Here is a 461,373-nt window from a genome sequence, read left to right as displayed (position 1 = left end):
GGCGGTACGGACGTCAGCGCAGCCGCTCGTACGCGGGCAGCGTCAGGAAGTCCGCGTAGTCCTGGTCCAGGGAGACCTGGAGGAGCAGGTCGTGGGCCTCCTGCCACTGGCCGGCGGCGAACGCCTCGTCGCCGATCTCCGCGCGGATCGCGGCCAGTTCCTCGGCGGCGACCTTGCGGGCCAGGTCCGCGGTGGCGTGCTCGCCGTTCTCGAAGACCACGTCCGCGTTGATCCACTGCCAGATCTGCGAGCGCGAGATCTCGGCGGTGGCCGCGTCCTCCATCAGGTTGAAGATGGCGACCGCGCCCATGCCGCGCAGCCACGCCTCGATGTACCGGATGCCGACGGCGACCGCGTTGCGCAGGCCCTCGTACGTGGGCTTGGCGTGCAGGGTGTCGATGGCGATCAGGTCGCCGGCCGCCACCGAGACGTCCTCGCGCAGGCGCTCCTTCTGGTTCGGCTTCTCGCCGAGGACCGCGTCGAAGGAGGCCATGGCGATCGGGACGAGGTCGGGGTGGGCGACCCAGGAGCCGTCGAAGCCGTCGTTCGCCTCGCGGTCCTTGTCGGCCTTGACCTTCTCGAACGCGACCTTGTTGACCTCGGCGTCGCGGCGGGACGGGATGAAGGCCGCCATGCCGCCGATCGCGTGGGCGCCGCGCTTGTGGCAGGTGCGCACCAGGAGTTCGGTGTACGCCCGCATGAACGGGGCGGTCATCGTCACCGCGTTGCGGTCCGGCAGGACGAACTTGGCGCCGCCGTCACGGAAGTTCTTGACGATGGAGAAGAGGTAGTCCCAGCGGCCCGCGTTCAGCCCGGAGGCGTGGTCGCGCAGCTCGTACAGGATCTCCTCCATCTCGTACGCGGCGGTGATCGTCTCGATCAGGACCGTGGCGCGGACGGTGCCCTGCGGGATGCCCAGCTCGTCCTGCGCGAAGACGAAGATGTCGTTCCAGAGGCGGGCCTCCAGGTGCGACTCCGTCTTCGGCAGGTAGAAGTACGGGCCCTTGCCGAGGTCGATCAGGCGCTGGGCGTTGTGGAAGAAGTACAGGCCGAAGTCGACCAGCGCGCCGGGCACGGGGGTGCCGTCGAGCTGGAGGTGGCGCTCGTCCAGGTGCCAGCCGCGCGGGCGGGTGACGACGGTCGCCAGCTCGTCGGCCGGCTTCAGCGCGTACGACTTGCCGGACCTCGGGTCGGTGAAGTCGATGGAGCGGTTGTACGCGTCCATCAGGTTGAGCTGGCCGAGGACCACGTTCTCCCAGGTGGGGGCGGAGGCGTCCTCGAAGTCGGCGAGCCAGACCCTCGCGCCCGAGTTCAGGGCGTTGATGGTCATCTTGCGGTCGGTCGGACCGGTGATCTCCACCCGGCGGTCGTTCAGCGCGGCCGGGGCCGGCGCGACCTTCCAGGAGTCGTCCGCCCGGATCGCCGCGGTCTCCGGCAGGAAGTCAAGCGTGGAGGTGCGGGCGATCTCGGCACGGCGCTCACCGCGGCGGGCGAGCAGCTCGTCGCGCCGGGGCGTGAACCGGCGGTGCAGCTCGGCCACGAACGCGAGGGCCGCGGGGGTGAGGACCTCGTCCTGCCGGGGCAGGGGCTCGGCATCGACGATGGCCAGCGAGGACGGCGCTGGTGCGGACATGAGCTGTCACTCCTTCAGCGGGCGGTGCGGACGGCGGCACGGCCGCCGGGCCGCCCGATTCGGCACGGCGTGCCAGGGCTCCGGGATACGGCTGTGGCCGCCGTCTGAGGTGCAGAGGGCTTCTGATCAGTGGATAGTAGTTTCCTCATGGTGGAAGTTCAATGGTTTGTTGATGTCGAGATTCTTCGGGTCGACAGAACCGCCCATGCGCTGGCGCAGCGTGCCAGGGCGTTCACTCCAGGTGGGAGAGGTCCGCCGGAGTGTCGATGTCGTACGCCTGTGCCACGTCACCGCACTCCACTAGCGTCAGCGCCTCCCGGTGCGCCCGCAGATACCCTCGTGCCCCCTGGTCGCCCACCGCACCCGCCGCGATGTCCGCCCACCGGTCCGCCCCGAACAGCACCGGATGCCCGCGTTCCCCCGCGTACGAGGCCGCCGCCAGGCTCGTCCGGTCCCGGTACGCCGCGGCCACCCGGGCCACCGCCTCCGCCCCGATCCCCGGCTGGTCGACCAGCAGCACGAGCGCCGCGTCCGCGCCCGTCCCCGCGAGCGCGTCCAGCCCCGTCCGCAGCGAGGAGCCCATGCCCTCGGTCCACTCCGGGTTGACGCTCACCCCGCAGCCGTCCAGCCCGGCCCGGTCCCGCACCTCGTCGGCCGAGGCGCCGAGCACCACACGGACCGGGCCGCAGCCGCCCGCGCGCAGCGTGCGCACCGCGTGCTCGACGAGCAGTCCGCCACGGTGTTCCAGCAGGGCTTTCGGGCGTCCGCCGAGCCGGCGGCCGCCGCCCGCGGCGAGCAGGAGTCCGGCGATCTGTGCGTGTGTCATGCGGCCTGGATACCCCACGGCGGCCGCTCCCGCCCACCGTCTCGTACCTCTAAGGCGTGTGTTACGCACGCGGAGTGGCGCCCGGGACCTTTTATGGCGTTAACTTGCCCGCATCCCCGGACACTTGACCACCGTCCGGGGCGGGTCGGAACAACACTGGCACGAGGACGTGCGAGGGGGAGCTTTGTTGAAGAGCGTCGGGCAGGAGCGGGTGACCGGCAGCGGTGAGGACCCCGGGTGGCGGAGCTGCGTACCGCCGTCTCCCGGCTCCGGCGGGCCCTGGCCGGCCACCCCGGGCAGTTCCCCGACCGGGCCATCGCCGAGGACGAACTCGCGGCGCTGGACGCGATGGCGCTCAGCGGGGCGCCCGAGATCCCCCGGCTGCGCCGCTCGCTGCTGCTGGTCGCGGGGGCGATCGGCTCGGTCAGCGCACTGGCCGCCGCCCTGCGCGACGTCCGGATCGCCGTGGACCTCTTCGGCGAGCCGCCTCAGCGCTGACCGGGCGGGGGAGTCGGGTGCCTTCGGCCTCGCGCCTGGTGAGCGCCTGGGGGGCGCGGATACGGTCCCTCGGTCGGTGCGCCACGGCCGGGGCCGCCGCCGAACGCCCGGCCGCCGCCGCAAGCTCCTCGAACGCCCGGCCGCCCGATCTGCTCGACGCGGTCGGCCACGACGCCCGACGGGCGCCTCGCGGTCCCGGCGCCGGCCTGGGACGCGGGCGGACTCTCAGCCCGCCGTCCCGCTGCTCGCCAGCGCGTCCGACAGCTCCTTGGCCGCCTGCTGGAGGATCGGCACGATCCGCTCCGTGGCCGCCTCGGTGACCCGGCCCGCCGGGCCGGAGATCGAGATGGCGGCGGAGGTGGGGGAGTTGGGGACCGAGACCGCCAGGCAGCGGACCCCTATCTCCTGCTCGTTGTCGTCCACCGCGTAGCCCACCCGGCGCACCTGGTCCAGCGCCTCCAGGAAGCCGTCCGGGGTGGTGATCGTCTTCTCGGTGGCGGCGGGCATCCCGGTCCGGGCGAGGAGGGCGCGCACCTCGTCCGGCGGGGTGTGCGCGAGCAGCGCCTTGCCGACGCCCGTGGAGTGCGGCAGCACCCGGCGGCCCACCTCGGTGAACATCCGCATCGAGTGCTTGGACGGCACCTGCGCCACGTACACGATCTCGTCGCCGTCGAGCAGCGCCATGTTGGCCGTCTCGCCCGTCTCCTCGACCAGCCGGGCCAGATAGGGGCGCGCCCAGGTGCCGAGCAGCCGCGCGGCGGACTCGCCGAGGCGGATCAGCCGGGGGCCGAGCGCGTAACGCCGGTTGGGCTGCTGGCGTACGTAACCGCACAGGACCAGCGTGCGCATCAGGCGGTGGATCGTCGGCAGCGGGAGTCCGCTGCTCGCGGAGAGCTCGCTCAGGCCGACCTCGCCCCCCGCGTCGGCCATCCGCTCCAGCAGGTCGAAGGCGCGCTCAAGGGACTGCACACCACCGCTGGAGCCGGCGGGCTTGGAGTCGGAAGTGCTGGCGTGGGACGGCGGCACGTCAACGGTCCTTTCGAGGCGGAGGAGCAAGGCAGCAGCCTACCGGGCCCTTTCCGATCGGCCCACTGCCGACGGGGGCCGTCCTGGCCGGTCAGCGCCCGTTTGTCCGGGTGTCCGCAGGTGGTGCGGTGGCCCGGCCGCGCGCCACCTGGCCCATTCTACGTTCCGCACTCCGAAATTCACCTTTTACTTTGTGGAAACCTCCAGCGCGGCTCCGGAAGCGGCCCGGGTGCGAGGGTGAGGTCTTGACGGGTCGCGCTCCCGAGTGAAGACTCCTTCAACAGTTCGTTGAAAGTGCGAAGTGAGGAGCACCGGTGTCCGGTCCGGACGTGAAGCTGCTACTGCGCTCGACGCGCGTCGTCACCCCCGAGGGGACCCGGCCCGCATCGGTCGCCGTCACCGGCGGGACCATCGACGCCGTTCTCCCGTACGACACCGAGGCGCCGGCCGGTGCCCGCGTCGAGGACTTCGGGGACGACGTCGTGCTGCCCGGGCTCGTGGACACCCACGTCCATGTGAACGACCCCGGCCGCACCGAGTGGGAGGGCTTCTGGACCGCCACCCGCGCGGCGGCGGCCGGCGGCATCACCACCCTGCTCGACATGCCCCTCAACTCGCTGCCGCCCACCACCACGGTCGAGAACCTGCGGGTCAAGCAGGGCGTCGCCGAGCCCAAGGTGCACGTCGACACCGGCTTCTGGGGCGGTGCGATCCCCACCAACGTCAAGGACCTGCGCCCGCTGTACGAGGCCGGGGTGTTCGGCTTCAAGTGCTTCCTGTCGCCGTCCGGCGTCGAGGAGTTCCCCGAGCTGGACCAGGAGCAGCTGGCCCGGTCCATGGCCGAGATCGCCGGCTTCGGCGGACTGCTCATCGTGCACGCCGAGGACCCGCACCACCTGGCGGCCGCGCCGCAGCAGGGCGGACCGGCCTACGCGAACTTCCTGGCGTCCCGGCCGCGCGACGCCGAGAACACCGCGATCGAGGGCCTGATCGCCCACGCCCGGCGGCTGAACGCCCGCGTCCACGTCCTGCACCTCTCGTCCAGCGACGCGCTGCCGCTGATCGCCGCCGCCCGGCGCGAGGGCGTCCGGCTCACCGTCGAGACCTGCCCGCACTTCCTCACCCTCACCGCCGAGGAGGTCCCCGACGGGGCCACCGAGTTCAAGTGCTGCCCGCCGATCCGGGAGGCCGCCAACCAGGACGCGCTGTGGCAGGGGCTGGCCGACGGCACCATCGACTGCATCGTCTCCGACCACTCGCCGTGCACCACCGACCTGAAGACCCCGGACTTCGCCTCCGCCTGGGGCGGGATCTCCTCCCTCCAGCTCGGGCTGCCCGCGATCTGGACCGAGGCCCGCCGGCGCGGCCACAGCCTCGACGACGTCGCCCGCTGGATGTCCGCCGCCCCCGCCGCCCTGGCCGGGCTGCACCACAAGGGCGCCATCGAGGCGGGCCGCGACGCCGACTTCGCGGTCCTCGCGCCCGACGCCACCTTCACCGTCGACCCGGCCGAGCTGTTCCACCGCAACCAGGTCACCGCGTACGCGGGGCGCACCCTGTCCGGCGTCGTGCGCTCCACCTGGCTGCGCGGTGTACGCATCGCCGCCGACGGCGTGCTCTCCGAACCGACCGGCCGCCTCCAGACAAGGGACCCCAGGGCATGACGGCGACAGCGCACTTCACCGGCGACGCGAACCCGTACGGCGGCGGCGACCCGTACGCCGACTACCGCACCGCCGACCACCCCTTCACCCACCTCGTGGACCTCGCCGACCGGCGGCTCGGCGCGGGCGTGATCGCGGCCAACGACGAGTTCTTCGCCGAGCGCGAGAACCTGCTCAAGCCGGAGCCCGCCCATTTCGACCCGGAGCGCTTCGGGCACAAGGGCAAGATCATGGACGGCTGGGAGACCCGCCGCCGACGCGGTGCGAGCGCCGAGCGGCCGCACCCGGTGGACCAGGACCACGACTGGGCGCTGATCCGGCTCGGCGCCCCCGGCATCGTGCGCGGCCTGGTCGTGGACACCGCCCACTTCCGGGGCAATTACCCGCAGGCGGTCTCCGTCGAAGCCGTCTCGCTGCCCGGCTCGCCCTCGCCGGAGGAACTGCTCGCCCCGGACGTGAAGTGGACGACGCTCGTCCCCCGTACCGCCGTCGGCGGCCACGCGGCCAACGGGTTCGCCGTCGACGTGGAGCGCCGCTTCACGCACCTGCGGCTCAACCAGCACCCGGACGGCGGCATCGCCCGCCTGAGGGTCTACGGCGAGGTCGCCCCCGACCCCGCCTGGCTGACCGCGCTCGGCACGTTCGACGTGGTCGCCCTGGAGAACGGCGGCCGGGTCGAGGACGCCTCCGACCGCTTCTACTCGCCGGCGACCAACACCATCCAGCCCGGCCGCTCCCACAAGATGGACGACGGCTGGGAGACCCGGCGCCGCCGCGACCGGGGCAACGACTGGATCCACTACCACCTGGTGGAAGAGGCGGACATCCGCGCCGTCGAGATCGACACTGCCTACCTCAAGGGCAACGCGGCCGGCTGGGCCCGGCTCACCGCCCGGGACGCGGAGACCGGCGACTGGACCGAACTCCTGCCCCGGACCCGGCTCCAGCCCGACACCGACCACCGCTTCGTGCTGCCCGACGCGGTCCGCGCCGACCAGGTCCGGATCGACATCTTCCCGGACGGCGGCATCTCCCGGCTCCGCCTCTTCGGCTCCCTCACCGAACGCGGCACGGCCCGGCTGGCCGCCCGCCACGCCGAACTCGGCGGCTGAGGCGCCGGGGCCCCGGGGGCAGAACGGGGGAGCGTCAGAACTCCTCGTGCTCCTCGGGGTCCCCGCCGAACCGCTCCCGCCGCCCGTTCGAGATCCGCCCCAGCTCCTCGGGCGTCAGCTCGAAGCCGAACAGGTCCAGGTTCTCCCGCTGCCGCCCCGGATCGGCCGACTTCGGGATGGGTACGGCCCCGAGCTGGGTGTGCCAGCGCAGCACCGCCTGGCCCGGGGTGACGCCGTGCGCCTCGGCGACCGCCACCACGTCCGGGTCGGCCAGCAGGTCCCGGCCGCGCCCCAGCGGGCTCCAGCTCTGCGTGACGATCCCCATCGCCGCGTGCACCGCGCGCAGCTCCTCCTGCGGCAGCCGGGGGTGCAGCTCGATCTGGTTGACCGCGGGCACCACACCCGTCTCCTCCTCCAGCCGCCTCAGGTGCTCGGCGGTGAAGTTGGAGACCCCGATCGACCGGACGAGCCCGTCCTCGCGCAGCTTGATCAGCGCCCGCCAGGTGTCGACGTAGAGGCCCACCTTGGGCAGCGGCCAGTGGATGAGATAGAGGTCCACGTAGTCCAGGCCGAGGTTGCTCCGGGACTCCTCGAACGAGGCGAGCGTCTTCTCGTAGCCGTGGTGCCGGCCGGGCACCTTGGTCGTGACGAAGACCTCCTCGCGCGGCACTCCGCTGCGGGCGACGCCGCGCCCCGTACCGGTCTCGTTGCCGTAGTTCAGCGCGGTGTCCACGAGCCGGTACCCGAGGTCCAGGGCGCCGGAGACGGCCTTCTCCGCCGCGTCGTCGTCCAGCGGATAGGTGCCGAGCCCGACCGCCGGGATCGTACGGCCGTCGTTCAGGGTGTGCGCCGGGATACCGGACATGATCGTCCCTTCTCGTCGTCTGCCGTTACGGGCATGCCTCCCCGCCCAGCGTAGGCGGGGCGGGGAGGAGCGGCAGCGCGACGTCAGGCGGCGTGGCCGCCGTCCACGACCAGCTCGGCCCCGGTGACGAACGCGGCCTCCGCGCCCGCGAGGTACGAGATCAGCGCGGCGATCTCCTCCGCCGTGCCGAACCGGTCCAGCGCGTTGGCCGCGCGCTGGCCCTCGGCGAAGGGGCCGTCGGCCGGGTTCATGTCGGTGTCCACGGCGCCCGGCTGCACCAGGTTGACCGTGATGCCGCGCGGGCCCAGCTCGCGGGCCAGCGGCTTGGTCAGGCCGGAGAGCGCGGACTTGCTCATCGCGTACAGCGTGGAGCCGGGCCCGCCCGCGTACCGGCTCAGGGCCGTACCGAGGGAGATGATCCTGCCCCCGCGCTCCATCACCTCGGCCGCCGCCCGGCAGGCCAGGAACACGGCCCGGACGTTCACGGCGAGGACCCGGTCCACATCGGCGGGTGTGAGAGTGCCGATGGGGCCGAGGACGCCGATGCCCGCGTTGTTCACCAGGATGTCCAGCCGCCCCAGCTCCGCCGCCGCCCGGTGCACCGCCGAGGCGGCGGCCTCCGGGTCGGCCGAGTCGGCGCGCAGCGCGACCGCCCGGCGGCCGGTCGCCTCGATCGCGGCGACGACCTCCTTCGCGGCGCGCTCGTCGCGTACGTAGGTCAGCGCCACGTCGGCGCCGTCCCGGGCGAGCCGCAGCGCGGTCGCGGCCCCGATGCCCCGGCTGCCGCCGGTGACGAGCGCGGTGCGGGTGGTGGTAAGGGTGCTGTTCATCGTCATTCCTGTCCGTTGCGTCCGTTGCCGGTCGTGCCGGCAGGAACCAGGAAAGTCGTCCGGCGGCCCGGAGACCGGCGGGAAATGGACGCCGAGTCCGGGGCCCTCCAGGGCTCGTCATGACGGGCGCGCGCCCGGTAGCGTGATCGCTCCCCAGTGCGAGCCGGTGCCGTCTCCACGTCGTCCCTGTGGAGAGAGCAGGAGTCCAGGTGTCCTCCGCCGCCGTCCCCGCCCCCGTACTCGCCCCGCCGCGCCGGGCCTGGCTCACCGATCTGCCCGTGCTGCTCGTCGCGGTGGTCTGGGGGTCGAGCTATCTCGCCGCCAAGGGCATCACCACCCCGCAGACCGTCGTCGCCGTGCTCGTGCTGCGGTTCGCCGTCGTGCTGCCCGTCCTCGCGGTCGCCGGACGGCGCCGGCTGCGCGCGCTGAGCGCCGCGCAGTGGCGGGGCGCCGGGCTGCTCGGCCTGGTGCTCAGCGGGATCTTCCTGGTGGAGACGTACGGCATCGTGCACACCTCGGCGACCAACGCCGGGCTCATCATCAGCCTCACCATGATCTTCACCCCGCTCGCCGAGGCCGCCGTCACCCGCACCCGGCCGACCGGGGCCTTCCTCGCCGCCGCCGGGCTCTCCGTGGCCGGGGTGGTGCTGCTCACCCAGGGCGGCGGATTCACCAGCCCCTCCGCCGGTGACCTGCTCATGCTCGTCGCCGCCCTCGCCCGGACCCTGCACGTCCTGCTCATGGCCCGCATCAAGTCCGTCCAGGACGCGGACCCGCTGTCCCTGACGACCGTGCAGCTCGGCAGCTCCGTCGCCGTCTTCGCCCTGCTGGCCGCCGCACCGGGGACGGGCGCGGCGCCCTGGACGGTCGCCGCCGGATTCGGAGCCCGGGAGTGGGCCGGGCTGTTCTTCCTGTCGGTGTTCTGCACGCTCTTCGCGTTCTTCGTGCAGATGTGGTCCGTACGCCGCACCTCCCCGTCCCGCGTCAGCCTGCTGCTCGGTACGGAACCGCTGTGGGCCGCCGCCGTCGGCATCGCGATCGGCGGCGAGCGCCTGGGCCTCGCCGGGGCGGCGGGCGCCGTGCTGGTCCTGGCCGGGACCGCCTGGGGGCGGCGGAGCGCGGACCCGAGCGCGCCCTGACCGGCTCACTCCTTGATCGCGTCCGCCGCGATCATGACGGCCGCGCCCGCCACCACCAGCACGATCGACACGTAGACCGGGTACTCGTCGGCGAACGGCAGCCGCCGCCACAGGTTGAAGAAGCGGAACCAGTCCAGCCAGACGTGGAGCAGCCCGGCGACCCCCTGGACGAAGACCAGGAAGCCGACCGTCTCGCAGAGTTTCTTCATGGCCCCGAGCCTGGCCGCCCGGGCCGTCCGACCGCGTCGGCCGGCGGGCTGCCCCGCCGGGTCCGAAAGTCTCCGTCTCCGCGACTTTGGTCGCTCCCGCGCCCCGGACACCCGGAACCCGCCGCCCGCGTGCGTAGCTTTGTCGACATGACGCGTACGGAGTACCCCTGGCTGCTGCCCTCGGCGATGGCCGGACCCGAGCTGCCCGGCGACCGCGGCCGGTCCCGCCGCACCGTGCGGGACTGGGTGGTCGACCTCACCGCGTTCCTCTGCGCGGCGGGCATCGGCCTGGCGACGCTCGCCACGATCGAGGCCGACCCCACCACATCGGACACCTTCGTGCTGGTGGACTCCCTCGTCGGCGCCGCCGCCTGCTGCGCCCTGTGGTTCCGGCGCCGCTGGCCGGTCGGGCTCGCCGTCGCCCTGACCCTGCTGTCCACCGTGGAACCGGTCGCGGCGGGCGCCCTGCTCGTCGCGCTGTTCAGCGTGGCCGTCCACCGGCCGTTCCGCCCGGTCGTCCTCGTCGGCGCCCTGGCCCTGGCCGTCGTCCCCGTACAGCCGTATCTGCGCCCCGACCCGAACACGTCGTTCCTGGCGTCCACCATCATCGGGCTGCTGCTGATCCTGCTCGTCCTCAGCTGGGGCATGGTCGTGCGCTCCCGGCGCCAGCTCGTCGTCTCCCTCCGGGAACGCGCCGTCCGCGCCGAGACCGAGGCCGCCCTCCGCGCCGAACAGGCCCAGCGGCTCGCCCGCGAGGAGATCGCCCGCGAGATGCACGACGTGCTCGCCCACCGGCTGACCCTGCTCAGCGTCCACGCCGGCGCCCTGGAGTTCCGCCCCGACGCGCCCCCGGCCGAGGTGGCCCGCGCCGCCGGGGTCATCCGGGACAGCGCGCACGAGGCGCTCCAGGACCTCCGCGAGATCATCGGCGTCCTGCGCGGTCCCCGCGACAGCGACGGCAACCGCCCGCAGCCCACCCTCGCCACGCTCGACGCCCTCGTCGCCGAATCCCGGGAGGCGGGCATGAAGGTCACCCTCGACAACCGCCTCGCCGACCCCGGCGCCGTGCCCGCCGCCCCCGGGCGCACCGTCTACCGCATCGCCCAGGAGGCGCTGACCAACGCCCGCAAGCATGCCCCCGGCACCGAGGTCACCGTCGCCGTCACCGGCGGACCCGGCCAGGGCATCACCGTGGAGGTCCGCAACCCGGCGCCCACCGAGCCCTTCACCCCGGTCCCCGGCTCCGGCCAGGGGCTCATCGGCCTCACCGAACGGGCCACCCTGGCCGGCGGCCGCCTCGACCACGGGCCCGCCCCCGACGGCGGGTTCGAGGTGCGGGCCTGGCTACCGTGGGCGTCATGACCCACGCGCCCGTCCGGCTCCTGATCATCGACGACGACCCGCTCGTCCGGGCCGGGCTGACCCTGATGCTGGGCGGCGCCGACGACATCGCCATCGTGGGCGAGGGCGCCGACGGCAGCGAGGCCGCGGAGCTGGTCGACCGGCTGCGGCCCGACGTGGTCCTGATGGACATCCGGATGCCGGTCATGGACGGCCTGACCGCCACCGAAGCGCTGCGCGCCCGGCCCGACGCGCCGGAGATCGTCGTCCTGACCACCTTCCACGCCGACGAGCAGGTCCTCCGCGCCATCCGCGCCGGGGCCGCCGGCTTCGTCCTCAAGGACACCCCGCCCGCGCAGATCGTGGAGTCGGTGCGCCGGGTCGCGGCCGGCGACCCGGTCCTCTCGCCCGCCGTCACCCGGCAGCTCATGGCCCGGGCGGCCGGTGCCGGGCAGGAGGAACGCGTGGACCGGGCCGCCCGGGCGCGCGAGCGGATCGCGCTGCTCGCGGACCGGGAGCGCGAGGTGGCCGTCGCGGTGGGGCGGGGCCGGTCCAACGCGGAGATCGCCGCGACGCTCTACCTCAGCGTCGCCACGGTGAAGACCCAGGTCTCCCGCATCCTCGCCAAGTTCGGCTTCAACAACCGCGTCCAGATCGCCCTGCTCGTCCACGACGCCGGTCTGCTGGACGACGAGAGCGGATCGAATCCGGCCTGAACCGGCTCGATCACCGGAGGCATCCCGGCATACGCTGCACGGGCCGGTCCTCGGAGCGGGGACGACACGACCGGGAGGGCGGGCCCATGTCCGAAGTCGTTGTGGATCTGCGCGGGTTGGCCGACTTCACCGCGCATCCGTACCCCTACTACGAGCGGATGCGCGCGGCCGGACCCGTGCACCTCGTCCGCACCGACGAGTTCGACCGCATCTGGCTCGTCGTCGGCTACGACGAGGGCCGGGCCGTCCTGGCCGACCAGCGCTTCGGCAAGGACTGGCGGGCGCTCCCCGGCGAGACCGGCGGCGACCCGATCAACGCCAACATGCTGGAGACCGACGCCCCCGACCACACCCGGCTGCGCAAGCTCGTCGCCCGCGAGTTCACCCCGCGCCGGATCGAGGCGCTGCGCCCCCGGGTCGAGGAGATCACCGGCGAACTCCTCGACCTGATGGTCCCCGAAGGCCGCGCCGACCTCGTGGACGCGCTGGCCTTCCCGCTCCCCATGACCGTGATCTGCGAGCTGCTCGGCGTCCCCGACCTGGACCGGTCCGCCTTCCGCAAGCTGTCCAACGGCATCGTCGCCCCCGTGGACGCGGAGGAGGAGGGCGAGGCGGTCCGCGCCATGGGCGGCTACCTCACGGAGCTGATCGAGGACAAGCGCCGCTCACCCGGCGACGACCTGCTCAGCGCCCTGATCGCCACCCGCCACGAGGACGACGACGCGCTCTCGCCCGACGAGCTGGTCGGCATGGCCTTCCTGCTGCTCGTCGCCGGCCACGAGACGACGGTCAACCTCATCTCCAACGGGGTACGCGCCCTGCTCGCCCACCCCGACCAGCTCGCCGCGCTCCGCGCCGACCTCTCGCTGCTCGACGGCGCCGTCGAGGAGATGCTGCGCTACGACGGACCCGTCGAGACGGCCACCCTCCGCTTCGCCCGGGAACCGGTCGAGGTCGGCTCCCGGACCATCGCGACCGGCGACGCGATCCTGGTCTCCCTGGCCGGCTCGGACCGCGACCCGGCCCGCTACCCCGAGCCCGACCGCTTCGACATCCGCCGCGACACCCGCGGCCACCTCGCCTTCGGACACGGCATCCACTTCTGCCTGGGCGCCCCGCTGGCCCGGATGGAGGGCCGCATCGCGATCCGCGCGCTCCTGGAACGCTGCCCCGGCCTGGAGGCCGACCCGGAGGCCGCCCCGTTCGACTGGCTGCCCGGCACGCTGATCCGGGGGGTGCGCCGGCTGCCGGTGCGCTGGTGAGCGACGCGCCGCCGTGCTCTTCGAGCCCCTCCGGGTCGCGGCGGCACGCGCTCGGGGATACTTGCCCAGCCGGGCCGGGACCACAGGGCCCCGGCTCCACCGGCAGCAGCACAGCGAGCAGCACAAGAAGGGCACGGCGTCGTGGCAAGGGTTCGGACAGGGGTACGTGCGATGGGCGCCGTGCTTGCGGCGGTGCTGGGGGTGTCCCTCATGGGATGCAGCAGCACCGGCGGCAAGCGGGCGGAGGAGCGTGCGGCCAAGGCCGCGGCCGAAGGCCGGGCCGCGGTGAACACGCCCCGCTGGACCTTCGCCATGGTCACCCACTCGGGCGACGGCGACACCTTCTGGGACATCGTCCAGAAGGGCGCCGACATGGCGGCCAAGAAGGACAACATCAACTTCCTGTACTCGCACAACGACGAGGGCCAGCAGCAGGCCCAGCTGGTGCAGGCGGCCATCGACAAGAAGGTCGACGGGCTGATCGTCACGCTCGCCAAGCCCGACGCCATGAAGGACGTCGTCGCCAAGGCCGTCCGCGCCGGCATCCCCGTGATCACCGTGAACTCCGGCTCCGCCGAGTCCAAGGCGTACGGGGCGCTCACCCACATCGGCCAGGACGAGTCCATCGCCGGTGAGGCCGTCGGCGACGAGCTGAACAAGCGCGGCCGCAAGAAGGCCCTCTGCATCCTGCACGAGCAGGGCAACGTGGGCCACGAGCAGCGCTGCGCCGGCGCGAAGAAGACCTTCGACGGCCAGATGCAGAACCTGTACGTGGAGGGCACCAACATGCCCGACGTCCAGGCGTCCATCGAGGCGAAGCTCCAGTCCGACAAGGACATCGACGCGGTCGTCACGCTCGGCGCGCCCTTCGCGGACGCCGCCGTCAAGGCGAAGAAGACCGCGGGCAGCAAGGCCGAGATCGACACCTTCGACCTGAACGCCACCGTCGCCGCGGGGCTGAAGTCCAAGACCCTCGGCTTCGCCGTCGACCAGCAGCCCTACCTCCAGGGCTACGAGGCCATCGACCTGCTCTGGCTCTACCGCTACAACCGCAACGTCCTCGGCGGCGGCCGCCCGGTCCTCACCGGCCCGCAGATCATCACCTCGAAGGACGCGGACCAGCTCGCCGAGTACGCCGACCGGGGCACCCGATGACCGCCGGGCCCGGATCGTCCGCCGTCGTCGACGAACGGCTGCTGCGCACCTCACCGCTGCGCAAGCTGCTCGGCCGCCCGGAGCTGGGCTCGGTCGTCGGCGCGCTCGCCGTCTTCCTGTTCTTCGCGGTCGTCGCCGACAGCTTCCTGCGCGCCACCAGCTTCGGCACCGTGCTGTACGCGGCCTCCACCATCGGGATCATGGCGGCGCCGGTCGCGCTCCTGATGATCGGCGGCGAGTTCGACCTGTCCGCCGGTGTGATGGTCACCAGCTCCGCGCTGGTCTCCTCGATGTTCAGCTACCAGATGACGGCCAACGTCTGGGTCGGCGTCCTCGTGTCGTTGCTGGTCACGCTCGCCATCGGCGCGTTCAACGGCTTCATGCTGACCCGTACGAAACTGCCCAGCTTCATCATCACGCTGGGCACGTTCCTGATGCTGACCGGTCTCAATCTGGGCTTCACCAAGCTGATCAGCGGGACCGTCTCCACGAAGACCATCGGCAACATGGAGGGCTTCCCCTCCGCCCGCAAGCTCTTCGCCTCGTACTGGACCGTCGGCGGCGTCGAGCTCAAGGTGACCCTGCTGTGGTGGGCCGGTCTGGTGGCCGTCGCCACCTGGATCCTGCTCCGTACCCGCTTCGGCAACTGGATCTTCGCCGTCGGCGGCGGCGCGGACGCCGCCCGCGCGGTCGGCGTCCCGGTGGTCCGGACCAAGATCGGGCTCTACCTCGGCGTCGCCTTCGCCGCCTGGGTCTCCGGGCAGCACCTGCTGTTCAGCTACGACGTCGTGCAGTCCGGCGAGGGCGTCGGCAACGAGCTGATCTACATCATCGCGGCCGTCATCGGCGGCTGCCTGATCACCGGCGGCTACGGCTCCGCGATCGGCTCGGCGGTCGGTGCCTTCATCTTCGGCATGACCAGCAAGGGCATCGTGTACGCGGAGTGGAACCCGGACTGGTTCAAGTTCTTCCTGGGAGCGATGCTGCTCCTGGCCACCCTGCTCAACGCATGGGTACGCAAGCGCGCGGAGGCGACGAAATGACGGCCCCCACGGCCCAGGACGGGCCCCAGGACACCGGCCGGCAGGCCCTCGTCGAGCTGGACGACGTGGCCAAGTACTACGGCAACATCAAGGCGCTCGAAGGGGTCTCCCTCGAAGTCCACGCGGGCGAGATCTCCTGCGTGCTCGGTGACAACGGCGCCGGCAAGTCCACCCTCATCAAGATCATCGCCGGGCTGCACCGGCACGACGCCGGGCGGTTCCTGATCGACGGCGAGGAGACCACCCTCGCCAACCCGCGCGACGCCCTCGACCGGGGCATCGCCACCGTCTACCAGGACCTCGCGGTCGTCCCCCTCATGCCGGTCTGGCGCAACTTCTTCCTGGGCTCCGAGCCGACCACCGGCGCCGGCCCCTTCAAGCGCCTCGACGTCAAGCTGATGCGCGAGACCACCCGCTCGGCGCTGCTCCGCATGGGCATCGACCTGCGCGACGTGGACCAGCCCATCGGCACCCTGTCCGGCGGCGAGCGGCAGTGCGTGGCCATCGCGCGCGCCGTCCACTTCGGCGCGAAGGTCCTCGTCCTGGACGAGCCGACGGCCGCCCTCGGCGTCAAGCAGTCCGGGGTCGTCCTGAAGTACATCGCGGCCGCCCGGGACGCCGGCCTCGGCGTGGTCCTCATCACGCACAACCCGCACCACGCGTACCTCGTCGGCGACCGGTTCGTCCTCCTGAAGCGGGGCGCCATGGCCGGCAGCCACACCAAGGACGGCGTCACGCTGGACGAGCTGACCCGGCAGATGGCGGGCGGCAGCGAGCTGGAGGAGCTGAGCCACGAGCTGGAGCGCACCTCGGGACCGGGGACCGGCGACAGCCTGTAGCGGAGGCGCCCGGCGCCCCCGCCGCTTCCGGGGTGGCAGAATCGGGACGGACGGGCGCCGTCCGCCACCGGGATCACTCCTGACCCGGTCACCCCACACCTTTCAGGGACGATGAGCACGTACCGCGACTTCGCACACCGCGGCTCCGCCCGCGCGACCGTCCTGCGGACCGTGGGCACCCGGGAAAGGCGCTCGCACCTCACGGCGCCCCGGGTCCCCACCGTCGGCATCGACATCGGCGGCACCAAGGTCATGGCCGGTGTCGTGGACGCCGACGGCACGATCCTGGAGACCGTGCGCACCGAGACCCCGGACAAGTCCAAGAGCCCGAAGGTCGTCGAGGACACCATCGTGGAGCTGGTCCTCGACCTCTCCGACCGGCACGACGTGCACGCGGTGGGCATCGGCGCGGCCGGCTGGGTCGACGCGGACCGCTCCAAGGTCCTCTTCGCCCCGCACCTCGCCTGGCGCGACGAGCCCCTGCGCGACGCCCTCGCCTCCCGGCTCGTCGTCCCCGTCATGGTGGACAACGACGCCAACACCGCCGCCTGGGCCGAGTGGCGCTTCGGCGCCGGGCGCGGCGAGGACCACCTCGTCATGATCACCCTCGGCACCGGCATCGGCGGCGCGATCCTGGAGGACGGCCAGGTCAAGCGCGGCAAGTACGGCGTCGCCGGTGAGTTCGGCCACATGCAGGTCGTGCCCGGCGGCCACCGCTGCCCCTGCGGCAACCGGGGCTGCTGGGAGCAGTACAGCTCCGGCAACGCGCTGGTCCGCGAGGCCCGCGAGCTGGCCGCCGCGGACTCGCCGGTGGCCCACGGGATCATCGAACGCGTCAAGGGCAACGTCCCGGACATCACCGGGCCGCTCATCACCGAACTGGCCCGCGAGGGCGACGCGATGTGCGTCGAACTCCTCCAGGACATCGGCCAGTGGCTCGGCGTCGGCATCGCCAATCTGGCCGCCGCGCTCGACCCCTCCTGCTTCGTCATCGGCGGCGGGGTCAGCGCCGCCGACGACCTGCTGATCGGCCCCGCCCGGGACGCCTTCAAACGCCACCTCACCGGGCGCGGCTACCGCCCCGAGGCCACGATCCGCAAGGCGCAGCTCGGCCCGGAGGCCGGTATGGTCGGCGCGGCGGACCTCGCCCGGCTGGTCGCGCGGCGCTTCCGCCGAACCAACCGCCGCCGCGTCGAGCGGTACGAGCGGTACGCGCAGATCTACGACCAGGCGGCGAGCACCCTCCGCAGCAACCGCAACACCCGCACTTCCTAGGGGCCCCACACCCATGACCGCAGCCGAGCACCCCGTCGTGCCGCGCCAGTCCCCGCCCCCGCCGGACGAGGGCGACGGGAGGCCCGCCGAGACCCGCCGCCATCTGATCCGCCGGCGCCTGATCACGGCGACGATCATCGTGCTGCTCATCGGCGTCCCCGCCGGCTACCTGCTGATCTCGGCGGGCCAGAGCCGCCGCTCCGGCCAGGACAAGGCCGCCGAGGCCGCCGCGCAGGGGCTGCGCCCCGGCTGGCCGTCCAAGATGCTGCGCCGCATCTTCGAGGTCCCGATCCCCGGGTACGCCACCGGCGTGCAGTACTACGAGACGAACAACTGGAAGGCCAGCCGGATGTACGTGCAGTTCCGCACGACGTCCAACGGCCTGGACGCCTTCCTGACCGACATCGGCACCGGCCGCGCCGCCCTGGAACCCGGCAAGGTGACCATCGGCAAGCGCGACACGAAGATCGCCGGCTGGTACTTCGGCGACGGCGTCTCCTGGGCGGGCACCACCCACACCAACAAGGACCCGCGCCCCACCCAGGACATCACCGTCGACATGACGGACCCGATGTCACCCGTCGTCTACGTCGTCTCCGCCGCGACGCCTTGAGCCGTCGCCCGGCGCCAGCGCCTGCACGTCGGCGTACGGGAGTGCCGCGCCCCGCACCGGACCGCCGTCCCGGATCGCGGCGGCCGTGGTCACGGCTCCGGCCAGCGCCTCCCGGTACAGCAGCGAACCCAGGCTGACCCGGCGCACCCCCAGGGCGCCCAGCTCCGCGATGCCGGGTCCGGCCGGGCTGTACAGCACGTTCAGCGGGGTGACCAGGGCGGCCGTCAGCGCGGCGATCCCCGCCCGGTCCGAGAGCCCCGGCACGAACACCCCGTCCGCACCGGCCCGCTCGTACACCGCGAGCCGGTCGGCGGTCCGCTCCCGGTCGCGCCCCAGCCAGTACGTGTCCGTGCGGGCATTGACGAACAGCCCGGGCACGGCCTCCTTCACGGCGGCGATCTTCGCGGCGTGCAGCTCCACCGGCGCCAGGGTGCCGTCGGCCCGCCCGTCCTCCAGATTGATCCCCGCCGCCCCCGCCTCGTACAGCCGCCGCGCCAGTACGGCGACCTCCGCCGGGTCGTCGCTGAACCCCCCTTCCGCGTCCACGCTGAAGACGAACGGCCCCCGGCCGAGCCGCCGGGCCAGGCCCACGGTCGCCTCCTTCGTCGCCGCCGCCCCGTCCGGCAGTCCGAGCCCCGCCGCCACGCCGAGGCTGGTGGTCCCCACCGCCTCGAACCCCCCGGCGGCCAGCGCGGCGGCCGAGGCGTAGTCCCAGGCGTTGGGCAGCAGCAGGGCCTTCCCCTGGTGGTGGAGGCGGGCGAACGGGGTCATCGGCCGCCCGAGCAGCCCCTCGGCCAGCGCGAGGGCGTGCGCCCTGCCGGGGCAGACCCGGGGCGGGGCGCCGAAGGTGAGCGGGGCGGCGTGGCCCCGCTGGGCGGCCACCAGGTCGAGGGCCACCTCGTCGCCCTCGGCGATCTCCCGCCCGGCGACCCGGGTGGCCCGCGCGGCGGTCCGGCGCATGACCCGTACCGGCGGGTCGTCCCGCAGCACCCGGGCGGTCGGCACCCCGTCGTCCCCGGCCGCCTCGACCAGTGCTGCCGTCGCGGCGCACGCCTGGACCAGGAGGCCGATGCGGCTGGCGACGGCCTCCAGCCCGGCGTCGTCCAGCGGGCCCGGCGCGAGCAGCGCCACAAGCCGGGCGACGGCCAGGTCGGCGTCGGGCCCGCCGTCCTCGCCGAAGTACGCGTCCGCGACCGCCCCCACCTCCCGGGCGACCCGCTCCGGCTCCGGCAGGCCCAGGGCGGCGGCGAGGCCGAACACCACGCGGGTCCGCAGATCGCCACGGGTGTCGGCCTTCGAGGCCGCCCGGTGCACATCCGCCGGGGTCAGCCGGGCGAGTTCGGCCTCCACGAGGGCCCGGCGCCGCCGGTGCGGCTCACCGGAGGCGAATCTCGCGACCGTGGCCCGCAGCCACGCGACACTCGCGCCGGGCGGGCCGTCGACCGGGCCGGGCGGCGGCGGGACGAGCGCGGGGTCGGAGAGGGCCGCCAGGACCTCCGCGTACTGACTGAACTCATGGGTCGTCGGGTGGCTCATGGCCCCGACCGTAGGCCCGGAACACTTCGGCGCCCGCCGAACCGTCCCTGCGCCACCATGGAGGCATGTCCTCACTCGCCGACACCGCCGCCCTCTTCGCCGACCGCACCCGCGCCGCCTTCTGCGAGGCGCTGCTCGACGGGCGGGCCTGGACGTCCGGCGAGCTGGCCCGGCACGCGGGCGTGAGCGCGTCCACCGCCAGCGAGCAGATCTCCCGCCTCGTCGCCGGCGGGCTGCTGGCCGAGGAGCGCCAGGGCCGGCACCGCTATGTCCGGCTCGCGGGCCCGGAGGCGGCCGCGCTCACCGAGGCGCTTGCCGCGTACGCCCCCGGCACGCCCCGCCCGCGCACCCTGCGCGCCTCGGTCCGGCAGGACGCCGAGGCCCGGGCGCGCACCTGCTACGACCATCTGGCGGGGCGGCTCGGGGTCGACCTGGCGGACGCGATGGCCGCGCGCGGCCTGGTCGACACCGGCTCCGGGATCGCCGTCACCCCGGCGGGCCGCGCCTGGCTGGCCGAAACCCTGGACTTCCGGCAGCCCGCCGGGGCCCGGCGCCCCCTCGTCCGTACCTGCCTGGACTGGACCGAGCGCCGCTCCCACCTCGCCGGAGCGCTGGGCGCGGCGCTGTGCACGGCGGCCCTGGAGCGCGGCTGGGTCCGGCGCGTCGGCTCGGGGCGCGCGGTGAAGGTGACTCCGGCGGGGAGCACGGCGTTCGGGGAACTGCTCGGGGTGGAGGCGTGAGGGGCGCCCCTCAGCGCCAGTCCACCTCCGTGGAGGCGAGGTAGGGCAGGCCCCGGTCGGCCCAGACGCGGCCGTGGTGGGCCAGGCGCTCGCGGTATTCGGCCCACTCCGGCGCGCGCCCGCACCACGCGGCCTCCGCGACCGAGGCCAACCGGGGCAGCAGGAGCACGGAGACGTCCTCGAAGCCCTTGAACTTCTCCGCGAAGACCGTGGCCTCCACACCCGCGATGTTCGCGTCCGGGATCGCGTAGGCGCCCGGGTCCCAGGCCGCCGTGTGCCGGACGCCCAGCGGCCGGTATCCGTCGAAGCCGAGCCGGGCTGCCTCGGCGGCCTGCTCGGGCGGGGCGCATTCGGCCGCGTACGGGCGGTCCAGGTACAGGTGGGACTGCGGCGAGAGCAGCACGCGTCCGCCGCCCTCGACGGTGCGGCGGAGGTCGTCGTCGGTGGGCGCGAAGAACGTCTTCAGCGCCGCGATGAGCTCCACGCTCCGCCCGGCGGCCACGAGTTCGGGCCGGGCGGCCAGCCCCTCCGCCGTGTCCGGGAGGTCCATCATCTCCACGTCCACCCAGTACTGCGCTATGTCCTCGGGCCCGATCCCGGCGCGTGAGGACTCCTGCCAGGCCACCGGGCGCTTGCCCGACTCACGTACGAGCGCGCGCAGTTCGCGCACGGAGGCGTCGAAGCTCTCCGGGGTCGCGCCGAACGCCTCGTCGGCGCCGATGTGCACATAGGGGCCGGTCGTCGACGCGCAGACCTCGGTGAGGACGCGGGCGACGGCGGCGCGGGTCGCCCCGTCGGTCAGGTCGAGCGGGGGCACGAACGGGAAGCGGTCCGCCAGCCCGGCCGGGGCGGGGGCCGGGGGGAGGCCGGGCACGGCGGCCCGGAGCGTCGCGCAGTGGCCCGGCAGGTCGACCTCGGGCACGACGGTGACGAACCGGCGGGCCGCGTACTCCTGGAGCGCCTGATACTCGGCGGCCGTGTAGAAGTCCGTGCCCGGTGCGGTCAGCGCGGGGGTGCCGGGCAGTTCGATGCGCCAGCCCTCGTTGTCGGTGAGGTGGAGGTGCAGGACGTTGAGCTTGTAGAGCGCGGCGAGGTCGATGATCCGGCGCACCTCGTCCGGCGTGAGGAAGCTGCGGGCGGGGTCGACCATGAGGCCGCGCCAGGCGTAGCGCGGGGCGTCCGTCAGTTCCTGGTAGGGGAGTTGGCCGGTGGCGATGAGCTGGAGGGCCGTGGTCGCGCCCCGGAACACCCCGGCCGGGGTGCGGCCGTGGCAGGTGATGCCGTCGGCGTCCACGCGGAGCCGGTAGCCCTCGTCCACCGGCTGCGCGGCCCCGTCGGGGGAGACGCCGAGGGGCGGCGCGGACGCCGACTCGTCCAGGGCGAGGACCAGTTCCAGCGGCGATCCGCCGGGCGCCTCCGGCAGGTGCGGGGCGAGCAGCGCCCGTACGGTCTCCGCCACCTCCGCCAGTGCCGGGTCGGCCGCCCGTACGTGCCAGGGGCCGGCGGCGGGCAGGGCGCCGGCGGGCGAGGACGGTCGGGCGTCGGCGTGCGGAATGACGGCGTTCACAGGCATCTCCCTGAGGTGTACGCGGTGGGGGCCGGAGCGGCGGCGTCAGGTTCCGGCGGTCCGGCCCCCAGGGCATTCGGCGCGGGCGCCGGGGTGAGACCGAACCGGCCGCCTCTTCTCCCGTACCGCTGCCACCTGTACGCTAACACGAAAACCGATCAATGAACGCTTTTTGCGGAGTGGGCGAACGGCCCGCCTCCGGGCGAAAGGAGAACCCGATGGTGCACGAGGCCGGACCCGGTTTCGCCCTGCCGGAAGGCTTCCTCATGGGGGCGTCGACCTCGGCCCACCAAGTCGAGGGCAACAACGTCTCCAGCGACTGGTGGACCCTGGAGAACCACCCCGAGAGCTTCGTCCAGGAGCCCAGCGGGGATGCGGCGGACAGCTTCCACCGGTGGCCCGAGGACATGGACCTGCTGCGCGAACTCGGCTTCGACGCCTACCGGTTCAGCATCGAGTGGGCGCGCGTCGAGCCGGAGCGCGGCCGGATCTCGCGGGCCGCCGTCGAGCACTACCGGGCCATGGTGCGCGGCGCGCTGGAACGCGGGCTGACCCCGGTCGTGACCCTCCACCACTTCACCTCGCCCCGCTGGTTCAGCGATTTCGGCGGCTGGACGGCCCCCGGCGCGGACGAACTGTTCGCGGCCTACGCGCGCACCTGCGCCGGCATCCTGCGCGAGGGCGTCCGCCATGTCGCCACCATCAATGAGCCCAACATCATGGCCCTGATGTACGCCCTCAAGCGGCATGCGGCCGAGCACGGCTGGGAGAGCGTCGCGCACGGGGCGAACGCGGCCCGTGAGGCCGGGGCCGCCGCCGTCGACCCGGCCTCCTTCGCCCCCGACCCCGAGGTGATCCGGGCCCTGATCCGCGCCCACCGGGCCGCCACGGCCGCGCTGAAGGAGACCGTGCCGGGCGTCCGGGTCGGCTGGACCGTGGCCAACCAGGTCTACCAGCCCGAGCCGGGCTGCGAGTCGGCCGCCACCGCCTACGCCTGGCCCCGAGAGGACGTCTTCCTGGAGGCCGCCCGCGAGGACGACTGGATCGGCGTCCAGGCGTACACCCGCCACCGCATCGGCCCCGACGGCACCCTGCCCCCGCCCCCGGGCGCCGAACTGACCCTCACCGGCTGGGAGTTCTACCCCGAAGCGCTCGGCGATGCGGTGCGGCACACGGCGGAGGTGGTCGGCCCGCACGTACCGGTCCTGGTCACCGAGAACGGCATCGCCACGGACGACGACGAGCGCCGCGTCGCCTACACCGCCCGCGCCCTGGCGAGCCTCGCCGAGGTGATGGCCGAGGGCGTCGACGTACGCGGCTATCTGCACTGGAGCGCCCTCGACAACTACGAGTGGGGGAGCTACCGGCCGACGTTCGGGCTGATCGCGGTCGACCGCGACACCTTCGCCCGGACGCCCAAGGAGTCGGCGCGCTGGCTGGGCGGCCTGTCCCGGGACCGCCGGCTGCCCGCCGGGGCCCCGCTCGGGTCGGTGACCTCGCCCTCCTCGCGTTAGGGTGACCGGCATGGCGAAACGGGGCCCGTACGAGAAGGGCGAGGCCAAGCGCAGCGAGATCCTGCACGCGGCCCTGGAGATCTTTGCCGCCGAGGGGTACCGGGGTACCTCCCTGCGGAAGGTGGCGGCGAAGTGCAGCCTCAGCCTGCCCGGCCTGATGCACTACTTCGACTCCAAGGAGGACCTGCTCACCCAGGTCCTGCGGATGCGTGACGAGACCGCGCGGGCCCGGCAGGCCGAGCGCGCCGATCCCTATGGCTACCGCGAGATCATCCGGGAGGGCGCCAAGACGCCCGGCCTGGTCGAGCTGTTCGTCTCGATGGCCGCCGCCGCCAGCGACCCGGCCCACCCCGCCCACGCCCACTTCGCCGAGCGCTACCCGGTGGTGCGCGAGCGCGTCGCGGACTTCGTCCGGGAAGGGGTCGCGGAGGGGCGGATCAGCTCCGCGATCCCCCCGGAGCGGCTGGCCGTGCTCCTGGTCGCCGTGGCCGACGGCATCCAGCTGCAATGGCTGATCGACCGCTCCACGGACATGGAACAGCCCATCGAGGACCTGCTCTCGATTCTGGATCCGCGCCCCGCCCCGAAGGCGCCTGAACAGCGGAACGAGGAGGGGCGGCGCGCCACGGCGCCGTCCCTCCTCCTCGCGTGTCCCGTACGGTCAGAGCGCCGCCGTGCGCGCCTCCACCTCGTCCGCCAGGGCGGGCAGGCTCTCGGGGGACAGCGGGCTCTGCGGGAACTCGCAGATCACGTCGAGCGGCACCCCGGCGAGGAACCGCAGCATCGTGGGATCGGCGAGCGCGCTCGCGGACTCGTCCGTACGGGCCTTGGCGAACGCCTCCATCAGCAGCGGGCCGCCCACCGGGTGCTCGAACCACTCCGCGAGGGTGTTCCGGCCGGTCAGCCGCAGCCCCGAGGGGTCGCCCGCCACGTCGATCTCCGCCTGGGCGCGGAGGTCGCGCGAGGAGGCACCGGCCTCGAAGCGGTAGCGGCCGTCCTCCACCTTCCAGCCGCCCTCGCGCTCGCTGTAGTACGCCAGGTCGTGCCGCGCCACCCGCACGGCCACCTCGGCGCTCGCGCCGGGCTCCAGGAAGACCGAGGCGAAGCCCCGCAGTTCGCGCACCGGCCGCAGGACGCGTGAACCGTCCGGCCCTCCCACGTACAGCTGCACGATCTCCCGCCCGGCGACCATGCCGGTGTTGGTGACGGTCAGCGTGACGTCGAAGCCCTCCCCGTCCTCCCGCACCGCCAGGTCCTCGTAGCCGAACGTCGTGTACGACAGGCCGTGGCCGAACGGGAAGGCGACCTCGCGCCGCTGCGCGTCGTACCCCCGGTACCCGACGAAGATCCCCTCGCCGTAGCGGGCCCTGCCCTCCTCGCCGGGGAAGGAGAGGTGGCTCGGGGAGTCCTCGAGGCGCAGTGGGACCGTTTCCGTCAGCTTCCCGGACGGGTTGACCGCGCCGAACAGGACGCGGGCGAGCGCGCCGCCGCCCGCCTGGCCGAGCAGCCACCCCTCCACGAGCGCCGGCACCCGGTCCTGCCAGGGCGAGGTGCGGACGACCCCGCCGTTGGACAGCACCACGACCACGCGCGGGTTGACGTCCAGGACCCGCCGCAGCAGTTCGGTCTGGGCGGCGGGCAGCTCCAGGTGGTCGCGGTCGAAGCCCTCGGACTCGTCCTGCGCGGGCAGCCCGAGGAACAGCACCGCCGTGTCCGACGACTCCGCGACCCGCACCGCCTCGTCGGCCAGTCCGGCGTCCGACGGCCCGTCCTCCGCGCCCGGCAGCGTGTACCCGGCGGCGAACCGCACCTCCGCGCCCGCCGCCAGCTCGCGCAGGCAGTCCAGCGGGACGTCGAGCCGGGTGGGGGTGACCTGCGAGCTGCCCGCGCCCTGGAAGCGGGGCGTCCGGGCAAACTCGCCGATGACCGCCAGGCTGCCGCGCGCCGGGTCCAGCGGCAGCAGCGCGTCGTCGTTCTTCAGGAGCACCACGCACTGGTCGGCGGCGCGCCCGGCGATGCGGTGCGAGGTTTCCGCGTCGAACGGCGCGGGCGTCCCGGTCCCGCCGGTCGCGCGGTCCGCGAAGAGGGCGAGGCGTTCGACGGTCCGGTCGAGCACCGCCTCGTCCAGCGCGCCGGACTCCACGGCGGCGACCACCTCGCGGTCCGTGTGCCCGCCCGGACCCGGCATCTGGAGGTCCAGGCCGGCGCGGAGGGCGGCGACCCGGTCGCGTACCGCGCCCCAGTCGGAGACGACGATCCCGTCGAAGTCCCACTCGTCGCGCAGGATTTCGGTCAGCAGGCGGGTGTGCTGCGCCACGGGCACGCCGTTGACCCCGTTGTAGGAGGCCATGACGGACCAGGGGTTGTCGCGGCGGACGACGCGTTCGAAGGCGCGGAGGTAGATCTCGCGCAGCGGGCGCTCGTCGATGTCGGCGCTGACCCGCATCCGGTCGGTCTCCTGGTTGTTGGCCGCGTAGTGCTTGAGCGAGGCCCCGACCCCGGCCTGCTGGAGCCCGCGCACCATCGCGCCGCCCAGCTCCGACGAGACCAGCGGGTCCTCGGAGAAGTACTCGAAGTTCCGGCCGCACAGCGGTGACCGCTTGATGTTGATGCCGGGCCCCAGCACGACGTGGACGCCGTGCGCCACGGCCTCGGCGGCGATGGCGGCGGCGACCTCCTCGGCCAGTTCCGGATTCCAGCTGCTGCCGAGGGCGACGGCGGGCGGGAAGCAGGTGGCGGGCGCCGCGCTGTGCAGGTCGAGCTGGCCGCCGTCGCCGGTCTCGCGGGGCAGCCGCAGCCCGTGCGGGCCGTCGGACATCCGGACGACGGGCACCCCCGCCGCCTCGGACCCCTCACTGACGAAGTCCCCGGAACCGCTGGTCAGGGCCGCCTTCTCGGTGAGCGGGAGGGCGGTGGCGGGGGAGGGGCGGGGGGTGGATCGCTGAGTCATACGAGTACCTGTCGGGCTTCCGTGAAGGGGATGGGGCGCCGGCGCGAGGGGTGGGCCGCGACCGTCCGGCGGGCGAATCGGGGCAAGACGGCATGCGACCCAAAAACGTATGGTGATCGGTTTTCGGTGTCAAGGGTCCCCGCGTGCGGCGTACGGGACCCCCTCGATCGGCCGGATTTCATTTCGGACGCGGCTCTTGACGGCCAGAAACCGATCACCGTACGGTTTTCGAGCTCGGGCGGTCCGCTCCGATGAGCTTCCTGCTGCTGCCGTCCGTCCCGTCGGCTCCGCTCTCCCATGAATCGAGGAACGGTCATGTCGGTATCCGGTCGGTCGACCATCCCCGCGCGCCAGGAGGCGGGCCACCCGGCCCGCGCCCCGCGCCTCGCCCTCGCGGCGGCGGCAGCCGTCGCCCTGCTGGCGGCCGCCGCCTCCCCCGGCGTCGCCGCCCCGGCGTCCGGCGAGCCCGTCCGGTACGTGGCGCTCGGCGACTCGTACAGCTCCGGACTCGGCATCCCGCAGCAGACCGACACCGTCTGCGGGCGCTCCGACCGCAACTACCCGTCGCTCGTGGCGGCCGCGGTGGGCGCCGCGTCGTTCACCGACGTCACCTGCGCCGGGGCCGACACCACACACATGGCGGGACCTCAGGACACCGCCGCGCCCCAGCTCGACGCGCTGCGCCCCGACACGACCCTGGTCACCCTCGGCATCGGCGGCAACGACCTGGACCTCGCCGGGGTCATCACCCGGTGCGTCCTCGTCGGCTACCTCGCGCCGCACGGCTCGCCCTGCAAGAGCAGCTTCACCCTCTTCGGCACCGACGAGATCGGCTCCCGCATCAACGCCACCGCGCCGAAGCTCGACGCGGTGCTCGACGCGATCCACGCCCGCTCGCCGCAGGCCCGGGTCCTCGTCGTCGGCTACCCCTCGCTGCTCCCCGACGACGGCAGCGCCTGCCGCGCCACGATCCCGCTCGCCGAGGGCGACTTCGGCTGGGTCCGGGACAAGGAGAAGCAGCTCGACGCGATGATGGCGCAGCGGGCCGGGACGCGTGGCGCGGATTACGTCGACACCTACGGTCCGTCCGTCGGGCACGACGCCTGCCGGGCCGCGGGGGTGCGCTGGATCGAACCGGCCGACTCCGCCGAGGGCGCCGGCTTCCACCCGAACGCCGCCGGACACAGGAGCACGGCCGATGCCGTCCTCGCCGCCCTCGGCCACTGACGCCTCAGCCCCGCCCCTCCGCCGCGACACCGTGGCGGCGGAGGAAGGCGCGGACCTGATCCGCCATGTCGACCGCTTCCGGTTCCAGCAGCCACTGCGTCTGGAGCCCGTCCATCAGGGCCAGCAGCTGCTGAGCCGCGGCGGCCGGGTCCTCCCGGACGTCCGCCGCCGCGAACAGCTCCGCCAGCAGGCCGGTCACCTCGCGGCGCAGGATCTGGTAGCGCCGTACGAAGTAGAGGTGGGCCGGGTGGTCCGGATCGGACGCCTCCGCCGACAGCTTCGCGTACAGCGCGACCAGGCCCGGCGTCCGGGCGTTGCGGTCGACCACGCCGAGCAGCCGGCGCAGCCGCTCGGGGGCCTCCGGCTCAGGGTCGCCCGGGTCGAGCACGCCGGGGAAGAGGCGGCGCGCGTCCAGCTCGTCCCGGCGGCTCAGCACGTCCAGGAGCAGGGCCTCCTTGCCGGGGAAGTGGTGCAGCACCCCGGCGTGGGTGAGCCCGGCATGCGCGGCGATGTCCCGCAGCGAGACCGCGAGGAAACCGGAGCGGGCGAACAGCTCGGCCGCGGAGTCCAGGATGCGCGCGCGGGTGCGCTCACCCTTCGACAGCCGCCGGGGCGCCTCGGGCGCAAGGTCGGTCACTTCGGTCTCCTGCCGCGATCGGTCCTCGTCCAGCAGAACTTACCGGCTGGTTAATTCCACCGAGAAAAAAACCTACCAAGTGGTTAATTCCGTGTGTAGGCTCACCGGCAATCTTCGCCGGGGCGGTGCCCCCGGCTCTCCAGACGGAGCGAAAGACATGAGCAGAACTGCCCGAACCGCGACGGTCGCCGCCTGCGTCGCGGCCTCGCTCGCCCTCGCCGGATGCGCCGGCGACAACGGCGGCACCGCGGGCGCCGGATCGTCCACGCTGAACATCGCGACGATGACCCTCCCGCAGAGCCTGGACCCCGCCGTCGCCACCGGCAGCGCCCTGCCGTACTTCCAGGCGGTGTACGACACCCTCATCAAACGCGAACCCGACGGCACCTTCAGCCCGATGCTCGCCACGGAGTGGACGTACAACAAGGAGCACACCGCGCTCGCGCTGACCCTGCGCAAGGACGTGAAGTTCGCCGACGGCACCGCCTTCGACGGCGCGGCGGTCAAGGCGAACCTGGAGCGCTTCCAGAAGGGCGGCGGCGCCTCCGCGAAGTGGCTCAACGACCTGGAGGCCGTCGACGTCACCGACGCCGCCCACGTCACGCTGAAGCTCAAGCAGCCCAACCCGGCGATGGAGTTCTACCTCAGCGACGCGCCCGGACTGATGGCCAACCCCCAGCAGTTCGCGAAGGGCGACAGCCTCAAGACCACCCCGGACGGCACCGGCCCCTACCGCCTCGACAAGACGCGCACCACCGTCGGCACCAAGTGGTCCTACACCCGCAACGCCGACTACTGGGGCAAGGAACTCCCGTACAAGAACATCGACATCAGCTTCTTCGACAACGAGACCGCCATCACCAACGGCCTCAAGACCGGGCAGATCAACGCGGCGCTCCTCCAGACCGCCGACCAGCAGATCGCCATCGAGTCCGACCCGAAGGTGAAGACGGAGAAGCAGGAGTTCGACTTCCAGGGGCTGCTGCTCTTCGACCGCGACGGCAAGATCACCCCCGCCCTGCGCGACCCGCGCGTGCGCCAGGCGCTCAACTACGCCGTCGACCGCGACACCATGCTCGACCGCATCCGCCAGAACCGCGGCCGGACCACCTCGCAGGTCTTCGGCCCCGAGACCCAGGCGTACGACAAGAAGCTGGACGGCTACTACGCGCACGACCCCGCCAAGGCCAAGTCCCTGCTCCGGCAGGCCGGTTACGGAGGCGGCTTCACGTTGAAGCTGCCGCGCGTCACGGCGATCGTCAACGACGCGCTCGCCGCCTCGCTCCAGTCCGACTTCAAGGCCATCGGTGTGAAGCTCGTCTGGGACACGCTCGACGGCGCCTCGGCCATCCAGAAGGTGTTCAAGGACCGCCTCTACTCCGGCATGGTCATGAACATGGGCCAGTCCGCCTCGGACTGGGCGGCGGCCGACGAGCTGGTCACCCCGGGCGCCTTCAACATGTTCGGCACCACGGACAAGGTGACGCGGAAGCTGCTGCCCGTCCTCAAGGCCGGCAGCGAGGCCGAGGCGAAGTCGGCCGCCCGCGCACTCAACCAACACCTCGTCGAGGAAGCCTGGTTCGTCCCCTTCTACCGGATGAGCTACCTGCACGTCTCGGACGGCACCGTGAAGATCGCGCCGCAGTCCGGCATGGCCGTCCCCTCGATCTACAACTACGCGCCCGCCAAGTAGCGCCCCGCGCCGACGGATACCGAGTGTCATGCTGAACTTCATCGCCCGCAGGATCGCCTCCGGAGCCCTGCTCCTGGTCGTGATCTCCTTCCTCACCTATCTGCTGCTGTCCGTCCCGCACATCGACGTGGGCCGGCAACTGCTCGGCGAGAGCGCGTCCCAGAGCGCCATCGACGCCAAGAACGCGTCGCTGGGCCTGGACGACCCGGTGCTCCAGCAGTACGGGAGCTGGCTCGCCCACGCCGTCCGGGGCGACCTCGGCACCTCCTGGTTCACGAGTGAGGACGTGGGCCGGGCCGTCGGCAACCGCCTCCCCGTCACGGCCAGCCTGATGCTCGGCGTCACCGCCGTCACCACGGTCCTCGCCTTCCTGCTGGGCGTGTGGGCCGGGGTGCGGCGCGGCGCCGCCGACCGCTTCGTACAGGTGCTGGGCGTGGTCGGGTACGCCCTGCCGGGCTTCCTGCTCACCCTGGTCCTGGTGCTGGTCTTCGCGGTACGGCTCCGCTGGTTCCCGGCCATCGGCTACACCGGGTTCACCGACTCGCCCAGCGGCTGGCTCTCCACCATCACCCTGCCGGTGCTCTCCCTGTCCGTGGCCTCCGTCGCGGGCGTCTCGCAGCAGGTGCGCGGCGCCGTCATCGACGCCCTGCGGCAGGACTACGTACGCACCCTGCGCGCCCGCGGACTGCCCGCGTCCCGCATCGTGTTCAAGCACGTCCTGCGCAACGCGTCGGCGCCCGCGCTCTCCGTGCTCGGCATGCAGTTCGTCGGGCTGCTCGGCGGCGCCGTCCTCGTGGAGCAGATCTTCGGGCTCCCCGGCATCGGCTCCATGACCGTCACCTACACCACCCGCGGCGACATCCCCGTGATCATGGCGCTCGTCATGCTCACCGTCGTCGGCGTCGTCCTGATCAACCTCCTGGTCGACATCCTGATCGGCTGGCTCAACCCCAAGGCGAGGGTCGCATGAGTACCGGCCGCACCCTGCGCAGGGTCCTGCGCAACCCCCTCGGCGCGCTCTCCGCCGCCCTGCTCCTGATCGTCGTCGCGGCCGTGCTCCTCGCGCCCGTGATCGCCTCGCAGGACCCCGGCGCCTCCTCGCTGAGCCAGGCGTTCGCCGGGCCGAGCGGCGGGCACCCCCTCGGCATGGACTCGGCGGGGCGCGACATCCTCGCCCGGGTGCTGTACGGCGGACGCAACACGCTGGGCGGCGCGCTGCTCGCCCTCGCCATCGCGCTGGTGCTCGGGGTGCCGTCCGGGCTCTTCGCCGGATACCGGGGCGGCTGGTTCGACTCGGCCGCCACCTGGACGGTCAACCTCGTCATGGCCCTGCCCGCCATGGTCGTGCTGCTCGCCTCCCGCGCCATCCTCGGCCCGGACGTCCACGTCCTGATGATCGTGCTCGGCGTCCTGGTGGCGCCCAGCTTCTTCCGCCTGGTGCGCGGCATCGTCGCCAACGTCCGGAACGAGCTGTACGTGGACGCCGCGAAGGTCTCCGGACTCTCCGACGCGCGCATCGTCGCCCGGCACGTCCTGACCGTCGTGCGCGGCCCCATCATCATCCAGACCGCCCTGGTCGCCGGAATCGCGATCGCCCTCCAGGCCGGCCTCGAATTCCTCGGCGTCGGCAGCGGATCGTCCGCCACCTGGGGCGCCATGCTCAACGAGGCGTTCCAGAACATCCAGCGCGCGCCCCGGCTCATCCTCTGGCCCGGACTCGCCCTCGGCCTCACCAACTGCGCGCTCGTCCTGCTCGCCGGAGCCGTACGCGACGCCCTGGAGGAGCAGGCACCCCGTCCCGCCCGCCGCCGACGCACCGGGCCCGCCGAGGCCCCGGCCCCGGTCACCGAGTCCGCCGCCCCGCGCGCCGGACTGCTCTCCGTGCGCGGCCTCACCGTCGCCTACGCCCGGCCCGACGGCACCGACAAGGAGGTCGTGCACGGCATCGACCTCGATGTGCGCCCCGGCGAAATCGTGGGCCTGGTCGGCGAGTCCGGCTCCGGGAAGACCCAGACGGCCTTCTCCGTCCTCGGCCTGCTGCCCGAGGGCGGACGCGTCACGCGCGGCAGCATCACCGTCAACGGCCGGGAGACGGCGGGCCTCCGGGAACGCGACCACCGCGCGCTGCGCGGCCGCACCCTCGCGTACGTACCGCAGGAACCCATGAGCAATCTCGACCCCGCCTTCACCATCGGCAGCCAGCTCATGGAGCCCGTACGCCACCACCTCGGACTCGGCCGCAAGGAAGCGGCCGAGAAGGCACGGGAGTTGCTGCGCCTGGTCGAGATCCCCGACCCGGACCGCACCCTGCGCCTCTACCCGCACGAGATCTCCGGCGGCATGGCCCAGCGCGTCCTCATCGCCGGTGCCATGTCCTGCGACCCCGACCTCCTCATCGCCGACGAGCCCACCACCGCCCTCGACGTCCGCGTCCAGGCCGAAGTGCTCGCCCTGCTGCGCCGCCTGCGGGACGAACGCGGCCTCGGCGTCCTCCTGGTGACCCACAACCTCGGGGTCGTCGCCGACCTCTGCGACCGGGTGGCCGTGATGAACGGCGGGCGCATCGTGGAGACCGGCAGCACCGAACAGATCCTCGGAGCACCCCAGGACCCGTACACCCGGACCCTCCTGGACGCCGTCCTGGACGACGCACCCGCCCGCGCCCCCTGGCAGCCCCGAGAAGCAAGGACCGTCACCGCATGAAGACCCCCGACGCCGCCGCGCCCGACGCCGCCGCCGACGCGGACGCCCTGCTCACCGTGCGGGACCTGCGGGTCTCCTTCCCCGGCAAGGGGAGGCGCGCCCCGGAGACCGAGGTCCTCAAGGGCGTCGGGCTCTCCGTCAGGGCCGGGGAGACCCTGGGGCTGGTCGGCGAGTCCGGCTCCGGCAAGTCCACCATCGGGCGTGCCGTCCTCGGGCTCGTCCCGGTGCGCTCCGGCACGATCACCTTCGACGGCGAACGCATCGAGCACGCCACCGCCCGCCGCCGCAGGGCCCTCAGCCGCGACCTCCAGGTGATCTTCCAGGACCCGTACACCTCCCTGAACCCCTCGCGCACCATCGGGGACACCCTCGCCGAGCCGCTGATCGGGCAGGGCACGGGGGCACGGGAGGCCCGGGGGAGGGTCGCCGGGCTGCTGGAGCGGGTCCATCTGCCGTCCGACGCGGCGGACCGGCTGCCCCGGGAGTTCTCCGGAGGGCAGCGGCAGCGGGTCGCGATCGCCCGGGCGCTGGCCCTGCGCCCCCGGCTGGTCATCTGCGACGAGCCGGTGTCCGCACTGGACCTGACGACCCAGCGGACGGTGCTCGACCTGCTCCTGGAGATCCAGGAGGAGACGGGGGTCGCGTACCTCTTCGTCTCGCACGACTTGGCCGTCGTCCGCTTCATGAGCCACCGCGTGTCGGTCATCCACCGGGGCGAGATCGTGGAGACGGGCGACGCCGCCACGGTCACCTCCGAGCCGCGCCACGCCTACACGCGCACCCTGCTGCTCGCCTCGCCGGTGGCGGACGTGGCCGAGCAGCGCAGGCGGCGCGCGGCGGCCGAGGCCGGGGTCGGCCCGGGCTGACCTGCGGAGACACCAGCGGGAACGGGGCGCTCACCGGGCGCCCCGTTCGCGCGTCCGGGGGCCCTTCGGGTCGGTCCGCTATCGGCTACTCAGGGTACTTGTCCCACTTTTCAGAGTGTTACGCGGCATTTATCCCGTGCGTCATGGCATCTCTTAGGTCGATCGATTGATCAGTACGACAATCATCCCGGCTCGAAGGAGTTCAGCATGCGTATTTCCGCTTCCGTCCGTGCCCGCAGCGTTCGCGCGGGCACCGTCGCGGCCGCCGTGGTCGCGGCCGCCGCCGCCACGCTGGGCGGGGCGTCGGCCGCCTTCGCCGCCCCCGGCGACAGCGGTGACATCGACATCCGCCCCGGCGGCTGGGCAGCGCGTGGCGGCGACGGCAACGAGGTCTGCAAGTTCGTCCTCCAGGCCAGCAACTTCGGCGACATGCCGGCCGTGCCGTGGACCATCACCGCGCAGCCCCCGACCGTCCCCCCGGGGGACACCCTCGCCAGCACCCTCCCCCTGGTGAACGGCTCGGCGCGCAGCCAGGAGTACCTGCTCCCCGAGGGCACGTACCAGCTGGTGTGGATCGTTCCGGCCGGCCCGAAGAACAAGGCGTTCAAGGTCGACTGCACCAAGCCGGCCGGTCACAACGGCTCCGGCAACAACGCCGAGCGCGGCTCCGCCGAGTCGGGCTCCGAGTCGGGCTACGAGCAGCCGTCCGGCGGCGTCCCCGCCGGTGGCGGCGGCGTCCCGGACATGGAGGGCGTCAGCTCCGAGAGCGACTCGAACGTCGGGACCACCGCCGCGCTGGCGGCCGGCGCCGTCGGAGCCGCCGGGCTGATCATGGTCCGCCGAGCCGCACGCCGCCGTGCCCGCAACGAGGCATAACCCGCGCAGAAGACGCCGACGGGGCCCGAGCCGGGCGTGTCGTCTCACGATGACATTGAGCGTGACCTCCTCGCTGGTGGCCGGCATCGTCTGGGCGAGTTCCGACTCGCCCGACGATCCGGTCGCCGCCGCCCACGGCAACGACGCCGCGGGCGGCGGCGACCGGCCGGTCTCGCACGCTCCCCTCTCCCCGTCGCGGCCGGTGAAGGTCGCGGTGCCCGCGATCTTCATCGAGGCGCCGGTCACCGGCCTCGGACTCGACAGGAAGGGGCACCTCGGCGCCCCGCCCATGAGCAAGCCCCGGGAGGTGGGCTGGTACCGCGACGGGCCCTCGCCCGGCGAGAAGGGCACCTCGCTGATCGTCGGCCACCGCGACACGGAGACCGGACCGGCGATCTTCCTCAACCTCAACGCCCTGCACAAGGGCGACAAGGTCACCGTCACCCGGGCCGACAAGCAGAAAGCGGTCTTCACGGTCGACGCCGTGGAGACGTACACCAAGGACAAGTTCCCCGACGACAAGGTGTACGGCAGCACCGGCCGTGCGGAGCTGCGCCTCATGACGTGCGGCGGACGCTTCAACAAGAAGGACGGCTACGCGGCCAACGTCGTCGTCTTCGCCCACCTCACGTCATTGAAGAAGGTGTGACGCCCCCTCACCCCGCCTCTTCCGGCTCCCGTACGGCGAAGGCGTTCAGGGTCAGGGACAGGCTCGCGGTGAGGCGCCGCGCGTACGGGACGTGCAGCGACTCGTTCGGGCCGTGGGCGTTCGCCCCCGGGCCCAGCACTCCGCAGGCCAGGAACTGGGCCCCGGGGAACTGCCGGGACAGCTTCCCCATCAGCGGGATCGTGCCGCCCTGTCCGATCCGGGCGACGTCCGCCCCGTCGAAGCAGGCCCGGCTCGCCCCGGAGAGCGCGGCGCTCAGCCACGGCTCCTCGGCGGGCGCGTGCCAGCCGTCCGCGAGGACCCGGTCGGGGGTGAAGCGGACCGCCGCGCCGTACGGCGGGTCCGCCTCCAGGAGCCTGCCCAGCTCCGCGACGGCCGCCGCGGCGTCCACCGTCGGCGGCAGCCGCAGCGCCAGCTTCACCCGGGTGTGCGGGCGCAGCACGTTGCCGGCCGAGGCGACCGGGGGCAGCCCGTCCGCCCCGGTGACCTCCAGGCTGGGGCGCCACGCCCGGTTGAGCAGCAGCTCCCCGGGGTCGTCGGCCACCGCCGAGGTGTCCCCGTACCAGTCGAAGCGCTCCCGCACCCCGTCGCCGAGCAGGGCCGCCGCCTCGCGGGTCTGCTCCCGGCGCTCCGGGGGCACCTCGCCATGCAGGACGGCGGGGCGCAGCAGGCCCGTCGCCCCGTCCTCGACGCGGTCGAGCAGCTGCCGCAGCACCCGGAACGACGACGGCACCACGCCCCCGGCGTCCCCGGAGTGCGCGCCGTCGCCGAGGACCCGCACGTCGAGCGTGCCGCCGCAGGCCCCGCGCAACGACGTGACCAGCCACAGCCGTTCGTAGTCGCCCGCGCCGGAGTCCAGGCAGACCACCAGGCCCACCTCGCCGATCCGGTCCGCCAGTACCTCGAACCAGTGGTCCAGGTCCGGGCTGCCGGACTCCTCCCCGGCCTCGAACACCCCGACGCACCGGGGCCGGGCCGCGCCCTGCTCCGCCAGCGCCCGGATCGCGGTCACCGACGCGGGCAGCGCGTAACCGTCGTCGGCGCCGCCGCGCCCGTACAGCCGGGTGCCGTCGAAGGACGGCTCCCAGGCGGTGCGGCCCCCGGTCCAGCCCTCGCCCTCGGGCTGCTTGTCGAGGTGGCCGTAGAAGAGGACGGTCTCCTCGGACCGGGCGCCCGCGCCGGGGACCTCGAAGAAGACCAGGGGCGTACGGCCGGGGGCGCGCAGAACTTCGGTGCGCAGGCCCGGCAGCGGCACCCCGCGCAGCCAGGCCGCCGCCGCGTCGACGGCCCGGTCCAGGTGGCCCCGGGCCTCCCACTCGGGGTCGTACGCGGGGCTGACCGCCGGGACGCGGATGTGGTCCCGGACCAGCGGAAGGATCTCGGCCTCCCACCGCGCGTCGCAGAACTCCCGTACCGGGCCCGGATCGGCGAGGAACGGCTCAGACATGGGCGAACGCCTTCTCGGCGGGCGCGAACTCGATGCCGAGCAGCGCCTCGACGGGGGCGTACACCTCGGGCATGTACATCGTCGGGGACAGCAGCAGGTTCTCCGCCGGGGCGACCAGGACCTCGATCCGCTGCCCGACCGCGACATCGGCGGAGGCGAGCGGCTGCCCCGCCTCGTCGAACGTCGTGATCAGGTCCGGGAACGCGGCGCGGCGGCCGTCCGCCAGGTCCAGCGCCATGTACTCGTTGACGAAGTGCAGCGTGGTGCCCTGGGCGTCGTCGAGCACGGCGACGCCCACGTCCAGGCCCTCGCGCTGCTCGCAGCGGTACGCGCGTACGGTCCCCGCCGCGGCGATCTCGCCGCCCAGCCGCGCGGCCGCGCCGGCCGGTCCCTCGGCCAGGAAGCGGTGCCCCAGCTCGATCGCGAAGCCGATGGCGCCCGGGGCGCCGTTGCGGACGGCGTAGCCGACCTCGACCGGGTTGCGGGCGACGCCCACCCAGCCGCCCGCCTCCACGGACGCGCGGCGGACCACGTTCGACGTCGCGTCCAGGCGGCCGGAGACGGCCCCCTCGACATAGGCGTGCGGCTTGCCGCCCGCGTAACCCTGGCTGGACCGGTAGCCGTCGCGGCGGTGCAGGCCCATCGCGCCCATCTGGCTGGAGGGGTGGGCGCGGCCGTTGCACGCCAGGTCGATGACGGGCAGGCCGGTGAGCGCGGAGTGGAACCAGCCGTTGATCGTGGTCTCGGCGCCGTTCTCGTTGGTGTGCAGCGCGACGAGGTCGCCCGGCAGCTCGCGGCGCAGCAGCTCCAGCGCGCGCACCAGGTGCGTCGGCAGCACCTGCGGGTCGGGCGCCGCGGGGGCGCCGACCAGGGCCACCGTCGCGGTCAGGTCGCCGTCCGCGAACTCGTCGGCGCTCCACAGCTCGGGCGTGCCGACCTGGAGGGCCAGCTCGGCGGTGCGCAGCCCCCGCTCCACGAAGCCGCCGCCGCCTCCGCCGAGTACGGCACCGCCGTACACGGCCGCGCGGATGTCGTCATGGGTCAGCTGTCGCTTCACGGGGTTCTCCCAGGGTGGTGCTGTACGGGTGTGCGAGAGGGGTTCCGGGTTACTTGGCGGCCTTGAACACGCCGTTGCCGAAGGAGTAGAGGGCGTCGCCGGCGATCGCACCGCCGGCGAAGACCTCCAGGTCGCCCTTGACGTCCCGGCCGAGCAGGCGCGGGGCGAGGACGCGGGCGGCGATGCCGGCGGCGACCATCCAGCCGGCCATCGGGGTCGTGATGAGCAGCCCGGTCGCGAGCAGGATCCCGAGCTGCCGCTTCGACCCGCCGACGAGCTGCACGATCGCCCCGGGGACCGCCCACAGCGCGAGGTGCTTCGCGGTCTCGACGGACGGGCCCGCCTTGATCGCGGCGACGTACGCGGCGTCGATCGGGGCGGTCTGCCCGTTGTCGAAGAACATCCGGTACGAGACGAGGACGACGGCGATCGCGACGCCGAAGCCGATCATCGCGGCGATCAGCTGCTGGCGGCGGCCCTCCAGCTCGAACGCCGGGTCCGCGTTCTCGCCGCGCAGCAGGTAGCCGGTCTTCAGGTCGTACCCCATGTCCGCGAAGGCGGGGCCGGTCGCGGCCGTGAAGCCGGAGAGCACGACCAGCGCCTCGGGCGGGAAGCCGATGAGGATGCCGAGCAGCAGGGTGATCAGGGCGATCGCGAAGGCCGGGAACCAGCCGGAGTGCATGGACGCGATGCCGACCAGCAGCTCGTGCAGGAACGCCGCGACGGACGCGTACACCAGGAAGCCGATCAGCATGCCCGGGCTCATGTGCGTGGCCGCGCCGGTCCCGAAGGCCAGCAGGACCGAGATCGCGAGGTAGGCGCCGAGGCCGAGACGCATCGAGCGCCCCAGCCGCCGCGCGCCCTCCCCCGCGCCCTCCGGGGCACCGGCCGCCGAGCGGGCCTGCGCCGCGTTCGCCCGCCGGGCGCCGAGGATGGTCCGGGCGACCTGGACGAGGGCGACGAGACCGGCGCCGATCATCATCCCGTGCGGCAGGTACATCGCGTTCAGGTCGAGCCCGAACAGCGGGTCCGCGTACTGCGTGAACAGCAGGCCCACACCGAACGCGGCCATCGCGCCGAAGCCGCCGATCAGGGCCACGCCGAACGCCGACATCGGCAGCGAGAACACCGCGCCCACCAGCCCGGTCACCAGCCCGAGCCCGAGCACCTTGGCGCGTCGGCCGCCCTCGTCGCCGGCCCGGATCGCCTCGGCGGCGGCGAGCCCGAGGGGCCACGGGTTCTTCGCGGGGAAAGCCGGGGTGTCGTACATCCGGTACAGCAGCCAGGCGTCGACCAGCATCGCGACCGAGACGCCGACCAGCATCGGGACGATCATGTCGTCCATCCCGAACAGGAACGGGATGCCGATCGGCAGGAACAGGCTGTTCGCGGCGCCGAAGGTGGCCGACGAGATGCTCGTCTGCGCCAGGTTCTGGGCGTGGACCGAGCGGAAGCCGCGGAAGGCGACGAGCGGCACACGGGCCAGCGTCATCGCGGCCAGCGCGCCGATCAGCGAGGTGCTGGGCGTGACGCCGAGGGTGGCGAGCAGCTGCACACCGACGACCGCGCCGAACACGCTGAGCACCACGGTCAGGATCAGGTTGCCGGGCGCGAGGGCGCGCGGATGGCGTCCTCCGGCGGGTGCGGTGGCCGGGGCGTCGGTGACGGCCCGGTGCGTCGCGTCGGTGCTCATGGATCTCCGGTGTTTCCGTGCGGGGCGGCGTGTCCGCCGCTCCAGGAGTTCCAAAATATGGAACCATGTGTGAATATCTGGATATGCTGGATCATCTCCGCGGCGCGCCCGCCCGTCAAGGGGGTGGGCGGCGGTCTCGGTATGTGGGCGCCCCTTACGATCGGACGCACGGGCCCGGGGTCCGGGGGAGGCAGGAGAACGGTGAGCACACTCGCCAACGCGCGGGACGTCCTGCGGCTGCTGGCGCGCCTTCAGCGCGACCTGACCGTGACGGACGTGGCGGGCGCCCTCGACCTGCCGAAGAGCTCCGTGTCACGGACGCTGAGCATGATGGCCGAATACGGCTTCCTGGACCGCGACCCGGTGAGCCGCGCCTACCGGCCCGGCGAACTCGTCATGGAAGCCTCGTACCACTTCCGCGCCTCCCGCTCCACGGCCTCCCTCCTGGAGGAGGAGCTGGCCAAGCTGGTGGCCGACATCGGCTACACCGGTTACGTGGACGTGCTCGACGGCGCCGAATCGCTGGTGCTGCACATGCGGATCGGCACCGTCGGCGCCCTCCAGGCGTACACCCCGGCCGGCACCCGCGCCCCCGCCTACGCCAGCTCCATGGGGCGCGCCCTGCTGGCCCGCCTGGACGACGCGCAGGTGCTGCGGCTGGTCGACGCCCGCCTCGAACAGGCCACCGGATCGGCTCCCCGCACCCCCGGTGAGCTGGTCTCCTCGCTGGCCCGGGTGCGCGCGGACGGCTGGGAGTCCTCACGCGGCGAGTTCGTGCCGAACGTCGCGGGCATCTCCGCCGCCGTCGTGGACGGCGAGACGGGGCAGGTCTTCGGCATAGGTATCGCCCTGCCCGCCCCGGAGCTGCGCCACGAGAACGAGGCCCGCTTCGGACGCGCGGTGCGGGACGCCGCACGACGCGTCGGGAAGCGGATCGGCGACCCGTACTGGCTGCGGTACGTGGCCGAGTAGGCCGCCAGGCCGAGCCGGACACCCGCCCCCTTCGCGCGCCCCTTGCTTCGACGGTTGTTCCGGATATTGGAATCAGGTTCCGGATACCCGCAGTTCGCCGCTCGCCCGGCCCAGGGCCGCCGCGCGGTAGTCGCGCGGAGCCATCCCGTACGCCGCCCGGAAGGCCCGGCTGAAGACGGTCGCGTCGGGGAAGCCCCACCGGGCGGCGACGACCCCGATGGGCTGCCGGCGCAGCTCCGGGCGGGCCAGGTCCGTGCGGCAGCCGTCGAGCCGGCGGCGGCGGATGGTCGCGGCGACGCTCTCCGGCTGGTCGCGGAAGAGCGCGTGCAGGCTCCGCAGCGACAGGTGGTGGCGGGCGGCGATGAGGCCCGGGGACAGTCCGGGGTCGCCGATGTGATGGTCGATGAAGGCGTTGACGCGTCGCAGCAGGACGTGCGTCCGTAGCTCGGCGGGCGCCCGCACCGGGGAGGCGCCGATCCGGTCGGCCAGGCAGGACGCGGCCATGTCCACGGCCATCTCGCCCAGCACGCCGAGCTGTTCGGGCGAGCAGTCGGCCCCCGTGGCGGCGAGGTTCGTCAGGAAACCGGCCAGGATCGCGCCCATCCCCGCGTCGCCCGGGACGCTCCGCGCGAGGACCCGGTTCATCCGCTGCGACGGCAACGGCATCCGGTCCTTCGGTATCTGGAGGACGATCACCTCGACGTCCCGCCCGTCCGTGCCCGAGCCGGACTCGTACGGACGCGAGGTGTCCCACAACGCCATGCCGCCGACGCCCAGTTCGGCCTCGCCGCCCTGCTGAGCGAACCACGCCGAGCCCCGCGTCACCAGCGCCAGCTGGTACTGCTCCGGATCCCCCCTCCGGATCAGCTCCGGGGTCCTGCGCGAGCGCAGCGGCCCGTAGCTGAAGCGGGCCAACTGCACGGTCCCGAGAGCGAGCATCCCGCCCTGCGCGTCGAAGGCGCCCGGGTCCGCGGCGCGGAACTCCGTGGGAAGCAGGACGTCGGACACCACCTGCTCGAACCACTCGAAGCGGTTGTCCGGCGCCATCTCGGCCGCCGCCATCTCCTGCCACACCGTCGGCACCCCCGTCACGCCCGCTCGGCCGCCGGAGGAAGTCGGTCTCCGGCCGTGTGCAGTCTGCTGGATCGGCCGAGATCGCGCCAAGCGGCGCCACGACCGGCCCCGCGGGTCAGGACGCGGCGGTGCCGGCCGCTCCGTCCGGTGCGCGCAGCACCAGGAGGGTGATCTCGCTGGGCGCGAAGACGCGGAACGGCGGGCCCCAGAACCCGGTGCCCCGGCTGGTGTACAGCTGCGTGCGGTCGCCGTGGCGGCTCAGCCCGGCGACGGCCGGCTGGTCGAGCCGGACCAGGTAGTGGAAGGGCCAGATCTGGCCGCCGTGGGTGTGGCCCGACAGCTGGAGGTCGACGCCGCCCTCGGCGGCCCGGTCGATGAACTTCGGCTGATGGGCGAGCAGCAGGACCGGCAGCTCCGGATCGGCGCCGTCCAGCGCCCCGGCGAGGTGCGCCCGGTGACCGGCCAGCCCGGAGGACTCGGCGGTGACGTCGTCCACACCGGCGACCACGAGGGTGTCGCCGCCGCGTTCGACCAGGACGTGCCGGTTGCGCAGCGGCTGCCAGCCCAGCTCGTCCATCAGGTCCACCCAGCCCTGCGCCTCGCTGTAGTACTCGTGGTTCCCGGTGACGTAGACGCGGGCGTGGGCCGCGCGCACCGTGCCGAGCGGGGCGGCCTGGGCGCGGCGGCGATCGGCGGTGCCGTCCGCGATGTCACCGGTGTGGCAGACCACGTCCGCCTCCAGCGCGTTGACCTCCGCGCACACCCGCTCCGACCAGCGGGCCCGGTCCAGCGGCCCGTAGTGCGTATCGGTGATGAGGACGACCCGCGTCCCGTCCAGGCCCCGCCCGAGGCGCGGCAGTCGTACGTCGACCCGGCGCACCCTCGGCACCCGGCGCGCCTCGGCGTAACCCCAGCCGAGCAGGGCGGCGGCGGCCCCGAGCACCGACCAGGTGACGATCCTCGCCCGGTCCTGCCCGTCACCGGCCCCGGCCAGGGCCAGGACGAGCCGCAGCACGGTGCCCAGCAGCACGGACCAGGTGAACAGCACCCAGATGGAGCCGAGCATGCTGTCCCCGACGATCGCCGCCCGGTCCTGCTGCCGCTTGCCGTGGCCCCGCATCATCGCGACCGGCATGGTGACGAGGCCGAGCGCGAAGAGACAGGTGCCGGCCACGGTGACGGGCAGCGGCCAGTGCTGTCCGGTGTACAGCAGCACCCAGCACGGCACGGCCCACAGCAGGACCGGGGCGACCAGGGGTATGTAACGCATCAGGCGCCGGACCGGGCTCGGCGGCGCCGCTGCCGCCCCGCCGTCCGCGGACCGGGCCTCGCTGGTGTCGGTCACGTCTTCCTCCTCGGGCGGCCGGAATGCCGCCGGGCACTGTACCCGGGTTGCTCCGGCCCCCTAGACCCGGGCGAGGGCCGGGCGGGAGGCCGGGGCGGTCAGGCGGAGGCCGACCTCGATCAGGGTCCACCCGAGGACGGTGCGCAGGGGGCGGGGGGCCCGGGCGGACCGGGCGAGGCGGTACTCCTCGGCTTCGGCGTGGAGTTCGGCGGCGCGGAGGTGGTGCAGGGCGAGGTGGGCCTGGGCATGCATCGGTGGTTCTCCTTTACTCGGTGGTGAGGGGGAACGCATGGGTGTGGACGCGTACGCGGGAGCTGTCGCCCTCGTCCTCGTCGGTGATCCGGTCGCGGTACTCGTCGATGAGCGCGTGCATCTTCTCGATGAGCTCCAGGGCGAGCCCGGGCGTCAGCCGCAGGGTCGCGCTGCTCATGTCCCAGGCGCGGCTCCACTCATCGGGCCAGGTGCTGCGGTCGCCGAGCCAGGTCGTCAGGTCCCGCGCCTGGGTGTGCGCGACCTCGTGCAGATACATCTCGGCGGCGCCGCGCACCTCCGGGCTGGAGTGGTTGAGCAGGGACTCGTCAAAGGTCAGCCCCTGGCTCGCCGCCTGCCACCAGCGCTCCCGCCCCTTGCCGTGCTCGGGCGCGTCCTTGATGAACCCGTGCGCCGCGAGCTGCCGCAGGTGGTAGCTGGTGGCCCCGCTCGACTCGCCCAGTTTCGCGGCGAGTTGGGATGCGGTGGCCGGCCCGTCGAAGCGGAGCGCGTCCAGCAGCCGCATGCGCAGCGGATGGGCGAGCCCGCGCAGCGAGCGGGCGTCGAGATTGCGGACCAGTCCGTCGGGCTGTTCTTCCATGGCCTCAACGATAGCCATGCAAAGACTCGGTTGCAAGGGTTCTTTTGCAACTGGTCCTTTGCATCAACTTCTTTGCGCTGCGCCGAGAACCCGCCCAAGGGCACGGTCCCGCTACGTGAGAGGGTCGAGGGCGTGAGTGAGACACCACCGAACACCCTGCAATACCGCTTTGACGGGCCGGAAGACGCCCCGGTCCTGGTCATCGGCCCCTCACTGGGTACCACATGGCACATGTGGGACCGTCAGATACCCGAGCTGACCCGGCTCTGGAGAGTCTTCCGGTACGACCTCCCCGGTCACGGCGGCGCCCCCGCCCGGCCCGCGACTGCCGTGGCCGAGCTGGGGGACCGGCTTCTCGCGACGCTCGACGGGGTCGGGGTCCAGCGGTTCGGGTACGTGGGGTGTTCCATCGGCGGGGCGATCGGCGCGGACCTGGCGCTGCGGCATCCGCACCGGGTGGCCGCGCTCGCACTGGTGGCGTCCTCGGCCCGGTTCGGCAGCGCCGACGAGTTCCGGCAGCGCGGCGTCATCGTCCGTACGAACGGCCTGGAGCCCATGGCGCGCACCGCGCCCGAGCGCTGGTTCACGCCCGCCTTCGCCGCCGCGCAGCCCGCCATCGTGGAGTGGGCCGTCCAGATGGTGCGGACCACCGACCCGGGGTGCTACATCGCCGCCTGCGAGGCCCTGGCAGCCTTCGACGTCCGTACGGAACTGAGCCGCATCCCCGTCCCCACCCTCGTCGTGGTCGGGGCGGAGGACCGGGTGACCGGGCCCGGCGACGCCCGCACCCTGGTCGCCGGGATACCCGACGCCCGGCTCGCCCTGGTCCCCGGGGCCTCGCACCTCGCGCCCGTCGAGCAGCCCGGGGCGGTCACCGATCTCCTGCTCACCCACTTCTCCACCGCCTGGCAGGACACCCAGGCGGCCATCCCGATGCCGGACTCCGTGCCCCGGCTCTCCGCCCCCGTCCAGCCCGTCGCGGAGATCGCCCCCGCCGGACCGGCCCCCGAGGCGGCGGCCGGTGGGCGCCCCGACCCGTACGCGCCGGGCATGCGGCTGCGGCGCGAGGTGCTGGGCGACGCCCAGGTCGACGGGGTCATGGCCGCCGCCGACGACTTCACCGAGGACTTCCAGGAGCTGGTCACCCGGTACGCCTGGGGCGAGGTGTGGAACCGGGAGGGCCTCGACCGGCGCACCCGCTCCACGGTCACCCTCACCGCCCTCGTCGCCTCCGGGCGGATGGAGAGCCTGGCCGCGCACACCCGGGCCGCCCTGCGCAACGGACTCACGCCCACCGAGATCCGCGAGGTGCTGATGCAGACGGCCGTGTACTGCGGGGTTCCGGCCGCGAGCGCCGCCTTCACGATCGCCCAGTCGGTGATTCGGGCGGAAACGACACCGCCCGCGTAGCAGGATGGATGTATGAACAGCCATGCCGGAAACACCGCGCCGACCCTGACCAAGCAGTCGCACTCCTGCATCCGCCTGGAGAAGGACGGGCGCACGCTCGTCATCGACCCGGGCGGCTTCTCGGAGGGCGACGCGGCGCTCGGCGCCGAGGCGATCCTCGTGACGCACGAGCACCCCGACCACTTCGACGAGGGGCGGATCCGGGCCGGTCTCGAAGCCGACCCGGAGGCCCGGGTCTGGACCCTGCGCAGCGTCGCGGAGCGGCTGAGCGCGGCCTTCCCGGGGCGCGTCCACACAGTCGGCCACGGCGACACCTTCTCGGCCGCCGGGTTCGACATCGAGGTGCACGGCGAGCTGCACGCGGTGATCCACCCGGACATCCCGCGCGTCACCAACATCGGCTTCCTCGTCGACGGCCAGGTCTTCCACCCCGGCGACGCCCTGACGGTGCCCGGCCGGGCCGTCGACACCCTCCTGCTCCCGGTGATGGCCCCGTGGAACAAGATCTCCGAGGTCATCGACTACGTGCGCGAGGTGAAGCCGCGCCGCGCGATCGACATCCACGACGCGCTCCTCACCGACCTGGCCCGGCCGATCTACGACCGGCAGATCGGTGAGCTGGGCGGCTCCGACCACGGCCGCATGGCACCGGGCGACTCGACGGCCCTGTGACGGCCGCCGCCCCGGCGGCTGTCAGTGGCAGGCGTTAGGTTTACGTACATGCGCATCGCCACCTGGAACGTCAACTCGATCACCGCCCGCCTGCCGAGGCTGCTGGCCTGGCTGGAGAGCAGCGGCACCGACGTGCTGTGCCTCCAGGAGACCAAGTGCACCGCCGAGCAGTTCCCCGCCGACGCGCTCCGCGAGGCGGGCTACGAGTCCGCGGTCAACGCCAACGGGCGGTGGAACGGGGTCGCGCTGATCTCCCGCGCCGGCCTCTCCGACGTCGTGCTCGGCCTGCCCGACGGGCCGGTCTACGAGACCGCGCAGGAGCCGCGCGCGATCAGCGCGACCTGCGGCCCGGTGCGCCTCTGGTCGGTGTACGTGCCCAACGGCCGCGAGGTCGCCCACGAGCACTACGCGTACAAGCTGCGCTGGCTGGAGGCGCTGCGCAAGGCCGTGGCCGCCGACGCCGCGGGTGCGGCCCCGTTCGCCGTGCTCGGCGACTTCAACGTGGCCCCGACCGACGAGGACGTCTGGGACCCGGCCCTCTTCGAGGGGCCACGCATGTCACCCCCGCCGAGCGCGAGGCCCTGGCCGCGCTGCGCGCCGAGGGCCTGTCCGACGTGATGCCCCGCCCCCTGAAGTACGACCGCCCCTACACCTTCTGGGACTACCGCGAGCTGCGCTTCCCCAAGAACAAGGGCATGCGCATCGACCTCGTCTACGGCAACGCCCCCTTCACCGAAGCGGTCAAGGACAGCTACGTGGACCGCGAGGAGCGCAAGGGCAAGGGTGCCTCCGACCACGCCCCGGTGGTCGTCGACCTCGACCTCTGAGCGCCCTCCCCGGCGCCCCGCGCTCCGTGAACACGCGGTGACCGTGTGGTGTTCGGCGCTCGAACGACAGGCCGCGCGCCCTGTGGTGCGCGGGCGCGCCGGGATGCGATTCTGGGCGATATGAACATCCCTTTCTTGGACAACTGGCGTAAGCGTCACGACGGGACGCGGAAGACGGGCCTCGCGGGTGCCGTCGACGCCGATCCGGAGGGCGTGGCCGAACTGCTCGGCGAATGCGAGCTGCTCCGGGTCCGGGTGGGGGAGCGCGGCATCGAACTGGACGACAGCCCGGCCTCGTTGTCGGCCCTCGACCAGCTGGTGCCGCGCTGGCGCGACGACCTGGAGGAGCTGCCCTGGCTGGGCAACGACGCCGGGCTCTACCTCGGCACGGTCCTGGTGCGCAATGTCGCCGGGGCGCACTGGCACATCTGGCCGAGCGGCCAGCCCGTCGTGCGGCTCGCCTCGGGCCGCGAGATCGACGTGGTCGAGGCGGGCCTCGACTGGGCGATGTCCGGCAGTCCCGAACTGTCCCAGGTGTACGCGGAGTCCGCCGAGGGCTGACCCGCCGCACGCGGCGGACCGCGCGAAGCGATAAGAATCCTTTTGCCCCATTGGTGCGTGTCGGTCGAGAAGTCCCTTGCCGGGCTGGTTAGTTTGCGCTGACCTCGACCGAGCGACAAGTGGGTAGGGCAGCGTATGGCCGTCGATCCGTTGATCGAGCTGCGAGACGTCAACAAGCACTACGGAAAGTTGCACGTACTGCAGGACATCAATCTCACCGTCGGCCGCGGGGAGGTGGTGGTGGTCATCGGCCCGTCCGGCTCCGGGAAGTCGACGCTCTGCCGGGCGGTCAACCGGCTGGAGACCATCGAGTCGGGCCACATCACCATCGACGGCAAACCCCTCCCCGAGGAGGGCCGGGGGCTGGCCCAGCTGAGGGCCGAAGTCGGCATGGTCTTCCAGTCGTTCAACCTCTTCGCGCACAAGACCGTCCTCGCCAACGTCTCCCTGGCCCAGGTCAAGGTGCGCAAGCGGAAGAAGGACGAGGCGGACCAGCGCTCCCGCGAACTCCTCGACCGGGTCGGGCTCGCCGCGCACGCCGACAAGTTCCCCGCCCAGCTCTCCGGCGGGCAGCAGCAGCGCGTCGCCATCGCCCGCGCCCTCGCCATGGACCCCAAGGCCCTCCTGTTCGACGAGCCGACATCGGCGCTCGACCCGGAGATGATCAACGAAGTCCTCGAAGTGATGCGGCAGCTCGCCCGCGAGGGCATGACCATGGTCGTCGTCACCCACGAGATGGGCTTCGCCCGCTCCGCCGCCAACCGGGTCGTCTTCATGGCCGACGGCTGCATCGTGGAGGACCGCACCCCGGAGGACTTCTTCACCGCCCCGGAGAGCGACCGGGCCAAGGACTTCCTGTCCAAGATCCTCAAGCACTGACGGGAGGCCCTGAGTTGCGTACGAGGAAACTGCTGGCCGCCTGTGCCGGCCTCCTGCTCGCCCTCTCCGCCGCCGCCTGCGGCAAGGAGGGCAGCCCGCCGGTCAAGGGGCCGAAGGCCGACCAACTGCCCGTCTACCAGGTCGACAAGGACTTCCGGCTGCCGGACTCCCGGACCTGGCGGAACGCGAAGAAGCGGGGCTACCTCCGGGTCGGCGCCAAGGAGGACCAGCCCTACCTGGGCGAGAAGGACCCGGCCACCGGCGTCTACTCCGGCTTCGACATCGAGATCGCCCGCATGATGTCCGCCTCGCTGGGCTTCGACCCGAAGACGATCCGCTTCAAGACGATCGCCTCCGCCAACCGCGAGACCGCCCTCCAGAACGGGCAGATCGACTACTACGTCGGCACCTACACCATCAACGACATGCGCAAGAAGCTCGTCGGCTTCGCCGGTCCCTACTACATGGCGGGCCAGGGGCTCCTGGTGCGCACCGACGAGGACGACATCCACGGCCCGCAGGACCTGGCCGGCAAGACGGTCTGCTCCGCCGCGGGCTCGACCCCGTACCAGCGGATCGCCGCCGACTATCCGAAGGCGAAGCTGGTCGCGTACGACACCTACTCGATCTGTGTCGACAACCTGCTGACGTTCCAGGTCGACGTCGTCACCACCGACGACGCGATCCTGCTGGGCTTCGCCGCCAAGGCGCCCGACGAGATGAAGGTCGTCGGCAAGCCCTTCTCCGAGGAGCCGTACGGCATCGGGGTCCCGCGCAGCGACAACGCGCTGCGCTTCGCGCTCGACGACGCGCTGGAGGCGAACGAGAAGAACGGCAACTGGAAGAAGGCGTTCGAGGCGACCCTCGGGCTGTCCGGCGCACCCGCGCCCAAGCCGCCGCCCATCGACCGCTACCCGGCGAACTGAGAGGACGGCCCACCCCCATGGACGTACTCACCGACAACTTCTCGCTCTACGGCAAGGGCTTCCTCGGCACCCTCGAACTCACCGTCTACGCCTCGATCCTGGCCCTGGTCCTCGGCTTCGTCATGGCCTCCTTCCGGGTGGCGCCCGTCGGCTCGCTCCGGGTGTTCGGCACCGTGTGGGTGACGGTCCTGCGCAACACCCCGCTCACCCTGCTCTTCTTCGCCGTGCTCCTCGGCCTGCCGCGCTTCGGGCTCGTCCTGCCGTTCAACGTGTTCGCGATCATCGCGCTCGGCTGCTACACCTCCGCGTTCATCTGCGAGGTGCTGCGCTCCGGCATCAACACCGTGCCCACCGGGCAGGGCGAGGCGGCCCGGAGCCTCGGGATGACCTTCGGGCAGAGCCTCGGCTCCATCGTGCTGCCGCAGGCGTTCCGCTCGGTGATCCCGCCGATCGGCTCGACGCTCATCGCGCTCGCCAAGAACTCGGCGATCGCCGGGGCGTTCAGCGTCACCGAACTCCTCGGCACCTACAAGACCCTCAACGAGCTGGGATACAGCATCATCTGGACCTTCGTGTGGATCGCCGTGGGATATCTGATCATCACCCTCGCCATCAGCGCGCTCTTCCACGTCATGGAAAAGCGCTGGGGAGTCGCCCGATGACCGCCCACTCCGCCCCCACCGCCAACGCCCTGTACGACATCCCGGGACCGCACACCCGTAAACGGCACCGCCTCTACGGAGTCCTGTCCACGGTCCTCATCCTCGCCCTGATCGGCTGGGTGATCTATCTCCTCTTCGACACCGACCAGTTCACCAGCGCCAAGTGGACGCCCTTCGAGTACAAGGGCATCCAGGAACTCCTGCTGCGCGGACTCGGCAACACCCTCAAGGCGTTCGCGTACGCCGCCGTCCTCTCGCTGGCGCTCGGGGCCGTCCTCGCGGTGGGGCGGCTGTCCGAACACCGCCCGGTGCGCTGGGTGGCGACGGTCCTCGTCGAGTTCTTCCGCGCCATGCCCGTGCTGGTGATGATCTTCTTCATCTTCGTGGCGCTGAAGGTGCAGCCGCTGCCCGCGCTGGTCGCCGGGCTGACGCTCTACAACGGCTCGGTGCTCGCCGAGGTGTTCCGTACCGGCATCAACTCCGTGGAGCGCGGCCAGCGCGAGGCGGCGTACGCGCTGGGCATGCGGAAGACGCAGGTCACCACCTTCGTCCTGGCGCCGCAGGCGATCCGCGCGATGCTGCCCACCATCATCAGCCAGCTGGTGGTGGCCCTGAAGGACACCTCGCTCGGCTACCTCATCACGTACGAGGAATTCCTCCACGCGGGCAAGCTCATCGCCTCCAATTTGGACTACGATCTGCCTTTCATCCCCGTGGTGATGGTGATCTCACCGATCTACATCGGGATGTGCATGCTGCTCTCCTGGTTCGCCACCTGGGTGGCGAGGCGGCAACGGCGCAATCCGAAGACGGAGGCGGTGGGCGTCGGACCGGCACAGCCCGGCACGCTGATGCCGGGAGGGCGGTAGACGGACGGGAGCGGGGTCCGCCCGGCAGCAGCCGGTGATCACTTCTCGCACGCGGGAAGAAGGTCAGCTGCGCGCCGGCGGACCGGTCAGCCGAGGGCGCTCCTCGTCTGCCACTCGTCCCACGAGACGTTCCACGCCCCGTAGCCGTTGCCCTCCGCGACCGTGCCCTTGGTCTCCGCACCCGTGATCTCGAACGGGTCGCCGACATGGGCTTGCCGGTAGAGGGCGGCGGCGTCCGCGTCGCTCATCCCGACACATCCCGAACTGTGGTTGGCCCGCCCGAAGTACGCCGCGTTCCACGGCGCCGCGTGCGCGTACATGCCCGACCAGGTCAGCCGCATCGAGTAGTCGACCATCTTGTCGTACGTGTGGCCCAGGCCCACCGTCTCGGAGCGCATGTTGATCGTGCCCTCCTTCGCCATCAGCACGGCCGTCCCCCGCCACGACCGCTTGTCGCCGCCCGGGGTACCGCCCGACACCGGCACGTCCATGACCGTGCGCCCGTCCCGCTGGAGCGCCAGCCGGTGCCGGTCCAGGTCCACCTTCACCACCTGGCTCGCGCCCACCGTGAAGGTCGTCGCGTAGTCCCGTACGAAGAAGCCGCCGCCCTGGCCCGAGTCGACGCCGTTCAGCTCGGCGTCGAGCGTGATGCGCGTCCCGGACTTCCAGTACTCCTTCGGGCGCCAGTCGACGCGGTCGCGGCCCGAGTAGTCGCGCAGCCAGCCCCAGGAGCCCTCGGTGTGGTTCGAGGTGGACACCTTGAGGGCCTTCTCGACGGCCGCCTTGTCCTTGACCGGGTTGTCGAACACGATCGACAGCGGCTGCGCGATGCCCACCGTCGTGTTCTTGCCCGGCGCCAGCGTCAGCTTGTTCACCTTGTCGGCCGCCTTCGTCGTGAACGAGGCCGTGTCGCTGCCGCCCGAGGAGTCGCGCGCCTCCACCCGGTACGCGGTGCCCGGCGCCGCCGCCCGGTCGGACGTCCAGGTCCGCCCGTCGGCGGATATCCGGCCGCTGAGCATGCCGTCCTTCCCGGCCGAGACGGTCACCTCACTCAGCTTCCCGGCCGCCAGGGTCACCGTGACCGGCTTCCCCGCGGCGGCCGATGTGCCGTGCAGGTTGACCGAGATGGAGGCCGCCGCCGCCTTCGAGGGAGCCGCGTCTCCGTTCTTGCCGGCATCGCGGTCCGAAGCGGAGGCCCCGCCGGAACAGGCCGTGAGGGTGACGCCGAGCACCGCGCAGCCGGCGATCAGCGCGAGCCGGGCGCGGCGCTGCGGGCGCGCCGGTATCAGGAATGCGGGAATCAACGGAAAGCCTCCAGAGCCGTGTTCGGTCATCGGTGAAGAGGAACGCACCGGAGCCTAAGTTCCGTGAATCCGCGGAAAAGCAGGAATTCTTTTGTGTGACGGGAAGCGCAGCGCAACGGTCATCGTCCGGTCACATTCGGCGCGCGGACCCGTCACGGACCGCTGTGAGCATCCTGTGCAGCCCCGCAGAGCAGACGGCGGGGCCCACGAGGGGGAGGGCCACCGACATGTCAGCGCTGCTCGCGACCGGAGAACGCAGCAGGGAACGGGACCTGCGCATACACGGCCTCACCGTGGACGAGCACCGCGCCCACCTGGCCACGCGGGCCGACGCCAGCTTCCTCCAGTACCCCTCCTGGGCCGGGGTGAAAGAGGGCTGGTCCTCGGAAGGGCTCGGCTGGCACGACGACGACGGCACCCTGAAGGGCAGCGCGCTCGTCCTCTACCGGCAATTCCCGGGCACCCGGAAATACTTCGCCTATCTCCCGGAGGGCCCGGCCGCCGACTGGGCCGACCCCGGAATGGACCGGTGGCTGCGCCCCCTTCTCGCGCACCTGCGCGCGGCCGGGGCCTTCGCCGTCCGCATCGGACCAAGCCCCGCCTACCGCCGCTGGACCGGCGCCCGCCTCAAGGCCGCCGCCGGCCCCGGGCGCTCCGTCGGCGACGTCCTGGCGAGCGAGGTCGACCCGCTCGGCGCCGCCGTGGCCGACCGGCTGCGGGCCCGCGGCTGGCGGCGCTGCGGCGGGGACGGCGACGACGCGGACGCCCAGCCCCGGTACGTGTTCCGGGTGCCGCTCGCCGGACGCACCACCGAGGACCTGTGGTCCGGGCTCAACCAGGAGTGGCGCCGCAACGTCCGCCGCGCGCAGAAGGCCGGGGTGCGGATCGTGACCGGGAGCGCTGCCGAACTGCCCGATTTCCACCGGCTGCTGAGGATCACCGAGGAGCGCGACGGCTTCCGGCTCGGCCGCTCCCTCGGCTACTACCAGCGCCAGTACGCCGCGCTCAACGCCGAGGAGCCCGGCCGGATGAAGCTCTGCCTCGCCGTGCACGACGGCGAGATCCTGGCCGCCCACACCATGATCAGCACCGGACGGCGGGTCTGGTACCAGACGGGCGCCTCCGCCGACCACCGCCGCGAGGTCCGCCCCAGCAACGCCCTCCAGTGGCAGATGATGTGCGACGCCCTCGCCGGCGGCGCGGAGGTCTACGACATGCGCGGGGTATCCTCCACCCTCGATCCCCACGACCGGCCCTTCGGGCTGCTGCGCTGGAAGCTGGGCACCGGCGGGGAGGTCGTGGAGACCCTCGGAGAGTGGGAGACATCGGTGGGCGGAGCCGCCAACAACACGTTGTACCGGGCGTTCCAGGCGTACCTGGCACGCCGGTGACGGCCGCCGGGACCGCCTCGGAGGCGGCGGCCGCCCCCGAGGAGAGCGGCGCGCGCGGCTCCGGCTCGGTGCTGCGCAGCGGCGCCGTGATGGCCGCCGGGTCGATCGTCTCGCGGGCCACGGGGTTCATACGCTCGGCGGTCGTCGTCGCCGCGCTCGGCACCGGACTGCGGGCCGACGGCTACTCGGTCGCCAACACCGTGCCCAACATCCTCTACATCCTGCTCATCGGCGGCGCCCTCAACGCGGTCTTCGTGCCCGAGCTGGTCCGCGCAGCCAGGGAACACGGCGACGGCGGGGCCGCGTACACCGACCGCCTGCTCACCCTGTGCACGGTGGGCCTCCTCGCCCTCACCGCGCTCGCCGTCCTCGGCGCACCGCTGATCATCCAGGTGTACGCCCCCACCTACGACGGCGAGCAGGCCGAACTCACCATCGCCCTGGCCCGCTACTGCCTGCCGCAGATCCTCTTCTACGGCCTCTTCACGCTCCTGGGCCAAGTCCTCAACGCCCGCGACCGGTTCGGCGCGATGATGTGGACGCCGGTCCTCAACAACCTCGTGATCATCGCCGTGTTCGGGCTCTACCTCTGGACGGCGGCGGACTCCGGCGGGACCCTCAGCTCCGCGCAGGCGCAGTGGCTGGGCTGGGGCACGACGGCGGGCATCGCCGTGCAGAGCCTCGCCCTGGTGCCCTCGCTGCGCGCCGCGAAGTTCCGCTGGCGGCCCCGGTTCGACTGGCGCGGCAGCGGACTGACCCGGCCGCTGCGGGCCGCCGGCTGGCTCGTCATGCTCGTCCTCACCAACCAGGTCGCCTACTGGGTGATCACCCGCCTCTCCACCGCGAGCGGCCAGCACGCCGTGGACCAGCACCTCGCGGGCGGCGCCGGCTACACCGCGTACAGCTACGCCTATCAGCTGTGGGTCGTCCCGCAGGGCATCGTGACCGTCAGCCTCGTCACCGCGCTGATGCCGCGCATGAGCCGGGCGGCGGCCGGCGGCGACCTCGCCGGGGTGCGGCGGGACCTCTCGTACGCGCTGCGCACCTCCGCGGCCGTGGTGGTCCCGGCCGCCGCCCTGCTGCTGGCGCTCGCGCCCTGGGTGATGGGCTCGGTCTTCGGCTACGGGCGCACCGGCCCGGCGGACATCACGGTGATGGCGGGCATGATGGCCGCGTTCGCCCCCGGGCTCATCGCCTTCTCCGGGCAGTACGTGCTCTCGCGCGGGTTCTACGCGATGAGCGACACCCGCACCCCGTTCCTGCTGAACCTGGTCATCGCCGCCCTCAACGCCGGGCTCTCGGTCGTCGCCTATCTGACGCTGCCCGCGCGCTGGGCGGTGACCGGCATGGCGGGCGCGTACTCCGTGGCCCTGCTCACCGGCTTCGCCGTCACCGCGTACGTGCTGCACCGCAGGCTCTCCCCGCGCGGCACGCCGCGCCCCTCGCTCGGCCGCTCGCCCGGGGTATGGGCGCATGTGCGGCTGGTCGTCGCGTGTGTGCCGGCCGGGGCGCTGGCGTACGGGGCGGCCCGCGCCGTCGACACGGAGGGCTCGGGCCTCGGGGACTTCGCCGCGCTGGGCGCCGGGACGGCCGTCCTCGCGCTGGTCGTGGCGGGGCTGGCCCGACCGCTGCGGCTGACCGAGGTGAGCGCTGCGCTGAACGCCTTCCGGGGCCGGCTGCGGCGCGGCTGAACCGGCCCGTACCCGCCCGCCCGTTCGAATCCATTCCTTGATCGCTGGGATACTGACGCCATGCCTCGCGTGCTCCTGATAGAAGACGACCCCTCGGTACGCGAAGGGGTCGAGCTGGGCCTGCGCAGGCGCGGCCACGAGATACGGGCCGTCGCCACCGGCGAGGCCGGGCTCGCCGCACTCGGCGACTTCCGGCCGGACCTGGTCCTCCTCGACCTGATGCTGCCCGGAATGAACGGCGTCCAGGTCTGCCGCCGCATCCGCGAGACCAGCCAGCTCCCGGTGATCATGCTGACCGCGCGCGGCGACGACTTCGACGTCGTCGTGGGCCTGGAGGCCGGGGCCGACGACTACATCGTCAAGCCCGCCCGTACCGAGGTCATCGAGGCCCGCATCCGGGCCGTGCTGCGCCGCCTCGCCGTTCCCGCCGGGCGCGGCGGCATCGAGTCGCACGGCGCACTGGCCGTCGACCGCGCGGGCCTCGCCGTCGCCAAGGCCGGTGAACGGCTGCTCCTCGCCCCCTCCGAACTGAAGCTGCTGCTCCACCTCTCGGCCTCGCCCGAACAGGTCTTCAGCCGCCAGCAGCTCCTGGAACACGTATGGGAGCACAGCTACCACGGCGACGCCCGCCTGGTCGACGCCTGCGTCCGCCGCCTCCGCCAGAAGATCGAGGACGTCCCGGGCAGCCCCCGCTACATCCAGACCGTCCGAGGCTTCGGCTACCGCTTCGGGCCCCTTACGTGAAACCGCTCGCCGCCCGCCTCGGCCTCCGCACCCGGCTGATCGCGGCGTTCCTGTTCGTCGCGGCCGTGAGTGCGGGCACCACCGCCGCCCTCACCTATCGCGAGGCCCGCTCCGCGATCCTCCAGCAGGCTCAGGACTCCGCCGTCGCCCAGTTCCGGGACCGGATCAACGCCCAGTCCGTCAGCCTCCCCGTCGACGGCGAGCAGCTGCGCCACATCTGCCTGGAGCTCGCCCGGGCGGGCGGCGGGCGCGGCTGGACCGTGTTCGCCGAGTACGGGAAGCTGCGGGCCTCCTCGTCGGACCGGTCCTCGTCCGGGGTGATCACCGCCGGGCTGCGCGCGGCCACCCGCGACGACACCCACGGCTCGTTCCAGCGCGTCGTCAAGGACGGCAAGCCCTGGCTGACCGTCGGCATGCCCGCCCTCTTCAACCGGGGCGACGGCAGACAGCCCACCGGCCTCGTCCTCTACGCCGTGATGCCGCTGTCCAACGAGGAAGCCAACGTGGCCGCCATGGTCACCGCCGCCCGCGACGGCGCCCTGCCCGCCCTGCTCGTCGCCCTGGTGCCCGCGCTGCTCGCCGCCCGCAGCGTGCTGCGCCCGGTCCGCGATCTGCGCCGGGCGGCGGCGGGCATCGGCCGGGGCGAACTCGACACCCGGATCACGGTGCGCGGCTCCGACGAACTCGCCGAACTCGCCTGGACGTTCAACGAGTCGTCCACGAAACTCCAGGAGTCCGTCGAGGAGCTGCGCCGGGCCGAGGAGCGGGCCCGGCGCTTCGCCTCCGACGTCTCCCACGAACTGCGCACCCCGCTCGCCGGTATGCTCGCCGTCACCGAGGTCCTGGACGAGGACGCCGGTGAACTGCGCCCCGACACCGCCGCCGCCGTCCGCCTGATCAGCACGGAGACCGGCAAACTGGCCACCCTGGTCGAGGACCTGATGGAGATATCCCGCTTCGACGCCCGCGCCGCCGAGCTGCATCTGGACGAGGTGGACGTCGCCGAGACCGTACGCAAGACGCTCCAGGCCCGCCGCTGGGAGGACCGGGTCACCACCGAACTGCCCGACGACGTGCGGGCGGTGCTCGATCCGCGCCGCTTCGACGTGGTCGTCGCCAACCTGGTCGGCAACGCCCTGCGGCACGGCGCCGAGCCCGTCACCGTACGCGTACGCGGGGGCGACCGGCTCGTCGTGGAGGTGGAGGACAGCGGGCCGGGCATCGACGCGGCGGTGCTCCCGCACATCTTCGACCGGTTCTACAAGGCCGACGCGGCCCGGACCCGGTCCGCGGGGAGCGGCCTCGGTCTCGCGATCGCCCAGGAGAACGTACGGCTGCACGGGGGCACGGTGGGTGCGGCGAACCGTCCCGGGGGCGGCGCGGTGTTCACCGTGGAGCTGCCGATGGGGGAGCGGTGAGGGGCGGGCGTCTGCTCGGCGCGCTGCTGCCCGTGCTGCTGCTCGCCACCGGGTGCGGGATCCGCGCGACGGACGTCGTGGAAGCGGGTGAACCGGCGACCGTGGAGGTGGCCTCGGGGGGCCGGCGCAGCGCCCTGGTGTACTTCGTGTCCTCGTCATCGGCCTCCCGGTTGATGCCGGTCGTCCGGACCATGAGCCCTCCGGAGAGCGTCGACGGCGGGGCCTGGACGGACAACGGGCTCAGCGGGGCGTCCGCCGCGCTGTATCTGCTCTTCCAGGGGCCCACCCGGGCGGAGCGCGACTCCGGACTGCGCTCCGAGCTGCCCACCGGCGGCGGGTTGAGCGCGGCCATCGAGCTGAGCTCGGTGGGGGTGAAGGTCACCATCGGCATGCCGGTCACCGGCCTTTCCGAAGCCGCCCGCCAGCAGCTCGTCTGCACCGCGGCAGCCGCCAGTACCGCCGACCGTACGGAGGTGGTCACGGTGATCGGCACCGAGGGAGTCATCGGCCCGACGCACTGCGCGGTCTGACCGCGCGCCGGCCGCTCAGCCGGCCTTGCGGGCGACCGCTCCGTAGATGCCGATCGTGGCCGGTCGCGCCGCGACGGGTGCGTCCGGCCGCCAGGACGGGACGGGCACGAGGCCCGGCGTCAGCAGCTCGAAGCCGTCGAAGAACTTCTCGATCTCCGTGTGGGAGCGCGGGGTGAGGGGCGTGGTCGCGTGGGCGTAGACGGCTTGTGCCGCGCGGCAGTCGGCGAAGTCGTCGGTGGCGTGCGAGAGCACCAGGCAGCTGCCGGCCGGGAGTGCGTCGCGGAGGACGGCGACGGCCTGCTCGGGTTCCTGCGCGTCGGTGAGGAAGTGCAGTACCGAGGTGAGGACCAGGGCGACGGGCCGGTCGAAGTCGATGACCTCACGGACCTGGGGGTGCTCCACGACGCCCCGCGGGTCGCGGAGGTCGGCGAGCGCGACGCCGACCAGGTCGGAGCTGCGCAGCAGGGCGTCCGCGTGCGCGGTGACGATCGGGTCGTTGTCGACGTAGGCGACGCGCACATCGGGCGCCGCTTGGAGGGCGACCTCGTGCACGTTGGGGGAGTGGGGCAGCCCGGTGCCGATGTCGAGGATCTGCCGCAGGCCCGCGCCGACGACGTGGCGGACGGCGCGTTCCAGGAAGGCACGGTTGGCCCGGGCGCCGGCTCGCTCCTGGGCCGCGGTGGCGACGAGCTCGTCACCGGCCTGCTGGTCCACGCGGTAGTAGTCCTTGCCGCCGAGCAGGTAGTCGTAGATCCTTGCGGAGTGCGGCCGACCGGTGTCGATCACCGGGACGGGTAAGCCGTGCTGCCTCAACTGGCGCTCCTCTCGGCGGCCGCCGCGGCCGGATTCCAGAGTCTGCCGATGCTGCGATCCTGCCCTTGCGTCCGATGGCGTGTCAACTAAAGTACACAAGAGCAAGATCGATGATGGCGAGAGAGATCACCAGGTGAGTGCGAGCCGTGACGAGGCGGAGCCCGGCAGGGGCACTGCCGCCGAGGGGCCGCAGCCACCATCGCACTCCCTCGCGCACAAGCTGAAGTCGCTCATGGCCCAGCGCAAGGACGCGCGCGGCAGGGCATACGTCTCCCGCACCCTGTCGCAGGCCGTCGAGGACCTGCCCGACCCGCCCGCGACGACGTCGTTCGCGCTCATCGCCAAACTCGCCGGCGGCCAGCAGGACAACCCGACGATCAAGACCGTCATGGCTCTGTGCCAGGCGCTCGGCGACGTGCCGCCGGCACACCTGCTGCCGCACCCCGGCTACGACGACCTCGCGGCACTCGAAGCCTTCGAGGACCCGCTGGCCCGTCGCCTGCTCGTCCTGCTGGGCGGTCTGCCGGAGAGCGAAGTCCGCGCGGTGATCGCGCATCTGGAGGACCGGCGCAGGACTCTCGGCCTCCCCGCCGTGCCCGACGACGGTTCCGTGAAGCCGAAGAGGCCCCGACGGCGACGGACCGAAACCGAAGCCGCCCAGTACGCGGCCGACGCATTGGAAGGTCTCTGATGGACGGCATGATATTCGGCGCCTGCACGGTCGCCGGAGTGATCGTCACTGTGCTCTGCGCCCGGAGAGCCCTTCATCACCCGCGCGTGTTCACCTGGTTGATCGCCGTGGCGTTCGGCGTGTGCACCGTGGGCGTCTTCTTCGCGGTCCCCGCGGTGGCCGGGGCGGCCGAGGAGGCCAGCGGCCTGGACAACGCGGGGAAGCTGGTGGCGCACATCTGCGCGATCCTCTGGTGCGCGGCGCTGCAGATGACCATGGTGGACCTGGCCTACCGACCGGAGTACCTGCGAGCCGCCCTGTACCAGCGCATCTGCCTGGCAGTCGTCGTCCTGGCCGTCATGGTCCCGCTCTTCCTCGCCACGAACGGCGAGGACGTCGAGTTCACCACGGCGTACGCGGACCACTCCTCGGTGACCGCCTACCTGCTGGTCTACCTCTTCTACGTCCTCGTCACCTGCGCCGAACTCGCCTTCATGTGCGGCCGCACCGCCCGCCGCTCCCGGACCACCCGCCCCTGGACCGGCGCCGGCTTCACCCTGTGCGCCCTCGCGGCCGTCCTGGGCGTCGGCTACACCATGTCCAAGGGGTCGTACCTCGTCTGCCACGCACTCGGCAGCCCCTGGTCCCTCGATGTCGAGGAGGCGGTGAGCCCGGCACTGAGCGGGCTCGCCGTCCTCTTCCTCTTCGCCGGCCTGACCATGCCGATGCTCGGCGGAGTGCGCCGGCGGCTGCGCGGAGGCGAGCGGACCGCCCCGGGCCCCGGTCAGTAGCCGGGTACCGGCCCGCGCCGCGCGGCTCAGGCCCCCGCGCGGTGCGAGGTCCGCGGGGCGGGGACGGGGGCCTGGGCCGCACGGGTGACGTCGGCGACGAGCTCGACCACGTCGGGGCCGTATGCCTGGGAGTTGACCACCTTCAGGAGCAGGCAGAAGGTGTTGTTGCCGTGCTTGCGGGCCAGGCGTTCGTGGTTGCGGGCCAGGTAGCGGGTGGCGGCCTGGTTGGTGATGGCCTGCTGGCCGCAGAAGAGGAAGACCGGTCTGGCGTCCTGACTCGTCGTCAGCCGGGCCAGCAGGACGTATTCGCTGACGCCCTTCTCGACCCGGTAGCGCTCCGAGCCGATCTGGAAGGCGCCCCGGTCGGGTCCGGGCTCCGGTTCGGTGTTGATCCGCACCCCGGGGAGCAGGGAATGGAGGTGCGCGGCCATCCGGCGGTTCGACACCGGGCCGCCCACGCAGAACTCCGTGCGCTCCCCGATGCCCTGCTGCGCGATGTCGTGGGACAGGATCTGGGCGTGTGCCTCGCAGTCCTTGATCAGCGCGGAGAGTTCCAGCAGGGCGAAGACGTCGTGGCGGTGCACCGAACCGTCGCCGCCCGCGTCGCGGTTGACGACGAGCAGGCACTCGGAGTTCCCCGGCAGCCCGAAGAACGCCTGCTTGCGGCGGAGCTTGCGGCGCCACAGGTAGGTGCGCGTGAGCCAGCCGAGGGCGGCGCTGATACCGGCGGCTATCACGCCCAGCACGATGTTGCGTACGTCGTCAGTCATGGGCGGGCATGTTAGCGGGCATTCGGTCTCACGTCCGAGGCGGTCCTGACGGGGTGGCCGGAGCGGCGTTACCCTGCGCGGACGATCCTTCACCGGAGGTTGCGCATGCGACGTTCCAGCAGGCGAAATGTGTCGTTGGCGGCGGTCCTGGCCGCCGTCGTGTCGGTCGGGGCCGCCGCCCCGGCCTCGTCGGCCCACCCCGCACACTCCCCGGCGCCACCGCCCAAGTCGCCCGTCGCGGTGGGATACGGCGGAGCGGTCTCCAGCGTCGACGCGGACGCCACGGCCGCCGGTATCGAGGTGCTGCGCGAGGGCGGCAACGCGGTCGACGCCGCCGTGGCCACGGCCGCCGCGCTCGGCGTCACCGAGCCGTACTCGGCAGGGCTCGGCGGCGGTGGCTACTTCGTCTACTACGACGCCCGCAGCCACACCGTCCGCACCATCGACGGCCGTGAGACCGCACCCCGCAGCGCCGACTCCTCCCTCTTCCTGGAGAACGGCAAGCCGCTCGACTTCGCCGACGCCGTGACCAGCGGGCTGAGCGTCGGCACTCCCGGCACCCCCGCCACCTGGGACACCGCCCTGCACACCTGGGGCCGCAAGTCGCTCCGTCAGGTCCTGAAGCCCGCCGAGCGGATCGCCCGGGACGGCTTCGTCGTGGACGAAACGTTCCGCTCGCAGACGGCCGGCAACGAGGAGCGGTTCCGGGACTTCCCGGCCACCCGCAAGCTGTTCCTGCCCGGCGGGAAGCTCCCCGAGGTCGGCTCGGTCCTCAGGAACCCGGATCTGGCGCGCACCTACGAGGAGGTCGGCCGCAAGGGCGTGGACGAGCTCTACCGGGGCGAACTCGCCGAGGACGTCGTACGGACCGTACGCAACCCGCCCGTCGACCCGGCGTCCGACCGGGTCGTCCGCCCCGGCGACCTGACCGCGAAGGACCTCCGCTCCTACCGCGCGCTGCGGCGCGAGCCCACCAAGGTGGACTACCGGGGGCTCGACGTGTACGGCATGGCGCCGTCCTCCTCCGGCGGTACGACGGTGGGCGAGGCCCTCAACATCCTGGAGTCCACGGACCTCTCGCGGGCGAGCGAGGCCCAGTACCTGCACCGCTACATCGAGGCCAGCCGCATCGCGTTCGCCGACCGGGGGCGCTGGGTCGGTGATCCCGCGTTCGAGGACGTGCCGACGAAGCAGCTGCTCGGCCAGCGGTTCGCGGACGCGCGGGAGTGCCTGATCAGGGACGACGCGGTACTGACCAGCCCGCTCGCCCCGGGCGACCCGCGCCACCCGGGGGCCTGCCGGTCCACGGGGAAGGCCGCGCCGACCACGTACGAGGGTGAGAACACCACGCACCTGACGACCGCCGACAGGTGGGGCAACGTCGTCGCGTACACGCTGACCATCGAGCAGACCGGCGGCAGCGGGATCACCGTGCCGGGGCGCGGCTTCCTGCTCAACAACGAGCTGACCGACTTCTCCTTCGCACCGGCCGACCCGGCCGTCCACGACCCGAACCTGCCCGGCCCCGGCAAGCGCCCGCGCTCCTCGATCTCGCCGACCATCGTGCTCCGGCACGGCGAGCCGGTCCTCGCCCTCGGCTCGCCCGGCGGCGCGACCATCATCACCACCGTGCTCCAGACGCTGACCGGCAAGCTGGACCGGGGGCTCCCGCTGGTCGACGCCATCGCCGCGCCCCGCGCCAGCCAGCGCAACGCCGCGGCCACCGAGCTGGAACCGGCGCTCTGGAACAGCCCGTTGCGGGCGAAGCTGGAATCACTCGGCCACGTCTTCAAGCTCAACCCGGAGATCGGCGCGGCGACCGGCGTACAGCGGCTGCCCGACGGGCGGTGGCTCGCCGCGGCCGAGAAGGAGCGGCGCGGCGGCGGCTCGGCGATGGTGGTGAGGCCGAGCGGGCGGCCCTGACCCGCACACCGGACAAGTACCGGACACGGACCGGACCAGGGGGTACGGCACGACCATCTCCTCGCCGGAAGGGCGGCCCCCCCAGTGCGTATGCGAACGTTTGCCCTCGTCACGGCCTCCGGGGCCGCGCTGCTCACCGCCGGTACCCCGGCCCCCGTCACCCTCGCGGTGGCGGGGGACCCGGACCCGGTCGTCGCCGCGCCCGCGCCCCGGCCCGTACTGCCCGCCGTACCGCTCGCCCTGGTGGCGCGGGTCCACCAGGCGCCCGCCCGGGCCCACCGGTCCGGACCCCCGCCCGCCCGGGCCCGGGACGGGAAGGGCACGGAGGTCGGGGCGGCCGACCTGCTGGCCAAGGTGTCGGCCTGCGAGCAGGTGTCGAAGGGCAGGTACCGGACGGACGAGGCGGCTCCGCCGACCGTTCCGGTGTGCGGCGCGGGCGGTGCGGTGTTCTGGAAGGCCGACCTGGACATCGACTGCGACGGCCGGGCGACCGCAGCCTGCAACGCCGCCACCGACCCCTCCTTCCACGGCGACACCGCCTTCCACGCCTCGGACGGCCGGCCGCTGAACGCGGCGGAGCTGCCGTACGTGGTCGTGCCGGCGCCCTCCGGCACCTGGGACTACGCCAAGTCCGGCATCCGGGGCGGCGGGGTCGTCGCCGTCGTCCACGGCGGGAAGGTGGAGTACGCCGTCGTCGGCGACGTGGGCCCGGAGCGCATCATCGGCGAAGCCTCGTACGCCACGGCGAAGTCGCTCGGCATCGATCCGGACCCGAGCAGCGGCGGCGCGCCCTCCGGGGTCACGTACATCCTGTTCAAGGACTCCCGGGTCTCACCGATCGAGGACCACGAGGCCGCCGTGCGCACGGGGCGGGCCCTCGCGGGGGAGTTCGTACGGGACTCTCGAAGCACGTCCTAGAGCGCGGTCAGGATGCGCGGGCCCTCGTCCGTGATCGCCACGGTGTGCTCGGCGTGTGCGGCCCGGCTGCCGTCCGTCGTACGCAGGGTCCAGCCGTCGCGGTCCGCGCGGTACGTGTCCACGCCGCCCCCGATGAGCATCGGCTCGATGGCCAGCACCATGCCGTGGCGCAGCGGCATCCCGCGCCCCGGACGGCCCTCGTTGGGCACGCCCGGGTCCTCGTGCATCTCGCGGCCCACGCCGTGCCCGCCGAACCCCTCGGGGATGCCGTAGCCGGCGGTGCGGCAGACCGTGCCGATGGCGTGCGCGATGTCACCGATCCGGTTGCCCACGGTGGCCGCCGCGATGCCCGCTTCCAGGGCCTTGTACGCGGTGTCGACGAGCCGGGTGTCGGCGGGGCGGGCGCGGCCCACGGTGAAGCTGATCGCGGAGTCGCCGGCCCAGCCGTCCAGCTTCGCGCCCGCGTCGATGCTGACCAGGTCGCCGTCGCGCAGCCGGTAGTCCGTCGGGATGCCGTGCACGATCGCGTCGTTGACCGACGCGCAGATGACCGCGGGGAAGGGGACCGGGGCGAAGTGCGGCCGGTAGCCCAGGAACGGCGAGCCGGCGCCCGCCTCGCGCAGCACCCCGCGCGCCACCTCGTCCAGTTCGCGCAGCGAGACGCCGACCTCGGCGGCCTCCCGGGCGGCGGTCAGCATGCGGGCGACGACGCGGCCGGTCGCACGCATGGCTTCGATGGATGTGTCCGTCTTGAGTTGCACCATGCCAATTACAATACCGCAATTACTATACCGGTCCGAACGGGCCGGGGGGTCGGGCGGTATTAGAATGACGGCATGGTCCGTACCCCCTGACCCCCGAAGAGCGCCTGCGCGGCGAACGGCTCGGCCTGCTGCTGCGCGAGGCGCGCGGCGCCCGCTCCATGACCGAGATCGCCGCCCGGGCCGGTATCTCCGCCGAGACCCTGCGGAAGATCGAGACCGGCCGCGCCCCCACCCCCGCCTTCTTCACCGTCGCCGCCCTGGCCGGCGCGCTCGGCCTCTCCATGGACGAACTCCTGCTGCGCTGCGCCCCGGAGCCGGCGCCGGTACCGCTCGCCGGATAGCGCCGGAGACGCCTGGCCCTCGCGCCCCGCTTGCGCCCGCGCGCATAGTCTGGGGCCATGAGCCTCCAGGACTTCGCGCGCAGCGAGTACGTCAGCCTGACCACGTACCGCAAGGACGGCACGCCCGTCGCCACCCCCGTCTGGGCGGTGGCCGAGGGCGGGGAACTGCTCGTCTGGACCAAGACCGACTCCTGGAAGGTCAAGCGGCTGCGCAACGACAGCCGGGTCCGGGTCACCGTCTGCGATGTGCGCGGCCGGACCACGGAGGGCGCACCGACCGCCGAGGGCACCGCCAGGCTGCTCGACGAGCGGGAGACGGCCGCCGTGCGCCGCGCCATAGGGCGCAAGTACACCTGGAAGTACTGGCTGCTCGACTACCCGGCGATGATCGTCCGCCTCGGCAAGCGCCCGCACACCGGGATCGCCATCACTCTCTGAGCCCCCCGAGCCCCCCGAGCCCCCCGAGCCCCGCCCCGCCCGCCTCGCACCCGCAAAGCGCGCGTAGCCGTCCCGTAACACGCCTGCGGTCGAATGCCCCGGACCGGAGGGTTCCGGACGACGGCGGCCGAAGGCGACGGTGACGGTGCATCAAGAGGCGGTATCTGTAGAGGACTTCGCGCACCACCTGCGGGAGCTGGTGGCGCTGCTCGATCGCGGACGCGGCTGGTACGCGGTCTTCCGCCGACGCGACCCGGCGGGCATGGACGCCTGCCTGGACGGGTCGGAGCTGCCGCCCTGGGACGTGATGGAAGCGCTCTTCTCGGACCTGGCAGAGGTGCGGGGGACCGCGTACGCGGAAGAGGCGGCGGCGCGTGCCGCCCGGCTGCACGCGGACTGCGCCCTCAGCCTCGACCGCCGTCCCGGCGGCCGCGCCCGGCTGGTGGAACGCCTCGGCCTGATGCTCCGCGAGCAGGCGTACGCCGCCGAGCGGCTGCGGGCGGCCCGGGAGAGCGGCGCCGGGGACGAGGCCGCCGGGACGCTCGCCTGGGCCCGCGACGACCACGCCCGCGCCACGGCCCGCTGCGCCGAACTCCGCCGCCGCCTCTCGGCCCTCTCCCGCACCCCGGACCGGCCCGGAACGCGCGCGGCGGCCCCCGCGAGGCCCGCCGCCCCGGAACCGGCACCGGAGCCCGCGCCCCGCGCATCCCCGCCCGCCCGGAAGCGGAAGCCGACCGGGGCCCGGTTCGCCGGGCTCGACGCGGAGGACGGCGGCGCGGACAAGGTGCCCGTGCCGCCCGCCGCACCGGCCGCCTCGCCACGCGGCGCCCGCTTCGGCGGGGCGCCCGCCGCACCGGGCACCGAGCGGCCCGCGCCCTCGCCGGACCCGGCCGCCCTCCGGTCCGCGCAGGCAGTGGTGGGCGCGCTGCTCCGGTTGCGGGCCGAGGGCCGCAGCGGCGAGGCGCACGCGGTGCTCTGCGAGGCGGCGGCCCTCCCCGCGCACCGGCTGCCGCTCCTCGCCGTCGAGCTGCACCGGGCCGGGCTCGACGCGGACTGGGCGACCCTGCTCTGGGAGGTCGCCTCGCTGCCCCCGGACGGGCTCGCGGCCGCCGTGGACGCGCTGGCGGCGGCGGGGCGCGCCGAGGACTGCGGGCGGCTGCTGCGGCAGGGCGTCGCGCGTCCGGCTGCCGAGGTGGCCGAGGCCGCGACCGCCCTCGACCGGGCGGGCCGGGGGCCGCTGGCCCAGACGCTGCTCGGCGCCTTCGTCCGGACGCGGTCGCCGCAGGAGGCGGCCGGGATCGCTTCGATCGACCCGCCCCGGCTCGTACCGCAACTGCTGGCCGCCGCGCGGGCGGTGTCCGAGGCGCGCGAGCGCGGCGTCGAGCACGCCCTGCGCGCGGCGGGACTGGGCTGACGCCCGCGGGGCACTGGCCCGCACGGGTGTGAAACATGATCGACTCCGCTGGTTCACGGCGATGGTCTTGCCCCGCGGTGTGACGGGGCTTACGTTCTCCCGTACGCCCGTGTCTACGGGCGTAGAAGAAGCACGAAGAGGCTCTCTGACGCCGCGTCGAAGGAGCAGCTCATGTCCCACGTCGTACGCGCCGCACTCGTCCAGGCGACCTGGACCGGCGACACCGAATCCATGATCGCCAAGCACGAGGAGCACGCCCGCGAGGCCGCCCGGCAGGGGGCGAAGATCATCGGCTTCCAGGAGGTGTTCAACGCCCCCTACTTCTGCCAGGTGCAGGAGCCCGAGCACTATCGCTGGGCCGAGGCGGTGCCGGACGGCCCGACCGTACGGCGCATGCGGGACCTGGCCCGCGAGACCGGCATGGTGATCGTCGTCCCGGTCTTCGAGCTGGAGCAGTCCGGCTTCTACTACAACACCGCCGCCGTGATCGACGCCGACGGCTCCTACCTCGGCAAGTACCGCAAGCACCACATCCCGCAGGTCAAGGGATTCTGGGAGAAGTACTACTTCAAACCCGGGAACGCGGGCTGGCCGGTCTTCGACACCGCCGTCGGCAAGGTCGGCGTCTACATCTGCTACGACCGGCACTTCCCCGAGGGCTGGCGCCAACTGGGACTCAACGGAGCCCAGTTGGTCTACAACCCGTCCGCCACCTCACGCGGCCTCTCCGCCCACCTCTGGCAGCTGGAACAGCCCGCGTCCGCCGTCGCCAACGAGTACTTCATCGCCGCGATCAACCGCGTCGGCCAGGAGGAGTACGGCGACAACGACTTCTACGGCACCAGCTACTTCGTGGACCCGCGCGGCCAGTTCGTCGGCGACGTCGCCAGTGACAAGGAGGAGGAACTCCTCGTCCGCGACCTGGACTTCGGGCTCATCGAAGAGGTCAGGCAGCAGTGGGCGTTCTACCGGGACCGACGGCCCGACGCGTACGAGGGGCTGGTCGAGCCGTGAGCAGCCTCCACCACCGCCACCTCGCCGTCAGCCCCGACTGGCTGGCCCTCTACTACCGCCACCCGCTGGAGATCACGCACGGCGAGGGCCGCCACGTCTGGGACGCCGACGGCAACCGCTACCTCGACTTCTTCGGCGGCATCCTCACCACCATGACCGCCCACGCCCTGCCCGAGGTCACCAAGGCCGTCAGCGAGCAGGCCGGCCGGATCATCCACTCCTCGACGCTCTACCTCAACCGCCCGATGATCGAGCTGGCCGAACGCGTCGCCTCGCTCTCCGGCATCCCGGACGCCCGGGTCTTCTTCACCACCTCCGGCACCGAGGCCAACGACACGGCGCTGCTCCTGGCCACCACGTACCGCAGGTCGAACCAGATCCTGGCGATGCGCAACAGCTACCACGGCCGGTCCTTCTCCGCGGTCTCCATCACCGGCAACAACGCCTGGTCGCCCACCAGCCTGTCGCCCCTCCAGACCCTGTACGTGCACGGCGGTGTCCGCACCCGGGGCCCCTACGCGCACCTGAGCGACGAGGAGTTCACCGCCGCCTGCGTCGCGGACCTGGAGGACCTGCTCGGCCACACCCGCACCCCGGCCGCCCTGATCGCCGAACCCATCCAGGGCGTCGGCGGCTTCACCTCACCCCGGACGGGCTGTACGGCGCGTTCCGCGAGGTCCTGAACCGGCACGGCGTGCTGTGGATCTCCGACGAGGTGCAGACGGGGTGGGGGCGCTCCGGCGAACACTTCTGGGGGTGGCAGGCCCACGCCCAGAACGGGCCGCCGGACATCCTCACCTTTGCCAAGGGCATCGGCAACGGCATGTCCATCGGCGGGGTGGTCGCCCGCGCCGAGGTCATGAACTGCCTGGACGCCAACTCGATCTCGACGTTCGGCGGTTCACCGGTCACCATGGCGGCCGGCCTCGCCAACCTCGCGTACCTCCTGGAGCACGACCTCCAGGGCAACGCCCGCCGCGTCGGCGGCCTGCTCATCGAGCGGCTGCGCGCGATCGGCGCCGCCTCGGACCGGGTGCGCGAGGTGCGCGGCCGGGGCCTCATGATCGGCGTCGAACTCGTGAAGCCCGGCACCGACGAGGCCGACCCGGAAGCGGCAGCGGCCGTCCTGGAGGCGGCGCGCGAGGGCGGCCTGCTCATCGGCAAGGGCGGCGGCCACAACACCAGCGTCCTGCGCCTCGCCCCGCCGCTCTCGCTCGCCATCCCCGAGGCGGAGGAGGGCGCGGACATCCTCGCCGACGCGCTGCGCTCGGTGGGCTGAGCGCCGGCGACCACGCGGGTGCGGGGCAGGACCCCGCACCCGCGTTCCACCCGTACAACGAGGAGGGGTACCCATGAGCCGTACCGTCATCCGCGGCGGCCTGGTCGTCACCGCGTCGGACGAGATGCACGCGGACGTCCTCGTCGACGGCGGCCGGATCGCCGCGCTCGCCGCCCACGACAGCGACGAGGCGGCCGGCTGGACCGCGGCCCGGACCATCGACGCGACCGGCAAGTACGTCATCCCGGGCGGTGTCGACGCGCACACCCATATGGAGATGCCGTTCGGCGGCACCTACGCGGCCGACACCTTCGAGACCGGCACCCGCGCCGCCGCCTGGGGCGGCACCACCACTATCGTGGACTTCGCCATCCAGTCCGTCGGCCGCTCCCTGCGCGAGGGCCTGGACGCCTGGTACGCCAAGGCGGACGGCAACTGCGCCATCGACTACGCCTTCCACATGATCCTCGCGGACGTCAACGAGTCCTCGCTCAAGGAGATGGACCTCCTGGTGGGGGAGGGCATCACCTCGTTCAAGCTGTTCATGGCCTACCCCGGTGTCTTCTACAGCGACGACGGGCAGATCCTGCGCGCCATGCAGCGGGCCGAGTCCAACGGCGGCCTGATCATGATGCACGCGGAGAACGGCATCGCCATCGACGTCCTGGTGGAGCAGGCCCTCGCCGCCGGCCGCACCGACCCCCGCTACCACGGCGACGTACGCAAGGTGGCGCTGGAGGCGGAGGCCACGCACCGCGCGATCCAGCTCGCCCGGGTCGCCGGATCGCCGCTGTACGTCGTGCACGTCTCCGCCGACGAGGCCGTCGCGGAGATCGCCGCCGCCCGCCACAAGGGGCAGCCGGTCTTCGGCGAGACCTGCCCGCAGTACCTCTTCCTCTCCACCGACAACCTCGCGGAACCGGACTTCGAGGGCGCCAAGTACGTCTGCTCCACCCCGCTGCGGCCCCGGGAGCACCAGGAGGTCCTGTGGCGCGGGCTGCGCAACAACGAACTCCAGGTCGTCTCCACCGACCACTGCCCCTTCTGCTTCTCCGGGCAGAAGGAGAGGGGCCGGGGCGACTTCTCGAAGATCCCCAACGGCATGCCGGGCGTCGAGAACCGCATGGACCTGCTGCACCAGGCGGTCGTCGACGGCCACATCTCGCGCCGCCGCTGGATCGAGATCGCCTGTGCGTCCCCGGCGAGGATGTTCGGCCTCTACCCAAAGAAGGGCACGATCGCGCCCGGCGCGGACGCGGACATCGTCGTCTACGACCCGGCGGCCCGGCAGACCGTGTCCGCCGAGACCCACCACATGAACGTCGACTACTCCGCGTACGAGGGGAAGCAGCTCACCGGCCAGGTCGAGACGGTGCTCTCGCGCGGCGAGGTGGTCGTCGACAACCGCACGTACACCGGCCGCGCCGGACACGGCATCTACACCCCACGCGCCACCTGTCAGTACCTGAACTAGGAGCAACGGGCATGGACTTCGGACTCGTCCTCCAGACGGACCCGCCCGCATCGGCCGTGATCAGCCTGATGCGCCGCGCCGAACGCAACGGGTTCCGCTACGGCTGGACCTTCGACTCGGCGGTGCTCTGGCAGGAGCCCTTCGTCATCTACAGCAGCATCCTGGAACACACCGACCGGCTCACCGTCGGCCCCATGGTCACCAACCCGGGCACCCGCACCTGGGAGGTCACCGCCTCCACTTTCGCCACCCTCAACGACATGTACGGCAACCGGACCGTGTGCGGGATCGGCCGGGGCGACTCCGCGATGCGCGTCGCCGGGCGCGCCCCCAACACCCTGGCCCGGCTCGGCGAGGCCATCGACGTCATCCGGGACCTGGCCGAGGGCCGCGAGGCGGACATCGGCGGGCAGCCGGTGCGGATCCCCTGGATCAAGGACGGCAAGCTTCCCGTCTGGATGGCCGCCTACGGCCCCAAGGCCCTCGCGCTCGCCGGGCAGAAGGCCGACGGCTTCATCCTCCAGCTCGCGGACCCCTATCTCACCGAGTGGATGATCAAGGCGGTACGGGACGCGGCGGCCGGGGCCGGACGGGACCCGGACTCCGTCACCATCTGCGTCGCCGCCCCCGCCTATGTCACCGAGGACGACTCGCCCGAGGCCCTGGCCCACGCCCGGGACCAGTGCCGCTGGTTCGGCGGGATGGTCGGCAACCACGTCGCCGACCTCGTCGCCCGGTACGGCGAGCACTCGGGCCTCGTCCCCGACGAGCTGACCGCGTACATCAAGGACCGGCAGGGCTACGACTACAGCCACCACGGACGCGCCGGAAACCCCGACACCGCGTTCGTCCCCGACACCATTGTGGACCGCTTCTGCCTGCTCGGCCCGGCCGCCGCGCATGTCGAGAAGCTGAGGCACCTCAAGGGTCTGGGCGTCGACCAGTTCGCGGTGTACAACATGCACGACGCCCGCGAAGCCACCATCGACGCCTACGGCTCCGCCGTCATCCCCGCCCTCACCGACTGACCGCCCGAACCCCCCCACGGTCGTACGCGAAACCCCCCGCGCCCCGCCCCGCACGGCACCGCCCCGAGCGAAGGGTCCAGCCGCCATGACATCGACCGCACCTCCGTCCCCGTCCCCCTCGCCGGAACCCATACCGGCCGACCCCTCCGACCCCTCCGACCGCGTCGAGCTCGCCGCCGGCGCCGTCCCCGACGACAACCGCTTCGTCAACGCGGACCTGCTGCCCGTCCCGCTCGCTCGGCGCGTCTGGACCACGTACAACTTCACCGCGCTGTGGGTCGGCATGGCCCACAACATCCCGTCCTGGCTGCTCGCCTCCGGCCTCGTCGCCCTCGGCATGGACTGGAAGCAGGCCGTCCTCACCATCGCGCTCGCCAACCTGATCGTGCTCGGGCCCATGCTGCTCACCGGCCACGCCGGGCCCAAATACGGCATCCCCTTCCCGGTGCTGGCCCGGGCGTCGTTCGGGCTGCGCGGGGCCAACCTCCCCGCACTCATCCGGGCGGCGGTCGCCTGCGCCTGGTTCGGCATCCAGACCTGGATCGGCGGCGTCGGCATCTTCACGCTGCTGGGCAAGGTGTTCGGCGGCTGGGCCGAGGCGTCCGAGATCGGCGGGCAGCCCTGGACGCTCTGGCTGTGCTTCGTCCTCTTCTGGGCGCTCGAACTCGCCATCATCTACCGGGGGATGGACGCGCTGCGCCGCTTCGAGAACTGGGCGGCGCCGTTCGTCATCGTCGGCGCGCTGGTGCTCCTGGTGTGGATCGCGGTGAAGGCCGGCGGCTTCGGGCCGCTGCTCGACCAGCCGTCGGAGCTGGGCTGGGGCAAGGACTTCTGGCCCGTCTTCTTCCCGTCCCTGATGGGCATGATCGCCTTCTGGGCCACGCTCTCCCTGAACATCCCCGACTTCACCCGCTTCGGTGCCGGCCAACGGGCCCAGATCCGGGGCCAATCGCTCGGACTGCCCACCACGATGACCCTGTTCGCGCTGCTCTCGGTGCTCGTCACCTCCGGCTCGCAGGCAGTGTACGGCAAGGCCGTCTGGGACCCGGTCGAGCTCGTCGCCCACACCGACAACGTCTTCGGACTCCTCTACGCCCTGATCACCGTCCTGGTCGCGACGATCTCCGTCAACATCGCGGCGAACGTCGTCTCACCCGCGTACGACCTGGCGAACCTCGCGCCGAAGTTCATCAACTTCCGTACGGGGGCGCTGATCACCGGGGTCGTCGGCGTCGTCATCATGCCGTGGAAGCTCACCGAGACGCCCGAGCTGTACATCTTCACCTGGCTCGGCCTGGTCGGCGGGCTGCTCGGTACGGTCGCGGGCATCCTGATCGCCGACTACTGGATCGTCCGCCGCACCGAGCTCGACCTCGCGGACCTCTACCGGCCCGGCGGGCGCTACTGGTACACGGGCGGCTGGAACTGGCGGGCCGTCGCCGCGTTCGCGGTCGGCGGTGTCCTCGCGGTCGGCGGCTCCCACTCGAAGCCGGGGGAGGGCCCGTTCCCCTCGGACGGGGTCATCCCGTTCCTGAAGCCGCTCGCGGATTACGGCTGGGCGGTGGGCCTCGCCGCCTCGCTCCTGGTGTACGTGGCACTGATGGCGGGCGTCACGACGGAGCGGAGGTCCGGCTCAGCAGCGCGCTGACATCGTACGAATCGGCGGGCGACGGCGTGTTCCTCGGCACCGGTTGGTCGAAGTCCGAGAGGTTCACCACCGCGTCCGTGCCGTCCCCGCCGTGCAACGAGAGCCGCAGCGGATAGGGCTTGCCGGTCGCCGCCACGTCCACCGTCAGCGTCATGTCACCGCGCATCCGGGTCAGCGGCACCACGGACGTGCCGTCGATGGTGGTCTTCGGGCCCTTGTTGAGGGTGCCGGTGTCGTCGTTCGCGTTGTCGCTGACGAGCTTCTGGAAGGTGTTGAGGTCGCACGCCTTCGTCAGGGCGCGCAGCCGGGGGCTGTCGGCGGGGGCCTTCAGATAGCGGTCGCCGACGATCGCCGCGAAGGCCGAACCGCCGTTCGGCACCTGGTTCTTCCAGAAGTCCGCGTCCGGTTTCAGCCACACGTCGTCACCGCGCTTCACGATCAGCACCGAGCCGTGGCTCCGGCCCAGGTCCACCGAGCCGTTGCAGTTGCCGGACCGGTCCACGGCCAAGTCCAGGGACATGGACGGGGTGCCCTTGCCCAGGTCGCCGCGCGTGGACACATGCAGCGATTCCGCGCCGAGCAGCGCGTCCCTGGAGCGGTCGGCGATCTGCTGGGCGGTGAGATGGTCGATGTCCTCCGCATGGGCCACGCCGCCGAGGGCGCCGGTACCGCCGGCGCCGATCAGGAACGCGGCGGCCCACGCGGCCGGGCGGGTGCCGAGTAGTGAACCGGTCACGTCGCCTCCTCGGTGCGAAGGGTCGTCGTGGGGCTTCCGGACGGCTGCGGTCCGGACCAGTCGAGCGTACGCCGGGGGAGTGAACGCCGCCCGTTCGGCGCAAGGCACCCCGGCGGCATCTACACAGCGTGACGTTTCCCGGCGTTCCCGGGTTAGGCAGGCCGCGGGCGGCCCGCTCCGGAGTCCGCCCGCGCCAGAGTCGTACGCGACCGCGCGCGTGCCGTCCCGGCGGTCACGGGCGGTCACCACCGAAAGGGAGCCATGAAGAAGATCCTGGGCAGCCTGTCCCGCCGAGCCGCCGTCACCGGCCTGGCCACGGCCCTCGCCGTGGCGGGCGGCCTCGCCGTCGCGGCCCCGGCCTCAGCCACCCCGCCCGGCCTGTCCTGCGACACCGGCAAGCACGCCGTGGACGACTACACCGGCTACGCGCTGTGCCGGAACAACGGCTCCACCACCCAGACCTTCTGGGTGCACCTGGTCTGCGGCTGGTCGCCCGACGTGGACGGCGAGCACGTCACCCTCGCCCCGGGCCAGTCCGGCCAGTCCACCGCGCACTGTGCGGGACTCGGCACGGGCATCGGCGAGATCAGCGTGCAGCCGTAAGGACCTTCGTCCCGCACGGTTGAGGGCGGCGCGCCCACTCGTTACCCTCCAGTAAGTCCGTTCGCGCGGGAGGTGCACGCACGCACCCGACGGTACGAGGAGGCGAGCCGCCCATGTCCTCAGCTCCGACCACCCGAACGGCCGAGGACCCCGTACCGGACCGGGAAGCCCCGGACCCCGCCCCGCGCGGCCTCGCCGACAGCGTGCGGGCCCTCGCGGACGGCCGGACCACCTCCACCGCACTCGTCACCGCCGCGCTGGCCCGGATCGAGGCGAGCCAGGGCACCCTCAACGCCTTCCGCCACCTGCGCGCCGAGCCCGCGCTCACCGAGGCCGCCGAGGCCGACCGCCGGCTCGCGGCGGGGGAGCGGCTGCCGCTGCTCGGGGTGCCCGTCGCGGTGAAGGACGACACGGACGTCGCCGGGATGCCCACCTACTTCGGCTGCGCCGGGGAGCGGGCGGCGGCGCCCGCCGACAGCGAGGCCGTACGCAGGCTGCGCGCGGCCGGGGCCGTGATCGTCGGCAAGACCAACTCCTGCGAGCTCGGCCAGTGGCCGTTCACCGAGGGCGCCGCGTTCGGCGCCACCCGCAACCCCTGGCACACCGACCACACTCCGGGCGGCTCCTCCGGCGGTTCGGCCGCCGCCGTCGCCGCCGGACTGGTGCCCGCCGCCCTCGGCTCCGACGGCGCCGGGTCCGTCCGCATCCCCGCCGCCTGGACCCACCTGGTCGGCATCAAACCGCAGCGCGGCCGGATCTCGGTGCACCCGCACAGCGACGCCTTCCAGGGCCTCACCGTCAACGGCCCGCTGGCCAGGACCGTCGAGGACGCGGCTCTCCTGCTCGACGCCGTCGCCGGGCCGCACCCCGAGGACCCGCACCGCCCGCCGCCCGTCGACGCGTCGGCCGCCGCCCGCCGCGACCCGGGCCGGCTGCGCATCGCGCTCGCCTGGCGGCCCCCGCTCACCCTCACCGGCACGGCACCCCACCCCGACGTGCGCCGCGCGGTCACCGCGCTCGCGGAGGCGCTGGCCCGGCTCGGCCACGACGTGGTGGAGGCCCGGCCGCGCTACGGGCTGATCGGCCTCGGCTTCGTGCCCCGCGCCACCGCGGGCATCGCCGAACTCGCCGCCCTGCACCCCGAACCGGCGCTCCTGGACGCGCGCACCCGCTCCGCCCTGCGCACCGGCACCCGGCTGGGCGGCAGGGTGGTGCGGGCGGCCCGGGCTCGCGAGGTGCACCAGCACCGGCGGATCGGGGCGCTGTTCCACCACGGACGCGGCGGCGCCGGGTTCGATGTGCTGCTGACCCCGACGACCGCGATGCCGCCGCCCCGGATCGGCCGGTTCGACGGGCTGAGCGCCTGGCGCACCGATGTGGCGATGACCGAGGCATGCCCGTACGCCTGGCCGTGGAACGTGCTGGGCTGGCCCGGCGTCAACGTCCCGGCGGGCTTCACCCCGGACGGCCTGCCGGTCGGCGCCCAGCTCCTCGGCCCGTCGCGCAGCGAGGAACGGCTCGTCTCGCTGGCGGCCCAGCTGGAGGCGGAGCTGCGCTGGCAGGACCACCGGCCGGTCCTCCGGAACACAAACCCTTAAGGCACCCGGGCGGTCCACTCGTCGTTCGCGAACTTCGTGCGGACCAGTTCCTCTGCCCGGGCCAGCTCCTCCGGGGTCACCTCGCCCCGGGTCAGGCCGTGCCGGTTGCGGAAGGACTCGATCATCCGCTCGATGACGGCCTGGCGCGGCAGGCCGGTCTGCCGGCGGAGCGGGTCCACGCGCTTCTTGGCGCTCTTCGTGCCTTTGTCCGACATCTTCTCCTTGCCGATGCGCAGCACCTCCAGCATCTTGTCGGCGTCGATGTCGTACGACATGGTCACATGGTGCAGCACCGCGCCGGGGCCGCCGTCCGGGCCGACCACGCGCTTCTGCGCGGCGCCGGCGATCTTGCCGACCTCGGTGGCGATGTCGTTGAGCGGCTGGTACCACGCCTTGATGCCCATGTCCCCGAGCGCTTCGAGCACCCAGTCGTCCAGATACGCGTAACTGTCCGCGAAGGAGAGCCCGGAGACCAGGGACTGCGGCACGGCGAGGGAGTACGTGATGGTGCTGCTGGGCTCCGCGAACATCGCGCCGCCGCCGGAGATCCGCCGGACCACCGTGACACCGTGGCGCTGGACGCCCTCGGCGTCCACCTCGTTGCGCAGTGACTGGAAGCTCCCGATGATCACCGCCGGGGCGTCCCACTCCCACACCCGCAGCGTCGGCGGCCGCCTGCCCGCCGCCACCTCCGCCGTGATGACCTCGTCCAGGGCCATGTGTAGGGCCGGGGACTGCGGGGCGTCGTGGATGAGCTGCCAGTCGTAGTCGCTCCACTCCGTGGCCTGCGCCAGCGCCCGGCGTACGGCGACGGCGACACCCTCCGACGTGAGGCCGAGCATCACCGTCGACTCCGGCAGCGCCGCGTCGATCCGGGCCGCGAGGGCCACCGTGTCGGTGTTCGCCGGGGCGCCCTCCAGGGCCGCGTCGATCGCGAGGATCGCCTCGTCCGGCTCCAGGAAGAAGTCACCGGCCACCCGGACGTCGCGCAGGGCGCCGCCCTCGACCTCCAGGTCCACCACGACCAGCTTGCCGCCGGGGATCTTGTACTCACCGTGCACGTCCTGCCTCCACTTCCGCCTACGAACAGAAAACTCCCGCTCACGTACAAAACATGATCTGTCCGGCCCGTTTGCTACGGGGGTATTGCGAGGTCGTGGCGGGAGGGCTCCGGGTCTGGTGCCGGCGCCGCAGCCCGCACCAGACTGACGCTCGCACGTCTGTGCAACGTTTTCCCGACCCCCAGAAAGCACCACCGCGCATGCATACGCCCCCCAGACCCTGCGCCCCCATGGCGCGTCCCCTGTGCGCGAGGAGGTGCCACCCGTGCTGCGCCATGTGACGCGCAAGGCGGCGGGCTGGCTCCTGATGATCGTGGTGGCGACCAACGCCACCTATTTCCTGGCCAGTTGGTTCCTGGACCCCCGGTCGAACTTCAAGGAACTGCGGCCCGTCCGCACCGAGGCCCAGATCGACCGGGCGCTCGCGCCGTACCACCTGGACCCGTCGGTGCCGCTCGTGCAGCGGTGGTGGGACTGGCTCACCGGCGTCGTCACCCGCTTCGACTGGGGCATGTCGCCCACCGGTGTCTCCGTCAACGGCGAGATCGGCTACCGCTCGCTCGTCAGCGCCGAACTGGTCGTCATGGCGACGCTCCTCTCCGTCCTGATCGGAGTCGCCCTGGGTGTCTACACGGCGTCCCGGCAGTACGGCTGGGCGGACAGGGTCTCGCAGGCCATCTCCATCGCCGTGTTCAACGTGCCCACCTCGGTCGCCGCGCTCGCCGTCGTCTTCGTCGCGATCTGGCTCAACCAGCACGCCGGGCTGCACTTCCTCTACGTCGCCGGCGAGAACTCGCCGAACGTCGAAGGGCTGCTCCCCACCATCGGCGACCGCGTGCTCCACCTGATCCTGCCCACCCTCACCCTGACCCTGATGGGTTACGTGGGCTACCACCTGACCCAGCGTTCGCTGCTGCTCGACACCCTCAACGCCGACTACGTCCGCACCGCCCGGGCCACCGGGCTCACCCGCGCCCAGGCGATCCGCCGGCACGCCCTGCGCACCGCGCTCATCCCCACGGCGACCTCCGTGGCGTTCAGCATCCCGGCGATCTTCACCGGCGCCGTCATCACCGAGACGATCTTCGGCTGGAACGGCATGGGCCGCTACTTCATCCAGACCATCAGCAAGAACGACATCCACGGCACCGTCGCCACGGCCGCCTTCGCCGCCGCCCTGACCGCGATCGGCGCGATCCTCGCGGACATCGCCACCGTGTTCCTCGACCCCCGGGTGAGGGTGAGCTGACATGGGCGTACAACGGCTCTACGCGCGGCGATTCCTGCGCAACCGGCTCGCCGTCGCCGGTGTGGCGATCTTCGTACTCCTCGTGCTCTTCAGCGTGTTCGGCGGACTCCTCACCCCGTACGCGTACTCGGACGCCGACTTCGCCGCGCTCACCCAACCGCCGAGCGGTACGCACTGGTTCGGCACCAACCAGGGCGGCAACGACATCTACGCCTCCGCCGTGCACGGTCTGCGGCGCTCCCTGGTCATCGCGGTCAGCGTCTCCGTCCTGACCATCGTCGTCGCCGCGGTCATCGGCTCCAGCGCCGCGTACTTCGGCGGCCGGGTGGAGAAGGCGACCCTCGCAGTCATCCACTTCCTGCTGGTCGTCCCCTCCTTCCTCATCCTCGCCCTGGTCTCCCACCGGCTCGCCGGTGACTGGCGGGTGCTCATCGTCGTCCTGACGGTGTTCGGCTGGATGTCCACCGCACGGGTCATCTGGTCCGTCTCGACCTCGCTGCGGGAGCGGGACTTCATCACGGCCGCCGAGTTCATGGGGGTGAGCCCGGCCCGCATCATCCTGCGCCACATCATCCCCAACCTCGGCTCGCTGCTCATCGTCAACCTGACGCTGGGCGTCGTGGCGACCGTCCTCAGCGAGACCGCGCTGTCGTTCCTCGGCTTCGGCGTCCAGACCCCGGACGTCTCGCTCGGCACGATGCTCGCCGACGGAGCGAACACCGTCACCAGCGCGCCCTGGCTCTTCGCCTTCCCCGCGGGCCTGGTCGTCCTGCTCACCGTCTCGATGACCTTCGTCGGCGACGGGCTGCGCGACGCCCTCGACCCCACATCCACGACCGGCGCGGCAGGAGGCCGACGATGACCCTCGCGACGACCCTGCCCACCGCCCCGCCGCCCGGAGACGCCGTCACCCCGGCCCTCTCGGTGCGCGACCTGCACATCACCTTCCCGTCCGAGGCGGGCCCCGTGGAGGCGGTGCGCGGCATCGGCTTCGACCTGCTGCCCGGCCGCACCCTGGGCATCGTCGGCGAGTCCGGCTCCGGCAAGTCCGCCACCGCCATGGGCATCATGGGCCTCCTCCCGCCCACCGCCGCGACCAGCGGCCAGGTGCTGCTGGGCGGCCGGGACCTGGTCGGCCTCACCGACAAGGAGCTGTCCGCGATCCGCGGCAACTCCATCGGCATGGTCTTCCAGGACCCGCTCTCCGCGCTCACCCCGATCTTCACCGTGGGCCGGCTGCTCTCCGACGCCCTGCGCGTCCACCAGGACCTGACGAAGCGGGCCGCCCGGGAACAGGCCGTCGAACTCCTCGACCTGGTCGGCATCCCGGACCCGCGCGCCCGCGCCGCCTCCTTCCCGCACGAGTTCTCCGGCGGCATGCGCCAGCGCGTCGTCATCGCGATGGCCATCGCCAACAAACCGTCCGTCCTGGTCGCCGACGAACCGACCACCGCACTCGACGTCACCGTGCAGGCCCAGATCCTGGACGTGCTCCGCCTCGCGCAGAAGGAGACCGGCGCCGGGCTCGTCCTCATCACCCACGACCTCGGAGTCGTCGCGGGCCACGCGGACGACGTGGCCGTCATGTACGCGGGCCGGTTCGTGGAGCGGGCGGGCGTGGACGAGCTGTTCGCGCGCCCCGTGATGCCGTACACCGCGCGCCTGCTCGCCGCCGTGCCCACCGTGGACAGCGGGGTACGCCGCCCCCTCGTCCCGATCGGCGGTGAACCGCCCGCCCTGGTGGACCTCCCGGCCGGCTGCCCCTTCGCGAGCCGGTGCGCCGTCGCGCTCGACGCCTGCCGCACGGACGAGCCCGCCCTGCGCGCGGTCACCGGGCACGGCGACGTGGCCTGCCTGCGCGCGGACGAGATCGCCGCCGGGGAGCTGGATCCGACGGGCGGGGCGTCGCCGGACGAGGGCGCTGAAGCCGAGCGCGACGCGCCCGCCGGGGATGTGGTGCTCCGGGTCGAGGACCTGGTGAAGACCTTCCCGGTCACCAAGGGCGCCGTCCTCAAACGCCGCGTCGGGACGCTGCGCGCGGTCAACGGGGTCGGCTTCGAGCTGCGGTCCGGGGAGACCCTGGGCCTGGTGGGGGAGTCCGGCAGCGGCAAGACCACCACCCTGCTGGAGATCCTGCGGCTGAGGCGGCCCGAGGGCGGCCGGATCGAGATCGCCGGCACCGAGGTGGGCACCGCCGCATCCGGCTCCCGGCTGCGGGAGTTGCGCCGCGATGTCCAGATCGTGATGCAGGACCCGATGGGCGCCCTCGACCCGCGGCTGCCCGTCTCCGAACTGCTCGCCGAACCCCTGCGCGCGATCGGCCGGGACCGCGCCTCCACCCGGGACCGGGTCCGCGAACTCCTGGCGCTGGTCGGCCTGGACGAGGCGGTGAGCGACCGCTTCCCGGCCGCGCTCTCCGGCGGGCAGCGCCAGCGGATCGGGATCGCCCGGGCCCTTGCGACCGAGCCCAGGCTCCTCGTGCTGGACGAACCGCTCTCCGCCCTGGACGTCTCCGTGCAGGCGGGCGTGATCAACCTGCTGGCCCGGCTCAAGCGCGAACTCGGCCTGGCCTACCTGGTGGTGGCCCACGATCTCGCCGTCGTCCGGTACGTCTCCGACCGGATCGCGGTGATGTACCTCGGGCACATCGTGGAGACCGGGGACACCGAGTCGCTGTTCGCCGACCCCAAACACCCGTACACCAAGGCCCTGTTGTCCGCGATCCCGGTCCCGGACCCGGAGCGCGAGCGCACCCGCGAACGCGTGGTCCTCGAGGGCGAACAGCCGAGCGCCGCCCGGCTGCCCTCCGGCTGCGTCTTCGTGGACCGCTGCCCGCTGTACCGGCTGGCCGGCGAGGAGGTGCGCGAGCGCTGTCGTACGGAACGGCCCGCGGCCTCCCCGGTGGCCGGGCGGCCCGGCCACACGTACGCCTGTCACGCCGTCTGAGGCACTCGCCCCATCCGCTTCCCCGCCCCTCGAACCAGAAGGAACACTCCGCCATGCGCGCAAGACTGGCCATGTCCGTCGCCCTGATCGCCGCCGTCTCCGTCGCCGCCACCGCGTGCCAGTCCTCCGGCGGGAGCGACGGCTCCGACGGCGGCGGCAAGAACGCGCCCAAGGCCGCGTCTGCCGCCGTCGACTACAACCCGCAGCCGTACGAGAACATCAAGGACGGCGGCACGTACACCACCGTCGGCACCTTCGACGACCAGGGCAATCCCTTCAACGTCAACGCCACACTGACCGCCTCCCGGGTCTGGGGCTGGTACAACGCCGACGCGATCACGTACTCGCCGACCGGCGACGTGCAGTACAACAAGGACTACTACAGCGATGTGAAGGTGACCGTCGACGGCGGAAACCAGAAGGTCGTCCTGACGATCAACCCGAAGGCGGCCTTCAACGACGGCACGCCCATCGACTGGCGTGCCATCGAGGCCACCTGGAAGGCCAACAACGGCTCGGACAAGGAGTTCGCGGCCTCCTCCACGGACGGCTACGACCAGATCACCTCCGTCGCGAAGGGGAGGGACGCCAAGGAGGCCGTCATCACCTTCAAGGGCGTCAACGCCTCCTGGTCCACCCTGTTCACGACCTTCCTGCACCCCGAGGCGGCGACGGTCGGGAACTTCAACAAGGCGTACGTGAAGAAGGCCCACCCCGAGTGGGGCGCGGGCCCGTACACGGTCGGGAAGTGGGACACCCACTCGGGCAACATCACCTTCGTCCGCAACCCCAAGTGGTGGGGAGGAAGGGCAAGCTGGACAAGCGGGTGTACGTCAACCTGGAGTCCACGGCGGGCGTCAACGCCTTCAAGAACGGCCAGCTGGACTACACCTCCGCCGTCGACGCGGAGAGCCTGAAGCAGGTCAAGGGCCTCAAGGGCACCGAGATCCGCAGCGGCGGCAGCCCCTTCGAGTACTCGCTGTACTTCAACACCAAGTCGGCGGTCCTCTCCGAGAAGGCCGTCCGCAAGGCGATCCAGCAGAGCGTCGACCGCGCCCAGATCGCGAAGATCCAGTTCCAGGGGCTCGACTACAAGGAGCCGCTGCCCGGCTCGGCCGTGCTCTACAGCTTCCAGAAGGGGTACGAGGACAACCTGTCGGCCGTCCTGACGTACGACCCGGCCGAGGCGAAGAAGACGCTCGACGCGGCAGGCTGGAAGCCCGGCTCCGACGGGGTCCGCGTCAAGAACGGCAAGAAGCTGGACGTGGGCTACACCCTCCTGGGCGACGACCCGCTGGGCAAGGCCACCGCCGGGGCCCTCGCCGCGATGCTGAAGCCGGCCGGTATCCACCTCGACATCCGGAAGGGCGACGACGCGGACTTCGCCAAGACCATCAGCGAGCGCAGGTTCGACCTGTTCCTGTCGGGCAACCGCTCCATGGACCCGTTCGGCGCCCGCTACCTGTGCGACTTCTACTGCTCGGACCGCGACTCCAACATCACCGGCTCCGGCAACCCGGCCCTGGACAAGGAGATCCGCGCCACCACGGAGATCGCCGACCTGGACGAGCAGACGGCGGCGGTGAACAAGGTCGAGAAGAAGGCGCTCCAGGAGTACGCCTTCCTGCCCCTGTTCAGCGGGCCCTCCACGTACGGCGTGAAGAAGGGCCTCGCCAACGTCGGCGCGACGATCTTCTACACCCCGCTGCCGGAGACGGTCGGCTGGCAGAAGTGACGTCCGGCCCCTCGGGGCGCTGAACCGACGGCCCTCGGACATGTTCCCCGTGTCCGAGGGCCGTCGGTGCGCGCGGGCCCTTTCCTCGCTTCGACTCCTGTGGTCCGTACCAAAGTCTTGACACCGCCTTTCTTCACTTCTTAAATCACGTAGCGAACCAAGTGCCCCATGCCTGCTCCACCGTGTCCGCTCCACTGTGTGTGCTCGACCTGTCATGCGCATGCCCTATGTGCACGGCGGGGTTCCCCTTCCCTCCCCATACACACCGGAAGGGAGAGTCATGGACTCCCCACGCCTTTCGCGGCGCCTGCTGCGCTCCGTACTCCCGGCACTCGCTCTCGCCCTGGCCACCGCAGGGCTGGCCGGCACCGGCGGGCCCTCCTCGGCGGGTGCCGCGCCCATGTCGAAGGCCGCGGCGACCGCCACGACGACGTTCTCCGACGAGTTCGACGGTGCGGCCGGTTCGGCCGTGGACGGCAGCAAGTGGCAGATCGAGACCGGCGACAACGTCAACAACCACGAGCGGCAGTACTACACCTCCGGCAACAAGAACGCGGCGCTGGACGGACAGGGCCACCTGGTTATCACCGCCCGCAAGGAGAACCCCTCCAACTACCAGTGCTGGTACGGGACCTGTCAGTACACGTCCGCGCGGCTGAACACGTCCGGCAAGTTCACGCAGGCGTACGGGCATGTCGAGGCGCGCATGAAGATCCCGCGCGGACAGGGCATGTGGCCCGCCTTCTGGATGCTCGGCAGCGACATCGGGCAGGTCGGCTGGCCCAACTCGGGTGAGATCGACATCATGGAGAACGTCGGCTTCGAGCCCTCCACCGTGCACGGCACCCTGCACGGGCCGGGCTACTCCGGCTCCGGCGGCATCGGCGCGGGCTACACCCTGCCGAACGGCCAGGCGTTCGCGGACGCGTTCCACACCTTCGCGGTGGACTGGGCGCCCAACTCCATCACCTGGTCCGTGGACGGAAACGTCTACCAGCGCCGCACCCCCGCCGACACCAACGGCAACGCCTGGGCGTTCAACAAGCCCTTCTTCCTGATCCTGAACCTGGCGGTCGGCGGCTACTGGCCCGGCGACCCCGACGGCAGCACCGCCTTCCCCAACCAGCTCGTGGTCGACCACGTCCGCGTCACGACCAACGACAGCCAGCCCCCGGCCACGGGCGGCCGGATCACCGGACTCGCCGGCAAGTGCGTGGACGTCGCCGCCGCCGCCACCGCGAACGGCACCCCGGTCCAGCTCTACGACTGCAACGGCACCGACGCGCAGAAGTGGACCGTGGGCTCCGACGGCACGATCCGGGCACTCGGCAAGTGCCTCGACGTGGCCTCCGGCGGCACGGCGGACGGCACCAAGGTCCAGCTCTGGGACTGCAACGGATCGGCCGCGCAGAAGTGGGCGGTCAGCGGGGCCCGCGACATCGTGAACCCCCAGGCCAACAAGTGCCTGGACGTCACGGGCAACAACTCGGCCAACGGCACCCGGCTGCAGATCTGGACCTGCGCGGGCACGGCCAACCAGAAGTGGACGGTCAACGGCTGACCGGCCCGGCCCTCCGGCACCCCGGAGGGCCATGATTGGCTGGGGGCATGATCGATGCCTTCCTCGCCGGTGACCTGACCGACATCGAGGCGGCGGTCCGCGCAGCGGCCGCCGCCGAGATCATGCCCCGCTACCGGCAGCTCGCCGCCCACGAGGTGGTCGAGAAGAACGGCCCGCACGACCTCGTCACCGTCGCGGACCGGCGCGCCGAGGAACACCTCACCGCCTCCCTCGGCCGGCTCCTGCCCGGCTCGGTCGTCGTCGGCGAGGAGGCCGTCCACGCCGACCCGAAGGTGTACGAGGCGCTGGGCGGCGACGCACCCGTATGGATAGTGGACCCGGTCGACGGCACCCGCCAGTTCGTGCGCGGCGAGCCCGGCTTCTGCACCCTGGTCGCCCTCGCCCACCGGGGCGAGCTGCTGGCCTCCTGGACCTACGCCCCCGCCCTGGACGAGATGGCCGTCGCCGTACGCGGCCGGGGCGCCCGGGTCGACGGCACCCCGATCCACGCCGGATCGCCCGCGCCCGACGCCGTGCTGCGGGTGGCGATGTCCCACCCCGACTACACCACCGACGAGCAGAAGGCGGCCCTGCTCGGCCTGCGCGCCGAGGGCTTCGCCGCCCGCCCCTGCGGCTCGGCGGGCCTCGAATACCTCGCCGTGGCCCGGGGCGAGCTGGACGCCGTCGCGTTCAGCTGGGAGTACGCGTGGGACCACGCGGCGGGGCTCCTGCTGGTCGCCGAGGCGGGCGGCACGCAGTCCACGCTGTCCGGCGAGCCGTTCCGTATCGCCGGGGGCAACGCCCTGCCCTTCACCGCCGCCCGCGACCGCGCGACCGCCGACCGCGTCCTGGCGGCGCTGCGGGAAGGCCGCTCAGAGGCCCAGTAGTTCCCGGGTCAGCGCGGTGAGCCGCTTGCGGGCCTCGGTGTCGTACGCCTGGTCGTGCGCCCGGGCGTCCGTGAACCGGTCGAAGTAGCGGCCGGTGACACCGGTGAGCGCCGGGTCGGCGATCAGCCGCACCGTCGGGCGCACCCCCTCCTCGATGGAGACGGCCGGCGTCAGCCCGTAGGCGCGCACGCCCTCGGTGTCCATCAGATGGGCCGGGTGCAGCGCGTTGATGGTGACGCCGGTGCGGGCCGTCTCCTCCTCGGCCAGGTCGAACGTCGACATGATCATCGCGAGCTTGCTTCGGAGGTACGCCTCGAGCCCCTCGTAACCGCGCTCCATCATGACGTCGTCCAGATCGACGGGAGCCTGGCCCATCGAGGCCACCTGGACCACCCGCGCGGGCGCCGAGGCCGAGAGCAGCGGCAGCAGCTCCTTGGTGAGCAGATACGGCGTCAGATAGTTCACGGTGAACCGGAGTTCGTGGCCCTGCGCGCCGAATTCGCGGCGCAGCGGTTCGCTGCCGCCGCCCGCCACCGCGTTGTTGACGAGCACATCGAGCCGGGGTTCGGCCGCGCGGACGGCGGCGGCCATGGCCCGGACCTGGTCGAGGTCGGAGAGGTCCGCGAGATACGTGCGGACCTCGGCCCGGCCGGCCGAGAGCTCCCGCGCCTCGGCGGCGGCCCGGTCGAGCCGGGCGCGGTCGCGGCCGTGCAGGAGCAGTGTCGCGCCGCGCCCGGCCAGGTCGCGGGCGAGGTGGAGGCCGAGGCCCTGGGTGGCGCCGGTGATGAGGACGGTTCCGTGGAAGGTGTCGGGTGCCGTGTAGGTATCCATGGGTTGAGTTATATCAGGAACTTGATACACATTCCATGCTTGCTTTGAGTTCGGATCCTGCTGTATATCCGGCCCCTGTACGCTCGCGACCATGGGAATGACCGCCGGTGAACGCCTCGGCCTGGACATCAAGCGCGCCGAGCAGGCCCTCATGGCAGCCAAGAGCGCCGCGCTCAAGGACGCCGACCTCACGGTCGCGCAGTACGCGGCGCTGCTCGCGCTCTCCGCCAGCCCCGGAATCTCCGGCGCGGCCCTCGCACGGGAGTGCCTGGTCACGCCCCAGGCGATGGCCGGGGTGCTCAAGCATCTGGAGGAGCGCGGCCTGATCGCCAGGTCCGCCCACCCCTACCACCAGAAGATGCTGGAGACCCGCCTGACCGAGGCCGGCACGGAGACCCTGCGCCGGGCCGACGAACGAGCGGTCCGCATCGAACGCCGCATCGCGGACGCGCTCACCCCCGGGGAACGCGACACGCTGCGCGACCTGCTGGCCCGCTGCGTCACCGCGATCCGCGCGGACTGAGCCCGGTCAGGGAGCGGCGGCCAGCACCTCGCGCACCTCGCGCACCAGCTCCGCCGCCGTCTCCACCGCCGCCGGGTCCAGGCCCCGCAGCGCCGCGTCCGCTCGGTCCGCGAAGCCGGGCGGGGTGTCGGGGAGGGCGGCGGTCGCCGCGAGGGCGCCCTTCTCGTTGAGGCACCAGGTGCGGTGGTGGGCGTGGAGCGACTGGGCGAGGATGCCGAAGGCGCGGGACAGGCAGAGCGAGACGTGCAGCCGGTCGCCCGCCGGGGCCGACTTGCGGGCGCCCACGACGGAGAACTCCGCCTCCCAGGCCGCGTCGGCCAGCGCCTCGCGCAGCGGCTCCGGATAGACCGAGGTCTCCCGCTTCAGGGCGGTCAACTCCCCGCCGGGATCGGCCAGTACACGCCCGAGGGCGACCTCGCCCGGATACGCGGGCGACCAGAAGCCCAGCGGATGGCCCGGCTGGACACCCACCTCGTAGCGGCCCTCCCGGCAGTCGGCCCAGACCGCCTCGACGCGGTCCAGGTCGCGCAGGATCCAGTCGACCTGGACGCCGTCCACCGTCAGCCAGCCGCCCGCGTTCACCCAGGGCCCCCAGCCGCCGGGGCCGGTCACCTCGACCGGGGAGCCCTGGAAGGCGGCGGCCAGTGCGGACAGGGCGGCGGTGTCCGGCGTACCGCGGTAGTACACGCCCAGGTCCCAGTCGGAGTCCGGGCGGTGGGCGCCCCGGGCCCGGCTGCCGCCGAGCAGGACGGCCCGGATGCCGGGCACTCGGGTGAGCCGGGCGGCCATCTCGGCGACCCGGGCGGTCATTCCGGAATCGGCGGGGCCCGCGAAGTTGTCTGAGGTCATCGGGCGAGGACACTACCCGCCCCCGGCTGTCGGTGCCTGCGAATATCCTGGGTGCTCCGACCGTCGGCTGACAAAGGAGTCCGAAGGTGCCGTCGATGCTCGATGCGGTCGTGGTGGGCGCGGGCCCCAACGGACTGACCGCCGCAGTCGAACTGGCCCGCCGGGGCTTCGCCGTCCAGGTCTTCGAGGCCGCGCCGGCGGTCGGCGGCGGCGCGCGTACGGAGGAGCTGACGCTCCCCGGCTTCCGGCATGACCCCTGCTCGGCGGTGCACCCCCTGGCCATAGGCTCCCCGGCCTTCGACGCGATGCCCCTCGACCGGCACGGCCTGGAATGGATCCAGCCCGACCTGGCCCTCGCCCACCCCTTCCCCGACGGCACCGCCGCCGTGCTCGCCGCCTCGGTGGGGGAGACCGCGATGTCCCTCGGCCCCCGGGACGCGGGCGCCTACCGCCGGCTCCTCGCCCCCTACCTCGGCCACTGGGACTCCCTCGCCCGGGACTTCCTGCGCACCCCGTGGGACGGGCTGCCCCGCGACCCGTACCGCTGGGCGCGGTTCGGGCTCGACGCGATCCAGCCCGCCACCCTGCTCTCCCGCCGCTTCCGGGGCGAGAAGGCGCGCGGCCTGCTCGCCGGCCTCGCCGCGCACGCCATCGCGCCCGCGGACGGCATCGCCACCGGCGGCATCGCCCTGCTCTTCGCGCTCGCCGCCCATGAGCGGGGCTGGCCCATTCCGCGCGGCGGCTCCCAGGCCATCTCCGACGCCCTCGCCTCGTACCTCCGAGAGCTGGGCGGCACGATCACCACCGGTACGGAGGTCAAGCGCCTGGACGAACTGCCGCCCGCCCGCGCCTATGTCTTCGACACCTCGCCGGCCGCCCTCGCCCGGATCGCCGGCCTCGGCCGCGCCTACCAGGGGTACCGCTACGGCGCCTCCTGCTTCAAGATCGACTACGCGCTGTCCGGACCGGTGCCCTGGACCGCCGAGGAGCCCCGCCGGGCCGGCACCGTGCACATCGGCCCCACCGCCGGCGAGATCGACGACGCCCTGCACCGGGCGGTCGACGGCCGCGACCCCCGCGCCCCCTTCCTGATCACCGCGCAGTCCAGCCTGGTGGACCCCTCCCGCGCCCCCGAGGGCAAGCACGTCTTCTGGGTGTACGGGCATGTCCCGGCGGGCTGGCAGGGCGACGCGACCGAGGTCATCGAACGCCAGCTGGAGCGGTTCGCCCCCGGATTCCGCGACCTGGTCCTCGCCCGCGCGGTCGCCGGTCCGCCCGGCATCGCGCAGCGCAACGCCAACTACGTGGACGGGGACATCGCCTGCGGCGCCTTCGCCGGCCTCCAGACCGTCATCCGCCCCAAACTGGCCCGCGTCCCGTACGCCACCGCGCACCCGGCGGTCTTCCTCTGCTCCTCGGCGACCCCGCCCGGCCCCGGCGTGCACGGCATGTCCGGCCACCACGCGGCCAAGGCGGTCTGGCGGCGGCTGCGCGCGTCGGGGGAGCCGGGCCGCCGCCGCTGAGGGGGCGTGTCGGACCGCCGCGTCGCGGGCGGGGGGCCGAACGGACACGTCCGCGCGTAACGCGAGCCGTGCGCGGAATTGGCTGAGAATTGTCTATGAACCTCTTTGACCTGCGGAAACGCTGGCGCGGGCTGGCTTGTAATGCCCGAGTAACGCCGCCCTCCTAGCGTGCGGGCTCCCCCGTACCGTTCCTGGAGGAGCATCTTGATGCACCTGTCCCGATCGCCCCGGCGGAGAACCGCTGCTTGGGCGGCAGCAGCGCTCACCGTCACGGGCCTGCTGATCGGCCCCCCGTCCGCGGCCGCCGCCGACGGCCCGACCGCCCAGGTCGACTCCGCCCTGCTCAAGGCCGTGGACAAGGGCGGCGAGACGTCGTTCTTCGTCGTCCTCAAGGACAAGGCCGACCTCACGACCGCCCAGCGCAAGCACGGCCACGCCGCGCGGGCGAAGTCGGCGTTCGACGAGCTGAAGGCGAAGGCCCACAAGAGCCAGCAGTCCCTCAACACCTTCCTCGACAAGGAGAAGGTGGGCCACCAGGACTTCTGGATCGCCAACGCGGTCAAGGTCACGGGGGACCAGGACCTCGTGGAGCGGCTCGCGAAGCGCTCGGACGTCGAGCGCATCGTCAAGGAGCAGCACTACAAGCTGGACGACAGCGGGTCGAAGCCCACCGCGGCCGAGACGAAGGCCGCGCTGAAGGCCGCCACCGAGGCCGCGACGGCCGAGGAAGCCACCCCCGAGTGGGGCGTCAAGGACATCAAGGCCGACCGGGTCTGGGACGACTACCGGGACCGCGGCGAGGGCATCGTCATCGCCAACGTCGACTCCGGCGTCCAGTACGACCACCCGGACCTGGTCGGCAACTACCGGGGCAACAACGGGGACGGCTCCTTCACGCACGACTACAACTGGTACGACGCCAGCGGTCAGTGCCCCACGAGCGCCCCCTGCGACAACAACGGCCACGGCACCCACACCATGGGCACCATGGTCGGCAAGGGCGGCGTCGGCGTCGCCCCGAACGCGACGTGGATCGCGGCCAAGGGCTGCCAGTCGGACCTGTGCGACGACTCCACCCTGCTGCTGGCCGGCCAGTGGATTCTCGCGCCGACCGACCACAACGGGCAGAACCCGCGCCCGGACCTCGCGCCGAACATCGTCAACAACTCGTGGGGCTCCGACGACACCACGACGACCTTCTACCAGGACGTCGTCAAGGCATGGAACTCCGCCGGCATCTTCGAGGCGTTCGCCGCCGGCAACGACGGTGACGGTGTCACCTGCTCCACGACCCACCCGCCGGGCTCGCAGGTCACGTCCTACGGCGTAGGGGCCTACGACTCCAAGGGCAAGATCGCGAACTTCTCCGGATTCGGCCCCTCGCTCGTCGACGGTTCGCAGAAGCCGAACATCTCGGCGCCCGGCGTCGACGTCCGCTCCACCTGGCCGGGCAGCTCGTACAACACCATCTCCGGTACGTCGATGGCGACCCCGCACGTCGCCGGCGCCGTGGCCCTGCTCTGGTCCGCCGCCCCCTCGCTGATCGGTGACATCGACGGCACCCGCGCGCTGCTCGACGAGGGCGCGATCGACGTGGACGACACGCACTGCGGCGGCACCGCCGGAGCCAACAACGTCTGGGGCGAGGGCAAGCTCGACATCCTCGCCTCCGTCGACAAGGCCCCGCACACCGCGGCCACCGTCACCGGCACGGTCACCGACGCCGCCACCGGCAAGGCGCTGACCGGCCTGAACATCAAGGCCACCGACGCCGCCGGCACCTCCCGCATCGTCAACACCGTCGCGGGCGGCGCCTACCGCCTCACGCTGGCCGAGGGCACGTACTCCTTCGCCCTGAGCGGCTACGGCTACGCGCCGAAGACCGTCACCGGCATCCAGGTCACCAAGGGCCAGGCCCTGACCCAGGACTTCACGCTCGACGCGGTCGACTCGCACAAGGTCTCCGGCACCGTCTACGACGTCCAGGGCCGGCCGCTCGCCAAGGCCACGGTCGCCGTCGACGGCTCCCCGGTCGCGCCCGTGAAGACCGACACCAGCGGCGCCTTCACGCTGCCCGAGGTCTCCAACGGCAGCTACACCCTGAGCGTCACGCCGAGCGCCCCGGTCCTCTGCAACGGCGCCTACCACGGCGCGCTCACCGTGGACGGCGACGAGACCGCCAAGATCAAGCTGCCGGCGCTGTCCGACGCCCACGGCAACACCTGCACCCCGGCCACGTACTCCTGGATCAAGGGCACCACCGAGGTGGCGCTCACCGGTGACGAGGACGCCAAGACGATCGCGCTGCCCTTCCCGGTCAAGCACTACGGCGTCGCGTACACCAGCGCGTCCGTGACCACGAACGGCCTGGTCGACTTCCTGGAGCCGCGGATCGGCGACTACGCCAACACCGCGCTCCCCTCGGCGGCCCGCCCCAACGGCACCGTCGCCGCCCTCTGGGACGACCTGGTCCTGGACAAGAAGTCCACCGTGCAGACGGCGGTCACCGGCTCGAAGGGCAAGCGCTCCTTCGCCATCGTGTGGAACAAGGCCGCCTACGCCGACGGCACCGCCGGCCGCGCCACCTTCGAGGCGGTCTTCGACGAGGCCACCGGCTCGGTGACCGTCCAGTTCAAGACCGTCCCCGACCGCGGCACGAGCGCGACCGTCGGCATCGAGAACCAGACCGGCGACGACGCCCTCCAGTACTCCTTCGACCAGTCGGTCATCACCGCCGGCTCGGCCGTTCACTTCACGCAGGAAGACAAGTGATGAGAGCCCACAACTCGCGACGGGCCCTGCGGCTCGCCTCCGGACTGGCCGCCGCGGGCCTCGCCCTGACCGCCGCCCCGCACGCGCTCGCCGCCGACTCCGCTTCCGGCAAGGCCCTGCGCCTGACGAACGCCCAGGCCGAGAAGCTGGCCGACCGCATGCGGGTGGACCCGCAGGCCGACGCCGCGACGTCGGACGCGGAGAAGACGGGTGACGGGACCGGAGCGGGCCCGAAGACCTCCACCGACGCGGCCGCCGACATCACGGTCAAGAACACGTCGCAGATCGAGAACGTGACCGGCCTGGCGGCCACGGTGCCGGTCGGCAACAAGAAGGGTGACTACTTCACCCTGCACAGCAACGGCCACGCCGCCCGCACCACCGCCGACGGCACCGAGCAGTGGACCCGCTCCGTCGACTCGCTGTACGCGGGCTGGGGCGTCAAGCCGCTGCGGGTGTGGGAGAGCGAGATCTACCCCCCGCACGTGCAGATGAGCTACAACGCCGTCGGCACCTTCACGCCCAACGCCGACCAGGGCTACGACTCCGGCGACCTGACCGGCGACGGCGTGCCCGACCTGGTCTTCACCGCCGACCTGGGCATGAACCCGCCGGTCGGGGTGAGCATCCCGGGCACCACGCTGACCTCCGGCACCTTCGTCACGATCCTCGACGGCACGACCGGGAACACGGTCTGGTCGAAGTTCTACACGTACGCGAGCCAGGTCAAGATAGTGGACGGGGCGCTGCTCGTCGCCGACTCGCCCGCGTACAACTCGTCCGCCCCCGCGGGCAGCACGGCGAAGCTGACCAGCACCCGGTTCAGCTACGCCGACGGCAAGCTCGCCGAGTCCAGCACCTGGACGTACGACACCGGCGAAACGGGTCCGGCGACCTGGGCCGCCCTCCAGGACCTCGGTGGCGGCAAGGCCGCCGTGGCGTGGAACGTCCGCAAGACCGCCACCACCACCGCGAGCGGGCGCACCCTCGTCCTCGACATGAACGACGGCACGGTGCGGTGGCAGACCGACAGCCCGCTGTACGTGCGTCAGCTGCGGGTGGACGACGGCCGCGGCCGGCTCGTCGCCGTGGAGCAGTCCGACTACACCGACGGGGTCCGCTACGAGATCGTCTCGTACGACCTCTCGGACGGCCGCCGCACCACGCTCGACTCCCGCGTCAACGTGCTGCCCACCGCCTTCACGGTCGGCGACCTCACGGGCAACGGCGGCGCCGAGTACGCGGTCAGCGAGTCCTCGCTGACGGACTCGCTGTTCGTCAACTCCAGCACGATCCGCGTCCTCGACGGCGACGACCCGGAGACCGCGCTGTGGCAGCACACCACCAAGCGCGACCCCGCCAACAGCCACGACGGGCCCAGCACCTGGAAGCTCGACGTGGTCGGGAAGAAGCTGGTCGCCGCCGCTTCGGACGACGCGAAGGCCGGAACCGCCGTCAACCCCGGCAGCCGCTTCGCCTCCCTGACGGTCTTCTCCGGCAAGGGCAAGGTCAGCTGGCAGACGAAGGGCGCCACCGCGTCGCCCACCTTCCAGGACGTGTTCAAGGACAAGAGCGGCCGGCACATCCGGGTCGTCGACGCCGACCAGAACGTCCGCACCTACGCCTTCACCGACGGCACCCAGGAGCAGCTGACGCCGCTTCAGGGCGCCATGGCCTACGGCAAGACCGTGGACGTCGACGGGGACAAGAAGGACGACCTCGTCGAGGGCGGTACCTCCAACGGCCTCTGGGCCTACTCGGGCACCTCGCTGCTCGCGGGCAAGCCGAAGATGCTGTGGCGGGCGACGCTGCCCGGCGCGGTCCACCGCATCGAGACCGCCGACGTCACCGGGGACAAGACCCCCGAGATCGTCGTGGCCGCGGACAGCGCGGTCGTGGTCATCGACTCGCGGACCGGTGCCGTCCTCAAGACCATCGACGGCGGCGGCCAGTTCGTCCGCTCCGTGGCGCTCGCGGACGTCGACGGCGACAAGAAGTCCGACATCCTCGTCCCGACCGACGCCCTGCGCGTCTACAAGGGCAACGGCAAGGCGCTGTGGACCTACGCGGCGCCCGAGAGCGCCGGGGACGTCCAGTTCTCCGACCCGTCGACGAATGACGGCAAGGTGTACGTGCAGTACACCAGCGAGGACTCGTTCGACCTGGCCGCCCCCGCCATGCGGGCCGTCCAGCTGAACGCGGAGAACGGTGCGCTCGGCTGGGACGGCGCCCCGAAGGCCCCGGCCACCGCACAGGACGGCAAGGTGCGCGGCGGCCTGCTCACGAACGCGGTGTACGCCTCGCCCGCGATCCCGTACGCGGACGGCCACGCCGTCGTCTACACCTGGGTCGTCTGGGCGCCTTCCGGACTCGGCGGCACCGACGCGTTCAGCCCGTTCAACGTCGCGGAGATCCGCGACGGCCGCACCGGTGAGGTGCTGAACACCAAGGTCACCGGCGGTCTGTGGACCCACAGCAACTACCTCGACGGTGACGGCGCCCTGCTGGCGTCCGGCACCGCGGCCCTCTACTCCTTCAAGGCCGGGGGCGCGGAGGACCTCGTCTTCCTGACGCCGCCGGCGCAGTTCGCCACCTGGGTGACGGCCCCGAACGGCGAGAAGGTGCTCGCCACCGGCGGCAGCGGCGGCGTCTACCTCTGGGACCCCGCCATCCTCCCCGGCGAGGTGCAGTACCCCAGCAGCTCGGCAAGGCGCACGCCGGTGCCGCCCGCAACTACGTCACGGGCGACCTCGACGGTGACGGCAAGGACGAGGTCGTCATGCTCAACTTCGACGACCGAGGTGTCAACCAGACCGCGGAGCTGATCGGCGGCGGCTACTCGGTGCCCAACGGCAGCACCCCCTACACGATCGCCCTCAAGCTCTCCTGAGCCCAGGCGGTCACCCCGTCCCGCCGCCCCCTCCGGCACTCGCCGGAGGGGGCGGCGGCGCGCCCGGTTAAAGTGGGCGCCTCATGAGCGAGCGGCACACACACAGCACGGACCAGGCCCCGCCCCTGGTGCACATACGCCTTTTCGGTGGATTCCGGGTGACCCGCGACGGCGGTCCGGCCCTGGCCGAGCGCTGGCCGAGGCAGACCGCGCAGTCCCTGGTGAAGCTGCTCGCCGTCGTACCCGGACACCGGCTCCACCGCGAGCAGGTCATCGACGTCTGCTGGCCCGACACCGACCCGCAGGCCGCCCAGGGCAGCCTGCGCGTCGCCCTGCACGCCGCCCGCCGGGCCTTGGAGCCGGAACTCGCCTCCCGCGCCACCTCCTCGTACCTCCTCTCGGAAGGCGGGCTGCTCCACCTCGACCCCGCCCGCGTCCGCATCGACGCCGACCGCGCCGAGGAGGAGGCCAGGACCGCGCTCGCCGCCGGCGGTGCGGACGGTCTCCGCGAGGCCCTGGACCGCTTCTCCGGCGAACTCCTCCCCGAGGACCGCTACGCCGACTGGGCCGAGGGCCGCCGCTCCCAGCTCACCGACCTCAAGGAGCGCCTGCTCCTCGCCCTCGCCGACGCCCACCTCCGGGCCGGCGAGCCGAAGGAAGCGGTCACCCTCGCGGAACGGCTCCTGGACGACAACCCCGCCGAGGAGCTGGCCCACCGCGTCCTCATCGACGCCTTCACCCGGCTCGGGCTGCGCCGCCGCGCGGTGCGCCAGTACCACGTCTGCCGGGCGGCCCTCGACGCCGAACTGGGCGTACGGCCGGGCCCGGAGACCGAGCGCCTGCACCGCGCCGCACTCGCGGCGGAGCCCGCCGGACCGCCGTCCGCGCCCTCCCTGCCCGCCTCGCTCCGGGTCCCCGCCGCCGGTCCGCTGCGCGGGCGCGAGGCCGTGCTCGGGCGGCTGCTCGCGGCGGACGGGCCCGCCGTCGTCACCGTGCTCACCGGCGAGGCGGGCGTCGGCAAGACCCGGCTGGTCGGCGAGGTGGCCCGGCAGGCCGCCGCCTCCGGCACCGCCGTCCTCTGGGGCGGCGGACACGACGCGGAGGGGCACACCCCGTACGGCGCCTTCGCCGAGGCCCTGGACGGCTGGCTCGCCGAACGCGACGAGGCGGAACGCGCCCGCGTCGGCGGCGAGTACCCGGAACTGGCCGCGTTCCTGCCGGCGCTCGGCCGGGTCCGCGCCGACTCCGAACGCAGCCCCGAGGAGGAGCGCGACCGCCTCTTCCGCGCCACGGCCGCGCTGCTCGGCGAACTGGCCGCCGTGCAGCCGGTGCTGATCGTGCTGGACGACCTGCACGCCGCAGACCTGGGCTCCTTCCAGCTGCTGAGCCACCTGGCCCGGCGCGCCGCGCAGACGGACGGCTGGCGGTTCCTCGTGACGTGCCGGGAGGAGGAGATACCCGACGGCGACCCGCGTTCCGCCGGCCTGTCCTCGCTGACCCGCCAGGGCCTCGCCGTCCGCGAGGACGTGCCGCGCCTGGACCAGGAGGCATGCCTCGCCGTCGTACGCGATACGGTCGGGCCGGCCGCAGCCCCCGCCACCGGCACCCCGGACCGGATCTGGGAACTCTCCCTCGGCAACCCGCTGTTCGCCGTCGAGCTGGCCCACGGCATGGCCGACGGCGCCGGGACCGTCGCCCCGGACGGCGTCCGGCAGCTCGTCGCGGACCGGCTGGCGCGGCTCGACCCCCACGCCCGGAGAATCGTCGAGGCGCTCTCCGTGGCCGGACCGGAGACATCGTTGTCGGAGCTGCTCGACGTCGCGGCCCACGGGCTCGACCCCGCCGTCACCGGAGGCGCCGCGACCGACGCGCTGGAACGTGCCATGGCCGCCTCGCTCATCGAGGAGCGGGACATCCTGGTCGGCGGCCGGCACGAGGCGGGGCTGACCTTCCGCCACCCGCTGGTCCGGCTCACCTGCTACGAGAAGCTCTCCGCCATCCGCCGCCGGCAGCTGCACGGCGCCTTCGCGCAGGCCGTGCTCCGCCGCCGCCCCGACGCCGTGGACACCCTGGCCTCGCACTTCACCCGCGCCGACGACCCGCGCGCCGCCGAGTACCTGCGCCGCGCCGCCGCCCGGGCCGCCGCCCTCTTCGCCAACGACACCGCCGACCGCTACTACCGCGACCTGGTCGCCCGGCTCGACGTGGACGCCGCCCGGGCCCGCCTCGCCCACAGCCAGGTGCTGCGCCGCATGGGCAACTTCGCCCAGGCCGCCGAGGTGCTGCGCCTCGCCCTGGACGAGTTCGTCCGGCGCGGCGACCACGAGGACATCGTGCTCGCGGCGGCCTGGCTCGCCGACACCCTGGGGCGCACCGGCCTCCCCGACGCCGGCCGACAGGTGCTGGCCGCGCACCCGGTCACCCCCGACACCGCGCCGGAGCCCGCCGCCGGGCACTACCTGGCCCAGGCCGTGCTGTGCCGCATCCAGGGCCGCTACGAGGACGCCTACCCGGCCGCCCAGCAGGCGGTGGCCGCCGGGCGGCGGGTGGCCGGCCGGGCGGGGGAGGGGCTGATGGCCCGGGCGCACTCGCTGCGGGCCAGCATCCTGGGCCTCAGCGGCCGGCTGGACGAGGCCCGCGAGGCGGCCGACCTCGCCCTGCCCCCGGCCGAGGCGTACGGCGACCCGACCCTGCTCGGCTCGGTGCTCTCGACGCTGCGGGAGAACGAGCGGCGGGGCGGCCAGCTCCGCGAGGCCGTCGCCACCGGGCAGCGGGCCCTCGACCTCGCGGAGCAGTCCGGCGACCCGGCGAGCGCCGCCTTCGAACGGGCCAACCTCGCCGAACTCTGGCTGCTCCTGGAGGACTTCGGCACCGCGCGCACCCTCGCCGAGGCGGCGGTCGCGGGCGCCGAGGAGGACGACGCCTGGTGCCTTCCGTACACCCTGGCGGCCCTCGCCCTGGTCCGGATGCGCACCGGGGAAGCGCCCGGCGCCGCCGCGCTGCTGGGCCGCGCGCAGTCGTCACCGGGGCTCGTGGACCGGCAGGCGGGCCACGAGGTGCGGGCGGCCCGCGCCGAACTCGCCCTGCGCGACGGGCTTCCGGGCCATGCCCGCCGTGCCGTGGAGGGCCATGAGCGGGACGTGCCGGTGTTCGCCGCCTGGGCCGAGCTGCACTGCGGCCGGCCCGAGGCCGCACGGCGCCTCGCGGGCGACGAGGTGGCCCGGGCCGGGCGCACCGGCGAACGGCTCGCCGAGGCCGACGCCCGGACGGTCCTCGCCCTGGCCCTGCACCGGCTCGGCGACGGCGCGGCGGCGCGGGAGGCGTTGAGACGCGCCGAAGAGATGGTGCGCGCCCTGCCCTACCCGGCGGGCGCGACCCATGCGGCCGAGGTGCGGGCGCTCATGGAAACGGAGCCGGACGCCCGGTAGCGGGGCGGTCCGGAGCCGCCGACGTCAGCGGGCCGCCGCGGGCACCTGGAGCACCACCGGTACTTCCTCGCCCGGCCGGACGACCACGGTCTCGTTGCGGCGCTGGACGACCTTGTCGTCGGCGTACGTGCTCCCGGTGACGGTGAACGTGAGGGGAGCCTTGCCCGCACGCAGGGTCGCCAGCGGGGCGTCGACCTCGTCCAGCCAGCGGATCAGTTTCGTGCCCAGGTCCGTGACGACCGCCGGCTGTTCGGCGGCCAGGTCGTGGGCCTCGCCGATGTCGTTCGCCAGGTCGTACAGCTGCCAGGAGCGGTCCTCGTAGGAGTAGACGAGCTTCCACTTGCCGGACCGGATCACCGACTGCGGGCGCTGGTCGCGGCCGCCTTCGATCAGGTAGCCGGGCAGATGCCAGTACAGGGCGTCGCGGTCCAGCGGAGCCGAGCCGTTGAGCCGTCCGCTCAGGTCGGCACCGTCGAGCTGTCCGCGGTCGGCCGCCGGAACCCCGGCGAGCGCGGCGATCGTCGCCGTGTGGTCGGCAACGTACACGGGGGTGTGGTCGACCCGGTTTCCGCGTACCAGCTGGGGGTTGGTGCTCCAGGCGATCTGCGGGACCCGGATGCCGCCCTCCCGCAGCTCACCCTTCTGGCCGCGCAGCGGCCCGTTGTCGGTGAACTGTTCCACACCGCCGTTGTCCCCGCTGAAGAGCAGGACGGTGTTGTCGGCGAGGACGTGTCCGGGGTTGCGCGGGTCGGAGGTGGTCCGCAGATGGTCGACGAGGCGGGCCACGTTCTGATCCAGTCCCTCGATCAGGGCACCGTACGACGGATTCGAGGTGCTGTGGCCCCGTGCCTTCGCACGGTACTTGGCCAGCAGGTCGGCACGGGCCTGCTTCTCGCCGACCGGGGTGTGGACGGCGTAGGAACCGACGAACGCGAAGAAGCGGTCCGACTTGTTGCGGTCGACGAAGTCCAGCGTGGCGTCGGCCAGCGCGTCGGTGACGTGCTTGTCCGTGCCGACCAGCGCGTCCAGGGCGGCGGAGCCCACACCCTGGCTGTACGGCTTGATGTTCCGGTCGACGTACTCCTGTGTGTAGTCGCCGGCATAGGCGTCCAGCGCGGGGCCGATCTTGGTGTGGAAGTGTCCGTCCACGGCGTGATAGGCGCCGGGGTCGCCCGCGTTGGTCCCGCCGAAGTTCTCGTCGAAGCCGTGCTGCGTGACGATGTCCGCACCCGACCGGCTGACGTGGAACTTGCCGAAGTACCCGGTGTGGTAGCCGACGTCCTGCAAGCGCTCGCCGATGGTACGCGCGTCGTTCGGCAGGGCGGTCGCTCCGTCCGCGCGCCCCTGGGCGGGCCCCTTCAACAGGGTGTCGTCGCCGCCCCGGTTGAGATCGCCGACCAGGTAGATGTTGTTCTGGGGCCTCGGGGCGTACAGCCCGGTGAGCAGCGCGGCGCGGGTCGGTGTGCAGTTCACCGAGGTGTAGCCGTTGTCGAAGGCGACACCCTCGCGCGCGATCCGGTCCAGGGCGGGCGTCTCGTAGTAGTCACTGGGGTGGCCGGCGTTGGTCCGGCCCGTGCTGACGTCCGTCCAGCCGAAGTCGTCGGCGAGGACGTACACGATGTTCGGCGCGGGCGTGGGCGCGGCAGCTGGGCCGGTCCTGGGCTGCTGTCGGGCCGGTGCGGCCGAGGCGGGGGCGACGAGGGTGGGCAGGGTGAGTATCAGCGGAAGGCTGAGCAGGCCGATCAGCCGCGCGTTTCTCCTGGGCATGAGATCTCTCCTCGAAGGGGGCTGGTAAGGGACAGTGAGGGGGCGGAGCGTGGGCGGACGTGCTGTCACGCGGCGTCGTTGGCGCAGCGGAAGCCGACGTTCGCAGCCGCCGACCGGGCGGTGTTGCCCGAGCGGGCGGCGACCCGGTAGCGGTAGCAGTACGAGTTATGGCAGAGGAAGGAGCCGCCCCGCATGACCCGGCGGGCGTCCGGGTCCGGGTCGTGGGAGGGGCCGCGCGGGTCGTGTACGGGCAGGTCGCCGGCGCGTGCGGCGTAGGTGTCGGCGGCGAAGGTGTCCGCACACCACTCCCAGACGTTGCCGACCGTGTTCCACAGGCCGTAGCCGTTGGGCCGGTACGACTTCGCGGGAGCGGTGTTCTCGTGCCCGTCCTCGGCGGTGTTCCGGGTCGGGAAGGTGCCCTGCCAGATGTTGCAGTTCCACCTTCCGCGCGGCTTGAGCTCGTCGCCCCAGGGAAACCGCCGGCCCGCCAGGCCGCCGCGTGCCGCGAACTCCCACTCGGCCTCGGTGGGCAGGCGTTTGCCCGCCCAGGCGCAGTAGGCCTGCGCGTCGTTCCAGCTCACCTGGACCACCGGGTGGTTCCGCAGTGCGCCGACCGACGAGAGCGGTCCGGCCGGGTGGCGCCACGATGCGCCTCGTACCACGAGCCACCAGGGTGTACCGGCCGCCTCCCCGACGATGTCGGAGGGCTCCGCCCGCACGGCCAGGTGGAACACGGCGGAAACGCCCAGCCGTTCGGCTTCCGTCTCATAGCCGGTGTCCTTGACGAAGGCGGCGAACGCGGCGTTGGTCACCGTGGTGGCGTCGATCAGATACGGGTCGAGCCTCACCGGGTGCACCGGCCCCTCGCCGTCGGCCGCATATCCCTCGCCGAAGCCGTCGCCCATCGCGAACGTCCCTCCGGGCAACAGGACTTGACCGCGGGTTTCACGTCGCGCGGGCGTGGGGCGATACGGACCGGGCGGCGGCCCGATGGTGAGGAGGCCGGGGGCGGATGACGGATGGCAAAGGCCGCGGCCATCGGAGGCCGGGGTGCAGCAGGACATCGCTGAGCTCCTGTCGGGGCTGGGAGCAGCACGGCACGGCCGCGGGCCGCCGACGGACGTCAGCGCGGACGCGGCAGAAGAGCGTGCGAGGGGAACGTCACGCATCCCTCGGGACGCGCGTACTCAGGCAAGGCAGCTCAGGAACGGTCCCGTTCGGACATCGGGACGGCGGCTGCGAGGGGGGAGTGCTCAGCGACAGAACTGGTCGAAGTGGTCGACGCGACGGCTGGGCCAGAACGCGTCCAGCAGTACCGTGCGGGCTGAACGGGCACTCCTCATAAGGCAGATGACACCACGGAGCGGCCGGACGTTCAATGCCGCGTCCGGCTGATGAGACCGCTTGCGGGGCACGGGGCCCCGGGCACGTCGAAGCACCCGAATCACCTTCGGGCGTCGGGTGGTGGGTGGCCGATCGGCCGGGACGCGGTGAAGCACGCTCACCGCGTCCCGGCGGGCGTCCTACGCGGGCAGCCGCTCCAGCAGCCCCGCGAAGTCGGTGTCCGGAGCCAGGGTGCCGAAGGCGAGCCCCCGGTCACCGGCCAGCCGCGAGGCGCAGAACGCGTCGGCGACCGCCGTCGGCGCGTGCCGGACGAGCAGCGAGCCCTGGAGGACCAGCGCCGCGCGCTCGATGAGCCGCCGGGCCCGCAGCGGGGCGTCCTCGGTGAGGACCAGCTCGCCGCGCAGCTCCCGCCAGGCCGCGTCCAGCCGGCGGTCCGCCCCCGAGGCGGCCTCGACCTCGGCGCGGAAGGCGTCCAGCGACTCCGGCTCCCGGGCCAGCGCGCGCAGCAGGTCCAGCGCGTTCACATTGCCCGAGCCCTCCCAGATGCCGTTGAGCGGGGCCTCCCGGTACATACGCGGCATGCCCGAATCCTCGACGTAGCCGTTGCCGCCGAGGCATTCCAGCGCCTCCGCGACCGCGACCGGCTGGCGCTTGCACACCCAGTACTTGGACACCGCCGTGGCCAGCCGCAGGAACGCCCGCTCCTGCGCGTCGCCCCGCTGGGCGCGGTCGGCGGCCCCGGCGAGCCGCAGCCCGAGCGTGGTCGCCGCCTCGGACTCCACCGCGAGGTCGCCGATCACATTGCGCATCAGCGGCTGGTCGATCAGCTTGGCGCCGAACACCGAGCGGTGGCGCACATGGTGAGCGGCCTGGGCGAGCGCGGCGCGGATGCCGGCCGCCGAACCGATGACGCAGTCCAGGCGGGTCATCGTCACCATGTCGATGATGGTGCGCACGCCCTTGCCCTCCGGGCCGACGAGCCAGGCGACCGTGTCGTCGAACTCGGGTTCGCTGCTGGCGTTCGACCGGTTGCCGAGCTTGTCCTTGAGCCGCTGGACGCGGAAGGTGTTGCGGCTGCCGTCCGGCAGGACGCGCGGCACCAGGAAGCAGGAGAGGCCGCCCGGCGCCTGGGCGAGGACCAGGAAGAGGTCGTTCATCGGGGCGCTGGTGAACCACTTGTGCCCGCGCAGCCGCCAGGTCCCGTCGCCCGCCTCGGTGGCCGTGGTGGTGTTGGCGCGCACATCGGTGCCGCCCTGCTTCTCCGTCATGCCCATCCCGGCGAGCAGCCCCGGCTTCTCGGCGGGGGTGCGCAGCCCGGCCTCGTACACCCGGCTGGTCAGCAGCGGTTCGTACGTCTTCGCCAGGTCGGGGGCGTGCCGCAGCGCCGGGACGACGGCGTACGTCATGGAGACCGGGCAGAGGTGGCCCGCCTCCAGCGTCGACATCACCATGAAGCCGGCCGCGCGCGCCACATGGGCGCCGGGGCGCTCGTCGGCCCAGGCGGCACCGGCCAGGCCCGCGCCCACCGAGGCGTTCATCAGGTGGTGGTAGGCGGGGTGGAAGTCGACCTCGTCCACGCGGTGGCCGTAGCGGTCGTGGGTGCGCAGCACGGGCTCGTTGACGTTGGCCTGCTCGGCCCACTCCTGGGCCTGCGCGCTGCCGACGTAGCGGCCGAGCCGGTGCAGCTCCTCGGTGTGCCACTCGGCGCCCTCGCGGCGCAGGCCCTCCAGGAGGACCGCGTCGTCGGCCACGTCGTGACCGGTCAGCGGCGGTGCCTGGTTGGTTACTTCGTGGGTCGCGGCGGTGGGGTTGCTGCGGGGCGGGACGGTCGTGGACACGGGGGCCTCCAGGGGAAGGGGTACGCGGAATGGTCAGGGGCGCGGCGCGCCCGCGCAGCGCAGGGCCATGGCGACGAGTTCGGTGAGCAGCGCCTCGGTGGTCTCCCCGTCGCCGGCGCCGAGCGGATCGACCAGGACCTCGCCGACCGCGCCGGTGAGCGCGGCGGCGGTGATCTCGCCGTTCTGCGCGGGCAGCAGGCCCTCCTCGATCCCCTCGTGGACGACCTCGGCGAACAGCGCGCGGTAGCGGCGGCGGTAGTCGAGGCGTTCGGCGCCGACCGCCGGATCGGCCGGGGCGGCGAGCAGCGCGTAGGCCAGGCCCCGGTTCTCCAGGGCGCGGCGGGCGAAGACCTCGACGCCCCGCGCCAGCCGCTCGACCGGTGTCCCGGGCTCGCGCAGCACCGTGCCCAGCACCTCGACCTCGCGCCCGGCGGCGCGCCGGAAGACCTCGACGGCCAGCGCCGCCTTGGACGAGAAGTGCTGGTAGACGGAGCCGGCCGCGATACCGGCCGAGTCGGCGACGGCGGTGACCGACGCCTGGGACCAGCCGACCTCCGTGACCACCGAGGTGGCGGCGGCGATCAGATGCTCCCTGGCTGCTTCGAGGCGACTGATTTCGGCTGGGGTCTTGCGGTAGGCCATGAAAGAAGTGAACCATCATTCAGAGTTTCCCGCCATGGTCCGTTGGCACGGTCCGGCTCGTCAGGAGAACGTGATGCACCTCAGTACCCTGCTGGACAGCGCCGTCCGCTCGGCCGGCGACCACGAAGCGGTCGTCTACCGTGGGCAGCGGTGGTCCTACCGGGAATTCGCCGACGCGGCCCGACGCGCCGCGACCGTGCTGCGGGAGGCCGGGCTCCGCCCCGGCGACCGGCTGGCCGTGATGACGTACAACACCCCGGCCTTCCTGTTCGCCGCGTTCGGCGCCTGGTACGCGGGCGCCACCCTGGTCCCGGTCAACCACAAGCTCCGGACGGGCGAGGTGGCACGGCAGCTGAGCCACTGCGGGGCCAGGGTCGCCGTGGTGGACGCGGAGATCGGGGAGCGCGCCACCGCCGCCGACGCCGGGACGACCTGGCTGGTCAGCCACCCCGACGCCGAGGCGCCTGAACGGCCCGCCGACGCGTTCGAGGCCCGGATCGCGGCCGCCGAGCCGTTCGCCGGGGAGCCGGGCACGGACGGCGACATCGCCCAGATCCTGTACACCTCGGGCACCTCCGGCACCCCCAAGGGCTGCGTCCACACCCACCGGACGATCACCCTGACGGCCGCCTACACCGCCGCCGCGATCCCGCTCCGCCGCGACGAGCGGTTCCTGATCTGCATGCCCGTCTGGCACGCCTCCCCGCTCAACAACTGGGTGATGGGCACGCTGCTGACACGCGGCACGGTGGTGCTCCAGCGCGAGTACGAACCCCGGGGCATGCTGGAGGCCATCCAGCGCGAACGCGTCACCGCGATGTTCGCCGCCCCGATCGCCCTGATCGCACCCACCCAGGCGGTGGCCGACTTCGCCTCGTACGACCTCTCGTCCGTGCGGGCCTGGATCTACGGCGCGGGACCGCTCGACGCGGACACCGCGCGCCGCCTGATGAAGGCGTACGGCTCCGAGGACTTCCACCAGGTGTACGGGATGAGCGAGACGGGCCCCGTGGGCGCCTCGCTCCCGCCCGCCGAGCAGGTCGCCAAGGCCGGCGCGATCGGCCGGGGCGGCATGCCCGGGGTCGAGCTGCGGGTGGTGCGCCAGGACGGCGCGGACGCGGGGGCGGGGGAGACCGGCGAGATCTGGCTGCGCTCCGACACCCGCATGGTGGGCTACCTGGACGACGAGGAGGCCACCGCCGAGGTGTTCGCGGGTGACTGGTACCGCAGCGGTGACCTGGGCCGGGTGGACGAGGACGGGTTCGTCACGGTCGTGGACCGGATGAAGGATGTGATCATCACCGGCGGTGAGAACGTGGCCTCGCAGGAGGTGGAGGGCGCCCTGCGCGGCCACCCCGACATCCTGGACGTCGCCGTGGTCGGCCGGCCCCACCCCCAGTGGGGCGAGACCGTCGTCGCCGTGGTCGTCCCGCGCGAGGGCGCCGCGCTCGACCTGGACGGCGTCCGCGCCTGGCTGGAACCCCTGATCGCCCGCTACAAGGTGCCCCGCGAGCTGGTCCTGCGCCCCGACCTGCCCCGCACGCCGTCCGGGAAGATCACCAAGCACGTCCTGCGCGACGAGCTGACCCGGTGAGCCCGGGGCCGCACCCCTGCGGGAGGGAATGGGCCCGGCCCGCGTAGGGTCGGGGCATGGCCGACGAACAGGTGACCAAGGCGCGGCGCGGCCCCGGCAGACCCCGCGAGGAGCGCGTCACCCGGGCCGTGCTCGACGCGGTCGTGGAGCTGGTGACGGAGCACGGCATGGGCGCGCTGACCATGGACGCGGTGGCCGCCCGAGCGGGCGTCAGCAAGCCTGCCATGTACCGGCGTTGGGCCACCAAGCAGGAGCTGATCCTCGCCGCGGCCGAGACCCGGATCGGCCCGCTCACCGTCCCCGACATGGGCGACTTCCGGGCCGAGCTGCGCGCCGTGCTGACGGCGCGCATGGAGGCGTACCGGCAGCCGGGCGTCTCGCGGCTGCTCGCCGGTGTGATCGGCTCCGCGTCGGAGGCGGGCGCCGAGCCGGGCGCGTACCGCGACTACACGGCCCGGGTGATGAGCGAGACCCGCCACCTCCTGGCGCGCGGAGTCGCGCGCGGCGACGTCCGGGCCGATGTCGACATCGCCGCCGCCGCCACGCTCGTCGCCGCCTCGCTGGTCTTCCGCATGGTCGGCGAACAGCGCCTGCCGGACCAGGAGTTGGTGGATTCCGTGGTGGACCTGATCGGCCGCGCGGTCGCCGCTCCCGCGTAACGCCCTTCGTCCCTGACCCGGCCCGCCGCCGGGCGCTTCCGCATGCCCGGAACCGGGGCGGACCGTCACGGAACCCACCCCCGGACGGTCACCGAATCCACCGGTAAATCACCTCGCCACACCCCTTGCCCCGCCGCCCGGCTATATCGATACTGCTCGTTACGTAATTAGCGCACCGCCGGGAGGAATACCCATGCAGACCGCTGTCACGAACCCCAAGCCGGTCCTGGACAAGCCGCTCATGCACTACGGGAGCCGGACCCTCGAACGGCTCGCGCCCGGCGCCGAGCCGGCCACGTACCGGCAGGTCGGGATCAGCCCGCTCACCCCGCACTTCGGCGCCGTGCTCGACGGGGTCGACCTGACCCGCCCGATCACCGAGGAGCTGGCCGAGGAGCTGCGCCAGGCGCTGCTGGAGTGGAAGGTGATCTTCTTCCGCAAGCAGACCGGCTTCACCGCCGAGCACCAGCTCGCCCTGTCCGGCGTCTGGGGCCCGCCGGAGCCCAACCCGTTCTTCCCGAAGACCGGGACGGCCGGCGTCTCGCGCCTCGCCAAGGACGCCAAGGCCGCCGGCAACAAGAACATCTGGCACAGCGACCACTCGTTCATGGCCAACCCGGCGCTCGGCTCCGTCCTGCGCGCCGTGGAGGTGCCCGCGGCGGGCGGCGACACCATGTGGGCGGACATGGCCGCCGCCTACGACAACCTGCCCGACGACCTGAAGGCCCGCATCGCCGCGCTCACCGCCGTGCACGACTGGGCACCCAGCTGGGGCGCCCTCATGAACGACGAGCAGAAGGCCGAGTTCCGCAAGTCCTGGCCCCAGGTCGAGCACCCGGTCGTCGTCCGCCACCCGCGCAGCGGCCGCAAGACCCTCTACGTCAACGAGCCCTTCAGCACCCGCATCAACGGCCTCTCCGACGCCGAGAGCCGCGAACTGCTCGACATCCTGGTCCTCCAGGCCCGCATCCCCGAGTACCAGGTCCGCTTCCACTGGGAGGCCGACTCGATCGCCATCTGGGACAACATCGCCACCCAGCACTACGCGATCAACGACTACTTCCCGCAGCGCCGGATCATGGAGCGCATTGCCATCGCCGGCGTGCCGCTCTCCTGACCCCTCCGCACCCCCTTCCCAGGAGATCCCATGACCGCGGCACCGATCGAACGGCCCCAGCACCCCACCGAAACGGTGGCACCCGCCGGCACCCGCACCCGGGCCTGGACGGTGACCGTGCTCCTCGTGGTCTTCATGATGGTCAACTTCGCCGACAAGTCCGTCCTCGGCCTCGCCGCCGACGAGATCCGCGCGGACCTGCACCTGAGTGCCACTCAGTTCGGCCTCGTCAACGGCGCGTTCTTCCTGCTCTTCTCCGTCGCGGCCGTCCTGGTCGGGCTCGCCGCCGACCGGGTCTCGCCGAAGATCCTGCTGCTGATCATGGCGCTGCTCTGGTCCGTGGCCCAGGTGCCCGCGGCGATCGGCGGCGGCCTCGCCGTCCTCGTCGCCTCCCGGGTCTTCCTCGGCGCGGCCGAGGGCCCGGCCTTCCCCGTGGCCCAGCAGGCCACCCTCGCCTGGTTCCCGAACGACCGGCGCAACCTGCCGGGCGCCCTGATCACCCTCGGCGTCACGCTCGGCGTGATCACCTCCGCGCCCGGCCTCTCCTGGGTCATCCAGCACCACGGCTGGCGCACGGCGCTGTGGGTCCTGGCGGGCGTGGGCCTCGTCTGGGCCGCCGTCTGGAAGGTGCTCGGCGCCGACGGCGGACACCGCGTGGACACCGCCCCGGCGCCGGTACCCGAGGAGGTGCCCGCCGCCCCGGTCCCGTACCGCGCGATCCTCACCAGCCGCACCTGGATCGGCGCCACCTTCGCCTACTTCACCAGCTACTGGACCGTCGCCCTCATGCTGGTCTGGCTGCCGTCCTACCTCCGCAACGCCCTCGGCTACACGGCCGGCGAGGCGGGCATCGTCGTCGTCGCCCCCTGGACCATCGGCGCCGTCGTCCTGCTCGCCCAGGCCGGGGCCACCGGACGGCTGATGCGGCGCGGCGTCGGCAGCCGCCGCGCCCGGGGCTGGGTCGGCGGCACGCTGCTCGGGCTCGGCGCCCTGTGCTGCCTGGCCGTCCCGCTCGCGGACGGCACCACGGCCAAGACGGTGCTGATCGCCCTCGGCTTCGGGTTCGGCGGTTCGTACGCGGCCGTCGCGGCGACCACCGTCAGCGAACTGGCCCCGCCCACCAGGGCGGGCGGCGCGCTGGGCGTCATGAACGCCCTGGTCACCCTGGCCGGACTGGCCGCCCCGGCCGTCGTCGGCGCCCTCGTCGACGCCCACGGGACCGGCGGCTACCAGAACGCCGTCGTGCTCTCCGGTCTTCTCCTCGTACTGGGGGCTGCGGCATCCTTCTGGCTCATCGACCCGGCCCGCGACGCGGCCCGCCCGACCCCCTGACCCGTCCCCCCACCGGACCCACCCAAGGAGCCCGCCCGTGAGCGCCGCCCCCGCACTCGACTCCAGCTCGCTCGACCTCGCCGTCGCCGGCCTCCGCGACCGGGCCGGCGCCTGGACCGCCACCCCGCTCCCCGAACGCGTCGCCCTCCTGGAGCGCATGCTCCCGCGCATCGCCGAGACCGCGCCCGCCATGGTCGCCGACGCCGCCGCCGCGAAGGGGTACGCCGCCGACTCGGCCTGGGCCGCCGAGGACTGGGTCACCGCCCCCTGGGCCCTGGCCCAGACGGTGAGCGCCTACCTCCACGTACTGCGCAGGCTCGCCGCCGGACAGGACCCGGTCGACCGCACGGCCGTCCGCGAACGCGGGGGCCGCGTCCTGGTCGACGTCTTCCCCGCCACCGGGACGGACCGCCTCCTGCTCAACGGGTTCACCGCCGAGGTGTGGACCCTGCCCGGGACCACCCGGGCGCAGGCGCTGGCCGACGCGGCGGGGGAGTTCCGGGGCCGCCAGGGCCGCCCGGCCGTCGCCCTGGTCCTGGGCGCGGGCAACGTCCCCGCGATCACCCCGCTCGACATCCTGCACAAGCTGTACGCGGAGGGCGAGGTCGTCCTCGCCAAGATGAACCCCGTGAACGCCTATCTGCGCCCGCACTTCGAGGAGGTGTTCGCCGAGTTCATCGAGAAGGGCTGGGTGCGCTTCGTGGACGGCGGGGCCGAGACCGGCGCCTACCTCACCACCCACGACGGCGTCGACACCATCCACGTCACCGGCAGCGAACGCACCCACGACGCGATCGTCTGGGGCACCGACGAGCAGGCCGAGCGGCGCAGGAGCGAGGACACCCCGCTCAACGACAAGCCGTTCACCAGCGAACTCGGCGGCGTCAGCCCCTGCATCGTGACCCCGGGACCGTGGAGTGCGGCGGACTTCCGCTTCCAGGCCGAGCACATCGTCACCAGCAAGATGAACAACTCCGGCCACAACTGCGTCGCCAGCCAGATCCTCGTCGTCCCCCGCGCGTGGGACGGCACCGAACGGCTGCTCGCCGAGATCCGCCGGGTGCTGCGCGAACTCCCGCCCCGCGCCGACTACTACCCCGGCGCCGCCGACCGCCTCGAAGCGGTCGTCCGCGCGCACCCGGACGCCGAGACCCACGGCGAGGCCGCCTGCCGCCTGCTGGTGCCCGACATCACGGACATGGGCGACCCGATGCTCGACATCGAGGTGTTCGCCAGCGCCCTCGGAGTCGTACGGCTGCCGGGTGCCGACGCCCCCGCATTCCTGCGCGCGGCGACGGAGTTCGCGAACGACCGGCTCCCCGGCACCCTCGGCGCGACCCTGCTGGTCCACCCCCGCACCGAACGCGCCCACCGCAGCGCGGTCGAGGAGGCGATCGCGGGGCTCCGCTACGGCACCCTCGGCGTCAACTGCTGGTCGGCGTTCGGCTTCCTGCTCGGCTACACCCCCTGGGGCGCCTTCCCCGGGCACAGCCGCCAGGACATCGGCAGCGGGGTCGGCTTCGTGCACAACGCGTTCATGCTGGAGCACGTCGAGAAGACCGTCGTACGCGCCCCCTTCGCACCCGCCCCGCGCGGCCTGTTCACCGGCTCCCCGTCCCTGTCCCCGCGCCCGCCGTACTACGTCACCAACCGCACCGGCCGCACAACCATGGAACGCCTCACCGCCTACACCGCGGACCCGAAGGCGACCCGGCTCCCGGGGATCTTCGCCTCGGCCCTGCGCGGCTGAACCAGGAGACACGGGCGTCGGGCAGCCCCAGGCAGCCCGACGCCCATGTCGGATTTCCGCCAGCCACCCGCCCCACCGGTGGCCCATCCTTGAACCATGCACACCGACACCGAGCGCTGCGTCCGGGCGGTCCGGTCCAAGGACGCCCGCTTCGACGGCTGGTTCTTCACCGCCGTCCTGACCACCCGGATCTACTGCCGCCCGAGCTGCCCCGTCGTGCCGCCCAAGGCCGAGAACATGACGTTCTACCCCAGCGCGGCCGCCTGCCAGCAGGCCGGGTTCCGGGCCTGCAAGCGGTGCCGCCCCGACACCAGCCCCGGGTCCCCGGAGTGGAACGCCCGCGCCGACTCGGTGGCCCGCGCGATACGGCTCATCCGGGACGGCGTCGTGGACCGCGAAGGCGTCCCCGGCCTCGCCGCCCGCCTCGGCTACTCGCCCCGCCAGATCGAACGCCAGCTGCTCGCCGAGCTGGGCGCCGGACCGCTCGCCCTGGCCCGCGCCCAGCGCGCCCAGACCGCCCGCGTGCTCATCGAGACCACCGGGCTGCCCATGGCCGAGATCGCCTTCGCCGCCGGGTTCTCCTCCGTGCGGACCTTCAACGACACCGTCCGCGAGGTCTTCGCCCTCGCCCCCGGCGAACTGCGCACCCGGGCCGCCCGCACCGCACCCGCGCCCGCCACCCCGGGCGTCATCACGCTGCGCCTGCCGTACCGCGCCCCGCTCAACCCCAGCAACCTCTTCGGCCACCTCGCCGCGACCGCCGTCCCCGGCGTCGAGGAGTGGCGCGACGGCGCGTACCGCCGCACCCTCGCCCTGCCGCACGGCCACGGCATCGTCGCGCTCACCCCGCGCCCCGACCACATCGCCTGCCGGCTCTCCCTCACCGACCCGCGCGACCTGACCCTCGCCATCAGCCGCTGCCGCTGGCTCCTCGACCTGGACGCCGACCCGGTCGCCGTGGACGAGCAGCTGCGCACCGACCCGCTGCTCGCCCCGCTGGTCGACGCGGCACCGGGCCGCCGGGTGCCGAGGACCGTCGACGGCGCCGAGTTCGCCGTCCGCGCCGTGCTCGGCCAGCAGGTGTCCACCGCCGCCGCCCGCACCCACGCCGCCCGGCTGGTCACCGCGCACGGCACCCCGGTGGACGACCCCGAGGGCGGACTCACCCACCTCTTCCCGGACCCGGAGGCGCTGGCCGGACTCGACCCCGAGCAGCTGGCCCTCCCGCGCAGCCGCCGCCGCACGCTCACCACCCTCGTCCAGGCCCTCGCGGACGGCTCGCTGCGCCTGGGCCCCGACTCCGACTGGGACCGGGCCCGCGCCGACCTGGCCGCGCTGCCCGGCTTCGGCCCCTGGACCGTGGAAGTCATCGCGATGCGCGCCCTCGGCGACCCGGACGCCTTCCTCCCCACCGACCTCGGCATCCGCAGGTCAGCCCAGCACCTCGGCCTGCCCGCCACCCCGGCCGCGCTCACCGCCCGCGCTGCCGGCTGGCGCCCCTGGCGGGCGTACGCCGTCCAGTACCTCTGGACCGTGGACGACCACCCCATCAACCACCTCCCGGACGCGGAAGGGAGTGCCCCGTGACCCGGCAGCACACCGTCACCGACAGCCCCTACGGCCCGCTGACCCTCGTCGCCACCGACGGGGTCCTCGCCGGCCTCTACATGACCGGCCAGCGCCACCGGCCCCCGGAGGAGACCTTCGGCGTACCCGATCCACGCCCCTTCGCCGAGGCGATCCGCCAGCTCGACGCCTACTTCGCCGGCGCACTGCGCGACTTCGACCTGCCGTTGCACCTGGACGGCACCCCGTTCCAGCGCAGCGTCTGGGAGCAGCTGCGGCTCATCCCGTACGGCGAGACCCGCTCGTACGGGGAACTCGCCGAGAACCTGGGCAAGCCCGGGGCCTCCCGGGCGGTGGGCCTGGCCAACGGCAAGAACCCGGTCGGCATCATCGTGCCCTGCCACCGGGTGATCGGAGCCTCGGGCGGCCTCACCGGCTACGGGGGCGGCCTGGACCGCAAGCAGCGCCTGCTGGCGTTCGAGAACGGTACGGAGGCGAGCACCCCGGCGCTGTTCTGACCGCGCGTACGGCGAAGGGCCCCGCACACGCTCGTGCGGGGCCCTTCGCCGTACGGCACATACGCAACTCAGCCGGTGAAGATCTCGATCACCGTCCAGATCGCCAGGCCCAGCATGCACAGCCCGCCGACCCGCTGCACGGTCTTCAGCGGTACGCGCTTCGCGATGAACCGGCCCGCGAGCAGCGCCAGCGCGGACACGGACATCAGGGCGGCGGCGGAACCGATCGCGGTGGACCAAGTCCCGTTGCTCGCCGCCAGGTTGGCAGTTGTGATCTGCGTGAGGTCGCCCCACTCGCTGATGAACACGGCCATGAAGGCCGTCGAGTACACCGGCCAGAACCCGGTCACCGTCTTCGGGCCTGCCTCGTCGTCCTCGTCGTCCCCGCCCCCGCGCAGCAGCATGAACGCGCCGAACGCGAAGAGCGAGGCGGACACCAGCTTGACGATCCAGTCGGGCAGCAGACCGAGCAGCCCGCCCGCGCCCACCGCGATGGCGACATGCACGATGAACGCGGACGAGGTGCCGAACCAGACGTAGAGCGGGCGCATGCGCGTGCCCATGGCGAGCGACGCGAACATCGTCTTGTCCGGGAGTTCGGCGAGGAAGATCAGCCCGAAAGCGGTGATGATCGCCAGGGGGTCGAGATGCATTCCGGGTGGCTTTCTGTACGAGCCGGGCCCCGGATCTCCGCGAAGTGCCGGTCGGCGTTTCGGAGGACCACTCGGCCCGGCATGACGGCACGGCCCACGGGGCGTGGGCGTGTCATACCTGACCGAAGGTCTCGCCCACCCGTGATGATCCACGAGCCCGGCCACCGGGAACCGGGGTTCCAGTGTGTCGACGACCGGTTTGCGGGGCTACTCCCCTTCGCAGCCGTCCACACTACCTGACCCGATCGGACGCCGCGCGATCAGGAACGCCTGCGGAGTGCGCTCCTCCGGGTCGGCCGCCCGCACGAGGCGCGCCCGCACCTCGAACCCGGCCCCCTCCAGCAGCCCCGCCACCCGGTCCGGGTCGAAGCGGTAGACGTCCAGGTCCACGGGGTGCCCGTACGCGTGCTCAAGCCGCACGCCCTCGTCCTCGCCCGCCTTGAAGGCGAGGAGCAGATGGCCGCCGGGGGCCAGGACCCGGTGGAATTCGGCCGTGTACGGCCCCAGCTCCTCCGGCGGCGTATGCACGAGCGAGTACCAGGCGACGGCCCCGCCCAGCGAGCCGTCGGGCAGGTCCAGCGCGCTCATCGTGCCCACCTCGAACCGCAGCTCCGGGTAGCGCCGCCGGGCCTCGGCGACCATGCCGGGGGAGAGGTCCGTGCCGGAGGCGTCGAGGCCGAGGTCCCGCAGATACGCGGTGACCCGCCCCGGCCCGCAGCCGAGATCGGCGACCGGGCCGCCCCCGCCCGCCTCCACATACGCGGCGAAGGCGCCGAGCATCGCCCGGTCCAGGTGCTTCGCCGCCAGCTCGTCCGCGAGGAGCGCGGCGTAGTCGGCGGCGACGGTGTCGTACGAGGCCCGGGTGGCGCGGAGAGTCATGCCCGGGACCGTACCGGGGCGCGGTGCTACCGTCGCGCCATGGCGAAGGTAGCGATCAGCCTCGACGCGGAACTCGTGGTCGAGGTCATGGTGCTCGCGGGGGTCGGCAACCCGCAGGACGCGGTCGAGCTCGTCGTACGCGACTACATCGCGCGCGGCCACCGCACGGAGGCCCGCGTCGCGGCACGCGAGGAGACCGCGCGCGACGACGAGACCAGGCCGCCGGAGACCCAGGGCTGACCGGGCGCCCCGCCTCAGCCGACGGGGCGCCCGTCCTCCAGCTCCACGGCGCCCGTGCCGGACTCCAGCGCCTTCAGCGCCGCGAGCGTCCGCCAGGCGCGCGCACCCTTCAGGTACTGGTCGATCTCCGCCGGCTCGACCAGCTTCCAGGACAGCAGCTCCGACTCCTGGAGCCGGATCGCCTTCAGCCGCTCCTCGTCCAGCACCCCGCCGTCGTACACGTACGCGACAATCGGCGGCCGGTCGCTGCCGCGCGCCCAGTCCACGACGAGGAGCCGGCCCGGCTCGATGTCGAGCCCGATCTCCTCCAGCGACTCACGGCGCGCGCCCTGGCGCGGCCCCTCCCCGTCGGCCGACTCGACCGTCCCGCCGGGCAGCGTCCACCCCTCCCGGTAGTTCGGCTCGACCAGCAGCACCCGGCCGCCCGCGTCCCGGAAGAGGCAGGCCGCGCCGACGAGCACCTTGGGAAGACCGGCGATATACGTGGCGTAGTCAGTAGTGGTCACACGGTCAGCCTAGGGGCACTTTGATCGATCGGACCATGGGCAGGGAGGGGGTGCGGCGGATAGGGTCGGGGCGGCGCGACTGCCTGTTCGAATGCAAAGGGAATCATGGTGACGGACGGAGCAGTGATGGAGACCGCACGCGTGCTCGTCGCGGCGGACAAGTTCAAGGGCTCGCTCACGGCCGTGCAGGTCGCGGAGCGGGTGACGGCCGGGCTGCGGCGCGTCGTTCCCGGTGTACGGGTGGAGACCCTGCCGGTCGCCGACGGCGGCGACGGCACGGTGGCGGCGGCGGTGGCCGCCGGCTTCGAGCGCCGCGAGGCGCGGGTGACCGGGCCCCTGGGCGACCCCGTCACCGCCGCCTACGCGGTGCGGGGGACCACCGCGGTGGTCGAGATGGCCGAGGCGTCCGGCCTCCAGCACCTGCCCGACGGCGTCTTCGCACCCCTCACGGCCACCACGTACGGCTCCGGGGAGCTGCTGCGCGCCGCGGTCGACGCGGGGGCCCGGACCATCGTGTTCGGCGTCGGCGGCAGCGCCACCACGGACGGCGGCGCGGGCATGCTCGTCGCGCTGGGCGCACGTCTCCTCGACGCGGACGGCAAGCCGGTCGGGCCGGGCGGCGGCGGTCTCGCGGACCTCGCCGAGGCGGACCTGTCCGGGCTCGATCCCCGGTTCGCCGACATCGACCTGGTCCTCGCCAGCGACGTCGACAACCCGTTGACGGGCCCGAAGGGCGCGCCGGAGGTCTACGGCCGGCAGAAGGGCGCGACCGAGGCGGACATCGCGACGCTCGACGCGGCCCTCGCGCACTACGCCTCGCTCCTCGGCCCCGAGCAGGCCGACCTCCCCGGCGCCGGAGCGGCCGGCGGCATCGGCTACGGGGCGCTCGTCGCCCTCGGCGCGCGCTTCCGCCCCGGCATCGAGGTCATGCTCGACGTCCTGGGCTTCGCGCCCGCGCTGGACCGGGCGACGTTCGTCATCACCGGCGAGGGCTCCCTCGACACCCAGACCCTCCACGGCAAGGCCCCGGCGGGCGTCGCGGCGGCGGCGCGGGCCGCCGGGGTCGACGTGGTGGCGGTGTGCGGCCGCCTGGCGCTGTCGCCGGAGGCGCTGGAGGGGGCGGGGATCCGGCGGGCGTACGCGCTGCTGGACCTGGAGCCGGATCCTGCGGTGTGCATGGCCGAGGCGGGGGCGCTCCTCGAGCGCGCGGCGGAGTCGATCGCCCGCGACTTCCTGGCCTGAACCGGGGGCTCTGCCCCCGGACCCCCGCTCCTCAATCGCCGGAGGGGCTTGACTGTGGCGCGGCGCTTTCCAGCCTCGCCGGCGTTTGAGGCGCGGGGTCCGGGGGCAGAGCCCCCGCCCTGTGCGCCCGCACAACCCCGCCCCGCCCCACCGGGGCACCCGCACCGCATCCCCCCACCCCCATGGACGCCCCCCTCCTCCCCCTGCTGACCTGTGGCAACACAGGAACCGCGGAAGGAGGAGGACACCCCCATGCCCACCCTGGAGATCCGCGCACTCTCCGCCGCCTACGGCCCCGTACGCTCACTGCGCGGCATCGACCTCGACGTCCCGCCCGGCACGATCACCGCCGTACTCGGCGGAAACGGCGCCGGGAAGACCACCCTGCTGCGCGCCGTCTCGCGGACCCTCGGCTTCCACGGCGGCACCGCCACCGGCACCGTCCGGTTCGACAGGCTCCCCCTGGAGCGGCTGCGGCCCGACCGGATCGTCGCCGCCGGGATCGTCCAAGTGCCCGAGGGCCGCCAGGTGTTCGCCCGAATGACGGTGGCGGACAACCTGCGCGCCGGAGCACTCGGCGCGCCGCGAGGCCGCAGGGCGGCGGCCCAGGCGCTGGGCCGCGTGCACGAGCTGTTCCCCGTACTCGCCCGCCGCGCCCACCAGAGCGCCGGGCTGCTGTCCGGCGGCGAGCAGCAGATGCTGGCCATGGGCCGCGCCCTGATGGCCGACCCCAGGCTGCTCCTCCTGGACGAACCCTCGCTCGGCCTCGCCCCGTTGATGGCGCAGCGCATCGCCGACACGGTCCGCGAGATCAACGCATCCGGCACCTCCGTCCTGCTCGTGGAGCAGAACGCCTCGATCGCCCTGCGCCTCGCCGCCACGGCGTACGTCCTGGAGGTCGGCGAGGTCACCCTGCACGGGCCCGCCGACGAACTGGCCGCCTCGGACGAGGTGCGCCGCCGCTATCTGGGCGTCGTGGACGAGGCGGCCGCCGCCGACGCGGACCGGGCGGCGGACACCCCCGTCCGCACCCTCGGCAGGTGGTCCGCGTGACCGCCCCCGCACAGCTCACCGTCAGGGACGTCACCGTCCGCTTCGCCGGGCTCACCGCCCTCGACGGCGTCTCGTTCACCGTCGAGCCGGGCAGCGTGCACGCCGTCATCGGGCCCAACGGCGCCGGCAAGTCGACCACCTTCAACGTGCTGTCGGGGGTCTGCCGGGCCGCCTCCGGGAGCGTCCGGCTCGGCGGGACCGAGCTGACCGGGCTCGCCCCGCACCGGATCGCCGCGCTGGGGGTGGCCCGCACCTTCCAGAACCTCGCGCTACCCCCGTACGCCACCGTCGCCGACACCCTCATGCTCGGCCGGCACCGGCTCACCCGGGCCGGATTCCTGGCCGCCGGGCTGCGGCTGCCGTCCGCTGCCCGGGAGGCCCGCGCGCACCGCGAACGGGTCCGCGAGATCGCGGAATTCATCGGCCTGGAAGGGGAATTGGACCGGCCCGCGAGCGCGCTTCCGTACGGGCAGCAGAAGCTGGTCGAGCTGGGCCGGGCGCTGTGCACGGAGCCGCAGGTGCTCCTCCTGGACGAACCCGTCGCCGGTATGACCGCCGACGAGCGCCGGCGTACGGCCGCCGTCGTGGCCGGGGTCCGCGACGGCCTCGGCATCTCGATCGTGCTGGTCGAGCACGACATGGGGGTGGTGATGCGGCTCGCGGACGCCGTGACCGTACTCGACTTCGGCCGCGGGATCGCCGACGGCAGCCCCGCCGAGGTCCAGAACGATCCCGCCGTCGTCCAGGCATATCTGGGAGCACCGCAATGACCACCTTCATCGAACTCCTCCTCGGCGGCCTGTCCATCGGCTCGGTCTACGCCCTGATCGCGCTCGGCTTCGTCGTCATCTTCAAGGCCACCGAGGTCGTCAACTTCGCCCACGCCTCCCTGCTGCTGGCGGGCGGTTACGTCACCGCCGTGCTCCACGACGACATCGGCTTCTGGCCCGCCCTCGCGGCCGGCATCGCGGGCGCGGCCGTCGTCGGCGCCGCCGTCGACTTCCTGGTGATGCGCCGCTACCGGGGCAGCGACCACAGCGTCCTCGCCATCGTCACCATCGGCGTCGACATCCTCCTGACCACCGAACTCACCCGGCGCATGGGCACGGAGGTGCTCGCGCTCGGTGACCCCTGGGGCAACCGGGTCCTCACCATCGGCGGGATCACCCTCGCCCAGACCCGGGTCGCCGCGTTCGTCGCCGCCGCCCTCCTCATCACCGTCTTCCTGCTCGCCTTCCGCTTCACCTCCTGGGGCGTCTCGATGCGCGCCGCCGCCGAGAACCCGCGCACCGCCGCGCTGATGGGCATCAGACTCGGCCGGGTCTCGCTCGCCGCGTGGGCGGTCGCCGGCGCGCTCGCCGCCGTCGCCGCGCTGTTCCTCACCGTCTTCCCGACGCCCGGCCTGGAACGGGCGACCTCGCTCGCCGCGCTCAAGGCGTTCCCCGCCGCCATCCTCGGCGGCCTCGACTCCACGACCGGGGCCCTCGCCGGGGGCCTGATCGTCGGGATCACCGAATCGCTCGCGACCGGCTACCAGAGCGATCTGTCGTTCCTCGGCCGGGGCATCGGCGACCTGGCCCCCTACCTGGTGATGGTGATCGTGCTGCTCGTACGCCCCGCCGGACTCCTCGGCACGAAGGAGCCGGCCCGTGTCTGAGACCGCCACCCCGTTCGCGTACACCGTCACCGCGCGGCTGCGCCGCCCCCGCACCTGGGCCTGGGCGGCGGGATCGGTGCTGCTGCTCGCCCTCCCCTTCTACCTGGACCGCTTCTGGCTCCAGGCCGGTCTGTTCGCGATGGCCGCCGCGATCGGCGCGATCGGGCTCAACCTGCTGACCGGGGCGACCGGCCAGCTGTCCATGGGCCACGCCTTCTTCCTCGCCGTGGGCGCGTACGGCTACTGCGTGCTGGCGGGGGAGGGCGGTACGGAGAACGGGCACACGCTGTCCGGGCTCGGCCTGCCCAGCTGGCTCGCCGCCGTGCTCGCCGTCCTGCTCGCCGGGGCCGCCGGGGGACTGTTCAGCCCGATCGCGGGGCGGCTGCGGGGCGCCTACCTCGGGATCGCCACCCTGGCGCTGATCTTCATCGGCCAGCATGTGCTGTTCAACGCCTCGTCCCTCACCGGCGGTTACAACGGCCGCCCGGTGCCGCCGCTGTCGCTCTTCGGCCTCACCTTCGACGACACCGAGACGGTGGTGGCCGCGGTGCCGTTCCAGTCCTCGGAGAAACTCTGGTACGCGGCGCTGCTCGCCCTGCTCCTCAGCGGCCTGTTCGCGCGGGGGGTGCTGCGCGGGCGGCCGGGCCGGGCGCTGAACGCCATCCGCGACCACCGCATCGCGGCCGGTGTGATGGGCGTCCCGGTGGCCCGTTACCGGGCCGGGGTCTTCGTCCTGTCCTCCATGTACGCCGGACTGGCCGGGGTGCTCCTGGCCCTGGTCTTCCAGCGGACGGTGCCCGAGTACTTCGGCATGGTCCTGTCCCTCGAATACCTCGCCATGATCGTGATCGGCGGGCTCGGCACCGTCGCGGGGGCGGTCGTCGGCGCGGCCTTCGTCTCGCTGCTGCCCCAGCTCCTCACCCACTACAGCGACGCCCTGCCGCTGGTCGCGGCCCCCGGCACGGGCGGCCTGGCACCGGGCGAGGCATCGCGCTACCTGTACGGCGCCGCGGTCGTCGCGGCGGTCCTGTTCCTGCCCGGCGGCCTGACACGCCCGAGGAAGAATCCAGGGGAGAAGAAATGAAACTGCGTGTGCTCGGGGCCGTGTGCGCGGCCCTCGCCCTCACCCTCACGGGATGCAGCGAGAAGGCCAAGTCATCCGACGGGGGAGAGGGCGCCGAGGGCGGGGTGAAGGCCGGCAAGGGCGTCACCGACTCGGTGATCGCGCTCGGCGCGCTCACCGACATGACCGGCGTCTACGCCTCGCTCGGCAAGAGCGTCACCCAGGCCCAGCGGCTCTGGGTGAAGCAGACCAACGCCGAGGGCGGCATCTGCGACCGAAAGATCGAGCTGACCGTGCGCGACCACGGCTACGACCCCCAGAAGGCGGTCGCCGGATACACCGAGCTGGAACCGAAGGTGCTGGGCTTCGTCCAGTTCATCGGCTCCCCGTTCGTCGGGGCGGTGGAACAGCGCGTCGACGGCCTGGACAAGGGCCTCGTCCTGCCGCAGGCGTGGTCCGCGAACCTGCTCGGTAGTAAGTACGTACGCATCATCGGCGCCACGTACGACGTCGAGACGATCAACGCGATCGACTACCTCCTCACGGAGAAGCGCATCGCCAAGGGCGACAAGATCGGCCATGTGTACTTCGAGGGCGACTACGGCGAGAACGCGCTCGCCGGATCGGAGTACGCGGCGAAGCAGGCGGGTCTCACCGTGGTGCAGCAGATGATCAAGCCCTCCGACGACGACATGACCGCCCAGGTCGCCGCCCTGAAGCAGGCGGGGGTCAAGGCCGTCGTCATCAGCGCGGGCCCCCGCCAGGCGGCCTCGTTCGTCGGGGTCGCCGCCGCCACCGGCCTCAAGGTCCCGGTCGTCGGCAACAACTCCGCGTACGCACCGCAGCTGCTGAAGACCCAGGCCGGCCCGGCCCTGATGCGGGACTACTACGTCGCCGCGTCCACCCTGCCCATCGGCGACCCGGGCAGCGGCCCGGCGAAGCTCGCGAAGGAGTACGCCGCCGCCTACCCGAAGGACGGCCTCGACAACGGCGTCATCGCCGGATACACGGCCGCCGACCTGTACGGCGAGGCCCTGAAGAAGGCGTGCGCCGCCAAGGACCTCACCCGCGAGGGCGTTGACAAGGCGCTGCTGACCATCTCCGGCTTCGGCACCGACTTCGGGGTCTCGCACGACTTCACCGACCCGGCGGCGCCCTCCACCAGGGAGAGCGTCATCATGAAGCCGGACGACAAGGTCCCCGGCGGCCTGAAGGTGGTCAGGCCCGCCGAGGCCGCGGCGGCCGCCAAGAGCTACGCCCTCAAGTAACGCTCCCCGCAAGGGAAATGCCCGGCGGGCGGCACGCGTCGCGCGTGCCGCCCGCCGGTGTCCCGAGTGTCGCCGGGTCAGCTGGTGTATGCCTCCAGTTCCGAGAGCTGCGCGGCCGGCCAGCCGGTGTTGGCGGTGAACGTCAGCCGCAGATAGCGGGCCGACGTGCCCGGCAGGGTGACCGTCGCCTGGTTGCCGCTCGACGGGTTGAAGGTGTAACCCGCCGAACTCTTGAGGGAGTTGTACGAGTTGTTGTCGGTGCTGCCCGACACGCTCAGGGTCTGGGTGCGGGTCGCCCAGGCGGACGCCGGGGGCAGCTTCAGGACGAGCCGCTTGACGGACTTGGCCGCCCCGAGGTCCACGGTGATCGTCTGCGGGAAGGCGTTGTTCCTGCTCTCCCAGTACGTGTTCGCGTTGCCGTCGACCGCGTTGGACGCGCCGTACACATCGGCGTGACCGGACTCGGTGACCGGGCGGCCCTGGGCGAGGTTGCCGGTCTCCTCGGGCGGATCGGTCGGGTCCGTCGGATCGGTCGGCGGGTCCGTGGGGTCGGTCGGGCCGGTGCCGCCGCCCGGGACACCGCCGTTGGTCCACACCGGGTCCGGCCAGACGCCGGTGCAGGCCGGAGGATCGGCGTACCAGCCGGAGTTCCCGGAGCCCCGGGTGATCTGGAAGCCGCTGCCGACGCAGTTGTGGATCGGGTTCGACTGCGCGATGTGCGTCGCCGTGACGTTGTCGAAGGTGGCCGTGCCGGGCGACTGGATCTGGAGCGCGTAGGTGCCGGCGCCGTCGATCTTGATGTTCTTGAAGTGCAGCCCGTTGGTCGCGCCCTCGATGAGGTGGATCGCGGCGTAGGAGCTGTCCAGGACCTCGCTGTCGGTGATGTTGATGTTGCCGTTGATCGGTTCGTTGAGCCCGCTGAACCAGATCGCGCCGACCCCGAAGTGCCAGTTGTAGTCGCTGTTCCCGGTCCGGATGAGGGTGTTGCGGGCGGCCGTGGTGGTGCCCGAAACAGCCGTCCCTTGGCCGGAGTTGACGCCGGGGTAGCGGTTGGCGATGTGCAGCCCGCCGCCGTTGCTGATGGTGTCCGCCATGACGTTGTCGGACAGGGTGATGTCCTTGCCGCCGTAGGTGACGATGTTGTTGGCGAGGATCGGCAGGATCACCGTGTTGAACGTGAACTTGTTCTTCACGTTCGGGACGTTCTCCGCCCACATCGCGAGCCCGTCGTCACCGGTGTTGCGGACGAAGGTGTTGGTGACCGTCGAGTTGGTGACGCCGTAGTGGAAGTTCACCCCGTCGGCGGTCTGGTCCAGGATGCGGCTGTTCTTGATGGTGAAGTTGTCCATCGGGCCGTCCATCCAGGCGCCGCACTTGGTGTGCTGCATCCAGACGTTGTCCACGGTCGAGTTGGACAGGGCGCCGCCGATGGCGTTGACCTGGTCGTTGTCGACGCGCTCCCGGATGTCACCGATGATGGCGAAGTCCTTGAGCGTGACGTTGCTGCTGCCGCCCTGACCGGCGTACTTGCCGTAGACGCCGACGGCCTTGCTCCGGTTCGAGGGGTCGCGCCCGGTCAGCACGGAGTACCAGGGCCCGGCGCCGCGCAGGGTCACCTTGTCCACGATGATGTGGTCGCGGACCTGGAACGTGCCCTGCGGGATGTACACCTCCTTGCCCTGCGCCCTGCCCGCGTCCACGGCCGCCTGGATCTTGGCGGTCGAGTCGGCGGCCCCCGTCGGGTCGGCCCCGAAGTCGGAGACGACGTCCAGCGCGCCCGAGGGCTTGGCGATGGGCGCGCCCACCTGCTCGAAGTCCGCGAGGTCGATGGTGAACGACGGTGAGGCGGCGGTGGAGGACACCTGGAGCCGGACCTTCGTACCGGTCGGCAGCGTCGACCCGAACATGGTCCGGGCCTCGTCGTAGAAGTGGTGCGGGTTGGTGTCGCCCGGGTTGTTGTTGAACGGGTAACCCCCGTAGTACCAGCCGTACTTGGAGGTCACCGGCACTGCCTTGGGCGAGGCCCCGTTCACGCGTACGTCGATCGAGGCGTCCCGGCCCGTCCCGGCGGAGTTGTCCGGCAGCGAGTACCGGAAGGACATCGCGTTGGCGGGGGCGGTGAGCGTGAACTCCACGTACTCGCCGACCGCGTCCAGGGTCACCGCCTGCCGGCCCGACGCCTCGGACGGCAGCGTGCCGTAGAGCCGGTTCGGACCGATCAGGGTGCCGTTGGTGGCCGCGTACTCGGCCTCCTGTTCCTTGAACGGGACGGTCGCGCCGCGCCCGGGTACGGAGAGCGGCGAGGGGGCGGGGACACCGGCGGCCTGGGCGGCCGGTGCGCCGGTCAGCACCACGGCGGCGGCGGTGCCGACCGCGGCGAGTGCCAGCGAGAGTGAAGCGGATATCGACCGCTTGAGCAGCGGTCGTCGGGGTGGGGAAGTCACGTCGAAGTCGTCCTTGCGGCTCGTGGGGGCTCTTCGGACGTCCCACAGGCTAGGAGCACCGCCGCAAGGAAGTCCACGACGGTGCGCAAGATTCTGCTTCGAGAACTAAAATTTGTGACTCAAACCTGAGAAGAATGCGTTGAGTGCGCCGGTTGGCGAGCATTCGGCGCACCCAACGCCTGTACTGCGCAAGCCACTTGCGAGTGCGACCGGGCTACTCCGTGCGCAGCGCCAGCCAGTCGAGTTCGGCGTAGCCCTCGCCCTTGGTCAGCCGGATGTGGTTCACCCCCTCGCGCAGCGTGAGCCGGACGGTGGCGGTGCCCTCGTCGGCGTCCTGCCGGGGGCCGCTGAGCCAGCCGCCCGTGGCGGGGTACGCGATGGTCCCGGCGGAGGCCCCGTTCACGGTCACGGTGTGCCCTGCGGTCCCGGACAGCCCGTTCGCGTAGCCGACGTCCACCAGGTACGACCCCGCCCGGGGCGCGTCCACCGCGAAGTCGACGGAGCTGGTGGCGCCGTCGATGCCGCCCACGTAGTCCGGGAACTCGTTCCACTGGAAGTGCCGGATGCCCGCCCCGCTCACCGCGGCCAGCTCCGCCTCGTACCGGTGGGTGTCCGGGCGTACGTCGATGAAGTCGAGTTCGGCGAAGCCGTCGCCCTTGGCCAGGGTGACCGTGTTGCGGCCCGCCTTGAGCGCGATCCGTTTCACCGCCGTGCCCATCGTGGCGTTCGCCCAGCCCCCGGTGGCCGGGTAGCTCACCGCGCCCTGTGCCTCGGAGTTGACCCGTACCTGGTGGGTGGAGGTCGCGGCGGTGCCGTTGGCGTAGCGCACCCGCAGCAGGTGGACACCGGCCTTCGCGGCGTCGACGGTGAAGGTGACCGAGCTGCCGGCGCCGTCGATCCCGCCGATGTACCCCCGCCCCGAGGCGAGGTTGGTGTCGCTGCCGGTGTGCGGGACGGTCCCGGACTGCACCGCGTCCTCCGCCTCGTACTTGCCCGGGTACGACGCCGCCTGACCCGCCGGCTCCACGACGATCCGGTAGCCGTCGAGGTGCTCCATCCCCCGGATGGGCACGGTGAGGTTGCCGCCCGAGTCGAGCGCGAGCACTTTGTCGTAGACGTTGTACGGGCCCGACTGCGGGTCGCCCGCGCGTTCGGCCCTGCGGTCGGTGGCCAGCGGGTCCGTGGTCCAGTCCGTCGTGTCGATCCGGACCCGCACCTGCGGGCCGAGGCCGCGCGCCGCGAGGCCCAGCACCCGCACGTCGATGTCGCCGTCGTCACCGCCCGCGAGGACCGTGACGGACCGGGACGCGGAGTCCCAGGACGCGACCGCGTCGGAGCCCTGGTAGTGCCGGGTGTCCCAGCGGCTGACGAAGAGCTGGTTGCCGCGCAGCTCGCGGAACCAGTTCATGAAGTACCAGCCGCCGTTGGGCTTCAAGCCGCCCGTGGTGCGGCGCAGGGTGTTCCCGAGCAGCCCGGGGTTGGTGTAGATCCCCATGGCCGCCGAGTCCACGCCGTACCGGGCGAACTCCGCCCAGTGCTTGACCATGGTCCCGGGCACACCCTCGAACTCGCCGTTCCCCGGCCCGTACTCCTCGATCATCACCGGGCGCGGGGAGATCCCCAACTCCCGCTCCAGCGGCCGGTAGTAGCGGGTCAGGGACTCGGGCACATCGCCCGGGCTCGGGCCCAGACTGTGCCAGCCGATGATGTCGGGCAGCGTGCCGGTGTTCTCCGCGTTGACCAGGAAGTCCCGCATGCGCGGCTGCCGGTCCGGCGACTCCCACGGGTTGTAGTGCTCGTAGTTGGGCCCCATGATCCTCACCGAGCCGTCGATGGCCCGGATGCGCCGGACGGTCTGCGTCCAGAGCCAGTTGACCTTGGCGTCGTAGGTGGCGCCGGGGACGCGCGGGTCGGTCATGAAGGGGCTGTCCGGCTGGGTGCCCAGCTTGTTGTCGGGCTCGTTCAGCGGGGCCACCGCGCTCAGCACGTCCTTGTACTTCTGGATCGACCGGGTGGCGCTGTCCACCTTGCCGTTCCAGTCGTCGATCCCCTTCCAGACGTACGGCCAGCCGCCCATCAGGTCGTTGTAGCGGCCGACCATCTTCACCCCGGTGCCCCGGAGCTTCGCCGCCACCGACTCCGTGGAGCTGGGGTAGGAGGTGTCACCGTCCATGCTCTGGTGCTGGGCGAGCAGCACCTGCGTGCCGTCGGCGAGCGCGGCCGGGGTGTTCGGTGTGGTCGTCACCCCGAACAGCGTGCCGAGTCCGGCCTTGGTGAGCGGCCCGGACTGCCGGCCGGTGTCCACGGTGATCACCTCGGGGGCCGCCGCGGCGGCCTGACCGGCAGCCGCGCTGTCCTGGCCGCCCGCCGAGATCAGCGAACCGGCCAGGACCGCGGTGACCACAAGGGCCGACGCGGCGGGCCGCCGGGCCGCGGATGCGGGGCGGCGCATCACCGGCACCGCGCGGTGAAGCCGTTGTCGGCGAGGCCCCGGCAGAAGGACGCCCTGGCGGCCGCGTAGTGGGACAGCCGGCCGTCCACGAACCAGGTGGTGTCGGGCGCGAAGTCGAAGCTGCCGTCGTCGATGCCGTCCCAGCCGTAACGGAAGTCCAGGTTGATGTAGACGACCGAGCGGATCACCCCGCGCAGGTCGTACTCGCCCGGCAGATTGGGGATCGGGCCCCGGTAGTTCATCAGCGAGAACAGCCGCTGTACCCAGCGGTCGCCCTGCACCTGCTCCATGCCGTCCGTGGCGCCGTTGTCGGCGGTGAAGTTCATCATGCCGGCCTCGGAGAGCACGACCGGTTTGCCGTGGTCCTTGGCGAACTTGACCAGTTTCAGGACGTTGGCGTCATGGTCGAAGTTCCGCCAGACCGCCGCCGGGTTGCCGTTCTGGTCGGTCCCGATGTACGCGTTGCGGCACTGGTTGGCGCCGACGTCGTAGTTCTGCGGCGGGGTGCCGTTGTACAGGTAGCCCCGGTCGTAGATCGGCAGGCACAGCTCGTGCGCGAAGATCGAGACCCCGACCCAGTCCACCGCCGCGTCCCCCGGATACAGCTGCTCGAACTCACCGCGCACAGGGTGGTAGACGAACGACAGGTTGTGCGCGGTGGAGTGCCCGTCCAGGTACGCGGCGAGCGTGTTGAAGGCGTTCTTGTACGAGGAGCAACTGGCGTCGGTGCAGTGGTAGAAGCTGCTCACCTCGTAGTCGAGCCGCAGCTTGAACGAGGCCGAGGGATGGGCGTTGGTGAACGCGAGCAGGCGGTCCAGCTGTGCGGTGTGCCCGCCGGCCGCGATCTCGGCGGTGACCGCCCGGGACCTGGCGGCCTTGGCGTTCTCGTCGCCGCCCTCGAAGCCGGGCGGGTTGTCCTTCCAGCTGATGCCGACCTGCACGGTCTTGCCCTGCGAGGCCAGCTCCTCCGCGAAGGCGCGGTGTTCGGCGTTGACCCAGTCACCGCTGCGCAGCTCGTAGTAGACCGAGCCGCCGTCGGCGCCCTGGGCGAAGGAGTTGAAGTCGTTCAGCGCGCCCCGGGTGGACTGGCCGAGCAGCAGCTCCGGCGCGGCCGGGTCCGTGGTGGAGGCGGTGGCGGTGGCGGTCTGGGCGGTGAGCAGGAGCAGCACGGCGGCCGTCCCGGCGGCGAGGGCGCGCCGGACGCGGCGGAGGCGTGGGGTGGTGTGCGGCATGGGTCTCCTCGGTGCGGGGTGGGGGAGAGGGGGTGCCGTGCGCGGCGGGACCGGCACGGCACCCCGGAGGAGGATCAGGGAGCGGTCCAGGTCATGACCGGGGTCGTGATCTGGCTGGTCTGCGTCGTGGGCTGGTAGTTGAAGGAGTACGTGAGCGTGGCGCCGTGCGGGACGGTGACGGGGATTTCCCAGCGGCCGGACGCCTGGTCGTAGGTGAGGAAGTAGTTCTGCGGGGCGCCGCCGTCGATGCGGTACTGCACGGTGACGAAGCTCGCCTCGAAGTTCTTCGTGGTGAACCGGATGGCGGTGGCCGGGCTGGTCACCACGGACTGCGTGTACGTGGGCTCCGTACCGCTCCCGCCGTCACCGGGGTCGGTGGGGTCCGTCGGGTCGGTCGGGTCGGTCGGGTCCGTGGGATCGGTGGGGTTCGTGGTGCCGGAGGACCCGGTCGACCACAGGGGCTTCTTGATCTCGGCGACGAAGTTGTTCAGCACCGTCGCGTTGGCCTGGACGCGTGAGTCGCCCCAGTTGCCGTTGGCGCAACCCGGACCGCCGGCCTGGGCGCCGGGGGAGCACTGCCACTGCGTCTGGGAGTCCCAATTGGTGTTGATGTACGCCGCCGCGCGGATGACGTCCTTGTTGGTGTTCACCCAGTCGAAGTAGCCGGCGTGCCAGCCGTCCCAGATGGCCTGGCCGCTCGCCGGGGCCGGGCTGTTGGTGAAGATGCAGCTGGTGCTGCCCGCCCCGGTCCTGGCACCCTGCGGCGCGGCCTCGGCGACCATGGCGGGCTTGCCGTGCGAGCGGGCGAAGTCCAGCACCCGGTTCTGCAAACCCACCGGATCGGTGTCGTGTGAGCCGCAGCCCCACTGGGTCCGCACGGAACGGGAGTTGTAGAAGGCCGAGAGGCCCACCCAGTCCACGTAGGCGTCACCGGGGTACCAGTTGTCGAAGTGCTTCGGGTCGGTGACGACGTAACCCCACTCCGGGTGGTCGGTGCTGGTGTTCACCGGCCATGCGGCGCTCTGCCAGACCGTCGCGACCCGCGAGGCGCCGAGCGCGTCGATGCGGCCCTTGATGTACCGGAAGGCGTCCTTGTAGAAGTCGGCGCTGTAGCAGTTCCACGGCCCGTCGAACTCGTAGCCGATGCGGAGCAGGATGTCCCGGTCGTAGCTCTTGAACCGGTTGATCATCTCGTCGACCTTGGCGCGGTACTGGGTGATCAGGTTCGGGCTGCCCGCCGTCACGTCGTCGTCGTTGCGGCCGATGATGGCGCGCAACGGCTGGTTGTTGCAGCCGGAGGTGGCGTCGGAGAGGTACAGCCCGACCGCCACGGCCGCACCCGGGTACTCGTTCATCGTCCGGGCGAAGTCGACCGTGCCCGCGCCCCAGTTCACCGGCCCGTTCATGCCGGCCAGCGGGGCGGGCGAGCCGCCGAGCACCAGGTTGGTGTACAGGGTGACGCCGCCCGGGGCCGGGGCGCCCAGCTCCTGGCGGCCGAGGACGTCGGTGCGGTAGTCGGACAGCGTGTCGCTGTCCTGGCCCATCACCATCATGACCTTGCCGTCGGCCGGCACACCGCGGCCCGACGGCGTGGACGCGGTGGCGGCCGATGCGGGGGCGCCGAGCCCGGCGAACGAGAGCAGGGCGGCGAGGGCCACGGCCCCTGTCCCTACTGCCCGCAGCAGTGGTCGGCGGTGCGTCGGGTGTCTCATGGCGGCTCCAGAGAAGGGGTGGGGTGTGCGGTGAGCGCTCGAATGATGGGGCCCCCGAGCGGGCGGAGCAAGGGCGTACGAAATTTTCGTTGACTGGTGCAGGTCAGCGCTGCCCCGCTACGAAACTTTGCCAAGTGGCCAGGATCCGCACGCCCGGTGTGCCCGAGTAGTGCACCTTCTGGGCCGACTTGGACGGCCGAAAAGCGCTTTACCGAAAAGGTATCCCGTAGATTTTCGCGAAACTCTTGACAGATGTTTCGCATCGCGGCGACCTTGGTGCGACTTCATCCCGCACCTGTCCCGGAGGACCGCCATGGGCCGTACGCGTGCCCGCAGAACCGCCGCCGCGCTCGCCGCCGCCATCTCCCTCGTCGCCCTGTCCGCCTGCGGCGCGGACAGCGGGGACGCCGACGGAAAGATCACCCTGACCGTCGCCACCTTCAGCGACTTCGGCTACAAGCCGCTGATCAAGGAGTACGAGAAGGCGCACCCCGACGTCGTCATCAAGGAGCGCATCTCCCAGTTCGACCAGCACCACAACCAGCTGTCCACCCAGATCGCCTCCGGCAGCGGCGCGGCCGACGTCGTCGCCATCGAGGAGGGCTACCTCCCCAAGTTCCGTGCGGTGAAGGACAAGTTCACCAACCTCGCCGACTACGGCGCCGACAAGCGCAAGAGCGAGTACCTGGACTGGAAGTGGGACCAGGGCACCCTCGGCGGCACCGACTTCGTGATGGGCTACGGCACCGACGTCGGGTCCCTCGCCATCTGCTACCGCAAGGACCTGTTCGCCCAGGCCGGGCTGCCCACGGACCGCGCGGAGGTGGCCAAGCTCTGGCCCACCTGGGACGCCTACTTCGCCACCGGCGAGACCTTCCGCGAGAAGGTCAAGGACAAGGCGTGGTTCGACAGTTCGGGCAACATCTTCACGGCGATGATGAACCAGACCCAGTACGGGTTCTTCGACGCCGAGGACAAGTACATCGGCGACACCAACCCCAAGGTGCACGAGTTCTTCGAGGCCACGGCGAAGGCGACCGCCGACCACCAGTCGGCCAACCTCCAGCCCTTCAGCCAGCAGTGGAACGCCGGCATCAAGCAGGGCCGCATGGCCACCATGACCTGCCCGGCCTGGATGACCGGCCAGATCAAGACCGCCGCCGGTGACGCCAACGCCGGCAAGTGGGACATCGCGGCCGTGCCCGGCGGCGGTGGCAACTGGGGCGGCTCCTTCCTCACCGTCCCCAAGCAGAGCAAGCATGTGAAGGAGGCCGCTGCCCTGGCCGACTTCCTGACCTCGGCCGCCTCCCAGAAGAAGATCTTCACCGGCCCCGTCGGCGCGCTGCCCTCCCTCGTGACGGTCCTGGACGACCCCGAGATCAAGGGCACCAAGCAGCCCTACTTCAGCGACGCGCCCACCGGCGAGATCTTCGTGTCCTCGGCGAAGAGCCTCGAGCCGAACTACCGCGGCACCAAGGACCAGCAGGTCCGCATCCCCTTCGGCAACGCCCTCCAGCTCGTGGAGCAGGGCAAGGCCGACCCGGACAAGGCATGGAACAAGGCGCTCGAAGAGGCGAAGAAGAACCTCCGCTGACCTGACGCGAGCGGCGGTGCCGGACCGAGTACCGGCACCGCCGCCGGGCTCCTCCACCCCAACCCCGACACACCACACGGAGTACGCGCATGGCGCTCCAGGCACGCATCCGCCCGGGCACCGGAAGGAGCGGACGCCGAGCCGGCCGGCTGCGGCCGGAGCGGCATCTGCTGCCCTACCTCTTCATCGCCCCCTTCTTCGTCGTCTTCGGCATCTTCGGGCTCTACCCGCTCCTCCAGACCTTCTGGGTCTCGCTCCACGACTGGGACCGCCTGGCCGGCCCCGGCCAGTGGACCGGCCTCGACAACTTCACCCGCCTCCTCGGCGACTCCGACTTCTACACCGCCACCTACAACACCTTCAGCATCTTCGTGCTCTCCACCGCCCCGCAGCTGGTGGCCGCCGTCGCGCTGGCCTGGCTGCTGGACCGCAAGCTCCGCGCGAGCAGCGTGTGGCGGGCCCTCGTCCTCGTCCCGCAGTACGTCTCCGTCGTCGCCGTCGCCCTCGTCTTCTCGCAGCTCTTCGGCCGCGACTTCGGCATCGTCAACTGGGCCCTCGAAGGACTCGGCATCATCAGCTCGCCCGTCGACTGGACCGCCGACACCTGGAGCTCGCACCTCGCGATCAGCTTCATGGTCATGTGGCGCTGGACCGGCTACAACGCCCTGATCTACCTCGCCGCGATGCAGGCCGTGCCGCGCGAGCTGTACGAGTCCGCGCAGATCGACGGCGCGGGGCGGCTGCGCACCTTCCTCAAGGTCACCCTCCCCGCCATCCGTCCGACCGTCGTGTTCACGGTGGTCATCTCTACCATCGGCGGACTCCAGCTCTTCGCCGAACCCTTCCTCTTCGACCAGCAGGGCAACGCCGAGGGCGGCGCCGAGCACCAGTTCCAGACCCTGACGCTGATGCTCTACAAGTACGGCTTCATCAACAACGACGCCGGATACGCCTCCGCCATCTCCTGGGTGCTCTTCCTCGTCATCGCGGTCGTCGCCGCGATCAACTTCCTGCTCGTACGCCGTTCCGACCGCGGCTGACCCGGTATCAGGAGAAACCCATGGCCGTCACCACACCCACCCGGGTCCCCGCACCCCGCAGCACCGAAGGACACGGCCGCCGCCGCAACCGGCCGCCCCGCACCGGCCCCCGCCGCCCGGACCGCCCCGGCGCCCTCGCGTACGGCGTGCTCGCCGCGATCACCGCCGCCTCGGTCTTCCCGCTCTACTGGAGCTTCGTCGTCGCCTCGCACGACGACAACTCGGTCCTCGCGGGCTCGACCCCGCCCCTGGTCCCCGGCGGACACCTCTTCGAGAACATCCAGCGCGTCTTCGAGCTCTCCGCCTTCTGGCAGGCCCTCGGCAACTCACTGATCGTCGCCTCGACCACCGCCGTCAGCAACGTACTGCTGTCCTCGCTGGCCGGCTTCGCCTTCGCCAAACTGCGCTTCCCGGGCCGCGGCTTCCTGCTGGTCTGCGTCGTCGTCACCGTCATGGTCCCGACCCAGCTCGGCATCATCCCGCTCTACATGCTCGTCACCGACATGGGTCTGTACGGGAAGCTCTCCGCGCTGATCGTCCCCGCCCTGGTCTCCGCGATCGGCGTGTTCTGGATGCGGCAGGCCGTCGAGGAGAACATCCCCGACGAGCTGATCGAGGCCGCCCGGATGGACGGCGCCGGCCTGCTGCGCACCTACTGGCACGTCGTGGTGCCCGGTGTACGCACCACCGCGACCGTGCTCGGGATGTTCACCTTCATGTTCGCCTGGAACGACTACTTCTGGCCGCTCATCGCGCTGCCGCCGGAGAACGGCACCGTGCAGATCGCGCTCAACCAACTCGCGGCCGGCTACTACACCGACTACACGCTCATGCTCGCGGGCGTCGTGGTGTCCGTCCTCCCGGTGCTGGTCGTCTTCACCGTCCTGGCCCGCCGCATCGTCTCGGGGGTGATGGCCGGCGCCGTCAAGGGCTGACCCGTGGCACACCCCCCTCCGCACCCACGTCTCAGGAGACACATGACCGCCGCGCCGAGCGTCCGCGCACCCGGCCCCACCGGCGACAGCGCCGGGGCCATCAACAACCCCGTGCTGCCCGGATTCCACCCCGACCCCTCGATCCTGCGGGTCGGCACCGACTACTACCTCGCCACCTCCACCTTCGAATGGCTCCCCGGAGTCACCCTCCACCACTCCCGCGACCTCGTGCACTGGCGGTCCCTCGGCGGTGTGCTGGACCAGGACCGGCTGGTCGAACTGACCGGCAGACCCGACTCCGGCGGAGTCTGGGCGCCCTGCCTCTCGTACACCGACGGGGAGTTCCACCTCGTCTACAGCGACGTCACCAACCTCTCCGGCGCGTTCAAGGACGTGCGCAACCAGGTGATCACCGCCCCCACCCCGCAGGGTCCCTGGTCCGACCCGGTGCCGTTCCCCTCGCACGGCTTCGACCCCTCGCTCTTCCACGACGACGGGCCCGGCGGCGACGGGCGCAGCTGGGCCCTGTGGATGGAATGGGACCACCGGCCGGGCCGCCACCCCTTCGGCGGGATCCTGCTCCAGGAATGGGACCGCGCCGCCCGCCGCGTCACCGGCCCGGTCCACCGCATCTTCACCGGCACCGGACTCGCCCACACCGAGGGCCCCCACCTCTACCACCGCGACGGCCGGTACTACCTGGTCACCGCCGAGGGCGGCACCGGCTGGAACCACGCCGTCACCGTCGCCCGCGCCCCCCGCCCCGAAGGCCCCTACGAGACCGACCCGGCCGGGCCCCTGCTCACCTCCGCCGGAGACGCGGACCACCCGCTCCAGAAGGCGGGGCACGGCAGCCTGGTCGCCACGCCCGCCGGGGAGTGGTTCCTCGCCCACCTCGTCGCCCGGCCGCTCACCCCGCGCGGCGCCTGCGTCATGGGCCGGGAGACCGCGATCCAGCGCATCGAGTGGACGCCCGACGGCTGGCCCCGGCTGGCCGACGCCCCCGGCGAGGACCCCGCCGCACCCCGGACCACCGTGCCCGGCCCCGCCCTGCCCCCGGCGCCCTTCCCGGACCCGCCCGCCCGCGACGACTTCGACGCACCGGACCTCGGCCCCCTCTGGTCCACCCTGCGCCGGCACCCCGCCCCGGACTGGCTGAGCCTCACCGAGCGCCCGGGCCACCTCCGGCTGCGCGGCGCCCAGTCGCTCGGCTCCACCCACCACCAGTCCCTGGTCGCCCGCCGCCAGCAGTCACCCGGGCTCACCTTCACCACCGCGATGAGCGCCGAGCCCCGCTCACCGCTCCAGATGTCGGGGCTCGTCCACTACTACAACTCGACGCTCTGGCACTACCTCCACCTCACCTGGGACGAGGAGCTGGGCCGCGTCCTCCGCCTCGGCGTCTGCGACCACGGGGCGTACCGCGAACCCTGCGCGCCCCTGCCCGTCGGCGACGGCCCCCTGGAGCTGCGCCTCACCGTACGGGGCGAGCGCGCCCTGTTCTCCGTACGACAGGAAGGCCAGGACGGCTGGCAGCCGGTCGGGCCCGAGCTGGACACCAGCCCGCTCTCCGACGAGAACGCCACCCAGGGCGACCCGGACACCGGTCACTTCCGCACCTGGGGTTTCACCGGCGCGTTCATCGGCCTGTGCGCCCAGGACCTCACCGGCGCGGCGGCACCCGCCGACTTCGACTGGACCGAATACCGGGCCGATACCCTTCCCGGAGCGGCAGCACAGTGACCACACGCAGAAACGGATGGCAAGGATGACGACGGAGACCACCGGCACCCCGGGCAAGGTCACCCTGAACACGATCGCCTCGGTGGCCGGTGTCTCCGTCTCCACGGTCTCCAAGGTGCTCAACGACCGCTCCGACGTCTCCGCCGAGACCAAGGAGCGCGTCGAGTCCGTCATGGACGACCTCGGCTACGAGCGGCGCCCCGCCCGCCGCCGGGGCAGCGTGGTCGACCTGGTCCTCAACGAGCTCGACAGCCTCTGGTCCGTCGAGATCATCCGGGGCGTGGACGAGGTCCTGGCCGAGGCGGGCGCCAGCATGGTGCTCTCCGCGGTCCACGGCCGCAGCGCCGACACCCGGGAGTGGCTGGACCAGCTCGCCGCGCGCCGCAGCAGCGGGGCGATCCTCGTCGTCTCCGACCTCACCTCGCAGCAGCGCAGACGGCTCACCGCGATGGATATCCCCTTCGTCCTGGTCGACCCGGTGGGCAACGTCGACGCGCTGGTCCCCACCGTCGGCGCCACCAACTGGGCCGGCGCCGTCAGCGCCACCGAGCACCTGATCGAGCTGGGCCACACCCGGATCGCCCACCTCGCCGGGCCCCGGCAGCTGCTGTGCAGCCGGGCCCGCGCCGACGGCTTCCGGGCGGCCATGGAACGCGCCGAGCTGCCCGTACCGGAGGGCTGGGTCTCGCACGGCGAGTTCAACGACCGCTCGGGCCGGCAGGAGATGGCCCGGCTGCTCGACGGGGCCGCGGAGCGCGGTGAGGAGCCGCCCACCGCGGTCTTCGCCGCCAGCGACCTCCAGGCCCTCGGCGCCTTCGAGGTGCTGCGCGCCCGGGGTCTGGAGATCCCGGCGGACATGAGCGTGGTCGGCTTCGACGACCTGCCCGTGGCGCGCTGGACCCACCCCGCCCTGACGACCGTGCGCCAGCCCCTGCTGGACATGGCCTCCATGGCGGCGACCACGCTGCTCCGGATCATCGACGGCGAACAGGTCGACACCCTGCGCCTGGAACTCTCGACCCGCCTGGAGGTACGCGGCTCCACCGCCGCGCCCCGTACCGCCTGAGGGACCACGCAGAAGGGCCCGGATGCCTTGCCGGCATCCGGGCCCTCGTGTCGTTCGTACCAGCCGCTACGGCAGCTGCGCCGCGCGTGCCTCGCGGCGGTTGTCGCGGAAGGTGTTCACCCGGCGGGCGGTCGCGAAGAGCGGGATGACCGCACCCAGGACCACCTGGAGCGCGCAGCCGGTCTGGAGGAGCAGCTGACCGCCGGGCGCGTCCAGCGCCCAGGCCGCCAGCAGCCCCATCGCGGCCACGATCCAGCCGAGCATCGCCACCGCGAGGACACCCCGCGGCTTCGGGTACTCGACCCGGCTGACCATCAGCCACGCCACACCGATGATCGCGAGCAGCGTCGGGACGAAGGGCAGCTCGAGCAGCACGATCGAGATGACCGTGAGCGCTCCGAAGGGGCTCGGCATGCCCTGGAACATGCCGTCCTTCAAGGTCACGCAGGAGAACCGCGCGAGTCTGAGCACCACGGCGAGCAGCACCACGATCGCCGCGAGCGCCGAGACCCGCTGGTGTGCGTCGTCCGCGACCATGCCGTACACGAGGACGAAGTACGCCGGGGCGAGCCCGAAGCTGATGAGGTCCGAGAGGTTGTCCAGCTCGGCGCCCATCGGCGAGGAACGCAGCTTGCGGGCCACGAGCCCGTCGAACAGGTCGAAGATCGCCGCCATGAGCATGAGGATCACGGCGGTGGCGGCGGAGTGCCGCGCCATGCCGCTCTCGTCGCTGCCCGTGAGGTGCGGGATCAGGATGCCCGTGGTGGTGAAGTACACCGCCATGAACCCGCACGTCGCGTTACCGAGGGTGAGGGTGTCCGCTATCGACAGCCGCAGCGAGAGCGGCATGTCGTCGGCGTCGTCCTCCGCCTCGGCCTCCGGGACCCAGCCGGCCTGTGTGTCGGGATCAATCACGGTCAATGCGAGTCACCCCCGCGGTGGTGGCCTGGCCGACCTCGACCGCGACGTCCACACCTTCCGGGAGGTAGATGTCGACGCGGGAGCCGAAGCGGATCAGCCCGATGCGCTCACCCTGCTCCACCTTCGTGCCCTGCGGGATGTAGGGCACGATGCGCCGGGCCACCGCGCCGGCGATCTGCACCATCTCGATGTCACCCAGCTCGGTGTCGAAGTGCCAGACGACGCGCTCGTTGTTCTCGCTCTCCTTGTTGAAGGCGGGAACGAAGCCACCGGGTACGTGCTCCACCGACGTCACCGTGCCGGCCAGCGGGGCGCGGTTCACATGGACGTTCAGCGGGCTCATGAAGATCGCGACGCGGGTGCGCCCGTCCTTCCACGGCATGATGCTCTGCACCACGCCGTCGGCCGGTGAGATGACGCGCCCCCGGGTGATCTCGCGCTCCGGGTCCCGGAAGAACCAGAGCATGCCCGCCGCGAGCGCGGTGGTGGGCACGGCCACGGCCGCCCAGCGCCCGGACCGGCGGGCGCGGGTCAGGCTGAGGGCGGCGGTGGCGACGGTCGGCAGGAGCCACGGCGAAGCTCCGCGTGCGATGCGGACCCGGCCGCGTGAGGCAGAGGTATGGCTGTCGGGCATGGATGACCTTCGTAGCGGATTGAGCCGCGCTGGCAACGGGGGACGGCGGCTTTTACCGGCGATGTTATCGGTTGCTGGCCGCAACTGGGCAAGCCAGCAGCCGAGTCGGACGTCTGGAAGGCACCGGTTGAGGATGACAGGGTGTGATCTTCTTCGCGGTCAAATCGCCGCGAAAGGGACAATCAACCCTGGAAACGGTACTCCTCGAGGAGCCGGCGCCCGATGATCATTTTCTGGATCTCGGCGGTACCTTCACCGATCAGCAGCATCGGGGCCTCGCGGTAGAGGCGCTCGATCTCGTACTCCTTGGAGAAGCCGTAACCGCCGTGGATACGGAAGGCGTCCTCGACGACTTCCTTGCAGTACTCGGAGGCGAGGTACTTCGCCATCCCTGCCTCCAGGTCGTTTCGCTCCCCGGAGTCCTTTTTGCGAGCTGCGTTTACCATCATCGCATGGGCGGCCTCGACCTTGGTGGCCATTTCGGCCAGCTTGAACTGGATCGCCTGGTGCTGCGCGATGGGCTTTCCGAAGGTCTGGCGCTGCTGTGCGTAGGAAACGCCCAGTTCGAAAGCACGCTGTGCGACACCGCAGCCACGGGCCGCCACATTGACCCGGCCGACCTCGACTCCGTCCATCATTTGGTAAAACCCTCGGCCGGTGACACCCCCCAGCACGCGATTGGCCGGAATTCGCAGTCCGTCCATGATGAGCTCGGTGGTATCGACCCCCTTGTAGCCCATCTTGTCGATCTTGCCGGGAATGGTGAGCCCGGGGCGGACCTCGCCGAAGCCCGGTTCCTTCTCGACCAGGAACGTCGTCATCGACTTGTGCGGCGCGGTGCCCTCGGGGTGTCCTTCGTCACTCCGGCACAGGACGGCGACGAGAGACGACGTGCCGCCGTTCGTCAGCCACATCTTCTGGCCGTTCAGGACGTACTCCTCGCCGTCCCTGACGCCCTTGGAGCTGATCGCCGACACGTCGGAGCCGAGCGCCGGCTCCGACATCGAGAACGCGCCCCGCACCTCGCCCAGCGCCATGCGCGGCAGGAAGGTGTCCTTCTGCTCCTGCGTGCCGTGCTGCTTGAGCATGTACGCCACGATGAAGTGCGTGTTGATGATGCCCGACACGCTCATCCAGCCCCGGGCGATCTCCTCCACGCACAGCGCGTACGTGAGCAGTGACTCGCCCAGACCGCCGTACTCCTCGGGGATCATCAGGCCGAACAGGCCGAGTTCCTTCAGCCCCTCGACGATCTCGGTGGGGTACTCGTCGCGGTGCTCCAGCTGCGTCGCGACCGGAATGATCTCCTTGTCGACAAAGTCCCTGACCGTCGAAAGGATCTCCCGCTGGACCTCGGTGAGCCCGGCCGTCTGGGCGAGTCGCGTCATGACTGCTTCTCCACGTTCTTCTGCGAAGGCTGGCTGAGCTCCGGGCGGCCGGGCTGCTCCCCGCCCCGCTCCTTGATGTACGTCTCCGTGGGGACCATGACCTTGCGGCGGAACACGCAGACGAGCGTGCCGTCCTGCTTGTAGCCTTTGGTCTCGACGTAGACGATTCCGCGGTCGTTCTTGGACCGCGACGGCGTCTTGTCCAGGACCGTCGTCTCGCCGTAGAGCGTGTCGCCGTGGAAGGTCGGCGCCACGTGCTTCAGCGACTCGATCTCCAGGTTGGCGATGGCCTTTCCGGAGACGTCCGGCACCGACATCCCGAGCAGCAGCGAGTAGATGTAGTTGCCCACGACGACGTTCTTGCCGAAATCGGTCGTGCTCTCCGCGTAGTTGCTGTCCATGTGCAGCGGGTGATGATTCATGGTCAGCAGGCAGAAGAGGTGGTCGTCGTATTCGGTGACGGTCTTTCCGGGCCAGTGCTTGTAAACCGCACCGACCTCGAATTCCTCGTAAGTGCGTCCGAACTGCATATCAGGCCTCCGGCGCTTCGAACTTGGAGGTGCGCTGCATGCCGGCGGCCCGGCCCTTGCCCGCGATGACCAGGGCCATCTTGCGGCTGGCCTCGTCGATCATCTCGTCGCCGAGCATCGCCGAGCCCTTCTTGCCGCCCTCCTCGGAGGTGCACCAGTCGTAGGCGTCGAGAATCAGCTCGGCGTGGTCGTAGTCCTCCTGCGAGGGCGAGAACACCTCGTTGGCCGCGTCGACCTGGCCGGGGTGCAGCACCCACTTGCCGTCGAAGCCGAGCGCCGCGGCGCGGCCCGCGACCTCGCGGTAGGCGTCCACGTCTCGGATCTGGAGGAAGGGGCCGTCGATCGCCTGGAGGTCGTGCGTGCGGGCGGCCATCAGGATGCGCATCAGGATGTAGTGGTAGGCGTCCGCCGGGTAGCCGGGCGGCTGCTGCCCGACGACCAGGGTCTTCATGTTGATCGACGCCATGAAGTCGGCCGGGCCGAAGATCAGGGTCTCCAGACGGGGCGAGGCGGCGCCGATCTCGTCGATGTTGACGAGTCCCTTGGCGTTCTCGATCTGCGCCTCGATGCCGATGCGGCCGACCTCGAAGCCCATCGTCTTCTCGATCTGGGTCAGCAGCAGGTCCAGCGCGACGACCTGCTGGGCGTCCTGCACCTTCGGCAGCATGATGCAGTCGAGGTTCGGCCCCGCGCCCTCGACCACCGTGATGACGTCGCGGTACGTCCAGTGCGTCGTCCAGTCGTTGACCCGGACCACCCGGGTCTTGCCCGTCCAGTCACCGTTGTTCAGGGCGTCCACGATGTGGTGGCGGGCGCCCTCCTTGGCGAGCGGCGCGCAGGCGTCCTCCAGGTCCAGGAAGACCTGGTCGGCCGGGAGGCCCTGGGCCTTCTCCAGGAACCGCGGGTTCGAGCCGGGCACGGCCAGGCACGAGCGGCGCGGGCGCAGTCGGTTGACGGGGGTGGTCATGCGGGGACCTCCAGAGGGTCGAGCTTGTTCGCTTTCCGGATCTCGTCGACGATACGGCCGATGATCTCCGTGATGCCGAAGTCCTTCGGGGTGAACACGGCGGCGACACCCGCCCCGATCAGGGCCTCGGCGTCGGCCGGGGGAATGATGCCGCCGGCGATGACCGGGATGTCGCCGGCCCCGGTGCGGCGCAGCCGGACCAGCACGTCCGGCACCAGCTCGGCGTGCGAGCCGGACAGGATGGACAGGCCGACGCAGTGCACGTCCTCGGCGACGGCCGCCGAGACGATCTGTTCGGGCGTCAGCCGGATGCCCTGGTAGACCACCTCGAAGCCGGCGTCCCTGGCCCGCACCGCGATCTGCTCGGCGCCGTTGGAGTGCCCGTCCAGGCCCGGCTTGCCGACCAGCAGCCGCAGTCGCCCGACGCCCAGGTCCTCGGCGGTCCGCGCGGTCTTCTCGCGTACGAGGGCCAGCGGCGAGCCCTCCTCGGCGGTGACCGCGACCGGGGCCGACGACACCCCCGTCGGTGCCCGGAACTCGCCGAACACATCGCGCAGCGCCCAGGACCACTCGCCGGTGGTCACCCCGGCGCGGGCGCACTCGACGGTCGCCTCCATCAGGTTCTCGGTGCCGGCGGCGGCCTTCTTCAGCGCGGCCAGCGCCTCGGTGGCCCGGGGCTCGTCGCGGTTGTCGCGCCACTCGTGGAGCGCGGCGACGACCTTCGCCTCATTCGCCGGGTCGACCGTCATGATCGCCCCGTCGAGGTCGGCGGTGAGCGGGTTGGGCTCGGTCGTCTCGTAGACGTTGACGCCGACGATCTTCTCGTCGCCGGCCTCGATCCGGGCCCGCCGCTCGGCGTGCGAGGAGACCAGCTCGGACTTGAGGTAGCCGGACTCGACGGCCGCCATCGCGCCGCCCATCTGCTCGATCCGGTCCATCTCGGCCAGCGAGTCGGCGACCAGCTCGTCCACCTTGGCCTCGATGACGTGCGAACCGGCGAAGATGTCCTCGTACTCCAGCAGGTCGCTCTCGTGCGCCAGGACCTGCTGGATGCGCAGCGACCACTGCTGGTCCCAGGGCCGGGGGAGTCCCAGCGCCTCGTTCCAGGCGGGCAGCTGGACCGCGCGGGCCCGGGCGTCCTTGGAGAGGGTCACGGCCAGCATTTCGAGCACGATGCGCTGGACGTTGTTCTCCGGCTGCGCCTCGGTCAGGCCGAGCGAGTTGACCTGGACGCCGTAGCGGAACCGGCGCTGCTTGGCGTCGGTGATGCCGTAGCGCTCGCGGGTGACCCGGTCCCAGATGCGGCCGAACGCCCGCATCTTGCACATCTCCTCGATGAAGCGGACGCCCGCGTTCACGAAGAACGAGATCCGCGCGACGACGGCCCCGAACTTCTCCTCGGGCACCTGCCCGGAGTCGCGTACGGCATCGAGGACGGCGATGGCCGTCGACATCGCGTACGCGATCTCCTGGACCGGGGTCGCCCCCGCCTCCTGGAGGTGGTAGCTGCAGATGTTGATCGGGTTCCACTTGGGGATGCGGTTGACCGTGTACGTGATCATGTCGGTGGTCAGCCGCAGCGAGGGGCCGGGCGGGAAGACGTGCGTCCCGCGCGACAGGTACTCCTTGACGATGTCGTTCTGCGTGGTGCCCTGGAGCTTGCCCGGGTCGGCGCCCTGCTCCTCCGCGACGACCTGGTAGAGCGCCAGCAGCCACATGGCGGTGGCGTTGATCGTCATGGAGGTGTTCATCTGCTCCAGGGGGATGTCCTGGAACAGCCGGCGCATGTCGCCGAGGTGCGACACCGGCACACCGACCCGCCCGACCTCGCCGCGCGCCAGGACGTGGTCGGGGTCGTATCCGGTCTGGGTCGGCAGGTCGAAGGCGACCGACAGACCCGTCTGGCCCTTGGCGAGGTTGCGCCGGTAGAGCTCGTTGGACGCCTCGGCCGTGGAGTGGCCCGCGTACGTCCGCATGAGCCAGGGGCGGTCCTTCTGACGTTCCGTCATCTCTGAACCTCAGACGTTCCGGCTGTGGCTGATGGTCCGCTCCGCTGGCGCGTCACGGAACAGGTTGATGGCGTCCAGGTGCTTCTCGCGCATCTCGTGGTCGCGGACGCCCATGCCCTCGCGCGGGGCCAGCGCCAGGACGCCGACCTTGCCCTGGTGGGCGTTGCGGTGCACGTCGTGGGCGGCCTGGCCGGTCTCCTCCAGCGAGTAGACCTTGGAGAGCGTCGGGTGGATCTTGCCCTTGGCGATCAGGCGGTTGGCCTCCCACGCCTCGCGGTAGTTGGCGAAGTGGGAGCCGATGATGCGCTTGAGCGACATCCACAGGTAGCGGTTGTCGTACTCGTGGTTGTAGCCCGAGGTCGAGGCGCAGGTGACGATGGTGCCGCCCTTGCGGGTCACGTAGACACTGGCACCGAAGGTCTCGCGGCCGGGGTGCTCGAAGACGATGTCCACGTCCTCGCCGCCGGTCAGTTCACGGATGCGCTTGCCGAACCGCTTCCACTCGCGCGGGTCCTGGTTCTGCTCGTCCTGCCAGAACTTGTAGCCCTCGGCGTTGCGGTCGATGATCGCCTCGGCGCCCATCCTCCGGCAGATCTCCGCCTTCTGCTCGCTGGAGACGACACAGATCGGGTTGGCGCCGCCGGCCAGCGCGAACTGCGTGGCGTAGGAGCCGAGTCCGCCGCTGGCGCCCCAGATCAGCACGTTGTCGCCCTGCTTCATGCCGGCGCCGTTGCGCGAGACGAGCTGGCGGTACGCGGTCGAGTTGACGAGCCCGGGAGCCGCGGCCTCCTCCCAGCTGAGGTGATCGGGCTTCGGCATCAGCTGGTTGGACTTGACGAGTGCGATCTCCGCCAGGCCGCCGAAGTTCGTCTCGAATCCCCAGATCCGCTGCTCCGGGTCGAGCATCGTGTCGTTGTGGCCGTCCGAGGACTCCAGCTCGACCGAGAGGCAGTGTGCGACGACCTCGTCACCGGGCTTCCAGGCGTTGACGCCCGGGCCGGTGCGCAGGACGACGCCCGCCAGGTCGGAGCCGATGATGTGGTACGGCAGGTCGTGGCGCTTGGTCAGCTCGCTGACCCGTCCGTACCGCTCCAGGAAGCCGAAGGTGGAGACCGGCTCGAAGATCGAGGTCCAGACGGAGTTGTAGTTCACCGAGCTGGCCATGACCGCGACCAGGGCCTCGCCCGGGCCGAGTTCCGGCACCGGCACGTCCTCCACATGGAGGGACTTGCGCGGGTCCTTGTCGCGGCTGTCGAGGCCCGCGAACATCTCGGCCTCGTCCTTGTGGACGGTGACCGCGCGGTACGACTCGGGCACGGGCAGCGCCGCGAAGTCGGCGGCGGTGGGCGCGGCGGAGCCGCCCTTCGCTTCGGTCTGCGACTGGATCGCGTCCAGGATTTCCTTCACGGGTGCCTCCGGCGGTGCGGCGTTGAGGGAACGCTGAGGGTCCCTGCGGACAGGGCGATGGGTCTGGAGGTGTGCCGTCGGTTCGGCGGGGTGGTGCTCGGCTGCTTGCTCGGTGGAGCAGAAGGGTTGCCTGGTGACGCAGGCGCCCGGGCGCGCAAACGCGGTGGTTTGCGGGGACAGCCGGCGTACGTGAGATCCCAGCACGCCGGCCGCCCGGATGCCTTCAACGTATGGCACTGCGTGACAGCTGACAAGGCACTCGGTGCCAGTAATTTCCCTCAATTGTCAGCCGGTCGCCACGCATGAGCAACACGGGCGGCGGTATGGGCGCAATCGCCCGCGTATGTGCGGTCAGGAGGGGGTGGGGCGGTAGATGTACGGGGTCGTGGTGGTCAGTGCCGTGAAGCCGAGGCGCTCCAGGATCGGGCGGCTGTCCTCGGTGGCGTCGACCTGGAGGTAGTCGTAGCCCCGCTCCGCCGCCACGCCCGCCCGGAAGGCCACCAGCGCCCGGTAGACGCCCCGCCCGCGCCACGCGGGGTCCGTGCCGCCACCCCACAGCCCCGCGAACCCCGTGCCCGCATACAGCTCCATCCGGGCCGAGCTGACCGGCTCGTCGCCCGCCATGGCCACCAGCGCCACGAAATGCTCCGGGTCCTCCCGCAGCCGCTCCAGGACCAGCCGGCGCAGCCAGGACCCGTCCCGGCCGAAGGCCCGCTCATTGGCGCGTGCCATCAGCTCCGCGCCCGCCTCGTCCCGCACCTCCTCCAGCCGGACGCCCTCCGGCATCCGCACCGCCGTCGCCAGCTCCGCCACCCGCGCCACGAGCAGCGTCTCCGGCTCCTCCGCCTTGAAGCCCGCCGCCAGCAGCCGCGCCCCCAGGTCGGCGGGCCGGTCGTGCCCGTAGAGCTTCCACTCGAACGCGTCGCAGCCCGCCCGCTCGCAGTACGCCACCTGCTCCGCGACCGCCGCGTCCGCCCGGGCGGCGTCCAGGTCCGGAGCCGACCACACCACCCCGTTCCAGCCGTGCGCGGCGCCCACCTGCCGTACGACGTCACCGGCGCGTTCGACGCGGAGGCCGGGGGCCTCGGGGCGGGCCTCTTCGCGCATCACCCGGTCGAAAAGGGCGAGCAGGCGGGCCGGGTCGGATGTCACATGATCGTTCATGCGCCACACCACAGCACCGGGGGGCCGCCCCGGCAACAGGGTTTCCGGGGCGGCTCAGCGCTCCTTGAGGGCCTGCTGGATCGTCCGCATCACTTCGTCCAGCGGCGCGTCCGTGCGCGCCACCGCGACCAGCACCTCGCCCTGGGTCTCCACCGAGGCGGCCGGCGGCTTCGCGGGCTCGGCGCCCGCCGTGCGGCCCGCGCCGATGCCCGTGCCGAAGGTGTCGCGCACGATGGCGAACGCCTGGTCGAGCTGGGCCTCCACATCGCCCTGCCCGTCCGCCCGCAGCCAGCGGCGCAGCACATGGTTGTGCGCGGTGACGACGGCGGACGCGGCGACCTCGGCCAGCAACGGGTCGTCGTTGCCGGGCTGGTGGTCGCGCTCGTCGAAGTGGCCCAGCAGATAGCGTGTGAACAGCCGCTCGTAGCGGGCCACCGAGGCGATCTCCGCCTGGCGCAGGGTCGGCACCTCGCGGGTCAGCTTGTAACGGGCCACGGAGACCGCGGGCTTGGCCGCGTACATCCGCATGACTTCCTTGATGCCCCGGCACACCGTGTCGAGCGGGTGCTCGTGCGCGGGGGCGGCGTTGAGGACCGCCTCGGCCCGTACGAGGGTGTCGTCGTGGTCCGGGAAGATCGCCTCTTCCTTGGAGCGGAAGTGGCGGAAGAAGGTCCGCCGGGCCACGCCCGCCGCCCCGGCGATCTCGTCGACCGTGGTCGCTTCGTACCCCTTCGTCGCGAAGAGTTCCATCGCCGCGGCGGCCAGTTCGCGGCGCATTTTGAGCCGCTGGGCGGCGGCCCGGGTGCCCGCGGCACTCTCCGGGACGTCGGGCGCGGCGGACACACGGGAGGACTTGGCGGGCTGGGACATGGTGTGAACGTACTGCATGGGGGCGGGAGAGCGCGCCTGCGGGGGCGGGCCGCCCGGAGGCCCGAGCAGCCCGCCCCAGCCGGCGCCCGCGTCAGCGCCGGGCATATTCGCGGAATCCGCGCCCCGTCTTGCGGCCCAGGCAGCCCGCGGCCACCAGGTGCTCCAGGAGCGGGGCGGGCGCCAGGCCCGGGTCGCGGAACTCGTTGTGGAGCACCTTCTCGATGGCCAGCGAGACATCGAGCCCGACCACGTCCAGCAGCTCGAACGGGCCCATCGGGTAGCCGCCGCCCAGCTTCATCGCGGCGTCGATGTCGTCGAGGGACGCGTAGTGCTCCTCGACCATCTTGATGGCGTTGTTGAGGTACGGGAACAGCAGCGCGTTCACGATGAATCCGGCCCGGTCCCCGCAGTCCACCGGGTGCTTGCGGACCGCGTGGCACACCTCGTGGACCGTGGCGCGCACGTCGTCGGCGGTGAGCACCGTACGCACGACCTCGACCAGCTTCATCGCGGGCGCCGGGTTGAAGAAGTGCATCCCGACGACGTCCTCGGGCCGTCCGGTGGCCCGGGCGATCGCGACGACCGGCAGCGAGGAGGTCGTCGTGGCCAGCACCGCGCCCGGCCGGCACACCTTGTCCAGCGTGGCGAACAGCTCCTGCTTCACCACCAGGTCCTCGGCGACCGCCTCGACCGCGAGGTCCACCTCCGCGAAGGCGTCCAGCGAGGCCGCCGCGGCGATTCTGCCCAGCGCCTCGTCCCGGGCCCGCTCGCTCAGCCGCCCCTTGGCGACCGAGCGATCCAGCGACTTGGCGATCCGGGCCTTGGCGAGGTCCGCCTTCTCCTGGCCGCGCGCGGCGAGCACCACGTCGTAACCGGCCTTGGCGAAGACCTCCGCGATCCCCGAGGCCATCGTCCCCGAGCCCGCGACGCCCACCGAGCGCACGGGGCGCCCCGCCGCCTCCGCGCCGCGCGGCGCGGGCGTCAGCGCGTCCGGCACCACCGACTGGCTGCCCGGCTCGGCGTAGGTGTAGAAGCCGCGGCCCGCCTTGCGGCCGGTGAGACCGGCGGAGGCGAGCTGGCCCAGGATGGGCGCGGGGGCGTGCAGGCGGTCGTGCGAGGAGGAGTACATCGCCTCCAGGACCGTGCGGGCCGTGTCGATGCCGATCAGGTCCAGCAGGGCCAGCGGGCCCATCGGCAGACCGCAGCCCAGCTTCATCGCGGCGTCGATGTCCTCGCGGGTCGCGTAGTTCGCCTCGTACATCGCGGCGGCCTGGTTGAGATAGCCGAACAGCAGCCCGTCCGCGACGAACCCGGGCCGGTCGCCGATGGCCACCGGCTCCTTGCCCAGCAGGCGCGCCAGCTCGGTGACCGCCTGGACGGCGGGCGGGGCGGTCAGCACCGAGGAGACCACCTCGACCAGCTTCATCGCCGGCGCCGGGTTGAAGAAGTGCAGACCGAGCACCCGCTCGGGGCGCTGCGACTCGGCCGCGAGACGGGTCACCGACAGGGCGTTGGTGCCGGTCGCGAGGATCGTGGCGGGGGAGACGATCGCGTCGAGCTCCCGGAAGACCTGCTGCTTGATCTCGTACGACTCCGGCACGACCTCGATGACCAGCTCCGCGTCGGCGGCCGCCTGGAGGTCGGAGAACGTACGGAAGCGGGAGAGCGCGTCGCGCCGCTCCTCCTCGGTGATCCGCCCGCGCTCCACGGCGCGTGCGGTGGACGCCGCCAGCGAGGCGACGGCCCGGCGGGCGGCGGCCTCGTCGGTGTCGATGCCGATGACCTCACGGCCGGAGCGGGCCAGGACCTCGGCGATTCCGGTGCCCATCGTGCCGAGGCCGACGACGGCAATGGTGGAGAGAGGGGTGTCCATCACGGGACTCCAGGGATGAGTGACGACTGAGGGGACGCACGGGGGGCGCGAGCGGCGCACGGCGTGCGGGAGGTGCCTGTCGTGGTGTTCGACCACCGGGCGTGATCCACGCGCGGGACCGGAAAGGAGCGACGGACCCTGTCCCGGGGCCACGTCTCGTACAGCTGCCGAACCGACAACACTCCGGGGCTGCGTCACCAGGCCATCGGAGCGACGGGATCAGATCCCGCTCAACTGAGCTTAACCAGTGAGTAACGAGCGCGCCAGCCCTGGCCAGTTGTGGCCCGCACCACATTCCCGGTCCCCGCCGGTACGCACCGTGTCCGCCGATACGCTGACGGTCATGGACGACGAGGAGTTCCGGTCACTGGCGCACCGGCTGGCCGACGAGGCGGGGGAGTCGGCGGCCTACCGCGCCCTGCTCGCCACCGAGGACGACGAGGAACTGGCCCGGGTCCTCGTCGAGCGCGAACGCCCGCTGTGGGCACGGGAGATCGCCGCGTTCCGCCTCGGCTGCGCCGGGGACCGCCGCGCCTTCGAGCCCCTGGTGCTCCTCCTCAACCACCGCGACCCGGAACGCTGCGTCAGCGCCGCCCACGCCCTGACCCGCCTCGCCGACCCCCGCACCCCGCGCGCCGCCGCCGCCCTCGCCACCAACCCTCTGCGCACCGCCTACGCCCTCCACCCGGTCCGCCTGCTCACCGCGCTCCGCGCCCCGGAATCCGCCCCCGCCCTGATCGAGACCCTGTCCGGCCTGCTGACCCCGGACGAACCGCACTGGCGCATCGCCCTGGCGTGCGTGGAGGGCCTGGGCTCCCTGGGGGACCCCGCCGCCCGCCCGGTCCTGGAGGCGGCCCTGCCCCGGCCCCGGCTGGCGGAGGCGGCGCGGGAGGCGCTGGGCCGGCTGCCGGGCGCATGAGCGAAGGGGCGCACGCGGTCGTTCCGTGCGCGCCCCTCGGCACCCTGGTTCAGCCCCGTCGCCCCGTCGTTCAGCCCCGGAACCCCAGCAGCCCGTGCAGCGTGCCGCCCGGGTCCGGGCGGGCCGCCGGGCGGGCCGACTTCGCGTTCTCCGGCTTCGGGTCCGGGGTCTTCGCGCAGACCGCGTCCGCGTCGCCCCGGCCGGTCCGGGGGACCGTGCCCTTCGCCAGGTAGTCCGTCAGATAGCGGTCCAGGCAGGCGTTGCCGCTCAGGGTGACCCCGTGGTTGCCGCCGCCCTGCTCGACCACCAGGCGGGATCCGCGCAGCTTGCGGTGCAGGGTGACTCCGCCCTCGTACGGGGTGGCCGCGTCCTCCGTCGCCTGGAAGAGGAGCGCCGGGGGCAGCGCGTGGTTGGAGACCCGGACCGGGTTCAGCGGCTCCACCGGCCAGTCGGCGCACGGGGCGTTGTACCAGGTGTTGCCCCAGGCCATGAACGGGGCCTTCGCGTGCACCCGCCAGGTGTCGTTGCGCCAGGTGTTCCAGTCGCGCGGCCAGTCGGCGTCCCGGCACTGCACGGCCGTGTAGACCGAGTAGCCGTTGTCGCCGTCCGCGTCCACCGCGCCGAACCGTTCGAACGCGGCGACGAGCGGCTTCTCGTCCTTGTCGTTGGCGTACGCGGCGAACGCCTCCGCCAGCACCGGCCAGTAGCCGTTGTAGTAGCCGCCGGGCAGGAAGGTGTCGTCCAGCTCGCCCGCGCCGACCTTCTTGCCCGCCGGACTCTTCTTCACCGCGTCCCGCATCCGGTACCAGGCGGCCTCGACCTTCGCCGGGTCGCCGCCGAGGTGATAGGTGGCGTCGTACTTCGCGACCCAGGCGGCGAACGCCTTGTGCCGGGTGTCGAACGCGTAGTCCTGGGTAAGGTTGTCCTCGTACCAGACGCCCTCGGGGTCCACGTTCGAGTCGAGGACCAGGCGCCGGACGCGGTCCGGGAAGAGCTTGGCGTACACCGCGCCGAGATAGGTGCCGTAGGAGTAGCCGAAGTAGTTGAGCTGCCGCGATCCGGTCGCGCGGCGGATCACGTCCAGGTCCTTGGCCGCGCTCACCGTGTCCATGTACGGGAGCAGGTCCGGGTACTTCTCGCCGCAGGCCGCCGCGAAGTCCCGGGCGCGGTTGCGGTTGACCCGCTCGCCGCCGAGGGACTGCGGTACGGGGTCGGGCCGGACCGGGTCGAAGTACCCGGGCAGGCAGTCCAGGGCCGGGCGGCTCTTCCCCACGCCGCGCGGGTCAAAACCGATCACGTCGTACTGCGAGGCGACCGCCTTCGGCAGCGAGGCGGCGACGAACGGGGCCATCGACAGGCCGCTGCCGCCGGGGCCGCCCGGGTTCACCAGCAGCGGCCCCTGGAAGGTCTTCGAGGTGTGCGGCACGCGCGTCAGGGCCAGGGTGACCTGGCGGCCCGCCGGGTCGTCGTGGTCGAGCGGCGAGCGCACCGTCGCGCACTGGAGCGTCGGCGACGCCTTCGTACCGCAGTCCTTCCAGGCGAGCGCTGCGGCCCGCGGTGTCGCGGTGTCCGCCGCGGCCGGGGTGGCGGTCACCAGACCGGCGACCGTCGCCCCGAGGGCGCACAGCAGTACTGAACGGTTCGTCATATGGCCTCCCGGGATGGGGGAACGCGGCTGCGCGGTACGCAGCCCCCGCCGCATGTTCCCCGCAATCTGCGCCGGAAGGACCCGTTGTGATGAGAGATGACCCGTTTGCGCGACCGCTCAGAGCAGGGTCAGCTGGGTGGGCTCCGAGCCGTCGAGCGGCGGACGCGGCTCGCGCCGGGGGAGCTTGCGGGCCGCACCCCGGTGCGTGGGCCCGATGCCGTACTCGGCCGCCAGCTCGTGCACGTAACGGGTGATGCGCCGCTGGTACCAGGTGGGCGCGTAGGCGCCGTCCGCGTACAGCCGCTCGTAACGCCGTACGAGATGCGGGTGGTGGTGGCCCAGCCACCGCATGAACCACTCGCGGGCGCCGGGGCGCAGATGCAGGACGAGCGGGGTCACCGACGTCGCGCCGGCGGCGGCGATCGCGCGGACGGTGGCCCGCAGCTGCTCGGGGCTGTCGCCGAGGTGCGGGACGACCGGTGCCATCAGCACTCCGCAGCCGATGCCCACCTCGCTCAGCCTGCGTACGACGTCGAGCCGGCGTTCCGGCGAGGGCGTGCCGGGCTCCACGGTCCGCCACAGCTCCGGGTCGGTGAAGCCGACCGAGACCGAGACGCCGACCTCGGTGACCTCGGCGGCCTGCCGCAGCAGCTCCAGGTCGCGGAGGATCAGGGTGCCCTTCGTCAGGATCGAGAACGGGTTCGCGTGGTCGCGCAGGGCGGTCAGGATGCCGGGCATCAGCCGGTAGCGGCCCTCCGCGCGCTGGTAGCAGTCGACGTTGGTGCCCATCGCGATGTGGGCGCCGTGCCAGCGCGGCGAGGCGATCTCGCGGCGGACCAGCTCCGGGGCGTTGACCTTGACCACGATCTGGGAGTCGAAACCGAGCCCGGTGTCGAGGTCGAGATAGCTGTGGGTCTTGCGGGCGAAGCAGTAGACGCAGGCGTGCGTGCAGCCCCGGTACGGATTCACGGTCCATTCGAACGGCATCCGGGAGGCGCCGGGCACCCGGTTCACGATCGAACGGGCCCGGATCTCGTGGAAGGTGATGCCCCGGAATTCCGGGGTGTCGAAGGTGCGGGTGGTCACCGCGTCGGCGGCGAAGAGCGCACCCGTACCGCTCGTGGGGTGGTTGGCGTTGTCTTCAGCCAGATTGTCCCAGCGCATGGCCGCCTCCTCGGTAGTTCTGGACCGAGAATAGAACACTTGTTCCCATGATCGTTTTTTCCCCTTCGTCCCGGCCCGGATTTTGAGCCGGACACACAAGGTGGTTGGCTCAGCACACCCGGAAGAACCGAGTGCTGGAGGAGCAGGCATGGCGCAGGTCGAAGCCACGACGGAGCGGATCATCGCGGCGGACGCGGAGGCGGTGTTCGACGCGCTGGCCGACTACAAGGACGTCCGCGGCAAGGTGCTCCCCGCCCACTACAGCGAGTACGAGGTGCGCGAGGGCGGCGACGGCGAGGGCACCCTCGTCCACTGGAAGCTCCAGGCCACCAGCAAGCGGGTGCGGGACTGCCTGTTGGAGGTCACCGAGCCCACCGACGGACAGCTCGTGGAGACGGACCGGAACTCCTCGATGGTCACCACCTGGACCGTCACCCCGGCCGGCGAGGGCAGGTCGAAGGCCGTCGTCACGACCGTGTGGAACGGTGCCGGTGGCATCGGCGGCTTCTTCGAGAAGACCTTCGCCCCCAAGGGCCTCGCCCGCATCTACGACGAGCTGCTGGCGAACCTCGCCGCCGAGGTCGAGAACTGACCCCGAGTCGTCACCGCCCGGCCTCACCGGTTCGGGTGGTCTTTGCGGCGGGGCGGTTGTGCGCCGTAGTGCCTCCGACCGGGGGTTACGCCCCCTGAGTGCGCCGTCAGCGCCCCCCGTCGCGTTTGCCCTCACTTGTCGCGCGATGCGAGAAATGTGCGGCAGCGCGACGAGGGGAGCGGGACGTGGTGGGTGGCATCACACTGTTGGAGGACGAGCCCGGCGGCCCGGGGGACGCCGAGGAGACGCCCGCGCCCGCGACCGTCCCGCCCCCGCCGCCGCCCGCCGCGAAGGAGACCGCCGTCGGCGGACCGGACGGCGCGCCCGCGACGGACCCCCGCCGCATCCGGCTGGTCTTCGTCGGGCTGATGCTCACGCTGCTGCTCGCGGCGCTCGACCAGATGATCGTCGCCACCGCGCTCCCGAAGATCGTCGGTGAGCTGCACGGCCTGGAGAAGATGTCCTGGGCGGTCACCGCCTATCTGCTCGCCTCCACGATCGGCCTGCCGGTCTACGGGAAGCTGGGCGACCTCTTCGGCCGCAAGGGCGTCTTCCAGTTCGCCATCGTCGTCTTCGTCGTCGGCTCCGCGCTGGCCGGCTGGTCCCGCACCATGGACCAGCTCATCGCCTTCCGGGCGCTCCAGGGCATCGGCGGCGGCGGGCTGATGATCGGTGTGCAGGCGATCATCGCGGACGTGGTCCCGCCCCGCGAGCGGGGCCGGTTCATGGGCCTCATCGGTGCCGCCTTCGGCCTCGCGTCGGTGGCCGGCCCGCTGCTCGGCGGCTTCTTCACGGACCACGCCTCCTGGCGCTGGTGCTTCTACATCAACGTGCCGTTCGGCCTGGTCACCCTCGCCGTGATCACCGTCGTCCTCAAGCTCCCGCGGCCCACCGTCCGCCCCCGGCTCGACATCCTCGGCGCCGCCCTCCTCGCCGCCGCCTCCACCTGCCTGGTGCTGCTGACCAGTTGGGGCGGCACGGAGTACGCCTGGGGCTCTGGCACCATCCTCGGGCTGGGCGCCGGGGCTGCCGGAACGACTCTGCTGTTCGTCCTCGTGGAGCGCCGCGCCCCCGAGCCGATCATCCCGCTCCGGCTCTTCCGCGACTCGATCTTCAACGTGACCGCCCTGGTCGGCGCGGTCGTCGGCGTGGCGCTGTTCGGCGCGGCCAGCTATCTGCCGAGCTTCCTGCAGATGGTCGACGGGGCCACCGCCACCGAGTCCGGTCTGCTGATGCTCCCCATGATGGGCGGCGTCGTCGGCGCCTCCGTGATCTCGGGCCAGCTCATCTCCCGCACCGGCCGCTACCGCGTCTACCCGATCGCGGGCAGTGCGATCTCGGCGGTGGGCATGTGGCTGCTGTCCCGCCTGGAGACCGACACCCCGCGCCTCGAATACAGCATCGCGCAGGCGGTCCTCGGCCTCGGGATCGGGATGATCATGCCGGTCCTGGTCCTCGCCGTGCAGAACTCCGTGCGCCCCGCCGACCTGGGCACCGCCACCAGCGCCAACAACTACTTCCGGCAGATCGGCGGCAGCGTCGGCGCCGCCGTCTTCGGCACCCTGTTCGCCGGGCGGCTCGCCGACGCGCTCGCCGTCCGGCTGCCCTCCGGGGCGGACCTCCCCGACCCGGAGTCGATCAGCCCGCAGCTGGTCCACACGATGGAGCCCGCGCTGCGGGACGCCTATGTCCAGGCGTACGCCGACGCGATGCCCCGGATCTTCCTCTACCTCGTGCCGGTCCTCGTGCTCGGCCTGTTCTTCGCCTTCTTCCTCAAGGAGAAACCGCTGGTGTCCCACAGCCCCGAAACCACCGCAGGCCCCGAAGCCGCCACCGAGTACACCCCGATCCCCTCCGCCCGCACCGACGCCGCCGTGCCGTCCGCCGGCTACCTCTCCGGCGTCCCGGTCTCCGGCAGCGTCCAGCACTCCGACGGTACGAAGGTGCCGCGTGCCGCCCTCACCCTCATCGACGTCCAGGGCCAGCAGGTCGGCCGGGGCGCCAGCGGCGACGAGGGGCGGTACGCGCTCAGCGTGCCGGGCGCCGGTTCGTACGTCCTGATCGCCGCCGCCGGGGGCCACCAGCCGCAGGCCGTCAGCGTCACCGTCGGCGAACGCCCCGTCGAGCTGGACGTGGTGCTCGGCGGCGCCGGCCGCCTCGCCGGCACCGTCGTCACGGCGGACGGGGCGCCCGTACGGGACGCGGCCGTCACCCTGACCGACGTACGCGGCGAGGTCGTCGCCTCCACGCGCAGCGGGCGCGAGGGCGGCTACGTGATCACCGAGCTGGTCGCCGGCGAGTACACCCTCGCGGCCTCCGCCCCGGCCTTCCGGCCCGCCGCGCTCCCGGTCAGCGTGCAGGCGGCCCGGGAGACCCGGCAGGACATCGAACTGGCCGGCGGCGCCGTGCTGCGCGGGATCGTCCGGGCCACCGCCGGGCGGCCCGTCGAGGACGCCCGGGTCACGCTCCTGGACGCGGCGGGCAACGTCGTGGACACCGTGACGACCGGCCCGGACGGCGCCTTCCGCTTCGTGGACCTGTCCACCGGCGAGTACACCGTGATCGCGGCCGGATACCCGCCCGTCGCCACGGTCCTCCAGGTCGCGGGCGGCGGGCGCACCGAGCGCGACCTCCAGCTGGGGCACGAGGACTGAAACGGCGCGCCCCCGGGCACGCGGGGCGCACCACCCCCGCGGGGGATTCCGCCGATGACCCGCGGACGCCGGTCGCATCCCCGTACCGTGGAGTCACGCGCCGCGGAATGCCGCGGTGAGGAAGGAGCCCTCCTCTCATGGACCTCGGTGTGCCGCCGCAGAGGACACCACTGCCGGGTGACGGCGCGGCGGGCCGTATGCCGCTCGCCGTGGCCGTGGTCGATACGGAGGGGCTCGTCTCGCACTGGTCGTCCGGGGCGAGAAGGCTCTTCGGCGTCGCCCGCGAGGAGGCGGTCGGGCTCCCCGCCGGTGAACTCCTGCCGGTATCGGGCGTGTTGGACGGCTCCGAGGGCATGTACGCCGAGGAGGGCCCCGCGCTCGACAGCTCGCTCAGCGGGGACTTCCCCTACCCGGCGTCGGGCCGGGCCCGCCTGGACGAGCCCGGGCGCGGCCGGATCGACGTGCTGTGGTGGGCCTATCCGCTCGCCGGCCCCGGACCGGCCCGGCTGCTCGTGCTCGCCGCCGACTGCGCCCAACTGCGCGGCGTGGAGCAGGGCGAGGGCGGACCGGCCCGCACGGTCGCCCCCGGCTTCGCCCTGCACACCGATTTCCCCGGCCACCCCGAGCTGTCCGCGCGGCTGCCCGAGATCCTGCCGAACATGAGCGTCCAGGAAGCGACCCGAATCGTCGCCCAGGTGCTCGAACTGGGCTACCCGGTGCTGGAGTTCAGCCACCACGAACGCATCCCCGTCACCCCGGACTGGGGCGTGCCCAAGCACGCCGGAGCGCTGTCGGTGCGGGAGGAGCGGTACGGCGATGAGCCGACGGTGGTCCCGCAGCGCGCCGCGCCCCGCCCCCAGCTGGACCTCGAATACGCGGCGGTCCGCGAACGGCTGGAATTCCTCAACGAGGTGAGCGGCCGCATCGGCACCTCCCTCGACCTGGAACGCACCATCCGGGAGGTCACCAGCGCCGCCGTCCCCCGCTTCACCGACTTCGCCGGCACACATCTGCGCGCCGCCGTCCTCGCCGGTGAGGGCTTCCCCGACGGACCGCCCGACGTCACCACCATCTGGCACCGCGTCTGGGTCGAGCACAACGACGAACCGGGCCGGTGGGACGACACCGTGCCCGTCGGCGAGGCCATCGCCTTCCCCGAACACACCCCGTTCTTCCAGTGCATGGTCACCGGCGAGCCGGTCATCGTGCCCCATGTGAGCGAGGAGCTGAGCAACCGGATCTCCGGCGAGTTCGAGAAGCGCGACCTGCGCCCCCTCATCACCCACCGCTCGCTGCTCATCGTGCCGCTCAAGGCCCGCGACGTGGTCCTCGGCTTCATGGTCCTGATGCGCCGCCCCGGCCGCGAGCCCTTCGACGACATGGACCGCACCACGGGTGCCGAGCTGGCCGCGCGCGCCGGGCTCGTCCTGGACAACGCCCGCATGTACACGTACCAGGAGAACGTCGCGGAGACGCTCCAGGACAGCATGCTGCCCAAGGTCGAACCCCGCATGGCCGGTTGCGACATCGCGACCCGCTATCTGCCGGGCACCCGGCTCGGGCGGATCGGCGGCGACTGGTTCGACTCGGTGAAGCTCCCCGGCTCGCGCACCGCGCTGGTCGTCGGGGACGTGATGGGCCACGGACTCAACTCGGCCGCGATGATGGGCCAGTTGCGGACCGCCGTGCTGACCATGGCCACCATGGAGATGCCGCCCGCCCAGCTCCTGCGCCATCTGGACGACCTCGCCCAGCGCCTCGGCGAGCAGTACCTAGCGACCTGCCTGTACGCGGTCTACGACCCGATCGCGGGCGAGCTCCAGATCGCCAACGCCGGTCACATCCCGCCCGTGCTCGTCCGCGCCGAGGATGGCCGGGCCGCACTGCTCGACCTGCCGACCGGGGCGCCCATCGGGGTCGGCGGTGTCGCCTTCGAGACCGCCACCGTGCGGGTGCGCCCCGGCGACCGCCTGGTCCTGTGCACCGACGGGCTCGTGGAGGTGCGCGGCCAGGACATCGGGGCCGGGCTCGCCGCGCTCTGCGCCTCCGCCGCCCACCCCGCCGCCTCCATGAACGACGCCTGCGACACCATCATCCGCGCCCTGAACACCGGCGGCGGCCGCAAGGACGACGTCGCCCTGCTGATGGCCCGGCTCAACGGCATCGCGGACGAGGATGTCGCCGAGTGGCAGCTCGCCCTGGACCCCCGCGAGGTGTCCCGGGCCCGCCGCCTGGTGCGCGGCCAACTCCTCGACTGGGAGCTGCCCGACGCCGTCGAGGCGGCCGAGCTGATGGTCAGCGAGCTGGTCACCAACGCCTTCAAGCACAGCCGCACCCACCACATCGGGCTCCGCCTCGTCCGCACCGACGCGCTGCTGTGCGAGGTCAGCGACGACGAACCGGCCCCCGCCTCGCTCCTCGGCGTCACCGACAGCGACGAATTCGGCCGGGGCCTCATGGTGGTGAGCAGCCTCGCCAAGGAGTGGGGCACCAGCGGCACCGGGCGCGGCAAGACCGTCTGGTTCGAGCTGGCCCTGTCCCGGGTGCCCCGTCCGCGTACCAACAGCCGCAGATCGTAAGGAGGTTGTGTCCACACCCTTGCCCCGGGGCCCCTCTGGGCAGTAGTTCCTGGCTGAGCAGGATGAGCCTGTACGACGGGACTGGGGAGTACGCATGGGTGTGTCACAGCAATACCGCGAGGCGTGGGAAGGCTACTGGGCCGCCACCTCCCACGAGCCCGGCGAGGCGATCTGGGACTCCGGCCCGGACTTGAGCGCCGTACCGCACAGCCGGCTGCTCCTGCCGCACGCCGACGCCACCCTGCCCGTGGTGGATCTCGGCTGCGGCAACGGCACCCAGACCCGCTACCTCGCCTCCCTCTTCCCCCGCGCCCTCGGCGTGGACCTCTCGGAGGCGGCGATCGAGCACGCCCGGAAGGCGGACCCGGGGGAGACCGCCGCGTACGAAAGGCTCGACCTCACCGACGCCGACGCCGTGCGCGCCCTGCACGAGCGCATCGGTGACACGAACGTGTACATGCGGGCGGTGATCCACCAGAGCGACCCCGAGGCCCGCCCCGCCGTCGCCGCGGCCGTCGCCACGCTCCTCGGCGCACGCGGCCGGGCCTTCGTCGCCGAGCTGACCCCCGCCTCCAAGGACGTCCTGCAACGCGCCGCCCAGGGCCCGGACGGGCCGGGCCCGAAGCTGCGCCGGGTCTTCGCACACGGGCTGAAACCGGCGAGCGCCACCGACGAGGAGGTCCCCCAGCTGCTCGCCGCCGCCGGGCTGACCGTCCTGGACAGCGGCGACACGGTCCTGCCGCAGACCGAGCACCTGCCCGACGGCACCCGGATCGACCTGCCGGCGAGGTGGTTCGTGCTGGCCACCGGCTGAGACCGGGCCCCGGGGCCCCCGCGGCCCCCGGCCTCAGCTCCCCGTCTCGTCCCGCAGCAGCGCCATCAGGGCCCGCGCCCCCGGGCTCAGCGCCCGCGCCTCGGGGAGCACCACGGCACTCTCGTAATACGCCTCACCGGCACCCTCGGGCCGCACCGCGACGAGTCCGCGCGCCTCCGGCTTGCGGGAGAAGTGGTGCGGCACGAGCGCGATGCCCAGCTGCTCGTGGACCAGCTCCAGCAGGCTGTGTACGTCGGTGACCTCCAGCGCCACCGTGCGCCGCACTCCGGCCGCCGAGAACGCCGCGTCGGCCGCCCGGCGCGGACCGAAGTCCGGGTGGAAGTCGATGAACGGCTCACCGGACAGCTCCCCCCAGGCCGCCCGGTCCGCCGCCGCCAGCCGGTGGCCCGGCGCGCACAGCAGCACCATGGGCTCCCGGGCCAGCGGGACCAGCTTCCCGCGCCAGCCCACCGGGTCCACCGTCGCGGCGAACGCGATGTCGAGCCGGCCGCCCGCCACCCCCTCCACCAGCCGCGCCGTGCCCTCCTGGCGCAGCCGGATCTCCATGTGCGGGTGGGCGTGGTGGAAGGCGGCGAGCAGCCGGGGCAGCCGCAGCCCGGCCACACACTGCTCCACGCCCACCGACAGGGTCCCGCGCAGCAGCCCCCGTACCGCGTCGACGGCCTCCTTCGCGGCCCGCACCCCGGCCAGGGTGCGTTCCGCCTCGACCAGCAGGGCGCGCCCCGCCTCGGTCAGCCGTACGCTGCGCGTGGTCCGGCTGAACAGCGGCGTCCGCAGCTCCTGCTCCAGCGCCCGTACGGAGGCGGAGAGCCCGGACTGCGAGACGGCGACCCGCTCCGCCGCGCGGGTGAAATGCCGTTCCTCGGCGACGGCCACGAAATGTTCCAGCTGGCGCAACTCCATGATTGAGAACTCTAGGCCCTGAATCCAAGCGGAATCTCCTGTTGGACTACTGGATCGAAGTGGGACAGCCTGGGGGTGTCCTGCCGGTCATGGCCGGCACACCTCTCCCATGGAGCCCGCATGTACATCCCGTCCGCCGACCGCTACGCGAACATGCCCTACCGGCGCACCGGGCGCAGCGGCCTGAAGCTGCCCGCCCTCTCGCTCGGCCTGTGGCACAACTTCGGCGGGGACCGGACACCGGAGACCCAGGGCGAGATCCTGCGCCGGGCCTTCGACCTCGGCATCACCCACTTCGACCTGGCCAACAACTACGGTCCGCCGCCCGGCTCGGCCGAGAGCGCGATGGGCAAGGCGCTCGCCACCGACTTCGCCGCCCACCGGGACGAGATCATCGTCTCCACCAAGGCCGGCTATCTGATGTGGGACGGCCCGTACGGCGAGTGGGGCTCGCGCAAGAACCTGCTCGCCTCGCTGGACCAGAGCCTCACCCGGCTCGGCCTGGACTACGTGGACATCTTCTACTCGCACCGGCCCGACCCCGAGACCCCGCTCGAAGAGACCATGGGCGCGCTCGACGCGGCGGTGCGCCAGGGCAAGGCGCTCTACGTCGGCGTCTCCAACTACTCACCCGAGCAGACCCGCGAGGCCGCCCGCATCCTGAAGGACCTCGGCACCCCGCTCCTGATCCACCAGCCGCGCTACTCGATGCTCGACCGCCGCCCCGAGGACGGGCTGCTCACCGCCCTGGACGAGCTGGGCGTCGGCTCCATCGCGTACTCCCCGCTGGAACAGGGCATCCTCTCCGACCGCTACCTCAACGGCATCCCGGAGGGCTCCCGCGCCGCCGGCAGCAGCCCCTTCCTGTCGGCCGAGGCGGTCACCCCGGACCTGGTCTCCCGGCTGCGCGAACTCAACGAACTCGCCGCGGCACGCGGCCAGTCGCTCGCCCAGCTCGCCCTGGCCTGGGTGCTGCGCGGCGGGCGCGTCACCTCCGCGGTGGTCGGCGCGAGCAGCGTCGCCCAGCTGGAGAACAACGTCGCGACGGTCCGGAACCTGGACTTCACCGACAAGGAACTCAGCCGGATCGAGAAGCTGCTGAAGGGCGCCAAGCGCGGCTGACGCCCCCGGCCCCCCGGCGGCCCGCACCGGCCGCCGGGGCGCCATTGGATTGGACCTGTGGCGTGCTCGGCACCCCTGGCCTGCGCGTTCATCGACGCGTACCGTGTGGCCGCATGAAGATCCTCGTCAGCGCCGACATGGAAGGCGCCACCGGCGTGACCTGGCCGGCCGACGTGCTGCCCGGCACGCCGCAGTGGGAGCGCTGCCGCTCCCTGTTCACCTCCGACGTCAACGCCGCCGCCCTCGGCTTCTATGACGGGGGAGCGGACGAGGTGCTGATCAACGAGGCCCACTGGACCATGCGCAACCTGCTCCTGGAGAGACTGGACGACCGCGTCCAGATGCTCACCGGCAAGCACAAGTCGCTCAGCATGGTCGAGGGCATCCAGCACGGGGACGTCGACGCGGTCGCCTTCGTCGGCTACCACACGGGCGCCGGCACGGAGGGCGTCCTCGCCCACACCTACCTCGCCAACTCCATCACCGGGGTCTGGCTGAACGGCGTCCGGGCCAGCGAGGGCCTGCTCAACGCGCACGTCGCCGCCGAGTACGGCGTGCCCGTCGTCCTCGTCACCGGCGACGACCTGACCTGCGTGGACGCCGAGGGGTACGCCCCCGAGGCGGCGAAGGTGGCCGTCAAGGACTACGTGTCGCGGTACGCCGCCGTCTGCCGCACCCCCGCCCGTACCGCCGCCGACATCCGGACGGCCGCCGCCCGGGCCGTGTCCCTGGCCGGGCGGTACACACCGGTGGAGGGCGGCCCGTTCACCGTGGAGCTGGAATTCGACGCCGAGCACCTGGCCGCGGCGGCCACCGTCGTCCCCGGGGTGGCGCCGAGCGGCGAGAGGCGGGTCTCCTACACCAGCGCGACGATGTACGAAGGTATCCGCACGTTCAAGGCGGTGACGACGATCGTCTCGTCCGCCGTGGAGGAGCAGTATGGCTGAGGCGACCGCCCCCCAGGACTCCGTCGACGCCCTGGCGCTCGACGAATCGGTGACGTTCACCTCCGAACTGATCCGCATCGACACCACCAACCGGGGCGACGGCGACTGCCGCGAACGCCCCGCCGCCGAGTACGTCGCCGAGCGCCTGGCCGCCACCGGCCTGGAACCCACGCTCCTGGAACGCACCCCCGGCCGCACCAACGTCGTCGCCCGGATCCCCGGCACCGACCCGTCCGCCCCCGCCCTCCTGGTCCACGGCCACCTCGACGTGGTCCCGGCCGAGGCCGCCGACTGGACCGTGCACCCCTTCTCCGGCGAGGTCCGCGACGGGACCGTGTGGGGGCGCGGCGCCATCGACATGAAGAACATGGACGCGATGGTCCTGGCCGTCGTCCGGTTCTGGGCCCGGGCCGGCATCCGCCCGCGCCGCGACATCGTCATCGCGTACACCGCCGACGAGGAGGCCAGCGCCGCCGACGGGGCCGGCTTCCTCGCAGACCGGCACGCCGCCCTCTTCGAGGGGTGCACGGAGGGCATCAGCGAGTCCGGCGCCTTCACCTTCCACGCCGGGCCGAACATGCCGCTGTACCCCATCGGTGCCGGTGAACGCGGCACCGGGTGGCTGAAGCTCACCGCCCACGGCAAGGCCGGCCACGGCTCCAAGGTCAACCGGGCCAACGCCGTCACCGCGCTCGCCGCCGCCGTCACCCGCATCGGTGAGCACGAGTGGCCCGTCCGGCTCACCCCCACGGTCCGGGCCGCGCTCACCGAGATCGCCGCGCTGCACGGCATCCACCCGGACCTGGACGCGCCCGGCTTCGACGTGGACGAACTCCTCGGCAAGATCGGACCGGCCGCGGCCCTCGTCGCCCCGACCGTCCGCAACAGCTCCAACCCGACGATGCTGGACGCCGGTTACAAGGTCAACGTCATCCCGGGCCACGCCACCGCCCACATCGACGGCCGGACCGTCCCCGGCGGCGACGAGGAGTTCCACGCCACGATGGACCGGCTCACCGGCCCCTCGGTCGACTGGGAGTTCGCCCACCGCGAGATCGCGCTCCAGGCCCCGGTCGACTCACCCACGTACGGCAAACTCCGGGCCGCCATCGAGCGGTTCGACCCGGACGGGCACGTCGTGCCGTACTGCATGTCCGGTGGCACCGACGCCAAGCAGTTCTCCCGGCTCGGCATCACCGGCTACGGCTTCTCACCGCTGAAGCTGCCCGTCGGCTTCGACTACCAGGCCCTCTTCCACGGCGTGGACGAACGCGTCCCCGTCGACGCGCTGCACTTCGGCGTCCGGGTCCTGGACCACTACCTGCGCACCGCCTGAACCACTCGGGGGAGACCGACACCCATGCCCACCGCACAGCCCCACGGCAGCTGGACCTCACCGATCGACGCCGCACTCGCCGCCTCCCACGACGGGCGGCCCGAATACACCGGCCCGGTCGGCGACGAGCTGTGGTGCACCGAACCGCGCCCCGCCGAGGCCGGCCGGCGCGCCCTGGTCCGCCGCACCGCCGACGGCACCACCACCGAACTGCCCGCCCCCTGGGACGTCCGCAGCCGGGTCATCGAGTACGGCGGACAGCCCTGGGCCGGCACCGAGCGGGCGGAGGGCGGCCCGCTGGTCGTCTTCGTCCACTTCGCCGACCAGCGGCTGTACGCCTACGAGCCCGACGGCGACCGCGAACCGTGGCCGCTCACCCCGGTCTCCGCCGTCGGCGGCGGACTGCGCTGGACCGACCCGCGCCTCCACCCGGACCGGGGCGCGGCCGGTGAGGTGTGGTGCGTCCTGGAGGAGTTCACCGGCGAGGCGCCCACCGCGCTGCGCCGGGTCCTGGCCGCCGTGCCCCTGGACGGATCGGCGGCCGAGGACCGGTCCGCCGTACGCGAACTGAGCGACGGGCGGCACCGGTTCGTCACCGGCCCCGAGGTGTCGCCCGACGGGCGGCGCGCCGCCTGGATCGGCTGGGACCACCCGCGCATGCCCTGGGACGGCACCGAGGTGCTGGTCGCGGAGATCGGCGACGACGGCACCTTCCACGGCGCCCGCGCCGTCGCCGGCGGCCCCGAGGAGTCCGTGCCCCAGGTCCAGTGGACCGCCGACGGGCAGCTGCTCCTGGCGAGCGACCGCAGCGGCTGGTGGAACCTGTGCCGGCTCGACCCGGACACCGGCGACACAACGGAACTCTGCCCGCGCGAGGAGGAGTTCGCCGGGCCGCTGTGGAAGATCGGGCTCGTCTGGTTCCGCCCCCTGGACAACGGGCTGATCGCCGTCCTGCACGGCAAGGGCACCACCACCCTCGGCATACTCGACCCGGAGAGCTGCGAACTGGTCGACATCGCGGGCCCCTGGACCGAGTGGGTGCCGACGCTCACCGTGCGCGGCTCCCGGGTCACCGGCGTCGCCGCGAGCCCGCACAGCGGCTACGAGATCGTGGAGCTGGACACCGCCACCGGACACACCCGGATCATCGGCGCCCCGCACGAGGACGCGGTCGACCCCGCGTACTACCCGGAACCGGTCCTGCGCACCTTCACCGGTCCCGGCGGACGCGAGATCCACGCCCAGATCTACCCGCCGCGCAACCCGGAACACAGCGGGCCCGAGGGCGAGTTGCCACCGTACGTGGTGTGGGCCCACGGCGGCCCCACCGGGCACGCCGCCCTCGTCCTCGACCTGGAGATCGCCTACTTCACCTCGCGCGGCATCGGCGTCGCCGAGGTCAACTACGGGGGCTCCGCCGGATACGGCCGCGCATACCGCGACCGGCTGCGCGAGCAGTGGGGCGTCGTGGACGTGGAGGACTGCGCCGCCGTCGCCGGGACGCTCGCCGCCGAGGGCACCGCCGACCCGGACCGGCTCGCCATCCGGGGCGGCAGCGCCGGCGGCTGGACCAGCGCCGCCTCGCTGACCGGCACCGACGTCTACGCCTGCGGCACCATCATCTACCCCATCCTCGACCTCGCGGGCTGGGGCACCGACGAGACCCACGACTTCGAGTCCCAGTACCTGGAATCACTGGTCGGCCCCCTCGCCGAGGTCCCCGAGCGCTACCGGGAACGCTCCCCGGTCGGCCGCACCGACCGGCTCACCGTGCCCTTCCTGCTCCTCCAGGGCGAGGACGACCCCATCTGCCCGCCCGTGCAGTGCGAGCGCTTCCTCGCCGCCGTCGAGGGGCGGGGCATCCCGCACGCGTACCGCACCTACCCGGGCGAGGGCCACGGCTTCCGCCGCGCCACCACGATGATCGACGCGCTGGAGTCCGAACTCTCCCTGTACGCCCAGGTGTTCGGCTTCGACCGGCCCGACGTGGCCACCCTGGAGCTGAAGCGGTGACCCTTCTCCCGCTGACCCGCCCCGCCCGGCTGCGCCCCGGGGCCCGGGTCGCCGTCGTCTCGCCGAGCGGGCCCGTCCCCGCCGACCGGCTGGACCCCGGCCTGGACATCCTGCGCGGCTGGGGGCTCGACCCCGTGCCGATGCCCCATGTGCTGGACGTGCACCGGGACCTGGACTACCTCGCCGGTGCCGACGAGGCCCGGGCCCGGGACCTCCAGGACGCGTGGTGCGACCCTTCCGTGGACGCGGTGATCTGCGCGCGCGGCGGGTACGGGGCGCACCGCATGGTGGACCTGGTGGACTGGGCGGCGGTCCGGGAGGCCGGGCCCAAGGCGTTCGTCGGCTACAGCGATGTCACCGTGCTCCACGAGGCGTTCGCGCTGCGGACCGGCTTCGCCACGCTGCACGGCCCCATGGCGGGGACCGAGACGTTCCTCAAGGACCCCCGCACCCAGGAGTCCCTGCGGGCCACGCTCTTCGAACCGGAGACCCAGCTGACCCTGGGCCTGGAGGACGCCAGGGCGCTGGTCCCGGGCCGGGCGCGCGGCATCACCTACGGCGGCTGTGTGAGCCTGCTCGCCGCCGACCTCGGCACCCCGCACGCCCGCCGCTCGGCCCGGGGCGGGCTGCTCGTCATCGAGGACACCACCGAGGACCCGTACAGCCTGGACCGCATCCTCACGCAGCTGCTGCGGGCCGGGGCGCTCGACGGAGTCGCCGGGGTGGCCTGCGGGTCCTGGGCGGGGTGCGGGCCGTACGAGCGGGTGCGGGCGGTGCTCGCGGACCGGCTGGGCGCGCTGGGCGTCCCGGTCGTGGAGGAGCTGGGCTTCGGGCACGGGCCCACCGGGCTCACGATCCCGCTCGGGGTGCCCGCGGTGCTCGATGCCCCGGCGGACGGCCCGGCCAGGGTCACCGTCGAGGCGCCCGCACTGCTCTGACCTGCGGAAGGCCCCGCCCCCGTCACCCGAACGGCCGAACATCTCCGCCGGTGGGGGCGGGGGCGGAGCCATGCTGGAGCCCCGGGGCTACGGCCGTACCAGGGCCGGGAAAGGGGCTGCTCATGAGCCCGAAGGACGTGTCGAGCAGCGGGAAGAGCGGCAGCGGGGCCTTCACCCCCGCCCGCATCCTGGTCCTCGTCATCGCGGTCCTCTCGATCGTGTTCATCGCCGAGAACACCAAGGACGTCGAGGTCCGCCTCATCGTCCCGCTGGTGACGGCGCCGCTCTACGTATGGCTGGTCGTGATGTTCGTGGCCGGCATGGCGTGCGGCGCGTACGTCTTCCGCAGGCGGCCCAAGTAGCGGCGCGGGCAACGGCCGTATGGGGCAGGGCTCACCGAGCCCGCCCCGTACGGCCGTTCTAAGCTGGGACGATGTCCGACGACACCCGCAGTCTCGCCGAGGGGCCGCGCACGGCGATCCGCCCCTTCACCCTCGACGACGCCGAAGAGTTCACCGCCCGTGTTCGGGAGAGCGCCGCCCTGCACCGGCCCTGGCTGTTCCCGCCGGCCACCCCGGAGAAGTACACAGCCTACGCGGGCGCGCTCATCGAGGACCCGACGAAGGCCGGATTCCTCGTGTGCGAGCGGGACGCGGCGGACGGCGCCGGGGCGATCGCCGGGTTCATCAACATCAACAACATCGTCGCCGGAGCCTTCCGCTGCGGCGCCCTCGGCTACGGCGCCTTCGCGCACGCGGCCGGGCGCGGCCTCATGGGCGAGGGGCTGGAACTCGTCCTGGACCACGCCTTCGGGCCGCTCGCCCTGCACCGCCTGGAGGCCAACGTCCAGCCGGACAACGCGGGGTCGATCGGGCTGGTGCGCCGGGCCGGCTTCCGGCTCGAAGGCTTCTCACCGGACTTCCTCTACATCGACGGCGCCTGGCGCGACCACGAACGGTGGGCGATCACCGCCGACATGCGCTGACCGCCCGACGCCGGCTACTTGACCAGGCTGCGCGCCGCGTCCGCGATGTGCGTGCGCGAGATCCCCGCCGCGTCGAGCAGCTCCGCCGTGGTGCCGGACCCCGGGAGGTTGCTCCCGGCGAGGTGCACGAAGCCCGGGTGGCTGCCGGACTCCGCGAGCGACGACAGCACCGCCTCGCCGATGCCGCCCTCGGGGTGGTGGTCCTCCACGACGACCAGCGCGCCGGTCTCCCGGGCCGCCAGGGCCAGCGCCTCGGAGTCGAGCGGCTTGATGGAGTAGAGGTCGATGACCCGGGCCCGTACGCCCTGCTTGGCCAGCAGATCGGCGGCGGCCAGGCACTCGTGCAGCGTGACACCGGCGCTGACCAGGGTGACCTGGTCGTCGTCGCCGCGGCGCAGGGTCTTGGACCCGCCCACGGGGAACGTCTCCTCGCTCCCGTACAGCACCGGGTAGGCGCCGCGTGTGGTGCGCAGGTACGAGATGCCGTCGATGTCCGCCATGGCCACGGTGAGGGCCGCGGCCGAGGTCGCGTCGCTCGGGTAGAGCACGGTCGAACCGCGCACCGCCCGCATCATCGCCAGGTCCTCGACGCCCATCTGGGACGGCCCGTCCGCGCCGATCTCCACCCCGCTGTGCGTACCGCAGAGGGCCATCGTGATGTCCGAGACGGCCGCCATGCGGATGAAGTCGTGCGCCCGGGTGAGGAACGCCGCGAACGTCGTCGCGTACGGGCGGAAGCCGCGCACGGCCATGCCGACGGCCTCGGCGACCATCTGCTGCTCCGCGATGTACGTCTGGAAGAAGCGGTCCGGGTACGCCTTCTTGAAGTCCTCGGAGTGGGTGGAGTTCCCGACCTCGGCGTCCAGGGCGACGATGTCGGGCCGTACGCCGAGTGCGACGAGCGCCTTGCCGAAGGCGACCCGGGTGGCGATCTCGTCGCCCTTCTCGAAGCGCGGCAGCTCCACGCCGGCGTTGGTCCGCGCCGGGGCGGGGGCGGCCTTCGGCGGCCGGGGGCCTTCCACCCGCAGGTCGCGGACGCCGCCCAGCTCCTCGATCGCGCGCTCGGCCAGGTCCTCGGGCAGCGGCTTGCCGTGCCAGCCCTCCTTGTCGGCGACCTCGCTCACCCCGCGACCCTTGACCGTCTTCGCGACGATCACGGTGGGGGCGCTGCCGTCCGCCGCCGTCTTCAGGGCCCGGTCGACCTCGGTCAGGTCGTGGCCGTCCACCACGAGGGCGCGGCAGCCGAACGCCTCGACGCGGCGCGCGTAGGTGTCGGTGTCCCATTGCAGCTCGGTGGGGCCCGACTGGCCGAGGCGGTTGACGTCGATGATCGCGGTGAAGTTGCCCAGCTTGTGCTGGCCGGCCTTGTCCAGGGCCTCCCAGACGGACCCCTCGGCCATCTCGCTGTCCCCGCACAGCACCCACACCCGGTACGGCTGGTCCTCCAGGTCCCGCCCGGCGAGCGCGATGCCCACCCCGTAGGCGATGCCCTGGCCCAGCGAGCCGGTCGCCACGTCCACCCAGGGCAGCTCCGGTGTGGGGTGGCCCTGGAGGCGGTGGCCGAAGCGGCGGTACGTCGTCATCAGCTCCTCGTCGCTGACGGCACCGGCCGCCTTGAACATGGCGTAGAGGAGCGGCGAGGCGTGGCCCTTGGAGAAGACCAGGTGGTCGCCGGCCGGGTTCTCGGGCGCGTTCCAGTCGTACCGCAGATGGCGGGTCATGAGGACCGCCATCAGATCGGCCGCCGACAGGCTGGACGTGGGGTGCCCGGACCCCGCCGAGGTGCTGGCGCGCACCGAGTCCACCCGCAGCTGCTGGGCGAGCTCGAAGACCTCGGTGAGATCGCTGTCGGGGCCGAGCGTGCTGGTCTGTTCGCTGGTCATGGGGCCGGACCTTTCGCGTGAGGGCGGGACGACGGAACGGGTTCCCGAATCCGCGCGGTCCATCACCTTCCGGGGGCAGGTTGCCCTCCATCGGGCGCCCGGCCCGGTGTCACCGCCGCTTGTAGTTGATCTTCATCGTGTCCATGTCCGTCGCCGTGGACCGAAGCTCGCCGTGCCCGTACCCCGCCTCGCGCAGCGCCGTCTGCGCCCGGTCCTCGGCGATGGCACCGGCCATCTCCTCGCCGTCCTCGGCGTCCGAGACGACCACATAGCGGAAGCTGAAGTGCTTGAGGACCCGGTCGTAGGTGAGCGACCCCTCCTCGGTGAACTGCATCGCCGCGAGACCGTGCTCCTCGACCTCGGCCAGCAGCCGCTGCCGCGCCGCGTCCGTCAGATCCTCGAACGTGCCGCGCACGATCACCCGGTAGGTGTGCTGCGTACTCATCTGTCGCGCTGTCCCTCTCGCCCGCCGTGTCCGGTGTCCGCAGCGAGCGTACGGGGGAGGTGAGCGGGACGGAAACGGAATTCCGGGCGCCGAGACACCCCTTGTCGGGGCGGCGACCGGCGTGTTCCATGGTCATCGGGGGGCGCCCGGACCTGTGGCGGCCCGCGCGAGGGAGCGAGGTTGCCTTGGCCACCACCGTACGACGTGCCGTCCTGACCCTGCCCGCGGCGGCGACCGGGCCGGAGAACCCGCTGCCCGCGCTGCGGCCACTGGACGAGACGCACGTCATCGACGACCGGGACCGGGCCGGGCTCCCGCGCGACATGGCCCGCCAGCTCGGCCACGCCCCGCTGACCACCGTCCTGCCCGTCCGCCTCCTCGACGGCTACGGTCGCGAGCGCACCCCCACGGACCTCGACGCGATCGTCATCGAGAACGACCACCTGCGCGCCACCGTGCTGCCCGGACTCGGCGGCCGTATCCACTCCCTCGTCCACAAGCCGGCCGGCCGCGACCTCGTCTACACCAACCCGGTCCTCCAGCCCGCCGACTTCGCGCTCAACGGCGCGTGGTTCTCCGGCGGCATCGAGTGGAACATCGGCGCGACCGGGCACACCACGCTCTCGTGCGCCCCGGTGCACGCGGCGCTCGTCCCGGCGCCCGACGGCGGCGAGATGGTCCGGCTCTGGGAGTGGGAGCGGCTGCGCGACCTGCCGTTCCAGGTGGACCTGTGGCTCCCGGACGACTCCGCGTTCCTGCACGTCGGCGTACGGATACGCAACCCGCACGAGCAGCCCGCGCCCGTCTACTGGTGGTCCAACATCGCCGTCCCCGAGGACGCGCGCACCCGGGTGCTCGCCCCGGCCGACGAGGCGTGGCACTTCGGGTACGAGCGCGCCCTGACCCGGGTCCCGGTCCCCGAGAGCGGCGGCACCGACCGCACGTACCCGACGCGCAGCGAATACCCCGCCGACTACTTCTACGAGGTGCCCGACGGCGCCCGCCGCTGGATCGCCTCCCTGGACGAGGAGGGCCGCGGCCTCGTCCAGACCTCCACCGACCTGCTGCGGGGCCGCAAGCTGTTCCTCTGGGGCAGCGGGCGCGGCGGGCGGCGCTGGCAGGAATGGCTCACCGAGCCCGGCACCGGCGGCTACGCGGAGATCCAGGCCGGACTGGCCCGCACCCAGCTGGAGCACGTCCCGCTGGAACCCGGCGGCGAGTTCAGCTGGCTGGAGTCGTACGGGCCGCTCGCCGCCGACCCCGCCGCCGTGCACGGCGCCGACTGGGCGGCCGCCCGCGCCGAGACGGAGCAGCGGCTCGCGGACGCCCTGCCGCGCGCCGACGTGGACGCCGCCTACGACGCCTGGCGGGCCCACGCCGACGTCGAACCGGGCGAACGCCTCGCCACCGGCTCCGGCTGGGGCGCCCTGGAGGTCCGGCGCGGCCGGTACAAGCTGCCCGGCACCCCGTTCACCGACGACACGCTGGGCGAGGAGCAGGCCCCCTGGCTCGCACTGCTGGACCAGGGCACCTTCCCCGGCCCCCGGGGGGCGGTCCCCGGGCCCGCCCTGGTCTCCTGGCACTGGCGGGACATGCTGGAGACGGCCCCCGCCGAACCGCACACCGAATACCACCTCGGCATCGCGCAGTGGCACGCCGGCGACCGCGCGCAGGCGGTCCGCAGCTGGGAACGCGGTCTGGCCACGGCCGGCTCGCGCTGGCCGCTGCTGCGCTGCCTGGCCGTCGCCGCCCTGGTGAGCGGCCAGCGCGAACTGGCCGCCGAGTACTACGCGGAGGCGTTCGACGGGCTGTGCGCCGAGCGCACCGACGGCGACGGGGCATGGACCACCGCCACCGCCGCGCTGGGCCGGGAGGCGATCGAGGCGCTGCTCACGGCGGGGCGCGCCGAGGCCGCCCGCACGGCGTGGCAGGGGCTGCCCCCGGAGGTCCGGGCGCGCGGCCGGTTCCGGCTGCTGGAGGCCCAGTTGCTGATCGCGGAGGGCCGGAAGGACGCCGCGAAGGCGGTGTTCGACGCGGGCTTCGAGGTCGCGGACCTCCGCGAGGGCGCGGAGATCCTGGAGGAGGTGTGGCACCGGCTCACGGACGAACCGCTGCCGGACGCGTACAACTACCGGATGCGCCCGCGTACCTGACAGGAGAAGCACGACATGATCATCTGGATCAACGGAGCCTTCGGCAGCGGCAAGACCACGCTGGTCACCGAAGTGCACCGCAGACTGCCGGAGGCGCTGGTCTTCGACCCGGAGAACGTCGGCTTCCTGCTGCGCGAGATCGTGGAGGTGCCGGGCGGCGACTTCCAGAACATCCCGCTGTGGCGCAGGCAGGTGGCCTCGCTGGCCCAGGGGCTGGTGGAGGAGTACGGCCGGCCGGTCCTCGCGCCGATGACCGTGGTCCGCAGGCAGTACGCCGACGAGATCTTCGGGGCCCTGGAGAAGGCGGGCGTCCCGGTCCACCACTTCTTCCTGAACGTCTCCGCCCCCGTACTCGAACAGCGGCTGCACGACCGGGTGTTGCTGCCGGACGATCCGGAGCGCGACGAGGCGGCGCGGCGCTGGGGGAAGGCGCGGATCGCCGAGTGCGTGGCGGCGGTGGGCAGCCTGCGCGAGGACACCGTGGTGCTGGACGGCGAGCTGCCCACCGCCGAACTGGCCGGCCTGGTGCTGGAGCGGGCAAGGCCCTAGACCGGCAGGTTGCGGTCGACGTACTCGAAGACCGAGCCGTCCGGGTGCACCGCGATCAGGTTGCGGCCGACCGGGGTCGGGACCGGGCCCGCGATGACCCGGGCACCGACCCGGGTCAGGGACTCGTGGGCCTCGTCCACGTTCTTCACGGCGATGGTCGCGGTGACCTTGCGCAGGATCTCCAGCTCCGATTCGGGGCCGCTCATCAGCAGGAAGCAGCTGATCGCGGCGACGGACACCCCGCCGCGCTCGAAGCGGAGCGCCCGAGCGCCGGTCAGCCGCTCGTAGAAGGCGACCGCGGCCTCCAGGTCGTCGACGCAGATACGCAGCGTGGTTCCCAGGATCTCCATGGCGGCTAGGTTAGTTGGCGGCCCGCCGCCATGTGATCCATTCGGTCCCGGCCGTGCGCTCAGGCCCGGCAGAGCACCTCGCCGTGCGGCACCATGAACCAGCCGTCGTCCTGCTCGCCCCACTCGCGCCACGCCTCGGCGATCTCCGCCAGCTCCTCGGACGTGGCGTGCCCGCCGTCCACCGCGAGCTTCGCGTACGCCGAGCCGACGGTGCGGTCGGCCCACAGCCCGCTCCACCAGACCCGGTTCTCCGGAGTGGCGTAACACCAGGAGCCCGCCGTGGGTGTGATGTCGGTGAACCCGGCCTGCCGCGCCCAGGACAGCATCCGGCGCCCGGCGTCCGGCTCGCCGCCGTTGCCGCGCGCCACCCGGCCGTACAGGTCCGCCCAGCGGTCCATGCCCGGCGACTCGGGATACCAGGTCATCGCCGCGTAGTCGCTGTCGCGCGCCGCGACGACGCCCCCGGGGCGGCACACCCGGCGCATCTCGCGCAGCGCCTGCACCGGGTCGCCGACGTGCTGGAGGACCTGATGGGCGTGGACCACGTCGAACGAGTCGTCGGGGTAGTCCAGGGCGTGGACGTCCGCCACGGCGAACTCCACGTTGTCCACGCCGCGTTCGGCGGCCACCTCGGCGGCCTGGGCCAGGATCTCGTCGGTGGTGTCGACGGCGGTCACCCGGCCCGGGGCGACCAGCGCGGCCAGGTCCGCGGTGATGGTGCCGGGGCCGCAGCCGACGTCCAGCACGTCCAGGCCCGGACGCAGTTCACCGACGAGATAGGCGGCGGAGTTGGCGGCGGTGCGCCACCGGTGCGAGCGCAGCACCGACTCGTGGTGGCCGTGGGTGTAGACGGCGGTCTCCTTCGGCATGGCCGTGCATCCTCTCTCGAAACGCGAACCGCGAAAGCGCTGATCGGTAGGTCCACCGTAGGGCCTGTTGCCGAATAATGAGATGGGTATCTTGCGATGTGGACAGCGTCCGGGTGTGCGAAAGGGGCGGCCGACTCCGCGTCGACCGCCCCCTGCCGTGCTTCCCGCCCGGTACCGCTACCTCGGCCTCGGGCAGTACACCGTCAGCGCCTCCGGCAGCTTGTCGATCAGCAACTCCGATTCGCTGTGCGCCACTTCACCGTCGTACGCGTACGGAGTCCCCGGCTTCAGGCCGGAGATCCGCACCCGCTGCCGGCGGACCGCCGCGTGCATGGGGGAGCGGGTCAGCGGCCCCGCGACCGCCGCCGCGAGCAGCCTCAGCCCCGGCGTCCGGCCGCCGTGCACCACGCGGACGTCCAGCAGCCCGTCCGCGAGGTTGTGCCGCCGCCCCGGCGCCGGGCCCACCCGCTGGAACAGGCCGTTGCCGACGAACAGCAGCCACAACGGGCGGCACCGGCCCTGGAGTTCGGCCTCCAGGGGGCGTTCGCCGCGCAGGACGTGCAGGGCCGCGAGCACCCCCGCGGGCCACCCGCCGATCCGGGGCGACCAGCGCTCCCGCATCCGCACCAGCTCCGGATACACGCCCAGGCTGAAGGCGTTCAGGAAGTAGCCGTCGGCGCCCTCGGGCCCGGGCCGGAACCGGCCCACGTCCGTCCGCACCGCGGTGCCGGTGGTGAGCGCGGAGCAGGCGTCGGCGACGGTCTCGATGCCCAGGTCGTACGCGAAGTGGTTGAGGGTCCCCCGGGGAACACCGCGAGCGGCACCTCGTGCTCCACCGCCACGGACGCCGCCAGGTTGACCGTGCCGTCCCCGCCGCACACCCCCAGCGCCGTGCACCGGTCCGCCGCCTGCGCCAGCTCCGAGGCGAGCCGGCCGGGCGCGCACTCCACGATCTCCGCCTCCGGCAGCGCGTTACGGATCAGCGCGGCCGTCGCGGTCGCCGTCCCCGACTCCTGGTTGGCGACCACCACCAGGCCCCGGCCCTCGGGCAGGGCGGGCGCGTCGGCCGGCGGTCTGCCCGGCGCGGGCAGCTGCCCCCTCGTCGGTATCACCCCGCGCAGGGCGAACGCCGCCCCCACGCCCAGCGCCGCCCCGGCCAGCACATCGCTCGGGTAGTGCACCCCGGTGTACACACGGGACGCGGCCACGGACAGCGCGACGGGCGCCACGACCGCCCCCAGCCCCGCGACTCGAGGGCGACCCCGGTCGCGAAGGCGGCGGCCGACGCCGCGTGCCCGGACGGGAACGACGTGGTCACCGGCTGCCGCTTCAGCTGCCGTATCACCGGCACGGCGTCCAGGATCGGCCGCTGCCTGCGGACCGCGCCCTTGCCCACCGTGTTGATCGCGGCCGACGCCACCGCGAGCGAGGCGATGCCCCGCAGCGCGGCCCGCCGGGCCCGGGCACTGCCCCGAAGGCGGCCATGCCGGCCGCCGCCCCGAACCACAGCAGCCCGTGATTGGCGCTGCGGCTCAGGCGGGGCAGCACCGGCCCCGCAGCCGGCCAGTTCCGCTGGGCCAGATTCTGGAACACGGCGAGATCGCGCCGGTGGAACCGGTCGCGCAGCCCGGAGACCCGGGACGGGACGGAAGCATTGCTCGCTGACGACATGCGACAGCGGATACCCCGTATCCCCGCCCCGAACCAGCAGCCGCGCCGAAGGCGGGGCGTACGCACCCACCAGCGGGGCAGCCGGTACGCCGAACAGCCCGGCCGCGACCGGTCGTCGCCGCGCGCTCCCGTCTCGGCCCCGGCCGGAGCACGGGGTGAGCCCGGTCAGCGAAGGCGCCCCGCCCCGTTCCCTCGTATAAAGGTCCGGAGGGCGGACGGCGAAGGAGGCCCGATGGGCCGGGAGCGGAACGGGCCGCACGAACGCGGCACGGACACGGTCCGGGAGGACCGGGGCCCCGTACGGTACGGGCCGCCGGCCCCCTGGCCGGGACTGCCCGTCCTCCCCGAGCTGGCCGAGGTGCTGGCCGCCGCCGCGCGCGACGCCGCGCCCCAGCCCGCCGGCGGATCGGCCGCGCTCCGCGAGGCCGCCTGCGCCTACTGGGACCGGCGCGGACTGCACGGCGGCCCCGAGCGCGTCGCCGCCGCCCCCGGCACCGCACCGCTGCTGCTCGCCCTGATCGCCGCGCACGGCGGGGACGTCCTGCTGCCGCGCCCCTGCCCCGCCTCCTGGATCCCGCAGGCCAGGCTGCTCGGCCGCCCCGCCTACCAGGTCCCCACGCCCGCCGAGTGCGGCGGAGTGCCCGACCCGTACGCCCTCCTCGAAACCGTGCGGCGGGTCCGCGCCGAGGGCGGCCGGCCCCGGCTGCTGCTGCTCTCGGCGGCCGACGACCCCACCGCCACGGTCGCCGCGCCGGAACTCGTGCGCGAGGCGTGCGAGGCCGCCGTGGACGAGGGGCTGCACATCGTCAGCGACGAGACCTGGCGCGACACCCTGCACCGCCCGCACGACACGGTCCTGGTCAGCCCGGCCGAGATGTGCCCCGACGACGTCACGGTGGTCTCCGGCCTCTACGGCGCGCTGACCCCGGCCGCCTGGCCGGTCGCCGTCGCCCGGTTCCCGGACACCGCGCGCGCCGCCGCCCGCCACGCCCGTACGCTCGACGTCCTCACCGCGCTCGGCGCCTCCGTCGCCGGACCGGTCGCGACGGCCGCCGCCCACGCGCTGCGCGAACCGGACGCCGTCACCGAACGCGCCCGCCGCGCCGCCGCCCTGCACGCCCGGCTCGCCGCCGAGGCCCACCGCGCCGTCCTCGGCTGGGGCGCCCTCGCCCGGCCCCCGCAGGCCGGCCGCCACCTCTACGCGGACCTCGGCCCGCTCCGCTCCCGGCTCGCCGCCCGGGGCGTCACCGACTCCCTCGAACTGGAGGAGTTCCTGTCCGCCCGGCTCGGCACCCCGGCCCCCGGCGGCCACCGCTTCGGCGACGAACTCGGCGCGCTCCGGGTCCGCCTGGGCACCGGCTCGCTCCTCGGCACGGACCCGGAGCGCCAGGCCGAGGCGCTCACCGCCCCGGACCCGCTCGAATTGCCGCACATCGCGGCAGCGCTGAGCATTTTCCGAGCAGCCCTCGACGCACCGCGCTGACCCACCGCGCCGGCGCCCTCCTGGACGGGAGCCCCGATGACGGACCAGACCGAGACCCCGGTCGCACCCCCTGTGGTCTGCGGCGACGTCGTCACCCCGCGCCCGCTCGGCGAGGTGCGCACCTGGCCCCGCAGCTTCGCGGACCGGCTCACCGCCCCGCTCCCCGGCGTCCGGGGCATGTCCCGGCTGGCCCGCGAGCACGCCATCCGGCCCAACGCGGAGGGCCTGCGCCACATCCGCCGCCTGCCGTACGCCCCCGAGCCCCTGCCGCCCCTCCCGGCCGGAGCGAGCTGCGTCACCTGGGCCGGGCACGCCAGCTGGATCATCCGCACCGGCGGCCTCACCGTCCTCGCCGACCCCGTCTGGTCCCGCCGCATCCTCGGCACCCCGGCGCGCATCACGCCCGTCGGGGTCCGCTGGGAGGACCTGCCGCCCGTCGACGCGGTCGTCATCAGCCACAACCACTACGACCACCTGGACGCCCCCACCCTGCGCCGGCTGCCCCGGCACACCCCGCTGTTCGTCCCCGCCGGACTCGGCCAGTGGTGCCGCCGCCGGGGCTTCGCACGCGTCACGGAACTCGACTGGTGGGAGTCCGCCCAGCTGGACGGCGTCCGCTTCGACTTCGTGCCCGCCCACCACTGGTCCCGGCGCACCCTCACCGACACCTGCCGCTCGCTGTGGGGCGGCTGGGTCGTCCAGGACACCAAGGGGCCGGGGGACGGCGGCCGGATCTACTTCGCCGGGGACACCGGATACGGCCACTGGTTCGCCGAGATCGGCCGCCGCCACCCGGGCATCGACCTCGCCCTGCTGCCGATCGGCGCGTACGAGCCCCGCTGGTGGCTCGGCGACGTCCACACGGACCCGGAGGAGGCCGTGCAGGCGTACGAAGACCTCGGCGCCCACGCCATGGCGCCCATGCACTGGGCGACCTTCCTGCTCTCCGCCGAACCGGTCCTCGAACCGCTCACCCGGCTGCGGACCGCCTGGCAGCGCGCCGGACACCCGCGCGACCGGCTCTGGGACCTGCCCATCGGCGGCTCCCGCCTGCTGGGGCCCGGCGTCAGCGCGCCCACCACGCCCGCGTCCGGCGCCACACCGCGGGCGCCCCGCTGATCAGCAGCGTCAGGCCCACCGCCGCGACCACCCCCTGCCAGGGCTCCGGGAACAGCGAACCGCCCAGGATGCCGATCAGCTGGTACGTCGCCGCCCACGCCAGACAGGCCGGCACATCGCCCCGGGCGAACTGCCGCAGCCCCATCCGGCCCAGCAGGCACGCCAGCATCACCGGGATCCGCCCGGCCGGCACCAGCCGGGACAGCACCAGGACCGTCGCCCCGTGCTCGTCCAGCTTCCGCTGCGCCTGCTCCAGGCGTTCCGGCGCCGCCCGGTCCCGGATCGTCCGCAGCCACCGCGAGCCGTTCTTCGACCGCACCCCCCGCTGCCCCAGCCAGTACAGGGATATGTCCCCGAGGAACGCCGCCGCCGACGCCACCGCGAACACCACGAGCAGCGAGAACGGCGACGACTGGTGGAACGCCACCACGGCCGCCGAACTCACCAGCGCGCCCGTCGGCACCACCGGCACCAGCGCTCCCAGCGCCACCAGCAGGAACAACGACGGATAACCGACCGCCTGCTGCGTCGACTCGGCGGGCAGCTGCGCCGTCTGGCGCAGGAACTCGATCACGCGCAGCCCTCCGGCCGCACTCGCTCGCCGTGCGCCAGCCGGTGCACCACGACCTCCGGAGCCACCATCGCCGCCTTCCGCACGAACTCCTCGCCCGGCGCGTGGAACTCGTGCGGCCGGACCCCGTCCATCCCGATCGGCCAGTACGTGCCGTAGTGCACCGGCACCGCCGCGCGCGGCCGCAGCCGGGTCAGCGCCTGGGCCGCCCGCCCCGCGTCCAGGTGCCCGTGGCCCAGATGGGGCCCCCAGCCGCCGACCGGCAGCAGCGCCACGTCCACCGGGCCGACCGCCCGCGCCATGTCGTCGAAGAGGCCGGTGTCCCCGGCGAAGTACGTACGCGCCGCGCCCTCGACCACGTAACCCAGCGCGGGGGAGCGGTGCGGGCCCAGCGGCAGCCGCCGGCCGTCGTGCAGCGCCGGTACCGCCCGGACCCGGACCCCGCCCACGCGCACCTCGTCACCCGCGACCACCTCGGTGATCCGCAGTCCGCGCGCCCGGCGCAGCAGCCGCAGCCCCGGCACCGACCGCACCGAACCGCGCGGCACCAGCACCCGCGCCCCCGGCGCGACGCGCGCCAGCGACGGCAGGTGCAGGTGGTCGGAGTGCAGATGCGAGATGAGGACCGCATCGGCCACGGCCGCGTCCGGACCGGGCAGCTCGCCCCGGCGCCGCCGCAGATGCGCGAAGCGCCGTACGAACAACGGATCGGTGAGGAAACGGACCCCGGAGTCCTCGATCGTGCATGTGGCATGCCCCCACCAAGTGATCTCCACCGGCACGCGCCGCCTCCTCCTGCTCGCCGGACCCTTCGGACCCCACCACACCTGCCCCGACGAGCCTACGGCCAGTCACGCCCGGGCGGTCGGCGCACCCCGGAGCACCCGTGGATCACCGGTCCGGGCCCGTGCCCCCGTGCGCCCCCTCGCCGCCCCGGAACGCTCCCTCGGCCCTCGCGCACGGGCGCATAGGGTCGGGGAAGGACGAGCACGGGGAGAAAGACGGCCATGGGGGACGTACGCGTGGCGGCCATCGCCAGCCTGACGCCGCTGGAGGAACTGGACAGCGATCCGTTCCTCGTGGACACCCGGGGCCAGCACGCCATGTGCGCCCGCTGGGCCGCCGACCAGGGCTACGTCGTCACCCGGCAGCTGCGCCTCTACGCGCTGCGCCCCGACCACCCCGCCCTCTGGGACGGCATCGACAGCGGCGAGATCGAGCTGTTCGTCGCGCCTTGCGACCGGGTCCTCGCCCGCGCCCTGGCCTCGGTGCCGGAGTTCACCGCGGAGTGCGAGCGGCGCGGCGTACGCCTGGAGATCGCCGGGCTCGCCGAGCCGTCCTACACCGCAGACGGCAAGGCCGGAGTGCACCGCCGCCTCTCCATGCCGACCGCCGGATACGACGGCTGCTGACCGGCCGCGGGACCGCCCGGCCCGCTGTGAAAAGCTGGGAAGGGGTCCGGAACGGCAGGGCCCCGGACATGAGGTGAAGGCGGCGTGGGCGACAGACGATGGCGGCGGGCCGGCGCCGCGCTGATGCGGGTGGTCGCGGTCTGGGCCGTCTCGACGCTCACCATGCTCGCGCTCGCGGGCATCCTGCCCGACTTCCGGCTCCAGTCCCCCGACGGCGACAGCATCACCAGGACCGCCTTCGCCGCGGCCTGGGGCGCGGGCGCCTTCGGACTGCTCTCCGCGCTCGTCTGGCCCGTCCTGGTACGCGCCCTGCTCATCGTCCCGGCCCTCGTCCTCGGCGCGCTCGTCTTCTTCCTCAACGGCTCGCTGCTGCTGATCGCGCTGCGGCTCATCCCGGACGGCCGGGGCACCGTGGCCCCGGAGACCGCCGTCGCCGTCGCGGCCGTGATGTCCGCCGTCGCCTCCGCGACCTCCACCGCCCTCGCCGTGCGCGACGACAACGCCTACCGCCGCCGCCTCTCCCGCCTGGCCGACCGGCGCCGCCGGCGCACCGGCACGGGCGACGCGCGCGGCGGCCCGCCGGGCACCGTCTTCATCCAGCTCGACGGGGTCGGCCACGACGCCCTCGTCGCGGCGGCCGCCGGGGGAGTCATGCCGACCGTCGCCCACTGGCTGGCGGAGTCCGGAGGACACCGGCTCATGCCCTGGCGCACCGACTGGTCCAGCCAGACCGGCGCCAGCCAGCTCGGCATCCTGCACGGCAGCAACCACGACGTGCCCGCCTTCCGCTGGTACGAGAAGGAGACCGGCCTCGTCATGGTCTCCAGCAAGCCCGCGAGCGCCCTGGAACTCCAGCGCCGGGCCATCGCCCGCACCCGGGACGGCGGACTGCTCACCCTCGACGGCGCCAGCCGGGGCAACCTCTTCAGCGGCGGCGCCGCCCAGCTCGCGCTCGTCCTCTCGATGGCCGCCAGACTCGGCAAGGGCCGCCGCTCCCGGGCCGGGTACTTCGCCTACTTCTCCGACCCGGCCAACGCCGTCCGCACCGCCGGCTCCTTCGTCGCGGAGGTCTGCCGGGAGATCGCCCAGTCCACCCGCTCCCGCCTCCGCAAGGAGAAGCCCCGCATCAAGCGCGGCGGCCTCTACCCCTTCATCCGCGCCTTCGCGACCGTCGTGGAACGCGATGTGGTGGTCGCCGCCGTCATCGGCGACATGTTCGCCGGCCGGACCGCCGTCTACGCCGACCTCGTCGCGTACGACGAGGTGGCGCACCACTCCGGACCGCGCAGCCGCGACGCGGAGAAGGTGCTCGCCCGCCTCGACCGGGCGCTCGCCCTGATCACCGAGGTCGCTCAGCAGGCCCCCCGCACCTACCGGATCGTGCTCCTGTCCGACCACGGCCAGAGCCCGGGGGACACCTTCGCCGGGGTGTACGGGCTGACCCTCAAGGACCTCGTGCGGGCCGGCAGCGGACTGCCCGTGCCCCGGCGCGCGCAGCGCACCCGCAGCGCCTCCGAGGCGCGCGACGCGGTCCGGATCGCCCTGCACCGGCCGGTCGCCGGGGGCCAGGAGGAGCACGTCGCGAAAGCCTCCGACCCGATAGTCCTCGCCTCCGGCAACCTCGGGCTGATCTCCTTCCCGGACATCGAGGGCCGCGCCTCCCAGGAGCAGCTGGAGCGCCGCCACCCCGCGCTGCTCTCCACGCTCGCCAACCACCCGGGCATCGGCTTCCTGCTCGTCCGCAGCGAGCGCCACGGCTCGGTGGTGCTGGCCCGCGACGGCGTACGGGTGCCCGTGGCGGAGCTGGCCGACGGACAGGGGCCGCTGGCCGTGTACGGTCCCGGCGCGGCGGAGGCGATCCGGCGGACGGACACCTTCCCGCACGTCGCCGACGTGATGGTCAACTCCATGTACGACCCCGCGACCGGCACCGTGCACGCCTTCGAGGAGCAGATCGGCTCGCACGGGGGCCTGGGCGGCGACCAGTCCCGGCCGTTCCTGCTGTGGCCGCGCACCCTGACCGACCCGCTGGACGCCGTCAACGGCGAGGACGGGGAGCGCCCGGACGAACTCGTCGGGGCCGAGGCCGTGCACCGGGTCCTCAGGCACTGGCTCCAGGAGGCGTCCGGACCCCAGGTGCCGGTGCTGTCCGACGAAGCGCCCGGACGCCGTTGATCAGGCCGACTGCCGGCGTACGAGCGTCGGGTGGAAGATCACCGAAGGCGGCGGTTCCACCGGCTTGCCGATCTGCTTGAGCAGCAGCCGGGCCATCTCCGCCGACATCTCCTCCACCGGCTGCCGGACCGTCGTCAGCGGCGGATCACAGGCCAGCGCCGCGCTGCTGTCGTCGAAGCCGACGAGCGCGACGTCGTCCGGGACCTCCTTCCCGGCCCGCAGCAGCACCGGAACGGCCCCGAGCGCCATCAGGTCCGACGCGATGAACACCGCGTCCAGGTCCGGCCGCTCCGCCAGCAGCCGCCGCATCGCCGCCGCGCCCCCGGCATGGGTGAAGTCGCCCTCGGCGGTCACCACGTCCCGGATGCCGTGCGCCGCGGCCGCGTCCAGGAACCCGGAGAGCCGCGCCTGACCGGCCGGCATGTCCTGCGGGCCCGACACCGTGCCGATGCGGCGGCGGCCCAGCGCGGCGAGATGGTCGGCGGCCAGCCGCGCCCCGGCCCGCTGGTCCGCCTCCACATAGGTGAGCGGGGTCGGCCTGCGCGGCTGCCCGGCGAGTACGGCGGGCAGCCGGGTCCCGTGCAGCAGCCCGGGCAGCGGGTCGTCCGCGTGCGACGAGATGAGGACCACCCCGTCGACATGCCCGTGGCGCAGGTACGAGAGGAGCTGGTCGCGGGACTCCTGGTCGTCGGCCAGCATCAGGACCAGCTGGATGCCCGCCGGGCGCAGCACCTCCAGGAGCCCGGCGACCACCCGGCCGAAGTACGGGTCGGAGAACATCCGGCCGACGAACGGCTCGGGCACGGTGCGCCGCTCCCGCTCCGAGACGACCAGGGCGATCGAGTCGGTCCGCCGGGTCACCAGCGACCGGGCCGCGCGGTTGGGGACGTAACCGGTGGCGTCCACCGCCGCCTCCACCGTCCGCCGCAGCGCCGGGTCCACCGTGGTCGCCCCGTTGATCACCCGGGACACCGTCGCCCGTGACACCCCGGCCACTCCGGCTACGTCCTCCAAGGTCACGGGACGGGCGGGCGGCGGCGCGTCGGCAGGCATGCAGTCTTTATACCGGGTGGTACGACCGGCGGGGCAACAGCCCTGGGGGCCTTGGGATTACGTTGACCCGGCCGTCAGCCGGGAGCTCCGGGCAGGGCGGGCAGCCGGGCGATCTCGGTCCTGCGGGCGGCGACCAGGGCGGCCGCGAGCCGCTTGGCGTCCGGCCGGGTGCCCGCCCCGGTCTCGGAGCGCGACACCTGGGCGGTCTGGCGCAGATGCCCGCCGATCCGGTCCACCAGGAACCGGTCGAAGGCCGCGCCCTCCAGCGTGCGGGCCCGTGCGAGGTCGTCGGCCGTCACCATGCCCGGCATGTGGTGGCCCTCGTGCACATTGGTGTCCGGGAGCCCCATCCGGGCCAGCAGTGGGCGCAGCCGGGCCAGTTCACCGTTCTGCGAGGCGCGCAGCCCGGCCGCCCAGCGCCGTACGGCGGCGTCGTCGGCCCGGTCGGCGGCGAGCGACAGGAGAGCGACGGCGGACTCGTTCATGGGCGTCATGAGCTGAGCCCAGGCGGCGTCCGTGGGGTCGGCCGGGGCGCCGGTGGCGGACGGCGTGGGCGGGGGAGTGCTCACCGGCTCGGCCGCCGGGGTGCCGCAGCCGGCCAGGAGGAGAAGCAGGGCGAGCGTCGCCGCGCGGCGGACCGCCTTCATCGCGGGCTCCCTCGGGGGGAAGGCCCGTCCGGGGCGCGGGGCCCCGGACGGGCGGGTGGGGACGGGGTGTGCGTCAGGGGGTTCCGTCGGCCCCGCACTTGATGATGGCGTTGATGCAGTCGCGTACGCGCTGCGCCAGTTCGGCCTCGGGCCACACGTTGAAGAAGTCGCCGTGCATCGTGTAGCCGGGACCGGACGCCAGCCGGAACCTGGACGGGTCACCGTTGACCGGGTACCGCAGCACCTGGCGGAGCTTGGGCACCGGCACCGGGTGGGTGGCCGGGCACCCGCCGTTGACCGGGTACGACATGTGGCTCTTGTGGTCGGGCGAGTCGAGGTCCTTGCCGTTCCAGCACTGCGGGAAGTCGAGGTACGACTCCAGCATCGCGCCGGACGGGCAGTTGACGAAGTCGTGCGAGGGGTTGACCTCGCCGTGGTGCAGACACGACCAGCGCGAGATCGTGTTGTCGTTCGGCCCGGTCGCCTTGGCGTTGCCCGCGACGATCCGCAGGCCCCGGGGAAGGGCTTGATCTGCCGGATGACGTCGTCCCGGACGCCCTCGCCCAGGTAGTAGAACGTGGTGCCGGTGGGCTCCACCTCCTTGTTCCCGTCGTACAGGGTCGGCACCCAGTACGACGAGAGGTCGATGTCGGGGGAGCAGGTGCTCCTGGCCTTCTCCAGCGAGGCCAGGTCGGAGTGGCCGTTCGTGGAGTCGTTGCCGAAGAAGCTGTGCATGTGCGAGGCGCCGGGCAGGCCCGGGAAGACGATCGGGTCGTCGGGTGCCCGGTGGGTGTACGGGCACTCGGCGAGGAATTCGGCCACCCGGACCACGTCGGCGGCCGCCTTCGGGCGGGGGCCGCCTGGCCGGCGGACGCGCTGCCGGTGGTGGCCTGAAGGAGGGTCAGGGCGAGCGCCGCGGCGGCGAGCGCCGCCGTGCGGTACCGCCGGGGCGGTGGGGTTCTGCGGTGGCTGTCCTCGCCGCTGCGTCGTTGACGGAAGAAGAGCACGGCACTCCTGTTCGGGGAAGTGGTGGGGGGATGTGCCCTGATCATGGGCGGCCTGATCAGGTGAGAGAGCGCTCTCTGTCACGGAACGTAGAAGCGTGTTCGGGGCATGTCAATACACCTGACGCGCCTTCGATTCCGGGCGTCGCGGCGGCAGTTCGGGCCGTGAGGGGCGGGAGAGCGCTCTCTCTGCCATGTGGTGGACGAAACCCCTGGGGCGAACCCCGAGAGAGCGCTCTCCAGGTCCTTCGGCCGGGGGCGTTGTCAGTGGTGGGCGGCAGGATGGAGGGCATGACGAACTCAGCTGTCGTGCTCGCCGACCATGCCTCCTACGCCGCCGCCGTCGAGGAGGCCGCGCAGGCCGCCGCCGCGTACTACGCCACGGGCGAGAGCACGCTCGACGACGACTCCTACGACCGCCTGGCGCGCGGCATCGCCGCGTACGAGCGGGAGCACCCGCAGGAGGTGCTGCCCGCCTCGCCGACCGGCAAGGTGGCGGGCGGCGCGGCCGTCGGGGACGTACCGCACACGGTGCCGATGCTCTCCCTCGACAACGTCTTCTCGGCCGAGCAGTTCGCCACCTGGACCGCGTCGCTGGAGCGCCGGATCGGACGGCCCGTCACCGCGTGGAGCGTCGAGCCGAAGCTCGACGGGCTCGCGGTCGCCGCGCGGTATCACGAGGGCCGGCTCGAACGGCTGATCACCCGGGGCGACGGGACCGCAGGTGAGGACGTCTCCCACGCGAGCGGGACCGTCGTCGGCCTTCCGGCGCGGCTCGCGGAGCCGGTCACGATCGAGATACGCGGCGAGATCCTGATGACCACCGAGCAGTTCGAGCAGGCCAACACCGTCCGCACCGAGCACGGCGGCGCCCCCTTCGCCAACGCGCGCAACGGCGCCGCCGGCACCCTGCGCGCCAAGGACCGCGCGTACACGGTGGAGATGACGTTCTTCGCTTACGGCGCTCTGCCGCTGCCCGAATCCGGTGCACTGGCCGCCGAGCTGACCGAGCTGCCGCACAGCCAGGTGCTCGCCCGGGTCGCGAAGCTCGGCGTGCACACCGCCGCCGACACGGAGGTCGCGCCGCGCACCGCCGCCACCGTCGAGGAGGTCCAGGCCCGGATCGAGGAAGTCGCCGCGCTGCGGGCCGCGTTGCCGTTCGGGATCGACGGCATCGTCATCAAGGCGGACCTGGCGGCCGACCAGCGTGACGCGGGCTCCGGCTCCCGGGCCCCGCGCTGGGCCATCGCCTACAAGCTGCCCGCCGTCGAGAAGGTCACCCGCCTCCTCGGCGTCGAGTGGAACGTGGGCCGCACCGGCATCATCGCGCCGCGCGCCGTGCTGGAGCCCGTCGAGATCGACGGCTCGACCGTCAGCTACGCGACCTTGCACAACCCGGCCGACATCACCCGCCGGGACCTGCGCGTCGGCGACCATGTGATGGTCTACAAGGCGGGCGACATCATCCCCCGCATCGAGGCGCCCGTCGCCCATCTGCGCACCGGCGACGAACAGCCCATCGCCTTCCCCGAGGCATGCCCCCAGTGCGGTTCGGAGATCGACAGCAGCGAGCAGCGCTGGCGCTGTGTGCGGGGCCGCGACTGCCGCATCGTCGCCTCCGTCTCGTACGCCGCCGGGCGCGACCAGCTCGACATCGAGGGGCTCGGCACCACCCGGGTCGTCCAGCTGGTCGACGCCGGTCTCGTCACCGACTTCGCCGACCTGTTCATGCTGGAACGCGAACAGCTGCTGACGCTCGACCGGATGGGGGAGACCAGCACCGACAATCTGCTGGCCGCGATCGACACGGCCCGCTCGCAGCCGCTCTCCCGGGTCTTCTGCGCCCTCGGCGTGCGCGGCACCGGGCGCTCCATGTCCCGCCGGATCGCCCGCTACTTCGCGGAGATGGACCGCATCCGGGCCGCCGGTGAGGAGGAGTTGCAGCGGGTCGACGGCATCGGCAAGGAGAAGGCGGCCGGCGTGGTCGCGGAGCTGGCCGAGCTGGCCCCGCTCATCGACAAGCTCGTCGCCGCCGGGGTGAACATGACCGAACCGGGCGCGACCCCGCCGCCCCCGCCGGGCGAGGAGGCCGAGGGGGAGACGGCGGCCGGCACCGAAGGCGCTCCGCTGGCGGGGATGACCGTGGTGGTCACCGGGGCCATGACGGGCGCCTTGGAGAAGCTGTCCCGCAACCAGATGAACGAGCTGGTCGAACGGGCCGGCGGCAAGTCCTCCTCCAGCGTCTCCAAGCGCACGACGCTGCTCGTGGCCGGTGAGAAGGCGGGCTCCAAGCGGACCAAGGCGGAGGAGCTGGGGGTGCGGATCGCGACGCCGGAGGAGTTCGCGGAGATGGTGGGGGACTTCCTGCCCGTCGACGCGTAGCGCGGGCGCGGGGTGGGCAGTCGAATCCTTCGATTTTGCCGGGGAGTGGCTTTCTTTGCCTCCCTATTGCATAGTGAGGGCTCGGCCATGCCTCGCGATCAGCGGGTCACTGGGTGTGTGTACGGCCGCGGCTGCGTGCCGGGGGTGAGGGGCGATGCGTTCTTTGCGCGAGGCACGGCGGCACGACCGCTCCGTCCACCGGCACGGCCGGGGCGCCACCCGGGGCCTCGCCCTCGACCTCGGCAGCTCCCGCACCCGGGCCTGGGTCCCCGGCCGGGGCATCGTCGCGGACACCGTCCACGGGACCGGTGAGTACGGACCCGGCCGGCCCGTGCGGCGCGGCCGCATCGTGGACCCGGAATCCTGCGGCCGGATGCTGGCCCGCATCGCCGACGGGGCCCTGGGGGAGCGCCGCGAGGACGCGGTCGTCGTCCTCAGCCACCCCGTGCTCGCCGGGCCCGGACACCGGGCCGCCGCCCGCGACCTGCTCCGCGCGCTCGGCCCCTCGGACGTCATCGTCCTGGACAGCGCCCGCGCCGCCGCCGCGTGCGCCGGGCCGGGGGACGGCGGTCCCCTCCTCGTCCTCGACATCGGGGCCGAGCTGACCGAGGCGACCCTGCTCGTGGACGGCCTGGTGCGCGACGCGCGCCTCGCCGAGACCGGGCTCAGCGACCTGGACCCGGGCGAACCGCCCACCGCCGCCGTCCGCGCCGTCCTGGACATGGTCATGGCCATGTGGCGGCAGGACCCGCACGGCGCGCTGCTCGGCGCCCTGCGCAGGGGCCCGTTGCTCGCCGGAGGCGGTGCGCTGCGGCCGGACGTCACCAACCGGATAGCGGTCCGCCTCGGCGTCCCGGTCCGGCGCACGGACGACCCGGCGACCACGGTCGTGCGCGGGGCCGGACGGGTCCTCAGCTCCGTCCTCCGCCACGCCACGGCGCCCGCCCTGCCCGGCCGCCCCCGGTGAGCCCGCTCCCGGGGCCGCCCCCGGGGAAGGCGCACCCGGGGCGCCCGTCCGCCGCGCGCCACTGCCTGCTGGCGCTGCTCCTCGCCGTGGCCGCCCTCCTCGGCGGGGCGCCTGCGGCGGGCGCGACGGCCCTGCCCGGACGCGCGACGGCGGCGCTGTCCGCGACGGCGGCGCCCGCGACGCCCGCGATGACCGCGACGCCCGCGCTTCCCGCGACGCCCGCGACGGCGGCGACACCCGCGACGCCCGCGACGACCGCGCTTCCCGCGACCCCCGCAGCCACCGCAACGACCGCCCGCAGCATCCCCGTACGCCCGGCGACCGCCGAGCGGTCCGCCACGCCGGATGGCGCCGACGCGCGCCGTGCCGCCCCGCCAGGTCCGCCCGTCCCGCCCCCCGCCACCGTCGAGCGGGGCCCGGGCGCCACCCCGTGGGTCGCCGCCGAGCACCCCCGTACCGCACACCAGTTGCCCCCGCCCGGCCCCGGCGGGCTCGTCCCGTGTCCCGCGCGGGCCCCGCTTCCGCGCTCCGTGCCGTGGTCCGTCCGTACCGCCCCCGCCTCCGCCGTCCAGCGCCCGCGCGTGGGGCTGCCCGGGGTGCGCGGGCCTCCGAGTGCCGGTGTCCACCGGCCCGGGGGCCGCTTGCCGGTCCCGCGATCCATCAACGCCGTGCCGCTCCCGCCGTCCTGACCGGGTGAGGGGCGTGTCCGGCGCCCCTCGGAGGAAACCCGCAATGACGCGCGCCACCACGGTGCGGGCGGTTCTGGCTGCGGCCGTGCTGCTCGTCTCCGTGCTCATCACGCTGACCATGTCGCCCAGACTCGGCCTGGATCTCCAGGGCGGCACCCGCATGGTGCTCCAGGCCCAGGACTCCGACACCGCGAAGGCCGACCGCGAGAGCACCGACCGCACCCTGGAGGTGCTGCGGCGGCGCATCGACTCGCTCGGGGTGACCGAGCCGGTCCTCACCCGGTCCGGCGAGGACCGGATCATCGTGGAGCTGCCGGACGTCCAGGACCCCCGCAAGGCCGCCGCGGTCATCGGCAAGACCGCCCAGCTGACCTTCCACGCCGTCCGGGGCGTGGGCGAACCCGCCGGGGACGGCAAGGGGCTGACCCTCCCCGACGAGCAGGGCCGCGAACTGGCCCTCGGGCCCGTCGCGCTCTCCGGCGCCGGGGTCAAGGAGGCGACCGCCTCGTTCGACGCCCAGCAGGGCGCGGGCTGGACCGTGTCCCTCGACTTCCACAAGGACGCCGGCCGGGACTGGACCCGGCTGACCGGCGAGGCGGCCTGCCACCCGGTGCAGGACGAGCGGCGCCGGGTCGCCATCGTGCTCGACAAGCGGGTGATCTCCTCGCCCCAGGTCTCGCCGACCGTCTCCTGCGGTTCGGGCCTGCCCTCCGGCTCCACCCAGATCACCGGCTCGTTCAGCGCGGACGAGGCCCGCGAACTCGCCCTGCTGATCGAGGGCGGCGCCCTGCCCGTGCCCGTCGAGATCGTGGAGCAGCGGACGGTCGGGCCGACGCTCGGCGCCGCCGCGATCGACGCCAGCGCGCGGGCTGCCCTGATCGGCGCCGCGGCCACCGCCCTGTTCATCATCGTGATCTACCGCCTGTTCGGCGCCCTCGCCGCCGTGGCGCTGGCGGCGTACGGAGTCATCTCGTACGCCGCCCTCGTCGCCCTCGGCGTCACGCTGACCCTGCCCGGGCTCGCCGGTTTCGTGCTGGCGATCGGCATGGCCGTCGACGCGAACGTGCTGGTATTCGAACGGGCCCGGGAGGAGTACGCCGGGCGGCCCGGAAAGAGCCTGCGGGCCTCGCTCGCCGCCGGGTTCAAGGGCGCCTGGACGGCCGTCGCCGACTCCAACGTGACGACGCTCATCGCGGCCGGGCTGCTGTTCTTCCTCGGCTCCGGACCGGTCAAGGGGTTCGGGGTCACGCTCGCCATCGGCGTCCTCGCCTCGATGTTCTCCGCGCTGGTCGTCGCCCGCGCCCTCACCGAGATCGCGGCGCACTCGCGGTTCGTCGCGGACTACCGGGGCGTCAACGGCATCGCGATCCCGGGCCGGGTGCGGACCTGGCTCACCCGGCGCGACCCGCAGCCGATGCGCTCCCCGCGCCGCTGGCTGACGGTCTCCGCCGTCCTCGTCGCGGTGGCCGTCGCGGGCATCCTGGTGCGCGGGGTCAATCTGGGCGTCGAGTTCACCGGCGGCCGGCTGGTCGAGTACTCCACCAGCCGCCCCGTGGACGTCGAGACCGCGCGTACCGCACTCGCGGGCGCCGGGTTCGAGGACGCCGAGGTCACCACGGCCGGGGCGGGCGACATCTCCGTGCGCACCGGGGAACTCGACAACGACGGCGAACACGCGCTGCGGGCCGCCCTGGCCGCCGAGGGCGGCGAGACCACCAAGGTCCGCGACGAACTGATCGGCCCCAGCCTCGGCGACGAACTGCGGCGCAACGCGCTGATCGCCCTGGCCATCGCCGTATGCGTGCAACTGGCCTATCTGGCGATCCGGTTCCGCTGGACGTTCGCCGTCGCCTCGGTCGGGGCGCTCGTGCACGATGTGATCATCCTGATCGGGGTCTTCGCCTGGCTGGGACGCACCGTGGACGGCATCTTCCTGGCGGCGCTCCTCACCGTCATCGGGTACTCCGTCAACGACTCGGTCGTCGTCTTCGACCGGGTGCGGGAGCTGTGGGCGAGAGCCCGCCGCACCCCCCTCGCGGAGGTGGCCAACCGGGCGGTGCTGCAAACCGTGCCCCGGACGGTGAACACCGGGATGGGCGCGCTGTTCATCCTCACCGCCCTCGCCGTCCTCGGCGGCGACTCGCTGGAGGACTTCGCGCTCGCCCTGCTGATCGGCATCGTCGTCGGGACGTACTCCTCGGTGATGACCGCCGTACCGGCCGCGCTGCTGCTGGAACGGGCCGGCAAGGTCCCGCCGCCCACCCGCACCCGGACCCCGCGCGCCCGGCAGCGCGCCGGGCGCCGCGACCCGTACGACAACGGGGCGCGGGTGTAACGCGTACGGGCCCGTGTCACCGGAACCGGCGGACACGGGCCCGGTCCGCCCTCAGGGCACCAGCGAGCGCAGATAGGCGGAGGTGTCCGCGTCGGCCGGGAGCAGCGTCTCGATGGCCAGCTCGGCCACCGTCACGTCCATCGGCGTGTTGAACGTGGCGATCGAGGCGACGAACGACAGCACCTGCCCCGCGTGCTCGATGACCAGCGGCAGGGCGAACGGCACCGACGACGAGGGCGGCTGCCAGTCCTGGTCCCCGCCGGGCCCCACCGGCAGCGGATAGCCCGCCACCTCCTCGTACAGCGCGCGCAGCTCCGGCGAACGGACCAGCGCGATCCGGCGCTCCATCTGCGCGAGGAGGTCCGCCCGCCACGCGCGGAGGTTCCGGATGCGCGGGGCCAGGCCCTCCGGGTGCAGGGTGAGCCGCATCGCGTTCAGCGGCGGGGCCAGGAGGTGTTCCGGGACGCCGTCCAGCAGCCGGGTCATCCCCTGATTGGCCGCCACCACGGTGTACGTCCCGTCCACGACGAACGCCGGATACGGGTCGTAGCCCCGCAGCAGCCGGTCGAGGCCGTCCCGGAGCGCCCCCAGCGCCGGGTCGTCGAGCGCGGTCTCCGCGTACTGCGGGGCGTAACCCGCCATCACCAGCAGGGCGTTGCGCTCCCGTACCGGTACGTCCAGGTGCTCGGCGAGCCTCAGCACCATCTCCTCGCTGGGGCGCGAGCGGCCCGTTTCGATGAACGAGATGTGCCGCGCCGAGGAGCCGGCCCGCAGTGCGAGCTCCAGCTGACTGACCCGGCGCCGCTCCCGCCAGCTGCGCAGCAGCGGCCCTACCCCCGTGTCGGGCGCGACAGTTGTCATACGGAGACCGTAACGTCACCGGCACCGCCGACCGGCATCGACCACCAGTGAGGGAGCCGCCCCATGCCCGCCGCACCGCTGCCGCGGAACGAGATCGAGGACCGGCTGCGCGAGCTGCCCGGCTGGTCGCTGGAGGGGGACCGGATCGGCCGCACCTACCGGCTGCCCTCGCACTTCGCCGCCGCCGCGCTCGCGATGCACGTCGCCGCGATCCAGGACGAGCTGAACCACCACAGCGATCTGACGCTCGGCTACAACACCGTCGCCCTGTGGGTGAACTCGCACGACGCGGGCGGCAAGGTCACCGAGAAGGATCTCGGCCTCGCCGCCCGGGTCGCGGCGGTGGCACCCGGCCACGGGGCGGAGTAGCCCCTCACACCGGGGCACCGAACCCGGGGTGGGTGGCGAGCCAGCGCGTGTAGCTCTCGCTGCGCTCCACCGCCTGGGCGTACGCCGCCCGGGTGTGCCCGCTCACCGCACCGGCCGCCGCCGACGCGGCGGCCGAGCGGGGATGCCAGCCCAGCAGATGGCGCCAGCTGAGCGGCGCCCCGGCGACCGGCAGCGTCACCACCCCCGGCGTCGGCGGGAACGTCGCCCGGCAGAGCCCCACCGCGCGCCCCACCTGGACGAGATGGACGACCGACGAGGTGTCCGTCTCGTACACCGACACCGGGCGGAAGCCGGCCCGCGCGCACGCCGCCACGAAGCAGTCCGCGAAACAGCCGTCGCCCGGCACGTCCGCCCAGCACTCCTCCGCCAGCTCGGACAGCTCCAACTCGCCCCGGCCGGACAGCGGATGGGTCTCCGGCAGCATCACGAAGACCGGATCGACGCCGACGACCTGCCACTCCAGCCGGTCCGCGTCCGGCGGGGCGCTCTCGCCGCAGGTCCCGATGAGCGCGAAGTCGAGCCGTCCGTCCACCAGTTGGGATGCGATCTCGGCCACCGACCAGGAGGTGTACGTGGACACCGGCGCCGCCGGGTGGGCGGTGGCCAGCCGGTCCACCAGGCCGCCGAGCAGCGGGCCGTGCGTGCCGCCCAGCCGGAACCGCTCCATGGACCCCATCGCGTTGGCGAACCGGACGGCCTCCTCCTGGAGTTCGCTGACGGCGGGCAGCACGATCCGGGCCCGCTCCAGGACCAGTTCGCCCAGCGGCGTCACCCGCGCGCCCGTGTGGTCGCGGTCGAACAGCGGGCCGCCGAGCGCCTTCTCGATCCGCCGCAGCTGTGCGCTGAGCGCGGGCTGCGCGAGGCCCAGCGCGGTGGCGGCCTTGGTCAGGCTGCCCGTGTCGGCGATGGCACGTACGGTTCGCAGATGGCGCAACTCCAGCTCCATCAGCGCACGTTATGGCCCCCGTAGCCGCACGGCAATACGTCGGTGGTTCAGACCTCTGGATCGCGCCCGCGGTCGGCGGTCATGGCCTAGAGTCGCCTTCCGATGCTGGATTACAACGAAGAGGCCAAGGTCTACGACGCCACGCGCGGCGGGCTGCCGCGCGCCGAGGCGGCGGCCACCGCCGTGCTGGGCCTGGTACCGGACACGGCGCGCACCCTGCTCGACATCGGCTGCGGTACGGGGCTGGTCACCGGCCGCATCGCCGCCGGCCGCCCCGGGCTGCGGGTGACCGGGTCCGACGCCGCGCACGGCATGGCCGTCGTCGCCCGGCAGCGCGTCGGCGCCGTCGTGCTCGCCGACGCCCGCCGACTGCCGCTGCCCGACGCGGCGGTGGACGCGGTCAGCGCCGTCTGGCTGCTGCATCTGCTGCGCGAACCGGGCACGGTCCCGGCGGTGGTGGCCGAGGCGGCGCGTGTGCTGCGGCCGGGCGGGGTGTTCGTCACCACCGTCGACAAGGACGCCGCGCACGACGTGGGCAGCGACATCGACGAGGCGTTCGCCCCGTATCTGGCGCCGACCCCGGCCGACGGTACGGACCTGGTCGTCGCCCATGCGGCGGCGGGCGGCCTCGAAGTGGTGGGGGACGCGTTCTTCACCGGACACGGGCAGGGCCGGTCACCGGTGAGCGCGGCACGCGCGGTCCGCCGGGGCTACTACGCCTCCCGCCTGGTCCTGCCGGGAGACGCCGCCGAACAGCTCGTCCGGGTCCTGGCCGCCCTGCCGGACCAGGAGCGCGGGCGCGCCGACCCGGAGTACCGGCTGCTGGCCTTCCGGCGCGGGTAGCCCGACCCGGGCGGCTTGCCGGAACGGCAAGGAAGTTTGCCCATGCGGCGGGGTGCGGTGACCCTGGTGCCATGAGCAACCACTCCGGCCACGGCCACCACCACGACGGCCACCAGGGCCTGCACCACGAGCCCTCCGCGCACGGGCACCACCACGGCGGGTCCGAACCCGACTGGGACGTCATGGCCCCGCTCCTGGAGCGCAACGCCGAGCTGAGCAGCGCGCAGTACACCGAGGCGGCCCGCTGGATCGCCGCCCTGCCCACCGCCCCGAAGGTCCGCCGGGTCCTCGACGTCGGCGCCGGACCCGGGGTGGTCGCCTGCCTGCTCGCCGAGGTCTTCCCGGACGCCGAGGTCGTCGCCGTCGACGGCACCCCCGCCCTCCTCGACCGCACCCGGGACCGGGCGCGCCGGCTCGGGCTCGACGGCCGCGTCACCACCCTGCACGCCACCCTCCCCGACGAGCTGTCCGCCCTGGGCGAGGCCGACCTGATCTGGGCCGGGAACACCCTGCACCACATGGGCGACCAGCGCGCCGTGCTCGCCGGATTCGGCGGGCTGCTGCGCCCCGGCGGCACCGTCGCCCTGGTCGAGGGCGGGCTCCAGGCCCGGCAGCTGCCGCGCGACCTGGGCTTCGGCAGGCCCGGGATCGAGGCCCGGATGGAGGCCGCCGAGGCGGAACTCTTCCAGGAGATGCGCGCGGAGCTGCCCGACGCCCGGCGCGAGGTCGAGAACTGGGCCGCCCTCTTCGACGCGGCCGGCCTCACCCCGCAGGGCACCCGCAGCTTCCTGCTCGACCTGCCCGCGCCCCTCGGCGACGCGGCCCGCGAACAGGTGGTCGCCGACTTCACCCGCCGCAGCGGCGGGCTGCGCGACCGCCTGGACGCCGAGGACCTCGCCGTGCTCGACCGGCTCCTGGACCCCGAGGACCCGGCGTCCCTCTACCGCCGCCCGGACGTCTTCCTGCTCCTGGCCCGCACCCTCCACCTGGGCCGGCGCGACGCCTGAGCCGTCCCCGTAACGACGAAACCGCCGCCCCGGCTCGCGTACGAGCGGGGCGGCGGTTCCGTAGGACCGCGGCGATCAGGCGCCGACGTTGAACTCGCCCGGGTTCGGGCCGAGCCGCTTGCCCTCGTCCAGCGCCGCGAAGGCGGCCAGGTCGTCGGCGTCCAGCTCGAAGTCGAACACGTCGATGTTCTCCGCGATCCGCGACGGCGTCACGGACTTCGGGATCACCACGTTGCCCGTCTGGAGATGCCAGCGCAGCACCGCCTGGGCGGGCGTGCGGTTGTGCTTGCGGGCGACCGCGAGAACCGTCGGGACCTCAAGGAGGCCCTTGCCGGAACCGAGCGGCGACCACGCCTCGGTGAGGATGCCGTGCTTGGCGTGCAGGGCGCGGGACTCGGCCTGCTGGAGCTGCGGGTGCAGCTCGATCTGGTTGAGCACCGGCACCACGGAGGTCTCACCGAGCAGCCGCTCCAGGTGCTCCGGGAGGAAGTTCGACACACCGATGGCCTTCGCGCGGCCGTCGGCGTAGATCTTCTCGAACGCCCGGTAGGTGTCGACGTACGCGTCCTTGGCGGGCACCGGCCAGTGGATCAGATACAGGTCGACGTAGTCGAGGCCCAGCTTCTCCAGCGAGGCGTCGAAGGCGCGCAGCGTCGAGTCGTAGCCCTGCTCGCTGTTCCACAGCTTGGTGGTCACGAACAGCTCGTCGCGGGCGACGCCGGAGGCGGCGATGGCCTTGCCCGTACCCGTCTCGTTCTGGTAGATCGCGGCGGTGTCGATGCTGCGGTACCCGGACTCGATGGCGGTGGCGACCGCCTTCGTCGCCTCGTCGTCCGGCACCTGCCAGACTCCGAACCCGAGCTGGGGCATCTCGACGCCGTTGTTGAGGGTGAGGGAGGGGACCTGGCTCACGAGCTGAGGATCCTAACGTTGAGGGGTGGGACTCCCAGGGTCAACGATCAAGAACGCCCACGCATTCCCGAGGGTCCGTCCCGATGTCCGCTCAGCGGTACAGCGCGTCCACCTCGGTCTCGTACGCCGCCTCGATCGCCTTGCGCTTCAGCTTCAGCGACGGGGTGAGCAGCCCGTGCTGCTCGCTGAACTGGTGCGCCAGGATGCGGAACGTACGGATGGACTCCGCCTGCGAGACCGCGGTGTTCGCCGCCACCACGGCCCGGCGCACCTCCATCTCCAGGTCCGGGTCGCGGACCAGCTCGCCCGGGGCCAGCTGCTGCCGCCCCTGCATCGTCAGCCAGTGCTCCACGGCCTCCTGGTCGACGGTGACCAGCGCCGCCACATAGGGCCGGTCGTTGCCGACGACGATGCACTGGGCCACCAGCGGATGGGCCCGCACCCGTTCCTCCAGGGCGGCCGGCGACACGCTCTTGCCGCCGGACGTCACCAGGATCTCCTTCTTCCGGCCGGTGATCGTCAGATAGCCGTCCTCGTCCAGCGAGCCCAGGTCCCCGGTGGCCAGCCAGCCGTCGTTGAGCACCGCGTCGGTCGCCTTCGGGTCGCCGAGGTACCCGCCGAAGACATGGCTCCCGTGCACCCACACCTCCCCGTCCTCCGCGATGTGCACCGTGCTGCCGGGGATCGGCTGCCCGACCGTGCCGTACCGGGTGCGCTCCGGCGGATTCGCGGTGGCCGCCGCCGTCGTCTCGGTCAGCCCGTACCCCTCGTACACGGTGACCCCGGCGCCCGCGAAGAACAGGCCGAGGCTGCGCTCCATGCCCGAGCCGCCGGACATGGCGTGCCGGATGCGGCCGCCCATCGCCTCGCGGACCTTCTTGTACACGACCTTGTCGAAGAACTGGTGCTGCATCCGCAGCCCGGCCGACGGTCCCGGGCCGGTGCCGAAGGCCCGGGCCTCCATCGCCTCCGCGTACTTCACGGCGATGTCCACGGCCTTGTCGAACGGCCCCGCCCTGCCCTCGGCCTCCGCCTTGCGCCGGGCCGCGTTGAAGACCTTCTCGAAGATGTACGGCACCGCCAGGATGAACGTCGGCCGGAACGAGACGAGGTCCGGCATCAGGGCCTTCGCGGACAGCTCGGGCTGGTGCCCCAGCTTGACCCGGCCCCGGATCGCGGTGACCTCCACCATCCGCCCGAAGACGTGCGCCAGCGGCAGGAAGAGCAGCGTCACCGCCTCGTCGCCCGGTCTGGAGTGGAAGACCGACTCCCAGCGCGAGGCCATGGTGTCGGCCTCGAACATGAAGTTGGCGTGCGTGAGGACACAGCCCTTGGGGCGGCCCGTGGTGCCCGAGGTGTAGATGACGGTCGCCACCGACTCCGGGGTCACCGCCCGCCGGTGCCGGTGCACCACCTCGTCCTCGACGTGCGCACCCGCCTCGACCAGCTCCGCCACCGCGCCGGCGTCCAGCTGCCAGAGCCGCTTCAGCTGCGGCAGGCGGTCGATGACCGAGGCCACCGTCATCGCGTGGTCCTCGTGCTCCACCATCACCGCCGACACCTCGGCGTCGTGCAGCATCCACAGCACCTGCTCGGCGGACGACGTCGGGTAGACCGGCACCGACTGGGCGCCCACCGCCCACAGCGCGAAGTCGAACAGCGTCCACTCGTAGCGCGTACGCGACATCAGGGCGACCCGGTCACCGAACCGCACCCCGTGCGCGATCAGCCCCTTGGCCAGGGCGAGCACCTCGTCGCGGAACGCGGCCGACGTCACGTCCTGCCACTTGCCGTCCGCGTCCTTCCGGCCGAGCGCGACCCGGTGCGGCTCCTCGTCGGCATGGTCGAACACGACGTCGGCGAGGCCGCCCACGAGGGGCGCGGCCGCCATGGGTGGGACAGTGAATTCGCGCAATGACCTGCTCCTTGGGGTGCTCCGCACAGCGCCGCGACGCTACCCCACCGGGCGTCGGCGCGGGAGGGTCCGGAACGGCCCGTACCCCTTGGTATATGCACAGGTCAGGGGCCGAAATCCGGCCAAGTGGGCAAGGCTCGGGCGCGCTTCTGACCGTGGAGTAAGCAGCTCGGGCGGGAATCTCCACCGAATCTGTACGCCGCGATCACTGCCGGTGGGGGGCGGCCGCGTCCCGGTTCGGCGGACCTGCCGCGTCCCCGCCATTCTCCCCCGCGCGGAGCCGAGTCATGCCGGTTCCCGCCCACGAACCCCGCCCGCCGGCCGGATCAGCCGGTCGCCGCCCGCCAGGATCGCCGTCGCCAACGCGTCCGCCGCCTGCTGGGCCCCGCCCCGGCGCCTGCCGTGCAGCAGGACGAAGTCCACCGCGCCCAGCTCCGGCAGCCCCGCGCGGGCGGGCACCGGCTCCAGGCCGGGCGGCACCAGGCCCCGGGTGTGCGCCATCACGCCGAGCCCCGCGTGGGCCGCCGCCACCAGACCGCTGAGGCTGCCGCTCGTGCACGCGATCCGCCAGGAGCGGCCCTGCTCCTCCAGCACCTCCAGGGCCCGCGCCCGGGTGATGCCCGGCGGCGGGAAGACGACCAGCGGCACCGGACGGTCCGGGTCGAGCCGGAGCCCCGGGGCGCCGATCCAGACCAGGGCGTCCTGCCACACCAGCTGCCCGTGGGTGTCCCCGGCCCGCCGCTTGGCCAGCACCAGGTCCAGACGGCCCGCCTCCAGCTGCCGGTGCAGGGTCCCCGACAGCTCCACGGTCAGCTCCAGCTCGACCTCCGGATGGTCGCGCCGGAACGTCTGGAGGATCTCCGGCAGCCGGGTCTGCACGAAGTCCTCCGAGGCGCCGAACCGCAGCCGCCCGCGCAGCCGCGTCCCGGTGAAGTACGCCGACGCCCGCTCGTGCGCCTCCAGGATCGTCCGGGCGAAGCCGAGCATCGCCTCCCCGTCCGCCGTGAGATCGACGCGGTGGGTGTCCCGGGCGAAGAGCTGCCGCCCGGTCGCGTCCTCCAGCCGCCGCACATGCTGGCTCACCGTGGACTGCCGCACCCCGAGGCGGCGGGCGGCGGCGGTGAAGGACAAGGTCTGGGCGACGGCCAGGAAGGTGCGCAGCTGCGCGGGGTCGTACATGCCGGGCAGGCTATCGCGGATCGTGATGACAGTCAGAGCGGTGTACGGGTTTCCCGATCGGAGGGCGTCCGAGCAGGATGGTTCCCGGGCACGCCCCGACCCCGATCGAGAGAAACGTGGAGCACATGAGCCGCCGCCGCATCCCGCAGCCGCCGTCCTGGCTGCCGGTCGACCCGTACATAGCGGCGCTGATCGGCACCGTCCTCCTCGCGGCGCTGCTGCCGGCCTCCGGTGGCGCCGCCGAGGTGGCCGGCGGTGCCTCCACCGGCGCGGTCGCGCTCCTCTTCTTCCTCTACGGGGCGCGCCTGTCCACGGCCGAGGCGCTGGACGGGCTGCGCCACTGGCGGCTCCACCTCACGGTCCTGGCCTGCACCTTCGTCGTCTTCCCGCTGCTGGGTCTGGCGAGCGCGGGCCTCGTGCCGTACGTCCTGTCGCCGCAGTTGCAGAGCGGCTTCCTCTTCCTGTGCCTCGTCCCCTCGACCATCCAGTCCTCGATCGCGTTCACCTCGATCGCCCGGGGCAATGTCCCCGCCGCGATCTGCGCGGGGTCCTTCTCCTCGATCGCCGGGATCTTCCTCACCCCGGTCCTCGCCGCCGCGCTGCTCGGCGGCGACGGGGGCGGGTTCTCCGGCGACGCCCTGCTCAAGATCGGCGCCCAGCTGCTGCTGCCGTTCGCCCTGGGCCAGCTGCTGCGCCGCCGCGTCGGGGGATTCGTCGCCCGCCACCGCAAGGTCGTCGGACTGGTCGACCGGGGCTCGATCCTGCTCGTCGTCTACACCGCGTTCAGCGAGGGCATGGTCGCCGGCATCTGGGGCCAGGTGACCCCGGCCCGGCTCGGCGCGCTCCTCGCCGCCGAGGCGGTGCTGCTCGCGCTGATGCTCACGGTGACCTGGTACGGCGCGAAGCGCCTCGGCTTCGGCCGCGCCGACCGCGTCGCGATCCAGTTCGCCGGCTCCAAGAAGAGCCTGGCCTCCGGGCTGCCCATGGCCAGCGTCCTCTTCGGCGCGCAGGCGAGCCTGGCGGTGCTGCCGCTGATGCTCTTCCACCAGATGCAGCTCATGGTCTGCGCGGTGATCGCCAAGCGGCGCTCCCGCGACGCTCAGGACACGGCGTCGCCGGAGGCCGTACCGGTGGGCTGACCCGCGTCCAGCGCGATGCGGTGCTCTCCCGCGTACACGTTCATCGAGGGACCCCGCAGGAAGCCGACCAGGGTCAGGCCCGTCTCGGCCGCCAGGTCCACGGCGAGGGACGAGGGCGCCGAGACGGCCGCCAGCACCGGTATCCCGGCCATCACCGCCTTCTGCGCCAGCTCGAACGAGGCCCGCCCCGACACCAGCAGGACCGACCGGGACAGCGGCAGCCGCCCGTCCGTCAGCGCCCGGCCCACCAGCTTGTCGACCGCGTTGTGCCGCCCGACGTCCTCCCGTACGTCCATCAGCTCGCCGGTCTCCGAGAACAGCGCCGCCGCGTGCAGGCCCCCGGTCCGGTCGAAGACCCGCTGGGCGGCCCGCAGCCGGTCCGGCAGCCCGGCCAGCAGCGAGGGGGCCAGCAGCAGCGGGGGAGCGTCGGCGACCGGATGCCGCGTCGTGGTGCGGACGGCGTCCAGACTGGCCTTGCCGCACAGCCCGCAGGACGACGTGGTGTAGACGTTGCGCTCCAGCGTGATGTCGGGGACCTCGACGCCCGGTGCGAGCCCCACGTCCACCACGTTGTACGTGTTGGCCCCGTCGGCGGTCGCGCCCGCGCAGTACACGATCGACCGCACATCGCCCTGGCCGCCGATGACGCCCTCGCTCACCAGGAAACCCGCCGCCAGCGCGAAGTCGTCGCCCGGGGTGCGCATGGTGATGGCCAGCGGCTTCCCGTTCAGCCGGATCTCCAGGGGCTCCTCGGCGACGAGGGTGTCGGGGCGGGTGGAGACGGCCCCGTCCCGGATGCGGATGGTGCGGCGGCGCTCGGTGACCCGTCCCATGACCGTTGGACCTGATTTCTGTAGGTGAGGGGGCCTCGGTGCGCCCCGCCGCCGCCATTCTCCCGCACCGGCTCCACGGCGTCGCAACCGGAGGGCCGGGTCCCGGATCACCGGGGGCTGCTGACGAGCCCTCCAAGCCGGGGCCGGGAATCCTGTGGGATCACCTGCCCCCGTACCGGGCGGTAGCGACCAAGACTGGTTGGTTCCTGACAGATGGAGCGAGGGGACCCTGCTTTATGACCGGCTCACGCGTCGTGGCGCTCGGCCACTACCAGCCCGCCAAGGTGCTCACCAACCACGATCTGGCGGCCATGGTCGACACCAGTGACGAGTGGATCACCAGCCGCGTCGGCATCAGGACCCGCCACATCGGCGGCCCCGACGAGCCGGTGGACGAACTGGCCGCGCACGCGGCGGCCAAGGCCCTCGCCTCGGCCGGGCTCCAGCCGTCCGACATCGACCTCGTGCTGGTCGCCACCTCCACCGCCATCGACCGCTCCCCGAGCATGTCGGCCCGGGTCGCCGCCCGCCTCGGCATGACGGCGCCCGCGGTCATGGACATCAACGTGGTGTGCTCCGGATTCACCCACGCTCTCGCCACCGCCGACCACGCGCTGCGGGCCGGAGCCGCCACCCGCGCCCTGGTCATCGGCGCCGACAAGATGGGCGACATCGTCGACTGGACCGACCGTTCCAGCTGTGTGCTGATGGGGGACGGGGCCGGTGCGGCCGTCGTCGTCGCCGACCCGCCGGGTGCGGAGCGTCCCGGGATCGGACCGGTGCTGTGGGGGTCGGTCCCCGGCATGGGGGACGCCGTCCGCATCGAGGGGACGCCGCCGCGCTTCGCGCAGGAGGGCCAGTCCGTGTACCGCTGGGCCACCACCCAGCTGCCCCCCATCGCCCGCAAGGTGTGCGAGAAGGCGGGCCTCACCCCGGAGGACCTGGCCGCGGTCGTCCTCCACCAGGCCAACCTGCGGATCATCGAGCCGGTCGCCCGGAAGATCGGCGCGGTCAACGCCGTCGTCGCGCGCGACGTGGTCGACTCCGGCAACACCTCCGCCGCCTCCATCCCCATGGCCCTGTCCAAGCTGGTCGAACGCGGCGAGATCCCCAGCGGCGCCCCGGTCCTCCTCTTCGGCTTCGGCGGCAACCTCAGCTACGCGGGACAGGTGATCAGCTGCCCGTAGCGGCGCTCTTTGTCCTCGGAGTGGAGAAAGTTCGCCGGATTCCTGCGCGACTTCTTCCCACTCCCGGCAACCGCTGCTACGTTCCCCTCCCAAGCCCGACGGACAGGCCGACGAGGCGGGAGGGGCGCGTGAGACGTATGACGGCACGACCCGCGAACGCCCACCAGGCGCGACTGCTCAAGCTGTTGCGCGACGGTGGGCCCAACTCCCGGGCGAAGCTGGGCGATCAGGTCGACCTCTCGCGGTCCAAACTGGCCGTCGAGGTCGACCGGCTGCTGGAGACCGGACTCGTCGTCGCCGACGGGCTCGCCGCATCCCGGGGCGGACGCCGCTCGCACAACATCAGGCTCGCCCCGCACCTGCGCTTCCTCGGCGTCGACATCGGCGCCACCTCCGTCGACGTGGCGGTCACCAACGCGGAGCTGGAGGTCCTGGGCCACCTCAACCACCCCATGGACGTACGCGAAGGACCCGTCGCGGTCTTCGAACAGGTGCTGTCCCTGGCGGCGAAGCTCCGGGACTCCGGCCTCGCCGACAGCTTCGACGGCGCCGGGATCGGCGTCCCCGGACCGGTCCGCTTCCCCGAGGGCGTCCCCGTCGCACCCCCGATCATGCCCGGCTGGGACGGCTTCCCGGTCCGCGAGGCACTCAGCCAGGAGCTGGGCTGCCCGGTCATGGTCGACAACGACGTGAACCTGATGGCCCTGGGGGAGCAGCAGGCGGGCGTCGCCCGTTCCGTGGGCGACTTCCTCTGCGTCAAGATCGGTACGGGCATCGGCTGCGGCATCGTCGTCGGGGGCACCGTCCACCGGGGCGCGACGGGCAGCGCCGGCGACATCGGGCACATCCAGGTCGAACCCGGCGGCCGGCTCTGCGCCTGCGGCAACAAGGGCTGCCTGGAAGCCCACTTCAGCGGCGCCGCGCTCGCCCGGGACGCCGAGGACGCGGCCCGCGCCGGACGGTCCGAGGAACTCGCGGCCCGCCTGGAGGCGTCCGGCCGGCTCACCGCCGCGGACGTGGCCGCCGCCGCGGCCGCCGGGGACGCCGCCTCGCTCCTCCTGATCCGCGAGGGCGGCAATCGCGTCGGCCAGGTCATCGCGGGCCTCGTCAGCTTCTTCAACCCCGCCCTGGTGGTGATCGGCGGCGGGGTGACCGGACTCGGCCACACCCTGCTGGCCGCCGTCCGGGCCCAGGTCTACCGGCGCTCCCTGCCGCTGGCCACCGGCAACCTACCCATCGTCCTGGGCGAGCTGGGACCCGCCGCCGGAGTCACCGGCGCGGCCAGGCTCATCAGCGACCACCTCTTCTCACCCGCCTGACCCGCCCGCCGCCCCGAGCGGCCGGCCCCACACACCCACACCTCGTCCGCCGAGGGGATTCGTCATGGCTCCGCAACCACCGCTGCTCACCATGTCCGGCATCACCAAGTCCTTCCCCGGTGTCCGCGCCCTGGACGGCGTCGACCTGGAGGTCCAGGCCGGCGAAGTGCACTGCCTCCTCGGCCAGAACGGGGCCGGCAAGTCCACCCTCATCAAGGTCCTGGCCGGCGCCCACCAGCCCGACGACGGCGAGATCAGCTGGCGCGGCGCACCCGCCGAACTCAAGTCGCCCATGGCCGCCATGCGCCTCGGCATCGCCACCATCTACCAGGAACTCGACCTGGTCCGGGGCCTGTCGGTGGCCGAGAACATCTTCCTGGGCCACGAGTTCACCAGCGCCGGCTTCGTCGTCCGCTCCCGCCGCGCCCGCACCGAGGCGGCGGCCCTGCTGGTCCGGCTCGGTCACCCGGAGATCGACCCGGCCCGGCCGGTCGGCGAACTCTCCGCCGCCCAGCAGCAGATCGTGTCCATGGCCCGGGCGCTCTCGCACGACGTACGCCTCATCGTGATGGACGAGCCGTCCGCCGCGCTCGACCCCGACGAGGTCGGCAACCTCTTCCGGATCATCGCCTCGCTCACCGCCGAGGGCGTCGCCGTCGTCTACATCTCGCACCGGCTGGAGGAGATCCGCCGCATCGGGGACCGGGTGACGGTGCTCAAGGACGGCCGGGCCGTCGCCGCCGGGCTGCCCGCCGAGACCACCCCGACGCACGACATCGTGGCCCTGATGACGGGCCGCAAGGTGGAGTACGTCTTCCCGCCCCGCACCCCGCCGCCCGCCGGACGCGCCGAGGCCGCCCCCGTCCTCACCGTCGAAGGGCTCGCCAGGGAAGGGGAGTTCGCCCCGGTCGACCTGGAGGTCCGGCCCGGGGAGATCGTCGGCCTCGCCGGGCTCGTCGGCTCCGGGCGCTCCGAGATCCTGGAGACGGTCTACGGCGCCCGCCGGGCCACCGCGGGGCGGGTCACCGTCGACGGGAAGGCGCTGCGGCCCGGGAGCGTGCGCTCCGCCGTCGCCGCCGGCATCGGCCTCGCCCCCGAGGAGCGCAAGGCCCAGGCCCTGCTGATGCTCGAATCCGTCACCCGCAACGTCTCCCTGTCCACCATGTCCCGTTACTCCAGGGCCGGTTGGCTGGACCGCATCGCGGAGCGCAGGGCGGCGGGCGAGGCCACCCGGACCCTGTCGCTGCACCCCGACAACCCGGACACCCCCGTCCGCAACCTCTCCGGCGGCAACCAGCAGAAGGCGGTCCTGGCCCGCTGGCTGCTGCGCGGCTGCCGGGTGCTGCTGCTGGACGAACCGACCCGCGGCGTCGACGTCGGCGCCCGGGCCGAGCTCTACGCCGTGATCCGCCGGCTGGCCGACGAAGGGCTGGCCGTGCTGCTCGTCTCCAGCGAAGTGCCCGAAGTCCTGGGCCTCGCCGACCGGGTGCTCGTCCTGCGCGAAGGGCGCGTGGTGCACAGCGCCGACGCCACGGAGCTGGACGAGCACCGCGTACTCGACCTCGTGATGGAAGGGAGCCCGACGTCATGACCCACCCCGTTCCCACGGCGCGGCAGAGCGGGCCGGACCAGGCCCCCGCCCCCGTGGCCCTGAAGAAGCCAGGACCCCCGCGCGCCCTCGGACTGCGCCTGGACCTGCACACCCTGTCCCTGCTCGGCATCCTCGCCGTGCTGGTGGCGGTCGGCGGATTCACCGAACCCGACGCCTTCCTGGACACCGGCAACCTCCAACTCGTCCTGACCCAGGCGTCGGTGATCGGAGTCGTCACCGTCGGCGTAACCTTCGTCATCACCTCGGGCGGCATCGACCTCTCGGTCGGCGCGATGGTCGCCCTGGCCTCCGTCTGGGCGAGCACGGTCGCCACCCAGGAGTACGGGCTCGCGGGCATCCTGTTCACCGCCGTGCTCGTCGGCCTCGGCGCCGGACTGGTCAACGGGGTGCTCATCGCGTACGGGAGGGTGGTGCCGTTCATCGCGACGCTGGCCATGCTCGCCTCGGCGCGCGGGGTCGCGCTCATGATCACCGACGGCAAGACGCAGATCGTCACCGTCGACGCGGTCCTGGACCTGGGGCTGCCCGACTCCTACGTCCTCGGCATCCCGCCGCTCGTCCTGATCTTCGCCGCGGTCACCGTCGCCGGCTGGCTGCTGCTGAACCGTACGACCTTCGGCCGCCGCACCGTCGCCATCGGCGGCAACGCCGAAGCGGCCCGGCTCGCCGGCATCGACGTCCGCAGGCAGCGGCTCTACCTCTACCTGCTGTCCGGGCTGTGCTGCGGCATCGCGGCCTTCATGCTGATCGTCCTCTCCGGCTCCGGCCAGAACACCGCGGGCAACCTCTACGAACTCGACGCCATCGCCGCCGCGATCATCGGCGGCACCCTCCTCAGCGGCGGACGCGGCACCATCACCGGCTCCGTACTCGGCGTCCTGATCTTCACCACGATCACCAACATCTTCGCGCTCAACAACCTCCAGAGCGACGTCCAGCAGATCGCCAAGGGCGCGATCATCGTCGCCGCCGTCCTCGTGCAGAGCCGCACCGCCCGCACCGAGACCTGAACCACCCGGCCCGTCCACCCCCCGCCGCACACCCACCCACCGGATGAAGGGTTCCACAGCCATGCCGCAAACCAGTCGCAGAGGGCTCCTGTTCGGCACCGCAGCCGTCTCCGCCGGCGCCCTCCTCACCGCCTGCACCAGCAACGACCCCAAGGAGAAGGACGCACCCGCGCAGAGCGGGGCGCCCGCCGCCGACGACAAGCCGGGCAAGCCCGTCACCATCGGCTTCGCCGGACCCCAGGCCGACCACGGCTGGCTCAACGCCATCAACGAGCAGGCCAGGTCCCGCGCGAAGAAGTACTCCGAGGTCACCCTGGAGACCACCGAGGGCTCCAACGACACCGCCGCCCAGATCGGCCAGGTCAAGACCCTCATCAACAAGAAGGTCGACGTCCTGGTCGTCCTGCCCGCCGACGGCAAGGCCCTCACCCAGGTCGGCCTGGAGGCCATGCGCGCGGGCATCCCCGTCATCAACCTGGACCGCGTCTTCGCCTCCCCGCAGGCGTACCGCTGCTGGGTCGGCGGCGACAACTACGGCATGGGCCTCAACGCCGGCACCTACATCGGCGAACAGCTCAAGGACAGGAAGAGCGCCAAGGTCGTCGAGCTGGCCGGGATCGACAACCTGGAACTCACCAAACAGCGCAGCAAGGGCTTCGCCGACGCACTGAAGAACTACCCCAACATCGAACTGGTGGCCCGTCAGGCGGCGGAATTCACCGTGGAGTCGGGCCAGGCGAAGATGGCGCAGCTCCTCCAGGCGCAGAAGAAGTTCGACGCCCTCTGGAACCACGACGACGACCAGGGCGTGGGCGCCCTGCGTGCGATCCAGCAGGCCGGGCGCGACGAGTTCCTGATGGTCGGCGGCGCCGGGGCCAAGTCCGCCATGGACGCCATCAAGGCCGACAACAGCGTCCTCAAGGCCACCGTCCTCTACCCGCCGACCATGGCCGCCTCCGCCATCGACCTGGCCCGCGCCCTCGGTCAGTCCAAGGGGGTGTCCGGCCTCTCCGAGCTGGAGATCCCCACCAGCCTCACCCTGTACTCCGCCGTCGTCACCAAGGACAACGTCGACCAGTACCTGCCGACGGGCTTCAACTGACCCGCCCCGCGACCGTACGTGCCGCACCACCGACGAGGAGGAAGCCCCGGATGGCCCAGAGGGATCAGACGCAGCAGGAGACGGCAGCGCCGCCGACGCTCGGGATCGGCATGGTCGGATACGCGTTCATGGGCGCCGCCCACTCCCAGGGGTGGCGCACCGCCGGACACGTCTTCGACCTGCCGATGCGGCCCGCCCTCGCCGCGGTCTGCGGACGCGACCGCGCCGCGGTCGAGGCCGCGGCCGGCCGGCACGGCTGGGCCGCAGCCGAGACCGACTGGCGCGCCCTGATCGCCCGCGACGACGTGCACCTGGTCGACATCTGCACCCCCGGCGACAGCCACGCGGAGATCGCCGTCGCCGCCCTGGAGGCCGGCAAGCACGTCCTCTGCGAGAAGCCGCTCGCCAACACCGTGGCCGAGGCGGAGGCCATGGCGGCGGCGGCCCGGCGCGCCGCCGCCCGGGGCCGGTCGGCTTTCGTCGGCTTCAACTACCGCCGGGTGCCCGCCCTCGCCCACGCCCGCCGGCTCATCGGGGACGGCCGCCTCGGCGCCCTGCGCCATGTGCGCGCCGTCTACCTCCAGGACTGGCTGACCGACCCCGCGTCGCCGCTCACCTGGCGCCTGGACAAGGACCGCGCGGGCTCCGGCGCGCTCGGCGACCTCGGTGCGCACGTCGTGGACCTCGCGCAGTACCTCGCGGGCGAGCCGCTGGTCGCGGTGTCGGCGCTGACCGAGACCTTTGTACGCGAACGCCCCCGGCCCGCCGGACCGTCCGGGGGCCTCGGCGGCGGGGCGGCGGCCGGTGGCACCGGCCCGGTCACCGTGGACGACGCCGCCGCCTTCACCGGCCGGCTCGCCTCCGGCGCCCTGGCGTCCTTCGAGGTGACCCGGATGGCGGCCGGCCGCAAGAACGCCCTGCGCCTGGAGATCAACGGGGAGCGCGGCTCGCTCGCATTCGACCTGGAGCGCCTCAACGAACTGTCCTTCCACGACCACACCGAACCCGCCGCCACGGCCGGATTCCGGCGCGTCCTCGTCACCGAGCCCGAGCACCCGTACCTGGAGGCGTGGTGGCCGCCGGGCCACACCCTCGGCTACGAGCACACCTTCGTCCACCAGGCCCGGGACGTGGTGTGCGCCATCGCCGGAGGCACCCCGGACGTACCGACGTTCGCGGACGGCCTCCAGGTGCAGCGGGTGCTGGCCGCGGTGGAGGAGAGCGCCGCGAAGAACTCCGTCCTCACCCCCGTGACCCTCTAGGAGGTCCCGTCCCCATGCCCCGTCCCTTCACCCTCTTCACCGGCCAGTGGGCCGACCTCCCCCTGGAGGAGGTCTGCCGGTACGCCCGCGACTTCGGGTACGACGGCCTCGAACTCGCCTGCTGGGGCGACCACTTCGAGGTGGACAAGGCCCTCGCCGACCCGGCCTACCTGGACGGCCGACGCCAACTCCTCGACAAGTACGGCCTGAAGTGCTGGGCGGTCTCCAACCACCTGGTGGGCCAGGCCGTCTGCGACCACCCCATCGACGAACGCCACCAGGGCATCCTGCCCGCCCGCATCTGGGGCGACGGCGAGCCGGAAGGGGTGCGCCGGCGGGCCGCCGCCGAGATGGCGGACACCGCGCGGGCGGCCGCCGCCTTCGGCGTGGACACCGTCATCGGCTTCACCGGCTCCTCGATCTGGCACCTGGTCGCGATGTTCCCGCCGGTCCCGCCGCACATGATCGAGCGCGGCTACGAGGACTTCGCGGAGCGCTGGAACCCGGTCCTGGACGTCTTCGACGCGGAGGGCGTCCGCTTCGCCCACGAGGTGCACCCCAGCGAGATCGCGTACGACTACTGGACCACGCACCGCGCGCTCGAAGCGGTGGACCACCGCCCGGCCTTCGGCCTCAATTTCGACCCGAGCCACTTCGTCTGGCAGGACCTGGACCCGGTCGGCTTCCTGTACGACTTCCGGGACCGCATTTACCACGTCGACTGCAAGGAGGCCCGCAAGCGCCTGGACGGCCGCAACGGCCGCCTCGGCTCCCATCTGCCCTGGGGCGACCCGCGCAGGGGCTGGGACTTCGTCTCGGCCGGACACGGGGACGTGCCCTGGGAGGACGTCTTCCGCATGCTGCGGTCCATCGGCTACGAGGGCCCGGTCTCGGTGGAGTGGGAGGACGCCGGAATGGACCGCCTGGCGGGCGCCCCGGAAGCGCTGGCATCGCTGAAGCGGTACGACTTCGACCCGCCGAGCGCGTCCTTCGACGCGGCGTTCGGCGGCAAGGACTGAGGGACCGGCCCCTCAGCCGATCCCCTGCCGGTCGGGCAGCAGCGAGAACCCCCGCTCGTCCGCGTCCGGCACCGCGTGCTCCACCGCCTGGACGAGGAGCGTGCGGTGCCGGACGAGCGGCCCCCGCCGGTCGGGGCCGGCCAGCGGCAGCAGGTCGTCGATCCCGGCGAGCAGTCGGCGCGACACCTGCGGGACGTCCGCCGCGCACCGGCGCACCTCCTCGAAACCCAGGTCCACCAGGTCCTCCCACGACGGCACCTCCTGCACGAGGCGGACCGCGCCGGAACGGTCGCGGTGGTGCACCGTGCCCAGCGGCAGCCGCACCGCCGCCGCCAGGAACTGCACGATCCGGTCCAGGCACTGCACGGCCGTCGTCGGGTCGTTCGTCGCGGCGGACAGCGCCCGCAGCGCGATGTCCGACAGCTGGCGCAGCCCGAACGCCAGGTCCTGGTGCAGGGTGCGCTCCACGCCCACCGACACCGTGTACCGCAGGGCGTGCCGGCCCGGCGCCGCCCCGCCGTGCACGGCGAGCACCGGCGTCCCCGGCACCACGAAGTCCCCGAGCCGGGGGACCAGCCGGAGCACCACACCCTGGCGCCGGGCGGCCCGGACCAGCCGGGCGACGTTGACATCGCGGAGCACCCCGGCCCGTCCCTCGTACAGGATCCGCCCGGTCTCGTCGGGCAGCGGCTCCCCGCCCGGGCGGCCTGCGGGCATCCGGCCCAGCACCCGGAAGGTGTCCCGGGTGATGTGGTCGAGGACGGGCCCGATCTGCATCAGGCGCAGCGTGGAACTCACGTACGCGATGAAAAGGAGCAGGCTCAGCCCCACGAGCAGCGCGGTCAGCACGCTCTGCACGAACGGCAGCGAGGTGACCCGGCGCGGGTCGGTCTCGCTCTCGTACGAGCTGAGGACCAGCAGCGAGAACACGAACGTCGCCAGGAACACCGACAGGGTCAGCTTGCTGATCCGGCTCCGTACGAAGATCCGCACCACCCGGGGCGTGAGCTGGCCGCTCGCCATCTGCACCGCGACCAGCGAGATGCTGAAGACCACACCGATGAAGGTCATCATCGCCGAACTGACCGTGACCACGATCTGCTTGGTGTCCTCGGCGACCTTCACCAGGTCCTGGATCTCCTCGTACGCCTGCTCCTCGCGCAGGTACGAGACGATCTGCTCGTCCACCGCCGAGGCGGCGAACCAGAGCACGCACGCGACGACGAGCGTCATGGCCGGGGCGAACCAGAAGGTCTCGCGCAGATGTTCGCGCAGCGGCGACAGCGCGCGGGGAGGACGGGAGCCGCGATCACTCATGGTGGTGAACGTAACCCGCCCCGCCCGGCCACCGGCGGATCCCGCCGCCGACCCTCCGACGGCACGGTCCGTACGCACGGATATGCAGGTGAGAGGCGCCCCGAACCCCTGGTATTGTCTTCTATGTCGCCGCGGGAGACCGGGGCGGTTCACCTGGTCCGGGTGGCGGAATGGCAGACGCGCTAGCTTGAGGTGCTAGTGCCCTTTATCGGGCGTGGGGGTTCAAGTCCCCCCTCGGACACTCATCCAGTTCCCACGGTTCATCGCGAACCGTGGGAATTTCTGGTTTCCGGGGCGGCCCAGTGCCGCCGACGGAGGAGCCGATCACCCCTTGGAGGATTTCCGGTGGCTGTGCAGCGGATCACCACCCGCAACGCCCGCTTTCAGCAGTTCCAGACGCTGCTCACCAACCGGACCAAGCGCGGCCGCGCCCGCGAGTTCATCGTCCAGGGCGTCCGGCCGATCACCATGGCCGTCGAGCACGGCTGGACGATCCGCTCCCTCCTGTACGACGCGAGCCGCCCGCTCTCCCGCTGGGCGGAGGAGCTGGTGCGCGGCATCGGCACGGAACGCATCGCCATGGCCCCCGACCTGCTCGCGGAGCTGAGCGAGAAGGCCGAGGGCGCCCCGGAGGTCCTGGCCGTGGTCGAGATGGAGCCGGACGACCTGACCCGCATCCGGGTCGACGAGGACTTCCTCGGCCTCGTCTTCGACCGCCCGACGCAGCCCGGCAACATCGGCAGCATCGTCCGCTCCGCCGACGCCTTCGGCGCCCGCGGCCTCATCGTGACGGGGCACGCGGCCGACCCGTACGACCCGAAGGCGGTCCGCGCGACGACGGGCTCCTTCTTCGCCCTCCCCGTCGTCCGCACCCCCTCGCACCGCGAGGTCGGCGACTGGCTGGACGCGGAGCGCGACCGGGGCCGCCCGGTCCTCGTCGTCGGCACCGACGAGGACGGCGAGTGCGACGCCTCGGAATTCGACCTGACCCAGCCCGTCCTGCTGCTCATCGGCAACGAGACGGCGGGCCTGAGCAGCGCCTGGCGGGACCGCTGCGACCACATCGTCAGCATCCCGATGACGGGCTCGGCCAGCTCGCTGAACGCGTCGAATGCCGCGTCGATCGTGCTGTACGAGGCGCGGCGCCAGCGGCTGGCGAAGCGCAAGGGCTGAGAGCGCCCGGCTACGTCCGCTTCGCGTAGACGATCAGGTTGTCCACCGGGTGGCCGGCCGTGTCGAAGGCGCCGTCGCAGGTGATCAGGCGCAGGGCGCGTTCCGTGGTGCGGCCGTAGACGCGGGCCGTCGGGAAGGCGTGCTTGCTCACCGTCTCCAGGGCCGTGACCTCGAAGCGGACGTCCTTGCCCCGGGTGTCCCGGACCACGATCTCCGCGCCCTTGGCGATCTTCTTCAGGTCGTGGAAGATGGCCCGGCCGAAGCGGGTGTCGTTGTGGCCGATGAGCACCGCCGCGCCGGGTTCGCCGGGCACGGCGCTGCCCGTGTACCAGCCGGTCGTCATGCCCTTGTCGGCCGGCGGCACCTCGACCGAGCGGTCCGGGTTGAGGCCGAGCCGCATGACGTCGCTGTCCACGCCCAGGGACGGGATGGAGACGTGGGAGGGCGGTTCGGCGGTGGGGGCGGGGTCTGGGGGCCGCCGCCGACGCGGGGGCCTCGGCCTCGGAGGGCTGCGGCGCGGGGTCGCCGGAGCAGCCGGTCAGAGCGGCGAGCGCGGCGAGGGCCAGGGCGGCGGCGAGCGGACGGGCGGTGCGGGGCATGGACAGGGCTCCAGGGGTCGTACGTACGGCAGTGGCGCCGCCCGGGTCGGTAGGGCGGCGCCACTGCGGCTCATCGGCTGGGGACGGGTCAGCCGTCGCGGCGGGCGGTGCGGCGGCGCACGACGAACGTCCCGGCGCCGCCGAGCAGCAGCGCGGCGGCCGCGGAGCCCGCGAGGGCGGTCGTGCCGCCGCCCGAGGCTCCGGCGGGCTGCTCACCGGCTGCGACGCCGCCGCGCGGGGCCTCGGACGGGACCGCCGAGGGCGGCTCCGTCGCGGCGGCCGACGGCACGGCGGACGGTTCGGCGGACTGCTCCGCCGGGGGACGGGTCGGCTCGGCGGACGGCTTGGCCGACGGCCTGGCCGAGGAGTCGGCGAAGGCCGCGGTGGCCGGTACGCAGACCGCACCGGCCGCGACGGCGGCGAGGAGGGCGGTACGCAGGGTGGTGCGCAGGGGCATGGGCAGGGCTCCGTTCCGGATCGGCCTCAGGGGCGGCCGCGGTGCGGGTGCGCACCGCGGCGCGAGGCGTGCGGACAGGCTCGCGCCAAGTTGTGAGGAAGCTGTCAGATCGTTGTGTTCATCGCATCAGGGTCGTCCGGAGTGCCGGGGGACGTGGTGCCGGCCGGGAAGCGGAGCGTGAACACCGAGCCCTCGCCCGGGGTGCTCGACGCCGTGGCCGTACCGCCGTGCGCCTCCGCCAGCTTCCGCACGATCGCCAGCCCCAGCCCGCTGCCGCCCGTCCGCCGCGACCGGGACTTCTCGCCGCGCCAGAACCGGTCGAAGACGCGGGCCAGGTCGTCCGCCGGGATGCCGCTGCCCGTGTCGGCGACGTCCACGAGCACCGCGTCCCCGTCCTCGGAGCCGTAAGCCCGCAGCGTGACCTTCCCGCCCTCCGGGGTGTGGCGCACCGCGTTCGACACCAGGTTGCCCACCGCCTGCCGCAGCCGGACCGGGTCGGCGCTCAGCGCCGGCAGCGGGCGGTCCGGCGGCCGGACGCCCAGCGCCACGCCCGCCGCGTCGGCCCGGGCCTGGTGCGCGGCGGCGACCTGCCCCAGCAACTCCGCCACCTCCACCGGTTCCGGGTGCAGCCGCAGCGCGCCGGCGTCCGCCTGCGCCAGGTCCTGGAGGTCGTCGATGATGTGCTGGAGCTGGACCGCCTCCGTGTGCAGGAAGGCGATGAACTCCGGGTCCGGGTCGGCCACCCCGTCCTGCGCCGCCTCCAGCCAGCCCCGGATGTTGCTGAGCGGGGTGCGCAGTTCGTGGGCGACGTCGCTGACCATGGCCTTGCGCTGCGCCTCCAGGCGGGCGCGGTGGGCGGACATGTCGTTGAACGTGGCGGCGAGCCGCCCGATCTCGTTGTCCGCGGCCACCACCACCGGCGCGGTGTCCTCCCCGTCCCGCATCCGCTGGGCGGCCCCCGTCAGCGCCCGCAGCGGGCGTACGAGGCGGGCGCCGACGAGCACCGAAGCGCCCACGGTCAGGGCCAGCACCAGGGCAGCCGCGCCCGCGATCCGCGCGGTGTTCGCCGGGGAGAGGTCGAAGCCGGGCACGGTCGCGCCGCCCGGGTCGCCGATGAACAGCAGGGCGGGCGAAGCCACGTACGAACTCAGCTGCTCCCGGCGGGCGGTGCCCACACAGGAGGCGACGGCCCGGTCGTTCTCGCCGGTGGCGGCCGCCTGCTGGTCGCCGGGGCCCGGCACCGCGCCGGGCACATCGCGCGGCTCCGCGCGGGGCGCCTCGGTCGGGACCGCGCTCGGCTCGGCGGTCGGCGGCATCGTGGCCATCGGCGCGGCCGGCACCGGCACCGCCTCCGCCGGAACGGGCTCGGCGGCCTGACCCCAGGACAGGCCCAGGCTGAGGTGGACGCCGTCGCGGCCCTGGCGCTCCAGACAGGCGTCGGCCAGCTGATTGAGCGCCTTCAGCGCCTTCCGCTCCGTCGCCGTCGGGGTGTCCAGCGCGTCCACGGCGCAGCCGGTGCCCCGGATGCGCTCCGGGTCGTTGCCGCCCACCACCTGGATCAGCGGGCGCCCGCTCGCACCCGCCACCACATCCGCGGCGATCCCGAAGTCACCCAGGCAGGCCACGCCCCGGTCGGCGGTCTTCCGCAGCCGGGTCCGCTCCGCCTCGGGCAGCCGGAACGGCCCCACCGCCCGCGGGTCGACCCGGTCCGTGGTGGTGCTGCCCGTCGCCCCGGCGCCCGTCGACAGCGCGGTGTCCACGGACAGCGGATCGACCACCGCCGACGCCTGGGCCGGGAGCGCCGCCGCGTCCCGGGCCGCCGAGTCGGCCAGCGGGGCGCGGGCCTGGGTGGTCAGCGCGATCCGCCGCCCGGACTGCTCGGCCAGCTCGCGCACCGTGGCCCCGACGCCGTCCCAGGTCGGATGAGCCGCCGCGTAACCGAGCAGCCGGTGGTAGATCCGGGCGTCGGCGGCCAGGTTCTGGCCCTGCTCCTGCCGGATTGCGCCCGAGGTCGTCTGCACGGCGAGCCAGGCGGTGGCCGCCACCGAACAGGCCGCGACCAGGGCGGAGACCGCGAGCAGCCGGGCGAACAGGCTCTTGCGCAACGGCACGGTCCGCCGCGCACCCGGGCCGGGCGAGCGGCGCACGCTACGAAGTCGCCGCACGGGCCGCCGCCTTCGCCGGGTCCGTCAGCTTGTAGCCGACGCCGAAGACGGTGAGCAGCCGCACGGGCCGGCGCGGGGCCGGTTCGATCTTCTTGCGCAGGTTCATCACATGCACATCTACGGTCCGGTCGCTGATGTACCGGTCGAATCCGTGCAGTTCGCCCAGGAGCTGCTGCCGGGAGAACACCCGGTCCGGCTCGGCGGCCAGCGCGGCCAGGATGCGGAACTCGCCCGGGGTGCACTCCACGGCCCGCCCCTCCACCGACACGACGTGCCGGACCGGGTCGACCACCAACGCCCCCACCCGCAGCACCCCGGCATCCTCCGGTTCGCCGCCCGCGCCCCGCCGGCTGCGGCGCAGCAGCGTACGCACCCGGGCCATCAGCTCGCGCGGGCTGTACGGCTTCGTCATGTAGTCGTCGGCGCCCAGATCGAGGCCGAGCAGCAGATCGTCCTCCGTGGTGCGGGCGGTGAGCATCAGCACCGGCAGCTCCCGGTGTTCCGCGCGCAGCACGCGTACGACGTCGAGGCCGTCCGCCCGGGGCATCATCACATCGAGGACCAGCAGATCCGGTTCCCGGTGCCGGACCGCGTCGAGCGCCGCGAGGCCGTCGGGCGCGAGGGTCACCCGGTGGCCCTCGCGTTCGAGATAGCGGCGGAGCAGCTCGGCCTGATTCTCGTCGTCTTCGGCAACGATCACATGTGCGCACACGCGATCGATCGTAGACAGGCGTTACGCCGTGCCCACGTCCCGGTGCGACTCCATCAGCTCGTCGTGCGCGGCGACGAGGTCCCAGGCGAGGATCGTGACCATCTCCTCGCGGGTCGGTGTGGAGTCGGCGTGCGCGGAGAACAGCCGCAGGTCGCGCTGCGCCGACGCCTTCGCGCACAGCTCCCGGGCGAACCGGGCGTTGCCCACCAGATCGGCCTTGCCGCCGTCCACGATCGCCGCGCACAGCGAGTTCAGGACGTCGAGCGCGCCCGCGTCCGGCTCGTCGCCCTGCGAGGCCAGCACGGACCGGGCGATCAGCACCAGTTCCTCGGCGGAGTACGAGGGGAAGTCGACCCGGGTGTTGAACCGGGAGACCAGTCCGGGGTTGGTGGCGAGCAGCTCCGACATCTCGTCCCGGTATCCGGCGAGTACGACGACGAGCCGGTCCCGGTCGTCCTCCGCCCGCTTCAGCAGGACCTGGATCGCCTCCTTCCCGAAGGCGTCACCGCCGTTGAGCCCGGTGATGTTGAGCGAGTACGCCTCGTCGATGAACAGCACCCCGTTCAGCGCCGAGTCGATGACCTCGTTGGTCTTGAGGGCCGTCGACCCCAGGTGCTGTCCGACCAGGTCGGCGCGCTGGGCCTCCACCACATGCCCCGAACTCAGCAGCCCGAGCCCGGCGAAGACCTGGCCGATGATGCGGGCCACGGTCGTCTTGCCGGTGCCGGGCGGCCCCGCGAAGACGAAGTGCCGGGGCCGGGCCCCGCCGGGCAGGCCCTGCTCCTCGCGCAGCGCGGACATCCGCAACTGCGCGAGCAGCGTGCGCACCTGGCGCTTCACCGGCTGGAGCCCGATCATGGCGTCGAGCGCCCGCTGCGCCTCGGCGAGCACCCTGGCCCGCTCGTCGGCGGACAGCTCGCCCTCGCCGTCCCCACCGGAACCGGACCGCGCCGGAGCCCCGCCCGCCGTGGCCGCGACCGGAGCGGCGGGCGCCGGGGCGGGCTTGCTCACCGGGCGGGCCTGGGCGCGCGACTCCACGTCGAGCAGGTCGGGCGCGCACCGGAACGCGTACTGGTACCGCTTCAGCGCCTCCTCCTCGCGGCCCAGCGCCTCCAGCGACCGCCCCATGAAGTACTTCACCTCGGCGTCGAACCTGCTGCCCGCGTCCAGCCTTCCCGGCAGCGCGGAGAGCACGTTCAGCGACTCGTGGCAGACCCCCTGGGCGAACAGCGCCCCGCCCACGTACAACTGCGCCTCGTCGCGCAGGAACGCGTCACCGATCCCGGGCGCGAACTTCAGGACGAGCGGCCAGTCCTCCTTCAGGAACGCGTACCGGGTGCAGACGAACCGGGTCTCGTCGCAGTCCAGCAGCGCCGTGGAGAGCCCCTTCCACGCCTCGTCGAGCCGCCGGTCGTCGAGGAAAGCCGACATGGCCGCCAGCCACAGATCGCGGGAGGTCTCCAGCCGGAAGGTGACGTAATGGCCGATCTGGAAGGTCGACCGGAAGGGCGACTGGTACTTCGAGCGCAGCGCCCCGAACCGCGCGGAGCTGCGCAGCATGCCGTCCAGTGCCGCCTTCTGGTCGGTGCCGGTCACATGCAGTCCCAGCCAGGCGTCGGCGGCGCTCGGGTCGTGCTGCGTGGCCAGCGCGAACTGCGCGGCGGCCCCCGGGTTGTCCCCCTGCCGCATGAGGACCATCCCCTGGTTCCACGCCTGCTCGGCCTTCCTCGCCGACCCCCGGCTCGCGGCACCCTGCACGTGACTCTCCCCTCGCCGGGCACCGTCCGCGCCCGTGGCCCCCGGCCGCCGTGATCACATCCGCAACGGTCGTTCAGGATAGCCAACGCCCGGCGAACGGCCTCCCGGACGCCGACCGCCTCGGATACGATTTCGCTCCCCGTCTCCGCTCCGCACCGTCACCGCCGGGAAGTCCGCCTGATGTCCGCCCTCCCCAGCAGCCGGACCCCGGACCGGCTCCGCAAGGGGGTGCGCGCCGCGCTCACCACCCTCGGCACCGGCTTCCTGCGCCACCCCGCCAACACCGCCCTGCGCGCCGACGCGGACGCCGGCGCCCTGCACAACGCCCTCCTTCGCCTCGTCTTCCGGCTCCTCTTCCTCTTCGTCACCGAGGACCGCGACGCCCTGCTGTCCCCGGCCGCGACCACCCCGGCCAGGACGCGGTACGCGGCGCACTTCTCCACCGCCCGCCTCCGCGCCCGCGCGCGCGGCTCCGTCGAGGACAGTGACCTTTACGCGGCGCTGCGCGCCGTACTCGACGCCCTCGGCGGCGCGGACGGGGAACCGGGCCTCGGACTGCCCGGTCTCGGCGGGATCTTCACCGCTACGGAGGCCGATGCCCCGCTGCACGGCCTGGCCCTGTCCGACGCCGACCTGCTGACGGCGGTGCGCCAGCTGTCCGAGGCCCCGGACCCGGCCACACGCCGCGCCCGCCCGGTCGACTTCGGCCGCCTCGACGCGGCGGAACTGGGCTCCGTCCACGAATCGCTCCTCCAGCTCGTCCCCCGGATCGACGCGGCGGACGGCGCCTTCACGCTGGTCGGGCTGCCCGGCAACGCCCGTAAGACGACGGGCTCCTACTACACCCCGGCCGCCCTCGTGGAATGCCTGCTCGACGCCGCGCTCGACCCCGTCCTCGACGCCGCCGTGGCACACGGCGAGGCAACGGACGCCGCCGACCCTGCCGGGGGAGCGGCCCGGGCGCTGCTCGCCCTCACCGTCTGCGACCCGGCCTGCGGCTCCGGCCACTTCCTGGTGGCGGCGGCCCGCCGCATCGCCCGGCGCCTCGCGGCGGTGCGCGGCGGCGGCACGGAGGCGTCCCGCGACGCCCTCCGCGAGGTCGTCGCCCGCTGCGTGCACGGCGTGGACCTGGACCCGATGGCCGTCGAACTGGCCAGGATGGCGCTGTGGCTGGAGGCCCCGGAACCCGGCCGGCCGCTCACCTTCCTCGACGCGCGCGTCAAGCACGGCAACGCCCTGATCGGCGCGGCGCCGGACCTGCTGCGGCGCGGCGTCCCGGACGCGGCGTTCACCCCGCTCGCGGGCGACGACCGCGCGCACGCCAGGGCCCTGAGGAGGCGGAACAGGGCCGAGCGGAAGGACGTGTGCGACCGGCCCGTCGAACCGCCGCGCGAGGCCGCCGACGCCTGGTGCGCCGCGTTCCTGTGGCGCAGGACGGCGGACGCGCCGCCGGGGGTGACCGAGGCGGTCCTCCGCGACCTGCCGGGCGCGCCCCGGGCCACCCACGAGGAGATCGCCCGGCTGCGGGACCGGTACCGCTTCTTCCACTGGCACCTGGAATACCCCGAGGTCTTCGGACCGGACGGGCCCGGCGGCTTCGACTGCGTCCTCGGCAACCCGCCCTGGGAGCGCATCAAGCTCCAGGAGCAGGAGTTCTTCGCCCAGCACGACGCGGAGATCGCCGCCGCGAAGACGGCCGCCGCCCGCAAACGCCTGATCGCCGCGTTGAAGGAGGACCCGGACCGTACCGCCCTGCACACGGCGTTCGAGGCGGCCAAGCGCACGGCGGAGGGGACGAGCCACTTCCTGCGCTCCGGCGGACGGTATCCGCTCACCGGGCGCGGCGACATCAACACGTACGCCGTCTTCGCCGAGGCGGGCCGTGCGCTGACCGGCCCGCGCGGCCGGATGGGCATGATCGTGCCGACGGGCATCGCCACGGACGCGACGACCCGCTTCTACTTCAAGGACCTGGTCGACAGCGGCACGCTCGCCGCCCTGTACGACTTCGAGAACGCCGCGCCGGTCTTCCCCGACGTCCACCGCTCGTTCAAGTTCAGCATCCTGTCCCTGACCGGCCGGGCCCTGCGCGAACCCGCCGCCCGGTTCGCCTTCTTCCTCCGCGACCCTGCCGAACTCGCCGACGAGGGGAGGGTGTTCGCGCTCACGCCCGAGGAGATCACGCTCCTCAACCCCAACACGGGCACCTGCCCGGTCTTCCGGACCCGCCGCGACGCCGAGATCACCCTCGGCATCTACGCGCGGCTCCCCGTCCTGATCAAGGAGGGCGACCCGGACGGCAACCCGTGGGGCGTCACCTTCGGCACGATGTTCCACATGGCCAACGACTCGCACCGGTTCCGCACCCGCGAGGAGCTGACGGCCACCGGCTGGCAGGCGGCCGGAAACCACTACGTCAACGGCGACCGCGTCATGCTCCCGCTGTACGAGGCCAAGATGGTCGACGCCTACAACCACCGCGCGGCCGACGTGGTCAAGAGCGCCACCGCCGTGAAGCGCCAGAACCAGCCCGCCTATCTCACGGCCGACGCCTGGGCCTCCGCGTCCCGCCTGGCCGTCCCCGGCAACTGGGTGGACCGCGCCGAGACACCGCCCGGCACCCCGCCCGGCCGGCTCGCCTTCCTCCGGATCAGCAGCCCCACCAACCAGCGCACCATGATCTCCGCGATCCTGCCCCCGGCGGCCATCGGCGACTCCGTCTTCCTGCTGCACACCAGGAACTCACGCGACAGCGCCGCCCTGGTGGCCCACTTCAACTCCTTCGTCTACGACTACGTCACCCGCCAGAAGGCGGCGGGGCTCAACCTCAACTTCTTCCACATCCGCCAACTCCCCGTCCTGCCGCCGGATACCGTCCACCGCCACACGGACTTCCTGACCCCGCGCGTCCTCGAACTCACCTGCACCGCCCATGACATGGGCCGCTTCGCCGCCGACCTGGGCGACACCGGCGGCCCGTTCCACTGGGACGAGGACCGCCGCGGCCGGATCCGCGCGGAACTCGACGCGTTCTTCTTCCACCTGTACGGGATCGGCCGCGCCGACACCGCGTACATCCTGGACACCTTCCCCATCGTCCGGCGCAAGGACGAGGCACGGTACGGCGGCTACCGCACCAAGGACCTCATCCTGACCGCGTACGACCACATGGCCGCCTCGGGGCTCGCGGCGGGGGCGCGTACACCTCGCCGCTCAGCCCGCCACCGGGCGACGGGCCCCGGCACCGGTGCTCCGCGGGGAATGATCCCGGCCCCCCGTGGGTAGGTTCGCCGACTGTTCGGTCTTCCATCCCCCACTGCGAAGGTTCCCCTCCATGGCAGAACTCGACCGCCGCCGGCTCCTGAAGCTCGCCGGGGGCTCCGTCGCCCTCACCGCCCTGTCGAGCAGCATCGCCCGCGCCGCCACCCTCCCCGCGCGAGGGCGGACGGGCACCATCAAGGACGTCGAGCACATCGTCGTCCTGATGCAGGAGAACCGTTCCTTCGACCACTACTTCGGGACGATGAAGGGCGTACGGGGCTACGGCGACCCGCGCCCCGTCACGCTGCCCAGCGGCAAACCGGTGTGGCACCAGGCGGACGCGGCGGGCAAGGAGGTGCTGCCGTTCCGGCCGCCGGCCGACAAGCTCGGGATGCAGTTCCTCCAGGACCTGAACCACGACTGGGCGGGCGGCCACCGGGCGTTCAACAAGGGCGCCTACGACCAGTGGGTGCCCGCCAAGACGGCGACCACCATGGCCCACCTCACCCGGGACGACATCCCGTTCCACTACGCGCTCGCCGACGCGTTCACCGTCTGCGACGCGTACCACTGCTCGTTCATCGGCTCGACCGACCCCAACCGCTACTACCTGTGGAGCGGCTACACCGGCAACGACGGCGCCGGCGGCGGGCCCGAGCTGGGCAACGACGAGCGCGGATACGGCTGGACGACCTACCCGGAGCGCCTGGAAGAGGCCGGGGTGTCGTGGAAGGTGTACCAGGACATCGGCGACGGGCTCGACGCCGCCGGGTCCTGGGGGTGGATCGGTGACGCCTACCGGGGCACCTACGGCGACAACTCGCTGCTGTACTTCAACTCCTACCGCGACGCCCGGCCCGGCGACGCCCTGTACGACAAGGCCCGCACCGGCAGCGACCTGAGGAACGGGGGCGGTCTGCTGGACGACCTGAAGGCCGACATCGAGGCCGGGACGCTCCCCTCGGTGTCCTGGATCGTGGCGCCCGAGGCGTACAGCGAACACCCCAACTGGCCCGCGAACTACGGCGCCTGGTACATCGCGCAGGTGCTGGACGCGCTCACCTCGGACCCGGAGGTGTGGGGCCGTACCGCCCTGTTCATCACCTACGACGAGAACGACGGGTTCTTCGACCACGTCGTGCCGCCGTACGTCCCGTCCGGTCCCGCGCAGGGACTGTCCACCGTGGACACCGCCGCCGACTACTTCCCGGGCGACCTGCGCTACGCGGCGGGCCCCTACGGCCTCGGCCAGCGGGTGCCGATGACCGTGGTGTCGCCGTGGAGCACCGGCGGCTACGCCTGCTCCGAGGTCTTCGACCACACCTCCGTCATCCGGTTCATGGAGCGGCGTTTCGGGGTGCACGAGCCGAACATCTCGCCCTGGCGGCGGGCCGTCTGCGGCGACCTCACCTCCGCCTTCGACTTCGGGCGTACGGACCCCGCCGCGCCCGAACTGCCGTCCACCGCCGCCTACGAGCCCCCGGACGGCGACCGGCACCCCGACTACCGGCCCGTCCCGCCCGCCACCGGAGCCGTGCCGAAGCAGGAGCCCGGCTCGCGGCCCACCCGCCCGCTGCCCTACGTGCCGCTGGTGGACGGGGCCGCCGACCCGGCCGCCGGCACCTTCCGGCTCACCTTCGGCGGGGGACCGGCGGCCGGCGCGCAGTTCCTCGTGACGTCCGGCAACCGTACGGACGGCCCCTGGACCTACACCACGCACGCGGGCGCCACGGTCGGGGACACCTGGAACACCGCGTACTCCCAGGGCGTCACCGACCTCACCGTCCACGGCCCGAACGGCTTCCTGCGCTCCTTCCGCAACCCCGGCAAGGCCGCGGGCCCCGAGGTGACGGCCCGCCACAACACCGCGACCGGCCATCTCGACCTCACGCTCACCCACACCGGCACCGGCTCCGTCCGGCTGACCCTGCGCGGCGCCGCCGCCTACGGGGGAGAGGTGCGGGCGGTCACCGTGCGACCCGGGCAGACCGTGAGGCAGACGCTCGACCTGCGCCGCAGCAAGCGCTGGTACGACGTCACCGTCACGAGCGACGCGGACGCCACCTTCCTGCGGCGCTTCGCCGGGCACGTCGAGACCGGGGCGCCCGGGGTGAGCGATCCGGGGCTGCGCACCGGCTGAGGCTCCGCGCGGACCGGCCGGGCGACCGCCCAGGGTTCGGGATTGAACGCGAATGACCATCCTGCTGCTCATAAAATCCTTATAGTGAGCGGGAGTTGACCGCGTGATCGTGGCGCGTGCCGTCGTTCGCCACAGGAGTCAGGATTCATGACGCGCCCCTCCCCGGCCGAGTCCGCGCCGGTGTCCACGGACGCCCCTTCCGGCTGCCCGGCACACGCCGGCGCCGTCCCGCTCTGGGGACCCGGCTTCCAGACCGAGCCCCGGAGCGTCTACCGCGCGATGCGCCGCGACCACGGGCCGGTCGTCCCCGTCGAACTCCTCGGCGGCTTCCCGGCCTGGCTGGTCATCGGCTACCGGGAGCTCCACCGGGTCACCAGCGACGGTGAGCTGTTCCCGCGCGACGTCGGCCTCTGGAACCAGTGGCCGAACGTCCCCGACGACTGGCCGCTGCTGCCGATGGTCGGGCGCCCCCTGCCGTCCCTCTACTTCAGCGCGGGCAAGGAGCACCAGCGGCACGCCCGCATGGTGACCCCCGCCCTCGAAGCCGCCGACCCGTTCCGCATCCGGCAGCACTGCGAGCAGCTGGCCGACCGGCTGATCGACGCGGTGTGCGCCCGGGGCACCGCCGACCTCGTCGCGGAGTTCTGCGAACCGCTGCCCGTGCTCGTCCTGGCCCGGCTCGTCGGCTTCCCCGACGAGGAGGGCGCCGCCATCGCGCGCGTCCTGAAGGACCTCGCGGACGGCGGACCGGAGGCGCAGAGCGCCCACCAGCGGTTCGGGGAGCACATGGCCCGGCTGCTCGCCGCGAAGCGGGCCGAGCCGGGCGACGACGTGGCCTCCCGGATGCTCGCGTACCCCGAGGAGTTCACCGACGAGGAGTACACGCTCGACCTGATGGCGATCACGGCCGCCGGGCACCTCCCGACCGCCGACTGGATCAGCAACTCGGTCCGGCTGATGCTCACCGAGGACGAGTTCGCCGACTCCATGGCCGGCGGCCGGCGCAGCATCGGCGAGGCCATGAACGAGGTGCTGTGGGAGGACACCCCCACCCAGATCCTGGCCGGCCGCTGGGCCGCCCGCGACACCCAGCTGGGCGGGCAGCGCATCCGGGCCGGCGACATGCTGCTCCTCGGGCTCGGCGCCGCCAACACCGACCCGCTGATCCGCCAGGGGCTCTCCGGCGGCGCGGGCCCCGCCCACGGCGGCAACGGCGCCCACCTGGCCTTCAGTCACGGCGAGTACCGGTGCCCGTTCCCCGCCCAGGAGATCGCCGAGATCATCGCCAGGACCGGCATCGAGGTGCTGCTCGACCGGCTGCCCGACCTCCGGCTCGACGTCGCCGTCGAGGACCTGGTCCGGCGGCCCTCCCCCTTCCTGCGCGGCAACACCACGCTCCCCGTCCGGTTCACCCCCGTACGCACGACAGGAGACCTCTCGTGACCTGCCCCCATGCCGCCCAGGCCGCGGCCCGGCCGGGTGCCGCCGTCGTCATCGACCCGATGGTCCAGGACCTCGACGGCGAGACCGCCCGGCTGCGCGACGCCGGAGCGCTGGCCCGGATCGAACTCCTCGGCGTCCCGGCGTGGACCCTCACCCGGCACGCGGACGCCCGGCGGCTCCTGGTCGACCCGCGCCTGGTCAAGGACATCGACGCCTGGGGCTCTGGCAGAGCGGCGAGGTGACGCACGCCTGGCCGCTCATCGGCATGATCGACGCCGGGCGGTCCATGTTCACCGTCGACGGCGCCGAGCACCGCAGGCTGCGCACCAAGACCTCCCAGGCACTCACGCCCCGCCGCCTGGAGGCGATACGCCCCGCCATCGAGAAGTTCACCGCCGAGCTGCTGGACGCGCTGGAGGAGGGCGGCCGGGACGGGGCCGTGGTGGACCTCAAGTCGGTGTTCGCCCAGCCGCTGCCCATGCGGGTCGTCGGCATGCTGATGGGGGTCGACCCGGCCGAGAACGCCATGCTGACCCGTCAGTACAAGAAGTTCTTCTCCATGCTCACCCCGCAGGACGAGCGGCTGGCGCTCCTCGCCGACCTGGACGTCTTCTACGCCGGACTCGTACGCGAGAAGACCGCGCGCCCCACGGACGACCTGACGTCCGCGCTGATCCTGGCCGAGGAGGGCGGCGAGCCGCTGACCGAGGAGGAGGTCGTCGGCAACCTCAAGGCCATGGTCGCCGCCGGGCACGAGACCACGATCGGGCTCATCCTCAACGCCGTACGCGCCCTGCTCGCCCATCCCGACCAGCTCCGGATGGTCCTCGACGGCGAGGTGCCCTGGGACACCGTCATCGAGGAGACCCTGCGCTGGGACACCCCGACCACCCATCTGCTCATGCGGTTCGCCACCGAGGACATCCAGGTCGGTGACGCCGTCATCGCCAAGGGCGAGGGCGTGGTCATCTCGTACCGGGTGATCGGCCGCGACCCCGAGCAGCACGGCCCCGACGCCGACTCCTTCGACATCACGCGCCCCACCCCGATCCGGCACATCACCTTCGGGCACGGCCCGCACATCTGCCCCGGCGCCGGGCTCTCCCGGGTCGAGGCGGGCATCGCCCTCCCGGCGCTCTTCGCGCGCTTCCCGGACCTGCGGCTCGCGATCCCCGACGCCGAGCTGCGCAAGCTCCCGGTGATGACGCAGAACGACATGGAGTCCTTCCCCGTCCTGCTCGGCGGCTGAGCCGGTGTGACGGGGAAGCGGCCGACGGGCCTATCGTTGCGGTAGACGGCAGCCTCCCCGCGTGTCGAAGCGCTTCGACAGTGGTCTGGACATGCTGTCACGGCAGGGCTAGGCTCGCGCTGTCTCTCCACGTCACGACTGGAGGGAGCGGAGTCGAAGCGCTTCGCCGAATTCGACCGTGAGGGAGTTCCGTGGTCACCCTGGCCGAGGTCGCGCAGCACGCCGGAGTCTCCGCGAGCACGGTGAGCTACGTCCTCAGCGGGAAGCGCTCCATCTCCGTCGCCACCCGCGAGCGCGTCGAGCAGAGCATCCAGCAGCTCGGCTACCACCCCAACGCCGGGGCCCGGGCGCTCGCCAGCAGCCGGTCCAACATCATCGCGCTGATGGTGCCGCTGCGCACCGACATGTACGTGCCCGTGATGATGGAGATCGCCATCGCGGTCGCCACCACCGCCCGCACCCACGGCTACGACGTCCTCCTCCTCACCGGTGAGGAGGGACCGGCCGCCGTGCGGCGGATCGCGGGCAGCTCGCTGGCCGACGCGATGATCCTGATGGACGTGGAGCTGCACGACGAGCGGCTGCCGCTGCTGCGCGAGGCGGACCGGGCCGCCGTCCTGATCGGCCTGCCCGCCGACACCACCGGACTGACCTGCGTGGACCTCGACTTCGAGGCGACCGGGGCGCTCTGCGTGGAGCATCTGGCCGGCCTCGGCCACCGCGAGATCGCCGTCATCGGCGAGGCCGCGGCGGTCTACGAGCGCCACACCGGTTTCGCCGAGCGGACCGTCGACGGTGTACGCGCCAAGGCGCAGGAGACCGGCGTGCGCGTCCTGCACCGCCCCTGCGAGGGCGGGTACGCGGCGATGGCCCAGACCCTGTCCCGGATATTCGACGAGCGCCCCGGCACGACCGGCTTCATCGTGCAGAACGAGGCGGCCGTGGAGCCGCTGCTCAACCTGCTGCGCCAGCAGGGCAAGGCCGTCCCCGAGGACGTGTCGGTGGTGGCGATCTGCCCCGAGCAGGTGGCCACCCAGGCGTCGGTGCGGCTGACCTCCGTCGCCATACCGGCGCAGGAGATGGGCCGCCGCTCCGTCGAGCACGTCGTCGCCAAGCTGTCGGGCCGGGGCACGGACGAAGTCGAGCTGCTGGCACCGGAACTGACGGTGCGTGAGAGCACCGGGCGCGCCCCGGCGTGACGCGTGAGCCGGCCCCCGCGCGGGGGCCGGCTCCTCAGCTGCGCGGGTCAGCGCGCGGAGACGCCGAATCCGTTCGTACGGAAGTCGAGCCCGCCGGCCGACGAGGTGATCTCGTAGCCGAACTGGACGTCACCGATGGTCTCGTTGCCCCACCAGCCCTTGGTGTCCTTGATCCACTTCAGGATCGGCAGGATGTCGACCGTCCCCGAGGTGGAGTCCGAGGTCCGCAGGAACGAGAACACCTGGTTGGCGCCGTTGTCGCCCTTGTAGACGGTCCAGGTGTGCCCGCCCAGCGTCACATTGCCCTGTGAGGTGCCCAACGGGCCCACCGCGCCGTTGTAGTTGACCCAGAGCATGACCTCGTAGTCGTAGTCGCTGTCCCAGATGTCGTACGAGGTGTTGTACGCGCCGGACGACGGGACGGTGACGTTGTACGTGCTGGTGAGCGACGACAGCGAGCCGATCGGCTTGTTCACCACCTTCTTGGCGTTCGGATACGACTTGATGCCACCGGTGTTCGGGTGGTCCGCCCATACGCCCCAGTCCGACGAGGAGTTGGCCCAGATGGACTGGGTGCCCGCGCCGGAGCCCCAGATGTTGTTGTACAGGGTGTAGTTGTCGGAGGTGGTGTACGTGCCCCACTGGTCCGACGAGGACCAGACGGCCGCCTGGGCGGGGGCGGCGGCGAAGCCGATGAGCGCCGCCAGCGCCACCGCCGGGGTCAGGGCCAGCCTGTTGAGGGTGCGTGGTGCCATGGTCGTCCTTCCATGGTGGGTGGGGGGAGGTGCTACCGCGGCCGGAGTTCCAGGACGCGGTCCACACCGGCCGTCAGCTCCAGGGGAGCCGAGGGGGAGCCGGCGGAGGCTTCGGTGAGGGTGTGGCCGTCGCCCGTGCGGACGTCGACGCGGGCGTCGCGCGCCGGGCGGAGGACCGCCGTCGCGGTGCCGTCGGCCGACCAGCTCAGGTCCAGGGTCGCGCCGAACCGCGTACGCACACCGCGCAGTTCACCGCCCGGACAGCCCGCGAGCGGCGCGGGCAGCAGGACCAGCCGGTGCGGGGTCGACTGCACCAGCGACTCGATCACGGCGGCGGGCAGGGCGTGCGCCGCGTCCGCGTTGTACACATCGCGGCCCGGGTAGTGGGCGCTCATCAGCGAGTCGTGGAAGAAGTCGCCCGCGAGGACCGCCCGGACCGCCGCCGAGGCCCGGGCCCTGTCCCGCAGCCGGGCCGCGATCAGCGCGTGGTGGAGATGGCCGTGGGCCGAGTCGTTCTCCGCGCCCCGCAGTGCGAGCGCCCGGTGCGCGGCGGCGGAGAGCCCGGGTGTGTCGTACGGGTTGATCGCGTCCAGCGGCCACACCGGGTAGAGGTGGCTGAGGTGGCGGTGGTCGTACGTCTCCGCGAGCCCCGGCCACGCCCACTCGGCGAGCGCGCCGTCCTCGTTGACCCGGTAGTCGGCGAGCCGGTCCGCCAGCGCGCGGCGGCGGGCGGCGACCGGGGCGCCGGGGGAGCGGTCGGCCGACGCGGTGAGCGCGTGGCGGGCCGCCGCCAGGTCCATCGTCGCGTCGACCGTGACCCAGCTCGCGTTGGCCGGACGGTTCTCCGGCGAGTACGAGGGCACGACGGCCACCCGCCCGTCCGGGCCGGTCCGGGTCAGGAAGTCCTCGTAGAACAGGGCGGTCTCGTGCAGGGCGGCGGTCAGCCGGGGGTCCTCGGCCCCCGTCGTCTCCGCGTGCTCGATCAGCGGCTCCAGGAGCCAGTCCGCGCCGGCCGTCCACAGGTGCAGCGGGTAGGCGCGCTGGTAGTGGCGGGTGTGCCCGGACTCGCCGTCCGTGTGCGACGGGGCCACGATGCCGCGCGCCCCGAAGATGGCCCGCGCGTTGTCCCGCCAGTCCGCGAGCTGCCCGTACACCAGCGCCGCGTGGGCCTCCGACACCTCCGGCAGCGCGGCCGCGGCGGCCGAGGCGATCTGGAGGTTCAGGTTGGCGTTCGTCGTGAAGGCCCCCGACCACGCGGTGTCCCAGTCGCCCGTCCAGAGCCCCGTCAGCCGGGGCGGCAGGGCCCCGGACGCCGACAGCAGGTGGTAGCGGCCCGCCGCGCACAGCCGCTCCAGCAGCGCCGGGCTGTCCGGCCACCGCAGCAACTCGGAGCCGGGGAGCGCCCGCTCCGCCGGGTCCGCGTCCAGCGTGAGCGCCGCCCGCTCGAAGGCGGGCCGGTGCAGCGCCACATGCCGGGCCAGCAGCGCGGCATACCCGTCACCGGGCAGCGCCGCGCACTCCGCCGCCAGGTCCAGGTGGCCCGCGTGCCGGCGCACCCGGGTCAGCAGCAACAGGCCCCGCGCGCCCTCGACCCGGACGCCGTCGCCCGCCACCGCGACCCGCCCGCCCTCCGTGCGGAGCACCGTCGCGCCGGTGTAGGCGAGGTCGCTGTCGGGATAGCCCGCGCGCAGCGTCAGCCGGGCCCCGTCCGGGGTGAGCACCGTGCTCCGGCCGACCGCAAGGCGCGCCGGGGCGCCGGGCAGGGCGTGGTCGAGCGTCACGTCCACGGCGAGCCCCGGCCCGGTGATGTGCTGGACGATCACGTCGTCGGCGCGCGAGACGAAGACGCGGCTGCGCCACGACTCGCAGACGGCGGTGATCTCACCGGTGGCGAAGTCGACCGCCCTGCGGTACCCGGTGGCCGGGTCGGCGGCGTTCCCGGGCACCGGCCGGACGCGCGTCCGGAAGGCCGGGTGGAAGGGCTGCACCCACACCAGCGGCCGGCCCGCGCCGAAGTGCTCCGCGGCCAGGGTGTCCCCGGCGAGCAGCGCGCTCTGGAGCCGGCCCAGCCGGTCCGCAAGCTCGGGCGGCCGGACATGCTCGCTGCCGTTGGGCCGGACCAGGCTGTGATGGTTGACGATCACCCGGTCGTCGGCCGGGTCGCCGTACACCATGGCACCGTGCCGGCCGTTGCCGCCGAGGAAGGCGTCCTCCCAGCGGGCGGCGGGGCGCGGCTCCCAGGTGGAGTCGATGTCGGTGCGCCCGGTCACGGCGCGGATCTCCGCAGCACCGCGACGCCGTAGCGGCCGAGCGCGATCCGGTCCGTGACCACGCGCCCGGTGAGCAGGTCCTCGTACACGCCGGGCACGGCCACGGTGACCATCTCGCGGCGGTGGTGCAGCAGGAACAGCAGCTCGCCCCGGCGCACCGCCTCCACCCCCTCGGGCAGCCCGGCGAGGACCGGCTCGATTCCGGCCTCCCGGACCACGTCGGCCAGCAGGGCCCGCAGCGCCGGGGGCTCGGGGAGCGTCGACACGTACACCGCGCGGCCCCGGCGCAGCACGGCGGGCAGCCCGGCCAGCTCGCCGTCGCGGTAGGCGGCCAGGATCTCGGTGCCCTCGGCCGCCTCCAGCTCCTCGGACCAGAGGGTGCCCCGGAAGCCGTCGCACTCCACGGTCTCGTCCGCGTCCAGCGGCCACCACTCGTGCAGGGTGGCGATCCCGAACAGCTCGCGCAGGCGGGCGTCCATCCCGCCGGGCCGGACGCGGTCGTCCACGTCCGCGACGCCGCTGAAGAAGCCGCAGACCAGACGGCCGCCGCCCGCCGCGTACGCCACGAGGTTGTCGATCGCCGCGTCGTCGAGGAGGTAGAGGTGCGGGACGAGGACCGCCTTGTACCGGCCGAGGTCGGCGTCGGGGCGGGCGAAGTCCGTGGGCGTGCCGTTCTCCCACAGCGCCCGGTGCCAGCGCCGGATCACCTCCGCGTAGTCGAGCAGCGCGGACGGGGCGCCCTCCTGGGCGCCCGCCCACCAGGCGTCCCAGTCGTGCAGGACGGCGACCTCGGCGGTCACGCCCGTACCGGAGACGGCGGCGCCGATCGCGGCCAGCTCGCCGCCCAGCTGCCGGGTCTCGCGGAAGGCGCGGCCCCGCTCACCGGCGTGGCCGAGCATCCCCGAGTGGAACTTCTCCGAGCCCTGCCGGGACTGCCGCCACTGGAAGTAGCAGATCGCGTCGGCGCCGCGCGCCACGGACTGGAGCGACCAGAGGCGGTTCAGCCCCTCCGGCTTCGGGTGGTTGACGCCCCGCCAGTTCACCGCGCCCGCCGCCTGCTCCATCAGCATCCACGGGCCGGCCGCCTGCGAGCGCGTCATGTCGGCGAGCATCGCGTTGTACTGCCCGCCCCACGGGTCGCGCGGGTCCGGGTAGACGTCGACCGAGACGATGTCCTCCTCGGCCGACCAGGCCCAGGCGTCCTGCCCGGACCACAGCGGCATGAAGTTGGTCGTCACCGGGATGTGCGGGGTGTGCCGGGCGACGATGTCCCGCTCGGCGGTGAAGCACTCCATGAGGGCGTCGGACGTGAAGCGCTTGAAGTCCAGCACCTGGGTGGGGTTCCTCATGTACTGCGCCTTGCGCGGCGGCAGGATCTCCGTCCACGCGTCGTAGCGCTGGCTCCAGAATGCGGTGCCCCACGCCTCGTTGAGGGCGTCGAGCGTCCCGTACCGGGCGCGCAGCCAGCGGCGGAAGTGGCCCGCCGTCTCGTCGCACCAGCAGTGCGTGCAGTACTCGTTGTTGATGTGCCACACGGTGAGCGCCGGATGCCGTGCGTACCGCGCGGCCAGGTCCTCGGTGAGCGCGGCGGCGTAACGGCGGTAGACCGGCGAGCTGGGGCAGAACTGCTGGCGCGAGCCGTACCAGACGATCGACCCGTCCTCGGCGCGCGGCAGCGTCTCCGGGTGCCGCGCCCCCATCCAGGGCGGCGGGGACGCGGTCGGGGTGGCGAGCACGACGCCGATGCCGTGCGCGTGCATCAGGTCCATCAGCCGGTCGAGCCAGTCGAACTCGCGGGCGCCCGGCCGGGGTTCGATCTTCGCCCAGGAGAAGACGCCGAGGGTGACGGAGTTGACCCCGGCCTCCTTCATCAGCCGGACGTCGTCCTCCCACACCTCCTCGGGCCACTGCTCGGGGTTGTAGTCGCCTCCGAAGAGGATGCGGCCACGGGCCGCGTCGCGCAGGGACGGCATGGCGTCTCCGGTTCTACTGGGTGGGGTTCAGGGGGCGTCTTGTCGATCAGCCCTTCACGGCGCCGGTGAGCATGCCCTTCTGGAAGTGCTTCTGGACGAACGGCGACAGCACCGCGACCGGGATCAGCGCGAGGATCATCACCGCCATCTGCACGGCGAGGCTGTTGATCTGGCCGTTGCTGACGGCCGCGCCCATCGCGCCCGGCGGCACCTGGTGCTGGAGGACCAGCTGGCGCAGGATCATCTGCAAGGGGTACTTGTCGCTGTCCTGGATGTAGAGCATCGCGTTGAACCATTGGCTCCAGTAGCCCACCGCGTAGAACAGCGAGATCACGGCGATCACCGCACGCGACAGCGGCATGATGATCTGGAGCAGGATGCGCCACTCGCCGGCCCCGTCGATGCGGGCCGCGTCGATGAGTTCGGGCGCGGTGTCCATGAAGAAGCCGCGCAGCACCAGCACGTTGAACACGCTGATCGCGCTCGGCAGGATCATCGACCAGTAGCTGTCGCTCAGCCCGATCCCGGTGACCAGCAGATACGTCGGGATGAGCCCGGCGCCGAAGAACATGGTCGCCATCAGCGTCATCAGCAGCGGGCGGTGTGCGTACGAGTCGCGGCGGCTGAGCCCGTACGCGCAGAGGATCGAGACGACCATGCTGACGGCCGTACCGACGACGGTCAGACCGACGCTGACGGCGGCGGCCCGGGTCACTGCGCCCCCGCTCAGCAACTCCTTGTACGCGACGAACGTGAGGTGCTGGGGCCAGACGACCAGGCCGCCCGCGTCGTTGATCGTCCTCGTGTCGGAGAGGCTGGTCACCAGCACGACCCAGATCGGGACGATGATGACCGCGCAGATCGCGACGAGCCCGAAGCCCTTGAAGGCGAGGCCGGCCTTCGTCGGCTCCTCCTCCCACACGGGGCGCGGCTCGATGCGCAGGGCGCGCCGGAGGCGTGTCTCGGTGGGGGGCGCCGGGTCCGCCCTGTGGTCCAGGAGAGTTGTCATTTCTTGGAGTACACCCCCTGCTCGCCCAGCATGTGGGCGACCTTGTTGGCACCCAGCACCATGGCGACGCTGAACAGCCCCTTGAAGATCCCGGCGGCGGCCGCGTAGCCGAAGTCGCCGGTCTTGATGCCCGTCCACCAGATGTAGGTGTCCAGGATTTCCGAGGCCCCCGCGCCCACCTGGTCGCGCTGGAGCAGGATCTGCTCGAAGTCCAGATTGAGCGCGCTGCCCACCCGCAGGACGAGCAGCAGGGCGATGACCGGGCGCAGCGCGGGCAGCGTGACGTGCCACATGCGGCGCCAGCGGCCCGCCCCGTCGACGGCGGCGGCCTCGTACAGATCGGTGTTGACGGCGGCGAGCGCGGCCAGGAAGACGATGACGCCCCAGCCGGCGTCCTTCCACACGGCCTGCGCGCTGACCAGGAACTTGAAGAAGCCCGGGTCGGTCATCAGGTCGAAGCCCTCGTGGCCGTGCTCGCGCAGCCACTGGGCGACCAGTCCGGCGCCGCCGAACATCTGCTGGAAGACGGTGACGACGAGCACCCAGGAGAAGAAGTGCGGCAGGTAGACGACCGCCTGCACCCAGGCCCTGACCCGGGTGCTCATGATCGTGTTGAGCAGCAGCGCGATGGCGATCGGGATCGGGAAGAACAGGACCAGCTGGGTCACGAAGATGACCAGCGTGTTCACGAGGACTTCCCAGAAGCGGTAGTCCTCGAAGATCCGGGTGAAGTTGTCGAACCCGACGAACGGGCTGCCCGTGATGCCCAGGTCGTACACGTCGTAGTCCTGGAAGGCCACGATGTTCCCGAGCAGCGGGATGTAGTTGAAGATCAGCAGCAGCGCGATGGCCGGCATCGTCATCAGGATCAGCGTGCGGTCGCGCCGCAGCCGCTGCCGCCAGGTGATCCCGCCCTGTTCCCGGCGGGGCTCGGGCACGCCCCCGGCCCGCGTCCTGCCCGCGCTCCTCGTCTGCCCGCCGTCGCCGTCCCCGGCGCCGCTCCTGCCGGCCGGGACGCTCGCCCCGTCGGCGGTGCGGTCCGGGCCGGCCGCGACCGTGGCCCGTGCCTTCACCCTGTGCTCCCCATGTCGTGCTCCTGACCCCGGCCGCCGGGCTCCGTGTGCCCGGCGGCCCCCTTGCCTCTCGTACGTACGCGTCAGTTGCCGGAGCCGTTCTTGTCGAGGATGTCCTGGTACCAGTCGCGCAGCTTGTCGCCGCCGCTCTTCTTCCAGGTGTTCACCGCGTCCTCGACGTCGGCGACCTTCTTGCGGCCCCGGCGGATGTCCTTCTGGAGGTCGTCGAAGGGGGTGTACAGGGAGGCGTAACGCTGCGGTTCGACCACCTGCATGCCGAAGAAGAGGGGCTTCTTGATGTGCGGCGCCTGGCGCGCCATCCAGCCGGCGTAGTCCTTGGCCAGCTGCGGCTGGTCCGGGTAGGCGATCGAGGTGGGCGGCGAGGCCACGAACAGGAACGTGGAGGGCTGCGCCTCCTCGACCCCCTGCGGGGTGTACGTCGGGGTGCCGTCCTTGATCGTGTAATGCGTGCCCTTCACGCCGTAGTTGGTGAGCATGAACTCCTCGGTGCCGAACGGCGCCGCCGCGTAGTCGGCGATGGCGAGGAACTCCTCGATCTTCTCCTTGGACAGGTTCTTGCTGAGGAAGGTGAAGATGCCCGCCGGGTCGTCCTGCCACAGCACCGGCTCGCCGCCGTCGTGGTGGAAGAAGTCCAGCGCCTGCATGTCGAACTTCGGGTTGGCGGAGGCCTGTTCGGTGACCATGCCCTTCCAGCCGCCGGTGCCGTCGTTGTACATGACGACGTGCCCGCTGGTGAAGCGGATCTTGGCGTCGGCGTCCTTGTTGGCCTCGGCGTCCGGGTGGACGTAACCGCCGTCGTGGAGCTTGCGGGCGAAGGCCAGCGCCTCCCGGTACGCCTGCGTCTCGATCTTGTGGACCAGCTTGCCGTTCTCCAGCTGCCAGTAGTGCGGTGCGTCCGGGAGCAGCCCGTATATCTTCTGGATGCAGGTCCACAGGTCGTCGAAGGCCCACACCTTCTTCTTGGGGGCCGTGTACTCCTTGCCGAAGGCCAGCAGGTCGTCGGCGCTCGCCGGGACGGCGCCGGAGCCGGTCAGGTCCTTGCGGTAGAAGATCGCGTTGCCGATGACCGGCGTCGGCATGGGCAGGCCGCGCAGCTTCCCGCCGAAGACCGAGTACTGCCAGGCGCCGGTGGGGATGTTGGCCAGGTTGGGGTACTTCTTGACGGCGTCACCCGCGAGATACGGGGAGAGGTCGGCGAACTTCGCGGTGATGGCGTTGCGGATCTGCCCCTGCATGTTCCAGCCGGGGATCGTCATGACGTCCGGGATGTCCGAGCCGGCGAGGACCGCGCCGATCTTGTCCTGGTACGTGTTGCCGTCCTGCGGGTCGAAGTTCAGCGTCGCCCCGACCGCCTTGTTCACGGCCGTGTAGTACGGGTTGTTCTTCTTCGGGACCGTGCCCCACAGCGGCGTCATCACCCGGAACGCCGAACCCTTGCCCGGCACCGACTTGACCGAGACCACCAGCGGGTCGGGGAGCTTGGTGAAGCCCGGGCTCGAACCGTTGACGCCGGGGACGTCGGGCTGGACCAGATTCAGCGGGACGTAGCTCGGCACGACCTTCTTCAGGGCCTTGCCCGTGGTCGTGCCCTCCTTGCTCCCGGCACCGGAGCCGGAACCGCCGCACGCGGCGAGCAGCGGCACCCCGCCGACCACGGCGACGGCCGCCACCGCGCCCGTGGCGAGGAAGCTTCTCCGGCTCGGGGCGGAGGCGGAGGGGGAGGAATTCGGCGTCATTGCGTCAACCCTTCGAGGCGCACCAGGTGCGGCGGTTCAACAGGGAGGCGCCCAACGGTGTCGCCGTCCCGGGGATCAGGGGCGAGGGCGCCCCGTCGCAAGTCCGTCGAAGCTCTGTCGAAGCGCTTCGATGTTGCAGCGAGGTTAAGTGAAGGGTCCCGGCCGCACAAGAGTCCGTTTACAGATTCCTCCGACCTGTCTCTCTCTCGTCTCGGGTGCAATGAAGGCGCGCGGGCGGGAGAAGGGGAGAGCGGGGCCTTGACATGCGCGGGGTCGGCCGTTGAGCATCGAAGCGCTTCGAAAGATCGTCCGAGGCTGTTCAGTGGCCCGCACGACGCGCCGGCACCGCCATACCTCCCACCTTTGACGAAGGACCCGTACGTGACGGAACAACCGCAGCCCTTCCGCGATCCGCGACTGCCCTTCGCGGAGCGCGTCGACGACCTGCTCGGGCGGCTGACCCCCGACGAGCGCGTCGCGATGCTGCACCAGTTCGCCCCGGCGGTCGACCGGCTCGGCCTCGCCGCCTTCCGCACCGGCCAGGAGGCCCTGCACGGCGTCGCCTGGATGGGGGAGGCCACGGTGTTCCCGCAGGCCGTCGGGCTCGGCGCCACCTGGAACGACGACCTGGTCCGCCGCATCGGCGAGGCCGTCGGCGACGAGGTCCGCACCAAGCGCGCCCACGACGACCGGGTCGGGCTCAACGTCTGGGCCCCCACCGTCAATCTCCTGCGCCACCCGCTCTGGGGGCGCGGCGAGGAGGGGTACAGCGAGGACGCCGGGCTCACCTCCGCCCTCGCGGTCGCGTACACCCGGGGACTGCGCGGCGACCACCCGCACTACTGGCGCACCGCCCCCGTCCTCAAGCACTGGCTCGCCCACAACAACGAGACCGACCGCGACACCTCGTCCTCCTCGGTCCGCCCGAGGGTGCTGCACGAATACGACCTGAGGGCCTTCCGCGACGCGGTCCGTTCCGGCGCGGTGGCCGGGGTGATGCCCGCGTACAACCTGGTCAACGGGCGCCCCAACCATGTGTCGCCGCTGCTCTCCCGGCACCTGCGCGGCTGGACCGAACAGCCCCTGGCCGTCTGCTCCGACGCCGGCGCACCCACCAACCTGGTGGACTCCGAGCACTACTTCGACACCCACGAGGAGGCGACCGCCGCCGCCCTGCGCGCCGGCGTCGACAGCTTCACCGACCACGGCCAGGACTCCTCCGTCATGACCGGCCGCATCCAGGGCGCCCTGAAGCGCGGCCTCATCGACGAGCACGACATCGACACCGCCGTCCGCCGCCTCCTCCATATGCGCTTCGCCCTCGGTGAGTTCGACCCCGGACTGGACCCGTACGCGGACACCGACGCGCTCGACACCGAGGCGCACCGGGCGCTCGCCCTGGAGGCCGCCGAGCAGGCCGTCGTGCTCCTGGAGAACGACGGCCTGCTGCCGCTCGACCCGGACACCGGCCGCACCGTCGCCGTCGTCGGGCTCCTCGCGGACGCCTGCAAGCTCGACTGGTACAGCGGCACCCTGATCCACCGCTCCACCCCGCTCGACGGACTCCGCGCACGCTTCGGCGCCGACCACGTCATTTACGCCGAGGGCGCCGACCTGGTCCACCTGAAGTGCGCGGACGGCTGGCTGCACATCCCCGAGGCGGACCCGGCCGGGGACGCGGCGCGCGGCGCGGAAGGCGCCCTCGATCCGGCGCTGCTCGCGGGCCGCACCGACCTGCCCCCGCTGACCTGCGCCGACACCCCGTCCGAGCTGGCGCTCGTGGACTGGGGCGGCGGTGTGATCACCCTGCGCGAGCCGGAAGGCCGCTACCTCTCGGTCGCCGAGGACGGTTGCGTACGCGCCTCCGCGGACGAGCCGGGCGGCTGGATCGTCCAGGAGACCTTCCGCTGGGAGGCGGTGGAAGGGCATGCCGGCGGTCACCGCCTTCTGCACATCGGAACGGGTGGGTATGTCTCAGTCGCCGCCGACGGCGTAAAGGTTGCCGCCCCGGACGAGGAGAATTCCGCCACCCCCGGCACCGTCTTCGAGATCGAGGTGACCGAGCGCGGCGAGGACGCCGTCGCCCGCGCCGCCGCGGCCGCCGACACCGTGATCGTGGTCGTCGGCAACGACCCGCACATCAACGGCCGGGAGACCGAGGACCGTGCCACCCTCGACCTGCCCGCCCAGCAGGAATGCCTCTGGCGCGCCGCCCACGCCGCCAACCCGCGCACCGTCCTGGCGGTCACCTCCGCCTACCCGTACGCCCTCGCCGACGCCGCCGCCACACTGCCCGCGCTGCTGTGGACCGCGCACGGCGGCCAGGCGGCCGGCACCGCGCTGGCCCGCGTCCTCGCCGGCGACGTCTCCCCGGCCGGGCGGCTCCCGCAGACCTGGTACGCCTCCGACGCGGAGCTGCCGGACCTCCTGGACTACGACATCATCGGCTCGCGGCAGACCTACCTCTACTACAAGGGCACCCCGCTCTACCCGTTCGGCCACGGGCTCACCTACACCGACTTCACCTACAGCGACCTGACCGCCGTCCGTGACGGGGACCTGCTCCACGTCTCGCTGAACGTCACCAACACCGGCGCCGTCGCCTCCGACGAGGTCGCCCAGCTGTACGTACGGGCCGTGGCCCCGTCCGTGCCCCGGCCGCTGCGCCAGCTCGCCGGGCACCGCAGGCTGCACCTGGCACCCGGGGCGGCGGAGCGCGTCGCGTTCACCGTGCCGGTCGAGGAGCTGGGCCACTGGGACGTGGCGCACGGCCGCTGGACCGTCGAGCCCGGGGCGTACGAGATCCAGGCGGGCGCGTCCAGCACGGACATCCGTTGCGTCACGGTCGTCACCGTCGACGGCGAACCGGCCGGGCCGCGTCCGGTCCTGGCCCGTGGCCTGGAGGCGGCCGACTACGACGAGCAGCTGGGCACCGCGATCGTGGACCGGGCGAAGACGGACGGCGACGCGGTCACCGCCACCGACGAGGCCAACGAACTCCTCTACCGTCGCTGCGACTTCGGCTCCGGTACGAGCGGCGTCGAGGTCCTTGCCTCCGGCGAGGGGGCCGTCCTGATCACCGTCGGCGGCGCCACCGTCACCGTCCCGGTGCCCGCCACGGACGGACCGTACGACCACCGCACCGTCCACGCCGCTCTGGCCGCCTCCGGCACCGGCGACCTGCGCGTCGTGCTGCGCGGCACGGTCCGGCTGGCCCGGCTCGACTTCACCGGGGCCGGCGCGTGAGATCCCGCAGCCTCCCCGTTCCCCCTTCCGATGCCCCCGGCAAGGAGTCCGCATGAAGTTCACCGACGGCTTCTGGCTCATGCGTGAGGGCGTACGCGCCTCCTACGCGACCGAGATCCGCGATCTGCGCGTCGACGCCGACCGGTTCACCGCGTACGCCGCGGTGAAACGGGTGGCCGCGCGCGGCGACACCCTCAACACCCCGCTCATCACCGTCGACTGCTTCTCCCCGGCCGAGGGGATCATCGGCGTCCGCACCACGCACCACGCCGGAAAGGCCCCCCGGGGCCCGGACTTCGCCCTGCCCGGCCTCGACCCGGCCGGCTCCGGCGCCCGCACCCGGCAGGACGGCTCCAGTACCGAACTCACCAGCGGCCCGCTGACGTTGCGCATGGACGCCGACGGGCCCTGGGGCCTCACCTTCCTCGACGCCGAAGGGCGCCGCCTGACCGGGATCGACGCCAAGGGCACCGCCTTCGCGACCACCCCCGACGGCGCCCACCACATGATCGCCCAACTCGCCCTGGACGTCGGCGAGAACGTCTACGGGCTCGGCGAGCGCTTCACCCCGTACGTCAAGAACGGCCAGAGTGTCGACATCTGGCAGGCGGACGGCGGCACCAGCAGCGAACTCGCCTACAAGAACATCCCGTTCTACCTCTCCTCGCGCGGCTACGGGGTCTTCGTCAACCACCCCGGCAAGGTCTCCTTCGAGGTCGGCTCGGAGTCCGTGGGGCAGGTGCAGTTCAGCGTCGAGGACCAGTCGCTGGAGTACTACATCGTCGCCGGTCCGACGCCCAAGGAGGTGCTGGCCCGCTACACCGCGCTCACCGGCCGCCCGGCGCTCCCTCCGGCCTGGTCGTTCGGCCTGTGGCTGACGACGTCCTTCTGCACCTCGTACGACGAGGAGACCGTCACCTCGTTCGTCGACGGCATGGCCGAACGCGACATCCCGCTCTCCGTGTTCCACTTCGACTGCTTCTGGATGCGCGAGTACCAGTGGTCGGACTTCCTCTGGGACCCGGACGTCTTCCCCGACCCGGAGGGCATGCTCGCCCGGCTCAAGGAGCGCGGGCTGCGGATCAGCATGTGGATCAACCCGTACATCGCCCAGAAGTCGGCGCTGTTCGCGGAGGGTGCCGCGCTCGGCCATCTCGTCCGCCGCCCCAACGGTGACGTCTGGCAGTGGGACCTCTGGCAGCCCGGGATGGCGCTGGTCGACTTCACCAGCCCCGCCGCGCGGGAGTGGTACACCGGCAAGCTGCGGCTGCTGCTCGACCAGGGCGTCGACTGCTTCAAGACGGACTTCGGCGAGCGCGTCCCGACCGATGTCGTCTGGCACGACGGTTCGGACCCCGAGCGGATGCACAACTACTACGCGCAGATCTACAACCGGACGGTCTTCGAACTCCTGGAGAAGGAGCGCGGCCACGGCGAGGCCGTCCTCTTCGCCCGCTCCGCCACGGCCGGGGGCCAGCAGTTCCCCGTCCACTGGGGCGGCGACTGCTTCGCCTCGTTCACGGCGATGGCCGAGTCCCTGCGCGGCGGCCTGTCCCTCTCGCTCTCCGGGTTCGGCTTCTGGAGCCACGACATCGGCGGCTTCGAGGGCACCCCGGACCCGGCGGTCTTCAAGCGCTGGCTCGCCTTCGGGCTGCTCTCCTCGCACAGCCGGCTGCACGGCAACGTGTCCTACCGGGTGCCGTGGGAGTTCGGCGAGGAAGCGGTGGACGTCGCCCGGAAGTTCACCCTGCTCAAGCACCGGCTGATGCCGTACCTCTACGGTGCCGCCGCCACCGCCCACCGCACCGGCATCCCCGTGATGCGGCCGATGCTCCTCGAATTCCCGGACGACCCGACCACCCGCACGCTCGACCGGCAGTACATGCTCGGCCCCGACCTCCTGGTCGCCCCGGTCTTCACGGAGGACGGGCAGGTCGAGTACTACGTCCCCGAGGGCACCTGGACCCACCTGCTCACCGGCGAGACGGTCACCGGCCCCGCCTGGCGCCACGAGACCCACGGCTTCGACAGCCTCCCGGTCCTCGTCCGCCCCGGCGCGGTCCTGCCCTGGGGCGGCGACGACCGGCGCCCGGACGGCGACTGGCTCGACGGGCTCACCCTCCGGGTGTTCGGCGAGGGGGACGCTACGACCGTCACCGTGCCGGACCACGCGGGCGCCACGGCCGCCACCTTCCGGCTGACGCGCGACGGCGACACCCTCACGGTCACCTCCGAACGCATCGACCGCCCGTACCGCGTGGTCGACGAGGCGACGGGCACGACGGGGGAGGGGAGGGGGACGGTGACGGTACCGGTGCGAGGGGCGTAACCGTTCCTTGAGCCCTCTCATATTTGCCTAAAGGTCTTAGGTACGCGCATGATGGTCGCCTGGACGAGGAGGCGACCATGGTGCGCGCGGGGCTGACCGCCGAACGCCTGACCGGGGCGGGCGCCGAACTGGCCGACGAGGTCGGCTTCGAGCAGGTGACCGTTTCGGCGCTGGCGCGGCGGTTCGACGTCAAGGTCGCGAGCCTCTACTCGCACCTGAAGAACTCCCACGACCTGAAGACCCGGATCGCCCTGCTCGCCCTGGAGGAGATGGCCGACCGGGGCGCCGCCGCCCTCGTCGGACGGGCCGGGAAGGACGCGCTGAGCGCTCTCGGCGACATGTACCGGGACTACGCCCGCGAGCACCCCGGCCGTTACGCGGCGGCCCAGCTGAAGCTGGACCCCGAAGCGGCGGCCGCCGGCGCCGGCCTGCGGCACTCGCGGATGACCCGCGCCATCCTGCGCGGCTACGACCTGACCGAGCCGGACCAGACGCATGCCGTACGGCTCCTGGGCAGCGTGTTCCACGGATTCGTCAGCCTGGAGGCCCAGGGCGGGTTCAGCCACAGCGCCCCCGACTCGCAGGAGTCCTGGACCCGCACCCTGGACGCGCTGGACGCCCTCCTGCGCAACTGGCCCGCGTAACTCCGCAACCCCAGGTGGAGCCATGAGCACCGAAACGCCCGCACCCCTCCCGTACACCACCCCCGTCACCCCCGGCCTCCTGCGCGGCGCGCTCGACGTGGAGCGCACCGAGGTCGGGCTGCTCCCGCACCGCCTGCCGCCCGCCGCCCGCGCCCAGGCCCCGGACGGCCAGATCGCCCTGGCCGAGGCCCAGCCCTCCGGCGTGCGGCTCGCCTTCCGGACCCGGGCCACGGTGGTCGAGCTGGAGGCGCGGCGCACCCGCACCGTCTACCAGGGCGTCCCGCCGAGGCCCGGCGGGGTGTACGACCTGCTGGTCGACGGCGTCCTCGCGGCGCGGTCCTCGGCGACCGGCGGCAACGTCCTCGACGTCGACATGACGACCGGGTCGACCCGGTTCCGCGACGGCCCGGTCGGGTCCGTACGGTTCGACGGTCTCCCGGACCGCGAGAAGGACGTCGAGGTCTGGTTGCCGTACAACGAACGGACCGAGGTCGTCGCCCTGCACACCGACGCGCCCGTCACCCCCGCCCCGGCCTCCGGCCGCAAGGTGTGGCTGCACCACGGGAGTTCGATCAGCCACGGCTCCGACGCCGCGAGCCCCACCGCCACCTGGCCCGCGCGTGCGGCGCTGCTCGGCGGCGTCGAGCTGGTCAACCTGGGCCTCGGCGGCAGCGCCCTGCTCGACCCGTTCACGGCCCGCGCGATGCGGGACACCCCGGCGGACCTGATCAGCGTCAAGATCGGCATCAACCTCGTCAACGCCGACGTGATGCGCCTGCGCGCCTTCGCCCCGGCGGTGCACGGCTTCCTCGACACCATCCGCGAGGGCCACCCGGGCGCCCCGCTCCTGGTGGTCTCGCCCGTGCTGTGCCCCATCCACGAGGACACCCCGGGCCCCAGCGTCCCCGACCTCAGCCGCCTCGGCGAGGGCAGGGTCCGCTTCGCGGCGATGGGCGACCCCGGGGACCGGGACACCGGCAAGCTGACGCTGCGCGTCATCCGCGATGAACTGGCCCGCCTGGTGGAGCAACGCTCCGGCGACGACCCGCAGTTGCACTACCTGGACGGCCGCGAACTCTACGGCGAGGCGGACGCGGAAGAACTCCCCCTCCCCGACGCCCTCCACCCGGACGCCGCCACCCACCTCCGCATGGGCGACCGCTTCGCGGCCCTGGCCTTCGGGGCGGACGGGGCGTTCGCAGGGCAGGGCGCGTAACGCCGCCGGACCGGCCCCCGAAGCAGGGACCGGTCCGGCGTACGGCACGGCGTCAGGCGCCCGGCGGAACGTGGGACGGGCGGCCCCGGCCCCGGGTCACCGAGTAGCCGAAGACGCCCGCCAGCGCGGCGAGCACACCGCCGCCGGCCGTCCACAGCCAGCGGCTGGTCCACCAGCCGGAGGACCAGCCGTCCTCGGGCTCACCGGCGAGCGCGACCGGGGCGGGGGAGGCGTCGGAGCCGTCCGCGTCGTCCGAAGCCCGCTCGGCCGAGGAGACCCCCGGGACCAGCGGCTTCGACAGGCTGCCGTCCACATCGACGGACCCGCCCTGGTCCTTCGAGTTCACCTCGACCTCGGTGCGCACCGGCAGACCGAGGTCGGCCTGGGCCAGGTCCAGGACCGTGAGGCGCACGTAGTAGCTGCCCGGCAGCGGGTCGTTGGCCCACGGCTCGGCGTTGGCCCGGACGGTACGCAGCACACAGGTCAGCTCGACCGCGGCGGCCTCGGCGGCCGCGGTGCCGGTCTGCTTCCCGTACACACACGGCTGGCGGCGGCGCAGCCCGTCGTACACGTCGACCTGCCAGGTCTGCGCCCCGTGCCGGGTGGCGCTCTCGGGCAGCGTCACCTTCGCGGTCACCGTGGCGCGCTGCCCGGCGTCGGCCGGGAAGACCCAGTACAGGTAGTCGCCGGTCGACGCCCCGGCGGTGGCGGTCTCGCCCTGCTGGAGCGCCGTGGCGGTACGGAAGGTGGTGCCGGCCTCCGTGGGACCCGAGGCGTCACCGGAAGCGCTCGGGCTCGGCGAGGCGTCGTCGGCCACGGCGGCCGACGCCCCGGTCAGCACGGCCAGGCCGGTCAGCAGCGCGCCCGCGAGCACACGTCTCGTACGGGACATCAGCGGGTCCTCCAGACAGCGATGCGCCAGCGTGAGATCCAGCCGAAGAGCAGGCCCACGATCAATCCGGTCAGGGTGAGCAGGCCCAGCAGCCACCAGCCGTGGCCCAGACCGAACGCGGCGACGTCCGCCGCCTCGTCGGGCGCGTCCACCACGTCGACGGTCAGTTCCAGCGGCATGCCGGGGGCGGTCTTCACCGAGGCCGGCGCCGAGAACGAGTTGCTGACCTGGAGGCACACGGTCTCCGGGGTCTGCTCGTCCTCGTCCTGCTCGGGCTTCGGGTAGCGCAGCCCGGACGAGATGGCGTCGGTGCGCCCGGTCCCGGACTCGGAGCCCCGGACGATCTCGCGGCCGTGCGTGGTCACCGCGCGCAGCAGCATCCCGTAGTCGTTGTTGACCGCGCGGTCGGCGAACACGCTGACCGAGGCGCGCAGTTCCTGCCCCGGCTTCACCTCGACCCTGTACCAGCGGTGCTCGGCGAACTTCTCGCGGTCGGTGTAGAGGCCCGGCTTCAGCTCGGGCGCGTCCGTGCAGCTGTCGGCGCCCTTGGTGGCGACCGGGGTGACCACGGGCTCCGCCGCCCGGTCCACCAACTGCTTGACACGGCCCGAGAGTTCATCGGTGTGCTGCACGGCCGTGTACGTGCCGCCGGTGGCCTCCGCGATGCAGGTCAGCTGCTGGCGGATCTTCGCGTTGGGCACCAGGCCCAGGGTGTCGATGACCAGGTGGATGCCGCGCGCCGCGATGTCGCGGGCGACCTCGCACGGGTCGAGCGGGCCGCAGGTGTCCTCGCCGTCGCTGATCAGTACGATCCGGCGGGTGGAGTCGCCGCCCTCCAGATCGTCGGCGGCGCCCAGCAGTGCGGGGCCGATCGGGGTCCAGCCGGTGGGGGCGAGCGTGGCCACGGCGGTCTTCGCCTCGGTGCGGTCCAGCGGGCCGACCGGGTACAGCTGCTTGGTGTCCTTGCAGCCCACCTTGCGGTCGTCGCCCGGATAGTCGGCGCCGAGGGTGCGGATGCCGAGCTGCACCTGCTCCGGCACCGCGTCCAGCACCTCGTTGAACGCCTGCTTCGCCGCGCTCATCCGGGACTGGCCGTCGATGTCGCGGGTCCGCATGGAGCCGCTGACGTCGAGGACCAGTTCGACCTTGGGGGAGGCTTGCGTGGGGGTTTCGCCGGCCGATGCGGGCAGCGCCGAGCCGAGCCCGGTGGCCAGGGTGGCGAGCAGGATGCCCACCCCGGCCATCAGCCTTCTTCTTATGATCATCGCCGGATACTAGTGAACATCAGTTCGCTAGCCAAAACGGCTGGTTGCCGCTGCGCGCGACGCACAGCGGCAAGGTGATGGCCGGTCAGGCGGGGCGGTCTCCACCGAGCAGCGGACCCGCCGCCCGCTCCAGTACGGAGTTGACCCGGTCCCACGCCGTCAGATCCCGCTCCACCGCCTCCAGGAGCAGGTCGTCGCCGGTCTCCCAGCCGGCCGCGACCGCCACCGGGTCCGCCCCGTCGCCGCCGAAGCGGCGAGCGCCGCCGCCCCGAGCGCCACCAGCTCCCCGGACCCCGGCACGATCACCGGCCGCCCGGACAGCCGTCGTACGGTCTCCACCCAGACGCGCCCCTGCGCCCCGCCGCCGATCAGCCGCAGCGGACGGGCCGCCACCTCGGGGTCCGCCGGGTCCAGACCGCAGGCCCGCGACAGCTCGTCGAGCGCCCGCAGCACGGTCACCACCGCGCCCTCGTAGGCGGCGCCGAGCAGCTGCCGCGGGGTCGTGTCGTGCCGCAGTCCGGTGAGGAGCCCGGCCGCCGTCGGCAGGTCCGGGGTGCGCTCGCCGTCCAGATACGGCAGGAGCACCGCCTCGCCGCCGGGCTCGGCGTCATTGCGGTCCAGGCCCAGCAGGGCGGCCACCTTGTCCACGGCGAGCGTGCAGTTGAGGGTGCAGGCCAGCGGCAGATACGTACCGTCCGCCGCCGCGAACCCGGAGAGCGCGGCCGACGCCGGCCGGGTCCGGGACGCCGCGAAGACCGTGCCCGATGTGCCGAGGCTCAGCACCGGGTGGTCGAGGAGCCCGCCGCCGCCCAGACCGAGACCGACGGCGGCGCTCATGTTGTCCCCGGTGCCCGCCGCGACGGCGATCCCGGCGGGCAGCCCCAGCGCCTCGGCGGCCGCCTCCGTCAGCGAACCGATCCGCGCCCCGCCGCTCGGCGCCACCTCGGGGAGCAGCGCCGCGTCGAGGCCGATGAGCTCCAGCAGCTCCGGGTCGTAGGCGCCGGTCGCGGTGGAGTACCAGCAGGTGCCCGAGGCGTCGCCCGGGTCGGTGACCGCCCGGCCCGACAGCCGCTCGGTCAGGAAGTCGTGCGGGAGGCGCACCGCGGCGGCCGCCTCGGCGGTCTCCGGCTCGTTCTCGCGCAGCCACTGCCACTTCGACGCGGTCATCGCGGCCACCGGGACGGAACCGGTGCGCGCGGTCCAGGCGTCGGGGCCGCCGAGCGCGGCGGTGAGGGCGGCGGCCTGGGGGCGGACCGGGTGTCGTTCCACAGCAGGGCCGGGCGCAGCGGACGGCCCTCGGCGTCCAGGACGACCAGGCCGTGCTGCTGGCCGGCGACCGCGATGCCCACGACGTCGGCCGGCGCGATCCCGGACTCCTTCAGCCCGGCGGCGACCGCGTCGCGCAGGGCCTGCCACCAGACCTCGGGGTCGCTCTCGCGCGCACCGCCCTCGCCGGTGACCGCGTGCGGGGCGCGGCCGACGGCGAGCAGCCGGCCGGTGGCGGTGTCGGTGAACGCCGCCTTGGTGGACTGGGTGGAGCTGTCCACACCGATGACGACGGTATGCGGCGGCATGGCTGACCTCATTCGCTGGTATTTGATCGTACGCAAAACAAATTACGTGATCGAACCCGTCCGGAACAGGCCCCGTTCCGGGTTCGCGACAGCGGCGCGCGGATGTCTCCGCTCCGGGGCTTTACGTCGCACGGGCTGCCCGTGCATGATTAGTCATGACAGTGAACAAATTGAGGTTCGGCCGCCCGACCGGCTGCGGACCCACGGCCCCGAAGGCGGCACCACCATGACGGAACGCTTCGCACCGACCCCCGAGGACAAGTTCACCTTCGGCCTCTGGACCGTGGGCTGGCAGGGCCGCGACCCCTTCGGTGACGCGACGCGCGCCGCGATCGACCCGGTCGACTCCGTGCAGCGCCTCGCCGAGCTGGGCGCGTACGGCGTGACCTTCCACGACGACGACCTGATCCCCTTCGGCTCCTCGGACACCGAGCGCGAGGGCATCGTCAAGCGCTTCCGCCAGGCGCTCGACGCGGCCGGCCTCGTCGTCCCCATGGCCACGACGAACCTCTTCACGCACCCCGTCTTCAAGGACGGCGCGTTCACCGCCAACGACCGCGACGTCCGCCGCTACGCCCTGCGCAAGACCATGCGCAACATCGACCTGGCCGTCGAGCTGGGCGCCACCACCTACGTCGCCTGGGGCGGCCGGGAGGGCTCCGAGTCCGGCGCCGCCAAGGACATCCGCGTCGCGCTCGACCGCATGAAGGAAGCCTTCGACCTCCTGGGCGACTACGTCACCGAGCAGGGCTACGACCTGAAGTTCGCCATCGAGCCCAAGCCCAACGAGCCCCGCGGCGACATCCTCCTCCCCACCATCGGCCACGCCCTCGCCTTCATCGAGCGCCTGGAGCGCCCCGAGCTGGTCGGCGTCAACCCGGAGACCGGCCACGAGCAGATGGCCGGGCTGAACTTCCCGCACGGCATCGCCCAGGCCCTGTGGGCGGGCAAGCTCTTCCACATCGACCTCAACGGCCAGTCCGGCATCAAGTACGACCAGGACCTCCGCTTCGGCGCCGGTGACCTGCGCCAGGCGTTCTGGCTGGTCGACCTCCTGGAGAACTCCGACTACGCGGGCCCGCGCCACTTCGACTTCAAGCCGCCGCGCACCGAGGACTACGACGGCGTCTGGGCCTCCGCCGCCGGCTGCATGCGCAACTACCTCATCCTCAAGGAGCGCGCCGCCGCCTTCCGCGCCGACCCGGCCGTCCAGGACGCGCTGCGCGCCTCCCGCCTGGACGAGCTGGCCCAGCGCACCGCCGAGGACGGCGTGGCCGGCCTGCTCGCCGACCGCTCCGCGTTCGAGGAGTTCGACGTCGACGCGGCGGCCGAGCGCGGCATGGCCTTCGAGGCCCTGGACCAGCTGGCGATGGACCACCTGCTCAACGTCCGCTGACACCAAGGGCAAAGGGGGGAGGGGCGGACGCCCCTCCCCCCTTTTCTTTCTACGTCTCAGACCGTCGCCGGGCGCGCGTACGCCACCGGGTCGGCCAGCACATCCGTCATCACCAGCGCCGCCGCGCCCCGCGCCGCGTCCCCCGCGACCGACGACGCGCGCAGCCGGCCCCCGCCGGGCGCCCAGAGCCCGGACACCACCCGGCCCGTCAGCTCCTCGTCGGCCGGCGCGGCCAGCCACGGCATCAGGTTCCGGTAGATCCCGCCGAGCACCACCGCGTCCGGGTCCAGCAGATTGACCGCCCCCGACAGCACCCGCCCCAGCATCCGCCCGGCCTCCGCGACCGCGCCGACCGCCCGCGCGTCGCCCGCCCGCACCCGCTTCTCCAGCTCCGCGACGCCGAGGCCGCCGCCCCCGTCGACCCCGGCCGCCCGCAGCAGCGCCGCCTGTCCCGCGTACTGCTCCAGGCAGCCGCGCGAACCGCACCGGCACTGCGGGCCGTCCGGGTCCACCACCACATGGCCGATCTCCCCGGCGAAGCCGTGCGCCCCGCGCAGCAGCTCGCCGTCGATGACCAGGGCACCGCCCACGCCGATCTCGCCGGTCAGATAGAGGAAGCTGCGGATGCGCTCCAGGCCGCCGAACCACAGCTCGGCCAGGGCCGCCAGATTCGCCTCGTTCTCCGAACGGACCGGCAGCTCCTGGTGGCCCGGGTGCTCGGCGGTCAGCGCGGCGGCGAACAGCTCCTCGGCCGGGACCTGGTTCCAGCCCAGGTTCGGCGCCTGGCGCACCGCGCCGCCCGAGACCAGGCCCGGGAGCGCCAGGGCCACGCCGACCGGATACAGCTCCTGCTCCCGCGCCGAGTCCAGGGTGCGCGCGGCGATCCCGGCCGCCCGCGCCAGCACCTCGGCGGGCGGGGTGCCCCGGTTGTCCAGGTGCTCGGTGAGGCGGACCCGGCCGGTGCCGGCCAGGTCGACCACGCACACCGACACGTAGTCGATGTTGACCTCGACCCCGAGCCCGGCCGGCCCGGTGCGCGCCGTCTTCAGCGCGGTCCCGGGGCGCCCGGCCTGCCCGCTGAACGTCTTCCCGGACTCGGTCAGGAAGCCGGTTTCGAGCAGCTGCTCGACCAGCGAGGACACGGCGGCCCGGGTCAGCCCCACGCGCGCGGCGACCCCGGCCCGGGTCGCCTCGCCCTCGCCCTCGTCGCGGACGGCCCGCAGCACGAGGCTCAGATTGCTGCGCCGGACGGTGTCCTTGTCGGCCTTGGGCCCCAGCGGTGTGAGGTTGCTCTTCATATCGGACCCGAGCCTATGCGATTCCGTACGTCAGTACGGTCCTGGCGGGCCGGGGCCACCCGGCCCCGGCCCGCGCCTCAGGACGCGGACGCCCCGCGCTCCTTGAGCATGTCCGCCATGAGCGCGATCTCCGACTTCTGGGCCAGGGCCATGCCCGACGCCAGGTTCCTGACCTCCTCGGTCCTCGCCGCCGAGGCCGCCGCCTGCGCCATCTCGGCGCCGGACCTGTGGTGCGCGGTCATCAGCTTCAGGAAGAGGATCTCGGCGTCCCTGCCCTTGGCCGCCCGCAGCTTGTCGAGTTCGGCATCGGTCGCCATGCCGGGCATCAGGGCGCCGTCACCGCGCGGGGTGAAGGTGTGCCCCATCCACGCCATGGGCGGCCCGGGGGAGCTCTTCGCCCGGCCCCACATCTCCAGCCAGCCCAGCAGCATGCCGCGCTGGTTGGCCTGGGTGTTGATGATGTCGAACGCGAGCCGTCGCACCGCCTCGTCCGAGGTGCGGTCCCGGACGATGAACGCCATCTCGACCGCCTGCTGATGGTGGACCGCCATGTCACGCGCGAACCCCACATCGGCCGAGGACTCGGCCGGGGCGGACGCGGACGCCGCCGCCGCGGGCGCCGACGTCGAAGGGCGTACGAAGGTGAGCGCGATCAGCGCGAGCGCCAGGAGCAGCACCGCCCCGCCGGCCAGCACCAGGGGCCGCGAGGTGCGCGGCGCGGCCGTCACTTGGCGATCCCGCCGGTGCAGGCGGCACCCGGCTCGGGGGTCTGCGGGCCCTGCACGTACTTCGTGAAGAACTGCGCGACGCGCGCGTCCGTGGCGCTCTTCACCGTGAGCTGCTTCCCCCAGGCGCTGAGCATCAGCGGCGCCGCCTGGTCCTCCACCGGGCTCATCAGCGAGTACGGCGTGGACGACACCCGCTCCTCCAGCTTCTTGAGGTCGGCGGGCTCGGCCTTACTGGTGTACGTGACCCACACCGCGCCGTGCTCCAGCGAGTGGACGGCGTTCTCCTTCGGTATGGACGCGGTGTAGACGTCGCCGTCGCAGTTCATCCACACCGGGTTGTGGTCGCCGCCGACCGGCGGGTTCATCGGGTAGTCGACCGTCTTCTCCACATGGTTCTGCGTGAGCTTGTCCCAGCTCTTCTCACCGGTGACGGGCGAGGTCTTCGCCTGGGCCTCGGCCTTGTCCTGCTCATCGGCCGCGTTCATCAGATAACCGCCCCCGACGACGAGCCCGGCGACCACCAGCACGCCCACGGAGAGCGTGATGATCCGGGAACGGCGCTCACGGGCCCGCTCCTGACGGCGGGCCTCCTCCAGCTTGGCGCGACGGGCGGCGGCGGGGTTGTTCTGCTTCCCGGGGTTCTGCTTGCCGGGGTTCTGCTTGTTGGTGTTCTGCTTGTCGGCGGAAGCCATGACGGGTCCTTCGGTTCATAGGATCGTGAGACGGACTGCGTACGGCAGGGGGAGCCGCCGCACCCGGGAACGGGCACGGGGCGTTTCCCGGCCGTCCTAGGTCCGCTGAACCTGAAGGCGCAGGGGGTCGACCTCGCCGACCGCGTCGTTGGAGGGACCCCGGATGGACCCGCCGCCGGTCAGGGGGCGGTGCGGGAGGAGCGCCACGGCCGCCGAGGGGACCGCCGCCGGGCCCGGCTGGGCGGGCAGCACGACGGGCGGCGAGTGCTCCGAGGCGTCGTGGCAGGAATCGCCCACGCCCCGGTCGCGGGGGCTGTCGGCCACCACGACCCGGACCACCGTGAGGTCGGTCAGCGTCGCGAGGGCCGAGGCGGGAGCGTACTCGGGGGAGGAGTGGGGGCGTACGGACTGGGGCGCGCAGCACGAGACGAGCGCGACCAGGACGAACAGCCAGGCGAGCACGACCGGCGCACCGGTGCCGCGCAGCCGCTCCGCCCCTCGCTCACCCTGTTCATCCCGCACATCGTACGCGGCGCGTTGAAGATTCAAGCAGTGCGCGGAAGAAGCGGTGAACCTGTGGATCAACAGGCGAGAGGATCGATTTTGGCCATGGCGGGATAGTGTGCCCCGGTGACCACGCACTCGAACGTATCTGCGGGCTGGTATCCGGATCCGCACGGCGCCCCTCAGCTGCTGCGCTACTGGGACGGTTCCCAGTGGACGGAGCACACCCACCCTGCGGGCGACCAGGCCCAGGCCCCCGCGCAGCCGCAGGCCCAGGTGGCGCAGCCGCAGCCCGTGGCCGTCCCCAGCAGGGCGCCCCGCAGCAGCCGCAGGGCGGCGCCCCCGGCGGCTCGCTCTTCCAGCAGCAGGTCCTGGTCGTGAACCAGAAGGCCAAGCTGATCGAGCTGACGAACGAGTACAGCGTCTTCGACCAGCACGGCAACACCGTCGGCTCGGTCGTCCAGGTCGGCCAGGGCGCCCTGCGCAAGGTGCTCCGCTTCCTGACCAGCATCGACCAGTACCTGACCCACCGGCTGGAGATCCGCGACGCGTACGGTCAGCCGCAGCTCCTGCTGACCCGCCCCGCGAAGTTCATCAAGTCCCGGGTCGTCGTGGAGCGCCCCGACGGTCAGCCGGTCGGCGAGATCGTCCAGCAGAACGCCATCGGCAAGATCAACTTCGCGATCATGGCCGGCGGGCAGCAGATCGGCGCGATCAAGGCCGAGAACTGGCGCGCCTGGAACTTCGCGATCGTGGACCACAACGACCAGGAGGTCGCCCGGATCACCAAGACCTGGGAAGGGCTGGCGAAGACGCTGTTCACGACGGCGGACAACTACGTCCTCCAGATCCACTACCAGCTGCCCGAGCCGCTGCTGAGCCTCGTGGTGGCGACGGCCCTCACCGTGGACACCGCCCTCAAGCAGGACGCCCGCGGCCTCGGCTGAGCCCGCTCCCGCACACCCGACCGCCCGCGCCCCTCGTCCGAGGGGCGCGGGCGGTGGCGTGTCCGGGGGTCCGGGGATCGGTTTCGATCCAGGTGTTTTACTTGTGTAATACCTGTTAAAGTAAATGAGTGAGCGATACAACCATCAGGTCCTCCAGGCCCGCCGTCCGCAGGCTCCCGCTGACCGGCCCGCTGCGCCTGAACCGGCCGTCCGACATGTGGTTCAAGCCCGCCACCAGCGTCGTCGTGGCCACCGCGATACCCAACCTGGTGCTGCTCGCCCTCGGCCGGCTCGACCTGGTGATGTACACGATGGCCGGCTCGCTCTGCGCGTTGTACGGCCACCACCTCCCGTACGCCCGCCGCGCCGGAACCGTCGCCGGGGTCGTCCTCGGCATGATCGCGGGGCTCGGCACCGCCCTCGTCGTCGCCTCGCTCACCACGTCCACCGCCGTGCTCATCGCCGTCGGCGCGCTCCTGGCCGCCGGGCAGAAGCTGCTCTGCGACGCGACCCGGATCGGCCCGCCCGGACCGGTGATCTTCACCTTCGTCAGCTCCGCCGCGCTCTTCGTCCCGCAGACCCTCGCCCAGGTCCCCGGTCACCTCGCCCTCACCCTCGGCGCGGGCGCCGTCGCCTGGCTCGTCGCCGTCGTCGCCCCCGCGCTCGTCCGCCGCGACGGCCCCGAGCGCCGCGCCACTGCCCGCGCCCTGAACGCCGCCGCCGCGCACGCCGCCGACCCCGGTCACGCCACCCGCCGCGCCGCCGTCACCGCCGTGCACGCCGCCTGGCAGACCCTCCTCGCCGCCGGCCGTCCCCGCCGCGCCCTGGAACGTCTCGTCGTCCACGCCGAGACCTCGGTCCTCGCGGGCGCCCCCGACCCCGCCGACGCCGGCCGGCTCCGCGAGTGGGCCCGGCTCACCCGCGCCCGGGGCCCGGTGCCCACCCCGCCGCCCGCCCCGGGCAGCGGCGCCGAACTCTTCGGGCTCGACGCCGAACGCGCCGCCCGCCGCGGTGCGTTCCGTACGCTGCTGCGCGGCCTCGCCCCCGGCTCCCCGCTCCTCCCGGTCGCCGCCCGCACGCTCGTCGGCTGCGCCCTGGCCGGGTACGCCTGCTCGGCGGTGGGCGTCGGCCGCCCGTACTGGGCGCTCGTCACCGCCGCCTCGCTCTACCAGGCCAACGTCACGCTCTCCTGGAACCGCACGCTCCAGCGCACCCTCGGCAACCTCATCGGCGTCCTGGTCTTCGCCGCCGTCCTGCCGGTCGCCCGGACCGCGCCGCTCGCCCTCATCGGCTTCTGCCTCCTCTTCGCCTTCTCGGCCGAGGCGCTGATCACCCGCAACTACTGGCTCGGCTCGGTCGCCGTGACCCCGATGGCCCTCCTCGTCCTGGAGTACGCGGGCAGCCACCCGGCTGGCGAGCTGATCGGCGACCGGGTCCTGGACACCGTGATCGGCGCCGCGGTCGGCTTCCTCGCCGCCGTCCTGGTCACCAACCGCCGCGCCACCGGCCGCGTCGAGCGCGCGCTGGCCGACGCCGAACGCGCCCGCGCCCACGCCGTGCGGGCCCTCGCCGCGCCGGAAGCCGCGCCCGCCGCCCTGGACGCCGCCCGCCGCCGGCTCACCGGCACCCTGGTGGAGCTGCGCGAGGCGGACGACACCGCGGCCGGCGAGTGGTGGCAGCCCGCCCTGCCCCGAGAGGCGGTGCTCGCCGCCGAGCAGGCCGGACACCGTACGCTCGCGGCGACAGCGAAACGGCAGGGACTGTTCGTCCCCGCCCAGGAGAACGGAGCGGTGTGACCGACGACATCGTCGCCTCGGTGGTCCGGCAGTGGCAGGCCGTCAACCCGGAACTGGACACCGGGCCCATGGAGCTGATCGGCCGGATCAACCGCTGCTCCGCGCTGCTCCAGCAGGCCGAGGACGCCCCGCTGCGGGCGGCCGGGCTGACCCGCGCGGAGTTCGACCTCCTCGGAGCCGTACGCCGTACCGACCGCGAACTGACCCCCGGCGAACTGGCCCGGGAGACCTTCTCCTCCGGCGCCGCCGTCACCAAGCGGCTGCGGGTCCTCCAGGAGCGCGGCCTGATCACCCGGCGCGGCGACGAGCGCGACCGCAGGGTCGCTTACGTCCGCCTCACCGACGAGGGCCGCGACCTGGTCGACGGACTGCTGCCCCGGCAGCTCGCGTACGAACGCACGGTGCTCTCCGGCCTCGACGCCGAGTCCCGCGACCGGCTCAGCGCACAGCTCAGCGAGTTGCTGGTGCAACTGGAGGGCCGCATCGGCGGCGCCCGCCGCTAGGGCCTGTCCTGCATCACTCGTACGAGCGTCTTCGCTCGTATGTGCCCCTGCATGGTCTCGCGGGGCGATTCTTCCTCATTCCTCCGCCCCGTCACTCCCCGCACACGCCTGAAGGCGGTGCGTGCAAAAACTCGTGAGCGTACTACTGCGGGAGCGCTCGCGCAGGGGGTTGGAGGAATGTGCGAAAGCGCTGATTCGATCTGACTAAGCTCACGCGCAGTGAAGCCGAGTTGAGATGAATTCGCGCGCTTGTTCTCTATGTTCATACAGGCGCCGAATCTCCGGAATACATCCCGAATCAACCGCCAGAGGTTCAGATGGCCCGTGTTGAATCACCGCCGGCCGGCCGGGAAGCCCCCGTCGCCCGCGCCCTGTTGCTGCCCGTCGTCGTGATGGCGGGCGCGACCGCCGCCGCGGCGGCGCTGGTTGCCGAGCCCGCGCGGATACCAGTCGTCTGGTGCGGAGCATTCGCCACCGTCGTGGTCGCCGCGCTCGCCGTGGAGATCGCCCGGCGCGGCCGGACGATCCGCCGCCGCAACGCCGAGTACCAACAGCGCGTCTCCGTCCTGGAACGGCGCATCGCCGACCACGACGAAGAGACTGTACGCATCAGCAAGGAGCTGCTGCCGTCCGCCATCCACCGTCTGCGCGTGGGCAATTCGCCCGACGAGGTGCTGCGCGACGTGGTGGACTCCGACCCGGTCTACCGCCACCTGCCCGACTCCCAGCGCTCCCTCGTCTACACGGTGCTCGACATCATCGACAACGAGGAGGCGACCAGGGACTCCGCGCAGCGCGCCTTCGTCAACGTCGCCCGCCGCGTCCAGGCGATCGTCCACCGACAGGCCAGCGAGCTGCGGGAGATGGAGGAGCACCACGGGCGCAACCCCGACGTCTTCGACGACCTGCTCCGCATCGACCACGGCACCGCCCTGATCGGCCGCCTCGCCGACTCCATCGCGGTCCTCGGCGGCGCCCGCCCCAGCCGCCAGTGGCCCAAGCCCGTACCGCTGTTCAGCGTGTTGCGCGGCGCCATGTCGCGCATCCTGGAGTACCCGCGCGTCGACCTGCACTCGATCGCCAAGGTCGCCATCATCGGCACCGCGGTGGAGCCGCTCATCCACGCCTGCGCCGAACTCCTCGACAACGCCACCCGCTACTCGCCCCCGCAGACCCGGGTGCACGTCACCGCGGTCGAGGTGCAGACCGGCATCGCCATCGAGATCGAGGACGGCGGCGTCAGCCTCAGCGAGGAGGCCCGCGCCCGCGCCGAGAACATGCTCGCCAGGGCCCAGGCCGGATCCAGCATGAACGACCTCGGCGAGTCCCCGCGCCTCGGCATGGCCGTCGTCGGCCGCCTCGCCCGGATGTACGACCTCCAGGTCTCGCTGCGCCAGTCCGCGTACGGCGGCGTGCGCGCCGTGCTCATCGTGCCCCGCGCCATGATCACCACAGGACCGGCCCCCGGCATCGCCCACGGCATCGGCGCCACCTCGCGGCCCACCAGCGATATCGACCTCGCCGACATGAAGCACGTCGTGCCGCCGCGCGGCAAGCGCCGCAAGCCGAGCCCCGTCGCCGCGCGCCCCGCGACCGGCCCGGTGGTCTCCGAGCCCCGCCCGGCCGCCCCGGTCACCCCGGCCGTCGCCATGCAGGACGACGTGCCCGTGGTGACCGAGTGGACCGCCGGCGGACTCCCGCAGCGCCGCAGCCGGGGCCGCGCCCCGCTCGGCTCGCACAACCTTCCCGCACAGGCCGCCGACCCCACCGCCGGCCGCACCAACGGCCACGGCCACGGCTACGGCCAGGACAACAGCAAGGAACCGCCCCCCGGCATCTGGCTGGAGGCGTTCACCAAGGCCGCCAACGGTGTGCCCCAGGAGCCCAGGGCGGACGAAGACTCTGACGACGCGTGGGACAAGGGAGATCAGCGGTGATCCAGCAGCGGGGCAACATGGACTGGATGCTCAAGGAGCTCGCCGACGACGTCCCGGACGTCCACCAGATCGTCGTGCTCTCCGCCGACGGACTGCGCATCGCCCAGCACGGCGGCGACCCCGACGTCGCCGACCGGCTCGCGGCGGCCTGCGCCGGCCTCCAGAGCCTGGCGGCGGCCGTCGCCTCCGAGATCCCGTACAGCGACGGCCGGATGAGGCTCGTCGTCATCGAGGTCACCGGCGGCTTCTTCTATCTGATGGCCGCGGGCGCCGGTGCCTACCTCGCGGTGCTCGCCGGCGAGACGGTGGACGCCGGGCACGTCGGGGCGCGGATGCGCGACATGGTCGTACGCATCGGCGGCCACCTCACGAGCCCGCCCCGCCACGACGGGCAGGCCGGATGAACTCTCCCCGACGAGAACGCCGCAAGACCGACCCGGCGCTGAGCGATCCGGAGAGGCTCTACGTCATCACCGGCGATCCCGACGGCAGCGAGCGGGCAGCGCTCGACCTGGTCACGATGATTGTCTCGAAGTCGGAACCGTCACCGACGGTCCAGCCCGAGCAGGCCGTGATCCTCCGGCTCTGCCAGGCCCCGTTATCCGTCGCGGAACTCTCCGCCTACCTCAGCCTGCCGTTCAGCGTGGTGACTTCGCTCCTCACCGAACTCCTCGCCACCGGTCTGATCGAATCGCGCGCGCCGATCGTCCGCGCGACCCTCCCGGACCGTTCCCTCCTCGAAGCGGTGATGCATGGACTTCAGAAACTCTGACACGATCACGGGCCCCCGCAGCGAGGACGTCCTGCCCACCACGGCCACCGCCGCGGTGAAGGTCGTGATCGTCGGAGGGTTCGGGGTCGGCAAGACGACCATGGTCGGTTCGGTCAGCGAGATCCGGCCGCTGACCACCGAAGAGACGATGACGCAGGCCGGCGTCGGCGTGGACGACAACTTCGGTGTGGAGAGCAAGACCGCCACCACCGTCGCCATGGACTTCGGCCGGATCAGCATCAGCGAGGAGCTGATCCTCTACCTCTTCGGCACCCCCGGCCAGGAACGCTTCTGGTTCCTCTGGAACGGCCTGTTCGAGGGCGCGCTCGGCGCCGTCGTCCTCGTCGACACCCGCCGGCTCGAAACCAGCTTCGACGTCATCGGGCGCCTGGAGGAGCGCGGAGTGCCGTTCGTCGTCGCCATCAACACCTTCCCCGAGGCCCCGACCCACCCCGTCGAGGCGCTGCGCGCGGCCCTGGACCTCCCGGCCGAGGTCCCGATAGTCGACTGCGACGCCCGGCTGCGCGGCTCCAGCCGCGATGTGCTGATGACCCTGATGCGCTACCTGCACGGCATCAGCCGCCCGGTCGGCTGATCCGCCGGCGCCCCCTTCCCGAATCCGTTCCGCGCGTCCCCACCGCGCCCCCGACCGTCAGGCCCTCGCGGCCCGACCCCTGGAGCGATCGTGACAAGCCCCTTCCCCTACGAGCACGGCCCGGTCCCGCCCCCGAGTGCCCGGCCCACGGCCTGGGCGTCGGGCCCGGCGGCCTGCGCCGGCTCTACGGCCCCGAGGCCGAGCAGGACCCGCACGGCCTGTACGAGAAACTGCGCGCCGAACACGGCACGGTGGCCCCCGTCCTGCTGCACGGCGACGTGCCCGCCTGGCTGGTCCTCGGCCACAGCGAGAACCTGCACATGACGCGTACGCCCTCGCAGTTCTCCCGCGACTCGCGCCGCTGGCGGGCCCTTCAGGACGGCAGCGTCGCCCCCGACCACCCGCTGGCCCCGATCTTCACCTGGCAGCCGATCTGCGTCTTCGCCGACGGCGCCACCCACGAACGCCAGCGCGGCGCCGTCACCGACTCCATGGCCCGCATCGACACGCGCGGCGTGCGGCGCCACGTCAACCGGTACAGCAACCGGCTCGTCAACGACTTCTGCCGGGAGGGCCGCACCGACCTCGTCGCCGAGTTCGCCGAACGGCTGCCCATGATGGTCATGTGCGCCATCCTCGGCATGCCGGAGGAGTACAACGACCGGATGGTCGAGGCGGCCCGCGACATGATCAAGGGCACCGCCACCGCCGTCCAGAGCAACGCCTATGTGGTGGGAGCGCTCACCCGCCTCGTCGAGCGCCGCCGCCGCGAACCGGCCGACGACTTCGCGACCTGGCTGGTCGAGCACCCCGCGAACATGAACGACCAGGAGGTCGCCGAGCACCTGCGGCTCATCCTGATCGCGTCCTACGAGGCCACCGCCAACCTGATCGCCAACGTCCTGCGCATGGTCCTCACCGACCCGCGCTTCCGGGCCCGGCTCAGCGGCGGCCACATGACCGTCCCCGAGGCGGTCGAGCAGACCCTGTGGGACGAGCCGCCGTTCACCGCCGTCTTCGGCCGCTGGGCCGTCGGCGACACCGAGCTGGGCGGGAAGCACATCAAGGCCGGCGACGCCCTGATCGTCGGCATCGCACCGGCCAACACCGACCCCGTGGTCCGCCCCGACCTGACCGCCAACATGGAGGGCAACCGCTCGCACCTCGCGTTCAGCGGCGGCCCCCACGAGTGCCCCGGTCAGGACATCGGCCGCGCCATCGCGGACGTCGGCGTGGACGCCCTCCTGATGCGGCTGCCCGACCTCGAACTCGCGGTGGACGAGAAGGAACTCCAGTGGGTCGGCAACTTCATGAGCCGTCACCTGGTGGAGCTGCCCGCCGAATTCGCCCCGCGCTCCCCGCAGGACGACCGTGAGCCGCCCTCCATGGGCCGGCCCAACGCGGCCCGCCAGGACTGGGAGGTCCAGTCCGCCGTACGGCACACCGCCCCGACCCCGGTCCGCGCCCCCCTGGACGGGGCCCACGCGCCGTCGACCGGCGCCCCGGCCGGGGCGACCGCGACGGTCGACGGATCGGCGGACGCGCTGTCCGGCGCGACGGGCGACGACACGGCCGCCGGCCGCGTCCCGCGCCAGCGCAAGCCCGGCGGGCCCGCCCGGCTCTGGCGCGTCGTGACCCGCTGGTGGAACGGCGACTGAGGTCTCATGGGTACGGGGCGCCCCCGGGGGCGCCCCGTACCATGCGGAAGCGTGAAGCTGACAATTCTGGGCGGCGGCGGATTCCGGGTTCCACTGGTGTACGGGGCGCTGCTCGCCGACCACGCCGAGGGCCGGGTCACGGCCGTCACCCTCTACGACACGGACCCCGACCGGCTCACCGCCGTCGCCCGGGTCCTCGCCGAACAGGCCGACGGCATCCCGGACGCGCCCGCCGTCCGCGCCACGACCGACCTGGACGAGGCCCTGCGCGGCGCCGACTTCGTCTTCTCGGCGATCCGGGTCGGCGGGCTCGCGGGCCGGGCCGCCGACGAACGCGTCGCACTCGACGAGGGCGTCCTCGGCCAGGAGACCGTCGGCGCCGGCGGCATCGCGTACGGGCTGCGCACCGTCCCGGTCGCCGTCGACCTGGCACGGCGCATCGCCCGGCTCGCCCCGGACGCCTGGGTCATCAACTTCACCAACCCGGCCGGGCTCGTCACCGAGGCGATGTCCCGGCACCTGGGGGACCGCGTCATCGGCATCTGCGACTCCCCGGTCGGCCTCGGCCGCCGCATCGCCCGGGTCCTCGGCGCCGACCCGGACCTGGCCCGCGTCGACTACGTCGGCCTCAACCACCTCGGCTGGGTGCGCGGGCTGTACGTCGGCGGCCGCGACGAACTCCCGCGCCTGCTGGCCGACCCCGGACTGCTCGGCTCCTTCGAGGAGGGCCGGCTGTTCGGCGCCGACTGGCTGCGCTCGCTGGGCGCGATCCCCAACGAATACCTGCACTACTACTACTTCAACCGCGAGGCCGTCCGCGCCTACCAGGACGCCGCGCAGACCCGGGGCGCCTTCCTCCGCGAGCAGCAGGAGGGCTTCTACGGCCGGATGAAGGACCCGGCGACCCCCGCCCTGGCCACCTGGGACCGCACCCGGGCGGAGCGCGAGGCGACCTACATGTCGGAGAACCGGGACGTCGCCGGGGCCGGTGAGCGCGAGGAGAGCGACCTGGAGTCCGGCGGCTACGAACAGGTCGCCCTCGCCCTCATGCGCGCGATCGCCCGCGACGAGCGGACCACCCTGATCCTCAACGTCCGCAACCGGTCCACCCTTTCGGTCCTGGACGCGGACGCCGTGATCGAGGTCCCCTGCCTGGTCGACGCCAACGGCGCCCGCCCCGTCTCCGTCGACCCGCTGCCGTATCACGCGGTGGGCCTGGTCACCTCGGTGAAGGCCGTGGAGCGCGCGGTGCTGGACGCGGCGGCGAGCGGATCGCGCGCGGACGCGGTCCGGGCCTTCGCCCTGCACCCCCTGGTCGACTCGGTCTCCGTCGCCCACCGCCTGGTGGACGGCTATGTGAAGGCGCATCCGGGGCTGGCGTATCTGGGGGCCGTACGGTCATGACGCGGCGTCCTCGGTGAGCGCGGTCAGGTCGGCCAGCAGCTCGGACGCGGTCACCGCGTCCAGGCCGTCGAACCGCAGCTCGTGGGGGCGGCCGGGCCAGTAGTCGGACGGTTCGGCGTCGAGCCAGACGGTCTCCAGGGTCTGCTCCGGGTAGACGTCGACCGCGCCGACCGCGATGCCCTCGGCGAGGGCGATCACCAGGTGGCGGTCGTCGCCCAGCGGCTTGGAGATCCAGCGCTCCACGCCGTTGTCCTCGGGATTGCCCCGCCGCCAGCCGTACCGTTCCAGGCCGAGGACCTTGCCCGTGGGCACCTTGATCCCCTCGAACCGCGTGAGGCGGTGACCGGCGGCCTCCTGCTCGGTCAGCGCGCACACCCGGCGCCCGAGCTGGGGGAACGGCTGCACGATCGCGTACTCCGCGAACACCTCCGCCCAGGCGGCCACCGCCTCGCCCAGCCGCAGCGGGTGCGGCAGCCGCACGGTCGCCCCCTCGGGCAGGGCGAACGCCTCGCCCCCGACACCGGCGAAACCGCGGTCGTCCGCCACCCGGAACGCCGTGGTCACCCCGTCCGCCTCGCTCAGCCACACCAGCCGGCGCGCCAGGTGCCGCACCAGCGGGTGGCCGACGAACAGCTCGGTGAACTCCCGTGCCGTCCAGGAGCGGTCCGCCAGCATGGCGGCCTCCAGTCGGCGCACCTGGTCGGAGGCGATCGCCCGCACCTCCTTCTTCAGGGCCGAGAACCGCTTGCGCTCGGCCGGGGCCAGCTCCGCGTCGTCCCGCGCCCCCGGCTTCGGCAGGTCCTTGCGGAGCTTGCCGTCGCCGTCCCGGACGTAGGGCCGCAACTGCTCGTCGAAGCCCACGGTGAACGTCCGGCTGCCGAAGTCCACGACGGTGGAGCCGTCCGCGTCCAGGCCGAGGTCCGGGACCAGCCGGTCCGACAGCTGCTCGCCCGTCAGGCCGAGGCCCGCCGCCACCTCGTCGATCTTCTCGGCGGCCCGCACCTTCAGCGCCTTGAACCTCACGCGCTGCGCGAGGGTGTGCAGCTGGAGCAGGGCCGCGTCGCTGCCGATCTCCGCCAGGACGTCGAGCCCCTCCACCGCGCGGTGATGGGCGTTCTCGCCGGGCCAGGCGCGGATCACCGGGGCCAGCCGGTGCACGGTCCCGTCGTCGCCCAGCACACCCAGGGCACGCAGCGTCCACGCCCCCTCGGCGGGCAGGAGGGCGGCGCGCCACTGCTCGAACAGCGCCCAGGCGAAGTCGGCGGCCGATGCCGGGTCCACCACCCGGAGCGCCTCGGCGAGCCCCGGATACGGCTCGCCGGGCCGGGACAGGGCGAGCATGGTCAGCAGATGGCGGACGGACTCCGTCGGCAGCGCCCCGCCCGACGCCACCGCGATCTGCGGCAGCAGCACCGGGTCGGCCCACTGCTGCAGCTCCGGCATCTCGGCGGGCAGGGCCCGCTCCAGCGGATCCGCGACCAGCAGCCCGGCCACCGCGTCCGCCGCCTTCCCGCCGTACCCCTCGGCGGCCTCGCGCACCACCGCGTCGCCGTGCAGTCCGGCGATCAGCAGCAACGCCTGCTCGGCGGCGCGCCGTGGAGCCCCGGCCTTCCCGACCGCGTCCGGCACGAGCAGCGGCGCCGCCCGCACCCCGTGCCGCTCGAACCACGAACGGGCGACGGAGGCCGTGGACTTGAGGCGCACCGCCCAGTCGGCCATGAGCCGGGCGACCCGGGCGTCGACGTACGGCATCAGCAGTGGGGCGAGCGAGCTGGGGCGGCGCGGTGCGACGCGGAGCAGCAGGGGCAGGGCGCCGAGGCCGAAGCGGGCGGCCACCGGCTTCAGCGTGTCGGCGGCCTCCCACACATCGGTCGGGTCCCAGGCGTCGAGCAGGGGTGCGACCCGCTCCTCGGGCCCGTGGACGTAGACCCAGGCGGGGCGCAGGTCCGCCGCGTCGAGCCCGTAGCGGAGCGAGTCGAGCGTCTGCTCCCAGTCGTCCACCGCCTCGCACCGGGTGTACCAGCTGCTGGTGGCCGCCCACTCCTCCCGCTCACCGGCCTGCCACAGCACGGCCTTCCCCTCGTCCGGCGTCAGGCCGGTGACGGTGACGGGACGCGTCGCGGTCCGCTGCCGGGTCCACGGCGGCGCGGTGAGTACGGCGGGAAGGGCGTCGGCGGGCGCGTCCGCGATGCGGCCGGCCGGGTTCAGCAAAGGCTCCACGACGGCCGCGAGACCGTCGTCCAGCGTCGGCAGCACCCGCTCCACGAGGGGGCGGTGCCGGGCGATGTGCGTGCGGAGCAGGCCGGATGCCGAGGCAGCCGGGAGGTCCGCCCGGTCGCGGGTGTCCGCGGCGAGCAGCCGCAGCGCACGGGCCGGGAAGCGGTCCATCGCCTCCAGGAGGACCGGGCGCACCTGCTTGTTGTCCGCGAGGGCGAGCAGCGCGCCGAAGGCGTCGTCCGTGGGGAACTCGACCAGCGCCCGGGCGAGCTTCCGCCGCTCCTCCCCGTAGAAGTACCCCGTCCTCAGCGACTCGGCGAGCAGCGGGGCCAGCGAGTTGCCGATGCCCTCGGCGGCCGTGGCGATCGATTTCGGGCTCCGGTCGAAACCGGTGATCCGGGGGAAGAGGGCCGCCTGGTCCGGTGAGCCGAGCGTGCAGAGGATCAGGGAGCCGAGCGCGACGTCCTGTTCGCCGGTCGCTTCCGGGTCCGCGCACAGGGCGGCCACCCACTCGGCCTCGCTGGGCGCCAGGTAGGCCGCGATGATTCTCCGGTGCGCGTCGGTCCGGGAGCCGGAGAGCGCGTCGACGGTGGCCCGGTACGTCTCGTCGTCGGCGGCGGCGAGCAGGGACCGGACCCGGTCGGCGGCCTGACGGCGGTACTCGGTCGGGTGGGTGCCCCGTGCGCGGGAGAGCCTTTCCAGCCACGCGTCGTAGCGGCGGGGACCGCTCTGCATCCAGTGCGGCTCGATCATGAACAGTTCCACCGCGGCGCGGGCCGCGAACGGCAGCCCGTGCAGCCGCACCCAGCTGTCCGCCCAGGCGTTCCCGGGTGGGGCGTACATCCCGACCATCGCCGCCACCGCGGCTGCCCCGGCGGGGAGGGGTCCCCGTCCAGATGGCGTCGGACCTCGGCCACCAGGGCGGCGTCGCTGCGCGGCGCGTCCAGATACTCCTGGATCCAGGCGTGCTCCTCGGCCGTCCGCTCCGCGACCGCGTCGACCAGCTTCCCGTCCACCCGCAACGGCTTCCTCGCGATGCCCCCGCGCCGGGGATGGACCAGGCGCCGCCAGCTTTCCGGGAAGACGAACGTGTCCTCGTCCGCCCCGGTCTCCGCGAACCGCGACGCACCGCCCTCGAAAGGCTCCACAGCACGCACAGCCCCGCCCCCTTCACACCCGTTGGCCCCGTATTCCACGGGTTTCGATCAGTGGTTCCACAGTAGAACCGACCACTGACAACGCAGGGTGACCGGGGCGGGGAGGGGCCGGAGCGCGGCCGGGATCAGGGGGCGGAGACGGCTCGGGGCCCGTACGCCTGGGTCCACGACGGCGTCACACCGGTCACCTGGCAGACCATCAGGAACAGCGGGATGGGCGGGGTGTAGGGCGTACGGCTGTCGGGCTGATGGATGAGCCGGGGGCGTACCGCGGGCACACACGCGCCCCGCGCATACGCCACCTGCTCGGGCCAGTCCAGGTCGAGGTCGGAGCCGGCCGGCACGATCCACCACCAGCGCTCGGTGTCCGCGAAGACGCACCCGGTGCGCGGCAGATGGGACATCAGGCGGAAGCCGTGGCGGGCGGGCACCCCGACCGCGTCGCAGCCGAGGCTCGCCGAGAGGGTCGTGGGCAGCGGCAGCTGGACGCGGCCGGGGGATCCGGCGGGCTCGCGGGAGCGGCGGTGTCCGAGGAAGTGGTTCATGGCGTTCTTCAGCATGAGTGCTCCGAGCCGTGCGGCAGTTCTGCCCAGACGATGCGGCCCGAGCCGTCCCCGGCGTCGCGCGAGCCCCAGGAGCGGGCCAGTGAGTCGACGAGCAGCAGGCCGCGTCCGTGCTCGTCGTCCGCGCCTCTGCCGAGGTGCGGTCCGTCCGGCTGGTGTCCCTGGTCCTGCACGGAGACGCGCAGTCGGCCGTCCAGGCACCGCAGTTCGCACAGGATCCGTGCGCTGGTGGTGTGCACCACCGCGTTGGTGACCAGTTCGGACACGATCAGGACCGCGGCGTCGAGGGTGTCGCCGCCGGCGCGCCACTCGCCGAGCCGGGCCTTCGTCAGGCGCCGGGCGACGGCGACCGATTCGGGACGCGCGGGCAGCGCGAAGCAGTGCCGGAGCGCTTCGGTCCCCGGGCCGGTCTCCGCGAGCCGGGGGATGAGCGCACTGCCAGGTGCCACGACCGAATCCTCACAGTGGGGGCTGCGTCACGCTTCGCGATCTTCGAAAAGGCCGAGGGCGCGACAGGTCAACTGGTTTCGTACCCCAACTCTCTACCTGTCACGAACACTTGGCAAGGGGCACTCTGAAAATTCCAGAGTGGCTGTGTCTTTGACAGCGGGCGCATGGCACACTGCACCCAGATACAGCACATGGGGGAGGTCTGAAGTGAGCGAACCGCGGTCCGCCCCGACCGTGGGCCAGGTCGTTCTCGGCAAGCGTCTGCAGGAACTGCGGGAGCGGGCCGGCCTGAGCCGGGACCAGGCCGCCAAGGTGCTGCGTGTGACCGCGGCGACGGTCCGCAGGATGGAGACGGCCGAGGTCGCGCTCAAGATCCCCTATGTCCAGGCACTGCTGAAGGCGTACGGGATCTCCGACGCGGAGAACGACGCGTTCGTCGAACTCGCGGAGGAGGCCAACAGGCCGGGCTGGTGGCAGCGGTTCCACGACGTGCTGCCGGACTGGTTCAGCATGTACGTGAGCCTGGAGGGGGCCGCGAGCCTCCTGCGCATGTACGAGCCGCACTTCGTCCCCGGACTGCTCCAGACCGAGGACTACGCGCGGACGGTGATGCGCACCGGAGCCGTCGGCCAGACCCGGCCGGAGGACATCGAGCGCCATGTGGCGCTGCGGATGGAACGGCAGTCCCTGCTGACCCGACCGGACGCCCCACGCCTGTGGGTGGTGATGGACGAAACCGTTCTGCGCCGTCCGGTGGGCAGCGTCGAGATCATGCGCGCCCAGGTGGACAAGCTCCTGGAGTCGACGGCGATGCCCAACGTGACGCTCCAGATCGCGGAGTTCTCCACCGGTCACCACCCGGGGACGTACGGGCCGTTCGTGCTCTTCCGGTTCGCCGTCCCCGAACTGCCCGACATGGTCTACAGCGAGTATCTGACCGGGGCCGTCTACTTCGACGCGCGACCGGAGGTGGCCTCCTACCTCGAGGTCATGGACCGCATGGCGGCCCAGGCCGCGACTGCACAACGCACGAAGGAACTCCTCCGGGACTTCCGCAAGGAGCTGTGATGACACCCATATACAACGGCATGCCCGCCGCTGACCTCGGCTCCGAAGGCTGGTACAAGCCCTGGAGCGGCGGCAACGGCGGCAACTGCGTCGAGGCCATGAAACTGGCCGACGGGAGAATCGCCATGCGCCAGTCCGCGGACCCCGACGGTCCGGCCCTCATCTACACCCACCACGAGATCGCCGCGTTCATCCAGGGCGCCAAGGCCGGCCAGGCCGACTTCCTGCTGACCTGAGCCGCCCGTCGGGGCCGCGCATCCGCGCACGTCACAATGGACCCATGTCCCGACGCACCTCCCGCTCCCGGCGCCCGTCCGCCGCGAGCCCCCGCACCGCCCCCCTCCCCGAGATCAGCGCGGTTTCGCCGTGCCCCTGCGGGCTGCCCGCCGCCTACGCCGAGTGCTGCGGCCGGCTGCACGCGGGGCCCCAGCCGCCACCTGCGAGGCGCTGATGCGGTCGCGGTACGCCGCCTTCGTCGTCCGGGACGCCGGTTATCTGCTGCGCACCTGGCACCCGGACCACCGCCCCGACCTGCTCGACCTCGACCCCGGACAGCGCTGGCAGGGCCTGGAGGTCCTGGAGACCACGGAGGGCAGCGCCTTCCACACCACCGGGACGGTCACCTTCCGCGCCCACTACACGGCGGGCGGGAGCGCCGATTCCCTGTACGAGAAGAGCCGCTTCGTACGGTACGAGGGCGCCTGGGTGTACGAGACCGCCGTCTTCGCGGACTGAAGAGGGGGCGGCCTCCTCAGACCGGCGCGCCCGCCGGGGCCACCGGCGCCAGCTCCTGCGTCAGGTCCTCCGCCAGCAGCCGCTTCGCGATCACGTCGACCGCGGCGCGCAGCCGGGCGTCGTCCGGGCGCTCGCCGTCCTCGCCCAGCTGGTCGTTGAGCCAGCGGGCCCAGGCGTCCGTGATGGTCCGCGCCTCACGGCTGCCGGCCGCGGTGTGCTGGAACAGATGGCCGTCCCCGGTGAGGAAGCCCTCCTCGATCATGCGGTCGAAGACCGGCACCAGGACCTCCGGGGGATCCGGTGCCGGGACGCGATCAGCCGGAGCCCCGCGTGGCCGACCATCCGCGTGAACAGCTCGACCTGCATCACCGCCCAGGCGCCCGCCATGTCGAGCCGGGTGTCCGACTCCGCGACGATCCGCCGAGCCGTCTCCGGGTCCACCCGCCGCAGCACCTTGGCCACCGAGAATTCGAGGAGCCGCGCCGGGTCCTGCGTGTTCGGCGAGGCGAAGCCCTCACCCATGTCCGTCGAGCCCGCCCGTACGGTGTCGCGCAGCTTCACCTGCTTGAGGAACAGCGCGACGACGAACCCGAGCAGCGCCACGGGCACCGTCCACAGGAACACCGTGTGCAGGGTGTCCGCGTACGCCTGGGCCAGCGGCGCCGACTGGGAGCCGGGCAGCGCGTGCAGCCCCTCCGGGCTCTGGGACGCCCTGGCCAGCACGGCCGGATCGCCGCCCGCCCGCGCGGCCTCGGTGATCCCGTCCTTCAGGTGCGGGCCGAGCGCGTTCGCGTAGATCGTCCCGAAGACGGCGGTGCCGAAGGAGCTGCCGAGCGTACGGAAGAAGGTGACGCCCGAGGTGGCCGTGCCGAGGTCCGCGTAGTCCACGGTGTTCTGCACGGCGATCGTGAGGACCTGCATGGAGAGCCCGATGCCGATGCCGAGCACCAGCATGTACAGCGACTCCAGCCAGACCCCGCTGTCCGGGCCCATCCGGGAGAGCAGGAACAGACCCACCGCCATGACCAGCGAGCCGATGATGGGGAAGATCCGGTAGCGGCCGGTCTTGCTGACCACGTTGCCGCTGAAGATGGACGCGGCGAGCAGACCGACGACCATCGGCAGCGTCCGCACCCCCGACAGGGTCGCCGAGTCGCCGTCCACGTACTGGAGGTACGTCGGAAGGAAGATCATCGCGCCGAGCATCGCGAACCCGACGATGAAGCTGAGGATCGAGCAGACCGTGAAGACCGGGTTGCCGAAGAGCCGCATCGGCAGCATCGGCTCCTTCGCCCGGAACTCGACCAGGCAGAACAGCGCGAGCGCCACGAGCCCGAGGACGAACAGGCCGATGATGACGCCGGAGCCCCAGGCGTACTCGTTGCCGCCCCAGCTGGTGGCGAGGATCAGGGCGCTGGCCCCGACCGTGACCATCGCGATGCCCAGGTAGTCGATGACCGGCCGACCGGCCGCCTTCACGGAGGGGATCGTACGGGCGGCCGCGATGACCACCACGATCGCGATCGGCACATTGACGTAGAACGCCCAGCGCCACGTCAGATGGTCGGTGAACAGCCCGCCGAGCAGCGGACCGATCACCGTCGACACACCGAAGACGGCGCCGATCGCGCCCTGGTACTTGCCGCGGTCGCGCAGCGGGATGACATCGGCGATCAGCGCCATCGAGGTGACCATCAGACCGCCGGCACCGATGCCCTGGAGACCGCGCCACACGATCAGCAGCGTCATGTTCGTCGCGAGTCCGCAGAGGAACGAGCCGGTGATGAAGATGACCGCGGACAGCTGGAAGACGATCTTCCGCCCGAACAGGTCGCCGAACTTGCCGACCAGCACCGTCGCCACGGTCTCCGCCAGGAGATAGGCGGTGACCACCCAGGACATGTGCGCGGCGCCCCCGAGGTCCGAGACGATCGTCGGCAGCGCGGTGCCCACGATCGTCTGGTCCAGCGCGGCCAGCAGGATGCCCAGCACGATCGTGGCGAAGACGATGTTGCGGCGGCGCGGATCGAGCACGGGCGGCGCGGCGGCACTCTGCGCGGCGGGGGCGGTCTCGCTGGCAGTGGTCACCTTTGCACCCTCACATCGCGTCGTGTCACCCGCATGCGGGGAACGCCCGGACGTGTCAGGCGAGCATGTCCCGCAGTGACTGCGTCAGCCGGGCGGCGAATGCCTCCCGTACGGGGGCGGCTACCCGGTCCAGCGAGAGATACGGGTTGAGGTCTTCCAGTTCTACGAGGAGCAGGTCGCCGTCCGCCGTCCGGCAGGCGTCCACGCGCTGGATGCCGTGGTCCAGCGTGTTCCACTCCACGAACGACCGGGCGAACGCCAGATCCGCCTCGCTCGCCCCGTAGGGCTCAAGCACCCACCGCCGCTCCGGGTCCGGGGCGTACAGCGCGTACTGGAAGTCGTGGTCCACGTAATAGAAGGACACCTCGTAGCGGAAGTCGATCCGGGGCTGGACGAGCAGGGTGCCGTCCGCCCCGGACCCGATCTCCGGTGTCGCCACGAAGCTGAGCCCGACCGAGTCCGCGCCCCGCTTCGGCTTGACGACATAGCCCTCGGCCTCGGGGAGCAGCCCGAGGTCCGCCGCCCGGTCCACGGTGGGTATGACCGGGTACCCGGCCCGGCTCAGATCCACGAGGTACTGCTTGCCCGCCATGTCCCCGCGCCCGGTCAGCGGGTTGTAGACCCGGCTGCCCAGCTCCAGGGCCCGCGCCCGGAACGCGTCGTACGCCTCCTGGTAGTGCAGGACCGGGCCGCTGTTGCGTACGACGACGGCGTCGAAGCCGTCCAGCAGGGCGGCGGCGTCGCGCGGATGGCAGAGCGCGAGGTCGAAGCTCTCGCGCAGCCGCGCCGTCAGCCGGATGTCCTCGTCGCAGTAGCGCCGGCCGCGCGCCTCGTAGGCGAGGTCGGTGACGAAGAGGACGGACGGGCGCGGGACGGCGGGCATGGCGTTTCCCCCGGGTGCGGCGGTGGTACGGACCCGCCCATCCTCGCTGGCCCGGTCCCGCGCCCGCCCGCCGCCCCCGCGCTCAGCGGATGTGCCGCCCGGAGATCGCCCGCGCGATGACGAGGCGCTGGATCTCGCTGGTCCCTTCGAAGATCGTGTAGATCTTGGCGTCGCGGTACATCCGCTCGACCGGGTGCTCCCGGCTGTATCCGGCGCCGCCCAGGATCTGGACGGCCTTCTCCGTGGCGGCCACCGCGAGTTCGCCCGCGCGGAGCTTGGACATGGAGCCCTGTCCGGCGTCGAAGGTGCGGTCGTTGCGGGCCATCCACGCGGCCTGCCAGATCAGCAGCCGTACCGCCTCGATCTCGGTACGCAGGTCGGCCAAGGCGAACGCGATCGACTGGTTCTCGATGATCGGCCGCCCGAACGCCTCGCGGTCGCCCGCGTACTCCAGCGCGTATTCGTACGCGGCCCGCGCGATGCCCAGCGCCTGGGCGCCGACCGTGGGGCGGCTGACCTCGAAGGTGGCCATCGCGGCCTGCCCCTTCGCGGTGGAGCCCTCGCGGGCGCGGGCGAGGCGGGCGTCCAGCTTCTCCTTGCCGCCGAGCAGGCAGTGCCCCGGCACCCGCACGTCGTCCAGGAAGACGTCCGCGGTGTGCGAGGCGCGCAGCCCCAGCTTCTTGATGGTCCGGCTCGCCGCCAGGCCCTCGGTGCCGGGCGGCACGATGAACGCGGCCTGCCCGCGTGCGCCGAGCGCCGGGTCGACCGAGGCGACGACCACATGGACCTCGGCGATGCCCCCGTTGGTGATCCACGCCTTCTGGCCCGAGATCACCCACTCGTCCTTCGCCTCGTCGTACCGGGCCTTCGTGGTCATCGCGGAGACGTCGGAGCCCGCCTGCGGTTCGGAGACGCAGAACGCGGCGACCTTCGGGTCGTCCTCGTCGCCGTAGCACTGCGGTACCCACTCGGCCAGCTGGTCCGGGGTGCCGGAGGCGAAGATTCCGGCGACCGCGAGCGAGGTGCCGAACAGGGCCATGCCGATGCCGGCGTCGCCCCAGAACAGCTCCTCGTTGGCTATCTGGAGGGAGAGCCCCGACGGGTCGCCGTACATGTCGGCCAGCGACTCGAACCCGTAGAGGCCGATCCGCGCGGCCTCCTGGATGACCGGCCAGGGCGTCTCCTCGCGGGCGTCCCACTCGGCCGCCGCCGGGCGCACCACCTGGGCGGCGAAGCCGTGCACCCAGTTCCGCAGGTCCTGCTGGTCCTCGGTGAGCGCCAGGGAGAAGTAGCTCATCGGCTCACGCCTTCGGGATGTCGAAGTAGCGGGTGAGCCCCGAGGCCAGGCCGACGTCACCGGCCACCTTCAGCTTGCGCATCATGAACATGGTGACGGGGTTGCCGTTGCCGGAGACCAGCTTCAGGAACTCCGCGTCCGCCATGATCAGCGTCGTACGCGGCTCCGCCTCCGAGCGGCCCTCGCTGACGGTGCAGGTGCCGTCCGCGATCGAGGTCTCGTAGACCGCCTCCGTGTCGCCGGTGATCTTCCAGCGGATCAGCGCCGTGAGCGCCCCCGCCGCCTCCGGGCGGAACTGCTGCTTCATCCGGCCGAAGACCTCGCCGAGCACCCGGGTGCGCAGCTCCCCGTGCATGACCTCGGTGAGCTGCTTGGCGGACAGGCCCTTCACGATCCGCGCGAACTCCTCGGGGGAGACGGCCGCGAAGTCGAGGGCGGCCAGTTCGTCGGTGACCTTGCCGCTGCTGTTGTCGGCCACGCCAGTTCCTTACTCTGAAGTAAACTTACTTTTGAGTAAGGTAAGGGTGCGGCGGTCTCTTCGCAAGGTGCGCGACAGGCCGTCGTGCGAGGTCACCAGGCGGAGCCGGGGCGCACCACGAGCCGGGGGTGATGGGCGGCGAGCACCTTGTTGGCGCGGGCCAGCTCGGACAGGGCCTGCTCGCGGTCGGCCTGGTCCTCGATGCCCAGCCGGGGCCCGCGGAACCTGCGGACCTCGCGCGCGGCGCAGTCGGCGTCGAACTCGGCCTGGAGGATGTGCGCGGGGGTGCAGGCGCCGATGAGCGCGGCGATGCGGTCCGGGATCGGGACGGGGACGAGCAGGTGCGAGGCGGTCATGGGGGTTCCCTCTCGATGGTGGCCAGGAGGTCGGGCGTCGGACCGCCGGGTGGGCGGACCGACTCCACTCCATATAACGAGACGCAGTTCCTGGTTTCGCGTTGAGTACGTCTCCGTGTGGCAACCGTTTGGGAATGACCGGCTATTTCCCCTTACCAGCAAGTAGGTTGACTTCGCGTGAGGTGCTCGTCGGGCTGAGGACGCGTCGCGCTGTTCAGATGGGTGTGTCGTTGCTGCGGGCCCGCAGCTGCATGGCGCGGAGCACGGTCTCCGTGGAGAACCGCGCCTCCGGATCGACCAGTTGATCGCCGAAGATCGATTCCAGATTGCGCATCCGGTAGCGGACGGTCTGGGGGTGTACGTCGAGCAGTTCGCCCATCTGGGCCGCCGTGCCACGGGTGTCGAGCCAGATCCGCAGCGTTTCGATGAGCCGTTCGCGCCGGTTGGCGCTGATGTTGGCCATCGGGGCGAGTTCGCGGCGCGCGAGCTGGTCCAGGAGGACCGGATCGGAGAGCAGCCACAGGGTGATGAGGTGGTCGTCGCAGAGGATGGCCGGCGCGTCGTCGATGACGCCCGCGTCCACGAGTTCCAGCACCCGCCGGGCCCAGCGGATGGAGTCCGAGGCCAGCGACGACGGGACGGTCAGGCCGATGGCGGCGCGGACGCCCGGCAGGGCGTGCTCCAGCATCCGTCTTCGCATGTCGTCGAAGGGGCCCGGGATGAGTAAGTGCGGCTGCGGATCGGTGAAGTCGACCAGTACGTCACGGTCGATCGCCAGCCGGTCCAGATCGGGGGACGGGCGCACGGCGACGAGCGTCACCTCGTCCGGCAGCGTCCAGCCGGTCTGCTCGCACAGCTCGGCGATGGCCACGCGCGGCACCGGCCGCCCGGCGAGGATCAGGTGCAGCAGTCTGCGCCGCAAGGTGTCCGTGTGGTCGTCGGAGGCCGACCGCACCTCCAAGTACCCCTCGCGCGACAGGGCTTCCAGCTCGTCCACGTAACTGAACAACGCGTCCGCGAACGTCAGCATCATGGTGGGGAGAGGTTGTAGCGCCTGCCGATCTTCTTCGCCCGGCGGAGGGCCACGCGGGCGCCCAACCGGTACGCCCCCTGCAACTGGTCCAGGCTGCGCCCCTCGTACGCCTCGAACCGGCCGAACCTGCGGCACATCTCGTCGCGCAGCGCGGAGGGGGCGGCCGGCTCGGCCACCTGGTCCACGAACACGGAGATGCTCTGCTCGACACCGACCCGGATGCCCTGGCCGTACGGGCCGTCGAGGAGCCGCGCGTACTCGGGGTAGGCGCGGGTGACCTCAAGGCCGATCTCCTTGATGAGGCTGGGCAGTTCGGGCCGCACGATCGTGGCGAACTCCTGCGGCAGCGGTCCCAGCGGCTCTCCCAGCTCCGAGGGTTGCGCAACTCCCGGCATACCTTGACCCCTTCTTGCTCTTCGGCGCCCGATGGGGGGTGACGGACGGGAGAGCGCTCCCAGCCGTTCTCAGGTGCGTACAGACTTCGGCTGCCGAAGATAGTCCACGTATGTGGCTCTGAACACAGGCAGGACAAGACGAAATGTATGGGCCATGTATCGGCTGGTTTCAGCCACCGCTTCGGTGGGCCTCCGCACTCGCGTCCGACTCGCGGATGACTCGTGCGGTGCTGATGCGGGGGCCCGGATTCCGGTAATGCGGCGGGGGCTCCCAGGTGCGCTTCCGGACTCCCCGAACAATGTCGTCCTCGCTATTCGCGGTGAATTCCACTGCGCCGGCGGGCGGAAGTCAAGAGTGCGGCGATGTGCCGGGGGAGGCCGTACGGCAGGGCTGTGACGTGGGGCGTTGGGTGGCAGCGGAGGCCGTACCCTCACCGGGTGAGCAGGGGCGGGGGTGTCCGCCTCGGTGGAACTGCTCACTTCTCGATAAAAAATCCGCGCGCCGTACTCGCCTCGCAAGCAATTTCTGAGAGACAACGACGATTGTGGAGATTCTTTGTTCCAGCGTGTTGCGGAGCGACATTACTCGCCCGTAGCGTCATCGCCGAACGCAAGAGGTCGAGCAGTCCGTCAGGCCGGACTGCCACATTCCTGTCTCGTGACCCCCCACTCCGGGAGCGCCGCTCACCCGGCCGGAAGTGGCCCCCGGTGTAGGTCACACACCCTCGAAGGGAACCGGATTCCGTGAACACCCTTGCACGTAGAGCCGCCATCATCGCCACCGCCGCCAGTGCCGCCCTCGGTATGGCTGCCACCTCGGCCTCCGCCGGCGCCACGGCCTCCTGGTCGGCGACCCCGAACGGCGCGTACACCGCCAGCGCGGCCAACCCGACGCTGACCGTCCCCGCCGCGACCCTGACGTGTGCCTCCTCCAACGTGACCGCGGGCAACGTCGCCGCGACCAGCGCCACGGGAGCCAACATGGCGACCATCGGCACGATCGGCTTCACCAGCTGCTCGGTCGGTGGCATCACCTTCACCGTCTCCATGACCGCGACGCCGTGGACGATCAACGTCACCGGGGTGGACCCCTCGAACGCCAACCGGGTCAAGGGCAACGTCACCGGCATCTCGGCCCACATCACCGGCTTCGGCTGCGTGGCCGACTTCAAGGGCAAGGCGTACGGGTACTACGACAACAGCACCGGCAGGCTGGTCATCGACGGCTCGGGCACGGAGCTGAAGGCGTCCAACGCCAACTGCCTCGGCCTGATCAACAACGGCGACGTGGCCTCCTTCAAGGCCTCGTACCTCGTCAAGGTGACCTCGACGGGCACCTCGCCGAAGATCACGACGCCGTAAGGCTCCAGCAGCACACGGGTACGGGCCGGCCGCGAAGCCTTTTCGCGGCCGGCCCGGCCTTCTTGGTTCCGGCGCCCGCGGGCGGGCGCTCCCGCAGTTGTACGACCCATCGCACGCCGTGGAGGACTGGCCCGTTATGCACACTCTGATTCACGCGACCCGTGCGGGGCGTTCCGTGAGGGTCGCCTCCGTCGCCGGTCTCGCCCTCCTCGCCGGCTTGTTGTCCGGCGGAGGTTCGGCCGCTGATGAGAGCCCGGGACCGGACGGCTTCGCCGCGGTCTGCGGAGCAGAGGACGGCGACACGAGCACCGTTGCGGCAGCGGTCGGCGTCTCGGTGGACGTCCCGGCGACCGGTGAGGTCGGCCGTCCGGTACAGCCCGGACCCGCGACGCTCACCGTCACCCTCTCGCGGGCAGACCTCGCGGGGCTGCTGCCGGAAGGCACCGAGGCGGTCGTGAGCCGGGCGGCGCTCAAGGTGAAAGTCGCCCAGAACGGCGAGTCGACCGTGGCCCCCTGGGAGCTGAACGCGCCGAGTACCCCCCTTTCCGTCGACGGTGACGTAGCGCTCGTCCACTCCGGTGAGGTCCCCTACGTGACGCTGAGTTCCGCGGGTGACGTCGATTTCTCCGTCGAGGAGCTGACGATCGAGCTGCGGTCCGCCACGACGGAGCCCGACAGGACCGCGCCGCCTCTGACCGCGGTGACGTGCCGGTTGAAGGAGGGCGAGAACGGACACCTCGCGACCACGCGTGTGACGGACGGCACCAGTGCCGAGCCGTCGGGCACCCCCGGGACGCCCACCCCTCCGGCGCATGGCTCCGGCCGGGCGGAGGAGAAGGAGATCTCGGTGGAGCCGGCGGAAGCCGAGGGCGACGAGGGCCCCGAGTTCTGTCCTGTCGAACCGCCGGAGGGAGAACTGGACGCGAGCGAGGCACCACAACCCCCGCCGGGCGGCCCCGTCGCCCAGACAACCCTCCCGGGTGTCTTCATGTGTGCCAACGCGCTGGGTCTCGCCAACGTGCAGAAGCTGAACGGTGCCATGATCGTCAATGATCCCGGTCACCCGGCGCTCGTCGCGGTCCTGTCGACGAAGGTCATATCAAGCCGCCAGGCGGCTGATCCGGACGACCCGGACGGCAACGGATACTATCTCCGGATCGACAACCTTGCGAACATCAAACTTCCGGACGCGGAATCCACCTTCCTCACCTTCGGCTTCCAGCCGGTGACGGCGAAAGTGTCCTTCGAGACCGGCCCCATGACCATCTCCACAGGCAACATCGGTTACGGTCCCCACACTCAGTTCTCCACGGTCTACTTCAAACAGTCCCTGCGCCTGCACGATGTCAAGGTGAACGGCACACCGTTGGATGTGGGGAGCAACTGCAGGACGGAAAAGCCGTTCAAGGTCGTGCTGAACGGCGGGTCGGCGTATATCAACGTGGCCCTGGGCGGCCGTTTGGACGGTGAGGTCACCATCCCGCCCTTCAGCGGTTGCGGCACGGACGGCGAAGATCTGGATCCGCTCTTCACTGCCGCGATCTCGGGGCCCGGGAACCGGATCTTCATGAACCAGGGGCCGACCTGCATCCCCAGCTTCCCCGAGAGCTCCTATTGCCCGCCCCCGCCGGCGGAACTGCCCGGCACGAAGCCCAAGTCGTAACCCCCGCCCGTCCGGCACACGCCGAAGGGGCCACCTCCGCGAGGGAGGTGGCCCCTTCGGGCTCCGGACGCGAGGACGGTTACCGCACCGCCGAGTGCCAGTACTGCGACATGACCTTGCCCGCGTTCGGGGCGATGTCGCCCGGGGCGCTCATCGCCGCCACGTCGGTCTGCGCGTTGTCCAGCGTGACGCTGTTCTTGCCCGCGGCCGACGGCAGCCCCGTCTTCAGGTTGACCGCCCAGTTCAACGAGCCGAGCAGGCCGCAGCCGTTGGTGCCGGGGACCGCGTACGTCGTGTCGGTCTGGGTGGCGCCCTGGAGGCTGAGCCGGCTCATCGGGCCGTTCGGGTCCGGGGTCCCGTCGCCGGCGAAGTTCTCGCTGGTGACGGCCGGCTGGGTCAGGTTCTGCGGCTTCAGCAGGATCGGGTCCGAGGAGGAGCCGATGTAGCACTTGTCGCCCAGGAGCGGGTTCTCCAGGTGGATGCGGACCGGGAGGGTGATGATCGGCTTGCCGGTGGTCGCGCCCGCCAGGAGCTGGAAGCCGGTCGGGGTGTTGACCGACTCGATGGTCGCCGTCACCCGGTTCAGCTTGACGTCGGTGAGCGTGTTGCAGATCCCCGTGATCACGGGGACGTCGCTGGGGCACATCAGGCCGAGCAGGCCGCCCGGCACCTTCGCGGAGTCCGCGACGAGCGCTCCCCCCTTCGGGGAGACCACGGTCGAGACGGCGCCCGGGTGGTTGACCACGCCGATCTGGAGGTCGCTGGCGCCGACCGGCACCACGGTGTTGCCCAGCTTGATGGAGCCGCTCGCCGAGTGCGAGGTGACGCAGATGGCGATGTCCGTCGCCCCGTCCGCCGCCAGCATGGCCGGGTCGTCCACCGGGCAGCGGCTGAAGGGTGCCCAGTCGCCGTTCAGCTGGGTGGCGGCGGTGGCCGACCCGATGGAGGCGACGGCGGCGAGAGCGGTGAAGGAGGCCAACAGCCCCACACGTACCCGGTTCGAGGTTCTCATGTCTTCCCCTTGTTTCCGATGTGCGCAGCGAATTGAGCACGGAATGCGGAATGCGGGTGCCGGGACGGCGTCGGACGGGGCCGATACGAAATCCCATTCACCGAGCCGTGAGGTTACTGGCGGGAAACACCGGGACACAATCCCGTCGTATGAGAATCTATGGACGGGGCGCACATATCCGTCAGGGATGAGTACGGGATCCGGCCTTCTTGTCACTTCGTGCGCAGGCCCTCGCGGGCGCCGCCACGACTCCGGCCGGCCAGATATGCGGAATGCCGCCTGCCACTTGTGTATTCGAGCCGGTCCCGAGCGCTTCTCGAGGCGCTGTGCGGCGTACGGGACCCGCCGTCCGGCCCCGGAACTTGTCACTCGGCGACAGTTTTTCCGGCCGCTCTGCTCAGTCGATGAGAAAGAATCACCCCCTTCGCGCTCTCGCGCGAAAACTTGATGACCTGGTATTGCGGCCCAGGTTACCCACCCGTAGCGTCACCTCCGTCAGCAACTCCTCCGGCGCGTCCGGAGATTGCTCACCCGTCGGCAGGGGCCCGGACGCATATCCGGCCCCCTGGGCCGCGGGGTTCCGGCCTGCACCGACGGACGGCAGTACGCAGTACTTCACAAGATCGGAACCGGAATTTGTCAACCGATGACAAACGGTCCGGATCTTTGCGAATGGGCTGCTCAAGGGCTTGTCCTGGCGGTGCCGGTGAACTTAACGTGCGCCCTTCGGCGCACTTCTGTCACTTCGTGAGCGCATGCAGGAGGTGGGATGGGAATCGAAGTAGTGGTCGAGGGGCTCACCAAGTCTTTCGGCAAGCAGAACATCTGGCAGGATGTGTCGCTCACGCTTCCCGCAGGCGAGGTCAGTGTCATGCTCGGCCCGTCCGGGACGGGAAAGACGGTGTTCCTCAAATCCATCATCGGCCTCCTCAAACCCGAACGCGGGCGCGTTCTCGTCAATGGCGTCGACATGGTGAACGGCTCCGAGCGGGACATCATGGAGACGCGCAAGCTCTTCGGTCTCATGTTCCAGGACGGCGCCCTTTTCGGGTCCATGTCGCTTTTCGACAACATCGCGTTCCCGCTCCGGGAGCACACCCGCAAGAAGGAATCCGAGATCCGCCGCATCGTCATGGAGCGGATCGACGTCGTGGGCCTCCTGGGCGCGGAGAACAAGCTTCCCGGTGAGATATCCGGCGGCATGCGCAAGCGCGCCGGCCTGGCGCGGGCCCTCGTCCTCGACCCGCAGATCATCCTCTGCGACGAACCCGACTCCGGGCTCGACCCGGTCCGCACCGCGTACATCTCCCAGCTCCTCGTCGACCTCAACGCGCAGATCGACGCGACGATGCTCATCGTCACCCACAACCTCGACATCGCCTCCACCGTGCCGGACAACATGGGGATGCTGTTCTGCCGCAACCTCGTCACCTTCGGGCCGCGCGAGGTGCTGCTCACCAGCGACCTGCCCGTCGTCAACCAGTTCCTCGCCGGCCGCTGCGAGGGGCCCATCGGCATGTCCGAGGAGAAGGACGCCGCCACCCTCGCCGCCGAGGAGCTGAACGGCTACAGCCAGGGCATCAGCTCGGCCAACGCCCCGCGCACCGTCGTCCCCCAGCTGGAGCCGTCGCCCGGCCTGCCGGTGCGCCAGGGCGCCCTCCGCCGCCGGGAACGCGTCATGTCGATGCTGGGCGAGCTGCCGGAGGCGGCCCGTACCGCCATCCTGAACAGCTACAGCCCCGTCGTGGGCGGTGGACGCCGGTGACCGCCCCCATGCCCGTACGGCCCCCCGGTGAACCGGAGCCGGTGGACCGCGCCCCGGAGCCCGCGAAGGCGCCGCAGGCCCCGCGCCCCAGCAGGCTCGCCGCGCCCCTGCGCGAGACCGGACGGCTGTTCGCGCTGGCCGGGACCGTGACCCGGGAGACCTTCCGACGCCCTTTCCAGGTGCGGGAGTTCATCGAGCAGTTCTGGTTCGTCGCCAGCGTGACCATCCTGCCCGCCGCCCTGGTCTCCATCCCGTTCGGCGCGGTCATCGCCCTCCAGGTCGGCTCGCTGACCCAGCAGCTCGGTGCCCAGTCCTTCACCGGTGGCGCCAGCGTCCTCGCCGTCATCCAGCAGGCCAGCCCGATCATCGTGGCCCTGCTGGTCTCCGGGGCCGCCGGCTCCGCGATCTGCGCCGACCTCGGCTCGCGGAAGATCCGCGAGGAGCTGGACGCCATGGAGGTCATGGGCGTCTCGCCCGTGCAGCGCCTGGTGGTCCCGCGCGTGCTCGCCACCATGCTCGTCGCCGTCCTGCTCAACGGCCTCGTCTCGGTCGTCGGCACCCTCGGCGGCTACTTCTTCAACGTGATCCTCCAGCACGGCACCCCGGGCGCCTACCTCTCCAGCTTCTCCGCCCTCGCCCAGCTGCCCGACCTCTACGTCAGCGAGGTCAAGGCGCTGATCTTCGGCTTCATCGCGGGCATCGTCGCCGCCTACCGCGGCCTCAACCCGCGCGGCGGCCCGAAGGGCGTGGGCGACGCGGTCAACCAGTCCGTCGTCATCACCTTCATGCTGCTGTTCTTCGTGAACATGGTCCTCACGGCGATCTACCTCCAGATCGTCCCCGCGAAGGGGAGCTGACCCATGTCAATGCTCGGCTGGCTCGACAGATCCGGTGACCAACTCACCTTCTACATCAGGGCACTGATCTGGATTCCGCGCACCCTGCGCCGCTACCTCAAGGAGGTCCAGCGCCTCCTGGCCGAGGTCGCCTTCGGCAGCGGCGGCCTCGGGGTCGTCGGCGGCACCATCGGCGTGATGATCGCGATGACCCTGGCCACCGGCACGGTCGTCGGACTCCAGGGGTACGCGGCCCTCAACCAGATCGGCACCGCCGCGTTCACCGGCTTCATCTCCGCGTACTTCAACACCCGCGAGATCGCCCCGCTCGTCGCCGGACTCGCCCTCTCCGCGACCGTCGGCGCCGGCTTCACCGCACAGCTCGGCGCCATGCGCATCAACGAGGAGGTCGACGGCCTCGAATCGATGGGCGTGCGCTCGATGCCCTACCTCGTCACCACGCGCATCATCGCCGGGGTCGTCGCGATCATCCCGCTGTACGCGATCGGGCTGCTCTCCTCGTACGTCGCCTCGCGGTACGTCACCGTCCTGTTCAACGGGCAGTCCGCGGGCACCTACGACCACTACTTCAATCTCTTCCTGTCCCCGGCGGACGTGCTCCTGTCGGTGCTCAAGGTGCTGATCTTCAGCGTGATGGTGATCCTCGCCCACTGCTACTACGGCTTCCACGCCACCGGCGGGCCCGCCGGGGTCGGGGTGGCCGTCGGCCGGTCCGTGCGGAACGCGATCGTGCTCATCAGCGTCACCGACTTCTTCCTCTCGCTCGCCATCTGGGGCGCCACGACGACGGTGAAGGTGGCCGGCTGATGACATCCCGCGCCATCCGGACCACCACCCGCAGAACCGCCGGGGTCGCCCTCTTCCTCGTGCCCGCCGTCCTCATCTGGGTCTCGGTCTCGGTGTACGAGAAGGACTTCACGCACGACGCCACCGTCACCGTACGCACATCGAGCGTCGGCAACGAGATGCACGAGAACGCCGATGTGAAGCTGCGCGGCGTCGTCGTCGGCCAGGTCCGGAACATCTCGGCCGACGGCGAAGGGGCCCGGCTCACCCTCGCGATCAAGCCCGACAAGCTCGACCGCATCCCGGCCGACGTCACCGCCCAGATGCTGCCCACCACCCTCTTCGGAGAACGGTTCGTCGCCCTCGTACCGCCCCCCGTGCCCTCCACGAAGACCCTCGGCGCCGGCGACGTCATCCCGCAGGACCGCTCCAGCAACGCCATCGAGCTGGAAGAGGTCCTCGACAACGTCCTGCCGCTGCTCACCGCCGTGAAGCCGGAGAAGCTGTCCGCCACCCTCAACGCGGTCTCCACCGCACTGGAGGGCCGGGGCGAGAAGCTGGGCGACACCCTCGTGAAGCTGGACGCCCACCTCCAGAGGTTCAACCCCCAACTCCCCACGCTCAACGAGGACATCAAGGAACTCGTCAAGGTGAGCCGGCTCTACGCGGACTCCGCCCCCGACGTCCTGGACGCCCTCACCGACTTCACCACCACCAGCGGCACCCTCGCCGAACAGCAGGCGAACCTCGCCAACGTGTACGGCTCCACCACCGCGTCCGCCCGCGACGTCACCGCCTTCCTCCAGCGGAATAAGGACAACCTCATCCGGCTCGCCGCCAGCGGCAGGCCCACCCTGGAGACCCTGGCGAAGTACTCCTCGGAGTTCCCCTGCACCCTGCGCACCGTGGCCAACTTCGTCCCGGCCATGGACAAGGCGCTCGGCAAGGGCACCGACCAGCCGGGCCTGCACGTCACGCTCAAGACCGTTCCCTCCAAGGGGAAGTACGTCGCCGGCCAGGACACCCCGGTGTACAACGCCACCGGCGGACCGCACTGCTACTCCATCCCCTACGTCGGCCAGACCGTGCCCACTGCCGACGCCAGGACCGCCGCCGACACCGCCCCGGCCGACCCGGACCCGGCCACGCCGGTCGAGGTCCCGGCGGCCGACCCGTCGCTGGGCATGCCCAACTCGCCGCAGGAGAGCCGGCTCGTCAACGAGCTGGTGGCTCCCTCCCTGAAAGTCCGGCCGCAGGCCCTGCCCGAGTGGAGCAGCGTGCTCATCGGCCCGGCCTTCCGCGGTGTGGAGGTGAAGCTCAAGTGAAGCGCCGCTCCCTCGCGGGACCGCTCGCGAAATCGATCGTCTTCATCGTGGTGACGAGCCTGGCCACCACGGTCCTGGCCCTGTCCATCGCCAACACCGGTGTGGGCGAGACCCGTTCGTACAAGGCCCGGTTCACCGACGCCACCGGGCTCATCGTCGGTGACAGCGTCCGCGTGGCCGGCGTCAAGGTCGGCCAGGTCGAGTCCGTGAAGGTCGCGGACCGCCGGGTCGCCGAGGTCCGCTTCAGCGTCCGCAAGAGCAAGAAGCTGCCGGCCTCCGTGACCGCGTCGATCAAGTACCTCAACATGGTCGGCCAGCGCTACATCGACCTGGACCAGGGCGCGGGCCCCGTCGGCGAGAGCTTCGCCCCGGGCTCCACCATCCCGCTGTCGCGGACCACCCCGGCGCTCGACCTCACCCAGCTCTTCAACGGCTTCCAGCCCCTCTTCGAAGGGCTCTCGCCGCCCGACGTCAACGAGCTGGCCGGCTCCATCGTGCAGGTGCTCCAGGGCGAGGGCGGCACCGTCGACTCGATCCTCCAGCACGTCGGCTCGCTGACCGGCACGGTCGCCGCCAAGGACAAGGTGATCGGTGAGGTGATCAAGAACCTCAACTCGGTCCTGAAGACCGTCAACGACCGGGAAGCCGGCTTCAACGACCTGGTCGACACCCTCCAGGCCCTCGTCACCGGCTTCGCGGGCGACCGCAAGCCCCTCGGTGAGGCCGTCACCGCGATGGGCGCGCTCACCACGGTCACCGCGGACCTCTTCGAGGACGGCCGCAAACCCCTCAAGGACGACATCAAGCAGCTCGGCCGTCTCTCCGGGAACCTGGCCGACAACACCCCGAAGATCGAGAACTTCCTCGAGAAGACCCCGGCCAAGATGGCGGCCATCAGCCGCCTCACCTCGTACGGCTCCTGGCTCAACCTCTACCTCTGCGAGGCCAGGGTCAGCGGCGTGACGACGAGCGACGGCAGCACCCCGCCGACCGGCATCGAGATCACCCAGCCGAGGTGCCTGTCATGATCAAGCCGATACGCCACCGCAACCCCGTCGCCGTCGGCATCGTGGGCCTGCTCCTGCTCGCCCTGATCGGATTCGGCGCCTACCGGGCCGACTCGCTCCCCTTCATCGGCGGCGGCACCACCTACACCGCCGACTTCACCGAGTCCGCCGGACTCGGCGAGGGCGACGAGGTCCGCATCGCCGGCGTCAAGGTCGGCAAGGTCACCGGCGTCTCCCTGGACGGCGCCAAGGTGAAGGTCACCTTCAAGGTCAAGGACGCCTGGATCGGCAACGCCAGCACCGTCGGCATCGCCATCAAGACGCTCCTCGGCGAGAAATACCTCGCCGTCGACCCGCTCGGCGACGCCCCGCAGGACCCGGACGAGCGCATCACCGCCTCCCGCACCACCTCCCCGTACGACGTCACCCAGGCGTTCAACGGACTGGGCGAGACCATCGGGGAGATCGACACCAAGCAGCTCGCCAAGAGCTTCGAGACGATCTCCGCCACCTTCAAGGACTCCCCGCCCGACGTGAAGAGCGCCGCCAAGGGGCTCTCCGCGCTGTCGAAGACCGTCTCCGAACGCGACGCACAGCTGGCGACCCTGCTCAAGGGCAGCAAGCAGCTCACCAAGACCCTCGCCAACAAGAAGAGCGGCTTCGAAACCCTCCTGGACGACGGCAACCTGCTCCTCGGCGAGATCCAGGCCCGCCGCGACTCCATCCACCTGCTGCTCACCGGCACCCGCGACCTGGGCACCCAGCTCACCGGTCTCGTCTCCGACAACAACAAGCAGCTGAAGCCGACCCTCAAGGCGCTCGGCCGGGTCACCGAGGTGCTCAAGAAGAACCGCAAGAGCCTCGACCAGGTCCTCGCGCTCGCCGGCTCCTACAACCGGCTCGTCGGCAACACCCTCGGCAACGGCCGCTGGTTCGACAACTACGTCTGCGGGGTCGTCCCGAAGAACTACCTGCCCGCGAACACACCCCCGGCGACCGGCTGCATGCCGCCGAAGCAGGAAGGCGGGCACTGAGATGAGACTCACCCGCGTCATCGGCATCGGCGCCGGCCTCGTCGTCGTGGCCGTCGCCGCCACCTCCGGGGTCTCGGCCCTGGAGGAGCAGGGCGGCACCACCGTCACCGCCTACTTCGACCAGGTCACCGGCGTCTACGCCGGGTCCGACCTGCGCATACTCGGCGTACGCGTGGGCCGCGTGGAGTCCGTCGAACCGCGCGGCAAGGACGTCAAGGTCGTCCTGCACATCGACAAGGGCATCCAGGTCCCCAAGGACGCGCACGCCGTCGTCGTCGCCCCCAGCCTGGTCGCCGACCGGTACGTCCAGCTCGCCCCCGCCTACACCGGGGGAGCGGCCATGCAGGACGGGGCCCAGCTCCCCGCGGACAACAACGCGGTCCCGGTGGAGGTCGACCAGCTCTACGCCTCCATCACCGAACTCTCCACCGCTCTCGGCCCCGACGGGGCCAACGCCGAAGGCGCCTTCGCCGGGCTCCTGGACACCGGGGCCAAGAACCTCAAGGGCAACGGCAAGGACATCGGCGACTCCATCGAGCAGTTCGGCAAGGCCACCAAGACCCTGGACAAGTCGAGCGGCAACCTCTTCGACACGCTGTCCTACCTCCAGACCTTCACCACCATGCTCAAGGACAACGACGGCAACGTCCGCGCCGCCGAGCAGCAGCTGAACTCCGTCACCGGCTTCCTCGCCGACGACAAGAAGAACCTCGGCGCGGCCCTCAAGGAACTCGGTACCGCGCTCGGCCAGGTCAAGACCTTCATCAAGGACAACCGGGGCGAACTCAAGAAGAACGTGGACGCCCTCGTGCCGATCACCCAGGCCCTCGTCGACCAACGCGCCTCGCTGGCCGAGTCGATGGACGTCCTGCCGCTCTCGGCGGGCAACGTCCTCAACGCCTACGACCCCGAGCACCGCACCCTCAACGGCCGGACCAACCTCAACGAGCTGAGCATGGGCGGCCCGCTCCTCGATTCCTCCCTCACCCTCCAGGGACTCTCCCCGGTGGACGCCGAACGGCAGAAGGTGCTGCCCGCCCTGCCGCTCCCGGCCGTGGGCACGGTCTACGGCACCCCGAAGGACGCCAAGGACACGAAGGGGGCGAACCGATGAACCGGCGACCGCGCAGACCCGCGGACCTCGGCACCACAGGCGGACCGATACTCGTCGCGCTCGGCCTGTGCTGCACCCTCTTCGTCACCGGATGCGGAGCCCCGCACTTCTCCGGCATTGAGGACCTGCCGCTCCCCGGCGGCGCCGACCTCGGCGACCACCCGTACGAGATCACCGCGGACTTCGGGGACGTGCTCAGCCTCTCCCCGCAGTCCTCGGTCAAGGTCAACGACGTCGCCGTCGGCCGGGTCACCAAGATCTCGCTGGCGCCCGACGGCTGGCAGGCCCGGGTCACCATGAAGGTGAACGGGAAGATCGACCTGCCCGCCAACGCCTACGCCCGGCTGGAGCAGTCCAGCCTGCTCGGCGAGAAGTACGTCCAGCTCGCCCCGCCCGCCAAGGGCAAGGAGAAGGGCACCCTCGCCGACGGCGACCGCATCCCGCTCAGCCGCACCAACCGCAACCCCGAGGTCGAAGAGGTCTTCGGCGCCCTGTCCATGCTCCTCAACGGCGGCGGCGTCCAGCAGCTCAAGACCATCACCACCGAACTCAACAAGGCCCTGAGCGGGCAGCAACCCCAGGTCAAATCCATGCTCCACCGGGTCGACAAGCTCGTCACCAACCTGGACGACCACCGGGGCGACATCACCGCCGCGCTCGACGGCGTCAACCGGCTCTCCAGCACCCTCGCCGGACGCAAGGAGCAGGTCGGCACCGTCCTCACCAAGCTCAGCCCCGGCATGAAGGTCCTGGAGAAGCAGCGCGGATCGCTCATGACGATGCTCCGCTCCCTGGACACCCTCTCCGACGTCGCCGTCACCACCATCAACCGGAGCAAGGCGGACACCATCGCCGACCTCAAGGCCCTCGCCCCCACCTTGAAGGCCCTCGCCGACTCCGGCAACGACCTGCCCGACTCCCTCCAGGTGCTGCTCACCTACCCGTTCACGGACGAGGTGCTGCGCGGCGTGAAGGGCGACTACCTCAACGTGTACCTGGACCTCACGGCCGAACCCGGCACCCAGATCATCCCCGCCTACAACCCGGACCCGGAGACCCCGCCCGCGCAGACCCCGTCGGTCGCCGGCGCCGGACTCCCGCTGCCGCTTCCCGCCACCTCGGCGCCGACGACGAGCCGGCCCACGGACTCGAAGGGGAGCAACCGATGATCACCCTCGCCATCCGGCTCAAGAACATCGCCTTCCTCGTCATCTCCGTGCTGGTGCTCGGCTACCTCGGTGTGCGCTACGCCGACCTCGGCCATTACGTCGGCATGCGCGACTACTACACGGTCAAGATGCAACTCCCGCGCACCGGCGGCCTCTTCACCCACTCCAACATCACCTACCGAGGGGTCTCGGTCGGCCGCGTGGGGCCCATCGAACTCACCGACGACGGCGTCGAGGCCGAGCTGCGGATCAACAAGTCCGCGCCGGACATCCCCGACGACCTCAAGGCGGTCGTGGCCAACCTCTCTGCCGTCGGCGAGCAGTACGTCGACCTGCGGCCGACCCGCACCGAGGGCCCCTACCTCGCGAACGGCTCGGTGATCGACCAGGCCGAGACCACCGTCCCGGCGCCCGTGACCAACGTCCTCACCAGCGTCAACGACCTCACCTCCTCGGTCGACCTGGAGTCCCTGCGCACCGTCGTGGACGAGTTCGGCACCGCGTTCAGCGGGCGCGGCGACGACCTCCAGGTCCTCCTGGACACCGGCAGCGACTTCGTGGACGCTGCCGACGACGCGCTGCCCGTCAACACCCGGCTGATGGAGGACGGCAAGACGGTCCTGCGCACCCAGGTCGAACAGGGCGAAGCGCTCAAGGGGTTCGCCTCCGGCGCCAAGGAACTGGCCGCCCAGCTGAAGGGGTCCGACACCGATCTGCGCAAGCTGATCGCCGCCGCCCCCGACGCGACGAACCAGATCAGCGGACTCCTCCGGGACGTCGAACCCAGCTTCGGGGTCGTCGTCGCCAACCTCCTCACCACCTCCGACGTCGCCGTCACCCGCCAGCGCGGCCTGGAGGAACTGCTCGTGAAGCTCCCCGCCGTCGCGGCGGCCGGGGCCAGCGCGGTGGACGAGGACGGCGCCCGGTTCGGCATGTCGGTCACCTTCTTCGAACCGCTGCCCTGCACCGCCGGCTACGAGGGCACGACCTACCGCAACGGCCTCGACCTCTCACCGGCTCCCGCGCTCAACACCAAGGCCCGCTGCGCCGCCTCGCCCGGCACCGGCATCGACGTCCGGGGCAGCGCCAACGCCCCCAAGGGCGGCCCCCTCCCCGAACCGGCGAAGGCCGGTGCGCTGCACGTCGGGGACGCCAAGGACGACCGGCTGCCCGGAGCACTCGGCGCCGGGGCGGACGCGGCACCGGTGCACGGCATGGCCGGGCTGCTCGGCCTGGGACAGGAGGACGGCGAGTGAACCCCCGTACGCGAAGCCTCGGCGGCTGGGCGGTCCTGCTGATCGCGGCCCTGGTCTGCGCCCTGGGCGGCTGGTCGTACGCCCAGGCGCGCGGCGACGACGACCTGGCCTACGCCAAGAGCAGGGACGCCGCCCTCGCGGACGGCCGGCAGGCGCTGGCCCGGCTCAACACCCTGGACGGCAAGGACGCGACGAGCGTGGACGCGGGCCTGGCCGGCTGGCTGGAGTCCGCCACGGGCCCGCTGTACGACCAGCTGAAGCGGACCCGTAAGAAGGACGCCGCCGATCTCAAGGCGTCCGGCGCCACCGCGCGCGGCAAGGTCACCGACGCCGCGCTCACGGAGCTGGACGAGCGGACCGGCACCGCGCTGATGATCGCGACCGTGGACGTCGAGGTCACCCCGCGCGGCGGCAAGGCGGGCACCGAGCGCAAACGCTTCGAGGCCACGCTCGCCCGGACCGGGGACGGCTGGAAGATCAAGGCGCTCACGGCGCTCGGCATAGGGAGCGGCGCATGAGCACGGACGTCGAGGAGAAGCCGGAGGCAGCCGTCGAGCCGCCCGAGGACACCGAAACCACCGGTACCCGCCCGGCCCGCCGCTGGCCGCGCGTCCTCGCCGGAGTCCTCGTCGTCGCGCTGCTCGCCGCCGGGGCCGTGATGTACGTGGCGGGGCGGCAGCTGCGGGACACGCCCGCCACGTCCAACCTGGCGCTGACCGACAGCGCGGCGACCGCCCAGGTGGCCGGTGAGGTCACCGACGCGCTCGGCAAGGTCTTCTCGTACAGCCCCGACGGCACCGCCGCCACCAAGGCGTCCGCGCAGAAGCTCCTCGCGGGCAAGGCGCTCCAGCAGTACGCGGCGCTGTTCGGGCAGGTCGAGAAGCAGTCGGCCGACCAGAAGCTCACCCTCACCACCCACGTCGTGCGCGCCGGGGTCACCCGGCTGACGCCCGACAGCGCCCACCTGCTGGTCTTCCTCGACCAGGTCTACGAGCGCAAGGGCAAGGCGGCGAGCAAGGCGGCCGCGCAGCTCTCCGTCACGGCCCGACTGCGCGAAGGGCACTGGACGATCGTGGAGATCACCTCCCGGTAGTCCGCGTGGTCAGCGAGACGCACCACCGCACCACCGAGCACGGACAGCACAGCACGGCGGGACCGCCGGCAGGGAGAGGCAGCGATGGCACGGGTAGCGATGACGAGGAATCCGCTGGTGGCGGCGGCGATCGTGCTGACGGTCGCGGCGGCCGGCGCCGCGGGCTGGGGCGGGGTGTCCCGGTACCAGGCGGGGCACGACAGCTCGGCCGCGTACGCCGAGACCCGCGACGAGGTGCTGGCGGCGGGGGAGCAGGCCGTGCAGAACATGAACACGCTCGACCACGCGCGGCTGGAGCAGGGGCTCGACGGCTGGGAGGACTCCACCACCGGTGACCTGCACCGGCAACTGGTCGAAGGGCGGGGCGGGTTCGAGAAGCAGATCCAGGAGGCGAAGACCGTCAGCACCGCGAAGGTGCTGGCCGGCGCGGTCACCGAGCTGGACGACCGGGCCGGGAAGGCCGGGGTCATGGTGGCGCTCCGGGTGACCGTGACCGCGCCGAAGGGCAAGCCCGCGGTGAAGGAGAGCCGGATGCTCGGCCAGCTCACCCGCACCTCCGACGGGTGGAAGCTCAGCGCCCTCGGTCAGGCGCCCGTCGGCAACACCGCCGGCTGACACCCCCGCCCCCGCACCGAGAGGAACCCGGACATGTCGACCACCCGTCACCTGGTCAACCGTCAGCGCCGCCTGGCCACCGTCGCCGCCGCCGAGCGCGCCGCGACGACCGCCCCGCCCCGCCCCCGTCCCGGGCGCGGCCCGGACCCGGAGAAGCCCGACGCCGCGCAGGACACCGCCGCGGAGAGCGGCGATCCGGAAGAAGCCCCGGAAGAGGACGAGGGGAGCGCACCGGAGACCGGGAAGCGCCGTCCGCGCCTCAGCCTGCCCGCCGTCCTCTGCGTCCTCACCCTCCTCCTCGGCGCCGTCGCCGCCTGGGCGTTCACCTCGGCGGCGAGCCTGCGCGACGACCCCGGCCGGCAGAACACCGCCCTGACCGACATCAGCCGCACCAGCGAGGTGAAGGGCCAGATCACCGAGGCCGTCGGCGCGGTCTTCTCGTACGACTACGCCTCGCCCACCAAGGCCGAGGCGGCGGTGACGAAGTACCTGACCGGCAAGGCGGTCCAGCAGCACGCGGACATGCTCGCCGAGGTCAGGGCGCAGGCGCCGAAGCAGAAGCTGGTCCTCACCACGACCGTCACCGACAGCGGCGTGGAACTGCTCGACGGCGACCGGGCCCGGCTGCTGATCTACGCCGACCAGCGCAACACCCGTACCGGCAAGTCCGAGGAGACCACCTACGCCGCCGCCATGTTCAGCGTGGACGCCGTCCGCAAGGGCGGCAGCTGGCGGATCTCCGCGATCGACACATTCACCCGGTGACCCCACGGAGGAAGGTACGCATGAGGTTCAACGGCACCATGCGCCGAGGACTCGGCGGCACCGCAGCCGCCGTCGCCGCGATGGCCGCGCTCACGGCGTCCCAGGCACCCCAGCTCGTCGCGCACGAGGAGACCCCGAAGCCCCGACACACGACGGACGACGTCGTCTGGTCCGAGGTCCCCAGCGACGACTCGTACCACACCGAACTCCCGCCGCTGAAGAGCCCGAAGCCGCCGAAGAAGGGCGAGATACAGAGCCCGGCGGCCGAGCGGTCCTGGGCCGAGGCCGGCATCCCGGCGACCGTGCTCGCCGCCTATCGCAAGGCCGAGGCCACGATGGGGCGCAACGATCCCGGCTGCCGGCTGCCCTGGCAGTTACTGGCGGCGATCGGCAAGGTCGAGTCCGGGCACGCGGCCGGCGGCCGGGTCGACAGGAACGGCACGACCGTCTCGCCGATCCTCGGTCCGGTCCTCGACGGCGCCGGGTTCGCGAACATCGCGGACACCGACGGCGGCGCCTACGACGGGGACGCGACGTACGACCGGGCGGTCGGCCCGATGCAGTTCATCCCCTCGACCTGGGCGCACTGGGGCCGCGACGGCAACGGCGACGGGCGCCGGGACCCGAACAACGTGTACGACGCGGCGCTCGCCGCCGGGGCCTACCTGTGCGCCGGGACGCGCGATCTGTCGATCCCCTCCGACCTGAACCGGGCGATCCTCAGCTACAACCACTCCGAGACGTATCTCCGTACGGTCCTGTCCTGGCTGGAGTTCTACCGCAAGGGCATCCACCCGGTCACCGACGGCACGGGCCCCATCCCCCGGAGCCCCGGCGCGGGCAGCCACGCCAAGCCCGAGCGCCCCGTGGGTGGGTCCGGCTCCGAGGACGACGGCGGCGGCATCGAGGTCGGCCCGCAGCCCAGTCCCAGCACCCACCCGACCACCCCCGGCACCCACGACCCCGACCCCAGCACCACGCCCGACCCGGACCCGACGGACACCACCGCTCCCTCGCCCGACCCCACGGACACCGGCTCCGCCACTCCGGACCCGAGCACCACGCCCGACCCGGACCCGACCACGACGAAGCCGGACCCGGGCTGCACGACCACCCCGACGCCGGAGCCGACCGACACCACCGAGCCCACGGGCTCGCCCTCGCCCGACCCCACGGAGACCGCCGAACCCTGCACCACGCCCACCCTGCCGCCCACGGCGGACTAGGGGCGTCCGGCGGATCAGCCGCCGCCCGCCAGCACTTGGGCGAGGTCGTAGCGGACGACCTCCTCCAGCTGTGCGTACGTGCAGCTCTCCGGCGTACGGTCGGGCCGCCAGCGGCGCCACTGGGCCGTGTGCCGGAAGCGGTCGCCCTCCATGTGGTCGTACGCCACCTCGCAGACCCGCTCCGGCCGCAGCGGCACCCAGGACATGTCCTTCTTGCCGGACCAGCGGCTCGGGGCGCCGGGCAGCCGGGCGCCCAGGTGCGCCTCGGCCTCGGCCCAGGCGCGCCACGGGTGGTCGTCGGCATCGGTCAGCAGGGGCTCCAGCTCGGTGACGAGTTCCGCGCGCCGCTTCATCGGGAAGGCGGCGCACACCCCGACGTGCTGGAGCGCGCCGCTGTCGTCGTACAGGCCGAGCAGCAGCGAGCCGACGACCGGGCCGCTCTTGTGGAAGCGGTAGCCGGCCACCACGCAGTCGGCGGTGCGCTCGTGCTTGATCTTGTACATGGCCCGGACGTCCGGCCGGTACGGCGCGTCCAGCGGCTTCGCGACGACCCCGTCGAGCCCCGCCCCCTCGTACTCCTCGAACCACTCCTCGGCGCGCGCCGGGTCGGTCGTGGACGGGGCCAGGTACACCGGGGCGGACGCCCCGGCGAGCGCCGCCTCCAGGACCGTGCGGCGGTCCGCCTGCGGGGTGTCCAGGAGCGAGTCGTCGCCCAGGGCGAGCAGGTCGAAGGCGACCAGCGCCGCCGGGGTCTGCTCGGCCAGCAGCCGCACCCGGGACTCGGCGGGGTGGATGCGCTCGCTGAGCCGGTCGAAGTCCAGGCGCCCGTCGTGCGCGACGACGATCTCGCCGTCCACCACGCACCGTTCGGGCACGTTGTCCCGGACGGCGTCGACCAGCTCGGGGAAGTACCGGGTGAGCGGCTTGCCGGTCCGGCTGCCGATCACCACCTCGTCACCGTCCCGGTGCACGATCGCCCGGAAGCCGTCCCACTTCGCCTCGTACTGCATGCCCGGCGGAATACGCTTCACGGACTTGGCGAGCATCGGTTTCACAGGAGGCATCACCGGCAGGTCCATGGCCCGATTGTGGACCGTACGGCGACCGGAGTCTCCCGATATGCGGCATATGTGTGCCCGGCCTACCGTGGCCGACATGGCAGCAGCGGGCACAGCGGTGGAGCTGGACGCGGCCGGACGGGCGGTCCGGCTGTCGAATCCGGACAAGGTCTACTTCCCGGCGAAGGGCTACACGAAGAGGGACGTCGCCGAGTACTTCCTCGCCGTCGGCCCGGGCATCCTGCGCGCCCTGCGCAACCGGCCCACCACCCTCCAGCGGTTCGTGGACGGCGTCGAGGGCGAGTTCTTCTACCAGAAGCGCGCCCCCAAGAACCTCCCCGACTGGATTCCCACCTCCACGATCGCCTTCCCGAGCGGCCGGTCCGCCCGGGAGATGTGCCCCACCGAGGTCGCCGCGGTGCTCTGGGCCGCCAACCTCGGCACCCTGACGTTCCACCCCTGGCCGGTCCGGGGCGGGGACACCGACCACCCGGACGAACTGCGCATCGACCTCGACCCGCAGCCCGGCACCGGCTACGCCGACGCGGTCCGCGCCGCCCAGGAGCTGCGCGGTGTCCTGGAGGAGCACGGGCTGCGGGGCTGGCCCAAGACGTCCGGCGGGCGCGGCATCCACGTCTTCGTGCCCATCGAGCCGCGCTGGACGTTCACCGAGGTGCGGCGCGCCGCCATCGCGGTCGGGCGCGAGCTGGAGAGCCGGATGCCGGACCGGGTGACCACGGCCTGGTGGAAGGAGGAGCGCGGCGAGCGGATCTTCGTCGACTACAACCAGACCGCCCGCGACCGCACCATCGCCTCCGCCTACTCCGTACGGCCCTTCCCGCACGCCCCGGTCTCCGCCCCGCTGCGCTGGGAGGAGCTGGACGACGCCGAACCCCGCGACTTCGACCTCCGCACCATGCCCGTGCGGTACGCGGAACACGGCGACGTGCACGCCGACATGGACCAGGAGGCGTTCCGCCTGGACTCGCTGCTCGAACTCGCCGACCGCCATGCGAGCGACGGCGGCCCCGGCGACCTGCCCTACCCGCCCGAGTACCCGAAGATGCCCGGCGAGCCCAAGCGCGTGCAGCCGAGCCGCGCCCGCCGCGACGAGGACGACCAGGCGTGAGCGAGCCGGAGCACGGGGCGCACGGCCGGCCGCTGACCCGGGGCCAGAAGTGGCAGGGCTTCAAGGAGTCGCCGTACTTCCCGGCGATCGTCCTGCTGTTCATCCTCTCCGCCGCCGCGGGGCTCTTCGCCGGCTCCTACACGTACGCCATGGCCAACCCGACTCCGCACAGCGTCCCCACCGCCGTGGTCAGCGAGCCGGACACCTCGCGCGGCCGGGAGTTCGTCGCCGGGATGGACAAGGCCCTGGACGCCTCCCTGGTCATCCGCGTCTACCCGACGGCGGCCGCCGCGCGCGAGGCGCTGGAGGAGCAGGAGGTCTTCGCCATCGTGCGGTCGGGCGCCCGGGGTGTCTCCCTGGACGTGGCCGCGGCCTCCGGGGCGGCCGTCGCCCAGCTGCTCGCCGAGTCCGCGGCGAAGGTGGGCGACGCGCTGAACATCCCGGTGACCGTGCGGGACGTCAAACCCCTTCAGAAGGGCGACCCGCGCGGCCTCGCGCTCTTCTACATCTCGCTCGCCGCGGTGATCATCGGCTTCGTGGGCGCCATCCAGCTCAGCGTGCACGCCCGGTCCTTGATTCCGTTGGAGCGGATCGGCTTCACGGTCCTCTACTCGCTCCTGGGGGCCTTCGCCATCGCCGCCGTGGTCGACTGGCTGCTGGGCGCGGTGGACCTGCCCTTCGTCGAGTCCTGGCTGATCCTGGCGTTCACGATGTTCACCTCGGGCATGGTCTTCACCATGTTCAACACCCTGATCGGCCGGTGGGCGATGCTGCCGACCTGGGGCGTGATGGTGCTGCTCGGCAATCCGTCTTCGGGCGGGGCCGTGTCCTGGCCGCTGCTGCCCTCGCTCCTCGGGCACATCGGGCGCTGGCTGCCCCCGGGCGCCTCCGTCAACGCCCAGCACACCGCCGTCTACTACCAGGGCCACCAGCGGGTCTTCCCGTACCTGGTCCTCGCGGCCTGGGCGCTGGTCTCGTGCACGGTCTTCTGGGTGTGGCGCCACCGCCACCCCGGCGGACGCGAGCACATGCCGCAGCACGCGGCGACGGTCACCTGATCCGGTAGGCGTATTTCGCGACTCGCCCACCACCCTTGGCAGCCCCGAGGCGGACTTTTCCTTACTGTGGGTAAGCGATTTTCCCGGGTCCGTCACGGCCCGTCGCCACATCCTCGGCAGGACCCGTCAGCAGTGGGGAGTTCGACATGGACCGCAGAAGTTTCAGCCGACGGATGCTGATGGGCGGCGGGGCCGTGGCGGCGGCGGGGGTGGCGTCCCTGTCACTCCCGGCACCCGCCGCCGCCCTGCCGCACCCGGTCCGCCGGGCGCCCGCCGGGGGAGTGGTCCGGCACATCCGCATGTACGTGGAGAAGCTGCCGGACGGCCGCATGGGCTACGGGCTCCAGAAGGGCAAGGCCACCGTGCCCGGCCCGCACATCGAGCTCAACGAGGGCGACACCCTGCACATCGAGTTCGTCAACACCCTGGACGTACCGGCCGGGCTGCACGCGCACGGCGTCGACTACGACATCGCCAGCGACGGCACCCGGATGAACCACAGCACCGTCGAGCCCGGCGCGACCCGTACGTACACCTGGCGCACCCACACCCCCGGCCTGCGCAGCGACGGCACCTGGCAGCCCGGCAGCGCGGGCTACTGGCACTACCACGATCACGCCGTCGGCTCCGACCACGGCACCGGCGGCATCCGCGACGGGCTCTACGGGCCGCTGGTCGTCCGGCGCCGGGGCGACATCCTGCCCGACAAGACGATCACGATCGTGTTCAACGGGATGTCCATCAACAACACCCCGGCCGGCGAGAGCCCGGACTTCACGACCACGCTCGGCGACCGGCTCGAAGTCGTCATGATCACGCACGGCGACTTCTACCACACGTTCCATATGCACGGTCACCGCTGGGCGGACAACCGTACGGGGATGCTCACCGGCCCCGACGACCCGAGCCGGGTGGTCGACACGAAGATCGTCGGACCGGCGGACTCCTTCGGCTTCCAGGTGATCGCGGGCGAACACGTCGGCGCCGGCGCGTGGATGTACCACTGCCATGTGCAGAGCCACGCCGACCGGGGCATGGGCGGCATGCTCCTCGTCGCCGACCGGGACGGCACCGTTCCGGGACACGACGAGTAGACGGCTCAGGGGCGGGCCGCCGCGCCGAGGCGCCGCTGCTCCTCCTCCACGATCCGGCGGGCCAGCTCGCCCTCCGACACGTCCACCGCGTCCGGCGTCGTCTCGGCGACGTCGCTGCGCCGGGCGTACGCGTCGAACAGCCGCTCCTTGCGGGCCACGATGTCCAGCATGCGCTGGTCGATGCTGTCCGCGGCGAGCAGCCGGTGCACCCGGACCGTCCGTATCTGGCCCATCCGGTGGACCCGGGCCACGGCCTGATGCTCCGTCGTCGGCTTGATCTGCGGTTCGCACAGGATGACGACGGACGCGGCCTGCATGTTCAGCCCGACGCCGCCCGCCTGGATCTGGCTCAGCAGCACCGCGTGACCGTCCGCCGCCGCGAACGCGTCGACCAGCTCCTGGCGCCGGGCCGCCGCCACGCTCCCCGACAGCAGGCCGGACACCCCGTCACCGAGCGCCCCGCGCACCGTCTCCAGGACCTCGCGGAAGTACGAGAACACCACGACCTTCAGGCCGTTGCCCGCCGCGTCCGCGACCAGCTCGCGCAGCCGGTCCAGCTTGGCGGAGGTCTCCGGCCGGGCGTACGCCGCCCGGCGCATCCGCATGAAGTGCCCCTCGGCCACCGCCTCCCGGTACGCCAGCAGATCGCCCTCGCTGAACTCCTCCCACTCGTCCACCTGGACCACGGCGGGCAGTTCGGCGAGCACGTCCTCCTGGTTGCGCCGCAGATAGGCGGGGGCCACGGCGCGCCGGAACGCCCGCGAGCCCGCCGCGCCGTGGCCGGCGCCGACCGAGGGGGCCAGCTCGGGCCGGAGCTGGCGGACGAGGCTGCGGAACTCCTCCACCCGGTTCTCCATCGGGGTGCCGGTCAGGAACAGCACCCGGTCCGTCCGCGCCGACCAGCCGGAGACCGCGCGCGAACGGCGGGTCTCCGGGTTCTTCACGTAGTGCGCCTCGTCCACCACGAGCATCCCGGGCCGGACCCCGCTGTCCGCGGCGCCCGGCAGGGCGTGCAGCGCGTCGAAGGTGGTCAGCGCCACCCCGCCGGAATCCAGCCACTCCGCGAACGCCTCCCGCCGCTCGGGACCGTGCACCGGCAGCGCGCGCAGCGTGGACCTGGCCCGGACCTCCCGCGTCCAGTTGATGAGGACGCTCGCCGGGCACACCACCAGGAAGTGCGTCTCGCCGCGCGCCGCGAGGTGCGCCAGGGCCGCGATCGCCTGCACGGTCTTGCCGAGCCCCATCTCGTCGCCCAGGATCACCCGCTTCTGGACGAGCGCGAACCGGGCACCGAACGACTGGTAGCCGCGCAGCGAGACCCGCAGCCGGGCGTCGTCCAGCCGCAGCCCGCGCACCCGGTCGGCCATCCCCGACGGCAGGAACCCCTCCGCCGCGTCCCGGTCCGGCCCCGAGCCCGACAACTCCGCCAGCAGGCTGTAGTACTCGGCGGACCGCAGCTCGAAGTCGACCCAGGCGGCCGCCGGGGACCCCGGCTCCCGCAGCAGATCGGCCGACACCTGGGCGAACAGCGGCGGCAGCCCGCGCTCCACCGCCCCGGCGACGGCCGCCCGGACCCCTGCCAGAGCCTCCCGCACCCCGGCCCGCGACCGCCGGGAGGCGAACACCAACCGCAGCCGCCCCCGCGCCGGACCGGCCGCCGTCAGCAGCGGATCGAGGCGCCCCACCAGCGCCCGCGCCCCGTCCACCGCCCGCCGCGCGTCCGGGCCCGCCGCCACCAGCCCGTACAGTGCGCCGAGCAGCGCGGTCACCGCCTCGTTCCGGTCGTCCACGTCCATGCGCACCGCGACGGTGTCCCGCACCGCGTGCGCGATGCCGCCCGCCGCCGCCAGGGCCTGGTCGGCCGTCTGCGCGCCGACCCCCGGGATCTGGCGGAGCTCGTAGCGGCTGGCGCCGTACACCTGGCCGACCGTCCTGAAACCCGCCTGCTCGATCGCGCCGATGCGCAGCCTGCCCTCGGTGACGTCCTTCAGCCGGGAGACGGAGATGACGTCGAGATCGGCGCGCACCAGGTCGTCGAGCAGGGGGTCCAGGCACGTTCGGACCGCGGTGACGGCCCGGCTGTGATCCGCGAGGACCCCGCGTGCCGCGTCCAGCAGACCGTCGGCGCGGACGAGCAGTTCCCGGGCGGCCCGCCCGGCCGGTGCCCCGCCCTCGGTCATGTACGTACCTCTGTCTCCGGCCCTGCCGCTCTCCGCGCAGGATGGCTCATATCGTCCCACGCGGTACCGGCGCCCCGGCCGGGCGGACGCGCCATTGACGCGGCGTTGATCAGTCGTTTATCGCGGCACGGCACTGTGGCCGTCATGCTGATCAACACCGCGACCGATCCCGCCTTCTCCTGGCAGGAGACAGCACTGTGCGCCCAGGCGGGGCCCGAGTTCTTCTTCCCGGCCCCCGGCAGCTCCACCCGTGAGGCCAAGCAGCTCTGCAACGCCTGCGAGGGGCGGCAGGCATGTCTGGAATACGCCCTCGACAACGACGAGCGCTTCGGCGTCTGGGGCGGCCTGTCCGAGAAGGAGCGGGAGCGGCTGCGCAGAGTGGGGCGCGACCGGGCCTGAAACGGCCTTGTACGTGCGAGACTTCGGCCTCCATCGTTTCCGTACGCGGACCTCGTGGCCGTGACGGAACCCGCGTCGACCTGGAGGAGAAGCCGAGTTGAGCGCGTACGACTACGTCGTCGTCGGGGCGGGTTCGGCCGGCTGCGTGCTGGCCGCGCGGCTGTCCGAGGACCCCACCGTGCGGGTCGCCCTCGTCGAGTCCGGCGGACCCGACCGCAAGCGGGAGATCCGGATCCCGGCCGCCTTCCCGCAGTTGTTCAAGACCCCGTTCGACTGGGACTTCAGCACGGTGAAGCAGCCCGCGCTCGGCGGCCGTGAGCTGTTCTGGCCGCGCGGCCACAGCCTGGGCGGCTCCTCCTCGATCAACGCCATGATGTGGGTACGCGGCCACCGCGACGACTACGACGCGTGGGCGGCGTCCGCCGGGCCGGACTGGGGCCACGACGCGATCGTGCCCTACTTCCGGCGCGCCGAGCGCTGGTCGGGACCGGTCGGCGACACCACGGTGTACGGCACCGAGGGCCCGCTGCACATCGCGCCGCCCCGCAGCCCGTCCCCGCTGACCGCCGACTTCGTCACCGCCTGCCGCGACGACGGCCTGACATTCCTGCCCGAGCTGAACGCGCCCGACCACAGCGGGGTCGCCCTCACCCCCGTCAACCAGTGGCGCGGGCGGCGCTGGAGCGCGGCCGACGGCTACCTCGGACCGGCCGCCCGCCGCGCCAATCTGGACATCCTCCCGCACACCCGCGTCCGCGCCCTCGCCTTCGACGGCGACCGGGCCACCGGTGTGCAGACCGAGAGCTCCGGCACCCTCACCGCCCGCCGCGAGGTGATCCTCAGCGCCGGTGCCATCGGCTCTCCGCACCTGCTGCTGCGCTCGGGCATCGGCGACCCCGGGGAACTGCGCCGCGCCGGCGTCGAGGTGCGCGCCGCCTCACCGGACGTCGGCCGCAACCTCCAGGACCACCTGTCCTTCGCGGTCACCCTGCACTGCCCGCGCCCGGTCACCATGACGGGCGCCGACACCCCGGTGAACATCGCCCGCTACCTGCTCACCGGACGCGGACCGCTCAGCTCCAACCTGGCGGAGGCCGTCGCCTTCGTCCGCAGCGCCGCCGCACCGGCCGCCCCGGACCTCGAACTGATCTTCGCCCCGGCGCCGTTCATCGACCACGGGCTCACCCCGCCCACGGAACACGGCGTCACGATCGGCGTGGTCCTCCTCCAGCCCGAGAGCACCGGCCGCATCACCCTGGACACGGACCACCCGGACCCCCGCTCCGCCCTCCGCATCGACCCGGGCTATCTCGCGGCCGAGACCGATCTGCGGCGCATGATGGACGGCGTCCGCCACGCCGAACGGCTCTTCGCCCACACGGCTCTCGCCCCGCACACCTCGACGCCCATGGGCCACTACCCGGGCGAGGTGGACGACGACCGCCTGGCCGAGGCGATCCGGACCGGGGCGGAAACCCTCTACCACCCCGTCGGCACCTGCCGGATGGGCGAGGACCCCGGATCGGTCACCGACCCCCGGCTCCGGGTGCGCGGCGTCCGGGGCCTGCGCGTGGTCGACGCCTCGGTCATGCCGCGCATCACCCGGGGGCACACCCACGCGCCCACGGTCGCCATCGCCGAGAAGGCCGCCGAGCTGATCCGGCAGGACGCCCGCGCCTAGGAGTTGGCCAGGGCCGCCGCGAGACCGGGATCAGGACGGGATACGGAACGTCTCCCCGTACATCTTCCAGGTCAGCGGCGGCTCCAGGCCGAGGTTCCCGTCCTCCAGGAAGACGCGCTGCGCGGTGTCGATGCGCGAGGTGTCGTGCTTCTGGTTCTTCTTGGACTTCATCACGGCCCGCGCGGTGTCCAGGAAGATGTCCAGGTACGCCGACTCGTCGCCGCCCTCCGCGACCGTGTCCGCCTCGGCCAGCGCCGCCTGCCGGATGCCGTAGAAGGAGTCCGCCTCGTGCCCGGGCCCCTGGAGCACCATGGTGTCGAAGTAGATGAACTGGCCCAGCGCGCCGAGCCCGTCCAGCTTCGCGAGGCGCACCGCCGGCTCGAAGTACTGCTTGTCCCGGACCTCCTCCTGCGCCTCGCGGAACGCCGGGTCCTCGGCCGCCTTCTTCCACGCGCCCGTGAACCCGGGGTCCAGGCCCTCGTGCGACCCGGTCCCGTCCACCTTGCGGAGCGCGGGGAGATACGGGGCGAGCGGGTTGTCCGGGTGGTCCTTAGTGAACGCCTCGACGAACGTCAGCATGTCGTGCGTACCGGAGCAGAAACCGACGAGCCCGGCCGCGTAACCGGTGCCGTCGCCGCTGTCCTCGATCGTCGCGTACTGGGTGCGCCAGTCCAGCGTCGAGCCCTCCGCGCTGGCCAGCAGCTCCCACGCGATCTCGCGCATCCTCGGCGCGGCGAGCCCGGCCGGGGCCCGGCCGACCCGCTTGTTCATCTCGGCGCGCTCCTCCTCGTCCGCCGCCGCGAACGGATCCGGGTTCACCGGCCCGGTGGCCGACGCCTCGGCGGCCTTCGGGGAGTCCGTGGGCAGCCCGGCGTCGTCGCCGCCGGTGTTGAAGACGAGGGCGACGGCTATCGCCAGCGGCGCACCGATCAGAACGAAGCGGGTCACAGGTTTCACCGGCACAGCGTACGGTCCCCGCATCGCCCTCCCGTACGCCACGCACCACGGGTTCCCTTCCGCGCGGTCAGCCCTGGGCGCGGGCGGCCATCCGGGCCTTCCGGGCCGCCAGCTTCTCGTCGAACTTCGCGGCCTCGGTGTCCAGGCCGTGCATGTACAGGCCCAGCTCCTCCTGCGCCTTCAGGCCCTCCGGGCCCAGGCCGTCGATGTCGAGCACCTTCAGATAGCGCAGCACCGGCTGGATGACGTCGTCGTGGTGGATGCGCATGTTGTAGATCTCGCCGATCGCCATCTGCGCGGCGGCCCGCTCGAAGCCGGGCATGCCGTGGCCGGGCATCCGGAAGTTGACGACGACGTCCCGCACGGACTGCATCGTCAGGTCCGGGGCCAGCTGGAAGGCCGCGCCCAGCAGGTTGCGGTAGAAGACCATGTGCAGGTTCTCGTCGGTCGCGATGCGGGCCAGCATGCGGTCGCAGACCGGGTCGCCCGACTGGTGCCCGGTGTTGCGGTGGGAGACGCGGGTCGCCAGCTCCTGGAAGGCCACATAGGCCACGGAGTGCAGCATCGAGTGCCGGTTGTCGGACTCGAAGCCCTCGGCCATGTGCGCCATCCGGAACTGCTCCAGCTTGTCCGGGTCGACGGCGCGCGAGGTGAGCAGGTAGTCCCGCATCACGATGCCGTGCCGCCCCTCCTCGGCCGTCCAGCGGTGCACCCAGGTGCCCCAGGCGCCGTCGCGGCCGAAGAGCGTGGCGATCTCGTGGTGGTAGCTGGGGAGGTTGTCCTCGGTGAGGAGGTTGACCACGAGCGCGATCTTGCCGATGTCGGTGACCTTGGACTGTTCGGCCTGCCACGCCTCGCCGTCCTCGAAGACGCCGGGGAAGTTGCGCCCGTCGGAGAAGGGGACGTACTCGTGCGGCATCCAGTCCTTGGCGACCTTGAGATGCCGGTTGAGCTCCTTCTCGACCACCTCTTCCAGCGCGAACAGGAGGTGGGCATCGGTCCACGCCTGTGAACTGCCGAGATGGGGAGAAGTAAGGGTCACGAGGGCTCCTGGGGACGGGAGGACTACCTACGGCTTCGTAGGTTACGAGACCGTAGGTTAAAGCGGCGGTAAGGCTCTGGCCAAGCCCGAACGGGCGAGCGTCACTCACTCTGTGTGACGAAAGCCCGAAGAGGGGGTGTGCGCCGGCCCGGCGCACACCCCCCTTGTCCCCCTGTCAGAGCCCGGCACGCACCTCCTCGGCCGTGGTGTCCCGCAGCTCGCCGTCGAGCAGCAGCCAGCGGGTGATCCCCAGCGATTCAAGGAACGGCACGTCGTGGCTGGCCACCACGAGCGCCCCCTCGTACGCGTCGAGCGCCTCGGTCAGCCGCCGTACGCTCGCCAGGTCGAGGTTGTTCGTCGGCTCGTCCAGCATCAGCAGCTGGGGCGCGGGCTCTGCCAGCAGCAGCGCGGCCAGCGCCGCCCGGAACCGCTCCCCGCCCGACAGCGTCCCCGCCGCCCGGTCCGCCCGCGCACCCCGGAAGAGGAAGTGCGCGAGCCTCGCCCTGATGTGGTTGTTGGTGGCGTCCGGGGCGAATTTCGCCACGTTCTCCACCACGCTCAGCCCGTCGTCCAGGACGTCGAGCCGCTGGGGCAGGAAGCGCAGCGGGACCTCGGTCACCGCTTCCCCGGACACCGGTGCCAGCTCGCCGGCGAGCGTGCGGAGCAGCGTGGTCTTGCCCGCCCCGTTGCGCCCCACCAGCGCGATGCGCTCCGGACCGCGCACCTCGTACTGGCCCCGCACCCGTGCCCCGAAAGCGAGTTCCAGATCGCGCAGGACCAGGACGCCCCGGCCCGGATGGACCCGGGTGTGCGGCAGCTCGACCCGGATCTCGGCGTCGTCGCGGACCAGCTCGACGGCGTCGTCCAGGCGCTCCTTCGCCTCGGCCAGCCGCTCCGCGTGCATGATCCGGTGCTTGCCCGCGGACTCCTGGGCGGCCCGTTTGCGCGCCCCCATGGCGATCTTGGGCTCGCGCTTCTGCTCGTACATCTTCTGCCCGTACCGCTTGCGCCGGGCCAGTTTCACCTGCGCCTGGGCCAGTTCGCGCTTCTGCCGCTTCATGTCGGCCTCGGCGACGCGGACCATGCGCTCGGCCGCCTCCTGCTCGACGGCCAGCGCCTCCTCGTACGCGGAGAGGTTGCCGCCGTACCAGGTGACGGTGGAGTCCCGCAGGTCGGCGATCCGGTCGACCCGCTCCAGGAGTTCCCGGTCGTGGCTGACGAGGACGAGCACCCCCTGCCAGGCGTCGACCGCCGCGTACAGTCGCTGCCTGGCGTAGACGTCGAGGTTGTTCGTCGGCTCGTCGAGCAGCAGCACGTCGGGCCGGGCCAGCAGCAGCGCGGCGAGCCGCAGCAGCACGCACTCGCCGCCCGACATCTCGCCGATGGTGCGGTCGAGCCCGATGTGGCCGAGGCCGAGTCCGTCGAGGGTGGCGCGGGCCCGCTCCTCGACGTCCCAGTCGTCGCCGACGGCGGCGAAGTGCTCCTCGCCGACGTCACCGGCCTCGATGGCGTGCAGCGCCGCGCGGGCCGTCTCGATCCCGAGCGCCGCGTCGACGCGCAACTCCGTGTTCAGGACCAGGTTCTGCGGCAGATATCCCACGTCACCGGAGACGCTGATCCGGCCCTCGGTGGGCGCGAGTTCCCCGGCCAGCAGCCGGAGCAGGGTCGATTTTCCGGCCCCGTTGAGGCCGATGAGCCCCGTGCGGCCGGGGCCCACGGAGAGATCGAGGCCGTCCAGGGCCCGGCCGCCGTCGGGCCAGACCAGGGAAAGCGCGGAACAGGTGATGTGGGCGGTGGGGGTAGACATGAGGAATCTCCCGGTTGCGAGGAAGGACAGGGCAACGGGACGAGACACCGGCCACTGGCATTCGACGCGTTCCGGGAGGAGTTCCGGGTGTGCGGAGGGAAGGCCCTGGTCGCGGAGGACGGCTCGGAGAGCTGAGGTCGCACTCGGGCGCGCGGACACGGCAAAGGCCGGTCATGGCACGCGACACGGTGTCTCGGGACCTCAGACCTTCAACGGCCTGCTCCATTCGGCGACGACAAGGACACCGGGAACGTTACGCGGGGCCGGGGGAGGGAGCAATCGAATTAACGGCCCCCGCGTGCGAGCGGGTCGCGGAATCAGCAGGAGCCGAACAACTCGGTCAGATTCCGGTCCAGGTCGAGGAACCGGTACTCGTGGCCGCAGGGCACCAGCTCCTGGGCCCGCCGCAGGAACCGCCGCAGATCCGCGGTGCGCACATGCACCATCGCGATCCCCTCGGCGGCGTGGAACTCCAGCACCGTGCGGTCGTAGCCGAACGGCCTGACCCGTACATCCCCGAGCCCGGACGGGACCTCCATCCCGGCGGCGAGCAGGTCCCGGGAGAACTGCCAGGACACCTCGGTCCCTTCCAGCGTCGCCGGCGCCGGGAACGCCATGCGTACGGCGAAGGGGTCCGCCCGGTCGTAGCTCAGGACGGCGGGCAGCGTCTCCATCTGCGGCGCGGACGCCACCATGCGGGCCTGTACGGACTGTTCGATGACCGTGGACACGAACCTGCTCCCTCTCGCGACCGGACGAACGGTTCCCGACACCCGTAGAGACGACGGAAGCCGCCGATCCGTGCACCGGGAGACGGCGTGAGCTGCATCACCGCGCACACCGCTGCCTGTTCACCTGCCCCGTTACGGGCGGAGCACCCGTCAGAGCCGCTGGCGGTACGGGGCGAGCGCGTCCGAGGTCTTGGTGGCGATGAACTCGGTGATCCGGTACGCGCAGACGCCCTCGACCACGAACGGGTCGCTCGCCGCCAGCCGTTCGATCGCCGCCCGGTCCTCCCCGACCGCGAGGATCACCCCGCCGTCCCGGGGGTTCTTGCGCCCGGAGGCGATGAACACCCCGGCCGCGTACTGCCGGTCGAGCCAGGCGACGTGCGCGTCCAGCGCGGCGTCGACGCGCTCCAGCGGGGCGGTGTAGGACAGCTCAAGTACGAACATCTGCTCAGGCTACCGGCCATGATCCGCCGGACAGGCCCTAGGGTGGGCGCACCATGACAGCGCTTCACATGCCCTCCGACGCCGCCGAGGCCCATGCCGTCCAGGACGCCCTGCGGGACCGGGTGGTCCTCGACGAGCCGGGCCCGCCGCCGGGGACCGGCCGGGTGACCGGGGTCGACGTCGCCTACGACGACGACCGGGACATCGTGGCGGCGGCGGCCGTCGTGCTCGACGCCGCGACGCTGGAGGTGGTGGAGGAGGCGACCGCGGTCGGCCGGGTCAGCTTCCCGTACGTCCCGGGGCTGCTGGCCTTCCGCGAGATCCCGACCGTCCTGGCCGCCCTGGAGAACCTGGCCGCCGACCCCGGGCTCGTCGTCTGCGACGGGTACGGCAGGGCCCACCCCCGCCGCTTCGGCCTCGCCAGCCACCTCGGCGTCCTCACCGGGCTCCCGGTCATCGGCGTCGCCAAGAACCCGTTCACCTTCACCCACGAGCCGCCGGGACCGCAGCGCGGGGACCAGTCGCCGCTGCTGGACGGGGCGGAGGAGGTCGGCCGGGCCCTGCGCACCCGGACCGGCACCAAACCGGTCTACGTCTCGGTCGGGCACCGCACCGGTCTGGACAACGCCGTCGCGCACACCCTCGCGCTCGCCCGGGAGTTCCGGCAGCCGGAGACGACGCGCAGGGCGGACGCCCTCTGCCGCAGGGCCCTGCGCGAGGCCACCGGCTGAGGCTCAGCGCACCGCCGCCACCCGGAACCGCAGCCCCGCAGCCACCAGCCGGTCCAGCAGCGCGTCGCCCATCGCGGCGGCCGTCGTGACCTGCCCCGAGGTGGCCGGCAGCTCGTCCAGCGCCAGGCACAGCGCGGACTCCGCGAGCATCTTCGCCGTCTCGTCGTACCCCGGATCGCCGCCCGAGACCTCCGTGAACACCCGCCGCCCGCCGCCCTCGCCGACGAACCGCACGGTGAACCAGCTGCGCCGCCTGCGCTCCGCGTCCGGGCCCGCGCCGGGCTCGTAACGCCCCATCAGCCAGTCCCGGGTGGCCGGTACCTGCGCGGCGCCGAGCAGCACACCGAGCGCGGCGGTGGAGCCGAGGGCCACGGGGAGGCGCTTGACCGAGGCGTAGTGGCGGTAGCGGAAGTCGGGGCCGTAACGGGGCAGCGCCTTCGCCGAGCGGGCGATGATCCGCGCGTCCAGCGTCGGCAGCGGAAGCGCCCAGGTGCCGGTCTCCGGGCTGAAGCGGGGGCGGCCGAGCGGGGCGTGGACGCGGCGGCCGGCCACCCGGGGCTCGTACAGCCGGCGCTCCTTCGCGGCGCGCGCGGTCTGCGCGCCCCGGCCCATCGCGGTGAGCGCCGAGGCGAACGTACCGCCGGAGAAGACGGCGTTGCTGCGGACGAAGCCGTCGACGCGCAGCGGCACGTCCTCGGGCAGCTGCCGGACCGTGAAGTAGGCGCCGAGGTCGTGCGGCACGGAGTCGAAGCCGCAGGCGTGCACGATGCGGGCGCCGGTCTCGCGGGCCCGGGTGTCGTGCGCCACGTACATCCGGTCCACGAACTCCGGCTCGCCCGTCAGGTCCGTGTAGTCGGTCCCCGCCTCCGCGCAGGCGGCGACCAGCTTCTCGCCGTACCAGACATAGGGGCCGACGGTGGTGGCCACCACCCGGGCGGACTCGGCCAGCGTGCGCAGCGAACCCTCGTCGGAGGCGTCCGCCTCGATGAGCGGCAGCTCCGCGCAGCGCGGATCGAGGGCGGTCAGCCGGGTGCGCAGCTTCTCCAGCTTGGCGCGGTCGCGGCCCGCGAGGGCCCAGCGGCACCCCTCGGGGGCGTGCCGGGCCAGATACTCGGCGGTGAGCGCGCCCACGAAGCCGGTGGCGCCGAAAAGGACTACGTCATAAGGGCGTGCGGGCCCGTTCTGCCTGTTCACGAAAGCCTCCACGGAGGACGGCGCCGGACGGAGCGAGCAGAGGTTAGCGCGGTCGCCGTGGCGGTGTGCGGGCGGGAGGGGTGATGGGGGAGTATCCATGAGTACCCATGAGAAGAACTAAGCGCTTGCTCGGCCCAGGGGTTGTGCGGAGCGCGGTGCGTTCTTAGCATCATCGATGTTACATCAGTTGTGTCATACCGCTGGGGGCTCGATGGCGACACCAGGGAACGGCCCGCGCGGCCCGCTCGACGGGCTGCGGGTGGTGGAGCTGGCCGGCATCGGCCCCGGCCCGTTCGCCGCGATGCTGCTGGCCGATCTGGGCGCCGACGTGGTGCGCGTCGACCGTCCCGGCGGCGCCGGACTCGGCATCGACCCGGCCCTCGACCTCACCAACCGCAACAAGCGCTCCGTGCTGGTCGACCTCAAGGCCCCGGACGGCCCGGCCACCGTCCTTGACCTGGCCGCCCGCGCCGACGTCCTCATCGAGGGGTACCGCCCCGGCGTCGCGGAACGCCTCGGCGTGGGCCCCGAAGCCTGCCTGGCCCGCAACCCGAAGCTCGTCTACGGGCGGATGACCGGGTGGGGCCAGGACGGGCCGCTGGCCGAGCGCGCCGGGCACGACATCGCGTATATCGCGCTCACCGGCACCCTCTCCATGATCGGCCGGCCGGACGAGCCGCCCACCGTCCCCGCCAACCTGGTCGGCGACTACGCGGGCGGCTCGCTCTACCTCGTCGTCGGCGTCCTCGCCGCCCTCCAGCACGCCCGTACGCCCGGCGGCACCGGACAGGTGGTTGACGCGGCGATCGTGGACGGCGCCGCCCACCTCGCCACGATGATCCACGGCATGCTCGCGGCCGGGAGCTGGCAGGACCGGCGCGGCGCCAACCTGCTCGACGGCGGCTGCCCGTTCTACGGCTCGTACGAGACCGCCGACGGGCAGTACATGGCCGTGGGCCCGCTGGAGCAGCGGTTCTACGACGAGTTCGTGAAGCTTCTCGGCATCGCGGACACCGTCCCGGACCGGAACGACCTGGCCCGCTGGGACGAACTGCGCGCCGCCGTCGCGGACCGGTTCCGCGCCCGCACCCGCGCCGAGTGGACCGAGGTCTTCGACGGGTCGGACGCCTGCGTGGCCCCGGTCCTCTCGCTCCGCGAGGCCCCGCACCACCCCCATCTCGCCGCCCGCGCCACCTTCGTGGAGCACGGCGGACTCACCCAGCCCGCGCCCGCCCCCCGCTTCTCGGCCACGCCCACCTCCGTGCGCACCGGGCCCGTCCTGCCGGGCGCGGACACCGAAGCCGTCGCCGCCGACTGGGACGTGCCCGGCCTGCGGACCACCCGGAAGGACACCACCCCCTGATGCAGCGGCAGATCTTCACCGCAGAGCACGACGCGTTCCGCGAGACCGTGCGCACCTTCCTCGCCAAGGAGGTCCTTCCGCACTACGAGCAGTGGGAGAAGGACGGCATCGTCTCGCGCGAGGCGTGGCGCGCCGCCGGCCGGCAGGGCCTCCTCGGCCTCGCGGTGCCCGAGGAGTACGGGGGCGGCGGCAACCCCGACTTCCGCTACAGCGCGGTCCTGGCCGAGGAGTTCACCCGGGCCGGCACCCCCGGGATCGCGCTCGGTCTGCACAACGACATCATCGGCCCGTACCTCACCGGCCTCGCCACCGACGAGCAGAAGCGGCGCTGGCTGCCCGGCTTCTGCAGCGGCGAGACCATCACCGCCATCGCCATGACCGAACCGGGCGCCGGCTCCGACCTCCAGGGCATCCGCACCACCGCCGAGGACAAGGGCGACCACTGGCTGCTCAACGGCTCCAAGACCTTCATCTCCAACGGCATCCTGGCCGACCTGGTGGTCGTCGTCGCGAAGACCACCCCGGAGGGCGGCGCGAAGGGCCTCTCGCTGATCGTGGTCGAGCGCGGCGCGGAGGGCTTCGAGCGGGGCCGCAACCTCGACAAGATCGGCCAGAAGTCGCAGGACACGGCCGAGTTGTTCTTCAACGACGTGCGTGTGCCGAAGGAGAACCTGCTCGGCGAGCGCGACGGCGCCTTCATCCACCTGATGACCAACCTCGCCCAGGAACGCATGGGCATAGCCGTCGCCGGGATCGCCGCCGCCGAACACCTCCTGGAGATCACCACCGCGTACGTCAAGGAGCGCGAGGCGTTCGGCCGGCCGCTCTCCAAGCTCCAGCACATCCGCTTCGAGATCGCGGAGATGGCCACCGAGTGCGCCGTCACCCGGGCCTTCCTCGACCGCTGCATCGTGGACCACTCGGACGGCACCCTCGACGCCGTGCACGCCTCGATGGCGAAATGGTGGGCGACCGAACTCCAGAAGCGCGTCGCCGACCGCTGCCTCCAACTCCACGGCGGCTACGGCTACATGAGCGAGTACCCGGTGGCCCGGGCGTTCACCGACGGCCGCATCCAGACCATCTACGGCGGCACGACCGAGATCATGAAGGAGATCATCGGCCGCTCGCTGCTCGCCTGACCCCCGCCTCCCCGGACCACGCTCGCGCCACCACCCTCGAAAGGCAGCTGTCTTGAGTACCGAAGCATTCGTCTACGACGCGATCCGCACCCCGCGCGGCCGCGGCAAGGCCAACGGCGCCCTGCACGGCACCAAGCCCATCGACCTCGTCGTCGGCCTGATCCACGAGATCCGCGCCCGCTTCCCGAGCCTGGACCCGGCCGCGATCGACGACATCGTCCTCGGCGTGGTCAGCCCGCTCGGCGACCAGGGCTCCGACATCGCCCGGATCGCCGCCATCGCGGCCGGCCTCCCCGACACCGTCGCCGGCGTCCAGGAGAACCGCTTCTGCGCCTCGGGCCTCGAAGCCGTCAACCTGGCCGCCGCCAAGGTGCGTTCGGGCTGGGAGGACCTGGTCCTCGCCGGCGGCGTCGAGTCGATGTCCCGGGTGCCGATGGGCTCCGACGGCGGCGCCTGGGCGATGGACCCGATGACCAACTACGAGACCGGCTTCGCCCCCCAGGGCATCGGCGCCGACCTCATCGCCACCATCGAGGGCTTCTCCCGCCGCGATGTGGACGAGTACGCCGCGCTGTCGCAGGAACGGGCCGCCGAGGCGTGGAAGGACAACCGCTTCGCCCGGTCCGTCGTCCCCGTCAAGGACCGCAACGGCCTCGTCGTCCTCGACCACGACGAGCACATGCGCCCCGGCACCACCGCCGACTCGCTCGCCGCGCTCAAGCCCTCCTTCGCGACGATCGGCGAGATGGGCGGCTTCGACGCGGTGGCCCTCCAGAAGTACCACTGGGTCGAGAAGATCGACCACGTCCACCACGCGGGCAACTCCTCCGGCATCGTGGACGGCGCCTCCCTCGTCGCCATCGGCAACCAGCAGACCGGCGAGCGCTACGGTCTCACCCCGCGCGCCCGTATCGTCTCCGCCGCGGTCTCCGGCTCCGAGCCGACCATCATGCTCACCGGCCCCGCCCCCGCCAGCCGCAAGGCGCTCGCCAAGGCCGGGCTGACCATCGACGACATCGACCTCATCGAGATCAACGAAGCCTTCGCCGGGGTCGTCCTGCGGTTCGTCCGGGACATGGGCGTCTCCCTCGACAAGGTCAACGTCAACGGCGGCGCCATCGCGCTCGGCCACCCGCTGGGCGCCACCGGCGCCATGATCCTCGGCACCCTCATCGACGAACTGGAGCGCCGGGACCAGCGCTACGGCCTCGCCACCCTGTGCGTGGGCGGCGGCATGGGCATCGCCACCGTCGTCGAGCGTCTCTGACCGTCCCCCTTCCTACGGAGAAGACACACCCATGACCGAGAGCACGACCATCCGCTGGGAACAGGACGAGACCGGCGTCGTCACCCTCGTACTGGACGATCCCAACCAGTCCGCCAACACGATGAACCAGGCGTTCAAGGACTCCATCGCGGCCGTCGCGGACCGCGCCGAGGCCGAGAAGGACTCCATCCGGGGCATCATCTACACCTCCGCCAAGAAGACCTTCTTCGCCGGCGGCGACCTCAAGGACATGATCAGGATCGGTCCTTCGAGCGCTCAGCTCGCGTTCGACACCGGCACCGCCATCAAGAACTCCCTGCGCCGCATCGAGACCCTCGGCAAGCCGGTCGTCGCCGCCATCAACGGCGCGGCCCTCGGCGGCGGTTACGAGATCGCGCTCGCCTCCCACCACCGCATCGCCCTCGACGCCCCCGGCTCCCGCATCGGCCTCCCCGAGGTCACCCTCGGCCTGCTCCCCGCGGGCGGCGGCGTCACCCGCACCGTGCGCCTCATGGGCATCGCGGACGCCCTGCTCAAGGTCCTCCTCCAGGGCACCCAGTACACCCCGCGCCGCGCACAGGAGAACGGCCTCGTCCACGAGGTCGCCGCCACGCCCGAGGAGATGCTGGAGAAGGCCCGCGCCTTCATCGACGCCCACCCCGAGTCCCAGCAGCCCTGGGACGTCAAGGGCTACAAGATCCCCGGCGGCACTCCGTCGCACCCGAAGTTCGCCGCGAACCTGCCGGCCTTCCCGTCGAACCTGAAGAAGCAGATCGCGGGCGCGCCCATGCCCGCGCCGCGCAACATCCTCGCCGCCGCCGTCGAGGGCTCCCAGGTCGACTTCGAGACCGCGCTGACCATCGAGGCCCGGTACTTCACCGAGCTGGTCACCGGCCAGGTCTCCAAGAACATGATCCAGGCGTTCTTCTTCGACCTCCAGGCCGTCAACTCCGGTGCCAGCCGCCCCAAGGGCATCGAGGAGCGCCAGGTCCGCAAGGTCGCCGTCCTCGGCGCGGGCATGATGGGCGCGGGCATCGCGTACTCCTGCGCCAAGGCCGGGATCGAGGTCGTCCTCAAGGACGTCTCCGCCGAGGCCGCCGCCAAGGGCAAGGCGTACAGCGAGAAGCTGCTCGACAAGGCGCTGTCCCGGGGCCGTACGACCGAGGCCAAGCGGGACGAGCTGCTGGCCCGCATCACCCCGACCGGTGACGTGGCCGACCTCGCGGGCTGCGACGCGGTGATCGAGGCCGTCTTCGAGGACACCGCCCTCAAGCACAAGGTGTTCCAGGAGATCCAGGACGTCATCGAGCCCGACGCGCTGCTCTGCTCCAACACCTCCACCCTCCCGATCACCGTCCTCGCCGAGGGCGTCTCGCGCCCCGCCGACTTCATCGGGCTGCACTTCTTCTCTCCGGTCGACAAGATGCCGCTGGTCGAGATCATCAAGGGCGAGAAGACCGGCGACGAGGCGCTGGCCCGCGCGTTCGACCTGGTCCGCCGGATCAAGAAGACCCCGATCGTCGTCAACGACTCGCGCGGCTTCTTCACCTCGCGCGTCATCGGCCAGTTCATCAACGAGGGCGTGGCGATGGTCGGCGAGGGCGTCGAACCCGCCTCCGTCGAGCAGGCCGCCGCGCAGGCCGGCTACCCGGCCAAGGTGCTCTCGCTGATGGACGAGCTGACGCTCACCCTGCCGCGCAAGATCCGCAACGAGACCCGCAAGGCCGTCGAGGAGGCGGGCGGCACCTGGCCCGGCCACCCGGCGGACGAGGTGATCGACCGCATGGTCGACGAGTTCGGCCGCCCCGGCCGCAGCGGCGGCGCGGGCTTCTACGAGTACGACGAGGCGGGCAAGCGGACGCGTCTGTGGCCGGGCCTGCGCGAGCACTTCACGAAGCCGGACACCGAGATCCCGTTCACCGACATGCAGGAGCGCATGCTCTTCTCCGAGGCGCTGGACAGCGTCCGCTGCCTGGAGGAGAACGTCCTCATCACCGTCGCCGACGCCAACATCGGCTCCATCATGGGCATCGGCTTCCCGCCGTGGACCGGCGGCGTGCTCCAGTACATCAACGGTTACGAGGGCGGCCTGCCCGGCTTCGTGGCCCGCGCCCGGGAGCTCGCCGAGCGCTACGGGGACCGCTTCCTGCCGCCCGCGCTGCTGGTGGAGAAGGCGGAGAAGGGCGAGACCTTCCACGACTGACCCGACGCGAGGCCGCGTTCACTCCGTGGTGAACGCGGCCCGCAGCTCCTCCTTCAGCGACCGCTGGAACGCGGTCACCAGGGCCTGGAGCACCATCGGCTGCATGTGCGCGGACAGCGACTTCATCGCCTTGACGTGCTCGGGGTCCGCCTCCCGCTCCCGGTACGGATTCCACACCTCGTCCCGGAAGAGCCGGGTCAGCTCCTGCGCGGCCGAGCGCGTGTGCTCCAGCAGGACCGTACGGGCGGCGAGGATCGTCTCGTGCGCGATCGGCACGTCGAGCAGCTCCACGCCGAGCCGGAGCAGCCCCGGATCCAGCCGGAAGACCCCGTCCTCGGGCGCGGACCGCTCCAGCACCCCCATCGCGGCCAGCCGGTCGAGGTCCTGGCCGCTCAGCGACCGCCCGGCCCGCCGCTCCAGCTCCGCCCGCGAGGCGTCCTCCGGCGAGTCCGGCGCCCACGAGGCGACCAGGGCCCGGTGGATGGCCAGATCGTGGGCGCTGAGGTCGGGCGGCAGCTGCTCCAGATACCGTTCGATCGCGGCGAGCGTCATGCCCTGGTGCTGAAGCTCCTCGATGAGCGCCAGCCGCGACAGGTGGTCGTGCCCGTAGTGCCCGACCCGGCGCGGCCCGATCACCGGCGGCGGCAACAGCCCCCGGGTGCTGTAGAACCGCACCGTCCGCACGGTCACCCCGGCACGAGCCGCCAGCTCGTCGACGGTGAGCTTCGGCTCCTCGGCCTCGGTCGCCATGTCCGCTCCTCGTGTCCGGTGCCCGGTGCAACAGTATTGCTGTCTCACCACCGATGTGAAAGTGCGACCGGGCCGCCGCCCGCCGCCGCTCGCCGCCCGAGCCGGAAGGCCCCACCCCCTGCCGGGCCCCGCGCGCGCCCTCCCTAAGCTCCGGGCATGAAGTTCTTCCGATCGCGCGCCAGACGTACGAAGCCGTCCCCCGTCTTCCGGCTCGCCGAGCTGTTCCACGCCGGGCAGTACGCCCAGGCGGAGAAGGAGGGGCGTGCCCTGATCCGGTCGTCTCTGTCCGGGGAGGAACTCGTGGTGGCGCGGACGGTGATCGCCATCTCGACCGGAGCCCAGGGCCGCCACACGGAAGCCGTCAGCGAGTACGAGGAGGCCCTCGCGGCCTCCCACGAGTTCTACGGCGCCGAGCACTGGCAGACCCTGAAACTCCGCTCCGACCGCGCCCAGCAACTGGCCGCGGGGGGCCGGCACGCCGAGTGCGTGGCGGAGTGCGAGGCCGTCGTCCGCGCCACGGCCGGCGCCACGGACGAGGACACACGGCTCGTCGCGGCCGCCGCCACGAACGGACTCGTCTACGCCCTCAACAAGCTGGGACAGCACATGAAGGCCGAGGCGCTGGCCCGTGAAGCCCTGGCGGAACCGGCCGCGACACCCCACGTCCGCCATGTGCTCCAGCTCGGCCTTGCCCGCAGCCTCAACGGCCAGGAACGCTACGAGGAAGCGCTCGCCGAGGCCGCGACCGCCGGCGAACTGCACCGCGCCCTGACCGATGGGCAGCGCGTCACGGACGACGGCGCCCTGCACCTGGTCACCGGCACCGCCCTGCTGGGCCTGGGCCGCGCCGCCGAAGCCCGCACCCGGGCCGATGCCGCCCTCGCCGCCTGCCTGGCCACCGTCGGGCCGGACCACCACCGCACCGCGGAGGCCCGGGAGCTGCTGGCCCGCTGCGACCCCGCCTGACCGGGCGCCTCACCATCAGTGCCGTCGACGCCACCGCCGGGAGCACCGCATGAACAACACGAACGAGCCCGCGCCGCCCCCGCCCGGCGGCGTGCTGTGGAGCCTGTCCGGCGACGTGCGGGCCCTGTTGATGCTGCCCGCCGCCCTCACCCTCCAGGTCGCCCACCCCGCCGTCGGCGCGGGCGTGGACGAGCACTCCGTGTTCCGCACGGACCCCTGGGGACGCGGCGAGCGCTCGCTCAGCTCGCTCCAGCTCTGGGTGTACGGAGGCGAGGAGGCCGCCGAGGAGGGGCGCAGGCTCCGCCGGCTGCACCGCACCATCCAGGGCACCGACACCCGGGGCCGCCCCTACCACGCCCTGACCCCGGCGAACTACGCCTGGGTGCACGCCACCGGCTACCCTGTCTACCGGCACGGCGCCCGCTACCTCCTGCGCCCGCTCAGCCGCGCGCAGGAGCGCGCCCTGTACGCGGAATGGCTCCAGGTGGGCCGGGTGCTCGGCATCCAGGACCGGGACATGCCGCAGACGATCGAGGAGTTCTGGCCGTACTACCGCGCCATGCTGGCCGACGAGATCGAGAAGACCCCCGTCGTAGCGGAACTCGTCGCCACCGACACCGCGGTCCCGCCGCCGGACCGGGGTCCCTGGGCGCTGCGGCTGCTGCTCGGGGCGGTGTGGCCGGTGCTGCTCCCGCCGCTCGCCCGGTTCCGCTCGTTCCTCACCGTCGGGCTGATGCCGCCCGACGCCCGCGAGGCCATCGGCCTGGAGTGGACCGACGCGCAGGAGCGCGCCCTGCGGCGGTTCTGCGCGGTGGTCCGGCTGCTCGTGCCCGTCCTGCCGGAGCGGCTGCGCTACCTGCCCCGGGCCCGGCGCGCCCGGGCGGCGCACCGGGCAGCCGTACGCGGCGGCGGGCTCAGGCCGAGGCGCGGCGGACCAGCCGCGTCGGCGTGATCACCGACTCCGGTCCGGCGCCCCCGTCCTCCAGCCGTTCCATCAGCAGCCGGACCATCAACCGGCCCATGCCCACCACGTCCTGACGTATCGTCGTCAACGGCGGGTCCGTGGCCTCGGCGACCGACTCCATGTCGTCGAAGCCGACCAGCGCCACGTCCTGCGGCACCCGCCGCCCCCGCTCCCGCAGCACCCGCAGCGCGCCCGACGCCATCAGGTCGTTCGCCACGAACACCGCGTCCACGTCCGGCCGCCGCTCCAGCAGCTCGGCCATCGCCCGGGCGCCGCCCTCCACCGTGAAGTCGCCGTCGATGAGCAGCGCCGGATCGGCGTCCGGCAGGACGTCCGTGTAGCCGTCGATCCGGTCCAGCGCCGAAGTCTGGTCGCGGGGGCCCGCGATGTGCGCGATGTTCCGGCGGCCGAGCCCGGCCAGATGCCGTACGGCCTCCCGCGCGCCGCCCCGGTTGTCGCAGTCCACGAAAGGCACCGCGTCGGTCGGCGCGCCCGGCCGCCCGGGCCTGCCGCCGTACACCACCGGGACGCGGAAACGCCGTATGGCGGCCGGGAGTTCGTCGTCGGTGTGCAGCGAGAAGGCCAGCACCCCGTCCACATGGCCGCCGCCCAGATAGCGGCTGACCCGCTCGAAGTCGCCCCGGCCCTCCACCAGGAGCAGCACCAACTGGGCGTCGTGCGCGTTCAGTTCACGGCTGATGCCCCGGATGTGCTGGGAGAAGAACGGGTCGGAGAAGATCCGCGCCTCGGGCTCGTCGATGATCACGGCCACCGCCCCGTTGCGCCGGGTCACCAGGGTGCGCGCCGCGTGGTTCGGGACGTAGCCCAGCTCCTCGACCGCCTTGCGTACCTGGTCCACGAGCGGCTGCCGGACGCCCGCGCCCCCGTTCACCACCCGGGACGCCGTCGCCCGCGAGACTCCGGCACGGGCCGCCACCGCTTCCAGCGTGGGACGTGCGGGGAGCGGGGCATCGGGGGACGGACCGGGCAAGGGGCGCTCCTCAGTCGTACATCGGGTCCGGCCGGTCGGCCGGCCCCGCCAGCCTAAGTGGTCGGCTCCGAAAGTCCTTCGGGGGTGGATCATGTTGTCGGTGCCACGGAGGATTGGTCGTGGAGATCGGCGGTGTGCCGGTCGAGCCGGGCCAGCAGATCGTCCAGGTCGGAGGTGGTGAACTTCCACTGGAACGGCTGTGCCGTGGCGTTGTAGCGCTCTTCGAACCTTCGGAGCCGGTCCCTGACTTCGGCAAGGTTGGTGAAGTCGTTGGGCTGGACGACCTTGCGTTGCACGATGGAGAAGAAGATCTCTATTTGGTTCAACCAGGAGGCGTGGACCGGGGTGTGCACCAGGACAGTGTTCGGGAACCTGGTGGCAAGGCGGTCGATAGATTTCTGACCGCGATGCGAGGAGCCGTTGTCGACGACCCAGAAGACGCGTTTCGCGCTGGCGTAGGGCTCGCGGCTCATGACCTGTTCGACGAGGTTCATGAACGGCACGATGCCGGTGGTCGCCTCGCAGCGCCCGAAGACCTGGGCCTGGCGGACGTCGTAGGCGGCCAAGTAGGCAAGAGCACCACCGCGGCCGTACTCGTGGTTGACCCGCATCGCTCGGGCCTGGCCGGGGGCCAGGGTCGGGTGGCAGCGGCAGCGTGCCTGCACGGAGGTCTTCTCGTCACTGGAGATGACGTACTCGTCCGTGCTCAGCGCGACTCCGTCGAATGTGCGGGCGTACAGGTCAAGGACCCGTTGGGCCTTGGTGCGGAAGACGGGGTCGCGGATGAAGATCCAGGAACGATACTGCCAGGGCTTGAGTGCATCCTGGCGCAGCCAACGGCGCACAATAGAAGCCGAGATGCTGTCGATGATCCCGCGCCCTGTCAGCTCGGCGGCCAGCTCCGGGCAGGACCAACGCGACAGCGGCAGCCCGCCCTCGGCCGGGAGCTGGCAGGCCAGTGCTTTGGCCTCGGCGACCTGTACGGGAGTGAACCGCGCTGGGCGCCCGGAACGTCTGCGGTCGGTCAGAGCCGGTACGCCGCCGTGTGCGAAGCGTCCGCGCCAGGTGCGCACCGTGTCCACATGCAGACGGGTGTCGACGGCGATCTTGGCGTTTGCCCGGCCGCGTGCTGCGAGGAGGACTATGGTGGCACGCTGCCTGGTCTGGTGAGGGGTCTTGTGCCCATAGGCCATCTTCTTCAGTCGGTGGCGTTCGGCAGCGGTTGGCAACACCGTCACGGCGGAACGTATGGGCATGGTGAACAGACGGCCTGTCGTCAAAAGGTGTCGTGCAACGTTCTGGCGGCGGTACCGGATGCTGCTGGCCGTCTTCTGGCCTGGGCAGCATCCGGCGGCCGCGGTCCCCGTGGGGAGGCTGTGGGGCCCTCGTCAGGCAGAAGCGTTGCCGAGGAAGTCGAGGAGGAGCGCGGACCATTCCTCGGGGCGTTCGACGAAGGGCAGGTGTCCCGTGGAGAGTTCGGCGTACTCGGCGCCCGGGATCATGTCGGCGAGTTGCCGGTGGTGAAAGGGCGTGACCAGCTGGTCGAGCGTGGTGGAGATGACCATGGTTGGCACCCTGATGGCAGCCAGGTCTTCGCGGACGTCAACCCGGTCGATGAGTAGGTCCAGGTGCTCGAGCGTGCCGGGCGGGATCGTGGTCGTGGTGGCCTTCAAGGCGGTGTCGAGGTCGTCCTGACCGATGGCGTCCAAGGCGGGGGCGCTCAGGCCGATCAGGGACACGAACGAGGCCAGCCGTTCGAGGTCGCCTGAGCGAAGCAGGTCGCGCCAGAGCCGGGCGGCCAGCAGAAACCGCGGATTGGGGTGGGTGAAGCCGGCGGTCAGGACGAGGCCGGTGACGCGGTCGGGGTGGCGGGTGGCGGCACGGATGGCGACGGGGCTGCCGAGCGAGTATCCGGCGATGGCGAAGGTGTCGACGTTCTCCTCGACGGCGGCAGCTACCAGGGCGTCGGCCAGGGCGTCCAGGGCGAGGGGGGCTTCGGCGCGGGGGGTGCGGCCGGTGCCGGGATAGTCCGGTCCCACGACGGTGTGGTGGGCGGCGAGGCTCGCCATGATGGGGCCGAAGTTGGCGTCGATGCCTCCGCCGGCGCCGTGGGCGAGCAGCAGGCCCGGGCCGGTGCCGCGCACGATGCGGCCGAGGGAGGAAGAAGGCAGAGCAGTCGAGGACATGTGGATGTCTCTCCTTCGGGTTCTCAGGGGGTTACTGGACGGAGCAGGTCGTCGGGGTGCGGGGCTGACCGCAGCGCCGCCGGGCGGCAGTAGTGGCGGCGAGGCCGACGGCCGCGAGCGTCACCAGCGCGCCGATCCACGGCAGGTCGCCGAGTGAGGAGCCGGCGGTGACGGCTTGACCGCCGAGGGTGGATCCGGCTGCGACCCCGAGGTTGAACGCGGAGGCGCTGATCGCCGTGACCAGGGTGGGCGCCTCGGGGGCGGACGCCAGTGCGCGGTCTTGCAGCAGCGGGATCAAGGCGGCGGCGATGACGCCGAGTATGAGTACGGTGGCACCGGCTGCCCAGCGGCTCTGGCTGGTGAGCGTGAATGCGGCCAGCACAGCGGCGAGGGCGGCAAGCAGCGCGCACAACGCTGCCCTCGGGGCGCGGTCGGCCAGGCGGCCGCCGAGGATGTTGCCGACTACGGAGCCCAGGCCGAAGAGCGCGAGCAGCATCGTGACCGCGGAGGCGGTGAACCCGCTGACCTCACGCAGCAGCGGAGCGATGTAGGTGTAGGTGGTGAACAGGCCGGCCTGCGCGACCACGATGATCGCCAACACGGCGGCCACTCTGGGCTTGAGGATCTCCCGGACCTCGCCGCCGGGTCGGCCGGCTGGTCGAGGTGCTGTCGGACGGACCAGCACACTGGTAGCAACGAGGAGGGCGGCGCCCAGGATGGCGATGCCGGCAAAGGTGGTCCGCCAGCCGTAGTGGTCTCCGATCCAGGTACCCAGCGGAGCGCCAAGGACCGTGGCGAGGTTCCAGCCGGCCGTCACCATGGCGATGGCACGCCCGCGGTGCCCCGCTGGAACGGTAGTCACCGCGATCACCAATGCCGTCGCGAAGACCGTGCTGTGCGTCAGGGCAGTCAGCATCCTCGCCGCCGCCAGGACGCCGAACCCGGTGGCCAAAGCTGCGGCGGCGTTGCCTGCGACGAACACGCCCAGCAAGATCAGCAGCGTGCGGTGGCGGGCGATGCCCAGCATCCCCAGGGTGACCAGCGGTCCGGCGACCGTGACCACCAGGGCGTACACCGTCACCAGCACCCCGACGGTCGGCAGCGGGCGGTGCAGATCCGTCGACAGCTCCGGCAGCAGGCCGACCATCACCCACTCCGCGGTGCCCACCACGAACACGCAGGCCGTCAGCAGAGTCAGTACCGCGCGGCGCCGCGCCGGGGCGGGAGGGATACCGGTCATCGTGACCGCGCTGTTCATCGTCATGCGGCCGACGCTAAAGTCTCACATCAATGTGAGAGTCAACGCGGTGAGGTGCAGGTCACATGCGCATCGGAGAGATGGTCCGGCGAACCGGCGTCAGCGAACGGCTGCTCCGCTACTACGAAGAACAGGGCCTCCTCCACCCGACCCGGCTCCCCAGCGGCTACCGCGTCTACAACGAGGTCGACATCGACACCGTCCGGAGCATCCGCAGCCTGCTGGCCTCCGGCCTGTCCACGACGATCATCGCCAAGATCCTGCCCTGCGTCAGCATCGACGGACCGACCCTCACCCCCATATGCTCCGACACCATCACCGAACTGCAGCAAGAGCGTGAACGCATCACTCACGCCATCAACGAACTGCAGGCTTCACGGACCATGCTCGACACCGTCATCGCCGCAGCCCCGGCCACCTGATCAGCGCCCCGGGGAACCGATCACAGCGACCCTGCGTGTAGGTCCTGAACCCACACGCGCTCCTCCGGAGTCAACCCCCGAAAGACTTCCGGAGCTGACCACTAAGGGCTGTCCCGGGGCCCAACCGGCCCGGGCCGCCTGCCCGTTTCCGGAAATCGCCCGTGCACGGGGCTATCGCCCCGAACGGCGCCGCAGTACCTTCCGCCCATGCCGATCGCGCCGACGGCCGGGGGACGGCGGCTGCCCCGGCGCGGCCGTGCACGCGATCTCGCCCTGGCGGTCGCCACCGCCGCGCTCACCGTCCCCCTGCTCGGCGTCCCCTCGGACGCCGCCCGCACCACCGCGCCCCGCACCGGCTTCGAGCTCTCCGGCGGAGCCCGATGGACCCGGCAGTCCGAGGAGGCGTCCCTGCTCGCGGCCCTCGCCCGGCGCGGCGACCACGTCTTCGTGCGGCGGATCGGCACCACGGCCCGGGGCCGCCCCCTGCGCCTCGTCCGGATCGGCAGCACCGACCCCGACGCGCTCACCGTGCTCCTGGTCTGCGGCCAGCACGGCGACGAACCCGCCGCGCGGGAGGCGTGCCTGAGCACGGTCCGGGACCTGGCCTACGCCGCCGACGCCCGCACCCGCGCCCTGCTCGCCCGGACCGAGATCCTGGTGGTGCCCACCGCCAACCCCGACGGCCTGGCCGCGGGCACCCGTACCAACGCCGACGGCGTGGACGTCAACCGCGACCACCTCGCCCTGCGCAGCCCCGAGGCCCGTGCCCTCGCCGCCGTACTCCGCGACCACGAGCCCGATGTGGTCGCGGACTTGCACGAGTACGCCGCGACCGCGCCGTACTACGACAAGGACCTGCTCGTCCTGTGGCCCCGCAACCCCAACACCGACCCACGGCTGCACGACGAGGCGCGGGCGCTGGCCCTGGACCGGGTGCGGCCCGCCGCCGAGAAGGCCGGCTTCGGTGCCGGTCTGTACGGCGTGTGGACCGATCCGGCCACCGGCCGCCCGGTCAAGCGGACGGCCGGCGACGGCCAGGAGCGCATCCTGCGCAACATCGCCGGCCTCACCCACGCGGTCGGACTGCTGGCCGAATCCCGTACGGACGCGCTCTCCGCCGAGGAGCGCGCCGACCCCGCCCTCAATGCCCGCCGCCGCGTGACCTCCCAACTCGTCGTCCTCAGGGCGCTCTTCCGGTACGCGGACGAGCGGCGGGCGGGCATCGCCGCCGCCACGGCCGCCTCCCGCGCGGCCGGGGCCGAGGACCGCGGGCCCGTGTTCCTCGGGGGCTCGGACGACGAGCCCGCTGCGCCGGACGACATCCTCACCGACCCGCCGTGCGGCTACCGCCTCACGGCGGAGCAGTTCGCGGGCGTCCGGGACGAACTCGCGCTGCACGCCGTCACCTCCCGGCCCGTCGGCGACGGGGTCTACGTACCCCTGCGGCAGCCCGCCCGGAAGCTGATCCCGCTCCTGTTGGACGGGCGGGCCGCATATCACCTCACAAACGGTCAACCCGATACCGCTTGTTGATCCCGAAAGATGTGCTTTGGGTGTGGTACTGCCTACGGAGAGCTATTTGTCGGCTTCCGTGAAAGGTGCCATTCGTGTCGCAGGACGATCAGAGAACGGGCGGCAGAGGGGATGTGTCGGTGACGGCCGACCTCTCCGGAGAACCGGGCCACGGCCGGCGCCCCGTCACCGACCGGGTGGTGTTCGGCGTTACGGCCTGCCTCACCCTGGCCTTCGTCATCTGGGGGGCCACCGCCACCGACTCGCTGGAGGATGTCTCCGACAAGGCCCTCAACGGGCTCATCCACAACGGCGGTTGGGCGTTCATGCTGGCCGCGTCCGGGTTCGTGGTCTTCGCTCTGTGGCTCGCCATCAGCCGGTACGGAAACATCACGCTCGGCCATGAGGACGAGGAACCGGAGTTCCGCACGGTCTCCTGGGTCGCGATGATGTTCAGCGCCGGCATGGGCATCGGTCTGATGTTCTACGGGGTCAGCGAGCCGCTCGCCCACTTCACCGACCCGCCGCCCGGCACCCGCCCCGCCGACGCGGCGGAGGCGATGCAGACGGCGATGGCCACCACCCTGTTCCACTGGACGCTGCACCCGTGGGCGATCTACGCGGTGGTCGGCCTCGGCATCGCGTACAGCACGTTCCGGCGGCGCAGGCGGCAGACCATCAGCGCGGTCTTCGAGCCGCTGATCGGGCCCCGGCACGCCCACGGCGGCCTCGGCCGGTTCATCGACATCCTGGCCATCTTCGCGACCCTCTTCGGCTCGGCCGCCTCGCTGGGCCTCGGCGCCCTTCAGATCGGCAGCGGCTTCCACGAGCTGAACTGGAAGGAGAAGACCGGCACCGGTCTGCTCGTCCTGATCATCGCCGTGCTGACCGTCGCGTTCATCGCCTCGGCGGTCTCCGGGGTGGAGAAGGGCATCCAGTGGCTGTCCAACATCAACATGGTGCTCGCCCTGATCCTGGCCGTGTTCGTGTTCATCGCGGGCCCCACGATCATCGTGCTCGACCTCATCCCCACCTCGATCGCCTCCTACTTCGGCGACCTCCCGCAACTCGCGGGCCGAACCGAGGCCACCGGTGAGGGCGAGGTCGCCGACTGGCTCGGCAGCTGGACCGTCTTCTACTGGGCCTGGTGGATCTCCTGGACGCCCTTCGTCGGCATGTTCATCGCCCGCATCAGCAAGGGCCGCACCATCCGCCAGTTCATCGGCGGCGTCATCCTGGTGCCCAGCACGGTCAGCCTGATCTGGTTCGCCATCTTCGGCGGCACCGCGATCAAGCTCCAGGAGGGCGGCAAGCTGGGCGGCGCCGACACGCAGGAGGCGCAGCTCTTCGGCGTGCTCCAGCAGTTCCCCGTCGCCACGCTGATGAGCATCCTGGTGATGGTGCTCGTCGGCATCTTCTTCGTATCCGGCGCCGACGCCGCGTCCATCGTGATGGGCACCCTGTCCCAGAAGGGCATCCTCGAACCCGCCAAGTGGGTCGTCATCTTCTGGGGCGTCGTCACCGGCGCGGTCGCCGCGATCATGCTCCTCATCGGCAACGGCAAGGGGGACGCCCTGGCGGGCCTCCAGAACCTGACCATCCTGGTCGCGGCGCCCTTCACCATCGTCATGATCTGCATGTGCGTGGCTCTGATGCGCGACCTGCGCCAGGACCCCCTCATCGTGCGCCGCGAGTTCGGCGTGGAGGCCGTGGAGTCGGCGGTCATCGAGGGCCACGCCAAGTACGACGGCGACTTCGAGATCCGCATCGGCCCGGGCGGCAGCCAGATCACCACGGAACGCCACGACGGCGACAAGCCGGGGGGCTCCAGCCCGGCGTAAGGGGCCGCGAGGGCGGGCGGGTCTCGGGCCGGGACGGGCCACGCCGTCCCGGCCGCTGCGCGCGGTCCCTTCCTGCGGTGGGGAGGCGGGACATCGAGACCTCGCCCGAAGCGGCGGCTGCCGCCGCGCCGCGCGGCTGCGCTGCCTTTACGTGCGGCTGGGGCGGCCACGCCGGGCCGGGGCCCCGGCCCGGCGTGGCCGCCCCCGTCTGCCGTGCGCCAGCCGTCGGCGGCACGGCGCGGGCACGGGGCCTGGCAGGCCCCGGTGCGGCGGGCGGCCCCGGGGTGAGGGGCCGGCTTCGCCGGCGCCTCACTCCACCAGCCGGGCCGCCTCCCGTGCGCAGCCCAGGGCCACCGTCACGCCCGCGCCTCCGTGTCCGTAGTTGTGCACCAGCCGGGCGCCTCCGGGCAGGGACTCCGCCTCGATGCGGACGCCCGCGTCGCGGGACGGGCGGAGGCCCACGCGGTGGCCGATGATCTTCGCGTCGGCGATCTCCGGGCGGATCCGGGCGCACCGGGCGACTATCTCCTCGGCCGTACGGGGATCGGGCGCGGAGGTCCAGTCGTCGGCCGTCGCCGTGCCGCCCAGCACCAGGCGGCCCGGCTGCGGGAAGAAGTACGTGGTCTCGCTCGACGCCGGGTCGGCCTCCGTGAACCACTCCCGGATCCCCGGGTTCTCCACCAGCACCAACTGCCCGCGCACCGGACGCACCCCGGCATCCGGCACCAGGTCCCGGGCGTCGATACCGGCGCAGTTCACCACCGTCCCCGCCTCCGCGGCGGCCTGGGCGAACGAGGTGACCGCGCGGCGCTCGACCGTGCCCCCGGCCGCCCGGACCCGGTCCTCCAGCCACCCCAGGTGCGCCGGCATGTCGATCAGCGGCAGCCGGCACCGCAGACCGTCGGCCGTCTCCACGGCGTCCTTCAGCTCCCCGGCCCACGCCCCGAGGTTCGCCAGGCGCTCGCCCCGGTGGAGCCCTACGACCAGCCGTACACCGGTCTCCTCCGGGCGTACGGCCAGCTCCTCGTACCACCGCAGGGCGGCCAGCGACCAGTCGCCGACGCGGTCCAGCGGCTCGATCCGGTACGGCCACCACAGGGCGCCCGCCACGGCCGAGGTCGTCTCGCCGGCCGGCTCCCGCGACCACACCCGCACCCGGTGGCCCCGCTCGGCCAGCACCTTCGCCGTGGTCAGCCCGCTGACCCCGCCGCCCACCACGATCACGTCCGCCACCACTGCCGCCTCCCGGTCCGCGTCACCTCGGCGCCCGCCCGGCGCGCCGCCCCCGGCACATTAGGATCTGCACCCTGATGACTGCCACTCTCGTCGCCAAGGATCTCGCCGCCGGACACGGCGACCGCACGCTGTTCGCCGGGCTCGACCTCGTCGTCGCCCCCGGGGACGTGATCGGTCTCGTCGGAGTCAACGGCGCCGGTAAATCGTCCCTGCTCCGGCTGCTCGCCGGCCTCGACCAGCCGGAGGAGGGCGAGCTGCGGCTCTCCCCGCCCACCGCCACCGTCGGCCACCTGCCCCAGGAGCCCGAGCGGCGGCCCGGCGAGACCGTACGGGAGTTCCTGGCCCGCCGGACCGGCGTCGCCGAGGCCCAGACCGCCATGGACGCCGCCACGGAGGCCCTGGTCGAGGGCGCCCCCGGCGCGGACGACGCGTACTCCGAGTCCCTGGAGCGCTGGCTCTCCCTCGGCGGCGCGGACCTCGACGAGCGCGCCGAGGAGACCGCCGCCGAACTCGGCCTCACCGTCGGCCTCGACCTGCCGATGACCGCGCTCTCCGGCGGCCAGGCGGCCCGCGCCGGGCTCGCCTCGCTCCTGCTGTCGCGCTACGACGTCTTCCTGCTCGACGAGCCCACCAACGACCTGGACCTGGACGGCCTGGAACGCCTGGAGAAGTACGTCTCCGGCCTCCGCTCCGGCACCGTCGTCATCAGCCACGACCGCGAGTTCCTGATGCGCACGGTCACCAAGGTCCTCGAACTCGACCTGGCCCAGCAGCAGATCAACCTGTACGGCGGTGGCTACGCGGCCTACCTGGAGGAGCGCGAGCGCGCCCGGCGGCACGCCCGCGAGGAGTTCGAGGAGTACGCCGACAAGCGCTCGGCACTGGAGAGCCGCGCCCTGATGCAGCGCTCCTGGATGGACAAGGGCGTCAAGAACGCCCGCCGCAAGGCCACCGACTCCGACAAGATCGGCCGCAAGTTCCGCAGCGAGTCCAGCGAGAAGCAGGCCGCCAAGGCCCGGCAGACGCAGCGCATGATCGAACGGCTCGACGTGGTGGAGGAGCCGCGCAAGGAGTGGGAGCTGCGCATGGAGATCGCCTCCGCGCCCCGCTCCGGTTCGGTCGTCGCCACCCTCCGCGAGGCCCGCGTCGTACGCGGCGACTTCGTCTTCGGCCCCGCCTCGCTCCAGATCGACTGGGCGGACCGGGTCGCCATCACGGGCGCCAACGGCTCCGGGAAGTCGACCCTGCTGGCCGCGCTGCTCGGCCGCCTCCCGCTGGACGCGGGGCACGCGACCCTGGGCTCCGGCGTGGTGGTCGGCGAGGTGGACCAAGCGCGCCGGCTCTTCCACGGCACGGAGACGCTGCTGGAGGCGTTCTGCGCGGCGGTCCCGGAGACGGAGCCCGCCGACGTACGCACCCTGCTCGCCAAGTTCGGGCTGCGCGCCGACCACGTCATGCGCCCGGCGACCACCCTCTCACCGGGCGAGCGCACCCGGGCGGCGCTCGCCCTGCTCCAGGGCCGGGGCGTCAACCTCCTCGTGCTGGACGAGCCCACGAACCACCTGGACCTCCCGGCGATCGAACAGCTGGAGTCGGCGCTCGACTCGTACACCGGAACGCTGCTCCTGGTCACGCACGACCGCCGGATGCTGGAAGCGGTCCGTACGACGCGCCGGATCGAGGTGGCGGAGGGCAAGGTGACGGAGGTCTGAGTGTTTGGTATGCCAAGCACGGAGATCGCGTCCGCAGTCTCCGCATGAGCGTACGGCGACCGTAGCGTCTGGCATACCAAGTGCTACGGTCGCCGGGTGATGACTCCAGCGGGCGACCCCGCCGCCTCGCACGCCGACCACGCCGAGCGGGCAATCCGCGCCGGCATCCTGTCCGGCGCGCACCCGCCCGGCTCACGGCTGCGCGAACGCGAGCTCTCCGAGAGCCTGGGCGTCTCCCGCATCCCGGTCCGGGAGGCGCTCACCCGGCTGACCGGTGAGGGTCTGGTCGTCATGTCCCCGCGCCGGGGCGCCTCCGTGCGCGACCTCTCGCTGCGGGACGTCGCCGAACTCTTCGACCTCCGCCTCAGCCTGGAGGTCTTCGCCGCCCGCCGGGCCGCCGAGGCGTGCGCGGCCGGAGGAGACGGGGAGCCGCTGCGGGCCGCGATGGAGGCGGCGGAGGCCGCCACCGCGCGGGGCGACGCGGCGGAGATCCCCGCGGCCAACACCGCCCTGCACGCGGAGATCGTCGCGATGACCGGCAACCGGCTGCTCCGGGACGCGCTACAGCCCTCGCTCGGCCTGGTGCAGTGGCTGTTCGGCCTCACCGGCGGCCGCGACCCGCGCGTCCAGTGCGCCGAGCACCGGGACATCTGCGCCGCGATCCACGCGGGCAAGCCGGACCTGGCCGGGGCACTCGCGTACGCCCACATCGAACGGGGGCGGGAGCCGTCCCTGACGGCGCTGTCCGGAATCCTCCCGCCCGAGTGACACCACCGCACACACCCACACAGGAGAAGCGCCACATGCTGATCAGCGACGTCCGTCCGTGGGGCGGAGAGCCCAGCGACCTCACCGTCGAGGACGGGGTGATCACCGCGATCACCCCGCACGACCCGGCCCGGGCCGCCGCGGAGGACACGGTGGCCGGCCGGGGACGGCTCGCCCTGCCGTCGTTCTCGGACGTCCACTGCCACCTGGACTCCACGCGGATGGGACTGCCCTTCCGCCCGCACACCGGTGCCCCCGGCGTCTGGGGCATGATGCTGAACGACCGCGAGCACTGGCGCGAGGACGAGTGGGACGTCGCCCGCCGGGCCACGTACACCCTGGGCCGGATGATCGAGCGCGGTACCACCCGCGTACGGAGCTACGCCCAGATCGACGCGGACTGCGGCCTCGAACGCTTCGAGGGCGTCCTCGCGGCGAAGGAGGCGCACGCCGGGCGGTGCGAGGTCGAGATCATGGCGTTCCCGCAGGCGGGCCTGCTCCGCGAGAAGGGCGTGCCGGAACTGATGGACCGGGCGCTGTCCTCCGGCGCCGCCGTGGTCGGCGGCATCGACCCGTGCACCCTGGACCGCGACCCCGTACGCCACCTCGACATCGTCTTCGGCCTCGCGGAGCGCCACCACGCCCCGGTCGACATCCACCTCCACGAGCCGGGCGCCCTCGGGGTGTTCAGCGTCGACCTGATCCTGGAGCGGGTGCGCGCCCTGGACATGGCAGGCCGGGTGACCCTCTCGCACGCGTACGACCTGGGCTCGGTGAACGAGGCGACGACGCGCCGCCTGATCGAGGAGTTCGCCGAACTGGACATCGCGATGGCGACCGTGGCCCCCGCCCGCCACCACTCCCTGCCCCTGGCCGACCTGACCGCCGCGGGCGTCCGGGTGGGCCTCGGCGAGGACGGCCAGCGCGACTTCTGGTCTCCGTACGGCAACGGCGACATGCTGGACCGCACCTGGCAACTGGCCTTCACGAACGGCTACCGCGCCGACGCCCTGATCGAACACACGGTGGCCGTGGCCACGATGGGCGGCGCGTCCATCCTCCAGGGCGGCCCGCCCCGCCTGACCTCCACGACGGACCGCCCGGGCGTCACGGTGGGCGCGCGGGCGGACCTGCTCCTGCTGGAGGGCGAGACGGTGACGTCAGCGGTAATGGACCGCAGCGAGGACCGCACGGTGCTGCACGAGGGCCGCGTGGTGGCTTCCAGCCCCGTCGGCGCTTGAGGAACGGGGCCCGGGGCGCTTGAGGAGCGGGGTCCAGGGCAGCGCCCCGAAACCCCACCCCGGCGCGAAACCGAGCCCCGCCGGCGATTGAGGCGCGGGGTCCGGGGCAGAGCCCCGGTTTCGGGAAGGGGCGGGGTGGGGGCCAGGCCCGCCGCAGGCGCAACGAACCCGCGCCCCACCCCCACCCCCTACTCGCCCTTCAACAACCCCGCCCGCCGCAACGCGTCAGCCATCGCCCCACTGGCCGGCGCCGCAGCCGGCGCGGACCGCCCCCCGCCGCCACGGGACTGGCGGCCGCCACCCCCGCCGCCCTGCCGGGGCCGAGGCGGCCGCCCACCCCGCTCACCCGCCGAAGAGGCGCCGCGGCCACCGGCCGCCTGCTCGTCGTCCAACCGCAGCGTCAGCGAGATCCGCTTCCGCGGAATGTCAACCTCCATGACCTTCACCCGCACCACATCCCCCGGCTTCACCACATCCCGGGGATCCTTCACGAACGTCCGCGACATCGCCGACACATGCACCAGCCCGTCCTGATGCACCCCGACGTCCACGAACGCCCCGAACGCCGCGACGTTCGTCACGACGCCCTCCAGCACCATTCCGGCCTCCAGGTCGCCGATCTTCTCGACGCCCTCCTTGAAGGTGGCGGTCTTGAAGGCGGGGCGCGGGTCGCGCCCGGGCTTCTCCAGCTCCTTCAGGATGTCGCTCACCGTCGGCAGCCCGAACTTCTCGGACACGAAGTCGTCGGCCCGCAACGACCGCAGGACACCCGTGTTGCCGATCAGCGCGGCCACGTCCCCGCCGGTCTTCTTCACCATCGCGCGCACCACCGGGTACGCCTCCGGGTGCACGCTCGACGCGTCGAGCGGGTCGTCGCCGCGAATGCGGAGGAAGCCCGCGCACTGCTCGTACGCCTTCGGACCCAGCCGGGCCACGTCCTTCAGGCCCTTGCGCGACCGGAACGGCCCATTCGCGTCGCGGTGCGCCACGATGTTCTCGGCGAGCCCCGAGCCGATGCCGGAGACCCGGGAGAGCAGCGGCGCGGACGCGGTGTTGACGTCGACGCCGACCCCGTTCACGCAGTCCTCCACCACCGCGTCCAGCGACCGCGAGAGCTTCACCTCGGACAGGTCGTGCTGGTACTGCCCGACGCCGATCGACTTCGGGTCGATCTTCACCAGCTCGGCCAGCGGGTCCTGGAGCCGGCGCGCGATCGAGACGGCACCGCGCAACGACACGTCCATGTCGGGGAGTTCCTGCGAGGCGAACGCCGAGGCGGAGTACACGGAGGCGCCCGCCTCCGAGACCATCACCTTCGTCAGCTTCAGCTCCGGGTGCTTCGCGCACAGCTCACCCGCGAGCTTGTCCGTCTCCCGGGACGCCGTGCCGTTGCCGATGGCGATCAGCTCGACCCGGTGCTCCCGGGCCAGCCGCTCCAGCGTGGCGAGGGCTTGGGCCCACTTGTTGGCCGGGACGTGCGGGTGGATGACGTCGGTCGCGACGACCTTGCCCGTCGCGTCCACCACGGCGACCTTCACCCCGGTACGGAAACCGGGGTCGAGCCCCAGCGTGGCCCGCGTCCCGGCCGGCGCGGCGAGCAGCAGATCGCGCAGGTTCGACGCGAAGACGCGTACCGCCTCGTCCTCCGCCGCCGTACGCAGCCGCAGCCGCAGGTCGATGCCGAGGTGCACCAGGATCCGGGTCCGCCAGGCCCACCGCACGGTGTCGGCCAGCCACTTGTCACCCGGGCGCCCCCGGTCGTTCACGCCGAAGCGCCGGGCGACCATGTTCTCGTACGAGGACGGGCCGGGCTCCTCCGACGGCTCCTCCGGCTCCAGGACCAGGTCGAGCACGTCCTCCTTCTCGCCCCGGAGCATCGCGAGGACCCGGTGCGAGGGCAGCGCGGTGAACGGCTCGGCGAAGTCGAAGTAGTCCGCGAACTTGGCGCCCGCCTCCTCCTTGCCGTCCCGCACCCGGGCCACCAGCCGCCCGCGCGTCCACATGCGCTCGCGCAGCTCGCCGATGAGGTCGGCGTCCTCCGAGAAGCGCTCGGTGAGGATGGCACGGGCGCCCTCCAGGGCCGCCGCCGCGTCCGCGACACCCTTGTCCGCGTCCACGAAGGCCGCCGCTGCTGCGAGCGGGTCCACCGAGGGGTCGTCGAGCAGGCCGCAGGCGAGCGGTTCGAGGCCGGCCTCCCGGGCGATCTGCGCCTTCGTCCGCCGCTTCGGCTTGAACGGGAGGTAGATGTCCTCCAGCCGCGCCTTCGTGTCGGCGGCCCGGATCCGCGCCTCCAGCGCCTCGTCCAGCTTGCCCTGCTCCCGTACGGATTCGAGGACCGCCGTCCGGCGCTCCTCCAGCTCCCGCAGATAGCGCAGCCGTTCCTCGAGCGTGCGCAGCTGCGCGTCGTCGAGCATCTCGGTCGCTTCCTTGCGGTAGCGCGCGATGAACGGCACGGTGGACCCGCCGTCGAGCAGCTCGACGGCCGCCTTCACCTGTCGCTCGCGTACGCCGAGCTCCTCGGCGATCCTGCCTTCGATGGACGTCGTCACGGTTCTACCGACTCGCCTTCTCCTGCTGGCTGTGCTGGTCGGGCCCCGGACCGCCGCTGGGACGGTCCCGGAGCCACACGCCCTGCATTGTGCCGGGTGGCCGGGCGCCGTGTCGCCCGGCCACCCCAGGGAACGGCCGCGGTTTTTACGGGTCAGCCCGTCGCGCTCGCCGGGAAGGCGCCCGCCGCCGCGGCCGTGGCGAGGAAGCCGCGCCCCAGCTCGGTCAGCCGGGCCACACCCGGCCCGCCCAGGTGCTCGTACGGGCCCAGGTCCATCCGGTCCGTGGCCTCCTCCACCTCCGTGCGCAGCGCGGCGCCCTCCTCGGTCAGCTCGCCCTCCGCCGTGAGCAGCCCGCGCCCGCGCAGCCGCTCCGACGCCTCCTCCCAGTCGGCGCGCCGCCAGCCCCGGCTGGCCAGGATCCAGCGGATCGCCATGCCCTTGCCCGTCGCGGTGTGGCTGACCAGCGCTTCGAGCGGGTCCAGCTCCGCGGTGAGGAGGGCGGCGAGGTGGGCGTCGCCCCGGTGCTCGCGGAGCAGCGTCGCCGCGTGCCAGTACGCCAGATGCGGTTCGTCGGGCACCGGCAGACCGGCGTGCGCGGCGTACAGCGGCCGGGCGTGCCGGGTGCAGCCCTCCGTGGCGCGCAGGGCCAGCCGCGCCGCCTCGGCCATCTCGGGCGAGGCGATGATCTCCTCGCCGAGCAGCCGGCGCAGCGTCGCGTCGGCGGCGCGCAGCCGCGCGTCCAGGACCTTCGCCGGCGAGGCGATGTCCCAGATCGCGGGTACGTGCCGCGCCACGAGCGCGTGGTTGAAGTTGTAGAAGGTCGCGGTCACCGTCTCCGCCCCGACCGCGCCCATGGCGGCGGCGCGGGTGGCGAAGTAGGCGGCGGAGGGATCCTCGATCCCGATCCCGCCGAGCTCCTTGCCGAGGTCGGGGGAGAAGTAGAGCGAGGAGTGCAGCGGGTTCAGGGCGTTGTGGCAGCGCCGGCCGGCACGGGGCGGGAGAGTACTCATACCCGCACGTTACCGACTGGTCGGTACGGGCCGGAACCCCTGGAACGACGTGAGCTGTGCCGCAGACGACGATGGCAGGAAAGGTGGGGAACCCGTCATTGCCGCCATCCCGGCTCCCGCCCAGGATGGCGGACATGAAGCAGCGATCCGTGCTCGTCGTCCTCTTCGACGGCATGCAGAGCCTCGACGTCACCGGCCCCCTGGAGGTCTTCGCCGGGGCGTCCCGCTTCCCCGACGTCTCCTACGAGCTGCGCACCGCCTCGCTGGACGGCGCCCCGGTCCGCTCCTCCTGCGGCCTCACCCTGGTCCCCGACGGCAGCCTCGCCGACACGCCGGTGCCCCACACCCTCCTCGTCCCCGGCGGCCGGGGCACCCGCGACCCCGACCCCGGGCTCGTCCAGTGGCTGCGCGCGCACGGGCCGCTGCCGGAGCGGCTGGTCTCCGTGTGCAGCGGGGCGCTGCTGCTCGCGGCGGCCGGACAGCTGGACGGGCACCGGGCGACGACGCACTGGAACGTGTGCGAGAAGCTGGCCCGCGAACACCCCGCCGTCGAGGTGGACCCCGAGCCGATCTTCGTACGCGACGGCAGGATCGCCACCTCCGCCGGGGTCACCGCGGGCATCGACCTCGCGCTGGCCCTGGTCGAGGAGGACCACGGGAGGGACGTCGCCCTCACGGTCGCCCGGCACCTCGTCGTCTTCCTGCGCAGGCCGGGCGGCCAGTCCCAGTTCAGCGCGCAGCTCAGCGCCCAGACGGCGCGCCGTGAACCGCTGCGCGAGGTGCAGCACTGGATCACCGAGCACCCCGGCGCCGACCTCTCCGTCGAGGCCCTGGCCGCCCGCGCCCGCCTGTCGCCCCGCCACTTCGCCCGCGCCTTCCAGGCGGAGACGGGCACCACGCCCGGCCGGTACGTCGACCGGGTCCGCCTCGAACACGCCCGCCGGCTCCTGGAGGACACCACCGACGGAGTCGCCGGGATCGCCCGCAGCTGCGGCTACGGCACGCCCGAGGCGATGCGCCGGGCCTTCGTCAAGGCGCTCGGCGCGGGCCCGGCCGAATACCGCCGCCGCTTCGGCTCCCGCACCACCGCCCCCTCCTGACCCACCCGAGAGACGGGAAGACCATGCAGATCGCCATCGCCCTCTTCGACCGCTTCACCGCGCTGGACGCTGTAGGACCGTACGAGATCCTGTCGCGCGCCCCCGGCGCCGAGCCGGTCTTCGTCGCCGAGCGGGCGGGAGCGGTACGCAACGACAGCGGCACGCTCGAACTGGTCGCCCACCGCACGTTCGACCAGGTGCCCGCCCCCGACCTGGTGATCGTCCCCGGCGGCCCCGGACAGCACCACCAGATGGAGAACGAGAACCTGCTCGGCTGGCTGCGCGGCGCCGACGCGGCCAGCACCTGGACGACCTCCGTGTGCAGCGGCTCGCTGCTCCTCGCGGCGGCGGGGCTCCTGAAGGGGCGCCGCGCCACCTCGCACTGGCTGGCGCTCGACCAGCTCAGCGGCCACGGCGCCGAACCCACCGGCGAACGCGTCGTCTTCGACGGCAAGTACGTCACCGCCGCCGGCGTCTCGGCCGGCATCGACATGGGCCTCACCCTGCTCGGCCGCATCGCCGGCGACCGCACCGCCCAGGCCGTACAGCTCCTCACCGAGTACGACCCCCGGCCGCCCTACGACGCGGGGTCGCCGGACAAGGCGCCGGCCGACCTGGTCGAGGAGTGGCGGGGCCGGAGCCGCTTCATCCTTCGGTAGGCGCCCAGGTGAAGCGGGGCGCGCGGCGTTCCAGGAAGGCGGCGACCCCCTCCGCGGTGTCGCCGCTGCCCCGCGCCTGCCCGGCCCAGTGCGCGTCCCGGTCCTCGCGCCCGGCCGCGAACTCCTTGGCGGCGGCCTGGGTCAGCCGGGACCGGGACACCAGGGTGCGTACGTAGGCGGCGACCCGCTCGTCCAGCCCGTCGGCCGGCAGCACCTCGTCCACCAACCCCGTCCGCAGCGCCCGCTCCGTGTCGATCAGCTCACCGGAGAACAGCAGGTGCTTGGCGGTCGCCGGACCCGTGAGGGCGACGAGGCGGCGGGTGGACGACGCGGGATAGACGATGCCCAGCTTGGCCGGGGTGACCCCGAACAGGGCGCCCTCCGCCGCGAAGCGCAGATCGCAGGCGGCGGCGAGCTGGCTCCCCCCGCCCACGCAGTAGCCGCGTACCACCGCGAGGGTCGGCAGCGGGAACGCGGCCAGCGCCTCCTCGGCCGCCACGGCCAGGCTCTGCGGATCGCTCTCCGGGTCGCGGAGCGAGGAGATGTCGGCGCCCGCGCAGAAGGTGTCGCCCGCGCCCGTCAGGACCAGGACGCCTACGGAAGGATCGGCGGCCAGCTTGTCGAGCAGGACCGGCAGCGCCTCCCACATGGCGGCCGTCATCGCGTTGCGCTTGGCGGGGTTGCCGATGACGACGGTGGCGACGCCGTCCGCGACGGTGTGCTCCAAACGGGGTTCCGTACGGTCCATGGCCGGATGCTATCCGTGGCGTTCGAACCTACGATCAACAAGGGGCCGCGAAACAGGCACGCACCCGAGGAGCCCCACCGTGGACGGTCCCGAACGCGAAGGCAGGAAGCTCCACCGCAGTTTCAGCGGTCTGGCCCTGCTCGGCATCCTGCTCGTCGTCGCCGGCCTGGTCGGCCTCGTCTACACCGGCGTCGCGACGCTCACCTCGATGATCCTCTTCGGCTGGCTGCTGCTCGTCGGCGGTCTGGTCGGTCTGCTGCACGCCATCCAGTCGCGCGGCACCAGCTACTTCTGGCTCGGCGTCGTGGTGGCCGCGCTCAACATCGCCGCCGGGCTGGTCGTCATCCGCCATCCGCACGGCACCGCCGAGGCGCTGACCATGTTCGCGGCGCTGCTCTTCCTGACCGGCGGGGTCTTCCGGCTCGTCGGCAGCGTCGTGGTGCGCGGCCCGCAGTTCGGCTGGACGCTGCTCCAGGGCGCCTTCGGCCTGCTCCTCGGCCTGCTCGTCCTCTTCGACTGGCCGCACAGCAGCCTCTACGTACTCGGCTGCTTCTTCTCGCTCGCCCTGCTCTTCGACGGGCTCGGGCTCATCGCCATCGGGATCGGCGGCCGGCGCATCGTCTCGATGGTCTCCGAGCAGATGGGGACCAGGGAGAGGGAACGGACCCGCTCACCGAGGATGGTCGGAAGCAGTCCGAAAGCTGACACTGTCGCGTGAATGAAGTCGAGTTCGGTCAATAGGAGTCGACTTCTGTTCAATAGTACGGACCGGAGCAACCTCGCCCGCCACCCTGTACTCGACGTGAAGTCACTTCGAGTGGAGAGCGGGTACCGGACTATGGAGAGCCGCGGGAGCACCCCCGCCCGGCCCCTGCCGTACGAAGGGGTCTGGCGTTTCACCGCCCCGGCCTCGGACGTCTCCGTACCCCGGGCCCGGCACGCCGTACGCGATCTGCTGAAGCGCCAGAACGTGCCGATCGAGGACGACATCGCCCAGGGGCTGCTGCTCATCGTCTCCGAGCTGGTCACCAACGCCGTCAAGCACGCCGCGCTGCTCTCGCCCGAGCTCGCCGTGGAGGTGGCCGTGGGCGAGGACTGGGTCAGGGTGTCCGTCGAGGACAACCACCCGTACCGCCCGACCGCCCTGGAGACCGACTACGCGCAGACCGGCGGCCGGGGCCTGCTGCTGGTCCGCGAGATCACCCGGGAAGCCGGCGGCACCTGCGACGTCGAGCACACCGCGGGCGGCGGCAAGGTCATCTGGGCGGCCTTCCCGCTGAGCACCGCCCTCTGACCCCTCCGCCGCACCCGCTCACCAGCCGGCGGAGTCCCCGGTCAGCTCGCGGATCGCCGGCCGGGCGGCGTCCAGCACGGTCATGAACCACGCGGAGAACGGCTCACGGGCATGCCGCTCGGCCAGCTCCGCCGCCGTCACGAAGGCCGTCCCGCCGACCTCCTCCGGATCGGGCCGCAGCCGCTCCTGGGCCAAACCCACGAAGAGGTGGTTGAACTCCTGCTCCACCAGGCCCGACGCCGGGTCCGGGTGGTTGTAGCGGACGGTGCCCGCCTCGGCCAGCAGCGAGGGCGAGATCCCCAGCTCCTCGTACGTACGCCGGGCGGCGGCGGCGAAGGGCGCCTCGCCCGGGTAGGGGTGGCCGCAGCAGGTGTTGGACCAGACACCGGGGGAGTGGTACTTGCCGAGCGCGCGCTGCTGGAGCAGCAGCCGGCCCTGCTCGTCGAAGAGGAACACGGAGAACGCGCGGTGCAACTGGCCGGGCGCCTGATGGGCGGCGAGCTTCTCCGCCGTGCCGATGGTGGTGCCGTTCTCATCGACCAGTTCGAGCATGATCGCGTCCGCTGTGCCGTTCGACGAGGTGTTCGCCGCGGTGACTGGTGTGGTCGGCATACCCATCCTTCGCTGTGGTCCCGGCCCCGTGCAGCCGGTCCCGTCGAGTCCGATCAAGTCTGCCGTACAAAAGCGGCTTGTCCGTACTTAGGGTCCTGGCATGTCCGCCCCGCCCCGGCCGGTCCGTCAGACTCCGAAGGCGGGCGGATACTCAATCGTGCCCATCGGGACGGACGCGGAATCATCGAGCACGAGCGCCATCATCGCCTCGTCCGGAACCTCGAAGGGCGGCCGGATTCCGTACCGCGACGCCGGTACGAAACCGAACCTCGGGTAGTACTCCGGGTGCCCGAGCACCAGTACCAGCCGCTCCCCGTACCACCGGGCGGCCTCCAGCACCGCCCGCACCACGGCCGAGCCCGCACCCCGGCGCTGGTGCTCCGGAGCGGTGGCCACCGGGGCCAGGGCCAGGGCGGGCACCCCGTCGACCCAGCAACGGCTCAGCAGGGCGTGCGCGGCGATCGAGCCGTCGGGCGCTTCGGCGACCCACGAGAGGCCGGGCAGCCAGACCAGCGAATCCTTGCGCAGCGTGTCCACGAGCGCGGCCTCCGCCTCCGTCGGGAACGCGGCGGCGTTCACGGCGCGCACGGCGGGGGCGTCGTCCCGCATCTCGGGGCGGACGCGCCAGTTCGTCTCGGTCAACGTGGGGACCCTCGGGTGGGCGGGCACCGGCCGGACGGGCCGGTTCGTACACGTCCGGGAAACCCTACACCTCGGGCCGCACGGCCCCGGGGCTCAGTGGCAGAGCCTCGCCTCGTGCTCCGCGTGCCCGCTCGGCTCCAGCTGGAAGGTGCAGTGCTCCACGTCGAAGTGGTCGCCCAGGCAGCCCTGGAGCTCGTGCAGCAGCTTCTCGTGGCCGATCGAGTCCAGCAGGTCCTGCTGCACCACCACATGGGCGGAGAGCACCGGCATCCCCGAGGTGATCGTCCAGGCGTGCAGATCGTGGACGTCCAGCACCCCGGGCAGCGCCGTGATGTGGTCGCGTACCTCGCCCATGTCGACGCCCGGGGGAGCCGCCTCCAGGAGCACGTTCAGCGTCTCGCGCAGCAGCCGCACCGTACGCGGGACGATCATGAGGCCGATGATCAGCGAGGCGATGGGGTCCGCCGCCTGCCAGCCCGTCGCCATGACGATGCCCGCGGAGACCAGCACGGTCACCGAGCCCAGCGTGTCCGCCAGCACCTCCAGATAGGCGCCGCGCACATTGAGGCTGTCCCGCTGCCCGCGCACCAGCAGCGACAGCGACACCGCGTTCGCGACGAGACCCACCAGGGCGAAGGCGATCGTGAGCCCGCCCCGGGTCTCCGCCGGGTCGATGAAGCGCTCCACCGCCTCGAAGAGGAGGTAACCGCCCACCCCGAGGAGCAGACAGCAGTTGGCGAGGGCGGCCAGGATCTCGGCCCGGGCGTAGCCGAAGGTACGGTTCGGGCCGGCCGGCCGGTTGGCGAAGTGGATCGCCAGCAGGGCCAGGCCGAGTCCCAGGGCGTCGGTCGCCATGTGGGCCGCGTCGGCGATCAGCGCCAGGGAGCCGGACAGCACACCGCCGACGATCTCCATGACCGTGACGGCCAGGGTGATGCAGAGCGCGATGCGCAGCCGCCCCTTGTGAGCGGCGGCCGCCGTGCCGGTGAGGGCCGGCCCGTGCGTGTGTCCGTGATCGTGCCCTGCCCCATGGGGACGCCTCCCGGTCGTCTCGCGGACCCGGGCTTCCGGCCCGGGCCCTGCCAGTCAACTACGGGTGGGGGGTATCGGGCAACACGGGACTGAACACCGTTGTCATTGCGTCTGACCTGCGGAAACGTGTGCAGGTCAGAGCCCTTGTGCGGTGCGGGGCGACCCGGCTTTGTCAGGCGGGGCGGCCATCGACAATGATGATCGCGGACGGAGCGCGTGGTCCGGCCCCGCCCGGAACGGGGCGCAAACGGGTGGTGAACTCGCGCTTCCGTTCATCCGATAGCCTCTGCCGACATGCCGCCGGCCGCTTCTGGCCGCACTGTCGCGTGCCGATCCGTGTCAGCACCCAAGGAGTGAGTTCGTCTGTCGACCGCCATTCTCACAGGTGCTCCGCTGCCCGGATCGTCACTGGAGGACGATCTGCGGTCGCTGGGCTTCGACGTCCGGGCAGCCGCCGACGTCACCGAAGCGGCCACCCTGCTGGCCGCCGTCCCGGCGGCCCACCGCGTCGCCCTGGTCGACCCCCGCTTCGTCGGCCACCGCCACGCCCTGCGGCTCGCCCTGACCGACCCCCGCTTCCCCGCGGCGGCCGTGCCCGGCGCCCTCACCGCCCAGGCCGAGGCCCGCCCCGCCCTGGTCGGCGCCCTGCGCGCCACCACCGACGCGGTCGGCGCCGGAGTGCCCGCGGGCGGCACCGCCACGGTCACCGACCGCACGGTGCCCGGCAGGCTCGCGGCGGCCATGGAGGCCGGGGGCACCGAGGTGCAGCGCCCCGAGCTGGGCTCGCTCGTCGCCACCGTGCCCACCGACGAGACCGCCCGCGCCGCCGCCCGCTCGGACGTGGAGGCCGTGGACGACGAGGCGGTCCGGCTGCGCAGCGCGGTGAAGGCCCGCGACGGCTTCTTCACCACCCACTTCATCAGCCCCTACTCGCGCTACATCGCCCGCTGGTGCGCGCGCCGGGGGCTCACCCCGAACCAGGTCACCACCGCGTCCCTGCTCACCGCGCTGATAGCGGCCGGCTGCGCGGCCACCGGCACCCGGGGCGGCTATGTCGCGGCGGGCATCCTGCTCCTGCTCTCCTTCGTCCTGGACTGCACCGACGGGCAGCTCGCCCGCTACTCGCTCCAGTACTCCACGATGGGCGCCTGGCTGGACGCCACCTTCGACCGCGCCAAGGAGTACGCCTATTACGCGGGCCTCGCCCTCGGCGCCGCCCGCAACGGCGACGACGTCTGGGCGCTCGCGCTCGGCGCGATGGTCCTCCAGTCCTGCCGCCACATCATCGACTTCTCGTTCAACGAGGCCAACCACGACGCGGTGGCGAACAGCAGCCCCACGGCCGCCCTCTCCGACAAGCTCGACAGCGTCGGCTGGACGGTCTGGCTGCGCCGCATGATCGTGCTCCCGATCGGCGAGCGCTGGGCGATGATCGCCGTCCTCACCGCGGTCACCACCCCGCGCATCGTCTTCTACGCCCTGCTCATCGGCTGCGCCTTCGCCGCCTGCTACACCACAGCCGGCCGCCTCCTGCGCTCCCTGACCCGCAAGGCGCGGCGCACCGACCGCGCCGCCCAGGCCCTGGCCGACCTCGCGGACTCCGGCCCGATCGCCCAGCTGATCGCCGCCCGGGGCCCGAAGATCGGCGGCGCCTGGACCGCCCCGGCGGTCGCCCTCGTCGGCACCGGCGCACTGATCGCAGCCGCGCTCCAGCAGCCCTTCGGCAGCCGCCAGACGATCATCGCGGCGGTCTTCTACGCGGTCTGCTCCGGCGTCGCCGTGGCCCGCCCGCTCAAGGGCGCACTCGACTGGCTCGTGCCCCCGGTCTTCCGGGCCGCCGAGTACTGCACGGTCCTGATCCTGGCCGCCCGCAGCGACATCGACGGGGCGCTCCCCGCGGCCTTCGGACTGGTCTCGGCCGTCGCCTACCATCACTACGACACGGTGTACCGCATCCGAGGCGGCACCGGCGCCCCGCCCCAGTGGCTGGTGCGCACGATCGGCGGACACGAGGGCCGGACCCTGGTCGTGGCCGTGCTCGCCGCCGCACTCGCCGGAGCCTCCGGTTTCGCCACGGCGCTCACCGTGCTCGCCGTGGCCGTGGCAGTGATCGTGCTGGTGGAGTCCATCCGCTTCTGGGTGTCCTCCGGGGCGCCCGCCGTTCACGACGAAGGAGAACCCGCATGATCGGCCTCGTACTGGCAGCCGGCGCAGGACGGCGCCTGCGCCCCTACACCGACACGCTGCCCAAGGCGCTCGTGCCGGTGGACGGCGACAAGACGATCCTCGACCTCACGCTGGCCAACTTCGCCGAGATCGGGCTCACCGAGGTCGCGATCGTCGTCGGCTACCGCAAGGAGGCCGTCTACGCCCGCAAGGAGGAGCTGGAGGCCACGTACGGTCTGAAGCTCACCCTCGTCGACAACGACAAGGCCGAGGAGTGGAACAACGCCTACTCCCTGTGGTGCGCCCGTGAGGAGCTGAAGCGCGGGGTGCTCCTCGCCAACGGCGACACCGTCCACCCGGTCTCCGTCGAGAAGACCCTGCTGGCCGCGCGCGGCCGGGGCCAGAAGATCATCCTCGCCCTCGACACCGTGAAGAACCTGGCCGACGAGGAGATGAAGGTCGTCGCCGAGGACGGCAAGGGCGTCCGCCGGATCACCAAGCTGATGGACCCGGCCGAGGCCACCGGCGAGTACATCGGCGTCACCCTCATCGAGGCCGAGGCCGCCGAGGAGCTGGCCGACGCCCTGAAGGCCACCTTCGAGCGCGACCCGGACCTCTACTACGAGGACGGCTACCAGGAGCTCGTCAACCGCGGCTTCACCGTGGACGTCGCCCCCATCGGTGACGTGAGCTGGGTCGAGATCGACAACCACGACGACCTCGCGAAGGGCCGGGAGATCGCGTGCCGGTACTGACCCGACTCATCCCGTCCCCGGTCTTCGTCGACATCAGCCGGGGTGCCATGCACGACCTGGCCGGCCTCCTCGCCGACCAGCGGATCTCCGCTTCCGGCAAGCTCGCCATCGCGATCAGCGGCGGCTCCGGGCTCGCCCTGCGCGAGAAGCTGGCCCCGGCCCTGCCGGGCGCCGACTGGTACTGCGTCGCCGGCGGCAACATCGACGCGGCGGTGCAGCTGGCCGACGACATCAAGGGCAAGCGCTACGACGCCGTGGTCGGCCTCGGCGGCGGCAAGATCATCGACGTGGCGAAGTACGCCGCGGCCCGGGTCGGCCTGCCGCTGGTCTCGGTCGCCACCAACCTCGCCCACGACGGCCTCTGCTCGCCCGTCGCCACCCTGGACAACGACAACGGCCGGGGCTCCTACGGCGTCCCCATGCCCATCGCCATGGTGATCGACCTGTCGGTGATCCGGGACGCCCCCGACCGCTTCGTACGGTCCGGCATCGGCGACGCGATCTCCAACATCTCCGCCATCGCCGACTGGGAGCTCTCGCACCAGGTCAACGGCGAACAGATCGACGGACTCGCCGCCGCCATGGCCCGTACCGCCGGCGAAGCCGTCCTGCGCCACCCCGGCACCGTCGCCGACGACGAGTTCCTCACCGTCCTCGCCGAGTCGCTGGTGCTCTCCGGCATCGCCATCTCGATCAGCGGCGACACCCGGCCCTCGTCCGGCGCCTGCCACGAGATCAGCCACGCGTTCGACCTGCTCTTCCCGAAGCGGGCCGCCAGCCACGGCGAGCAGGTCGGCCTCGGCGCCGCCTTCGCCATGCACCTGCGCGGGGCCGTGGACGAGTCCGGCCTCTTCGCCGACGTACTCCGCAGGCACGGCCTGCCGGTCACGCCCGAGGAGATCGGCTTCACCGCCGACGAATTCGTCCAGGCCGTCGAGTACGCGCCCCAGACCCGCCCGGGACGCTTCACGGTCCTGGAACACCTCAGCCTCTCCACCGACCAGATCAGGGACGCGTACGCCGACTATGCCAAGACCATCAGTAGCTGAACTCCGCCCGGTCGTTCACCCGCCGGGCGTCAAGGACCGGCGCAGCGGGGAACACTGGGCGGGCCGGATATACATGCGCGAGGTCTCCCTGCGCATCGACCGGTACCTGGTGAACACCAAGGTCACGCCCAACCAGCTGACCTACCTGATGACGCTGGCCGGTGTGCTCGCCGCCCCCGCGCTGCTCGTCCCGGGCATCTGGGGCGCGGTGCTCGGCGTCGTCATGGTCCAGCTGTACCTGCTGCTCGACTGCGTGGACGGCGAGATAGCGCGCTGGAAGAAGCAGTTCTCGCTCGGCGGCGTCTACCTCGACCGGGTCGGCGCCTACCTCTGCGACGCGGCCGTGCTCGTCGGCTTCGGGCTGCGCGCCGCCGACCTGTGGGGCACCGGCCGCATCGACTGGCTGTGGGCCTTCCTCGGCACCCTCGCCGCGCTCGGCGCGATCCTGATCAAGGCCGAGACGGACCTGGTCGGCGTCGCCCGCCACCAGGGCGGACTGCCGCCCGTGAAGGAGTCCGCGTCCGAGCCGCGCTCCTCCGGCATGGCGTTCGCCCGCCGGGCCGCCGGCGCGCTCAAGTTCCACCGGCTCATCCTGTGCGTCGAGGCGTCCCTGGTCATCCTGGTCGCGGCCGTCCTGGACGAGGTGCGGGACGACTTCTTCTTCAGCCGTCTCGCGGTCGCGGTCCTGGCGGGCATCGCCCTGCTCCAGACCCTGCTGCATCTCGTGTCGGTCCTGGCATCGAGCAGGCTGAAGTGAGCACACCCATGAAACTCGGCGCGGTCATCATCACCATGGGCAACCGCCCGGCCGAGCTGCGCGCCCTGCTCGATTCGGTCGCCGCCCAGGAGGGCGACCGGATCGAGGTGGTCGTCGTCGGCAACGGCTCGCCCGTCCCCGACGTCCCCGCGGGCGTCCGCACCGTCGAGCTGCCCGAGAACCTCGGCATCCCCGGCGGCCGGAACGTCGGCATCGAGGCATTCGGTCCCTCCGGCGCCGACGTGGACGCCCTGCTCTTCCTCGACGACGACGGGCTGCTGCCCCTCACCGACACCGCGGAGCTGTGCCGGAAGGCGTTCGCCGAGGACCCCCGGCTCGGCATCATCAGCTTCCGGATCGCGGACCCCGAGACCGGGGTCACCCAGCGCCGGCACGTTCCCCGGCTGCGCGCCGCCGACCCGATGCGCTCGTCCCGCGTGACGACCTTCCTGGGCGGCGCCAACGCGGTGCGCACCCGGGTGCTGGCCGAGGTCGGCCCGCTGCCGGGCGACTTCTTCTACGCGCACGAGGAGACGGACCTCGCCTGGCGGGCGCTGGACGCCGGCTGGCTGATCGACTACCGCGCGGACATGGTGCTGCACCACCCCGCCACGGCCCCGTCCCGCCACGCGGTCTACCACCGCATGGTGGCCCGCAACCGGGTCTGGCTGGCCCGGCGCAACCTCCCCGCGCCCCTCGTCCCCGTGTACCTGGGCGTGTGGATGCTGCTGACCCTGCTGCGCAGGCCGTCCGGCGAGGCGCTGAAGGCGTGGTTCGGCGGATTCCGGGAGGGCTGGCGGACGCCCTGCGGACCGCGCCGCCCGATGAAGTGGCGTACGGTGTGGCGACTGACCAGGCTGGGCCGCCCTCCGGTCATCTGAGATGCTCCCCTCTGGGAGCATGAGGCGTATTTTTCTTGACGGGACCTGTCCGCCCTGAGCCGCGCCCGCGACTGGCTGCGCATTTCGAATACGAGAGTTTCTTCTGGTGAGTGACACAACCCATGGCGGCGCGGTTGCGGTGAGCAGCCGGCCATCAGCCGACGACGGCCTGAGTGCGGCCGAGCTGGCCGCGAAGTACGGCCTCGCGGTCAGCGGTGCCCGGCCCGGACTCCTCGAGTACGTGCGCCAGCTCCAGGGGCGGCGCCATTTCATCCTGGCGTTCTCCCGGGCCAAGCTGACCGCCCAGTACAGCCAGGCGAAGCTGGGCCAGCTGTGGCAGGTGGCGACCCCGCTCCTGAACGCGGCGGTCTACTTCCTCATCTTCGGGCTGATCCTCGGCACGAAGAAGGGGATACCGCAGGAGGTCTTCATCCCGTTCCTGGTGACCGGGGTGTTCGTCTTCACCTTCACGCAGAGTTCCGTGATGGCCGGCGTGCGCGCGATCTCCGGGAACCTCGGCCTGGTCAGGGCCCTGCACTTCCCGCGCGCCTCGCTGCCCATCTCCTTCTCGCTCCAGCAGCTCCAGCAGCTGCTGTACTCCATGATCGTGCTGATCGCGGTCACGGTCGGATTCGGCAGCTACCCCCGGCTCTCCTGGCTGCTGGTGATCCCCGCCCTGGTGATGCAGTTCTTCTTCAACACCGGACTGGCGCTCGCCATGGCCAGGATGGGCGCCAAGACCCCCGACCTGGCGCAGCTGATGCCGTTCGTCATGCGCACCTGGATGTACGCCTCCGGGGTCATGTTCTCCATCCCGGTGATGCTCGCGGACAAGCCGGCCTGGATCACCGACGTGCTCCAGTACAACCCGGCGGCCATCTACATGGACCTGGTCAGGTTCGCCCTGATCGACGGATACGGCTCCGAGAACCTGCCGGACCACGTCTGGGCGGTCGCCCTCGCCTGGTCGATCGTGGTGGGCATCGTGGGCTTCGTGTACTTCTGGAAGGCAGAGGAACGGTACGGCCGTGGCTGACGACAACACCGCGGGGCGCGTCCCCACCGTGATCGCCGACGACGTGCACATCGTGTACCGGGTCAACGGCGGCGGCGGTGGCAAGGGCAGCGCCACCGCGGCACTGAGCCGGATCCTGCGCCGCGAGAAGGGCCAGGAGCGCGGGGTGCGCAAGGTGCACGCCGTGCGCGGGGTCACCTTCACCGCCTACCGGGGCGAGGCGATCGGCCTCATCGGGACCAACGGTTCCGGCAAGTCGACGCTGCTCCGCGCGATCGCCGGCCTCCTGCCGACCGAGAGCGGCAGCGTCTACACGGACGGCCAGCCCTCGCTGCTCGGCGTCAACGCCGCGCTGATGAGCGATCTGACCGGCGAGCGCAACGTGGTGCTCGGCGGCCTCGCGATGGGCATGAGCCGCGAGGAGATCCGCGAGCGCTACGAGGACATCGTGGAGTTCTCCGGCATCAACGACAAGGGCGACTTCATCACCCTGCCGATGCGCACCTACTCCTCCGGCATGGCCGCCCGCCTCCGCTTCTCCATCGCGGCCGCCAAGAACCACGACGTCCTCATGATCGACGAGGCGCTGGCCACCGGTGACCGCAAGTTCCAGATCCGCTCCGAGGCGCGGATCAGGGAGCTGCGCAAGGAGGCCGGGACGGTCTTCCTGGTCAGCCACAGCAACAAGTCGATCCGGGACACCTGCAACCGGGTGCTGTGGCTGGAGAAGGGCGAGCTCCTGATGGACGGACCGACCGAGGAGGTCCTGCGGGCCTACGAACGGGAGACCGGCAAGTAGGACGCCCCGCGTCGCACGGCAGACGGCCCCCGCCGGACCCTTCCGGCGGGGGCCGCGCCATGTCCGGAGCGTGGACCGGAGTCCGGACATCCGCGCCTCGTCGTACGGCGGCCTTCGCGATCTCCTCCCGCCGGATGACGTGAACGCGCTCCGGCGGGTGGAAAGTTGACGCGGGCCCCGGGGCCGGCGCCGTACGGCCCGTACCCCGGCGTTTGGATGAGCGTTGTACAACGTAAGCTGTACCGGTGCTGATTCGCCGCAAGTGGTGCGATACCGCCTGAGGGGACGGCCGGGAGTCGTCCTCGGCACTCGGAAGGGCGGGCGGCGTGTCCGGAATGGGGTATTTTGGGTCAGCAGTGTAGAACGGGAGTTGTGACGGCTATGACGGAAGATCTCCCGCTCCGAGGTGCTCACGCCGTCCCCGCGCAGGGCGGTCCGCAGTGACCCGTACCCGGCAGGCGCGGCTCGATACCGCCGCATCCGGAACCCTCGGCAAGGCAGCCCACGAGAACTTTCCGGTCGCCCCCTTCTTCCTGCCGCGCGCCTGGCGCGACGACCTGATGGCCGTCTACGGCTTCGCCCGCCTGGTGGACGACATCGGCGACGGCGACCTCGCCCCCGGCGGCGCGGACGCCGTGCACCTCGGACTCGACCCGGCCCAGAGCGACGACCGGCTCGCGATGCTCGACGCGCTCGAGAGCGACCTGCACCGCGTCTTCGCGACCACCGGCGAGACCCCGCACCACCCGTTGATGCAGGCGCTCCGCCCGACCGCCCGGCGCCGCGCGCTCACCCCCGAGCCGTTCATCGGCCTCATCGAGGCCAACCGGCAGGACCAGAAGGTCCGCCGCTACGGCACGTACGGGGAACTGCTCGCGTACTGCGAGCTGTCCGCCAACCCCGTCGGCCGCCTCGTCCTCCAGCTCACCGGCACCGCGAGCCCCGAACGGCTGCGCCGCTCCGACGCCGTGTGCACCGCGCTGCAGATCGTGGAGCACCTCCAGGACGTCGCCGAGGACCTCGGCCGCGACCGCATCTATCTTCCGGCCGAGGACATGGCCCGGTTCCACGTCGGCGAGACCGACCTCGCGGCCCCACCGCGAACGCCTCGGTCCGCTCCCTCGTCGCGTACGAAGCGGAACGCGCCCGGGATCTGCTGAATGAAGGCACCCCCCTGGTGGGTAGCGTCCACGGCAGGCTCAGGCTGCTTCTCGCCGGATTCGTCGGAGGAGGACGCGCCGCCCTCACCGCGATCGCGGCCGCCGGTTTCGACGTACTGCCCGGACCGCCCGGACCCACCAAGCCCAGCCTGCTGCGCGAAGTGGGAGTTGTCTTGCGAAAAGCGCGGAGAGAGGGGTGAGCCGGACCGTGGAGGGACAGACGACGTACATGTCGGCGCCGGTACAGGCCGCTTACAGTTACTGCGAGGCCGTCACCGGACAGCAGGCGCGTAACTTCGCGTACGGCATCAGGCTGCTGCCGGCCGAGAAGCGGCAGGCCATGTCGGCGCTGTACGCCTTCTCCCGTCGCGTGGACGACATCGGCGACGGCGAACTCGAGCCGGAGACCAAGCGCGTCCGCCTGGAGAGCACCCGCACCCTGCTCGACCGCGTCCGCGCCGGCAAGGTCGAGGAGGACGACACCGACCCGGTCGCCGTCGCGCTCGCCGACGCCGCCCGCAGGTTCCCGCTGCCGCTCGAAGGGCTCGACGAGCTGATCGACGGCGTGCTGATGGACGTCGACGGCACCGTCTACGAGACCTGGGACGACCTCAAGGTCTACTGCCGGTGCGTCGCCGGCGCCATCGGGCGCCTGAGCCTCGGCATCTTCGGTACGGAACCGGGCGCCCCCGGCGCCGAGCGCGCCCCCGAGTACGCCGACACGCTCGGCCTCGCCCTCCAGCTGACGAACATCCTGCGCGACGTCCGCGAGGACGCGGGCAACGGCCGCACCTACCTGCCCGCCGACGACCTCGCCAAGTTCGGCTGCTCCGCGGGCTTCCAGCGGGCCACCCCGCCGCCCGGCTCCGACTTCGCGGGCCTCGTCCACTTCGAGGTCCGGCGCGCCCGCGCGCTGTTCGCGGAGGGCTACCGCCTCCTCCCGATGCTCGACCGGCGCAGCGGCGCCTGCGTGGCGGCCATGGCCGGCATCTACCGCAGGCTCCTCGACCGCATCGAGCGCGACCCCGAGGCGGTGCTGCGCGGCCGGGTCTCGCTCCCGGGCCACGAGAAGGCGTACGTCGCGGTGCGCGGCCTGTCCGGTCTCGACGCCCGGCACATCTCACGGCGCACGGCGAGAGGGCGTGTCTGAATGCGCCTCAGGTACATCTCGCGCACCATGTGCATCAAGGACGAACGCGGCGGACGGCGGGCAACCCCCGGCCCGGCGGCCGCGTCCCTGTCTGGGCAGGACCGATCCGAGCAGGCCCGATGGGCGGGCAGCCGGCGAGAGGGGGACGCATGAACGACGACGCGACGCGTTCCCGCGCGGTCGTGGTCGGCGGCGGGCTCGCCGGTGTCACGGCGGCGCTCCGCCTGGCCGATGCCGGGCTTGACGTGACCCTGCTCGAAGGGCGGCCCCGGCTCGGCGGCCTCGCCTTCTCCTTCCGCCGGGGCGAGCTGACGGTCGACAACGGCCAGCACGTCTACCTGCGCTGCTGCACCGCCTACCGCTGGTTCCTCGACCGCGTCGACGGCACCCGCCTCGCCCCGCTGCAAAACCGTTTGGACGTGCCCGTTCTGGACGTCGGCCGGCCCGCGGGCCCCCGGCTCGGACGGCTGCGCCGCAACGCGCTCCCGGTCCCGCTGCACCTCGCGGCCGGCCTCGCCGGATACCCCCACCTCTCCCTCGCCGAACGCGCCGGAGTCGCCCGCGCCGCGCTCGCCCTCGGCCGGCTGGACCCGGACGACCCCGCGCTCGACGCCGAGGACTTCGGCAGCTGGCTCGCCCGGCACGGCCAGTCGCCGCGCACCATCGAGGCGCTGTGGGACCTCGTCGGCGTCGCCACCCTCAACGCCACCGCGCCCCACGCCTCGCTCGGGCTCGCCGCGAAGGTCTTCAAGACCGGGCTGCTCTCCGACCCGGGCGCCGCCGACATCGGCTGGGCCGCCGTACCGCTCGGCGACATCCACGACACGATGAGCCGCAAGGCCCTCGACTCCGCAGGCGTCCGCACCGAACTGCGTACCAAGGCCCACGGCCTCGCCCGCACCGAGGACGGGCACTGGCTGGTGGACACCGGCGCCGAACGGATCGAGGCGGACACCGTCGTGCTGGCCGTGCCGCAGCGCGAGACCCACGAACTGCTGCCCGAGGGCGCGCTCGACGCACCGGACAAGCTCCTGGAGATCGGTACGTCCCCGATCCTCAACGTGCACGTCGTCTACGACCGCAAGGTGCTCAAGCGGCCCTTCTTCGCCGCGCTCGGCTCCCCGGTCCAGTGGGTCTTCGACCGCACCGAGGCGTCCGGGCTCACCGGGCCCGGGCAGTACCTCGCGGTCTCCCAGTCCGCGGCCGGCGAGGAGATCGACCTCCCCGTCGCCGAGCTGCGCGCCCGCTACCTGCCCGAGCTGGAACGGCTGCTGCCCGCCGCCCGAGGCGCCGGCATCCGGGACTTCTTCGTCACCCGCGAGCGCACCGCGACCTTCGCGCCCGCGCCCGGCGTCGGCCGGCTGCGCCCCGGGACGCTCACCCGCGCCCCCGGACTCTTCCTGGCAGGTGCCTGGACCGCCACCGGCTGGCCCGCCACGATGGAGGGCGCGGTCCGCAGTGGCGCGGGTGCCGCGGACGCCGCGCTCCTGGCGCTCGGCCGCCCCCAAGAACATCCGCTGCAGGAGGCGGCATGAGCAGTACCACCGGAACAAGAGGAGAGTCAGTGACCCCGGCGAATCCGGCTTCCGACACCGTGGCGGACACCACGGACGTCACCGCGCTTCTGGAGCGCGGACGGGCCCTTTCCACGCCGGTGCTCCGGGCCGCCGTCGACCGGCTCGCACCGCCCATGGACACCGTGGCCGCCTACCACTTCGGCTGGATCGACGCCCAGGGCAGGCCCGCCGACGGCGACGGCGGCAAGGCCGTCCGCCCGGCGCTGGCCCTGCTGTCCGCCGAGGCGGCCGGCGCCGCGGCGGAGGCCGGTATCCCCGGCGCCGTCGCCGTCGAACTCGTGCACAACTTCTCGCTGCTGCACGACGACCTGATGGACGGCGACGAGCAGCGGCGCCACCGCGACACCGTATGGAAGGTGCACGGCCCCGCCCAGGCCATCCTGGTCGGCGACGGCCTGTTCGCCCTGGCCTACGACATACTGCTGGAGCTCGGCACGGCCGAGGCCGGCCGGGCGGCCCAGCGGCTGACCACGGCGACCCGCAAGCTCATCGACGGGCAGGCCCAGGACATCTCCTACGAGCACCGCGAGCGGGTCACCGTCGAGGAGTGCCTGGAGATGGAGGGCAACAAGACCGGCGCCCTCCTCGCCTGCGCCTGCTCCATCGGCGCGGTGCTCGGCGGCGCCGACGACCGCACCGCCGACGTCCTTGAGGCGTACGGCCACCACCTCGGGCTCGCCTTCCAGGCGGTCGACGACCTGCTCGGCATCTGGGGCGACCCCGAGTCCACCGGCAAGCAGACCTGGAGCGATCTGCGCCAGCGCAAGAAGTCCCTGCCGGTCGTCGCCGCGCTCGCCGCGGGCGGACCGGCCTCCGAGCGCCTGGGCGAGCTGCTCGCCGCCGACGCCAAGAGCAGCGACTTCGACAGCTTCTCCGAGGAGGAGTTCGCCGCCCGTGCGGCGCTCATCGAGGAGGCGGGCGGTCGCGAGTGGACCGCCCAGGAGGCGCGTCGTCAGCATGCGGTCGCCATAGAGGCGCTGCACGGTGTCGACATGCCGGAACCCGTGCGGGCGCAGCTCACCGCGCTCGCGGACTTCGTCGTCGTACGAAAGAGATGATCACCATCTGGTCCATATGACTCGCAGTCGCCGGCCGGCGCCCCCACGGGCGCCGGCCGACGGAGACCCCAGCACAGCAGAGGACCACCTGCACGAAGGGGAAGCCATGACAGCGACGACCGACGGAAGCACCGGGGCCGTTGACCCCCGCGCAGCCTCGGCCAGTAGGAAGACAACCGAATCAACCATCGCCGCGGACGCAGTACTTGCCGCCGCGCGGCGGGCCGCAGAGCGCTCGGTGGAGCACCTCCTCGGCAGGCAGGACGAGCAGGGCTGGTGGAAGGGAGACCTCGCCACCAACGTCACCATGGACGCCGAGGACCTTCTGCTCCGTCAGTTCCTCGGCATCCAGGACCCCGCGACGGTCCGGGCGGCCGCGGGATTCATCCGCGGCGAACAGCTCGGCGACGGGACGTGGGCGACCTTCCACGGCGGCCCCGCGGACCTCTCCACCACGATCGAGGCGTACGTCGCGCTGAGGCTGGCGGGCGACCGGCCGGAGGACCCGCACATGGCCCGGGCCGCGGGCTGGGTCCGGGAACAGGGCGGCATCGCCGCGAGCCGGGTCTTCACCCGGATCTGGCTGGCCCTCTTCGGCTGGTGGAAGTGGGACGACCTGCCGGAGCTCCCCCCGGAGCTGATGTTCTTCCCGAAGTGGGTCCCGCTCAACATCTACGACTTCGGCTGCTGGGCCCGCCAGACCATCGTCCCGCTCACCATCGTGTCGGCGAAGCGGCCGGTGCGGCCCGCCCCCTTCGCCCTGGACGAGCTGCACACCGACCCCGCGAACCCGAACCCGCCCAAGCGCCCGGCACCCGCGCGGAGTTGGGACGGGTTGTTCCAGCGGCTCGACAAGGCGCTGCACGTCTACCACCGGTTCGCGCCGCGCGGACTGCGCCGGGTCGCGATGAACGCCGCCGCCCGCTGGATCATCGAACGCCAGGAGAACGACGGCTGCTGGGGCGGCATCCAGCCGCCCGCCGTCTACTCGGTCATCGCCCTGCACCTCCTCGGCTACGACCTCGAACACCCGGTGATGCGGGCGGGCCTCGAATCGCTCGACCGCTTCGCCGTGTGGCGCGAGGACGGCACCCGCATGATCGAGGCGTGCCAGTCCCCGGTCTGGGACACCTGCCTGGCCACCATCGCGCTCGCCGACGCCGGGGTCGCCCCCGACCACCCGGCGCTCGTGAGGGCGGCGGACTGGATGCTCGCCGAGGAGATCGTCCGGCCGGGCGACTGGGCGGTGCGCAGACCCCGACTGGAGCCCGGAGGCTGGGCGTTCGAGTTCCACAACGACAACTACCCGGACATCGACGACACCGCGGAGGTGGTCCTCGCCCTGCGCCGGGTCCGCCACCCCGACCAGGCCCGGGTGGACGCCGCGATCGAGCGCGGGGTGCGCTGGAACGTCGGCATGCAGTCCCGCAACGGGGCCTGGGGCGCGTTCGACGCCGACAACACCAGCCCGTTCCCCAACCGGCTGCCGTTCTGCGACTTCGGCGAGGTCATCGACCCGCCGTCCGCCGACGTCACCGGGCATGTGGTGGAGATGCTGGCCATCGAGGGCCGCGCCGAACACCCGGTCACCCGGCGCGGCATCGAGTGGCTGCTCTCCGAACAGGACGCGGGCGGCGGCTGGTTCGGGCGCTGGGGCGTCAACTACGTCTACGGCACGGGGTCGGTGGTCCCCGCGCTGACCGCGGCCGGGCTGCCCCCGTCGCACCCGGCGATCCGGCGCGCCGTCGAATGGCTGGAGTCCGTCCAGAACGACGACGGCGGCTGGGGCGAGGACCTGCGCTCCTACACCGAGGAGAAGTGGATCGGCCAGGGCGCCTCCACCGCGTCCCAGACCGCTTGGGCCCTCCTCGCGCTGCTCGCCGCGGGGCGCCGGGACACCGTCGCCGTGACCCGGGGCATCGCCTGGCTGACCGAGACCCAGCAGGCCGACGGCTCCTGGGACGAGCCCTACTTCACCGGCACCGGATTCCCCTGGGACTTCTCCATCAACTACCACCTGTACCGCCAGGTCTTCCCGCTCACCGCACTCGGGCGGTACGTGCACGGCGACCCGTTCGCGGGCCGCACGCCGACGCGTGAGGGGGCCTGATGGCAGAGGCCGGGCCGGCCGCCCCGCTGCTGATCGCCTGCGCGCTCGGCATCGAACAGTTCGCCCTGCGCACCGGCAGGGGGAGGGCGGTGGACGCCCCGGAGCGGGTCACCGTGCTCCGTACCGGCATGGGCCCCAGGGCGGCCGAGACCGCCGTGGCGCGCGCGCTCGGGCGGGAGGGCGGGGCCGCGGCGGACACCGCGGTCATCGCCTCGGGGTTCTGCGCCGGCCTCGCGCCCGGGATGCACCCGGGCGACCTGGTGGTGGCCGAGGAGACCCGGGCCGCCGGGGACCCGGTCCCGTGCACCGGTGCGGAGCTGCTGGCCGAGGCGCTGGCCAGAGCCGTACCGGGGCGCACCGTACACACCGGCCCGCTCACCGGGTCCGACCATGTCGTCCGGGGACATGAGCGGGCCGAGCTGCGGGCCACCGGGGCGATCGCGGTGGACATGGAGTCCGCCGCCACCCTGCGCACCGCCCTGCGGTCCGGGCCGCGCCCGGTTGCCGCCGTACGGGTGGTCGTGGACGCTCCGGAGCATGAGCTCGTCCGCATCGGCACGTTCCGCGGTGGAATATCGGCTTTCCGTGTTCTCCGTGCCGTCCTGCCGGCTTTCTATGAATGGCACCGATCTTTGCTGCTCCCCAGGAGGTGAGCTAGATGGCCATGCCGCTTCGTCAGTCCATCAAGGTTGCGACGTACCTCATTGAACAGAAGCTCCGCAAGCGGGAGAAGTTCCCGCTGATCGTCGAGCTGGAGCCGTTGTACGCCTGCAACCTCGCCTGCGAGGGCTGCGGGAAGATCCAGCACCCGGCCGGAGTCCTCAAGCAGCGCATGCCGGTGGCCCAGGCCGTCGGTGCCGTGCTCGAATCGGGCGCCCCGATGGTCTCCATCGCCGGCGGCGAACCGCTGATGCACCCTCAGATCGATGAGATCGTGCGCCAGCTGGTGGCGAAGAGGAAGTACGTCTTCCTCTGCACCAACGCGATGCTGCTGCGCAAGAAGATCGAGAAGTTCACGCCCTCGCCCTACTTCGCGTTCGCCGTGCACATCGACGGGCTGCGGGAGCGGCACGACGAATCGGTCGCCAAGGAAGGGGTGTTCGACGAGGCGGTGGCGGCGATCAAGGAGGCCAAGCGGCGCGGCTTCCGGGTCACCACCAACTCCACCTTCTTCAACACCGACACCCCGCAGACCATCATCGAGGTGCTCAACTACCTCAACGACGACCTCAAGGTGGACGAGATGATGATCTCGCCCGCCTACGCGTACGAGAAGGCACCCGACCAGGAGCACTTCCTGGGCGTGGAGCAGACCCGCGAGCTGTTCAAGAAGTCCTTCGCCGGCGGCAACCGGAGCCGGTGGCGGCTGAACCACTCGCCGCTCTTCCTGGACTTCCTGGAGGGCAAGGCCGACTTCCCGTGCACGGCCTGGGCCATCCCCAACTACTCCCTGTTCGGCTGGCAGCGGCCCTGCTACTTGATGAGCGACGGCTATGTGCCGACGTACCGGCAGCTCATCGAGGAGACCGACTGGGACAAGTACGGCCGGGGCAAGGACCCGCGCTGCGCCAACTGCATGGCGCACTGCGGCTACGAACCCACCGCCGTCCTCGCCACCATGGGCTCCCTGAAGGAGTCCCTGCGCGCGATGCGCGAGACCGTCAGCGGCAACTGAGCCGCGACACCCGGCCGGGCTCCCGCGCGGAGCCCGGCCGTCACCTTTCGCAGGAACAGGACCACAGAGAGGGGGCCCGGGCATGACGCTGCTGCAGAGCATCCGGGGGCCGCACGATCTGAAGGCACTGAACGCGTCACAACTCGGCGAACTCGCCGACGACATCCGCGCCTTCCTGGTGCAGGCCGTGGCCAGGACCGGGGGCCATCTGGGCCCCAACCTCGGGGTGGTGGAGCTGACCATCGCCCTGCACCGGGTCTTCGACTCGCCCGTCGACCGCATCCTCTGGGACACCGGCCACCAGAGCTACGTACACAAACTGCTCACCGGGCGCCAGGACTTCTCCAAGCTGCGCGGCAAGGGCGGGCTCTCCGGCTACCCGTCCCGCGAGGAGTCCGAGCACGACGTCATCGAGAACTCGCACGCGTCGACCGTCCTCGGCTGGGCCGACGGCCTCGCCAAGGCCAACGAGGTACGGGGGAGCGGCAGCCATGTGGTCGCCGTCATCGGGGACGGGGCCCTCACCGGCGGCATGGCCTGGGAGGCGCTGAACAACATCGCCGCCGCCAAGGACCGCCCGCTGATCGTCGTCGTCAACGACAACGAGCGCTCGTACGCCCCCACGATCGGCGGCCTCGCCCGCCACCTCGCCACCCTGCGCACCACCGACGGCTACGAACGCTTCCTGTCCTGGGGCAAGGGCCTCCTGGAACGCACCCCCGTCATCGGGCAGCCGCTGCACGGGGCGCTGCACGGCGCCAAGAAGGGCTTCAAGGACTTCGTCGCTCCGCAGGGCATGTTCGAGGACCTGGGGCTGAAGTACGTCGGCCCGGTCGACGGGCACGACACCGCCGCCGTCGAGGCCGCCCTGCACCGCGCCAAGGGCTTCCGGGGGCCGGTCCTCGTCCACTGCATCACCGAGAAGGGACGCGGTTACGCCCCCGCCCTGCGCGACGAGGCCGACCGCTTCCACACCGTCGGCGCGATGGACCCCCTGACCTGCGCCCCGCTCGCGCCCGCCGTCGGCCCGTCCTGGACCTCCGTCTTCGCGGACGAGATCGCGGTGATCGGGGCGGAGCGCCCGGACGTCGTCGCGCTCACCGCCGCGATGCTGGACCCGGTCGGGCTGACGAAGTTCGCCGAGGCGTTCCCGGACCGCGTCTGGGACGTGGGCATCGCGGAGCAGCACGCGGCGGTCAGTGCGGCGGGGCTCGCCACGGGCGGGCTGCACCCGGTCGTCGCCGTCTACGCCACCTTCCTCAACCGGGCGTTCGACCAGCTCCTGATGGACGTCGCCCTGCACCGGTGCGGGGTCACCTTCGTCCTGGACCGGGCCGGAGTCACCGGGCCCGACGGCGCCTCGCACAACGGCATGTGGGACATGTCCGTGCTCCAGGTCGTGCCCGGGCTGCGGATCGCGGCCCCGCGCGACGCGGAACGGCTGCGCGAGGAGCTGCGCGAGGCGGTCGCCGTGGACGACGCGCCGACCCTGGTGCGCTTCCCGAAGGAGTCGGTGGGGGAGGCGATCGGGGCGGTCGGCCGGATCGGCGGCATGGACGTGCTGCGGCGCGACGAGGACGCCGATGTGCTCCTGGTCGCCGTCGGCGTGATGGCGCCCGTCTGCCTGCGGACCGCGGAACTGCTGGAAGGCGCCGGCATCCGCTGCACCGTGGTGGACCCGCGCTGGGTCAAGCCCGTCGACGCGCAGCTTCCGGCGCTCGCCGCCGCGCACGGGCTCGTCGCGGTGGTGGAGGACAACAGCCGGGCCGGAGGCGTCGGTTCGGCGGTCGGGCAGGCGCTCCGGGACGCGGGTGTCGACGTACCGCTGCGCACCTTCGGCATCCCCGAACAGTTCCTCCCGCACGGCAAGCGGTCCGAGGTGCTGGCCGACATCGGACTCACACCGGTCGAGATCGCCGGCCGGATCAGCGCCGTCACGGCCGCCCGGAAGGCGGCCGGCGGCAACGGGCACAAGGAGAGCGGGGCATGAAGGACGACGAGCCCAAGGGCTTCGATCTGGCGCGGCTCCTCGCCGAGCGCGGCGCCGAACGCTACGAGCTGCACTCCAGGCACCTCAACCACCAGCTCCCGCGCATGCTGCACACCATCGGCTTCGACAAGGTCTACGAACGGGCCGAGGGCGCGCACTTCTGGGACGCGGACGGCAACGACTACCTCGACATGCTCGCCGGATTCGGCGTCATGGGGCTCGGCCGGCACCACCCCGTCGTACGCAAGGCGCTGCACGACGTCCTCGACGCCTCGCTCGCCGACCTGACCCGGTTCGACTGCCAGCCGCTGCCCGGACTGCTCGCCGAGAAGCTGCTGAGCCACAGCCCGCACCTGGACCGGGTGTTCTTCGGCAACAGCGGCACCGAGGCCGTCGAGACGGCCCTCAAGTTCGCCCGGTACGCCACCGGCCGGCCGCGCGTCCTGTACTGCGACCACGCCTTCCACGGGCTCACCACCGGCTCGCTCTCGGTGAACGGCGAGGGCGGCTTCCGGGACGGCTTCGCCCCGCTGCTGCCCGACACCGCGATCCCGCTCGGCGACCTCGCCGCGCTGAGCAGGGAGCTGAAGCGGGGCGATGTCGCCGCCCTGGTGGTCGAGCCGATCCAGGGCAAGGGGGTGCTCGCCGCTCCGCCCGGCTATCTGCGCGAGGCCCAGGAGCTGCTGCGCAAGCACAAGGCCCTCCTCATCGCCGACGAGGTGCAGACCGGCCTCGGCAGGACCGGCGACTTCTACGCGTACCAGCACGAGGCAGGGGTGGAACCGGACCTCGTCTGCGTCGCCAAGGCGCTCTCCGGCGGCTATGTCCCGGTCGGGGCGACGCTCGGCAAGGACTGGATCTTCAAGCGGGTCTACTCCTCGATGGACCGGGTCCTCGTCCACTCCGCGAGCTTCGGCTCCAACGCCCAGGCCATGGCGGCGGGGCTGGCGGTGCTCTCGGTGATGGAGGACGAGGAGACCGTCGCGCACGCGCGGCGCACCGGCGACCTGCTCCGCGAGCGGCTGTCCGCGCTCGTCGGGCGCTACGAGCTGCTGCACGAGGTACGGGGGCGCGGGCTGATGATCGGCATCGAGTTCGGCCGCCCCACCTCGCTGAAGCTGCGCAGCCGCTGGACCATGCTCCAGGCGGCCCGCAAGGGGCTCTTCGCGCAGATGGTCGTCGTGCCGCTGCTCCAGAAGCACCGCATCCTCACGCAGGTCTCCGGCGACCACCTCGAAGTGATCAAGCTGATCCCGCCGCTGGTCATCGACGACGCGGACGTCGACCGCTTCGTGGAGGCGTTCACCGCCGTCATGGACGACGCGCACAGCGGCGGGGGACTGATGTGGGACTTCGGACGGACCCTGGTGAAGCAGGCCGTCGCCAACCGCTGAGACGCTGTTGCCCGACGCTTTTGGCCCACGCTTTTGCCCCTGAGGCAAGAAATTTGCCTCAGGGGAAATTCTTGGGCCCAATGGAGGCATGAACCCTCCGGACGACCTGGCGGCCGGTGAGCTGCCCGGTGTCGCGCCACGCCTGCGCGATCTGCGCCGCGGCCGTGGTCTCACCCTGGAGACCGCGGCCCAGCGGGCCGGGCTCTCGCCCGCCCACCTCTCCCGGCTCGAAACGGGCCGACGCCAGCCCTCGCTGCCGATGCTGCTCCAGCTGGCCAGGATCTACGGTACGACGGTCTCCGAACTCCTCGGTGAGATCCCCCCGGAACGTGACGCGATCGTCCGCGGCCGCCCGTTCGAGGGCCCGGCCGCCGACGGCTGGCTGTACCAGCAGGCCGGCGGCTCCGGCCGGGCGATGCAGGCGCTGCGCGTCCGCGTCCCGTACGGCGCCCAGGGCGACCTGGTCCGCGTCCACCCCGGCGAGGAGTGGCTGTACGTCCTGACCGGCCGCCTCCGGGTGACGCTCGGCGAGACGGTCCACGACCTCGCGCCCGGGGACGGCGCGCACTTCGACTCGCTCACCCCGCACCGGATCGCCGCCCCCGAACCCGAGGGCGCCGAGCTGCTCTTCGTCCACACCCTGCTGCAGAGCCCCGCCGCCGACCTGTGCCTCGGTGGCCAGGTCCACCGTCGCTGAGAGGCCCGTCATGTCCGATTCAGAGCACTACGACCCGCTCACCCCGGCTCCGCGTCCCGGTGCCGACACCCAGGAGAGGAAGATGCCGCGCGGACTCGTCATCCGGCTCTTCGCCTATCTCGTGGCCGGGCACGTCATCGCGGCGTTCCTCTACCTGCTCTTCGCGGTCGGCATGCACAACCAGTAGGGGAGGCCGGCTCAGCTCTCGTCGAGGAGCCTTTCGCGCAGCTCCTCACGGGTGGCGGGCGTGAGCTTCAGCCCGTCGGTGAGGTAGCGGTCGGTGCCGCCCCAGGTCTCGTCGATGGCGGCGAAGGCCGCGGCGAGGTAGTCGGGCTGGGCGCCGAAGAGCGGGTTGAGCAGCTCCAGCACCTCCGGCGACATCCCGGCGGCCGAGGTGTCGCTGCGCCGGATGCGGTAGCGGCGGTGCGCGTCGTTCGACTTGAGGTAGTCGGCCTCGATGGTCTCCCGCCCGACGCCCACCGCCAGCAGCGTCACCGCGATGGAGAGCCCGGCCCGGTCCTTGCCGGCCGCGCAGTGCATCAGGGCGGGGACGCTGTCCTCGGCCAGGGCGTGCAGCACCCGGCTGTGCTCGGCGGTGCGCTCCAGGATGATCGAGCGGTACGAGGCGACCATGCGGCTGGTGCCCTTGCCGTCGGCCAGGATCGAGCGCAGCTCCGCCAGATTGCCGTCGCGCACCATCCGCCAGAACTCCGCGCCGTCCGCCGGGTCGCTGAGCGGGATGCTCACGTTCCGTACGCCGGGCAGCTCGATGTCCAGGCCGTCCAGCTTGTGGTCCGCCGCATTGCGGAAGTCGAAGACCGTGTGCAGGCCGAGCCCGCCGAGGAAGGCCGCGTCCTCCGCCGTGGCGTGCGCCAGGTGACCGCTGCGGTAGAGCCGGCCGTGCCGGACCCGACGGCCGTCGGTGGTGGGCAGGCCGCCCACGTCGCGGAAGTTGCGGACGCCGGTGAGGACGGGCTCCGTCGGCGGGGTCTGCGGCAGCTGCTGCGTCACGGTCACTCCTGGAGGCTCTGCCCCGGCGCGTATCGCCGACGGGCCCACGACCGCGACGATACGACATCGGTTCCTGGGGCAATCATCTCGGCCGCCCGCTCGGTGCCGACCCGGGCGAGGGATATGGCATGTCCGTATTGATGGGATATTGCCAACTTGCCCCGATTGTGCGGGAGATGATCACCCGCTCGTGAGCGGGATCATATCCGTGACGGTGTGTGCTGACGGCCCGGCTGGGTAGTCCCCGCGCCGCGCGGAAAGCCAAGATCCGTAATCCACGGAGTGTGACCGGAATTCCGCACCGCAATTCCGGTGCGGAATGCGGTGCCGAACGTGTGGCTTGTTTCCGTCGCCCCGGCTCGCTTACGTTCCATGTCCATCCGGATGGAACGCCCAATCCTGCCGCCGTCCGGAATTCGCACCCACTCACCGTGTGGCAGGAGCGGGGGAACCAGGTAAGCCGCCGACCGGGACGACCGGACGGCTAGGGGTGAAGTCGCGCCAGGCGCGGCCGGGCATCTCCAGCCCGAACCCGACAGCTCACCTCGCAGGCGCCGGAGAGGAAATTCTTCATGCCCATTTCGGGTAAGCACCGCCGTCCCAAGTCCAGCACCATCGCCCGCGGCGTCGTCGCCGCGAGCGCCGGCGGAGCCGTCATCGCGCTTCCGCTGCTCGGCGCCACCGGTGCCCACGCCGCGGAGCAGTCCGCCCCGGCCACGTCGCAGTCGGCCGCCGCGCACACCGCCCCGGCCAAGCCCGCGAAGAGCACCGGCACCACCACATACTCCGTCGTCTCCGGCGACTACCTGTCGAAGATCGCGGCCCAGCACCACCTCAAGGGCGGCTGGCACAAGCTGTACCAGGACAACCGCGAGGTCGTCGGCGAGAACCCGAGCCTGATCTTCCCGGGCATGAAGCTGACCCTCGGCGCCAAGGCGGCCCCCGCCGCCACCACCCCGTCCAAGGCCCCCGCCAAGACGGCCGAGAAGACCGAGGCGAAGGCCGCGCCCAAGGCCGAGACGAAGGTCGAGACCAAGACCGAGGCGCAGACCGAGGCGAAGACCGAGGCCCCGGCCTCCCAGGACAACGCCTCCGGCTACGTCCACCCGGTCCCCGGCAACCACACCACCGCCTACCGCGCCTCCGGCGCCAGCTGGTCCAGCGGCAGCCACACCGGCATCGACTTCCCCGTCTCCACCGGCACCAGCGTGAAGGCCATCACCTCCGGCACCGTCGTCACCGCCGGCTGGGGCGGCGCCTACGGCAACCAGGTCGTCATCAAGCACGCCGACGGCCACTACTCCCAGTACGGCCACATGTCCTCGCTCTCCGTCTCGGCGGGCCAGACCGTGACCGCGGGCCAGCAGGTCGGCCTCTCCGGCTCCACCGGCAACGCCACCGGCCCGCACCTCCACTTCGAGGTCCGCACCGGCCCGGAGTACGGCTCGGACATCGACCCGATCGCCTACCTGGCGTCGCACGGGATCTACGTCTGATCCGAGCGGTACCGGCCCGGTGATCCGGGTCACCGAACGACACAGAGGGACGGCGCACGGCGGTGCGTCGTCCCTCTGCTTATTCCCCCTTTACCGAAAACTGACCGGGTGGTTTATCTCACCACCCGTCAACCCCTTATTACGGTCGCGTAGGTCACATTCCGGGGTGCAGGATATGCGGTTGTGGCAGACGATTCGAACAACCTCCAGCAGGGCGCCGTCGACCGACAGGGCGCCATCGGGTCGTACGCGGCGATTGGCGACAGCTTCACCGAGGGAGTCGGCGACCCCGGCCCGGACGGAACGTTCGTCGGCTGGGCCGACCGGCTCGCGGTACTTCTCGCGGACCGGCTCCCGGAGCCCGGCATTCGGACGGATGCCGAGGGCTCACCCCTCTCCGTGCACGGGCACTTCCGGTACGCCAATCTCGCCGTACGAGGACGCCTCCTCGACCAGATAGTCGAGGAGCAGGTGCCCCGCGCCAAGGAACTCGCCCCCGATCTGGTGAGCTTCTGCGCCGGCGGCAACGACATCATCCGGCCGGGCACCGACCCGGACGACGTGGCTGAACGCTTCGAGCGGGCGGTCGCCGACCTCACGCGGTCGGTCGGCACCGTCATGGTCACCACCGGCTTCGACACCCGAGGCGTCCCCGTGCTGCGCCATCTGCGCGGCAAGATCGCCACCTACACCGCCCACGTCCGGGCCATCGCCGACCGCTACGGCTGCCCGGTCCTCGACCTGTGGTCGCTGCGCTCCGTGCAGGACCGGCGCGCCTGGGACGGCGACCGGCTGCACCTGTCGCCCGAGGGACACACCCGGGTCGCGCTGCGCGCCGCCCAGGTCCTCGGCCTGGACGTGCCGGCCGACCCGGACCAGGCGTGGCCGCCGCAGCCGCCGCGCGGCACGCTGGAGATCCGCCGCGACGACATCCACTGGGCGCGCGAATACCTCGTCCCGTGGATCGGACGACGCCTGCGCGGCGAGTCCTCCGGCGACCACGTCGAGCCGAAGCGGCCGGACCTGCTGCCGCTCTGACGGACCCGCTGCCGCTGTCCTCAGTCGCCCCGAGACCGCGTCGGGGCGACCGTGGACAGCGGCAGCGCCGCCGGAACGCGCTCCAGCACCCCGCCCGCGAACACGTCGTACAGCGGCAGCGTCTCCAGGTGCACATAGCCGATGTGGCAGTCGCAGACGGCGAGCGGGCAGGCCCTCGGGCCCAGCGCACGCCGGTAGCTCCCGTCGTACAGATTGCCCAGCTCCGCCCGGACGAAGTGGCAGCGGCGCACCGTGCCCTCCCCGTCCACCGAGATCACCGACTCACCGGTCCGGCAGGGCAGCCCCGCCGAGCGGTGCGGATGGCGGCTGTACGGGAACAGCGGATCGATCTCCGTCCACCGCTCCGCCTCCTCGTCCGTGTAGGTGTGCCCCTCGGCGGCGTTGACCCAGAGGTAGACCTCCTCCGGGAGCGCCGCCCGCAGCCGCCGCGCCTCGCCGAGATGGGCGTCGAACCCCACCACGCCCACGCTGTGCCGTACCCCGAGGTCCCTCAGCTCCGCGCACCGGCCGAGGAAACGCTCGTACGGCGTCTGCCCCGGGTGGTACGTGCACCAGAGCGCGATCCGCTCGCGGGCCGCCTCCGGCGCCTCGGCCAGCCACCGCGTACGCCCGCTCAGGTTCGTCTGGATCGCCACCCGGCGTACGTGCGGGAGGCCCGCCAGCTCCACGATCGACCTGCGGTACCAGGAGCGCACCAGGCCCTCGCCCCACGGCGTGAACAGCACCGAGATCCGGTCACCGCTCTGCGCCGCCACCCACGCCGTGAACCGTTCGAGCGCCGCCCGGTCCGCCAGCAGCTGCTCCCGGCTGTCGCGCCGCTTCGCGAACGGGCAGTACGGGCAGTCGTAGTCGCAGGAGGCGAGCGGGCCCCGGTAGAGAATCGTCAGGTCCACGGTCCCTCACTTCAGCTCGTACGCGGCCATCGCGGCCCGGACGGCGGGGGAGAAGAGTTCCGGGCCCAGCGCGTCCGAGTACGCCAGCCCCTCGGGCGACAGCCGCAGCAGACCCGGCGTCCCGGCGTCGAGCCAGCCCCGGGCCTCGAACCGGGCCAGCTCCTCGGGGAAGTCCTCGTAGGGCGAGGTGCCGAACCGTTCGCGGTAGTCCTCCACGGGCATGCCCCGCGCCTGGAGCACCGACTGGAGGAGATGGCGGCGGCGCGCCTCGTCCCCGTCCGTGTACCGCCCGACCTCGGCGCGGGAGAAGTCCTCGGTGGCGGTGTAGGCGTCGATGATGCCCCGGACCTCGCCCATCCGGACCGCGTAGTCGAAGGAGTAGTGCAGCCGCGAGGTGTAGGAGCGGGCGCCGCAGCCCAGGCCGATCATGCCGTCCGTCTGGCACGCGTAGTCGTCGGGCCCCTCCGCGCGCGGGGCGTCGGCGCGGCGGAACATCCGCATCGACACCTGCTCGTAGCCGTGGGCCAGGAGGTGGTCGCGGCCGGCCCGGTACAGGCGCAGGCGCTGCTCGTCCCAGGCCGCGTCGGCCTCTGCGGGGGAGCGTCGGCCGAGGGCGGTCAGCGGGCGCACGTACAGCGGGTAGAGGTACAGCTCCTCCGGGCGCCAGCGCAGCGCCGCGTCCAGTGAGGTGTGCCAGGTCCGCTCGGTCTGGCCGTCTATGCCGTAGATCAGATCGATGTTGAGCACGGGTATGGAGGCGTCCCGGATGGCGCCGAGGGCCCGCTCCACGTCGGCGGCGTGCTGCGGGCGCACCGCCGCGCGGGCCTCGGCCTCCACGAAGGACTGCACCCCGATGCTGACGCGGGTCGCGCCCCGCCGGGCGAGCACGGCGAGGCGGTCGGCGGTCGCGGTGGACGGGGACGTCTCCACGGACAGCGGCACGGAGCGCAGATCGGCGCCCATCCGCTTCTCCGCGATGTCGCACAGCCGCTCCAGCTCGCCCGCCGTCAGGAAGGTGGGCGTGCCCCCGCCGAACGCCGCCGCCGCGAACCGCACCGGCTCCGCGTCGCCCAGCGCGTCGCGCACGGCACTCGCCTGCCGGTCCAGCGCGTCGAGATAGCGCGAGGTCAGCTCGTCGGGGGCGCCGATCCGGGTGAACAGGTTGCAGAAGCCGCAGCGGACCTCGCAGAACGGGATGTGCATATAGAGGGAGAGCGCGTCCTTGCGTTCCCCCGCCCACAGCTCGTCCAGGGCCGGCCGCCCGCCGGGCTGCTCGGCGAGCGGGCGGTACGCCGTCTTGTGCGGGTAGGCGTACACATAGCTCTCGTACGGGCGGACGGTGTGCGTCACGGTCATCGGACGGCCCCCGGTTCCAGGAAGAAGTGGGCGTACGGGACGGTCCAGACGGACTCGTGGCCGAGCCGGTGGCCGGTGTAGCCGTCGTCGCCGTAGGCCGTGCCGTGGTCGGAGCAGACGATGGCGAAGGTACGGCGGCGGCTGCTCGCGGCGGCGAAGAGCCGGCCGATGTGGGCGTCCACGTACTCCAGGGCGGCGGCGTGCGTCGCACGGCTGTCACCGGCGTCGCGGGTGGCCCCGGGCGTGTGGAACCAGTTCGGCTGGTGGAGCGCGGAGACGTTGACGAACAGGAACAGCCGCTGCTCGGCGGGCAGGGCGGCGACCACCTCCTCGGCGCGGGCCACCTGCGCCTCGAACGAGGTGGGCGAGGGCACGCCGAACTCCGGCTCCCAGTGCGCCTCCTGGAACATCCCGGGGAGCACCGAACCGAGCGGCCCCCGAAGGTTGAAGAAGCCGACACCGCCGATGCACACCGTGCGGTAGCCCTCCTTCGCGAGCCCCGAGACCAGGTCCGGGGTGTCGAACACGAAGGTGCGCTCCGCCGTGGTCTCGCTGCCCGCGAACCGGGCGGCGAACAGCCGGGGGTGCGGCCCGGGCGTGGCCGGGGTGGGCAGGAACCCCGCGAACATCGCCTGGTGCGAGGCGTACGTGAAGCTGCCCGGGGCGTGCCGCTTCTCCCAGACGCCGCCCGGCAGATGGCGGGCCAGATGCGGGATGCGCCCGGCGGCGGCCAGCTCGGCCGCGACGTCGTACCGCAGGGTGTCCAGGGTGACGAACAGCAGGTCGTGGCTGCCCACGACCTCGCTCATATCGGGGTCGGAGGGGGCCGGGAAGTGCTCAGGGGGTCGTGCTGACACGGTCGTTCCTTGCTCGTTCCAGTACGGCGGCGAGCTGCGCCGCGTAGGTGTCCAGGCCCTCGGCGCCGCTGCCGGGCAGGCCGGTGAGCCCGGGCAGCAGATCCCCGAAGGCGTTGACCTCGCCGACGGCGAAGCGCCGCCAGCCGGTCAGGGGCAGCAGGTCGACGCCGACGCACAGGGTGTCCGGGAAGGCGGCGGCGGCCCGCTCGCAGATCGCCAGGGCCTCGCCCCAACTGCCGCCCGCCGCCCCGATCGCCGCCCGCACCTCGGCCAGGTCGCCGCGCGCCCCGCCCAGGTGCAGATTGGTCATCGGTGAGGTGCTGGTGCGCACCACGGCGTGGGTGGCCCGCCCGGCGACCACGACGACGCGCAGGTCGGCGGCCCGGCCGCGCCGGGTGGCCTTGGGCAGCCAGCGCTCGATGTGCAGCCCGTCCGGCGCCAGCGCGTCGACCACCGCCGCGACCTCGCGCTCCGTCGTGCAGCGGCGGACCCGCAGCGAGTTGTACAGCCGGCCGGCCCGGTCCCGCTCGACGGAGGTGGCCGCCCGGACCCGGCCGCCGGCCGCCGTCTCCACGGCCAGCACCCCGGAGGCGGACGAGCCGTGCGCGGGCTTCACGAACACCCGGGGCATGCGGTGGGCGGCGATCAGCTCCCGTACGTCGTCCCAGCCCCGCACGGGCGCCCCGGCCGGGCCCGAGGTCGGGGACGCGGGGACGGGGACCCCGGCCGCGTCCAGCACACCGTGGCACAGCCGCTTGTCGAAGAGCGTCGCGATGTCAGCCGGGTCGTCGAGCAGGTGGGCGCCCGCGTCGGCGGCGGCCCGGGCCACCTCGCGCACGGCGGCGGTGAACCGCGCGTACCAGAGGGCCGAACCCTCCACCCGGGTCGGCTCGTCGGCCCCGCGCAGCAGCCGGTCCACCTCCGCGTCCTCGCCCGGGGACTCGACGCGCACGGTCTCGCCGGGCAGGAAGCGCGCCCCGCCCGCCAGCACGTCGAGCCAGGACACCGTACGCGCCTCGGGCAGGCCGGCTGCGGCCACCGCGTCCTGGAACAGGGCGACGCGGCGGCTGCCCGGATTGCCGACGACCGCGAGGCGCGGCGGGCCGCTACTCGCTGACCGCGACATAGCGGGAATCGTCCTCGTCGTCCGGGTCCCAGTCGTCCGCCTCGCCGAGGTGGACATGGACGTCGTCGCGCTCGGACAGCTCCTTGAAGCGGTCCATCACCTCGTCGCTGAGGTAGTGGTGGTGCAGGTCCAGGGAGTCCAGATGGGTGAGCGGCTGACCTTCGAGCAGGGCCAGGCCGCCCGCGTCGCTGAGGGTGCCCATCGACAGCGACAGGGACTCCAGTTGCGCGACCACAGGGGCGGAGGCGACCGCCACGGCGATCTCGTCCTGGATCTCGCTGTTCTGGAGCCCGAGATGACGCAGCCGGGGGAAGTTGCCCCCGGACAGCAGGGGAGCCATGTCCGCCACCGTGGCGTCCCCCGCATACCACTGGGAGCCGAGCCACACCTCCAGCCGTTCCAGCGCGGGCAGTTCGCAGGCGCCGACCGCGCGCACGACGTGACCGGGCAGGCCGCCGGACTCGAAGCGCAGGGCCTTCAGCGCCTCGTGCCGCACCGGGTGCAGCTCCAGCGTCTCCTCGTTCAGCCCGCTGCCACCGCCTCGTACCACCAGCTCCTCCAGGCGGGGGAACGCCCGGAGCACCGGCGTGATGTCGCACATCTGGAGCCACGACACCTCGCACTCCTCGCCCACGACATCGGCGAGGAACAGAGCGCGCAGCGCCGGGAAACGGGCCGCGTCCGAGGTGATCAGCTCCACCACCGGAGCGAGCGAGCTGTAGTCGTCCTGCCACCAGGGGCCGATCACCAGGGCCCGGACCTGTGCCGGATCGACCGCAGTCAGGAAGTGCCGCCAGACGGCGGCGAACTCCGGGCCCTCCCAGGTGGATTCCAGCCGCCAGGCTATGGCGTCCGGCGTGGGGAGCGTCGCGGGCCACGGCCTGTCGTCGCCCGGCTCCGGCAGGGTGAAGACGGGCAGGTCGTGGAAGGAACAGGGGTGGTCGATGCCGGTCATCGCGCTGTCACTCCGAGACCGTGACGTAACGGCCCGCCGGGCCCCGGTTGTCCCACGGCTCACAGCGCTCCGAGAGGTCCACCCGCACCCCGTGCGGCGCCAGCGCCTCGGTGACGCGCTGCTCCATCGGCTCGGTGAGGAAGTGGTGGTGCAGGTCCAGCACATCGAGATGGGTCAGCGGCTGACCCTCCAGCAGGGCGGCCGCGCCCTCGTCGCCGAGCGTGCCGCAGGACAGGTCGAGGGTCTTGAGCCGGGCCACCAGCGGGGCCGAGGCCACCGCGGTCGCGATCTCGTTCTGGATCTCGCTGTTGCGCAGGCCGAGGTGGTGCAGGGCGGGGAAGCGCGTCCCGGCGAGCAGCGGCGCCAGATCCGACACATCGGCGTCGCCGCCGTAGGTCGAGACGCCGAGCCACAGGTCCAGCCGCTCCAGCGCGGGCAGTTCGCTCCCCAGGACACCGCGCACCACCTCGCGCGGCAGCCCGCCCGTCTCGATGGTCAGCGCCCGCAGCCGCTCGTGCTTCGCGGGCGGGAAGACCAGCTCGGAGCCGCCGCGCACACCCAGCTCCACCAGCGCGGGGAACGCGTCGAGCAGCGCGGTGACATCGCTCTGCTCGATCCAGGAGATCTCCGCCTCCTCCATCGTCAGATCCCCGACGAACACCGCCTCGAGAGAGGTCAGCCGGTCCGCGGCCGCGATGACGAGACCGATCGGATACGACGACTTCTCCTCGTACGACTCGCCCCACTGCCCGATGATCAGCGCCCGGACACCCGACGGATCGACCTCCGACAGGAAGGCGTCGAACTCCTCCTCCCAGGTGCCCTCGTCCTCGTAGGCGTCGATCGACACCCGCCAGGCGGCGGCATCGGCGGCGGGCCGTGGGCCGCCCTCCGCGCCGGACTGGAAATCGACGGCCGGAAGGCCGAGCAACTCGTGAAGGTGGTCCACGGACATGCCCTGAGCTCCTGATGACGGCGACGGATTGATGTCCGCAAGGTCTATCAAGGCCCACTGACAATGCCGCGACCGCCCCCGCCCGGTACGGCTCGACGGCCGATTGTCAGACCCCCGCCGTAGCGTTTTCGATGTGGCCGGCACACCGGGTGCTGCCACGGAGGGGAGAGGTCTGTGTACCGGCAGGGCGACGTACTGATCGTGCCACTGGAGGAGTCCGCGGTGCCCCCGCACCTCCTGGAGGCGACGGGCGAACTCCGCGACGCGCGGGGCCGGCTGGTGCTCGCGCTCGGCGAGGTCACCGGACACGCGCACGCCGTGCCGGGGCCCGGCCGGCTGATCCGGGAAGGCGGGGTCTTCGGCCCGATGCTGCTCCATCTCCCCGAGGGCGGACGCGTGGTCCACGAGGAGCACGCGACGATCCCGCTGCCCCAGGGCTGGTTCCGCGTGGTGCGCCAGCGGGAGTACGCGCCGGGGGCGGTCCGCATCGTCGCCGACTGAGCGACGGCACGGCCGTTGTGCGCGAAACCAAGGAATGCAGAGTGGAACAGGGGACGGGGAAACCGATGCAGTACGTGGACTCTTGGCGGGCCGTGGCGGCGGCGACGGGCGCGGCGGACCGGGCGGCCGCCGAGGACGGGGTGCGGCTCGCCTACCGCGGCGCGGGTCTGGCCGAGCCGGAGGAGTTCGTCTGGGCCGGCTCGCCGAGGGAGGCCGTGGAGGCCGTCGGGAAGCTGACCGGCCGGGGGCGCTCGGTCCGCGACGAGGTGCGCACCCGCCCCTGGGCGGAGGAACGGCGCCGGGTGTACGACGCCCTGGGCCCGGCCGGGTGGTCCGCCCTGTGGTCGGCCACCGGCGCCCAGCTCTGGGAGACCACGGCGGCCCTCGCCGAGCGGATACGGGCCGGGGTGGTCGCCGACCTCGCCGGTGAGGACACCGAGGCCGAGACCCGGGTGCGCCTGGCCCTGCTCGACGCGGTCCTCGGGCAGCACGACGCGGCATGGCTCGCCGCCTTCGACGGCCGGGGCGACCGGCTCGACGGACTGGCGGCGGTGGCGCGGAACGCGGGCTGGTGGTGGCCCTACGAGCGGGTCGTGGTGATCTGCGAGCGCCCGGAGGCCCTGCACCGCGACGAGGCGGGCCGCCTCGACCGGGGCGACGGCCCGGCGCTCTCCTACCCGGACGGCTTCGCCCTGTACGCCTGGCGCGGCATGCCCGTGCCCCGCGCCTTCCTGGACGAGCTGGCCGCGCTGACCCCGAAGCGCATCCGCGACGAGGAGAACGCGGAGCTGCGCCGCGTGATGCTGGAGTACTACGGCTACGACCGCTACCTCACGGAGTCGGGCGCCGAACCGGTCCACCGCGACGAGACGGGCATCCTCTGGCGGATCGCGCTCGCCGGTGACGAGGACGTCGTCATGGTCGAGGTGGTCAACTCGACGCCCGAGCCGGACGGCACCCACCGCACGTACTGGCTGCGGGTCCCGCCTGCCACCAGGACCGCCAGGGAGGGAGTCGCCTGGACCTTCGGCCTCGGCAGCGAGGTCTACGAGCCACTTCAGCAGACCTGACCGGGGGAGGGCGGCACAGAGAGAGGGGAAACGCGGTCAGGCCGTCAGGGCCTCGTGGTCGATGCCCAGTTCACGGGCGAGCGCCTGCTCGGTCCACTCCAGCATGGTGGCCCGGGACAGCGGACCGTTGTACGAGGTCATCTGCACGGCCAGCCCGTCCAGCAGCGCGGTCAGCCGCCAGGCCACGGACATCGGGTCGTCGCAGTGGAACTCGCCCGCCGCCGCGCCCTCCTCGATGACCTCGGCCAGCTCGGCCTTCCACTGCTGGTCGAGATCCCCGGCCACATTGCGCAGCGCCGGATCGCGGAGCGAGGCCGCCCAGCCCTCGATCCACAGCCGCCAGCCCTTGGCCTGGCCCGTCGGCGCGTACCAGCGGACGGCCGCGCGCAGCCTGCGTACGGCGGTCGTGCGGCGGCTCAACAGCTTGCGCAGATGGGCGAGATCGCTCTCGGCCGCGTGCGCGAAGGCCGCCGCGACCAGCTTCTCCTTGGTGGAGAAGTGATAGAGCACGAGTGCGTTGCTCACGCCGAGCACGGACGCCACATCGGCGATCCGCACGGCCGCGACACCGCGCACCTCGATCTGTTCGACGGCGGCACGCAGCAACTCCTCGCGCCGCTCCGCCACTCCCAACCGCACTCTCGCCACGCAATCACCCTAACCAATGCCCGCCCGGGGGCGGTCGGGCGGACCGGAGGCGGACAGGAGGTCCCGGTCAGCGGTACCAGCCGAAGCGTTCCGCCATCACCGGCAGCCGGTCGGCGGCCACCGCGTGCGCCGCCGCACGCGGGGTGCAGCCGTCCTCGGCCGCGCGGGCCAGCACCAGGCCGACCAACTCGCGCATCGCGCGCCGGGTGTGCGCGAACGCCTCGTCCGCGTCGGCGCCGATGTCTCCGAACAGGGTCCACCACCACCAGGCGTTGGTCCCGGAGTTGACCACCACATCGGGCAGCACGGTGATCCCGCGCCCCGCGAGCAACGCCTCCGCCTCCGGCAGCACCGGCATGTTGGCGGCCTCCACCACCCAGCGGGCCCGGATCCCGGCCTGGTTCACCGCGTCCACGGCGTAGGAAACGGCGGCCGGGACGAGCACCTCCGCGTCCTGGACCAGCCAGGCGTCGCCCGGCAGCTCCCGGTCACCGGCGCGCAGCGCGCCCCGGTCCACGGTGCCGTGCGCGTCCCGCGCGGCGAGCAGCGCCTCGACGTCGAGCCCGGCCGGATTCGCGATCGTGCCCTTGACGTCGGCTACGGCGACCACGCGCAGCCCGGCCCGGGACAGGAAGCGGGCGGTCGCCCCGCCCATGGTCCCGAGCCCCTGGAGCGCCACCCGCGCACCGTCGTACGCGATCCCGTCCCGGTCCAGCGCGGCGAGCGCGGCCTCGGCGACCCCGCAGCCGCCGACCAGCTCGTCCAGGCCGATGCCGTCCACTTCCAGCTCGAAGGCGTCGGCCAGCCGGCGCCGGGCCGCGGCCTCGTCCTCCAGGAGCGGGTAGACGGCCTGCACGGTGGAGACGAGACCGGCCTCCGCCGCCGCGCGGTCCACCAGGTCCTGGGAGAGGCCCAGGTCCTCCCCGGTCGTCCAGACGGTCTCGATGTACGGGCGCATCGCCCGCAGATAGCGGACCAGGACGCCGTAGGCCGCCGGGTCGCGCGGATCGCAGTCGATGCCGCCCTTGGCGCCGCCCAGCGGTATGTAGCGGGCGCCGGGCCGGTCCGCGTCGAAGTGCAGGGCCTCCTTCATCGTCATGCCCCGGGCCAGGCCGGCCACCTCCTCCAGGGTGCAGCCCGGGCGCATCCGCAGGCCGCCGCTGGACACCCCGCGCACCAGCCGGTCCACCACGAGGTGGCCCCGGCAGCCGGTGGCGTGGTCGGTCCAGGTCAGCGAGATGAGCGGGGCGGGCGGGGACACCGGAGGCGTCGTCATCGGGAGTGCTCCTCGGTCACTGTCGGCGGGCGGTCCTGGGCGGTCGGCGGGCCCGGGCCGGGAGGCGACCGGACCACGTACTGAACCGCCGGTCAGTATCGGGAGGCGGGGCGCCCCTGTCAACGCGGCGTCCGCCGTCGCGCCGCGCGGTGGCCGGAACGCACCGGTGCCCGGCGGCGGGTCGGGGGAACGGCAGGATCGCGTCCGGAAGGCGGAATCCTCCGCCGGGGCCGTTCGTTGCACCGGCATGACCGCATTCGATGCACGGCAGGAAGCGCTGCTCCGGCTCCTGGGCGAGAACGACGGTGGCGTCCTGGTGACCCTCAAGAAGGACGGCAGGCCCCAGCTGTCCAACGTCAACCACTTCTACTACCCGGACGAGCACATCGTCCGGGTCTCGGTCACCGAGGGCCGCGCCAAGACGCGGAACCTGCGCCGCGACCCGCGCGCGAGCTACCACGTCACCAGCGAGGACCGCTGGGCCTGGACGGTCGCGGAGGGCACCGCCGAGCTGTCCGCGACCGCCGCCGATCCCGCGGACGACACCGTGGAGGAGCTGATCCGGCTCTACCGCGACGTGCAGGGCGAGCACCCCGACTGGGACGACTACCGCGCCGCCATGGTCCGGGACCGGCGCATCGTCCTGAGCCTCCACGTCGAGCATGTGTACGGACAGGAGCGCGGGTAAAGCGGTGGGAGCGGGAACGCCCTCCACCGGGCGTTCCCCTCTCGCACTGTCTTACCCCTTGTCCATAATGGGACGACCCCGACTCCTCAGGAGACCCCGTGACCGGCGCTGACCACAGGCTTCCGCTCCGCACCCGGCTGCGTGCGCTGCGCCCCGCTGCCTTCGGGGCCGACCCGGACGGCGCACGCATGGAGCGCATCCGCCGTTCCCCCAACTTCGCCGACGGTGTCTTCCAGAACCCGGTGGGCGCGCGGATCAGACCCTCCGGTTCCACCCTGGAATTCGCCCGGGTCTACTTCCGCAAGGAGGAGCGGGTGCTCAGGGCCCCCGCCGCCCCGGTGCCCGTGCACGCCACGACCGTCGCCGACCTCGCCCGGCCGCCCGCCTCCGGGCTGCGGATCACCTGGATGGGCCATTCCAGCGTCCTCGCCGAGATCGACGGGCGGCGTGTGCTGTTCGACCCGGTCTGGGGCGGGCGCTGTTCCCCCTTCGCATTCGCCGGTCCCCGGCGCCTGCACCCGGCCCCGGCCCCGCTCGGCGCCCTGGGGCCGGTCGACGTGGTGGTGATCTCGCACGACCACTACGACCACCTCGACCTCCCGACGATCCGCGCCCTGGCCCGCACGGACACGGTCTTCGCGGTGCCGCTCGGCGTCGGCGCCCACCTGGAGCGCTGGGGCGTCGCGCCCGACCGGATCCGCGAGCTCGACTGGAACGAGACCACGACGGTCGGCGGCATCAGCCTCACCGCCACCCCCGCCCGCCACTTCTGCGGACGCGGCCTGCGCAACCAGCAGCACACGCTCTGGGCCTCCTGGGCCGTCGCCGGACCCGAGCACCGGATCTACCACAGCGGCGACACCGGATACTTCCCCGGCTTCCGGACCATCGGCGCCGAGCACGGCCCGTTCGACGCGACCATGATCCAGATCGGCGCGTACAGCCAGTACTGGTCCAAGGACCGTACGGACAGCATGCCGGAGCCGGGCGCCTGGCCGGACATCCACATGAGCCCCGACGAGGGCGTGCGCGCCCACCTCGACCTCCAGGGCGACGACCCCGGCGCGGGCGTCATGCTCCCGATCCACTGGGGGACGTTCAACCTCGCGCTGCACCCCTGGGCGGAGCCCGCCGAGTGGTCGATGCGCGCCACCGACTCCGTGGGCGTGACCATGGTCGCCCCGCGTCCCGGCCAGCCCTTCGAGCCCGCCGATCCGCCGCCCGTCGACCCGTGGTGGCGGGCCGTCGCCGCCGAACCGGCCCCCGGCTGGGGCAACTGGCCCCCGGTCCACGTAGAACTCCACGAAGCGCCGGCCGGCGCGAGCCCCGGGGCCGGCCGGGAGCGCGACCGGACGCCTCAGCCCTGAGTCCCCGCGATGCTGCGGGTGCACTTCACCCCCGACGATCTCGCACGGGTCCGGGTGGCGCCCGGGCCCGACTTCCTGTGGGAGATCAGCAACAGTGTGCAGACCCTCCAGCGGCGCGACGGCGAGCGGGAGTTCGGCGCCTGGCGGCGCTGGGCGCGGCCCCGGCTCTCCGCCAGCCCGCGCCTGCTCTCCCGCCTGCTGCCGCCGCGCGGCTACTCACCGGACTTCCTCACACCGACGACCGGTGACCGGGGCTCCCTCCAGGCATCCGTCGACGTCCTGCTGAGCACCCCGCGCCGGCGGCTGCGCGCCGAGCTGGAACGGCTCGCCCCGCCCGTACGCCTGCCGGGCTGGCTCGGGGAACTGGCCGGTGGGGACGCGGAGGCCCTGCGCGAGCTGGGCGGAGCCCTGCACACGTACCAGCGGGAGGCGCTGGCCCCGCACTGGCGCCGGGTGCACGCCGACATCGACGCCGACCGCGCCCTGCGGCTGCGCAGCCTCCTCGACGGAGGCACCGAGGCGCTGCTCGCCGGGCTCGGACCGCAGTTCCGCTGGCGGGCGCCCGTCCTCGAAGCGGCGTACCCCGTCGACCAGGACCTGTGGCTGCGCGGCCGCGGCCTCGTCCTCCAGCCGTCGTTCTTCTGCTGGCCCACCCCGGCCACGCTGGCCGACGGCGAACTGCCGCCCGTGCTGGTCCACCCCATCCACCACACCCCCGACTGGTGCGCCCCCGCCCGGGGCACCCGCCCCGCGCCCGGACCCCTCGGACCGCTGCTCGGCCACACCCGCGCCGGTGTCCTGCGCGCCACCCGCACCGGCTGCTCGACCCTGGAGGCGGCCCGGCTCCTCGGCGTGACCCACCCCGCCGTCAGCCAGCACCTGAACGTGCTGAGGGAGGCGGGGCTCGTCACCACCGTGCGCCGGGCCGGGCGCTCCTTCCACGTCGCGACCGCCGAGGGGCGCGCCCTGCTGGCCGTTGAGGACCCGCCCGCCGGGTGACGGCTCGTCACCTGCGCGCGTAAGCACCAGCTTTCGGTCCTTGCGGGCCCCATGGCGACGGCACCACGCTGGTGGCCCGAAGAGCACGGCCGTTCCGCACCCAAGGCCCGTCCCCCACCCCCAGGAGCCTTCATGCGCAGGAGACTCGTGTCCGCCGCCGTCGCCGCGGTCGCCCTCGGAGCCCTCGTCCAGCCCGGCACCGCCTTCGCCTCGGTGGACCCGCACATCGGCGCCGCCGCCGTCACCGCCCACGGATCGTCGGCCGGGACCGCCGTCATCAGCGGGCACAACCAACCCGGCACCCGGATCACGGTGGACGCCGGCAGCACCGCCACCGCGCACTGGCTGGACGTCGACTACCAGGTCCAGGAGACCGGTTACTGGTGCGGACCCGCCGCCACCCGCATCGCGCTCTCCGCCCGCATCGCCCCGCCCAGCCAGTCCGACCTGGCCTGGCAGCTCGGCACCACCGTGAACGGCACCGACCACATATCCCAGGTCACCGGAGTGCTCAACGCCAACCTCGGCGGCGGCTGGTACGAGACCAAGGAAATGCCCAACGACCCGCCCACCCAGGCCCAGCGCGACCTGCTCTGGTACGACGTCGTCTTCGACATCGACCGCAACTACCCGCTGGTCACCAACATCGTGGCCCCGCCGGGCAACCAGCCGCCCGGCTACCCGTCGAACCAGACGATCTACCACTACTTCACGGTCATCGGCTACGACGACGCCGACCGCACCGTCCTCATCGCGGATCCCGCCTCCTTCGGCGGCAACCAGATCTACTGGCTCTCCTTCGACCAACTCGCCACCCTGATCCCGCCGAAGGGCTATTCGGCCTGACCGGCACGGACGCGCGCGGGCCCCCTCGGCACAGGCCGAGGGGGCCCGCGCGCGTCCGTGCCCCGGAAACCGGCCCGTAGGAATCGGTCGCCCGTACGAGCGCTCATACCAGAGCGGGACGGATGGCGGGCAAGTTCCACAACTGCCCATCACGGCCGTACTCCTGGCGACTACCGTGTGTGCCCGGTGATCAACGGTGGGCTCATATTCTCCGGGCCTGCCCGGCCGATGACCCGAGAATGCCCGACCACCGTAGGTGCCACCACATGTACGCAGATGCCTGGGGCCCCACGTACCGAGGACGCTGATGTCTCAACTTCGCGCACCCGACGCGCGACCCGACCGACGAGAGGGCGGGCGGCACGGCCGACCGGGCGCCCGTTCCCACTCGGCCGCGGCCAGACCACGCGCCGCCCGCCCGACCCCCGAGGCGCGCATACGCCCTCAACTCCTGCGCACCGCCGTGCTGCCGGCCCTCGCGGTCGCCCTCGCCGGCGCCGCGGCCGTCGTCTTCACCGCCCGCGCGGGCCACGCACGCCCGTCCACGGAGCTGTGGATCGCCCTCGGCTCGGCGGCCGCGCTCGCGCTCGCCGCCGTCCTCGCCGCCTTCCTGGCCGCCAACCGGGCCGCCACCACGGTCTTCGGCCGCTGCCTGGCGCTGCGCCGCACCAGCGCCCAGGGCCAGGCCGAACTCCAACGCGTCGTGGAACAGCTGCGCAACGGCGAACCCGTCCCCGTCCGGCGCGCCCCGCAGAGCCCGCCGCCCGGCGGCGACCCCTTCGAGCTGCTGGCCCAGGAGCTGGGCCGCCAGCAGGAGGCCGCCGTGGTCGCGGTCGTCGAGGCCTCCCGGCTCTCCGAGCCCAGCGGCGAGGACCAGAAGGTCGAGGTCTTCGTCAACCTCGCCCGCCGCCTCCAGTCGCTCGTGCACCGCGAGATCCAGCTGCTGGACGAGCTCGAGCACGAGGTCGAGGACCCGGACCTGCTCAAGGGCCTCTTCCACGTCGACCACCTCGCCACCCGCATCCGCCGCCACGCCGAGAACCTCGCCGTGCTCGGCGGCGCCGTCTCCCGCCGCCAGTGGAGCAACCCGGTCACCATGACCGAGGTGCTGCGCTCGGCCATCGCCGAGGTCGAGCAGTACCCCCGGGTCAAGCTCGTCCCCCGATCGACGGCACCCTGCGCGGACACGCCGTGGCCGACGTCATCCACCTCCTCGCCGAACTCGTGGAGAACGCCACGGTGTTCTCCGCCCCGCACACCCAGGTCCTGCTGCGCGCCCAGCGCGTCACCGCCGGGCTCGCCCTGGAGGTCGAGGACCGCGGGCTCGGCATGCCCGGCGACGAGCAGAAGCGGATGAACGCCCTGCTCACCGACCCCGACCAGGTCAATGTCGCCCGCCTCCTCCAGGACGGCCGCATCGGCCTCTTCGTCGTCGCCTCACTGGCCCGGCGGCACGGCATCGCCGTACGGCTCCAGAGCAACATCTACGGAGGCACCCAGGCCGTCCTGGTCCTCCCGCAGACCCTGCTCGGCGCGGACGAGGACGCCCCCGGCGCGGCCGGCGAAGCGCCCGTCCCGCCCCCGGGCCCGTGCACCGCCCGCCGCCCCTGGAGGACCGCCCGGCACCGCGAGACCCCGCGCCCGCCCCCGAGCCGGAACGCCGGCCCTACGTCCCCAGCCAGCAGCCCGGCCCGCACCGGGCACCGCAGCAGCCGGGCCCGGCCCGCCAGGACGAGGCGCCGCCGCTGCCCCTGCGCGCCGAGCGCGTGGACCGGCCGGCGGACGACACCCGGCCCGCCGCCCCGTCCGACGACGCGACCGCGCCGAAGACCGCGGCCGACCGGCCCCTGCTGCCCAGGCGCGCCAACCAGGAACACCTGGTCCCGCAGCTCAGGGAGGCACCCGCGCCCCGGTCCGCGGACGAACCCGTCCTGCACGACCCCGGGCTCGTCGCCGCCTTCCGGCGCGGCATCGACCTCGCCGAGGCCCGGGCCGAGGCCGAGCAGGAGCCCGCGCAGGAGGCGCCCGCCGGTGCCACGCACATGACGACGGCCGCCCAGCTCGGCGCGCCGGCCCGGCCGCTCCCCGTCCGGGGCGCCGCCCAGCCCGCGCAACTGCACGGAGCGGGCGCCCACCCCGGCGAACACGACCCACTCGCAGCGAACCCCATCAAGGAGTAGATGCCCCATGGCGACCGATACGCCGTCCGGTCAGGTCTCGGACCTCGACTGGCTGCTGAGCGGCCTGGTCCAGCGCGTGCCGTACACCCGCAGCGCGGTCCTGCTCTCCGCCGACGGGCTGGTGAAGTCCCTCCACGGCATGGACGCCGACAGCGCCGACCACATGGCGGCGCTGGCGGCCGGCCTCTACTCGCTCGGCCGCAGCGCCGGGGCGAGGTTCGGGGACAACGGCGAGGTGCGGCAGGTGGTCGTGGAGCTCGACTCGACGCTCCTCTTCGTCGCCACCGCCGGCTCCGGCACCTGTCTGGCCGTCCTCGCCGGCCGCAACGCCGACGCCGCCGTCCTCGGCTACGAGATGACCATGCTGGTCAAGAGTGTGCGTCCCTATCTGATGACCCCGGTGAGACAGACGGCCGGGGCACCGGGCACCGCGGGGCTGTGACCATGGCGGTCACCCAGGACGGGCCTCTGCTCGACGATGCGGCGGGCCGCCTCATCCGCCCCTACACGGTGAGCAACGGGCGTACCCGTCCCACGGCCGTGCTCGACCTGCTGTCCCTGGTGATGGCCACCGGAAGCGTTCCGCAGACCCACCTCGGCCCCGAGCACTCGGTGGCCCTGGGACTGTGCGAGGGCCCCACCTCGGTGGCCGAGATCGCCGCCCATCTGAGGCTGCCCGCCGTCGTGACCAAGGTCCTCCTCTCCGACCTGGTCGACTGCGGCGCCGTCACCGCCCACGCGCCCGCCTTCCAAGACATGCCCACCGACCGACATCTGCTGGAGGCAGTGCTCGATGGCTTACGACGACAGCTCTGACGGCTACGGCTACCCGGACGGCTCCGGCTATGGCTACGGCTATCCGGACGAGGGCTCCGGCGGCGGGTACGGGCAGGACACCGCCACCGCCGACCACGCCGCGCCGCCGGCCGCGCCCGAGGGCTTCCCCGTCGCGTTGAAGGTGCTCGTCGCCGGCGGATTCGGCGTCGGCAAGACGACGTTCGTCGGCGCCGTCAGCGAGATCGCGCCGCTGAGCACCGAAGAGCTGCTGACCCAGGCGAGCGCCGCGACCGACAGCCTGGAGGGCGTCGAGTCGAAGACCTCCACCACCGTGGCGATGGACTTCGGCCGCATCACGCTGGACGAGCAGCATGTGCTGTACCTGTTCGGCACACCGGGCCAGGAACGCTTCTGGTTCATGTGGGACGAACTCTCGCAGGGCGCGCTGGGAGCGGTCGTGATCGCGGACACCCGCAGACTGGAGGAGTGCTTCGCCGCCGTCGACTTCTTCGAGCGGCGCGGCATCGGATTCGTCGTCGCCGTCAACGAGTTCGACGGCGCCTACCGCTACGGCCCCGAGGAGGTCCGCGCCGCGCTCGACCTGTCGCCGGACGTGCCGGTCGTGCTGTGCGACGCCCGTATCGCCAGCTCCGGCACCGGCACACTGGTGACGCTGGTCCAGCACCTCATCAACGCCACCGACGACGCCGTGCCGCTCCCCGGGCACGCCGGATTCGGGGCCAGGCCGTGATCCCGCGCGGTGCCGGGCGGCTCCTGCTGACCCCCGTGGACAGCGAGGCACCCGCCCGCGCCCGGCGGCTGCGGAGCCTCGGCCTGGGGGAGCGCGAGGACGCCTCGTTCGACGACTTCGACGCCTTCGCCGACAGGGTGGCCGAAGTGACGGACGTGCCGTTCTCGATGGTCAACTTCATCGACGGGAACCGGCAGTTCTACGCCGGACTGCACACCCCCGCCGGCACCCGCAGGGGCGCGGACCTGGGGGCCACCGCGGCGGGCAGCGGCCGCAGCGGCCGGTATGTGGCGCTCGACCACGGCTACTGCCCGCATGTGGTCGTCCGGCGCAAGGCGCTCGTCCTGGAGGACGTCTGCGACTACCCGCGCTTCGCGGGCAACCCGGTCGTGGACGACATAGGCATCCGCTCCTATCTGGGAGCACCGCTGATCGACCGCACCGGGACGGCCCTGGGCGCCGTCTGCGCCGTGGACACCGTGCCCCGCCCCTGGGGAAGGGCGGGGCTCGACACCATCAAGTCCCTGGCACAGGAGCTGATCGGCCACCTCGACCGCAGGGAGGACCACGCCCCCCGCTTCTGATCAGACCTCGACCGTGCGGCCGTCCAGGAAGCCCAGCGTCACCGCGTCCCCGGCCACCCGCACCCTTACGGCCGTACGCAGCGCCTCCGGGTGCACGCTGTCCCGGGACAGCACGACGAGCGTGACCTGGACGCTCCGGCCACCGGGGTGGGGAGCGCTGCGCAGATACGGGACGGCCGAGTGCGGTCCGTACGCGTTGGACTCCACGTCCCGCGCCACCTCGGCGTCCTCGGGCCCGCCGTCCCAGCCGTACAGCCCGACCACCGCGCTGGACAGGCCGTCGGCGGTCCGGGCGAGCGCCCAGCCGGGGCCCGAGGTGGCGAACGGGCTCGTCCGGTGCGCCACGGCGTGGCCGCCCTCCCGGACCACGGCGCCCTCCGGCGCCTCGACCCGGTGCACCCGGATCTCCCACGGCCCGTGCAGCACGCTCGTCGTCTCGATCCGGTACGCCCGCTCGTCGCCCGGCAGCCGGGCCGCCGACCAGGACGCGGCGACGCGGTCCGCGCAGCCCACCGGGTGGATGCGGCGCCGCCGGGACGGGGTGCCGTCCGGGGCGAGCAGCGCCAGGTGGTTGTCGATGTTCCGGGCGAAGGCGTGCGGCGCGGACTCCGGCGCGGTCGCCGTCGAGTACGCCAGCTTCGCGTAGTGCGGATCGTCCTCGCCCGCCCCCGCGTCCGGGTCGGTGTCGCCCGCTTCCGGGAGCGGATGGTGGTCGCTGCCGTGGTTGACGAGCCGGACGATCCCGTCGTGCCGGGTGCCGTGCAGCAGCCAGCCGGGCGCCGGAAGCGCGGTGTACGTGTCGGACTCCTCGACGGGCAGCGGGAGTTCGCGTGCCGTCCACACCTCGTGGTCGGCCGGGAGCAGCAGCCCGAGGAAGCCCTTGCTCGCCCAGTACGGAGACGCCGGACCGGAGTACGGCTGCGTGGTGGGCAGGAACGTGTCGTACCAGCCGAGCGTCAGCAGCCCCCGCTCGTCGGGCACCCCGCGCTCCGCGAAGTGGCGCAGCGCCCCGGAGGCGAGGCGCCGGGTGAGTCCGGGCGCGAGCGGGGTGCAGTCCGCGACGGCGCCCATCCAGACCGGAGCCAGCGACGCGAAGCGGTAGCACAGCGACCGGCCCTGGTGGACCGGGGCGCCGTCGGCGCCGAAGAAGTGGGGGTAGTCCTCCAGGAAGCGGCTCAGGCGCTCCCGGTAGACGGCGGCCCGGCCGCCGTCGCCGTCCGGGCCCGCGATCCGCGCCCACAGCAGCGGGTACAGATGCATGGCCCAGCCGATGTAGTAGTCGAAGTTGCGCCCGCTGCCGTCGGTGTACCAGCCGTCACCGACGTACCAGTCCTCGATCCGGTCGAGCCCGCCCTCGATGTCGGACTTGCTGTACGGGGCGCCGACCGAGGCCAGGAACTGTTCCGAAACCACTTGGAAGAGGCGCCAGTTGTTGTCCCAGGTGCGTCCGCCGACGAAACCGGAGAACCAGTCGGCGATCCGCTCCTGCACCCGGGCGTCGAGCCGGTCCCAGATCCACGGCCGGGTCTCGTGCAGCGCGATGGCGACGGACGCCGCCTCCACCAGCTGCTGCGAGCAGTCCGTCAGGCGCGGCCACGCCTCACCGCTCGCCGGGTCGGTGCCGGCCGCCACCCCCGCCGCGTACCGCTCGATCAGCGCGGGGTCGACCGCCCCGCCCGCGCCCGCGATCCGGAACGCGGCGAGCAGGAACGACCGGGCGAAGCCCTCGAGGCCGTCCGACACGACACCGGACCAGCTGTTCCGGCCGGGCAGCCGGTACTGGGCGAAGCCCGGTGTCGCGTACGGCGTCAGCGCGTCCAGCATCCGGTCGGCCGTCGCCTCCCAGTGGGCCCGGGTCCAGCCCGTGCGGGAGGACAGGATCCGGTCGGTGGGCGGCAGGTGCAGATGCGGGGCGACGGACATGACGGCGGTGCTCCTGGTGTGTGCGGGGTTACTGGACGAGTTCGGCGCGGTGGGTGTGACCCCGTGAGCCGCCGACGGCGACGGTGAGCAACGGGTGCCGCCCCGGGGCGAGTTCGACGGTGTCGTCGGCCTCGGTCACCTTGCGGACGGAGAACGGCAGGCCGACCGTGACGGAGGTCCCGGTGCGGCCCGGGTCGGCGACCGCCACGGAGACCCGGGAGCCGCGCCGCCGCACCAGGACCGTCGCGGGACCGGAGGCGGTGATGCCCGCGGCCGTACCGGCGGCCCAGAAGTGCACGGCGGTGAGCCCGGTCCTGCGGTCCTCCACCGCCTGCGCGGTCGCGTCGTTGGCGAGGACGCGCACCGGCCGGGACGCCGACCAGACGGCGGTCGCCGCCGCCGAGGCGCCGGGCAGCAGCACATAGGCGTACCCGGCGTCGGTGGGGGAGCTGCCGTGGTCGAGCCAGAGGGTGAGGTAGCGGCGGGTGACCGGGTCGGTGCTGCCGCCGGTGTCCGCGCCCGTGTCGATGGCCCGCCAGGTGCCGGTGCGCTCCTCGCGCAGCGTGCGCAGGGCGGCCCCGCCGGGCAGCACATACCCGCCGACGCCCTCGATGTGCGCCCAACGGGCATGGCTGTAAGCGCCGTTACGGCCGGGGAGCCCGTCCACCAGCAGCCGGTTGCGGCCGTTCGCGCCCAGGTTGCGGTTCTCGATCACCGTCTCGACCGGGCGGCCGTCGCCCGAGGTGATGCCCGCGCCGAGCGCCACGACCGTGTTGTCGAGCAGGAACCACGCCTTTCGGGCCCGCAGACCGGACCCCGGAGCGCCCATCAGCTCCATCGCGGCGGCGGCGTACCGGCCGTCCAGCGCGGCACCGCCCGCCACCGCGTTCGGCGGCCGGTAGGTGGAGGTGCCGGCGCCGGTGCCCAGGTCCTCGCGCGGGCGGGTGTCGACCGTGGTCCCCGGCAGGCGGTACGGATCGACGGTCGGCCAGAAGCCGTCGTTGTACTGCCCGAGATCGTCGCCGTCGTAGAGATACGTCATGCCGTCGCCGGTGTACCAGCCGTGCAGGTTCTCGCCGTTGCCCGCCTCGTACGCGGAGATGCGCTTCGAGGAGAGCGACAGGGTGCAGGCCCAGCCGGGGCGGCGGTGGACGACGCGGTCCATGTCGGCGAAGACGAAACTGCCCGTGGTGCGGGGTGCGGGGTGGATGGCGCGGTCGGCCAGCACCGCTTTCGCCAGGGCGAGTTGGGGCAGGGTGGCCAGTGCGGTGAACGGGGTGGTGCGGTTGCGGGTCAGCCAGCCCTTGACCAGCGAGCGCCAGCGGCCCGCCAGGTCGGCGGGGGCGCCGGTGGCCAGGAGCAGGATCGCGGCGACGGCCGCCGCCCCGTCCCGGTGGTCGCCCGCCCGCTCCCGGGAGATGGCGCGGCCGCGCACCGCGTCCATCATCAGCCCGTCGAAGACCACCGGGACGAAGCTCCGCTCCACCGCCTCGTACATCACCGACACCTTCGGGTCGGTCACCGCCCATGCCGAGCCGGCCAGGAGCGAGAGCAGCCAGGCCGCGCCGCCGAGCAGGACGGTGCCGTAGGAGCCGGTGTACGCCACCTCCGAGTGCTGGACGAACGAACCGTCCTCGTAGAAGCCGTCACCCGAAGTCGTATAGCGGAACAGGCTGTTGCGGCCTGAGTCGCGTACGTCGGAGAGCGCGTCGCGCGCCGAGGCCACCTTGTCCGCGTCCTTGCCGAGCAGCCCGCGCAGCGCCACGATCACCGCCTTGTCGGTGCGGTTGGCACCGGTCTCCGGCAGGGTCGGGGAGTTGGTGCGGCGGTCCGCGTCGGGGCAGAACCGGTCGACGACCGCGAGGTAGTCCGCTAGATCGGCGGCCGGCAGGTGCGCGCGCAGCAGCACGCAGCAGTCCATCAGCGCGCGCGGCGCCCCGATCTCCCAGAACCACCAGTTGCCGGTCTCGGCGGCCGAGGGGTGGTAGGCCGTGTCGTACGCGAACCGCAGCGCCCCGGCCAGCGCTTCGGCGGTCTCGTCGCTTCCGGAGAGCGCGGTGCCGGGCGTGGCCCATGCGACGGCGATCGTGCGGAGCCGCGTATAGCTCTGGCCGAAGTTGCCCGGGTCGGTGAGCGGTGAGAGATCGGGCCACAGGGCGGTCCGCCCGGCGCTGCGGTCCAGGCTGTCCCAGAGGGCGCCCGCGGTGCCGTCCAGGGTGGCCACACCGGCGGCGAAGTCCGGGTCCGCCGGGTCGAACGCGCCTCCGGTGAGCAGCGTCCGCGCCCGGTCGAGAAGTGCTTCGAAGTCGTTGATCGGCTCCTCCTCCCGCGCTCCCGCCCACGCCGTCCCGGCCGGGCCCGCTGTCAGGACCACCGACGCCGTGGCGCCGCCCGCCGCGAGAAGGGTCCTTCTGCTCAGGTGCATGATGACTCCCTTTCCTTGTCGTCGCGGTCTCAGTCGGACAGCGTGCTCGGGTCGACGGGCGGCTGCGGGAGATTCAGCGCGGCGAGTTCGGCGCGGCCCGTGGCGTCGATGGGGAACGCCCAGGTGTCCACGAAGAAGTCCGTCAGGTCGTATCCCGCGATCCGGCTGGAGTAAGTGGCCAGGGCCCGGTAGCGCTTGGCGTCCTCGGTGTAGTCGGACTGCGGGTTCTCCTCGCGCACCAGCTGGTGCAGGCGCGGCCAGAAGTCCTCCCCGAAGGCCAGTTCCAGCTGGCGCAGCGGCACCAGCTTCTCGTACGCCCCGAAGGACTTCTCGTACGTGAGACCGGGCGTCCCGAACTTGTCCCGCGAGCTCTGGAACACGGTCTGACCGGTCGCCGGGTCGACCGTGAGCAGGTTCGACGGCTGCTTCAGGGTGCGCTGCGCGGCGAGCGAGTAGATGTTCACGGTGACCTCGGTGAGGCCGCCCGGCTTGTACGCCATCTGCTGATGGAGGTGGCCGAGCTCGTGGTAGAGCCCCCAGCCCCGGGTGCGCAGGCCCTCGACGGTGGTGGCCCGGTCCAGGTAGGCGCGCGGGAAGCCGTTGTAGCCGTGCGTGGCGTAGGCGCCGACGCCGGTGGGCACCTTGCTGACCTCCGTGAAGTGGTACGGCCCCGCCTTGCGCCGGTGCACCGGCTTCGAGCCGTCGAGCCCGCTGATCCGGGCGTGCGAGTCGACGATGGTCTCGACCAGCCGGAGCAGCGCCGCGTGGTCCTCGTCGCGGTACAGCAGGGCGCCCTCGCGGGTCAGCGTCATGATCGTGTGCGGGGCGTGCAGCTCCACCCACGGCGACTCGGTCAGGGTGTCGAGCTGGTGCTGGTAGTCCGCCTCACAGGTCCGGCCCAGGGTGAAGACGGGCATGCGGACCGCGCCGGATCGGAAGAGCACGGCGGCCCGCTCGCCGTCGCCGGTGAGCGTCAGGTAGACCGGGCCGCCGTGCGGGTCGGTCACCGTGTTGGCGCCGGCGGTCAACGGGTAGCTGCGGGGTTCGGTGATCTCGCCGTAGTAGTCCCAGGCGCCGATCCACAGCGTGGGCACGAGGCCGTCGCGCGGCTGGACGGTCAGCGAGAGCGGGGTGCCGGCGGGCACGTACAGGCCGGTCGGCTGGAACTCCGAACCGCGCAACGCCTGGGCGAGCCGCAGCCGTTCGGCCTCGGCGGCGGGGCGTCCGGTGACGGTCACGGAGACGGGGCGGGCGGCGGGCCGGCCGGTCGCGGGCCGGGCGTGGGCGGCGGTGGCGTTGAGGCCGAGGACCGTCGCGGCGCCCGCGCCCGCCGCCGCGCCGAGGACGGCACGGCGGCCCACGAAGGAGGCGGTTGCGGGGGCGGACTCGGTGGTGGGGGAGGCGGCCGGGGCGACGGACGGGGTGTGCTTACGCATGCGGAACTCTCCCTGCAGTCATGAACGAGGGGCGAAGGCGTGCGGATCGGTGGGGGTGCCCGGTCAGCATGTAAGCGGTTGCTGCCGAGCCGCAAGGGGAGTCGGGAAGTTACTGTGATTTTCTATGGCCAACTGCGGACAGGCGGGAAGTAACCGGTCACTTGCGCAGTGGTCTGCCGGCCCGGGGCGCCACGGAATCGCGTACCACGATGTGGGTGCCGAGCCGCAGCGCCCCGCTGGTCGGCTCCCGCCAGTCGTCCTCGTCCCCGCCGGACACGGCGAGCCGCACCGCCTGGCGGCCCATCTCCTCCAGCGGCACATGGACGGTGGTCAGCCGGGGACGCAGCTCCTGGGCGACCGGGATGTCGTCGTACCCCACCAGCGAGACGTCCTTGGGCACCCGCAGGCCCGCCTCCTCCAGGGCCTGCGCGGCACCCGCCGCCACCATGTCGTTGGCCGCGAACACCGCGGTGAAATCCGGCCCGTCCCGCAGGAGTTCGGCCATCCTCCGGTATCCGAAGCCGCGGCTGAAGGCGCCCGGCTGGGCCAGCTCGGGATCGACCGGGACACCCCGCAGCTCCAGGGCGCGGCGGTGCCCGGCGAGCCGGTCGCGGGTGGTGGAGAGCTTGGGCGGACCGCCGAGGTAGAGGATGCGCTCGTGGCCCTGCATCAGCAGGTGGTCGGTGATCGCGAAGGCGCCGCCCTCGTTGTCGTACTCCACGGCGGCGGTCGGCGCGGACTCGCCGAGCGGGGGCCGGCCGCACAGGACCAGCTTCGAACCGCCCGCGTCCAGCTCGCGCGCCCGGCGAGCCAGCTCCGAGGTGTAGCCCCGGTCCGCGATGGAGCCGCCGACGACCACGACCGCGTCCGCCCGGCGCTCGTGCATCAGGTCGATGAAGGCCAGCTCGCGCTGCGGGTCGCCCTGGGTGCAGCAGACCAGGCAGAGCCGTCCGCCGAGCGCCGCCTCCCGTTCGACCCCGCGCGCGATGTACGCGTAGAAGGGGTCGATGACCTCGTTGACGATGATGCCCACGGTGCGGTTGGAGACGCCGGCCAGGGCGCGGGCGTGCGCGTTGACCACGTAACCCAGCTCCCGCATGGCGGACTCGACGCGCTCCCGGGTCGCGTCGGCGACGGGGTAGTTGCGGTTCAGGACGCGAGAGACGGTGGCCGTCGAGACGCCCGCGCGCCGGGCGACGTCGGTGACCGTCGCCCGCCGCTGTCCGTCCCCGGCCGTGCTCTGCCGGCGCATCCGGCTCACCCCCTGAAGGCTGTTGTGTGACGACGAGCCTAGTGCCGTGGCAGGCGGTCTCCGCCCCGGTCCCGGAGCCCGCCGCGGAGGGGCGGTCACGCGATCCTCCCCAGGTCGGCCCGGTGCACGGGGTGCCCGAACGGCTCGCCCCGGGCGTACCGCGCCAGCTCGTCCACGGCGAGCGCGCCGAGCCGGCCCACCTCGTTGCCCTGGGCGCCCGCCAGGTGCGGGGTCAGGAACACGTTGGGCAGGTCCCACAGGGGGTGGCCGGGAGGCAGCGGCTCGGGCGCGGTCACGTCGAGGACCGCGTCGAGCCGGCCGCTCACCAGGTGGCCGGTGAGCGCCTCGGTGTCCACGAGCGGCCCGCGTGCGGTGTTGACCAGCAGCGTCCCGGGACGCATCAGGCCGATCCGGCGGGCGTCGATGATGTTCCGGGTCTCGGGTGTGTCCGGGGCGTGCAGGGACACCACGTCGCTCGTCGCCACGAGGGTGTCCAGATCGACCGGGGTCACGCCGAGGAGGGCGGCCTCGGCGGCGCTCACGTACGGGTCGTGCAGCAGGACCTCCGCGTCCAGCGCCGTCCGCAGCAGCTCGATCACGCGGCGGCCGATGCGGGAGGCGCCGACCACCCCCACGGTCAGACCGTGGGTGCCGAGCCAGTGGTGGCGGTCCAGGTCGGCGGCGGTGCGGTGGGTGCGGCGGGCCCGGTAGAGGTCCGCGAGCGGGAACACCCGCTTGGCGCCCATGATGATCGCCGCGAGGGTGAACTCGGCCACCGGCACGGCGTTGGCCGCGGCGGCCGACGAGACGAGGATCCCACGGTCGAAGGCGGCCGGTGACAGAAACGTCTTCACCGTCCCCGCCGCGTGCACGACGGCCCGCAGCGCGGGTGCCCGGTCCAGCAGCGCCGGGTCCACCGGCGGGCACCCCCAGCCGGTCAGCAGCACCTCCGCGTCGGCCAGCGCCCGGGCGGCGGCGGGGGAGTCGAACTCGCTGATCACCGCCGGATCGAGCAGTTCGGCGGTCTCCTCGAGACGCGACCGGACGGCGGGCGGGAAGACGTCGTCCAGCAGCCCCGTGCTCATGACCAGGACCGTGCGCGGCCGCCTCCGGGGCGGATCCGCTGCCTCGGTACCGGAACGGGCCGGCGCCTCTTCGGTGGTTCGCACCCTGCCTCCGGATAGTAATCGTGTTCTATCGAATGACCGGCACGCTAGGGAGGTGCACGGCCGACCGTCAAGCGTGCGACCGGCCCGAATGAGCAGCTGACACCACTTTGTTGAGATTTGCCGCCCGTAATCGGCCCGGAAGGCCGACGGTTGATGAAGACGTTCGCCCGGATCTCTTGACGCTCGGGTTAACCGCTTACTAACTTGCCGCCGCAGAAGGCACACCACGCGCCACCCAGCCGAACAGGACCCACCATGGCTGACACAGCACCCCCGCTGCCGCGCGAAAAGCGGCGAACGCGGCGAAAGCAGGCCGAGGAGCCTGCCCCGCCGCCCGGCCCGGCCCTCGCCGCCCCGCACCGGCTCACACTCGGACAGCGACTCAAACGCGACCGGGTGATGCTGCTGCTCACCCTGCCCGGCCTGCTCTACTTCATCGTCTTCCACTACGTGCCGCTGCTCGGTTACGTGGTGGCGTTCCAGGACTACCAGCCGTACCTCGGCTACATGCACAGCGTCTGGGTGGGCTTCGCCAACTTCTCCGCGGCGTTCAGCGAACCGGCCTTCTGGAGCGCGACGTTCAACACCCTGGAGATCGCCCTCGTCCAGCTGGTGTTCTTCTTCCCGGTGCCCATCGCCCTGGCCCTGCTGCTCAACAGCATCGCCAGCGACCGCATCAGGCGCTTCGTGCAGAGCGTCGTCTATCTGCCGCACTTCATCGGCTGGGTCATCATCGTCTCGATCTTCCAGCAGATCCTGGGCGGTGCCGGGGTCCTGCCCGATGTCCTCGGCGGCATGGGCCTGCCCCGCTACGACATGATGAGCGACCCGGACGCCTTCCCCTGGCTCCTCACCCTCCAGGTGGCCTGGAAGGACGCCGGCTGGGGCACGATCATCATCCTCGCCGCCCTCCTCAACATCGACCGGCAGCAGTACGAGGCCGCCGCCATCGACGGAGCGGGACCCAGGCGACGGCTGTGGCACGTGACGCTCCCGGGCATCGCGCCCGTGCTCATCCTGCTGCTCATCCTCAACCTCGGGCAGATCCTCTCCGTGGGCTTCGAGCAGATCCTGCTCCAGCGCGACGCGGTCGGCCCGGACGCCGGCGAGGTGCTCGACACCTACGTCTACTACCACGGCATCAAGGACAACGACTGGGGCGTCGCCGCCGCCGTCGGACTCGTCAAGGCGGTCATCGGCACCGCACTCGTGCTGGGCGCCAACAAGTTCGCCCACCGACTCGGCCACGAAGGGGTGTACCGCGGTGCTGACCGCTGAGAAGACCCGCGCCACGGCCCGGACCACCGCGCCGGGGACCCCGCCCGTCCCCGTACGCACGTCCGACGGCCGTCCGCCGTGGATGGAGCGCCCGACCCGCCTCGGCCAGATCGCGAAGGCCGTCGCCGTCGTCGTGGTCGTCCTCGCCGTCGCGTATCCGCTCGTCGGCGTCATCGGGACGAGCTTCGCCTCGCAGACCGACATCATCAAGAGCTCCGGCCTCGTCCTGTGGCCGGACCACCCCACCCTCGACGCCTACCGCACGATCTTCACCGGGGGCGTCGTCAGCCGGGCCCTGATCGTCTCCGTAGGCATCACCGTGTTCGGCACCCTCGCCAGTCTGCTCGTCACCGTCGGCATGGCGTACGGGCTCTCCCGCCGCGAGGTCACCGGCTCCCGCTTCATCCTGATGACGGCCCTGTTCACCATGCTGTTCAACGCCGGCATCATCCCGAACTTCCTGCTGGTCAAGGGCCTCGGCCTGTACGACACCTACGCGGCGCTCGTCATGCCCACCCTGGTCAGCGCCTTCAACCTGGTCGTCCTGCGGTCCTTCTTCATGAACCTGCCGGAGGAGCTGTACGACGCGGCGAAGGTGGACGGCGCCGGCGACTTCCGCATCCTGGTCCGCATCGTCCTGCCGCTGTCCAAGGCCGTCCTCGCCGTCATCAGCCTCTTCTACGCGGTGACGTACTGGAACGCCTTCTTCAACTCGCTCCTGTACCTCAACGACTCCGACAAGTGGCCGCTGCCCATGGTGCTGCGGACCTACGTCCTCCAGGGCCAGAGCCTCGACTCCGCGTCCGCCGGTGAAGTGCTCGCCCCGCAGCAGGCCGTGCAGATGGCCGTCCTGGTGATCGCCGTCGTCCCGATCCTCTGCGTCTACCCCTTCCTCCAGCGCTACTTCACCAAGGGCGTGCTCACCGGAGCCGTCAAGGGCTGAGCGCAGCCGCCGCCCCCCGCTCCCTCCCTTCCCTCTTCCAAGGAGATCCAGGTGTCGAGCTCCACCCCCATCAACCGCAGAGCACTCTTCCGGCTCGGCGCCGGCGTCGGCCTCGGACTCGCCGCCGCCCCGCTGCTCACCGCCTGCGGCGACGGCGGCACGACCGCGAAGGCCGAGGCGAAGAGCGCGTCCCTGCTCCCGCACAGCGCCGTCCGCAACATCGGGCTCAAGCCCGACCTGGAGGGCACCGCGGCCGGCGTCCCGCAGGGCTTCTTCAGCTACCCGGCCAAGCCGCTGCGGGCCACGAAGACCACCCCGCTCAAGGGGGCGAAGCCGATCAGCGCGGCCATGGAGACCTTCTCCCCGCCGCCGCCCTCGCGCGGCAAGAACGCGGCCTGGCAGGAGATCGAGAAGCTGCTCGGCGGCCAGGTGAACATCACCGCCGTACCCGCCGACGACTACGGCACCAAGTTCTCCACGATGGTCGCCAGCGACAGCCTGCCCGACCTCTTCATGTACCCGGAGAGCGGCGGCGTCGACAACAAGGCCGCCTTCCTCCAGGCCAAGTGCGCCGACCTCACCCCGCACCTCGCCGGGGACGCGATCAAGGACTACCCCAACCTCGCCGCCATCCCGAAGGGCGCCTGGCAGGGCGCGATCTTCGGCGGCAAGCTCTACGGCATCCCGATCGCCCGCACCGGCACCGCCGGTGCCGGGGTCTACCGCCACGACCTCTTCGAGGAGGTCGGCGTCACCAGCCTGGACCAGATCACCGACCTGGACCGCTTCGTCGAGGTCTGCAAGGAGCTGACCCGCCCCAAGGAGGACCGGTACGCCATCATCGCGGGCGTCACCACCATGCTCGCCATGTCCGCCGGAGCGCCCAACTTCTGGCGCCTGGACGAGAAGACGGGCAAGTTCACCCTCGACCTGGAGACCCCGGAGTACCGCACAGCGGTCGAGACGGCCCGGGCGCTGTACAAGGCCGGCTGCTACTACCCGGGCACCCTCCAGATGTCCGGGGCGCAGAAGGCCCAGTACACGGACATGTTCAAGAACGGCAAGGGCGCGTACGTCTACGACGGCATGCCCACCTACCTCGCGCCGGGCGTCGGCTACATCGCCGCGATGAAGGCGATCAACAAGAAGTTCGACCCGCGCCCCTTCGTGCCGGTCGGCAAGGACGCCGTCGCCTGGATGGACAACGTCGCCCTCCAGAACACCCACATCAGCAAGGCGTCCGGGGACCGCGTCGAGGAGATCCTGCGGTTCGCCGACTTCGCGGCCTCGCCGTTCGGCAGCCTCGAATACACCCTCATCAACTACGGCGTCGAGGGCAAGGACTTCACCCGCGACGACAAGGGCAACCCGGCCCTCACCAAGCAGGGCACCCAGGACGTCACCGTGCCCTGGAAGTTCGCCGCGTCCGCCGTGCCCGCGATCTTCAGCGCCGACTCCGAGCAGGGCGTGCGCCACGTCCACGACACCTTCACCAAGATGATCCCGATGATGGTCCCGGACCCGACGCTCCAGTACTCCTCGCCCACCTGGGACTCCAAGAGCGCCGGCAGCCTCGGCACCCTCAAGGGCGATGTGCTCAAGGACATCATCTCCGGCCGCAAGCCCATGTCCGCCTACGACCAGCTGGTCAAGGACTACCTGGCCAAGGGCGGCGAGAAGGCCCGCGGCGAGTTCGAGGAAGCCTTCCAGAAGGGGAAGAAGTGACCACCCGACGCTCGCTCCTCGCCTTCGGCGGCGCGGCGGTGGCGGCAGCCGCCACCGTCCCCGCCGTCTCCGCCCCCGCTGCCGCACGGCCGCACGGCTTCCACCCGGAGCCCGGCTCCGGCGGAGTCGGCGACCCGCTCTTCCCGACCCTCGGCAACGGCGGCTACCAGGTCACCCACTACGACCTGACCTTCGACTTCACCCCGGTGACCTACGACTTCACCGCCACGGTGAGGATCAGCGCCAGGGCCACCCAGGACCTGTCCGCCTTCAACCTGGACACCGACGGCCACACCATCGACGCCGTCACCGTCGCGGGCCGCCCCGCCACCTGGCAGCTCGCCGCCGGCCAGAGCGGCCAGGAGCTGACCGTCACCCCGGCCCGCCCGATCCGCGACCACCAGGCGTTCACCGTCGAGATCCGCTACCGGGGCAACGGCAAGGCACCCCGGCTCGGCCTCACCGGCTGGCGGTTCGGCAGCGACGGCGGCTTCGCCTCGGCAGCCCAGTCCTCCCGCGCCGATACCTTCCTGCCCTGCAACGACACCCCGTCGGACAAGGCGACGTGGACCTTCCACCTCAGCGCCCCCGAGGGCTACGTCGCCACCGCGAACGGCGAGCTGACGCACCGTACACCGCGCGCCGACGGCTCCACCGTCTGGCACTTCGCCCTCCGCGAGCGCATGGCCACCGAACTCATCGGCATCGCCGTGGTCAAGGGCACCTACCTGTACGGCCACAGCCACCGCGGCCTGCCCCTGCGCCACATCGTGCCCCGGGGCAAGGAGGACACCTACGCCCCGATCGTCGCCCGCACCGCCGACCATCTCGCCTGGCTGGAGGCGAAGTTCGGCCGCTACCCGTTCTCCGTCTACGGGGTGCACATCTACGACGGCTACACCGACGCGCTGGAGAACCAGACGCTGTCCCTCTTCGGCACCAACTGGTTCAAGCCCAACGCCCAGGGGCAGCCCGGCTACGAGACCACCATGGTCCACGAACTCGTCCACCAGTGGTTCGGCGACTCCGTCACCCCGCACGACTGGCAGCAGGCCTGGCTCAACGAGGGCCCCGCCGTCTACTACGCCGGCCTGTACGGCGAGGAGCGCGGCTGGTCCGTCCTCGCGGACAAGATGAAGGCCACGTACGAGAAGCTGGACGCCGTCCGGGCCGCCGACGGCCCGCCCGGACTGCCCAAGGCGCTCGGCGGCACCAACATCTACGACGGCGGCGCCCTCGTCCTCTACGCCCTGAACCAGCGCATCGGGCGGCGCTCCTTCGACGCGGTGATGCGTGAGTGGGTGAGGCGCTTCAAGGACTCCACGTACACCTCCGAGCAGTTCATCCGCCACACCGTCGACACCACCCGCGACCGCTCCCTCGACCCGTTCCTGCGCGACTGGCTCTTCGGGGCCGTCAACCCGCCCATGCCCGGCCACCCCGACTGGAAGGCCACCGCGTGAACCGCCCCCTGAACGTCGTACGAGCCACCGCCGCATCCGCCACCGCCGCCCTCCTGACCGCCCTGCTCGCCGCCCCGGCCGGAGCAGCGCCCGCCACCCGCACCCTGTACGCGGCCCCGGACGGCCGAGGCTCCGCCTGCACCGCCGCCCGCCCCTGCACCCTGGAGGGCGCCCGCGACCTGGCCCGCACCGAGCACCGCCGCGCCGTCCGGGTCCTCCTCAAGGACGGCACGTACCGGCTCGACGCGCCCCTGGAGCTCGGCGCCGCCGACTCCGGCACCACCTGGGCCGCCGCGCCCGGCGCGCACCCGGTGCTCTCCGGCGGCCGGGACCTCACCGGCTGGCGGAAGAACGCCGACGGCACCTGGACCGCCCCGGTTCCCGCCGGTGTCACCCCGCGCCAGCTCTTCGTGGACGGCCGCCGCGCCACCCGCGCCCGTGGCGAGGCATGCGCCGCGAGCACCTGCGACGCCACCGCCACCGGCATGACCGGCGCCACCGCGACCGGCATCGACCACTGGGCGCACCCCACGGATGCCGAGGCCGTCATCCGTATCCGCTGGCGCAACTACCACTGCCGGATCGCGGGCGTCAGCGGCGACACCCTCACCTTCGCCCGGCCCTGCTGGACCAACTCCGCGAGCGGCACCGACCGCACCGGCCCCGCCTGGGACACCACCGCCGTCGACTCCACCCGCTACAGCGGTGTCGCGTTCTTCGAGAACGCCGCCGAACTCCTGGACGAGCCGGGCGAGTTCGTGTGGAACTCCAGCGACCGCACCGTCACCTACCTCCCGCGCGAGGGCGAGAACATGCGCCACGCGCGGGCCGTCACCCCGCACACCGAACAGCTGCTCACCGTGGACGGCGCCCACGACCTCACGGTCAGCGGCATCGGCTTCGCGTACGCGGCCTACCGGCAGCCCGACACCGACGAGGGCTACGCGGGGATGCAGGCCGGTCTCACCCTGACCGGAGCCACCGGCCCCGTCGACCACGCGGGCCGCTACTACACCAAACCGGCCGCCGCGCTCACCGTGCGCGGCGGCCGGCGGGTCACCGTCGACACCGCGCGCTTCGCGCACCTCGGCGGCGCCGGGGCGATCCTGGAGGCCGGTACCAAGGACAGCGCGCTCACCCGCTCCACCTTCACCGACCTCTCCTCGGGCGCGGTCTACGTCGGCGACACCGAGCCCCTGCCGGAGCCCGCGCTCGCCGGGGAGCGCAACACCGTCGCGTACAACACGATCAGCCGCACCGGCGTCGAGTACACCGACGCGGTCGGCATCTGGGCCGGTTACGAGGCCGGGCTCACCGTCGACCACAACAGCCTGGACCACCTCCCGTACTCGGCGGTCTCCGTCGGCTGGGGCTGGAACCAGCCCGAGGCGCAGAAGTCCGTCCTCCGCGACAACAAGGTGACGAACAACCGCATCACCGACGTCATGGAGGTCGCCCGCCAGCAGCACGACGGCGGCGCGATCTACACCCAGGGCGCCCAGCCCGGCACCGTCGTCAGCGGCAACTACATCAACCGCTCCGCGTACGGCAACACCGAGCGCGACGGCAACGGCATCTACCTGGACGAGCAGTCCTCGTACATCACCGTCGAGAAGAACGTCATCACCCGCATCGGCTACAAGTGGGTCTCCAACTGGGCGGATTACGGCATCCGGAACACCGCGCGCGGCAACTGGACGGACACCGCCGCTCCCGCCCTCGGCGGCACCGGGTCCGTCATGACCGGCAACCACACCGGCCTGGACCGCCTCCCGGCCGCCGCCCTGGCCGTCGCCGCCCGCGCCGGCGCCCACGGCGGCCCGGTCGAGCAGCTGCGCGCGGACCTCGCCCGCACCGGCACGGCCACCCAGTCCTCGACGGACGGCACCGCCACCGCCGCGCTCGCCCTGGACGCCGACACCAACACGGACACCCGCACCCTCGCGGAGGACGGCGCCTGGTGGCAGGTGGACCTCGGAGCCACCCGGCACATCCGCCAGGTCGAGGTCTGGAACGACGCCTCCACGACGACGTCCGACTTCGACATCGTCACCGACGACACCACGGTGCACGTCAGCGGCAAGGCCCTGCGCCCGACCGTCGTGGACCTGGACAGCCGCACCCGCACGGTCCGCATCGTGAAGACCGGCACGGGCCGGGTCGCCCTCTCCCAGGTGCTGATCCACTGAGCGTGTCCGCGTGGAAACTTTCCGCAAGGCCCGCGAAAGCGGTTCGTGACCACCCGATGAAGTGCGGTATTGTTCTCATGCGCGTTCGGCCAGGGGGAAACCCCAGGTCAGGCGGGCATCGGGACGTGGCGCAGCTTGGTAGCGCACTTGACTGGGGGTCAAGGGGTCGCAGGTTCAAATCCTGTCGTCCCGACTGGTGACAGTCGTCGATCGAGGGCCGGTCTCGGAGAAATCCGAGACCGGCCCTCGATCATTCGTGCGCCGGTCAGGACGTCGCCGTCCCCGGCGCGGGCGGGGTGCGCATCCGGGTGGACGCGACCGGTGGGAACCGCGCCGACGCCGCCGAGGCGCACCGCTGCACGGAATCCCACGCGCGGACCGGCAAGATCGTCCTCACCGTCGATCGCGGCCCCGACGCCGTCCGATCCCGGCCCCGACGTACGACCCGTCACAAGGAGCCGCACCCATGCGAGCGATCACCCAGAACACCTACGGAGGGCCGGAGGTCCTCACCGAGACCGAGGCGCCCGCTCCCGAGCCCGGCGTGGGCGAGATCCGCGTCCGGGTCGCCGCGGCGGGCGTGAATCCCACCGACTGGAAGCACCGCGACGGCACCATTCCGTACGACCACGGCCTGCCCGCCACCACCGGCTGGGACGTGGCCGGGACGGTCGACAAGGTCGGCCCCGGGGTCACGATCTTCGACCAGGGCGACGCGGTCTTCGGGATGCTCCCGTACCCGTACGAGCCCGGCGGCTACGCCGAGTACGCCACGGGCCCGGCCCGATCCTTCGCGGCCAAGCCCGACAGCATCGACTTCACGCAGGCCGCGGCGCTGCCGCTGGCATCGCTCACGGCGTGGCAGGCCCTGAACGACACCGCCCGGCTCACCCGTGGCCAGCGGGTGCTGATCCAGGGCGGCGCCGGCGGGGTGGGCCACCTCGCCGTGCAGATCGCCCGCCACCTCGGCGCCGAAGTCATCGCCACCGCGTCGGCCGACGACGCCGAGTTCGTACGCTCCCTGGGCGCGGACCAGGTGTTCGACTACCGCACCACCACCATCGGCGACGTCCTCACGGACGCCGACGCCGCGCTCGTACCGCTCACCGGGCAGCCGCGCCTGGACTCCCTGCGCGCCCTGCGCCGGGGCGGCATCCTCGTCTCCTTGCTGGGGGCCGACGACGAGGCCCTGGCCCTGGCCGGTGAGCGCGGTGTGCGGTACCGCAGCATGATGGTGCAGTCCGATCACGCCGGGATGCGGGCCATCGCCGACATGGCCGCCACGGGAGCGCTGCGCGTCAAGGTCCACTCGACGCTGCCGCTGTCGAGCGCCGCCGAAGCCCACCGCCTCGGAGAGTCCGGCGGGATCGACGGCAAGCTCGTCCTCATCCCCTGACCCGGGGCCGGGCGGGCCGCGCCGCTGGTCCGGCCCGGCTTCGAGCGATGCTCATCGGCTAGGTTGCCGCGTATGAAGCCTCGGGTGTTCCTCTTCGATCTCGGCGGTGTCGTGTGCCGCTTCCACCGTGAGCGGCGGCTGGAACTTCTCGGGGCCGCCTGCGGGGTCTCCGCGCGGCGCGTCGAGTCGGAGCTCTACGAGTCCGGGCTGATCGCGGCCTGGGACCGGGGGGAGGGGGACGCCGACGACGTGGAGCGGGAGATCCGGCGGCGTCTCGGGTTCTCGGGTACGGCCGGGGAGCTTCGTCGTATCTGGTGCGGGGCGTTCGAGCCGGACCCCGAGGTCCTGGCCGCCGCCGACCTCGTACGGGACCGGCCGACGGCCCTGTTCACGGACAACGACGCGTTGCTGCGCGCCGGGCTGCCCGAGCGGCTGCCCGGGGTGGACGAGCGTTTCGACGTGCTCGCGTTCTCGTGCGGGCTCGGGGCGACCAAGCCGGCCGAGGAAGCCTTCGCGGGTGCGCTCGGGCTGCTCGGGGCCACCGCCGGGGAGGCGTTCTTCGTGGACGACCGGGAGGCCAATGTCCGGGCGGCCCGCGAACTCGGGCTCACCGCCGTGCTCTTCGAGGGCGGCGCGGCGCTCCGGCGGACCCTGGAGCGCCCTGCTCACGGGCTGAGCGCCCTGCTCACGGGCTGAGCGCCCTGCTCATGGGCTGAGCCCCCTGCTCTCACGGGCTGAGCCCCCTTCGCTCACCACACCCCGTCGCGCCCCGCCGCACCCTCCGTGGACTCGCGCAGGACGAGGCGGTGCGCCACCACCCGGTCCTGCGGGCACTCCGCGGCCGGGCTGCCGGCGGCGTCCGGGCGCGCGGCCTCCTCGATGCGGCGCAGCAGCAGGTCCACCGCGACCCGGGCCACCGCCTCCTTGTCCGGGGCGACCGTGCTCAGGGACGGCACGCTGAAGCGGCCGCCCTCCACATCGTCGAAGCCGATCACCGCCACGTCCTCGGGCACCCGCGCCCCGTAACCGTGCAGCGCGCGCAGCGCCCCCAGCGCGAGCTGGTCGTTCAGGCAGAGCAGGGCGTCCGGCCGGACGCCGGCCGCAAGCACCCGGCGGACCGCTTCGGCGCCGTCGCTCATGTGGAACGCCTCCACCGGCAGCAGCGACGCCGGGTCGTACGGAAGGCCCGCCCCGGACAGCGCGAGGCGGAAGCCGCGGGTGCGGGCCTGGGCCGTACCGACGCAGCCGTCGTCCCGGCCGCCCACCGTGAGGATGCGGCGGCGGCCCAGGGCGAGCAGGTGCTCGGTGGCCTCGCGGGCCGCGCGTTCGTTGTCGATCGCCACATGGTCCGCGCCCTCGTTGAGCAGCTCGCCGAGCAGGACGGTCGGCGGCGGCCCGGTGTGGGCGCGCAGGTCGTCCGGCGCGAGGGCGAGCGGGCTGAGGATGACCCCGTCCACGAAGTCGGAGCCGAAACCGGCGAGCGCCGCCTTCTCGCGCTCGCGGTCGGCGCCCGACTGGTGGATCAGCACGGTCAGGGAGCGTTTTTCGGCCTCCCGGACGACGTACTGGGCTAGCTCCGCGAAGTACGGGACGTCGAGTTCGGGCACCACCAGGGCGATGATCCCGGTCCGTCCGCTGCGCAGATGGCGGCCGGCGAGATTGATGCGGTAACCGAGGTGGTCGATGGCCTCCTGCACCGCACGGCGCGTCCGGTCGGATACGTGCACATAGTCGTTGAGCACGTTGGACACCGTCTTCTCCGACACCCCCGCGTGCCGTGCGACGTCCTTGATCCTCGGTCGTGCCACCCGTGACTCCCCACCCTCGGTACGCGCCGAGTCTATGCCGTACCCCCCGGCCGCCCCGGAGCGATGGGCAACGCTTCCGGCACAGGTGATGACCCAGCTCTTTACAGCCAATGTACATCGATGTAAAAACAGGGCACCGCTCCGGGAGACCGGTGCGGATCACCCCCGATGTGCACGGGCGGCCGACGGCTGCCGTGCCGATGGCGCCTGCCCTCGGCCGGGCACGTCGTCCGGCGTCGAAAGGTCAGTGATGAACTCTGTACCTCCCGCACGAGGGCTGCCCGGAGCCCGGTACCCGGACCGGTCGCCCGGCATCGGCCGCCGCGGACTGCTGCGCTACGGAACGGCCGGGGCGGCCGCGCTCCTCGCGGCGGGCCCGCTCACGGGGTGCGCCTCGCCGGCCCGTGCGGGCGAGGCATCCGCGCTGAAGGTCTGGGACCTCTTCCAGGGCGGCGACGGCATGCTCATGGACGAGATGATCGCCGCCGTCTCGAAGGGGTCCGACGGCTTCGACGTGGACCGGACGATCCTGGACTGGGGCCCGTCGTACTACACGAAGCTCGCCATGTCGGCGGCGGGCGGCCGGGCCTCCGACGTCGCCGTACTCCACCTGTCACGGCTGGCCGGATACGCCCCGGGCGGTCTGCTCGACCCGCTCGACCTGGACGTCCTCGCCGAATTCGGCGTCACCGAGAAGGACTTCGCGCCCGCCGTCTGGAAGCGCGCCCAGCACAAGGGCACCGTCTACGCCGTTCCGCTGGACGTCCACCCCTTCATCGTCTTCTACGACAAGGACGCCGCCGACAAGGCAGGACTGCTCGACACCTCCGGCCACCTGGCGCCGATGGGCTCGCCCGAAGCCTTCCTGGACGCCGGCAAGAAGCTCGCAGAGATCACCGGCAAGTCCGGCGTGCTCTTCGGCCACGTCACCGACACCGCCCAGAGCTGGCGCCAGTTCGCCGCGCTGTACGCCCAGACCGGGGCGTCCTTCACGCTGCCCGACGGCGGGCCGCCGAAGATCGACATCGATGCCGCGGTGAAGGTCGTCACCTTCATGAAGCAGCTCTTCGACGGGCGCACCAACCCCAACAACCTCGACTACAACGGGGCGATGGCCGCCTTCATGGACGGCCGCGGCGGCATGATCATGGCGGGGGAGTGGGAGCTGCCCACCTTCCGCAAGTCCGGCATCAAGCACCTGGGCGCCGCCCCCTTCCCGCAGGTCTTCGCGCGCCCGGCCGTCTACGCCGACTCGCACAGCTTCGTGCTCCCGCACCAGGACGACCCCGACCCGGCCCGCCGCCGCGAGGCCCACCGGTACATCGCCGAGATCGTCAAACAGAGCCTGACCTGGGCGAGCGCCGGCCACATCCCCGCCTATCTGCCGGTGCAGGCCCGCCCCGAGTACGCGAAGCTCGACCCCCAGTCGTCCTACGCGGCCGCCGGCGAGATCGCCGTGCTCGACCCGCCGAACTGGTTCGCCGGCGCCGGCGGCAACTTCCAGAACCGCATGTGCCAGCCGCTCCAGTCGGCGCTGCTGGGCAACACCTCCGCCGAGAGCGCGGTACGGCAGATGGTCCGTGAGGCGGACACGCTGCTGCGCCAGCCCAACCCGGTCGCCTGACGACAGCCGAAGGAGCCGCATCGTGACCACCACCGCGCCCGCCGGAGCGTCGGCGCCCCCGCAGCCGCCCTCCGCGACACCGGCCGCGCCCCGGCGCCGCCGCTCACTGACCCGGGGCGGCGGGCTGTTCGTCCTGCCGTTCCTGATCGTGTTCGCGCTCTTCCTGGTCTGGCCGATCGTCCAGGGCCTCTGGATGAGCCTCACCGACGCCTCGCTCAGCCTGCGCGGCACCGAGTTCGTCGGATTCGCCAACTACTCCGAGGCGTTCGGGGACCCGGACGTCTGGAGCAGCCTCGGCAACACCGTCTTCTTCACCGTCATCTCGTGCGTACCGCTCGTCCTGGTCGCGCTCGGCATGGCGCTCCTCGTGCACAGCGGGCTGGCCGGGCAATGGGTGTGGCGGCTGGCCTACTTCGCTCCGTACCTGCTGCCGGTCACCGTGGTCACGCTCATCTGGACGTGGCTCTACCAGCCCGACATCGGCCTCGGCAACCAGCTGCTGACCTCGCTGGGCATGGAGCCCGTGGGCTGGCTCTCCGACGAGTCGGTGGCGATGTGGTCGGTCGCCGCCCTCACCGTCTGGTGGACCGTCGGCTTCAACTTCCTGCTCTACCTCGCCGCCCTCCAGTCCCTGCCCACCACGTACGACGAGGCCGCCGCGCTCGACGGCGCCGGCGCCTGGCGGCGGCTGTGGTCGGTCACCCTGCCGCAGCTGCGCCACACCACGGTGCTGGTCGCGATGCTCCAAGTCCTCGCGTCCCTCAAGGTGTTCGACCAGATCTACATCCTCACCAAGGGCGGCCCCAACGGCTCGACCCGCCCGATCCTCGAGTACGTCTACGACGTCGGGTTCACCGGCTACCGGCTGGGCTACGCCTCCGCGGTCAGCTACATCTTCTTCGCGATCGTCATCGTCGTCTCCGTCCTGCAACTCCGCTTCTTCCGTCAGGAGGGCTGACCGTGTCCGCCATCTCCACCCCCGTGCGCCGGCCGCGCCGGCCGCGCGAGGAGTCCGGCTCGCCCTTGCTGCTCGGCCACGGACGGCTGCCCCGGGCGCTCGCCGGGACCGCGCTGACCGTGCTCGCCGTCGCCTGGCTGCTGCCCTTCGTCTGGGCGATAGCCACCTCGCTCCAGAGCGAGCAGGACGTGATGAAGTCGGGCCTCTCGCCGTTCAAGGGAGCCTTCACCCTCTCCGCCTACCGGCAGATCCTGGAGCGCGGCAACGTACCGACCTGGGCGTTCAACAGCCTGCTCATCTCCGTGCTGGTCACGCTGCTCACCACGGCCGTCTCGACGCTCGCCGCGTACGGCTTCTCGCGCGGCACCTTCCGCGGCCGCCGGGCCCTGCTCGCGGTCACCGTCGGCGCGATCATGGTCCCGCCGCAGCTGCTGATCGTCCCGCTCTTCGACCAGATGACGATGTTCCACCTGGTCGACACCTACGCGGCGGTCATCCTGCCGCAGGTGGTGGCGCCCATGATGGTCTTCATCCTGAAGCGCTTCTTCGACGCGATACCCCGCGAGCTGGAGGACGCCGCCCGCATCGACGGCGCCTCCGAACTGCGCGTCTTCACGTCCATCGTGCTTCCGCTGTCCCGCCCGATCGTCGCCGCCGTCGCGATCTTCGTGTTCATCGGCGCGTGGAACAACTTCATGTGGCCCTTCGTCGTCACCAACGACCCGGACCTCATGACGCTCCCGGTCGGCCTCGCCACCGTGAAGGACGCGTACGGCATCCAGTACGCCCAGTCCATGGCGTCCGCCCTGCTGGCCGCGCTGCCGCTGATCGTGATGTTCCTGCTCTTCCAGCGGCGCATCGTCAACTCCGTCGCTACCACCGGCCTCGGCGGCGGCTGACCCCCGCCGACTGTCCCTGCCCCGGTACCGGTCTCCCGGCCGGCCGCCACCACGATCCACCTGGAGTACCTGTGCACACCCCCTCCGTCCCCGTCCGGAGTACCCGCGCCCGCAGTTCGTACGGCGCGACTGGCTCAACCTCAACGGGACCTGGCAGTTCGAGACGGACCAGGGGGACAGCGGTCTCGAACGCGGGCTCCTCGAACGCGACCTGACCGGCGAGATCCTCGTACCCTTCGCCCCCGAGTCCGAGCTGTCCGGCGTCGGCGACACCGACTTTCTGGAAGCCGTCTGGTACCGGCGCCGGTTCACCCCGCCCGCCGAGTGGGCCGGCCGCCGGGTGCTGCTGCACTTCGGCGCCGTCGACCACGACACCACCGTCTGGGTGGACGGCACCGAAGTCGTACGCCACCGGGGCGGGTTCACCCCCTTCACCGCCGACCTCGGCGCACTCGCCCCGGCCGGGCGCGAGGTGGAGATCACCGTCCGCGCCCGCGACCCGAAGTCCGGCCCGCAGGCCCGTGGCAAGCAGGCCGTCCAGTACGCCAACCACGACTGCAACTACACGCGCACGACGGGGATCTGGCAGACCGTCTGGGCCGAACCGGTCCCCGAGGCAGCCCATCTGCGCCGCCCCCGCATCACCCCCGACCTGGCCGCCGGCGCCTTCCACCTCGAACTGCCCCTGTCCGCCAACCTCCCCGGCCACCGCGTGCGCGCCGTCCTTAGCGACGACACCGGCGAGGTCTGCCGCGCCGAGGCCCGCGCCGACCTCGACCTGGCCGCCCGCCTGCACCTGGCCGTCCCGGAGGACCGGCGCCGCGAGTGGAGCCCCGAGGACCCCCACCTGTACGGGCTGCGCCTCGAACTCCTCGGCCCCGACGGCGAATCCACCGACACCGTCGAGAGTTACGCGGGACTGCGCGCCGTCTCCATCCGGGGCAAGGCCGTCCTCCTCAACGGCCGCCCCCGCTTCCAGCGCCTCGTGCTCGACCAGGGCTGGTACCCGGACGGGCTGATGACCGCCCCCACCGACGAGGCCCTGGTCCGCGACATCGAACTCGCCCTGGAGGCCGGCTTCAACGGGGCCCGGCTGCACCAGAAGGTCTTCGAGGAGCGCTTCCTCTACCACGCCGACCGGCTCGGCTACCTGGTGTGGGGCGAGTTCGGCGACTGGGGCTGCGAGGTCGGCGGCTCCTCCGGCGACAACCAGCGGCCCGACGCCTCCTTCATCGCCCAGTGGCTCGAAGCCGTGGAGCGCGACTACTCCCACCCCTCGATCGTCGGCTGGTGCCCGCTCAACGAGACGTACCAGAAGCTCCACGACCGGATCACCCAGCTCGACGACGTGACCCGCGCGATGTTCCTCGCCACCAAGGCGATGGACACCTCCCGCCCGGTGATCGACGCCTCCGGCTACTCCCACCGGGTCCTGGAGACCGACATCTACGACTCCCACACCTACGAGCAGGACCCGGCCGCCTTCCGGCAGCTGGTCTCCGGGCTCGCCAAGGGGGAGCCGTTCGTCAACGCGTACGAGAACGGCGCCGCGTACTCGCAGCCGTACCGGGGACAGCCGTACTTCGTCAGCGAGTTCGGCGGGATCTGGTGGGACCCGGAGGCCGCAGCGGAGCAGTCGGGCAGCGACCGTACGGTCTCCTGGGGCTACGGCGACCGGGTGCGCACCGAGGACGAGTTCCACGAGCGGTTCGCCGGTCTGACCGGTGCGCTGCTGGCGGACCCGGACATGTTCGGCTACTGCTACACCCAGCTGACCGACGTCTTCCAGGAGCAGAACGGCGTCTACCGCTTCGACCGGGGCACCAAGCTGGATATCGCCCGCATCCGGGAGGCCCAGCTGCGGCCCGCCGCGTTCGAGGAGCGGGACGCCGACTGACGGCGCCGCATCACGCATGCCCGCCCCTCCCGGCACGGAAGGGGCGGGCATCGGCGGGTCTCAGACCCGTTCGAGCCGCCAGAGCTGCGGCTGCTGTCCGTTGCACGTCCACTGCTGGACGTTGGCCCCCGCCGTACGCGAGCCCTGCGAGACGTCCAGGCACTGTCCGGAGGACTTCACGACCAGGCGGTAGTAGCCCCGCCCCGCGTTCTGGAGCCGCCAGTCCTGGGCGGTCGCGGCGTTGCAGTACCACTGCCGTACGTTGGCGCCGGGCGTGGCGGAGCCGTTCTCCACGTCCAGGCAGTAGCCGCTGTTGACGCCGGTCAGGGTGAACGCGTCGCCGTGCGCCCGCAGCGTCCACGCCTGCGGGCCGAGGCCGTTGCACGTCCACTGCTGTACGTTGCCGCCCGCGACCCGTGAGTCGGCGGCGACGTCCAGGCACTGGCCGCTGTTGGCGTTGACCAGCCGGTAGCGCGCACCGTCCGCCACCCCGGCCGCGTCACCGGTGCCGGTGAGCGGGCCGGTGGCCACGTACGGGCGGCAGACACTGCCGTCCCAGTCCGTCGCGATCTCCAGCACGGTGCGCCCGTCGGCCGAGGGCAGCAGCGGTGAGCTGTAGTTCGGGCAGTACGTGGCGGTCGGCGCCGCGACCTTCACGGGGGCCTCGATCTCGTACCACGGACCGGTGCCGTTCTCCGTGTTGGCGAGGATCGTGCGGCCGCTGTCGGCGGCGGGCGTGCCGTCGCGGTTCAGGAGCTGCTGGCCGATCAGGAGGAGCCGGCCGTTGGCCCCGCCGCCCGGAGCGGGCGCCCAGGCGATGGTCGGCGCGGCGCGGAAGTACTTGCCGTCCACGGTCTCCGGGCGGTAGCCGAGCGAGGCGGGGTCGCCCCAGTTCCAGCCGTCCGCCGAGGTCCGGTAGTGCACGACGCACTGGTACTGGCCGCCCGGGTTGCAGATCTCGTAGCTCATGAAGTACGTGCCGTTCGGCAGCCGGCGCACCATGGGCATCCCCGGCCGGTCCGGCTGCCAGGAGCCGGCGACCGTGTTGCGGCGGTCCTGCCAGGTGACGCCGTCGTAGCTGCGGGCGGCCGCGAGCTTCTGGCTGTGCGCGGGGTCCGTCTCGTCGGCGTAGTGGCAGACGAGCGCCCCGTCGGCGGCGACGGAGAACTCCGGCTCCCACAGCCCGCCCGTGCCGTTCGCGGAGGCGCAGGTGGAGAGGTACGACCAGGTGCGGCCCACGTCGTTGCTCCGCCAGACGCGCAGCGCCATACGCCGGTTCTGCTCGTCCGCACCGGACGAGGCGGCCCACAGCAGGGTGCCGGGCGCCAACGAGCCGACCTGGCTCGGCAGTTCGAACAGGGTGGAGCAGCACAGGCCCTGCCCGCCCGAGGACTCCGGGTCGGCCACGCTGCCCACCTGCCGGAAGGTGGCTCCGCCGTCGGTGCTCTCGTGGATGGCACCGATGCCGTTGTTGCCGTTGAAGCTGACGACGCTCGCGAGCACCCGGCCGTTGGCGGCGCCGCTGTGCTCCAGCCGGATCGCCCTCGGGTAGAGGCCGGTCCCGCTGCCCAGCGGGGTGCCGTTGGCGGCGGCGACGGCGGGCGCGGGGGGTGAGGCGGCGGGTGCGGCCGATGCCGGGGCGAACGACAGCCCGATGGCGGCGGCCAGGACCGGGGCGACGGCACGCGCCGCCCAGCGGGCGAGGCGGCCGGCCGTCGCGGGGAGGGGTGGGGTGCGGGTCTGGGGGGTCGGCGCAAGGAGAGCACAGGCGTCCTTCCTCGGGGGCACGAAGGCGTGGGGGTGGCCGAGAGGGGCTGCTGACGGCGAAACAGTAGAGCCGGATATACATCGATGTAAACAGGGCGGACAGCTTCCGCTTCAACGGCTGCCCGGGCGCGTCAGGGTGCCGTGAGCGTCATCTCGAAGGAGTACCGCGATGCCCGGTACAGATGGCGGCCGTACTCCACAGGACGCCCCCCGTCGCCCAGCACCGTGCGTTCCACGGTGAGCAGGGTGCCGCCGCGCCCCTCCGCGAGGAGCCGGGCCTCGGCCGCCGTGGCCCGGCGGGCGCCGACGGTCTGCTCGGCGGAGCGCAGCGCGATGCCGGAGCGCCGGAGCAGTGCGTAGAGCCCGTGCGCCGCCAGGTCCTCCTCGCTGAGGTCCGCGAGGCCCAGGGGCAGGTGGTTCTCCAGGAGGGCCATCGGCTCGTCGTCCGCGTACCGGAGCCGGCGCAACTCGACGGTGTCCATGCCCGGTTCGAGCTGGAGGGCGGCGGCGATCCGGCCCTCGGCGGGGCGGACGCGCAGGGACAGGACCTCGGTGCGCGGGCGGCGGTCATCGCGTTGCAGGTCCTCGTAGAGGCTGGTCAGTTCCACCTGCCGGCGGACCCGGTTGTTGACGACCCGGGTGCCCACCCCGCGCTTGCGCGACAGCAGGCCCTTGTCCACCAGATGCTGCATGGCCTGACGCATCGTCGGGCGCGAGAGGCCGAAGCGGTCCGCGAGCGCGATCTCGTTCTCCAGCCGGGCGCCGGGTGCCAACGCGCCGGATTCGATGAGGCGTTGGAGCTGCTGCGCGAACTGGAAGTACAGCGGAACGGGGCTGGACCGGTCGATGGTGATCAGTCTGGTGAGCGGTTCCATGCCGGGCTCCTCGGAACGTCGTGCCACGTCCTCAGTATGCCGTAAACCGCGTCCAGCTCAGTACGTATATATGTCAGTACAAATGCTTGACCGGCTGCGATCGGCGACGATACAAAGACGAAGATCAGGAGCGTCGGCCAGCCGGCCCCCATCCGCCCCCGGAGGCACCCGCGCATGCGCATCGGACTCATCGGAACGGGCCGCATCGGCGCGTTCCACGCCGCCACCCTCGCCGCCCTGCCCGCCGTCGACCGCCTCGTCCTGCACGACGCCGTCGAGCAGCAGGCCCGCGAGCTGGCCGGGAAGCTGGGCGCCGACTGGGCGGCGGACCTGGACGCGCTGCTCGGCTCCGGCCTGGACGGTGTCGTGATCGCCGCCCCCACCGCGGTCCACGACACGCTGATCCGCGCGGCGGTCACCGCCGGGGTCCCCGTCTTCTGCGAGAAGCCGGTCGCCGCCGGCCTCGAAGCCACCCGCGCCCTGCTGGCCGGTATCGCCGGTGCCGGGGTGCCGCTCCAGGTCGGCTTCCAGCGCCGCTTCGACGCCGGGTACGCCGCCCTGCGGAACGCGGCCGCCACCGGGGAGCTGGGCTGGCTGCACACCGTACGGGCGTGCACCGCCGATCCGGCGCCCCCGCCGGCCGGATACCTGCCGCTGTCCGGCGGCATCTTCCGGGACTGCGCCGTGCACGACTTCGACAGCGTGCGCTGGGTCACCGGCCGCGAGGTCGTGGAGGTCAGCGCCACCGGGGCCAACCGGGGCGACGGCTCCTTCGCGGCGGCCGGTGACGTCGACACCGCCGCCGCCGTCCTCACGCTGGACGACGGCACCCTCGTCAGCTGCACCGCCACCCGCTACAACGGCGCCGGATACGACGCGCGCATGGAGCTCGCCGGCTCGCAGGCCACGCTGGCCACCGGACACGGCGACCGCGCACCGCTGCGGACCACCGACGACCGGACGCCGTCCGGCGCCGCCCCGTACGACGGATTCCTCAGCCGGTTCCACGACGCGTACGTCGCCGAGATGGCGGCCTTCACCGAGGTCGCGGCGGGTCTGCGGCCCAGCCCCTGCACCGGGGCCGACGCCCTGGCCGCACTGCTGATCGCGGAGGCCGCCGACCGGTCGCGGCGCACGGGGCGGCCGGTGCGCGTGGGGGAGTGAGGGCGGGGACCGGGCCGGGGTGAGGTGTCGAATGAACGTCCGGTTACCATATGAGCGCCGCCTAGCTCGAAAGATAAACCTGTGACTGTCAATGACGACGCGTTCACCAACTGGAAGAACCGCGAGGAGATCGCGGAATCGATGATTCCGATCATCGGGAAGCTGCACCGCGAGCGGGATGTCACCGTCCTCCTGCACAGCCGCTCGCTGGTGAACAAATCGGTGGTGAGCATCCTCAAGACCCACCGATTCGCCCGGCAGATCGACGGCGCGGAGCTCTCGGTCACCGAGACCCTGCCCTTCCTCCAGGCCCTCACCACCCTCGACCTGGGCCCCTCCCAGATCGACATCGGCATGCTCGCCGCCACCCACAAGGCCGACGACCGCGGCCTCAGCGCGGCGGAGTTCACCGCCGAGGCCGTCGCCGGTGCCACCGGGGACAACAAGATCGAGCGCCGCGAGGCGCGCGACGTCGTCCTCTACGGCTTCGGCCGCATCGGCCGCCTGCTCGCCAGGCTCCTCATCGAGAAGGCGGGCTCCGGCAACGGGCTGCGGCTGCGCGCCATCGTGGTCCGCAAGGGAGCGGGCCAGGACATCGTCAAGCGCGCCTCGCTGCTGCGCCGCGACTCCATCCATGGCCAGTTCCAGGGCACGATCACCGTGGACGAGGCCAACAACCGGATCGTCGCCAACGGCAACGAGATCCAGGTCATCTACTCGGACGACCCGACCTCCGTCGACTACACCGCCTACGGCATCGACGACGCCATCCTCATCGACAACACCGGCAAGTGGCGCGACCGCGAGGGCCTCTCCAAGCACCTGCGCCCCGGCATTGCCAAGGTCGTGCTGACCGCCCCCGGCAAGGGCGACGTCCTCAACGTCGTGCACGGCGTCAACCACGACATGATCAAGCCGGACGAGCAGATCATCTCCTGCGCCTCCTGCACCACCAACGCGATCGTGCCGCCGCTGAAGGCGATGGCCGACGAGTACGGCGTGCTGCGCGGACATGTGGAGACCATCCACTCGTTCACCAACGACCAGAACCTGCTGGACAATTACCACGGCTCCGACCGCCGCGGCCGCTCCGCACCGCTCAACATGGTCATCACCGAGACGGGCGCCGCCTCCGCCGTCGCGAAGGCGCTGCCCGACCTGGAGGCGACGATCACGGGCAGCTCGATCCGCGTCCCCGTGCCGGACGTCTCGATCGCCATCCTCAGCCTGAAGCTGGGCCGCGAGACCACCCGCGCCGAGGTGCTGGACTACCTCCGCGAGGTGTCGCTGACCTCCCCGCTCAAGCGGCAGATCGACTTCACGACCGCCCCCGACGCGGTGTCGAGCGACTTCATCGGCTCGCGCCACGCCTCCATCGTGGACGCCGGCCCCACCCAGGTCGACGGCGACAACGCGATCCTCTACCTCTGGTACGACAACGAGTTCGGCTACTCGTGCCAGGTCATCCGGGTCGTGCAGTACGTCTCCGGCGTCGAGTACCCCACGTATCCCGTGCCGGTCGCCTGACGCACGGCAGGTCCCGCCCGCCGCGAGGGCGGGCGGGACCCGTTTCCGTCTAGACGGACCCGGAGGCCGTGACGGCAGGGGCGGGGGCGTACCCCGTCGCCCGGGTGGTGAACGTGCCCCGGCCCTGCGTACGGCTCCGCAGCCGCGTCGCGTAACCGAACAGCTCGGCCAGCGGCACCGTCGCCGTGACCACCGCCGCACCGCCCCGCGTGGTGGAGCCGGAGACCCGGCCGCGCCGGGCGGCCAGGTCGCCGAGCACCCCGCCGACCGCGTCACCGGGCACGGTGACCGTCACCTCGACCACCGGTTCCAGCAGCACCATCGCGCTCGCCCGCAGGGCCTCCCGGAGCGCGAACCGCCCCGCCGTGCGGAACGCCATCTCCGAGGAGTCCTTGGGATGCGTCGCGCCATCGGTCAGCGTCACCCGCACCCCGGTCACCGGATGCCCGCCGAGCGGACCCTCGGCCAGCGCGTCCCGGCAGCCCGCCTCGACCGCCCGGACGTACTCCTGCGGCACCCGGCCGCCGACGACCGCCGAACGGAACGCGAACTCCGCCGTCTCCGCCTCGCCTTCGGCGGCTTCCAGCGGTTCGACGTCGATGACGACATGCGCGAACTGCCCGGCCCCGCCGTCCTGTTTGACGTGCCGGTAGACCAGACCGGACACCCCGCGCACCAGCGTCTCCCGGTGCGCGACCTGCGGTCGGCCGACCCGGACGTCCAGACCGTGGTCGCGGCGGATCTTCTCCGCGGCCACCTCCAGATGCAGCTCGCCCATGCCGGAGAGAACGGTCTGACCGGTCTCGGGGTCCGTCCGCACCACGAGCGACGGGTCCTCCTCGGCCAGCCGCACCAGGGCGGCCATCAGCCGCTCGGTGTCCGTGCTCCGCCGCGCCTCCACCGCCACGGACACGACCGGGTCGGCCACCGTGGGCGGTTCCAGGACCAGCGGGGCACCGGGCGCGCACAGCGTCGCACCCGGGCGGACGGCCTTCGGGCCGATGACCGCGACGATGTCCCCGGCCACCGCCGCGTCCACGTCCACATGCCGGTCCGCCTGGACCCGCAGGATGCGCCCGACGCGCTCACCGCGCCGGGTGGTCGCGTCCAGCACCGTCTCCCCCTTCCGGATCGTTCCCGAGTACACGCGCAGATACGTCAGCCGGCCCGTCGCGGTCGCGTTCACCTTGAACGCCAGCGCGGCGAAGGGCTCCTGGGGATCGGCCGCCCGCTCCTGCACCGCCCCGTCGAGCACGCCCCGTACCGGCGGCACGTCGAGCGGGGAGGGCAGATACGCGACGACCGCCTCCAGCAGCGGTTCGACACCCCGGTTCCGGTACGCCGAACCGCACAGCACCACGACCCCCTCACCGGTGCGCGTGAGATCCCGCAGCGCCCCGGTCAGCGTCTCCTCCGAGAGCTCGGAGCGTACGCAGAACTCCTCCAGGGCCGCCGGATGCAGCTCCGCCACCGCCTCCTCCAGAAGCCGCCGGCGCCGGGCCGCCTCCTCGCACAGCCTCTCGGGCACCTCGCCCTCCTCGTACGCGTCGGCGCCGTCCGCCCACACCAGGGCGCGCATGCGCACCAGGTCGACCACCCCGCGGAAGGCGTCCTCCGCGCCGATGGGCAGCTGCACCACGAGCGGGACGGTGTGCAGCCGGTCCCGGATGGAGGCGACCGCGCTGTCCAGGTCGGCACCGGCCCGGTCCAGCTTGTTGACGAAGGCGATGCGCGGGACGGAGTGGCGGTCCGCCTGGTGCCACACCGACTCGCTCTGCGGCTCCACCCCGGCCACCGCGTCGAACACCGCGATCGCGCCGTCGAGCACCCGCAGCGCACGCTCGACCTCGTCGGCGAAGTCGACGTGCCCCGGGGTGTCGATGAGGTTGATCCGGTGACCGTCCCAGGCGCAGCTGACGGCCGCGGCGAAGATGGTGATGCCCCGGTCGCGCTCCTGCGAGTCGAAGTCCGTGATGGTCGTGCCGTCGTGGACCTCACCGCGCTTGTGGGTGGTGCCGGTGGTGTAGAGGATCCGCTCGGTCACGGTGGTCTTGCCGGCGTCGACATGGGCGAGGATGCCCAGGTTGCGGACGGTGGTGAGAGCGGTGACGGGAGAACGGTGCTGGTGGGTACGCACGGCCGGTGGCCTTTCGGGATGATCCGGAAGAAGACGGCGCGATACCCCCGGACGAAGCGGCCCGGATACGGGCCCGTGAGGCCCACTGACATGACTGGACGTCAGAAGTGATGCGGGTCCCGGGTGTTCGTCACGGGGTCCGGGGCCGGCCGCGCAGCCGGCTCCGGGCGGCGCGAGACACCAGGATCACCTCGAACCGCGACGGGGGGACGACGGCGGCGGTGCGGTGGCGCACGGCGGTCTCCCCTCAACGGTCACGGCGGACGCGCCGACTCAGGGCCGGCGCGCGGTGTGGGGCGAGTCTAGGGAAGGCGGGGCGCGCGGGGGAACCGGTTTTTCGGCCGGGTGCGTCCCGGGCCCAGCGGCCGGCAGGCGCTGCGGCACCGGCGCAGGGCGTTCCGCCCGCAGTCGCGCCACTCGGCGGGCGACGGACCCACGCCCCGGCCGCCCCGGGTGATCAGGGCGTTCACCGGGGTGTGCGGGTCCAGGGCCATCGTGCGCGCGAACAGCACACCGATCACGAGCGGGGCGAGCGAGAGGGCCAGAGTGGTGCCGGCACTGGTGACGTGGCGCACGCGGAGGCGCTTCGGGTCGGGAGCCATGACCCCATTCCAGCGGCGGCACCCCGGACCGGGATCGGGGGACGTACTCAGACCGCACGGCCCGGATACTCAGCCGGGCCGTGCGGTGCGCCTGGGGGACGCTCAGGCGTTGGTGCCGGAGCCCCCGCCGCCGGACGCCGCCTTGATGCCCTTCGTGATCGTGTCCAGGACGGACAGCGCGGGCGCCTTGCTGTTGATGTCGAAGCCGGAGCGGATCACCACCAGCATGTCCTTGGCCAGCGGGGACGGGAAGGCCAGCGACTCGACATAGCCGTCGTCGCCGTTCTTCGTCACCACCTTCCAGCGCACCCGGTAGCCCTGCTGCCCGGCCACCGTGACCGACTCGGACTTCAGCTCCTCGTGCGAGGTGATGCCGCCGTAGATCTTCTCGCCGTAGGACTCGTTGGCGTTGGCCTCGATGTCCTTCTCGGCGGTGGCCTTCGCCGTCTTGGTGGTGAGCTTCAGCGCCTCGGCCGGAGCGGAGAACACCCCGCCGCGCACACACTTCTGCTCGGTGTCACCGGGGCAGGCGTAGGACCCGGTGGTCACCCCGGCGCCCATGCCCGACTCGCCCTTCCAGCCGTCGGGGACCGGGATGCTGATGCCGCTGGCCAGGTCCGTCGCGTAACCGTCCTCGACCTCCGGCTGCCCCTGCTCCGGCGACTCGCTGCCACCGCCGTCGCCGCGCTCGTCACCGTTGCCGCCGCCCCGGCCGCCGCCGCGCCGGCGGTCGGGTCCGGGGGAGGGGGAGGCGGACGGGGCCGTGGCGGCGGTGTCGCTCTTGCCGTCCGAGTCGTCCGTCAGCAGATAGACACCGCCCCCGATGGCGGCGAGCACCACGACGGCGGCGGTGATGCCCGCCCCGATGCGTATGCGCCGACTGCGGACGGCCGCCGGCGGTACGCGCAGATGGTCGGTCCACTGGGTGCCGTCCCACCAGCGCTCGTGGCGGGGGCCAAATCCTGAATACCCGGGGTCTGGATGCCAGCCGGGCGGGCTCGTCTGGGTCACGCCCGACACGGTAACCGGACTGCCTGAGAATCCTATGAACTGGGTGGGTGCTCCCGGTCGGCCCCGCCGCCCGCAGCTGCCGTCCTCCTTGGTCTAGACATGTGGTGGGGGTGTCGCTAGCATCCGCCGACGAGGCGCGGTGGACCCGCCCGACCGCGCCCAGAAGTGAGGGCCCCATGGAAGCGACCGCCCCCGACCGTCGTTTCGCCGAGGACTACCGCCTCGCCCGGGAGATACCGCGCGACGGGCTGACCGCATGGCGCGCCGCCGTCGCCGCCGAGGTGGAACTCGCACCGGGCGCCACCGTCCTGGACGTGGGCGCGGGCACCGGCTCGTTCGCCTCCGCTTTCGCCGACTGGTTCGGCGTCCGGGTCCTGGCCGTGGAACCGGCCGCCGCCATGCGGGCGCTGATCCCCCGGAACGGGCTGATCGAGGCGCTGGACGGGCGGGCCGAGGCGCTGCCGGTGCCGGACGGCTGCGCGGACGCGGCCTGGCTGGGCTCGGTCGTCCACCACATCGGTGATCTGCCCGCCGCCGCACGGGAGTTGCGCAGGGCCCTGAAGCCCGGCGCGCCCGTGCTCATCCGCAACTCGTTTCCGGGCCGGTGCGCACGGGACCTGCGGGTGCGCTTCTTCCCCGGCGCCGAGCGCATCGTGGACGGCTACCCCACGGTGGAGCAGACGTGCGCCGCGTTCGCGGGGGCCGGCTTCTCCCGTGTCGCCCTGCACGCGGTGCCGCAGGAGAGCGCGCCGAGCCTTGCCGCGTTCGCGGACCGGATCAGGCGGGACACCGACGCGAAGCTGCGCGGCCTGGCCGACGACGAGTTCGAGCGCGGGATGCGCCGGCTGCGTACGGCGGCCGAACAGGAGCCGGACCGCCCCGCCGTGAGCTGGATGGACCTGCTGGTCCTGGCCTGACCCCGCACCCCGCCGACGTAAGGTCGGTCCGTATGAAGCTCAGCGACGAGGAAGGGCGGGCCGTACGGGCCGCCATGGCGGGCGAACTGCGGCTGCTCGACCCGGCGGTACGGGCGTCGCCCGAGGCGGTGACGGACCTGCTCGACCCGGAGTTCGCAGAGTTCGGCGCCTCCGGACGCCGCTACGACCGCGCCTCCGTCCTCGCCGTCACGTCCGCCGTGGAGGACGACGACCCCGGCCCGGACGTCTCCGAGCTGTCCGGCACCCTGCTCGCCCCCGACCTGGTCCACCTGACGTACGTCACCGAGCGCAACGGCATGCTGTTCAGGCGGAGTTCGCTGTGGCGCAGGACCGGTGAGCGGTGGCGGATGTACTTCCACCAGGGCACCCCGGCCGGCCCGGCGGGGGCCGCCCGCGCATATCCGGCGGACAGCCCCGGCGGACCTGCGTAGGCTCACCCGATGACACCTTCCCGCTACCCCGCCAAGCCCCGGCCCGGCGACCGCGTCGCCGTGCTCTCGCCCTCGTCCGGACTGCCCGGCCTCCTCCCGCTGCCGCACGAACTCGGCCTGCGCAGAATCCGCGAGGACTTCGGCCTCGAGCCGGTGGAGTACCCCTGCACCCGGAAGATGGGCTCGACCCCGCAGGAGCGCGCCGCCGACCTGCACGCCGCGTTCGCCGATCCGGAGATCAAGGCCGTCATAGCCAGCATCGGCGGCGACGACCAGATCACCGTGCTGCCCCACCTGGACCGCGAACTGCTGCGCGCCAACCCCAAGCCGTTCTTCGGCTACAGCGACAACACCAACCTGCTGGTGTTCCTCGACAACCTCGGCATCGTGGGCTACCACGGCGGCTCGGTCATGGTCGAGCTCGGCAGGCCCGGCGCTCTGCACCCGCAGACGGCCGAGTCCCTGCGGGCCGCGCTCTTCACCCACGGCGCGTACGAGCTGACGCCGGCGAAGGAGAGCGGCAGCACCAACCGGGACTGGAGGGACCCGCGCACCTTCGAGCAGGAGCCCGACCTGCTCCCCGCCGACGACTGGAGCTGGCACCACGCGGACCGGGTGGTCGAGGGGGCGAGCTGGGGCGGCAACCTGGAGATCCTGGCCTGGATGCTGATGGCCGACCGGGAGATCCAGCCCCCGGAGGCCTACGAGGGCCGGGTGCTGTTCCTCGAAACCTCCGAGGAGCTGCCCGGCGCCGACGAGGTGTACCGCATCCTGCGCAACATGGGGGAGCGGGGCCTGCTGCGGCGCTTCCCCGCCCTGCTGATGGGGCGCGCCAAGAACTGGTCCTTCGACAAGCCGCTCGACGCGGAAGCCGGTGCGCTGTACCGCCGGGAGCAGCGGGAGGCGGTGCTGCGCGCCCTCGCGGAGTACGCCCCCGACACCATGGCCGTCTTCGACGTGGACTGCGGCCACACGGACCCGCAGGTGGTCATCCCGTACGGCGGCGTGATCCGGGTGGACGGGGTGGCCCGGCGCATCGTCGTGACGTACTGACGGATGGCCTCCGGCCTGTGGTCCGACCACACACCGTGTGTGACATAGTGGGATGTTCCGACCGGAACAGAGGATGGCCCATGCCCGTCGACTGGGAGCCCGTACGGCAGTCGCGCACACACGAGCTGGTGCTCCGGAGCATCGAGCAGCGGGTGTTCGCCGGCGATCTCAAGGTCGGTGACCGCCTGCCGCCCGAACGGGAACTCGCCCCCGTCCTCGGCGTGAGCCGGTCGGCCCTCCGCGAGGCGCTGCGGGTGCTCGAGACCATCGGTGTGCTGGTCGCCCAGCCGGGCCGGGGGCCCGACGCGGGCGCCCGCATCGTCCGCAACCCCGACGACGCGCTCGGCCGACTGCTCCGGCTCCACTTCGCGCTCGGCAGCTACAGCCTCGGGGACATGCTGGAGGCCCGGGTCGTGCTGGAGCGGTCCAGCTTCGAGGCGGCCGCGCTGCACGCCGAGCCGGCCGATCTGGACGAGGCCGAGGAGCTGGTCGCACGCATGGGCGCGCCGGACATCGGGGTGCCCGAGTTCAACGACCTGGACACCCGGTTCCACGTCAGGATCGCCCGGAGTTCCGGCAACGCGCTGACCTCGACGCTCACCTCCGCCGTCCGCGAGTCCGTCCGGCCGCTGATCCTGCGCGCGCTGGAGGCGGAGCCGGACTGGCCGGCCACCGCCGCCGCGCTCAACGCGGACCACGCCGACCTGCTGCGGCTGGTCCGCGCGGGCGACGGGGCGCGGGCCGCGGACCTGGTCGAGACCCACATCCGGGGGCTGCACGGCACCCTCGTGGACGAACCGTTCACCGACGCCTGAACCCCGTACGCCGAAGAGCCGCCGCGCCGATGCCCGAAGCCCGGGTCCGCGCGGCGGCTCTTGCGCGTACCCACGGAGTTTCTGCGGCTGAGCGTAGTATGGTCGGACCATAAGTGGTGACGCGCGTCGCCCGCCCACCCAGAGCCATGATCGGGAGACCCATGCGCATCGGACTCTTCGCCACCTGTCTGGGAGACACGCTCTTCCCCGAGGCGGTGAAATCCACCGCGGTGCTGCTGGCCCGCCTGGGCCACGAGGTGGTGTTCCCGCCGGGCCAGACCTGCTGCGGCCAGATGCACGTCAACACCGGCTACCAGCGCGAACCCGTCCCGCTGGTCCGCAACTTCGCCGCCCAGTTCGGTGACAGCTCCATCGACGCCGTCGTCATGCCGTCGGGCTCCTGTGCCGGATCGGTCCGCCACCAGCACGAGATCGTCGCCGAGCGGTACGGGGACGCGGCGCTGCGCGCGGGCGTTGCGACCGTCAAGGCGAAGACGTACGAGCTGTCCGAACTCCTGGTGGACGTGCTGGGGGTGACCGATGTCGGCGCGTACTTCCCGCACCGGGTCACGTACCACCCCACCTGCCACTCGCTGCGCATGCTCAGGGTAGGCGACAAACCGCTGCGGCTGCTGCGCGCCGTCGACGGGATCGACCTGGTCGAGCTGGGCGAGGCCGACGCCTGCTGCGGGTTCGGCGGCACCTTCGCCGTGAAGAACGCCGACACCTCGACCGCGATGCTCCAGGACAAGATGCGCAACATCACCGCCACCGGAGCCGAGGTGTGCACCGCCGGTGACTCCTCCTGCCTGATGCACATCGGCGGCGGGCTCTCCCGTATCAAGGCCGGAACGACGACCCTGCACCTCGCCCAGATCCTCTCCTCCACCCGCACCTCGCCCCACGTCCTGACGGAGGCCGCCCGATGAGCGCGACGTTTCTCGGCATGCCCGCGACCCCGCCCCGCTCCCCGTACGGCACGGGCCATCTGCGCGGCGACCGGAAGTTCCCCGCCGCCGCCCACGACGAGCTGCGCAACGAGCAGCTGCGCCGCAACCTCGGCCGCGCCACCCACACCATCCGCGCCAAACGCCTGAACGTCACCGGCGAACTGCCCGACTGGGAGGAGCTGCGCGACGCCGGCTCCGCCATCAAGACCGACACCATGAACCGGCTCCCCGAACTCCTGGAGGAGCTGGAACGCAACGTCACCGCACGCGGCGGCACCGTCCACTGGGCACGGGACGGCGTCGAGGCCAACGAGATCGTCGCGCGGCTCGTCCAGGAGACGGGCAGCGACGAGGTCATCAAGGTCAAGTCGATGGCCACCCAGGAGATCGGGCTCAACGAACACCTCGAATCCCTCGGCATCACCGCGCACGAGACCGATCTCGCCGAACTCATCGTCCAACTCGCCCACGACAAGCCCTCGCACATCCTCGTCCCCGCCATCCACCGCAACCGGGACGAGATCCGGCAGATCTTCCTCAACGAGATCCCCGGCGTCGACCCGGCCCTGGACAACGTGCCCGCCCACCTGGCGGCCGCCGCCCGCGCCTATCTGCGCGAGAAGTTCATGACCACCAAGGTGGCCGTCTCCGGGGCCAATTTCGGGATCGCCGAGACCGGCACCCTCTCCGTCGTGGAGTCCGAGGGCAACGGCCGCATGTGCCTGACCCTCCCCGACACGCTGATCACCGTCATGGGCATCGAGAAGGTCCTCCCGCGCTACCAGGACCTGGAGGTCTTCCTCCAGCTCCTGCCGCGCTCCTCCACGGGCGAGCGGATGAACCCGTACACCTCGATGTGGACCGGCGTCACCCCCGGCGACGGACCGCGGACCTTCCACCTGGTCCTCCTCGACAACGGCCGCACCGCGGCCCTCGCGGACCGCATCGGCCGCGAGGCGCTGAACTGCATCCGCTGCTCGGCCTGCCTCAACGTCTGCCCGGTGTACGAGCGGGCCGGCGGGCACGCCTACGGCTCCACCTACCCCGGGCCGATCGGGGCCGTACTCACCCCGCAGCTCGCCGGCATGGACGCCGCCAAGGACGACCCCAACAGCTCGCTGCCGTACGCCTCCAGCCTCTGCGGGGCCTGCTTCGACGCCTGCCCGGTCAAGATCGACATCCCCTCGCTGCTCGTCGAACTGCGCCACCAGCACACCGAGCAGTCCGGCACCACCGCCGAGAAGCTGGCCATGAAGGCGGCCGGCGCGGTGATGAGCCGCCCCAAGGCGTACACCGCCGCCCAGAAGGCGTCGCGGCTCGGCCGCGCCCTGGCCCGGGACGGCAAGCTCCCGGCGCTGCCGCCCCCGCTGAACGGCTGGAGCGACAGCCGCGACACCCCCGCCCCGCCGAAGCAGACCTTCCGCGCCTGGATGGCCTCGGCCGAGGGCGCGGCCGCCATGCGCGAGGCGTCCGCCGAGCACACCCGCAACCAGCAGCAGGAGGACGGCGCATGACGACCGCCCGTGACACCGTGCTCGGCCGCGTCCGGGACGCGCTCGCCCTGGCACCTGCCCGGGAGACACCCGTCCCGCGCGCCTACCGCACCGGACGCACCCTCCCGGACGACGAACGCCTCGCCCTCTTCACCGACCGGCTGGTCGACTACAAGGCGCAGGTCCACCCCTGCACCGCCGACCGGACCGCCGAGGTGATCGCCGGGGTGCTGCGGGAGCGGGGAGCCGCGCGCATCGGAGTGCCCCCCGGGCTCGACACCGGGTGGCTGGACGCGTACGACGGCGAGGTCCAGCAGGACTCCGCGGAGATCCCGGCGCCGCGCCTGGACGCCCTCGACGGGGTCGTCACCGCGTCCGCCGTCAGCTGCGCCGAGACCGGCACCATCTTCCTGGACGGCTCGCCCGACCAGGGGCGACGGGCGCTGTCCCTCGTCCCCGACCTCCATGTGTGCGTGGTCGACCTGTCGACCGTGGAGGTGGGAGTGCCGGAGGCGGTGGCCCGGCTGGTGCCGGAGCGCCCGACCACGTTGATCAGCGGACCCTCGGCCACCTCCGACATCGAACTGGAGCGGGTCGAGGGCGTCCACGGCCCGCGTACCCTCGCGGTTGTCATTCGCACAGACGTTTAGGTGATCATGCCGGGCGGGATTACGCTCTCTGCCTGGCATGGACACACTTACCCTCGGGCAACTGGCGGCACTGGCCGCGGCCTCCGCACTCGTCGGCTTCTCCAAGACGGCCGTCAGCGGCGCCAACACGATCAGCCTCGCGGTCTTCGCGGCGGTTCTCCCCGCCCGCGAGTCCACCGGAGTGCTGCTCCCCCTCCTGATCGCCGGCGATGTGCTCGCGGTCCTCGTCTACCGGCGCCACGCGCACTGGCCGACCCTGCTGCGGCTCTTCCCGGCCGTCGCGGCGGGCGTGGTGGCGGGCACGCTGTTCATGATGTGGGCCGACGACGCCACCGTGCGGATCTCGATCGGCGCGATCCTGGTCTTCATGGCCGGGGTCACCGTCCGGCGCCGCCGCACGGCCCAGGCCGTCGCCGAACCCGGCGCCGACGAGGGACCGCCGACCGCCGGTGAACGGCTCAAGGCACGTTCGTACGGGGTGCTCGGCGGATTCACGACCATGGTCGCCAACGCGGGCGGCCCGGTGATGTCGCTCTACCTGCTCTCGGCCGGATTCCGGAAACTGGGCTTCCTCGGCACCTCGGCGTGGTTCTTCCTGATCGTGAACACCACGAAGGTGCCGTTCAGCGTGGGCCTCGGGCTGATCGACGGGCGCTCCCTGCTGCTGGACGCCTGCCTGCTGGTGTTCGTCCTCCCGGGCGCCTGGATCGGCCGCAAGTGCGTGGACCGCATCGATCAGCGGCTCTTCGAGCGCATCGTCCTGGCCGCGACCGTCGTCGGCGGCCTCCAACTCCTGCTCACCTGAAGGCGTTACGCCGACGGCCCCCGCGGACACGCGTCCGCGAGGGCCGTCTCGCGTATACCGGCGGGGCCGGTCAGACGATGCCCTCCTCGATCTCCGCCTGCTCGCGCGCGTTCCCGTACGCCGACGGCGTGCCGTACGAGCGCCGCGCGACGAACCACCACACCGTGGCCAGGACCAGCACGACGACCAGGGCGACCGAGGCGTAGTTCATCGAGCCGATCGTCACCGGGGACGACTGCGGCAGCAGGAACAGCACCGTCACGATCGCCACCCACACCACCGCGATCCAGCCCACCGGCTTCGACCACCGGCCCAGGTGCCACGGCCCGCGCTGGAAGCGGCCCCCGGCGCGCAGCTTCAGGAAGATCGGGATCGCGTACGCGGGTGTGATGCCGATGACGTTGATCGCCGTCACCGCGCCGTACGCGGTCGCCGAGTACAGCGACGGCAGGGCGAGCACCCCGGCCACGATCACCGACAGCCACACCGCGGGAACCGGCGTCTGCGTCCGCGCGCTCACCTTCCGCCAGAGCGAGGAACCGGGCAGCGCGTTGTCCCGGCTGAACGCGAACACCATCCGGCTGGCGGCGGCGACCTCGGCGTTCCCGCAGAACAGCTGCGCCGCGATCACGATCAGCAGCATCGCCGTCGCGCCGGAGGTGCCGAGCGCGTCGATCAGGATCTGCGCGGGCGGCACACCGGTGTCGGTCTTCTGCGTACCCACGTAGTCCTGGATGGCGAAGGTGAGCCCGGCCAGCAGGACGAAACCGGCCACCCACGACACCCAGATCGCCCGGACGATGCCGCGCGCCGCCGACACCGAGGCGTTCGAGGTCTCCTCCGACAGGTGCGCGGAGGCGTCGTAGCCGCAGAACGTGTACTGCGCGAGCAGCAGCCCGATCGCCGCCACGTACAACGGGTTGTGCCAGCCGGTGTCGTTGACGAACTCGGTGAACACGAACGAGGGCGACTGGTGGTGCGCGGGCACGATCGCCAGTACGGAGACGATCACCGCCACACCCACCAGATGCCACCACACGCTGACCGAGTTGAGGATGCTCACGAGCCGCACCCCGAACAGGTTGATGACGGCGTGCAGCAGCAGGATGCAGACGAAGATGATCATCGTCTTGCCCGGGGTCGGCGTGAAGCCCCACTGGATCTTCATCAGCGCGCCCGTGAACAGCGCGGCGCCGTAGTCGATGCCCGCGATGGCACCGAGCAGCCCGAGCAGATTCAGCCAGCCGGTGTACCAGCCCCACTTGCGGCCACCCAGCCGGTCCGCCATGTAGTACAGCGCCCCCGACGTCGGATACGCGCTCGTCACCTCGGCGAGCGCCATCCCGACGCACAGCACGAACAGGCCGACCCCGGCCCAGCCCCACAGCATCACGGCCGGGCCGCCCGTCGACATGCCGAAGCCGTACAGGGTCATGCACCCGGACAGGATCGAGATGACGGAGAAGCTGATCGCGAAGTTGCCGAACCCGCCCATGCGGCGGGCCAGGACCGGTTGGTAGCCGAGCTCACGGAGCCGTTGCTCCTCGTCCTTCGGCGCACTGGGCCCGGCACCCTTGCGGGGCGAGGTGGACACGGACATGGGGACCTCCTGGGGGTGGATGGGCAACGCGAAAGGGACGAGGGGAGGGTGCTCAGCCGGATTCGGCCGCCAGCGCACGGGCGCGGGCGCGCACGAAGACCTCCTCGGCACCGCCGGGGTCCTCGGGCGTACGGGAGCGGCAGGCCCAGGGCAGCGAGGTGAAGTACGGGCCCAGCTCGCGGAACACCTCGGCCGCGTCGGCGAACCGGAGCGCCCCCCACAGGGCGTGCGCCAGATGGTTGAGGTCGGGCAGGGTCCGGGCGGCGGCGGGGGAGCGGCGGTACCAGACCTCCAGCGCGCGCAGGGCCTCGCGTTCGGCGTCCTCGGTGACCCAGTGCAGGTCCAGGGCCTTGTCGTGGTCGTGCTCCCGGCGGTAGCGCTCGACCCGGACGTACAGCGGCAGCACATGGAGGGCCGAGCCCTCGGGCGCCGTGGACGACGCCCACTGAACGAAGTTCACCGCTTCGACGAGCGCGCCTCCCGCCCCGCGCGCGTACACGAACTGGAGCATCCGGTGATACGCCTCGCGGTTGTGCGGGTCGCGCCGGTCGGCCTCGGCCAGCAGCCCCCACGGACCCGGGAACAGCATGGGGCCGGGCGGCGGGAGCCGGTGCTCGGCGAGCCGCTGGCCGTCGTCCAGCTGGGACAGCGCGAGGAGGCACACCCAGGGCACCGGGTCGGCCGGTGCGGCGTGCGCCGCCGAACGGCACGCCTCCCACGCCTCCTGCCACAGCTCCCGGCCGCTGGGGTGTCCCGAGCGGTTGGCCCGCACCGCGCGCTCCACGGCGACCCGGGCGCGCATCACGGCCGCCGCGGTGCTCTCCGGCTCCTCTGTCAGCCAGGTCCGTATCGCGTCCGTCCCCGCCGCGACCGCGCCGAGGACCTGGGTGCGCTGGGTCCACAGCGTCCAGTCCGGGGTGCGCCCCAGCAGGTCGCGCATGGCGATCCAGCGGCCGGTGCGTAAGTCCTGTAACGCCGCGCGGAGTTCATTGTCGTGGCCGGCCGGATGATAAACCGGCCGGAATTCACCGTTGGCCATGGACGCGCTCGGGACGGGGTGCTGAATTCATCGATCCTCAGGGATTATTGCGGCGTAGAAACAGTTGAAGTGCGAACCGCTTTTGGGCTTCCGCTTGCTGCCCGGCGGTGAGTGTAGAGCCCTTTGCGCGGAACTCTCGAACGAATCATTGATTCCACCCAAGTCGCTTACCGCGTACTCGCGTTGGCGCCTTCCCGCCACCCTCGAAAGGTTCCGGACATACCGCCGGTGCCCGCTTGACGTAACCGCTGGGCTGCTCCACTCTGGGTGGCCGCGAGCGAAGATCACGATTCCGTTCGGGCCCCGGGCCCGCGTACCGCTGGAGAACCGATGGCAGGCCCGGTGCTGGCAATCGACCAGGGCACATCGGGAACGAAAGCGCTGGTGATCTGTCCCGAGCGCGGCGTGATCGGTTCCGGTTCCGCCCCCGTGCGGCCGCGGTACGGTCCCGGCGGAGCCGTCGAGACGGACCCGGCCGCGTTACTCGCATCGGTCGTCGCGGCCGGCCGCCGCGCCCTGGCCGCGTCGGGCTCCACCGTCGACGCCGTCGGGCTCGCCAACCAGGGCGAGACGGTCCTCGCCTGGGACCCGGACACCGGGCGACCGCTCACCGAGGCGATCGTCTGGCAGGACCGCCGCGCCGCCGGAATCTGCGCGGAACTCGTGCCCCGGGGCGAAGAGTTGCGCCGGCTCACCGGACTCCCGCTCGACCCCTACTTCGCCGCCCCGAAGATGGCCTGGATCCGCCGCGAACGGACCCGCGAGGGCGTCGTCACCACCAGCGACGCCTGGCTCGTCCACCAGCTCACCGGCGCCTTCGTCACGGACGCCGCCACCGCCGGACGCACCCAACTCCTCGACCTGGACCGCGTCGCCTGGTCACCGGACGCGCTGGACGCCTACGGGCTCGGCGACGAGCGGCTGCCCGCCGTGACCGACGCCGCCGGAACCTTCGGTACGACGGGCGTGTTCGGCGGCGAACTCCCGCTCACCGGGCTCCTGGTCGACCAGCAGGCGGCCCTGCTCGCCCAGAGCGCATCGGACCCGTCCGTCGCCAAGTGCACCTACGGGACCGGCGCGTTCCTCCTCGCCGGGACCGGCGCCGCCCCGCGCCGCAGCACCGGCGGGCTGGCCGGCTGCGTGGCCTGGCGGCTCGGCGGGCGCACCAGCTACTGCCTGGACGGCCAGGTCTATACGGCGGCCTCCGCCGTCCGCTGGCTCACCGACCTCGGGGTGATCGCCGGCGCCGCCGACCTCGACCCGGTCGGCGCCACCGTTCCCGACTCCGGCGGCGTCACCTTCGTCCCCGCACTCGCCGGCCTCGCCGCCCCCTGGTGGCGGAGCGATCTGCGCGGCGCGGTCACCGGGCTCGGCCTGGACACCTCGGCCGGGCACCTGGTGCGCGCCCTGTGCGAGGGGATCGCCGCCCAGGTGGTCGAGCTGGCCGCGGCGGTCACCGCCGACCGGGGCACACCGCTGTCCGTCCTGCGCGTCGACGGCGGCCTCACCCGCTCCGCCCTCCTCATGCAGACCCAGGCCGACCTGCTGCAACGCCCGGTCGAGGTGTCCGCGCTCCCCGACGTCACCGCGCTCGGCGTCGGCGCGGTGGCCCGCATGGGCGCCGACCCCGCGCTCCCGCTCGCCCGGGCCGTCCCCGACTGGAAACCGGCCGCGGTCTACGAACCACGCATCGGCCCGGACGAGGCGGCCGAACGCCTCGATGTCTTCCGCGCGGCCGTGCGCGCGCTGCTGGAGCGGTCGTGAGCGCGCGGGCCCACGGGACAGGCCCGGCGTGGTAGCCGCGACACCGCCCACTGTCACCCGCGCCGGAGACCCGCTCCCCGACGGCCCGCCCTACGACGTCACCGTCATCGGCGCCGGAGTCGTCGGCACCGCCATCGCCCGCGCACTGGCCCGCCACCCCCTGCGCACCGCCCTCGTCGAGGCCACGGACGACATCTGCACCGGCACCTCCAAGGCCAACACCGCGATCCTGCACACCGGGTTCGACGCCGCCCCCGGCACCCTGGAAGCCCGCCTCGTCCGCGAGGGGCAGCGCCTGCTCTCCGCGTACGCCGCCCGCACGGGCATCCCCGTCGCCCGCGTCGGCGCCCTCCTCGTCGCCTGGGACCGGGAACAACTCGAAGCGCTGCCCGCCCTGTCGGCCAAGGCCGAACGCAACGGATACCGGGCGGCCCGGCTGCTCGACGCCGAGGAGACCGCCGCGCGCGAACCGCACCTCGGGCCCGGCGCGCTCGGCGCCCTGGAGATCCCCGACGAATCCGTCATCTGTCCCTGGACCACCCCGCTCGCCTACGCCACCGAGGCCGTCCGGGCCGGGGTCCACCTCCATCTCGACTGCCCCGTCCAGCACATCGCGTACGCCGGGGGCCCGCACACCCTCACCACCGCCCGGGGCACCCTGCGCACCCGCCTGCTGATCAACGCCGCCGGGCTGCACGCCGACGCGATCGACCGGCTGCTGGGCCTCGACACCTTCACCGTGCGCCCGCGCCGGGGCCAGCTCATCGTCTTCGACAAGCTCGCCCGCGACCTGGTCCACCACATCCTGCTGCCCGTCCCCACCGCCGCCGGCAAGGGCGTCCTGGTGGCGCCGACCGTCTTCGGCAACGTCCTGCTCGGCCCCACCGCCGAGGACCTGGACGACAAGGACGCCACCGAGTCCACCGCCGAAGGGCTCGCCCTGCTGCGCGAGAAGGGGCGCCGCGTCCTGCCCCGGCTCCTCGACGAAGAGGTCACCGCCGTCTACGCGGGACTGCGGGCCGCCACCGGCCAGGACGACTACCGGATCACGGCCCACCCGGACCGGGCCCTCATCACCGTCGGCGGCATCCGCTCCACCGGGCTCACCGCGTCCATGGCCATCGCCGAGTACGTCGTCTCGCTGCTCCCCGACGCCGGACTCGACCCGGGAGAGCCCGCCGAACCGGCCCCGCCCACCATGCCCGGTCTCGGCGAAGAGGCCGTCCGCCCCTACCTCGACGCCGACCTGATCGCGCGCGACCCCGCCTACGGCACGGTCGTCTGCCACTGCGAGCGCGTCACGGAGGGCGAGATCCGCGACGCCCTCGCCTCGACGCTCCCGCCCCGTTCGGCAGCGGGGCTCGCCCGCCGGACCCGGGCCGGCAACGGACGCTGCCAGGGCTTCCACTGCGGGGCCGCGCTCCGCGCCCGGATCGAGGGGGCGCGCCCATGACCCGCTGCGAACGCCTCGTCGACGTGCTGGTCGTCGGCGCCGGACCGGCCGGCCTCGCGGCGGCGGCCGGTCTCGCCGCCGCCGGGGTGCGGCGCGTCGAGGTGCTGGAGCGCGACCAGGCGCCGGGCGGCATCCCCAGGCACTGTGCCCACGGCGGATTCGGTACGCGCGCGAGCGGCGATCTCACCGGTCCCGCGTACGCCCTGCGGTGCGCGGCCGAGGCACGCGCGGCCGGCGCCACGCTCCGCACCGGCATCACGGTCACCGGCTGGGCCGGGCCCCGTACCCTCGACGCCACCGGCCCCGACGGCCTGGAACGCCTCACCGCCCGCGCCGTCGTCCTCGCCACCGGCGCCCGCGAACGCCCCCGCGCCGCCCGGCTCGTCCCCGGCACCCGCCCGGACGGCGTCTACACCACCGGCGAACTCCAGCAGGCCGTCCACCTCCACCACCAGCCCATCGGCACCCGCGCCGTGGTCATCGGCGACGAACCGGTCAGCCTTGCCGCAGCCGAAACACTGCGCACCGCCGGGGCCCACCTCGTCGCCCGCGTCACGGAGCACCCGCCCCGCCCCTTCGCGGCCGTCCGCCCGGCCGGCGGGGCACCCCTGCTCACCCGCACCACCGTCACCGCCCTGACCGGCCGCCCCCGCCTCACCGGCGTCCGCGTGCGCCACGCGGACGGGCGGACCGCCACCCTGGCCTGCGACACGGTGGTCTTCACGGCCGACTGGATCCCCGACCACGAACTCGCCCGGCGCGGCGGCATCCCGCTGGATTCCGGCACCAGGGGGCCCGCGCACGACCCCGCGTTCCGCACCGGACGGCCGGGGGTCTTCGCCGTCGGGAACCTCCTGCGCGGCGGGGAGAGCGCGGCCACCGCCGCCCGCGAGGGCCGGGCCGCCACGGGGCCCGTGCTGGCCCACCTCAGCGCCGGGACCTGGCCGGTCGGCGGTCCGCCCCTCGCCGTCGCCGCCCCGCTGGAGTGGGTCGCGCCCAACCTCACCGGTCCGGGCGGGCGCAGGCTCCTGCTGCGGACCGGCCGCCGACTGGCCGTACCGCTGCTCGTCGTCGCCCAGGACGGGGCACTGCTGCACCGTGGGCGCCTGGCGCGGTCCGTCGCGCCAGGCCGCTCCTTCTCCCTCACCGCCGACTGGCTGGGCCGCGTCGACCCGCGGGGCGGCACCGTGCACATCCGGGTCGCCTGATCCCCGTACCGCTCAGGGAATCAGCAGCCAGTCCGCGCCGATCGCGGCGACCAGCCCGACCGCCAACAGCCAACTGCCCAGCCGGGTACGCCCGTTCCGGCTCAGCTCGATCACGATCCCGCAGAGGATCAGCGCCAGCCCGTACACCCCGACCACCAGCACGGACGCGCGGCTCGCGAGCCGCAGCCCGAGCACCACCGCCATCGCCACCATGCCGACCGAGGAGAGCACGATGCGCAGCCGTCTGGCCTGGCGCGGGGTCAGCCGCCGCTCGCCGGTGTCCTCACCCTCCGCGAGGTCGTCCGCGAGACCGTCCGCGACCTCCTCGGGGGTGTCGTCGGCTATCGGCGCGTCCACGGCTCGGTCCTGGTCAGAAGTGCTCATGACGCGGGATCGTAGTGGCTCCACCCCGGCCTGTTCGCCGTTGTCAACCAACACCGTCGAAAGCAGGCCGAGTTGTGCCTCAGGGTTGCTCCGCCCGCAGTCGCGGTGCCTCCGCCGCCGCGTCCACCGGCCCCGCGCCCGTACGCTCCACCCGCGCCGCCAGGTCCCGCGCCCAGCCGGTCAGCTCCCCGAGCCCCATCCCGTGCGCCTCACCCGCTCCGTACGCCTCCAGCGCCGCCGCGCCGCGCCGCAGCAGCCGCGCCCCGCCGGTCGCGTTGCCCCGGGCGGCATGGGTCAGGCCGACGGCCAGCTGGGCGAGCCCGCGCCACAGCTCCCGTTCCGCCTCCGGGCCCGCCTTCCAGGCATCCTCGAAGACCTCGTGCGCGTGGAACGGCATGCCCGCGTCCAGCAGCCGCTGCGCCTCCCCGACGGTCTCACCGGCAGTGCGTTCGACGCCCTCCGGCTGGCGTTCCACCCCCGGTGCCCCGTACGGCAGCGGGCGCCCCAGCCCGTCACGGGGGCGCGCGTTGTGCGCCCGTCCCTCGGAATCCCGGTCCCTGCGTGTCTCGTTCACGCCCCCGATTGTGCCCCGCACCTGCGGCGAACTGTCCGAACCACTGTCCGTAAGACCCCGCGCGCGACTAGGCTCGACCACCATGGTCACCACTTTGGGGAGGGTAGGCATGAAGCCGTCCCGGCCGCTTTATGAGCGCGAACCGGAACTCGCCACTGCCGCACAAGCCATCGACGCGCTCTGCGGGGCACAGGCCACCGGCGGGCTGCTGATCTACAGCGGCGAGGCAGGCATCGGCAAGACCGCGCTCCTGGAGGAGATCCAGGCCATGGCGGCGGACCGGTGCACCATCTGGTCGGCGCGCGGCGGTGAGACGGTCACCTCGGTGCCGTTCCACGTCGTACGACAGCTGCTCCAGCCGGCCCTGGGCCAGTTCCCGCCCGACGACATGCGGGCCCTGTTCGGCCCCTGGTTCGACAGCGCCGCCCCGGCCCTGGGGCTGGCCGAGCCCTCCGGCCCGCAGCCCGATCCGCAGGGTGTGCGCGACGGCCTCGACTACGTCGTGCGGCGGCTCGCCTCCCGGCTCAGCCACCGCCCGCTGCTCCTGATCATCGACGACGCGCACTGGGCGGACGGCGAATCCCTCGCCTGGCTCGCCTCGTTCACCGCCCGCCTCGGCGAGCTGCGCGTGCTGGTCGTCCAGGCCCACCGACCCGAGGAGCTGGCCGCCCGCGAGGCCGCGCGCAACGCGGCCGACGGCCACCCCGCGCAGATCCGGGTCGCCCTGCGCGCCCTCACTCCGGACGCCACCGCCGAACTGGTCCGTGCCACCCTCGGAGAGCACGCGGACGACCCGTTCTGCCGCGAGGTCTGGGCCGTCACCGGCGGCAATCCCTACGAGGCGGTCGAGCTCGTCGCCAAGGTCCAGGACAAGGAGCTGGCCCCGCTGGAGGAGTCCGCCGGGCTCCTGCGCGAACTCGGCGCATCCGCGCGGGGCAGCGGCCTCGTCGCCCGCCTCGAACGGCTCGGCACCAACGCCAACCGGTTCGCCTGGGCGGCCGCCGTCCTCGGCACCGACATCTCCCAGGACCTCGCCGCGCGACTGGCCGGGATGAGCCCGGCCGAGGCCGCGGACTGCACCGCCCGGCTGCGGGAGGCCCGTATCGTCAGCGGGTTCGACCCGCTGGAGTTCGTGCACCCGCTGATCGCCTCCGCCATCTACCGCTCGATCCCGCCGGCCACCCGCACCGCCATGCACGGACGCGCCGCCTGGGCGATCACCGACGCCGGTCTCGGCCCCGCCGCGGCCTCCCGCCACCTGCTCGAAGTCCACCCGGACGACGACCAGGAACTCGTCGCACAGCTGCGGGCCGCAGCCAAACAGCACCTCGCCGTCGGCGCCCCCGAGGCCGCCCGGCGCTGCCTGGAGCGCGCGCTCGAAGAGCCGCCGCGCCACGACGTACGCGCCACCCTGCTGTACGAGCTGGGCTGCGCGACGCTGCTCAGCTCCCCGGCCACCACCGTGCAGCACCTGCGGGCCGCCCTGGACATGCCCGGCCTCGTGGACGAGCTGCGGGTCGACGCCACATTCCGGCTGGCCGCCGCGCTGTCCCACAACAACCAGCTCAAGGAGGCGGCCCTGGCCCTCGCGGCCGAGGCCGAACGCACCGCACCCGGCCCCGGCCTGATGCGGCTCCAGGCCGCCCACTTCCTCTGGGAGGGCATGCAGGCCACCGAGGAGGACGGCCCCGGCCGCTCGCGCCGGCTCGCCGCCAACGCCGACCACCTCACCGGCCGGGACAACGCCGAACGCGCCCTGCTCACCCTCCGCGCCTTCGACGCCATGCTGCGCGGCGAGAACGCCGAGATCATCGTCGACTTCTGCGAGCGCGCCCTCGTGGACGGCCACCCCGCACGCGGACTGGGCTGGACCGACTCCGAGTGGGGCTTCGAGCTCCCCGCCATGGTCGGGATCACCTACGCCTTCACGGACCGGCTCGACCGGGCCGAGGAGCTGTTCGGCGAGGCGGTCCGGGCCTTCGAGATCTCCGGCTGGAGCGGCGCCCACCTGGCCTTCGCGCACACCCTGCTCGGCCTGGTCCACCGCCGCCGGGGCCGCCTCGCCGAGGCGGAGGGCTTCCTGCGCGAGGGCCTGCGCCTCGCGGACCGCGTCGGCAGCGGGCTCCCGGTCCACTGGGACGCGGCGTGCCTGCTCATCGACACCCTGCTCGCCCGGGGCCGGGTCCCCGAGGCCCGCAAGGTCGCCGACCAGTACGACTTCGGCCTGCCCTACCCGAGCGCCATGGTGCTGCCGGACGCGCCGTGCGTCCGCGGCCGCCTGCTGCTGGCCGAAGGCCGTACGAAGGAAGCGGTGACCGAGCTGGAGGCGGCCGGGCGCTCGCTGGAACCGCGCGGCAGGTTCAACGGCATCTGGGGCCCCTGGGCCGGCGACCTGGCCCGCGCCCTCGCGGACGAGGACCCCGGCCGCGCCGCCCAGCTCGCCAACACGGCCCGGGTCCACGCGGAGCGCTTCGGCACGGAGACCGCCATCGGCGAGGCCCTGCGCTGCGTGGCCCTCTTCGCGCGCCCGGAGGAGTCCGTACACCTCCTCGGCGAGGCGGTTCGCCATCTGGAGGCGTCCCCCTCCGGCTACGAGTTCGCCCAGGCGCTCTACGACTATGGCGTCGCCGCCCGCTCGCCCCGCGAACTGGCCCGCGCCCACAAGCTGGCCACCGCCTGCGGCGCGGAAGGACTGGCCGCCCGCGCCCAGCAGGCACGCGCGTCGATCCGGTCCACCGAGTGAGGTAATGTTTTCCCTGCAGCCGCCACCCGGCGAGACCGGGCGAGCGGCGGCGGGACGTGGCGCAGCTTGGTAGCGCACTTGACTGGGGGTCAAGGGGTCGCAGGTTCAAATCCTGTCGTCCCGACTGGATGCAGTCGCAGGTCAGGGCCGGTTTCGGAATCACCGAAACCGGCCCTCGGTCTTTGTCCGGCACCGCACCCCGGTGTTTTTCCCTCGGATGCCCGGGTACCCGGTCGGACACAGAGCACCACGGCACTCCGGCGCAGGGGTGCGACCGAACAGAGGAGTAGCCATGCTGAAGGCGATTGCAGATGTGTTCCGTTCCATCGGCGGCGCCATCGCCACGGTCGTCACGCTTCCCTTCCGGGCCGTCGGGCGGCTCTTCAGCGGTGCGTCGAGCACCGCCCACGGTCACCACTGAGCCCACGCCGACGTCGCCACGGGCGCCCGAAGGGCGGTTCCGGAGAGATCCGGGACCGCCCTTCGGCATGTCCGGGGGCCGCTGTCCCCGTTCTCGGCCGATCGCGCGCGGCAATGGCCTGCCGCAGGGGCTTGCGAGGGGCGGACGAAGTAATGAATCATCATTCAGAGCTTCGCCCGGGCCGGTGCGCCGAGCAGGTGCGCCGTGCGGGACCGGCGACAGCGTTTCCCAGGAGAGAGGCCGGAAACCCCCATGGCTGAGCGACGCATGTACTCGGGGACCGCCAGGTCGATCGCGGCCTGCTGCGCGTCCGGTGTCCTCGCGGCCCTGCTTGCCGCGACACCGTCCGCGGCGGCGGGCCACGGAGGCGGCGTTCCCGAAGGGCCGCGCGGCGAAGGCTTCTACCACGCGTCCCGCGGGCTCGTGGAGCACGGACGGCACGGCACGCTCATCCGGGCGCAGCGGCTGACCGGGGTCGCGGCCTTCGCGGGCGCCGACAACTGGCGTGTGCTGTACCGCTCGGTGACCCCGCAGGGCAGGGCGGTGGCCGTCTCCGGCACGGTCGCGATCCCGCACGGGCGGCCCCCGGCGGGCGGCCGGCCGGTGCTCTCCTGGCTGCACGGCACCACGGGCGTGGCGGACGCCTGCGCCCCGTCGCGGGACACCGCGAACGGCCCGGCGCACGACTATCTCCAGGCGATGCAGGACACCGTGGCCCCCTGGGTGGCACGCGGATACGCGGTGACCCGGACCGACTACCAGGGCCTGGGCACCGACGGCACGCACAGCTACCTCGTCGGCGAGGCGGAGGCCCGGGCCGCCGCCGACCTGACCCGTGCCGCGCACCAGCTCTCGCGCCACCTGAGCAACGAGTGGGTGGCGTACGGCCATTCACAGGGCGGGCACGCCGCGGTCTTCGCCGCCGACCTCGCCAACCGCTGGACGCCGGAACTGCGGCTCGTCGGGGCGGCCGCGCTGGCGCCCGGGTCGCAGCTCAGCAAGGCCGTGCCGGCGCTGCGCGAACAGCCGCTCGCCGGGGTGAGCGACTTCTTCCCGCTGATCGTCCGCGGCGCGCAGACCGTTCGCCCCGTGCCGGACAAGGACATCTTCACGCCGAAGGCCCTGGCGGTGGCCGGTGACGCGGACCGGCTGTGCAGCGCCCAGCTCCGCGACCCGGGCTCCTGGGGCTCGTTGAAGAGCGACGAGATCTTCCGCAAGGACGCCGACCTCACCTCCCTCGACAAGGTGCTCGCCGACAACGAGCCGGGCCTGCTGTCCCCGCGCGTCCCCGTGCTGCTCGCCCAGGGCGGCAAGGACACGGTCATCCAGCCCGCCTGGACCGCTGCCCTGGGCGAGCAACTGCGGGCGAACGGCGTCCACGTCACCTCGTACACCTACCCCGGGGCCGACCACCGCGGAGTCCTGTCGGCGTCCCTGCCGGACGTCACCCGCTGGATCGACGACCTCTTCGGCCGGCCGCGCGGGTGAGCGGGAACTTGGCATCGCGCGCACCCTTTCCTGGCATCCCGCGCAGACCTTCGCGGGTGCCCCGAAGGGGTCGGTGGCCGGGGGACCGGCAGGCCCGCGTCCGCGCCGCGCCACGCACTTGAGCTGTCGCGGAGCTGTCACATACCCGATCTATTGTGTCCCTCGCGCCGCGTCGGATCCGGGGGAGGAGACGACGCGTGGGCGCACATGACGAGGGGGTCTTGCATGTCGAACGCGAAGTCGGATCCGAAGAACCCGGCACCGGATGCCACGGCGGCGGCCCGCGCACAACTGGGCGCGGAGATGCGGAGGATCAAGGAGGGAGCTCAGCTCAGCTTCGGCGGGCTGGCCGACCGTACGCACTACAGCCGCTCCTCGTGGGAGAGGTTTCTCAACGGCAAGCAGCTGCCGACCCCCGTGGCGGTCGAGCAGTTGGCGGCCGTGGCGGGCACTCCGCCGGAACCGCTGCTCGACCTGCTGGCCAGAGCGGGCGCGCCGGTCACGGCGCCGGTGCCGGTCGTGGCCGGCCGAACTACGGGGGCCCACACCGCTGCCGGTGACACGGCCGCCGGGGATCGAGCCCCGGGCGAGCGGCCCGGGGTGTCGTGGCGGCGGCGCTGCGCGGTGATCGGTTACATCGCGGCCGGCGCCCTGATGGGCTCCGTGGCGACCGGACTGCTCTCCCCGTACCTCGCGGGAGCGGCCCAGGGCCCGGACCCGGCGAAGACCCGTACCGAGAGCAAGAAGGCGGGCGGGCAGGGAGCGGACCTCGTGCCCCGCGCGGGCGACATCGAGGTCAAGTGCACGTCGGACGCCTGTTGGCGCAACGATCCCCAGGCCATGGAGTGCCAGTGGGACGCGAAGACCGCCAAGAGCACCTATCTGCGCGGCATGCAGATCGAACTCCGCTACAGCGCCGCCTGCCAGGCGGTCTGGGGCCGGATCGAGGGCGGCGCCGTCGGCGACAAGGTGATCATCAAGGACGCTCGGGGGATGGAGCTGGACGCCTTCATCCGCTTCGAGCACGACTCGTACACCAAGATGCTCGGGGTCTCCGAGGACGCTCCGCTCGACGCCATGAGCGTGTGCGGGGAGATCCCCTCGGAGAAGCAGATGCAGTGCGCGCCGACGGGAACGGCCCGGATGCCCTGACGGCGGGGGCCGAGGGTGAGTCAGCGGGCCCGGCGCATCCGCAGCGGGGCGTACACCGCGAGCGCCACCAGGAACGCCACCCCGTACGCCAGATCCGCCCCGTGCAGCGCCTCGGCCACCGGGCCCACGTACAGGCCGGTGCTCATGAACGGGACCGCCGCCGCGAAGGCCACGGCGAACGCGGCGAGCGCCGGCCACCACGGGCGCGGCCGGGCGTGCTCGGCCGCGAGGTCGACGGGGGCGCCGCGCCGGGCCCTGGCGCGGACCAGCCAGTCCACGGACACGATCGCCACGAAGCCGGGGATCCAGTAGCCGACGAGCAGCAGCACGTTCTGGAAGCGGGCGGTCGTGTCCGCCGCGTGCATCCAGAGCACCAGCGGGAACCCGAGGGCGGCGGCGAGGGCCGCGGCCACCGGACGCGGCAGGCGCACCCCCATGGTCTGCAACGCGAGCGAACCGCTGTAGTCGTTCATCGCGTTGCTGCACAGCGCGGCCAGCGCCACCGCGAGCAGCCCGAACGCCCCGAGCGCGCCCCCGCCGAGCAGGGAGTCGATGCCGCGCGCGGTCTGGTCCGTGAAGACCGAGGCGCCCCACAGCCCGATCGTCTGGACCGCCACGAACGAGGCGCTGATCCCGCCCAGCGTGCACCAGAACATGCGCGTCCGGGACGTCTCGCGCGGCAGATAGCGGCTGAAGTCGCTCACGTACGGCGCCCAGGACAGCGCCAGGCTCAGGGCGATGGTGCAGGTCAGGACGAACGCCCCGGCCCGGTCGGCGCCGTGCACGGTCGAGGTGGTCACCGGGTCCACCCCGCGCAGGAGCTTGGTGGCGAGCACGGCGAAGGCGGCCGCCAGGGCGAACGTCATCACGGTCTGGAGCCGGTGGATCACCTCGTAACCCAGCACCCCGAGCGCACCCTGCGCGGCCATCATGACCAGCACCCCCAGCCAGAACGGCCAGCCGCACAGCTGCGCCAGCGCGTCCCCGCCGAAGAGGCCGATCAGGGCGTCCCAGGCGATGGACGACAGCCATTGCAGGGCGCCCGGCAGCACCACACCCGGTCCGAACGCCAGTCGGGACAGCGGAAGTTGACCGGAGCCGGTACGGCTGCCCCAGGTGCCCAGATACGCGGTCGGCGCGGCGCCCACGAGGGTGCCGAGCACGACCGCTGCGAGGGCGGTCCCGAAGTCCAGGCCGAGCGCGATGCCGACGGTGCCGGTGAAGACGCCGGTCATGGTCAGGTTGGGTGCGAACCAGACGGTGAACAGCCGGCCCGCCCGGCCGTAACGGCGGTCCTCGGGGACCGGGGCTATCCCGTTCGCCTCGATGCGCAGATCGCCGGGGGCGGTGGGCATGCGCCCGCCGAAAGCGGCGCGCTCGTCCTGGGCATACGGCAACGACATGAAGACATCCCTCCGCCAGTGCTAACTGGTTCAGGTTCGACGGGTGTGATCTCAGCCCCGTGCGGGGCACCCCGTGTCCGGTGTGGCGGCCAGAATAGCGCCGACCCGTCCGATGTCGTCGCGGGGGTCAGCTGAAGAGCTTCGCCACGAACGCGTGGAGGTTGTCGACGGTGCGGGCGATCTGCTCCTCCGTGGTCAGGCTCTCCTTGAACCGGGCCCCGGAGTCCACCTTCTTCTTGCCGCGCACATACAGCGAGCAGGCCAGATCGGTGCACATGTACAGGCCGACCGAATTGCCGTCGCGCCCGGCGGGCCCGGTCTTGCGGGCGGTCATCAGGGAGACCCCGCTGCCCGGGTGCGTGGTCAGGCAGAGCGAGCACATGCTCCGGTGCAGGAAGCCGCGCTGCTGGGACGGGAAGCGCAGCGAGATCCCGGCGGGCTCGCCCTCGTGCTCGGTGACGATGTAGCTGCGTCCCGGCGCGGACAGGTCGCGCCAGCCGAGGAAGTCGAGGTCGTCCCACGGCAGCTCCTCGAAATCGCGGGGGAGCGGCAGGCGCTTGGCTTCCCCCTTGGAGCAATTCACGAACGATGAGCGGATGTCCTGCTCGGTCAGGGCCTTCATGACCACGAAGCTAACTCTGCCTATGGCCCCTAGGCAAACGATTAATTCGGTTAGGGGCTCACCTGGGGCTCTTCGGGCGCGAGGGCGAGCCGGTGCACGGGCGGATGCGGGATGGCGAGGTCCGGGCGCCAGGTGGCGAGGATCTGCGCCGACGGGTCGAAGAGCGGCGAGGGGAGCGCGTCGAGCGGGGTCCACTCCCAGGTGCTGATCAGATGCGGCTCGGTCACCCGTGCCGTGCCGCTGTCCACGCGCACCAGCGCGGCCATCGTCACGCGGTTGATCCCGCCGAGGGCGTCGTGCAGCATCGCGAAGACGGTGACCTCGTCCTCGGGGACCGCCAGCCCGGTCTCCTCGCGCAGCTCCCGCACGGCCGCCGCCGCGACGGACTCCGGCACCGGGTCGACCTTGCCGCCGGGCAGCTCCCAGGTGCCGCTGTGGTGCCGGCCCAGCAGGATCCGGCCCTGCGCGTCCTGCACGATCACCCCGACCCCCAACGCGGCCTGGGCCTTGGGCAGTCGGGTGTTACGGGAGGGGGCGGCGGAACTCTCGGTGGCCATGCTGCTCCTCGGCGGGGCGATCGGGTCCGGGCGTCGAGCCTACGGGGATGCCGCGTCCGCCCCCCGCCCTCATGGGGATGCCGCGTCCGCCCCCGCCCTCATACCGCCAGCCGCAGCGAGGTCTCCGAGACCCCGAGCCGTACGCTCTGCCCCCACGTCAGCTCCAGCGCGTCCGTCTCCATCCCGTCGCCGAACACCACCACCCGGTCCGACTCCACGGTCAGCCGCAGCCCCTGCCCGGGCCCCAGCTCGCCCGAGACGAACGACGTGCCGGTCGACGGCGAGGGCCACGCCTCCCGGACGAACCAGAGCAGCCGGGGATCGGCGGGCCCGGGCAGCGGGAGGGTGCTGCGGCGCTCCTGCCAGAGCGAGCGCAGCCAGCCGGTCGCCCCGGTGCCGGTGCCGACCAGGACGCCGGAGGACGCCTGCGGCTCGGCGGGGGAGTCCGCCGTGTCGGGCCCGAGCCGGTAGCGGGCCGTCTGGTGGCCGGGCGGGCCGAGGTAGACCTCGTTCAGGGCGAGCAGCCGCTGCGTGTCGTCGGCCACCGCCTCCACCATCGTCAGCGCGTCGGCCCGCCCGGCCGGCGCCACGGCCGCCCGCATCAGCGCCCCCGCGTCGGCCGGGCGGTGGCGCACCAGGACGCCGGGGTTGCGGCCCGGGTCGGTGTCGATGCCGATGACCGGCTGGCCGGAGAGGTACTTCGCGGCGTTGGCGACCAGGCCGTCCTGCCCGACGACCACCACCACGTCCTCGGGCGCGAACAGGAACCGGTCCAGGTCGGCCCGCTCCACCCGGCAGTGCCGCCAGGTGAGCGGAACGGCCGCCGCCACATCCGCCAGGGCCTGCCGGGTCCGCTCGTGCCGCCGGGCCACCTCCTCGATGGACCGGCCCCGTGCGCCCAGCACGAACGCGGCCTGGCCGTGCGTGCCGTGGCGGGCGAGCAGCTCCTCGTACTCCGTGGTGCGGTGGACGAGGACCGCCCGCGGGGCCAGGCTCACGCCCCCGCCTCCGGCCGGCCCAGCTTGCTGAGCAGGCCGGTGAGGACATCGGGCGAGAGGGTGAGGCTGTCGATGTGCGGCAGGTTCTCGGCGAGCCGGGTGGCCGCCAGCGCGTGCAGCGTCGCGGCCTCCACCTCGCCGTGCGCCCGGAGCCAGGCGGCCTGCGCCTCGGCGCGTGCCGCGCCCACCTGCCGGGCGGCCTCCGCCTCGGCCCCCGCGAGCCGCACGGTGCGGGCGGCCTCGGCCTCGGCGCGCACCCCGTCGGCGGCGGCGCCCTCCTCGGCCTCGCGGCGGGCGTTGGTGCCGCGCTGCTCGACCAGCTGCTCCTCGCGCCGGGCCAGCTCGATCTGGCTGGCGAGCTCGTTCTCGGCGATGGTCCGCTCGCGCTCGACGGCCACGGCGCGCCGCTCGTACGTGGCCCGGTCGGCCTCCTGCTGGATCTGCTCGCGGGCGGGGGTGCGCAGGGCGCGCTCCACCTCGGCCTCGGGGCGGATGGCGACGACGCGGACGGCGACCACGTCGATGCCGGTGGCGGGGAGCCTCGGCTCGGCGGCGAGACCGGCCGCGACCCGCTCGCGGACGGCGGCGACCCCGTCGACCAGGGCGCCGGCCAGCGGGGTGCGGGCCAGCACGTCCAGGGTGTGCTGCTGGGCGGTCTCGGTGAGCAGGGTGGCGATCTGTTCGAGGGGGGCGCCGCGCCAGGCGCCGGTGTCCGGGTCGACGGAGAAGTCGAGGCGGGCGGCCGCCTCGGCCGGGTCGCTGATCCGGTAGGTGACGGTGGCCTGGACCGTGACGTCCTGGAAGTCGGAGGTGCGCGCGTGGAACGCCATGGCCAGCTCGCGGTCGTTGACCGGCACCTCGGAGAGCGCGGCGCTCAGCGACCGGTACCAGAAGCTCAGTCCGGCCCCGTCGTGGGCCAGCTTGCCGCGCTTGTGGTGGCGGATGTGCGCGGTGGGCGCCGAGCGGAGATGGCGCCAGCCGAAGCGGCGGGTGATGTCGGCCATGGGAACCCCCAGATGTCGTTTTCGTCATGACGACGATAAGCGGAATCCCGCCTTATCGTCAAGAGGACGAATAAAGGAGGTTCCGGGTACGCGAACGGCCGGTGACTTCGGAGAAGTCACCGGCCGGCCGGGTGCGCGCCGCCCCCGTCCCCACGGTGCGGCGCGGGCGGGCCGCCGTCATCCGCTCGGACGACGGCCCACGTCTGTCAGGACCCGGACGCCGGGGCGTCCAGGCCGAGTGCGGGAAGGACCGCGCCCGCCACGAAGCGGACGAGGTAGCTCTCGTCCGCGTGGGTGCCCGCCAGCATCGGGCGGGCCCGCATCACGCCGAGCAGCTGCGCGGAGACGAACTCCGCCGCCGGATTGTCCGGCGCCACCTCGCCGCGCTCCACTCCGCGCCGTACGAGCGCGTCGACCGCGGCCATCTCCGGCAGGATCAGCGACTCGCGCAGGGCGCACAGCAGCTCCGGGCTCTGCAACGCCGCATGGCTCAGCGCCAGCATCAGCGGCGTGTCGCGGCCCGCGCCCTCGCCGATGGCCCGGGCCGCCTCCAGTAGGTCGCCGGCCAGCGAGCCGGTGTCGATCTTCCGCAGGGCGCCGCGCCGGGTGCCGTGCAGGGCGGCCACCACCAGCTCGGGCTTCGAGCCCCACTGGCGGTAGAGCGTCGACTTGCCGCAGCGGGACCGGGCGGCGACCCCCTCCATGGTCAGCGACTCGTAGCCGTTCTCCCTCAGCATGTCGAGCACGGCGGTGTAGAGCTCCTGGGCCCGCTCCGGCGTGATCTTCGAGCGGCGCTGCGCGGGGGGCTGCTCCTGCTCGGTCTGCTGCGGCGACATGTGCCTTCCCTCTCTGCGACTCTGCGACGAGGTCCATCGATACGCCAGTGTACCGATACGCGTGTGTACCGATACGCTGCCGTATCGGTACACTGGCGTATCGATAAGGGCGGACGTCCGCCGAAACGCAGCAGCAAAGGGGCACCGGGTGAAGCACGCCGGCACCACGCCCGCCGATCGGAAGCCGGACACCTTCGCCCGCCCGCCCCTGGTCCGCGAGCTTCTTCTCGTCGTCGGGCTCTTCCTGATCTACAAGCTCGGCCGCCAGGCCGCGAACGGCCATGTGGACGAGGCATTCCGCAACGCGGGCCACGTCTGGGACGTCGAGCGCGCCGCGCACCTGCCCGGCGAGGGCGCGGTCCAGGGCCTGTTGCTCCACGACGAGACGCTGATCCACCTGGCGAACACCTACTACGCGACCGTGCACTTCCCGGCCACGCTGCTTTTCCTGGCCTGGCTCTACTGGCGCAGCCCCCGCCACTACGTCTGGGCCCGCCGCGTCCTCGCCGCGCTCACCGGCGCCGCGCTCGCCCTGCACCTGCTCTTCCCGCTGGCCCCGCCGCGCCTGCTCGCCGCCACCCACCTCGTGGACACCGGCCGGGTGTACGGGCCCTCGGTGTACGGGGCCCAGCCGGCCACGGACTCCATGACCAACCAGTTCGCCGCGATGCCCTCGCTGCACTTCGGCTGGGCCGTCATGGTCGGCGTCGGCCTGGTCGTCGCCACCCGTTCCCGCTGGCGGTGGCTGTGGCTGCTGCACCCGGCGATCACCCTGTTCGTCATCGTCGGAACCGCCAATCACTACTGGCTCGACTCGATCGTGGTGGCCGCCCTGCTCTCCGTCACGCTCGCCGCGCTCCGCCTCCCGCGCGCCGAACCGGTCCGCCCGCCGCAGCCGTGGCCGTCCGTCGTAGGGCAGCGGGAGCACGCCGCCGTGTACGCCGCCTCCGGGGCGCACCGGTGAACGCCACCCTGGCCGCCGTCGCGCTCTCCCTCGTCTCGGCCGCCGCCTACGCCGCCGCGGCGGTCGCCCAGGCCCGGCTGGCCGGCCGCACCGCGCCCGGCACCGGCACGCTCCGGCTCCTCGGACGCGGCGCCTGGTGGTGCGCGGTCGGCCTCAACGCGGGCGGCGCGCTACTGCACGTGGCCGCCCTGAAGTACGGCCCGCTCACCCTGGTCCAGCCGCTCGGCGCGCTGACCCTGGTCGCGGCCGTCCCGCTCGGCGCCCGGGCCGCGGGCCGCCGGGTCACGGCCACCGAGTGGCGCGGCACGCTCCTCACCCTGCTCGGCCTCGGCGCCCTGCTCCTGACGGCGGGCGGCGCCGCCCCGCACGAGACCCTGACCATGACCGAGGCGCTCGCCGTGGGCGCCGGCACCATGGCGCTCGTCGCCGGGCTCAGCCGCCCCGGCGCCCGCCCCGGGCTGCGGCACGCGGCGGCCTCCGGCATCACGTCCGGCGTCGCCTCCGCGCTCACCCAGACCCTGACCGTCGCGGTGACCGACCACACCGGACCGCTGCTCAGCGCCCGCGTCGTGGTCGTCGCCGTGCTGGTCTCCGCCTTCGCGATGAGCGGGCTGCTGCTCTCCCAGACCGCCTACCGGGGCGGGCTCGGGCCCCGCTCGCCGTCGTCACCCTCGCCAATCCGGTCGCCGCCGCGGCCATCGGCCTCGCCCTGCTGGGGGAGCGGTTCCAGGGCGGACCGGCCGGACTCGTCCCGGCGCTGCTCGGCACGGTGGCGGCGGTCCGGGGCGTGATCCTGCTGACCCGCGCCCAGGCGCAGACGGCGCCGGCGGTGGCCGGTGCCGCGCCGCCCGCCCCGTCGCGGGTGGTCATCAGCAGCCCTCGTGTCGCGCGCCGCGAACAGCGCCGCCGGGTCGGCGCCGGGCGCCACTGATTCCGTACGCCGTACGCGCCACGGGGCGCCCGCTCACGTCGGCTGCGGGTAGTCCTCCAGCGCGCGGGTGATCCACCCGATCCAGAAGTTCTCCAGGTCGATGCCGCCCCGCAGCACCAGGTGCCGCAGCCGGTCCCCGGGCGTGTCCCGCTCCGGCGGGAAGTCCCGGATCTCGATCGCCCGGTACTCCGCGAGCTGCCGCCGGTGCAGTTCCAGATGGCGGCGCAGCTCCGCGTCGAGGCCGGGCGCCCCGACGACGGCCGCCGCCCGCATCCGCAGCAGCAGCGGATCGCGGACCTGCTTGGGGTCCTCCTGCCGGGCGACCCACGCGGACAGCGCCTCGCGGCCCGCCGGCAGCACCTCGTACTCCTTCTTCTGCCCCCGCGCCGGCTGGGCGGGCTCCAGCGCCCTGATCTGCCCGGCCTGCTCCAGCTTGCCCAGCTCGCGGTAGATCTGCTGGTGCGTGGCCGACCAGAAGTAACCGATCGACCGGTCGAACCTGCGGGTCAGTTCGAGTCCCGACGACGGCTTCTCCATCAGGGCGGTGAGGATCGCGTGCGGCAGTGACATGGGGTGCATCCTAGGGACGGCCGGGGGCGACCCGGCCGTCCGGTTCAGAGGGCGGCGGCGAGTTCCGTGCCCTGCCGGATCGCGCGCTTGGCGTCCAGCTCGGCCGCGACGTCGGCGCCGCCGATCAGGTGCGCTTCGCGCCCGGCGGCGAGCAGCTCCTCGTACAGGTCCCGGCGCGGGTCCTGTCCGGCGCACAGCACGATCGTGTCCACCGGCAGTACGTGCCGCTCCTCGCCCACCGTGATGTGCAGGCCCTCGTCGTCGATCCGGTCGTACGTGACGCCCGCCGTCATCGAGACCCCGCGGTGGCGGAGTTCGGTGCGGTGGATCCAGCCGGTCGTCTTGCCGAGGCCCGCGCCGACCTTGCTCGTCTTGCGCTGGAGCAGATGTACGGTGCGCGCGGTCCTCGGGCGCTCCGGGGCCGCGAGGCCGCCGCGCTCGCGGTAGCCGGTGTCGACGCCCCACTGCCGGAAGAACACCTCCGGGTCGAGGCTCGCCTCCTCGCCGCCGTCCGTCAGGAACTCCGCCACGTCGAAGCCGATACCGCCCGCCCCGACGAGCGCGACCCGGTCGCCCACCGGCGCGCCGTGGCGCAGCACGTCGAGGTAGCTGACGACGCTCGGGTGGTCGACGCCGGGGATGGCGGGGGTGCGGGGCGTGACCCCGGTGGCCAGCACGACCTCGTCGTAGCCGTCGAGATCCCCGGCGCCGACCGGGGTGCCGAGGCGCAGGGCGACCTTCTCCTCCGCGAGCCGGGTGCGGAAGTAGCGCAGCGTCTCGTCGAACTCCTCCTTGCCGGGCACCCGGCGGGCCACGTTCAGCTGCCCGCCGATCTCCTCGGCCGCGTCGAAGAGCGTCACCTCGTGGCCGCGCTCGGCGGCCGTGACCGCGCAGGCGAGCCCGGCCGGACCGGCGCCGACGACGGCGACGCGCTTGCGGGTGCGGGTGGGCGACAGGACGAGTCCCGTCTCGTGGCAGGCGCGCGGATTGACCAGGCAGGAGGTGACCTTGCCGCTGAAGATGTGGTCCAGGCACGCCTGGTTGCAGCCGATGCAGGTGTTGATCGCGTCCGCGCGGCCCGCCGCCGCCTTCGCGACGAAGTCCGGGTCGGCGAGGAACGGCCGGGCCATCGACACCATGTCCGCACGGCCCGAGGCGAGGACCTGCTCGGCCACCTCGGGGGTGTTGATCCGGTTGCTCGTCACCAGCGGTACGGAGACCGCCCCGCGCACCTTCTCGGTGACCCAGGTGAACGCGGCCCGGGGCACCGACGTGGCGATGGTGGGGATGCGGGCCTCGTGCCAGCCGATGCCGGTGTTGATGATCGTCGCCCCGGCCGCCTCGATCTCCCGGGCCAGGTGCACGACCTCCTCCAGGGAGGAGCCGCCCGGCACCAGGTCCAGCATCGACAGCCGGTAGATGATGATGAAGTCGTCGCCGACGCGCTCGCGGACCCGGCGCACGATCTCGACGGGGAAGCGGATGCGGTTCTCGTACGAGCCGCCCCAGCGGTCCTCGCGGTGGTTGGTCGCCGAGGCGATGAACTCGTTGATCAGATAGCCCTCGGAGCCCATGATCTCGACGCCGTCGTACCCCGCGCTCCGGGCCAGTGCCGCCGCCGTCGCGAAGTCCTCGATCGTCGCCTCGACCTCGTCGTCCGTCAGCGCGTGCGGGGTGAACGCGCTGATCGGGGCCTGGAGCGGGCTCGGCGCCACCAGGTCCGGGTGGTGCGCGTACCGGCCGAAATGCAGGATTTGCATGGCGATCCGGCCGCCCGCCTCGTGCACCGCCGAGGTCACCCGGGCGTGCTCGGCCGCCTCCGCCTCGGTGGTCATCTTCGCCCCACCTGGGAACGAGCAGCCGCGCGCGTTTGGCGCGATGCCGCCGGTGACCATGAGGCCGACGCCGCCCTGGGCGCGCTCCGCGTAGAAGGCGGCCATGCGCTCGAAGCCGTTCTCGACCTCCTCGAGGCCGACGTGCATCGACCCCATCAGGACCCTGTTCGGCAGGGTGGTGAACCCGAGGTCGAGCGGGCTCAGAAGGTGCGGATACGGGCTCATGCGGCGGCTCCTCGGTGTGGCGTCGCCCCAGTTCTAGACCACCGCCGCGCCATTGTGCAACAAGTTGCACAATGGCGTACGTCGCACTGTGTCACGGCTCACGCCCCTGAGCCGGGTCACTCGGATGGCGCAACACCGCAGTCCCGCACCCGGCGGGACGCGGAGAGTGGTGACGTACGGAATCGAGGGGCCCGCGTCGTCCGGGCGGGGCCCGGAACGACCCACCGGAGACCCCCATGGGCTGCGTCAACCGTCACGACCTCGGTCTGCTCGTCCTGCGCGCCGGCACCGGCGCGGTGCTCGCCGCGCACGGAGCGCAGAAGCTCCTCGGCTGGTTCGGCGGCGGGGGGATCGAAGGGACCACCGCCGCGATGGAGGCGATGGGCTTCCATCCGCCGAAGCACAGCGCGCTCGCCGCCGGGCTCGGCGAGGCGGGCGGCGGCGTGCTCCTCGCCCTGGGCCTGGCCACCCCGGCCGCCGGGGCCGCGGCGGCCGGTGCGATGGCGGGCGCGGTGGCCGTCCACGCCCCCGCGGGCTTCTTCGCGCAGGGCGGCGGCTACGAATACCCGGCGTTCCTCGGCTTCACCGCCGCCGCGATCGGCCTGACCGGCCCCGGCCGCTACTCCGTCGACCACGCGACGGGCCATGTGTTCGACCAGCCGTGGATGGTCGCCCTGGCCTTCGCGGGCAGCGCGGCGGCGGCCGCGGCGGTGGTCGGCAAGCGGGCCCGGGCGCGGATGCCGGAGCCGGAGGAGTTCTGAGGGGGCGCCGGGGCCCGGCGGCCGGGCGGGCTCCGGCCGCCGGGCATGGACTGGGCCCCGGGCGTACGTTTCCCGCCCGGCCCGCCCTGCGGGCGGACGGCGCTACTTTCGAAACACGCCCTAGCGGCGCCCCTTAGACGCCGCGACCAGCTCCGGGACCGTGCCGAACTTCACCCTGGGGCGTCCGCCGTCCCGGCCCCGCGCCCGCTCGGCCCGGTCGATCGCGGCGAGACCGCGGGCGTCGACCACCTGGCGGGCGCGGCCCCGGACCAGGCGGCCGAACGCCCTGGCCGGGTGGGCCGGTGAGGGCAGCGCACCGGCGACCGCGTCCGCCAGCAGCGTGCCCACCGTCTCGGCGGCGCAGGTGCGGTTGGCGCCGATGCCCCCGGAGGGCCCCCGCTTGATCCAGCCGACCACATACGTGCCGGCCAGACCGGCCACCCGGCCGCCCTCGTGCGGCACCGTGCCGCTCGCCTCGTCGAAGGGCAGCCCGGGAACCGCGAGCCCCCGATAGCCGATGGCCCGCAGGAACAGCTGCGCCGGTATCGCGGACTCGCCCCCGGCCGCCGTGACCCGGACGCCCTCCACGTCGTCCCGGCCGGTGATCTCCACGGGCGCCGAGTGGAAACGGAGCACGATGCGCCGCCCCTCCGCCGGCGGGCGCGCCCAGTCCACGGACTCCCGGCGCACGCCCCGCAGCACGGCGGCCGCGCTCCCGGACGCCGCGCCCTCGATCGCGGGGCCGATGCGCGGATCGTGGTCGTCCACCACCAGCTCCACACCCGGAAGATGCTTGAGCGCGAGCAGCTCGGACGCCGTGCAGGCGGCGTCCTCCGGACCGCGCCGCCCGAGCAGGACGACCTCGCGGACCCCGGAGCCGCGCAGGGCGGCCAGCGCGTGGTCGGCGATGTCGGTGCCCGCGAGCCCCGCCGGGTCCGCGACGAGGATGCGCGCCACGTCCAGCGCCACGTTGCCGTTCCCCGCGACGACCACCCGCTCGGCCCGCGACAGGTCCACCGCGTCCGGCGCCACCTCCGGATGCGCGTTGTACCAGGAGACGAACGAGGTCGCCGCGATGCTCGACGGCAGGTCCTCGCCCGGGACGGCGAGCCGGCGGTCGGCGCCCGCCCCGACCGCGTAGACCACCGCGTCATGGTGCGCCGACAGCTCCTCGGCGGAGATGTGCGTACCGACCTCGACCCCGAGGTGCATCCGCACCCTGGGGTGGGCGTGGAACCGTGCGAAGGTCTCGCCGACCCCCTTCGTCCCCGGGTGGTCCGGCGCGACGCCGTACCGGACGAGCCCGCCGGCCACTGGGAGCCGGTCGATCAGGGTCACCTCGGCGTTGGTGTGCAGCAGCAGGTCCTCGGCCGCGTACATCCCGGCGGGCCCGGTGCCGACGACCGCGACCCGGATCGGCGCGAAGTCGGACGGCAGGCTCCGCGTGAACGAAGGGGCGCCCCAGGCATGGAAGTTGGGCCCGGCGGCGGGCTCCGGCTCCCGGTCCGCGTAGTAGGCCGCGTTGATGGCGGCGTACTCCTCGCGCGCCCCGGAGAGGCTGTCCACCGGGAAGATCGCGTCCACCGGGCAGGCGTCGGCGCACGCGCCGCAGTCGATGCAGGTCTGCGGGTCGACGTACAGCATCTCCGTACGGCCGAAGTCCGCTTCCTCCGGCGTCGGGTGGATGCAGTTGACGGGGCACACGGCGACACAGGTGGCGTCGTTGCAGCAGGTCTGGGTGATGGCGTAGGTCATGGCTCGGGCTCTCGGCTCGGGTCAGATCAGGTCGGCGCGCTTGTAGAAGAACAGGGCCGGCTTCGTCAGCAGACGCGCCGAGGCCAGGAACTCCATCAGCCCCGAACAGCTCGACCGCATCAGGGACTTGTGGTGCTCGTTGGTCTTCGCCTCGGCCCGCGCCCGGGCGGCGTCCAGGCCGGCGTTCGCGTAGACGTCCCGGTTCACCATGCTGGTGACGATGTAGTACGAGGCGATGGCGACGACGAGCGCGTTGAGGTGGCGGCGCACCGGGCCCGCGTCGCGCAGGCGCTTGCGGGTCTCGTCGCGGGCGAACTTCATGTGGCGGGACTCCTCCACCACATGGATGTTGTTGATCGTGCGGACGAACGGCGCGACGCGCTCGTCGCGCATCCAGTCGCGCTGCATCACGTCGAGCACCTCCTCCGCCACGAGGATCGCCGCGTACGCCGCCTCGCCGAAGGCCAGGGTCTTGAAGGCGCGGCCCAGTTCGAGCACCGGGCGGCGCGGCCGGTACGCCGGAGCGCCCAGCTTCGCCGCGCCCCGGGCGAACATGATCGAGTGCCGGCACTCGTCGGCGACCTCGGTCAGCGCCCACTGGAAGCGCGGGTCGGTCGGGTCCTTGGCATACATGTCGCGCAGCACCATCTGCTGGAGGATCATCTCGAACCAGATGCCGGTGCTGGCGACCGAAGCGGCCTCCTGGCGCGTCAGCGCCTTGCGCTGAGCCTCCGTCAGCTCGCCCCAGTACGCGGTGGCGTAGAGCGTGCTCCACTCGGGGCTCGCCCCGTGGTGGTCGGTGTCCAGAGGGGTGTCCCAGTCCACCTCGGTGGCGGGGTCGTACGAGAGCTTCGCGGACGAATCGAGCAGGCGCCGGGCGACGTCCTGCTCGGCGGCCCGGTCCTGGTCCTCCGGCCGAACGGTGCTGCTTGCCATGCTGCGGCTCCTTGACTCGAGAGATCGACCCGGCGCCGTCCGGCCCTCATCGCGCAAGGCCCGATGAGATCGCCGGCCGTCGGACGCCGCCCTCGCTTGTTAGACGCGGCGTCTAGCAAGCTGTTAGACGGAAGGTATAGCAAGAGGCGCGCGCTCACTACCCCCGCGTAGGAAATTCGTACGTTCCCTCCACGGTGCGGCGGTGCGCGTGGCGTGGGCGCGAGTGCCGCGTCGGCGCGGCCCACGGTCGTGACGCCCCGGTTGAGCCCGTAACGTCCTGGTCTTGACGTGCCCAAATCAAGAAAGCGCCATCTTTTCGTGTTCACATCCTTGTACGGCGAGTCTGGCCGCCCCTATCCTCGCCATCCAGAAAGCGCTTTCCATCTCTCTTCGACGAATGGGAACGAACATGAGGCGACCAGTCGCACTGAGACTTTCTGCGGCGCTGTCCACGATGGCCCTGGCGGCCGCGGCCGGAGCGGTGCTCACGATGCCCGAGGCATCCGCCGCCGTCGCGGGCGGCGCCACCGGCTACGCGAGCCAGAACGGCGGCACCACCGGCGGCGCGGGCGGGCAGACCGTACGGGCCACCACCGGGACCCAGATCCACCAGGCCCTGTGCGGCCGGGCCAGCAGCAGCACGCCGATCACCATCGAGGTCGAGGGCACCATCAACCACGCCAACACCGCCAAGGTGTCCGGCGACAGCTGCAACACGGCGGCCGGTGTCATCGAGCTCAAGCAGATCAGCAACGTCACCATCGTCGGCGTCGGCAGCGGGGCCGTCTTCGATCAACTGGGCATCCACATACGCCAGTCCAGCAACATCATCATCCAGAACGTGACCGTCAAGAACGTCAAGAAGTCCGGCTCGCCCACCTCCAACGGCGGCGACGCCATCGGCATGGAGAGCGACGTCCGCAACGTCTGGGTCGACCACGCGACCCTGGAGGCGTCCGGCGGCGAGGACGACGGCTTCGACGGCCTCTTCGACATGAAGGACAACACCCAGTACGTGACGCTGTCCTACAGCACCCTGCGCAACTCCGGCCGGGGCGGCCTCATCGGGTCCAGCGAGACCCAGCTCGACAACGGCTACGTCACGTTCCACCACAACCTGTACGAGAACGTCGACTCCCGCACACCGCTGCTGCGCGGCGGGACCGCCCACATCTACAACAACTACTACGTGAAGCTGAACAAGTCCGGGATCAACTCCCGGGCCGGCGCCCACGCCAAGGTGGACAACAACTACTTCAAGGACTCCAAGGACGTCCTCGGCACCTTCTACACCGACACCACCGGATACTGGCAGGTCAGCGGCAACACCTTCGACAACGTCACCTGGTCCGAGCCCGGCGAGGAGAACCACCCCGCCGGACCGAACCCGCAGTCCAACACCACGGTGAGCATCCCCTACGCCTACACCCTCGACGCCTCCTCCTGCGTGCCCGCCATCGTGACCGGCACCGCGGGTGCCAACAAGGGCCTCAAGGTCTCCGACGGCAACTGCTCCACGACGAACCCCACCGACCCGACGGATCCGACGGACCCCACCGACCCGACCGATCCCACGGACCCGACCGACCCGACCACACCTACCGGCACCAACCTCAGCCTCGGCGCAGGCGCCGACGGCTCCAGCAAGGCGAGCGGAACCAGCTACGGCAACGTGCGCGACGGTGACCTGAACACCTACTGGTCCCCGGCCGGCTCGACCGGCTCCGTCTCCGTCAAGTGGGGCTCCGCCACCACGGTCTCCGCCGTCACCATCCGCGAGGCCGCGGGCGCCCAGGGGGTGACCGGCTCCTGGCGGCTGCTGAACGCCGACACCGGCGCGGTCCTCAAGACCGGCAGCGGCGCCGGCACGATCACCGTCCCGGCCACCTCGCTGCGCAAGATCACCTTCGAGATCACCTCGGCCGGTGGCACACCGAGGATCGCCGAGTTCGAGACGTACGCGGAATAGCGGCCCCTCCCGCACAGCGGGCCGGTCCGGGGAAGCCTCACCCCCCGGACCGGCCCTCGCACACATGAGTACCGCCCGGCGGGCAAACCGCACCGTATGAAAAGGACACCGCACCCCGGCACCGACAGGGAAGAACAGCACCACGGCGGCGACGGACCCGCGCCGGACGTGGGACCCGGTGAGGAAGTGGAGGAGCGGGCCCCCGACGAGCCGACCCAGCTGAGCGGCCGGTCCTGGCTCGCCGTGCTGCGCGCGACCGCTCGGGAGTTCAAGGACGACGAACTCGCCGACCGGGCCGCCGCACTCACGTACTACGGAGTCCTGTCGCTGTTCCCCGCGCTGCTGGTGCTGGTGTCCCTGCTGGGCATCGCGGGGGAGTCCGCCACCCGGCGGGTCCTCGACAACCTGCGGCAACTGGCGCCCGGCTCCGCCCGCGACGTCCTCACCGACGCCGTGCGCCAGCTCCAGGGCAACGCCGGCGTCGGCTCGGTCATGGCGATCGTGGGCCTGGCCGTCGCCGTCTGGTCGGCCTCCGGCTACATCGCCGCGTTCATCCGCACCTCGAACGCCGTCTACGACCTGCCCGAGGGCCGGCCGGTCTGGAAGATCCTGCCCCTGCGCCTCGCGCTCACCGTCACGCTGATGGTCCTCGCCTGCGCCAGCGCGCTCATCGTCGTCTTCTCGGGCGCCGTCGCCCGGCAGGCGGGCACCGCCCTCGGCATCGGCGACACCGCGCTGACCGTGTGGTCCATCGCCAAATGGCCGGTTCTGGTCCTCCTGGTCATCCTCATGATCGCGCTGCTGTACTGGGCCGCCCCGAACGCCAAGGGCCGCGGCTTCCGGTGGATCACCCCCGGCAGCCTCCTGGCGATGCTCATCTGGCTGGCCGCCTCCGCCGGCTTCGCGTTCTACGTCGCGAACTTCGCCTCGTACAGCAAGACCTACGGCACACTCGCGGGCGTCGTCGTGTTCCTCGTATGGCTGTGGATCACCAACCTCGCGATCCTGCTCGGCCTGGAATTCGACGCCGAGATGGCCCGCCGGCGCGCCATCGCCGGCGGACTGCCCGAGGACGAGGAGCCGTACGTGCGGCCCCGCGACACCCGCGCCTGGAGCGAGGAGGACCGCCGCCGGCTGGCGGAATGACCCAGGGGTGTCCCGCCGATCACCGGGTACGTGTGCCGGGACCGACCCACGCGCCGCTGCGCCGGACGGATGGGCGCGGACCGCGATTCGCACGATCGAGGAAGGCAAGGTGACCTCGTATGAGCACCATGGAGCGTCAGGCCCACGGCACCGACGAGTCGGTGAACGTGCTGGTCTCGCGTGCCTCGCAGCAGATCTCGGAGCTGGTCCGGGAGGAGATGCAGCTCGCCCGGGTGGAAATGACCGAGAAGGGCAAGCGGTACGGCAAGGGCGGCGGCCTCTTCGGCGCCGCCGGCCTGCTGGGCTTCCTGACGGCCCAGGCCCTGGTCGCGACGTGCATCGTCGCCCTCGCACTGGTGCTGCCGGTGTGGGCGGCGGCGCTCGTCGTCACGGCGGTACTGGCGGCCGCGGCCGCCGTCGCCGCCCTGGCGGGGAAGCGGCAGATCACCGAGGCCGGGACGCCCGCACCCGAGCAGACCATCGACAGCGTCAAGGCCGATGTGGCAGAGATCAAGGAAAAGGCACACCGATGAGCGACACACACCGGACCGACAACGAGAACCCCACCCCGAGGACCTGCGCAGGCAGGTCGAGCAAACCCGTGACGAACTCGGGATGACCGTCGAGGCGCTGGCCGCCAAGGCCGACATCAAGGCGCAGGCGAAGGAGAGGACGGCCGCTGTGAAGCAGCAGACCGCGGAGAAGGCAGCCCTGGCCACCGGCCAGGTGCGCGACAAGGCGGCCCAGGTCGCCCAGAAGCTGAGGGAGCGCACCCCCGACCCCGTCCTGGAGAAGACCGCCCAGGCCGCCGCCCAGGTACGCGAGAGCGCGGCGAAGGCCGGGCAGTACGCGGCGGACAAGGCGCCCGAACCGCTGCGCGAGACCGCCGGCCAGGCTGCCACCGCGGCCCGCGCCAACCGCACCCCGCTGCTCGCGGCCGGTGCCCTGATCGCCGCCGTCCTCCTGGTCCGCCGCAGCCGGGGCCACCGCCGGTGAACGCGGCCAAGATCGCCTACAAGCCGGTCGGGCTCGTGCTCGGCGCCGCCGGCGGCATGCTCGCGGGCATGGCGTTCAAGCAGGTGTGGAAGGTCATCGAGGGCGAGGGCGACGCCCCCGACGCCATGGACGAGGACCGCCGCTGGAAGGAGATCCTGCTCGCCGCGGCCGTCCAGGGCGCGATCTTCGCCGTGGTCAAGGCGGCGATAGAGCGTTCCGGCGCGGTGACCGCCCGCCGCCTCACCGGCAGCTGGCCGGGCTGACGCCGCGCAGTGGAGACGGAGGGGGCCGGCACCCGGTGACGGGAGCCGGCCCCCTCCGCGTACCAGGACCTGCTGGCGGGCGCACGCCGGCCGTGGGCGGGCGAACTCGGCGGTCATCGGGGAACGTGGATCACATGACTCCTTCCCAGACCCCGGACCCCGACCCGGAACCCCGCGAGACCCCAGGACTGGAACCCGGCGGCGGCGTGCCGCCCGGGGAGACCCCGCCCGCCGAGAGCGGACTGTCGGGTACGGGGCCCGAGGACATCACGTACAACCCGCCGAAGGGCTGGGCGAAGGCCCCGATGGCGCTGATCATCGGCGTGACACTGCTCATCGCGGCGTTCTTCCTCGTGTACGCGATCATCCTGCTGCTCTGACGCGCGGAGGGGCGACCCGAACGGCCGAACCCGTCAGAGGCGGGCAGGCCGTGCCCGCGCGCCCGCCCGGGCGGCCCGCACTGCCGGGTGCCCCAACCTCGCATAGCTTGAGGAAAAGGCGCATACGTACACGTTCCGAAGGAGTCGACGCCCGTGACGGACGTATCGAACAGGGGCCCCGCAGCCGGTGACGAGCGCGAGACGCTCACCAACCGGCAGGGCCATCCCGTCTACGACAACCAGAACCAGCGCACCGTCGGCGCCCGGGGCCCGGCCACGCTGGAGAACTACCAGTTCCTGGAGAAGATCAGCCACTTCGACCGCGAGCGGATCCCCGAGCGCGTCGTGCACGCCCGGGGCGTGACCGCCTACGGGTACTTCGAGGCGTACGGTGCCTTCGGCGACGAGCCCATCGCCCGCTTCACCCGCGCCAAGCTCTTCCAGGAGCGCGGCAGGCGCACGGACGTCGCGGTGCGCTTCTCGACCGTGATCGGTGGCCGTGACTCCTCCGAGGCGGCGCGCGACCCGCGCGGTTTCGCGGTGAAGTTCTACACCGAGGACGGCAACTGGGACCTCGTCGGCAACAACCTGGGGGTCTTCTTCATCCGGGACGCGATCAAGTTCCCCGATGTGATCCACGCGCTCAAGCCGGACCCCGTCACGTTCGAGCAGCAGCCCCGGCGCATCTTCGACTTCATGTCGCAGACGCCCGAGTCCATGCACATGCTGGTGAACCTGTTCAGCCCGCGCGGCATCCCGGCGGACTACCGCCATATGCAGGGCTTCGGCGTCAATACGTACAAGTGGGTCAACGAGTCCGGTGAGTCCTTCCTGGTGAAGTACCACTGGATGCCGAAGGCGGGCGTGCGCAGCATGACCGAGGAGGACGCGGCCAACGTACAGGCCGACAGCCTCGGCCACGCCACGAAGGACCTGTACGAGGCGGTGGGGCGCGGGGCCCACCCGGAGTGGGAACTGCTCGTCCAGCTGATGGACGACCACGACCACCCGGAGCTGGACTTCGACCCGCTGGACGACACGAAGACCTGGCCCGAGCAGGACTTCCCGCCCAGGGCGGTGGGCCGGATGGTCCTCGACCGGATGCCGGAGAACTACTTCGCGGAGAACGACCAGATCTCCTTCGGCACCGGGGTGCTGGTGGACGGGCTCGACTTCTCCGACGACAAGATGCTGGTGGGCCGCACCTTCTCGTACAGCGACACCCAGCGCTACCGCGTCGGCCCCAACTACCTGCAACTGCCGGTCAACCAGGCCAAGAACGCCACCGTGCGCACCAACCAGCGCGACGGCCTGATGACGTACCACGTCGATGGCGGCGGCGGGAATCCGATCGTCAACTACGAGCCGTCCATCACGGGCGGTCTGCGCGAGGCGCACTACCCCACGCACGACGAGGTGGGCCCCGAGGTGCGCGGCCGGCTCACCCGCAAGCGCATCCCCCGGACCAACGACTACCTCCAGGCCGGTCAGCGCTACCTCCTGATGGAGCAGTGGGAGCGGGACGACCTTGTGCACAACCTCGTCAACCTGCTCTCGCAGTGCGACCGGCCGGTCCAGGAGCGGATGGTCTGGCACTTCCTGCTCGTGGAGAACGAACTGGGCCTCAAGATCGGCGAAGGGCTCCGCATCACCCCCTCGGACGTCAAGGGCCTGGAGCCGCTGCCCGGCCAGAACCTCACCGACGAGGACCGGGAGCGCCTCTCCCGTCTCGGCGACAACCCGCCGCGCGACGTCACCGGCCTGACGATGACCCACTGCGTCCCCGACGAACGCCACGTCGTCACCCGCTGACTCCACCGGCCCTTCCGCGCCGTCTCGAAATATTTCGAGACGGCGCGGAAGTGTGTCGGCGGAAGGTGTGAATGTGAGCGCTTACAGCCAGCGTGAGCTGCCGCATCACTTGCAGGAACCGGCTTAGATGTTCATCTGGCCTCCGAAATATTTCGATAATCTCGCAGAAACTTTATCTGCGAGAAGTGTTGACGGTGCCCTGTCAATCCATCGATCATCCGTGTCCGAGGCACCGCGATTCCCTACCGAGGAGGCACAGCCATGGGCTCCTACGCCCTTCCGAGATCCGCTCTCAGCCGCCCGCTCCGTGCCCTGCTGCCCGCGCTGCTCGTCGGGGTGCTGGGCGCGTCCGCCGCGCTGGTCGCACCGTCGGACGCGCACGCCGCCGAATCCACGCTCGGGGCCGCAGCGGCGCAGAGCGGGCGGTACTTCGGCACCGCCATCGCCTCGGGCAAGCTCGGCGACTCGGCGTACACCTCCATCGCCTCGCGCGAGTTCAACATGGTGACCGCCGAGAACGAGATGAAGATCGACGCGACCGAGCCGCAGCGGGGGCAGTTCACCTTCGCCAACGCCGACCGCGTGTACAACTGGGCCGTGCAGAACGGCAAGAAGGTGCGCGGCCACACCCTCGCCTGGCACTCCCAGCAGCCCGGCTGGATGCAGAGCCTCAGCGGCAGCACCCTGCGCCAGGCGATGATCGACCACATCAACGGCGTGATGGGCCACTACAAGGGCAAGATCGCCCAGTGGGACGTCGTGAACGAGGCGTTCGCCGACGGCAGTTCGGGCGCCCGCCGCGACTCCAACCTCCAGCGCACCGGCAACGACTGGATCGAGGCCGCCTTCCGCGCCGCGCGCGCCGCCGACCCGGCCGCCAAGCTCTGCTACAACGACTACAACGTCGAGAACTGGACCTGGGCGAAGACCCAGGCGATGTACACCATGGTCAAGGACTTCAAGCAGCGCGGTGTGCCGATCGACTGCGTCGGCTTCCAGTCGCACTTCAACAGCGGCAGCCCGTACAACAGCAACTTCCGCACCACCCTCCAGAACTTCGCCGCCCTCGGCGTGGACGTGGCCATCACCGAGCTCGACATCCAGGGCGCCTCGGCCTCGACGTACGCGAGTGTCACCAACGACTGCCTGGCCGTCTCGCGCTGCCTCGGCATCACCGTATGGGGCGTACGCGACAGCGACTCCTGGCGCTCCGGGGACACCCCGCTGCTGTTCAACAACGACGGCAGCAAGAAGGCGGCGTACACCTCCGTCCTGAACGCCCTCAACGGCGGCGCGTCCACCGGCCCCGGCGACGGTGACGGCGGCGAGGAGGGCGGGCAGAGCGGACAGCTCAAGGGCGTCGGCTCCGGCCGCTGCGTGGAGGTGCCCAACTCCGCCACGGCGGACGGCACCGCGGTCCAGCTGTACGACTGCGGCGGCGCCGCCAACCAGAAGTGGGAGCACACCGCCGCCGGTGAGCTGAGGGTCTACGGCAACAAGTGCCTGGACGCCGGGGGCAGCGGCAGCGGCGCCAGGATCCAGATCTACAGCTGCTGGGGCGGCGACAACCAGAAGTGGCGCCTCAACTCGGACGGGACCGTCGTCGGCGTCCAGTCCGGACTGTGCCTCGACGCCGTGGGCACCGGTACGGCCAACGGCACGAAGATCCAGCTCTACTCCTGCGGGAACGGCAGCAACCAGCGCTGGACCCTGGCCTCCTGACACCGCCGTACACCACCGGCCTCCTCCCCGCCCGGGGAGGAGGCCGGGCCGTCGCCCGGATCAGTCGCCGTGCAGCGCCGCGTGGAGGAAGTCCACGGCGAGCTTGCGGGCGACGTTGGCGGCGCGGGTGTCGCGCAGGCTGTCCAGGAGCAGGAAGTCGTGGACCATGCCCGCCACCCGGACGGAGGTCACGTCCACCCCGGCCTCGCGCAGCTTGTTCGCGTAACTCTCGCCCTCGTCCCGCAGGACGTCGGCCTCATCGGTGATGACGAGAGTCCTGGGCAGCCCCCTCAACTGGTCCAGGGAGGCCCGGAGCGGTGAGGCGTGGGGCTCGGCGCGCTGGGCGGCGTCGGTGGTGTAGGCGTCCCAGAACCACTTCATGCCGTCCCGGGTGAGGTAGTAGCCCTCGGCGAACTGGTGGTACGAGGGGGTGTCGAAGCCGGCGTCGGCCACCGGGTAGAGCAGGGCCTGGGCCTTGAGGTCGATCCCGCCGCGCTCCTTGTTCATCAGCGCGAACACGGTGGACATGCAGCCGCCGACCGACTCGCCGGTGACGGCGATCCGCGAGGTGTCGAGGCCGTGCTCCGCGCCGTGCTCCAGGACCCACCGCCCCACGGCGTAGTTCTGCTCGACCTGGGTGGGGTACTTCGCCTCGGGCGCGCGGTCGTAGACCGGGAAGACGCCGGCCGCCCCGGCGCCGACCGTGAGCTCCCGGAAGAGGCGGTCGTGGGTCTTCTCGTCCCCGAAGACCCACCCCGCTCCATGGATGTAGAACACCACGGGCAGCGGCGCGGTGGACCCGGCGGGCCGGATGATGCGGGTACGGACCGTGCCCCACTCACCGGCGTCCACGTCGACCCATTCCTCGTCCACATCGGGCCGGGGGACGGACGCGTCGCTCTGCAGACCGAGCAGGATGTCCCGGCCCTTCTCCGGGGGACCTCGTAGATCCGCGGATGCGGATCCGTCGCCTCGCACAGCTCCTTCGCGGCCGGTTCCAGATAGGGGGTGATCGGAGGAGGAAGATCAGTCATGTCGGCTCCACGTCTTGACGCACGAGCGCCCGGTCCACGCGGCCTCGCGTCTCGAAAATCGGGCCCGACTCCATCGTTCGCGCTGGTTCCGCCCTTCGCAACGTGGGGGAAGGACACCGCACTGCCCGCGGCGGGCGGACACCCCATATAGTCGGCGCCGGAAGGGATCACACATGCCCATTCACCTGACCGCCGCAGGCGTCAGCCTGGTCGTCGACGAGACGGACGGACGCGTCCTGCACTGGGGAAGAGCACTCTCCGAGACCACCGCTCGGACCCTGGGCGACACGGTGACCGGCACCTCCCTCCTCCCGCTGAACGCCCAGGTCCACCAGGGCCGGCCGGGTCTCATCGGCCACCGTGCGGGCACGGCCTGGTCGCCGTCGTTCACCCACGCCCGCACCGTGCACGTCGAAGGCGCGCGGATCACCGTCCGCGCCGAGGACCCGGACAGCCGACTGGAGTGGCGGGCGGAGCTGGAACTGACCCCTTCCGGACTGCTGCGCCTCCGCCACGGTCTGCGCAACACCGGCACCGACGCCTACCAGCTGGACGAGCTGACACCGGTGCTGCCGATTCCCTCGCGCGCCGTGGAGGCCATGGACTTCACCGGCCGGTGGGCCAAGGAGCGCCAGCCGCAGCGCCACCCGCTGAGCCACGGCACGTATCTGCGGGAGAGCCGCCGGGGGCGTCCCGGCCACGACAGCCCCGCCCTGCTGTCCGTCGGCACCCCCGGCTTCGGCTGGGACGACGGCGAGGTCTGGTCGGTGCATCTCGCGTGGAGCGGAAACCAGCGCTATTACGCGGAACGCATGCCGTCCACCGGCTGCGTGATCGGCACCGGCGAACTGCTCCTGCCCGGCGAGTGCGCCCTCGCGCCCGGTGAGGAATACGTGACGCCCTGGCTCTGTGCCGCGTACTCCGGGAGCGGCCTCAACGGCATCACGCCCCGCTTCCACGACTGGCTGCGTGCCCGCGCCCACCACCCCGACCCCGAGGTCCGGCCGCGCCCCGTCGTCCTCAACAACTGGGAGGCGACCTACTTCGACCACGACCCGGGGCGCCTCATGCCGCTGGTCGAGCGCGCGGCGGAGGCGGGTGTCGAGCGCTTCGTCCTGGACGACGGCTGGTTCCTCGGCCGGCGTGACGACACCGCCGGCCTGGGCGATTGGTACGTCGACCCGGACGTGTGGCCGGACGGCCTCGGCCCGCTGATCGAGCATGTCCGGGCGCACGGCATGGAGTTCGGCCTGTGGTGCGAACCGGAGATGGCCAACCCCGACTCCCGGCTCCTGCGCGAGCACCCCGACTGGGCGCTGCACGCCGCCGACCGGCTCCCGCCGGACTGGCGGAACCAGCAGGTGCTCGACCTGTGCCGCCCCGAGGTCTACGCGTACCTCCTGGAGCGCTTCGACACCCTGCTCTCCACGTACGACATCGCCTACCTCAAGTGGGACCACAACCGCGACCTGGTCGAACCGGGCCACGAGGGCCGCGCCGCGGTCCGCGAACAGACCACCGCCGCCTACCGGCTCCTGGCGGAGTTGCGCGGGCGCCACCCCGGAGTGGAGATCGAGAGCTGCGCGTCGGGCGGCGGCCGCATGGACCTCGGCATCCTGGAACACACCGACCGTGTGTGGACCTCCGACTGCAACGACGCCCTGGAACGCCAGGAGATCCAGCGGGGCACCAACCTCCTGCTGCCGCTGGAACTGACCGGCGCCCACGTCGGACCGACCACCTGCCACAGCACGGGCCGCACCCACACGCTCGCCTTCCGCGCGGCGACCGCCCTGTTCGGGCACTTCGGCATCGAGTGGGACATCACCTCCGCCACGGACGCCGAGCGCGCCGAACTCGCCGAGTGGGTCGCCGCGTACAAGCGCCACCGCACCCTGCTGCACACCGGCCGTCTGTTCCGCCACGAGAGCCCCGACGACGACGCCGCCTCGCTCACCGCCGTGGTCGCCCCCGACGGCGGCGAGGCGCTCCTCTCGTACGTCCAACTCACCGCGACCCGCGCGGAGATCCCGTCCCGGGCCCGCTTCACCGGCCTCGCCCCGGAAGGCGTCTACCGGCTCACACCGGTCGGCCCCCCGCCCTCCGGGAACGGGGTACGCCCGACGCCCCGCCCGTCCCCGGAACAGGCCGGGATCACCGGCGAGTTCCTGGCCCACATCGGCCTCGAACTCCCGCGCCTGCACCCGGAATCGGCGCTTGTCCTGCACGCGGTCCGCACCCGCTGACCAGCCGGTACGCCAGCACGGCAACGCCGTGCGCAGGTCGAGCGGATATCTCCTCCAGGACCCGGGGCGGCACCCGATCACCCTCGGGGAGGTGCAGGTACCAGGTGTCGAAGGCCATGCTCTCGGACTCGACGCGCACGGGCAGGCGCGGCGCACCGCCGGGTGGGGACACGGTGCGTCCGCTGCCGGTGAGCAGGTGGCAGGCGGGCGGCCCGCTCGGCGCACCAGGCCCATGCCAGGCCCGTACGCGTACACAGCTCAGAAATGCGAGCCGAAGAGGCGATCCGGCATGGCAATCGCGGTTCGCCGCTCCGGCGGTCGGGTATCACTGCGCGCAGCCGCCGCACCGACCGCCGCGAGGGGACCGACGATGAACCGACCGAGCACCGCTCCGCGTCCCACGCCCCCGGGCACCTTCGCGCTCTGGGGCGACCTGGCCGATCCGGTCACCCTGTCCGTCGCCCGGCTGCGGCGCGACTGGGAGCAGCACCGGGCCGACGTCGTCTTCGACTGCGCGACCTCCGGCCCGCAGCGCCATGCGTTCGCCGGACCGCTGCTGCGCGAGGTGGTGGCCGCCGCCCTGCCCCGATTCGCCCCGCTCCGCCGCAAGGAGCGCTCGCGGCTCCTGCTCGCGGTGAGCGGCGGCGACGGCCACCACGCCGTGCTGTCCTGGGCGGAGATCGACGCGGACTTCGGCAACGCGCCGGTCCTGCTCGCCACCCGCATGGACGGCCGTGACCTGGACGAGGCGGGCACCCAGCTCGTCGTCCCGTCCGACCGGTGCGGCGCGCGCTACGTCAGCGCCGTCACCGGAATCTGGCTCGGCCGCCACCACCGCGAGGGGGCCGCCCCCGCGGTGGTGTGACCGCGCCTCAGGCGCCCCAGCGCAGGGCGATCGTGTCGCCCACACCGATGGACCGGTTGCGGGCGGCCGTGGTGAAGGCCGAGCCGTCGACGCTCGCCTTCCAGGTGTTGGAGCCGCTGTTGGCCTTGCCGTTGAGCGAGGTGAGCTGTCCGGTGCCGGAGGGCGGGGTGACCCCGCTGACGCAGCCGGACGGGGTGGCCGCACTCGTGGCCGCGTCGAGCACCGCACCGAGCGTGGTCGTGGATCCGGTCGGGGTGAGCGGGACGGAGCACACCTTCGGGCTGCCCGTGCCGTCGTCCACGGTCAGCGCGAAGGACGTCGCGGTGCCCGAGGTCAATGAGGTCTGGCCCACCCACTGGGGCGCGCCCGAGGTGACCGGCGTCGGCGGGGTCGCCGTGAAGCCGCCGCCGGCCACCGCGCGCAGTCCGTCGATCGACGCGTACGCCTGCGGGGCGGTGTCGGACGGGAGGTACTTGAATCCGCCACCGGGGTTGAACTGCTGGCCGATGAGGAAGTCGACCGGGGTCTTCCCTTTGCTGGTGAGGAAGTCGCCGGTCTGGGGATTGATCCCGCAGGCGTTGAGGCCGGAGACGGCCCAGCCGTTGGAGTCCGTGTTGACGCCGAACATGGCGTCGAACGCACCGGTGTTGGCGATCAGCTTGCCCTTGAGGAATGTCTTCGCCTGGACGATGTCCGGGTCGGTGTTCGCGACACCCGACACACAGAGTGCGGCCATCGCGGCGCCGGTCATGTCGATGTCGCTGTCGCTGGCCAGCTGTCCCGGATTCCCCTCGGCCTTGCTGTAATTCCAGCCGCCGTCGTCGTGTTGGTTGGCCCGGATGCGGCTGATCACCGCGTTCCGCAGCGCCTGCGGAACGCGTATCTGGCCGGTGGTCGTCCTGGCGCCGTTCAGGGCGAGCGCCGCGAACACCGTGCCGTTGAAGTTGGCGGAGGGGCCGAAGTAGCCGGGCTCGGCGGTCTGCCAGTAGCGGTAGATGTCCGCGACGAGATTGCGTGCCGCCGAGACGCGTGCGGGGTCGATCCCGGCCGCGTAGGCGTTGAGCGCGGCCCGCTCGTAATCGGTGACGACCGGGGACGCGGACGGCCAGGCGCTGGTGGCCAGGAGGTTTCTGTAGACCGTGCGCGCGTTCTTGGTCGTGTCGCCGCCGGGGGTGACGTCCACTGCGGCGGTGCCCGCCGCCGCGAGCGCGCTGAAGGCCCACTCGTTGGACAGACCCGTGCCCGCGTACGAACCATCGGGCTGCTGAAGGGACTTGAGGTACGTCACACCGTTCGCCTTGGACGTGGCGATCTGCGCGGGCGTGGCGGTCGCGGCGGCCGACTGGGTGGTGAGCGCGAAGGCGCCCAGCGCGGCGACCGCGGTGAGGGCGGTGCGGTGGAGAAGGGCGGGACGGGGCATTGGCGTGCTCCAGGGTGAAGGGACGCCGCCCCGCCCGGTGACCGGCCCTTTTCGAGCGCACGCAGCGGACTTGGCCGCCGTCCGTGAACGCGTGGACCGACTTCCGGATAGCCATCACCGCTTGGGCATTCGGGCTCGGGGGCGGTCGATGCCCCCACACCGCTGCGCGTCAGCCCCGGATTCCCACCGGGTTCCCCCACTCGGCAGTGCGGGACAGTACCCGACGCCGGGGGAGTCCGCCACAGGGCCCGGTCGTGCCCCGCCGTCACGTCAGGGGCAGCCTTGACGGACCGTACGCACGCATGCTCCACTCGCTCCGATACGCAAGCCGTTCCAGGGGAAGCCGGTCGAAGTCCGGCGCTGACCCGCAACCGTAGACCCGACCTGGTCGGGTGAGCCGGAGTACCTGGGGCTTGTTCCACAGCAACAGACGCCGTCGCGGACTACGGCGTGGTGCGACCCGTAACGACGCGCGGTTCCTCGGGAATCCGGGCGGCGTACTGCTGCCACGTCTTCGTACCCCCGCATCGGCCACACCCGAGGGGGCCCGGTGGGGACCACGCAGCGTCCGGACACAGGCGCACGAAGACGGCACGGCATGGTCACCGCCGTGCTCTGCGCACTCGGCCTCCTGGCAGCGGCCTGCTTCGCCTTCCTGCCCGGAGCCCCGCGCGCCGCCGCGGCTCCGGCCGGCGACTGCACCGCCACCAAGGGTGCCGTCGTCGCCGTCGACTTCGGGCCCTTCGGCGGCACGGTCGAACGCGGCTGCGACACGACCCCCACCACCGGCTATGAGCTGCTGCACGAAGGCGGGTTCACCACCGCGGGCACCCAGCACGACGGACCGGCCTTCATCTGCCGCATCGGGTACGGCGCCTTCAACTCCGGTACCCAGTACCCGACTCCGGACAAGGAAGCCTGCGTCCTCACCCCGCAGGCCACCGCGTACTGGTCCTACTGGGTCGCCTCGGCCGGACAGGACGACTGGTCCTACAGCCAGTACGGGGCCATGGGCCGCAAGCTCAAGGACGGCGACGTCGACGCCTGGGTCTACGGCGGCACCGACATCGGCGGCACCACCGGCAGGCCCGCCTTCAGCCCCGACGACGTACGCGCCGGAGGCGGTTCGAACCCCGACCCGGGCGGCGAACCGACCGGGGCACCGGGCCGCGTGGACGTCGCCGGGGCCGCGAGCTGGCT

The 461,373-nt window shown here is 72.5% G+C and carries 380 protein-coding genes, 3 tRNA genes, 20 pseudogenes and 3 riboswitches (1 of these 406 cut by a window edge); of the genes and pseudogenes, 251 read left to right on the top strand and 152 right to left on the bottom strand.

The window, feature by feature from the left end; genetic code table 11:
* Positions 1-13: 13 nt before the first annotated feature.
* Complete coding sequence (gene aceB / locus NEH16_RS04860) at positions 14-1,633, bottom strand: malate synthase A (RefSeq protein WP_265539521.1); 1,620 nt, start codon at positions 1,631-1,633, stop codon at positions 14-16.
* A gap of 232 nt (positions 1,634-1,865) precedes the next feature.
* Positions 1,866-2,459 carry a nucleotidyltransferase family protein gene (locus tag NEH16_RS04855; protein ID WP_265539519.1) on the bottom strand — a complete coding sequence of 198 codons (594 nt, stop codon included), beginning with the start codon at positions 2,457-2,459 and terminating at the stop codon, positions 1,866-1,868.
* 184 nt (positions 2,460-2,643) lie between these two features.
* Between NEH16_RS04855 and NEH16_RS04850 the strand changes: the two are divergent.
* A pseudogene (locus tag NEH16_RS04850) lies at positions 2,644-2,957 on the top strand (DUF5955 family protein).
* A gap of 225 nt (positions 2,958-3,182) precedes the next feature.
* Here NEH16_RS04850 and NEH16_RS04845 read toward each other — a convergent pair.
* On the bottom strand, positions 3,183-3,983 hold the full coding sequence (locus tag NEH16_RS04845) for an IclR family transcriptional regulator (RefSeq protein ID WP_018100489.1): 801 nt from the start codon (positions 3,981-3,983) through the stop codon (positions 3,183-3,185).
* 314 nt (positions 3,984-4,297) lie between these two features.
* On the opposite strand from NEH16_RS04845, the gene allB reads away from it, so the two are divergent.
* Entirely contained in the window at positions 4,298-5,647 is a 1,350-nt protein-coding gene (gene allB / locus NEH16_RS04840) for an allantoinase AllB (protein WP_073965966.1), read from the top strand.
* Complete coding sequence (alc, locus tag NEH16_RS04835; protein ID WP_265539514.1) at positions 5,644-6,759, top strand: allantoicase; 1,116 nt, start codon at positions 5,644-5,646, stop codon at positions 6,757-6,759. The genes allB and alc overlap by 4 nt, the downstream gene beginning before the upstream one ends.
* Before the next feature lie 34 nt (positions 6,760-6,793).
* Here the strand turns inward: alc and NEH16_RS04830 are convergent, their stop codons facing one another.
* Both NEH16_RS04830 and NEH16_RS04825 read right to left on the bottom strand, forming a co-directional pair.
* Positions 6,794-7,624 carry an aldo/keto reductase gene (locus tag NEH16_RS04830; RefSeq protein ID WP_265539511.1) on the bottom strand — a complete coding sequence of 277 codons (831 nt, stop codon included), beginning with the start codon at positions 7,622-7,624 and terminating at the stop codon, positions 6,794-6,796.
* Between the two features lie 83 nt (positions 7,625-7,707).
* Positions 7,708-8,454 carry an SDR family oxidoreductase gene (locus tag NEH16_RS04825; RefSeq protein ID WP_265539509.1) on the bottom strand — a complete coding sequence of 249 codons (747 nt, stop codon included), beginning with the start codon at positions 8,452-8,454 and terminating at the stop codon, positions 7,708-7,710.
* A 209-nt stretch (positions 8,455-8,663) separates the two neighbouring features.
* On the opposite strand from NEH16_RS04825, the gene NEH16_RS04820 reads away from it, so the two are divergent.
* Positions 8,664-9,593, top strand: coding sequence for a DMT family transporter (locus NEH16_RS04820; protein WP_265539507.1), 930 nt, complete (start codon positions 8,664-8,666; stop codon positions 9,591-9,593).
* A gap of 5 nt (positions 9,594-9,598) precedes the next feature.
* Here the strand turns inward: NEH16_RS04820 and NEH16_RS04815 are convergent, their stop codons facing one another.
* Positions 9,599-9,802: a hypothetical protein gene (locus NEH16_RS04815; protein ID WP_073965961.1), complete on the bottom strand. Its 204-nt coding sequence runs from the start codon at positions 9,800-9,802 to the stop codon at positions 9,599-9,601.
* Between the two features lie 147 nt (positions 9,803-9,949).
* Between NEH16_RS04815 and NEH16_RS04810 the strand changes: the two genes are divergently transcribed.
* The 8 genes from NEH16_RS04810 to NEH16_RS04775 all read left to right on the top strand — a co-directional run bounded on the left by NEH16_RS04810 (position 9,950) and on the right by NEH16_RS04775 (position 18,046).
* Positions 9,950-11,164: a sensor histidine kinase gene (locus NEH16_RS04810; protein ID WP_265539505.1), complete on the top strand. Its 1,215-nt coding sequence runs from the start codon at positions 9,950-9,952 to the stop codon at positions 11,162-11,164.
* Entirely contained in the window at positions 11,161-11,859 is a 699-nt protein-coding gene (locus NEH16_RS04805) for a response regulator (protein WP_107426818.1), read from the top strand. Before NEH16_RS04810 ends, NEH16_RS04805 begins: the two co-directional genes overlap by 4 nt.
* Before the next feature lie 86 nt (positions 11,860-11,945).
* On the top strand, positions 11,946-13,121 hold the full coding sequence (locus NEH16_RS04800) for a cytochrome P450 family protein (protein WP_265539502.1): 1,176 nt from the start codon (positions 11,946-11,948) through the stop codon (positions 13,119-13,121).
* A 171-nt stretch (positions 13,122-13,292) separates the two neighbouring features.
* Entirely contained in the window at positions 13,293-14,276 is a 984-nt protein-coding gene (locus NEH16_RS04795; RefSeq protein ID WP_265539500.1) for a sugar ABC transporter substrate-binding protein, read from the top strand.
* Complete coding sequence (locus NEH16_RS04790; RefSeq protein ID WP_265539498.1) at positions 14,273-15,319, top strand: ABC transporter permease; 1,047 nt, start codon at positions 14,273-14,275, stop codon at positions 15,317-15,319. Before NEH16_RS04795 ends, NEH16_RS04790 begins: the two co-directional genes overlap by 4 nt.
* Complete coding sequence (locus NEH16_RS04785; RefSeq protein WP_265539496.1) at positions 15,316-16,158, top strand: ATP-binding cassette domain-containing protein; 843 nt, start codon at positions 15,316-15,318, stop codon at positions 16,156-16,158. The genes NEH16_RS04790 and NEH16_RS04785 overlap by 4 nt, the downstream gene beginning before the upstream one ends.
* A gap of 111 nt (positions 16,159-16,269) precedes the next feature.
* Positions 16,270-17,433 (top strand): ROK family glucokinase, encoded by a 1,164-nt coding sequence (locus NEH16_RS04780; RefSeq protein WP_073965954.1) that lies wholly within the window; start codon positions 16,270-16,272, stop codon positions 17,431-17,433.
* Between the two features lie 13 nt (positions 17,434-17,446).
* Positions 17,447-18,046 carry a hypothetical protein gene (locus NEH16_RS04775; RefSeq protein WP_265539494.1) on the top strand — a complete coding sequence of 200 codons (600 nt, stop codon included), beginning with the start codon at positions 17,447-17,449 and terminating at the stop codon, positions 18,044-18,046.
* Here the strand turns inward: NEH16_RS04775 and NEH16_RS04770 are convergent.
* Complete coding sequence (locus NEH16_RS04770) at positions 18,008-19,582, bottom strand: isocitrate lyase/phosphoenolpyruvate mutase family protein (protein ID WP_265539492.1); 1,575 nt, start codon at positions 19,580-19,582, stop codon at positions 18,008-18,010. The two genes, NEH16_RS04775 and NEH16_RS04770, sit on opposite strands and share 39 nt — an antisense overlap.
* A gap of 65 nt (positions 19,583-19,647) precedes the next feature.
* Here NEH16_RS04770 and NEH16_RS04765 point away from each other — a divergent pair, with 65 nt between their 5' ends.
* Complete coding sequence (locus tag NEH16_RS04765; protein ID WP_265539491.1) at positions 19,648-20,322, top strand: ArsR/SmtB family transcription factor; 675 nt, start codon at positions 19,648-19,650, stop codon at positions 20,320-20,322.
* 10 nt (positions 20,323-20,332) lie between these two features.
* Here the strand turns inward: NEH16_RS04765 and NEH16_RS04760 are convergent, their stop codons facing one another.
* The gene (locus tag NEH16_RS04760; RefSeq protein WP_265539489.1) at positions 20,333-21,889 is read right to left on the bottom strand and encodes a family 20 glycosylhydrolase; all 1,557 of its coding nucleotides are present in this window, start codon (positions 21,887-21,889) and stop codon (positions 20,333-20,335) included.
* Between the two features lie 218 nt (positions 21,890-22,107).
* On the opposite strand from NEH16_RS04760, the gene NEH16_RS04755 reads away from it, so the two are divergent.
* Positions 22,108-23,403, top strand: a complete 1,296-nt coding sequence (locus tag NEH16_RS04755) for a glycoside hydrolase family 1 protein (RefSeq protein WP_265539487.1) — start codon at positions 22,108-22,110, stop codon at positions 23,401-23,403.
* A gap of 10 nt (positions 23,404-23,413) precedes the next feature.
* Positions 23,414-23,992: pseudogene (locus tag NEH16_RS04750) on the top strand (TetR/AcrR family transcriptional regulator); the annotation flags it as partial.
* 72 nt (positions 23,993-24,064) lie between these two features.
* Here the strand turns inward: NEH16_RS04750 and NEH16_RS04745 are convergent.
* Entirely contained in the window at positions 24,065-26,353 is a 2,289-nt protein-coding gene (locus tag NEH16_RS04745; protein WP_265539485.1) for a glycoside hydrolase family 3 C-terminal domain-containing protein, read from the bottom strand.
* Between the two features lie 315 nt (positions 26,354-26,668).
* Here NEH16_RS04745 and NEH16_RS04740 point away from each other — a divergent pair, with 315 nt between their 5' ends.
* Entirely contained in the window at positions 26,669-27,580 is a 912-nt protein-coding gene (locus tag NEH16_RS04740; RefSeq protein ID WP_265539483.1) for an SGNH/GDSL hydrolase family protein, read from the top strand.
* Positions 27,581-27,584: 4 nt separating this feature from the next.
* Here the strand turns inward: NEH16_RS04740 and NEH16_RS04735 are convergent, their stop codons facing one another.
* The gene (locus NEH16_RS04735) at positions 27,585-28,217 is read right to left on the bottom strand and encodes a TetR/AcrR family transcriptional regulator (protein ID WP_265539481.1); all 633 of its coding nucleotides are present in this window, start codon (positions 28,215-28,217) and stop codon (positions 27,585-27,587) included.
* A 157-nt stretch (positions 28,218-28,374) separates the two neighbouring features.
* Here NEH16_RS04735 and NEH16_RS04730 point away from each other — a divergent pair, with 157 nt between their 5' ends.
* From NEH16_RS04730 to NEH16_RS04705, 6 genes are all read left to right on the top strand, one after another.
* A complete protein-coding gene (locus NEH16_RS04730; RefSeq protein ID WP_265539479.1) occupies positions 28,375-29,910 on the top strand; it encodes an ABC transporter substrate-binding protein in 1,536 nt (511 codons plus the stop codon).
* 28 nt (positions 29,911-29,938) lie between these two features.
* Positions 29,939-30,880 carry an ABC transporter permease gene (locus NEH16_RS04725; protein WP_265539477.1) on the top strand — a complete coding sequence of 314 codons (942 nt, stop codon included), beginning with the start codon at positions 29,939-29,941 and terminating at the stop codon, positions 30,878-30,880.
* Positions 30,877-32,613: a dipeptide/oligopeptide/nickel ABC transporter permease/ATP-binding protein gene (locus NEH16_RS04720; RefSeq protein WP_265539475.1), complete on the top strand. Its 1,737-nt coding sequence runs from the start codon at positions 30,877-30,879 to the stop codon at positions 32,611-32,613. The genes NEH16_RS04725 and NEH16_RS04720 overlap by 4 nt, the downstream gene beginning before the upstream one ends.
* Positions 32,610-33,479 (top strand): ABC transporter ATP-binding protein, encoded by an 870-nt coding sequence (locus tag NEH16_RS04715; RefSeq protein WP_265539472.1) that lies wholly within the window; start codon positions 32,610-32,612, stop codon positions 33,477-33,479. Before NEH16_RS04720 ends, NEH16_RS04715 begins: the two co-directional genes overlap by 4 nt.
* 207 nt (positions 33,480-33,686) lie before the next feature.
* On the top strand, positions 33,687-34,355 hold the full coding sequence (locus NEH16_RS04710; RefSeq protein WP_073965941.1) for a hypothetical protein: 669 nt from the start codon (positions 33,687-33,689) through the stop codon (positions 34,353-34,355).
* Between the two features lie 49 nt (positions 34,356-34,404).
* Complete coding sequence (locus NEH16_RS04705; RefSeq protein WP_265539469.1) at positions 34,405-35,004, top strand: class F sortase; 600 nt, start codon at positions 34,405-34,407, stop codon at positions 35,002-35,004.
* Positions 35,005-35,011: 7 nt separating this feature from the next.
* Here NEH16_RS04705 and NEH16_RS04700 read toward each other — a convergent pair whose 3' ends face one another.
* The 3 genes from NEH16_RS04700 to NEH16_RS04690 are packed head-to-tail and all read right to left on the bottom strand — an operon-like array spanning position 35,012 to position 39,219.
* A complete protein-coding gene (locus NEH16_RS04700) occupies positions 35,012-36,469 on the bottom strand; it encodes a M20/M25/M40 family metallo-hydrolase (protein WP_265539467.1) in 1,458 nt (485 codons plus the stop codon).
* The gene (locus NEH16_RS04695) at positions 36,462-37,526 is read right to left on the bottom strand and encodes a DUF917 family protein (RefSeq protein WP_265539465.1); all 1,065 of its coding nucleotides are present in this window, start codon (positions 37,524-37,526) and stop codon (positions 36,462-36,464) included. The genes NEH16_RS04700 and NEH16_RS04695 overlap by 8 nt, the downstream gene beginning before the upstream one ends.
* Positions 37,527-37,575: 49 nt before the next feature.
* Positions 37,576-39,219: an OPT/YSL family transporter gene (locus NEH16_RS04690; protein WP_265539463.1), complete on the bottom strand. Its 1,644-nt coding sequence runs from the start codon at positions 39,217-39,219 to the stop codon at positions 37,576-37,578.
* A 201-nt stretch (positions 39,220-39,420) separates the two neighbouring features.
* Between NEH16_RS04690 and NEH16_RS04685 the strand changes: the two genes are divergently transcribed.
* On the top strand, positions 39,421-40,191 hold the full coding sequence (locus NEH16_RS04685) for an IclR family transcriptional regulator (RefSeq protein WP_265539461.1): 771 nt from the start codon (positions 39,421-39,423) through the stop codon (positions 40,189-40,191).
* A gap of 72 nt (positions 40,192-40,263) precedes the next feature.
* Here NEH16_RS04685 and NEH16_RS04680 read toward each other — a convergent pair whose 3' ends face one another.
* The 4 genes from NEH16_RS04680 to NEH16_RS04665 all read right to left on the bottom strand — a co-directional run bounded on the left by NEH16_RS04680 (position 40,264) and on the right by NEH16_RS04665 (position 43,460).
* Positions 40,264-41,283: a helix-turn-helix domain-containing protein gene (locus NEH16_RS04680; protein ID WP_265539459.1), complete on the bottom strand. Its 1,020-nt coding sequence runs from the start codon at positions 41,281-41,283 to the stop codon at positions 40,264-40,266.
* 97 nt (positions 41,284-41,380) lie between these two features.
* Positions 41,381-42,610, bottom strand: a complete 1,230-nt coding sequence (locus tag NEH16_RS04675; RefSeq protein WP_265539456.1) for a metallophosphoesterase — start codon at positions 42,608-42,610, stop codon at positions 41,381-41,383.
* A 60-nt stretch (positions 42,611-42,670) separates the two neighbouring features.
* Complete coding sequence (locus NEH16_RS04670) at positions 42,671-42,862, bottom strand: hypothetical protein (RefSeq protein ID WP_265539454.1); 192 nt, start codon at positions 42,860-42,862, stop codon at positions 42,671-42,673.
* Between the two features lie 13 nt (positions 42,863-42,875).
* Positions 42,876-43,460 carry an ArsR/SmtB family transcription factor gene (locus NEH16_RS04665; RefSeq protein WP_265539452.1) on the bottom strand — a complete coding sequence of 195 codons (585 nt, stop codon included), beginning with the start codon at positions 43,458-43,460 and terminating at the stop codon, positions 42,876-42,878.
* Positions 43,461-43,592: 132 nt separating this feature from the next.
* Here NEH16_RS04665 and NEH16_RS04660 point away from each other — a divergent pair, with 132 nt between their 5' ends.
* The 8 genes and pseudogenes from NEH16_RS04660 (at position 43,593) to NEH16_RS04625 (ending at position 50,266) form a co-directional block, all read left to right on the top strand.
* On the top strand, positions 43,593-44,870 hold the full coding sequence (locus NEH16_RS04660) for an alpha/beta fold hydrolase (protein WP_265539450.1): 1,278 nt from the start codon (positions 43,593-43,595) through the stop codon (positions 44,868-44,870).
* A 12-nt stretch (positions 44,871-44,882) separates the two neighbouring features.
* Complete coding sequence (locus NEH16_RS04655; RefSeq protein ID WP_265539448.1) at positions 44,883-45,542, top strand: MBL fold metallo-hydrolase; 660 nt, start codon at positions 44,883-44,885, stop codon at positions 45,540-45,542.
* 48 nt (positions 45,543-45,590) lie between these two features.
* Positions 45,591-46,369 (top strand): annotated as a pseudogene (locus tag NEH16_RS04650) (exodeoxyribonuclease III).
* 120 nt (positions 46,370-46,489) lie between these two features.
* A complete protein-coding gene (locus tag NEH16_RS04645) occupies positions 46,490-46,930 on the top strand; it encodes a DUF6278 family protein (protein WP_265539447.1) in 441 nt (146 codons plus the stop codon).
* A gap of 135 nt (positions 46,931-47,065) precedes the next feature.
* A complete protein-coding gene (locus tag NEH16_RS04640) occupies positions 47,066-47,809 on the top strand; it encodes an amino acid ABC transporter ATP-binding protein (protein ID WP_265539445.1) in 744 nt (247 codons plus the stop codon).
* Between the two features lie 14 nt (positions 47,810-47,823).
* Entirely contained in the window at positions 47,824-48,735 is a 912-nt protein-coding gene (locus NEH16_RS04635) for a glutamate ABC transporter substrate-binding protein (RefSeq protein WP_265539443.1), read from the top strand.
* Positions 48,736-48,752: 17 nt separating this feature from the next.
* The gene (locus NEH16_RS04630) at positions 48,753-49,397 is read left to right on the top strand and encodes an amino acid ABC transporter permease (protein WP_073965914.1); all 645 of its coding nucleotides are present in this window, start codon (positions 48,753-48,755) and stop codon (positions 49,395-49,397) included.
* Positions 49,394-50,266 carry an amino acid ABC transporter permease gene (locus tag NEH16_RS04625; RefSeq protein ID WP_073965913.1) on the top strand — a complete coding sequence of 291 codons (873 nt, stop codon included), beginning with the start codon at positions 49,394-49,396 and terminating at the stop codon, positions 50,264-50,266. Before NEH16_RS04630 ends, NEH16_RS04625 begins: the two co-directional genes overlap by 4 nt.
* Before the next feature lie 86 nt (positions 50,267-50,352).
* On the opposite strand, the gene NEH16_RS04620 is transcribed toward NEH16_RS04625, so the two are convergent.
* The gene (locus NEH16_RS04620) at positions 50,353-51,570 is read right to left on the bottom strand and encodes a L,D-transpeptidase (protein ID WP_265539441.1); all 1,218 of its coding nucleotides are present in this window, start codon (positions 51,568-51,570) and stop codon (positions 50,353-50,355) included.
* A 227-nt stretch (positions 51,571-51,797) separates the two neighbouring features.
* Here NEH16_RS04620 and NEH16_RS04615 point away from each other — a divergent pair, with 227 nt between their 5' ends.
* From NEH16_RS04615 to NEH16_RS04595, 5 genes are read left to right on the top strand one after another with little or no spacing between them, the layout of a single operon-like run.
* On the top strand, positions 51,798-52,961 hold the full coding sequence (locus NEH16_RS04615) for a lipid II:glycine glycyltransferase FemX (protein ID WP_265539438.1): 1,164 nt from the start codon (positions 51,798-51,800) through the stop codon (positions 52,959-52,961).
* Positions 52,958-54,652 carry a murein biosynthesis integral membrane protein MurJ gene (gene murJ, locus NEH16_RS04610; protein WP_265539436.1) on the top strand — a complete coding sequence of 565 codons (1,695 nt, stop codon included), beginning with the start codon at positions 52,958-52,960 and terminating at the stop codon, positions 54,650-54,652. The genes NEH16_RS04615 and murJ overlap by 4 nt, the downstream gene beginning before the upstream one ends.
* A 60-nt stretch (positions 54,653-54,712) precedes the next feature.
* Positions 54,713-55,396, top strand: coding sequence for a response regulator transcription factor (locus NEH16_RS04605; protein WP_265539434.1), 684 nt, complete (start codon positions 54,713-54,715; stop codon positions 55,394-55,396).
* Positions 55,393-56,814, top strand: a complete 1,422-nt coding sequence (locus NEH16_RS04600; protein WP_265539432.1) for a sensor histidine kinase — start codon at positions 55,393-55,395, stop codon at positions 56,812-56,814. Before NEH16_RS04605 ends, NEH16_RS04600 begins: the two co-directional genes overlap by 4 nt.
* Positions 56,811-57,344, top strand: a complete 534-nt coding sequence (locus NEH16_RS04595; RefSeq protein ID WP_265539430.1) for a hypothetical protein — start codon at positions 56,811-56,813, stop codon at positions 57,342-57,344. The genes NEH16_RS04600 and NEH16_RS04595 overlap by 4 nt, the downstream gene beginning before the upstream one ends.
* Positions 57,345-57,359: 15 nt before the next feature.
* Here the strand turns inward: NEH16_RS04595 and NEH16_RS04590 are convergent, their stop codons facing one another.
* The gene (locus NEH16_RS04590; RefSeq protein WP_276104743.1) at positions 57,360-58,157 is read right to left on the bottom strand and encodes an SAM-dependent methyltransferase; all 798 of its coding nucleotides are present in this window, start codon (positions 58,155-58,157) and stop codon (positions 57,360-57,362) included.
* 133 nt (positions 58,158-58,290) lie between these two features.
* Between NEH16_RS04590 and NEH16_RS04585 the strand changes: the two genes are divergently transcribed.
* Positions 58,291-58,848 (top strand): hypothetical protein, encoded by a 558-nt coding sequence (locus NEH16_RS04585; RefSeq protein ID WP_265539428.1) that lies wholly within the window; start codon positions 58,291-58,293, stop codon positions 58,846-58,848.
* 86 nt (positions 58,849-58,934) lie between these two features.
* Complete coding sequence (locus NEH16_RS04580; RefSeq protein WP_265539426.1) at positions 58,935-59,618, top strand: hypothetical protein; 684 nt, start codon at positions 58,935-58,937, stop codon at positions 59,616-59,618.
* 26 nt (positions 59,619-59,644) lie between these two features.
* On the opposite strand, the gene NEH16_RS04575 is transcribed toward NEH16_RS04580, so the two are convergent.
* The gene (locus NEH16_RS04575; protein WP_073965904.1) at positions 59,645-60,388 is read right to left on the bottom strand and encodes a hypothetical protein; all 744 of its coding nucleotides are present in this window, start codon (positions 60,386-60,388) and stop codon (positions 59,645-59,647) included.
* 105 nt (positions 60,389-60,493) lie between these two features.
* Here NEH16_RS04575 and ggt point away from each other — a divergent pair, with 105 nt between their 5' ends.
* Both ggt and NEH16_RS04565 read left to right on the top strand, forming a co-directional pair.
* Positions 60,494-62,311, top strand: coding sequence for a gamma-glutamyltransferase (ggt, locus tag NEH16_RS04570; RefSeq protein WP_265539424.1), 1,818 nt, complete (start codon positions 60,494-60,496; stop codon positions 62,309-62,311).
* A gap of 90 nt (positions 62,312-62,401) precedes the next feature.
* On the top strand, positions 62,402-63,229 hold the full coding sequence (locus NEH16_RS04565) for a glycoside hydrolase family 75 protein (protein ID WP_265539422.1): 828 nt from the start codon (positions 62,402-62,404) through the stop codon (positions 63,227-63,229).
* Here the strand turns inward: NEH16_RS04565 and map are convergent.
* Positions 63,226-63,993 (bottom strand): type I methionyl aminopeptidase, encoded by a 768-nt coding sequence (map, locus tag NEH16_RS04560; protein ID WP_073965902.1) that lies wholly within the window; start codon positions 63,991-63,993, stop codon positions 63,226-63,228. The genes NEH16_RS04565 and map overlap by 4 nt on opposite strands.
* 86 nt (positions 63,994-64,079) lie before the next feature.
* Between map and NEH16_RS04555 the strand changes: the two genes are divergently transcribed.
* The 8 genes and pseudogenes from NEH16_RS04555 (at position 64,080) to NEH16_RS04520 (ending at position 72,629) form a co-directional block, all read left to right on the top strand.
* A complete protein-coding gene (locus tag NEH16_RS04555) occupies positions 64,080-64,334 on the top strand; it encodes a helix-turn-helix domain-containing protein (RefSeq protein WP_265547066.1) in 255 nt (84 codons plus the stop codon).
* A 57-nt stretch (positions 64,335-64,391) separates the two neighbouring features.
* Positions 64,392-64,772: a PPOX class F420-dependent oxidoreductase gene (locus NEH16_RS04550; protein WP_073965900.1), complete on the top strand. Its 381-nt coding sequence runs from the start codon at positions 64,392-64,394 to the stop codon at positions 64,770-64,772.
* A 139-nt stretch (positions 64,773-64,911) separates the two neighbouring features.
* The gene (locus NEH16_RS04545) at positions 64,912-66,186 is read left to right on the top strand and encodes a hypothetical protein (RefSeq protein WP_265539418.1); all 1,275 of its coding nucleotides are present in this window, start codon (positions 64,912-64,914) and stop codon (positions 66,184-66,186) included.
* Between the two features lie 171 nt (positions 66,187-66,357).
* Positions 66,358-67,200, top strand: coding sequence for a nitrilase-related carbon-nitrogen hydrolase (locus NEH16_RS04540; RefSeq protein WP_265539416.1), 843 nt, complete (start codon positions 66,358-66,360; stop codon positions 67,198-67,200).
* Positions 67,197-68,479 (top strand): annotated as a pseudogene (locus NEH16_RS04535) (aspartate aminotransferase family protein). Before NEH16_RS04540 ends, NEH16_RS04535 begins: the two are co-directional and overlap by 4 nt.
* A gap of 73 nt (positions 68,480-68,552) precedes the next feature.
* Positions 68,553-69,953 carry a dihydropyrimidinase gene (gene hydA / locus NEH16_RS04530; protein WP_265539414.1) on the top strand — a complete coding sequence of 467 codons (1,401 nt, stop codon included), beginning with the start codon at positions 68,553-68,555 and terminating at the stop codon, positions 69,951-69,953.
* A gap of 11 nt (positions 69,954-69,964) precedes the next feature.
* Complete coding sequence (locus NEH16_RS04525) at positions 69,965-70,981, top strand: TIGR03842 family LLM class F420-dependent oxidoreductase (protein WP_265539412.1); 1,017 nt, start codon at positions 69,965-69,967, stop codon at positions 70,979-70,981.
* Between the two features lie 85 nt (positions 70,982-71,066).
* Positions 71,067-72,629 carry an NCS1 family nucleobase:cation symporter-1 gene (locus NEH16_RS04520; RefSeq protein ID WP_265539410.1) on the top strand — a complete coding sequence of 521 codons (1,563 nt, stop codon included), beginning with the start codon at positions 71,067-71,069 and terminating at the stop codon, positions 72,627-72,629.
* Here the strand turns inward: NEH16_RS04520 and NEH16_RS04515 are convergent.
* Entirely contained in the window at positions 72,592-73,365 is a 774-nt protein-coding gene (locus NEH16_RS04515) for a hypothetical protein (protein WP_265539408.1), read from the bottom strand. The genes NEH16_RS04520 and NEH16_RS04515 overlap by 38 nt on opposite strands.
* A 261-nt stretch (positions 73,366-73,626) precedes the next feature.
* On the opposite strand from NEH16_RS04515, the gene NEH16_RS04510 reads away from it, so the two are divergent.
* Both NEH16_RS04510 and NEH16_RS04505 read left to right on the top strand, forming a co-directional pair.
* The gene (locus NEH16_RS04510; RefSeq protein WP_073965892.1) at positions 73,627-73,968 is read left to right on the top strand and encodes a hypothetical protein; all 342 of its coding nucleotides are present in this window, start codon (positions 73,627-73,629) and stop codon (positions 73,966-73,968) included.
* A 113-nt stretch (positions 73,969-74,081) separates the two neighbouring features.
* Positions 74,082-75,566 (top strand): amidase, encoded by a 1,485-nt coding sequence (locus tag NEH16_RS04505; RefSeq protein WP_265539406.1) that lies wholly within the window; start codon positions 74,082-74,084, stop codon positions 75,564-75,566.
* Here the strand turns inward: NEH16_RS04505 and NEH16_RS04500 are convergent.
* Positions 75,563-76,627, bottom strand: coding sequence for a lipoate--protein ligase family protein (locus NEH16_RS04500; protein WP_265539404.1), 1,065 nt, complete (start codon positions 76,625-76,627; stop codon positions 75,563-75,565). The two genes, NEH16_RS04505 and NEH16_RS04500, sit on opposite strands and share 4 nt — an antisense overlap.
* 265 nt (positions 76,628-76,892) lie before the next feature.
* On the opposite strand from NEH16_RS04500, the gene NEH16_RS04495 reads away from it, so the two are divergent.
* The 7 genes from NEH16_RS04495 (at position 76,893) to NEH16_RS04465 (ending at position 85,005) form a co-directional block, all read left to right on the top strand.
* Positions 76,893-77,876 carry an ABC transporter permease gene (locus NEH16_RS04495; protein ID WP_073965889.1) on the top strand — a complete coding sequence of 328 codons (984 nt, stop codon included), beginning with the start codon at positions 76,893-76,895 and terminating at the stop codon, positions 77,874-77,876.
* A 1-nt stretch (position 77,877) separates the two neighbouring features.
* Positions 77,878-78,738, top strand: a complete 861-nt coding sequence (locus NEH16_RS04490; protein WP_265539403.1) for an ABC transporter permease — start codon at positions 77,878-77,880, stop codon at positions 78,736-78,738.
* On the top strand, positions 78,735-80,822 hold the full coding sequence (locus tag NEH16_RS04485; RefSeq protein ID WP_265539401.1) for an ABC transporter ATP-binding protein: 2,088 nt from the start codon (positions 78,735-78,737) through the stop codon (positions 80,820-80,822). Before NEH16_RS04490 ends, NEH16_RS04485 begins: the two co-directional genes overlap by 4 nt.
* Before the next feature lie 53 nt (positions 80,823-80,875).
* On the top strand, positions 80,876-81,739 hold the full coding sequence (locus tag NEH16_RS04480; protein ID WP_265539399.1) for an ABC transporter substrate-binding protein: 864 nt from the start codon (positions 80,876-80,878) through the stop codon (positions 81,737-81,739).
* Positions 81,649-82,557 (top strand): ABC transporter substrate-binding protein, encoded by a 909-nt coding sequence (locus tag NEH16_RS04475; RefSeq protein WP_265547064.1) that lies wholly within the window; start codon positions 81,649-81,651, stop codon positions 82,555-82,557. The genes NEH16_RS04480 and NEH16_RS04475 overlap by 91 nt, the downstream gene beginning before the upstream one ends.
* A gap of 280 nt (positions 82,558-82,837) precedes the next feature.
* Positions 82,838-84,118: a glycoside hydrolase family 16 protein gene (locus NEH16_RS04470; RefSeq protein WP_073965885.1), complete on the top strand. Its 1,281-nt coding sequence runs from the start codon at positions 82,838-82,840 to the stop codon at positions 84,116-84,118.
* A 47-nt stretch (positions 84,119-84,165) separates the two neighbouring features.
* Complete coding sequence (locus tag NEH16_RS04465) at positions 84,166-85,005, top strand: inositol monophosphatase family protein (protein ID WP_265539397.1); 840 nt, start codon at positions 84,166-84,168, stop codon at positions 85,003-85,005.
* Here NEH16_RS04465 and NEH16_RS04460 read toward each other — a convergent pair.
* Positions 84,991-85,836, bottom strand: coding sequence for an SDR family NAD(P)-dependent oxidoreductase (locus NEH16_RS04460; RefSeq protein ID WP_265539395.1), 846 nt, complete (start codon positions 85,834-85,836; stop codon positions 84,991-84,993). The two genes, NEH16_RS04465 and NEH16_RS04460, sit on opposite strands and share 15 nt — an antisense overlap.
* 91 nt (positions 85,837-85,927) lie before the next feature.
* On the opposite strand from NEH16_RS04460, the gene NEH16_RS04455 reads away from it, so the two are divergent.
* Positions 85,928-86,359 carry a MarR family winged helix-turn-helix transcriptional regulator gene (locus tag NEH16_RS04455; RefSeq protein WP_242442045.1) on the top strand — a complete coding sequence of 144 codons (432 nt, stop codon included), beginning with the start codon at positions 85,928-85,930 and terminating at the stop codon, positions 86,357-86,359.
* A gap of 6 nt (positions 86,360-86,365) precedes the next feature.
* Here the strand turns inward: NEH16_RS04455 and NEH16_RS04450 are convergent, their stop codons facing one another.
* Positions 86,366-87,169: a nucleotidyltransferase domain-containing protein gene (locus NEH16_RS04450; RefSeq protein WP_265547063.1), complete on the bottom strand. Its 804-nt coding sequence runs from the start codon at positions 87,167-87,169 to the stop codon at positions 86,366-86,368.
* 125 nt (positions 87,170-87,294) lie between these two features.
* Here NEH16_RS04450 and NEH16_RS04445 point away from each other — a divergent pair, with 125 nt between their 5' ends.
* The 4 genes from NEH16_RS04445 (at position 87,295) to NEH16_RS04430 (ending at position 97,821) form a co-directional block, all read left to right on the top strand.
* Positions 87,295-88,731: a phytoene desaturase family protein gene (locus NEH16_RS04445; protein WP_265539393.1), complete on the top strand. Its 1,437-nt coding sequence runs from the start codon at positions 87,295-87,297 to the stop codon at positions 88,729-88,731.
* A 207-nt stretch (positions 88,732-88,938) separates the two neighbouring features.
* Complete coding sequence (locus NEH16_RS04440) at positions 88,939-91,503, top strand: S8 family serine peptidase (protein WP_265539391.1); 2,565 nt, start codon at positions 88,939-88,941, stop codon at positions 91,501-91,503.
* Positions 91,503-94,328 (top strand): FG-GAP-like repeat-containing protein, encoded by a 2,826-nt coding sequence (locus NEH16_RS04435; RefSeq protein ID WP_265539389.1) that lies wholly within the window; start codon positions 91,503-91,505, stop codon positions 94,326-94,328. The genes NEH16_RS04440 and NEH16_RS04435 overlap by 1 nt, the downstream gene beginning before the upstream one ends.
* A gap of 148 nt (positions 94,329-94,476) precedes the next feature.
* On the top strand, positions 94,477-97,821 hold the full coding sequence (locus NEH16_RS04430; protein WP_265539387.1) for an ATP-binding protein: 3,345 nt from the start codon (positions 94,477-94,479) through the stop codon (positions 97,819-97,821).
* A gap of 24 nt (positions 97,822-97,845) precedes the next feature.
* Here NEH16_RS04430 and NEH16_RS04425 read toward each other — a convergent pair whose 3' ends face one another.
* The 4 genes from NEH16_RS04425 to NEH16_RS04410 all read right to left on the bottom strand — a co-directional run bounded on the left by NEH16_RS04425 (position 97,846) and on the right by NEH16_RS04410 (position 103,412).
* Positions 97,846-99,588, bottom strand: a complete 1,743-nt coding sequence (locus NEH16_RS04425; protein ID WP_265539385.1) for a sulfatase — start codon at positions 99,586-99,588, stop codon at positions 97,846-97,848.
* 65 nt (positions 99,589-99,653) lie between these two features.
* The gene (locus NEH16_RS04420; protein ID WP_265539384.1) at positions 99,654-100,652 is read right to left on the bottom strand and encodes a formylglycine-generating enzyme family protein; all 999 of its coding nucleotides are present in this window, start codon (positions 100,650-100,652) and stop codon (positions 99,654-99,656) included.
* 459 nt (positions 100,653-101,111) lie between these two features.
* On the bottom strand, positions 101,112-102,770 hold the full coding sequence (locus NEH16_RS04415; protein WP_265539382.1) for an acyl-CoA dehydrogenase family protein: 1,659 nt from the start codon (positions 102,768-102,770) through the stop codon (positions 101,112-101,114).
* Between the two features lie 33 nt (positions 102,771-102,803).
* A complete protein-coding gene (locus tag NEH16_RS04410) occupies positions 102,804-103,412 on the bottom strand; it encodes a TetR/AcrR family transcriptional regulator (RefSeq protein WP_265539380.1) in 609 nt (202 codons plus the stop codon).
* A 73-nt stretch (positions 103,413-103,485) separates the two neighbouring features.
* On the opposite strand from NEH16_RS04410, the gene NEH16_RS04405 reads away from it, so the two are divergent.
* From NEH16_RS04405 to NEH16_RS04375, 7 genes are all read left to right on the top strand, one after another.
* Positions 103,486-105,006: a class I adenylate-forming enzyme family protein gene (locus NEH16_RS04405; RefSeq protein WP_265539377.1), complete on the top strand. Its 1,521-nt coding sequence runs from the start codon at positions 103,486-103,488 to the stop codon at positions 105,004-105,006.
* 56 nt (positions 105,007-105,062) lie between these two features.
* The gene (locus tag NEH16_RS04400; RefSeq protein WP_265539375.1) at positions 105,063-105,665 is read left to right on the top strand and encodes a TetR/AcrR family transcriptional regulator; all 603 of its coding nucleotides are present in this window, start codon (positions 105,063-105,065) and stop codon (positions 105,663-105,665) included.
* Positions 105,666-105,858: 193 nt separating this feature from the next.
* Positions 105,859-106,782, top strand: coding sequence for a TauD/TfdA dioxygenase family protein (locus tag NEH16_RS04395; protein ID WP_265539373.1), 924 nt, complete (start codon positions 105,859-105,861; stop codon positions 106,780-106,782).
* A gap of 30 nt (positions 106,783-106,812) precedes the next feature.
* Positions 106,813-108,114, top strand: coding sequence for an MFS transporter (locus NEH16_RS04390; RefSeq protein ID WP_265539371.1), 1,302 nt, complete (start codon positions 106,813-106,815; stop codon positions 108,112-108,114).
* A 37-nt stretch (positions 108,115-108,151) separates the two neighbouring features.
* Entirely contained in the window at positions 108,152-109,864 is a 1,713-nt protein-coding gene (locus tag NEH16_RS04385) for an aldehyde dehydrogenase family protein (RefSeq protein ID WP_265539369.1), read from the top strand.
* Positions 109,865-109,960: 96 nt separating this feature from the next.
* Positions 109,961-111,451, top strand: coding sequence for an AlkA N-terminal domain-containing protein (locus NEH16_RS04380; protein WP_265539367.1), 1,491 nt, complete (start codon positions 109,961-109,963; stop codon positions 111,449-111,451).
* Entirely contained in the window at positions 111,448-111,948 is a 501-nt protein-coding gene (locus NEH16_RS04375; RefSeq protein WP_073965868.1) for a methylated-DNA--[protein]-cysteine S-methyltransferase, read from the top strand. The genes NEH16_RS04380 and NEH16_RS04375 overlap by 4 nt, the downstream gene beginning before the upstream one ends.
* Before the next feature lie 68 nt (positions 111,949-112,016).
* On the opposite strand, the gene NEH16_RS04370 is transcribed toward NEH16_RS04375, so the two are convergent.
* Positions 112,017-112,601 (bottom strand): TMEM165/GDT1 family protein, encoded by a 585-nt coding sequence (locus NEH16_RS04370; protein WP_265539364.1) that lies wholly within the window; start codon positions 112,599-112,601, stop codon positions 112,017-112,019.
* Between the two features lie 207 nt (positions 112,602-112,808).
* The gene (locus NEH16_RS04365; RefSeq protein WP_265539362.1) at positions 112,809-113,480 is read right to left on the bottom strand and encodes a class I SAM-dependent DNA methyltransferase; all 672 of its coding nucleotides are present in this window, start codon (positions 113,478-113,480) and stop codon (positions 112,809-112,811) included.
* A gap of 39 nt (positions 113,481-113,519) precedes the next feature.
* Here NEH16_RS04365 and NEH16_RS04360 point away from each other — a divergent pair, with 39 nt between their 5' ends.
* Complete coding sequence (locus tag NEH16_RS04360) at positions 113,520-113,720, top strand: type II toxin-antitoxin system VapB family antitoxin (protein ID WP_073965865.1); 201 nt, start codon at positions 113,520-113,522, stop codon at positions 113,718-113,720.
* Between the two features lie 14 nt (positions 113,721-113,734).
* Here NEH16_RS04360 and NEH16_RS04355 read toward each other — a convergent pair whose 3' ends face one another.
* The gene (locus tag NEH16_RS04355) at positions 113,735-114,226 is read right to left on the bottom strand and encodes an NUDIX domain-containing protein (protein WP_265539360.1); all 492 of its coding nucleotides are present in this window, start codon (positions 114,224-114,226) and stop codon (positions 113,735-113,737) included.
* Positions 114,227-114,352: 126 nt separating this feature from the next.
* Between NEH16_RS04355 and NEH16_RS04350 the strand changes: the two genes are divergently transcribed.
* From NEH16_RS04350 to NEH16_RS04325, 6 genes are all read left to right on the top strand, one after another.
* On the top strand, positions 114,353-115,468 hold the full coding sequence (locus NEH16_RS04350; protein ID WP_265539358.1) for a glycerate kinase: 1,116 nt from the start codon (positions 114,353-114,355) through the stop codon (positions 115,466-115,468).
* Between the two features lie 252 nt (positions 115,469-115,720).
* Positions 115,721-116,521 (top strand): ABC transporter ATP-binding protein, encoded by an 801-nt coding sequence (locus NEH16_RS04345; protein ID WP_265539356.1) that lies wholly within the window; start codon positions 115,721-115,723, stop codon positions 116,519-116,521.
* A complete protein-coding gene (locus NEH16_RS04340; protein WP_265539354.1) occupies positions 116,509-117,291 on the top strand; it encodes an ABC transporter ATP-binding protein in 783 nt (260 codons plus the stop codon). The genes NEH16_RS04345 and NEH16_RS04340 overlap by 13 nt, the downstream gene beginning before the upstream one ends.
* On the top strand, positions 117,288-118,178 hold the full coding sequence (locus NEH16_RS04335) for a branched-chain amino acid ABC transporter permease (RefSeq protein ID WP_073965860.1): 891 nt from the start codon (positions 117,288-117,290) through the stop codon (positions 118,176-118,178). Before NEH16_RS04340 ends, NEH16_RS04335 begins: the two co-directional genes overlap by 4 nt.
* Positions 118,171-119,262, top strand: a complete 1,092-nt coding sequence (locus NEH16_RS04330; RefSeq protein WP_073965859.1) for a branched-chain amino acid ABC transporter permease — start codon at positions 118,171-118,173, stop codon at positions 119,260-119,262. The genes NEH16_RS04335 and NEH16_RS04330 overlap by 8 nt, the downstream gene beginning before the upstream one ends.
* Positions 119,259-120,509: an ABC transporter substrate-binding protein gene (locus tag NEH16_RS04325; protein WP_265539353.1), complete on the top strand. Its 1,251-nt coding sequence runs from the start codon at positions 119,259-119,261 to the stop codon at positions 120,507-120,509. The genes NEH16_RS04330 and NEH16_RS04325 overlap by 4 nt, the downstream gene beginning before the upstream one ends.
* 77 nt (positions 120,510-120,586) lie before the next feature.
* Here NEH16_RS04325 and NEH16_RS04320 read toward each other — a convergent pair whose 3' ends face one another.
* The 4 genes from NEH16_RS04320 to NEH16_RS04305 form a co-directional block, all read right to left on the bottom strand.
* Positions 120,587-122,953: a discoidin domain-containing protein gene (locus NEH16_RS04320; RefSeq protein ID WP_265539352.1), complete on the bottom strand. Its 2,367-nt coding sequence runs from the start codon at positions 122,951-122,953 to the stop codon at positions 120,587-120,589.
* A 214-nt stretch (positions 122,954-123,167) separates the two neighbouring features.
* Entirely contained in the window at positions 123,168-125,405 is a 2,238-nt protein-coding gene (locus NEH16_RS04315; RefSeq protein ID WP_265539350.1) for a CBM35 domain-containing protein, read from the bottom strand.
* Positions 125,405-126,637: a hypothetical protein gene (locus tag NEH16_RS04310; RefSeq protein WP_265539348.1), complete on the bottom strand. Its 1,233-nt coding sequence runs from the start codon at positions 126,635-126,637 to the stop codon at positions 125,405-125,407. The genes NEH16_RS04315 and NEH16_RS04310 overlap by 1 nt, the downstream gene beginning before the upstream one ends.
* 74 nt (positions 126,638-126,711) lie before the next feature.
* The gene (locus NEH16_RS04305; RefSeq protein WP_265539346.1) at positions 126,712-128,349 is read right to left on the bottom strand and encodes an endo-1,3-beta-xylanase; all 1,638 of its coding nucleotides are present in this window, start codon (positions 128,347-128,349) and stop codon (positions 126,712-126,714) included.
* Positions 128,350-128,662: 313 nt separating this feature from the next.
* Between NEH16_RS04305 and NEH16_RS04300 the strand changes: the two genes are divergently transcribed.
* The 5 genes from NEH16_RS04300 to NEH16_RS04280 all read left to right on the top strand — a co-directional run bounded on the left by NEH16_RS04300 (position 128,663) and on the right by NEH16_RS04280 (position 134,727).
* Positions 128,663-129,943: an extracellular solute-binding protein gene (locus tag NEH16_RS04300; protein WP_265539344.1), complete on the top strand. Its 1,281-nt coding sequence runs from the start codon at positions 128,663-128,665 to the stop codon at positions 129,941-129,943.
* A gap of 89 nt (positions 129,944-130,032) precedes the next feature.
* Complete coding sequence (locus NEH16_RS04295) at positions 130,033-130,983, top strand: carbohydrate ABC transporter permease (protein WP_073965852.1); 951 nt, start codon at positions 130,033-130,035, stop codon at positions 130,981-130,983.
* 20 nt (positions 130,984-131,003) lie between these two features.
* A complete protein-coding gene (locus NEH16_RS04290; RefSeq protein ID WP_073965851.1) occupies positions 131,004-131,918 on the top strand; it encodes a carbohydrate ABC transporter permease in 915 nt (304 codons plus the stop codon).
* A gap of 42 nt (positions 131,919-131,960) precedes the next feature.
* Positions 131,961-133,661: a glycoside hydrolase family 43 protein gene (locus NEH16_RS04285; RefSeq protein ID WP_265539342.1), complete on the top strand. Its 1,701-nt coding sequence runs from the start codon at positions 131,961-131,963 to the stop codon at positions 133,659-133,661.
* Between the two features lie 25 nt (positions 133,662-133,686).
* A complete protein-coding gene (locus tag NEH16_RS04280) occupies positions 133,687-134,727 on the top strand; it encodes a LacI family DNA-binding transcriptional regulator (protein WP_073965849.1) in 1,041 nt (346 codons plus the stop codon).
* Between the two features lie 66 nt (positions 134,728-134,793).
* Here NEH16_RS04280 and pssA read toward each other — a convergent pair whose 3' ends face one another.
* The 10 genes from pssA to NEH16_RS04230 form a co-directional block, all read right to left on the bottom strand.
* Positions 134,794-135,648 carry a CDP-diacylglycerol--serine O-phosphatidyltransferase gene (pssA, locus tag NEH16_RS04275; protein WP_018100354.1) on the bottom strand — a complete coding sequence of 285 codons (855 nt, stop codon included), beginning with the start codon at positions 135,646-135,648 and terminating at the stop codon, positions 134,794-134,796.
* Positions 135,635-136,282 carry a phosphatidylserine decarboxylase gene (locus NEH16_RS04270; RefSeq protein WP_018100353.1) on the bottom strand — a complete coding sequence of 216 codons (648 nt, stop codon included), beginning with the start codon at positions 136,280-136,282 and terminating at the stop codon, positions 135,635-135,637. Before NEH16_RS04270 ends, pssA begins: the two co-directional genes overlap by 14 nt.
* Before the next feature lie 182 nt (positions 136,283-136,464).
* Positions 136,465-137,670 (bottom strand): acyl-CoA dehydrogenase family protein, encoded by a 1,206-nt coding sequence (locus NEH16_RS04265; RefSeq protein WP_018100352.1) that lies wholly within the window; start codon positions 137,668-137,670, stop codon positions 136,465-136,467.
* The gene (locus tag NEH16_RS04260) at positions 137,667-138,200 is read right to left on the bottom strand and encodes a MaoC family dehydratase (RefSeq protein ID WP_265539336.1); all 534 of its coding nucleotides are present in this window, start codon (positions 138,198-138,200) and stop codon (positions 137,667-137,669) included. The genes NEH16_RS04265 and NEH16_RS04260 overlap by 4 nt, the downstream gene beginning before the upstream one ends.
* 1 nt (position 138,201) lies before the next feature.
* Positions 138,202-139,167 (bottom strand): HpcH/HpaI aldolase/citrate lyase family protein, encoded by a 966-nt coding sequence (locus NEH16_RS04255; protein WP_018100350.1) that lies wholly within the window; start codon positions 139,165-139,167, stop codon positions 138,202-138,204.
* Positions 139,164-141,176, bottom strand: a complete 2,013-nt coding sequence (locus tag NEH16_RS04250) for a protein meaA (protein ID WP_265539332.1) — start codon at positions 141,174-141,176, stop codon at positions 139,164-139,166. Before NEH16_RS04250 ends, NEH16_RS04255 begins: the two co-directional genes overlap by 4 nt.
* A 9-nt stretch (positions 141,177-141,185) precedes the next feature.
* Positions 141,186-142,583 (bottom strand): crotonyl-CoA carboxylase/reductase, encoded by a 1,398-nt coding sequence (gene ccrA, locus NEH16_RS04245; RefSeq protein ID WP_374215680.1) that lies wholly within the window; start codon positions 142,581-142,583, stop codon positions 141,186-141,188.
* Between the two features lie 351 nt (positions 142,584-142,934).
* Positions 142,935-143,747 carry a GNAT family N-acetyltransferase gene (locus tag NEH16_RS04240; RefSeq protein WP_265539329.1) on the bottom strand — a complete coding sequence of 271 codons (813 nt, stop codon included), beginning with the start codon at positions 143,745-143,747 and terminating at the stop codon, positions 142,935-142,937.
* Between the two features lie 54 nt (positions 143,748-143,801).
* Entirely contained in the window at positions 143,802-144,617 is an 816-nt protein-coding gene (locus NEH16_RS04235; RefSeq protein ID WP_073966270.1) for a TetR family transcriptional regulator, read from the bottom strand.
* Between the two features lie 91 nt (positions 144,618-144,708).
* On the bottom strand, positions 144,709-146,490 hold the full coding sequence (locus NEH16_RS04230; RefSeq protein ID WP_265539325.1) for a 3-hydroxyacyl-CoA dehydrogenase family protein: 1,782 nt from the start codon (positions 146,488-146,490) through the stop codon (positions 144,709-144,711).
* A gap of 343 nt (positions 146,491-146,833) precedes the next feature.
* Here NEH16_RS04230 and NEH16_RS04225 point away from each other — a divergent pair, with 343 nt between their 5' ends.
* Positions 146,834-147,409 carry a HEAT repeat domain-containing protein gene (locus NEH16_RS04225; RefSeq protein WP_265539323.1) on the top strand — a complete coding sequence of 192 codons (576 nt, stop codon included), beginning with the start codon at positions 146,834-146,836 and terminating at the stop codon, positions 147,407-147,409.
* A gap of 70 nt (positions 147,410-147,479) precedes the next feature.
* On the opposite strand, the gene NEH16_RS04220 is transcribed toward NEH16_RS04225, so the two are convergent.
* Together NEH16_RS04220 and NEH16_RS04215 are read right to left on the bottom strand one after the other, a co-directional pair.
* Complete coding sequence (locus NEH16_RS04220) at positions 147,480-149,057, bottom strand: alpha/beta hydrolase (protein ID WP_265539321.1); 1,578 nt, start codon at positions 149,055-149,057, stop codon at positions 147,480-147,482.
* A gap of 117 nt (positions 149,058-149,174) precedes the next feature.
* A complete protein-coding gene (locus tag NEH16_RS04215) occupies positions 149,175-150,221 on the bottom strand; it encodes an Rv2578c family radical SAM protein (RefSeq protein WP_265539319.1) in 1,047 nt (348 codons plus the stop codon).
* Positions 150,222-150,369: 148 nt separating this feature from the next.
* On the opposite strand from NEH16_RS04215, the gene NEH16_RS04210 reads away from it, so the two are divergent.
* The 4 genes from NEH16_RS04210 to NEH16_RS04195 all read left to right on the top strand — a co-directional run bounded on the left by NEH16_RS04210 (position 150,370) and on the right by NEH16_RS04195 (position 156,860).
* The gene (locus NEH16_RS04210; protein WP_265539317.1) at positions 150,370-150,813 is read left to right on the top strand and encodes an SRPBCC family protein; all 444 of its coding nucleotides are present in this window, start codon (positions 150,370-150,372) and stop codon (positions 150,811-150,813) included.
* Between the two features lie 185 nt (positions 150,814-150,998).
* The gene (locus NEH16_RS04205) at positions 150,999-153,467 is read left to right on the top strand and encodes an MFS transporter (protein ID WP_265539315.1); all 2,469 of its coding nucleotides are present in this window, start codon (positions 150,999-151,001) and stop codon (positions 153,465-153,467) included.
* Positions 153,468-153,604: 137 nt separating this feature from the next.
* Complete coding sequence (locus NEH16_RS04200; RefSeq protein WP_265539313.1) at positions 153,605-156,046, top strand: ATP-binding SpoIIE family protein phosphatase; 2,442 nt, start codon at positions 153,605-153,607, stop codon at positions 156,044-156,046.
* 94 nt (positions 156,047-156,140) lie between these two features.
* The gene (locus NEH16_RS04195) at positions 156,141-156,860 is read left to right on the top strand and encodes a class I SAM-dependent methyltransferase (RefSeq protein ID WP_073965836.1); all 720 of its coding nucleotides are present in this window, start codon (positions 156,141-156,143) and stop codon (positions 156,858-156,860) included.
* A gap of 33 nt (positions 156,861-156,893) precedes the next feature.
* Here the strand turns inward: NEH16_RS04195 and NEH16_RS04190 are convergent, their stop codons facing one another.
* A complete protein-coding gene (locus NEH16_RS04190) occupies positions 156,894-157,784 on the bottom strand; it encodes a LysR family transcriptional regulator (RefSeq protein WP_265539310.1) in 891 nt (296 codons plus the stop codon).
* A 120-nt stretch (positions 157,785-157,904) separates the two neighbouring features.
* Here NEH16_RS04190 and NEH16_RS04185 point away from each other — a divergent pair, with 120 nt between their 5' ends.
* The 7 genes from NEH16_RS04185 to NEH16_RS04155 all read left to right on the top strand — a co-directional run bounded on the left by NEH16_RS04185 (position 157,905) and on the right by NEH16_RS04155 (position 165,125).
* The gene (locus tag NEH16_RS04185; protein ID WP_265539308.1) at positions 157,905-158,906 is read left to right on the top strand and encodes an aldo/keto reductase; all 1,002 of its coding nucleotides are present in this window, start codon (positions 157,905-157,907) and stop codon (positions 158,904-158,906) included.
* A 113-nt stretch (positions 158,907-159,019) separates the two neighbouring features.
* Complete coding sequence (locus NEH16_RS04180; RefSeq protein WP_073965833.1) at positions 159,020-159,853, top strand: M55 family metallopeptidase; 834 nt, start codon at positions 159,020-159,022, stop codon at positions 159,851-159,853.
* Positions 159,846-161,189 (top strand): M20/M25/M40 family metallo-hydrolase, encoded by a 1,344-nt coding sequence (locus tag NEH16_RS04175; RefSeq protein ID WP_073965832.1) that lies wholly within the window; start codon positions 159,846-159,848, stop codon positions 161,187-161,189. The genes NEH16_RS04180 and NEH16_RS04175 overlap by 8 nt, the downstream gene beginning before the upstream one ends.
* A 24-nt stretch (positions 161,190-161,213) precedes the next feature.
* The gene (locus NEH16_RS04170; RefSeq protein ID WP_265539304.1) at positions 161,214-163,202 is read left to right on the top strand and encodes a prolyl oligopeptidase family serine peptidase; all 1,989 of its coding nucleotides are present in this window, start codon (positions 161,214-161,216) and stop codon (positions 163,200-163,202) included.
* Positions 163,199-164,140: a S66 peptidase family protein gene (locus NEH16_RS04165; RefSeq protein WP_265539303.1), complete on the top strand. Its 942-nt coding sequence runs from the start codon at positions 163,199-163,201 to the stop codon at positions 164,138-164,140. The genes NEH16_RS04170 and NEH16_RS04165 overlap by 4 nt, the downstream gene beginning before the upstream one ends.
* Positions 164,141-164,262: 122 nt before the next feature.
* The gene (locus NEH16_RS04160; RefSeq protein ID WP_265539301.1) at positions 164,263-164,502 is read left to right on the top strand and encodes a DUF1049 domain-containing protein; all 240 of its coding nucleotides are present in this window, start codon (positions 164,263-164,265) and stop codon (positions 164,500-164,502) included.
* A gap of 71 nt (positions 164,503-164,573) precedes the next feature.
* Complete coding sequence (locus NEH16_RS04155) at positions 164,574-165,125, top strand: GNAT family N-acetyltransferase (protein ID WP_265539299.1); 552 nt, start codon at positions 164,574-164,576, stop codon at positions 165,123-165,125.
* 14 nt (positions 165,126-165,139) lie between these two features.
* Here NEH16_RS04155 and NEH16_RS04150 read toward each other — a convergent pair whose 3' ends face one another.
* Entirely contained in the window at positions 165,140-167,008 is a 1,869-nt protein-coding gene (locus NEH16_RS04150; RefSeq protein WP_265539297.1) for a transketolase, read from the bottom strand.
* Positions 167,009-167,117: 109 nt separating this feature from the next.
* On the bottom strand, positions 167,118-167,453 hold the full coding sequence (locus NEH16_RS04145) for a DUF6204 family protein (RefSeq protein ID WP_265539295.1): 336 nt from the start codon (positions 167,451-167,453) through the stop codon (positions 167,118-167,120).
* A gap of 185 nt (positions 167,454-167,638) precedes the next feature.
* Here NEH16_RS04145 and NEH16_RS04140 point away from each other — a divergent pair, with 185 nt between their 5' ends.
* Together NEH16_RS04140 and NEH16_RS04135 are read left to right on the top strand one after the other, a co-directional pair.
* Entirely contained in the window at positions 167,639-169,606 is a 1,968-nt protein-coding gene (locus NEH16_RS04140; RefSeq protein ID WP_265539293.1) for a DUF5107 domain-containing protein, read from the top strand.
* A gap of 15 nt (positions 169,607-169,621) precedes the next feature.
* Entirely contained in the window at positions 169,622-170,155 is a 534-nt protein-coding gene (locus NEH16_RS04135) for an AAA family ATPase (RefSeq protein WP_265539291.1), read from the top strand.
* On the opposite strand, the gene NEH16_RS04130 is transcribed toward NEH16_RS04135, so the two are convergent.
* The 3 genes and pseudogenes from NEH16_RS04130 to NEH16_RS04120 form a co-directional block, all read right to left on the bottom strand.
* Positions 170,152-170,505, bottom strand: coding sequence for a VOC family protein (locus NEH16_RS04130; protein WP_073965823.1), 354 nt, complete (start codon positions 170,503-170,505; stop codon positions 170,152-170,154). The genes NEH16_RS04135 and NEH16_RS04130 overlap by 4 nt on opposite strands.
* 59 nt (positions 170,506-170,564) lie before the next feature.
* Positions 170,565-171,374 (bottom strand): class I SAM-dependent methyltransferase, encoded by an 810-nt coding sequence (locus tag NEH16_RS04125; protein WP_265539289.1) that lies wholly within the window; start codon positions 171,372-171,374, stop codon positions 170,565-170,567.
* A 177-nt stretch (positions 171,375-171,551) separates the two neighbouring features.
* Positions 171,552-173,045, bottom strand: a pseudogene (locus NEH16_RS04120) (bifunctional phosphatase PAP2/diacylglycerol kinase family protein).
* A gap of 232 nt (positions 173,046-173,277) precedes the next feature.
* Here NEH16_RS04120 and NEH16_RS04115 point away from each other — a divergent pair.
* Entirely contained in the window at positions 173,278-174,528 is a 1,251-nt protein-coding gene (locus NEH16_RS04115; protein WP_265539287.1) for an aminotransferase class I/II-fold pyridoxal phosphate-dependent enzyme, read from the top strand.
* Between the two features lie 36 nt (positions 174,529-174,564).
* Positions 174,565-175,647: an MBL fold metallo-hydrolase gene (locus NEH16_RS04110; protein WP_265539284.1), complete on the top strand. Its 1,083-nt coding sequence runs from the start codon at positions 174,565-174,567 to the stop codon at positions 175,645-175,647.
* Here the strand turns inward: NEH16_RS04110 and NEH16_RS04105 are convergent.
* Positions 175,595-176,221, bottom strand: a complete 627-nt coding sequence (locus NEH16_RS04105; protein WP_073965818.1) for a DedA family protein — start codon at positions 176,219-176,221, stop codon at positions 175,595-175,597. The two genes, NEH16_RS04110 and NEH16_RS04105, sit on opposite strands and share 53 nt — an antisense overlap.
* Positions 176,218-177,000, bottom strand: coding sequence for an MBL fold metallo-hydrolase (locus tag NEH16_RS04100; RefSeq protein ID WP_265539282.1), 783 nt, complete (start codon positions 176,998-177,000; stop codon positions 176,218-176,220). Before NEH16_RS04100 ends, NEH16_RS04105 begins: the two co-directional genes overlap by 4 nt.
* 225 nt (positions 177,001-177,225) lie before the next feature.
* Between NEH16_RS04100 and NEH16_RS04095 the strand changes: the two genes are divergently transcribed.
* The gene (locus tag NEH16_RS04095) at positions 177,226-177,630 is read left to right on the top strand and encodes a hypothetical protein (RefSeq protein ID WP_073965817.1); all 405 of its coding nucleotides are present in this window, start codon (positions 177,226-177,228) and stop codon (positions 177,628-177,630) included.
* Between the two features lie 84 nt (positions 177,631-177,714).
* Positions 177,715-179,805: a phage holin family protein gene (locus NEH16_RS04090; RefSeq protein WP_265539280.1), complete on the top strand. Its 2,091-nt coding sequence runs from the start codon at positions 177,715-177,717 to the stop codon at positions 179,803-179,805.
* Here the strand turns inward: NEH16_RS04090 and NEH16_RS04085 are convergent, their stop codons facing one another.
* From NEH16_RS04085 to NEH16_RS04075, 3 genes and pseudogenes are all read right to left on the bottom strand, one after another.
* Complete coding sequence (locus NEH16_RS04085) at positions 179,806-180,858, bottom strand: LacI family DNA-binding transcriptional regulator (protein WP_073965815.1); 1,053 nt, start codon at positions 180,856-180,858, stop codon at positions 179,806-179,808.
* A gap of 74 nt (positions 180,859-180,932) precedes the next feature.
* Complete coding sequence (locus NEH16_RS04080; protein ID WP_265539276.1) at positions 180,933-181,505, bottom strand: DUF305 domain-containing protein; 573 nt, start codon at positions 181,503-181,505, stop codon at positions 180,933-180,935.
* Positions 181,506-181,578: 73 nt separating this feature from the next.
* Positions 181,579-182,557: pseudogene (locus NEH16_RS04075) on the bottom strand (DUF1996 domain-containing protein).
* 234 nt (positions 182,558-182,791) lie between these two features.
* Here NEH16_RS04075 and ligA point away from each other — a divergent pair.
* The 4 genes from ligA to secD all read left to right on the top strand — a co-directional run bounded on the left by ligA (position 182,792) and on the right by secD (position 188,882).
* Positions 182,792-184,891 (top strand): NAD-dependent DNA ligase LigA, encoded by a 2,100-nt coding sequence (ligA, locus tag NEH16_RS04070; protein WP_265539274.1) that lies wholly within the window; start codon positions 182,792-182,794, stop codon positions 184,889-184,891.
* A 154-nt stretch (positions 184,892-185,045) separates the two neighbouring features.
* On the top strand, positions 185,046-185,858 hold the full coding sequence (locus NEH16_RS04065) for a rod shape-determining protein (protein WP_265539272.1): 813 nt from the start codon (positions 185,046-185,048) through the stop codon (positions 185,856-185,858).
* Positions 185,855-186,547 carry a hypothetical protein gene (locus tag NEH16_RS04060; RefSeq protein ID WP_265539270.1) on the top strand — a complete coding sequence of 231 codons (693 nt, stop codon included), beginning with the start codon at positions 185,855-185,857 and terminating at the stop codon, positions 186,545-186,547. Before NEH16_RS04065 ends, NEH16_RS04060 begins: the two co-directional genes overlap by 4 nt.
* Positions 186,548-186,590: 43 nt before the next feature.
* Positions 186,591-188,882: a protein translocase subunit SecD gene (gene secD, locus NEH16_RS04055; RefSeq protein WP_265539267.1), complete on the top strand. Its 2,292-nt coding sequence runs from the start codon at positions 186,591-186,593 to the stop codon at positions 188,880-188,882.
* A 51-nt stretch (positions 188,883-188,933) separates the two neighbouring features.
* Here secD and NEH16_RS04050 read toward each other — a convergent pair whose 3' ends face one another.
* On the bottom strand, positions 188,934-189,743 hold the full coding sequence (locus NEH16_RS04050; RefSeq protein ID WP_265539265.1) for a helix-turn-helix domain-containing protein: 810 nt from the start codon (positions 189,741-189,743) through the stop codon (positions 188,934-188,936).
* Between the two features lie 63 nt (positions 189,744-189,806).
* Between NEH16_RS04050 and NEH16_RS04045 the strand changes: the two genes are divergently transcribed.
* Positions 189,807-190,112, top strand: a complete 306-nt coding sequence (locus NEH16_RS04045; RefSeq protein WP_073965807.1) for a 4a-hydroxytetrahydrobiopterin dehydratase — start codon at positions 189,807-189,809, stop codon at positions 190,110-190,112.
* A 4-nt stretch (positions 190,113-190,116) separates the two neighbouring features.
* Here the strand turns inward: NEH16_RS04045 and NEH16_RS04040 are convergent, their stop codons facing one another.
* Positions 190,117-191,079, bottom strand: coding sequence for a LysR family transcriptional regulator (locus tag NEH16_RS04040; protein WP_265539263.1), 963 nt, complete (start codon positions 191,077-191,079; stop codon positions 190,117-190,119).
* A gap of 102 nt (positions 191,080-191,181) precedes the next feature.
* On the opposite strand from NEH16_RS04040, the gene NEH16_RS04035 reads away from it, so the two are divergent.
* A complete protein-coding gene (locus NEH16_RS04035; RefSeq protein WP_265539262.1) occupies positions 191,182-191,922 on the top strand; it encodes a class I SAM-dependent methyltransferase in 741 nt (246 codons plus the stop codon).
* 71 nt (positions 191,923-191,993) lie between these two features.
* Complete coding sequence (locus NEH16_RS04030; protein WP_265539260.1) at positions 191,994-192,929, top strand: class I SAM-dependent methyltransferase; 936 nt, start codon at positions 191,994-191,996, stop codon at positions 192,927-192,929.
* A 75-nt stretch (positions 192,930-193,004) separates the two neighbouring features.
* Here the strand turns inward: NEH16_RS04030 and NEH16_RS04025 are convergent, their stop codons facing one another.
* The 3 genes from NEH16_RS04025 to NEH16_RS04015 form a co-directional block, all read right to left on the bottom strand.
* The gene (locus tag NEH16_RS04025; protein WP_265539258.1) at positions 193,005-193,841 is read right to left on the bottom strand and encodes an aldo/keto reductase; all 837 of its coding nucleotides are present in this window, start codon (positions 193,839-193,841) and stop codon (positions 193,005-193,007) included.
* A gap of 91 nt (positions 193,842-193,932) precedes the next feature.
* The gene (locus NEH16_RS04020; protein WP_265539257.1) at positions 193,933-195,732 is read right to left on the bottom strand and encodes an AMP-dependent synthetase/ligase; all 1,800 of its coding nucleotides are present in this window, start codon (positions 195,730-195,732) and stop codon (positions 193,933-193,935) included.
* A 309-nt stretch (positions 195,733-196,041) separates the two neighbouring features.
* A complete protein-coding gene (locus NEH16_RS04015) occupies positions 196,042-196,935 on the bottom strand; it encodes a LysR family transcriptional regulator (RefSeq protein WP_265539255.1) in 894 nt (297 codons plus the stop codon).
* Positions 196,936-197,060: 125 nt separating this feature from the next.
* Between NEH16_RS04015 and NEH16_RS04010 the strand changes: the two genes are divergently transcribed.
* Complete coding sequence (locus NEH16_RS04010) at positions 197,061-198,074, top strand: bile acid:sodium symporter family protein (RefSeq protein ID WP_265539253.1); 1,014 nt, start codon at positions 197,061-197,063, stop codon at positions 198,072-198,074.
* Here the strand turns inward: NEH16_RS04010 and fdhD are convergent.
* On the bottom strand, positions 198,035-198,907 hold the full coding sequence (gene fdhD / locus NEH16_RS04005; RefSeq protein ID WP_265539251.1) for a formate dehydrogenase accessory sulfurtransferase FdhD: 873 nt from the start codon (positions 198,905-198,907) through the stop codon (positions 198,035-198,037). The two genes, NEH16_RS04010 and fdhD, sit on opposite strands and share 40 nt — an antisense overlap.
* A 236-nt stretch (positions 198,908-199,143) precedes the next feature.
* On the opposite strand from fdhD, the gene NEH16_RS04000 reads away from it, so the two are divergent.
* The 7 genes from NEH16_RS04000 to NEH16_RS03970 all read left to right on the top strand — a co-directional run bounded on the left by NEH16_RS04000 (position 199,144) and on the right by NEH16_RS03970 (position 207,418).
* Positions 199,144-200,094, top strand: a complete 951-nt coding sequence (locus NEH16_RS04000; RefSeq protein ID WP_073965798.1) for a beta-ketoacyl-ACP synthase III — start codon at positions 199,144-199,146, stop codon at positions 200,092-200,094.
* A gap of 137 nt (positions 200,095-200,231) precedes the next feature.
* Positions 200,232-201,413, top strand: coding sequence for an ROK family protein (locus tag NEH16_RS03995; RefSeq protein WP_265539249.1), 1,182 nt, complete (start codon positions 200,232-200,234; stop codon positions 201,411-201,413).
* A gap of 64 nt (positions 201,414-201,477) precedes the next feature.
* On the top strand, positions 201,478-203,004 hold the full coding sequence (locus NEH16_RS03990; protein ID WP_265539247.1) for a sugar ABC transporter ATP-binding protein: 1,527 nt from the start codon (positions 201,478-201,480) through the stop codon (positions 203,002-203,004).
* Entirely contained in the window at positions 203,001-204,035 is a 1,035-nt protein-coding gene (locus NEH16_RS03985; protein ID WP_265539245.1) for an ABC transporter permease, read from the top strand. The genes NEH16_RS03990 and NEH16_RS03985 overlap by 4 nt, the downstream gene beginning before the upstream one ends.
* A 61-nt stretch (positions 204,036-204,096) precedes the next feature.
* Positions 204,097-205,137: a substrate-binding domain-containing protein gene (locus NEH16_RS03980; RefSeq protein ID WP_265539242.1), complete on the top strand. Its 1,041-nt coding sequence runs from the start codon at positions 204,097-204,099 to the stop codon at positions 205,135-205,137.
* Positions 205,138-205,187: 50 nt separating this feature from the next.
* Positions 205,188-206,399 (top strand): Gfo/Idh/MocA family protein, encoded by a 1,212-nt coding sequence (locus NEH16_RS03975; RefSeq protein ID WP_265539240.1) that lies wholly within the window; start codon positions 205,188-205,190, stop codon positions 206,397-206,399.
* Positions 206,400-206,413: 14 nt separating this feature from the next.
* Positions 206,414-207,418 (top strand): sugar phosphate isomerase/epimerase family protein, encoded by a 1,005-nt coding sequence (locus NEH16_RS03970; protein WP_265539238.1) that lies wholly within the window; start codon positions 206,414-206,416, stop codon positions 207,416-207,418.
* A 12-nt stretch (positions 207,419-207,430) separates the two neighbouring features.
* Here NEH16_RS03970 and NEH16_RS03965 read toward each other — a convergent pair whose 3' ends face one another.
* Complete coding sequence (locus tag NEH16_RS03965; protein ID WP_265539236.1) at positions 207,431-208,735, bottom strand: DUF2254 domain-containing protein; 1,305 nt, start codon at positions 208,733-208,735, stop codon at positions 207,431-207,433.
* A 156-nt stretch (positions 208,736-208,891) separates the two neighbouring features.
* On the opposite strand from NEH16_RS03965, the gene NEH16_RS03960 reads away from it, so the two are divergent.
* Both NEH16_RS03960 and NEH16_RS03955 read left to right on the top strand, forming a co-directional pair.
* Positions 208,892-208,976: transfer RNA gene (locus tag NEH16_RS03960), tRNA-Leu, on the top strand.
* A 110-nt stretch (positions 208,977-209,086) separates the two neighbouring features.
* Positions 209,087-209,908, top strand: a complete 822-nt coding sequence (locus NEH16_RS03955) for an RNA methyltransferase (protein ID WP_265547059.1) — start codon at positions 209,087-209,089, stop codon at positions 209,906-209,908.
* A 10-nt stretch (positions 209,909-209,918) separates the two neighbouring features.
* Here NEH16_RS03955 and NEH16_RS03950 read toward each other — a convergent pair.
* The 5 genes and pseudogenes from NEH16_RS03950 to NEH16_RS03930 all read right to left on the bottom strand — a co-directional run bounded on the left by NEH16_RS03950 (position 209,919) and on the right by NEH16_RS03930 (position 215,599).
* A pseudogene (locus NEH16_RS03950) lies at positions 209,919-210,507 on the bottom strand (class F sortase).
* An 88-nt stretch (positions 210,508-210,595) separates the two neighbouring features.
* On the bottom strand, positions 210,596-210,964 hold the full coding sequence (locus NEH16_RS03945) for a hypothetical protein (RefSeq protein WP_265539234.1): 369 nt from the start codon (positions 210,962-210,964) through the stop codon (positions 210,596-210,598).
* Positions 210,965-211,068: 104 nt separating this feature from the next.
* On the bottom strand, positions 211,069-213,129 hold the full coding sequence (locus tag NEH16_RS03940) for a sensor histidine kinase (protein WP_265539232.1): 2,061 nt from the start codon (positions 213,127-213,129) through the stop codon (positions 211,069-211,071).
* The gene (locus NEH16_RS03935; RefSeq protein WP_265539230.1) at positions 213,113-213,841 is read right to left on the bottom strand and encodes a response regulator transcription factor; all 729 of its coding nucleotides are present in this window, start codon (positions 213,839-213,841) and stop codon (positions 213,113-213,115) included. The genes NEH16_RS03940 and NEH16_RS03935 overlap by 17 nt, the downstream gene beginning before the upstream one ends.
* Positions 213,842-213,862: 21 nt before the next feature.
* Positions 213,863-215,599, bottom strand: coding sequence for an AAA family ATPase (locus NEH16_RS03930; RefSeq protein ID WP_265539228.1), 1,737 nt, complete (start codon positions 215,597-215,599; stop codon positions 213,863-213,865).
* 180 nt (positions 215,600-215,779) lie between these two features.
* On the opposite strand from NEH16_RS03930, the gene NEH16_RS03925 reads away from it, so the two are divergent.
* The 5 genes and pseudogenes from NEH16_RS03925 to NEH16_RS03905 all read left to right on the top strand — a co-directional run bounded on the left by NEH16_RS03925 (position 215,780) and on the right by NEH16_RS03905 (position 224,891).
* Positions 215,780-218,884: an Eco57I restriction-modification methylase domain-containing protein gene (locus NEH16_RS03925; RefSeq protein WP_265539226.1), complete on the top strand. Its 3,105-nt coding sequence runs from the start codon at positions 215,780-215,782 to the stop codon at positions 218,882-218,884.
* Positions 218,885-218,933: 49 nt separating this feature from the next.
* Positions 218,934-221,000, top strand: coding sequence for a phosphocholine-specific phospholipase C (locus NEH16_RS03920; protein WP_265539224.1), 2,067 nt, complete (start codon positions 218,934-218,936; stop codon positions 220,998-221,000).
* A 147-nt stretch (positions 221,001-221,147) separates the two neighbouring features.
* On the top strand, positions 221,148-222,443 hold the full coding sequence (locus tag NEH16_RS03915; protein ID WP_265539222.1) for a cytochrome P450: 1,296 nt from the start codon (positions 221,148-221,150) through the stop codon (positions 222,441-222,443).
* Positions 222,440-223,692, top strand: a pseudogene (locus NEH16_RS03910) (cytochrome P450 family protein). The gene NEH16_RS03915 and the pseudogene NEH16_RS03910 overlap by 4 nt, the downstream one beginning before the upstream one ends.
* A gap of 191 nt (positions 223,693-223,883) precedes the next feature.
* Positions 223,884-224,891: a LacI family DNA-binding transcriptional regulator gene (locus NEH16_RS03905; protein WP_265539220.1), complete on the top strand. Its 1,008-nt coding sequence runs from the start codon at positions 223,884-223,886 to the stop codon at positions 224,889-224,891.
* A 47-nt stretch (positions 224,892-224,938) separates the two neighbouring features.
* Here the strand turns inward: NEH16_RS03905 and NEH16_RS03900 are convergent, their stop codons facing one another.
* From NEH16_RS03900 to NEH16_RS03875, 6 genes are all read right to left on the bottom strand, one after another.
* Complete coding sequence (locus NEH16_RS03900) at positions 224,939-225,646, bottom strand: glycoside hydrolase family 12 protein (protein ID WP_265539218.1); 708 nt, start codon at positions 225,644-225,646, stop codon at positions 224,939-224,941.
* 32 nt (positions 225,647-225,678) lie between these two features.
* Positions 225,679-227,916, bottom strand: coding sequence for a glycosyl hydrolase family 95 catalytic domain-containing protein (locus NEH16_RS03895; protein ID WP_265539216.1), 2,238 nt, complete (start codon positions 227,914-227,916; stop codon positions 225,679-225,681).
* Positions 227,913-229,889 carry a beta-galactosidase gene (locus NEH16_RS03890; protein WP_265539214.1) on the bottom strand — a complete coding sequence of 659 codons (1,977 nt, stop codon included), beginning with the start codon at positions 229,887-229,889 and terminating at the stop codon, positions 227,913-227,915. Before NEH16_RS03890 ends, NEH16_RS03895 begins: the two co-directional genes overlap by 4 nt.
* A 46-nt stretch (positions 229,890-229,935) precedes the next feature.
* On the bottom strand, positions 229,936-230,898 hold the full coding sequence (locus NEH16_RS03885; RefSeq protein WP_265539212.1) for a carbohydrate ABC transporter permease: 963 nt from the start codon (positions 230,896-230,898) through the stop codon (positions 229,936-229,938).
* A complete protein-coding gene (locus tag NEH16_RS03880) occupies positions 230,895-231,971 on the bottom strand; it encodes an ABC transporter permease (protein WP_265539210.1) in 1,077 nt (358 codons plus the stop codon). Before NEH16_RS03880 ends, NEH16_RS03885 begins: the two co-directional genes overlap by 4 nt.
* Positions 231,972-232,054: 83 nt before the next feature.
* Complete coding sequence (locus NEH16_RS03875; RefSeq protein ID WP_265547058.1) at positions 232,055-233,662, bottom strand: extracellular solute-binding protein; 1,608 nt, start codon at positions 233,660-233,662, stop codon at positions 232,055-232,057.
* A gap of 447 nt (positions 233,663-234,109) precedes the next feature.
* Between NEH16_RS03875 and NEH16_RS03870 the strand changes: the two genes are divergently transcribed.
* The 4 genes from NEH16_RS03870 to NEH16_RS03855 all read left to right on the top strand — a co-directional run bounded on the left by NEH16_RS03870 (position 234,110) and on the right by NEH16_RS03855 (position 241,163).
* On the top strand, positions 234,110-236,974 hold the full coding sequence (locus NEH16_RS03870) for a glycoside hydrolase family 3 C-terminal domain-containing protein (protein WP_265539208.1): 2,865 nt from the start codon (positions 234,110-234,112) through the stop codon (positions 236,972-236,974).
* A 52-nt stretch (positions 236,975-237,026) separates the two neighbouring features.
* A complete protein-coding gene (yicI, locus tag NEH16_RS03865; protein ID WP_265539206.1) occupies positions 237,027-239,303 on the top strand; it encodes an alpha-xylosidase in 2,277 nt (758 codons plus the stop codon).
* Positions 239,304-239,380: 77 nt separating this feature from the next.
* Entirely contained in the window at positions 239,381-239,947 is a 567-nt protein-coding gene (locus tag NEH16_RS03860; RefSeq protein ID WP_265539204.1) for a TetR/AcrR family transcriptional regulator, read from the top strand.
* A 22-nt stretch (positions 239,948-239,969) separates the two neighbouring features.
* On the top strand, positions 239,970-241,163 hold the full coding sequence (locus NEH16_RS03855) for a GDSL-type esterase/lipase family protein (protein ID WP_265539202.1): 1,194 nt from the start codon (positions 239,970-239,972) through the stop codon (positions 241,161-241,163).
* Positions 241,164-241,215: 52 nt separating this feature from the next.
* Here NEH16_RS03855 and NEH16_RS03850 read toward each other — a convergent pair whose 3' ends face one another.
* The 3 genes and pseudogenes from NEH16_RS03850 to xylB all read right to left on the bottom strand — a co-directional run bounded on the left by NEH16_RS03850 (position 241,216) and on the right by xylB (position 244,894).
* Positions 241,216-242,055, bottom strand: a complete 840-nt coding sequence (locus NEH16_RS03850) for a hypothetical protein (protein ID WP_265539201.1) — start codon at positions 242,053-242,055, stop codon at positions 241,216-241,218.
* On the bottom strand, positions 242,055-243,320 hold the full coding sequence (locus NEH16_RS03845) for a VWA domain-containing protein (RefSeq protein ID WP_265539199.1): 1,266 nt from the start codon (positions 243,318-243,320) through the stop codon (positions 242,055-242,057). The genes NEH16_RS03850 and NEH16_RS03845 overlap by 1 nt, the downstream gene beginning before the upstream one ends.
* A gap of 85 nt (positions 243,321-243,405) precedes the next feature.
* A pseudogene (gene xylB / locus NEH16_RS03840) lies at positions 243,406-244,894 on the bottom strand (xylulokinase).
* Positions 244,895-245,120: 226 nt separating this feature from the next.
* On the opposite strand from xylB, the gene xylA reads away from it, so the two are divergent.
* Positions 245,121-246,290, top strand: coding sequence for a xylose isomerase (gene xylA / locus NEH16_RS03835; protein ID WP_265539197.1), 1,170 nt, complete (start codon positions 245,121-245,123; stop codon positions 246,288-246,290).
* 56 nt (positions 246,291-246,346) lie between these two features.
* Here the strand turns inward: xylA and NEH16_RS03830 are convergent, their stop codons facing one another.
* The 4 genes from NEH16_RS03830 to NEH16_RS03815 all read right to left on the bottom strand — a co-directional run bounded on the left by NEH16_RS03830 (position 246,347) and on the right by NEH16_RS03815 (position 249,557).
* Positions 246,347-247,588 (bottom strand): ROK family protein, encoded by a 1,242-nt coding sequence (locus tag NEH16_RS03830; protein WP_265539195.1) that lies wholly within the window; start codon positions 247,586-247,588, stop codon positions 246,347-246,349.
* A gap of 77 nt (positions 247,589-247,665) precedes the next feature.
* On the bottom strand, positions 247,666-248,316 hold the full coding sequence (locus tag NEH16_RS03825) for a DUF305 domain-containing protein (protein WP_265539193.1): 651 nt from the start codon (positions 248,314-248,316) through the stop codon (positions 247,666-247,668).
* A complete protein-coding gene (locus NEH16_RS03820) occupies positions 248,313-249,008 on the bottom strand; it encodes a DUF3105 domain-containing protein (RefSeq protein WP_265539191.1) in 696 nt (231 codons plus the stop codon). Before NEH16_RS03820 ends, NEH16_RS03825 begins: the two co-directional genes overlap by 4 nt.
* Positions 249,009-249,104: 96 nt before the next feature.
* The gene (locus tag NEH16_RS03815; protein ID WP_265539189.1) at positions 249,105-249,557 is read right to left on the bottom strand and encodes a hypothetical protein; all 453 of its coding nucleotides are present in this window, start codon (positions 249,555-249,557) and stop codon (positions 249,105-249,107) included.
* Between the two features lie 81 nt (positions 249,558-249,638).
* Here NEH16_RS03815 and NEH16_RS03810 point away from each other — a divergent pair.
* The 9 genes and pseudogenes from NEH16_RS03810 (at position 249,639) to NEH16_RS03770 (ending at position 259,124) form a co-directional block, all read left to right on the top strand.
* Positions 249,639-250,459, top strand: a pseudogene (locus tag NEH16_RS03810) (phospholipid scramblase-related protein).
* A 128-nt stretch (positions 250,460-250,587) separates the two neighbouring features.
* Positions 250,588-252,255 carry an FUSC family protein gene (locus tag NEH16_RS03805; protein ID WP_265539187.1) on the top strand — a complete coding sequence of 556 codons (1,668 nt, stop codon included), beginning with the start codon at positions 250,588-250,590 and terminating at the stop codon, positions 252,253-252,255.
* Positions 252,252-252,758 carry a MarR family winged helix-turn-helix transcriptional regulator gene (locus NEH16_RS03800; protein ID WP_073965761.1) on the top strand — a complete coding sequence of 169 codons (507 nt, stop codon included), beginning with the start codon at positions 252,252-252,254 and terminating at the stop codon, positions 252,756-252,758. The genes NEH16_RS03805 and NEH16_RS03800 overlap by 4 nt, the downstream gene beginning before the upstream one ends.
* 317 nt (positions 252,759-253,075) lie before the next feature.
* Positions 253,076-254,695, top strand: coding sequence for an ATP-binding protein (locus NEH16_RS03795; protein WP_073965760.1), 1,620 nt, complete (start codon positions 253,076-253,078; stop codon positions 254,693-254,695).
* Positions 254,692-255,099, top strand: a complete 408-nt coding sequence (locus NEH16_RS03790; protein WP_073965759.1) for a roadblock/LC7 domain-containing protein — start codon at positions 254,692-254,694, stop codon at positions 255,097-255,099. The genes NEH16_RS03795 and NEH16_RS03790 overlap by 4 nt, the downstream gene beginning before the upstream one ends.
* On the top strand, positions 255,096-255,467 hold the full coding sequence (locus tag NEH16_RS03785) for a DUF742 domain-containing protein (protein WP_073965758.1): 372 nt from the start codon (positions 255,096-255,098) through the stop codon (positions 255,465-255,467). Before NEH16_RS03790 ends, NEH16_RS03785 begins: the two co-directional genes overlap by 4 nt.
* Positions 255,448-256,062, top strand: a complete 615-nt coding sequence (locus NEH16_RS03780) for a GTP-binding protein (RefSeq protein WP_073965757.1) — start codon at positions 255,448-255,450, stop codon at positions 256,060-256,062. The genes NEH16_RS03785 and NEH16_RS03780 overlap by 20 nt, the downstream gene beginning before the upstream one ends.
* A gap of 90 nt (positions 256,063-256,152) precedes the next feature.
* Positions 256,153-257,720 (top strand): annotated as a pseudogene (locus NEH16_RS03775) (cytochrome P450).
* A gap of 51 nt (positions 257,721-257,771) precedes the next feature.
* Positions 257,772-259,124: a 6-phospho-beta-glucosidase gene (locus tag NEH16_RS03770; RefSeq protein ID WP_073965755.1), complete on the top strand. Its 1,353-nt coding sequence runs from the start codon at positions 257,772-257,774 to the stop codon at positions 259,122-259,124.
* Here the strand turns inward: NEH16_RS03770 and NEH16_RS03765 are convergent.
* The 4 genes from NEH16_RS03765 to NEH16_RS03750 all read right to left on the bottom strand — a co-directional run bounded on the left by NEH16_RS03765 (position 259,119) and on the right by NEH16_RS03750 (position 263,510).
* Positions 259,119-262,184, bottom strand: coding sequence for a DUF4132 domain-containing protein (locus NEH16_RS03765; protein WP_265539182.1), 3,066 nt, complete (start codon positions 262,182-262,184; stop codon positions 259,119-259,121). The genes NEH16_RS03770 and NEH16_RS03765 overlap by 6 nt on opposite strands.
* Positions 262,091-262,498 (bottom strand): hypothetical protein, encoded by a 408-nt coding sequence (locus tag NEH16_RS03760; RefSeq protein ID WP_265539180.1) that lies wholly within the window; start codon positions 262,496-262,498, stop codon positions 262,091-262,093. The genes NEH16_RS03765 and NEH16_RS03760 overlap by 94 nt, the downstream gene beginning before the upstream one ends.
* A gap of 125 nt (positions 262,499-262,623) precedes the next feature.
* Entirely contained in the window at positions 262,624-263,058 is a 435-nt protein-coding gene (locus NEH16_RS03755) for a hypothetical protein (protein ID WP_073965754.1), read from the bottom strand.
* On the bottom strand, positions 263,052-263,510 hold the full coding sequence (locus NEH16_RS03750; RefSeq protein WP_265539175.1) for an ATP-binding protein: 459 nt from the start codon (positions 263,508-263,510) through the stop codon (positions 263,052-263,054). The genes NEH16_RS03755 and NEH16_RS03750 overlap by 7 nt, the downstream gene beginning before the upstream one ends.
* 208 nt (positions 263,511-263,718) lie before the next feature.
* Here NEH16_RS03750 and NEH16_RS03745 point away from each other — a divergent pair, with 208 nt between their 5' ends.
* The 3 genes and pseudogenes from NEH16_RS03745 to NEH16_RS03735 all read left to right on the top strand — a co-directional run bounded on the left by NEH16_RS03745 (position 263,719) and on the right by NEH16_RS03735 (position 265,314).
* Positions 263,719-264,579 carry a helix-turn-helix domain-containing protein gene (locus NEH16_RS03745; protein WP_265539173.1) on the top strand — a complete coding sequence of 287 codons (861 nt, stop codon included), beginning with the start codon at positions 263,719-263,721 and terminating at the stop codon, positions 264,577-264,579.
* Positions 264,579-264,815, top strand: a complete 237-nt coding sequence (locus NEH16_RS03740) for a DUF397 domain-containing protein (protein ID WP_073965751.1) — start codon at positions 264,579-264,581, stop codon at positions 264,813-264,815. Before NEH16_RS03745 ends, NEH16_RS03740 begins: the two co-directional genes overlap by 1 nt.
* 44 nt (positions 264,816-264,859) lie before the next feature.
* Positions 264,860-265,314, top strand: a pseudogene (locus NEH16_RS03735) (YchJ family protein).
* 16 nt (positions 265,315-265,330) lie between these two features.
* On the opposite strand, the pseudogene NEH16_RS03730 reads toward NEH16_RS03735, so the two are convergent.
* The 6 genes and pseudogenes from NEH16_RS03730 to NEH16_RS03705 all read right to left on the bottom strand — a co-directional run bounded on the left by NEH16_RS03730 (position 265,331) and on the right by NEH16_RS03705 (position 271,844).
* Positions 265,331-267,402: pseudogene (locus NEH16_RS03730) on the bottom strand (MDR family MFS transporter).
* Between the two features lie 55 nt (positions 267,403-267,457).
* A complete protein-coding gene (locus NEH16_RS03725) occupies positions 267,458-268,285 on the bottom strand; it encodes a hypothetical protein (RefSeq protein WP_265539171.1) in 828 nt (275 codons plus the stop codon).
* An 82-nt stretch (positions 268,286-268,367) separates the two neighbouring features.
* A complete protein-coding gene (locus NEH16_RS03720; RefSeq protein ID WP_265539169.1) occupies positions 268,368-269,582 on the bottom strand; it encodes an acyl-CoA dehydrogenase family protein in 1,215 nt (404 codons plus the stop codon).
* A gap of 4 nt (positions 269,583-269,586) precedes the next feature.
* Positions 269,587-270,060 carry an SCP2 sterol-binding domain-containing protein gene (locus NEH16_RS03715; protein ID WP_265539167.1) on the bottom strand — a complete coding sequence of 158 codons (474 nt, stop codon included), beginning with the start codon at positions 270,058-270,060 and terminating at the stop codon, positions 269,587-269,589.
* 92 nt (positions 270,061-270,152) lie between these two features.
* Entirely contained in the window at positions 270,153-270,416 is a 264-nt protein-coding gene (locus NEH16_RS03710) for a hypothetical protein (RefSeq protein ID WP_026243061.1), read from the bottom strand.
* Positions 270,417-270,630: 214 nt separating this feature from the next.
* A pseudogene (locus NEH16_RS03705) lies at positions 270,631-271,844 on the bottom strand (helix-turn-helix domain-containing protein).
* A 744-nt stretch (positions 271,845-272,588) separates the two neighbouring features.
* Between NEH16_RS03705 and NEH16_RS03700 the strand changes: the two are divergent.
* Positions 272,589-273,206, top strand: a complete 618-nt coding sequence (locus NEH16_RS03700; protein WP_265539164.1) for a hypothetical protein — start codon at positions 272,589-272,591, stop codon at positions 273,204-273,206.
* A 175-nt stretch (positions 273,207-273,381) separates the two neighbouring features.
* Positions 273,382-274,869: a DUF6801 domain-containing protein gene (locus tag NEH16_RS03695; protein ID WP_265539162.1), complete on the top strand. Its 1,488-nt coding sequence runs from the start codon at positions 273,382-273,384 to the stop codon at positions 274,867-274,869.
* A gap of 79 nt (positions 274,870-274,948) precedes the next feature.
* Here the strand turns inward: NEH16_RS03695 and NEH16_RS03690 are convergent, their stop codons facing one another.
* Positions 274,949-275,881 carry a hypothetical protein gene (locus NEH16_RS03690; RefSeq protein WP_265539159.1) on the bottom strand — a complete coding sequence of 311 codons (933 nt, stop codon included), beginning with the start codon at positions 275,879-275,881 and terminating at the stop codon, positions 274,949-274,951.
* A gap of 769 nt (positions 275,882-276,650) precedes the next feature.
* Between NEH16_RS03690 and NEH16_RS03685 the strand changes: the two genes are divergently transcribed.
* From NEH16_RS03685 to NEH16_RS03620, 14 genes are all read left to right on the top strand, one after another.
* Positions 276,651-277,646: an ABC transporter ATP-binding protein gene (locus tag NEH16_RS03685; RefSeq protein ID WP_073965742.1), complete on the top strand. Its 996-nt coding sequence runs from the start codon at positions 276,651-276,653 to the stop codon at positions 277,644-277,646.
* A complete protein-coding gene (locus NEH16_RS03680; RefSeq protein ID WP_265539157.1) occupies positions 277,643-278,503 on the top strand; it encodes an MlaE family ABC transporter permease in 861 nt (286 codons plus the stop codon). The genes NEH16_RS03685 and NEH16_RS03680 overlap by 4 nt, the downstream gene beginning before the upstream one ends.
* 3 nt (positions 278,504-278,506) lie before the next feature.
* Positions 278,507-279,310, top strand: coding sequence for an MlaE family ABC transporter permease (locus tag NEH16_RS03675; protein WP_073965740.1), 804 nt, complete (start codon positions 278,507-278,509; stop codon positions 279,308-279,310).
* Entirely contained in the window at positions 279,310-280,614 is a 1,305-nt protein-coding gene (locus NEH16_RS03670; RefSeq protein ID WP_265539155.1) for an MCE family protein, read from the top strand. Before NEH16_RS03675 ends, NEH16_RS03670 begins: the two co-directional genes overlap by 1 nt.
* Positions 280,611-281,642 carry an MCE family protein gene (locus NEH16_RS03665; RefSeq protein WP_265539153.1) on the top strand — a complete coding sequence of 344 codons (1,032 nt, stop codon included), beginning with the start codon at positions 280,611-280,613 and terminating at the stop codon, positions 281,640-281,642. Before NEH16_RS03670 ends, NEH16_RS03665 begins: the two co-directional genes overlap by 4 nt.
* Positions 281,639-282,655, top strand: a complete 1,017-nt coding sequence (locus NEH16_RS03660) for an MCE family protein (protein WP_073965737.1) — start codon at positions 281,639-281,641, stop codon at positions 282,653-282,655. The genes NEH16_RS03665 and NEH16_RS03660 overlap by 4 nt, the downstream gene beginning before the upstream one ends.
* Position 282,656: 1 nt before the next feature.
* Positions 282,657-283,769: an MCE family protein gene (locus NEH16_RS03655; protein ID WP_073965736.1), complete on the top strand. Its 1,113-nt coding sequence runs from the start codon at positions 282,657-282,659 to the stop codon at positions 283,767-283,769.
* The gene (locus NEH16_RS03650; RefSeq protein WP_265539149.1) at positions 283,766-284,938 is read left to right on the top strand and encodes an MCE family protein; all 1,173 of its coding nucleotides are present in this window, start codon (positions 283,766-283,768) and stop codon (positions 284,936-284,938) included. Before NEH16_RS03655 ends, NEH16_RS03650 begins: the two co-directional genes overlap by 4 nt.
* Entirely contained in the window at positions 284,935-286,194 is a 1,260-nt protein-coding gene (locus NEH16_RS03645; protein ID WP_265539147.1) for an MCE family protein, read from the top strand. Before NEH16_RS03650 ends, NEH16_RS03645 begins: the two co-directional genes overlap by 4 nt.
* Complete coding sequence (locus tag NEH16_RS03640) at positions 286,191-286,712, top strand: hypothetical protein (RefSeq protein ID WP_265539145.1); 522 nt, start codon at positions 286,191-286,193, stop codon at positions 286,710-286,712. Before NEH16_RS03645 ends, NEH16_RS03640 begins: the two co-directional genes overlap by 4 nt.
* On the top strand, positions 286,709-287,287 hold the full coding sequence (locus tag NEH16_RS03635) for a hypothetical protein (protein ID WP_265539143.1): 579 nt from the start codon (positions 286,709-286,711) through the stop codon (positions 287,285-287,287). Before NEH16_RS03640 ends, NEH16_RS03635 begins: the two co-directional genes overlap by 4 nt.
* 84 nt (positions 287,288-287,371) lie before the next feature.
* Positions 287,372-287,902 carry a hypothetical protein gene (locus tag NEH16_RS03630; protein WP_265539141.1) on the top strand — a complete coding sequence of 177 codons (531 nt, stop codon included), beginning with the start codon at positions 287,372-287,374 and terminating at the stop codon, positions 287,900-287,902.
* Between the two features lie 33 nt (positions 287,903-287,935).
* Positions 287,936-288,667 carry a hypothetical protein gene (locus NEH16_RS03625; protein WP_265539139.1) on the top strand — a complete coding sequence of 244 codons (732 nt, stop codon included), beginning with the start codon at positions 287,936-287,938 and terminating at the stop codon, positions 288,665-288,667.
* Between the two features lie 20 nt (positions 288,668-288,687).
* The gene (locus tag NEH16_RS03620) at positions 288,688-289,893 is read left to right on the top strand and encodes a lytic transglycosylase domain-containing protein (RefSeq protein ID WP_265539137.1); all 1,206 of its coding nucleotides are present in this window, start codon (positions 288,688-288,690) and stop codon (positions 289,891-289,893) included.
* Positions 289,894-289,907: 14 nt separating this feature from the next.
* Here NEH16_RS03620 and NEH16_RS03615 read toward each other — a convergent pair whose 3' ends face one another.
* The gene (locus NEH16_RS03615) at positions 289,908-290,972 is read right to left on the bottom strand and encodes an ATP-dependent DNA ligase (protein ID WP_073965728.1); all 1,065 of its coding nucleotides are present in this window, start codon (positions 290,970-290,972) and stop codon (positions 289,908-289,910) included.
* A gap of 97 nt (positions 290,973-291,069) precedes the next feature.
* Between NEH16_RS03615 and ligD the strand changes: the two genes are divergently transcribed.
* The 3 genes from ligD to NEH16_RS03600 all read left to right on the top strand — a co-directional run bounded on the left by ligD (position 291,070) and on the right by NEH16_RS03600 (position 294,232).
* On the top strand, positions 291,070-292,080 hold the full coding sequence (gene ligD / locus NEH16_RS03610) for a non-homologous end-joining DNA ligase (protein WP_265547057.1): 1,011 nt from the start codon (positions 291,070-291,072) through the stop codon (positions 292,078-292,080).
* A complete protein-coding gene (locus NEH16_RS03605; RefSeq protein WP_073965726.1) occupies positions 292,077-293,138 on the top strand; it encodes a hypothetical protein in 1,062 nt (353 codons plus the stop codon). The genes ligD and NEH16_RS03605 overlap by 4 nt, the downstream gene beginning before the upstream one ends.
* Before the next feature lie 146 nt (positions 293,139-293,284).
* Positions 293,285-294,232 (top strand): multicopper oxidase domain-containing protein, encoded by a 948-nt coding sequence (locus NEH16_RS03600; RefSeq protein ID WP_265539132.1) that lies wholly within the window; start codon positions 293,285-293,287, stop codon positions 294,230-294,232.
* 5 nt (positions 294,233-294,237) lie between these two features.
* Here the strand turns inward: NEH16_RS03600 and NEH16_RS03595 are convergent, their stop codons facing one another.
* Positions 294,238-296,412: a DEAD/DEAH box helicase gene (locus NEH16_RS03595; RefSeq protein ID WP_265539130.1), complete on the bottom strand. Its 2,175-nt coding sequence runs from the start codon at positions 296,410-296,412 to the stop codon at positions 294,238-294,240.
* Between the two features lie 144 nt (positions 296,413-296,556).
* Here NEH16_RS03595 and NEH16_RS03590 point away from each other — a divergent pair, with 144 nt between their 5' ends.
* A complete protein-coding gene (locus NEH16_RS03590) occupies positions 296,557-296,811 on the top strand; it encodes a WhiB family transcriptional regulator (protein ID WP_073965723.1) in 255 nt (84 codons plus the stop codon).
* Between the two features lie 97 nt (positions 296,812-296,908).
* Positions 296,909-298,492 (top strand): GMC family oxidoreductase, encoded by a 1,584-nt coding sequence (locus tag NEH16_RS03585; protein ID WP_265539125.1) that lies wholly within the window; start codon positions 296,909-296,911, stop codon positions 298,490-298,492.
* A gap of 30 nt (positions 298,493-298,522) precedes the next feature.
* Here the strand turns inward: NEH16_RS03585 and NEH16_RS03580 are convergent, their stop codons facing one another.
* From NEH16_RS03580 to NEH16_RS03560, 5 genes are all read right to left on the bottom strand, one after another.
* The gene (locus tag NEH16_RS03580; RefSeq protein WP_265547056.1) at positions 298,523-299,440 is read right to left on the bottom strand and encodes a chitosanase; all 918 of its coding nucleotides are present in this window, start codon (positions 299,438-299,440) and stop codon (positions 298,523-298,525) included.
* Between the two features lie 76 nt (positions 299,441-299,516).
* Positions 299,517-300,491 (bottom strand): acyl-ACP desaturase, encoded by a 975-nt coding sequence (locus NEH16_RS03575; protein ID WP_265539123.1) that lies wholly within the window; start codon positions 300,489-300,491, stop codon positions 299,517-299,519.
* Positions 300,492-300,666: 175 nt separating this feature from the next.
* Positions 300,667-302,298: an ABC-F family ATP-binding cassette domain-containing protein gene (locus tag NEH16_RS03570; RefSeq protein ID WP_265539121.1), complete on the bottom strand. Its 1,632-nt coding sequence runs from the start codon at positions 302,296-302,298 to the stop codon at positions 300,667-300,669.
* A 317-nt stretch (positions 302,299-302,615) separates the two neighbouring features.
* Positions 302,616-303,029, bottom strand: coding sequence for an SsgA family sporulation/cell division regulator (locus tag NEH16_RS03565; protein ID WP_073965719.1), 414 nt, complete (start codon positions 303,027-303,029; stop codon positions 302,616-302,618).
* A gap of 150 nt (positions 303,030-303,179) precedes the next feature.
* Positions 303,180-303,473, bottom strand: a complete 294-nt coding sequence (locus NEH16_RS03560) for a YciI family protein (protein ID WP_265539118.1) — start codon at positions 303,471-303,473, stop codon at positions 303,180-303,182.
* Positions 303,474-303,541: 68 nt separating this feature from the next.
* Between NEH16_RS03560 and NEH16_RS03555 the strand changes: the two genes are divergently transcribed.
* A complete protein-coding gene (locus tag NEH16_RS03555) occupies positions 303,542-304,204 on the top strand; it encodes an endonuclease V (RefSeq protein WP_374215708.1) in 663 nt (220 codons plus the stop codon).
* A 3-nt stretch (positions 304,205-304,207) separates the two neighbouring features.
* Here the strand turns inward: NEH16_RS03555 and NEH16_RS03550 are convergent, their stop codons facing one another.
* Positions 304,208-305,398: a saccharopine dehydrogenase family protein gene (locus NEH16_RS03550; RefSeq protein WP_265539114.1), complete on the bottom strand. Its 1,191-nt coding sequence runs from the start codon at positions 305,396-305,398 to the stop codon at positions 304,208-304,210.
* Between the two features lie 211 nt (positions 305,399-305,609).
* On the opposite strand from NEH16_RS03550, the gene NEH16_RS03545 reads away from it, so the two are divergent.
* Genes NEH16_RS03545 through NEH16_RS03530 form a run of 4 tightly spaced genes read left to right on the top strand, consistent with a single transcriptional unit; the run spans position 305,610 to position 311,373 of the window.
* Positions 305,610-306,761: a CaiB/BaiF CoA transferase family protein gene (locus tag NEH16_RS03545; RefSeq protein ID WP_265539111.1), complete on the top strand. Its 1,152-nt coding sequence runs from the start codon at positions 305,610-305,612 to the stop codon at positions 306,759-306,761.
* Positions 306,761-307,903, top strand: coding sequence for an acyl-CoA dehydrogenase family protein (locus NEH16_RS03540; protein ID WP_265539108.1), 1,143 nt, complete (start codon positions 306,761-306,763; stop codon positions 307,901-307,903). Before NEH16_RS03545 ends, NEH16_RS03540 begins: the two co-directional genes overlap by 1 nt.
* Before the next feature lie 52 nt (positions 307,904-307,955).
* On the top strand, positions 307,956-309,170 hold the full coding sequence (locus tag NEH16_RS03535) for an acetyl-CoA C-acetyltransferase (RefSeq protein WP_265539106.1): 1,215 nt from the start codon (positions 307,956-307,958) through the stop codon (positions 309,168-309,170).
* A 31-nt stretch (positions 309,171-309,201) separates the two neighbouring features.
* Complete coding sequence (locus tag NEH16_RS03530) at positions 309,202-311,373, top strand: 3-hydroxyacyl-CoA dehydrogenase NAD-binding domain-containing protein (protein ID WP_265539104.1); 2,172 nt, start codon at positions 309,202-309,204, stop codon at positions 311,371-311,373.
* A gap of 18 nt (positions 311,374-311,391) precedes the next feature.
* Here NEH16_RS03530 and NEH16_RS03525 read toward each other — a convergent pair whose 3' ends face one another.
* Positions 311,392-312,123, bottom strand: coding sequence for a MerR family transcriptional regulator (locus NEH16_RS03525; RefSeq protein WP_265539101.1), 732 nt, complete (start codon positions 312,121-312,123; stop codon positions 311,392-311,394).
* A 156-nt stretch (positions 312,124-312,279) separates the two neighbouring features.
* Here NEH16_RS03525 and NEH16_RS03520 point away from each other — a divergent pair, with 156 nt between their 5' ends.
* Positions 312,280-313,089, top strand: a complete 810-nt coding sequence (locus tag NEH16_RS03520) for a tetratricopeptide repeat protein (protein ID WP_265539099.1) — start codon at positions 312,280-312,282, stop codon at positions 313,087-313,089.
* Between the two features lie 49 nt (positions 313,090-313,138).
* Positions 313,139-314,041 (top strand): oxygenase MpaB family protein, encoded by a 903-nt coding sequence (locus NEH16_RS03515; RefSeq protein WP_265539097.1) that lies wholly within the window; start codon positions 313,139-313,141, stop codon positions 314,039-314,041.
* Here NEH16_RS03515 and NEH16_RS03510 read toward each other — a convergent pair.
* The 4 genes from NEH16_RS03510 to NEH16_RS03495 all read right to left on the bottom strand — a co-directional run bounded on the left by NEH16_RS03510 (position 314,004) and on the right by NEH16_RS03495 (position 318,494).
* Positions 314,004-315,044: a LacI family DNA-binding transcriptional regulator gene (locus NEH16_RS03510; RefSeq protein ID WP_265539095.1), complete on the bottom strand. Its 1,041-nt coding sequence runs from the start codon at positions 315,042-315,044 to the stop codon at positions 314,004-314,006. The genes NEH16_RS03515 and NEH16_RS03510 overlap by 38 nt on opposite strands.
* A gap of 89 nt (positions 315,045-315,133) precedes the next feature.
* Positions 315,134-316,282 carry an IS630 family transposase gene (locus NEH16_RS03505; protein WP_265539093.1) on the bottom strand — a complete coding sequence of 383 codons (1,149 nt, stop codon included), beginning with the start codon at positions 316,280-316,282 and terminating at the stop codon, positions 315,134-315,136.
* A 150-nt stretch (positions 316,283-316,432) separates the two neighbouring features.
* Positions 316,433-317,230, bottom strand: a complete 798-nt coding sequence (locus NEH16_RS03500) for an alpha/beta fold hydrolase (protein ID WP_265539091.1) — start codon at positions 317,228-317,230, stop codon at positions 316,433-316,435.
* A gap of 31 nt (positions 317,231-317,261) precedes the next feature.
* The gene (locus NEH16_RS03495) at positions 317,262-318,494 is read right to left on the bottom strand and encodes an MFS transporter (protein ID WP_265539089.1); all 1,233 of its coding nucleotides are present in this window, start codon (positions 318,492-318,494) and stop codon (positions 317,262-317,264) included.
* Between the two features lie 59 nt (positions 318,495-318,553).
* Between NEH16_RS03495 and NEH16_RS03490 the strand changes: the two genes are divergently transcribed.
* From NEH16_RS03490 to NEH16_RS03480, 3 genes are all read left to right on the top strand, one after another.
* Positions 318,554-318,910, top strand: a complete 357-nt coding sequence (locus NEH16_RS03490; RefSeq protein WP_265539086.1) for a MerR family transcriptional regulator — start codon at positions 318,554-318,556, stop codon at positions 318,908-318,910.
* Positions 318,911-319,117: 207 nt separating this feature from the next.
* Positions 319,118-320,443, top strand: a complete 1,326-nt coding sequence (locus NEH16_RS03485) for a M14 family metallopeptidase (RefSeq protein WP_265539084.1) — start codon at positions 319,118-319,120, stop codon at positions 320,441-320,443.
* Positions 320,444-320,517: 74 nt separating this feature from the next.
* Positions 320,518-322,263, top strand: coding sequence for a BCCT family transporter (locus NEH16_RS03480; protein ID WP_265539082.1), 1,746 nt, complete (start codon positions 320,518-320,520; stop codon positions 322,261-322,263).
* A 309-nt stretch (positions 322,264-322,572) separates the two neighbouring features.
* Here the strand turns inward: NEH16_RS03480 and NEH16_RS03475 are convergent, their stop codons facing one another.
* Positions 322,573-323,496: an FAD-dependent oxidoreductase gene (locus tag NEH16_RS03475; protein WP_265547054.1), complete on the bottom strand. Its 924-nt coding sequence runs from the start codon at positions 323,494-323,496 to the stop codon at positions 322,573-322,575.
* Between the two features lie 77 nt (positions 323,497-323,573).
* On the opposite strand from NEH16_RS03475, the gene NEH16_RS03470 reads away from it, so the two are divergent.
* The 3 genes from NEH16_RS03470 (at position 323,574) to NEH16_RS03460 (ending at position 327,220) form a co-directional block, all read left to right on the top strand.
* Positions 323,574-325,211 (top strand): ABC-F family ATP-binding cassette domain-containing protein, encoded by a 1,638-nt coding sequence (locus tag NEH16_RS03470; RefSeq protein ID WP_265539080.1) that lies wholly within the window; start codon positions 323,574-323,576, stop codon positions 325,209-325,211.
* Positions 325,212-325,310: 99 nt separating this feature from the next.
* The gene (locus NEH16_RS03465; protein WP_265547052.1) at positions 325,311-325,979 is read left to right on the top strand and encodes a GntR family transcriptional regulator; all 669 of its coding nucleotides are present in this window, start codon (positions 325,311-325,313) and stop codon (positions 325,977-325,979) included.
* A gap of 35 nt (positions 325,980-326,014) precedes the next feature.
* On the top strand, positions 326,015-327,220 hold the full coding sequence (locus NEH16_RS03460; RefSeq protein ID WP_265539078.1) for an amidohydrolase: 1,206 nt from the start codon (positions 326,015-326,017) through the stop codon (positions 327,218-327,220).
* 188 nt (positions 327,221-327,408) lie between these two features.
* On the opposite strand, the gene NEH16_RS03455 is transcribed toward NEH16_RS03460, so the two are convergent.
* Positions 327,409-329,769, bottom strand: coding sequence for a Tex family protein (locus NEH16_RS03455; protein ID WP_265539075.1), 2,361 nt, complete (start codon positions 329,767-329,769; stop codon positions 327,409-327,411).
* A gap of 152 nt (positions 329,770-329,921) precedes the next feature.
* Complete coding sequence (locus tag NEH16_RS03450) at positions 329,922-330,779, bottom strand: SCO6745 family protein (RefSeq protein WP_265539074.1); 858 nt, start codon at positions 330,777-330,779, stop codon at positions 329,922-329,924.
* Between the two features lie 134 nt (positions 330,780-330,913).
* Between NEH16_RS03450 and NEH16_RS03445 the strand changes: the two genes are divergently transcribed.
* Both NEH16_RS03445 and NEH16_RS03440 read left to right on the top strand, forming a co-directional pair.
* Positions 330,914-331,879, top strand: coding sequence for a GlxA family transcriptional regulator (locus NEH16_RS03445; protein WP_265539072.1), 966 nt, complete (start codon positions 330,914-330,916; stop codon positions 331,877-331,879).
* A 23-nt stretch (positions 331,880-331,902) separates the two neighbouring features.
* Entirely contained in the window at positions 331,903-332,538 is a 636-nt protein-coding gene (locus NEH16_RS03440; RefSeq protein ID WP_265539071.1) for a DJ-1/PfpI family protein, read from the top strand.
* On the opposite strand, the gene NEH16_RS03435 is transcribed toward NEH16_RS03440, so the two are convergent.
* A complete protein-coding gene (locus NEH16_RS03435; RefSeq protein WP_265539069.1) occupies positions 332,525-333,286 on the bottom strand; it encodes an enoyl-CoA hydratase/isomerase family protein in 762 nt (253 codons plus the stop codon). The two genes, NEH16_RS03440 and NEH16_RS03435, sit on opposite strands and share 14 nt — an antisense overlap.
* A 79-nt stretch (positions 333,287-333,365) precedes the next feature.
* Here NEH16_RS03435 and NEH16_RS03430 point away from each other — a divergent pair, with 79 nt between their 5' ends.
* The gene (locus NEH16_RS03430; RefSeq protein ID WP_265539067.1) at positions 333,366-334,004 is read left to right on the top strand and encodes an HdeD family acid-resistance protein; all 639 of its coding nucleotides are present in this window, start codon (positions 333,366-333,368) and stop codon (positions 334,002-334,004) included.
* Positions 334,005-334,124: 120 nt separating this feature from the next.
* Positions 334,125-334,580: an ATP-binding protein gene (locus tag NEH16_RS03425; RefSeq protein ID WP_265539064.1), complete on the top strand. Its 456-nt coding sequence runs from the start codon at positions 334,125-334,127 to the stop codon at positions 334,578-334,580.
* A gap of 18 nt (positions 334,581-334,598) precedes the next feature.
* Here the strand turns inward: NEH16_RS03425 and idi are convergent, their stop codons facing one another.
* The 4 genes from idi to NEH16_RS03405 all read right to left on the bottom strand — a co-directional run bounded on the left by idi (position 334,599) and on the right by NEH16_RS03405 (position 337,406).
* Complete coding sequence (gene idi / locus NEH16_RS03420) at positions 334,599-335,192, bottom strand: isopentenyl-diphosphate Delta-isomerase (RefSeq protein WP_265539063.1); 594 nt, start codon at positions 335,190-335,192, stop codon at positions 334,599-334,601.
* Positions 335,193-335,318: 126 nt separating this feature from the next.
* On the bottom strand, positions 335,319-335,834 hold the full coding sequence (locus tag NEH16_RS03415; protein WP_265539061.1) for a GNAT family N-acetyltransferase: 516 nt from the start codon (positions 335,832-335,834) through the stop codon (positions 335,319-335,321).
* Positions 335,835-335,927: 93 nt separating this feature from the next.
* Positions 335,928-336,920, bottom strand: a complete 993-nt coding sequence (locus NEH16_RS03410; RefSeq protein ID WP_265547051.1) for a cation diffusion facilitator family transporter — start codon at positions 336,918-336,920, stop codon at positions 335,928-335,930.
* Between the two features lie 351 nt (positions 336,921-337,271).
* On the bottom strand, positions 337,272-337,406 hold the full coding sequence (locus NEH16_RS03405; RefSeq protein ID WP_265539059.1) for a hypothetical protein: 135 nt from the start codon (positions 337,404-337,406) through the stop codon (positions 337,272-337,274).
* Between NEH16_RS03405 and NEH16_RS03400 the strand changes: the two genes are divergently transcribed.
* The 18 genes and pseudogenes from NEH16_RS03400 to NEH16_RS03315 all read left to right on the top strand — a co-directional run bounded on the left by NEH16_RS03400 (position 337,344) and on the right by NEH16_RS03315 (position 357,286).
* Positions 337,344-339,053 (top strand): DUF5941 domain-containing protein, encoded by a 1,710-nt coding sequence (locus NEH16_RS03400; protein WP_265547049.1) that lies wholly within the window; start codon positions 337,344-337,346, stop codon positions 339,051-339,053. The two genes, NEH16_RS03405 and NEH16_RS03400, sit on opposite strands and share 63 nt — an antisense overlap.
* Positions 339,050-339,787: a sugar phosphate nucleotidyltransferase gene (locus NEH16_RS03395; protein ID WP_073965690.1), complete on the top strand. Its 738-nt coding sequence runs from the start codon at positions 339,050-339,052 to the stop codon at positions 339,785-339,787. The genes NEH16_RS03400 and NEH16_RS03395 overlap by 4 nt, the downstream gene beginning before the upstream one ends.
* On the top strand, positions 339,775-340,836 hold the full coding sequence (locus tag NEH16_RS03390; protein ID WP_265539057.1) for an iron-containing alcohol dehydrogenase family protein: 1,062 nt from the start codon (positions 339,775-339,777) through the stop codon (positions 340,834-340,836). Before NEH16_RS03395 ends, NEH16_RS03390 begins: the two co-directional genes overlap by 13 nt.
* The gene (locus NEH16_RS03385; protein ID WP_073965688.1) at positions 340,814-341,593 is read left to right on the top strand and encodes a CDP-alcohol phosphatidyltransferase family protein; all 780 of its coding nucleotides are present in this window, start codon (positions 340,814-340,816) and stop codon (positions 341,591-341,593) included. The genes NEH16_RS03390 and NEH16_RS03385 overlap by 23 nt, the downstream gene beginning before the upstream one ends.
* An 8-nt stretch (positions 341,594-341,601) precedes the next feature.
* Entirely contained in the window at positions 341,602-342,474 is an 873-nt protein-coding gene (locus NEH16_RS03380; RefSeq protein WP_265547047.1) for a glycosyltransferase family 2 protein, read from the top strand.
* Positions 342,475-342,580: 106 nt separating this feature from the next.
* Entirely contained in the window at positions 342,581-343,510 is a 930-nt protein-coding gene (locus NEH16_RS03375; protein ID WP_073965686.1) for an ABC transporter permease, read from the top strand.
* The gene (locus tag NEH16_RS03370; protein ID WP_073965685.1) at positions 343,503-344,288 is read left to right on the top strand and encodes an ABC transporter ATP-binding protein; all 786 of its coding nucleotides are present in this window, start codon (positions 343,503-343,505) and stop codon (positions 344,286-344,288) included. The genes NEH16_RS03375 and NEH16_RS03370 overlap by 8 nt, the downstream gene beginning before the upstream one ends.
* A 440-nt stretch (positions 344,289-344,728) precedes the next feature.
* Positions 344,729-345,648: pseudogene (hpnC, locus tag NEH16_RS03365) on the top strand (squalene synthase HpnC).
* A 29-nt stretch (positions 345,649-345,677) separates the two neighbouring features.
* Complete coding sequence (gene hpnD / locus NEH16_RS03360) at positions 345,678-346,598, top strand: presqualene diphosphate synthase HpnD (RefSeq protein WP_199879090.1); 921 nt, start codon at positions 345,678-345,680, stop codon at positions 346,596-346,598.
* A gap of 149 nt (positions 346,599-346,747) precedes the next feature.
* On the top strand, positions 346,748-348,133 hold the full coding sequence (gene hpnE, locus NEH16_RS03355) for a hydroxysqualene dehydroxylase HpnE (protein WP_265539055.1): 1,386 nt from the start codon (positions 346,748-346,750) through the stop codon (positions 348,131-348,133).
* Positions 348,130-349,233, top strand: a complete 1,104-nt coding sequence (locus tag NEH16_RS03350; RefSeq protein ID WP_265539053.1) for a polyprenyl synthetase family protein — start codon at positions 348,130-348,132, stop codon at positions 349,231-349,233. The genes hpnE and NEH16_RS03350 overlap by 4 nt, the downstream gene beginning before the upstream one ends.
* 106 nt (positions 349,234-349,339) lie before the next feature.
* Positions 349,340-351,343 (top strand): squalene--hopene cyclase, encoded by a 2,004-nt coding sequence (shc, locus tag NEH16_RS03345; protein WP_265539051.1) that lies wholly within the window; start codon positions 349,340-349,342, stop codon positions 351,341-351,343.
* Positions 351,343-351,996 (top strand): 1-hydroxy-2-methyl-2-butenyl 4-diphosphate reductase, encoded by a 654-nt coding sequence (locus tag NEH16_RS03340; protein ID WP_073965680.1) that lies wholly within the window; start codon positions 351,343-351,345, stop codon positions 351,994-351,996. The genes shc and NEH16_RS03340 overlap by 1 nt, the downstream gene beginning before the upstream one ends.
* A 5-nt stretch (positions 351,997-352,001) precedes the next feature.
* Positions 352,002-353,018 (top strand): adenosyl-hopene transferase HpnH, encoded by a 1,017-nt coding sequence (hpnH, locus tag NEH16_RS03335; RefSeq protein WP_073965679.1) that lies wholly within the window; start codon positions 352,002-352,004, stop codon positions 353,016-353,018.
* A gap of 82 nt (positions 353,019-353,100) precedes the next feature.
* Positions 353,101-355,008: a 1-deoxy-D-xylulose-5-phosphate synthase gene (gene dxs, locus NEH16_RS03330; RefSeq protein ID WP_265539047.1), complete on the top strand. Its 1,908-nt coding sequence runs from the start codon at positions 353,101-353,103 to the stop codon at positions 355,006-355,008.
* Positions 355,005-356,402, top strand: coding sequence for an aspartate aminotransferase family protein (locus tag NEH16_RS03325; RefSeq protein WP_265539045.1), 1,398 nt, complete (start codon positions 355,005-355,007; stop codon positions 356,400-356,402). The genes dxs and NEH16_RS03325 overlap by 4 nt, the downstream gene beginning before the upstream one ends.
* An 88-nt stretch (positions 356,403-356,490) precedes the next feature.
* A complete protein-coding gene (locus NEH16_RS03320; protein WP_265539043.1) occupies positions 356,491-357,099 on the top strand; it encodes a helix-turn-helix domain-containing protein in 609 nt (202 codons plus the stop codon).
* Positions 357,100-357,109: 10 nt separating this feature from the next.
* On the top strand, positions 357,110-357,286 hold the full coding sequence (locus NEH16_RS03315; RefSeq protein WP_199879078.1) for a DUF6126 family protein: 177 nt from the start codon (positions 357,110-357,112) through the stop codon (positions 357,284-357,286).
* Between the two features lie 11 nt (positions 357,287-357,297).
* Here NEH16_RS03315 and NEH16_RS03310 read toward each other — a convergent pair whose 3' ends face one another.
* Complete coding sequence (locus NEH16_RS03310) at positions 357,298-358,110, bottom strand: tyrosine-protein phosphatase (protein ID WP_265539041.1); 813 nt, start codon at positions 358,108-358,110, stop codon at positions 357,298-357,300.
* Between the two features lie 409 nt (positions 358,111-358,519).
* Positions 358,520-358,679, top strand: a riboswitch (cyclic di-AMP (ydaO/yuaA leader).
* Between the two features lie 3 nt (positions 358,680-358,682).
* Between NEH16_RS03310 and NEH16_RS03305 the strand changes: the two genes are divergently transcribed.
* Positions 358,683-359,606 carry a M23 family metallopeptidase gene (locus NEH16_RS03305; protein ID WP_265539039.1) on the top strand — a complete coding sequence of 308 codons (924 nt, stop codon included), beginning with the start codon at positions 358,683-358,685 and terminating at the stop codon, positions 359,604-359,606.
* Between the two features lie 183 nt (positions 359,607-359,789).
* Positions 359,790-360,644, top strand: a complete 855-nt coding sequence (locus NEH16_RS03300; protein WP_265539037.1) for an SGNH/GDSL hydrolase family protein — start codon at positions 359,790-359,792, stop codon at positions 360,642-360,644.
* A gap of 20 nt (positions 360,645-360,664) precedes the next feature.
* Here NEH16_RS03300 and NEH16_RS03295 read toward each other — a convergent pair whose 3' ends face one another.
* The 6 genes from NEH16_RS03295 to NEH16_RS03270 are packed head-to-tail and all read right to left on the bottom strand — an operon-like array spanning position 360,665 to position 366,807.
* Positions 360,665-361,558, bottom strand: a complete 894-nt coding sequence (locus NEH16_RS03295; RefSeq protein ID WP_265539035.1) for an STM4011 family radical SAM protein — start codon at positions 361,556-361,558, stop codon at positions 360,665-360,667.
* Positions 361,559-361,564: 6 nt separating this feature from the next.
* Positions 361,565-362,914, bottom strand: a complete 1,350-nt coding sequence (locus NEH16_RS03290; RefSeq protein ID WP_265539033.1) for an STM4012 family radical SAM protein — start codon at positions 362,912-362,914, stop codon at positions 361,565-361,567.
* The gene (locus tag NEH16_RS03285; protein WP_265547044.1) at positions 362,911-363,723 is read right to left on the bottom strand and encodes an STM4013/SEN3800 family hydrolase; all 813 of its coding nucleotides are present in this window, start codon (positions 363,721-363,723) and stop codon (positions 362,911-362,913) included. The genes NEH16_RS03290 and NEH16_RS03285 overlap by 4 nt, the downstream gene beginning before the upstream one ends.
* 28 nt (positions 363,724-363,751) lie before the next feature.
* A complete protein-coding gene (locus NEH16_RS03280; protein WP_265539031.1) occupies positions 363,752-364,897 on the bottom strand; it encodes an STM4014 family protein in 1,146 nt (381 codons plus the stop codon).
* On the bottom strand, positions 364,878-365,852 hold the full coding sequence (locus tag NEH16_RS03275; protein ID WP_265539029.1) for an STM4015 family protein: 975 nt from the start codon (positions 365,850-365,852) through the stop codon (positions 364,878-364,880). Before NEH16_RS03275 ends, NEH16_RS03280 begins: the two co-directional genes overlap by 20 nt.
* Positions 365,853-365,859: 7 nt before the next feature.
* Positions 365,860-366,807, bottom strand: coding sequence for an STM4015 family protein (locus tag NEH16_RS03270; protein ID WP_265539027.1), 948 nt, complete (start codon positions 366,805-366,807; stop codon positions 365,860-365,862).
* A gap of 174 nt (positions 366,808-366,981) precedes the next feature.
* On the opposite strand from NEH16_RS03270, the gene NEH16_RS03265 reads away from it, so the two are divergent.
* Together NEH16_RS03265 and NEH16_RS03260 are read left to right on the top strand one after the other, a co-directional pair.
* Entirely contained in the window at positions 366,982-367,308 is a 327-nt protein-coding gene (locus NEH16_RS03265) for a hypothetical protein (protein WP_073965666.1), read from the top strand.
* A 65-nt stretch (positions 367,309-367,373) separates the two neighbouring features.
* Positions 367,374-368,378 carry a DUF6745 domain-containing protein gene (locus tag NEH16_RS03260; RefSeq protein WP_265539025.1) on the top strand — a complete coding sequence of 335 codons (1,005 nt, stop codon included), beginning with the start codon at positions 367,374-367,376 and terminating at the stop codon, positions 368,376-368,378.
* A gap of 36 nt (positions 368,379-368,414) precedes the next feature.
* Here NEH16_RS03260 and NEH16_RS03255 read toward each other — a convergent pair whose 3' ends face one another.
* Together NEH16_RS03255 and NEH16_RS03250 are read right to left on the bottom strand one after the other, a co-directional pair.
* Positions 368,415-369,005, bottom strand: a complete 591-nt coding sequence (locus tag NEH16_RS03255) for a TetR/AcrR family transcriptional regulator (RefSeq protein ID WP_073965664.1) — start codon at positions 369,003-369,005, stop codon at positions 368,415-368,417.
* An 88-nt stretch (positions 369,006-369,093) separates the two neighbouring features.
* On the bottom strand, positions 369,094-370,302 hold the full coding sequence (locus NEH16_RS03250; protein WP_265539023.1) for a Glu/Leu/Phe/Val dehydrogenase dimerization domain-containing protein: 1,209 nt from the start codon (positions 370,300-370,302) through the stop codon (positions 369,094-369,096).
* Positions 370,303-370,549: 247 nt separating this feature from the next.
* Here NEH16_RS03250 and NEH16_RS03245 point away from each other — a divergent pair, with 247 nt between their 5' ends.
* The 9 genes and pseudogenes from NEH16_RS03245 to NEH16_RS03205 all read left to right on the top strand — a co-directional run bounded on the left by NEH16_RS03245 (position 370,550) and on the right by NEH16_RS03205 (position 378,494).
* The gene (locus NEH16_RS03245; protein ID WP_265539021.1) at positions 370,550-370,990 is read left to right on the top strand and encodes a PPOX class F420-dependent oxidoreductase; all 441 of its coding nucleotides are present in this window, start codon (positions 370,550-370,552) and stop codon (positions 370,988-370,990) included.
* A 98-nt stretch (positions 370,991-371,088) separates the two neighbouring features.
* Positions 371,089-372,357, top strand: coding sequence for an MBL fold metallo-hydrolase (locus NEH16_RS03240; protein WP_265539019.1), 1,269 nt, complete (start codon positions 371,089-371,091; stop codon positions 372,355-372,357).
* A 9-nt stretch (positions 372,358-372,366) separates the two neighbouring features.
* Positions 372,367-373,356 (top strand): ArsR/SmtB family transcription factor, encoded by a 990-nt coding sequence (locus NEH16_RS03235; RefSeq protein ID WP_265539017.1) that lies wholly within the window; start codon positions 372,367-372,369, stop codon positions 373,354-373,356.
* A gap of 132 nt (positions 373,357-373,488) precedes the next feature.
* Positions 373,489-374,202 carry a C39 family peptidase gene (locus NEH16_RS03230; protein ID WP_265539014.1) on the top strand — a complete coding sequence of 238 codons (714 nt, stop codon included), beginning with the start codon at positions 373,489-373,491 and terminating at the stop codon, positions 374,200-374,202.
* 307 nt (positions 374,203-374,509) lie between these two features.
* Positions 374,510-376,382, top strand: a pseudogene (locus tag NEH16_RS03225) (ATP-binding protein).
* A gap of 7 nt (positions 376,383-376,389) precedes the next feature.
* The gene (locus tag NEH16_RS03220; protein ID WP_265539012.1) at positions 376,390-376,824 is read left to right on the top strand and encodes a roadblock/LC7 domain-containing protein; all 435 of its coding nucleotides are present in this window, start codon (positions 376,390-376,392) and stop codon (positions 376,822-376,824) included.
* A gap of 2 nt (positions 376,825-376,826) precedes the next feature.
* Complete coding sequence (locus NEH16_RS03215) at positions 376,827-377,198, top strand: DUF742 domain-containing protein (protein ID WP_026171133.1); 372 nt, start codon at positions 376,827-376,829, stop codon at positions 377,196-377,198.
* A complete protein-coding gene (locus NEH16_RS03210; protein ID WP_265539008.1) occupies positions 377,176-377,910 on the top strand; it encodes a GTP-binding protein in 735 nt (244 codons plus the stop codon). Before NEH16_RS03215 ends, NEH16_RS03210 begins: the two co-directional genes overlap by 23 nt.
* Complete coding sequence (locus NEH16_RS03205; protein ID WP_265539006.1) at positions 377,907-378,494, top strand: GAF domain-containing protein; 588 nt, start codon at positions 377,907-377,909, stop codon at positions 378,492-378,494. Before NEH16_RS03210 ends, NEH16_RS03205 begins: the two co-directional genes overlap by 4 nt.
* Here the strand turns inward: NEH16_RS03205 and NEH16_RS03200 are convergent, their stop codons facing one another.
* From NEH16_RS03200 to NEH16_RS03180, 5 genes are all read right to left on the bottom strand, one after another.
* Positions 378,495-380,417 (bottom strand): DUF2264 domain-containing protein, encoded by a 1,923-nt coding sequence (locus NEH16_RS03200; RefSeq protein ID WP_265539005.1) that lies wholly within the window; start codon positions 380,415-380,417, stop codon positions 378,495-378,497.
* A gap of 28 nt (positions 380,418-380,445) precedes the next feature.
* Positions 380,446-382,842 (bottom strand): polysaccharide lyase 8 family protein, encoded by a 2,397-nt coding sequence (locus NEH16_RS03195; protein ID WP_265539003.1) that lies wholly within the window; start codon positions 382,840-382,842, stop codon positions 380,446-380,448.
* Between the two features lie 29 nt (positions 382,843-382,871).
* Complete coding sequence (locus NEH16_RS03190) at positions 382,872-384,278, bottom strand: M60 family metallopeptidase (RefSeq protein ID WP_265539000.1); 1,407 nt, start codon at positions 384,276-384,278, stop codon at positions 382,872-382,874.
* A gap of 157 nt (positions 384,279-384,435) precedes the next feature.
* Positions 384,436-385,530: a LacI family DNA-binding transcriptional regulator gene (locus NEH16_RS03185; RefSeq protein WP_073965652.1), complete on the bottom strand. Its 1,095-nt coding sequence runs from the start codon at positions 385,528-385,530 to the stop codon at positions 384,436-384,438.
* 95 nt (positions 385,531-385,625) lie between these two features.
* A complete protein-coding gene (locus NEH16_RS03180) occupies positions 385,626-386,615 on the bottom strand; it encodes a hydroxyacid dehydrogenase (RefSeq protein WP_265538998.1) in 990 nt (329 codons plus the stop codon).
* Between the two features lie 339 nt (positions 386,616-386,954).
* On the opposite strand from NEH16_RS03180, the gene NEH16_RS03175 reads away from it, so the two are divergent.
* The 8 genes from NEH16_RS03175 to NEH16_RS03140 all read left to right on the top strand — a co-directional run bounded on the left by NEH16_RS03175 (position 386,955) and on the right by NEH16_RS03140 (position 396,389).
* A complete protein-coding gene (locus NEH16_RS03175) occupies positions 386,955-387,977 on the top strand; it encodes an ABC transporter permease (RefSeq protein ID WP_265538995.1) in 1,023 nt (340 codons plus the stop codon).
* A gap of 82 nt (positions 387,978-388,059) precedes the next feature.
* Positions 388,060-388,920, top strand: coding sequence for a carbohydrate ABC transporter permease (locus NEH16_RS03170; RefSeq protein WP_265547043.1), 861 nt, complete (start codon positions 388,060-388,062; stop codon positions 388,918-388,920).
* A 51-nt stretch (positions 388,921-388,971) separates the two neighbouring features.
* Entirely contained in the window at positions 388,972-390,645 is a 1,674-nt protein-coding gene (locus NEH16_RS03165; RefSeq protein ID WP_265538993.1) for an extracellular solute-binding protein, read from the top strand.
* A complete protein-coding gene (locus NEH16_RS03160; RefSeq protein WP_265538991.1) occupies positions 390,642-392,108 on the top strand; it encodes a M1 family metallopeptidase in 1,467 nt (488 codons plus the stop codon). Before NEH16_RS03165 ends, NEH16_RS03160 begins: the two co-directional genes overlap by 4 nt.
* On the top strand, positions 392,105-394,297 hold the full coding sequence (locus NEH16_RS03155) for a right-handed parallel beta-helix repeat-containing protein (protein WP_265538989.1): 2,193 nt from the start codon (positions 392,105-392,107) through the stop codon (positions 394,295-394,297). The genes NEH16_RS03160 and NEH16_RS03155 overlap by 4 nt, the downstream gene beginning before the upstream one ends.
* 119 nt (positions 394,298-394,416) lie before the next feature.
* Positions 394,417-394,490 (top strand) — tRNA-Pro (locus NEH16_RS03150).
* Positions 394,491-394,763: 273 nt separating this feature from the next.
* Complete coding sequence (locus NEH16_RS03145) at positions 394,764-395,693, top strand: NADP-dependent oxidoreductase (protein ID WP_265538987.1); 930 nt, start codon at positions 394,764-394,766, stop codon at positions 395,691-395,693.
* 72 nt (positions 395,694-395,765) lie between these two features.
* Positions 395,766-396,389 (top strand): HAD family hydrolase, encoded by a 624-nt coding sequence (locus NEH16_RS03140; RefSeq protein ID WP_265538985.1) that lies wholly within the window; start codon positions 395,766-395,768, stop codon positions 396,387-396,389.
* Between the two features lie 53 nt (positions 396,390-396,442).
* On the opposite strand, the gene NEH16_RS03135 is transcribed toward NEH16_RS03140, so the two are convergent.
* Complete coding sequence (locus NEH16_RS03135; RefSeq protein WP_265538983.1) at positions 396,443-397,501, bottom strand: LacI family DNA-binding transcriptional regulator; 1,059 nt, start codon at positions 397,499-397,501, stop codon at positions 396,443-396,445.
* Positions 397,502-397,751: 250 nt separating this feature from the next.
* Between NEH16_RS03135 and NEH16_RS03130 the strand changes: the two genes are divergently transcribed.
* From NEH16_RS03130 to NEH16_RS03115, 4 genes and pseudogenes are all read left to right on the top strand, one after another.
* A complete protein-coding gene (locus NEH16_RS03130) occupies positions 397,752-399,125 on the top strand; it encodes an extracellular solute-binding protein (protein WP_265538981.1) in 1,374 nt (457 codons plus the stop codon).
* A gap of 22 nt (positions 399,126-399,147) precedes the next feature.
* Positions 399,148-400,083 carry a carbohydrate ABC transporter permease gene (locus NEH16_RS03125; RefSeq protein ID WP_073965642.1) on the top strand — a complete coding sequence of 312 codons (936 nt, stop codon included), beginning with the start codon at positions 399,148-399,150 and terminating at the stop codon, positions 400,081-400,083.
* Between the two features lie 2 nt (positions 400,084-400,085).
* Positions 400,086-400,982, top strand: a complete 897-nt coding sequence (locus NEH16_RS03120) for a carbohydrate ABC transporter permease (RefSeq protein ID WP_265538979.1) — start codon at positions 400,086-400,088, stop codon at positions 400,980-400,982.
* A gap of 71 nt (positions 400,983-401,053) precedes the next feature.
* Positions 401,054-402,879 (top strand): annotated as a pseudogene (locus tag NEH16_RS03115) (glycoside hydrolase family 2 protein).
* Between the two features lie 60 nt (positions 402,880-402,939).
* On the opposite strand, the gene NEH16_RS03110 reads toward NEH16_RS03115, so the two are convergent.
* Positions 402,940-404,667, bottom strand: a complete 1,728-nt coding sequence (locus NEH16_RS03110; protein ID WP_265538977.1) for an RICIN domain-containing protein — start codon at positions 404,665-404,667, stop codon at positions 402,940-402,942.
* Between the two features lie 110 nt (positions 404,668-404,777).
* Positions 404,778-405,521 carry a GntR family transcriptional regulator gene (locus tag NEH16_RS03105; protein ID WP_265547041.1) on the bottom strand — a complete coding sequence of 248 codons (744 nt, stop codon included), beginning with the start codon at positions 405,519-405,521 and terminating at the stop codon, positions 404,778-404,780.
* Positions 405,522-405,695: 174 nt separating this feature from the next.
* On the opposite strand from NEH16_RS03105, the gene NEH16_RS03100 reads away from it, so the two are divergent.
* Complete coding sequence (locus NEH16_RS03100; protein ID WP_265538975.1) at positions 405,696-406,685, top strand: Gfo/Idh/MocA family protein; 990 nt, start codon at positions 405,696-405,698, stop codon at positions 406,683-406,685.
* A gap of 81 nt (positions 406,686-406,766) precedes the next feature.
* A complete protein-coding gene (locus NEH16_RS03095; RefSeq protein ID WP_265538973.1) occupies positions 406,767-408,212 on the top strand; it encodes a glyceraldehyde-3-phosphate dehydrogenase in 1,446 nt (481 codons plus the stop codon).
* A 49-nt stretch (positions 408,213-408,261) separates the two neighbouring features.
* Here the strand turns inward: NEH16_RS03095 and fusA are convergent, their stop codons facing one another.
* The 3 genes from fusA to NEH16_RS03080 all read right to left on the bottom strand — a co-directional run bounded on the left by fusA (position 408,262) and on the right by NEH16_RS03080 (position 411,962).
* Positions 408,262-410,349 (bottom strand): elongation factor G, encoded by a 2,088-nt coding sequence (gene fusA / locus NEH16_RS03090; protein ID WP_265538970.1) that lies wholly within the window; start codon positions 410,347-410,349, stop codon positions 408,262-408,264.
* A 302-nt stretch (positions 410,350-410,651) separates the two neighbouring features.
* Positions 410,652-410,951 carry a hypothetical protein gene (locus NEH16_RS03085; RefSeq protein ID WP_265538968.1) on the bottom strand — a complete coding sequence of 100 codons (300 nt, stop codon included), beginning with the start codon at positions 410,949-410,951 and terminating at the stop codon, positions 410,652-410,654.
* Between the two features lie 102 nt (positions 410,952-411,053).
* Positions 411,054-411,962 carry a DUF2510 domain-containing protein gene (locus tag NEH16_RS03080; protein WP_265538966.1) on the bottom strand — a complete coding sequence of 303 codons (909 nt, stop codon included), beginning with the start codon at positions 411,960-411,962 and terminating at the stop codon, positions 411,054-411,056.
* A 176-nt stretch (positions 411,963-412,138) separates the two neighbouring features.
* Here NEH16_RS03080 and NEH16_RS03075 point away from each other — a divergent pair, with 176 nt between their 5' ends.
* The 8 genes from NEH16_RS03075 to NEH16_RS03040 all read left to right on the top strand — a co-directional run bounded on the left by NEH16_RS03075 (position 412,139) and on the right by NEH16_RS03040 (position 419,097).
* A complete protein-coding gene (locus tag NEH16_RS03075) occupies positions 412,139-412,879 on the top strand; it encodes a class I SAM-dependent methyltransferase (protein ID WP_265538965.1) in 741 nt (246 codons plus the stop codon).
* 32 nt (positions 412,880-412,911) lie between these two features.
* On the top strand, positions 412,912-413,331 hold the full coding sequence (locus NEH16_RS03070) for a DUF4440 domain-containing protein (protein WP_265538962.1): 420 nt from the start codon (positions 412,912-412,914) through the stop codon (positions 413,329-413,331).
* A 9-nt stretch (positions 413,332-413,340) separates the two neighbouring features.
* Positions 413,341-414,384, top strand: a complete 1,044-nt coding sequence (locus NEH16_RS03065) for a S66 family peptidase (protein WP_265538960.1) — start codon at positions 413,341-413,343, stop codon at positions 414,382-414,384.
* Positions 414,385-414,464: 80 nt separating this feature from the next.
* Positions 414,465-415,199, top strand: a complete 735-nt coding sequence (locus NEH16_RS03060; RefSeq protein ID WP_265538958.1) for a FadR/GntR family transcriptional regulator — start codon at positions 414,465-414,467, stop codon at positions 415,197-415,199.
* A gap of 161 nt (positions 415,200-415,360) precedes the next feature.
* The gene (locus tag NEH16_RS03055) at positions 415,361-416,128 is read left to right on the top strand and encodes a (Fe-S)-binding protein (RefSeq protein WP_265538957.1); all 768 of its coding nucleotides are present in this window, start codon (positions 415,361-415,363) and stop codon (positions 416,126-416,128) included.
* Positions 416,125-417,663 (top strand): LutB/LldF family L-lactate oxidation iron-sulfur protein, encoded by a 1,539-nt coding sequence (locus NEH16_RS03050; protein ID WP_265538955.1) that lies wholly within the window; start codon positions 416,125-416,127, stop codon positions 417,661-417,663. The genes NEH16_RS03055 and NEH16_RS03050 overlap by 4 nt, the downstream gene beginning before the upstream one ends.
* Complete coding sequence (locus NEH16_RS03045) at positions 417,660-418,292, top strand: LutC/YkgG family protein (RefSeq protein WP_265538954.1); 633 nt, start codon at positions 417,660-417,662, stop codon at positions 418,290-418,292. Before NEH16_RS03050 ends, NEH16_RS03045 begins: the two co-directional genes overlap by 4 nt.
* 37 nt (positions 418,293-418,329) lie before the next feature.
* On the top strand, positions 418,330-419,097 hold the full coding sequence (locus tag NEH16_RS03040) for a sulfite exporter TauE/SafE family protein (protein ID WP_265538952.1): 768 nt from the start codon (positions 418,330-418,332) through the stop codon (positions 419,095-419,097).
* Positions 419,098-419,167: 70 nt separating this feature from the next.
* On the opposite strand, the gene NEH16_RS03035 is transcribed toward NEH16_RS03040, so the two are convergent.
* A complete protein-coding gene (locus NEH16_RS03035; RefSeq protein ID WP_073965624.1) occupies positions 419,168-420,697 on the bottom strand; it encodes an amino acid permease in 1,530 nt (509 codons plus the stop codon).
* A 52-nt stretch (positions 420,698-420,749) separates the two neighbouring features.
* Entirely contained in the window at positions 420,750-421,736 is a 987-nt protein-coding gene (locus tag NEH16_RS03030; protein WP_073965623.1) for a hypothetical protein, read from the bottom strand.
* 330 nt (positions 421,737-422,066) lie between these two features.
* Between NEH16_RS03030 and NEH16_RS03025 the strand changes: the two genes are divergently transcribed.
* Genes NEH16_RS03025 through NEH16_RS03015 form a run of 3 tightly spaced genes read left to right on the top strand, consistent with a single transcriptional unit; the run spans position 422,067 to position 426,161 of the window.
* Positions 422,067-423,500: an FGGY family carbohydrate kinase gene (locus NEH16_RS03025; RefSeq protein WP_265538950.1), complete on the top strand. Its 1,434-nt coding sequence runs from the start codon at positions 422,067-422,069 to the stop codon at positions 423,498-423,500.
* A 28-nt stretch (positions 423,501-423,528) separates the two neighbouring features.
* Positions 423,529-424,953 carry an NAD(P)/FAD-dependent oxidoreductase gene (locus NEH16_RS03020; protein WP_265538948.1) on the top strand — a complete coding sequence of 475 codons (1,425 nt, stop codon included), beginning with the start codon at positions 423,529-423,531 and terminating at the stop codon, positions 424,951-424,953.
* Positions 424,950-426,161: an NAD(P)/FAD-dependent oxidoreductase gene (locus NEH16_RS03015; RefSeq protein WP_265538947.1), complete on the top strand. Its 1,212-nt coding sequence runs from the start codon at positions 424,950-424,952 to the stop codon at positions 426,159-426,161. The genes NEH16_RS03020 and NEH16_RS03015 overlap by 4 nt, the downstream gene beginning before the upstream one ends.
* A 12-nt stretch (positions 426,162-426,173) precedes the next feature.
* On the opposite strand, the gene NEH16_RS03010 is transcribed toward NEH16_RS03015, so the two are convergent.
* Complete coding sequence (locus NEH16_RS03010) at positions 426,174-426,545, bottom strand: hypothetical protein (RefSeq protein ID WP_265538945.1); 372 nt, start codon at positions 426,543-426,545, stop codon at positions 426,174-426,176.
* A 79-nt stretch (positions 426,546-426,624) separates the two neighbouring features.
* Positions 426,625-427,119 carry a DUF309 domain-containing protein gene (locus NEH16_RS03005; RefSeq protein ID WP_073965618.1) on the bottom strand — a complete coding sequence of 165 codons (495 nt, stop codon included), beginning with the start codon at positions 427,117-427,119 and terminating at the stop codon, positions 426,625-426,627.
* 109 nt (positions 427,120-427,228) lie between these two features.
* On the opposite strand from NEH16_RS03005, the gene NEH16_RS03000 reads away from it, so the two are divergent.
* The 5 genes from NEH16_RS03000 (at position 427,229) to NEH16_RS02980 (ending at position 432,923) form a co-directional block, all read left to right on the top strand.
* Positions 427,229-429,862: an ATP-binding protein gene (locus tag NEH16_RS03000; protein WP_265538942.1), complete on the top strand. Its 2,634-nt coding sequence runs from the start codon at positions 427,229-427,231 to the stop codon at positions 429,860-429,862.
* A gap of 50 nt (positions 429,863-429,912) precedes the next feature.
* A tRNA-Pro gene (locus NEH16_RS02995) sits at positions 429,913-429,986 on the top strand.
* A 168-nt stretch (positions 429,987-430,154) separates the two neighbouring features.
* Complete coding sequence (locus tag NEH16_RS02990) at positions 430,155-430,283, top strand: LPFR motif small protein (protein WP_265538940.1); 129 nt, start codon at positions 430,155-430,157, stop codon at positions 430,281-430,283.
* 252 nt (positions 430,284-430,535) lie between these two features.
* Positions 430,536-431,771: a lipase family protein gene (locus NEH16_RS02985; RefSeq protein ID WP_265538938.1), complete on the top strand. Its 1,236-nt coding sequence runs from the start codon at positions 430,536-430,538 to the stop codon at positions 431,769-431,771.
* A gap of 225 nt (positions 431,772-431,996) precedes the next feature.
* A complete protein-coding gene (locus tag NEH16_RS02980) occupies positions 431,997-432,923 on the top strand; it encodes a helix-turn-helix domain-containing protein (protein ID WP_265538936.1) in 927 nt (308 codons plus the stop codon).
* Positions 432,924-432,943: 20 nt separating this feature from the next.
* Here NEH16_RS02980 and NEH16_RS02975 read toward each other — a convergent pair whose 3' ends face one another.
* The 6 genes from NEH16_RS02975 to NEH16_RS02950 form a co-directional block, all read right to left on the bottom strand.
* A complete protein-coding gene (locus tag NEH16_RS02975) occupies positions 432,944-434,326 on the bottom strand; it encodes a purine-cytosine permease family protein (protein WP_265538934.1) in 1,383 nt (460 codons plus the stop codon).
* Positions 434,317-434,410, bottom strand: a riboswitch (TPP riboswitch). (Overlaps the previous gene by 10 nt.)
* A 43-nt stretch (positions 434,411-434,453) precedes the next feature.
* Positions 434,454-434,948: an FBP domain-containing protein gene (locus NEH16_RS02970; protein WP_073966262.1), complete on the bottom strand. Its 495-nt coding sequence runs from the start codon at positions 434,946-434,948 to the stop codon at positions 434,454-434,456.
* A gap of 50 nt (positions 434,949-434,998) precedes the next feature.
* Positions 434,999-435,505, bottom strand: coding sequence for a nucleotide triphosphate diphosphatase NUDT15 (locus NEH16_RS02965; protein WP_265538928.1), 507 nt, complete (start codon positions 435,503-435,505; stop codon positions 434,999-435,001).
* A gap of 98 nt (positions 435,506-435,603) precedes the next feature.
* Positions 435,604-436,503: a hypothetical protein gene (locus tag NEH16_RS02960; protein ID WP_265538927.1), complete on the bottom strand. Its 900-nt coding sequence runs from the start codon at positions 436,501-436,503 to the stop codon at positions 435,604-435,606.
* Positions 436,500-437,507, bottom strand: coding sequence for an SPFH domain-containing protein (locus tag NEH16_RS02955; protein ID WP_265538926.1), 1,008 nt, complete (start codon positions 437,505-437,507; stop codon positions 436,500-436,502). The genes NEH16_RS02960 and NEH16_RS02955 overlap by 4 nt, the downstream gene beginning before the upstream one ends.
* A gap of 206 nt (positions 437,508-437,713) precedes the next feature.
* A complete protein-coding gene (locus tag NEH16_RS02950) occupies positions 437,714-438,343 on the bottom strand; it encodes a TetR/AcrR family transcriptional regulator (protein ID WP_265538925.1) in 630 nt (209 codons plus the stop codon).
* Positions 438,344-438,491: 148 nt separating this feature from the next.
* On the opposite strand from NEH16_RS02950, the gene NEH16_RS02945 reads away from it, so the two are divergent.
* Together NEH16_RS02945 and NEH16_RS02940 are read left to right on the top strand one after the other, a co-directional pair.
* Positions 438,492-439,307 (top strand): phosphatase PAP2 family protein, encoded by an 816-nt coding sequence (locus NEH16_RS02945; protein WP_265538924.1) that lies wholly within the window; start codon positions 438,492-438,494, stop codon positions 439,305-439,307.
* A pseudogene (locus NEH16_RS02940) lies at positions 439,304-440,238 on the top strand (hypothetical protein). The gene NEH16_RS02945 and the pseudogene NEH16_RS02940 overlap by 4 nt, the downstream one beginning before the upstream one ends.
* A gap of 33 nt (positions 440,239-440,271) precedes the next feature.
* Here the strand turns inward: NEH16_RS02940 and NEH16_RS02935 are convergent.
* Together NEH16_RS02935 and NEH16_RS02930 are read right to left on the bottom strand one after the other, a co-directional pair.
* A complete protein-coding gene (locus NEH16_RS02935) occupies positions 440,272-440,808 on the bottom strand; it encodes a PadR family transcriptional regulator (RefSeq protein WP_265538923.1) in 537 nt (178 codons plus the stop codon).
* A 44-nt stretch (positions 440,809-440,852) separates the two neighbouring features.
* On the bottom strand, positions 440,853-442,868 hold the full coding sequence (locus tag NEH16_RS02930) for an NADPH-dependent 2,4-dienoyl-CoA reductase (protein ID WP_265538922.1): 2,016 nt from the start codon (positions 442,866-442,868) through the stop codon (positions 440,853-440,855).
* 236 nt (positions 442,869-443,104) lie between these two features.
* Between NEH16_RS02930 and NEH16_RS02925 the strand changes: the two genes are divergently transcribed.
* On the top strand, positions 443,105-443,629 hold the full coding sequence (locus NEH16_RS02925; protein ID WP_073967326.1) for a DoxX family protein: 525 nt from the start codon (positions 443,105-443,107) through the stop codon (positions 443,627-443,629).
* A 120-nt stretch (positions 443,630-443,749) separates the two neighbouring features.
* Here the strand turns inward: NEH16_RS02925 and NEH16_RS02920 are convergent, their stop codons facing one another.
* The gene (locus NEH16_RS02920; RefSeq protein ID WP_265538921.1) at positions 443,750-445,384 is read right to left on the bottom strand and encodes an FAD-dependent oxidoreductase; all 1,635 of its coding nucleotides are present in this window, start codon (positions 445,382-445,384) and stop codon (positions 443,750-443,752) included.
* A 21-nt stretch (positions 445,385-445,405) separates the two neighbouring features.
* Positions 445,406-446,320 carry an AurF N-oxygenase family protein gene (locus NEH16_RS02915; RefSeq protein ID WP_265538920.1) on the bottom strand — a complete coding sequence of 305 codons (915 nt, stop codon included), beginning with the start codon at positions 446,318-446,320 and terminating at the stop codon, positions 445,406-445,408.
* 409 nt (positions 446,321-446,729) lie between these two features.
* Here NEH16_RS02915 and NEH16_RS02910 point away from each other — a divergent pair, with 409 nt between their 5' ends.
* The 8 genes from NEH16_RS02910 to NEH16_RS02875 all read left to right on the top strand — a co-directional run bounded on the left by NEH16_RS02910 (position 446,730) and on the right by NEH16_RS02875 (position 454,608).
* Complete coding sequence (locus tag NEH16_RS02910; RefSeq protein ID WP_265538919.1) at positions 446,730-448,289, top strand: pectate lyase family protein; 1,560 nt, start codon at positions 446,730-446,732, stop codon at positions 448,287-448,289.
* 96 nt (positions 448,290-448,385) lie between these two features.
* Positions 448,386-449,435: a YihY/virulence factor BrkB family protein gene (locus NEH16_RS02905; RefSeq protein WP_073967322.1), complete on the top strand. Its 1,050-nt coding sequence runs from the start codon at positions 448,386-448,388 to the stop codon at positions 449,433-449,435.
* Between the two features lie 119 nt (positions 449,436-449,554).
* Positions 449,555-449,968 carry a phage holin family protein gene (locus tag NEH16_RS02900; RefSeq protein ID WP_073967321.1) on the top strand — a complete coding sequence of 138 codons (414 nt, stop codon included), beginning with the start codon at positions 449,555-449,557 and terminating at the stop codon, positions 449,966-449,968.
* Positions 449,934-450,431, top strand: a complete 498-nt coding sequence (locus tag NEH16_RS02895) for a DUF3618 domain-containing protein (RefSeq protein WP_265538918.1) — start codon at positions 449,934-449,936, stop codon at positions 450,429-450,431. Before NEH16_RS02900 ends, NEH16_RS02895 begins: the two co-directional genes overlap by 35 nt.
* The gene (locus tag NEH16_RS02890; protein WP_073967319.1) at positions 450,428-450,694 is read left to right on the top strand and encodes a DUF4235 domain-containing protein; all 267 of its coding nucleotides are present in this window, start codon (positions 450,428-450,430) and stop codon (positions 450,692-450,694) included. The genes NEH16_RS02895 and NEH16_RS02890 overlap by 4 nt, the downstream gene beginning before the upstream one ends.
* Before the next feature lie 134 nt (positions 450,695-450,828).
* Positions 450,829-451,074, top strand: a complete 246-nt coding sequence (locus NEH16_RS02885; RefSeq protein ID WP_073967318.1) for a DUF6480 family protein — start codon at positions 450,829-450,831, stop codon at positions 451,072-451,074.
* A 153-nt stretch (positions 451,075-451,227) separates the two neighbouring features.
* The gene (locus tag NEH16_RS02880) at positions 451,228-452,886 is read left to right on the top strand and encodes a catalase (protein WP_265538917.1); all 1,659 of its coding nucleotides are present in this window, start codon (positions 451,228-451,230) and stop codon (positions 452,884-452,886) included.
* Positions 452,887-453,147: 261 nt separating this feature from the next.
* A complete protein-coding gene (locus NEH16_RS02875) occupies positions 453,148-454,608 on the top strand; it encodes an endo-1,4-beta-xylanase (RefSeq protein ID WP_265538916.1) in 1,461 nt (486 codons plus the stop codon).
* A 60-nt stretch (positions 454,609-454,668) separates the two neighbouring features.
* Here NEH16_RS02875 and NEH16_RS02870 read toward each other — a convergent pair.
* Positions 454,669-455,642, bottom strand: a pseudogene (locus tag NEH16_RS02870) (alpha/beta hydrolase).
* Positions 455,643-455,815: 173 nt separating this feature from the next.
* On the opposite strand from NEH16_RS02870, the gene NEH16_RS02865 reads away from it, so the two are divergent.
* Positions 455,816-457,888 carry an alpha-galactosidase gene (locus tag NEH16_RS02865; protein WP_265538915.1) on the top strand — a complete coding sequence of 691 codons (2,073 nt, stop codon included), beginning with the start codon at positions 455,816-455,818 and terminating at the stop codon, positions 457,886-457,888.
* A gap of 370 nt (positions 457,889-458,258) precedes the next feature.
* Positions 458,259-458,753 (top strand): molybdopterin-dependent oxidoreductase, encoded by a 495-nt coding sequence (locus tag NEH16_RS02860; RefSeq protein WP_265538914.1) that lies wholly within the window; start codon positions 458,259-458,261, stop codon positions 458,751-458,753.
* Between the two features lie 7 nt (positions 458,754-458,760).
* Here NEH16_RS02860 and NEH16_RS02855 read toward each other — a convergent pair whose 3' ends face one another.
* On the bottom strand, positions 458,761-460,173 hold the full coding sequence (locus tag NEH16_RS02855; protein WP_265538913.1) for a hypothetical protein: 1,413 nt from the start codon (positions 460,171-460,173) through the stop codon (positions 458,761-458,763).
* A 123-nt stretch (positions 460,174-460,296) separates the two neighbouring features.
* A riboswitch (cobalamin riboswitch) is annotated at positions 460,297-460,370 on the bottom strand.
* A gap of 401 nt (positions 460,371-460,771) precedes the next feature.
* On the opposite strand from NEH16_RS02855, the pseudogene NEH16_RS02850 reads away from it, so the two are divergent.
* A pseudogene (locus NEH16_RS02850) lies at positions 460,772-461,373 on the top strand (prenyltransferase/squalene oxidase repeat-containing protein); it runs 2,112 nt beyond the window's last position.

Source organism: Streptomyces drozdowiczii, from assembly GCF_026167665.1.
GTDB lineage: Bacteria > Actinomycetota > Actinomycetes > Streptomycetales > Streptomycetaceae > Streptomyces > Streptomyces drozdowiczii_A.
The sequence above is the reverse complement of the archived record's forward strand: the minus strand, read 5'-3'. Positions and strand labels throughout refer to the sequence as shown.

Bases quoted from the DNA above. Each gene is read 5' to 3' on its own strand.
- aceB (WP_265539521.1), bottom strand. From the start codon at position 1,633: ATGTCCGCACCAGCGCCGTCCTCGCTGGCCATCGTCGATGCCGAGCCC.
- NEH16_RS04855 (WP_265539519.1), bottom strand. From the start codon at position 2,459: ATGACACACGCACAGATCGCCGGACTCCTGCTCGCCGCGGGCGGCGGC.
- alc (WP_265539514.1), top strand. From the start codon at position 5,644: ATGACGGCGACAGCGCACTTCACCGGCGACGCGAACCCGTACGGCGGC.
- NEH16_RS04830 (WP_265539511.1), bottom strand. From the start codon at position 7,624: ATGTCCGGTATCCCGGCGCACACCCTGAACGACGGCCGTACGATCCCG.
- NEH16_RS04825 (WP_265539509.1), bottom strand. From the start codon at position 8,454: ATGAACAGCACCCTTACCACCACCCGCACCGCGCTCGTCACCGGCGGC.
- NEH16_RS04815 (WP_073965961.1), bottom strand. From the start codon at position 9,802: ATGAAGAAACTCTGCGAGACGGTCGGCTTCCTGGTCTTCGTCCAGGGG.
- NEH16_RS04810 (WP_265539505.1), top strand. From the start codon at position 9,950: ATGACGCGTACGGAGTACCCCTGGCTGCTGCCCTCGGCGATGGCCGGA.
- NEH16_RS04805 (WP_107426818.1), top strand. From the start codon at position 11,161: ATGACCCACGCGCCCGTCCGGCTCCTGATCATCGACGACGACCCGCTC.
- NEH16_RS04800 (WP_265539502.1), top strand. From the start codon at position 11,946: ATGTCCGAAGTCGTTGTGGATCTGCGCGGGTTGGCCGACTTCACCGCG.
- NEH16_RS04795 (WP_265539500.1), top strand. From the start codon at position 13,293: ATGGGCGCCGTGCTTGCGGCGGTGCTGGGGGTGTCCCTCATGGGATGC.
- NEH16_RS04790 (WP_265539498.1), top strand. From the start codon at position 14,273: ATGACCGCCGGGCCCGGATCGTCCGCCGTCGTCGACGAACGGCTGCTG.
- NEH16_RS04785 (WP_265539496.1), top strand. From the start codon at position 15,316: ATGACGGCCCCCACGGCCCAGGACGGGCCCCAGGACACCGGCCGGCAG.
- NEH16_RS04780 (WP_073965954.1), top strand. From the start codon at position 16,270: ATGAGCACGTACCGCGACTTCGCACACCGCGGCTCCGCCCGCGCGACC.
- NEH16_RS04775 (WP_265539494.1), top strand. From the start codon at position 17,447: ATGACCGCAGCCGAGCACCCCGTCGTGCCGCGCCAGTCCCCGCCCCCG.
- NEH16_RS04770 (WP_265539492.1), bottom strand. From the start codon at position 19,582: ATGAGCCACCCGACGACCCATGAGTTCAGTCAGTACGCGGAGGTCCTG.
- NEH16_RS04765 (WP_265539491.1), top strand. From the start codon at position 19,648: ATGTCCTCACTCGCCGACACCGCCGCCCTCTTCGCCGACCGCACCCGC.
- NEH16_RS04755 (WP_265539487.1), top strand. From the start codon at position 22,108: ATGGTGCACGAGGCCGGACCCGGTTTCGCCCTGCCGGAAGGCTTCCTC.
- NEH16_RS04745 (WP_265539485.1), bottom strand. From the start codon at position 26,353: ATGACTCAGCGATCCACCCCCCGCCCCTCCCCCGCCACCGCCCTCCCG.
- NEH16_RS04740 (WP_265539483.1), top strand. From the start codon at position 26,669: ATGTCGGTATCCGGTCGGTCGACCATCCCCGCGCGCCAGGAGGCGGGC.
- NEH16_RS04730 (WP_265539479.1), top strand. From the start codon at position 28,375: ATGAGCAGAACTGCCCGAACCGCGACGGTCGCCGCCTGCGTCGCGGCC.
- NEH16_RS04725 (WP_265539477.1), top strand. From the start codon at position 29,939: ATGCTGAACTTCATCGCCCGCAGGATCGCCTCCGGAGCCCTGCTCCTG.
- NEH16_RS04720 (WP_265539475.1), top strand. From the start codon at position 30,877: ATGAGTACCGGCCGCACCCTGCGCAGGGTCCTGCGCAACCCCCTCGGC.
- NEH16_RS04715 (WP_265539472.1), top strand. From the start codon at position 32,610: ATGAAGACCCCCGACGCCGCCGCGCCCGACGCCGCCGCCGACGCGGAC.
- NEH16_RS04710 (WP_073965941.1), top strand. From the start codon at position 33,687: ATGCGTATTTCCGCTTCCGTCCGTGCCCGCAGCGTTCGCGCGGGCACC.
- NEH16_RS04705 (WP_265539469.1), top strand. From the start codon at position 34,405: ATGACATTGAGCGTGACCTCCTCGCTGGTGGCCGGCATCGTCTGGGCG.
- NEH16_RS04700 (WP_265539467.1), bottom strand. From the start codon at position 36,469: ATGTCTGAGCCGTTCCTCGCCGATCCGGGCCCGGTACGGGAGTTCTGC.
- NEH16_RS04690 (WP_265539463.1), bottom strand. From the start codon at position 39,219: ATGAGCACCGACGCGACGCACCGGGCCGTCACCGACGCCCCGGCCACC.
- NEH16_RS04670 (WP_265539454.1), bottom strand. From the start codon at position 42,862: ATGCATGCCCAGGCCCACCTCGCCCTGCACCACCTCCGCGCCGCCGAA.
- NEH16_RS04665 (WP_265539452.1), bottom strand. From the start codon at position 43,460: ATGGAAGAACAGCCCGACGGACTGGTCCGCAATCTCGACGCCCGCTCG.
- NEH16_RS04655 (WP_265539448.1), top strand. From the start codon at position 44,883: ATGAACAGCCATGCCGGAAACACCGCGCCGACCCTGACCAAGCAGTCG.
- NEH16_RS04645 (WP_265539447.1), top strand. From the start codon at position 46,490: ATGAACATCCCTTTCTTGGACAACTGGCGTAAGCGTCACGACGGGACG.
- NEH16_RS04640 (WP_265539445.1), top strand. From the start codon at position 47,066: ATGGCCGTCGATCCGTTGATCGAGCTGCGAGACGTCAACAAGCACTAC.
- NEH16_RS04630 (WP_073965914.1), top strand. From the start codon at position 48,753: ATGGACGTACTCACCGACAACTTCTCGCTCTACGGCAAGGGCTTCCTC.
- NEH16_RS04625 (WP_073965913.1), top strand. From the start codon at position 49,394: ATGACCGCCCACTCCGCCCCCACCGCCAACGCCCTGTACGACATCCCG.
- NEH16_RS04615 (WP_265539438.1), top strand. From the start codon at position 51,798: ATGTCAGCGCTGCTCGCGACCGGAGAACGCAGCAGGGAACGGGACCTG.
- NEH16_RS04605 (WP_265539434.1), top strand. From the start codon at position 54,713: ATGCCTCGCGTGCTCCTGATAGAAGACGACCCCTCGGTACGCGAAGGG.
- NEH16_RS04575 (WP_073965904.1), bottom strand. From the start codon at position 60,388: ATGACTGACGACGTACGCAACATCGTGCTGGGCGTGATAGCCGCCGGT.
- ggt (WP_265539424.1), top strand. From the start codon at position 60,494: ATGCGACGTTCCAGCAGGCGAAATGTGTCGTTGGCGGCGGTCCTGGCC.
- NEH16_RS04565 (WP_265539422.1), top strand. From the start codon at position 62,402: ATGCGAACGTTTGCCCTCGTCACGGCCTCCGGGGCCGCGCTGCTCACC.
- map (WP_073965902.1), bottom strand. From the start codon at position 63,993: ATGGTGCAACTCAAGACGGACACATCCATCGAAGCCATGCGTGCGACC.
- NEH16_RS04550 (WP_073965900.1), top strand. From the start codon at position 64,392: ATGAGCCTCCAGGACTTCGCGCGCAGCGAGTACGTCAGCCTGACCACG.
- NEH16_RS04540 (WP_265539416.1), top strand. From the start codon at position 66,358: ATGTCCCACGTCGTACGCGCCGCACTCGTCCAGGCGACCTGGACCGGC.
- hydA (WP_265539414.1), top strand. From the start codon at position 68,553: ATGAGCCGTACCGTCATCCGCGGCGGCCTGGTCGTCACCGCGTCGGAC.
- NEH16_RS04525 (WP_265539412.1), top strand. From the start codon at position 69,965: ATGGACTTCGGACTCGTCCTCCAGACGGACCCGCCCGCATCGGCCGTG.
- NEH16_RS04520 (WP_265539410.1), top strand. From the start codon at position 71,067: ATGACATCGACCGCACCTCCGTCCCCGTCCCCCTCGCCGGAACCCATA.
- NEH16_RS04510 (WP_073965892.1), top strand. From the start codon at position 73,627: ATGAAGAAGATCCTGGGCAGCCTGTCCCGCCGAGCCGCCGTCACCGGC.
- NEH16_RS04505 (WP_265539406.1), top strand. From the start codon at position 74,082: ATGTCCTCAGCTCCGACCACCCGAACGGCCGAGGACCCCGTACCGGAC.
- NEH16_RS04490 (WP_265539403.1), top strand. From the start codon at position 77,878: ATGGGCGTACAACGGCTCTACGCGCGGCGATTCCTGCGCAACCGGCTC.
- NEH16_RS04485 (WP_265539401.1), top strand. From the start codon at position 78,735: ATGACCCTCGCGACGACCCTGCCCACCGCCCCGCCGCCCGGAGACGCC.
- NEH16_RS04480 (WP_265539399.1), top strand. From the start codon at position 80,876: ATGCGCGCAAGACTGGCCATGTCCGTCGCCCTGATCGCCGCCGTCTCC.
- NEH16_RS04470 (WP_073965885.1), top strand. From the start codon at position 82,838: ATGGACTCCCCACGCCTTTCGCGGCGCCTGCTGCGCTCCGTACTCCCG.
- NEH16_RS04465 (WP_265539397.1), top strand. From the start codon at position 84,166: ATGATCGATGCCTTCCTCGCCGGTGACCTGACCGACATCGAGGCGGCG.
- NEH16_RS04460 (WP_265539395.1), bottom strand. From the start codon at position 85,836: ATGGATACCTACACGGCACCCGACACCTTCCACGGAACCGTCCTCATC.
- NEH16_RS04455 (WP_242442045.1), top strand. From the start codon at position 85,928: ATGGGAATGACCGCCGGTGAACGCCTCGGCCTGGACATCAAGCGCGCC.
- NEH16_RS04450 (WP_265547063.1), bottom strand. From the start codon at position 87,169: ATGACCGCCCGGGTCGCCGAGATGGCCGCCCGGCTCACCCGAGTGCCC.
- NEH16_RS04440 (WP_265539391.1), top strand. From the start codon at position 88,939: ATGCACCTGTCCCGATCGCCCCGGCGGAGAACCGCTGCTTGGGCGGCA.
- NEH16_RS04435 (WP_265539389.1), top strand. From the start codon at position 91,503: ATGAGAGCCCACAACTCGCGACGGGCCCTGCGGCTCGCCTCCGGACTG.
- NEH16_RS04430 (WP_265539387.1), top strand. From the start codon at position 94,477: ATGAGCGAGCGGCACACACACAGCACGGACCAGGCCCCGCCCCTGGTG.
- NEH16_RS04425 (WP_265539385.1), bottom strand. From the start codon at position 99,588: ATGCCCAGGAGAAACGCGCGGCTGATCGGCCTGCTCAGCCTTCCGCTG.
- NEH16_RS04420 (WP_265539384.1), bottom strand. From the start codon at position 100,652: ATGTCCTGCTGCACCCCGGCCTCCGATGGCCGCGGCCTTTGCCATCCG.
- NEH16_RS04410 (WP_265539380.1), bottom strand. From the start codon at position 103,412: ATGGCCTACCGCAAGACCCCAGCCGAAATCAGTCGCCTCGAAGCAGCC.
- NEH16_RS04405 (WP_265539377.1), top strand. From the start codon at position 103,486: ATGCACCTCAGTACCCTGCTGGACAGCGCCGTCCGCTCGGCCGGCGAC.
- NEH16_RS04400 (WP_265539375.1), top strand. From the start codon at position 105,063: ATGGCCGACGAACAGGTGACCAAGGCGCGGCGCGGCCCCGGCAGACCC.
- NEH16_RS04395 (WP_265539373.1), top strand. From the start codon at position 105,859: ATGCAGACCGCTGTCACGAACCCCAAGCCGGTCCTGGACAAGCCGCTC.
- NEH16_RS04390 (WP_265539371.1), top strand. From the start codon at position 106,813: ATGACCGCGGCACCGATCGAACGGCCCCAGCACCCCACCGAAACGGTG.
- NEH16_RS04380 (WP_265539367.1), top strand. From the start codon at position 109,961: ATGCACACCGACACCGAGCGCTGCGTCCGGGCGGTCCGGTCCAAGGAC.
- NEH16_RS04370 (WP_265539364.1), bottom strand. From the start codon at position 112,601: ATGCATCTCGACCCCCTGGCGATCATCACCGCTTTCGGGCTGATCTTC.
- NEH16_RS04365 (WP_265539362.1), bottom strand. From the start codon at position 113,480: ATGACTCTCCGCGCCACCCGGGCCTCGTACGACACCGTCGCCGCCGAC.
- NEH16_RS04360 (WP_073965865.1), top strand. From the start codon at position 113,520: ATGGCGAAGGTAGCGATCAGCCTCGACGCGGAACTCGTGGTCGAGGTC.
- NEH16_RS04350 (WP_265539358.1), top strand. From the start codon at position 114,353: ATGGAGACCGCACGCGTGCTCGTCGCGGCGGACAAGTTCAAGGGCTCG.
- NEH16_RS04345 (WP_265539356.1), top strand. From the start codon at position 115,721: ATGCCCACCCTGGAGATCCGCGCACTCTCCGCCGCCTACGGCCCCGTA.
- NEH16_RS04335 (WP_073965860.1), top strand. From the start codon at position 117,288: ATGACCACCTTCATCGAACTCCTCCTCGGCGGCCTGTCCATCGGCTCG.
- NEH16_RS04325 (WP_265539353.1), top strand. From the start codon at position 119,259: ATGAAACTGCGTGTGCTCGGGGCCGTGTGCGCGGCCCTCGCCCTCACC.
- NEH16_RS04315 (WP_265539350.1), bottom strand. From the start codon at position 125,405: ATGCGCCGCCCCGCATCCGCGGCCCGGCGGCCCGCCGCGTCGGCCCTT.
- NEH16_RS04310 (WP_265539348.1), bottom strand. From the start codon at position 126,637: ATGCCGCACACCACCCCACGCCTCCGCCGCGTCCGGCGCGCCCTCGCC.
- NEH16_RS04305 (WP_265539346.1), bottom strand. From the start codon at position 128,349: ATGAGACACCCGACGCACCGCCGACCACTGCTGCGGGCAGTAGGGACA.
- NEH16_RS04300 (WP_265539344.1), top strand. From the start codon at position 128,663: ATGGGCCGTACGCGTGCCCGCAGAACCGCCGCCGCGCTCGCCGCCGCC.
- NEH16_RS04295 (WP_073965852.1), top strand. From the start codon at position 130,033: ATGGCGCTCCAGGCACGCATCCGCCCGGGCACCGGAAGGAGCGGACGC.
- NEH16_RS04290 (WP_073965851.1), top strand. From the start codon at position 131,004: ATGGCCGTCACCACACCCACCCGGGTCCCCGCACCCCGCAGCACCGAA.
- NEH16_RS04285 (WP_265539342.1), top strand. From the start codon at position 131,961: ATGACCGCCGCGCCGAGCGTCCGCGCACCCGGCCCCACCGGCGACAGC.
- NEH16_RS04280 (WP_073965849.1), top strand. From the start codon at position 133,687: ATGACGACGGAGACCACCGGCACCCCGGGCAAGGTCACCCTGAACACG.
- NEH16_RS04270 (WP_018100353.1), bottom strand. From the start codon at position 136,282: ATGCCCGACAGCCATACCTCTGCCTCACGCGGCCGGGTCCGCATCGCA.
- NEH16_RS04265 (WP_018100352.1), bottom strand. From the start codon at position 137,670: ATGACGCGACTCGCCCAGACGGCCGGGCTCACCGAGGTCCAGCGGGAG.
- NEH16_RS04260 (WP_265539336.1), bottom strand. From the start codon at position 138,200: ATGCAGTTCGGACGCACTTACGAGGAATTCGAGGTCGGTGCGGTTTAC.
- NEH16_RS04255 (WP_018100350.1), bottom strand. From the start codon at position 139,167: ATGACCACCCCCGTCAACCGACTGCGCCCGCGCCGCTCGTGCCTGGCC.
- NEH16_RS04250 (WP_265539332.1), bottom strand. From the start codon at position 141,176: ATGACGGAACGTCAGAAGGACCGCCCCTGGCTCATGCGGACGTACGCG.
- NEH16_RS04240 (WP_265539329.1), bottom strand. From the start codon at position 143,747: ATGAACGATCATGTGACATCCGACCCGGCCCGCCTGCTCGCCCTTTTC.
- NEH16_RS04235 (WP_073966270.1), bottom strand. From the start codon at position 144,617: ATGTCCCAGCCCGCCAAGTCCTCCCGTGTGTCCGCCGCGCCCGACGTC.
- NEH16_RS04230 (WP_265539325.1), bottom strand. From the start codon at position 146,490: ATGGACACCCCTCTCTCCACCATTGCCGTCGTCGGCCTCGGCACGATG.
- NEH16_RS04225 (WP_265539323.1), top strand. From the start codon at position 146,834: ATGGACGACGAGGAGTTCCGGTCACTGGCGCACCGGCTGGCCGACGAG.
- NEH16_RS04220 (WP_265539321.1), bottom strand. From the start codon at position 149,057: ATGACGAACCGTTCAGTACTGCTGTGCGCCCTCGGGGCGACGGTCGCC.
- NEH16_RS04215 (WP_265539319.1), bottom strand. From the start codon at position 150,221: ATGCGCTGGGACAATCTGGCTGAAGACAACGCCAACCACCCCACGAGC.
- NEH16_RS04210 (WP_265539317.1), top strand. From the start codon at position 150,370: ATGGCGCAGGTCGAAGCCACGACGGAGCGGATCATCGCGGCGGACGCG.
- NEH16_RS04200 (WP_265539313.1), top strand. From the start codon at position 153,605: ATGGACCTCGGTGTGCCGCCGCAGAGGACACCACTGCCGGGTGACGGC.
- NEH16_RS04195 (WP_073965836.1), top strand. From the start codon at position 156,141: ATGGGTGTGTCACAGCAATACCGCGAGGCGTGGGAAGGCTACTGGGCC.
- NEH16_RS04190 (WP_265539310.1), bottom strand. From the start codon at position 157,784: ATGGAGTTGCGCCAGCTGGAACATTTCGTGGCCGTCGCCGAGGAACGG.
- NEH16_RS04185 (WP_265539308.1), top strand. From the start codon at position 157,905: ATGTACATCCCGTCCGCCGACCGCTACGCGAACATGCCCTACCGGCGC.
- NEH16_RS04180 (WP_073965833.1), top strand. From the start codon at position 159,020: ATGAAGATCCTCGTCAGCGCCGACATGGAAGGCGCCACCGGCGTGACC.
- NEH16_RS04175 (WP_073965832.1), top strand. From the start codon at position 159,846: ATGGCTGAGGCGACCGCCCCCCAGGACTCCGTCGACGCCCTGGCGCTC.
- NEH16_RS04170 (WP_265539304.1), top strand. From the start codon at position 161,214: ATGCCCACCGCACAGCCCCACGGCAGCTGGACCTCACCGATCGACGCC.
- NEH16_RS04160 (WP_265539301.1), top strand. From the start codon at position 164,263: ATGAGCCCGAAGGACGTGTCGAGCAGCGGGAAGAGCGGCAGCGGGGCC.
- NEH16_RS04155 (WP_265539299.1), top strand. From the start codon at position 164,574: ATGTCCGACGACACCCGCAGTCTCGCCGAGGGGCCGCGCACGGCGATC.
- NEH16_RS04150 (WP_265539297.1), bottom strand. From the start codon at position 167,008: ATGACCAGCGAACAGACCAGCACGCTCGGCCCCGACAGCGATCTCACC.
- NEH16_RS04145 (WP_265539295.1), bottom strand. From the start codon at position 167,453: ATGAGTACGCAGCACACCTACCGGGTGATCGTGCGCGGCACGTTCGAG.
- NEH16_RS04135 (WP_265539291.1), top strand. From the start codon at position 169,622: ATGATCATCTGGATCAACGGAGCCTTCGGCAGCGGCAAGACCACGCTG.
- NEH16_RS04130 (WP_073965823.1), bottom strand. From the start codon at position 170,505: ATGGAGATCCTGGGAACCACGCTGCGTATCTGCGTCGACGACCTGGAG.
- NEH16_RS04125 (WP_265539289.1), bottom strand. From the start codon at position 171,374: ATGCCGAAGGAGACCGCCGTCTACACCCACGGCCACCACGAGTCGGTG.
- NEH16_RS04115 (WP_265539287.1), top strand. From the start codon at position 173,278: ATGGGCCGGGAGCGGAACGGGCCGCACGAACGCGGCACGGACACGGTC.
- NEH16_RS04110 (WP_265539284.1), top strand. From the start codon at position 174,565: ATGACGGACCAGACCGAGACCCCGGTCGCACCCCCTGTGGTCTGCGGC.
- NEH16_RS04095 (WP_073965817.1), top strand. From the start codon at position 177,226: ATGGGGGACGTACGCGTGGCGGCCATCGCCAGCCTGACGCCGCTGGAG.
- NEH16_RS04085 (WP_073965815.1), bottom strand. From the start codon at position 180,858: ATGCCTGCCGACGCGCCGCCGCCCGCCCGTCCCGTGACCTTGGAGGAC.
- NEH16_RS04080 (WP_265539276.1), bottom strand. From the start codon at position 181,505: ATGAAGGCGGTCCGCCGCGCGGCGACGCTCGCCCTGCTTCTCCTCCTG.
- ligA (WP_265539274.1), top strand. From the start codon at position 182,792: ATGGAGGGCATGACGAACTCAGCTGTCGTGCTCGCCGACCATGCCTCC.
- NEH16_RS04065 (WP_265539272.1), top strand. From the start codon at position 185,046: ATGCGTTCTTTGCGCGAGGCACGGCGGCACGACCGCTCCGTCCACCGG.
- secD (WP_265539267.1), top strand. From the start codon at position 186,591: ATGACGCGCGCCACCACGGTGCGGGCGGTTCTGGCTGCGGCCGTGCTG.
- NEH16_RS04050 (WP_265539265.1), bottom strand. From the start codon at position 189,743: ATGACAACTGTCGCGCCCGACACGGGGGTAGGGCCGCTGCTGCGCAGC.
- NEH16_RS04045 (WP_073965807.1), top strand. From the start codon at position 189,807: ATGCCCGCCGCACCGCTGCCGCGGAACGAGATCGAGGACCGGCTGCGC.
- NEH16_RS04040 (WP_265539263.1), bottom strand. From the start codon at position 191,079: ATGGAGCTGGAGTTGCGCCATCTGCGAACCGTACGTGCCATCGCCGAC.
- NEH16_RS04035 (WP_265539262.1), top strand. From the start codon at position 191,182: ATGCTGGATTACAACGAAGAGGCCAAGGTCTACGACGCCACGCGCGGC.
- NEH16_RS04030 (WP_265539260.1), top strand. From the start codon at position 191,994: ATGAGCAACCACTCCGGCCACGGCCACCACCACGACGGCCACCAGGGC.
- NEH16_RS04020 (WP_265539257.1), bottom strand. From the start codon at position 195,732: ATGGCGGCCGCGCCCCTCGTGGGCGGCCTCGCCGACGTCGTGTTCGAC.
- NEH16_RS04015 (WP_265539255.1), bottom strand. From the start codon at position 196,935: ATGTACGACCCCGCGCAGCTGCGCACCTTCCTGGCCGTCGCCCAGACC.
- NEH16_RS04010 (WP_265539253.1), top strand. From the start codon at position 197,061: ATGAGCCGCCGCCGCATCCCGCAGCCGCCGTCCTGGCTGCCGGTCGAC.
- fdhD (WP_265539251.1), bottom strand. From the start codon at position 198,907: ATGGGACGGGTCACCGAGCGCCGCCGCACCATCCGCATCCGGGACGGG.
- NEH16_RS04000 (WP_073965798.1), top strand. From the start codon at position 199,144: ATGACCGGCTCACGCGTCGTGGCGCTCGGCCACTACCAGCCCGCCAAG.
- NEH16_RS03995 (WP_265539249.1), top strand. From the start codon at position 200,232: ATGACGGCACGACCCGCGAACGCCCACCAGGCGCGACTGCTCAAGCTG.
- NEH16_RS03990 (WP_265539247.1), top strand. From the start codon at position 201,478: ATGGCTCCGCAACCACCGCTGCTCACCATGTCCGGCATCACCAAGTCC.
- NEH16_RS03985 (WP_265539245.1), top strand. From the start codon at position 203,001: ATGACCCACCCCGTTCCCACGGCGCGGCAGAGCGGGCCGGACCAGGCC.
- NEH16_RS03980 (WP_265539242.1), top strand. From the start codon at position 204,097: ATGCCGCAAACCAGTCGCAGAGGGCTCCTGTTCGGCACCGCAGCCGTC.
- NEH16_RS03975 (WP_265539240.1), top strand. From the start codon at position 205,188: ATGGCCCAGAGGGATCAGACGCAGCAGGAGACGGCAGCGCCGCCGACG.
- NEH16_RS03970 (WP_265539238.1), top strand. From the start codon at position 206,414: ATGCCCCGTCCCTTCACCCTCTTCACCGGCCAGTGGGCCGACCTCCCC.
- NEH16_RS03965 (WP_265539236.1), bottom strand. From the start codon at position 208,735: ATGAGTGATCGCGGCTCCCGTCCTCCCCGCGCGCTGTCGCCGCTGCGC.
- NEH16_RS03945 (WP_265539234.1), bottom strand. From the start codon at position 210,964: ATGCCCCTGCGCACCACCCTGCGTACCGCCCTCCTCGCCGCCGTCGCG.
- NEH16_RS03925 (WP_265539226.1), top strand. From the start codon at position 215,780: ATGTCCGCCCTCCCCAGCAGCCGGACCCCGGACCGGCTCCGCAAGGGG.
- NEH16_RS03920 (WP_265539224.1), top strand. From the start codon at position 218,934: ATGGCAGAACTCGACCGCCGCCGGCTCCTGAAGCTCGCCGGGGGCTCC.
- NEH16_RS03915 (WP_265539222.1), top strand. From the start codon at position 221,148: ATGACGCGCCCCTCCCCGGCCGAGTCCGCGCCGGTGTCCACGGACGCC.
- NEH16_RS03900 (WP_265539218.1), bottom strand. From the start codon at position 225,646: ATGGCACCACGCACCCTCAACAGGCTGGCCCTGACCCCGGCGGTGGCG.
- NEH16_RS03890 (WP_265539214.1), bottom strand. From the start codon at position 229,889: ATGCCGTCCCTGCGCGACGCGGCCCGTGGCCGCATCCTCTTCGGAGGC.
- NEH16_RS03885 (WP_265539212.1), bottom strand. From the start codon at position 230,898: ATGACAACTCTCCTGGACCACAGGGCGGACCCGGCGCCCCCCACCGAG.
- yicI (WP_265539206.1), top strand. From the start codon at position 237,027: ATGAAGTTCACCGACGGCTTCTGGCTCATGCGTGAGGGCGTACGCGCC.
- NEH16_RS03860 (WP_265539204.1), top strand. From the start codon at position 239,381: ATGGTGCGCGCGGGGCTGACCGCCGAACGCCTGACCGGGGCGGGCGCC.
- NEH16_RS03855 (WP_265539202.1), top strand. From the start codon at position 239,970: ATGAGCACCGAAACGCCCGCACCCCTCCCGTACACCACCCCCGTCACC.
- NEH16_RS03850 (WP_265539201.1), bottom strand. From the start codon at position 242,055: ATGTCCCGTACGAGACGTGTGCTCGCGGGCGCGCTGCTGACCGGCCTG.
- NEH16_RS03845 (WP_265539199.1), bottom strand. From the start codon at position 243,320: ATGATCATAAGAAGAAGGCTGATGGCCGGGGTGGGCATCCTGCTCGCC.
- xylA (WP_265539197.1), top strand. From the start codon at position 245,121: ATGACGGAACGCTTCGCACCGACCCCCGAGGACAAGTTCACCTTCGGC.
- NEH16_RS03830 (WP_265539195.1), bottom strand. From the start codon at position 247,588: ATGAAGAGCAACCTCACACCGCTGGGGCCCAAGGCCGACAAGGACACC.
- NEH16_RS03820 (WP_265539191.1), bottom strand. From the start codon at position 249,008: ATGGCTTCCGCCGACAAGCAGAACACCAACAAGCAGAACCCCGGCAAG.
- NEH16_RS03795 (WP_073965760.1), top strand. From the start codon at position 253,076: ATGGCCCGTGTTGAATCACCGCCGGCCGGCCGGGAAGCCCCCGTCGCC.
- NEH16_RS03785 (WP_073965758.1), top strand. From the start codon at position 255,096: ATGAACTCTCCCCGACGAGAACGCCGCAAGACCGACCCGGCGCTGAGC.
- NEH16_RS03780 (WP_073965757.1), top strand. From the start codon at position 255,448: ATGGACTTCAGAAACTCTGACACGATCACGGGCCCCCGCAGCGAGGAC.
- NEH16_RS03765 (WP_265539182.1), bottom strand. From the start codon at position 262,184: ATGTACGCCCCACCCGGGAACGCCTGGGCGGACAGCTGGGTGCGGCTG.
- NEH16_RS03755 (WP_073965754.1), bottom strand. From the start codon at position 263,058: ATGCTGAAGAACGCCATGAACCACTTCCTCGGACACCGCCGCTCCCGC.
- NEH16_RS03740 (WP_073965751.1), top strand. From the start codon at position 264,579: ATGACACCCATATACAACGGCATGCCCGCCGCTGACCTCGGCTCCGAA.
- NEH16_RS03725 (WP_265539171.1), bottom strand. From the start codon at position 268,285: ATGCCCGCCGTCCCGCGCCCGTCCGTCCTCTTCGTCACCGACCTCGCC.
- NEH16_RS03720 (WP_265539169.1), bottom strand. From the start codon at position 269,582: ATGAGCTACTTCTCCCTGGCGCTCACCGAGGACCAGCAGGACCTGCGG.
- NEH16_RS03710 (WP_026243061.1), bottom strand. From the start codon at position 270,416: ATGACCGCCTCGCACCTGCTCGTCCCCGTCCCGATCCCGGACCGCATC.
- NEH16_RS03690 (WP_265539159.1), bottom strand. From the start codon at position 275,881: ATGAGAACCTCGAACCGGGTACGTGTGGGGCTGTTGGCCTCCTTCACC.
- NEH16_RS03685 (WP_073965742.1), top strand. From the start codon at position 276,651: ATGGGAATCGAAGTAGTGGTCGAGGGGCTCACCAAGTCTTTCGGCAAG.
- NEH16_RS03675 (WP_073965740.1), top strand. From the start codon at position 278,507: ATGTCAATGCTCGGCTGGCTCGACAGATCCGGTGACCAACTCACCTTC.
- NEH16_RS03670 (WP_265539155.1), top strand. From the start codon at position 279,310: ATGACATCCCGCGCCATCCGGACCACCACCCGCAGAACCGCCGGGGTC.
- NEH16_RS03660 (WP_073965737.1), top strand. From the start codon at position 281,639: ATGATCAAGCCGATACGCCACCGCAACCCCGTCGCCGTCGGCATCGTG.
- NEH16_RS03655 (WP_073965736.1), top strand. From the start codon at position 282,657: ATGAGACTCACCCGCGTCATCGGCATCGGCGCCGGCCTCGTCGTCGTG.
- NEH16_RS03650 (WP_265539149.1), top strand. From the start codon at position 283,766: ATGAACCGGCGACCGCGCAGACCCGCGGACCTCGGCACCACAGGCGGA.
- NEH16_RS03645 (WP_265539147.1), top strand. From the start codon at position 284,935: ATGATCACCCTCGCCATCCGGCTCAAGAACATCGCCTTCCTCGTCATC.
- NEH16_RS03635 (WP_265539143.1), top strand. From the start codon at position 286,709: ATGAGCACGGACGTCGAGGAGAAGCCGGAGGCAGCCGTCGAGCCGCCC.
- NEH16_RS03630 (WP_265539141.1), top strand. From the start codon at position 287,372: ATGGCACGGGTAGCGATGACGAGGAATCCGCTGGTGGCGGCGGCGATC.
- NEH16_RS03625 (WP_265539139.1), top strand. From the start codon at position 287,936: ATGTCGACCACCCGTCACCTGGTCAACCGTCAGCGCCGCCTGGCCACC.
- NEH16_RS03620 (WP_265539137.1), top strand. From the start codon at position 288,688: ATGAGGTTCAACGGCACCATGCGCCGAGGACTCGGCGGCACCGCAGCC.
- NEH16_RS03615 (WP_073965728.1), bottom strand. From the start codon at position 290,972: ATGGACCTGCCGGTGATGCCTCCTGTGAAACCGATGCTCGCCAAGTCC.
- NEH16_RS03600 (WP_265539132.1), top strand. From the start codon at position 293,285: ATGGACCGCAGAAGTTTCAGCCGACGGATGCTGATGGGCGGCGGGGCC.
- NEH16_RS03595 (WP_265539130.1), bottom strand. From the start codon at position 296,412: ATGACCGAGGGCGGGGCACCGGCCGGGCGGGCCGCCCGGGAACTGCTC.
- NEH16_RS03590 (WP_073965723.1), top strand. From the start codon at position 296,557: ATGCTGATCAACACCGCGACCGATCCCGCCTTCTCCTGGCAGGAGACA.
- NEH16_RS03570 (WP_265539121.1), bottom strand. From the start codon at position 302,298: ATGTCTACCCCCACCGCCCACATCACCTGTTCCGCGCTTTCCCTGGTC.
- NEH16_RS03560 (WP_265539118.1), bottom strand. From the start codon at position 303,473: ATGTTCGTACTTGAGCTGTCCTACACCGCCCCGCTGGAGCGCGTCGAC.
- NEH16_RS03555 (WP_374215708.1), top strand. From the start codon at position 303,542: ATGCCCTCCGACGCCGCCGAGGCCCATGCCGTCCAGGACGCCCTGCGG.
- NEH16_RS03545 (WP_265539111.1), top strand. From the start codon at position 305,610: ATGGCGACACCAGGGAACGGCCCGCGCGGCCCGCTCGACGGGCTGCGG.
- NEH16_RS03540 (WP_265539108.1), top strand. From the start codon at position 306,761: ATGCAGCGGCAGATCTTCACCGCAGAGCACGACGCGTTCCGCGAGACC.
- NEH16_RS03530 (WP_265539104.1), top strand. From the start codon at position 309,202: ATGACCGAGAGCACGACCATCCGCTGGGAACAGGACGAGACCGGCGTC.
- NEH16_RS03525 (WP_265539101.1), bottom strand. From the start codon at position 312,123: ATGGCGACCGAGGCCGAGGAGCCGAAGCTCACCGTCGACGAGCTGGCG.
- NEH16_RS03520 (WP_265539099.1), top strand. From the start codon at position 312,280: ATGAAGTTCTTCCGATCGCGCGCCAGACGTACGAAGCCGTCCCCCGTC.
- NEH16_RS03515 (WP_265539097.1), top strand. From the start codon at position 313,139: ATGAACAACACGAACGAGCCCGCGCCGCCCCCGCCCGGCGGCGTGCTG.
- NEH16_RS03500 (WP_265539091.1), bottom strand. From the start codon at position 317,230: ATGTCCTCGACTGCTCTGCCTTCTTCCTCCCTCGGCCGCATCGTGCGC.
- NEH16_RS03495 (WP_265539089.1), bottom strand. From the start codon at position 318,494: ATGACGATGAACAGCGCGGTCACGATGACCGGTATCCCTCCCGCCCCG.
- NEH16_RS03490 (WP_265539086.1), top strand. From the start codon at position 318,554: ATGCGCATCGGAGAGATGGTCCGGCGAACCGGCGTCAGCGAACGGCTG.
- NEH16_RS03485 (WP_265539084.1), top strand. From the start codon at position 319,118: ATGCCGATCGCGCCGACGGCCGGGGGACGGCGGCTGCCCCGGCGCGGC.
- NEH16_RS03470 (WP_265539080.1), top strand. From the start codon at position 323,574: ATGACTGCCACTCTCGTCGCCAAGGATCTCGCCGCCGGACACGGCGAC.
- NEH16_RS03465 (WP_265547052.1), top strand. From the start codon at position 325,311: ATGACTCCAGCGGGCGACCCCGCCGCCTCGCACGCCGACCACGCCGAG.
- NEH16_RS03460 (WP_265539078.1), top strand. From the start codon at position 326,015: ATGCTGATCAGCGACGTCCGTCCGTGGGGCGGAGAGCCCAGCGACCTC.
- NEH16_RS03450 (WP_265539074.1), bottom strand. From the start codon at position 330,779: ATGAGTACTCTCCCGCCCCGTGCCGGCCGGCGCTGCCACAACGCCCTG.
- NEH16_RS03445 (WP_265539072.1), top strand. From the start codon at position 330,914: ATGAAGCAGCGATCCGTGCTCGTCGTCCTCTTCGACGGCATGCAGAGC.
- NEH16_RS03440 (WP_265539071.1), top strand. From the start codon at position 331,903: ATGCAGATCGCCATCGCCCTCTTCGACCGCTTCACCGCGCTGGACGCT.
- NEH16_RS03435 (WP_265539069.1), bottom strand. From the start codon at position 333,286: ATGGACCGTACGGAACCCCGTTTGGAGCACACCGTCGCGGACGGCGTC.
- NEH16_RS03425 (WP_265539064.1), top strand. From the start codon at position 334,125: ATGGAGAGCCGCGGGAGCACCCCCGCCCGGCCCCTGCCGTACGAAGGG.
- idi (WP_265539063.1), bottom strand. From the start codon at position 335,192: ATGCCGACCACACCAGTCACCGCGGCGAACACCTCGTCGAACGGCACA.
- NEH16_RS03395 (WP_073965690.1), top strand. From the start codon at position 339,050: ATGATCGGCCTCGTACTGGCAGCCGGCGCAGGACGGCGCCTGCGCCCC.
- NEH16_RS03385 (WP_073965688.1), top strand. From the start codon at position 340,814: ATGCCAAGACCATCAGTAGCTGAACTCCGCCCGGTCGTTCACCCGCCG.
- NEH16_RS03380 (WP_265547047.1), top strand. From the start codon at position 341,602: ATGAAACTCGGCGCGGTCATCATCACCATGGGCAACCGCCCGGCCGAG.
- hpnD (WP_199879090.1), top strand. From the start codon at position 345,678: ATGTCGGCGCCGGTACAGGCCGCTTACAGTTACTGCGAGGCCGTCACC.
- hpnE (WP_265539055.1), top strand. From the start codon at position 346,748: ATGAACGACGACGCGACGCGTTCCCGCGCGGTCGTGGTCGGCGGCGGG.
- NEH16_RS03350 (WP_265539053.1), top strand. From the start codon at position 348,130: ATGAGCAGTACCACCGGAACAAGAGGAGAGTCAGTGACCCCGGCGAAT.
- shc (WP_265539051.1), top strand. From the start codon at position 349,340: ATGACAGCGACGACCGACGGAAGCACCGGGGCCGTTGACCCCCGCGCA.
- NEH16_RS03340 (WP_073965680.1), top strand. From the start codon at position 351,343: ATGGCAGAGGCCGGGCCGGCCGCCCCGCTGCTGATCGCCTGCGCGCTC.
- hpnH (WP_073965679.1), top strand. From the start codon at position 352,002: ATGGCCATGCCGCTTCGTCAGTCCATCAAGGTTGCGACGTACCTCATT.
- dxs (WP_265539047.1), top strand. From the start codon at position 353,101: ATGACGCTGCTGCAGAGCATCCGGGGGCCGCACGATCTGAAGGCACTG.
- NEH16_RS03325 (WP_265539045.1), top strand. From the start codon at position 355,005: ATGAAGGACGACGAGCCCAAGGGCTTCGATCTGGCGCGGCTCCTCGCC.
- NEH16_RS03320 (WP_265539043.1), top strand. From the start codon at position 356,491: ATGAACCCTCCGGACGACCTGGCGGCCGGTGAGCTGCCCGGTGTCGCG.
- NEH16_RS03315 (WP_199879078.1), top strand. From the start codon at position 357,110: ATGTCCGATTCAGAGCACTACGACCCGCTCACCCCGGCTCCGCGTCCC.
- NEH16_RS03305 (WP_265539039.1), top strand. From the start codon at position 358,683: ATGCCCATTTCGGGTAAGCACCGCCGTCCCAAGTCCAGCACCATCGCC.
- NEH16_RS03290 (WP_265539033.1), bottom strand. From the start codon at position 362,914: ATGACCGTGACGCACACCGTCCGCCCGTACGAGAGCTATGTGTACGCC.
- NEH16_RS03285 (WP_265547044.1), bottom strand. From the start codon at position 363,723: ATGAGCGAGGTCGTGGGCAGCCACGACCTGCTGTTCGTCACCCTGGAC.
- NEH16_RS03280 (WP_265539031.1), bottom strand. From the start codon at position 364,897: ATGTCGCGGTCAGCGAGTAGCGGCCCGCCGCGCCTCGCGGTCGTCGGC.
- NEH16_RS03275 (WP_265539029.1), bottom strand. From the start codon at position 365,852: ATGACCGGCATCGACCACCCCTGTTCCTTCCACGACCTGCCCGTCTTC.
- NEH16_RS03270 (WP_265539027.1), bottom strand. From the start codon at position 366,807: ATGTCCGTGGACCACCTTCACGAGTTGCTCGGCCTTCCGGCCGTCGAT.
- NEH16_RS03260 (WP_265539025.1), top strand. From the start codon at position 367,374: ATGCAGTACGTGGACTCTTGGCGGGCCGTGGCGGCGGCGACGGGCGCG.
- NEH16_RS03250 (WP_265539023.1), bottom strand. From the start codon at position 370,302: ATGACGACGCCTCCGGTGTCCCCGCCCGCCCCGCTCATCTCGCTGACC.
- NEH16_RS03245 (WP_265539021.1), top strand. From the start codon at position 370,550: ATGACCGCATTCGATGCACGGCAGGAAGCGCTGCTCCGGCTCCTGGGC.
- NEH16_RS03235 (WP_265539017.1), top strand. From the start codon at position 372,367: ATGCTGCGGGTGCACTTCACCCCCGACGATCTCGCACGGGTCCGGGTG.
- NEH16_RS03230 (WP_265539014.1), top strand. From the start codon at position 373,489: ATGCGCAGGAGACTCGTGTCCGCCGCCGTCGCCGCGGTCGCCCTCGGA.
- NEH16_RS03220 (WP_265539012.1), top strand. From the start codon at position 376,390: ATGGCGACCGATACGCCGTCCGGTCAGGTCTCGGACCTCGACTGGCTG.
- NEH16_RS03215 (WP_026171133.1), top strand. From the start codon at position 376,827: ATGGCGGTCACCCAGGACGGGCCTCTGCTCGACGATGCGGCGGGCCGC.
- NEH16_RS03210 (WP_265539008.1), top strand. From the start codon at position 377,176: ATGGCTTACGACGACAGCTCTGACGGCTACGGCTACCCGGACGGCTCC.
- NEH16_RS03200 (WP_265539005.1), bottom strand. From the start codon at position 380,417: ATGTCCGTCGCCCCGCATCTGCACCTGCCGCCCACCGACCGGATCCTG.
- NEH16_RS03195 (WP_265539003.1), bottom strand. From the start codon at position 382,842: ATGCACCTGAGCAGAAGGACCCTTCTCGCGGCGGGCGGCGCCACGGCG.
- NEH16_RS03190 (WP_265539000.1), bottom strand. From the start codon at position 384,278: ATGCGTAAGCACACCCCGTCCGTCGCCCCGGCCGCCTCCCCCACCACC.
- NEH16_RS03185 (WP_073965652.1), bottom strand. From the start codon at position 385,530: ATGCGCCGGCAGAGCACGGCCGGGGACGGACAGCGGCGGGCGACGGTC.
- NEH16_RS03180 (WP_265538998.1), bottom strand. From the start codon at position 386,615: ATGAGCACGGGGCTGCTGGACGACGTCTTCCCGCCCGCCGTCCGGTCG.
- NEH16_RS03175 (WP_265538995.1), top strand. From the start codon at position 386,955: ATGGCTGACACAGCACCCCCGCTGCCGCGCGAAAAGCGGCGAACGCGG.
- NEH16_RS03170 (WP_265547043.1), top strand. From the start codon at position 388,060: ATGGAGCGCCCGACCCGCCTCGGCCAGATCGCGAAGGCCGTCGCCGTC.
- NEH16_RS03145 (WP_265538987.1), top strand. From the start codon at position 394,764: ATGCGAGCGATCACCCAGAACACCTACGGAGGGCCGGAGGTCCTCACC.
- NEH16_RS03140 (WP_265538985.1), top strand. From the start codon at position 395,766: ATGAAGCCTCGGGTGTTCCTCTTCGATCTCGGCGGTGTCGTGTGCCGC.
- NEH16_RS03130 (WP_265538981.1), top strand. From the start codon at position 397,752: ATGAACTCTGTACCTCCCGCACGAGGGCTGCCCGGAGCCCGGTACCCG.
- NEH16_RS03105 (WP_265547041.1), bottom strand. From the start codon at position 405,521: ATGGAACCGCTCACCAGACTGATCACCATCGACCGGTCCAGCCCCGTT.
- NEH16_RS03100 (WP_265538975.1), top strand. From the start codon at position 405,696: ATGCGCATCGGACTCATCGGAACGGGCCGCATCGGCGCGTTCCACGCC.
- NEH16_RS03085 (WP_265538968.1), bottom strand. From the start codon at position 410,951: ATGGCTCCCGACCCGAAGCGCCTCCGCGTGCGCCACGTCACCAGTGCC.
- NEH16_RS03075 (WP_265538965.1), top strand. From the start codon at position 412,139: ATGGAAGCGACCGCCCCCGACCGTCGTTTCGCCGAGGACTACCGCCTC.
- NEH16_RS03070 (WP_265538962.1), top strand. From the start codon at position 412,912: ATGAAGCTCAGCGACGAGGAAGGGCGGGCCGTACGGGCCGCCATGGCG.
- NEH16_RS03065 (WP_265538960.1), top strand. From the start codon at position 413,341: ATGACACCTTCCCGCTACCCCGCCAAGCCCCGGCCCGGCGACCGCGTC.
- NEH16_RS03060 (WP_265538958.1), top strand. From the start codon at position 414,465: ATGCCCGTCGACTGGGAGCCCGTACGGCAGTCGCGCACACACGAGCTG.
- NEH16_RS03055 (WP_265538957.1), top strand. From the start codon at position 415,361: ATGCGCATCGGACTCTTCGCCACCTGTCTGGGAGACACGCTCTTCCCC.
- NEH16_RS03050 (WP_265538955.1), top strand. From the start codon at position 416,125: ATGAGCGCGACGTTTCTCGGCATGCCCGCGACCCCGCCCCGCTCCCCG.
- NEH16_RS03045 (WP_265538954.1), top strand. From the start codon at position 417,660: ATGACGACCGCCCGTGACACCGTGCTCGGCCGCGTCCGGGACGCGCTC.
- NEH16_RS03040 (WP_265538952.1), top strand. From the start codon at position 418,330: ATGGACACACTTACCCTCGGGCAACTGGCGGCACTGGCCGCGGCCTCC.
- NEH16_RS03035 (WP_073965624.1), bottom strand. From the start codon at position 420,697: ATGTCCGTGTCCACCTCGCCCCGCAAGGGTGCCGGGCCCAGTGCGCCG.
- NEH16_RS03030 (WP_073965623.1), bottom strand. From the start codon at position 421,736: ATGGCCAACGGTGAATTCCGGCCGGTTTATCATCCGGCCGGCCACGAC.
- NEH16_RS03025 (WP_265538950.1), top strand. From the start codon at position 422,067: ATGGCAGGCCCGGTGCTGGCAATCGACCAGGGCACATCGGGAACGAAA.
- NEH16_RS03015 (WP_265538947.1), top strand. From the start codon at position 424,950: ATGACCCGCTGCGAACGCCTCGTCGACGTGCTGGTCGTCGGCGCCGGA.
- NEH16_RS03010 (WP_265538945.1), bottom strand. From the start codon at position 426,545: ATGAGCACTTCTGACCAGGACCGAGCCGTGGACGCGCCGATAGCCGAC.
- NEH16_RS03000 (WP_265538942.1), top strand. From the start codon at position 427,229: ATGAAGCCGTCCCGGCCGCTTTATGAGCGCGAACCGGAACTCGCCACT.
- NEH16_RS02990 (WP_265538940.1), top strand. From the start codon at position 430,155: ATGCTGAAGGCGATTGCAGATGTGTTCCGTTCCATCGGCGGCGCCATC.
- NEH16_RS02985 (WP_265538938.1), top strand. From the start codon at position 430,536: ATGGCTGAGCGACGCATGTACTCGGGGACCGCCAGGTCGATCGCGGCC.
- NEH16_RS02980 (WP_265538936.1), top strand. From the start codon at position 431,997: ATGTCGAACGCGAAGTCGGATCCGAAGAACCCGGCACCGGATGCCACG.
- NEH16_RS02975 (WP_265538934.1), bottom strand. From the start codon at position 434,326: ATGTCGTTGCCGTATGCCCAGGACGAGCGCGCCGCTTTCGGCGGGCGC.
- NEH16_RS02970 (WP_073966262.1), bottom strand. From the start codon at position 434,948: ATGAAGGCCCTGACCGAGCAGGACATCCGCTCATCGTTCGTGAATTGC.
- NEH16_RS02965 (WP_265538928.1), bottom strand. From the start codon at position 435,505: ATGGCCACCGAGAGTTCCGCCGCCCCCTCCCGTAACACCCGACTGCCC.
- NEH16_RS02955 (WP_265538926.1), bottom strand. From the start codon at position 437,507: ATGGCCGACATCACCCGCCGCTTCGGCTGGCGCCATCTCCGCTCGGCG.
- NEH16_RS02950 (WP_265538925.1), bottom strand. From the start codon at position 438,343: ATGTCGCCGCAGCAGACCGAGCAGGAGCAGCCCCCCGCGCAGCGCCGC.
- NEH16_RS02935 (WP_265538923.1), bottom strand. From the start codon at position 440,808: ATGTCACTGCCGCACGCGATCCTCACCGCCCTGATGGAGAAGCCGTCG.
- NEH16_RS02930 (WP_265538922.1), bottom strand. From the start codon at position 442,868: ATGAGCCCGTATCCGCACCTTCTGAGCCCGCTCGACCTCGGGTTCACC.
- NEH16_RS02925 (WP_073967326.1), top strand. From the start codon at position 443,105: ATGGGCTGCGTCAACCGTCACGACCTCGGTCTGCTCGTCCTGCGCGCC.
- NEH16_RS02920 (WP_265538921.1), bottom strand. From the start codon at position 445,384: ATGACCTACGCCATCACCCAGACCTGCTGCAACGACGCCACCTGTGTC.
- NEH16_RS02915 (WP_265538920.1), bottom strand. From the start codon at position 446,320: ATGGCAAGCAGCACCGTTCGGCCGGAGGACCAGGACCGGGCCGCCGAG.
- NEH16_RS02910 (WP_265538919.1), top strand. From the start codon at position 446,730: ATGAGGCGACCAGTCGCACTGAGACTTTCTGCGGCGCTGTCCACGATG.
- NEH16_RS02905 (WP_073967322.1), top strand. From the start codon at position 448,386: ATGAAAAGGACACCGCACCCCGGCACCGACAGGGAAGAACAGCACCAC.
- NEH16_RS02900 (WP_073967321.1), top strand. From the start codon at position 449,555: ATGAGCACCATGGAGCGTCAGGCCCACGGCACCGACGAGTCGGTGAAC.
- NEH16_RS02895 (WP_265538918.1), top strand. From the start codon at position 449,934: ATGTGGCAGAGATCAAGGAAAAGGCACACCGATGAGCGACACACACCG.
- NEH16_RS02885 (WP_073967318.1), top strand. From the start codon at position 450,829: ATGACTCCTTCCCAGACCCCGGACCCCGACCCGGAACCCCGCGAGACC.
- NEH16_RS02875 (WP_265538916.1), top strand. From the start codon at position 453,148: ATGGGCTCCTACGCCCTTCCGAGATCCGCTCTCAGCCGCCCGCTCCGT.
- NEH16_RS02865 (WP_265538915.1), top strand. From the start codon at position 455,816: ATGCCCATTCACCTGACCGCCGCAGGCGTCAGCCTGGTCGTCGACGAG.
- NEH16_RS02860 (WP_265538914.1), top strand. From the start codon at position 458,259: ATGAACCGACCGAGCACCGCTCCGCGTCCCACGCCCCCGGGCACCTTC.
- NEH16_RS02855 (WP_265538913.1), bottom strand. From the start codon at position 460,173: ATGCCCCGTCCCGCCCTTCTCCACCGCACCGCCCTCACCGCGGTCGCC.